A 461,373-nucleotide genomic window follows, 5' to 3' on the forward strand; every position below is an offset into this window, starting at 1 on the left:
GGCGGTTGGCCCAGCGGTTGGCGACGAGTCCGCGCAAGACCCCGACGCCCTGCGCGGGCGGGCCGGCACTCCGCTCGAAGGTGAAGCGCTCTACGAGCGGTTCGAGCGGGCCGGGATCGCCTACGGACCTTATTACCGCGCCCTGCGCCGGCTCTGGGTCGGCGAGGGCGAGACGCTCGCGGAGCTGGAGCAGCCGGACCTTGGCGGGCGGGGCGACCGGCTGGGCGTGCTGGACGGCGCCCTCCAGGCCATCGCCGGGCTGCTCGCCGCGGACCCGGACCGTTCCGGCGCACCTCCGCTGCTTCCCTTCGCGGTGGCCTCCGTCGACATCCTCGGCGCGCCGCCATCCCGCGCCTTCGCCCATGTCCGCCGCACCGGCGCCGACCGCTACACGGTCACCCTGCTGGACGAGGCGGGCCGGGTCAGCCTGCGACTGCAGGGGGTCGCGCTGCGGGAAGGGCACGACCCGCTGGACGGCCTGTTCTTCCAGCCCTGCTGGTCGGAGCATCAGCCGCGGGCGGCGGGCGATCGGCGGAAGGCCGTTCTGCTGGTCGCCCCGGCGGACGGCGGCCTCGACGCGGCGTTGGCCGAGGCGCTGGAGCGCCGGCTGGCCGGGCGCCGGGTCCTGCCCGTGGCGCCGGACGCCGCAGAAGCGCTTGGGGGGGCGCTCGTGGGAGCCGGGGAGATCGGCGAGATCCTGTTCGTGACCGCTTCCGATTCCGCCGCCGGCTTGGCCGACGGGCAGGAACGGGGCGTCCTGTCCCTGTTCCGGCTGTTCAAGGCGTTGGGCCGCCTGGGCTACGACGACCGGCCGCTCGGCGTCACGGTGATCACGCAGGGCGCGCACGCGCCGGGCTGGGCGCCGCCCGTGCATCCCGGCGGCGCGTCCGCCCGCGGGCTGGCGCTCTCGGTCGCGCGGGAGCGGCCGGCCTGGACGGTCGCCTGCCTCGACGCCGCCCCCGGAGACCCGGAGGCCGCCGCGGCCATCCTGGCCATCGCTCCGGACTCGGGCGACGACCTGATCCTGCGGCAGGGGCTGTGGTACCGGCGCTGGCTGGTGCCGGCGGCCCTGCCGCCCGCGCCCGGCGCGAAGGGACCGTTCCGGACGGGCGGGGTCTATCTGATCGTCGGCGGGGCCGGCGGGCTGGGCTTCGCGCTGAGCCGGCATCTGGCCGCCGTCCATGGCGCCCGGCTGGCCTGGATCGGACGGCGCCCGCTGGACGGGGCGATCCGCGAGCGGCTCGACGCCATCGCCGGGGCTGGGGGGAGCGCCGTCTACCTGTCCGCCGACGTGACCGACCCGGCGGCCATGGCGGCCGCGGTGCGGGAGACCCGGCGGCGGTTCGGGGCGATCCACGGCGCCGTCCATTCGGCCCTGGTGCTCGACGACCGGGCGCTGGACAGGCTGGACGAGGCGGCCCTCACCGCCGTCATGGCCGCCAAGGTCGCGGGCACGGCGGTGTTCTGCGACGCGCTGCGCGGCGAGCCGCTGGACTTCATGGCCTTCTTCTCGTCGGCCCAGTCCTTCGTCTGCGCGCGCGGGCAGAGCAACTACGCCGCCGGCAGCGTGTTTGCCGACACCCACGCCCGTGCCTTCGCCGCCGCCGCACCCTTCCCGGTGACCGTCGTCAACTGGGGCTACTGGGGCGAAACCGGCATCGTCGCGGGGGAGGACTACCGCCGCCGGCTGGCCGATCTCGGCGTCGGGTCGATTTCCGCGGCGGAGGGCATGGCCGCGGTCGAGCGCGCGCTGGCGCTCGGCGTGGCCCAGGTCGCCGCCGTCCGCCTGTCCGCGCGCGGCACCAGCGACATGGGCATCGACTCCGCGCAGCGCGCCACGCTGCGGCCCGCCAGCCTGCCGCCCGGCCCGGCCCGGAGCGCGCTGGCGGTGACGCCGGTGCCCATGTCCCGCCGCCGCCGCCGCCTGCTCCACGGCGATCCGGGCGGTGGAGGAGCTGACCGGCTGGACGCTGCTGCGCGCGATGCGCGACGCCGGCCTGTTCCGGCGGCCGGGCGACGCCGCGACGCGCGCGTCGCTGGCGGAACGGCTGGGCGTGGTGCCGCGGTTCGAGCGGCTGTTCGACGCGCTCCTCGACGCGCTGCGGCGTGCCGGATTCGTGACGGTCGCCGGGGAGGGGGCGGAGGCCGTCTATGCCGGCGCGCCCGGCCTGGACGAGCCGGGGCTGGCGGACCGGCTGGCCGGTCTCGACGCGCGGCGCGACGCCGCCGCCATCCGCCATCCCGAGGTCGCCGTCCATCTGTCGCTGCTGCGGGACTGCGCCCGCATCCTGACCGCGGTGCTGGCCGGACGCGCCGATCCCATGGGAGTGCTGTTCCCCGACGGTTCCATCGATGCGGTGGCCGGGATCTATCAGGGGAACGCCGTCGCCGATCACATGAACGGCGTCACCGCCGCGGTGATCGCCGCCTTCGTCCGCGCGCATCTGGACGCGGGCTTCGCCGGGCGGCTGCGGATTCTGGAGGTCGGGGCGGGCACGGGCGGCACATCGGCGGCGGTTCTGGCCGCCCTGTCGGGCCTGACCGACCGGATCAGCTACTGCTACACCGACATTTCTCCGGCCTTCCTCAACCACGCCCGCGCGCGTTTCGCCGGCTACGGGGAGGCGCTGGAGTTCCGCACCTTCGACCTGGAGCAGGAGCCCGAGGCGCAGGGGTTCGACGCGGATTCCTTCGACCTGATCGTGGGAACCAACGTCGTCCACGCCACCCGCCGCATCTCCGCCACCCTGCGCCGGCTGAAGCGGCTGCTGCGCCGCAACGGCCTGCTGGTGCTGAACGAGGCGGTCGAGCGCCGCGACTTCGCGACGGTCACCTTCGGCCAGACGACGGGCTGGTGGCTGTTCGAGGACGCCGGCTGCCGCCTTCCCGGCTCGCCGCTGCTGCCGGAGGGGGCCTGGAGGTCCCAGCTCGACCACGCCGGGTTCGCGGAAGTCACGGTGCTCGGAGCGCCGGACGCCGCCATCGCGGGAGACGCCGCAACCGATCCCGGAAGCCGGGTGCTGGCCGGCTGGAGCGACGGCGTGGTGCTGGCGCCGAGCAGCGGGGAGACCGGGAACGAGGCCGGCGCCCTGGCTGCGGCGCGCCCGGAGGAGAGGAGGGCGGACCCCGCTTCCGCCGCCCCAGTCTCCGCCCCCGGCGGCCTGGAGGACGCGGCGCGCGACCATGTCCGCGCGCATCTGGCGGCGGTTCTGAAGATCGCCCCCGGACGCATCCGCGACGACCAGACCTTCGACCGCTACGGGGTGGATTCCCTGGTGGTGATGGACGTCGGCAAGCGTCTGGAGCAGGATTTCGGCCGTCTTCCGTCCAGCCTCCTGTTCGAAACGAACACCGTTGCCGCGCTCGCCGCGCGCCTTCTGCACGACCACCCGGCGCGCTTCGCCGCCCTGCTGGCGCCGTCCCTGTCCGTCCCCGCCCCCCAGCCCGCGGCGGCGGAGCCGCCCGCCTCCCCGGCCGCCTCCCCGCCGGCCGCGGCGGCCCGCGACGAAGCCATCGCCGTCATCGGCATGGCCGGACGCTTTCCCGGCGCCGCCACTCCGGACGCGCTGTGGACCAACCTGGCGCAGGGCCGCAGCAGCACCCGCGAGGTTCCGCCCGAGCGCTGGCGCTGGCCGGATCATTTCGACCCCGACGCGACGGAGCCCGGAAAATCCTACACGCGGTGGGGCGGGTTCCTCGACGATGCCGACCGGTTCGACGCCCGCTTCTTCGGGATTTCCCCGCGCGAGGCGGCGCGGATGGACCCGCAGGAGCGGCTGTTCCTGGAAACCGTCTGGTCGCTTCTGGAGGACGCCGGCTGCACATCCGTCGCCCTCGACGCGGTGGAGCGCCGCGCCGGCGTGTTCGTCGGCGTCATGAACACGCATTACGGCCTCCTCGGCGCGGAAGCCTTCGTCCACCGCCCGGCTGCGGCAGGAGGAGCCGCCGACGCGCTGTCGGCCCACTGGTCGGTGGCCAACCGCGTCTCCTACACCCTCGATCTCCAGGGGCCGAGCATGGCGGTGGACACCGCCTGCTCCTCGTCGCTGACCGCGGTCCACCTCGCCTGCGAAAGCCTGCGCCGCGGCGAATGCGCGGTCGCCGTGGCGGGCGGGGTGAACCTGATCCTGCACCCGCTGCACTACATCCGAATGTCGGCGATGAACATGCTGTCGCGCGGCGACCGCTGCCACAGCTTCGGCGCCGCCGCGGACGGGTTCGTGGACGGCGAGGGGGTCGGGGCGGTGCTGCTGAAGCCGCTGTCCCGCGCGCTGGCCGACGGCGACCGGATCGACGCCGTGATCCTCGGGTCTGCGGTCAACGCGGGGGGGCGGACCAGCGGCTTCACGGTGCCCAGCCCCAACGCCCAGGCCCGGCTGGTGGCCGACGCGCTGGAGCATGCCGGCGTCGATCCGGCGACGGTCGGCTATCTGGAGGCCCACGGCACCGGAACGGTGCTGGGCGACCCGATCGAGGTTGCCGCGCTGACGCGCGCCTTCGCCCGCGGCGGGGACCGTTCCGCGCCCTGTGCGCTGGGCTCGCTCAAGTCGAACATCGGCCATCTGGAATCGGCGGCGGGGGTGGCCGGCCTGATCAAGGTCGTGCTGATGATGAGGCACGGCCTGCTGGTCCCCACGCTGAACGCCGAGCCGGTCAATCCCAGGATCGATTTCGCCGGATCGCCCTTCGCCCTTCAGACGCGGCTCGAACCCTGGCGGCGGCCCGATGCGGGGGACGGCGCCGCGGCGCCGCGCCGCGCCGGCATCAGCTCATTCGGGGCCGGGGGCGCCAACGCCCATCTGGTGGTCGAGGAGCCGCCCGAGGCCGCGGCATCGCCCGCCCTAGCCGCCGGACCGCATCTCATCCCCCTGTCCGCCCCCTCCGCCGACCGGATTCCGGCCATGGCGGCGGCCCTGGCCGCCCGCCTGCGCGAAACGCCGGTCCCCGATTTGGCCAACGTCGCGTTCACCCTGCAATGCGGCCGCAACGCGCTGGATTCACGGCTGGTCGTCCTTGCCGACAGCCTGGACGGCCTGTGCCGCAAGCTGGAGGAGATCGCCGCCGGGCGCCCGGTGGCGGATCTCGTCACCGGCGACGCGGGCGCCGCCGAGCCGCAACGCGGCGAGGACGCCCGGCGCCTGCAGGCCCGCATCGACACGGCGCTGGCGTCCGGCGATCTGGCGGTGCTGGCGCGGGCATGGGCGGACGGTGCCGCGGTGGACTGGCGCCGGCTGCCGGCCAACCGGGGGCGACGCCCGCTCTCCCTGCCGGGGCAGAGATTCGCCGGGGAGCGCCATTGGATCCGCCTTCCTCGCCCGGCGGAAGCCGGGCTGGCGGCGCTGCATCCGCTGGTTCATCGCAACATGTCGGGCTTCGGCGGGCTGAGCTTCGCCGCGACGCTGGCCGCGGGCACCTCGCTGCTGCGCGACCATCGCATCCACGGCACCGTCGTGCTTCCCGGCGCGGCCTGCCTGGAGATGATCCGCGCCGCCTGCGCCCTGGCCGGACGCCGCGCGCGGCACATCCGGTCGGTGGTCTGGCCGGAACCGCTCGTCCTGGAGACCGCCGGACGCGCGGTCGCGCTGTCCCTGACCCGGACAGGGGCCGGGACCGCCACCCTGGCCGAGCTGGCGTCGCACGACGCGGCGGGGCGGCGGCGCGTTCACGGGCGGGCCGAACTCCCGGACGCCGCCGAAGCGCCCGGCTCCACCCCGCTTGCGGTGGCGGCCGTCGCCGCGGCGTGTCCCACCGTGCTGACGGCGGAGGACTTCTACGACCGGCTCGACCGACAGGGGCTGACCTGCGGCCCGTCTTACCGGACGGTCGAATCCGTGCATCTGGGGGAGGGCGAGCTTCTGGCACGCCTGCGCCTCGCCGAGGATGCGCCCGCGGCGGACATTTCGGCGGACGTTCCAGCGGGCTTCCCGGCGGGCGGCGAAGGGGTGGAGTTGCATCCGGCTCTGCTGGACGGGGCGTTGCAGTGCGTCGTTCCGCTGATCACCGCCGACGCGGGTGGCCTTCCGGTGCCCGCCGGGATCGGATCGCTCGTCTGGAGCGGTCCGCTGCCGGCCCGCGCGCTGGTGCATGTCCGGCGGCGGGCGGCGAGCGGAGCGGGGGTGTGGTCCTTCGACCTGACGCTGGCCGACGCCGATGGCCGCCCGGTGGCTGCGATCGACGGTTTCGAATTGCGGGCCGCCGCCGGTGCGGGGGCCGCCGATGCGGAGGCCGTAGCCGCTCCGGACTCGACCCTGTTCTTCACGCCGGTCTGGCGTCCGGCCGCTCCGGCTCCCGCCGCCGGCGCACCGTCGGGCGGCCTGCTGGTGCTCGTCCCCTCGGCCGCCGCCGCGGGGCGGCTCCTGCCGGCGGCGGTGGATCTGTCCGATCCCGCGGCGGTCGCCGCCGCCCTCGCCGGCCTGCGCGAAGGCGGGACCGGCCCGCGGACCATCCTGATCCTCGACGACGCGCCGGAGCGTCTGCCCGATCACCGCGCGTGCCGCCGCCACATCGACGGCGTGCTGAAGCCGCTGGCCGCGCTGTGCCGGGACCTGATGCAGGGGGGAGGCGCCGGACCCGTGCGCCTCGTCTTCGCCTTCCCGACGGTGGCGGAGGATGGGCTGCCGCCGCTGCCCTCGGCCTTCGCGGCCTTCGGCAAATGCCTTGCCGCCGAGGACGATCGTTTCAGCGTCCGCACCGTGGCGGTGGCCGGCCCGTCGCCGGATCTCCTCGGCATCGCCCTGGCCGAGGCCGCCGCCGCCGGTGGCGGCAGCGATCTGGTGCTGCGGCGGGACGGCGGCCGCTGGCTGCGCGGCTGGTCCGAAGGGGAACCCGGCGCGGGTGGCGTGCCGCTCAAGCGCGGCGGCGTGTATGTGGTGACCGGCGGCCTCGGCGGGGCCGGCCGCATTCTGGTCGGGCATCTGGCGCGGGACTGGTCCGCGACCGTGGTGGTGGCGGGACGCTCGCCGCTGGACGCGGAGCGCCGGGCCGTGATCGACGGGCTGGCCGGGGGCTCCGGAACGGTGGTCTACCATCAGGCCGATGTGGCGGACCCGGCCCAGGCGGAGGCGCTGTGCACGCGGACGCGCCGGGAGTTCGGGCGCATCGACGGGGTGGTGCACGCCGCAGGCGTCACACGCGATGGGCTGCTGCTGCGCAAGCCGGACGCGGCCATAGACGAGGTCTTGGCCCCGAAACTGCTGGGGGCCGTCAATCTGGACGCGGCGACGCGCGGCGACGCGCTCGATGTCTTCGCCCTGTTCGGTTCCTTCGTGGTGGTGGCCGGGAACGCGGGGCAGAGCGACTACGCCTACGCCAACAGCGCTCTCGACCATTTCGCCGCGGCGCGCGACCTGAGCCGCCGCCGCGGTGAGCGGTCCGGAGTCAGCGTATCCTTCGGCTGGCCAGAGTGGGAGGAGGGGGGCATGACCCCCAGCGCGGCCCTGCGGGACCGGCTGGCCCGGACCATCGGCCTGCGGCCCATCGGCGGGGAGGCCGCCATGGCCGCCTTCGCCCGGGGTCTGGCGGACGGGCATCCGCAACTGGTCGTCGCCGCCGGGGATGCCGGGCGCATCCGCGCCGCCTGGAGGCAGCGCGAGGAGGAACCGGGTGGGGCCGGCTCCGTCCCGCCGCCGCGGCCCGTCGCCGCCGCCGCCGCCGCGATGGCCGCCGCGATGGCCCGCGACCCCGCCCGCTCCGAGTTCGCCCGCTCCGGGTTCGTCCAACCCGATCCCACCGGCGCAGCGCGGCGCGCGGCGCTGGCCGAGGCGCTGCTGACCGAGCGGCTGTCCGCCGAACTGGACCTGCCCGTCGAGCGGAACGAGCCGCTGGATCGGCTGGGGCTCGATTCCGTGATGATCATGAACGTGACGCGCACGCTGGAGCGGAGCCTCGGTCCGCTGCCGAAGACCCTGTTCTTCGAGCACCAGACGGTCGCGCAGATTTCGGCGTGGCTGGCCGAGCATTGCGCCGGCGCGCTGGACGAAGCGGCGGCTCCGCCGCTCCCCGATCCGGTCCCGGCGGAGGTTGCGGCCCCCGCCGCCACTTCCGCCGGGACCGGAGTCGGCGGGGCCGCCGCAACGACCGACATCGCCATCATCGGAATCAGCGGGCGTTACCCGCAGGCCCCCGACCTCGACCGCTTCTGGGCCAACCTGCGCGACGGCGTGGATTCGATCGTCGAGATCCCGGCCGACCGCTGGAACCACGCGCCCTTGTCCACGTCCGGCCGGCACGAACTGGGCAAAAGCTATGCCCGCTGGGGCGGCTTCCTCGACGGGATCGACCGGTTCGACGCGGAGTTCTTCAACATCGGCGCCCGCGAGGCCGAGGTGCTCGACCCGCAGGAGCGGCTGTTCATGGAAACCGCGTGGCACGCGGTGGAGAACGCCGGCTACGCCCCCGGCAGCCTCGCGGGGCGCCGCATCGGCGTCTATGTCGGGGTCATGTACGGGCAGTACCAGTTGATGACCGGCGGGCGTCCTGGCCCGGACGGCAGCACGCCCGGCTCGTCCTACGCCTCCATCGCCAACCGCGTGTCCTACCTGCTCGACGTCCGCGGTCCGAGCCTCGCGGTGGACACCATGTGCTCCTCCTCGCTGACGGCGCTCCACCTCGCGGTCGGCGCGCTGCGCCGGGGCGAGACCGAGATGGCCCTGGTCGGCGGCGTCAACCTGAGCCCGCACCCGCACAAGTTCCTGCTGCTGAGCCAGGGGCAGTTCGCCTCGTCCGACGGGCGGTGCCGCAGTTTCGGCGAGGGCGGCGACGGCTATGTTCCGGGCGAGGGCATCGGGGCCGTGCTGCTGAAGCCGCTCGCCCGCGCCGTCGCCGACGGCGACACCGTGCACGCCGTGATCAAGGCCTGCACCATCAACCACGGCGGCCGGACCACCGGCTACACCGTGCCGACCCCGCGCGCCCAGGCCGAGGTGATCCGGGCGGCGCTCGACGAGGCCGGCTGGTCGCCCGACACGCTGGATGTCGTCGAGGCCCACGGCACCGGCACCGCGCTCGGCGATCCCATCGAGATCGCCGGGCTGCGCATGGCCTTCGCCGGAGCGGAGGCGCCGCCCGCCGGCTGGTCGGTGGGGTCGCTGAAGAGCAACATCGGCCATCTGGAATCCGCGGCGGGGATCGCCGGGCTCACGAAACTGATCCTGCAGCTCCGTCACCGCACGCTGGTGCCGTCGCTCCACGCCGGGCGGCTCAACCCCAACGTGGACTGGACGGACGGGCGTTTCCGGGTGCAGCGGTCGCTGGCCCCGTGGGCGCCCCCGCAGGGACCCGGCGGGCCGCGCCCGCGCCGGGCGGGGCTCAGCTCCTTCGGCGCCGGAGGCAGCAACGCCCATGTCCTGGTGGAGGAGCATGTCGATCCGCGGCCCCGGCGGAATGCGGCGGGCGAGGGCGGCGGAAGCGAGCTGATCCTGCTGTCGGCGCGCTCCCCCGACCGGCTGCGCGCCGCCGCCCGGGCGTTGCTGGACACGGTAACGGACCGGCCGCCGGGCACGCTGGCCGACGTGGCTCATACGCTCCGGGTCGGGCGGGACAGCCTGCCGGAGCGGTTGGCCATTGTCGCCGACGGTTTCGAAACGCTCGCAGAACGGCTGCGCGGCTGGCTCGACGGCGCCGGGCCGGTGCCGGGCGTCCATGCCGGACGGCGGGGCCGCGATGCCGCTCCCGCGACGGGGCGGTCGCCGGACGAGCTGGCCGCCGCCTGGGTGGCCGGCGGGGCCTTGCCCGCCGCCGACACGGCCGGGTTGCGGCGCGTGCCGTTGCCGGGAACGCCGTTCCAGCGGCGGCGCTACTGGATTGGTCCGGCGCTCGACGCCGATGCCGCGGGTCCGGCCGGAACGGCGGCCGCCGCCCCTGCGCCTGCCCCGGCGGCCACCCCGGCGGCCACCCCGGCGACCGTCACGTTCGAGCCGGTGTGGCGGGCGGAGCCGGCTGGCGACGCGGCGACCCCGGATGGCGGCCTGCTGCTGATCGACGGAACCGGCGCCTTCGCGGACGTCGCGCGCGTCTGGCCGGGCGGTCCGGAGGCGGTGACCCGGGTCGAGCACCCCGCGGCGCTGGATCCGGCCGGGGCGTTGCCCAGGCGCATCCTGTTCGCGGTGCCCGACGCCCCGTCGCCGGACACGGCGGCGGATTTGGAAGGTGACCTCCGACACGGCTTCCGGGCGGTGCTGTCGCTGGTTCAGGCGTTGCTGCGGCCGCCTTCCGGCGGGGCCATCGAATTCATTTATCTCTACCGCGAGGCGACCGCGACCGCGACCGGGGCCGCGTCCCGTCCCGCCCATGCCGCCATGGCGGCCTTCCTGCGCACCGTCCAGCGGGAGGAACCCCGCTTCCGCGGCAAGGTGGTGGTCCTGGGCGCGGATGCGGGCGCCGATGCCGGGGCGCCGGTGGAGTCGCTGGTGCGGGAATTCGGCAGCGGCGGCTGGGGAGGCACGGTGCGCCTCGACGGCAGCAGGCGCCACGTGGCCGGTTACCGGCCCTTCGCGGTGGCCGGCGGCGACTCCCTTCCGATCCGCCGTGGTGCGGTTTGTCTGGTGACCGGCGGCGCGCGGGGGCTGGGGCGCATCGTTGCCGGAATGCTGGCCCGCCGGCTTGCCGCGCGGCTGGTGCTGACCGGGCGTTCGGAGCCGGACGCCGACGCGCAAGCCGCGTTCCAGCGCTGGCGCGAGGCCGGAGCCGAGGTGGTCTACGTCCGCGGCGACATGGGAGACCCTGCCGACGTCGCCCGCGTCGTCGCCGAGGCCCGCGCGCGGTTCGGCGGTCTCAACGCGGTGATCCACAGCGCCGGCCTGACGCGCGACGGTCTGGTGCTCGGCAAGACGGCGGCGGACATCGACGCCGTGTTCGGTCCGAAGCTCAACGGCACCCTCCTTCTCGACGCCGCGACGCGAGACGACGATCTGGACGCCTTCGTCACCTTCTCCTCGGTCGCCGCGGTCTTCGGGAACGCCGGGCAATCCGACTACGCCTTCGCCAACGGCTTCATGGACCACGCCATGGAGGTGCGGGAGTCCCTGCGCCACGGCGGGCGGCGGCGGGGGCTTTCCCTGTCCATCGGCTGGCCGCTCTGGCGGGAGGGTGGGATGCGGGTCGACGAGGCCCTGCAGACGCGCGCCCTGAACCGTCTGGGGCTCGATCCGCTGGAGACGGCGGACGGTCTGGCCGCGCTGGAGGGCGCGCTTCGCTCCGGGCGCAGCCGCGTCGTGGTGCTGCGTGGTGATCCCGGCCGCTGCCGCGCCCTGTTCGAGGAGGGCGCGGCGCCCGACGCACTGCCCGCCGCCGCACCGGTCCCTCGGGGCGACGCCGAGGCCGCCGCCCTGGCGCTGCTGTCGGACCTGATGGTCCGGGTCGCGCGCGTCGAACCGGATGCCCTCGATCCCGACACCCCGTTTGGCGATTACGGTTTCGATTCCATCGTGATCAGCCACCTCACGGCGGAGCTGGAGGACCGGCTGGGTCCCCTGTCCAAGACGCTGTTCCTGCAACACCCGACCCTGCGCGAGGTCGCCCGCCATCTGGGCGAGCGGCACGCGGCGGCCCTGCTGGGGAGCGCGGGGGTGGAGCCGGACGGGCCACCCGCCGCGGTCCCGGCCCAGGTCCCGGCCCAGGCCCAGGCGCGGCCGGCGGCCGTGGCCGGTCCCATCGCCACCGGTCCCATCGCCATCGTCGGCCTGGACGGGCGTTTCCCCGGCGCGGCCACCCCCGACGAGCTGTGGGACGTCCTGGCCGAGGGCCGCACCGTCACCGGTCCGGTTCCTCCGGACCGCTGGACCGTGCCCGACGACGTGTATTGCGCCACCGGCGGGTTCCTCGACGGGGTGGACCGGTTCGACACCGTGTTTTTCGGCATCACCGCGCTGGAAGCGAAATGGACCAGCCCGGAAGAGCGGCTGATGCTGGAGACGGTGTGGCGGGCCTTCGAGAACGGCGGCATCCGTCCGGGCCGGCTGCGCGGCCGTCCAGTCGGCGTCTTCATGGGGATGACCACCAACACCTACCCGCTGCTGGGTGGCAGCGACCCCTCGCTCGACGGCGCGCATTTCCGTCTGGCGAACCGCGTCTCGCAGATCTTCGATTTCGCCGGCCCCAGCGTCACGCTGGACACCGCCTGCTCCTCGTCCCTGGTGGCGCTGCACACCGCCTGCCAGAGCCTGCGCAGCGGCGACTGCGAGGTCGCGGTGGTGGGCGGCGTGAACCTCTACCTGCACCCGTCCAAGTACCGCAACCTGTGCCGCGGGCGGCTGCTGGCGACGCAGGGCGGCCGCGGCCTCTACGCGGAGGGGGGCGACGGGTTCGTTCCGGGCGAGGCGGTCGGGGCGGTGGTCCTCAAGCCGCTGGAGGCGGCCCGCGCCGACGGCGACATCATCCACGGCGTCATCGTCGGATCGGCCGCCGCCCACAAGGGGAAGGGCAGCGGCGCCCTGCTGCCGTCCCCGGCGGCGCACGCGGCGCTGATCGGCCGGGCGCTGGCCCAGGCCGGGCTCCAGGCCGCCGACATCGGCTGCGTCGAGGTGCAGGCCGGCGGGGCGTCGCTGCCGGACCAGGCGGAATGGGAGGCCATCCGGACGGTGTTCGCCGGGTCCTCCGGCCGTCACGCGGTCAGTTCGGTGAAACCCAACACCGGGCACGCCGAGGCCGCCTCCGGCATGGTGCAGCTCACCAAGCTGCTGCTGGAGATGCGGCATGGCCGCTTCGTTCCGGTGATGGCGGCGGAGCGCATCGACCCGTCCATCGACCTTGCCGCCTCGCCCTTCTTCCTGCCCGGGCGCCTGACGCCCTGGACCGTCCGCGATGGCGAGCGGCGGCGGGCCGGGATCAACAGCTTCGGCTCCGGCGGCATGGAAGCCCACGTCATCGTCGAGGAGGCCGATCCCGCCGACCGGCGGGCGTCCGGTGGTGACGCGGGTCCGGAACTGGTGGTGGTTTCGGCGAAGACCGAGGCGGCGCTCGCCCGGCGGCTGTCCCAGCTCCGCTCCGTCGCCGCCGCGCCGCCGGACGGCATGGCGCTGTCCGACCTCGCCCACACCCTGCGGGTGGGGCGGGAGGCGTTCTCCTGGCGCTTCGCCTGCGTCGTTCCGGACGTCCCGGCGCTGCTGCGGGTCCTCGACGCGGCGCTGGCCGGGGAGGAGCCCGCGGGCCGCTGGGTCCGGGGGCGGGCGCGGTCCGTCGCCGGCGGGCACGGCGCCGACGCGCAGGCGGTCGCCGCCCATTGGGTGGCGGGGGGCGCCGTCGACTGGGAGTCCCCGGCCCTGCGCGGAACCGGACGGCGGATCGTCCTGCCGGCCTATCCCTTCGAGCCGCGGCGCTGCTGGATCACCGATGGAGAGGGGGCCGCCGAGGGAGCCGCGGAGAGGAATGTGGAGAGCAACGTGATGACGGAAGCGAAGCCCGCCGCGGCGGCAGGAACGGCGGCAGCAACAACGGCCGCAACGGCGGAGTCCGGCGGCGTGGTGTCGGGCTATTACGGGCGGCTGGTCGATACCTTCGCGCCCGGCGACGGCGGGGCCGACGAGTTCCTGACCATGGTGCCGCTGCCGAGGCCGGAACCGGGCTTCTCCTGGCTGCTGACCTTCGCCGAGCCGGAACGGAACGCGGCGTACAAGGCGATGGCCCAGCGCCGCCAGGAGGAGATGCGCGCGGTCCTGTTCGACGGCGTTCCCTTCGCGTCGGTCCGGCGTGTCCTCGACATCGGCTGCGGCCTCGGCTCCGACCTGATCCGTCTGGCGCGCCGCCATCCCCACGTCGCCGGGGACGGGTTCAACATCACGCCCGAGCAGGTGGCGCTGTGCCGGCGCCGGGTGCAGGCGAACGGAGTGGACGGTCGCGTCCGCATCCATCACGCCGACAGCACCCGCGACCCGTTCCCCGGCACCTATGATCTGGTGATCGCGGTCGAGGTGCTGACCCACATCCGGGACAAGGCGGCGGTGTTCGCCAACGTCGCGGGCCATCTGGCGGACGGCGGCCAATTCGTCGTCGCCGACGTGGTCGCCAACACGGTGGCCCCGGTCGACCTGCCCGGCATCGGCCAGTTCACCAGCACCCAGCGCCAGTTCGCCGGGCTGCTGGCGGAGCAGGGGCTGCGGCTGTCGCGGGCGGTGGACGTCAGCGCGCAGATCGCCAACTTCCTCGACGACCCCGACTTCGAGGCCAACCTCGCCCGTCTGCACGCCGCCTTCCCCGCCCTGCGCGAGGGGGAGGCGATCCACCGCGGCTGGCACAATTTCGGCCGGGCGCTGCGCCTCGGCCTCTTCCGATACCTGTTGCTGACCGCCGTCCGGGCACCGTCCGGACGCGCGGCCGGGGACCTCGCGACGGACAACCTGAACGCCATGGAAGGCAGCGTGCCCTACGAAGACGTGCCTGTTCCGGCCCCCGCGGCCCCCGCGGCCTCTGCCGGCGCCGCCACCCCCCCGGTCGATCCCGAAGCGTCGCCGCAGGCCGTCCTGGCCGCCCTCACCGGCATCGCCTGCGGCCTGCTGGAAATGCGGCCCGACGAGATCGACCCCGACGCGCGCTTCGCCGACTTCGGCGTGGACTCGCTGCAGGGCCTGCGCATCCTCGACGCCGTGAACCGGCGGTTCGGGCTGGAGCTGGGGGTCCGGTCGCTCTACGACCATTCCAGCCTCAGCGACCTCGCCCGTTTCATCGCCGTCCAGCACCCCGAGGCGGTGCCCGGGCCTGCCGTGGCGGCGGAGCCGCCCGCCGCGCCGGCTCCCGCTGCTCCGGTGACACCGGTTCTGGCGGCCCCGGTTCCGGCAACCCCGGTTCCAGCGGTCGCGGCCCCGACGGACGGCCAGCGTTCGTCCGCCATCGCGGTGATCGGCATGGCCGGCCGCTTCCCGGGCGCCGACGACGTCGAGAGCTTCTGGGAAAACCTGCGCGACGGGGTCGACGCGGTTTCGGAGATCCCGCCGGACCGCTGGAGCCTCGACGGGTTCTACGACCCCGAACCCGGACAGCCGGACCGCAGCTATTGCAAATGGGGCGGCTTCCTGCGGGGCGTCGACCGGTTCGATCCGGCCTTCTTCCGCATCGCGCCGGTCGAGGCGGCGGTCATGGACCCGCAGCACCGCCTGTTCCTGGAAAGCTGCTGGAACGCGCTGGAGGACGCCGGCTACGCCGGGAAGGCGCTGGACGGGCAGCGCTGCGGCGTGACCGTCGGGGCGCTCGCCAGCGGCTACCAGGACATCCTGCGCAGCCGGGCCGGCCAGCGCTTCGACGCCCGCGTCATGCTGGGCAACGCCGGGTCGATCCTCGCCAGCCGGATCGCCTATTTCCTGAACCTGAAGGGGGCGGCGCTCGCCATCGACACCTCCTGCTCGTCGTCGCTGGTGGCGCTTCACCTGGCCTGCCGCAGCCTGCTGGACGGCGATGCCGACCTGATGCTGGCGGGCGGCATCACGCTCTACCTGACCGAAGCCCCCTACCTGATGATGAGCCACGCCGGCATGCTGTCGCCGACGGGCCGCTGCCGCAGCTTCGACGCCGACGCCGACGGCATCGTGCCGGGCGAGGCGGTGGGCGTCCTGGTGCTCAAGCGCCTGGACCGCGCGCTGGCCGACGGCGACCACATCCACGGCGTCATCCGCGGCACCGCCGTCAACCAGGACGGCCGGACCAACGGCATCACCGCGCCCAGCGCCGAATCGCAGGCCGCGCTGATGCTGGAGCTGTACCGCCGCGAGGGGATCGATGCGGATGCGATCTCCTACGTCGAAACCCACGGCACCGGGACGCCGCTCGGCGATCCGGTGGAGATCGCGGGGCTCGGCGAAGCCTTCCGCGCCTTCACCGCGCGGCGCGGCTACTGTGCCATCGGGTCGGTGAAGACCAACCTCGGCCACAGTTCGGCGGCGGCCGGGGTGGTCGGGGTGATCAAGACGCTGCTGGCGCTGAAGCACCGTCAGATCCCGCCCTCCCTGCATTTCGGGACCGGCAACCGGCACATCGATTTCGCTGGAAGCCCCTTCTTCGTGAACACCCGGCTGCGCCCCTGGGACAGCCCGTCGGACCGGCCGCGGCTGGCCGCGGTCAGCTCCTTCGGCTTCAGCGGCACCAACGCCCATGCGGTGATCGAGGAGTTCGTCGATCCCCGGCCGGCCGCCGGCTCGACCGGCCCCGGCCCCGCGCCGCAGATTGTGCCGCAGGTGGTGGTGCTGTCGGCCCGCAGCCCCGAGCAGCTGGAGGCCGCGGCGGAGCAACTCGCCGACGCCCTGGAACGGCGGCGGCGCGAGGGCGCGCTTCCCGCCATCGGCGACATCGCCTTCACCTGCGCGACCGGGCGTGCCCTGTTCGCGGAACGGCTGGCGGTGCTGGCGGGCGACACCGGAGCCCTGATCGACGCGCTCCGCGCGGCGGTGCGCGGGGAGCACCGTCCGGAGACGGTTTTCCGCGGCCGCGCGGCGCCGGGGACGGGCCGGATTCCGGCGGACAGCCCGCCGGCCGAGGCGGCGCGGCTCTGGGTGTCCGGGGCGGAGAGCGCCGGCTGGCCCTGGGGGACCGGGCGCCGCGTGCCGCTGCCGACCTATCCCTTCGCCCGCCAGCGCTGCTGGGTCGGCGATGCCGTCGCGGCACCGGTCCCTGCGGACCGCGCGTCGCCGTCGTCCGCCGCGCCTGCCCTTCCGGCCGCCGCCGAACCGGTGGACCACCGGACGCGGGATCTCGACGGGTTCTTCCATGTGCCGGCCTGGGTGCCCGATCCCGCCGCGGCCCTTGCGCCGTCCGCCGCGCCGTCCGCCGGACCGTCTGCCGGGCCTGGCCTGACCCTGGTGGTCTGCCCGGCGAACATGCCGGAACTGGTGGATATCGTGCGCTCCTGGTACCCGCGCGACGTGCTGGTGGCGGCGTTCCCCGGCGGGCGGACCGGGCGCCGCGACGCCCGGACCTATGGGCTGGGGGCCGCCGATGCCGCCGCCTGGAGCGAGGTGATCGGGCGGATCGCCGCCGACGAAGGGGCGCTGCCGCAGCGCGTCTGCTTCCTCGCCGGTCTGGTGTCGGGAACGCCCGGTCTCGAACCGCCGGCCCTGGAACGGGCGACGGAGACCGGCGTGGCGTCGCTGTTCCACCTGATCAAGGCGTTGATCGCCAAGGGTGCCCTGGCGGGCGGCGGCCCGGCGCTCGCCGAGTTGCGGATCGCCACCAACGGCGTGCACCGGGTTCTGCCCGACGACCGCATCGTGCCTCACTTCGCCGGGTTGCACGGTTTCGCCAAGTGCCTCGCCAAGGAGCATCCCGGCCTGTCGGTGAGCTGCATCGACGTCGGGGCTGACGGGACCTGGGCCGACCGGCTGGCGCCCCTGCCGGCCGAGCCCCGCATCGTGCTGGGCGAGGACATCGCATTCCGGGCGGGCCGGCGCTACCGCCGGACGCTGCGCGCCGCGCGGCTGGACGCGACGGAGACCTCGGGCTTCGTGGAGGGCGGGGTCTATCTGGTGGTCGGCGGGGCCGGCGGCATCGGGTTGCCCTTCGTGCGCCATCTCTGCACCCGCTACCGCGCCCGCGTCGCGGTCGTCGGGCGGAGCGAGCCGGACGACGCCCGGCGCCGCGCCTTCGCCGACATGGAGGCCGCCGGAGGGCAGCTGCTGTACATCCGCGCCGACGCCACCGATCCCGCGGCGATGGCCCGCTCGGTCGCCCGCACCAGGGAGCGCTTCGGTCGCATCGACGGCGCCGTCCACTCCGCGCTGGTGGTGTCGCGCGAGCCTGTGGCGGCCATGGACGAGCGGTCGTTCCGCGCGGTGCTGGACTCCAAGGCCGCGGTCGCGGTCGCCCTGTGGGAGGCGCTGCGCGACGACCCGCCGGGCCTGCTGATGATCTTCTCGTCCGGGCAGTCCTTCGCCGGTCTGGAGGGGCGCGCCCACTACGCCGCGGGCTGCACCTTCAAGGACGCCTACGCGCACGCCCTGCGCCAGCGCGCAGGCGTGCCGGTGCGCATCGTCAACTGGGGCTTCTGGGACGTCAACGACGTGGCGGAGGACAGCCGGCGCCGCATGGCGCGCCAGGGCATCGCCTTCATGACGCCGGAGGACGGCGTCGCCACCATCGAGCGCATCGCCGCGCACCGGGCGGAACAGGTGATGTGCGTGCAGCTCGACGATGCCGGCATGCGCACGCTGGGCATCGACACCGGGCGCCGGGTGGTTCCGCTGCCCGAGACGCGTCCCTCCTGCATCGCGGAGGCGGCGGCGGGCGGCGGCGGGGTCGCTCCGGAGGTCGTCCGGCGCACCCAGCGGCAGTCCGACGCGCTGGAGGAGCTGACCCGCCTGCTGGTCCTGGACGCCTTCCGGACGATGGGCTTGTTCACCCGGCCGGGCGACAGCCATGAATTGGCCGGGCTGGGCGCCCGGCTGGGCGTCCTGCCGAAGTTCGGACGCCTGCTGGACGGGCTGCTCGGGATGCTGCGCCGCTGCGGCTTCGTCACGGTCGCCGGCGGGCGGGCGACCGCCGCCGCGACCGTGGGCGAGCCGGCGACGGTGGAGGCGCTGGCCCGGTTGCACACGCCGGACGACCGGCTGGCCGAGCGTTTCCCGGACTACGAATCGCAGGCGCGGCTGGCCTTGATCTGCGGGCGGAACCTGGCGGACATCCTGTGCGGACGGGTCCAGGCCGCGGAGATCATGTTCCCCAGTTCCGGCCCGTCGCTGATGCAGGGCGTCTACCGCGGCAACGCGGTGTCCGACTACTTCAACAGCCTCACCCGCGAGGTGGTCGCGTCGCAGGTGCTGGCGCTTCTGCCGCGGCTCGCTCCCGGCGAGAAGATCCGCATCCTGGAGGTGGGGGCCGGCACCGGCAGCACCTCCGCCCACGTGCTGGCCGGGTTGAAGCCCTGGGCGGACCGGGTCGTCTACACCTACACCGACCTGTCCAAGGCGTTCCTGCTGTTCGGGCGCAAGGAGTTCGGCGCCGACTACCCGTTCGTGGAGTATAGCCTGCTCGACATCGAGAAGCCGGTGGCCGGGCAGGGGCTGGCGGTCGGCGGCTACGACATCGTGCTGGCGGCCAACGTTCTGCACGCGACCCGCGACATCCGCAGGACGCTGCGGCAGGCCAAGTCGCTGCTGTCCACCCGCGGCTGGCTGGTGCTGTACGAGATGGTCCGCAACCAGGACGTCATGCTGCTGACCTTCGGCCTGCTGGACGGCTGGTGGCTGTACGAGGACGAGCAGGAGCGGCTGGAGCTGTCGCCCCTGCTGGGCCTCGCGGAATGGCGGCGCATCCTGCACGAGGAGGGGTTCGGCGTCACCCGGCCCTTCGGCACCGACATCGCGGCGGACGGCCAGCCCTACGGCATGGTGATGGTGGCCGAAAGCGACGGGTTCGTCACGGTGCCCAGCGCGACGGCGGCGGCGGTTGCCCCGGCAGCGGTCGTTGCGGCTCCGGTCCCGGCCCCGGCCCCCGTGGCGGTTGCCCCGGCGTTCGGGCCGGCGCCCGTTGCGGCGCCCGTTGCGGCCCCCGCGGCGGCCGATCCCGACCTGAGGCGGCGGGCGCTGGCCTGCATCCGGTCCGTGCTGCAATTCCAGGAGACCGACTTCAACGAGGACCTTCCTTTCCTGGAGATGGGCGTGGACTCGATCCTCTCGGTCGATCTGGTCAACGCGCTGAACGACGGCCTCGGCATCCAGCTCCGCGCCACCGACCTGTTCAACTTCGCCACGCCCCGCCTGCTGTGCGACCACATCGCCGGCCTTCCGGCGGGCCGTCCGGAGCCGGCGGCGGCACGGAGCCCGGATCACCCGGCGCCGGCCGGGCCTGAAGCGGCGTCCCTGGCGCCGTTCCCGGGGGAACCCCAGGCGATGCCCGAGGCGGCGGCGGACGACCAGGATCTGCTCCTCCTGCTGGAGGATCTCGGGCAGGGGACGGCGCCGGACGGGCGGCGCGAACCGGCAATCGCATGACAGGCATCGGAATCGCCGGGCGGCGGAGTGTGAAGGAGAGGTCGATGGACAGTGGTTGGGACATTGAGCGGTCTGCGCCGCCGTTGCCGGCGGAACGGCGGGACCGCGGCCATGGGGCCGGCGACATCGCCGTCGTCGGCATGTCTGCCCGCCTGCCGGACGCTCCGGACATCGACCGCTTCTGGCGCAACCTGCTGGCCGGCCATGTGGCGGTCCGGGACGTGCCGCCGTCGCGCTGGAACATCGACGAGATCTACGATCCCAATTCCCAGTCCGGCCACCGCAGCATCACCCGCCGCGGCGGCTTCATCGAGGACATCGACCGGTTCGACCCGCGCTTCTTCCGCATCACCCCGCGCGAGGCCCTGCATCTCGATCCGCAGCAGCGGCTGTTCCTGGAGGAGTCCTGGAAGGCCATCGAGGAGGCCGGCTACTCCGACCGCGACATGGACGGCGTGCGGTGCAGCGTCTTCGTCGGCTGCCGGGGCGCCGACTACCAGTTCCGCATCCTCGGCGGCTCGGACGAGGACCTCGCCAAGGTCGAGAGCTACATGCTCACCGGCAACGAGATCTCCATGCTGCCGGGGCGCCTGTCCTTCTTCCTCAACCTGCGGGGACCCAGCGTTCCCATCGTGACCGCCTGCTCGTCCTCGCTGGTCGCGCTGCATCTGGCCTGCGAGAGCCTGCTGACCGGCTCCGCCGACATGGCCATCGCGTCGGGTGTGGAGGTGATGACCACCCCGGCCATGTTCGTGTCGCTCAGCGACGCCGGGGTGGTCTCGCCGACGGGGGCGTGCCGCGCCTTCGACGACGGCGCCGACGGCATGGTGATGGGGGAGGGGGCCATTTCGGTCCTGCTCAAGCGGCTGGACGACGCCGTGCGCGACGGCGACCACATCTGGGGGGTGGTCAAGGCCACCGAGGTCAACCAGGACGGCCGCAGCAACGGCATCCACGCGCCCAACGGCCAGTCGCAGGCCCTTCTGGAGGCCGCGGTCTACCGCAAGGCCGGGATCAACCCGGAGACCATCGGCTTCGTGGAGACCCACGGCACCGGCACGCTGCTGGGCGACCCGGTGGAGATGCGGGCGCTGACCGAGGCGTTCGGATGGTTCACCGCGCGCCGCCAGTTCTGCGCGCTGGGCGCCGTCAAGACCAACATCGGCCATCCCCTGGCCGCCGCGGGGCTCGCCGGTCTGGTCAAGGTGCTGCTGAGCCTGAAGCACGGCCGCATCCCGCCGACTGCGAACTTCACCACGCCGAACCGGCACATCGATTTCGCCAACAGCCCGTTCTTCGTCAACGACCAGCCGATCGACTGGCCGGCCCCGGACGGGCATCCGCGCCGCGCCGCGCTCAGCTCCTTCGGCTACACGGGCACCAACGCCCACGCCCTGATCGAGGAGGCACCGCCCGCGCCTCCACCGACACCGGGCCGGCCCCCCTTCCTGTTCCTGCTGTCCGGAAAGACCGAGGAGGCGCTGCGGCGCCGGAGCGAGGATCTGTGCCGGTGGCTGGCGGCGGCCCCCGGGGCGTCGCCAGCGGATGTCGCCTACACCCTGCATCGCGGCCGGTCCCATTTCGGACGGCGGCTCGCCGTGCTGGCCGACGATTTGACCGAACTGCGGCGACGGCTGGAGAGCGGCGACACCATCGCGCCCGACGACCGACTGCCTGCCGGCGACGCCGCCGGGCTGGAGCGGCGCCTCGCGGCGCTGCTCGGGCGCGACGGCATCAGCGATGCGGCGCGGCGCGGCGCTTTGGTCGCGCTCGGCCAGCTCTATCTGAAGGGGCATCTGCCGGACTGGCGCAGCCTGCATCCGGTGCCGGGCCGGCGGATCGGCCTGCCCACCTACCCCTTCGCCCGCGAGCGCTACTGGCTGGACGTGCCGACCAGCGCCATCACCTGGCCCCCCGGCCGGCGGCTGCCGGAGACGGCGGGCAAGGCCGGCGCGGTTCCGGTCAGGCCGATCCCGGCCCACCCTGTTGCGCCCGGCGGCACCACGGCCGGCACCGCGGCCGAAACCGTGGCCGAAACCGCGGTTGACGAGACCCGGCTGTGGACGGACGGTTGGGTCGCGGCGCCCTGTCCCGCGGCCTCCGGGCCGGCGGGCGACATCCTGCTGTTCGATCACGGCGACTCCCTCGCCCGCAGCCTCTCCCAGGCCGGCGCAGGGCGGGTCGTCCTGGTGACTCCGGGGGACGGCTTCGCCGCCCGGTCCGACGACCGCTTCACGCTGAATCCCGCGCGGCGGAGCGATTACGAGGCGCTGTTCGCCGCGCTCGCGGACCGGGGACTCCGTCCCCTGCGCATCGTGGTCGCCTGGAGCGCCGCCGCTTCGGGTGGCGGGGAAGCCCTCGCGGACCGGCTGGCGCGGGGGCCGCACGCGCTGCTCGCCCTCTTCCAGGCGGCCGTCCGCAGCAACCCGCCGGACGCGCTGCGGATCGTCGCCGTGGCCGGCGGCGCCATGGCCGCCGATCTGGCCGCCGATCCGGTCTTCGTGGCGCTTGCCGGCTTCGCGCGCAGCGCGGCGCTGGAGCATCCGCGCGTCCAGGTCCGGACGGTGGTGCTCGACGGCGAACCGGCGGACCCCGCACAGGCCGCGCACCTCCTTCGGGAGTTGTCCGGCGCCGAGGCGGCGGGAGCGGAAATCCGCTATGCGGGAGGAGGTCGCCAGCGGCGCGTCTGGAGGCTCTGCGGGCCGGCGGACGCCAGCCCGGCGGCGGCTCCCCTGGTCCGGCCGGGCAGCGTCTGGCTGATCACCGGGGGCAGCGGCGGGATCGGCGGAATCCTCGCCGGGCATCTGGCGCGGACGGCGCGCGTGCGGCTGGTCCTCACCGGGCGCCGTGCGGCGGACGCCGGGATCGCCGGACTGATCGACCGCCTGCGGGCGGAGGGGGGCGAGGCGGTCTATGTGCCCGCCGACCTTGGCGACGCCGACGCCGCGCGCCGGCTGGTCGCCGCGGCGCGCGACCGCTTCGGGCCGCTGAACGGGGTGATCCACGCCGCGGGGGTCAACCGCGACGCCCGGCTGATGGCGAAGACGGCCGCCGATCTGGACGCCGTGTTTGCCCCCAAGATCGCCGGAACGCTCGCCCTCGACGAGGCCACGGCGGACGAGCCGCTGGACGGCTTCGTCCTGACCTCCTCCCTGGCCGCGGTGATGGGCAACGTCGGGCAGTCGGACTACGCCTACGCCAACGCCTTCCTGGATGCCTTCGCCGCGGCGCGCGAGACGCTGCGCGGGCAGGGCCGGCGGCATGGCCGCAGCCTCGCCATCGACTGGCCCTACTGGGCCGAGGGCGGCATGCGGATTCCCGCGGAGATGCTGGCCGAGATCCGGCGGCACACCGGCCTGGCCGTGCTGACCACCGAAGCCGGGCTGCGCGCCTGGGAGGAGGTGCAGCGGATTCCCTTCGCCCGTTGCGCTGTCTCCCACGGCGACGCGGGGCGGCTTGCCGCGCTGATCGCGCAGCAGGCCCCGGTTCCCGCTCCCGTCCCGGCGCGCGCCGAAACGCCGGCGGCGGGAGCGGACCGCGCCCGGTCGATGCTGCGGACCATCATGGCCGACGTCACCGGCCTGCACGAGGAGGAGATCGACGAGGATCGCGACTTCGAGGAGTACGGGATCGATTCCGTCAAGATCAAGAGCTTCAACGTCCAGCTGGAAGCCCTGGTCGGGGAACTGCCCCGCACGCTGCTCTTCGAATGCCGCAATCTCGCGGAACTGCACCGTTACCTCGCCGAGCACCATGGCGATGCGCTGGACCGCTCGGTCCGGACGCCTGTTCCCGCTCCCGCTGCCGTCGCCGTTCCGGCGGCCCCCGCCGTGCCGGTGGCGGCCGCGGCGCCCGAGGCGGGCGGGCGGGACATCGCCATCATCGGCATCGGCCTGCGCTATCCCCAGGCCGAGGACGCCGACGCCTTCTGGGACCGGCTGGCCGCCGGCTACGACGGCGTCGTGGAGGTTCCGCCCGATCGCTGGGACTGGCGCCGCCACTTCGATCCGGACCCCGAGAAGGCGGTGCTGGGGCGCATGTACTGCAAATGGGGCGGGTTCATCGACGGGGCCGACCGCTTCGACGCCGGCTTCTTCAACATCTCCCCCCGCGAGGCGGAGGTGATGGACCCGCAGGAGCGGCTGTTCCTGGAGACCGCCTGGGCGACGCTGGAGAACGCCGGCCATGTGCCGGCCCGCAAGGGCGCCGGCACGCTGGAGCCGGGCGCCCGCGTCGGCGTCTTCGTCGGCGTGACCACCAACAGCTACCAGCTGTTCGGCCCGGAACAATGGTCGCGCGGCAACCCGGTCATTCCCGTCTCGGCCCCGTGGTCGATCGCCAACCGGGTGTCCTACCTGTTCGATTTCACCGGCCCCAGCCTGCCGGTGGACACCGCCTGCTCGTCGTCCCTGGTCGCCGTCCATCTGGCCTGCGACAGCATCCTGCGCGGCGAATGCGAAATGGCGCTGGTGGGCGGGGTGAACCTGTACCTCCACCCGTCGAAATACATCGGGATGAGCCAGGTCCGCATGCTGTCGCCGCGCGGGCGGTGCCACAGCTTCGGCGCCGACGCGGACGGCTTCGTGCCGGGCGAGGGCGTCGGCGCCATGCTGCTGAAGCCGCTGGCGGCGGCGGAGCGGGACGGCGACCACATCCACGGCGTGATCAAGGGGACCTCGGTCAATCACGGCGGGCGCACGAACAGCTACACCGTTCCCAACCCCAACGCGCAGGCAGCGCTCGTCGCCGAGGCCCTGCGCTGCGCCGTCGTGGCGCCGGACAGCATCGGCTATGTCGAGGCCCACGGCACCGGCACGGCGCTGGGCGATCCCATCGAAATCCGCGGCCTGACCAAGGCGTTCGCCGGGGTGGCGCCGCAGTCCTGCGCGATCGGCTCGCTGAAGTCCAACATCGGCCATCTGGAGGCGGCGGCGGGCATCGCCGGACTGACGAAGCTGCTTCTCCAGATGGAACACGGCGCGTTCGCCCCGACGCTGCACGCCGAGCGGCTGAACCCCGACATCCGCTTCGACGCGACCCCCTTCGTGGTCCAGCGGGAGCGGGCGCCCTGGCCGGAGAAGGATGGGCGCCGCCGGGGCGCGGTCAGCTCCTTCGGGGCCGGCGGCGTCAACGCCCACGTCATCGTCGAGCAGCACCGGCCTCCGGCGGCGACCGCCGAACCGGCGGCGGAGGGAGGCCACGTGTTCGTGCTGTCGGCGCGCACCGCCGGCCAGCTTCGGGCCGTCGCCGCACGGCTCGCGGCGTGGCTGCGCCGCCGCGCCGGGGAGGGGCGGATGCCGGCCCTGGGCGACGTCGCCTACACGCTCCAGACCGGGCGCGAGGCGATGAAGGCGCGGCTGGCGGTGCTGGCGGACGGGGTGGACGACCTCCTGGCGCGGCTTGACGCCTACCTGGACGGCACCGCCGCTGACGGCACCGTCATCACGGGCGATTCCGCCGCGTCCGGTGGACTGGCCGGCCGCTGGGTCCGTGGCGAAACGGTGGATTGGGCGGCACTGCACCGCGGCAAGGGGCGCCGGCGGGTGCCGCTGCCCGGCTATCCGTTCGACCGCCGCCGCTACTGGATACCGACGGTCGAGGAAGCCCCCGCCGAGCCGCTCCTGCACCCGCTGGTCCATCGCGCCCTGCCGGGCGGCCCCGGGTCGCGGTTCGGCACCCGGATGGACGGCGGCGAGTTCTATCTGCGTGACCACATCGTCGGCGGCAAGCCCGTCCTGCCCGGCGTCGCCTTCCTGGAGATGGTCCGGGCCGCCGGCGGCCTCGCCGGGGAGCCGCCGGTGGAGCGGCTGACCGGTGTCGTGTGGGTCCAGCGGTTCGCCGTCGAGCGCCCCGGCGCCGCGCTTGAGATCACCCTGAAGCCGGATGGCGACAGCGCTGCGTTCGAGGTGGTGTCGCCGGGCGACGCGCCGGTGCCGCACATCCAGGGACGGCTGCACCGCCGGAGCGGGCGGCCAGCCGACCCGCCGTCTCCGCTCGACCTGGAGGCCATCCGGGCGCGCTGCCCGGTGCGCCGCGAGGTGACCGACTGCTACCGCGACGGGGATGAGTCCGCCGCGGTGCGCATCGGTCCCAGCCTGCGGTCCATCCGAACGCTGGACTGCGGCACGGGGGAGGTGCTCGCCCGGCTGGAGCTGCCGGACGAGGCCGCGGATCCGCAAGGCGCGTTCGTCCTGCACCCGTCGCTGCTCGACGGGGCGATCCAGACGGTGGTCGGGCTGGGTGACGGCGATTTCCGCCAGCTCTTCTTCCCGTTCTCGATCGGCGCCGTCGGCATCTTCGGGCGGTTGACCTCGCCCTGCCACGCCCATCTCGTGGTGCGGCGCAGAGATCCCAACGGTCAGGCGCTGGTGGCCGATGTCACGATCGCCGACGACCGCGGCGCCGTCCTGGCCCGGCTGTCCGACTTCACCTTCCGCCTGCTCGACGCCGGCGGCCTGGACCGCCGGGCGGACCGCGGGCGCGCCACGCCGCGTGACCGGCTGTCCCTGGCGGTCGAATGGCAAACCGCGGCCCTTCCCGCCGGAGCCGAAGCGCCGCTCGGCCCCTATCTGCTGTTCGACCAGGGCACCCGGCGGGCCGAGGCGCTGCGCCGGCACCTTGCGGAGCTTGGCGACGTCGCGGCGGCGCTGGTGCTCGTGCAGCCGGGCGAGCGGTTCGAGGCGACGGGCGCGCACACCTACAGCGTGGCCCCGGGCCGCGAGGAGGATTTCGCCGCGCTCGCCGAACGGCTGGAGGAGCGCGGCGACCTGCCCCGGCACATCGTGTTCCTGTGGCCGGACGGGGCTGCGGGCGAGGGTGAGGGGGCCGAGGGTGAGGGGGGCGAGGCCGCAGCGCTCGACCGCGGCATCCACAGCCTCTACGCCCTGGTGCGGACGCTCGCGCCGCGGCTCGGCACGGGGCCGGCGGTCACGGTCCTCGTCGCCTGGACGGGCACTGGGACGGGCGCTGGGACGGCTGGCGAGCCGCAGCCGCTGAACGAGGCGCTGGGCGCCTTTGCCCGCTCCGCCGGTCTGGAGAAGCTGCCGCTGCGCTTCAAGGCCCTGGCCCTGCCCGGCGGACTTGGCGAAGCGGATGTCTGGCCGCTCATCCTGGCCGAACTGTCGGAGGCCGCCCCGTTCGAGCCGGAAGTCCGGCTGGACGGCGGGGTCCGCCGGGTGCCGCGGCTGCGCGAACAGGCTTTGCCATCGGCCGCCGCCGCGCCGTTCCGGCAGGGAGGGGTGTATCTGGTGACCGGGGCCAGCGGCAAGCTGGGCTCCCTCGTCGCCGGGCATCTGGCGCGCCGGTGGGGGGCGAAGCTGGTGCTCACCGGCCGCCGCGCGCCCGACCCGGACGGGCCGCTCGCCGCCCTGCTCGCGCCGGGCCGCGACGCGCTCTACGTGCCGGCCGATCTGGGCAACGCCGGGGAGGTCGCCGCCCTGGTGGCCGCCGCGCGGACACGCTTCGGCCGCATCGACGGCATCGTCCACGCCGCTGGTCTGCTCACCGAGGAGCATATGACGGCCCGCCGCCGCGAGGACGTCGCCGCGGTGCTCGTCCCCAAGATCCGCGGCGCGCGGCTGCTGGACGATGCGACCGCCGGGGAGCCGCTGGACCTGTTCCTCCTGTTCTCCTCGACCGCGGCACCGCTGGGCAACGCGCTCCAGCCCGACTACGCCTACGCCAACGCCGTTCTCGACGGCTTCGCCGAACGGCGCGAGGCGCAGCGCCGCGCGGGCGCCCGGTCCGGGCGCACGGTGTCGGTCAACTGGCCGCTCTGGCGGGACGGGCGCATCGGCGCGGTGTTGCCCGCGCTGCTGTCCTGGCTGGAACGGACGCTCGGCCTCCTGCCGCTGGGCACGGAGGTGGGGCTGGAGATCCTCGAACTGGCCGCCGCTTCCGGACGGCCCCGCGTCATGGTGGTGGAGGGCGACCGGCAGCGGCTGCTGCGCGGCCTGGGAGTGGCTGGCGCGGCGGTCGTCCCGGCTCCCGCGAAAGCCGCCGAGCCCATCGCCCGACCGCCTGCGGAGGATGTGCAGGCGGAGCTGCGGCGGATCGCGTCGGGCCTCCTGAAGCTGGCCGCGGAGGAGATCGACCCGGACACCGAGCTGTCGGAATACGGCTTCGAATCCATTTCGCTGATCGAGTTCACCAACGCCATCAACGGCCGGTTCGGCACCGAACTGATGCCGACGGTGTTCTTCGAGCACCGCAGCATCGCCAGCCTCGCCCGTCACCTGGGCGGACAGCCCGGATTCCGGGTCGGGACGGCCCAGCCGGTCGAGGCGGTTCCCGCCGCGCCGCCGGCTTCGGCCCTAGCCCCCGCTCCGGTCATGCCCGTCGCCCTTCCGGCCGCCGTTTGTGCCGACGAGCCGGTGGCCATCGTCGGCATGAGCGGCATGATGCCGATGTCGGAGGATCTGGACCGGTTCTGGGCCAACCTCGTCGACGAGCGCGACCTGATCTCGGAGGTGCCGGGCGACCGCTGGCGCTGGCAGGACTATTACGGCGATCCGGCGCGCGACCCGAACAAGACCTGGGCGCGCTGGGGCGGCTTCATGCCCCACGTCGACCGTTTCGATCCGCTGTTCTTCGGCATCTCGCCGCGTGAAGGGGCGTTGATGGACCCGCAGCACCGGCTGGTCCTCCAGCACGCCTGGAAGGCGGTGGAGAACGCCGGTCACCGCGTGTCCGACCTCGCGGGAACCCGCACCGCCGTCTTCATCGGTCTGGCGAACAACGACTACGCCGCGCTGATCCGGGACCGGCTGTCGGTCATGGAACCGCACGGGCCGCTCGGCAACTCCAACTGCATCCTGCCCAACCGCGTCTCCTACCTGCTGAACCTGCACGGCCCGAGCGAGCCGGTCGACACCGGCTGCTCCAGCACGGCCATCGCCATCCATCGGGCGGTCCGGGCGATCCGGCACGACGGCTGCGCGATGGCGCTGGCCGGCGGCGTCAACGTCATCCTCAACCCCTGGCAGAACATCTTCTTCAGCCAGGCCGGCGTGCTCAGCCGGGACGGGCGGTGCCGGGCCTTCGACAGCGAGGCCACCGGCACGGTGCGGGGCGAGGGTGTCGGCGTCTTCCTCCTGAAGCCGCTGAGCCGCGCCCTGGCGGACGGCAACCCGATCCACGCCCTGATCCGCGGCACCGCGGAGAACCATGGCGGGCGGTCCAGCTCGCTGACCGCTCCCAACCCGGCGGCCCAGGCCGATCTGATCGTGGCCGCCTACGAGGCCGCCGGGGTCGATCCGGCGACGGTCGGCTACATCGAGGCCCATGGCACCGGCACGAAACTCGGCGACCCGGTCGAGGTCGAGGGGGTGCTGCGGGCCTTCGACCGGCTCCACCGCGGTCTCGGGACCACACCGCCGCCGGACCGGCGGATCGGCCTCGGGTCGGTGAAGACCAACGTCGGGCATCTGGAACCGGCCGCCGCCGCCGCCGGCATCGCCAAGGTCGTGCAGGCCATGAAGCACGGGCGGATTCCGGCGAGCCTGCATTTCGAAACGCTCAACCCCTTCATCAGGCTGGAGGGGACGCCCTTCGAGGTGGTGTCCCGGACGCGGTCCTGGGAACCGGTCGCCGGGCCGGACGGGCGGCCCCTGCCGCGCCGCGCCGGCGTCAGCTCCTTCGGCATGGGTGGAGCGAACGCGCACATCGTGCTGGAGGAGTATGTGCCGCCGCCCGACCCCGCGGCCGCGGCTCCCGGGCCGCAGCTGTTCACCCTGTCCGCCAAGGACGAGGACCGGCTGCGCGACTATGCCGTGGCGATGGTCGGGTTCCTGGAGGAGGGGGCCGGGGGAGCGACCCTGTCCGCCGTCTGCCACACCGCCCGGGTCGGCCGGGACGCCATGCCGCGGCGGCTGGCGGTCGTGGTGTCGAGCCTCGACGAGCTGGACGAGCGGCTGCGGGCCTTCCTGGACGGCGCCGCCGACCCGCGGCTGTTCCGGAGCGACGACCGGGCCGACGGCGGGATGGCCGCTCTGCTGGGCAAGGAGGCGGGGGAATCCTTCCTTCGCGACCTGACCGCCCGCCGGGATTTGCCGGCCCTGGCGCGGTTGTGGGCCATGGGGGCCGCCGTCGACTGGTCGGGGCTGGACGCCGCGCCGCCGCGCCGTGTCTGTCTGCCGTCCTATCCGTTCGCTCCCTTCCGCTGCTGGATCGGCGAGGACGGGCAGACGCAGTTCCACCCCGCCGACCAGAGCGCTTCCGATCCGGAATCGCCGGCCCTGTCCGTCTACCGCTACGAGTGGGTACCGGAGGAGGCCGCTGCGGTTCCCGCTCTGTCCCTCGACGACGGGATGCTGATCGTCGGCGCGGACGAGGCGATCCGGGCGGCGGTGGCGGTACGCGCCGGCATCGCCGTGGACTCCGTTGCCGCCGTTCCCCCCGGGGCCGCGGTGGGCGACTGCCGGCGGGTCCTGGAACGGCTTGCCGCCGGGGGCCGGTCGCTGCCGGGGGCCGTCGTCCTGCTGCTGACGGCGCCCGACCTGATCCCCGATGACCCCGACGACGTCGAGGGCGCGCTGGGCGCCGTGGAGCGGGCGGTGGAGCTCGGCGTCCGCCCGGTCGTGGAGGTGGTCCATGCCTACACGGCGGCGGGGCAGCGTCAGGCGCTGAAGCGGGTCGTGGCGCTCTACCGGTCGGGCGGCGCGCCCGATGGAGCCCTGGAGAAGGCCGCCGGCAACCCCGGCGCCGAGATGCTGGGCGCCTTCGGGAAGTCGCTTCAACTCCTCTTCCCCAACCTCTCCTTCGCCGCGGTGGGCCTGCCGGATGGAGCCGGTGCGGACGCGCCGGCGGCCCTGGCCGACGCGCTGGTCCGCGAGCTGGCTCAGGACGGGCCCGCCGACCGCTGGCGGGACGGCGGGCGGGCCCTGGCCCACGTGATCCGGCCCCACCGGCTGGCCGGAGGAAAGGCCGTGGGGGCGCGGGCGCCGTTGCGCCGGGGCGGGGTCTACCTGATCTCCGGCGGGCTGGGCGGCCTCGGCCTGATCGTTGCCCGCCATCTTGCCGGACGCTACGGCGCCCGCCTCGGCCTGCTCGGGCGGTCGCCGCTCGATGCGGCGCGGGAGGCGGAACTGGAGGGCGTCCGCGCGCTGGGGGGCGAGGCCGTCTACTACGCCGTCGACGTCGCGGATGCCGCGGCGGTGGCGGCGGCGGTGGCGGATCTCACGGGGCGCTTCGGCCCGCTCAACGGCGTCGTCCATTCCGCCGGGGTGGCCGACAAGCGGCTCGTCACCGACAAGTCGATGGCCGACATCCGCCGGACCCTGCGGCCGAAGCTGGCCGGGACCCTGGCGCTCGACCACGCGACACGGACGGAGCCGCTCGATTTCTTCGTGCTGTTCTCCTCCACCTCCGTCCAGCTCGGCGACATGGGCCAGGGCGATTACGCCTTGTCGAACCAGTTCATGGACCGCTTCGCCCGGCTGCGGGCGGACTGGCGGCGGACTGGCCGGCGGGCCGGGCGGACGCTGTCGATCAACTGGCCGCTCTGGCGCGACGGCGGCCTGCATCTCGACGGCGGCGACGAGGAGGCGTTGCGCTATTCGGGCATGGATTACCTGGAGACCGCTGACGGGCTGGCGGTGTTCGAGCGGCTTCTTGCCGAAGACCTGCCCCAGGCGATCGTTCTGGCCGTCCGCGACCACGCCCGTGTCGACCGCTTCCTCGGTATCGGCGGGGGCAGCGGTAGCGATGTCCCCGCCCCGCAGCCGGTCCCGCCATCGGCGGGGACCCGCGAACCGGGCAGGGCGCCCGCCGTGTCCCTGGCAGGGGAGGGACCGTTGGGCGACCGGCTGGAACAGGATCTCCGCGGCATGGCGGCGGAGTTGCTCGATCTCGATCCCGCCCGGCTGGAACGGGACCGCAGCCTGGTCGACTACGGCTTCGATTCGATCAACGTCACGGCCTTCGTGCGGCGCATCAACGACCGCTATCCCTTCGCCGACGTCAACCAGATGACTCTGCTCCAGCACCAGAGCCTGTCCGCTCTCGCCGGGCATCTGCTGGCGGAGCATGGCGAGGCGATGGCCGGCCTGTTCGGTGTGGCGCCGGGCGAGGCCGGCGCGCCGAAGCCGGCGGCGGCCCACGGCCCGGCGCCGGAGCTGCTGACCCTCCAGCGCGGCGGCGACCGGCCGCATTCCTTCTGGGTGCCGGGCTCCTTCGGCTTTCCGCAGACCTTCCAGGCCCTGCCGCGGGCGCTGGGACCGGACTATCCGGTCCACGCCTTCCGCTTCCGCGGCAACGACGGCCGGCAGGAGCCCTTCCGCGACGTGCAAACGATGGCCGATCATTTCGTCGCCTGCATGCGGGCGGTGCAGCCCGAGGGGCCCTACGTGATCGGCGGCTACTCGTGGGGCGGGCTGGTCGCCCTGGAGATGGCCCGCCGGGTGGCCGGCGCCGGGCAGCGGGTGCAGGAACTGATCCTGCTCGACACCTATCCGCCCTGCGAGGCCGTCCACGCGATGACCCAGGTCCCGGAGAGCCTGCGCGAGATCAAGCTGATCCTGGCGAACTTCCTGACCGGTTTCGGTCATGAGTCGGGCGTCATCGGCGACCACGATCTGGACGGCGTGCCGGAGGAGGAGCATTTCCGCCACCTCGCCCGGCTGGTGTCGGAACGCGGACGCTCGGGCCTGCCGGAGGAGGAGCTGTTCGGCTATCTCAGCGGCGCCAGCCGGGTCAACGACCTCGCCTCGGAGGCGTACCGCAGTTACGCCGTCGGCGCCTACGATGCCTCGCCGGTGCTCTATGTCCGCGCGAAGCCGGGGGCCGACGCGCACATCGGCGACTACGACTACTTCCGCCACTGGCCGGGGATAGTGCGGTCCCGTCTGGAAGTGATCAACACGCCGCTCCGCCATGCCGAACTGATGACGGAGCCGGCGCTGGCGCTCACCGCCGCCCGCCTTCGGCTCGCCATCGACGGGGCCGCACCCCGACGAAGGCCGGCCCCCTGACCCGAAGGCCATCGCGATCCGCTCCCACCCCGAAACTGGCAAGAAGAGGCGACGACAGATGCAAGACGTGTTGGACACCGCCGTGTTGGACGCTCCGCCCGCCAAGGCGGCCCCGGCCCAGACGATCACCGAACGGATGCTCGAGGAATTCTCCTTCGTCGGGCGCTGGAAGCGGAAGGAGTTCAAGGACGGCCTGCTGTGGGACAGCTGGCTGACGTTGCGCCCGGACGGCACCTGGGCGCAGAACGGCACCATCCAGGTCGCGACCAAGCCGCAAAACTTCCGCCGGGACGGCACCTGGACCCGCGAGGAGGGGACGCTCGTCTGCGCCATCGGGAAATCGACCCTTCCCGATTCCTCGGGCAGCTTCACGATCGACATCGCCGCCCTGATCGGGGACAGCGAGGGCCTCGTCGGCCTGCCCGACTTCTCCTGGCGGCAGGAGATGGTGACCCTCGCCTACATCGCCTACGCCGGCACGCTGGGCGAGAAGGGCGGCCAGCCGACGGTGCTGCTGGAACTGATCAACCGCTTCCTGGAGGAGCTGGAGCCGGTCAACGGGAAATGGGACGTGGTCTGGGGGCCGGGGCTGGTCAACGCCGGATTCACGAATCTCGTCGACACCAACGTCTTCTACGTCGTCCGGGATCGCCGGGATCCGACCCGCTACGTCATCGCGATCCGCGGCACCAACCCGCTGTCGATCTACAGCATTCTGAATCAGGTGTCGGCGGTCAACGAGCAGGAACTCTGGCCGGTCGAGGATTTGCCCCGGCGGAAATGGCCGCGCGTCTCGGAAGGCGTCGCCAACACCCTGAAGCATCTGAAGCGGGTCCGCGCCCAGAAGGGCGTCCCGGGCGCCGGCCTGACCCTGGTGGACTTCCTCAAGCAGGAGGTGGCGGCCTGCCAGTCGCCGCTGGCCATCCACACCACCGGCCACAGCCTGGGCGGTACCATGTCCGCCACGGTCGCCATGTGGCTGCGCGAGCTTCAGGGCTGCGAGGGCAGCCTGTCCACGCGCTGGGATCCGAAGGCGCGCTGCACCATCCACTCGACCCCCATCGCCGGCTTCAGCCCGGGCGACAAGCGCTTCGCCCAGCATTTCGACAGCGCGATCGGCGGCACCTGCGACCGCCTGTACAACTCGCTCGACGTCGTGCCGCACACCTACGCGGCGGAGGACATGAATTACGCCAAGTCGATCTACGAGCCGATGATCGACGCCGGCTTCGCCTTCAAGGCGGCGATCGACATGATGGAACTCCAGTTCACCCTGTCGAACATCAACTACCGCCAGGTGCGCGACGACACCTCGGCGCTGGAGGGCACGCTGGAGCCGTCGCAGAGGGAGTTCATGGCGCAGATGCTGTGGCAGCACATCGAGGGCTATCTGAAAATCCTCGGCCTCTCGGACTTCATCAACGCGGAGGAAATCCTCACCGCCTCCGACTGAACGGTCGCGGCGGGGCGGAGCGGCCTGCAACGCTCCGGCCGGCAGGGGCCGGGGGGATCAACGGATCGGGGAGCTGGTGACGGACGTGCGTGGTTTCGACGAGGATGAAGGAGTGGCGCGGCGGAGCGGATGGCCGGCGCCGCGTGGGAGTGCGTCGTGCAGGACCCGGATCTGATCCCGACCCCGCTGCCGCGGCGGAACGGATGGCGGCCGCTGGAGGTCCGGCGGATCGACCGTCCGTCCCCGCTGCGGTTGCTCGCCGTGCTGGTCGGGCTGTCGCGGATGATGGCCCGGCTCGCCTGGATGCGGCTGGCCGGGCGGTGGGACAGCCGGACCGCGGCGCGGCTGCTGCGCGGGTTTCTGGAGAGCATGGGCGGCGCCTGGATCAAGGTCGGCCAGATCCTGGCCATGCGCAACGACGTCTGGAGCGCCGCCTTCTGCAACGAGTTGAGCCTGCTGCAGGATCGGGCTTGCGCCTTTCCCGCCGATCAGGCGCGCCGCGTGATCGAGGCCAGCATCGGACGGCGGGTCGGCGACGTCTTCAGTCACTTCGAGGACGTGCCGATCGCCGCCGCCTCGCTGTGCCAGGTCCACCGGGCGCAGTTGCGGCGGCGGCGCGCCTGGGTGGCCGTGAAGGTCCAGCGGCCCCACGCATCGGCGTTCCTGGCTTATGACGTGCGCTGGATCGGCGTCGGCGCGGCCCTGCTCGACGGGCTGGGACTGGCCGCGCATCTGCAATGGCGCGAGATGGTCCGGCAGATGAGGGCCATCATCGAGGAGGAGCTGGACTACCGCATCGAGGCCGCGTCGATGCAGAGGCTGCAGGGGACCCTGGGCGAGCAGGGCATCTACGTGCCCGACGTCCATGAGGAATACTGCTCCCGGCAGGTCGTCGTGATGGAGTTCGTCGAGGGAGTGGCGCTCAGCGAGCTGCTGCGGGTGCGCGGCAGTGATCCCGCCCTGGCCGAGCGCTGGATGTTCGAGAACAACATCCGGCGCAGCAAGGTCGCGAAGACCATGATGCACTCGCTGTTTCACCAGATCTTCATCGACAACCTCTGGCATGGCGACCTGCATCCCGGCAACATTCTTCTGCTGAAGAACAGCCGGTTGGCCTTCATTGATTTCGGGATGGCAGGGTCGCTCGACGTCGAATACCTGAACAATTACAAGATGTACATCGGCGCCATCAACTCCGACAAGTTCATGCTGGCCGCCGACCTGATGCTGATGCTGAGCGGGGTGCTGCCGCCGCTGAACGTCCACGAGGTCCGGCAGAAGATCGCCGATGCGCTGCAGCGCTGGAAATGGCGCGCCAGGATGAAGAACGGAACCTTCAGCGAGAAATCGCTGTCGAGCTCCACCTTCGAGATCGGCCAGATCACCATGGCCTACCGCTTCGCGCCGAACTGGACGCTGCTCAAGCTCGGCCGTGCCTACAACGCGGTCGATCTGGCGATCGGCGCCTTCTATCCGGAAATCGACTACACCGCCGCCATCGCCGAATTCCATCGCGCGCAGGCCCCCCGCCGGATGTCCCAGGTCGTTGCCGACGGCCAGAAGTCGATGGCGGAAAGCATGACGATGGCCTCCATGCACACGCGCCGTTTCCGCGAGAACACGCTGATGGTCCAACCCGCGCAAAGCCCCGGGGGCGACCTGCTCGCCTTCACGGCGCGAACCATGCGCAACCTGCTGGCCGCGGGCTTCGCCTATCTGGCGGCGGCGTGCCTGTTCCAGGCCGACCCCGCCCTGATCGAGGACGCCCTCGGCACGGGCAGCGGCTGGTACCGCCTGATCGCCGGCTTTCCGCGCCTGGACGGGGATGTCTGGCTGGTGTTCCTGACGGTCCTCGGCCTGACGACGCTGCGCTTCCACACGCTGGCGAGACGGCTCGGCCGCGCGCCGCTGCGGCTGCCCATGCCGGAGCGGTGACCCGGTTCTCCATCCCCGACGCCGGACCGCCGCATGCGGGACGAAGGCGCAGGCAAGAACAAAAGGAAGAAAGGAATGGCGATGACCTCAGTCGGCATCGAAAGCATGAATTTGTACGCCGGGCCGACCTATGTGGACGTGCGCGACCTCTTCACGGCCCGCGGCCTCGACCTGGAGAGGTTCGACAACCTGATGATGCGCAAGAAGTCGGTGGCCCTTCCCTGCGAGGACGCGGTGTCCTACGCCGTCAATGCGGCGAAGCCGATCATCGACCGCCTGACTCCCGCCGAACGCAGCCGCATCGGGACGGTGATCACCTGCACCGAATCGCCGGTCGATTTCGCCAAGTCGCTGAGCACCTACATCCACGCGCTGCTCGGACTGGACCGCAATTGCCGGTCGCTGGAGCTGAAGCAGGCGTGCTACGCCGGGATGGGCGCGCTCCAGCTCGCCGCTGGGGTGGTCGGCAGCGGCTTCACGCCGGGGGAAAAGGTGCTGGTGATCGCCACCGACACCGCCCGCGCGACCGCCCGCAACACCTACGCCGAGCCGACCCAGGCGGCGGGCGCCATCGCCATGCTGATCGGCGACCGTCCGCGGTTGCTCGACCTCGATCCGGGTGCCCACGGCTGCTGCTCCTACGAGATCATGGACGTCCACCGCCCGCTGCCGGAACTGGAAACCGGCGATCCCGACATGTCGCTGCTGTCCTATCTCGACTGCCTGGAGAATTGCTTCCGCGCCTACGCGGAGCGCGTGGAGGGCGCCGATTTCCAGACGACCTTCGACGCGCTCGCCTTCCACACGCCCTTCGCGGGCATGGTGAAGGGCGCCCACCGGCGCATGATGCGCCGCTTCGGCAAGGCGGCGCCGGCGGAGGTCGAGGCCGACTTCATCCGGCGGGTGGCGCCGTCGCTGCACCATTGCGTGGAGGTCGGCAACATCTACGCGGGGACCGTCTTCATGGCCCTGTGCGGTGAGATCACCGCCGGGCGCCGCGCCGGGCGGATCGGCCTCTTCTCCTATGGGTCCGGCTGCTCCTCGGAGTTCCTCAGCGGTCTCGTCCCGGAGGGCGCCGCCGCGCATCTGGACGCCATGGCGATCGACGAGGGACTGGCGCGGCGCCTGCCGATCGACGTCGCCACCTACGACCGCATCCTCGACCTGAACGACGAATGGCGGTTCGGCATCAAGGACAAGGAGGTGGACACGGGTCCCTATGCGGACCTCTACGACGCCTTCTTCGCCGGCCGCGGGCTGCTGCGCCTGAAGCGCGTCAGCACCTATCACCGGGAATACGAGTGGAGCTGAGCGCTTGCCGGAACACGGTCACGGAGGACGCAGGATGTCGCAGGCGGGTTTGGGGCGTGGGGCGGTGGAGCCGGTGGCCGTCGTCGGGATGAGCGGAGTCTTTCCGGGCGCCGACGGCATCGCGGCTCTGCGGGATCTTCTGGAGCAGGGACGCCGCGTCGCGCCGGAGCGGCCGGCGGACCGGCCGTCCGAAGGCGGAAGCGCCACGGCGCCGCCGGTGTGCTGCATCCCCGGGGTAGGGCGGTTCGATGCGGCGTTCTTCGGCATCGCACCGATCGACGCCGAGCAGATGGACCCGCAGCAGCGCCTGTTCCTGGAGCAGGCGTGGAGCGCCGTCGAGGACGCCGGCCAACGGCCCGGCGGGCTGGCCGGCGGAAGGCTGGGGGTGTTCGTCGGTGCCCAGTACGGCGACTATGCCCGGTTGCTGGCGGCGGCGGGCGAACTGCGCGCCCAGGGCGCCACGGGCAACGCCCTGGCGATGATCGCCAACCGGGTGTCCTATCTTCTGGGCGTTCACGGCCCCAGCGAGACGGTCAGTTCCGGAGAAGCCTCGTCCCTCGTGGCCCTGCACCGGGCGGTGGCCGCCATCCGCTCCGGGCAGTGCGACGCCGCGCTGTGCGGCGGCGTCAACGTCCTGCTGCGGTCGGAGACCGCCGTCCGGATGCTGGAGCCGGGCGAGGCATCGCCGTCCGGGCAGTGCCGGGTCCTCGACGCCGCCGCCGACGGGCGCGTCGCCGCGGAGGGGTGCGGCGTGCTGTTCCTCAAGCCGCTGGGCGCCGCGCTGGCCGACCGCAATCCGGTCCATGCGCTCATCCGGGGCGTCGGCGTCGGCCACCGGGGCGGCGGCGCCCAATGGGATGCGTCCGCCATCGACGCCCTTGCCGATCTCCTGCTGCATGCCCACACCGCGGCGGGAACCGCCCCGCGGTCGCTCGGCCTGTTGGAAACCAGCGGCAGCGCCACCCTGGCCGGGGACGCGGCGGAAGTCGCCGCTTTGCACCGCGCCTTCACCCCGCAAACCGCCGGCGTCGCGCCGACGGAGCCGGACTGCACCCTCGGATCGGTCAAGGCCGCCATCGGGGACGCGGGCCCCGCCGCCGGGATCGCCGCGATCATCAAGGCGGTGCTCGCCTTGCGCGAGGGGCGGCGGTACGGCGTCCCCGGCCTGGACCGGCCGAATCCCGGTCTGGCCCGGGATGGCGGTCCCTTCGTGGTCCACCGGGACAGCCGGCCCTGGCCGCGCCCGGCGGGCGGACCGCGGCGGGCCGGGGTGACGGCGGTGAGCGCCGCCGGCACGATGGCCCACGCCATTCTCGAAGAATGGACCGGACCGGTGGCTGGCGATGGCGTGCCGGGCGGAAGCGTGCCCCCGCGCACCCGTCCCGTGCTCCTGTCGGCGGGCAGCGAAGCGGGGCTGGACGCCGTGGCCGCCGCCCTGCGGGGCTGGCTGCTCCGTCAGGGGGATGCGGGCGGTGACCGGCTCCTGCGGGACATCGCCCACACCCTGCGGACGGGCCGGACCGACCGCCCCTTCCGACTGGCGCTTCTGGCCTCCTCCCTCGGCGAACTGGCGGTTCTGCTGGACGCGGCGCTGGCCCGTTCCGCCGATCCGCGAATCCTGCGGGGACACGCGGCGGCCGGTTCCCCCGGGCCGTCGGGCTCCGGCCCCGAAGAGCTGGCGGGTGCCTGGGTGGCGGGTGCGGTGGTGGCATGGCCGGTGCCGGAGGAGGATGGAGCGGCGCGCCGGCTGTCGCTGCCGGTTCCCCCCTTCGTGGGCCGCAGCCATTGGTACCGCAAGGTGGAGCCGTCCCCCGCTCCGTCGCACGCCGCCCCATCACACGCGGCCCCGCCACCCGCCGCCGATTGGGCGGAGCGGGCGCGGCGCTGGCGGGGCGAGACGGTGGCGCTGGAATCGGGCGGCGAGGGCGTGGCGCTGGTCGTGCTCAAGGACGCGCGCAACCGCAACATGTTCACCGAGGATCTGTCCCTCGGGATTCTCGCGGCTTTTCAGGCCATCGCGGCGGACCCGTCCTTCCGCGTCGCCGTGATCACCGGCGAGGGGCCGGCCTTCGCCATGGGAGGCAGCCCGCAGGCGCTCAGCGACATCGTCGAGGGGCGGATGTCCTACACGGACTTCCCGTTCCTCTACGAATGCCTGCTGCGCTGCCCTCTGCCGGTGGTCGCCGCCATGCAGGGGAACGCGTCCGGTGCGGGCTTCGTCTTCGGGCTGTACGCCGACATCGTCGTTCTGGCGGAGGAGGCGACCTACGCCGCGAATTTCATGACGTTCGGCCTGACGCCGGGCTTCGGCGCCACGATGCTGCTGCCGGAGAAGCTGGGCCGCGGGCTGGCCGCGGAGATGATGCTTACCGGGGGCGCCTATTCCGGGGCGACGTTGCGGGAGCGCGGCGTCCCCTTCCCGGTCGTTCCCCGCGCGCGGGTGCTGGACCACGCGCTGTCCACCGCAAGGGGGCTGGCCGCCTTGCCCGCAGGATCGCTGCGCCTGATGAAGTCCTCTCTGGCGGGAGACCTGCTGAACCGCCTTCCCGCCGCGGTCGACGCCGAGCTGTCCGTACAGCGCAAGACTTATGCGTTTCCGGAGGTAAGGGAGCGCGTAAGCCGCCTTGTCATGCGCCTGTCATGAGAAATGTTTCCGATTTGTCCGCATGTTGTCGTAAAGGGTAAGACCTTTGTCCATCATTTGAATCCTTTTTTCGCACTGGAGTGACGTCGCCATTTGAAGGTTCCGCACCAAGATTCTGCATGGTTTTTCAAGAAAGGAGATGACATGGAACCTTCTGAACTCATCGAGATAACACGGGCGTATGTGAATAAGATCTCGTCCGGGGCGAGCGACGAGGATCTCGACCGCTTCTATGCACCGGACATCGTCCAGGAAGAGTTCCCAAACGCTTTCTTTCCTCAAGGGGCGCGGCGGAACCACAGCGCCATCAAGGAGGCGAACGCGAAGGGACGCAGCGCGCTGTCCGCCCAGACCCTCGAGATCGTGAACATCGTCGCCATGGGGAACAACGTGGCGCTGGAGGCGCACTGGACGGGAACGCTGGCGGTTCCGCTCGGCTCGCATCCGCCGGGCACCACGCTGTGCGCGCATTTCGCCCAGTTCCTTGAGTTCAAGGACGGCCTGATCTGGCGCCAGCGCAGCTACGATTGCTACGATCCGCTGTAACGGGCGGCGGGGTCCGGTGCCGCCGGATCATCCGGCCGGCACCGGGGTTCCCAGGGCGACCGCGCCGATGTGGCGGTCGAACAGGCTGAATTGTTCGAAGCGCCAGCGGTCCGCGCGGTCGGCGATGCCCTCGCCCAGGCGCATCGCGATGCGCGCGTCCGGACCGTATTGGAATTCCATGTCGCGGAAGGGCAGGGACAGCCCGACGCCCCGCGCCTTGGCGTAGGCCTCCTTGAGCGTCCAGGATCGCAGGAAGGCCAGCCGGCTCTCCTCCGCCGGAAGGCCCTGCAGGAAGCGGCGCTCGCTGTCGGAGAAGGCATGCCGGGCGATGCCCGCCGCGTCGGCGTGGCGGTCCGCGCATTCGACATCCACACCCACCTCACCCTCCCTCGCCACGCCCACGAGCGCCAGCCCCGCGGCGTGCGAAAGGTTGAAGCGCAGCCGTCGGGAAATGGCCGGGTCGGCGATCTCGGGCCGGCCGTAGGGGTTGGCGGCGAACCGCCAGTCCGCCGGCTCGATCGGCTCGTACCGCGAGAGGACACAGCGCAGCAGCAGGTGGGCCGCGATGAACAGATGGCGGTCCCGGTCGAAATGATAGCGGCGGCAGCGCCGCAGGTCGTCGTCCCCGAACAGGCCCAGCCGTTCCGGCTCCGCCAGGACCGCCGGATCGAGATCGGAGGTCCGGCAGCACCACAACCCCACCCCCGTCAGCCCCGAGGATATCTCATGCGCCCAGACCTCGACCGGATGGTGCAGAAGGCGCCTTTGCGCGACGGACGCGGGGGGCGGCCATAAGGCGCTCCGACGGCGGTCGCGGTCCGGGTCTGCGTCGGTCTGAACGGCTGTCATGAGCGGGTTGCCATCATGGGCTGGCCTGTTGCAGGGACGGGGGCGGTGTCGGCGGTCGGGTCCCGTCGCCGTTCCGGTCACCCATTATGCCACATGATCGGTTTCGCGGCTGAGCGGCCGGTCCAGCGCACGGCTACCGGGATCGCGACCGCGAGACCCGTGCCGGCCCATCAGCTGCTGCCGCGACCGGTCAGCGTCAGTTCGACGGCGCAGGTCGGTTCCGAAGGCATTTCGCCGCGCATCCGCTGCAGGATCATCGCCCCGGCCTGGCGGCCGAGGTCGCGGCTGTCGATTCCGATGGTGGTCAGGCCGGGCGGCAGCTCTTCGGCGACGTCGTTGTGGCCGAAGCCGAGAATGGCGATGTCGTCGGGCAGGCGCATGCCCAGCCGGCGCGCTTCCAGCAGCGCGCCGGTCGCCAGAAGGTCGTTGGCGCAGAACACCGCCTCGACCTCCGCGTTTCGCGAGAGAAGATCGCCGAGCGCGCGGCGGCCGTCGACCATGCTGCTGACCCCGTCGACGGACAGTTCGGCGACGATGTCGAGCCCGGCGGCGCGGGCACCCTCGCGGAAGCCGGTGAGTCGGAGGGCGCCGCGGCCGCTGCGGCGACCGATGAATCCGACGCGACGGTAGCCGCGCTCGGCGAAATGCTCGGCCGCCAGCCGGCCCCCGTCGATGTTCGAGAAACCGACCAGCATGTCGATCGGGTCGCGGGGATAGGCCCAGGTTTCCATGATCGGGATTCCCAGCGCCCGCAGAGCCCGCCGGTTCTCCTCGATCTCGATGACGCCGGTGAACATGACTGCCGCCGGACGCATCTCGCGCAGCGACTGGATCATCGTCGTCTCCTTGGCGTAGGAGTAGGAGGTCTGTCCGATCATCAACTGATAGCCCTGCGGCTCCAGCACCTCGCCGCAGCCCTGCACGGCGAGGCAGAACTGCTGGCTCTGCAGGTTCGAGACGAAGGCGGCGACGATGTTCGACTGGCCGGACCTCAGCGCGCGGGCGTGGGGGTTGGTGGCGTAGCCGGTGCGCTCCACGATCTCCAGGATCTTGCGGCGCTTGGCCTCGGCCACCTTTTCCGGATGGCGCAGGGCGCGCGAGACGGTGATCGGCGAGACCCCGGCAAGCCGGGCGATCTCGACGATGCGCGGCGGAGCCGCCCCGTCGCGGCCCCCCTCCTCGACCGGCCCCCCGTCGCTGGATGGCAACGGTTCCGCGGCCCGCAGGCGGAGGACGTCGTCGATGGTCGGCGGCCGCTTTGCCGCACCGGTGTCACTCATGCCGCCCGTCTCCCGTCTGTTGGTCCGCGGTTGTCAATCCGCGGTCAGGCCGCGCGCGCCAGGATGCCCGCCTCCTCGACCGGACGCGCCACCTGGATCAGGCAGTCGCCGGCCTCGCTGTCGCTGTGCAGGCGCCGCGAGATGACGATGCCCGCCTCCTGGAAGCGCAGTTCCTCTTCCGGCTGGTCGAGGCGCGTCAGGTCGTGGAACCAGCCGGCGAGGTCGCCGGCGGTGACCCGCGCCCCGACGTCGACCGCCGGCTCGAACCAGCCGCGCCGCAGCGCGTAGATGGCCTGCCGGTGGCTGTCAAGCTGAAGCAGTTGCATGGGGGCAGGAGCGGGCCCGGACGCCGCGAGGACCGGCGCATCGGTCAAGCCGACGGCGATCAGCAGGTTGTCGATGGCGCGGGCGGTGTAGGCCATGGTCTCCGGCGTCACCGTGCCGCCGCCGCCGAACTCGCCGCTGATGCCGATGACCCCGGCCCGCGCCGCGGCCGCCATCGAGGTCGGGGCCGTGGCGCCGTTCTCCGCCACGAAGCCGTAGGGCATGCCCAGCGCCTGCATCAGCTCCAGGGCGCGGCCCAACCGGTCGGGCGTGCCCTGCCGCTCGATCAGGGCGCACGGCAGGTGGGCCATCGAGGTGCCGCCGGAATGCAGGTCGAACACCACGTCGTGGCGCGGAAACAGCTCGTGTTCGAGGAAATGGGCCAGCCGGAAGGTCGGAGATCCGGCCGGGTCGCCGGGGAAGGCGCGGTTGAGGTTGCCCTCGTCCAGCGGCGAGCGCCGCCGCGCCGCCATCACGGCCGGCGCGTTGGTGGCCGGCAGGATCGTCACCTCGCCGCGGATGCGCGCGGGATCGAGACGGCGGAACAGGCGGCCCAGCAGCAATTCGCCTTCGTATTCGTCGCCATGGTTGCCCGCCATCAGCAGCACGCGCGGACCAGCCCCGTTGCGCACGCGGCAGACCGGGACCTTCACCTGATAATAGGGGGAGCGGTCCACCGAGAACGGGATGCTGAGGAAATCCAGCGACTTGCCGTCGGCGGCAAAATCGAGCGCGTGGTAGAGGCCAGTGTGCATTCCAAAAACCTTCTGGCGGAGGGGCGCCCTGACAGCGTTAGCCTGGGCAGCGGTTGCCCGGCGCCTCCTCCGGTTCGCCGAAAAAGCCCGCTTACAGCGAGGCCAGCGCCGTCATCTCGACCCGCAGGTCCGGGTCGGCCAGCCGCGCCTCGGTGCAGGCGCGGGCCGGCGGGTTGGCCGGGTCGATCCAGGCGTCGTAGACCTCGTTCATGGCGTCGAAGTCGGTGATGTGCGGCAGGAAGACGTTGACGGCGACCAGCTTGGACTTGTCGGTGCCGGCCTCCTCCAGCAGGGCGTCGATCTTCGCCAGCACGTCCCGGGTCTGCTCCCCGATCGAACCCTTGCGGTTGTTGGCGACCTGGCCCGCGATGTGGACCATGCCCTGGCAGACGACGGCCTGGCTCATGCGCGAACCGACCTGGAACCTCGTGATCATCGAATGAAACCTCTCTTGCGGTGCCGAACGGCGGATTACATCTGCGGAAGCGTCTGCTTCTCCTTGAACCACTTCATCTGAAGGGCGCTCAGCTTGCCGTTCAGGCGGTTGTAGAACAGGAAGGTGTTGATCCAGTTGACCATGTCCTGCTCGCCGTGGCGGACGGCCACATGGGCCGGCGACTGGCGGATCAGGAACTTCAGCTCGACATCCTTGCCGGGATTGTCCTCAGTGACCTTCAGCGCGATGGCGCTGTTCTCGGCGAAGGCCTCGACCTGGCCGGCCAGATAGGCGGCGATGGCGCCGGGGGTGTCCTCGAAACGGACCAGCTTGGCGCCGGGGGCGTTGTCGGTCAGCCAGATGTCGAGCGTCGAGCCCTTGGCGACGCCGATGCTGTGGCCCTTCAGCTCGGCCGGATCGGTGGCGGTGGCCATCCCCTTCAGCCCGTAGACGCCGAGATTGACCGCGGCGTAGGGCTGGGAGAAGGTCACCTGCTGGGCGCGCTCCGGCGTCGCGCCGGCGGCGGCGATCAGCACGTCCACCTTGTTGGCGAGCAGGCTGGGGATGCGGTTGGCGCCGGTCACCTGGACCAGATCCAGCTTCACGCCCATGTCGGCGGCCATCAGCTTGGCAAGGTCGATGTCGAGGCCGGCGGCCTCGCCCTTGGCGTCCTTGAAGCCCCAGGGGGCGGCGTCCATCAGCACGCCGACGCGCAGCTTGCCGGCCGACAGCACGTTCTGCAGGGCATCCGCCTTCGCGGCGGACGGCAGGGCGGTGGCGGACAGGGCGACGGTGGCGCAGACCGCCACGGCGGCGGCAAGGGTCCGGAAGAGTCTCACGACATTGCTCCTCTGTTCTGGTCGTTGTCCGGCCCTCAAGGGGTCGGTGAAGGGAGACCGGTGGTGGCTCAGCGCGCGGAGGCGATGAAGCTCCGCAGCTCGGGGGTGCGGGGATTGGCGAAGAGTTCCGCCGGCGGCCCCTCCTCCCAGACGCGGCCCTGGTGCATGAAGACGATCTTGGAGGCGACGTTGCGGGCGAAGCCCATCTCGTGGGTGACCAGGACCATCGTCATGCCCTGCCGCGCCATGTCCTCCATCACCTTCAGAACCTCGCCGACCAGCTCCGGGTCGAGGGCCGAGGTCACCTCGTCGAACAGCATCAGGTGCGGCCCCATGGCGAGGCAGCGGGCGATGGCGACGCGCTGCTGCTGCCCGCCCGAGAGCTGGGCCGGATAGGCGTCGATCTTGTCGGCCAGCCCGACGCGGGCCAGCACGTCGAGCGCCAGGGCCCGGCCTTCCGCCTTGGCGATCCGCTTGTTGAGGATCGGGGCCAGCGTGATGTTGCGTTCCACCGTCAGGTGCGGGAACAGGTTGAAGGCCTGGAAGACGATGCCGACGCGCTGGCGGAAGCCGCGCAGGTTCGGCATATCGGTGCGCACCGACTGGCCCTCCACCGTGATCTCGCCGCCGTCGATGCGCTCCAGCGCGTTGATGCAGCGCAGCAGGGTCGATTTGCCGGAGCCCGACTTGCCGATGATGGTGACGATCTCGCCCTCGTCGATGCTGAGCGAAACCCCCTTGAGCACCTCGATGGAACCGTAGCTCTTGGAAACGTTCTTGATGTCAACGAGCGCCATTGAGACGGGCCTCCAGGGAACGCGCCCACAGGGTGAGCGGCAGGCAGGCGGCGAAGTAGATCGCCGCGACGATCGAGTAGACCAGCAGGGGCTGGAAGGTGGCGGCGCTGACCAGCTGGCCGGCGCGGGCGAGTTCGACGAAGCCGACGATGGAGGCCAGCGACGTGCCCTTGATGAGCTGGACGAGGAAGCCGACGGTCGGCGGCAGCGCCATGCGGAAGGCCTGCGGCGCGATGACGTAGCGGAACTGGTGCCAGGTTGATAGGCCGAGGCAGGCGGCGGCCTCCCACTGCTCGTGCTTCACCGCCTCGATGCCGCCGCGCCAGATCTCGCCGAGGAAGGAGGCGGTGTAGACGGTCATGGCGATGCCGACGGCGACCAGCGGCGGCATCTCCACCCCGAGGAAGACCGGCATGCCGAAGTAGAAGAACATCAGCAGGCCGAGCAGCGGGACGCCCTGGACGAGCTGGAGGAAGGCGGTGGCGGTCCAGCGCAGCGCGCGGCGGGCGCTGGTCCGCATCAGGGCTAGCGCCAGCGCCAGCGGAGCGCCGAAGGCGAGCGCGATGAGGACGAGGACGCCCGTCCATTGCAGCGCGCTGAGCAGCGACAGGAAGTCGGCGAGGGAAAAGGAACGCATGGCCGGTGTCTCCGTCAGCGCCGCACCGGCCAGCGGAAGGCGAGGCGCCCCACCGCGGCGAACAGCAGTTTGAAGGTCATCACCAGGGCGAAGTAGATGCCGCAGATCACGGCATAGACCTCGAAGCTGCGGTAGGTGCGCGTCTCGATGAAGCCGCCGGTGTGGAACAGCTCCTCCGCCGAGATCTGCGAGGCCAACGATGTGCCGAGCAGCAGCAGGACGAACTGGCTGGTGAAGGCGGGGTAGACGCTGCGCAGGGCTGGCGGCAGCACGACATGGCGGAACACCTGCCAGCGGGTCAGCCCCAGGCACTGGCCGGCCTCGACCTGGCTGCCGGGTATGGCGTCGAGCCCGGCGCGGACGATCTCGGTGCAGTAGGCGCCGAAATAGAGGCCGAGCGCGATCGCCGCCGCCTCGAAGGCTCCCATCCGCAGGCCGAAGCCCGGCAGCACGAAGAAGACCACGAACAGCTGGATCAGCGACGGCGTGTTGCGGATCAGCTCGACGTAGCCGCGGATCGCCCAGCGCACCGGGCGCGGCCCGCTGCGCACCGCCGCCGCCCCGGCGACGCCGATGGCGGTGCCGATCACCGCGGCGACCAGGGTCAGCAAGAGCGTGTGCAGCGTGCCGTCGATCAGCTGGTCCTGGTAGCGCAGGAGTTGCTGGAAATTCAATGTCTGCATGGCGTGTCGGGCCGCCTTGGATCAGCCGAAGAAGGTGCGGTAGGCGCTGCGGACCCGCCCGTCGGCGCCGAGGCCGAACAGCACGCGCCAGCGGTCGATGCAGGTGCAGGGGTGCGAGATCCCGAATTCGACGATGTCGCCAACCGCGAGATCATGGGCGGCGAGGTCATGGCCAGCGAGATCATGGCGGGCCGGCACGGCGACGAAGGCGTGCTGGTCGTTCAGCCGGGTCACCCGCAGGCCCTCCGCGGAGAGCGCAGCGCCGTCGCGGTGGACCCGCAGGGGCCGGGGCAGGCCCTGGTCGAAGGAGGCGTCGCGCATGCCGAAGCCGCAGATGGCCAGTTCCGGTTCCGGCCGGGTCAGCACCTCCGCCCACAGGCGCAGGGCCGGGCGGAAATCGGCCGCCGTGGCGCCGCCGCAGGCGAACCCTTGCCGTGCGTCGAGCGCGCCGAGCGCGCGTTCGTAGACGCCGTGGTCGTGGAAGAAGATGGCGCCGCTGCGCAGCACCAGCGTGGCGTTGCCGTCCGTCGCGGCGACCGGCGCCAGACCGGTCACCACCATGTCGAAGAAGGCGGAACCGCCCGCGGTGAGCAGCAACGGCCGCTCCGGGGCCAGCGCGCGCACCAGCGCGAAGGCTTCCGCCGTGCGCCGCATCAGGGCGGCGATGTTGGCGGCGGTCTCGGCCGGATCGGCGGTGGCGACCGCCCCTTCGTAGGTGGCGACGCCGTCGAGGACCACGCCGACCTCGACCAGGACGGGCAGCCGCCGCCCGGCGGCGCGCGCCGCGGCGGCGAGCGTCTCGACCGCGGCGGGGGAGTCGGCGAAGGCGCGCAGGTCGGCGTCGGGATGGGCGGCGAGCAGCGCGCCCAGCCGCTCGCCGCTGGCCCGGCCGCCGATCTCGTTGGCGAGGATCAGCCGGGTCACGCCGGCGCGCAGCAGAACGGCCGCCTGCTGCAGGTTGGCGACGGTGGCGCCCCAGGCGCCGGCCTCCACCAGGGCGGAGGCGATCTGCGGGGCCATCGGCGTCTTGGCATGCGGGGCCAGCGCCACGCCGTGACGGCGCGCATAGGCGAAGATCAGGTCCCGGTTGGCGGCGAAGGCGTCCTCGTCGAGCGTCAGCACCGGAAGCGCCATGTCGCCCGCGGCCGGCCGCCAGCCCCGGGCGCCGACATCACGCAGCCGCAGCGGCGCCGCTCCGGGCGGCACCCCCCGGATGCTGTCGTCTAAAGGGCTGTCGAGCAGGGCATCGAGAAACAGGCTCATGGGACAATCCTGACCAGCCAGATGAGGGCAAAGGCGATGAACGCTAATGACAACGTTATCATATCGCCGTTTCGTATCGATGACAACGTTGTCATGACCGTTCGGTGAAATTTTATTCTTCCGCGAGCCGCGGCTGGGCTGACGCCACCGTTCCTTGCCGGCGCGGCCGGTCAAACCTTCCGCCGAAAAGGCCGAGGTGTCAGGGCAGCCCCTTAAGACATGGTATCGGGGCGAACTCCGTGATCGGGCCGATGAGCACCCGTGGCCGTTCCGGAGTCCGCAGGGCTGATCTCGGCAGGGCTGATCTCGGCAGGGCTGATCTCGATGGTCGCCGTCATGCCCGCCGCCAGCTCGACCCCGGAGGGCACCCGATCGATATGGATGCGGACCGGGATGCGCTGGGCGAGTCGCACCCAGGAAAACGTTGCCGCCACATTCGGCAGGCCGAGATGACCCGGCGTGTCGTTGCTGTTCTCGATGCCGCGGCCGATGCTTTCGACATGGCCCGATATCGGCTGATCGAAGCCCATCAGCATGATGTTCGCCGGGCTGCCGACGCGGATGTGTCGGATCTTCGTTTCCTCGAAATAGCCGGTGATCCGGAAGCTGGCCGCGTCGAGAACGGCGACCTTCGTCACGCCAGCCGTGGCATAGTCACCGGGCCGCAGCCTCAGATTGGTGACATAGCCATCGATCGGCGAGCGGATGGTGGAGCGCGCGAGGTCGAGTTTGGCGAGATCGAGAGCCGCGACCGCCGCCTGATAGGCAGCCCCTGCCGCCGTGGCCGCTCCACCCGACTGCTGCACGGCCTCCTGGGACAGGACATCGCGCAGCTGGCTGTGTCGCCGCGCCGTCGCCTGCCGAACGAGCATGTCCTGCCGTTTGGCTTCGACGTCGGCTTCCGCCTGTGCCACGGCAAGCCGGAGCCGCTCAGGATCGATCGCATACAAAATGTCGCCGCGATGGACGTGCTGATTATCGACAACGGATACGGCGCTGACCGTGCCGGAGACCTCCGGTGCGATCTGCACGACATCCACGCTCACGCGCCCGTCGCGGGTCCAGGGCGTCCGCTCGTAACGGCTCCACGCCTCCCACGCGACGAATGCGGAGGCAACCACGAGGCAAAGAGTCAGGGCATAGCGGCCGAGAAGGGACAGAACAGACGTCATGGCAATGTTCCAACCGAGGGCAGGCACTGCACGAGCAGACCGTAGATGAGGACGAAGATGGCAGGCTCGACGAGCGGCCGATGAGCGAACAGGCGGTGGATGCCGGTGGCGGCGAGGGCGCGGACCACCACCATGGTGGCGCCCAGGGCGGCGAACGCGAGCACCACCAGACCGGGGATGAGGACGCCCCCGACGCTGAGGTCAACGATCATGGGCTGTGTTTTCCTTTCACCGTTTCACCGGAACCGAGCGCGAATCGAAGGTCGATGAGCAGGTCGAGCAACCGCAAACGGTCTTTGATCGAGCTGCCGGCGATCAGTGCCGCCAGCGCCTCGACGCGCCGGACGAGGTCGGCGTGATCGACAGGGCCGGTCCGACCCCTGGCGCCGAAGCGTGCGGCGACCGCCAGAAGCAGTTCTCTCGCTTTGTCGCCGACCTCGCCCTCGGTCCGTGGGATCGTCTTGCGGAGCTGGCCTGCGGCGTGACCGATGCGAAGATGGTGCAGCGTATCGTCAAGGACGTCCGAATAGGCGTTCCCGGACGCCCGCAATCTTGGAAGCAGCAGCGCCGTCCGATCGATCATGAGGCTCGTCCAGTGTGCCTCGTTGGGCGCGGCACCCAGGGCTCGACGTCCGACGTCCCGCCGGCTTACGTGAAGCAGCCGGTTGATCGCCGTGTCGACCGGCACGGTCTGGAACAGGGACATGCTGACCGCCGCAAAGCCGACCGCCGCGAAGAGCGCGATCACCATGTTGAGGGAGGCCGCGAAATCGCCGGTGTAGGTGGGGCCCAGACCCGAGAGGATCGGAATTGTGAGGGTGATGCCGAGCGCCCGGAAGGCCGTCGGGAGCCGCGTCTGCAGGGAACCGGCGAACAGAAACGCCGGGGCGAGAACCGCGACGAGAACGGCGAAGCTCGTGACCTGGGGAAGGATGACGTAGCTGTAGGCGAGGCTGATCGCCACCCCATGGATCGAGCCGACCATATACTTGATGACGTTGGGCACCGGCGTGTCGACATTCCCGAACAGCGTGCAGCAGACGCCGAGGATGGACACCGCCGTCCCGCCCTCCGGCCAGGCCGACCCGATCCAGAAGGCGCAACCGATGAGGATGCCGACCATGGCGCCCAGGGCAGCCCGCGCCGCCATCCAGGGATCGCGGTGATAGACGTAGCCCTTCGCACGCCGCGGCCCATGAAGCGGCGCCGCATCGCGCGCGCGGTCGACAGTCCCGATGGTTCGGACGAGCCTGTCGCAGTCCTGGAGCAGGCCGATCATCTCCGCCAGATGTCCGGCGAGATTGGCGGCCAGCCGGTCGCCAAGCGTTGAGGCGTCTGCGCCCAAATGGTTCCGGATCGCCCGGGCGCGGCCAATCAGGTGGGCTGCGGCGCCGTCCCGCTCGGCCACCCCGGCGGTTGCGATCCATGCTCCGACGTCATCGAGCAGCGCACTCAGCGCATCGGGTACGCCGTCACCCCCGGCGCCGAGGACGTGCATCCGGTCCTCGATCTCCGTCGCGAGCGGAAGCAGCCGTGCGAGCCGGTCATGGACCAGCTGCAGCTTTTCACGACGCGGCGTCATGGGGGCCGCGTCATACGGCAGATGAGTTGCAAGCCCTTGCAGGGCAAGAAGGTCCGCCGCAAGCTGGTTGCGGTCCCGACGGCTCGTTGCCGGCGTTCCGCTGAGCACATCCGCCGCCAGCCGCCGCGCGTCCTGCAGCGTTGCCGACAGCTTGCCGGTGAACTGGCCCGTCATGCGCTTCGGCACGACATAGCGGTGCACCAGGATGGCGCAGAGAATCCCGATGGATATCTCCTGGACCCGCACCGAGGCCGTTTCGAAGACCGCGCCGGGATCGAGGACACTGGGGAAACCGATCAGGCTCGCCGTGTAGCCGGCAAGAACGAAGGCGTAGGCCCGCGGTGTGCGATCGAGCAGCGAGAAGAACAGGCACAGCCCGATCCAGCCGGCCAGAACCGCGCTGCACGTGATCGGATCGTTCACGCAATTCGGAACGATCGCTACCGTCGCCGCGGCACCGGCCATCGTCCCCGCGAAGCGATAGACGCCCCGGCTGAGCGATGCCCCGACGGAGGTCTGCGACACGATGTAGACGGTGACAACGGCCCAGAACGGCTTGGGAAGGCCGATGCGCAACGCGATGCAGTAGGCCAGCATCGCCGCGGCGAAACTCTTCACCGAAAAGAGGATCGCATCCGCATCCGCCCTCATGGCGGGCGTGCGGAGGGCGTCGAGTCCTGCGCGCAGCATGGCGGCACTGGCCTTGCGCAAGAGGGTGATTGCGGCGTTCCCGGTGGTCATGCCGCCAGTTGTGACCGATTTGCAGAATTTGATAAATTCGGTATTCTGTCAGAAAATATCCAAAAGCTGCCAATCGATGCCCCTTTCACGATCAGCCGTCTCCGCCTTCGACCCCGATCTCACGGATCGGCCGGCCGTCGCGCGCCAGCTCAACTTCGTGGACCATGAGGCGGAAGTGCCGATGCACACGCACCGCAAGGGCCAGTTGATCCTCGCGCTGCATGGCGCCGTCACCTGCACCGCGGACAATGAGATCTGGATCGTACCGCCCAATTGCGGCGTTTGGATTCCCGGCGGTGTGCCGCATTCCGCCCGTGCGACGGCAAACGCGCGGCTCAACTACCTGTTCGTCGAGCCGGGGGCAGCGGGCTTGCCCGCGGACTGCTGCACTCTGTCCGTCTCCCCGTTGATCCGGGAAATGGTCGATCGGTTGGCTCGGGAGCCTGCCGATTATCCCTCGGACGGCCATGCGGCCCGGCTTGCGAGGGTGGCTCTCGACGAACTGGCCGACATGCCGCGTGAGCGCTTCAACCTTCCGATCTCCAGCACTCCGAAGATCCGTGCGATGGCGGATGCCTTGACGGTGGCCCCCTCCGACCGCAGCACATTGGCCGAATGGGCCAAGCGCGTGGCGATGAGCGAAAGGTCGCTGGCTCGTTTGATGATCCGCGAGACGGGCCTGACGTTCGGACGCTGGCGGCAGCAGCTTCACCTTGTCATCGCCCTTCGGGAACTGGCCAGCGGTGCGGCGGTCCAGGACGTAGCCGCCGAACTGGGCTATGACTCGGTCAACGCCTTCATCACGATGTTCAAGAAGGCTTTGGGAAGCACGCCCGCACAATACTTCGCACAACGCAGGACGGAAATACTTCCGCCGCTGAAATAAACTTCCGTTGATTGAGCAATCCTATGATTGCTGAAATCCATGCGTTTGCGCATGGACTCGCCGGCCCCCGCGCGTGGCGTGGGTCGTGCCCCCCTGTGCGATGCATGAGCTGTGGGGAACCTCCTTGCAACACGCCCGTCCTGCGCTGGATGTCGCCGCCGCCCTGATCTCGACCAGCGCTCGGGGTTCGGAATCGGCGAAAAACCGCGCCCGGAACGAAGCGCGCGCTTGACGTCGCGCATAAATCCTACTTTCCTATATGAAATAAGGAAAATTACACCTCCGAGAAATGTAAATCTGATGCGACCACGGCCCGGGCGATGGCTCTCCGCCTTGCCCCAGCCAAACAGGAGACCCGGCATGAAGGCTTCGGATGACTTCCACTGGATGCTGATCGCGTCGCTCAGCCCGTCTTGCGCCTTGCCCTTGCCCCTGCCGCCGCAACTTTCGGACGATGCGCCGGACCAGACGCTTGCGCCCCACCGGACGCGCATGGAAGAGCCGCCGCTCAGCCACTGGCTGGCCTTGGGGGCCGGCGTCGTCCTGGCCGTCCTTCCGGTGCTGGTGGCCGCGCTGGCCTGATCCGCCCGACGCCCGGCTTCGGCCGCACCCCATCTCCCAAACGGACGGACGACTCCATGACCGATCCCTCCCTTCCCAACCTGTCCCGTCTGCGCGGCTTCATCGGCGACTTCACCCGTCTGGTGGAGCGGCTGGGCGACGACGAACCTGCCATCCTCGACGCGGGGCGCAGCCTCCTGGCCGGGCTGGTCGCCGTGGACGACTGGCTGCCCGACGCCTACGCCCAGCCCGATCCGGTCCATTACCGGCAGTATCTGCTGCATTGCGATCCCCATGAGCGCTTCTCGGTCGTCAGCTTCGTCTGGGGGCCGGGGCAGCGCACGCCGATCCACGACCACACCGTCTGGGGCCTCGTCGGCGTGCTGCGCGGGGCGGAGCATTCCCAACGCTACGAATTGCAGGACGGCCCGCCCGTCGCCACCGCCGCCGACCTTTTGCCGGTCGGATCGGTGGAGGCGGTGTCGCCGCGCATCGGCGACGTCCACGCCATTTCCAACGCGCTGACCGACCGACCCTCGATCAGCATCCACGTCTATGGCGGCAACATCGGCGCCATCCGGCGGTCGGTCTTCGATCCGCTGACCGGCCAGCGCAAACCCTTCATCTCCGGCTACGCCAACAGCGCCCTGCCCAACCTGTGGGACCGCTCGAAACCCGTTCCGCAAGCCGCATAACAGGTCCCGGAAAGCAAACCATGCCCGACACCGCCCCGCCCGACATCGCAACGCCCGACACCGCCCCGCCCGACATCGCAACGCCCGACACCGCAACGCCCGACACCGCAACGCTGGCCACCCGCACCGCCGCGGACATCCGCCGCGACTGGATCGACCGCAGGGAGGTCGCCCTTCTCGACGCGCGGGAGGAGGGGCCCTATTCGCTGGCCCACCCGCTGTTCGCCGTGTCGGTGCCGCTCAGCCGGGTGGAATTGCTGGCCTACGACCTGCTGCCGCAGCGCGACGTGCCGGTCACCGTCTACGACAACGGCGAGGGCTACGCCGAGCCGGCGGCGCGGCGGCTCCAGGCGCTGGGCTACCGCGACGTGACGCTGCTGGAGGGCGGGCTGGCCGGCTGGACCGCCGCCGGGTTCGAGGTCTACCGGGACGTCAACGTGCCCAGCAAGGCGTTCGGCGAGTGGGTGGAGCATCACCGCCACACCCCGTCGCTGTCCGCCGACGAGGTGAAGACGCTCGTCGACACCGGGGCCGATCTGGTGATCCTCGACGCCCGCCGCTACGAGGAGTTCCAGACCATGGCGATTCCCGGCGGCACCAGCGTGCCGGGGGCCGAACTGGTCAAGCGCGTCCACGACATCGCGCCCGACCCGCGGACGATGGTCGTCGTCAACTGCGCCGGGCGCACCCGTTCGATCATCGGCACGCAATCGCTGGTGAACGCCGGCATCCCCAACCGCGTGGCGGCGCTGCGCAACGGCACCATCGGCTGGACCCTGGCCGGGCTGGAGCTGGACCGCGGGCGCGACGGGCGCTTTCCGGCGGTGTCGCCGGAGGGCGACGCCAAGGGCCGCGAGGCCGCCCGCGCGGTGGCCGACCGGGCCGGCGTCGGGCGCATCGGCCCCGCCGCGCTGGACGCCTTCCGCGGCGACGAGCGGCGCACCCTGCATCTCTTCGACGTGCGCACGCCGGAGGAGTACGAGGCCGGTCATCTGCCGGGCTTCCGCCACGCGGCGGGCGGGCAGCTCGTCCAGGCGACGGACGAGTATGTCGCGGTGCGCGGCGCCCGCATCGTGCTGGTCGACGACCCGGCGGGCGGCGGCGGTCCGCGCGCCGACATGACCGCCTCCTGGCTGGCGCAGCTCGGCTGGGAGGTGCATGTGCTGGAGGGCGACGTGGCGTCGCTGGGCCACGAGAGCGGCCCCGACCGCCGCCGCCTGCCGCCCGTCCCGGACGTTGGGGCGGAGACGGTGGCGCCGCGCGACCTGCTGGCCCTGCTGGAGAACGGCGAGGCGGCGGTGATCGACATCACCCGCAGCCCGCGCTACCGCGCCGGCCACATCCCGGGGGCGTATTTCTCGACCCGCGCGCGTCTGGGCGGCACCATCGCTCGCCTGCCGAAGGGCGTGCGGCCGGTGCTGACCTGCTGGGACGGCACGCTGACCCGCTACGCCGCCGCCGATTTCCCGCCGGGAGGGTTCCCGCTGCTGCTGGAGGGCGGCACGCAGGGCTGGGTGGCGGCCGGGCTGCCGCTCAGCGCCGGGCTGGAGCGCCTGGGGCCGGAGCCGGACGACGTCTACAAGCGTCCCTACGAGGGCACCGACAACAGCGCCGCCGCCATGCAGGGCTACATCGACTGGGAGCTTGAGCTGGTGGACCAGCTGAAGCGCGACGGCGCCCACAATTTCCGCGTCATCTGACGATCTCCGGCACAGGACACCCCATGACCATTTCCCCGCGCTTCTCCGCTTCCCCGCGTTTTTCCGGGGTGGGCCGCCGGGCGCTGCTCGGCACCGCGCTGCTGCTCGCCGCCGGCTTCGCCGGCCTGACGCCGGCCCCCGCGCAGGCCGAGGCGACGCAGGTCCGCTTCGCCCGCAACCTCGGCCTCGGCTACCTGCCGCTCTACGTCATGGAGGACAAGGGGCTGGTGGAGAAGCACGCCCGCACCGCCGGGCTGGGCGCGGTGACGGCCAGCTACACCCCGCTCGGCAACCCGACGACGATCACCGAGGCCACCCTGTCCGGCAACGCCGATTTCGGGGCGGCGGGCGTGCCGGCCTTCATCATCGCCTGGGATAAAACGAAGGGGAACGCCAACCTGCGCGGGCTGGCCGCCCTGAACGCCCAGCCGGCCTACCTCAACACCAACCGGCCCGAGGTGAAGGGCCTGACGGACTTCACCGAGACGGACCGCATCGTCGTGCCGTCGGTCCGCGCCTCCTATCAGGCCATCGTGCTCCAGATCGCCGCCGAGCAGGTCTTCGGCCCCGGCCAGCACGCGCGGCTGGACCCGCTGACCGTCTCGCTGGCTCATCCCGACGGCACCGCCGCCCTGCTGTCCGGCCGGACGGAGATCACCGCCCACTTCACCAGCCCGCCCTTCCAGGACCAGCAGCTCCGCGACCCGAAGATCCACAAGGTGCTGAGCAGCTACGACGTGCTGGGCGGGCCGGCGTCCTTCAGCGCGCTGTGGACCTCCGCCGCCTTCCACGAGGCCAACCCGCGGCTGACCAAGGCCGTGCTGGCGGCGCTGGAGGACGCGGTGGCCCTCATCAAGGCCGACCCCAGGGAGGCCGCCCGCGCCTACATCCGCATCGAGAAGTCCAAGCTGGGCGAGGAGGAGGTGGCGGCGATGATCGCCCATCCGGAGGTGTCCTACGACCTCGCCCCGCGCGGCATCGGCATCTTCACCGACTTCATGGCGCGCATCGGCTCGATCCGCAACCGGCCCGCCGACTGGCGCGACCTGTTCTTCGCCGACATCCACGACCGCACCGGAAGCTGAGGGCGTTCCCATGAGCCACCCCGCCTTCACCGCCCATCCGGTCTCCGCCACGCTGGGGGCCGAGATCCGCGGGATCGACCTGTCGCGGCCGCTGGACGGCGCCACCGCCGCCGCGCTGGCCGCGGCGCTGGATCGCCATCTGGTGCTGGTGTTCCGCGACCAGACGCTCTCCGACGCCGACCTCGTCCGGGTGTCCGGCCATTTCGGGCCGCTCGACAAGGCGCCGATCACCGAGCATGGCCGGCTGCACGCGCCGGGCTTCGAGGAGGTCTACGTTATCTCCAACGTCACGGAGCAGGGCCGTCCCATCGGCGCGCTGGGGGCGGGGGAGTCGGTCTGGCACGCCGACATGACCTATCTGGAGACGCCGCCCTACGCCAGCAGCCTCTACGCGCTGGAGGTGCCGGAGGAGGGCGGGGACACCGGATTCATCAGCATGTTCGCCGCTCACGACGCGCTGCCGGAGGATCTGAAGCGGCGGATCGACGGGCTGTCGATCAAGCACGACAGCACCACCAACAGCGGCGGCTATCTGCGGCAGGGCTTCGCGCCGCCGACCGACCTCGCCACCTCGCCGGGCACCGTGCACCCGCTGGTCATCGCCCACCCGGTGACCGGGCGCAAGGCGCTGCTTCTGGGGCGCCGCCCGCACGCCTGCATCCCCGGCCTGCCGCTGGCGGAGAGCGAAGCCTTGCTCGATGCGGTGTGGGAGGCGGCGGTGCGTCCGGAGCTGTCCTGGCACCACCAATGGCGGGTCGGGGATCTCGTGATGTGGGACAACCGCTGGACCATGCACCGCCGCGATCCCTTTCCCGAGGACCAGCGCCGCCGCATGCACCGCACCCAGATCGCCGTTCCCGCCGGGCTTTCCGGAGGCCACTCGGGGTGAGCCACGCGGCGCGTGTCGGTCACATCAGCCCTTCCTGATGGGCCTGATAGACGCTTCTCACGGTGGGCCGGAAGCCGAGCGCGCGCGCCAGCGAACCGTCGACATGCAGATACCATGGGTTCGCGAGAGGCTCGGAGTTCGCCGCCATTCCGGTGTCCAGCACACGCGCAAGCTCGAAGATGGACAGGGGGGCATCGTCGGCGACATTCACGACGCGCCGGTCGAACACCCCGTCCAGCGCGAGCTTCACGGCCGTGGCGATGTCGCGGTGGTGGATCGTGCTCATCCGTTGGGCCGGATGCCAGCTGCCGACATGGTTGGGAAGCGATTCGAGATGCCCGTCGCCGTCGCCGTACACGAACGGGAAGCGGATGATGGACCAGGTCAGCCCGCTGTCGCGCAGGTCCTTTTCCGCGGCCACCTTGCTCGCCGGATAGGGATGCTTGGGATCGACCGCATCGTCCTCGCGGCCGGGATGCGGGTTGTCCATGCTGTAGACATGGCTGGTGCTCGCCATGATGAAGCGGGCATCCGGGGCGTTCGCCTTCACCGCGGCGATCAGATTCCGGGTGCCGTCGCGATTGCTTTTCCAGATGAGGTCGGTGTCCTGGCTGCGGAAGACCGCCGCCAGATGCACGATCGCCGAAACGCCCCGGACGGCGTCCGAAAGCGTCGGGGGGTCGAGGATGTCGCCGGCCACCGCGGTTGCTCCCCCAGGGCAGGGTTTTCCGGCCCGCAGCAGTGCCCGGCAGGCAAAACCGGCGTCGATCAGCCGCGGAACCAGCCGTTCACCGACAAGGCCGGTGGCTCCGGTTATCAGCACCGTCATCGGCTCATTCCTTTCGCAACAGGTTTTGCAGCCGCTCGGTGGCCAATTGCAGGACACGGACCGTCGTCGCCAGATCGGCCTCGTCGATGCCGCCGAACGCTGCGTCGTGAATGAAGGAAAGATCGGGGAGGCCGCGCCACAGGGTCTCGCCCGCAACGGTCAGCGTCAGAAGACGCTGGCGCTGGTCGTCCCCGCTCGAGGTCTGCTTGATCAGATTCTTGCGAACGAGCGTGGTGACGATCCCGCTCAGCGTCGCGCGTTCCAGTTCAAGCGCGCGTCCAAGATCGCGTTGGACGGTCGGGCCGAAGTTGGCCAGATGCCAGAGAACATACCACTGCGTCGATCCCAGATCGTAAGGCCGCAGGGTCGCGTCCATGAGGGCGCGGCCCGCGAAGTAGCACCGCTTCGTCCATGCCCCCACGGCCGGATGCCCGGCGTCGCTCCGCTCCGGCATGACGCCACCCTCCTCGCAACTCGTTCGCTACCTTGCGATATTTGCAAGGTAGCGAACGATTGTCAAGCGGTGGCGCCTCGCGTTCCTCGTTCGCGGTCCGTGTCCTTCAGCAGGTCGATAAAGGCACGAAGCGGCGACGGCACGTGCCGATTGCGCGGGTAGTAGAGCGCGAGACCGGGAACCGGGGGGCACCAGTCCTCCAGAAGGGCGACCAGCCTCCCGGCTTGCAGACGGGACCGCGCGAAGTGTTCCGGCACATAGGCGATGCCGTGTCCGGCGGCGGCGGCCTCGACCAGGAGATCGTTGTCGTCGAGGGTGAGGGTGCCCGGGACGTCGACCGCGACTTCGGCGCCGCGTCTGGAGAACTCCCACCGGTAGCGTTTTCCGCTGGGCAGGCGCTGGCGGATGCAGGAATGGGCGTGCAGGTCGTCGGGCGTGTCGGGGGGCTCGCGGCCCTGGAGATAGGATGGAGCGGCCACCGCGATGAAGCGGACCTCGCCGCCGAATCTCACCGCAACCATGTCCTGCGGGACGGCTTCCAGAAGGCGCACGCCGGCGTCGAATCCCTGTTCGACGATGTCGACCAGCCGGCCTTCCGAGACGAGATCGAGTTCGACCCCGGGGTACAGTTCAAGAAATCTCGGAACGACGTCCCGGAGCAGGATGCGGGCGCCGCTCTTGTTCGCGTTGATCCGCAGCTCTCCGCTGGGCGTCCCGCGCGCCTCGGACAGCGTGTCGAGCGCCTGGTCGAGATCCTGAAGGAGCGGGTCGAGCCGCGCGAGCAACCGGGCACCCGCCTGGGTCGGCGACACGCTGCGCGTCGTGCGGTTCAACAGGCGGATGCCCAGCTTTCCTTCCAACCCGATGATCGCGTGGCTGAGCGCCGAACGCGACACGCCCATCGCATCGGCGGCCTTGCGGAAACTGCGGTGGCTGGCGACCGCTGTCGCTCATCTCAATCGGAAATGCTGAAAATCCAAATACTTAGCTCGATAGCAATATTGTTAACTGCGCACCAATAACACAAACTGAAGCGCGAGCCTGACCTCAATAAGATTAACCGGGGCGTGCGCCAATGTCGACTGAACGCTCCGGAGGACGATCGCGGTTTTTAGACCAGTCGACCGCGGAAGCGGCTCTGCTGCGCGCTCGTCTCGATGCCATAACCCGCTGTCAATTTCAGTAAACCGTGAGACTGAAGCGACTCTGGCACATTTCTTCAGCAAACACTGAGAATAGAAATTCCCCTTTTAAGCGTGAGACTGGGACTCCAGGGATCTTGGCTTACTGATGTGGTTTTCCGGCCTCGTCGTATCCTGGAAAATCGCATCCACCGACGGTGCCGCCCTGCACCTCGCCGACGTCACCCGCACCCCGACTGCGCTGTTAAGACCACTGTGCGCTGATCCAGGACCGACCCGTATGGCCGCGGTGACGCCGTCGCCATCTGGGCGATAACCGGGGCAGGTGGAGGCCCGTTGCCCCATTATCTGCCAACCAAGTCATCGCTTCGCTGTACCAACACCTCCGTCGTAGCTGGTATTGACTGAATCAGATAATGTTTACCGCGTCCTCGGTGGCGGTTTCAGCTCTGTAAGTATCTCCTTAATCTGAATAATTACCGGAGAGACGGGACGGCGATTTCCTGGCCTGATTTCCCATGTCAGGAATTCCTCGAATCGATGGATCAAATCCATGCCAAGTTGCTGGCAGGCATGTGCCAAGTCAGCAATCCCGATACCGTTCAGCCTCAACATTGCCGCACACCATACGAACCATTCGTCATCGCCGCCGATGCGGGCGAGTTGATTCGCAGCTTCGGACGCGGCATCAGCGGACGGATTCTGGGCCTGCACGATGTGAGGCAGACGGGCGAACAGCTTGGCGATTGCGTGCCGCCACCGACCGGCCGCCACCCGTCCAAGGGTCAGGGCGATGGGAAACGCTCCGTCGAAAATTTCGTCCCAAACGCGCTTGGCATCCCCCGGCCGCTCTTTCTCGATCAGCCAGTCGACCAAGCCTATACCCACGCAGAGGTGGAAGAAGCTCGGATCCTCGCTGCCGATATCACTGATCCGGCCTTGGGCACGGCGCCGCTGTTCCGACAGCAGTAGCCATATTTCCCGCCAAAGTGCCCCCGGATCCTCATGGTCGCAGAAGAGAAGGGCTGGGGAAAAGTGCCGTTCATTGGGAAACATGTGATTGTCGAGCGTGCGCAGGCCGGGATCCCGCTTGAGCAAGACCACCCGGTACGTCTCCAGCAACGCGGAGCCGGACGACTCAGTCCGCAGCCTCTCTTCGGGTATCTCCAGAAGGACCGCAGCCAGAAACGCATCGGTCGCGGAAATGCCTCGCTGTTCCGTATCCGGGCCGGCTCCGCGCTCGCGCAAAGCCTTCAACGCGGACATGGACGCCGTCAGACAGGAAAATGCCCATTGAACGTCGGCATAGCCCGCCCCGCCGGCCACCAGCGCGTCCGACAAGGCCCCGATGGCGGAACTGACCACCGAACGCTTCTGCATGCCGGCATTACGTTGATGCTCGCCGATCAGGTAGGCGAGCCAATATAGAGCGAGGAAACGGCCGTCAGCCCGGGCAAGGAGTATGCTAACCACCTCACCGAGCAGGGCTTTGGCGACCTCCTCCTGCTCTTCGGTCAAATCATCGCCGCGTTGCGCGCCGGCTGCCGTGTTGACATGCTCGATTGCGACGGACAGTAGGATCGGGGCCGTCATCCGCCCGTTCCACTGCGGCTGTTCCGGAGCGCTCTGGACCGATGGCGCTGCTTCGAGGAGAGCCAGCAGTTCGGGAAAGTTGCTTCGTAGGTCGATTGCCCATAGCTCCTGCTCGACCGCCTGGGGCAGTGCCGTTTCCTCGAGCATCGCGAGGTAGCGTTGGCGATCGACCGGACGTAGCGCGTGGATCAGACGCAGACCTTGATGCGACCAGTAGACATAGCCAAAATCCTGCCTCCAGAGGGTATCGACATGCTCGGCTTTTTTCCGTTCGTGGACTATCTGGCGAAAGCGGGCCTTGTCCGGACTGAAAGCGTCCTCGTCGGGATGATCGCGGATGGACGTCACGATCCCCTGCAGGCTGTCCAGAAGCCGGTCGGCGGTCCCTGACCGGAGCCGCTCCGTTAGGGCCCCCACAAGAGCATCGAGCGCCACGAACAGGTTCTCGACGAGATAGCTCGCCAGGAAAAGCCGGTCAGGCGCGGAGACCGCGGCGCGTGCGACGGCGCAGCCCCACAGTCGCGCGGCCTCATCGTCCTCGCGCTCTTCCGACAGCAGTTTGTGTAACAGCCCGCTCATCTCCTTCGGCACGACCTCTCCGAAAGCGCCGGCTTCAAGTTGCTCGGCGGCAGCCTCCCAAATGTCTTGCGCGCGTTTATACGGCGGGCCTTCGAAGGCCACATTCAGCGCATCGCTGAGCCACGCTCCGATTAACGCACAGGCTGGCTCGAACCCCGAGGTTTCGCTGGTTGGACGGTAAGGATCCCGTTCCGAAACATTGCCCCGCGTTGTTGATTCGGTCATGGCGCGCGCCCTCCAAGCGCCTTCCATATCTCGTTGAAGAAGCTGCTGAACTTGGTCTCCTCGTCTCTCCATCCCCGGCTGGCCGCCGTCATCCCATCCTGCAGGCATCCCACTGAGCCGCCGAAGTGCCACAATTCTCTGTCGGTAAGGACAAAACGGTCATGGACATGCAGCTCATCGAAAGGGTCTTTCCCATTTTTTATCGAATTGCTTGCCTTATACTTTGTATTTTTTTCATCTTCTTCTTCGCAAGAATTTCACAGAATAAATTTATCTTGTTTTCTTCAAAGTATTTTTGTAGACGCTGGAATGGTTCTTTCGCTTTTTCTTCTCCTGTGATAATCCTGAAGTCGTCAAATTCCATCTTGAATATCTTTATCTTCTCATAAAGGCGTAGCATAGCCGCATCATCTAGGTGTGGATCGAGAATCAGAACGGTGCGGGACTTCTGCATTTCCTCCCAGAAGGCGGCTAGGCCAAGTGGGGATTCGTTCCAGTTCTTCAGTCGTTTCAGAATGAGGTACGTCGCTGGGGTGTCGGTCCGATCCTGTTCCCTGGCATCGAACGAATCGGGGATTGATGCCCACAGTAGGGAGGGCTTCAGAACGGCTGGCGCGAATGCCGTAGCGGCGGCGGGCGATAGGACGGTTTCGCTGAACCGGGACGGCTGGTTGCGGTTCATTTAGCCTCTCCGATTGTTTCGTCCGTGGCCGCTCTGGCGGCAGCCCTTCCCGCTTTCCAATCCTCCAGCGACTTCACGCGATCCTTGCTCGCCATGATCCCGTCCAGGAAGCGGATGATCGATTCGGCGTCCGGCAGCTTGACGATGACGCCGGCCCGCTTGCCGATCTCGTTCAGGGAGTTCCCTGACAGCCAAACCGATTGGTCGATGACCAGAAAGCGGTCATGCACCAGCGGCGGTGAGCCGGTCATCACGAGGACGCGGATCTTTGCTTGCTTGCCTATGGCTTTCAACGTGTCGGACAGCACCTCTCCCTTTTCCTGTGCGGGTGCCGTATCGTCCGAAGCCTGAAGAACCTCCGCTGATGTCAGGACGGTCACGTCGACGCCCTGCCAGCTGGTCGCGAGGGCGAAGCTGAGCAATTCCCTGGCCGCGAAGTAGGGGTCGACGATAATCACCCGGTGGCGGGCAGCCTCGATCAGCGCACGCACATATTTGGTTGCCTCGGCCTGATCGCCGTGGAACAGCCGCTGGCCCGACTGCGCAACCTGCTCCTGGTGCGCGCGCATTATCTCCGCTGTTCGGAGCACGGTGGTGACGTGCGGTTCCGTATCCGGCTCGCCGAGGGTCGAGTGGCCACCGCCGCTCACCATCCGGGTCCGGTACCGCTCGGCGGACTGCTTGTGTGTGGCCGGGATACTGACCTCCTTTTCAGCCTCTATGACGTTCACCTCCAGTGTCGCCGATCGGATGAAGGGGGTCGGTTCGTGCCATGCCAACACTCCCCGCGAGGAACAGGCCAGAATGAAGCCGACCCGTTCTGTGCGCCCGATATGCGCCACCCGCATGTAGGGGCGGCGAATCGTGAGCGCCCTATGAGCTACGATACCATTGGGCCGATGCTCCGTCAGGTGGAGGGTCAACCCGTCTAACGTCTGTCCATTCCGAACCACGAAGCGGAAGTCGCTGAACTCCTCGTCATCGGCCACCCCCAGGGTATGGGCGACCTCGCGCAGGACCGGGTTGGGGGCGACCAGACTGACCGAACCCATCCACTCGCTGTGCTTGAGTACATCAAAGTGCAGTCGATCGGACAGCCAGCCCACGGCCCGGGGATCCTGCAGCGGGCGGCGTGCCTCCGGTGGCAGCACGCGCTGCACGGCGAGGTGAGCGCGCACGGACGTCCAAGGCAGGAAAGGGAGCGTTCGTGTCGCCAGGAGATACGGCCATACCGGCTCCTGAGCAAAGCCGGAGTTCGCAAGGTCAACGGGCGTCGGTGTGTCGTCCGGCACCAGGACAGTGCCCTGCAGCGCTCTCTTGTGCCATTCCAGCGCATCTTGCACCGTCATGGGGATGCGGCGCAGATAGACGGAGTGCTGCCGCCCGAGCGATCGGACGGCAAATGTCTGTTCCTCGGTTGGATCCGGGAGTGGCAGTTCGGCAGGAAACAGTTCGACCATTGCGAACAGCAGGAAGCGCTGCCGGTTCTCCCGATACCACGCCAAATGAATGAGAGCATGCCTGTAATCATCAATAAGATTACTACTTTGATTGCGAGGCACAATTTCGATCATCCATCCGATTCCGTTGTAGAGCACGACCTCCATATGAAGAGTGTGCTAGGCGATTACTAAAAGATTCAATTACGCCAGAAACCAATCAGCGGAAAGGCGCACACGATGTGCGGAGCGCCACTTGCCGCTCCCGGGGTGGATGCCACGACGTGGCCGCTGCCCTTGTCTCCGAGTGGCAGAAGCTGTCGGTGACCAGGAATGGAGCAATGGCGATCCAGGCGCTTCAGCACTTGGGTGTCGTCGCTCAAGCGAAAAGCGAAGGCGGGCGCCGGATGGCTGTCCAGATCGTTGACGCGCACGCTCCGCCCGACCAGGGCCTTGTCGCCTTTGCGCAGCAAGGGTTCGGCACTGTCGCCCTGGGAGATTTCCAACGCGCCGGGCAGCGTCGGCAGTACGTCCGCCATATTCACGGGCTCGCATGGCTTCATTGCCTGGGGCAAAGCGCCGAACAGGCCGCACACGACGCGGCGCAGTTCCACACCCTCCCGCGGATACACCTTTTGGAAGTGACCGGCGTAGCCGGACAGAACGATCCGCTCGGCCGCCGTTTCCAGCTTGCACCAGCCGACTAGAGCTTCGCCCGCTACCGTATCCCAGGCCAGCACCAGATCGTGGGCACGCGGCTTACCGGTCAGCGGCTCCACGATCAGCAGGGTGCCTGCATCGATTGGCGAGGGCAGCCATTTCGCCGCCGCACCGACCGCGAACATGGAATGTCGGTCCGGATCAATCCTCAGCAGTTCGGCGTCGGGAGGCGGCTCGTCCGCCGGGACCCCTTCCCCATCGCTGGCGGCAAGCTGTCCGACGAGTTGGACGGCGCGCGCCGGGGCGCGGGCGTTCGGGAATGGAACGACCCTGGCGTCCTTCTTCGGCGCCTCTTCGGGCCAATGATGCAGGATGGCGAGGCATTGCTCCCGGCGCTCGAGAAACGCGTCAAGCATGTCGTCCACCGCCTGCGCATGGTTTTGGCGCAAATCTTCGGCCTGGAAATGGGCGGACCAATTCAATGCCTCGCCAAGAACCTCCTTATCGGGCGCTCCGTCGGGCAGCAGGGAAAGGATAGCTTTGAACGGTTCGCGCGAGTGTGGCAGCACCGTGTCTCCGGTCAACGTGCGCAACCGCTTGCCTAAAGGCTGCAATGTCGGGTGATCATGGACGGGATCTTTCCCCTCGTTCAGGAGCTTGACCAGTGTCCTTTCGATAAAGGCGCGGGCTTCGCGACAGAAATTTATGATTGCGAATTCGGTCGATTTCCCGTCCCGCCACGCCTGCCGTTCCAGAATGATCTTATCCTGGTGAGGATCGAGCCTCACAATGCCATGCTCATCCTGTCGAGCCACAAGATCCCATCGGGAAACCTTCTTGCTCACCGCCGCGTCGACATGAAGGTTTCCGGCGCGCGCCACCCTGGCTGAAAAGACGCGGTCGAAGGTGAGGACGAAGGGCTTGAACGCCTGGCTCGTGCACGCCACAAGGCCCTTTGCCAGAGTCCGCTGGTTGTCCTCATCGAACAAGCTTTGCGGGTCGTCGAGGAGCACAAACCGCAAGCCACCGTCGCGCTCCCAGACATATTGGGTGAGCGCCAGCACGAACGAGAAGAGCTGCGCCCTCTGGCGTGAGCTGTTGGTGATCTGGGCGGCATCGCCCGCCACTCCGCCTTGCTCGGCCCGCGACACTAGGGCAGAACCGTTGTGGTCGAACGCCACAAGAGCGGGGCCAACGTTGCTGGAAGGCCGGTAAACCAGACCCAGAAACGTGCTGGTTTCCTTGTTCAGGGTGGCCAGCAGGCCGCCCACTTGGACGTCGACTGCCTGCTTCAGCACCTTGAGACCTTCGAGAGCTTCCGCGGCCGTGATGGCCTTGGTGATACGGGTTTCCTCGTCGACCCAACGAGTCAGGAGCGTGCGCAGCTCGCGTAAATGGACCTGCGCCGTTGCCACGGGCACGTGATCATGCAACAGGGTGCGCAAGCCATCGATGGCCGCGAGCAAGCAGTCCGCTGGCAAATCCTCACCTTCGGCCACCCCCACCCCGTAGGCCGCCGATACCGCCGCCGAGCGCCGCTTCGCCGTGTCTGCGGCCCACGTTGCCGCATCCAGCAGAGCGATCATCTCCTGGGCGGTCTTTTCGACCCGCGACCCTGCCAGATCGGGATGCAGGTTCGGCAAGACCGACGAGGTCAGATCGGGAAGAACAACCGCACCGGCCGCGAGGGCTTCCCCCGCCCGCCCAACCAGGGCCGCCAAAGTGGGAACGTCCTTGAGCCGGGCCATCATGTCACTGGCGGCGCCCTTCGCCCAATCGGCGCCGAGCGAGGTCGAACCCAGCATCCAGACGTGCTTCCGCTCACTCGCGACGGCCTCCGGCAGCCCCTTCGTGAAGTCAGTCACCGCCTGCTCGACGAATTGATCGAGTGTGAACTGCAGGTCGATGAGATCCTTTTGCGCCTGGGCCAGTGCCGTGGCGATGGGCACTCCCAGATCATGGTCGTGCTCCGCTTCCGTAAGGGAGCGCAGGCAAACGGGGCAGGCGTCCGGCTCACCCTCTCGACCCTGCTCCTTCAGCCAGACAGCAACACGGGCATACAGGCGACGACGGACGAAGGCTGTCTTCTCCGCGTGCTGTTGGGCAAACGTGTTGGCGCGATCTGCCAGTGCCTGCACCCGCTTGCGAACCTCCTCGACCGTCGCCGCATCGAGTGTGGCCAGCCTGCCGACCATCGCCGCGAGGGAGTCCCGTGGCGGCGTGCCGCCGGTCAGATTCGTGCTGGCACGGATTAGTTTCTCATCGAGCCCATCCAGAGCAACGTCTGTTTCCGGGACGCCCGCGGCCTTAGCGACCGCAGCGACAACCGAGGCCGTCCTCCGGCGTAGGTCTTCGCCGATGGCATCAAGACTGGTCTTGCAAGCGTCTCCTGGTGCTGGAGGAACCGCGGCCGGTGGCTTCGACGGGCTCGTCTCGAACAGCGCGGCCAGAGCGCCGGACTTAGCCGCAAAGTCACTTGCCACCTTCTTCTGGTCGCTCCGGCGGTTGGTCGTGAAGGTGCCCTTCAGGAAGCTGGCGAACTTGGCAACGGACACCTCCGCAAGGTCGCCGATGGGGCGGAGCCCGGTCAGTTCTTGTACGCCCTTGCCCAGGCTCTCCGGACGGCCGAGTACAATGTAGGGAAGACGTGCCATATGCAGGACACTGAGTTCCAGCCCCAGGCGAGACACTCCAAGGATGTCGTCCAGAGTTCGGTCCTCTGCTGGCTCCCCGTCCACCGACAAGCGGCTGGTGAAGGAACCTTTGCCCGCTGGCGCGACCTTGCGGCAGACGACTACAGCTTGTCCCGCCGCATTGGTCAGCGTGACTTCGACCCTTGTTTCGATCATCGGTTCGCCGGCTTTGCTCCGTGCGCGCCATTGCTCGGCGGTGGGCATGGGAACGACGGTCGGCAACGGGATCTTGTCGCCGTTGGGCAAGGTGTAGGTGTTGACCAGCGTCTCGAACGGCTGCGGCTCGCTGGCGGGACAGGGAATGTGCCCGGTCAGCGCGAAGGTCAGCGCCTTGGCAATGGAGCTCTTCCCCGCGCCGTTCTGGCCGCGGATCAGCACCACGTCCCGCTCCACCTCAATGACAAGCGACGGAGGGGTGTGGCCATCGGCTAGGCAATAGGGATGGAGGCCTCCGAATTGTGTGATCTCGATCGTCGTGACGGCCCAACGCGGTTTGGCACCGGAGCGCGCGCGGTCCGTCACCGCCGGCGGCTGGAATGGCTGGTCCAACCAATCCGTAATGGCCTTAGCCAAATCCTCGCTGCCCTTGGAAAACGTCTTTGCGAAGATGTTCTGGCCATCCCGATGATCTAAGAAGAACTGCAGGGCGTGGCGCTGCCGCTCGTCCTCCAGTTGGAAGGGCTTTCCATCGGCCAATTGCACCGGCCAGCCGGCGACCACGGCCTCCAGAAATTCTCGTGCGGTGAGCGTGGCGGCTTCCTTGGGCCTCACCAGCGTTTCGACTGAGGTCACGGCGGGCTTTCCCTAATTACGGCTGAGCAGGAGTGCGGAGAGTTTCGGCAGCAGCCGGAAGCGGCCGAACGCGACGGTCAGCCCGCCCACCAGGACCACGCCCAGGACGTAGGCTGCCAGCAGGCCCCACCAGAAGACGGGTTCGAGCGTGAGATCGCTCATCTTGTTCATCCCGAACGCGCTGGTCAGCAGCGAAGCCGGCAGGAACAGAGCCGCCACCGTGGTCAGGACAATCATGGTCAGATTTTCCTGACGCCCAAGATCCAGCCGCTCTGCCTCGTCCGCCAAGCGGATCTGCTCCTCGATCTCCTTCTGGATCTCGGGAAGGTGGTTCGCCGCACGCAGGAAGTCGTAGATCCGGTCACCCATGACGTATGTCGTCACGCGATGAGGCAGGTACTGACGGCGAAACGCAGCGAAGCTGTTGCGCAGCGTCGCGATCCCGGCGCCCGGGCCGGTTGCCTGATCGAGGAAGTCGGTCAAGCGGACCCGTTGGTAGCAGACGGCCGCGAACAGCAGGCTGTAGTAAGTCTCCGTATTCCGCGGTTGGCCATGTGTTGCCTTGCCTGCCAGAAACAGCGTCAGCCGGTTGCGCCATTCGTAAAGGCGCCAGTTCGCCCATTCCTGCAGATGATGAACGAGGATAGTCTTCCGGGTCGCGGCGTCCGGACCGAACTCCTCCCGCCACGACGCCATCCCGAGCGCGAGATGCAGCACGAGATCGTCCAGCACTCTCTCCTCAGGCCAACCCGGCTCGGCATGGCAGAGATTGAAGCCCGGGAGGTCCTGGCCGAACCAGTGGACACGGCCGTCGACGTCGTCCCAGCGTTCGGCTGGCAAGGCCAGAACGTCGCCCAGGATCCACTGGCGGAGGTGAAGTTCACGCCCGCCGACGCGCCATGTCGCTGGCCTCGCGCCGGGATGTGCTGGATGCCAGGAGGCGGCCGCGGCTGCCACCCATTTCACGTCGTCCGGGGTGAAGGGCCTGTCCCCACTGACCTTGATCAGGAGAAGAGGATGAACGTCCATCCAGAGCAGGTCCACCCACTCAACCCGCGCCCAAGGAATCGCGTCTGGTCCGAGCAACTCCGGCCACGTGTCGGGAAAGAAGGTCCAACGCGGCGAATTTGCGAGATCGCGAGACCTGGGCATGAAGAAGTCGCGGCAGCTTGGAAGAAAGAACCGTGCCGCTTCCTCCAGCACCGCCGGATCAGGCTCGGCCAATCGCAGCGTCCAGCTTGTCCAGAATTGTGACCGCTGCATTTGCGTCATGTCTTCTCTGGTGAGAGAGAGTGGCGCGACCAAAAAGCAAGACCAATCAATCATAAGGGTGCCAACAGAATCCCCTGAGGGTAGAGGCTGTCTCCAAGAACATTCCGAATTATGTATCTGGTCAAAAATTCAATCAACCGAAAAGGGCGCTGCGCGCGTTGGGCTCGCTCGTCACTCGCCTCGTGATACTGTACTTTATGTTTGCTTCCGCCACCGGGAGGTACGTTCCCAGCGCGACCGGATGGCGGCTGTCGCCGTTGGGTGGTTCGTGCGATGTCGTTGTCGGGTGTCGTTGTCGGGTGGTTCGTGCGAAAAGCCAGATTCCAGGGGTTTCAACGCCCTGCTTGGCCCCGTTCTGCAGATCGGATCGTGCGAAATGCACGCGGTTCATGCGAAAAGCTCCCCGGCGGGGCGCGGGGAATCGCCTCATGTCGTTGAAAAGCCGACATTCTTCTAGGAAGACAGATCAAGACGCGCTCAGCCCGAGGGCCGTTCTTTGCCTGATGTCTCGCCGGTCGAGGAGGCCGGCGCCGCTTGGCATCTTGTCTCGTGCCGGCTGACAGTTCCGGTCCATCAGCGGGGCGCACGGCGGCCCACAACGCCTATATATTTTACCAAACGGCCGTTACGTACCGTCTGCATATTTGGTAAAATACCCCAGGCGGACGCTTGGCGAGGGTGTCTGAAGCTTAATCGGGTAAAATTCGGCGGCGTGCACCGTTTCCGGACCGCTGCGCTGGGAGAGGTCCATGGCCCTGATCGGGTACGCCCGCGTGTCGACCGACGAGCAAACCACCGACCCGCAGCTCGACGCGCTGAAGGCGGCCGGTTGCTCAACGATTCACCGGGAGCATGGGTCCGGCGGCGACCGGTTGCGCCCGGAGCTGAAGCGTGCCATCGCGCGCTGCCGTGCCGGCGACGTGCTGGTCGTCGTGCGCATCGACCGGCTGGCCCGTTCGCTCGCCCATCTCCTGGAGATCATTGAGGCGCTCGACGCCCAAGGGGCGGGCTTTCGCTCGCTGGGCGATCCCATCGACACCACCAGCCCGCAGGGCCGCTTCACCTTGCAGATCCTGGGCGCGGTGGCCGAGTTCGAACGCGCGCTCATTCGTGAGCGCACCAAGGCCGGGCTGAAGGCCGCCAGGGAGCGTGGCCGGATCGGCGGCAATCCGGGCCTGCGCTTCCGTTCCGCGGCGGCGGTGCGCGCCGTCAACGACGCCCGCGAGGCGCGGCGCGACGCCGATGTGCTGCGGGTGGCTGACGACATTCTGCCGCACGTCCGCGCGATGCGGCCCGGCTATTCCTGGGCAACCGTGGCCCGCAGCCTGGCCAGAAATGGCTCGCGGCGCCCCGACGGTGGCCCCTGGACCGGGCCGGCCCTGGCGCGTGCCGTGCGTCGCCTCGCGCGGGACGGGTTCGTGGACGACCGGGTGCTGGAGCGTACGCCGCGGCGGCGGGACAGCGACGACCTCGTCACCCTGGTCGCTTCGGCGGTAAAGACGCTGGACAACCCAACCCTGACCAACATTGCCCGGCATCTTGAAGAGCTGCACTGCCGGACGCCCCGCGGGGAAACGCGCTGGTCGGTCTCGTCGGTTCAGAACCTGTTGGGTCAGGCCGTCGCACAGGGTCTTTTGGAAGATCGGCCGCTCCCTGCACCGGAAGCGCCTCGCCGGCGCGGCCGTCCGCCCAAATCGCTCAAAGGCCTGCAAAGCATTCCATAACAGTGACAGTCAATCCCGTGGTCAGGGGAGCAGCCCGAGCGTCTTCACCGTATCTCCCAAGCGACACGGTCATGACGGGCTGATACCTCGGCGTTGTTGGTAGCATGGCTTCAGCTTAAGCTTCGTATTCCCCTCACGGTTGGACTGTCCTGATGCCACCGCCTCCCTCCGCCCCGCTTGCTCCGCTGCGCAGTGCCATCGTCGAAGCCCTGTATCCGACCAGCGCCAACATCCTGCCGGTGGTGTGTGAGGGACTGGGGCTCGCGTCCGGCGACCGCGAGGAGGCGTTCGCCAGCAAGCGCAACTATGTGCAGGGGCGGATCAGCGGATTATCACGTGAGCGTTTGCTTCAGCTTGCGTACCAGCTTTTACAGGATGGCCCGAACTATGAGCTGGAAGAGGCCGTGGGGCGGGTTGAGGAGGCTGGCGAGCGGTTGATCTCCGAACTCCTTCGGCGATCGATCGGCCGGGCGCTTATCCCATTCGACCTTTCCGGCCATGTGCCAATATTCGAGTTCCTGCGGGACATCTGGCCGATTGACCGCCTGCCGTCCCGTCTCTATTCCGGTGGAACGGTGCAGGATGACCTTGAGCGCCACATGCACCGAAACGCAGACATGGACAACGATGAGGCCCTGGAGGCCGTTGGTGCCTATACCTGCTCGCAACGCCGGTTCTTCCGTTTCCTGGAGGCTCTGCTTCATCCACGAACCCGGGAGGAGGATGAGCAGCGCCGGCTGGTTGCCATTCTGAATCCTCTCCTGCAACGCGATGGCTTCCATCTGGCCGAGACCAGTTCCATATCGGGCTATCCAGTGTTCACCGTCAAAGCCATCAGCGGCTCCGCCGGGGCGCCGGCCGACCCTCTCATCTCAGAAACACTTGCCGCCTTCGACGAGGCCAGCGTGCACGAAGCCTGGACCCGGGCGCTGCAGCGGCGGACAACCCATCCGGAGGGAGCGATCACCTCGGCCCGGACGCTGCTGGAGACCGTCTGCAAGCACATCATTGAGGATGCCGGCGGCACTTACAGCGATCGGGACGAGTTGCCGAAGCTTTACCGGACGGCCGCCGAGCACCTCCAGCTCGCCCCGGACCAGCACACCGAGGAAGTGTTCAAAACCATCCTCGGCAACTGCCAGAACGTCGTGAACAGCTTGGCCAGCATCCGCAACAAGCTGAGCGATGCCCACGGCCGTGGACGCAAAGCGGTCCGCCCGTCGGCACGGCATGCGGAGCTGGCGGTGAACCTCGCCGGGACGGTGGCGACCTTCCTGGTGTCGACGTGGCGAGCCCGCCAAGCGTCCCAACCATGAAGCGCCACGCTTCCCAATGTCACGCGGTGCGTTCTCCGCTCATGGCGGCAGCAACGAGGGCCTGCGCTTCGCCGGCCACGGCCCGTCCGGCCTCCCGGCGCTCGCTGTAGCGGTCGGTCAGATAGTCGTTGCGGTCGCGCACCAGCAGAGTGAACTTCACCAACTCCTCCATCACGTCCACCACGCGGTCGTAGTAGGGCGACGGCTTCATCCGGCCGGCCTCGTCGAACTCCTGAAACGCCTTGGCCACCGACGACTGGTTCGGGATGGTCACCATGCGCATCCAGCGCCCCAGCACCCGCATCGCGTTGACCGCGTTGAACGACTGCGACCCGCCCGACACCTGCATCACGGCCAGCGTGCGCCCCTGCGTCGGCCGGACCCCGCCGCTCTCCAGCGGCAGCCAGTCGATCTGGCATTTCAGAATGCCGGTGATGGTGCCGTGGCGCTCCGGGCTGACCCAGACCTGCCCCTCCGACCATTGCGACAGCGCGCGCAGTTCGGCCACCTTGGGGTGGTCTGAGGTGGTCCCCGTTCCCCGGACAGTTTTGCGGCTGGGATAAGCTTGGTTCAGGTCCGTGTCATGCCGCCAATCTGATCCCAACCGGGACGCCCTGGTGGGCTTCAGCCGGGGTTCGGCCGCCGAGCGCAGAGTGCGGTCGGTCGGCGTTGTAATACTCGATCCACTGGCCGATTCCGGCCCGCGCCTCGCTGCCCAACTCGAAGGCATGGAGGTAGACACACTCGTACTTCAGCGATCGCCAGAGCCGTTCGATGAACACGTTGTCCATCCAGCGGCCCCGTCCATCCATCGACACCCGAATGCCGGCCGCGGTCAAGAGGCCGGTGAAGCGCGGGCTGGTGAACTGGCTGCCCTGATCGGTGTTGAAGATCTCCGGGCGGCCGTGCCGCGCCATCGCCTCCTCCACCGCCTCCAGGCAGAACTCGACGTCCATGGTGTTCGACAGTCGCCACGCCAGCACCCGACGTGTCGCCCAGTCCATCACGGCGACCAAGTACAGGAAGCCACGGCGCATGGGAATGTACGTGATATCAGCGCACCACACCTGGTTCGGACGGTCGATGACCATGTCCCGCAGCAGGTACGGCCAGATTTTGTGCTCCGGATGAGGCACCGTCGTCTTTGGACGCTGGTAGACCGCCTGCAAGCCCATCCGCAGCATCAGACGGCGGACCCGCTTGCGGTTGACCTCCTGCCCCTGGCGCCGGAGATGACGGGTCATCTGCCGGCTGCCGTACCAGGGCGTCTCCAAAAACTGCGCGTCGATCCGCCGCATCAGCTCCAGGTTCTCGGCCGGCTCGCCCTTCACCGGCTCGTAATAGCTGGAGCGGCTGAGCGACACCAGCGCGCACTGTCGCGTGATCGACAGGCGCGGATGCTCCGGCTCGATCATCTCCCGCCTCCGGCCAATGCTCATCGTCCGGAGGCCTTGCGCAAAAAATCGCGTTCCACGACCAACTGGCCGATCATGGCGTGCAGCTTTTCCACCTCGCCCTGATGGCTGGCCTCAGCAGCCTCCGCCTTGCCGGAAAACACCCCGGCCATCCCCTCGACGGCCTGCTTCTTCCAGGCGTTGATCAGCGTCTGGTGCACCCCGTGCTTGGCCACGAGCTGCGACACCGTCAGCTCGCCCCGAATCGCCTCCAGCGCCACCTTCGCCTTGAACTCCGCCGAATACCGCTTCCGTTTCCCCGTCATCGGGTCCGTCCTTCCTGATGGGCGAACCAAGCTTATCCAACTGTCCGGGGAACGGGGACCACCTCAGTCGGCCGGCACGCTGTCCGGCAGCGGCAGGTCGCGCGGATCGAAGATGCGCGTCTCCGCCCCCATGCGCTGGAGCAGACGCGCAGCCTCCTCGGTGAGGAAGCGGCTGTACGAACGCTCGCGCAGGGAGCCGTAGAGCAGCAGGATGCGTGGCGGGTGGGTGGACACATGCCCAGGCGTCAGCTTGCCAAGGTCCGGCGCCTCGAAATAGGGCTCGTCCAGGCTTGGGAAGCCTGCGCCGTTCTCGCTATCATGCTCAGACATGCCGACACTCTCCGGTGATGGTCCCATAGCGGAGCCGGGCCATCAGGCGCCGGCCCGCCCCTCGTACCAGGGCTTGGTCGCCTTGACGATCTTCACCACCGACAGCATCACCGGCACCTCGACCAGCACGCCGACGACGGTGGCGAGCGCCGCCCCGGAGCCCAGGCCGAACAGGCTGATGGCCGCCGCCACCGCCAGCTCGAAGAAGTTCGAGGCGCCGATCAGCGCCGCCGGCGCCGCCACGCACCACGCCACCCCGAACCGGCGCGACAGCCAGTAGGCCAGCCCGGCGTTGAGGTAGACCTGGATCAGGATCGGCACGGCCAGCAGCAGGATGACCAGCGGCTGCGCCAGGATCTGCTCACCCTGGAAGCCGAACAGCAGCACCAGCGTGGTCAGCAGCGCCACGAGAGACGCCGGCTGCAACACCGACAGCGCGCGGGCCAGGGCCGGCTCTCCGCCTGACGCCAGCAGCGCGCGGCGCCAGAGCTGGGCCGCGACCACCGGCAGCACGATGTAGAGCGCCACCGACAGCAGCAGCGTCCCCCAGGGCACGGTGATCGACGAGACGCCGAGCAGCAGCCCGACCAGCGGCGCGAAGGCGAAGACCATGATCAGGTCGTTCAGCGCCACCTGGCTCAGGGTGTAGTGCGGCTCGCCCTCGCACAGGTTCGACCAGACGAACACCATCGCCGTGCAGGGGGCCGCCGCCAGCAGGATCAGCCCACCGATGTAGGAGGGAATCTGCTCCTGCGGCAGCAGCGGAGCGAACAGGTGGCCGATGAACAGCGAGCCGAGCAGCGCCATCGAGAAGGGCTTGACCGCCCAGTTGATGACCAGCGTCACGCCGACGCCGCGCCAGTGCTCCTTGACCTGCCCCAGCGCGCCGAGGTCGATCTTCAGCAGCATCGGCACGATCATCAGCCAGATCAGCACCGCCACCGGCAGGTTGACCCGGGCCAGCTCGGCGGCGGCGATAGCCTGGAACAGCCCGGGCGCCAGATGGCCGAAGGCGATGCCCGCGACGATGCACAAGCCCACCCAGACGCTGAGGTAGCGCTCGAAGAGGCCCATGGCGGGGCGTTCCGCCGGGGCGGCGTGGATGTCAGCCGTCATGTCGATGGTCCTGTCAGGAGGCTGGGGCAACGCGCCGCCCGGCGGCGTCGACGACGGGCTCGCCGTCTTCCTTGGTGAAGGCGCCGCGTTGCGGATCAGGGAGAAGGTCGAGCACCGCTTCCGACGGCCGGCACAGGCGCACGCCGAGCGGCGTCACCACGATCGGCCGGTTGATCAGGATCGGATGCGCCATCATGGTGTCGAGCAGCGCCTCGTCCGTCAGCGCGGGATCGTCGAGGCCGAGCTCGGCGTAGGGCGTGCCCGTCTGCCGGAGCACGGCGCGCACCGGGACCCCCATGCGCTGGATCAGCGCCACCAGTTCGGCCCGGCTCGGCGGCGTCTTCAGGTACTCGATCACCGTCGGCTCGACGCCGCTGTTGCGGATCAGCCCCAGCGTGTTGCGCGACGTGCCGCAGGTGGGGTTGTGATAGATGGTCACCGCGCCCCCGGCCGCCGCCAGCCCTTCGGCCGGCCGCGCGAGATCGGCGCGCAGGCAGACGGCGCTGCCCGGGCACAGGCCGGCGAACTGCGCGCTGGACTGGATGGCCGGCGGAGCCGAGGCCCGCTCCACCCGCTGGAAGCCGAGACGCTCGAAGAAGCCGGCGGCCCCGGTGGTGAGCAGCCACAGCCGCTCGACCCCCAGCGCGACCGCCTGCGCGTGCACGGCCGCCACCACGGCCCGGCCACCGCCGGCGCCGCGCCGCTCGGCCGGCACGACCACGGAACGCAGCAGGGCGTCGGGGCCATGGACCTCCAGCCCGCCATAGCCGAGCGTCCCCTGGTCATCCGCGACGCGCCAGAAGCGCCGGCCGGGCTCGTCGAGATCGTCGGTCGGCAATCCGTTGGCCGCCAGCAGGCGGGCGAGCGCCGGGCGCTCCGCGTCGGCCAGCGGGGTGACGCTCCCGGTCATGCGTCGTTCCCCGCGGCGGCCATGTCGTCGAGCCTGCGCTTCAGGGCTAGCCGGTCGAGCGAGGCGAAGGGCAGGCTGGCGAAGGCCTGGATGCGGCGCTGGATCTGTCCGAACACCGTGGCGGTGAAGGCGGCCCTCTCGGCGTCCGAGCCCTGGGCGCTCGACGGGTCCGGGAAGCCCCAGTGCGCCGTCATCGGCTGGCCCGGCCACACCGGGCAGACCTCGCCGGCGGCGCTGTCGCAGACGGTGAAGATGAAGTCCATGTGCGGCGCCCCGGGCTGGGCGAACTCGTCCCAACTCTTGGAGCGCAGCGTGGCGGTCGGAAAGTCGAGGCGTTCCAGCAGATCGCGGACGTGCGGGTTGAGGTGCCCGGTCGGCTGGCTGCCGGCGCTGTAGGCGCGGAAACGGCCGCGGCCCTCGCGGTTGAGCAGGCATTCGGCCATGACGCTGCGGGCGCTGTTGTGGGTGCACAGGAACAGGACGTTGTAGACGCGGTCGGTCATCGCGGGATCGCCTTTTCCAGGCCGCGGGATGCGGCGGGTCGGATCAGGTGTCGGGGCCGCAGCCCGCCGGGCCGCAGGCTCCCGCCTGGAGGAGGTCGGTTGAGCACAGCTCGGGACGGCCCTGGCAGCAGTCCTCCATCAGGAAGGCGATCAATTGCCGGGTGCCCTCGTAGTCGCAGGCGTAGAAGATTTGCCGCTGGACCCGCCAGGAGCGCAGCAGCCCGGCGCGCTCCAGCGTCGCCAGATGGTGCGACAGGGTCGAGCCGGGCACGCCGACCTGCTGGGCGACGTCCCCGGCGGTCAGCCCGTTCGGCCCGGCCTGGATGAGCAGGCGGAAAACGGCCAAGCGGGTGTCCTGAGCCAAGGCGGCGAAGGCCTCGATCGCGTTCTTCGTTTCCATATTTCGACGATAGTCGAATTATGGATATGAGGCAAGTGGTTTGCTTTTCCGTGCGTCAACCCTCGCTCTCTGGCCGATCCGCTCAATGTGGCGGTTGTGGATGTCCGATGCCTGCGGCCACCCTCTCCAGCAGCTTGAAGACGGAGAACAGCGTCACCACGGTCAACGTCTTGATCGTTTCGCCGACGGTCAGCACGCCCGCCCTCACCATGTTGGCCAACACCCAGCCGGGTTGGCTTCAACGTGTTTTTCGGGACGAAGTGGAAACACGGTGAGGAGCGGCATCAGCCATTTCGCGCCATGCCTCTTGATTCAAGCATCGGACCGCCGCCGCGGACAGTTTGCGCAACACCGCACGACGTTGGCGCGCGCGGAGCTTTCCGGTCGGCAAGGGGCCTTGGGCGTCCAAGGCGAACTGGACGGCCTGCACGATGTGATGGTGGATCACGGGCGCCGCTGCCGGCGCTTGCCGTTCCGGCGTCGGTGCCCGCGGATTAGGGTGCTTCTCCCGGATCGGTGGCGCTGGTTTCGCCAGGAACCGTCCCAGACCAGTTCGCTCATCCTGGCTGGGCCTCCATGTGTCCCGGCGGGCCTGCCCGACCAGGTTCGCCGCCTTCGTGTTGGCGGCCACAAACCCGGACTGGAACGGCCCGTCGATTGGAAACCGCGATCTCCATCCGGCATGACGGCTGCGGATCGCGTCGGAAAACAGAACCCTCGTCCAGGCGGTGTGATTCCACTGCGCCTCGGCCAAGCGCGCGGAATGGCTCGGATCGTTGCTCCATTGATCGGTCGCGGCGATGGCCAGTCCGGTGCGGACGCCATCACCGCTCCAGTCTCGGCGGGACAAGGCATGTCCAGTCAGAAGCAGAGACAGCATCTCGCCCGGCCAAAATTCCAGCAGGAGCCCGACCAGCGCCATGAACTGTCCGGCATCGCGTTCGGTCTTGCGGCGAACCGGGTTGGCGGTGTGCAGGCCGGCCAGCAGTGTGCGCATCGGATCGGCCACGAGCTGCCACGCCAGAACCAGGGAGACGGCCGGGTCGTTCCGTTCCTCCGGCGGAAGCGGCACCGGTTCGCCGACCTCGTTCCGTGAGAAGGCATGCCGAATGCGGAACCCGGCCAGATCACGGAACTCGTCAAACTCGGTGACGCGGACGCTAAGATACGTGTTCAGCACAAACACGAACCGCACGAAGGCCGCGACCGTGAAGGCTGGAGCCATCCGTGTGCCGACAATGCCTTCGAAAGCCCGCGGATCGAACGCAGCCCGGTCGAGAAATGTGATGATGGTCCGCACCTGGCCGTAGAAGGGCGCCAGCGGGAGCCCTTCCGCCACGTCCCTCGGCTTCGGGCAGGGCGGATGATCGGGGCAGACGACGCGCCACACGGCCCACGCATGAAGCAAGCCGACAGGCCGCCCGGCCCGACGAGACGCCTCGTCCACGCAGGCTGCGCAAGGGAGGTGGTGGTAGTGGCAGGCTTCCTCCAGATCACGGTCCAGCCCGGAGAAGGTCATGCGCCGCAGAACCTCCGGAGCTACCCCGGTGTCGGCCTGAATCCGCTCCATCACGCTCGGCAGCGGCCGGATCACCAGGTCCCGGTGGATCTCCTTGGTCACCCAGCGATGCGGAATGCCCAACCGTCGAAGGTAGGTTCCTGGCATCAGCCCGTAGGTGCGAGCGATCGCCCAGACCCAGCTGCCCAGAGCCTCTCCGCTCGCCGGCAACGGCACCACCGGCAATTCCGGCATGGTGGTGAACAGAGGTTTGTCGGTCATGCCAGAACCGGCAGGCTGACGTAATCCTTGATCATCTCCGGCGTGATGCGTTCTTCCCCGGAGCGGATGGCGTCGATGCCGAGGTCGATCAACGTTTCGAACAGCTTGGCGGTCCCGCCGTCGCTGTGGGTCAGCAGGGTCTTGAGCGCGCGCGCCGTCAGAGGCGAGGGGCGGCGCAGCGGCAAGGAGCGCAGGATGCTGCCAACCAGGGCCTGGAACTCCTCCCCGGCTCCCCACATCGGCAGTTCGATAAAACGGAAACGCCGTGTCAGCTGGCGGTCGTGCATCAGAGCTTCTCGGGCGTCCTGAATGCCGAAGAGCACCAGCGGAATGCCCAGCTCGTTGGACAGGTTCCGGATCACCGCCAGCATCATGCGCTGCTGCCGCACGCTGCCCATCAGCATGTTGTGCGCCTCGTCGACCAGGATCTGACGGACGCCCATCAGGCGGTAGAGGGCAACCACCCGGTCCGCCATGACCGGCAAGCTGCTGCGGGATTCGCTGACCGGCGCGTCGATGGCGCTGAGCAGCTTGATGTAGAACCAGCGGACGTCGCACATCGGCGGCATTTCCAGGCCGACCACCGCCGTGCGCCGCACACCGGTTTTCTTGTCGAAGACCGCCGGGTGGTCGCGCAGGTGCTTTTCCATGATGGTCGACTTGCCCTGTCCGGACTCGCCCCAGACCAGAAGGTTGGGCTTCACCACGCCGCTCGGCTGGTTGATCTGGTCGCTCAGCAGGTCGAGCACCATGCGGCAGCGCGGGTATTCGGTGAAGCGGCGGGTTTGCATCCGGGCAATGCGCTCCTCGGGGGACAGCCCGATCACATCGCGCGCCGAGGTTCCCAGATGCCCGTGTGCGTCAGTCATCCCACTCCTCGGTCTCGTAGAAGGGCAGGTCGAGAGGAACATCGTCGGCGTCCTCGGCGATGACCTGGAACTCCGCGTCGATCGTCCGCGTGGTATCGGGGCCCGGAAGCGTCGGTCCCGATCCCGGCCGGGCGCCGCGGGCGTGCTCCAGCCGTGCCCGCCGGCTGCGGCCGCGGGCCTCGTCGACCAGCTTGCGCCGCGCCAGCACCATCTCGAAGATCATGGCCTCGTCGACGCCGGCTCGTCCCTGCCGGCGCAGCGCGCGGGTGGCCGCCTTCAGCTCCCACTTGGAAATGGCCGGACGGCGCAGGTTCCGGTAGGGCACCTCCAGGTACTCCCCCGACACGCCCCGGACGAAGACCTTGGACAGGTTGGCCGGGTCGTAGTGGACCGTCACCCACGCGTTGTTGTGAAGGAAGGGTGTCAGCGCGTCGTGCCAGTAGAGGACGTTGAAGAGGTGGATGCCGTCCTGCTGGACCTTCCGTTCCTCGAACGGCAGGAAGTCGCGGTGGAACGTCCGCAAGTCAGCCGGCGTGCGGAAGGTTCGCCCCTCCGTGTCGGCGGTCCATTTGGCGAGCGGGGCCGTGCCGATGCCTTCGTGGAAGCTGGCGTGATGCTCCAGGATGATGCTGGCCACCAGCCACTCGATCTCGGCGATGGTGAGGCAGGCGTTGCCGGCCGGATCGTAGATGCCCCGCTCCTTGATGTTGGAGAAGGTGGTGCCGGGCAGCAGGTGCAGCTCCTGCATGAGATGGCCGATGCGTCGCTCGACATGGCCGCCCATGTGCGGCGTTCCCGGTGGCCGGTACCGCGCACCTCGATGCCGTAATCCTCGCAGGCCCGGGTGAAGGCCTTGGAGTGGAACTCCTTGCCGTTGTCGACGTGGATGACCTCGCACAGGCCCGCGACCGGCCATTTGGCCGGAAGACCGCGCGTCGACAGCCAGTCGCTCTTGTCCATCACCGCGTGGGCGACGCAGGACGCCACGCTGGACGCGCTGGGCCGATCGAAGGTCAGGTAGAAGCCGCAGTACATCCGGGTTCGGATGTCCACCGCCAGGGTGATGAACGGGCGTCCGATGACCTCCAGCGTGTCGGGCTCCACCCCCATCACGTCGGTTGGGGTGTGGTCGATCTGGACGATCTCCAGGGCACGTTCGGCCTCCAGCGATCCGCGGATCGGGTTGAAGTCCTCGCGCGCCTTCTTGGGGCCGTGGCGCCGCTTGGTCTGCTCCCGCTTGCTGATAACCGCCAGCCGGGCCTCGACGGTTTCACGGGCTGGCTTGCCCAACCCTTCGGCGACGCACCGGGCATGGATGCCCTTCATCAGGAGTGATTTCTTCGGCTTGAGAAGATCCATGTAGCGGGTCTGGATCGCCACCATTCACAACGCCGCCGAAGCCGGGCAAAAGCCGACACTGGCCCGCATCGGCCGGCAGTTGGAGCGTCAGGGTGTGCGCACCGCAACCGGGGCCATGACCTGGGCACCGTCAAGCGTCAAGTCCCTGCTCGACCGCGCGCGTGAGCAAGGCTTGCTGGACGGACTGCCCAGCTCAGCGATGGAATAGCCCCACACACCGGAGAGCACCCTTGAGCGAGACAGCATCATGACACCCACCCAGTGCAAAGCCGCTCGCCGGAGGCTCGCCTGGTCCATTGAGGAGTTGGCGCATCGAGCCATGCGCAGCCATACCGTTGTCGGTGAATTCGAACGCGGCAAGAAGCCCGGCAGTGCGGCGGTCCTTGCCTCCCTCTGCCGCGCCTTTGCCGAGGCCGGAGTGGATGCGGAAGCAATGCTGAAGGTGCGCACCGCCGTGATGAATGGCATACTCGCCGCGGACCACACCACCGCCGAGCCATTCGCCCGCCGACCGTTCCGGCGGGCGGCTTGATGGCTCCCCAGGTTTGAGACGGTCTCATCACCGTTCGCGGAACGCACGGTTGAACTGGTCTGTAACGGGTTTGACGAGATAGGACATGGCGGTGCGCTCGCCGGTCGCCACGAACACGTCGACTGGCATGCCGGGCAGCAGTTGGACGGGTCCGAGCTTGCGGAGTTCGTCAGCGCCGATCTCCACATCGGCGAGATAGTGGATGTCCCCAGTGCCGGGGTCGCGTGTGGTCGCGGGGGAGACGTGGACGACCGTGCCCATCAGTTCGGGTGTCGTCCGCTGGTTGAAGGACGTGAAGCGCAGCCGGGCGGTCTGGCCCGCTGAAACCTGATCGATGGCCGTCGGCATCAGCTTGGTCTCCACCTTGAGCTTTGCGTTCTCCGGAACGATGGTGACCAGCACCTCCGCGGGGGTGATCACGCCGCCGACGGTGTGAGTGTTCAGTTCGTTGACCGTACCGGAGGTGGGCGCGCGGATGTCGGTGCGCGCCAAGCGGTCCTCGATGGCGATCCGCCGGTCGTCGCGTTCCGAAAACTCCGTCTCGACGAGGCTCAACTCGCGCTGCGCCTCGGTGCGGGCGTTCTCGTCGATGGCCAGGATCTGGAGCCGGATTTCCCCGATGCGGGTCTTCGCCCTCGCCATGGCGGCGTCGATCTCGCCGCGCTCCCCGATGAGGCGTGCGCGCTCGCGGTCCACGGAATAGACGCGGGAGCCCTCGATCAGCCCCTTCGCCAGGAGTGTCTTCAACTTCTGGATTTCCGCCTCGACGAGGACGATCTCATCCTCCTTGGCCATCCGCTGGGCGTCCAGGCCACGGATTTCCTCCCCAATCTGGACGATGCCCAGTTCAAGCTGCTCCTTCTGGCTGTCGCGGCTGCGCTGGTTGCCGGCAAACAGCCGGGTCTCGCCCTGCAGGACCGTGGCGACGGCGGGATCGGCTGGGTTCAGATGGGGTGGAAACGCGATGGCCGAAAGTCCGTCCCGCGTCGCCAGAAGACGAGCGCGCCGCGCCGCCAACTCAACCATCTGCGACCGGACGATGGAGAGTTCGGCCTTGGTCTGTGCGTCCTCCAGCCGCAAGATGACCTGACCGGCGCGGACGACATCCCCCTCCCGGACGGCGATCTCGCTGACGATGCCGCCGTCGCGGTGCTGGACGGCCTTCAGCTTCTGATCCACCGCCACGGTGCCCTGCGCGATCACAGCCCCGGTCAGTGTGGCGGTCGCGGCCCAGCCGCCGACTCCGGCGAGCAGGATGCCGGCGAAGACGGTGCCGGCCAGAATCCGCGGTCCGATCCGAAAACTCATGTCATGGTTCCGGCCCGGCGATCCCGCGCCGTGCGACGGGTGACGAACGTTCATGTCCAGTCCCTCCAAGTCCATTCCTTCAAAGCCCAATTCGCTACGATCCCTGCCCGAACGCCGCCGTCAGGTGGTTTCGGTCATGGTCAGCGCGTGGAAGCCTTGTAGCGCGACGATCGTGTCCACGTTGCGGTCTCCGTCGCTGTCGATCTCGATGACGGTGCGCTCCATCGCCTCGACCCATTCATGCCGGAAGCGGATGGCCGGGCCGTCATCGGTGCCGTCGCCATAAACGTCCTTGAAACGGTCGTCAGGGCCGTCGCCCACCGCCGCAAAGAGATCGTATTTCGACACCCGGATGCGGTCGCCGACGTGGAAGTCGAGGATCTCATGGGTCACCGGCTGCGCCGCGGGCTCGAACACGAACAGGTTCCGCCCGCCGCCGCCGGCCAGCACGGCGGCGTTTCCGCCGACGATGAAATGGTCGTCGCCCTGACCGCCGATCACGGTTTCGAAGCCGGTGAAGCGGTCCTCCCCAATGGCGACGCCCTGGGCGGTGCCGTTGGCAAGGTCCAGCCGAAGCGCTCCGGTGGAGGCGGAGTAATCGAGCGTGTCGTGCCCTTCGCCGCCGTCGTAGGAGTCGTCCGCGCGGTCGGGGGCGGCCATCACACGGTCGTCGCCGTTCCCGCCACGCACCACGTCCGCACCTTCGCCGTCCATGAGCAGATCGTCGCCGTCTCCCCCGTCGAGCGTGTCGTCGCCGGCGCCGCCGTGCAGGACGTCGTTGCCCATACCGCCGAACAGCCGATCCTTGCCGGCGCCGCCGGACAGGTGGTCGTTGCCGCTCCCGCCGAACAGCATATCGTCGCCGTCGCCGCCGGACAGGGTGTCCCGGCCCTCTCCTGCGACGATGTGGTCGTCGCCTCGGCCTCCGGCGATCAAGTCATCGCCGGACCGCCCGTCGATCAGATCGTCCCCATCCCTGCCGTCGATGTCGTCCGCGCACAGGCCACCGAGCAGCGTGTCGTGCCCGCCGCTTCCCGTCACGGAGGTCCGGGCGAGCACCGAGATGTAGGCGACCTGCTGGACGGAGACCGTGCCGTCGGTGATCTCATAGGTGATGGTGACGCGGCCGATGGCGCCGGGATCGCCTCGAAAGATCCAGCCGTCCGGTGTCGCCGTCAGCGTTCCCGCCGAGACGGACAGCCCCCGGACCGATAGGCTGTCGCCATCCGGGTCTACGGCGTTGCGCAACAGGTCGGCGAGGCCGATGGTCAGGCTGGCGCAGCCGGTGACGTCCCTCAGGTGGACCGGCCCGCTCACCCGCGGGGCGCGGTTGAGGGGGGCGTTTTCCTCTTCCGCGTCACCGCCGCCCGCGCCGTCGCCCGTCTCCTCGCCTTCGACGTCCGTGGCGGGCGGGGGGCTGTCGGTGCCGGGGGGAGGCGGAGCGTCCTCGGTCTTCCGATCGCCGCCATCGGGAACGACGGTGGGGCCATCAATGGGGCCGCCGTCGGGGCCCTGGTCGGGCGAGGCGGCGGGCGGCGGGCCATCCGCCGGGCCGGCGGACGCGGCGTTGCCGTTCGTCGCGCGGTCCGCCAGAGGCAGCGGCGGCACCGGCCTCCACTCCGCCAGGACGGTCGGAGGCCGGAGGCCGAAGTCCGGAGTATCGACGAGGCGGAACGGGAAGACGGGCACGGTGTCGGCCGGCGCGCCGGCGGTGCTCCCGCCCGGTGCGCGGTCGGAAGGCGGGGCGTCTGGCTGCTCGTTCTTGGACGGATCTGGCTTCCCGGGTGGCACGGGGGTGGTCGGGGCCGGCGCGGTGCCGCGGTCCGCTTGGCTTGCCGTCCCCTGCGCCGCCGCCATGCCCACCTGGGAATGCGCCTCTCCGGAAAGGAAGGATTTCAGGTACAGCGCCAGTCCGGCCAGGAACAGGCCCAGCGCGACGGGGACCGAGGAGTGCCGGCCAGCGTCCTTAATGACGTAGCGGGCGGCGGGGTCTGTCTCCGGCGCCGCCGCCTTGGTGCCCTTGATGCCGATCATGCCGAGGCCCGCACGGCTGCGTGCGCCTCCCCACCGGATGCTGGGTCCGCTGCAGCAGTCTTGGGCCGCAGGATGTCCTCCTTGGGCCCGAAGGCGGTCATGCGGCCGTTCTGGACCACCGCGACCAGATCGACGGCGGCCAGGGCGCTCGGTCGGTGGGCGATCACGATGACGATCCCGCCGCGGCTCCGCACGTCGCGGATCGCTGCCGTCAGGGCCGCCTCGCCCTCGCCGTCCAGGTTCGAGTTTGGCTCGTCCAGGACGACGACAAAGGGATTGCCGTAGAGCGCCCGGGCCAGCCCGACGCGCTGCCGCTGCCCACCCGCCAGCGCCGTCCCCTGTGGGCCGAGTTCAGTGTGGTAGCCATCCGGCAGGCGCAAGATCATCTCATGCACGCCCGCCGCCTGGGCCGCCGCCACGATGTTGCGGGGGTCGGGTTCCTCCTCCAGCCGGGCGATGTTGTCCTCGATGGTGGTGTCCATCAGCGCCACCTCCTGTGGCAGATAGCCGATGCTGCGGCCGAGGGCCCCCTCGTCCCACTGGGCGAGGTCGGCGTCGTCCAGCCGAACGCTGCCGCGCAACACAGGCCAGATTCCGGTCAGGGCGCGGACCAGCGTGGTCTTGCCGCCGCCGCTGGGGCCGATGATCCCGACCGCTTGCCCGGCGCGAGCCTCGAAGCTGACGTCGCTCAGCAGCACCCGGCCCGAGCCGGGGGCGGCCACGGTGATGTTCTCCACCTTCAGCGTGGCGCGCGGCGGCGGCAGTTCCATCGGCTCGGCCGCCTCGGCCAGGGCGACGGCAGTCTCCTTCAGTCGATGGTAGGCCGCGCGGGCGGCAACCACGCCTTTCCAGTTGCCGATGGCGAGGTCGATCGGGGCGAGCGCCCGCGCGGAGGCGACCGACGCCGCCATGATGGCGCCCGCCGACAGGTCCCCCTGGATCGCCAGAAACGCGCCGAGCCCGAGCACCGCCGATTGCAGGATCATGCGCAGCACCCGCGACACCGCGCCGAAGGTGCCGCCGATGTCGCTGGTCCGGGTTTGCAGCGCCAGATGCGCGTCGTTAGCCCGGTTGAAGCGCGCCACGGCCCGCCCGGCGAAGCCCATGGCCTTCAGGATGTCGGCGTTGCGGGCGTTCGAGTCGGCGATGGCGTTGCGGGTGATCACCGCCTGATGGGTGGCGCCGCTCAGCCGGCGGGTCATCAGCTCGGTCACGATGGTCAGAAGCGTCAGGACGAAGGCGCCGCCGAAGGTCAGCGCGCCGAGAAGGGGATGCAGGAGGTAGACGAAGACGAGGAACAGTGGCATCCACGGCAGGTCGAACAGGGCGACCGGTCCCTGGCCGCCCAGGAAGCCGCGCAGCGTGTCTACATCGCGTCCCCGTTCCAGCGCTTCCGCGGTCGAGAAGCCGTAGCGCGGCATATCGACGGCGACCTGATGGGCCATCGGGGCGATCTTCCGGTCCAGACGCGCGCCCACCCGCACCAGGATCTGCGAGCGGATCACGTCGAACAGCCCCTGAAAGGCGTACAGGCCGATGGCGAGGACCGACATCGCCACCAGCGTCGGCACGCTGCCGCTGGTCAGCGCCCGGTCGTAGATCTGCATCATGTAGAAGGCGCCCGTCAGGGCCAGGAGGTTGATAATCCCCGACATCCCGAACAGGAAGAAGACGATGCCGCGGAAATCGTGGAGCAGCCTTTCGGCGTCTCGGCGCTTCGACGCCTTGCGTGACGACGTGGAACTCATGACGCACCCTATTGGCGGACGGGAAGGACGGCGGGGAGCGGCTCCCGCGGGCCGGGTTGGGGCCCGCCCGCGGGAGCCGCAGCGCGCTAGAGGACAAAGTCGCCGGCGGTCAACTCGTGCGACCCCTTGACGCTGACCTTGAAGTCGGCCTCGTCGGTCCCGGTCGTGTTGCCCTGGACGACGGTGTAGTCACCGTCCTCGCGGGTTTCGTGGGTGACCAGGAGCTGGCCCTTTCCGGTGAAGGCGCCGGACACCAGCGTGAAGCTCTGCTGGCCAGCCGCGCAGCCGTTGGCGTCCATGGCGCTGACGTCGATCCGGTCGCCGGGCTGGAAGCCCAGGATGGTGTCGCCGTCAGCGTCCGCCGCCGACAGGAAGCGGAAGCTGTCGTTGCCGGCCCCGCCGTCCATCACGTTGACCGCACCGCTCGCCGTGATGACGTCGTTGCCCGACCCCGTCACGATGTTCTCAATGCCCCACAGGATGTCGCTGCCGGTCTGGGCGCTGTGAACGCTGCCGCGTCCCATCAGGCCGGTGCCGAGGTCGGCGGTGATGTTGGCGGTGATCGCCGACAGGTCGATCGTGTCGCGCCCGCCGCCGCCGACCATGTCGTCGCCATAGTAGACGTCGTTGCCGTCCCCGGCCTCCGCCACGATCACGTCGTCGCCGTCGCCGCCGAACACCGTGTCGTTGCCGGTCCCGCCGTTGATGAAGTCGCCGCCGTCGCCGCCCAGGATGCGGTCGTTGCCGCCGTCGCCGTACAGCATGTCGGCCCCGTCGCCGCCGAAAACGTCGTCGTTGCCGTCCCCGGCGAAGATCACGTCGCGTCCGCCGAGGCCCATGATCGCCTCGCCCCTGCCGGTCCCGATCAGCGCGTCCGCGCCGGCGGTCCCCACGATGCTGGCCCTGCCCCCGGCCTCTTCGCCTTCGCCGATTTCCGCGTCATCGTCCTGGCCGCCGCCATCGCTGCCGCCATCATCATCGTCACCGTCATCATGATCGTCATCGCCGCCGCCCTCGTTCCCCTCGTCTTCGTCCTCGTTCCCGCCGTCATTTGTGGGCGGTGCGTCGAGGTCCAAAATCTGGCCGTTTGCGGTGCGGACCTGCGGCAGCCCGGTGCCGGAGAAGGCGATGCTGAATCCCGCGCCGGTCAGGCGGGTCATGCCGTCCTCCGTCCGCTCGACGGTGCAGTCCGACGCTTCGGTGCCCGCGGCCAGCTCGATCACGTCCTGTGGCCGCAGGGTGCCGACCAGCACGTCGTTGCCGCCGTTGGACCGGAAATGGATGCGGTGGGCCGACTGCAGGCCTGAGATGTCCACCGTGTCGTCGCCGCCGTCGCCGTTGATCGTGATGGTGTTGAAGTTGAGGCTGGTCGGGTTGAAGTCGCCGACCGTCGTCACGCTGTCGTTCCCGAAACCGGTGTTGATCGTGATCTCCTCGACGTTGTCGAGTTCGGCGATCACCGTGCCGTTGCGGGTGATGACGATTTCGGTGGCCGGGTTCAGCACGGCGATGCCCATGGCCACTGCGGCCACCCGGCTGTAGACGACGAAGCTCTCCGCCGTGTTGTTGCCGTTGACGTCGAAACGGTCGTCCTGCCCATCACCGCCATCCACGAAGTCACGCCCGTCCGTGACACCGAAATTGTTGGCGAACCAGCGGATGGTGTCGTTCCCGCCACCGGCCAGAATGATGTCGTCGCCGGTGCCCGCGTCGATGGTGTTGGCGCTGCCGTTGCCGATGACGATGTTGTTCCCGCCGTCGCCGTTCAGCGTGTTGGAGGTGGTCCGGTTGACGGTCACCTGGGCGGTGTCGGTCAGGCCGCCGTCGCTGACGCGGTAGGTGAAGCTGCCGCCAGCCGTGGCGTTGTCCGTCACGCTGACCGAGCCGGAGCTGCGGACGGCGGTCAGGCCGGACTGGGTCACGATGCCGCCTGTGATCGACACTGGTCCTTCCGGATCGGAGTCGTTTGCCAGCAGAGCCCATTCAGGGATGAGGAAAGGCGTGTTGGCAGCCACGTTGGTGAAGACGCTGTCGTTGGACGCGGCGGGCGGGTCGTTGACGGCGGTCACCGTCACCGTGGTGCGGGCGACGTTGCTGTCCATCATCCCGTCGTTCACCGTCACCTCGATCATGCGGGGTTGGGTGTCCGGGTTGTCCGACGTGTTGCGGAAGGAAACGGCCTGGATGGCCCGCTGGTACTCCTCCACCGTGCCGGCGCCCGTCAGGGTGACGGTGATCCGCCCGGCCACCGAGCGGTCCACGGTCGCGGCGATGGTCCCGGGCAGGGCACCGACCAGCAGGTCGTCGAGCGGCTGGGCGTTGGTCAGCACGATCCGCGCCGAGGCCAGAACGCCGCTGTCCTCCTCGATCCCCGGAAGGGACGCGATGTCGGTCGCGGCGCCGTTCTCGGTGAAGCTGGCTGCGTGATCCGTCGTCGGGTTGGCGGCGGGGACCACGAGGTCGATCGACAGGTTGTCGATGCTGACGAACTCGTTCCCGGCGTTGATGGAGGACGCGACGAAGCGGATCGCCGCGGTCGTCGTGAAGGGGCCCGACAGATCGAAGGCCATGGTGGCGGCCGGGCCGTTGCCTGTGATGGTGCCGATCTGTTCGAACGTCATCCCGTCGCGGGAGAACCAGACCGCGACCTGCTCCCCGGCGTCGAGGTTGTCCGGGTTGGCGGTGAAACTCAGCCGCGCGGAGGTCGCCGCCGACAGATCGACGGCGCGGGTGATGGTGGCGCCGTCGCCCTGGCCGACCAGAAGGGCGCCGCCCGTGATCCGGATCTGGCCCCCGGTGGCCGGCGCTCCGCCGCCGTCGCCGCTCTCCGTCCAGTCCGGACCCCAGAAGTGCGAACCGTTGGAGTTGCCATAGCCGCTGCTGCCGAAGCTGTCGGCGTAGTTGCCGCCGGAGTCGTAGGCGTTCAGCGCCAGCGTCGGCGGGGACAGCGTCACCTCCTGGTCGGCGAAGCGCAGCACCTCGATGTTGCGCAGCGTGTCGGTGCCATCCGAGAGCCGCTGCCGGCCGGTCACCGGATCGACCACGTCGGACACCGTGACATGCTCCACCCGCAGGCTGCCATCGTCGTTGCGCGTGACGACGTAGTTGTCGCGGACGTCCCAATAGACCGCCACGTCGGTCCCGCTGTCGTCGTGCAGGATCTCCCGCACCGCCTGGAGCTGGCCCGGATTGATGTGGCCGGTCAGCATCCAGGCCGTCAGGGGCCGGGTGACCGGCGCCCCGTCGATGGTCAGCGTGACGTTGCCCTTCATGCTGTCCACGGTGGCGATCTCGTCCCCCGTGCCGTCGGGATTCGCGCGGATGCTGATGCGGACGTTCAGCCAGGCGTCGCCGTCGATCACGTCGTCCCCGGCACGGCCCTCGATGACGTCGCCGCCGCCGCCGCCGAGCAGGATGTTGCCGCCGACGAAGGCCATCTTCTGGGCGCCGGAGCCGTCGGCCCAATAGTTCACCTCGTGCATCATGCCGGGCGTGATGATCTGGTCCAGCCCGGCGATGCGGTCGATGCCGGCCTGATCCAGCTCGTTGTGGATGAAGTTGCCTTCGGGCGTCGGATCGGCGACGGCCCCGGTTTCCTCGTCCTCGCTGGTGCGGTCGTCGCCGCGCAGCGTGTCGTCGTGCCGCCAGCCGGACAGCGCCTCCACCTGGCTGAAGCGGTCGCGCAGCACCTCCAGCGGCAAGGTCGTGAACACCTGGACGTTCATGTCGGCGTCGGCGCCGGTTTCCTGGCCCTTGTGGATGACCCAGTCGTGGCCCCACATGCCGATGTTCTTCTGGATGCCTTCCCCGGCGACCATGATGTCGTCGCCCGAGTCCGCGTCGTAGTCGGTGTCGCCGCGCCCGCCGTTGATGATGTCGTGGCCGATGATCGTCGAGTTGAAGAAGATGTCGCCGGTGTCGCCCGCGATGTAGTCGAAGCGCCCGTCGGATTCGACCCAGTCGTTCCCGGCGCCGCCGAAGATCATGTCCGACCCGTCGCCGCCCAGCAGGAAATCGTCCTCGGTGCCGCCCTGGAGGTTGGACCCGTCGGGGCCGGCGATCAGGAAGTCCTTGCCGGAGCCGCCGAACAGCATCGCCATGCCGCTGCCACCATGGATGACGTCGTTGCCGCCGTCGCCCTTCAGCATGTCGGTCATGCCGATGTCGGTGCCGGCGTTGGTGATGATGTCGTCGCCCTCGCCGCCGCTGACATGGTCGATGCCGTAGCCGGCCTCGATGGTGTCGTCGCCGTCGTCGCCCCACACGGCGTCGTCGCCGTCGCCGGCCACGATCTTGTCGTTGCCCTGCGTGCCCTGGATGACGATGTGGGCGTCCCCGTTGTAGCGGATGTAGTCGAGCGTCCCGTCGCCGTCGAGGTCGCGGCGCTCCACCATCGCGGAGATCGCCTCCAGCGTCGGGTCCTCATGCTCCGGGTCGTCCCGTCCGGTCATCGCCAGCTGCTTGGCGTGGTCCACGTAGAGGATCAGGTCCGGCGTGGAGAAGATGTCCGCCGGGATCGCCGTCCCCGTCTCGCCGAGGTCGGTGTTGCGCAGGACCATCTTGGCGAGCGAGTTGTTCTCCAGCTCGGTCAGCAGGTTCAGTCCCTGGGTGCGCGACAGGTAGTAGAAGCGGTCGGCGTCCTGGAGATTCTCCATCTGGAGTTCGAAGACGAAGGAGAAGGTCGAGCCGAGCATTCCGCCGAAGGCCATCTTCTTCTCGGCGAGGCCGCCGACCCACAGATCCACGTCGTCCAGCCCGCCCCGCCGGTCGGCGTAGGCGCCACGCGCGTTCAGGAAGTCCAGCCGGTCGGCGCTGTCCAGCGGACCGATGGTCCGGGTCTGGTTGGCGATGGGGTCGAAGAAGGTCTCCGCCGTGCCGAAGACCAGGACCATGGCGGCGGCGCGCTTGCCGTCGATGCTGGCCTCGCCCGCGATCAGGTCGTGCGTGCCATAGGCCGCGATGAAGTTCACGATGGAGGCTGGAGTCTTCAGGTTGAGGGCGAAGTCCGTCCAGCTCTCATAGGGTTTGAGCTGGGTGTCGCCGCTGGCCATCGCCATGAACTGCGCACGGGCCTCGTTGAGCGTCGGCATGCCGGTGTCGCGGCCGCGGGCGATGTTGATCGCCGCGAGGTCGAGCGGGATGCCGGTCAACTGGTTGCGCAGGACGTCGGTCACGAACTCGTCAATCTCCTGGCCGACCTGGGCGGTCATACCGCGCAGGATGGCGCCCGCCGCCTCGTGGTGATCGACGCCCGCGCCGCCGAACTCCAGCGGGTTGAGAAAGGCGTCGAACAGGTCGATGTCGTCGCGGGTGCCGTCGGCGTTGATCCGGTCGACGGTCTGATTGAGCATCGAGTGGCCGAAGCGGTAGATCACGTTGGCGAACTCGGCGAAGATCGCCGGGTTCAGCTCCACATCCGGCTGGACCATGAAGACGTCGACGTCCGGCTGGATTTTCCGCGCGAACTCCTCGAAGACGAGGTGCTGGTACTGCATCTCGGTCGTGAAGCGCGCGGCCTGGAAGACGCGCTCACCGTCCCACGCTAGGGAGGCGAGCTGGTCCGCCGACGGCCAGGCGGTCAGGTCGGGGCCGAGCAGCCATTCGTTGAGGAAGGCCAGATCGCCCGACGCCAGAACGACGTCCTTGACGTGATCGACGACGCGGTTGTGCTCGGCGTGGAAGATGTGGTGGATTGCCGACAGGCCGATGTTCTCGTTGCCCCGCCCATCGCCCGTGATGTAGTGCGCGTCGAGCGTCTCGTCGTCGTAGGACGTGTTCCGCCCGCGTGTATCGACGCCGCCCGAATAGCCGGCCGCATCATCGGCGTCGGCCTGGAGCACGCCGTTCACGGCGACCGGAACCGCGTTGTGGGCGATGTCGTCAAGGAAGGCGGTGCCGGTCCGCAGCGCCGACACGGTCTGGCCATCCACAATGGTGACGGTGGTGCCGCCGGATCCCATGATCTGCGTGCCGGGCGGCAGTTGGATCGCCGAGGGGTCGAGGGGGTTCGCCAAGTCACCTTCCACCAGGATGGGCGTGCCGTCGGGACGCAGCGCGGCGACGATCTGAGGCAAGCCGTTCGGGCCGCGGATGAACTCGCCGTAGGGATCGACCGCGACGACCGGAACGCTGCCCACGTCCAGGTCGGTCAGGCGGATGCCCAGCAGCTCCGCCGCCTGCGCCTTGACATCGCCCCAGGTGGCGAGGCCGTATTCGCCCTCCAGTAGCTTGCCCGTGGCCAGCGGCACACCGCCGCTCACCGCGTATTCCCGCAGGAAGACCTGATGGGAGGGGTGCGAGGTGTAGGTCTGGTTCTGGTCGACCCAGGGGGTGGTGACGTTGCCCGCCTCGTCCCCGGTTGAGACCCGTGTCATCGCCATGAAGTTCGTGTGCGGGCTGGCCGGGTTGTAGAGCGGGTCGTCCGGCGACAGCGGGATGTAGACGGTGCCGTTGCCGCCCTTCTTCACAAGGTCAAGGCCATGGTCGAAGAACTGGCCGAACAGCGTGAAGAAGGAGTTGTAGGATGCCGAGATGCCCTCGTCCGGGGCGACATTCGGCAGCAGGACGGTCGGGCCGTCCATCCGCACGTCGTGCTGGTCGAGCAGCGCGTCGAGCTGCGCCTTCGCGAGGTCGTGGGCCGGGCTGCCCTCCGGGACCGCCTTCAGGATCGTGTGGGCGCCCCGGATTTCGGCCAATGCCTGGGTCAGCGCCGCGCCGCTCAGCCCGGCATGCTGCAGGGCGGCGGTGATCGCCGCCGGGTTGTCCAGCGTCTGGTCCACGATCAGGTTGGAGATCAGCCGCGGCTCGACATCGACCACGCTGCCGGGCTGGCCGTAGTCGTTGTTGGTCGGATAGCCGGGCGGCAGGCTGCCGCTGCCCTGGTGGGGTGAGCCGGTGGACAGGGGCGGGAAGGGCTGGCCGGAGGAGCCCCACTGCTCGCGCCCGATGCCGAAGTTGTTGTAGCTTCCATCCACCGTCCGCAGACCGTAGGGCAGGAGCGGGCTGTCCACCAGTTCGCTGAGCGGCGTGCCATTGGCATGTTGTTCCGCGATGTTGATCTGCTTGAGAATGAACTCAAGGTCGTGCTTGACCAGTTTGACCATGCCTTGTCTCCGAACGTTGAGTGTGGGGGCATGGCCGGAGGATGGCTGGTTCCAGGTCGGAAAAAGGAGGGGCGAAGGTCGGGCGAGTTTTCCGACCGAGGTCCGACGGGTTTCAGACCAACCGCCGCAACCGGAGCCGAAACGGCTATTCCGTCCAGTTTAATTCAAATTTCGAAAGACCGCGGAGCGTCTGGCCGTCTTAGGATCAGCCCCGCTCATCGCCACTCCGCCATCCAATCGATCGGGCATTTCCGCTTCGCTGGCGTTACCCCGTTCTGGCGACCGGCCCGGCACCAAAGGACCGTTCGTGTCACGGAATATCGAATGGACCACGGAGAATTATCTTTGGCATTCCTATGATCATCAGAATTCGCTGAAATTTCGTTGGTTCATCTTTTCCGGTCATAGAGCTGACGGAAATATTTAGCCAAGTAGGTATGCCTCTGTCCCGCAGAGGATTCGCTCATTCATCGAGCGAACATTGCAGTTCACATGCGTGAATAAGGGAATTTGGGAAACAGGAGACGGCCGTGGCGGTTCGCAAAGAAAATCATGGGGATCGGCTCCAGGCACGGATAATCGCCTTCTGGGGCGGTCTCAGCCTCACCCGGCAGTTCATCCTGATTGGTTTCGCGGTGGTCTTTCTCGGTATGACGGTGATCGGCCATTGGATCGCGACCCGCATCGCGGCGGAGGTCCAGCACGGTGACTCCGTCGCGACCGCGCTGTTCGTGGACAGCTTCATGGCCCCGCACCTCCAGGCGCTCGCCAGGGGGGAACCGCTTCCGGAAACCAACGCGGCGGCGCTGGACCGGCTGTTGCAGCGGGACGCCGTGAGATCGCGGATCGTCGCCGTCACCATAAGGCTGCCGGACGGAACTGTGGCCTACTCGACCCGCAAGGACCTCATCGGCCGGACGTTCGAACTGGACGAGCCGACCCGAGAGGCCTTCCGCGGCGACGTGATTGCCGGTTTCGAGGTGCCACAGGATGGCGGCCTGCCGTTGCTGGAAACCCACAGCCCGGTGTGGAGCGAGAGCGAGCCGAGGATTGTCGCTGTCGCGGAGATCTATGAGAACGCCGGAATGCTGTTCGACGACCTCGCGCGGGCACGTACCGACGCTTGGCTCATCACCGGAATCGTGGCGCTTCTGATGGCGATGGCACTCTACGGGGTGGTCGCCCGTGGCAGCCGGACGATTGCCGCCCAGCGTGCCGCCCTGGCGGGGCAGGTTGAGGCGCTGTCGGAGGCGCTGTGGACGAACGAGGAACTGCGGGAGCGCATTGAGCAGTCGGCCCGGCGGGCTGTCGATTGCAACGAACGCTTCCTGCGGCGGCTGGCGGACGGTCTGCGTGACGGGCCGGCGCAACTCGTCGGGCTGGCGCTGCTGCGGCTGGACGGCTGGAAGCCGCCATCGGGGTCGCTTGAGGCCACCGACCGCTCGGCCGTCCGCTCGGCCCTCGCCGCAGTGCTGGAGGACGTCCGGGGCATTTGCGGCGACCTGCACATGCCGGAGATCGATGGACTGTCGCTCCGCGAGGCGGTCGCCTTCACCATCCTCGACCATGAACACCGGACCGGCGCGCCGGTCAATGTCCAGGCGATGGATCTGCCGGCCGCCGTGCCGCCGCTGGTGAAAGTCTGCCTATGCCGCTTCCTGAAGGAAGGGCTGAACGGCACCGTCCGGATCGGGGCGGGGACCTCGCCTCGCCTGTCGGTCCGTCACGAGGCGGGCGTGGTGATCGCGGAAGTTGCGGATGGAGAGACCGGACGGGACCGGTCGCCGGAGCGCATCACAGGTCGGCTCAGCCTGACCGGCCTCAGCGACCGTATCGAAGGTCTCGGCGGCACCATGGACATCATCCACCGTCCGGGCGAGGCGAGGCGTCTGGCGGCGCGCCTGCCTTACCGGCGGATGGATCGGGCGTAAGGGGGGGAATCATGGAGGGGGCGGGCATGGACAAGGTTCGGGTCGCGGTCGTGGACGATCATCCTCTGTTCCGGCAGGGCGTCGTGCATGTGCTGACATGCGCCGGCATGGATGTGGTGGGGGAAGGAGCTAGCGCTGCCGATGCCATCGCGCTGGCGCAGGGCCGGCTACCAGCCGTCACTACGCTGGAGTCCATCACGCCAGACGTCATCATGCTGGACGCCAATATACCGGGTGGCTGCGTTGCGGCGTTGCGTGCTATTGGCGATCCCCGGCTGGTCGCGCGGGTGCTGGTCCTGACCATGACCGGTGACGAGGAGCAACTCCGGCAGGTGCTTGCCATAGGTGCGCGGGGCTACGTTCTGAAGGGGGTGGGTGGGCACGAGCTGATTGCCGCCGTACGGGCCATCGCCTGCGGTGACGGCTATATCTCACCGACCCTGGCTGCCAGTATGATGGCGCGGACCGGCGCCATGGCCGCGGTCCGTTCCTCCCGCCCCGATCCGCTCGCCGATCTGACCCACCGGGAAAGCCAAGTCTTTACCCTGGTGGCGCAAGGGCTCCAGAACAAGGAAATCGGCCGACGCCTTGACCTCGCGGAAAAGACGGTCAAGCACTACCTCACGAAGATTTTTGAAAAGCTGCAGGTCCGGAACCGGGTCGAAGCGGCTCTTCTGGCAAAGGTGATGGCCGATTCGACCAGCTTCGCCCTGCAGCCGGAACGGCACCGTCAACTTGTTGATGACCGGGCTGGGCGAGTGTCCAATCTGACCCAGAGGCTGATGGCGGTCCGGTGATTACGCTGCCAGGGGGCGCCAGCGACCTCGGCCCAGCACCGTCAACATGTCAGTCACTTGGTTGCCGGGGCCGGCATTGGCCGGGTATGGAAGGGCCATGACGACGCGCCCTGATGCCCGCTACGCCAGTTACCGCTATCCCGCCGAGATCATAGCGACGGCGGTGTGGCTGTACTTCCGGTTTCCCTTGATCCTGCGGATGGTCAAGGAACTGCTGGCGGCGCGCGGCATCCCCATGAGCTACGAGACAGTGTGCCAGTGGGCCCGGAAGTTCGGCCGCGAGATCGCCACTTGCTTGCGTCGGCGGGCACCGCGCCGGGGCGAGATGCGGAACGCTGCGACCCATCTGTTAGATGTTCAGTCCCAGGGTGTCATGGTAGGGAAGTGGGCACCCAGGAAAGGGACGCGGTATGGGACAGGTACTTCACGGCTGCGCCACGGGTCGTGCCCCACGGTGTGGTGTAGGAGCTGTGGGGAACCGGCCCGCCGGAGCGCCCCCTGAGCTGGCGTAGGCGGGCCGGTTGTCCACAGCGGGGCGGCCATCGTGGGTCTTCGGTAGAGTCTAGTCACCACACCTCAACCCGACCGAAGGGTGACCACGATGACCGCCGAGATGATGGCGCTTCGCGCGCTGCTGGAGAAAAGCCCTGACGCTGACGTGCTGCGCGAGATGATCGGCTTCGCGGCCGAGCGGCTGATGGAGCTGGAGGTTCAGGGCCTGACCGGCGCCGGCCATGGCGAACGCTCCGCCGAGCGGCTGGTCCAGCGCAACGGCTACCGGGATCGCGACTGGGAGACCCGTGCCGGCACCGTCGAGCTTGCGCATCCCCAGGCTGCGCAAGGGCAGCTACTTCCCCGGTTTCCTGGAACCGCGCCGGATGGCCGAGAAGGCACTGACCGCCGTGATCCAGGAAGCCTACGTCCACGGCATCTCGACGCGCTCGGTGGATGAACTGGTCAAGGCGCTCGGTATGGGCGGCATCTCCAAGAGCCAGGTCAGCCAGCTGTGCGAAGAGATCGATGAGTGGGTAAAGACCTTTCTGGAGCGCCCCATCGAAGGCGATTGGCCGTACCTGTGGATCGACGCCACCTAGGGCCGGGACCCATAAACGGATTCCCACGGTGGCGTCAGTGTGATTCATAGCCTCCGAAGGGAGGCTGTTTATGGATCAGGACTTTTTCTGGCTGAGCGACGCTCAGGTCTCTCGGCTTGAGCCGTTTCTGCCACGGGACACGCGGGGGAAGCCACGGGGCGATGACCGTCGGGTGATCAGCAGGATCATTCATGTGCTGATCTCCGGCTGCCGGTGGAAGGACGCTCCTGCCGTCTACGGCCCCCGTAAGACCTTGTACAACCGCTTTCAGCGGTGGGCAGCCAAAGGCATTTGGGCCACCATGTTCCACGCGTTGGCCAGTGCGTGCGGCCCACGACACCAACGCCGTGCGCCGGAAGATCGAGGCCAAGGGGGCCGCCCCCAACATCCCGCCCAAGGTCAACCGCCGTTGGAAGAGCTGCTTCTCTCCCTACCTGTACCGCAACCGTAATGCCATCGAGCGCATGTTCAACCGGTTGAAGGATTTCCGCCGTATCACCACCCGTTACGACCGCCTCGCCGTCAACTTTCTGGCGGCCGTCCAGATCGCTGCTCTCGTCAGCTACTGGTTATGAGTCCCAGCCCTAAAGCACCGCGGCACCAAGATGCTCTACAACGAGGGGTGTCGTTGAAATCAAATGAAATGCACCACTCTGTGGTTATATGAAAAGAAAGAAGATAACAAGATATTCGGAGAGAAAGTGAACATTTAAACTTATCTCGGAAAACATACGCGCTTTAATCCTCCTCACAGGGTGATGCCCTGACAAACCAAGGAGGAAACCATGCGAATTGTTCCGAATGCGACCGAAGGCTCTGACGTTCTTCAGGGAACGTCCATCAACGATACTTTCAATGGACTTGGTGGTGGTGACCAGATTTTCGGCGGGGCCGGCGCGGACACCATCAGCGGCAATGACGGCGACGACGTGATCTTCGCCGACGTCTATGCCGGCCAAAGCGAACCCAGCCTGGGGACCGACACCGAGGGCACGTGGAACAAGCTGTTCGGCGACGCCGGGGACGACGTGCTGGTCAGCGGTGCCGGTTTCGACGACCTGTGGGGCGGGGTCGGCAACGACACGCTGACCGGCGGGGCCGGTTGGGATTGGTTCGTGTTCGAGCCGGGCAGCGGCGTGGACGCCATCACCGACTTCACGCCGGGCAGCGACCAGATCATCGTCATGCCGAACATGAACGGGGTCGGCGATCCGGTGCTCAGCCAGAACGCCGACGGTACGGTGGTCGACTTCGGCGCCGGCAACGCCGTGCTGCTCCAGGGCGTCGCCCTGGCCGAGCTGCCGGCCGACGCCATCGTCACCGCCCCCTACAGCGACGTGGCGTCCTTCTACAGTACGGCAGTAAACGCTCTTCTAGGCTGATCGCAAGATCGGCCAAGTTTTCCTGGATCAGGTTTTCCAATGGTGAAACTCCGGGCTCCGTGCTGTTCGCGCGGGGCCCTTTTTTTGCGAAAATCAAGCAATCCTGATTAGAAATATTATTGCTATTCTTCTGCTGTTTCAGTGACCGCTTCGACTGTGCGTACTTCGTTCCTGGGGTTGAATGATGGTGTTCGGGATCGGTGCCCGGAATTCTCCATCCATCGGTTCACAGCACAGGAGCAGCAGCGATGTCCCAAGTCGAAGTGACCAGCCAGACCGAGTATCCTTGGCAGAGCATCGTCTTCATCACCTCCACCTACGCGAACGGCGAGGTCCACACCGGGTCCGGTGTGATGGTCGGACCGAATGACGTCCTGACGGCATCCCACGTCGTCTACGATTCGACGACGGGCCAGAGCCCGATTGAGATCACCGTCACCCCGGCCTTCGACCCGTCTCCCTTCACGGCGCCGTTCGGAAGCGTGGACGCCGTCTCGTGGCATTACAACGCCAACTTCGATCCGAACGGGGACGGCCTGATCGTGTCCGGCAACGGCGGCGCGGGCCTGGAAGGGGTGGAACTCGACTACGCGTTGCTCGATCTCGGCGTGGCGCTGGGCTACGAGACGGGCTGGATGGAGATCGATCCGACCTTCGTGTCCGGCAGCGTCAACCTGACCGGATTCCCGGATCTGTATGGCAACAACATGATGAACGATATGGGTTGGGTCGCGGACAACCCGTTCGACGACTTCATCGACATCAGTGGCCTGGAGGTCCATCCCGGCAATTCCGGCGGGCCGGTCTGGTACGAGGAGAACGGCGTCGGTCACGTCGTCGGCATCGTCTCCACCGGCGTTGCCGCCCATGATGTCATAGCGAGCTACGGCACGCTGCTCGACTGGATCGCCGATAATGACCGCCTGATCGCGGCCGCCTGATCGCAGCCGTGTGACCCGCTCAAGGGAGGCCTCCGGTGGGGCGAAGCCGGAACCGGGGGCCTTTCTTTCGCCCGCCTATCGGCAACCCGGCCTCGCGGCCATCTGGAACCGGAGCGGCGGCGCCGGCCCTGATGCGTCACCGGCCTTCCCGCCTGCCGGCCCGCCGTAGGGAGAGGGCAGGGCGGCGGCGGGGTCCAGCGGCAGGCCGCCACCGTTGCCGACGATCAGGCTGCTGCTCGCCCGCCCGCCCCGGCCGGCGCAGGTGTCGCGCAGCAGGTCCCGGCTGCCCAGGAAGCTCTCCGGCAGCTTGACCAGGCTGCTGGCGATGGTGTTGTCGGGCGCCGGTGTGGAAATGGTCCCCGACACGCTCTCGGCCGAAGACGCTTCGATCACCGTCGCGGGGGAGGACAACAGCTGGTCGGCCCGGATCGTGATGTTGCCGCCGTTGCCCTTCTGCGCGTTGGCCTGGATTCGGCTGTCGTCCAGCACCACGAAGGGCGGATCGATGACGATGTTGCCGCCGCTGCCGGTGCCGCCGGCGACCGAGGTCGTGATCGCGCTTTCGTGCAGGTCGAGCAGCCGGCCGACTTGGATGGTGATGTCGCCGCCGTTCGCCGTGGTGGTCTGGGTCCGGATGGCCGCACCGTCCAGCGCCAACTGGTCCGTCGCCGTGATCGCGACCGATCCGCCCGTCCCCGTTCCCTCGCTTTCCGCGCTGACCGTCCCGTCCCGGCGCAGGAGAAGATCGCCTGCGCGAATGGTGACGGAGCCGCCATCGCCGGTCGAGCCCGGCTGGGCGCTGCTCAGCACTCCGGTCGCTGTCGGGACGCCCTGGCGGTCGATCAGCAATTGGCCGGCCTGCACCGTCACCGAGCCGGCATTCCCCTTCTCGAAGGTGGTGCTGCGGATCTGGCCGCCATGGGTCAGGGAAATCCGCCCCGCCGTCGTCACATGGACGATGCCGCCCTGGCCGCCCGAGCCCTGTTCCGCGCTGCTTCCGATTCCGGTCAGGCGCGGCGGACCGTCGACGCCGTGGATCGACAGCGATCCGGGCTTGACCGTCACGGCTCCGGCATCGCCCTCGCCGAAGGTGTTGCTGCCGATCTCACCGCCGTTGAGGATCGCCAAGTCGCCGGTGGTGGTGACCCGGACCGTTCCGGCATCGCCCTTGGATCCGGGCTCGGCGTTGCTGGAGATGCCGGTGAAAACCTCGTCGGGGATGCCCATGATCGCCAGCGTTCCGGCATGGACCGTCACCGCCCCCGCGTTGCCGTCGCCGAAGGTGTCGCTGGCGATGGAGCCTCCCTGGCTGATCGCCAGCATGCCGGCCCCTACGGTCACCGTGCCGGCGTTGCCCTCGCGCACGTCGGGGCTGGAACCCCGGTTGGCGTTGCTGGAAATGCCCGTGAAGCTCTGCCCGCCGTCGCCGGTGATGGCCATCGAGCCGGCCCACACGGTGACGTCGCCCGCGTTGCCGGAACTGAAGCCGTTGCTGCCGATCTCGCCGCCCTGGTCGATGGTCAGCGCGCCGGCCGAGGCGACGCCGACCGTGCCGGCATTGCCGCTGGAAAGGCGGTTGGCGTTGCTGGAGATGCCGGTGAAGCTCTTGCCGTGATTGCCGGTGATCGACAGCGACCCGGCGGTCACGATGACATTCCCGGCGTTTCCCGTGGTGAAGGTGTTGCTGCCGATCTCACCGCCGCTGGTGATGGTCAGCGGGCCGGCGGTGCTGACGCGGACCGTGCCGGCGTCGTTGGTGGAGCCGTTGTCGGCGTTGCTCGTGATCCCCGTCAGGACAGACGTCCCGGTTCCGGTGATCGACAGCGAGCCGGCCGTCACCGCGACGTCTCCGGCGTGACCGGCACTGAAGGTGTTGCTGCCGATCTCGCCTCCGTTGGCGATGGTCAGCGGGCCGGCGGTGCTGACGCGGACCGTGCCGGCGCGCCCGCCGCCGTTCGTGTTGGCCTGAATGCCGACGAACACGCCCCTGAAATCGCCGAAGACGCCTTTCACCCCGGTGATCGACAGGCGTCCGGCCTCGACCGTCACGTCGCCGGCCCGGGAGCTTCCAAACGTGTTGCTCGCGATCTGCGCGTAGGGGCCGGACAGGTCGATGGCGCCGGCACGGACGGAAACCATGCCCCCGATTCCCGTCGCGGTCTCCGTGACTTGGCTGATCAGGCCCGTGAACACGTCGCCCGCACCGCCGGTGATGGTGATCGTGCCCGCGTCGACGGTGACGGGGCTGGCATTGCCAGACCCCTCGATGCGGCTGCCAATCTGGGCGGTGTCGCTCAACAGCAGCGGCCCGGTGATCCCAAGCGTGACCGACCCGGTGTCCCCGGTCGCCCAGGGATAGCCCTCGCTGACGATCCGCGACCGCACGCCAGCCGTCGAGTCGCCCGACATGGTGAGGCTCCCGGCGTTCAGGGAAATGTCGGCGGCCTTGCTTGCCCCGTAGGTGCGGCTCAGAATCGCGCCGCCCTTGTGGATGTCCACGCTGCCCGCGGCGATCGTGATCGGGCCGGCCAAGCCGTTCGCGAAGAAGGCCGCCTGGCTGTCGATGAGCGTCGAGAAGGTCTCCCCGATGCCCTCGATGGACAGGCGGTCGGCGGTGACTGTGATCGGGCCGGCGCCACCCTGGCCGAAGGCAATGCTGCCGACGCGCGCTCCCTCGCGCAGCGTCACGTCTCCGGCTTGGAGGCTGATGGGCGCTCCTTGGCCGCTCCCCGTCGCGACGCTGATGAGCGCTCCGCTGGCAATGTCCAGAGACCGGCTTTGGACGTCGAGGCTCCCCTTGGCGTCGGCGCTGCCGGTGTTGTTCGTCGCGACGGTCGCGTTGTCGATCGTTAGGGAGTCCCCACGAATCCGGACGCTGCCGCCACCGTTGCCGCTGGAGGCGACGGACGCGCGATCGTGCAGCCGGATTTTCCCCTGCTTGGCGGCGTTCACGGCGCCGTCGGTGAGGCGCACCTGCCCGGCCCGGCCCACGGACGCCACCGTCACGCTCCCGCCCGGCGCTTCGACGCGGCCCGTCGCCCCGCCGCGCACCTCTATATCGCCGCCGACCAGGGACAGGGCCTTGCCCGGCTTCACGGATATCCGTGCGCCATCGACCTTCAGCGCCCCCGTGGGCCGGTCGAGGAAACCGAAGGCGGCCGGCGGGGCGGCGGTGAAGCTGCTCCCGCTCTTGTCCAGAGCGGAGAAGCGCGCGCCGTCGGCGAAGTGCACCTCGTGCGCCGTGCCGACGTGCAGGCTGGCCGGTACGTCCACCACGGCGTTGGGGCCGAAGGTCATGCCGGCCGGGTTGATGAGGTGGACATCGGCCTGCCCGACCGTGGAGCGCAGCGTGCCGTCGATCGCCGACGGGCTGCCGCCGGTGACCCGGCCGACCACGTTGCGCACGTTGCCCGGCCCGGTGAAGGTCACCGTCTGACCCTGGTTGACGTTGAAGCGGTCGAAGCTGTGGAACAGATTCCCACCGGCCTGGGTGCCGAGGCCGGCGCCGATCTCCACAAGGTTGCCCGATAGGCTCACGCGTGGGCCGGTCGTGCCGTCGGTGGCGATCTGAGCCAAGGCGGCCGCCGGTGACAGCAGGGCGACCACGGGGGTGAGCAGGAGTCTCCGCCGCATGCGACGCCCTCCGCGTTCCGAGTGCCAGCCAGCTTACCCCCCAACCGCATCCGCCCGACACGGCGCAGAGGCGGATGCGTTTCGCCTTTTGCGACTGCGGAAAAGAAGAGCTGACAAAGAAAGAGCTCCGCGCGGATGGCGCGGAGCCCGAGGTTTCTCACTTGGCACATCCGAAGCGGAAGGAAACGCGACGCTCAGCCCAGGAGGGCCTCCACCGCGGTGGTGTAGAAGGACGGCCCGTCGCTGTAAGGGGCGATGACGATGGCGTCGGCCGGCAACTCGGCCAGGGCGACGCCCCGGAGCAGCACCGCGTTGCCGGCGCCGAAGTCGACCACCGTGCCGTCGGCGTTCTGGCTGAGCACCGGATCGCCGGCCCCGTTCATGTTCGACATGACGATGATCTGATCGCTGCCCGGCGTGAAGTCGGTGATGGCGTCCACGCCGCTGCCCGGCTCGAACACGAACCAGTCCCAACCGGCCCCGCCGGTCAGCGTGTCGTTGCCGACCCCGCCCCACAGGTCGTCGAAACCGGCGCCGCTGACCAGCACGTCGTCCCCGGCATCGCCGAACAGCTTGTTCCAGGCGCTCTCGGTATCAGCCCCGGTGCCGCCGTAGCTGTCCGCATAGATCATGTCGTCGCCAGCGTTGCCGTTGATGGTGTCCGCCCCGGCTCCGCCAAAGATCTGGTCGTTGCCGCCCAGTCCCTTGAAAGTATCGTCAATGGAAGTGCCCTGCAGCGTGTCGGTGCCTTCGGTCGCGTTCGCAATGATGGTCATCGCAATCTCCGTGGTATGACTGGGCATCGCCCGGTGATTGCGATTAAAACGTACGAGGAACTCGGCATCAGTTCACGCAATCACTGAGCATCATCAGATTTTGTTATTTTATTTCTTCTTTCGGTAATCGCGGAGCAGGAGTCACTACACGAAAGGGACCTTCAACTTTGCGCATGTTGAGACAGGGTGTCCGCGTGTTGCATGGATGGGCTTGCTGGCGTAGGCAGAGGCCCCGTCCGCTCTCTGGTTGTACATCATGCCGCAAAAGGCCAACGCCGCTCGTCGTCATCACATTCCCCGGCCCAAGTGCCGGGTGACGAACTGGGCAGAGTACGATGCCACCTTGCGGCAGCGGGGCAGCCTGACGGTCTGGGTCACTGATGAGGCGATTGCGAGCTGGAAGGCGGCGCCACGGACGACACGGGGCGGGCAGCCCAACTGCTCGGATCTGGCAATCACGACAGCATTGATGCTGTGCGCGGTCTTTCACCTGGCGTTGCGCCAGACCGAAGGACTGATCGGCTGCATCCTGCAACTGCTCGGGCTCGACCTGCCGGTGCCCGATCGTTCCACCATCGCCCGGCGCACCAGGACCGTCGCGCTGCCCAGCAAGCCACGCTCATCCAGCGGCCCCCTTCACCTGTTGGTGGACAGCACGGGGCTGAAGCTGTGCGGGCCGAGCGAATGGTTGATCGAGAAGCATGGCACGAAGAAGCGGCGCTCCTGGAGGAAGTTGCACCTCGGCGTGGATGCGGAGAACGGCCGGATCGTTGCGGCCACGCTGACCGACCGCGACGGCGACGATGCCGCTCAGGTCGGGCCGTTGCTCGACCAGAGATCGACGAACCGGTGGCCGCGCTCACCGGGGATGGTGCCTATGACCGGACTGGGGTCTACGCCTCGGTCCACCAGCGTCATCCCGAAGCCGCGGTCGTGGCACCGCCCCGCGCCGACGTTGTGCTCAGCGACACCGCCGCGACCGCGCCCACGCAGCGCGACCGGCACATCCAGATGATCGCGGAGAACGGCCGGATGGCTTGGCAACGGGACAGCCAGTACAATGTGCGGGCGCGGGTAGAGGGTCAGATCGGCCGCTGGAAGCAGGTCATCGGACCGGCCCTGCGCTTTCACACCGATGAGGCGCAAGCCACCGAGGTGGCCATCGCCGCCGCAGTCCTCAACCGCATGCTCGACCTCGGACGCCCGAACTCTGTCCGCGTCTCCTGATCACGGAGGCGAGCCAGGCGGAACTGTAACCCCGGCCACCTCCGGCTACACCGCCAACGCCATTGTCCACCATGGACGGCTGGACGAGGGCGCGTCGCTGTTGAGCAAACCCTTCAGCCGCGAGGCGTTGGCGGCCAAGATGCGCCACGTGTTAGAGAGCTATGCAGGAAATTGGGTGACGGTCTGGTCAGGCGGCGTCCTGTGAGGCGGCTTCGGTGACCTCGATGCCGTCACGGAATGTGACGCCCTGGATGACCTTGGGCAACTGGTTTTCCCCCTGCAGACGGCGCCACGTCTTCGCGGCGGCAGTGACCAGCTTGAAGACCATCAGCTTGGCGGTGTCTTGCGAGAGCGCCCCCTTGGTGCGGACGGTCCGGTGGCGGACGGTGGCGAACACGCTTTCGATGGGGTTGGTGGTCCGCACATGGTCCCAGTGTTCGGCGGGGAAGGCGTAGAAGGCGAGCAGCGACCTGGACATTGTCATCGACGTCAGCCCGCTGGCCGAACGGCCTGAAGATTGCCGTCGGGCCGGACTGGAGCGTAGGGTGCACACGACAGGGTACCCGGCGCACCTTCTGGAAGCGGGCCATGGCCGTTTGGCAAGCCACGACCGCGCCAGCACGAACGAGTTGCGCGCATGTTGAGTGCGAAGCGCTATCTCCGTTCCCGCGACACTGCCGACCCGTCAGATGCCCATTGAATGATCGACGTTCCCCATGAGACCCAGTACGGTCCTGGGACATTCGGACTTCTCGCTATCAAGCCACCACATGCCCAACGACCAACCGACGTCGCCCCGTCTCGGCACAAGGCGATGCCCCTCGTGACGACTGACAGGTGGCTCGGCCTGGTCACGACCGAGAAGGCTTCCACGTGGGTCCCGCTGCTTCTGCTTCTGATCGCAGCCCCCCTGTTCGCCATCATCCTCACCAGTGCTTTCAGCGTCAGGACCGAGCAGGAAGCTGAACTTTACGAAGAGGCCATCCGTTGGCTCATCAACATCGAAGATGAGCAGAAGCATGTCTTCGGCGAAGCCGGCCGCGCGCTGAGTGCGCTCATCGACACCGGGGTCGGGGCGATGAGCCCGGCCCAATGCGCCACTGTCCTGGCGCGTCTGAGAACATACTACCCACGTCACTTTATGTTCACCGTCACCGACGCCAATGGTGTCATTCGGTGCTCCACCGAACCCTTAGCGCTCGGTCACTCCATTGCGGATCGGTCCACCTTCCAACAAGCCCACATCACTGACGGCATCATTCAGGGCTTAAGCCGACCGTCAGAGTATTCTGGCAAGCCGATGATTCCATTGGTCAGGCGGTACGTGGATGATGCCGGACGGTTTGCCGGAACCGTCAACGCGGTGATCGACACCGCCTGGCTTGAAGATCTCCTGCAGCGCAAGCCCTTGCCTCCGCACGCCAGCCTGTTGATCGCGGACCGGGCGGGGACGCTGTTCGCGCGTGCTCCGGAAGGCAGTGCCCCTCCGGGAGGGTTGCCGGAGTTCCTGCACCCGCTGCTCGGGGCAACGCAACGCGAGGTGACCGACATCGATGACGGCAGGGGCAGGCGTCTGATTACGGCGCATTCGCCGCCGGAAGTCGGCGTGAGGGAAACCCGCAGCATCCTGAATATCGATCGGGATGGCAGTGGCCGACGCCGCGATGCTGCGGGTGTCAAACGACATCCCGAACTGCCCCCCTGGCGACACGAGGAGCTGCCCCCCGGTTGCGCCGCTCAGGCGGTGGTCGGTTGAGGCGCCGCAGCGGGCTTCTGCAAAAGCCCGCTGCGGCGCTTTTCGCGCAGTCGATAGCTGTCACCGCGGATGGTGACAACATGGCTGTGGTGGAGCAGCCGGTCGAGGATCGCGGTGGCCACCACCGGATCGCCGAAGACGCTGCCCCATTCCCCCACGGCCCGGTTGGAGGTCACCAACATTGCCCCCTTCTCGTAGCGGCGGCTGACGAGCTGGAAGAACAGATGCGCGGCGTCCGGCTCGAAGGGCAGGTAGCCCAGCTCATCGACGATCAGCAGCTTGGGCTTGGCGTACTGCAGTAACCGTTCCTCCAGCCGGCCGTCGGCGTGGGCCTTGGCGAGCTGGGCCACCAGCGTCGTTGCCGGGCTGAACAGCACCGAGTAGCCGGCCACGATGGCCTCCCGCCCGATGGCCACTGCCAGATGCGTCTTGCCCACCCCCGGTGGTCCAAGAAACAGCACCGCCTCGCCGTTGGCGATGAAGCGCCCCGACGCGATCTCCCGGATCTGCGCCTTGTCGAGCGACGGCTGGGCGGCGAAGTCGAAGCCGGCCAAGTCGCGCACGAAGGGGAAGCGGGCCAGTCCGAAGCCCATGTCGATGCGGCGCTGGTCGCGCCGGGCGATCTCCCGCTCGCAGAACAGCGCCAGGGCCTCGCGGATCGTCAGTTCCCGCCGCCCGGCCTCGTCGATCAGGCTGTCGAGCTGGTCGCGCAAGGCCGTCAGCTTCAGCCGGTTCAGCATGGCGATCAGGTGGTCGTGCTCGCTCATCAGAAACCTCCCCCGGCCACGGCCTCGTATTCGGCCAGCGGACGCAACAGCGACGCCACCGCCGCCACCGCGCTGCCGTCCTCGGGTCGGGCGACGCGGACCGGGCGGCCGTCCGCCCCGGCGACACCGGCCAGATGGACGTCCTGCATCGAGCGCCCGTGCCGACCCTTCAGTTCGGCATGCACCGCCACCTCGCGGCCGGCGTGGAGAACCCGCAGCGTGCCGGCCTCCACCATCACCCGGACCCGTTCGCCGATCAGCCGCCAGGGCACCGAGTAGGCGTTGCCGTCCACCTCCACCGCGCAGTCCGTGCCGACCCGGCGAACCAAGTCGCGCGCCGTGGTGAAGGGCGGGATGCCGGCCAGCGGCTTTAGCGCCTGGACCTCCTCCCGCCGGAACCGCTCGATCGGCGCTTCGCCGGTCGTGCCGTGAAGCCGTTGATCGGCGATGTCCCGCGTCCAGGCCTCCAGGTGTCCTTCCAGTTCCGCCCAGGTCGCGAAGGACCGGCCGGCGATCGCGTTGCGCTTGACGTAGCCGACGCCACGCTCGTCCTTGCCCTTGGTGCGCGCCCGGTACGGCGCGCAGGCCCGAACCCGGAAGCCCCAGTGCCGGGCAAAGGCGTGCAGACGCGGGTGCAGCACCACCTCCCGGCTGGCCGCATCGTGGTGCAGGATCAGCGCCCGCGCGTTGTCGAGCAGGACTTCCTCGGGCACCCCACCGAAGGTCCGGAAGGCGCTTTCCAGGCCATCGAACCAGCTGTCCTGCTTCTCATGCCCATAGGCCCGCACATGCAGCCGGCGGGGAAAGCCCAGGGTCGCCACGAACAGGAACACCGCCGTCGCCGCGCCACCGATCTCGACGCGCCGGACGCCGAAGTCGATCTGCATCTGCTCGCCCGGCCGTGTCTCGAAACGCACCGTCGCCCGCGCCTGGGCAACCAGTTCCCGGCGCAACGGCGCCACCGCCCGCTCCACCGTGCGCAGACTGACCGCGATCCCTTTCTCCCGCGCCAACTCCTGCCGGATCACGTCGGCGTTGCCGGCGTGCCGCCGGAACCGCTCGGCCAGCCAATCGCCATGATCATCCAACCGCTTCGAACGCGAGGGCGACGCGCACGGACGCCACGCGCCCAGACCCAGCCACCGCTTCACCGTGTGCTTGGAGCAGCCCAGTTCCGCCGAGATCCGCTTCACGCCCCAGCCCAACGCCTTCAGCTTCGGCATCGCCGACACGTCATCCGGCGCCTTCATCACGTCCCTCCGCGGTTCACAGCCCCGCGGAAAAGCCTCGTTCAAGCTCGGCATCTCTCAAGTCCCCTTCTCTCAAGGGGGGCAATTCCTCGTGTCGCCAGGGGGGCAGTTTGACGTGTCGCCTGACACCGGTCGCTGCTGATTTCCGCAACCGTACTCCTGGGATCGGTGCTGGCGGTGTCATGGGTGCTGCGCCGTCACTTGCGCTACCGCGAGCGCACCGAGGAGGAACTCAAGCGCGCCAAGACCATCTCCGAACAAGCCGCAGCCGCTCAGCGCCGGCAGTTTGACGAGTTGGAAAGCCTCTACCACACCGCCCCCATTGGCCTCGCCGTGTTCGATCGCGCCCTGATCCGCGCCGTGCGCCGGTTGGCCGCGGTGGGGCTGGTTCGTCAGGACGTTCTCGATCCGGCGCCCAAGCGTGTCGACAGCAACGACCTCGTGTTGATGGTGGCGGGGCTGGTGAGGGCCGAACCTAGCATCACGCTGGACGGCATCGCCCGCCGTCTGCAAGGCATGGGGCAGCGCACGCCGCGTGGCGGTCTGCGCTGGAGCCGGTCGTCGGTAAAGAACCTGCTGGACCGCGCCAAGGAGCAGGGGCTGGTACGAGACCTGGGCGCTGCGTAGTGGTTGGTCCGCCGCCTTACGCAGTGGGCTGGTGGGAAGACCATCATTATGGCCTGGCCCGACCCTCATGGCCTCCAACAAACCCGGCGCGGTTTGACCTTGGGCGTGAAAACCATTCTCCAGCTTGTGGGTGATTGAAAGCTCCCGCAGCCGCTTACCTGCATTCATACGGCTGACGTTGTATCTATCCGCGACGTTCAATGAAGGCTTTCGCCAAAGCTTGTTTCAGATCCTCTGGACGAAAAGGTTTGTGCAGTAGCGTATACCCGCCCCGCTTCGCTTGTCGCAGCCGCTGTGGATCGGTATCGCCAGTGACCAGCACAGCCGGCACACGCTGTCCAACCGCTAGACGGATGGTGGAAATAGCTTCCAACCCAGTCTTTCGCTCGGCGAGGCGAAAGTCACTCACCACGATATCAGGAAAAATGCCTTCCATTTTCACACGGCTGACTGCCTCGGTGGCCGATTTGGCAGCGATGACTTGGCAGCCCAAACTTTCCAGGAACATGGAAAGCGCACCACGCTGCCAATCTTCATCCTCGATCACGACAATAGTGCATCCGGCAAAATCAATCTGCGCCTGCACTTCCTTGGTTTCAGCGGGTTCAGTTTCAGCCTGTGCCAGTGGCACCTCGACGAAAAACATCGCCCCCTTTCCAAGCGTGGACTTTACACCAATGTGATGGCCCAGCAACTCCGCGGTCTTGCGCACGATGGCGAGGCCAAGACCAAGACCCTTGCGGCTGTTCCGCTCCGGATTGCCGATCTGGTAGAACTCCTCGAAAATGAGATCGATTTGGTCCGGCGGGATGCCAGGCCCGGTGTCCCAGACTTCCACCCGCAGTACGACACCGGACAGTCGGCAACCGACCAGCACTCGCCCTCGCTCCGTGTGAGCTATGGCGTTGCTGATCAGGTTGCGTAGAATGCGCTCGAGCAACAGCGGATCGCTGCGTACCGATCGGCGACACTCGGTGACGTCCAGGTTGATCCCCTTCCGCTCCGCCAAAGCCGACATCTCACGGACCAACCGTTTGACCACATTGCACATCCGGAATTCCGATATGGTCGGCTCGACGGTTCCGGCCTCCAGCGTGGCGATGTCGAGCAGACCATGGAGAAGGCCTTGGCCGGAATGCAGCGCCTCTTGCACGCGCTCCAGCAGCGCCAAGTTGTCCGCCTGTTCATGCAAGCGCTGGGCGAGCACACCGGTAAGCAATTCCATAGCTTGGAAAGGCTGGCGAAGATCGTGGCTGGCCGCAGCGAGAAACCGCGTCTTGGCGCTGTTGGCCCGCTGCGCCTCGGCCCGTGCGGCTTCGGCTTGAGCCAGAGCGCGGCGTCGTTCCAACTCGTGCATGACCAAATGGGCGAAATCGGCGAGGTCACCCTGCCGATCTGGGCCGAAATCCCAATGCGTTCGTTGATCGATCACGGTGAAGGTTCCGAGCAGATGCCGGTCTTCCGCAACGAGTGGAGCACCAGCATAGAAACGGATATGAGGTGGGCCTGTCACAAGATCATTGTTGGCGAAGCGTTTGTCGGCCATTGCGTCGGGCACCACCATCACCCGCTCTTCCAAAATGGTGTAGGCACAGAAAGCCAGGCGGCGCTCCGTACATGATATCTCCAACCCATAATGGGATTTGAACCACTGGCGGGTTTCGTCCACCAAACTGACCAGAGCAATGGGCATGCCGAAATAGCGGGCAGCAAGAGTGGTGATCCGGTCAAAAACCTCCTCAGCTGGCGTGTCGAGAACGTCGTATCTCTTCAACGCATCGAGCCGCGCAGACTCGTTGTCCGGCCGAGGTGGAGTGCTTGGGGCCAAATTTTTGTCCTCCCTAGCTGTGTAACACTGGAGGGCGTAGCATTTCTCACTACACTGGGGGCAGTGTACTTTTGCTCTTCCTGATCTGCTCTCTGTTTCCTGGTCAGTTGGCTAAACTTGGTACGCCCGTCAGGAGACCACATCCAATGATGGAGAAACGGTTAAGCTGCCCCAGGTTTGGCGCAGCCCCAATTTCCTGGTAAGGCGGTTATGCCAATGACCGAGGAAACCATGGGTTTAGGTCAGACCGAAAAAGCCACGGAGCCGAAGCCGGTGCCTGTGTGAACTTTAAGCAGCTTTGGTTACAGCCTCCCGCGTTCCCAAAACGTCCGAAAAGGCCCCTGATACTGCCGAGCTTAAGCACTGACACACGGGAGCCATGGGTAGCTAGTGAGGGAGCGTAGGCGTTAGGGCGTAACGGTGAGAGCGTTCCATGCGTTACAGCAGGCCTGGACGACGGCGTCGTAGTCGTCCAGAAGGCGGTGGGACAGAAAGCGCTCGCGCAGGTACAGCCAGACGCGCTCGACCGGGTTCAGTTCAGGGCTGTAGGGCGGCAGGGGCGCCAGTGTGATGTTGTGTGGCACAACCAGCGCCCATGCTCCATGCCAGCCGGCCTGATCAAGCACGAGCACCGCCTGGACGTCCGGTTCCAGGCTCCGGGAGAAGCCGTCCAGAAACAGGCTCATGGCGGTCGTGGAGATGGTCGGCATCACCAGCGCGAAGTCGGCGCCGCTGGCCGGACAGACGGCGGCGTAGAGGTAAGCCGAGGTGAAGCGCTTGTCGCACAGCCCGGCCGGACGCTGCCCGCGCTCCCACCAGCGATGCGCGGTGCGGCCCTTCTGGCCGATGCGGGCTTCGTCTTGGAACCAGAGTTGGAGGCGGCACCCAGGGTGTGCGGTCGCCGCAGCCTTCAGCGCTTCGCGCAGCCCCTTTTTTGGAAGGCGGCCTGGGCCTTGGCGTCGGACTGCGGGTGACGGGGCCGCGTCTTCTGCTTCGACAGGTTCAGCCGGCGCACGATGCGCGAGAGGCTGGCCGGATGCAGCGTCTTGGCGAAGCGTTCGGCGATCACCTCGCACAGGATCGGCAGGGTCCACTCCACGCAGCCGTGCCGCTTGGGATCGGGGCCCGCGAGGATGATGGCCTTGAGCGTCGCCTGCTGCGGGTGCTTCCTGACGGCCGCTGGTTCGATGCGGAGTTGCACACCTGGAGGGACGCCCGCGGCAAGGAAGCGGTTTGGCCGGACATGGTCGATGCCTGCCGGATGCGGAAGACCAAGGTGATCCTGGCGGCCTGCCACCGGGATCATGACCCGCCCAACGTGAAGCCGAAGAACCTCGCGGCGTAGTGCCAGCGATGCCACATCCTCAATGACCGGGAGCATCACCGCCGGCAGTTCCGGCTCACGATCCTGCAGCGGCGGGCAATGGGAGATCTGTTTGAGGGGACTTATCGGGGCTGGTGATCCATCCGAGACCCGAGGGGGTGGGGTAAGGGGGTGGCGCGTATGATGTCGCCGGCCCCCCCAATGCTCCCCATGCGGTCGGGTCGCACTGTCCTAGATTATTCCGCCCCAGGCGCCGCTTTCTACAGGATCAACGACCTGGATGTTGTTCTCCACGCCCTTGACACCGGGCACCTCCTCAGCGGCAACACGGATGGCGTCACGCTGTGATTCTGTGCTGACGAAGCCCCAGAGGTGGACGATGCCGTTGCGCACCACGATGGCGTCGTGGGCGCGCGGATCCCAGGCCAGTTCCTTGGCGGCGGAAAACACGCGCTCATACAGCTCACGGTCGTCCGCGGCAGTCGGCGGCGGCTCCGACGCGACGCTGACGAGCGCGCGCAGCAGGTTGGCACGGCTGATGATGCCGATAAGCCGGCCGTTGCGCACCACCGGGACCCGCTTGATCCGACGTGTCTCCAGAACCCGCACGATTTCGTCGGGTGAGGCGCTTTCGTCCACGGTGATGACGTTCGGGGTCATCACGTCCCGAACCTTGCGGGCGTGGGATTTGATGAAGTCTTCCGCCGGCTCGGTGCCGCCGCTCAACAGGCGCAGCCACCAGGAGCGGTGACGTGCGGTGCCTATTTCGGCACGATGCAGCAGGTCACCTTCGCTGATCAGGCCCAGAACGTGGCCCGCAGCATCCACCACCGGCATCCCGCTGATGCGATTGTCCAGCATCATCCTGGCCGCTTCCGCAATGGTCGCGTCCGGGCCGATGGTGATGACCTTGGGGGTCATCAGATCGACAGCCTTCATGGGCTTCCTCCCTGTACTCGCAGTATCAGCGACGCTCAAGACTGTGTCTTGGTCCTCACACCGGAATGATCCGGTACGTCAGGTACATTTTGAGCATCGGCTCGGTGTCGACGCCGTGGAGTTCCCACCGGAGATTGTAGGGTTGGTCAGCATCGGGCTGTTCCCAGTGCATGTCCTGGGGTTGTGGCACCGGTCTGGGGGGCACATACAGAGCCAAGGTCGGAATGTCGACTTGATCAGGACGCCCGCCTCGTGGCGAAGAGGGCATGGTAGTGTCCACGTCGCACTCGGCTTGGCTGCGCCCATCCATGGACACCCGGAGCGTGTAGCGTTCCCGCCGCTCCGGTCGAAGGTCGTGGACATAGCCGTCAACCAAGACGATGGACGGTGTCCATGCCACGACACCGTAGTGACCGGCGCAGACACCCGCACCGCCGTGGGCCGCCATGCTCTCGCCCTCACCGCTGTCCGCGCGCCCCAGTACGACATGATGCGGGATGGAGTCGGCCTTCATGATTGCCCTCCAAGCATTTGTCACATTCATCGTTACGAGGGATGAATGCTCAAAGCATATTTTCATATGAGTGTGCTCTGCACGGGCAAAACCGGCAAGAATGCGAAGGTGGGGAAAACATCGCTTTCGATTGGAGGTGTAGCGCCTCGGATTAGGATTGCTCCTCGAATAAAGCGGGGCTGCGTCGGCGCGGCAGCCTGACCTTTCGGGTCGATAAGGCCGCGCTTGCCGGCTGGCGGGCATCCGCCCAGGCCCGGCACATCGATGTCGTCCTGGAGAGCGAACTGTCGCGCTGGGGCCACAGCACGCTGGACCTGTTAGAAACCTAATGCGAGTTGGAAGCTCGGCGGGTGTCGGTGATCGCACTGAGCGGCATGACCTTCGCCTTGGCGGGCGCCGCCGGCCGTATGACGGCCACCTTGCTGGTTCCGTTGCAAAAGTATGCCTGCGGGCGGAGATCGGTTAAAATCCGCCCTCTTTCGGCGGCAGGCATACTTTGCAACGGAACCCGGATCGGTGCTCGATATCCTGGTGCAGAGCCGGCGTAACACCAAGGCCGCCAAGCGATTCTTCAAGAAGCTGCTGAAGGGCTTGCGCTACGTGCCACGTATGGTCGTCACCGACAAGCTCAGGTCCTATGCCGCCGCCAAGGCGAAGATCATCCCCGGAGTCGAGCACCGGCAAAGTCGGTATCTCAACAACCGGGCTGAGAATTCACATTGAGCTTCCCCTGAAGCAGTGGACAGCGGGTTATGCGGCCTGTCGCTCGGCCTGCTCAGGGGTGATGTAGCCAATCGCCGAGTGCAGGCGTTGGCGATTGTAGTAGCCTTCGATGTAGCCGAACAGGTTCCGCTTGGCGTCCTCACGGGTCGCGTACCGGTGATGGTGGACGAGTTCCGATTTCAGGCTCCCGAAGAAGCTTTCCATCGGCGCGTTGTCCCAGCAGTTCCCCTTGCGGCTCATCGACGGGGTAATGCCGTGGCTTTTCAAGGCCTTGCGGTAGGCCGCCGAGGCGTATTGGCATCCGCGGTCGGAAGGGTGCAGAAGGCCGGGGGCCGGCCGCTGGCGCTGGAGGGCCATGGTGAGCGCCGCCAGCGGCAATTCGGTGCGCAGATGATCGCGCATCGCCCACCCAATCGCCTTGCGGCTGAACAGATCCAGCACCACTGCCAGGTACAACCAGCCCTCGTCGGTTGGCACGTAGGTGATGTCGGTGAGCCAGACCTGGTTCGGAGCGGTGGGAGTGAAGTTGCGGTCCAGGAGGTTGGGGGCGATCGGCAGGGCGTGATTGCTGTCGGTGGTGCAGACCCGGAAGGCCCGGGGACGCTGGGCGCGAAGACCATGACGGTGCATGAGGCGTTCGACACGCCCCCGGCTGACGGTCCGGCCCTGTGCCCGCAGGGCGGCATGGATGCGCGGCGCTCCATAGCGCTCGCGGTGATCGGCGTGAAGCCGCCGGATGTCATCGAGCAATTGCCGGTTCGCCGCCTGACGCGGGCTCTCCGGTCGCGTGCGCCAAGCATAGTAGCCGGACGGCGACACGCCGAGCGCATCGCAGAGCACCCGAACCGGGTATTCGTCGCGGCAATCCTCAACGATCCGGAACCTCATTTCAGAGGCTCCGAGAAAATGCTCACAGTTTTCTTTAATATGTCTCGTTCCATGCGGACGCGATCCAGTTCGCGTTTCAGGCGCGCGATTTCCGCCGATTGATCGCCGGCGGCCAGGGGGGCCGGCGCTTGCCTGGTGGGGAGCTGCGCCGGCCCCCCTGGCCCGGAAACGCGCCGCCGCCACGTGCGCAGCATCGACGGCTGGATGCCCAAGTCCTTGGCAACATGCTCCAGGGGCCGGCCACTGCTTTCCAACAGGGCCACGGCTTCCCGCTTGAACTCGTCCGTGAAGAAGCGCCGTTTCGTCGTCATGTCCACCTCTCCGCTCCCCGCGGGAGCTTAACAAAGGTGTCCACCGATTCGGAGGAGGCTCAGTCAGCCGCTCGTTGGCAAAGACGACGCCGAGTGTGCTGAACTGGTAATAAGCGCGCATCGCCCGCAGCATGGCGACCTCGATCGGCCGATTGAGGCCGAAGACCGCTTGGAAACGCGCCCGCAGCGTCTTCCAGTCTCCGTCATCGAACCGGCTGTACCTGAGCATGGCCTCGGCGGCGACCTTGGTGCGGGTATAGGGAACGAGGTGCTGCGTTGCGTCCGCCGGAGCATCGGATTCCTGGACCACGGGCGGAGGGTTGCGGCCGCAGATCATCGCGGTTCCGCTATAGAGGAAGCGGTGCAGATGCGGCATACGCCGCGCCCGCGCGGCCAGGGCCCTGGTGCCCTCGACATTGACGAGTTGGCAATGCTCCTGCGCACGGAAGGAGGTGTCGGCGGCGAGATGCAGGAGGTGGGTCACGGCGTCCAGACGCCGGTCTTCGAGGCTTGCCGGATCGGTGATGTCGCCGACGACGATCTCGACCCGCTGAATGGCCGCGCGGGCGGCATCGGCGCCTATGAAACGGGTCAGGTTTTCGACAAGCCGGGTGCGGGCTTGCGGTTCCCCCTTACCCCGCACAAGACAGATCCAACGCCCATCCGAATCATGGGAGAGGCCGTGAGCGAGAGTGGCGCCGCCGATGAAGCCCGTGGCGCCGGTCAAAAGAACAGTGGTCATCTGTATCGAGTCCTTGAGGGAAGGCCGCTGCGTCGCACCACGCAGGCAGCGGCTTGGCGGTCAACCTTCCATCGCTGTGTGCAGATTTCGTGGAGCTTCCATCAAGGCCGGGTCGGTTCGCCCATTTGACCCCGGGGAACCCCGTCTCCGCACAATCTTCACAATCGATGGATCGTCCCTCCACGACCGGATGGCACTTGGTCCGGGTACGTTGCCCGGGGACAATTGATGGTTTCGCTTGCTCGACAAAATCTTGTGCATGAATGGAGGCGGTTCGCCGCGGCGATCCTGACGCTGGCCTTCTCCGGTCTGCTGATTCTGGTCCAGGTTGGATTGCTGCTGGGCCAGCTTGACGCCTTCACCCTCCCGCTCACGCGGTCCAAGGCGGATTTGTGGATCACCGCCCCGAACATTCAGAGTTGGGACCAGTCGACCGTCGTTCCGGCCCGTGTCGAAGGTCTGTTCTGGTCGCATCCCGCCGTTCGGGAGATTCGCGAGATGAGCCTCGGATACACCGACTGGCGGACCGGGGATGGCGCGCGGCAGAACGTCATGATCGTCGGCGTCACCATCCAGCCGGGTGCGCTCCGCGGGCTTGAGGGCATTGCGGAAGACACGCTGGCGGTCCTGGCGAATCCCGAGACGGTGCTGGTAGACCAGGCCGACGCGGCCAAGCTGGGAGCAACCATCGGCGGAACCGCGGAGATCGCCGGAAAGCGCGTGACGGTCGGTGGTTTCGTTCGCGGATTCCGCAGCAATCTCATGCCGCTTGTCGTCACCTCGGCCGAATCCCTCCGGCGGATCAACGCGGACTGGACCAGCAGCGGGCCTCCGTATTTCCTGTTGAAGCTCGATCCCCGCTTCGATGTCGAACAGGTCCGGCGCGAGTTGGAGGCCGCCGGTGGGATGCAGACCTACGGCGTGGCGACGCCGGAGGATTTGACCAGGACGTCCGCCCTGTTCTGGCTCGAAGAATCCGGCGCAGGCACCTCCTTTGGCTTTTCCATGCTGCTGGCGCTTCTGGTCGGTGTCGGCGTGACGGGCCAGACCCTGCGTGGCGCGGTGCCCGTGGCGAAGGAACCGACGATGAAAACCGCATGGCGATGACCCGCGGCATCGGTTTCTTCGGGACCTATACCGTTGATGAAAAAGGCGAATTCAGCGGAAATCACGTCGAGGGGGCGACATTTCCGAACTGGGTTGGCAGCACCCGCACTCGGGAACAGCTCAAACTCATCGTGGTCGGGGACCGCATGACCGAACATTTCCAACGGCCGGAAGGCACGCGCATCCAAATCGAGTGGACGCGCGTCCAGTGACGCCATCGAGGTTTGCCGCCTGAACCGCCTGAATTGCCGCGTGAGCACCCGCCGGCATGGCCCGCCTCACCATCCCCGTCTGATTGCAAAGGACAGCTTACCAGTCCGGTCAGGATGAGGCGCCTTATTCTTCCGGTCCTCGCGAACCACTCTCAATGACCTGCGATCCCAAGGCGCCCGTCCGGCCCACGGCCGGCGGCCGACATGATGCAATCAATCGAGGGAGTTCCGATGCCGGACCCGCAAGACAGGCAAGCTTTCGACCTCACCCGCCGGCAGGTTCTGGAGGCCGGGACCATCGTTTCGTTGACCGGCGCGATGCTGCCCACCGCCGCGCTCGCCCAGCAAGCCGGTCCGCAACCTTCACCGGAGAACGGCATGACGGTCCACCTGTCCTTCCGCGTCAACGGCCGCCCGACGGCGTTGGACATCGATGCCCGGGCGTCCCTGCTGGACCTGCTGCGCGAGCGGCTGGGCCTCGTCGGTGCGAAGAAGGGTTGCGACCACGGTCAATGCGGCGCCTGCACAATCCATCTGGACGGCCGCCGGGTCGCCTCCTGTCTGACGATGGCCGCCAAGGCCGATGGCCGCGACGTGACCACCATCGAAGGCATCGCCGGGGCGAACGGTCTTCATCCCATGCAGCAGGCCTTCATCGATCACGACGCCCTGCAATGCGGATACTGCACGCCCGGCCAGATCATGGCCGCGATCGCCTGCGTCAAGGAGGGGCACGCGTCGACGCCGGAGCAGATCAAGGAACACATGAGCGGAAACATCTGCCGCTGCGGCGCCTATGTCGGCATCGTCGCGGCGATCGAACAGGCCGCTCCCCAGATCGAGAGGAGCTGAGCCATGAAGCCCTTGTCCTACGTCCAGGTCCGAACGGCCCGTGAGGCGATCGAGGCCTTCGTCGCGGCCGGCGAAAGCGCCCGCTACATCGCCGGCGGCACCAATCTCTACGACCTGATGAAGCTCGGCATCGAGAAGCCGGCGCATCTGATCGACATCGCCGACCTCGATGGCGCCAACCGCATCGACACCGACGGCGACCGGCTGTTCTTCGGTGGCGCGGCGCTGATGGCGGACGTCGCCGAACACCCGGTCGTGCGCGACGATTATCCGGTGCTGGCGGAGAGCCTGTCGAAGGCGGCCTCCCAGCAGCTGCGCAACATGGCGACCGTCGGCGGCAACCTGCTGCAGCGGACGCGCTGTCCCTATTTCCGGAACGGCGCGAACGGCGCCTACCCGTGCAACAAGCGGGAACCGGGCTCCGGCTGCGCCGCCATCGGCGGGATGGATCGCTCCCAGGCCGTGCTGGGGGCGAGCGCGGCGTGCAACGCCGTGTCGCCCGGGGACTGGCCCGTTGCGCTGATGGCGATGGACGCCGCGATCGAGCTGCAGGGCCTCGACGGACCGCGGGTGATCCCGATCGCCGAACTCTACCGGCCGCCCAGCCGGACGCCTCACCTCGAATTCACCATCGGCCGCGAGGAGATCGTCACCGGCATTTCGGTGCCGAAGACCGCCGCCGGCCGGAACTCCACCTATCTGAAGGTGCGCGACCGCGAATCCTACGCCTTCGCGCTGGTGTCCGCCGCGGTGGCGCTGGAGATGGACGGCGATCGCGTGCGGCAGGCGCATGTGGCGCTCGGCGGGGTCGCCACCGTGCCCTGGCGCGCGCGTCCGGCCGAGGCTCTCCTGCGCGGGGAAACCCTGGATCGCGAGCGGGCGCTGGAGGCCGCCAGGGCGGCGTTCGCCGAGGCCCGGGCCGGCCGCCACAACGCCTTCAAGATCGAACTCGGCGCGCGGACCCTTGCCGACGCCATCATCAACGCCGGGAGCAAGAGCCAATGACGCCGAACCGCAACGCGGACCGTCCCAGGATCGACGCCCATGAGAAGGTGCTCGGCCGTGCCCTGTACGCCGCAGACCAGCCCTTTCCCGGGCTGCTGCACGCGATGACCGTGCCCGCGACGATCGCCAAGGGGCGGATTTTGTCCATCGACACGGCGGCGGCCCTGCAGGTTCCGGGCGTCGTGCGCGTCTTCACCCATGCTGATTTTTCGCAGATCCGGACGACGCCCGCGGCCCGCGGCGCCTATGGGCAGCCGGGAAAGGGCTACCAGCCCATGACCGCCCCGCAGGTCCGCCACCGCGGCGAGCCCGTCGCCCTGGTGGTCGCCGAAACGCTGGAGGCGGTGGTCGAGGGCGCCGAAGCGGTGACGGTGCGCTACGCCGAGGACCCCTTCAGCGCACGGATGGACGATGACCTTGCGAGCCCCGAGCCGGAGGCCGTCGGCCAGCTCGCGTCCGGCGACGCCGAGGCCGCCTTCGCCGCCGCCGTCCACACCATCGACGTGGAGTATCGGCATCCCCAGCAGCATCACAACCCCATCGAGCTGATCTCGACCACCGCCGCCTTCGAGGACGGCACGCTGCGGATTTACGAGGGAACGCAATCTGCCGCGGCCTTCGCCGGCGGCTTGGCCGGCATGATGGGGATGGAGCCGCAGGCGCTGCGCGGCGTGAGCCCCTACACGGGCGGAGGGTTCGGCCAGAAGAACGGCGTTCAGGAGCAGAGCGTGCTGGTGGCGAGCGCCGCCCTGCTCCTGCGCCGCCCGGTCAAGCTCGTCATGCCGCGGGGCCAGCTGTTCCACACGGCGTCCTACCGCCCGCAAAGCCGGCATCGCGTCCGGCTCGCCGCCGACGGTGACGGCCGCCTGCTCGCCGGCATTTATGAAACGGTGCAGCAGAACAGCCGGTATGACGGCTTCGCCAGCGATCACGGCGCCACTCCGCCGCGCATGTATGGGTATGGCGCGTGGCGGGGAAGCGAGCGCATCGTCCGGGTCGACACCCAGACCCCCGGCCACCAGCGCGCCCCGCACGAGCATCCGGCCAGCCACGCCACCGAATGCGCGCTCGACGAACTCGCCGGGGCGCTCGGCATGGACCCCGTCGCGCTGCGCCTCGCCAACGACACCCAGCGTGACCCGATCACCGGCAAACCCTTCTCGTCCCGCCATCTCGCGGACTGCCTGAGGCGCGGGGCCGCGCGGTTCGGCTGGGACCGCTGGACGAACCAGCCGGGCGCCCTGGTCGCCGGAAACGGCGACCGCATCGGCCTCGGTGTCGCCTGCGGCAGCTACAAGGCCGCGATGACGCCCTCCGTCACCACGCTGCGGCTTTCGGCCGGCGGCCAATGCCGCATCGCGACGTCCGGCCACGAAATGGGGCAGGGGATCCGGAGCGTCATCGCCGCGGAGCTGATCGACGTCCTCGGCGTCGATCCCGATAAGCTCGACATCCGGATCGGCGACACCGGCCACGCCCCCCAGCACCTCACCGCGGGTTCCTGGGGCGCGGGAAGTGCGGCCCCGGCGGCGCGGGCCGCCGCCTTGAAGCTGCGCGAGGAATTGAGCCAATTGACCGGCGCGGCGCTGTCGGACGAGCCCGTCCCTGTTCAGCTTGCCCGGACCCGCCGCCCTTATCTGGAGGTGTCTGTCGATACCGTGCCGCTCGGCAAGGACCGGCAGGCGATCGAGCAGTTGCGCCGGGGCATGCCGGTGACGACCGGCCCCGAATACCCCGACTTCCTGGCCTTCAGCTGGATCGCGCATTTCGCCGAAGTCCATGTCGAACCGTCGACGGGACGCGTGCGGGTCCGGCGGGTCGTCAGCGTCGCCGATTGCGGACGGGTGATGAACCGCCGCACGGCGGAAAGCCAGGTCCGGGGCGGCGTGGTCTGGGGCATCGGCGCCGCCCTGCGCGAGGCCGCCGAGATCGATCCGCGGTTCGGCGGCGTTCTCAACAACGACCTTGCCGAGTATGTCGTGCCGGTCAACGCCGACATTGGCGCCATCGACGTCGATTTCATCGACGAGCCGGACACCCGCCTCAACCTGTCGGGCGTCAAAGGGCTCGGCGAGGTGGCCATGGTCGGTGCGGCGGCGGCCATCGTCAACGCCGTCCACAACGCGACCGGGAGGAGAATCCGGCATCTGCCGATCCGGATCGAGGACCTGCTCTAAAGCGGATTGCAATCCGCTTTGGACCGCGACGGCGGTCCCGGTCGCGCATGCGACCGGAGCCCGCCTCTCGCGGGAACAGAGTTCCCGCTGGCGGCAGGCGGATGCCATCGGCATCCGCTGAGAGCCGGCGAATGAGGCGATAAGACTCTAAAGCGAACGGAAGTTCGCTTTAGAGTCCGCTCGGGTCCATGGCCGCGCGGTCCATCCGGTGGATCGCGTGGCCGGCGGATCAACCAAGCCATGATCAATCAAGCCATGAAAGCCCGTTTGGAAAGGCTGCCGCGCCGTGGACTCCCCCGGTGCCGTCATTCCCGCGAAAGCGGGAATCCAGGGCTCATCAGCCATTTTGCGGCGACGTCCGCTGGGCCCCCCAAGATCGTCAATCGATCATATTGGGTTGATCTTTATCACCTCTGTATCGTCCCATGTCAGAACCCGCCCGTCTCCTGCATGCAGCTCCAGCCGGGCGACCGGGGCACCCGTTTCAGCGGCGATCAACGAGGACCGCGGTTCATCAGGGCCATAGAGATGGTCTTCACCCCACTGGCGCAGCGCGACGATAACGAGAAAAAGGCCGCGCCCCTTTTCGGTCAGGACATATTCCTTGTAGGCGCTGCCGTCCGAAGCCGGCGCGGTCTCCAGAATGCCGCGCTCGGTCAGATCGCGCAGCCGGGTTGCCAACATTCCCTTGGCAATGCCAAGGCCGGTCTGAAACTCGTTGAATCGTCGCACTCCGTCGAAGGCGTCGCGAATGATCAGCAGCGACCACCAATCGCCGATGACATCGAGCGCGCGCGCCACCGGGCAACCCGCATCCCAAAGACTGACCCGCTTGACCATGACCCCGGTCTCCACCGCGCAAATCCGGTCCTAAAATAGAACTGGAAATCCATGCGCGCAAGTGGTCTCGATATGAAACCAGATTGGTTTCACGAACGGGATCACGATGCAAAACGCAAGCGGACCAAGGGTGCGGCGCCAGCCGGATGGCGGGTTATCAAGAGTTGCGACGCTGATCTTTGCCGTTGCCGCCGGCCTCAGTGTGGCAAACGTCTATTACGCTCAGCCATTGCTCGACGCGATCGCGAGGGATTTTGGGATTTCGCCGGCTGCCATCGGCCTTGTCGTGACACTGACCCAAGTTGGTTATGCGCTGGGGTTGATTTTCATCGTACCACTCGGCGACCTGCTTGACCGTCGTCGGCTTGTCATCGGCCAGGGCCTTCTATCGATCATCGCGTTGGTCGCTGTAGCGACAGCGAAAACCGAAGGGGTTCTGTTCACCGGCCTTGCCGCGATGGGCCTGCTCGCCGTCGTGGTGCAGGTTCTGGTCGCCTTCGCCGCGACGCTGGCAACGCCCGCCGAACGCGGCAGGGCGGTTGGCACGGTGACGAGCGGCGTCGTCATCGGCATCCTTGCCGCCCGCTTTGTCGCCGGGCTGCTCGCCGACCTCGGCGGCTGGCGGGTGGTCTATCTGACATCGGCCATTCTGATGGCCGCTATGGTCGGGCTGCTGACGCGTGTTCTGCCGCGCACTCCGTTGCCGGGCAGCACCGACAGCTACGCCGAGACGCTGCATTCCATTCCCGCCCTGTTTCTGCGTGACCGGGTTTTGCTGACGCGCGGTCTTCTCGCTCTGCTGATCTTTGCGACCTTCAGCACGTTCTGGACAAGCTTGGTTCTGCCGCTCAGCAACGCTCCTTTCCACTATTCGCACACGCAGATCGGACTGTTCGGTCTGGTCGGTCTGGCAGGGGCGGCAGCCGCGACCGGCGCGGGACGCCTTGCGGACCGCGGTCTCGGCGAATGGACGACGGCACTGTCTCTCACGCTCCTGCTGCTGTCATGGGGGCTGATTGCGTTTCTGCCGTCGTCCATTCCGCTTCTGCTGATCGGCGTTGTCCTGCTCGATCTTGCCGTGCAGGCGGTCCACGTCACCAACCAGAGCATCATCGTCGCTCGCCACCCGACGGCACGCAGCCGTCTCATCGGTGGCTACATGGTTTTCTATTCGGTTGGCAGTGCCATGGGAGCAAGTGCCGCGACCATGGCCTACGCCCATGCCGGCTGGTACGGCGTTTCGATGCTGGGAGCAGCATTCAGCACCGCTGCGATGCTGACGTGGGCAGGCGCGCGCCACCGGCCGGTTGGTGGCGAAGCGACGGAACGCGCTGACGGACTCTGAGCGTCTGGTTTGCCGGCGGCGCCGGGAGTCCACTCCGGTCCATGGCCGGCGGATCAACCAAGCCCTGAGATATCATCCCGTGCAAAAATGCTGGGGTCGCGAACGTGTTTGATCCCAACTGGAGGCAATTCTTCTTCCGCTGTTTTCATCGGGACATCACCCTGTTGTCGCGGCTGTCTTCCCGGCTGGACGACGCCTTGCAGCATTTTGCAGTGGAAGGATGGACAGCATGGCGGACCAGTCGATAAAGTTCTCCTACGAGTACGGAAAATACAAATATTTCGAATTTTCCGGAAACAACAACAAGGTGGATGTCGAGTTTTCCTGGGACTCTCCGAAAACGGACCCGTCGGGAAAGCCGATACCGAAGAAGGTGGTCGATCTTTTCAACAAGAATGTGCGCGACGCCATTCAGGAGTTGATGAAGACCGAAGAGAAGACGGTTGCCGAAATAAAGAAGCAAATTCAGGCGTGGGATCAGAAGATCGCGAAGCACGAGATCGACGGCCGCAACCTGTTTTTGTTTTTGAACACGATCAACAACACCATGGAGCAGCGGGCCGCCGACCGCTTCGGGGGGATCGTCGGCGGCATCGCGACGGTCATGAAGCTGATCGAGAAGAAGGCCTTCGCCGGCCTGGACGCGGCCGTGCGCAAGATGCTCGAAGACATGAAGTGGAAGGTCTACGCCAAGACGGTGGGAAAGATCGCCCTCGCTCTGACGGCGACGGCCCTCGCCATCACGGCCACGGTGCTGACCGGGGGCGCGGCGCTGCCGCTGGTCGTGGCGGGCGCCAAGATCACGCTCGACGTGGTCAAGGAAGGGAAGGCCGCCTACGACAGTTTCAACGACGGCGCGGACGAGGTGGTCGCCTTGCAAAGCGCCGTGGCGAAACACCGGAGCGGCGCGCAGGAGGCGATGAAGGTGGTCGAGCGGGCCGAGAGCCGGCGCTACCTCATGGCGGAGTCGGTGAACAAGCTGGAGCGGCAGCTTCGGGCGGCGGAAGCCAAGTACGAAGACGTGGAGCGCATCCTCAGTCAGAAGAAGATTGACGGAATCGCCGTCACCGAGGATGCCTCCATCCTGGCTCTCGTCAAGAAGGTGAAGCAGTACAAGGATTTGATCGACCGCCTCACCCCCTTGCTGAACGGAGCCCGCACCGACCTGAAGCGTCTGGACGCGATGATCGACGGAGCGCGGCGGGCATTCGACCCGTCCACCTACGACGCGATTCCAAACGCCGACTGGAAGACGATTCTCAAGAAATACGCGGATGAGTATGGCTCGACGGTCAAGACGCTGGGTGACCTGGGCTCCAGCATCGCGACCGTCGTTCAGAAGCTGGCCTGATCCCCGGCCCGCCAGTTGTAGCCCTTCATGTGATCGAGGAACGCCCGCATGGCCGCGCTCGGAAGGCGGCGGTTCGGGTAATACAGAAACCAGTGCGGCAAGGTGGGGCTCCACTCCGGGAAAAGCTCCACCAGCCGACCGTCCCGGACGTGGGGTTTCGCATAGTCGTCCAGGACGTGGGCGATGCCCCGGCCGGCCAGGGCGGCCTGAAGCTCGTTGTGCACCGTGCTGACCGTCAGGCGTCCGGCGGGTGTGACCTCCAGCGCGTCGCTCCCACGGGCGAAGCGCCATGTGACGAGGGTCCCGCCGGGAAATCTCCGCCTGATGCAATCATGGTAGACCAGGGCGTGGGGTGTCACCGGCAGCCCCTGCCGCGCGATGTAATCCGGTGACGCGACGATCGCGTATCGGAGCGACGGTCCGAACGGGACCGCGATCATGTCCTGCGCCAGCTGCTTGCCGAACCGGACGCCGGCATCGAACCCCTGCTCCACGATGTCGATCACCGCGGCGTCGCTGATGATCTCGATCCTCACCTCGGGGTAGGCGTCCATGAAGTCGAAGACCAGCGGACAGAGGAGATGATCGACGGCGGGCGCCGGCGCGTTGATCCGCAGCGTTCCCGATGGGCTGTCCCGCAACTCGCCGACCTCGGCGATCGCAAGCTGGATGTCGCTCAGCGCCGGAGCCAGGCGATCGAGGAGGCGCTGCCCGGCCTCCGTCGGCGATACGCTCCGCGTCGTCCGGTTGAGCAGCCGGATGCCCAGCGCCTCCTCCAGGGCGTTCATCGTCTGGCTCAAGGCCGATGACGAGACTCCCCGTTCGAGCGCCGCCGCGCGGAAGCCGCCACAGCGCACGATCGCCGCGAACACGTCGAAGCTGTCCAAGCGAATGGGGTTCATTGCGAAGCTGGCCTAATCAAGCCGATCACATTTGGCGAGCTTATCAGCGCAATCCTGCCGTGTCATGGTCGATCTGCGGTTGATCGTCGCGCCCGGATCGCCGTCCGTCACCGGTCACCCCCGGTCCCGTGGCGGGAAGCGGGCGCCCCACCTGGGAGGAACCACCGATGAATGCCCTCACTCTGAACCGACGCCGGATCATGCTGTCCGCGGCCGTCGGCGCATCGACCCTGTTCGTTCCGGGTGGTGGGGCGGGCGCGTCCGCGCAGGTGACGCCGGCGCCGCCGACAACGCTCGCGACCGGCAACGCCGGCCACTACCGTTTCCGGGTCGGCGACATCGGCGCGACGGTGTTGAGCGACGGCGTGATCGGCGGTCCACCCCGCGTCTACGCGAGCGACGCGCCCGAAGCGGAGCTTCAGGAGGTGCTGCGGCGCGCCTTCCTGCCGACGGACCACATGACGTTGAATCTGAACACCCTTCTGATCGAAACCGGCGGACGCCGCATCCTCGTCGAGGCCGGCGCGGGCGCGACGATGGGGCCGAACGGCGGGCGGATTTTTCAGAACCTCGCGGCGATCGGGCTCGGTCCCGCCGACATCGACGCCATCGTGATCTCGCACACCCATCCCGACCATGTCGGCAATCTCAGGACCGCGACCGGCGGCCGGGCGTTCCCCCGCGCCACCGTCTTCGTGCCGCGGGCGGATTGGGATTTCTTCGTCCGCAACGATCCGGACCTGTCCTACATGCCCGTTCCGGAGGATTTCCGCCGGCGCTTCGCCGCCGCGATCAAGAGCAGCCTCGAACCGGTCGGGAACGCGGTCGAACTCTATGAGGCGGGCGCGGAGATCGTGCCGGGCCTCACGACGATCGTCGCCTCCGGCCACACGCCGGGCATGGCGACCTTCCTCGTCCATTCCGGAAACGACCAGCTGCTGCTGACCGCCGACCTCGCCTACCACCCGGTCGTCAACGTCGACAACCCCTGGCGTCCCGGACCCGATCGCGACAAGGACACCGCGCTCGCCTCGCGCCGGCGCATCTTCGACCGGGCTGCCGCCGACCGCATTCCGGTGCTGGGGTTCCATTTTCCGTTTCCGGGCCTCGGCCGGATGCTCAAGACCGACGGCGGCTATGCCTGGGTCCCCGCGAACTGGCAGTTCTGAGGGCGGCATGAGCGCCATCCAGCCGCCGCCGCCCGATCCCTGACGGCCCTCAGTTCGGGTAATGCCCGCCCAGAGTCTCCGACAGCCGGTGGCCGGCCGCGAGCAACAGGGGCATCATCACCGCCACCCGCTCCTCGGTGAAGCGGGTCAGTGGGCCCGACAGGGTCAGGGCGCCGACCAGCCCCTCCCGCTGGGAAAAGACCGGAACGGCGGCGGCGCCGGTTTCGGATTCGCGCTCGCCGAAGGACAGCAGGGGCAGGGCGGCGAAGTCCTCCGCCGACACCGCTCCGGCGAAGCGGAGGAGCACATGGCCGGCGGCCCCTCGGTCCAGGGGCAGGCGGTCGCCTTCGTGGACGTGGTCGCGGATCGCCTGCGTCGAATCCTCGCGGAACGCGCAGATCCGCCACGCCCCTTCGCGCCGGAAGAAGGACGCGCTCTCCCCGCTCTCGCGCATCAGCTGGCGCAGCACCGGCCGGACATGGTCCTCCAACCGCAGGGAACGCTGGTAGAGCCCGCCCAGCCGCATCAGCTCCGGGCCGAGCCGGTAGGACTTGTCCTGGTGGCGGACGAGATAGCCGGCCTTCTCCAGGGACACGGTCAGCCGCAGGATGGTGCTCTTGTAGAGCCCGGTCCGCGCCGCGATCTCCGTCAAGCTCAGCGCGTGATCGCCCGCCTGGAAGCAGCCGACGATGCTCAGCGCCCGGTCGACGGCCTCCACCCCGCCGGCGGAGGCCGTGGTCGTGGCTGTGGTCGTGGCCATGGTCGTCTTGGGCTTTGCGTCGGTCATATCGCATCCTTCATTGGCAGCCTGGCGGCCTTGGCCATTGGCAGCCTTAGCGCGCATTTTTCCCCGACACAACCGTCGGACGTCAAGGATGGCCGGGGCGGAAAAAAGTGGGAGGACGAACGGTTCGGGGTTGACGCATTTAGTACGCCTATGTTCTCTTAGATGAAACATGGTTCTATCTAACAGAACTTCTGCGAGGCGAAGGGTGGAACGCTACAGGCTGTTCATCGACGGGGACTGGTGCGATCCGGTGTCCAACGAGTGGTTCGAATCGACGGAGCCCTATTCGGGGCGGGTGTGGGCGGAGATTCCGCGCGGGACGCAGGGCGACGCCGATCGCGCGATCGAAGCGGCGCACCGCGCCTTCCTGGCTCCGGAATGGGCCGGGCTGACCGCGACCCAGCGCGGCGCCCTGCTGCGCCGTCTGGCCGAGCTGATCGAGCGCAACGTCGACCGGCTGGGCGCCATCGAGCAGCGCGACAACGGCAAGCTGATGGCCGAGGTCAGCGGGCAGGTGCGCAACGTCGCCCAGTGGTTCCACTACTACGCCGGCCTCGCCGACAAGGTTCAGGGCGCCGTCGTGCCGATCAACAAGGCCGACGTGTTCAACTACGTGAAGTACGAGCCGCTCGGCGTCGTCGTCGCCATCACGCCGTGGAACTCGCCGCTGGCGCTGACCACCTGGAAGATGGCCCCGGCCCTGGCCGCCGGGAACACCATCGTCATCAAGCCGTCGGAATACACCTCCGCCTCCATCCTGGAGCTGGCGAAGCTGGCCCACGAGGCGGGCTTCCCGCGCGGTGTCGTCAACGTCGTCACCGGCTTCGGCGGCGAGGTCGGCGAGCCGCTGGTCCGCCATCGCCTGACCGCCAAGGTCGCCTTCACCGGCGGCGACATCGGCGGCCAGCGCGTCAACGAAGCGGCGGCGCCGGGCCTGAAGAAGGTGACGCTGGAACTGGGCGGCAAGTCGCCGAACATCGTCTTTGACGACGCCGACCTCGACCAAGCGGTGAAGGGCGCCATCTCCGGCGTGTTCGGCGCCTCGGGCCAGACCTGCATGGCCGGCTCGCGCCTGCTGGTGCAGAAGACCATCCACGACGCCTTCGTCGCGAAGCTGGTCGCGGCGGCGGGCGAGGCGCGCATCGGCGATCCGTCGAAGATGGACACGCAGATCGGACCCATCGCCACCCGCGCGCAGTGGGAGAAGATCCTGCGGATGATCGAGATGGCCAAGGCGGAGGGCGCGGTCTGCGCGCTCGGCGGCCACGCCCTGTCGGGAGCGGAGTACGGCCAGGGGCAGTTCGTGGCGCCGACCATCTTCACCGGCGTCCGCAACGACATGCGCATCGCCCAGGAAGAGGTGTTCGGCCCGGTCCTCTGCGTCATCCCCTTCGAGGACGAGGAGGACGCGCTGCGCATCGCCAACGACGTCGAGTTCGGTCTGGCGGCCGGCGTGTGGACGCGCGACCTGCACCGCGCGATGCAGTGCGTGGACCGGCTGCGCGCCGGGACGGTGTGGGTGAACAACTACCGCTCCACCAGCTTCACCACGCCCTTCGGCGGCTACAAGCGCTCCGGCCTCGGCCGCGAGGGCGGCGTGGAGGCGATCAAGGAATATCTCCAGACCAAGAGCGTCTGGATCACCACCAAGCCCAACCGCGCCAACCCCTTCGTGCTCGGCTGAGGCCGGGCCTGCAGGGGCCTTGCCCCGGGAGCATTCCCATGTCCGAAGCGACCATCGATACCGCCGCCGGCTGGTGGCGGACGTCGATCATCGACATCCATCCAGGTTCGATCCGGGTGCGCGGCTACGCCATCGAGGAGCTGATCGGCACGATCGGCTTTCCCGACATGGTCTGGCTGATGCTGCGCGGCGACCTGCCGACGCCGGCGCAGGGCCGGCTGCTGGGGGCCGCGCTGGTCGCGGCGGTGGACCACGGGCCGCAGGCGCCGTCCATCGCCACGGCCCGCATGGCCGCCACCTGCGGCGTCGGGCTGAACAACGCCATGGCCTCCGGCATCAACGCGCTGGGCGACGTCCATGGCGGCGCCGGCCAGCAATGCATGGAGCTGTACGCAGCCATCGCCGCCCGCATGGCGGAAGGCGCCATCCTGGCCGCGGCGGCGGACGCCGAGATCGCCGCGCGGCTGGAGCGGCGCGAGCACATTCCCGGCTTCGGCCACCGCTTCCACCCCGTCGATCCGCGCGCCGGCCGCCTGCTGGCCCTGGTGGAGGAGGCGAGGGGCGAGGAGGCCGTGACCGGGGAGGTCGCCGCCATCGGCCGCGCCGTCGAGGACGCGCTGGCCGCCCGCAAGGGCAAGCGGGTGCCGATGAACATCGACGGCGCCACCGCCGTGGTGTTCGCCGAACTCGGCTTCCCGCCCGGTCTCGGGCGCGGGCTGTTCGTGCTGTCGCGCTCGGTCGGCATCCTGGCGCACGCCTGGGAGCAGTCGCAGCAGGGCGGCCGGATCAAGGGGCCGATGCCGCCGTCCATCCCCTACCGCTACGACGGCGCCGCTCCGCGCCCGGTGCCGGGAGGCGGCGCATGACCGGCCCGTCCGCCGACAATCCGCTGCCCCTGGCCGGCGTCAAGGTCCTCGACTTCGGCCACACGGTGATGGGGCCGTCCTGCGCCATGATCCTCGCCGACCTCGGCGCCGACGTGGTGAAGATCGAACCGGTGCCCAACGGCGAGCCCACCCGCCATCTGAAGGGTTTCGGCACCGGCTATTTCGGCTATTTCAACCGCAACAAGCGTTCGCTCGCCGTCGATCTGAAATCGCCGGAGGGGCGCGAGATCGCCCGCCGCCTTGTCGCCGAGACCGACGTGCTGGTGGAGAATTTCGCCCCCGGCACGATGGACCGGCTGGGGCTGGGCGCCGAGACGCTGGCCGCCGTCAACCCGCGCCTGATCTACGCCAGCCTGAAGGGCTTCCTCGACGGCCCCTACGCCGGGCGCCTCGCCCTCGACGAGGTGGTGCAGATGATGACCGGGCTCGCCTACATGACCGGGCCGAGCGGCCGGCCGCTGCGCGCCGGCACCTCGGTGGTGGACATCACCGGCGGCATGTTCGCGGTCATCGCCATCCTGGTGGCGCTGCGCGAGCGGGAGCGGACCGGCCGGGGGCAGACCGTCGAATCCGCCCTGTTCGAGACCACGGTGTTCCTGATGGGGCAGCATCTCTGCTACGCCGCCCAGTCGGACGCGCCGATCCCGCCGATGCCGGAACGCGTGTCGGCCTGGGCGGTCTACGAGACCTTCCACACCGCCGACGGGCGGCCGATCTTCGTCGGGATCACCACCGACAGCCATTGGGAGCGCTTCTGCGCCACCATCGACCGGCCGGACCTGCGCGACGATCCGCAGTTCCGCACCAACAACGACCGCATCGCCGCCCGGCCGCGCCTGCTGCCGCTGCTGACGGCGCTGTTCGGCGGCCTGTCGATGGAGGAGGCGGTGTCGGTGTGCGAGCGCGCCCGCATCCCCTTCGCCCCGATCGCCCGGCCGGAGGACCTGTTCGACGACCCGCATCTGCGGGCGACCGGCGGACTGATGCCGACCACCCTGCCCAACGGGGTGCGGACCGCGCTGCCGCGGCTGCCGATCCATGTGGCGGACGCGGATCTGGCGATCCGCTGCGATCCGCCCCGCGTCGGCCAGGACACGCGCGCCGTGCTGGCCGAGGCCGGCTATGACCCGGCGGTAATCGAGCGGCTGGTGGAGGCCGGGGTCATCGTGGCCGACGGCACCATCAATGGCGCCACCGGCCACGCATCGGGCAAGAACCAGAAACGCCTCGCCGGATGAAGCGGGACAGGTCAGGAGACGAATGAAATGACGGAGGAAACCAGGATGAGCCCGGCGGGCAACAACACCCCCAGCGACACCCCCAGCGACAATGATATCAGCGATCTGGTGATCGTCGGCTGCGGCATCGCCGGGCTTTCGGCGGCGGTGACGGCCTTGCAGGCCGGGCTGTCGGTCACGCTGCTGGAGCGGGCGCCGGAGGAGGATTTCGGCGGCAACTCGCGCTGGACCGAAGCCTACATGCGGATGAAGAACGACTCCGAGATCGCCGACGATTTCGAGGAGCATTTCGCCGCCAACGCCGGGCTGAACATCGACCCCAACGTGCTGGCCGCCGCCGCCGAGCCCTACGAATACTGGCCCGATTACGTGAAGGCCCATCCCTTCCCCGATCCAGAGGTGATCGCCCGCTTCGCCGAGCGGGTGCCGACGACCATCGGCTGGCTCAAGGAGTTCGGCCTGCGCTTCGAGCCGCAGCCGATCTATCTGCTGACCCAGAACACCCAGCGCATCGCCGCCCAGGGCGGCGGCCTCGCCCTGATCGAGCGGCTGATGGCCGAGGCGAAGGCGCTGGGTGCCCGCGTGCTCTACCGCACCACCGCGCTCGACCTGCTGCGCGACGGGCAGGGCCGCATCGGCGGCGTCCACGCCACCGGGCCGGACGGCCTGCGCGTCGCCATCCGCGGCCGTTCGACGGTCCTGGCCTCGGGCGGCTACCAGGGCAACACGGAGATGATGACCCGCTACATGGGGGCGCGCGCCAAGCATGTGCGGCCGGTGGCGCGCGGCGGCTACTACAACCGCGGCGAGGGCATCCGCATGGCGCTCGACGCCGGGGCGGCGCCGGCCGGCGATTTCGGCTCCTACCACGCCGAGCCGGTCGATCCGCGGTCCCGCCAGCCCGAGGCGGTGATCTTCATCTGGCCCTACGGCGTGCTGGTCAACAAGCGCGGCGAGCGTTTCCTCGACGAGGCGCCGGGCACCGCCGACGCCACCTACGACCACATCACCCGCGTCGTCGCCGACCAGCCGGACGGGCTCGCCTACGTCCTGTTCGACGATCAGGTGGAGGACATCCCGCGCTGGCGCACCAGCATCCGCAGCGACGTGCCGGCCATCGAGGCGCCGACGCTCGACGCCCTGATTGACAAGCTCGGCCTGCCGGCCGAGGCCACCAAGGCGACGGTCGCCGCCTACAACGCCGCCTGCCCGGCCGACGCCGCCGGTTTCGACCCGACGCGGGTGGACGGTCTGGCGACGACCGGGCTGACCCCGGCCAAGACCAACTGGGCGCGCCCGCTGGTCAAGGGACCGTTCCGCGCCTTCCCCATCGTCTCGGCCAACTGCTTCACCTTCGGCGGGCTGAAGGTGGACGTGGACGCCCGCGTTCTCGACGGCAACGGCCAGCCGATGCCGGGGCTGTACGCGGCGGGCGAGACGGTCGGCCTCTACCACCAAGTCTACACCGGCTCGACCTCGGTCCTGCGCGGCGCCGTGTTCGGCCGGCTTGCGGCCCAGCACGCGGCCGCGTCGCGGAACGCCGGCTGACCATCATAAGAAAATCTCGGGTCCAAGGATTCATTGGGAGGATATCGTGAAGCGCTACGCCGTGACGGCGGCCATCGCCGCCTGCCTGCTCGCCCAGACCTATTCCGAACCGGCCCACGCCCAGGGTGCCGCCTACAGCGACGGCAAGATCAAGATCGGCATCCTGACCGACCTGTCGGGCCAGCTCTCCGACAGCACCGGGCAGGGCTCGATCGCCGCCGCGCAGATGGCGGTGGAGGATTTCGGCGGCGCCGTCAACGGCACGCCCGTCGAGCTGATCTTCGCCGACCATCAGAACAAGGCCGACATCGGGGCCTCGACGGCGCGGCGCTGGTACGACGTCGATCAGGTGGATGCCATCATCGACGTGCCGAACTCCGCGGTGGCGCTGGCCGTGCAGCAGATCACCAAGGAGGCCAACCGCGTCGCCATCTTCTCCTCCCCGGCCAGTTCGGACCTGACCGGCAAGGCCTGCACGCCGAACGGGCTGCACTGGACCTACGACACCTACGCCCTCGCCCACGTGACGGCGGAAGCGGTGGTGGCCTCGGGCCTGAGCAGCTGGTTCTTCCTGACCTCCGACTACGCCTTCGGCCATGCGTTGGAGCGTGACACCGGCGCCGTCGTCGAAAGCCAGAAGGGCAAGGTCCTGGGCAGCGTCCGGGTGCCGGCCAACAACGCCGACTTCTCGTCCTTCCTGCTCCAGGCGCAGGCGTCGCCGGCGAAGGTCGTGGCGCTCGCCACCGCCGGGGCCGACACCCAGAACGCGATCAAGCAGGCGGCGGAGTTCGGGCTCGGCCAGTCGGGCAAGAACATCGTGGCGCTGCTGCTCGCCATCAGCGAGGTCCATGCGCTGGGCCTGCAAGCGACCCAGGACATCATGCTGACCACCCCCTTCTACTGGGACATGGACGACGAGACGCGCGCCTTCTCCAAGCGCTTCTTCGAGAAGCGCAAGGCGATGCCGACCTTCTATCAGGCCGGCGTCTACGGCGCGGTCAGCCATTACCTGAAGGCGATCAAGGCCTCCGGGACGGACGCCGCCCCCGACGTCATGAAGACGATGAAGGCGACCCCGGTGAACGACTTCATGACCAAGAACGGCTCGGTGCGCGAGGACGGCCGGGTGCTGCGCGACATGCATCTGTTCCAGGTGAAGACCCCCGCGGAGTCCAAGGCGCCGTGGGATTATTACAAGCTGGTCCGCAGCGTTCCCGCCGACCGCGCCTTCCGGCCGCTGTCGGAAAGCGACTGCCCGCTCGTCAAGAAGATGTAAGGCGAAACACGCCGTCGGAACGCGGCGCTTCGGCGACGCGGCACCGGCGGCGTCGCGCCCCTTGCGCGAGCGGCGCGAGGCCGGCTCATCACCGGGAAAGGACAGACATGACCACCGGACACACGACCACCGGACACACGGCCGCCGGCCACATGACCGGGCACACCGGCGACATCATCCTGGAAGCGCGTGGCCTGACGATGGAGTTCAAGGGCTTCGTCGCGGTGAAGGAGGTGAATCTCCAGGTCCGCCGCGGCACCATCCACGCGCTGATCGGCCCGAACGGCGCCGGCAAGAGCACGGTCTTCAACCTGCTGACCAAGTTCCTGACGCCGACGCGCGGCCAAATTCTTTACAAGGGACGCGACATCACCGCCATGAAGCCCGCCGACGTGGCGCTGCTCGGCATGGTGCGGTCGTTCCAGATTTCCGCGGTCTTCCCGCACCTCAGCGTGCTGGAGAACGTCCGTGTCGCGTTGCAGCGCCCGCTTGGCACCAGCTTCCATTTCTGGAAGTCCGAGGAGACGCTGCGCGACCTGCGGGGCCGTGCGCTGGAGCTGATCGAGGCGGTGAACCTCACCCCGTGGGCCGACCATCTGGCCGCCGAGCTGCCCTACGGCCGCAAGCGCGCGCTGGAGATCGCCACCACGCTGGCGCTCGACCCGGAGGTGATGCTGCTCGACGAGCCGCTGGCCGGCATGGGCCACGAGGACATCGAGGGCACCGCCGCGCTGATCAAGCGCGTCTCCGCCGACCGCACCATTCTGATGGTGGAGCACAACCTGTCGGTCGTCGCCCACCTGTCGGACACCATCACCGTGCTCCGCCGCGGCGAAATCCTGGCGGAGGGGCCGTACGAGGCCGTCTCGCGGAACCCGCAGGTCATGGAGGCCTATATGGGGACCGGACATGCCTGACGGGATGCGCACGACGGCTGCCCGGACCGGAACGGCGATGCTCGACATCGCCGACCTGCACGGCTTCTACGGCGAAAGCCATGTGCTGCACGGCGTCAACATCGACGTGCGCCAGGGCGAGGTGGTGACGCTGCTCGGCCGCAACGGCGCCGGCAAGACCTCCACCATGCGCGCCATCATGGGGATCATGGGCAAGCGCACCGGCTCCATCCGCTTCCAGGGCCACGAGCTGATCGGCATGGCGCCGCACAAGATTCCCCGCCTCGGCATCGGCTATGTGCCGGAGGAGCGCGGCATCTTCTCCTCGCTCAGCGTGGACGAGAATCTGGCGCTGCCGCCGGTGGTGAAGGAGGGCGGGATGACCGTCCCGCAGATCCACGCGCTGTTCCCCAACCTGAAGGGCCGCGGCGCGACGCAAGGCACGCGCCTGTCGGGCGGCGAGCAGCAGATGCTGGCGATCGGCCGCATCCTGCGCACCGGTGCCGGCCTGATCCTGCTCGACGAGCCGACCGAGGGCCTCGCCCCCGTCATCATCGAGCAGATCGGCGTGGCGGTGCGGGCGCTGAAGCAGCGCGGCTTCACCATCCTGCTGGTCGAGCAGAATTTCCGCTTCGCCGCCACCATCGCCGACCGCCACTACGTGATGGAGGAAGGGCATGTGGTGGACATGATCCCCAACGACCAGCTCCACGCCAACATGGACAAGCTCCACACCTATCTCGGCGTGTGAGCGGGAGAAGAACGCCCGATGTCCCAACTGCTCGGCATTCCGCCGCAGGCCCTGTTCGGCCAGCTTCTGCTCGGCCTGATCAACGGCTCCTTCTACGCGCTGCTCAGCCTCGGGCTGGCCGTGATCTTCGGCATGCTCAACGTCGTCAACATGGCGCACGGCGCCCTCTACATGGTCGGCGCCTTCGTGGCGTGGCTGCTGCTGACCTACGCCGGTGTCGGCTACTGGGGGGCGCTGGTTCTGGCGCCGCTGGTGGTCGGGCTGGTCGGGCTGGCGCTGGAGCGCACGCTGCTGCGCCGGCTCTACAAGGTCGATCATCTCTATACGGCCTGCTGCTGACCTTCGGCCTCGCCCTGATCTTCGAGGGCGCCTTCCGCCATCACTACGGCGTGTCGGGCCAGCCCTACCCGATTCCGGACCTGTTGAAGGGCGGGACCAACCTCGGCTTCATGTATCTGCCGACCTACCGCGGCTGGGTGGTGGCGGCCTCGCTGCTGGTCTGCCTTGGCACGTGGTTCGCCATCGAGCGGACCAAGCTGGGCGCCTATCTGCGGGCGGCCACCGAGAACCCGACCCTGGTCCAGGCCTTCGGCATCAACGTGCCGGTGATGGTGTCGCTGACCTACGGCTTCGGGGTGGCGCTGGCCGGTCTGGCCGGGGTGCTGGCTGCACCGATCTATCAGGTCTCGCCGATGATGGGGTCGAACCTGATCATCGTCGTCTTCGCGGTGGTGGTGATCGGCGGGATGGGCTCGATCCTCGGCGCCATCGTCACCGGCCTGGGGCTGGGTTTGCTGGAAGGCCTGACCAAGGTCTTCTACCCGGAGGCCTCCAACATCGTCGTCTTCGTCATCATGGCTGTGGTGCTGATGGTCAAGCCCGCCGGCCTGTTCGGGCGGGAGAGATAAGCCATGAGCCTGCAAACCAGGGACACGCTGCACGAAGGGCTCGCCATGCGCGGCGGCTCGCCGAAGCTCCTGCTGACCGGGGCGCTGCTGCTTCTGGCGGTCCTGGCGCCCTACGCCCTGTACCCGGTCTTCCTGATGAAGGTGCTGTGCTTCGCGCTGTTCGCCTGCGCCTTCAACCTGCTGATCGGCTTCGCCGGGCTGCTGAGCTTCGGCCATGCCGCCTTCTTCGGCGGAGCGGCCTACGTCGCCGCCCATGTGGTCAAGGAATGGGGCTGGGCGCCCGAGGCCGGGCTGCTCGCCGCCACCGCGGCGGCCGGAGCGATGGGGCTGGTCTTCGGCCTGCTCGCCATCCGCCGGCAGGGCATCTACTTCGCCATGATCACCCTGGCGCTGAGCCAGATGATCTTTTTCCTGGCCCTGCAACTGCCCTTCACCCATGGCGAGGACGGCATCCAGGCGGTGCCGCGCGGGCATCTGTTCGGGCTGTTCGACCTCAGCCAGCCGCTGACCATGTACTACACCGTGCTGGCGATCTTCCTCGGCGGCTTCGCCCTGATCTGGCGCACGGTCCACTCGCCCTTCGGTCAGGTGCTGAAGGCGATCCGCGAGAACGAGCCGCGCGCCGTGTCGCTGGGCTACCGCACCGAGCGCTACAAGCTGCTGGCCTTCGTGCTGTCGGCGGCGCTGGCCGGGCTGGCCGGCGGCACCAAGGCGCTGGTCTTCCAGCTCGCCTCGCTGACCGACGTGACGTGGCAGATGTCCGGCGAGGTGGTGCTGATGACCCTGCTCGGCGGCATGGGCACGCTGCTCGGCCCGGTGGTGGGGGCGGCGCTGGTGGTGACGCTGGAAAGCTACCTCGCCTCGACCAGCCTGCCGGTGCCGGTGGTGATCGGCGCGATCTTCGTGGTCTGCGTGCTGCTCTTCCGTCGCGGCATCGTCGGGGAGCTGCTGCACCGTCTGCCGGGGACGGGGGGGCGCCGCGCCGATCGCCCTCGGGCGGGCTCCTAGCCCGCGGTGTCGATCCGCTCCGCCAGCAGCGCGAGGTGTCCGACCACGGCTTCCTGAAAACGCAGAGATTCGGTCAGGACCAGCTCGTCGGTCGCCTGGGCCGCCACGTCGCCGAAGGCTTCGGCGAGCCGTTCGGAGGCGGCGACCGCCGCGCGCAGTCCGGCGGCTGCGGTGTCGGGAAGGGTGGCCTGCGACGCCGTTGCGTCGGAGCCGGACGGGATCAGCGACCGCTCCTCTTCGGCGATGCGGGTCAGCAGCGCGGCACCGTCCCCGTCGCCCAGGGCCAGCAGGCGCGCCGCCAGCGCGCCGTGCTCGGCGGCGGTGGCGGACAGCAGGGCGACGGCCAGCCGTTCCAGTTCCGCGGGCGTGTCCGCGCGGGTCGGCTTGTGCTCCGCCCGGCCCCGTTCGCGGCGGTAGGCCTTGCGGCGCTCGCGGCGGAGCAGGGCGGCGTGGCGGAGTTCCTCGCGGGCCAGCGCCTCGGCGTGGGTGCGGATCGGCTCGTCCGGGGCGCTGGCGGCGATGTAGCTGTAGAAGGCGAAGGCGCGCTGCTCGTTGACCACCGCCAGCGACAGCGCCTGATAGGGTGTCAGCCGCGTGCGCTCGGTCAACTCCTCCCAGGAGGCGGCAAGCTCCGGCGGCAGGCGCCAGAGAAAGGCCGGGGCGTCGGGGGCGGGGCGGCCGAGGCGGTGCGCCCAGCCGTCCACCGCTTGGACATGGTCCTGCTCCTCCGCGATGAGGGCGCGGAAGGTGGTGGCGGTGTCGGTCTCGCCGCGGCGGTCCATCAGGGCCGCCAACTGGGTGTAGCGGCGCACCGCCTCCTGCTCCAGCGCCAGCGCGATGCCCAGAAGCTCGTCCAGCGAGCGGACCCCACCCTGTGGTTCGTGGCGCAGCAACGGCATGGAAACCCCCCGGTCGCGAGTGAACTTCGCCTAAAATGCAATCGATAGTCCCGCCCGATCAGCAATCGTACGGACCCTGGTGGGGAGGATAGTCCAGCTTCATTTTTCCGCGACTTGACGACGGTCAAGAACAGCGGCCCGAACCTGCGGTCTCATGGGTGCGTCAACGGGGCATACGGCCCCTTGATCAAGATCAAGACTTCAAGGCAAGGGCGATGGTTGCGGACTTCTTGCGGGGAACACGCGCGCTGGTGGTGGGGCTGCTGATCCTGCTGGCCGGTCTCGGCACGGCGGACGCCGCCGAAGCGCTGCTGGCGCGGTATCTCGGCACGGTGCAGCCGGGCGATCTCGCCGCCGGGGCGGACCGCTTCGGCGCCCCCCTGCCGAACGCGCCGCTGGTTCCCGTCTACAAGGGCGACGCGCTGGTCGGCCACGCCTTCCTGACCTCCGACTTCGTGAACACGACCGGCTATTCGGGCCGTCCGATCCATGTGATGGTCGGGCTGGCGCCGGACGGAACGGTGACCGGGGCGAAGCTGGTGGACCATCACGAGCCCATCGTCCTGATCGGCATCCCGCCCGCCAAGGTCAACGCCTTCATCGACGGCTACGTCGGCAAGAACGTGCTGGCCCTGGCCTCGCAGAGCGCGTCCAGCCCGCCGGTGGACATCGTGTCCGGCGCCACCGTGACGGTGATGGTGATCGGCGATTCGATCATCCGTTCCGGCAAGAAGGTGCTGCAGGCGCTGGGCGCGCCGGGAGCGGCGGAGGCCGCGCCGACCGTGACCCGCAGCCTCGACCTGTCCAAGACCGGAGTCGAAGACTGGGCCACGCTGGTCGGCGACGGCTCGGTGCGCCGCCTGACACTGACGGTGGGCGAGGTCAACGCCGCCTTCGAGCGCACCGGCAAGGCCGAGGCCGCCGCCCGTCCCGAGGCCGGCGACCCGAACGACAGCTTCATCGACCTCTACGCCGCGCTCGCCACCATTCCCGCCGTCGGCCGCTCCCTGCTGGGCGATGCGGAGTACGAGGCGCTGGTGCAGCGGCTGAAGCCGGGCCAGCACGCCATCGTCGTGGCCGGTCAGGGGCGCTATTCCTTCAAGGGCTCGGGCTATGTGCGCGGCGGCATCTTCGACCGTTTCGAACTGGTCCAGCACGAGGGCGCCATCCGCTTCCGCGACCGTCTGCACAAGCGCCTGGGCTCCCTGGCTGCGGCGGGCGCGCCGAATTTCCCCGAGATCGGCCTGTTCGTCATCCCCGAAGAGGTCGGCTTCAACCCCGCCGACCCCTGGCGCCTGCAGCTGCTGGTCCAGCGCGCGACCGCGGCGCTCGACAAGGCCTTCGTCACCTTCGACCTCGGCTACCAGCCGCCGGAGAAGTTCCTGAAGGTCGAGCCGGTGGCCGCCCCTGCCGCTGCCGCGGCGCCGGCCTCCGTGGCTCCGGCCGCCGTGGCTCCGGCCGCCGTGGCTCCGATGGCCGCCGCCCTGGCGGAAGCGGACGCCGGCGACGAGATCCCGCTGTGGCGGCGCATCTGGGAGAACCGGCTGTTCGACGTCGCTATTCTGGCGAGCGCGATCCTGCTGCTGACCGGAATCTTCTTCTTCCAGGACCAGCTCGTGAAGCGCCCGGCCCTCTACGAGCGGGTGCGCACCGGGTTCCTCGTCTTCACGCTGGTCTGGCTCGGCTGGTACGCGACGGCGCAGCTGTCGGTGGTCAACGTGCTGACCTTCGCCAACGCGCTGCGCACCGACTTCCGCTGGGACTATTTCCTGATGGACCCGCTGGTGTTCATCCTGTGGTTCTCGGTCGCCGCGTCGCTGCTGTTCTGGGGGCGGGGCGCCTTCTGCGGCTGGCTGTGCCCGTTCGGCGCGTTGCAGGAGCTGGCGTCCAAGGCCGCCAAGAAGCTCGGCGTCCGCCAGATCGCCGTGCCCTTCGGGCTGCACCAGCGGCTGTGGCCGATCAAGTACATGATCTTCCTGCTGCTGTTCGGCCTGTCGCTGACCTCGCTGGCGACGGCGGAGAAGGCGGCGGAGGTCGAGCCCTTCAAGACCGCGATCATCCTGCATTTCGTCCGCGACTGGTGGTTCGTCCTGTTCGCCGTGGCCCTGATCGCCGCCGGCCTGTTCATCGAGCGCTTCTTCTGCCGCTATCTGTGCCCGCTGGGCGCTGCGCTCGCCATCCCCGGCCGGATGCGGATGTTCGACTGGCTGCGCCGCTACAAGGAATGCGGCAACCCGTGCCGGCGCTGCGCCAACGAGTGCCCGGTCCAGGCGATCCACCCCGACGGTTCGATCAACCCCAACGAATGCATCCAGTGCCTCCACTGCCAGGTGCTCTACCACCACGACCGCAAATGCCCGGTCATGATCCAGAAGCGCCTGAAGCGGGAGCGCCGTGACGCCACCCAATCCACAGCTTCGGTTGCCGAGGCCAAGCCCCGTGCCGCCGTGCTGACCACCGATCCCACCACCGGGCACCTGTCCGCCCGGCCGGAAGGACTTTGACCCACCAGGTCGAAACAAGAGCCCCGTAAGGGGACATCGAAGGAGTTCACCCATGTCGGAAACAAAAGCGTCGGACACAAAAGCGTCGAACATCAAGGTTGAGCGGACGGGCGTGAACCGCCGCGATCTTCTCGGGGGCACCGCCAAGGCGGCGGCGCTGGCCGGCATCGCCGGCGCGGTGGCCGGCGGCGCGGCGGGCGGTGCCGGGCTGTTCGGCGCCGGGCCGGCCGCGGCCGCAGGGTCGGGCAACCAGAAGTACGAGGTCAAGCCGGGCGATCTCGACGAATATTACGTGTTCCATTCCGGCGGACAGTCGGGCGAGCTGCGCATCCTCGGCCTGCCCAGCATGCGCGAGCTGCACCGCATCCCGGTGTTCAACCGCTGCAGCGCCTCGGGCTGGGGCCTGACCAACGAGAGCCGGAAGATCCTGACCGAGGGTCTGACCGAGGAGAACCGGAAGTATCTGGCCAACCACGGCGGCACCTGGCTGAACGGCGACCTGCACCACCCGCACATGTCCTTCACCGATGGCACCTACGACGGGCGCTACATCTTCGTGAACGACAAGGCGAACACCCGCGTCGCCCGCATCCGCTGCGACATCATGAAGGTCGACAAGATCATCGACATTCCGAACGTCTCGGCGATCCATGGCCTGCGCCTGCAGAAGTACCCGCGCACCGGCTACGTCTTCGCGAACGCCGAGCAGCTCGTGCCGATGCCGAACGACGGCAAGAACCTCGACCCGAAGAACTACCGGACGCACTTCTCGGCCATCGACGGCGACAGCATGACGGTGTCGTGGCAGGTCCGGGTGGACGGCAACCTCGACAACACCGAGGCGGACTATCAGGGCAAATACGCCTTCTCGACCTGCTACAACTCCGAAGGCGGCGTGACCACCGCGGAGATGACGGCGAACGAGCAGGACTGGATCGTCATCTTCAACATCAAGCGCATCGAAGAGGCGGTGAAGGCCGGCAAGGTCGAGGTGATGCACGGCGTCCCGGTCGTGGACGGCCGTCACGGTTCGCCCTTCACCCGCTACGTTCCGATCCCCAACAGCCCGCACGGCATCAACGCGGCGCCGGACGGCATCCACGTCACCATCAACGGCAAGCTGTCGCCGACGGTGTCGGTGATGGACGTCCGCCTGCTCGACGACCTGTTCGAGGACAAGATCAAGCCGCGGGACGTCATCGTGGCAGAGCCGCAGCTGGGGCTCGGGCCTCTGCACACCGCCTATGACGGGCGCGGCAACGGCTACACCACGCTGTTCCTCGACAGCCAGATCGTGAAGTGGAACATCGACAAGGCCAAGCGCGCCTACAAGGGCGAGAAGGTCGATCCGATCATCCAGAAGCTGGACGTGCACTACCAGCCGGGCCACACCCATTCCTCGATGGGCCAGACCAAGGACGCCGACGGCAAGTGGCTGATGGTGCTGAACAAGTTCTCCAAGGACCGCTTCCTCAACGTCGGTCCGAGCAAGCCGGAGAACGACCAGCTCATCGACATCTCGGGCGACGAGATGAAGCTGGTGCACGACGGCCCGACCTACGCCGAGCCGCACGACACGCTGATCGTCCACCGCTCCAAGCTGAACCCGAAGAGCATCTTCACCCGCGACGACCCGATGTGGGAGGAGGCCCGCCAGCAGGCCAAGAAGGACGGCGTCAACCTGGACGACGACGCCAAGGTGATCCGCGAGGGCAACAAGGTCCGCGTCTACATGTGGCAGCGCGCTCCGGCCTACGGGCTTGAGGAGTTCACGGTCAAGCAGGGTGACGAGGTGACGCTCTACATCTCCAACATGGACGATGTGGACGATCTGACCCACGGCTTCACCCTGTCGAACCACGGCATCGCCATGGAGATCGGGCCGCAGCAGACCAGCTCGGTCACCTTCATCGCCGAGCGTCCGGGCGTGCATTGGTACTATTGCCAGTGGTTCTGCCACGCCCTGCACATGGAGATGGGCGGCCGCATGATCGTCGAGCCGCGCGCCACCTGAGGCACCGCTTGCCCCCACCCTAACCCTCCCCCGCTTCGCAGGGGAGGGAACAAGGGTCGCCCCATCTCCCTCCCCCGCCCAGCGGGGGAGGGCCGGGGTGGGGGCAACACGCCGCAAAACAATCAAGGCAAGCCAATGCCCCATCACTCCCCACTCCCCCTCTTCGCCGCGGCGCTGGTCTTCGCCGCCGGGACGGCCGGTGCCGCCACGGTGACGGTGGCGCCGGGTGGGCTGGACGGCGCGCTCGCCGCGGCGGTGCCCGGCGACACGCTCGTCCTCGCCCCCGGCACGCACCCCGGCCCCGTCGTGGTCCGCAAGCCGGTCACGCTGCTCGGCGAGCCCGGGGCCGTCATCGACGGGGGAGGGGAGGGGAACGCCGTGACGGTCTTCGCCCCCGACGTGACCGTGCGCAACGTCGAGGTCCGCAACTCCGGCATCAGCCTGTCCGAGCAGAACACCGGAATCTTCCTGGGCAAGGAGGCGCACCGTGGCGTGATCGAGGGCAACCGGCTGCGCGACAACCTGATCGGCATCTATGTGTGGGGCGCCCACGATGTGATGGTCCAGCGCAACGACGTCATCGGGCGCACCGATCTGCGCCTGTCCGAACGCGGCAACGGCATCCAGCTGTGGAACGCGCCGGGCACGCAGGTGTTGGACAACCGCGTCCAGGACGGGCGCGACGGCATCTTCACGACGACGTCGAAGAAGAACCTGTTCGCCCGCAACCGGTTCGAGCGGGTGCGCTTCGCCGTCCATTACATGTACACGAACGATTCCGAGGTGTCGGACAACGTCTCGGTCGGCAACCATGTCGGCTACGCGATCATGTATTCCAACAACCTCGTGATCCGGAACAACCGCTCGCAGGGCGACCGGGAGCATGGGCTGCTGCTGAACTACGCCAACAGCGCGCTCATCGAGGGCAACGTGGTCGACGGCCATTTGTCGCCCGAACAGGCGGCGCCGGTGGAGGTGGTGGCCGACAAGGACATGCCGGTGGCGACCGACGGCCCGGTGGAGGGCCAGCGCACCGGCACCTGGAAATGCGTCTTCATCTACAACGCCAACAAGAACCGCTTCACCGGCAACCGGTTCGAGGGCTGCGAGATCGGCGTGCACTTCACCGCCGGGTCGGAGCGCAACACGCTGACCGGCAACGCCTTCATCGGCAACCGCACCCAGGTCAAGTATGTCGGGACCCGTCACCTCGACTGGTCGGAGAAGGGGCGCGGCAACTACTGGTCCGACAACGCCGCCTTCGACCTGAACGGCGACGGCGTCGCCGACGAGGCCTACCGCCCCAACGACGTGGTCGACCGCGTGATGTGGGCCTACCCGGCGGCGAAGCTGCTGATGAACAGCCCCGGCGTGCAGGTGATCCGCTGGGCGCAGAAGCAGTTCCCGGCGCTGCACCCCGGCGGCGTGATCGACAGCGCCCCTCTGATGAGCCCGCCGCCGTCTCCGGCGCTCCCCCAAACGGCGGAAAGGAACGCCCAATGACCGACACACCGACCATCCGTGTGGAGGGAGTCTCCAAGCGCTACGGCGACGCCTTCGCCGTGCGCGAGGTGGATCTGGACCTCGCCGCCGGAGAATGCGTGGCCATGGTCGGCCACAACGGCGCCGGCAAGAGCTCGCTGATCAAGCTGATGCTCGGGCTGACCACGCCGACCGCCGGCGGCATCCGCGTGCTGGGCGGCGACCCGGCGAGTGCCGCCGCCTCGCACATCCGCCGGCAGGTCGGCTTCCTGCCCGAAAGCGTCGCCTTCCATCCCAGCATGACGGGGCGCGAGACGCTGGACTTCTACGCCCGGCTGAAGCGGGTGCCGCGCGACGGCAACGACGCGCTGTTCGAGCGGGTGGGGCTGGAGCCCGCCGCGGTGAAGCGCCGTGTCGGCACCTATTCGAAGGGCATGCGGCAGCGGCTGGCGCTGGCCCAGGCGCTGCTCGGCGGGCCGAAGGTGCTGTTCCTGGACGAGCCGACGACCGGCCTCGACCCGGCGCTGCGCCAGAGCTTCTACGAGATCGTGCGGGACCTGCGCGACGCCGGCACCACCGTCCTGCTGTGCAGCCACGCCCTGACCGAGCTGGAGGGGCAGGCCGACCGCGTCGTGGTCATGAACCGCGGGCGCAAGGTCGCCGACGGCTCGCTCGCCACGCTGCGCGGGCTGGCCCAGCTGCCGGTGCGCATCCGCCTGACCCTGCCGTCCGGGGAGGTCGTGGAGACGACCTGCGCCAACGACGACAAGGTGGCGACGCTCCGCCAGATCGCCTGCGAGGGCCCGGAGCTCGCCGACATCGAGGTCGTCCAGCCGAGCCTGGACGAGATGTACGCCCACTTCCTGCGCCGGGAGGCTGCGGAATGAACACGCTTCTGACGATCGCCGCCAAGGAGGTGCGCGACGGCCTGCGCAACCGCTGGGTCGTCGCCACCACGCTGCTGATGGCGGCGCTGGCGCTGACGCTGAGCTTCCTGGGGGCCGCCCCGACCGGCACGGTCGGCGTGGGCCGGGTGGAGGTGACCATCGTCAGCCTGTCCAGCCTGACCATCTTCCTGCTGCCGCTGATCGCGCTGCTGCTGTCCTTCGACGCGGTGGTGGGCGAGATCGACCGCGGCACCATGACTCTGCTGCTGTCCTATCCGGTGGCGCGCTGGCAGGTGCTGATCGGCAAGTTCCTCGGTCACGCCGCGATCATCGCCTTCGCCACCGTGCTGGGCTATGGCGCCGCCGGGGTGGCGCTGGCCATGAGCGGGACCGAGATCGGGCCTGAGAGCTGGCGCGCCTTCGCCGCCATGATCGGATCGAGCGTCCTGCTGGGCGCCGCCTTCACGGCCATGGGCTACCTCGCCTCCACGCTGGTCCGCGACCGCGGCACGGCGGCGGGCATCGCCGTGGCGATCTGGCTGGTGCTGGTCCTGCTCTACGACATGGCGCTGCTGGGGCTGCTGGTGGCCGACGGCGGCAAGACGGTGAACGCCGGCCTGCTGAACGGGCTGCTGCTCGCCAACCCGGCGGACGCCTTCCGCCTTTTCAACCTGACCGGCTTCAAGAGCGTCAGCCAGTTCGCCGGCACCGCCGGGCTGGCCGCGCAGGTGCAGGTGTCGGCCTCCGTCCTGCTGGCCGTGCTGGCCGGCTGGGTCGCCGCACCGCTGGCGCTGGCCGCCGTCCTCTTTTCCAGAAGGCAGATCTGATGAACACCTCCCTGAGAGCCACGCTGCTGGCCGCCTGCCTGCTGCTGCCGCTGTCCGCCTGCCAGCAGCAGAAGGCGGAGACCGCCCCGCCGCCGCCCGTCGCCATCACCGCCGACGCGATCGGCCACTATTGCGGCATGAACCTTGCCGACCATCCCGGCCCGAAGGGGCAGATCCTGGTCGGCGGGCGCGACCGTCCGGTCTGGCTGTCCTCCGTCCGCGACACCTTCGCCTTCACCATGCTGCCGGAGGAGGAGAAGGACGTCCGCGCCATCTACGTGACCGACGTCGGCCAGGCCGCCGACCCGCGCAAGCCCGACCTGACCGTCTGGATCGAGGCGCGCAAGGCCTGGTACGTGGTGGGCAGCCGCCAGCGCGGCGGCATGGGCGAGGCCGAGCCCTTCCCCTTCGGCGACGAGGCCGCCGCCCGCCGCTTCGCCGCCGAGAACGGCGGCGCAATCAAGCGCTTCGCCGAGGTGACCGAGGACGAGATCCTACATCCCACGCTTCCCTCGGAACAGACCGCAGCGGACGAGCCGGCGGAGCAGGGCGGCAATCATGGCGGCGGCCACGGCGCCGGGCACGGAGGCACGCCATGACCACCCGCCGCCGCTTTCTCGGCATCGCCGCGACGGCCGCCGGGCTGGCGCTGCTGCCGGGCGGCCTCCGGGCGGCGGGCGCGCCGGTGCGGACGTGGCGCGGCGTCGCGCTGGGCGCGGATTCCATGATCCAGCTGGCGCACCGGGACCCCGCCGAGGCCGACCGGCTGATCGTGCTCTGCCTGGAGGAGGTCGCGCGGCTGGAGCGGGTCTTCAGCCTCTACCGGACGGATTCGGCGCTGGCCCGCCTGAACCGCGACGGCGTTCTCGACGCGCCGCCGGCCGATCTCGTCCGGCTGCTGTCCGAGGCCGCGGCCTTCAGCCGCCGCACCGACGGCGCCTTCGACCCGACCGTGCAGCCGCTGTGGCAGCTCTACGCCGGCCATTTCGCCCGCCCCGGCGCCGATCCCGCCGGCCCGCCGGAGGCCGTCCTCCGCGCGGCCAGAGAGTTGGTCGATCACCGCAAGCTTCGTGTCGAACCGGGCCGCGTCGCCTTTGCCGGGCGCGGCATGGCGGTGACGCTGAACGGCATCGCCCAGGGCTACGTCACCGACCGCGTGTCCGAACGGCTGCGGGCGGAGGGCATGACCGACGTGCTGGTCGATCTGGGCGAAATCCGCGCGCTCGGCCATCACCCCTCGGGCCGCCCCTGGTCGGTCGGCCTCGCCGATCCGCTCGTGGACGGCCGCAACGCCGGCACGCTGGAGATCGCGGACCGGGCGGTGGCGACGTCGGGCGGCTACGGCACGCCCTTCGATCCCGCCGGGCGCTTCACCCATCTGTTCGACCCGGCGACGGGCGGCTGCGCGCGGGAGTGGCTGGCGGTCACCGTGCTCGCCCCCGACGCCACCACCGCCGACGCCCTGTCCACCGCTCTGTCGGTCGCGCCGGAAGCGCGGGCCGCCGTCCTGCTCGACCGTTTTCCGGGCACCGCCGCCCGCCTCACCCGCCGCGACGGCAGCGTCCTCGCGCTGCGCGCCTGACCGCCCTTCACCCAGGAGACCATCGTCATGGGAAGTTTCAGCCTGATGCATTGGGCCATCGTCCTGCTGCTCGTCCTGCTGCTGTTCGGCGCGGGCAAGCTGCCCAAGGTCATGGGCGACCTCGCCAAGGGCGTGAAGTCCTTCAAGGCCGGCCTGAAGGACGATGACGCACCGGTCATGGTGGAGGCGTCGCGCAAGCCCGCCTCCGAAGCCTGACCGCGACAGCAGAGCCGGGACGATGAGACAGGGCGCCCTGACGCTGATGCGCGACCTCCCGCTGTTCGAGGGAGTCGGCGACGAGACCTTGGAGGCGCTGACCTACGGGGCGCTTCTCCAGTGGTTCCCGCGCGAGACACGGCTGTTCGCGGAGGGCGAGATTCCCGACTTCCTGCACATCCTCGTCGAGGGCACGGCGATGCTGGCCGGCTGCGACGAGGCGGGGCAGGAGACGGTGATCGACATCGTGCGCCCCGGCGATTGCTTCGTGCCGGCGGCGGTGCTGGCCGACGCGCCGTACCTGATGTCGGCGCGGACGCTGGAATCATCGCGCATTCTCATGCTGGCCGCGCCCGTCCTGCGCGCGCAGGTCGCCCGCGACCACGCGCTGGCGCTGCGGGTGATGAGCACGCTGGTCGGGCAGTGCCGCGGGCTGGTGCGCGAGGTCAAGAATCTGAAGCTGCGCACGACGACCCAGCGGCTCGCCGCCTTCATCCTGTCGCAGGTCGATCCGTCGCCTCAGGACGAGGCGGAGGACGGCGCGACCGTCGAATTGCCGGTCAGCAAGCGCGTGCTGGCCAGCCGCCTCGGCATGACGCCGGAACAGCTGTCCCGCACCTTCACCAAGCTCTCCCCGCACCAGTTGCACGTCACCGGCAACACCGTCCGGGTCCGGTCCGTCGAGCAGCTTCGGCGGCACTGCAACGTCGGCCTTCCCAACGGTCATCACACCTCATGATCCTGTCCAGGCGGAGCGGGGCCTGACGGTGCCGTTCCGTCCCTTCTTCCTGCTGACGGCGTTGGACGCGCTGCTGGCGGTGGGGCTGTGGATGCCGGCGCTCCTGGGCTGGGACGTCTCCAACGTGATCGCCGACCTGCCGGGGTGGCACGGGCGGGCGCTGCTGTTCGGCACGCTGCCGGCGATGATGGCGGGATTCCTGCGCACTGCTTTGCCGCGCTGGACCAAGCGGCCGCTGGTCGGCGCGCGCCTCTGGCCGCTCCTCGTGCCGCTCTGGCTGGCGGGACGGGCGCTGTCGCCCTGGGTGGTCCCCGCGCACGCGCCGTTCCTCGCCGCGCTGGCCCTTCTCGTGACCGCACAGATCGCCGCCGCGCGGGACCGGCGCAACGCCGTCGTCGCGGCCCTGGTCGGCGCGCTGGCCGGGGCGGCGCTGTGCGACGCCGTTCCGTCCGGCTTGGCGCTGTCGCTCGGGCTGGCCATGGTGCTGGGCGGGCGCATCGCGCCGAGCCTGACCGCCACCCATCTGGGGCTGCCCAGCAAGGCGGGGCTGTTCACCGGGCGTCCCTGGTTCGAGCGTGCCGCCGCCCTGGCCGCCGCCGGTGCGCTGGCCGGCTGGCTAGCCGAGCCAAGTTCGGGAACGACGGCCGCCGCAAGCCTTCTCGCCGCGCTGATGCAGACGGCCCGGCTGCTGCAATGGCGAGGCTGGCGGACGCTCGACCGGCCATCGGTCCTCGCCGTGCACACCGCCTACGCCTGCGTCCCGCTGGGTTTCGCCGCCGTGGCGGCGTCGCCCGGCATGGCGGTGCATTTCTGGACGGTCGGGGCGCTCGGGCTGATGGGCTTCGCGGTGATGTCGAGCATGATCCGCAAGCACGCCGGAAACGCCTTCGGGCGGTCGGCGGTTGTGACGAGCTGCTACGCGCTCACCACGCTCGCCGTTGCCTTGCGGGCGGTTGCCGCGGCGGCGGAAGAAGATGGCCCGCTGTGGCTGCTGGCTGCGGCCGGCGCCTGGGGCGTGGCAGTGGTCCTGTTCCTGGCCGCCTTCGGCCGCCTTCTCGTCCGCGGCCGTTCTTGAAAGGAAAAAAGCCCACCGGCGAAGAACCGATGGGCTTGGAGGGGGCAGAAAAACGGGAGGGTACTCGTCCAGCGGGGACGCAATCGATCAACGATTGTGCGGTTATCCTAGCGGCTGGTCGCCCTCCCATCCTTGACGGCGGTCAAGCCGCCAAGGAAAACGGACGATTTCGTCAGCTGTTCTTTTTCAGATAGGCGATCAAGTCCTTGCGGGCCTGCTCGTTCTTCACGCCGGCGAAGGCCATCTTGTTGCCGGGGACGGCGCTCTTCGGGTCCGCCAGATAGGCGTCGAGCGTCGCCTCGTCCCAGGCCCCGGCGTTCTTCATGGCATCGGAGTACTTGTAGGTTTCGACGGCACCGGCTTTGCGGCCGACGACACCGTGCAGGTTGGGGCCGACGCGGTTCGGACCGCCGGCCTCGATGGTGTGGCAGGCCTTGCACTGGTTGAACACCTTCGCGCCGGCATCGGCGTCCTGCGCGGCGGCAAAGCCGGGGGACGACGCGACCAGCGCGAAGGCGAGCAGGGCAAACATGCGCTTCATAGGGGTTTCCTCGTTTAACGGACTCAAAAGTTTCAACGGACTCAAAAGTCAGCCGGACCGCGCGGGAGCGGCGGTCCGACGGACGTCGGATGGCGGGCGGATGGCGGACGCGTCAGGCGGCCGGGGCGTCGGCGTAGGCCGCACCCGCCATGTTGTGGAAGAAGCCGTTCTCCAGAGGGACGGCGGTCATGCCGCGCAGCTCCGCCATCACGTCCTGTCCGCTGCGCTCGCCGTCCAGAACGGAGCGGAAGGCCGTGGCGACGGCGACCATGTCGAGGTCCTGCGGCGACAGGCGGAAGCGCTGGATGCCCATCGCCCGCAGGCGGTCGATCTCCGCCGCCAGCGCCAGATAGCCGTGCGACATCGTCTGCGTGCCGTTGACCGACAGGAAGGGCTGGCCGTCGACGGTGCTCACCGGCATGCCGTCCGGATCGTTGGCGCAGACGAACTGGCAGCCATCCTTGTGCAGCGCGTGCGCCCGCGCGTGGTAGCAGCGGGCGGAGATGGCGAGCGGCGCCCTCCCGAACACCTGCACCTCCATGGACAGGCCGAGCGCCGCCCCCGTCTTCGCCATCACGGCGACCGAGGCGGCAGGAAGCTCCGCCGGCAGCGACACCGCGACGGCGCCGCGCCCGGCCAGCCAGGACAGGGTCGCCTCGTTGTAGCTGTTGATGAAGGGGCCGACGGCGTGACGGCGTCCCTCCAGCAGGGCCAGCGCGCCCATGTCGTTGGCCTCCACCGGCAGGAGGTCGCTCTCCACGAGGTCGCGCATCGCCGCGCGCTCGCGGTCGCTGCCCACCAGGATCGGGCTGGCGAGCCAGACCTCCTTCCCGGCGGCGGCCAGACGGGCGATCACCTCGTCCATGACCGGGGCGAGGAAGGGGGCGCGCTTGGAGCAGACGATCTCGCCGACGACGACGGCGTCGACCGGCGCCTCGTCGGCGATGCGGGCGTAGAAATCGCGCCAGCGCTCCGCCGGCCAGTTGAACAGGACGGGGCCAAGGGTCAGGGTGGGTTTCATGAACGCAACTCCTCAGCGCCACGCGCGGGTGTAGGCGCCGGTGGTCTGGGCCCCGCCCTCGACCATGGCCTCCAGGTCGAGCGCCGGCACGGGCAGCCCGCGTTCGAACGCGTCCAGCGCCCGGCGGTAGGCGCTGACCACGGCGGCGATGTAGGCCTTGCCGCGCTGGCGGCCTTCGATCTTCAGGGCGCACACCTTGGCGGCCTTCAGCTCCGGCAGCAGAGCCAGCGCGTTGAGGCTGGTCGGCTCCTCGAACAGATAGGCCGGATCGCTGGATGTCCCGCCGCCGGGCACGAAGCGGCCTTTGCACAGAGTCGGGTAGCCCGCCGGTTCCCCGGCGCCGAAGACGTTGATGGTGAAGCCGCCGAGGCGGGAGGCCAGCGCCTCGCCGCGCGGCTCGTAGCGGACATGGCTGGCCGGGGAGCAGACGCCCTGCTTGTTGGGCGACAACCCGGTCGCGTAGGAGGACAGCGAGCAGCGCCCCTCCGCCATCGGGCAGAGGCCGCCGAAGACGAAGACCTCCGTCTCCACATCGACCTCGGCGTTCAGCCGGGCGATCTCCGGCACCGTCAGCACGCGGGGCAGCACGACCCGCCGCACGCCGAAGGCCTCGCGGTAGAGCCGGATCGCCTCGGCGTTGGCGGCGGAGGCCTGGACGGACAGGTGAAGCCGCAGGTCGGGGTGGTGCTCCGCCGCGTAGGCGAGCAGACCGAGGTCGGCGAGGATGACCGCGTCCGCCTTCAGCCGCGCGGCGTCGTCCACCGCGCGCTGCCAGGGGGCGAGGTTGCCGGCCTGGGGGTAGGTGTTGATGGCGACGAAGACCTGGACCGACCGCGCGTGGGCGTAGGCGATGGCCTCGGCCAGTTCCGGCCGCGAGAAGTTCAGGCCGGGGAAGTTGCGCGCGTTGGTCTCGTCGCGGAAGCCCAGATAGACGGCGTCGGCGCCCGCGTCCACGGCGGCGCGCAGCGCGGCGGGGTTGCCCGCCGGGCAGATCAGTTCGAAGGAACCCATGCCGTCACGCTCCCTGCCGCGGGCCGGTGAGCCGGCGCTCCAGAACGGCCATGCCCCAGCGCACCGGCGGCGGGGCGAAACGGCGCGCCGTGGCGAGCAGGTCGAGCGCCCGCCCGGCGTTGCGCCGCGCCACGGGCAGGGCGTGCCGCAGCGGACCGGCCGCGGCGGCGACGTCGCCGAACAGGTCCATCTCCTCGCCGTCCAGCGTGTTGCGGAGCGCCAGGATCAGGGCGGTGTCGCCCTCGATGGAGAGTTCGCGGCGGAAGAACAGCGCGTCGCCGTCGATGCGCCCTTCCAGAAGGTCAAGAAGCCGCGCGCAGGGGCCGCGCACCGTGGCCTCCGCCTCGGCGGTGCGGTCGCAGACCCGCAGGGCGAGGCCGGGGCCGACGCGGAGCAGCAGGGCGGCGGGCGCGTCCACCGGGTCGATGAGCAGACGGGCGTCGGGCAGTTCGCCGAGGGCGGTGAAGGCGCGCGGGTGGCGCGCCTCCAGAATCCGCAGCAGCCGGTCGAACAGCAGGCCGCCGGCCCGGTCGCCGAGCCGCCGCGCGAACCCCAGCCCGGCCCGCGTCAGTTGGACTTCGACGTCGCGGGCACGGGGGTCCGGGGCCGTCTCATTGGCCTGATCCAGAGCCATAAAGCCGGGATCGCGCATACGCCTGTCTCCTTCCCTTCGGAATGGTCGTGTGGCGGGCGGAGCCCGCCGGGCTTCGGCAATACAGCCCGGTGGTCATACCATCCTTGATGACGGTCAAGCCCAAGGTCCCGAAACGCCGCCTGGGGCGATCAGCCGCACATGCCGCCGCAGCAGGAGCCGGAGCGCCGGGCGACCAGCCGCTCGTAGGACAGGTGCAGCTGCCCGGCCGGCGGGATGACCCCCTGCATCAGGTCGAGCACCTGCTCCGCGGTCGTGCCCGGCGGGCAGTCGGTGATCTCGCAGACCAGCCCGCCATACGCCACGCCGAGCGGCGTCTCGGCGGCGACCGCGGTCGCCTGCCCGCCGCGCCCGATGAGGACCCGCAGGGAGGTCGCCGGCGCGGTCCCGGACTCGGGCCGCCCGATGCGCACCCGCCAGCGCTCCGGTCCGCGCTCCAGATAGGTCCAGCTCACCGCATCGCCGAACAGTGCCTGGACCTGGAGATAGAGCGGGCGCGGGTCATGGTTGTTCACCAGCACGAAGCCGCGGCCCGGCGCCAGATCCTGCGCGGCCTGGAGGATCAGCGGGTGGCGCTGGTGGGGCGGAATGGACTGGACGTCGATGACCGGCTCGGCCGCGGTGGACTGTTCGGCGATCTGCATGGGGGAGGTCCGAAGGGTTGCGATGTGGCGAGAAGCCTAAAGGGCTGGTCCTATCGGCTCTTTGTTCCAGGACAAACTGACACCTTAGTGCCGGCTTTGAGTGTCAAGCCGAGCGCAGGCGGGTTGCGGCGCGGCGCGCGGGCGGTCATCTTGGAAGGCAACCTTTCCGTGACGGCTGCCCGCAGGGGTGGTCGGGCACGGCCTTTTGAGGATGGTCCGATGACGCCGCTTGCCCCCGATCCCGCCAGTCTGCGTGGCCTGCGGCTGTTTTCCGGTCTGGACGCGGCGGCCCTGGCCGAGATCGTCCGGTCCGCCCACACCCGGCGGATCGAGAAGGGAACCACCATCTTTTCCCAGGGCGACCGGGCGGCCCTCTGCCACGCGCTGATCGACGGACGGGTCAAGATCGTCCAGACCGGGGCCGACGGGCAGCAGCTGGTGGTCCGCTACATCGGCGCGGGGGAGATGTTCGGCACGGCGGCGGTCTTCTCGGGCGGCATCTACCCCGCCGACGCGCTCGCCATGGTCGATTGCGTCGGCGTCCACTGGACCGCCGCGACGATGGGCGAACTGATGGAGCGCTACCCCCGCATCGCGCTGAACGCCCTGGACATCGTCGGCCGCCGCCTGCAGGAGGTGCAGACCCGCCTGCGCGAGCTGTCCACCGAGCGGGTCGAGCGGCGCGTCGCCCACGCGCTCCTGCGTCTGGTGCGTCAGGCGGGCCGCCGGGTGGGGAACGGTGTCGAGATCGACTTTCCGCTGTCCCGCCAGGACATCGCGGAGATGACCGGGACCACGCTGCACACGGTGAGCCGCATCCTCAGCGGCTGGGAGGGGCAGGGGATCGTCGAGGGCGGGCGCCAGCAGGTGACGATCCGCCAGCCGCACGCCCTGGTCGCCATCGCCGAGGATCTGCCCAAGCCGGAAAAGCCGGAAGCGACCTCGAAACCGGAGAAGTAGGCGGGGCTGAACCTCCGTTCCGTTTGTGCGGGCGCAAAGAGACGCGCGTTCCGGTGTGCTACGGTGCCGGGATGATCGCTCCGCCATCACACTGCGCCACCGCGGCCTTGCCCTCGTCCTCCGACCTTGTCGAGGATGTGCTGGAGCGCTGGCCGTCGACCATTCCCGTGTTCCTCAAGCACCGGATGGCCTGTCCGGGCTGCCCCATGGCGCGTTTCCAGACGATCGCTGAGGTGGCGGACGACTATGGGCTGGCCACCGACGCTCTGCTCGACGAGTTCGCCCGGGCCATCGCGGCGGAGGAGTGAGGCCCTCAGCGGTTCGCCGTCTTGTCGGCGAGGGCGGCGCGGTCGATGACGTCGTACAGCTCCAGATCCTCGCGGGCGATGCGGTGCTTGAGCGCGGTCACCACCTCGCGGGTCTCGCGGACGAAGGTTTCCGGGTCCTTGGAGACCGCCAGCGGGCCGGGCCAGCTGGACCGGTAGCGGTCGAAGCGTGCCCGCAGGCTGCCCATCTCGGCCTGGAAGCGCGCCGCCGTGGCGCGCAGCGCCGGGGTCGGGTGGGCCAGCAGACGCGGGTAGAGCGCGCTGTCCTCCAGCGACAGGTGGACGGTGAACACGCCGAACAGGTCGCGGACCGCCGTGGCGAGAGCGGCGGCGTTCGCCACCGGGGACGGCGCCGCCAGCAGGGAGTCGATCCGGTCGACGAGCTGTCCCACGGTGGCGTGGTGATGGCGGTACAGGGTGGTGCTGATGGCGGTACTGGACATGACGAGGTCTCCAACCGGGGCCGCCAGCGAATGGGCGGTGCGTGACGGTGAGAGTGCCGGCGGAAGCGTCGCCGTTCGTTGTGCCAGAGCAAGCAGGGGAAGGGTCGGCGAAGAAACGACGCGGCGGGGAGCGGGGCGCTCGGCCCCGGCTCCCCGCCGCGGTTAAGGCGACGGTTCTCTCAGGGGCGCTCAGTCGTCCCCATGCCCGTGGGCGAGCGCCGGACCGGTCGGCACCGCCGCCGGCTTGCCGGCCCCGACCATCGTGCGCAGCAGGACGTAGAAGACCGGCGTCAGCATCAAGCCGAACAGGGTGACGCCGATCATCCCGGCGAACACCGCCACGCCCATCGCGTGGCGCATCTCGGCGCCGGCGCCGGTCGAGGTGACCAGCGGCACCACGCCCATGATGAAGGCGATGGAGGTCATCAGGATGGGCCGCAGCCGCAGCCGGCTGGCCTCGATGGCGGCCTGCACCACGCTGCGCCCCTGATGCTCCAGCTCGCGGGCGAACTCGACGATCAGGATGGCGTTCTTCGCCGACAGGCCGACCAGCACCATGAAGCCGATCTGCGTGAAGATGTTGTTGTCGCCGCCCGTCAGCCACACCCCGGCCAGTGCCGACATCAGGCTCATCGGGACGATCAGCAGGATGGCCAGCGGCAGGGTCAGGCTCTCGTACTGGGCGGCCAGCACCAGGAAGACGAGCAGGATGCTGATGGGGAAGATCCACAGCGCCGCGTTGCCGGCCAGGATCTCCTGATAGGTCAGGTCGGTCCATTCGAACCGCACGCCGCGCGGCAGGGTCTCCTGGGCGATGCGCTCCGCCGCCGCCTGGGCCTGGCCCGACGAATAGCCGGGGGCGGGGCCGCCGTTGATGTCGGCGGCGGTGTAGCCGTTGTAGCGCACCACCATCTCCGGCCCGTAGCTCTGCTTGACGGTGACCAGCGAGGAGAGCGGCACCATGTCGCCCTGGGCGTTGCGCGTCTTCAGCAGGCCGATGTCGGCGGATTCGGCGCGGAAGGGCGCGTCGGCCTGGACGCGGACCTGGTAGACGCGGCCGAAGCTGTTGAAGTCGTTCACATAGAGCGAGCCCAGATAAATCTGCATGGTGTCGAACACCTCGCCGATGGGCACGCCCTGCTGCTTGGCCTTCACGCGGTCGAGATCGACGTCGAGCTGCGGCACGTTGATCTGGTAGCTGGAGAAGGCCGGCCCCAGCTCCGGCGTTTCCATGGCCTTCTTCAGGAAGGAACCGACCGCCGCGTTCAGCGCCTCGTAGCCCAGCGCGCCGCGGTCCTCGATCTGCATCTTGAAGCCGCCGAGCGTGCCGAGGCCCATCACTGGGGGCGGCGGGAAGATGGCGACGAAGGCCTCCTTCAGGCCGGCGTAGCGCTTCTGCAGATCACCGGCGATGGCGGCGGCGGAGAGGGACGGGTCCTTGCGCTCGGCGAAGGGCTTCAGCGTGACGAAGACGATGCCGGCGCTGGAGCTGTTGGTGAAGCCGTTGACCGACAGGCCGGGGAAGGCGACGGCGCTCTGCACGCCCGGGCGGGCCAGGGCGATGTCGGTCATCTCGCGGATCACCGCCTCCGTCCGGTCGAGCGAGGCGCCGTTGGGAAGCTGGGCGAAGCTGATGAGGTATTCCTTGTCCTGCGCCGGGACGAAGCCCATCGGCACGGTGCGGCCGAGCAGCACGGTGACCCCGAGCAGCCCGACATAGACCAGCATCATCAGCCCCTTGTGCCGCACCACCCCGCCGACGCCGCGGCCGTAGCCGGTCGAGGCGCGGTGGAAGACGCGATTGAACAGCCGGAAGAAGCCGCCGAAGACCTTGTTCATGGCGCGGGTCAGCCAGTCCTGCGGCTGGTCGTGGCCGCGCAACAGGACCGCCGCCAGGGCCGGCGACAGGGTCAGCGAGTTGAAGGCGGAGATGACGGTGGAGATCGCAATGGTCATCGCGAACTGCTTGTAGAACTCGCCGGTCAGGCCGCTCATGGCCGCCAGCGGGACGAAGACGGCGACCAGCGTCAGCGCGATGGCGATGATCGGGCCGCTGACCTCCTGCATGGCGCGGTAGGTGGCTTCCTTGGCCGACAGGCCGTTCTCGATGTTGCGCTCGACGTTCTCCACCACGACGATGGCGTCGTCCACGACGATGCCGATGGCCAGCACCATGCCGAACAGCGACAGCGCGTTGATCGAGTAGCCCAGCCCCAGCATCAGCGAGAAGGTGCCGACGATGGACACCGGAACCGCCAGCAGCGGGATGATCGAAGCGCGCCACGTCTGGAGGAAGATGATGACCACCAGCACGACCAGGGCGACCGCCTCCAGCAGGGTGCTGATCACAGCGTCGATGCTGGAGCGGACGAACTGCGTCGGGTCGTAGACGATGCTGTAATCGACGCCGTCCGGCATGTCGGCCTTGAGGTCGGCCATGGTCGCCCGGATGGCGTCGGAAATGGCCAGCGCGTTGGCGCCCGGCGACTGGTTGATGCCCAGCGCCACCGCCGGCTTGTTGTCGAGCAGCGAGCGCAGGCCATACTGCGCCGCCGCCAGTTCCACGCGGGCGACGTCGCGCAGCAGGGTGACGCCGCCCTGCTCACCGGTCTTCAGGATGATCGCGCCGAACTCCTCCGGCGTCGTCAGGCGCCCCTGCGCGTTGATCGAGAGCTGGAGGGGCGTGTCGGGCAGCGACGGCGAGGCGCCGATGACGCCCGCCGCGACCTGGACGTTCTGCTCGCGGATCGCCGCCACCACGTCGGACGCGGTCAGGCCGCGCTGGGCGACCTTGTTGGGGTCGAGCCAGACGCGCATGGAGTAGTCGCCGGCCCCCCACACCTGCACCTCGCCGACGCCGCTGATCCGGCTCAGCCGGTCCTTGACGTTCAGGATGGCGTAGTTGCGCAGGTAGGTCATGTCGTAGCGGTCGTTGGGCGACAGCAGATGCACGACCATGGTCAGGGTGGGCGAGCTTTTGACCGTCGTTACGCCCAGCCGCTGCACGTCCGACGGCAGGCGCGGCAACGCCTGCGCCACCCGGTTCTGCACGAGCTGCTGCGCCTTGTCCGGGTCGGTGCCCAGCCGGAAGGTCACGGTCAGCGCCATGTTGCCGTCGCTGTTGGCCTGCGACTGCATGTACAGCATGTTCTCGACGCCGTTGATCTGCTCCTCCAATGGGGAGGCGACCGTTTCGGCGATGACCTTGGGGTTGGCGCCCGGGAACTGGGCGCGCACGACGACCGACGGCGGAACGACCTCCGGGTATTCGGAGATGGGCAACTGGAACAGCGAGATCGCTCCCGCCAGGAACAGCGCCACCGACAGCACGCCCGCGAAGATCGGGCGGTCGATGAAGAATTTCGAGATGTTCATGATGGCCTTCCCAGCGGGGTCCGACTCATGAGGGCGGGATCAGGGGTTGTTGGACGCGGTTTCGATGGCGTCCGCCGGCTTGCCCATCGCCACGGTCTTCGGGCTGATGCGGGCGCCGGGCCGGGCGTGCTGGATGCCGTTGACGACGATGCGCTCCCCGACGGCGAGGCCGCTCTTGACCACCCGCAGCCCGTTCTGCGCAGCACCCGGGATGATTTCGCGGTACTGGACGGTGTCGTCGCCGCCGACCACCAGGACGAACTTCTTGTCCTGGTCGGTGTTGATGGCGCGGTCCTCGACCATCAGCGCGTCGTGCGGGGTGCTGCCGCCGACCTTGACGCGGGCGTAGAGGCCGGGGACCAGCATGCCGTCCGGATTGTCGAACTTGGCGCGCACGCGGATGGTGCCGGACACGGAATCGAGCCGGTTGTCCACATGCTCCACCGTGCCGCCGCGCGAATAGCCGTTCTCGTTGGCGAGACCGAGCTGGACCGGCACGTCGGCGGCGTCCTTCACGCTGGCGATGTGGCGCAGGTAGGTCTGCTCGTCGACGTCGAAGGAGGCGTAGATCGGCGAGACCGAGACCAGGGTCGTCAGCGGGGCGGCGGAGGCGCCGGAGGCCACGACGTTGCCCACCGTCACCTCGGCGCGCGAGACGCGGCCGGAAATGGGTGCGGTGACCTGGGTGTGCTCCAGGTCGATGCGGGCGAGATCGAGGGCCGCCTGCGCCGCCTTCAGGTTGGCGCCGGCCTCGCGGGCGGCGTTCTCCTTCTCGTCGAGCGTCTGGCGCGAGACGGTGTTGTTCTGCACCAGCCGCTGGGCGCGGTCGAGGTCGGCGGTGGTGAAGCGCACCGCGGCCTGCGCGGCGGCGACCTGGGCCTCGGCGCGCGCGACCTCGGCGACGTGGGGGCGCGGGTCGATGGTGAAGAGGGGATCGCCCTTCTTGACCAGGGCGCCGTTGCGGAAATGCACGGCGGTGATGGCGCCGGACACCTGCGGGCGCACCTCCACCCGGTCGACCGCCTCCAGGCGGCCCGAGTAGGACTGCCAGTCGGTGATCTTGCGGGCGACGACCGGCGCCACGTCCACCTCGGGCGGCGGCGGGGCGGCGGTGGCCGCCGCGGGGGCGTCGGCGTGGCCCTGGGTGGAGACGACACCGGCGACACCGGCGGTCGCGGCGCCGACGGCGAGAAGGAGGGCGAGCTTCGAAGGAGACAACGACATGGGACCACTCTCCTGGGGAGGATCAGACAGGGACGCCGCGGCCGTCCGCGGGGGACAGGCGGCGGCGGAAAAAATCGGCGACCGCCAGCAACGCCGGGCGGTGGCCGGGCAGGGCGGCGTGCGAAATGGCGGGGAAGCGGATAACCTCGGTGGGCACGCCGGCTCCGATCAGATTGGCGGCGTACTGTTCCGCCTCGATGCGCAGGACGTCCTTCTGCGCGGTGACGATCAGCGTCGGCGGCAGTCCGGCCAGCCGGCGGGAATCCAATGGTGCGGCGTAAGGATGCACACGCTGCGCCGCATCGGGCAGATAGGCGCGGTAGCAGCGCGCGTAGGCGGTGGCCGGAACGTCGCACTGCATGGCCTGGGCGTCGCCGGCGCGGGTCAGGCTGGGGTCCAGCATGGGGCCGAGCAGGGCCTGCGCGCGGATGTCCACCTCGCCCTGGTCGCGGGCGAGGAAGGTCAGCGAGGCGGCGACATGACCGCCCGCGTCGTGCCCGGCCACGCCCAGCCCGCCCGTGGCGATGTTCAGGTCGCGGGCTTCGGCCAGGGTCCACAGCGCCGCCTGATGGGCGTCGTGGGCGGCGGTGGGGAAGCAGTGGGCCGGGGCCAGCGAATAGCCGACCGAGACGACCAGCGCCGGCACGCTCTCCGCGATGGCAGCGGCGGCGGTCTCGGCCTCCTCCAGCGAACCGGAGGTGAAGCCGCCGCCGTGCAGATACAGCAGGGCCGGGACGGTCAGCCCGATCAGCGGCCGGTAGAGCCGCAGCCGGATGTCCTGGGCGTGGCCGGCGATGGTCCGGTCATCGACCGAGAGCCGGCACGGCTCCGTCCCGGTCTTGCGTGTTTTCGACGGTTCCGACGAGCGGCCCATGATCCAACGGTGCCCCAGCACCCCTCCCGCATTGCAACAAGAGGGAGTGTGGGCGTTAGGCCGGTCGGAATAAATACGCGGTCAACGGCAACACAATTCGGATCGCATGAACAATCCGATCCACAGGAGGCCCGGCTCACACCACGCAGAGACGGGCGCCCTCCGGTTCCGTGGTGGCGGGAGCCGGCTTGGGCTTCTCCCGGTCCGGACACTCGTAACCGTCGATCTCCTCGCCCTGCATCAGCGGGCAGCCCTCGAACAGCTCGGCGACCCAGTCGACGAAGGCGCGGACCTTGGGCGACAGGTGGCGGTTGTGCGGGTAGAGCGCGGAGATCGGCATCAGGGCCGGGCGCCACTCCTTGAGGATCTCCACCAGGGCGCCGCTGCGCAGGTGGGGCAGCGCCATGAAGCGCGCCGTCTGGCCGATGCCCAGCCCCTCCAGCGCGCAGGTGACGTAGGCGTCGGCGTCGTTGACCGAGACGGGGCCGTTCAGCTTCACCTCGTGGATGACGCCGTCGCGCTCGAAGCTCATCTCGTGCATCTTGCCGGTGCGCGTGAAGTAGTTGACGGCGCTGTGGCCCTCCAGCTCCTCGATGGTCTTGGGCGTGCCGTGGCGGGCGAGATAGGCCGGGCTGGCGACGGTCACCGGGCGGAACGCGCCGACCCGGCGGGCAATCAGGCTGGAATCCACCAAGTCGCCGACGCGCAGCACGCAGTCTACCCCCTCCTGGATCAGGTCGATGGGGCGGTCGCTCATCCCGATCATGATTTCGATGTCGGGGTAGCGGGCGTGGAACTCGTGGATGGTCGGGATGATGATGAGCCGCCCGACCGAGCCCGGCATGTCCACCCGCAGCCGCCCGCGCGGCGTCTTGCGGGCGCTGGTGAAGGAGGTCTCGATCTCCTCCAGGTCGGACAGGATGCGGGTGGCGCCCTCCAGATAGGCGGCGCCGTCGAGCGTCAGGCTCAGCTTGCGGGTCGTCCGCTGGAGCAGGCGCACGCCGAGCGCCGCCTCCAGATTCTGGATGGTCGTCGTCACCGAGGCGCGCGGCAGGCCCAGCGTGTCGGCGGCCTTGGTGAAGCTGTTGACCTCGACGACGCGGACGAAGACGCGCATCGCGTGCAGTTTGTCCATGGTCGGTCCATCGACGCAGTGGGGGCGGCCCGCACATATACGGAGCGGGCCGGGTTGCGCCTATCTAAGCACAGCCCGGCGCGAAGTCGATGGGGCTTTAATTGTCCCCTCTCCCCTCTGGGGAGAGGGTTGGGGTGAGGGGGTTGCGCTTTTGCCGAACGTGCCGCTACGCGCAACNCNCGCGCTCGCGCGCGTCCCCTCGCGACGCGCGCGTCGCGCGCGACCCCTGTGTGCCCTTGAGAGACGCCGACCACACCACTCGTGTTGCGCTTTTGCCGAACGTGCCGCTACGCGCAACCCCCTCACCGGCTCTTCGGGCCACCCTCTCCCCAGAGGGGAGAGGGCTACTGCGCCAACGCGGGAGTCTTGAATGGGCGCCCTCAGGTGGCCGGCGCCGGCTTGGCAGCCGGGGCGCGGCCCAGCGTCGGGACGAGCAGCGCGGCCCCCAGGCAGAGCAGCCCGGCGATGAAGAAGGCCGGCAGATAGCTGTCCAGCGTGCTGCGGGCGTAGCCGGCCCCGAAGGCGGCGCAGGCCGCACCGATCTGGTGACCGGCGAACACCCAGCCGAAGACGAGGTTGGCGCGCTCCCGCCCGAAGCGTTCCGCTGTCAACCGGACGGTCGGCGGCACGGTGGCGATCCAGTCCAGTCCGTAGAACACCGCGAACAGCGACAGGCCATAGAGCGTGAAATCGGAATAGGGCAGGAACAGCAGCGACAGCCCGCGCAGGCCGTAATACCAGAACAGGAGCCAGCGGTTGTCGTAGCGGTCGGACAGCCAGCCCGAGGCGACCGTGCCGACGAAGTCGAAGATGCCCATCAGCGCCAGCAGGCCGGCGGCCCGCACCTCCGGCACGCCGAAATCGACGCAGAGCGGGATCAGGTGGGTCTGGATCAGCCCGTTGGTGCTCGCCCCGCAGACGAAGAAGGTGGCGAACAGCACCCAGAAGACCCGCGTCCTCGACGCGTCGCGCAGGGCGCCCAGCGCGGCGGCCACCACCGATCCGGCGGGCGGCGGCGGGGCGGTCGCCGCACCCTCCTCGCCATAGGCGGCCAGCCCGAGGTCGGACGGTCGGTCGCGCATCAGGGCGAGCACGGCCAGCGCCGCCACCCACAGCAGCCCGCACAGCAGAGCCAGCGCGACGCGCCAGCCCATCTGCTCGGTCAGCATCGACAGCAGCGGCATGAAGACGAGCTGCCCGGTGGCCGAGCTGGCGGTCAGCAGGCCGACGACCAGCCCGCGCCGCCGGCTGAACCAGCGCGTCGCCACGGTGGCGCCCAGCACCATGGCGGTCAGGCCGGTGCCGAAGCCGACGACGAAGCCCCAGAGCAGGATCAGCTGCCAGACCTCGCGCATGGCGAGCGACAGCAGCAGCCCGCCGCTGACCAGAGTCAGCGAGGACAGCACCATCCGCTTGACGCCGTAGCGGTTGATGAGCGCGGCGGCGAACGGCCCCATCAGGCCGAACAGCAGCAGGCGGATGGCCAGTGCCACCGAGATGTCGGCGGTGGACCAGCCGAACTCGCGCTGCAGGGGCAGCAGGAGGACGCCGGGGGCGCCGACGGCACCCGCCGACACCAGCATGGTCAGGAAGGTGACGCCGACGACGGCCCAGCCGTAATGGACGTTGCGCCGCGCCAGCGCGGCGGCGACGGGGGAGGACAGCATGGATGCGGTTCCGGTGTGGCGGAAAGGGTCAGGCAGGCCGTTCGACCGCGATGGCCGTGGCCTCGCCGCCACCGATGCACAGGGAGGCGACGCCGCGGCGCAGCCCCCGCGCCGCCAGCGCGTGCAGCAGCGTCACGATCAGCCGCGCGCCGGTGGCGCCGATGGGGTGGCCGAGCGCGCAGGCTCCGCCGTTGACGTTCAGCGCGTCGCGCGGAATGCCCAGATCGCGCTGCGCCGCCATGGCGACGACCGCGAAGGCCTCGTTGATCTCGAACAGGTCGACGTCGCCGACACCCCAGCCGACGCGGTCGAGCAGCTTGCGGATCGCCGGAATCGGCGCCGTGGTGAACCAGGCCGGGTCCTGGCTGTGGGTGGCGTGGCCGAGGATGGTCGCCAGCACGGGCAGCCCCTCGCGCTCGGCCAGCGAGCGGCGGGTGAGCAAAAGCGCTGCCGCCCCGTCGGCGTTGGCCGAGGAGCTGGCCGCGGTGATCGTCCCGTCGCGACGGAAGGCCGGCTTCAGGGCGGGAATCTTCTCCGGCGCGACCTTCAGCGGGTTCTCGTCGTCGGCGACGGTCCGTTCCCCGCCTTTGACGGCGAGGGTGACGGGCGCGATCTCGGCGGCAAAGGCGCCGCTTGCGATGGCGGCGCGGGCGCGGGTCAGCGTCTCGACGGCGTAGGCGTCCTGCTCGGCGCGGGTGAAACCGTAGAGGTCGGCGGTCGCCTCGCCGAAATCGCCCATGGGGCGCCCGCCCTCATAGGCGTCCTCCAGCCCGTCGAGCATCAGGTGGTCGAGGATGCGGTCGTGCCCGATGCGGTAGCCGCCGCGCGCCTTGGCCAGCAGATAGGGCGCGTTGGACATCGACTCCATGCCGCCGGCGACCACGAGGTCGGCGGAGCCGGCGCGGATCAGGTCGTGGGCGAGCATCGTCGCCTTCATGCCGGAGCCGCAGACCTTGTTGACGGTGGTGGCGCCGGTGGCGTCGGGCAGACCGGCGCCGCGCGCCGCCTGCCGGGCCGGCGCCTGCCCTTGGCCGGCGGGCAGCACACAGCCGAGCAGGACTTCGTCCACGCGCTCCGGCGCCAGCCCGGCGCGGCTCAGGGCGGCACGGACGGCGTGGGCACCCAGCGCGTGGGCGGGCAAGGTGGACAGCTCCCCCTGGAAACGGCCGAGCGGCGTGCGTGCGGCGGACACGATGACGACGGGGTCCGTTGCGTCCATGATCGCGAACTCCTTTATGGGATGGGAATCACTGCACCGTCAGCCCGCCGTCGACGTTGATCGACTGACCGGTGATGAAGGACGCGGCGTCGGAGCACAGCCAGACCACGGTGTCGGCGACCTCGCGCGGCTGGCCGACGCGCCCGACCGGGTGCAGCGGGCCGAGCGCCGCATTCACCGCCTCTTCGCCACCGAAGGAACCGGCGCTCATCGGCGTCTGGATGATCGCCGGGCAGACGGCGTTGACGCGCACGCCGGACTTGGCGACCTCGATGGCGACGCTGCGGGTCATGCCCTCGACCGCCGCCTTGCTCGCGGAATAGACGCTGTTGCCGGCCAGCCCGATCTGGCCCAGCACCGAGCCGGTGGACACGATGGCGCCCTTGCCCTGCCGCAGCATGATCGGCAGCTCGTGCTTCAGGCACAGCCAGACGCCCTTGATGTTGACGGCGACCATGCGGTCGAAGTCGGCCTCCGTCGTGTCGGCCACCGAGCGGCCGAAATGGATGCCGGCGTTGTTGAAGGCGTAGTCGAGCCGGCCGTGGTCCCGCTCGATCCGGGCGAACAGGGCGGCGACCTCCTCGGCGTCGGCGACGTCGGCCTGGACGAAGACGGCGCGCCCGCCGGCCTGCCGGACGAGGTCCACCGTCTCCAGTCCCTCCGCCTCGCGCCGCCCGGTGACGATGGCCGTGGCGCCCGCCTTGGCGAAGGCCAGCGCGGTCGCCCGCCCGATGCCCGAGGTGCCGCCGGTGACCAGGGCCACGCCGCCGCTCATATCCGTCATTGTCCTCTCCATGCTCGCTGGGTTATGATGATGGTTATCATGAATGGACTTATTCATGACGTCCATCATGAATATCGCCGCGACCTCCCACGATGAGGGCGTGGCAGCCATGCACAGGGTGACGACGTGAAGGTTTCCAAGGAAAAGGCGGCGGAGAACCGGGCCGCCATCGTCAAGGCGGCGGGACGCCTGTTCCGCGAGCGCGGGTTCGACAAGGTCGGGGTGGCGGAGATCACCAAGGCCGCCGGGCTGACCCATGGCGGCTTCTACGGCCATTTCGCCTCGAAGGACGCGCTGGCCGCCGAGGCGTGCGAGGCCGCCTTCGCGGAGAGCCTCGGCCGGCTGCCCGCCGACGAGGCGTCGCCGGAGGGGGCGCTCGGCGCCTTTCTGACGCGCTATCTGAGCGACCGGCACCGCGACCGACCGGATGCCGGCTGCCCGATGGCCGCCTTCGCCGGGGAGGTGGCGCGGCAGGACCCCGCGGTGCAGGAGCGCTTCGGGGCCGGCGTCGAGCGCTTCTTCGCGGCATTGGAGAAGCGCCTGCCGGAGCGGGACGGGGAGGGTGACGCCGGCCGCCGCGACCGCGCCATCGCCATCGTGTCGGCTCTGGTCGGCGGCATGGCGCTGGCCCGCGCCACCGCGCCGACCGATCCAGACCGGTCGGCGGAGATTCTGGCGGCGCTGCGCCGTCAGCTCGGCATCTTGGGAGACGGCGTGGGAGATGGCGGGGCGTGAGCGCGCCCGCCGGTGCTCAGCGCACCAGCGCGACCGGCTCGCCGCTGTCCGGGTGGGGGATCACCGCCATCGGCACCCCGTAGATGGCGTCCAGCCGGGCTGGCGTCATGATCTCGGCCGGACGTCCGCGGTCGATCAGCCGCCCGCCCTGCAGGGCGACGATGTCGTCGCAGAAGCGCGCCGCCATGTTCACGTCGTGCAGCACCGCGACCACCCCGATGCCGCGCTCGCGCGACAGGCGGCGGACCAGGGCCAGCACCTCCACCTGATGGGCGACGTCGAGCGCCGAGATCGGCTCGTCGAGCAGCAGGCAGCCGGCGTCCTGCGCGATCAGCATGGCCAGCCACACCCGCTGCCGCTCGCCGCCCGACAGGCTGTCGACCAGCCGGTCGGCGAAGGGCGCGGTGTCGGTCAGCGCCAGCGCCTCCTCCACCTTGCGGGCGTCCTCCGCGCGGAAGGCGCCGAGCGCGCCGTGCCAGGGATAGCGGCCGAGCGCCACCAGCTCGCGCACCAGCAGGCCGGACGCCGCGGGCATGTGCTGCGGCAGGTAGCCGATGCGGCGGGCGAGCGCCCGCTGCCGCCAGCGGTCCAGGGGCCGGCCGTCGAACAGCACCCGACCGCCGCTCGGCGGCTGCTGGCGGGCGAGGATCTTCAGCAGCGTCGATTTGCCGGAGCCGTTGTGGCCGATCAGCGCGGTCACCCGGTGGGGGAACAGGTCGCAGGACGGCAGGTCGAGCAGCAGACGCCCCGGCAAGGCGAAGCGCACCCCGTCGAGGCGGAACATCGGCTCCATGGCGGGCGTCATGCCGACCTACCCGGTGGGGTGCGCCGCCAATAGGCGACGGCGAGCATGCGGTCGCGGTCGATGCCGCGCCCGCGCAGATGCTCGCGCAGCCGGGCGAGGTCGTCGAACTCGCAGGCGATCCAGGCGAACAAAGTGGCGCTGTCCGCCGGGAGGGTCAGGGCACGCACCGCCTCGACCAGCGGGCTCGCCATCCCGGCGCTCCGGCGATGCAGCCAGCGGACAGCGATTCCCGTGGGGGCCTGCAACGGCAGCTCGTCCGCCGCGTCCTCCACCTCGATCAGGGCGGTGCCGCGGGCGTCGCCGGGTAGCTCCTCCAGGATGCGGGCGATGGCGGGGAGGGCGGTCTCGTCGCCGGCCAGCAGGTACCAGGAGGCCGGACGGATGCCGAGCCCGTAGGGGCCGGACATGCCGCAGAGGTCGCCGGGCCGCGCCCGCCGGGCGAAGTCGGCGCCGGGCGCCTCGCCGGAATGGCCGTCATCATGGCCGCCGTCCTCGTGAAGGACGACGTCGATGTCCAACTCACCGGCGTCGGCATCGACGCGCCGCAGGGTGTAGTAGCGGACCGCCGGCCGGCGCTCGGGTTCGGGCAGGACCGGCCGCCCGTCGGGACCGGGGCGCGGCCAGGACGGCACCTCCTGCCCCGGCGGCGGCAGGTAGAGGCGGACATGCAGGTTGTCCGACGTCGCGAAGCGGCCGAGGTCGCGGCCGTGGAAGGTGATGCGGCGCAGGCGCGGGGTCAGGTCGCGGACGGCGGCGACGCGGATTTCGCGGAAATCGGCGAACAGCGCCCCGGTCTCGACGTCGCCGGTCCAGACGATCCTCGCGTCCTCCCCGAGCAGGCCGAGCAACTGCTCGGTGACCGAGCCGCGGAACCGCTCCAGGAGGCCGCGGTCGTCCGATTCCGCCCGCAGACGCAGGGCGTCCGTGCCCACGGTCAGCGTCAGGCGGCCGAACGGTCCGTCCGTCGTCCGGCGGTCGCCGTCGCGGGTGAAGGTCAGGCCGTAGGGCTCCGAGGCGGCGACCAGCCAGTCCGCCGCGGCGGCGGGGGTGTCGGGGAGGAGGTCTTGGGGAATCGCGGTGTCGCAGAGGAAGCGGATCATCAGCGCCGTCCCAGAAGCCAGAGGAGGAAGGGGCCGCCGATCACGGACGCGAGCAGCCCGGCCGGCACTTGATAGGGGAAGAGGACGCCGCGTCCAAGCCAGTCGGCGGCCAGCATGACCAGCCCGCCGAGCAGGGCGGAGCCGAGGAGATGGGCCGCCGCCCGCTGCAGGCCGAGCATGCGGGCGAGGTGCGGCGCCATCAGCCCGACGAAGCTCAGCGGCCCGACGATCAGCGTCGCCGCGGCGGTCAGCAGGGCCGACAGGCTGAACAGGACGGCGCGGCTGAGCGGCGGGCTGACCCCCAGCGCCGCCGCCACCCCGCCGCCGAGCGGCAGCAGGTCGAGCCAGCGCGCCACGAAGGGGATGGCGGCGATGGCGAGCAGAGCCAGCAGCGCCGCCGCCAGCGCGTCGGTCGGGCCGACCATGTAGGTCGAACCGGACAGCCAGGTGACGAGCGTCTGCAGGCGCGGGTCGTGCCCGGCCATCAGGACGGCGACGACGACCCCGGAGATGGAGCTGGTGGCGATCCCGGCCAGCAGCAGCCGGTCGGGCGAGAAGCCGTCCTTGCGGCCGAGCGCCAGCATCGCCGTCAGCACCGCCGCCGCTCCCGCCCCGCCGGCCAGGATCTGGGCGCCGCGGCCGGGGATTTCGGTGGAGAACATCAGAACGATCACGCCGAGGATCGCGCCGGAGGACACGCCGAGGATTTCCGGCGCCGCCAGTGGGTTGCCGGTCATCCGCTGCAGCGTGGCGCCGGCCACCGCCAGCATCACCCCGCCGGCCAGCGCCGCCAGCGCCCGCGGCAGGCGCCAGGGCTCCACCGCGGCAAGGGCGCTGCCGGCACTCCACTCCCAGCCGTCCGGACCGCGGCCGGCGGCGACCGCCGCCCACAGGGCCAGCGGCAGCAGCAGGGCACCGGCGGCGAGCAGCAACGCCGGGCGGTGCGCCCGCGGCGGCGGTGCTGTGGCGGCCGTGCGTCCGATCCTCGCTGGTCGAGAAGGCCGCGCCCACACGAACGATGGTCGGGGCGGCCAGCCCGACGAAGCTGACCACGCCGACGGCGGCGACGCTCAACGCCGCCAGCATCACCGCGATCACCAGACCGGCCAGCCGGGCCCCCGCCACCGACAGGCCCAGGCTGCGCGCCCCGCCCTCGCCGAGGCCGAGCAGGACCAGCGGGCGCAGGACCAGCGCGGCGGCGAGCGCCAGCACCGCCAGCCGCGGCGCCAGGAAGGCGGCCGTGCTCCAATCCTGCTGGTCGAGAAAGCCGGCGCCCCACAGGAACAGGCCGATCAGCAGGTCGTGGTTGAACAGCACCATCACGCCGCTGACCGACCCGGCGTAGAGGCTGAGGACGAGGCCGGCGAGAACGACGGTGACCGGCGACAACCCCTTGCGCCAGGACAGCGCCAGCAGCGCCGCCGCCGACAGCCCGGCGCCGGCCAGCGCCACCCATTCCCGCCCCAGCGCCAGCGCGTCGGGCAGCCACAGCGTGGCGACGGCGAGCGACAGGTGGGCGCCGGCGGAGATGCCCAGCGTGGCGGGCTCGGCCAGCGGGTTGCGCAGGACCTGCTGGAGGATGGCCCCGGCGAGCCCCAGCGCCGCCCCGACCAGCAAGGCGACCGCGAAGCGCGGGAACAGGACGTAATGGGCGGCGAGCTGGTCGAGCCGTCCCGGGTCGGGAGCGACGAGCGCCCGCCACCACAGCCCGGCCGGCAACTGCCGCTCAAGGACGAGGGCGGACACCAGCCCGGCCAGCAGGAACAGGCCGATGACCGGCCAGGCGGGACCGAAGCGGCGGGACGGGGGTGCCATCGCGGTGTCAGCCATGATGCGGCGCCAGCCCTTCGCCGAGAAGGCGGGCGAAACGCTCCGCCGCCGGGACGCCGCCGTAGAACAGGATGGGCGGCAGGATGGTGACCCGGCCTTCGCGCAGGAAGGGCAGGCCGGCGAACAGCGGCAGGGCGGCCAGCGTCTCCAGCGCCCGCCCGCCCTCGCTGCCGATGTTGACCAGCCCGGCGTCGGGGCGCCCGGCCAGACGGTCCATGGTCACCGTGGCGTGGCCGTAGGGGCCGCTGGGGCCGGTCCAGGCGTTCGCGATGCCCAGCCGGTCGAGGACGTCGTGATAGAGGCTGTTGCGCCCGTGGATGAGGACGCGCCGCCCGTCGAGGACGCTGAGGATGTAGAGCGGGCGCGGCTCCCATCCGGAGAGCCGGTCGCGCGCCGCCGCCAGAGTGCGGTCGAGCCGGGCGACCGCCCGCTCCGCCGCCTCCGGCACGCCGAGGCCGGCGGCCAGCCCGCGCAGCGACGCGACGGCGAAGGCGAGTTGTCCACCGGGCTGCCCGTCTCCGTCGGACCGGGTGTCGAAGGGCGGATGGACGGTGACCGGGGCGATCCGTTCCAGCCGGCCCTGCACCGCCGACAGCGCGCCGTCGCTGACGAAACGCGCCGGGGCCAGCCGGTCGAGCAGCTCCAGGTTCGGCTCCGCCCGCGCGCCGATGTCCGGAACGCCGTCTGGCACCGCCGGTTCGACCACCGCCCGGCGGTAGCGGTCAAGCTCGGGCAGGCCGCGGGGAACGATGCCCAGCGCCAGCAGGGCCTGCGCGCTCGTCCAGTCGAGCGCGCAGAGTCCGCTGTCCGTCCTTCGCTCCGCCGCCCGCGCGCCGCCGGCCATCAGGCCGGCAGAGAGCAGGACGGCAGGGAGCAGGGCGGCGGTGCGGAGGACGCGGCGCCGGCCGACGGTGCCGTTGATGCCGGGCATCGGGGACAAGGGGCCGGCCTTACCAGCTGTACTTCAGCGTCGCCAGGACTTGGCGGCGGTTGCCGTACAGCACCGTGTTGTCGTAGAAGCCCGGCGAATAGTACTTTTTGTCGGTCAGGTTGCTGACGTTGAGCGCGGCGCTGGCCCCCGCCAGCTCCGGACGCAGGGCGCCCAGGTCGTAGCGGATGGCGGCGTCGATCAGCGCGTGCTCGGGGATGGACGCGGTGTTGGCGATGTTCTTGGACGAGCCGACATAGCGCACCCCCGCCCCGAGGCCGAGCCCGTCGAGCGGACCCGCCTTGAAGGTGTAGTCGCCCCAGGCCGAGGCCATGTGGCGCGGAATCCCCTTCGGCCGCAGCCCGACCGAGCTGGTGGAGGAGCCGACGGCCGGGTTGTCCTTGGTGATCTCGGCGTCGATGAAGGCGTAGGAGGCGATCAGGCTGAACGCCTCCGTCAGCGCCATCTTGCCCTCCAGCTCGACGCCGCGGCTGCGGATCTCGCCCTCCTGCACGGCGTAGCCGCTGTAGAGCGGGTCGTTGGTCGACACGTTCTGCTGGGTGATGTGGTAGAGCGAGGCGGAGATGAAGCTGTTCCAGCCCGTCGGCTGGTACTTCACGCCGACCTCGTACTGCGTGCCGGTGGTCGGCTTGAAGGTGCCGCCGCCGCGTTCCGGCGCCAGCGTGCCGGTGCTCGGCTGGAACGAGGTCGCGAAGCTGGCGTAGGGCGCGATGCCGTTGTCGAAGACGTAGCCGAGGCCGGCGCGCCCGGTGAAGTCGTGGTCGCGCGTGGTCTGGAAGCCGTTGGAGAGGTAGTCGACCTCCTTGCCGATCACCCAGTCCTGACGGCCGCTGAGCGTCAGGATCCAGTTGTCGTAGCGCAGCTGGTCCTGGAGGTAGGCGCCGATCTGGGACAGCTTGCTCTTCCCGTTCACCCAGGGGTCGGCGTAGATGAACTCCGTCCCCGGATAGGTCGGGTTGAAGATGTCTACGACCAGCGAATTCAGCGTGTTCCGCCGCGTCTCCTTGCCGGAGTAGTAGCCGTAATCGACGCCGGCCAGGATGGTGTGCGAGACCGGGCCGGTGGTCAGCTTGCCCTGGATGTTGCTGTCGATCAGGTAGGTGTCGGTGTTCTTCGGGCGGTCCTGCAGCCCCACCGGGTAATAGCGGCCGTCCACCAGCTCGACCGGCCATTCGGTGCTGAAGGCGGACTGGAAGCTGACCCGGGAATGCATGTAGCGGGCGTTCTGGTGGATCGTCCAGCTCGGGCTCAGCTCATGCTCGACCTCGTAGCCGATCGACGTGTTCTTCACCCGCCAGTCGGACACGCCCGGAACGCCGAAATAGAGGTCGGTGCCGATCAGGTCGAGCGCGCTGCGCGGGATGCTCTGCTCCGACCCGCTCATCTTCAGCGACTGGTAGCTGGCGAGCAGGGTCAGCTTGGTCCTGTCGGTCGGCTTGAAGGTCACCGCCGGCGCGATGTAGAGGCGGTCGTCCGGCGCGTGGTCCACCTGGGTGTCGGACAGGCGGCCGAGCCCGGTCAGGCGGTACAGCACCTTGCCCTCGCCATCGACCGGCCCGCCGAGATCGAAGGCGGCCTGACGGCGCTTGTAGCTGCCGGTCTGAAGCTGGATTTCGTGCAGCGGCGCGGCGGTCGGCCGCTTGCTGGTCAGGTTCACGACGCCGCCGGGCGCGGTCTGGCCGAACAGGACCGACGAGGGGCCCTTCACGATGTCGACGCGCTCCAGCCCGTAGGGCTCGAAATTGGTGTCGTAGTTGTTGAAACCGGCCCGCAGCCCGTCGCGGTAGATGCCGAACAGGCTGAAGTCGCGGAAGCCGCGCATCGAGAAGTCCGGGGCGCCGGGGCCGCCCGGATAATCGACCACGACGATGCCGGGCGAGTAGGCGACAGCACCGCCGAAATCCTGAACGGCGCGCTGGTCCATCTCCTCGCGGGTGACGACGGAGATGGTCTGCGGAATCTCGACGAGCGGCGTGTCCACCTTGGTGCCGACGGCGCTGCGCGTCGCGACATAGCCGTCGGTGCCGCCGACGACGCCCTGGACGGTGAGCGGGGCGAGAACCGTGGCGTTGCCGGCTGATCCGCCGCCAGCCTGTCCGGCGTCCGGCTGCTGCGCCAGGGCGGTTGGCTGATGCGCCAACGCCGTCATTCCCGCCATCGTCGTCGCCAGCAGGAACGCCTTCAGACGCCCGCGCGTGCCCGTCGCCGGACGGACGGCCGCTGCGGCCGCACCAACCCCAATCTCCATCTCCAAACCCCCGAATGACGCTCGATCCGGCGGGTTCCGCGTCCTGCGAAACCCGTCTCCTGGCTCTAAGACGAAGGGGGTAGGCGGAACTTAAGGGGATTCTTTCATCGCCGTGAAATTTTTAGCGGGTGAATTCCTCCTGGGCGACCATTCCGGCGGTCAGCCGGAGCAGATGGTTGGCCACGTCGAAATAGCGGTCGTCGTGGGAGATGACGATGATCGTCTTGCCCATCGCCTTCAGACTGGGCAGCAGCTCGGTGTAGAAGATCCTGCGGAAGGCCGGGTCCTGGTCGGCGGCCCATTCATCGAACACCAGCACCGGCCGCCCCTCCGTCCAGGCCTGGAGCAGGGCCAGCCGCTTGCGCTGGCCGGTGGACAGGTCGGTCGTGCTGAACACCCCGTCGATCAGACTGACCTTGTGGGCGATCTCCAGCCGCTCCAGATAGGCCTGGGCTTCCTCCGGCACGTTTCCGCCCGCCTGGATCAGGTCGTCGAACAGGAAATAGTCGGCGAAGATGGTGGTGAAGAGCTGGCGGTAGTCGTCGCGCGTTTCCGGCGTGACCGGGGTGCCGTTCAACAGGATGTCCCCGTCCTGCGGGGCGTAGAGGCCGAGCAGCATCTTGATCAGCGTGGTCTTGCCGCAGCCGTTCTCGCCGACGATGAACAGGATCTCGCCGCGCCCGACGCGCAGCGACACGGGGCCGAGCACGAAGGGCTCCACGTCCGGCCCGGCCGGTGGGTAGGCGTAGCGGGCGTCGCGCAGTTCCAGCGAGTCGATGGTTTCGGGCGGGCGTCCGTCGTCCTTCATCAGCAGATGCGGCTCCGGCGAGGCGAAGGCCGCCGACAGCTCGGCGATGCGGCGGAAGGCGACCTGGGCGCGACTGACGATGGGCAGGGTGCCGATCAGATGCTCCAGCGGCCCCTTCATGTAGAGCAGGACCAGGATGAAGCCGCTGAGCGTCCCGCGGTCGGTGCTGGGCCACAGCGCCTCGACGCCGAGCGCCACCCCGATGACGATGAAGAACAGGGTGGAGCCGAACCCCTTGGCGACGACGAAGAGGGTGATCGAGCGGATCTGGACCTCGCAGATGCGGTCGATGGTCCCGCGCAGCGCCTCGCTTTGCAGGCGCAGCCGGCGCGGCCGGTTGATGCGCAGCTCCTTCGCCCCTTCCGCCAGCGAGCGGTAGTGCTTCTGCAATTCGTCCTCGTGGGCGCGCGCCTCCTGGAAGCCGTCGATGCCACGGCCGCGCGCGACGTACTGCACGGCGCTGCCGATCAGGATGGCCGCCGCCGTCGCCAGGAACATCGGCCAGGACAGCAGCGCCAGATAGACGAGGCTGCCCAGCGTGACGCTGAGCGACACCGCCAGCGGCGCGAAGACGAAGGCGAAGTCGCTGATGGTGTCCACGTCGTGGGTCAGCACCGGGATCAGGCGGTGGCTGCGGTAGCGCTCCAACTGGTCGATTGGTGCTGTCAGGATGCGGTCGCCCAGATCCTTGCGCAGCCGCGCGATGACCCGCTGCCCGATCCGGTTGGTGCCGATGTCGGACAGGACCGAGCCGGCCAGCGCCAGCGCGCACAGCCCGGCGAAGGCGAGCAGGAGTCCGGCGCCGGGGCTGTCGCCGGCGTGCAGGATGCGGTTGATGGCGGCCAGCAGCCCGGTCACGCTGAGCCCGCCCAGCACCCCCAGCAGGGTGGCGGCGGTCAGCAGCGGCCAGAAGGGGCGCAGGAGGTGGAGCAGTGCGGCAAGGCTGGAACGGGGGGACGTCGGCATCGGGGTTCCTGGGGGACGGGGCGACAGGCGGCCGCGCGACGACTCCGCCGGGAAGGCGGACGCGCACGGCCCTGACGACTAGGACGAACGAGCGGGGCAAAACTGAAGCGGCCCCGGCGGAGCGGTCGCGGCGATCCGCCCCGTCTTGCGGTGTGGTCCCGGTCTGCCCTATAGCTGGCACACGATTTCCGGAGCCGAGCGCGCCTGTATGCCTCCGTCCCATCCTTCCGACGACGACCGCGTGACCGAAGAGGCGGCGGACTGGTGCCTGCGCCTGCAAGCGGAGGAGGTGAGCGACGCCGACCGGGCCGCCTTCGAGCGCTGGTGCCGGGACGACCCGCGCCATCTGGCGGAATTCGACGCGATGCGGGAGCTGTGGGGCCTGTCCGCCGGACTGCGGCCGCGGGTGGCCGCGACCCCCGCTCCGGCACGGCCCGTCGAGGCGGTGCGCTCTCCCAGTGTCCGGGCGCCGAAACAGCGGCGCTGGGCGCTGGCGGCCTGCGTCGCGGCGGTCCTGGCCGTCGGCTGGCCGGTGGGCTGGTCGTTCGGTGTGCTGCCCGGCAGGGTGGATGTCTTCCTTGGCGGCGACCGGCACCGCGTGGTCGGTCTGCCCGACGGCTCGACGGTGGACCTGAACGTCCGCACCACCCTGTTCTACGCCCAGTTCCGCGACCGCCGCAGCGTCCTGATGGACCATGGCGAGGCCTATTTCGCGGTCGCGGGCGACGCCGCGCGGCCCTTCACCGTCTTCACCGCCGCCCATCGGGTCCGGGTGACGGGGACGCGGTTCAACGTCTGGGCCAACGACGGCGAGCTGGCCGTGACGCTGGCTGAAGGCGCGGTGACCGTGAGCGCCGCCGCCGCGGTGGGGGAGGAGCCCCTGCGGCTGACGCCGGGCCAGCAGGGCCGCTTCGCCCGCGACAGCCGGTTCGGCAGCGTCGCGCGCGTCGATCCGACGCGGGTCCTGTCCTGGCGCGAGGGCAAGCTGGTGTTCGACGACATCACCCTGGCCGAGGCGGTCCCGCTGCTGAATCCCTATCTGTCGCAGCCGCTGCGCCTGGCCGACCGCCGGGTCGGGGCGATGCGCATCGGCGGCGTGTACGACGTCGCCGACCTCGACCGCGTGGTGGCGTCGCTGCCGCGGGTGCTGCCGGTGACGATCGCCGCGAAGGACGGCGCGCTCCTCCTCTCCGCCCGCTGAGGCCGGGGGGCGGTCGCGCGGGTCACCAGCGGGCCGGTCACCAGCGGTAGGACAGGGTCGCCAGCACCGCCCGCCGGTTGCCGATGAAGACCGAATCCTCATAGAAGCCCGGCGAGAAATAGCGGCGGTCGAACAGGTTGGTCGCGGTCAGCGTCAGCCCGACCCCGTCGAGCGAGGGGCCGAGCCGGTCCAGCTCGTAGCCCAGGCTGACATCGACCAGCGTGTAGGCGGGGACGCGCACGCTGTTCGCGGCGTTGTACGTCGCGCCGACATACCGCACGCCGATGCCGGCGGTCAGGCCGTCGGCCGGTCCGTCCTCGAAACGCTGGCGCAGCCAGAGCGACGCGGCGTGGCGGGGGACCGAGGCCACCCGATGCCCGGTCTTGTCGGTGCCGCCGGGGGCGGGGGTGTCGCGGGTGACCCGCGCATCGGTGTGGGTGTAGGCCGCCGTCAGATCGGTCGTCTCGCCGACCGCCGTCCGCGCCTCCAGCTCGATGCCGCGCGACCGCGTTTCCCCGGTCTGGGTCAGATAACCGGGATGGTTCGGATCGGCGGCGGTGAGGTTGCGCTGCACCGCGCGGAACAGCGACGCGGTGAACAGCGCCTCGAAGCCCTCGGGCCGGTAACGCAGCCCGGTTTCGATCTGCGCGCCGCGGCTCGGCGAGAAGGGATGGCCTTGCGCGTCGCTGCCGCTGGTCGGCTGGAAGGAGGTCGAATAGCCGGCGTAGGGCGTCAGGCCGTTGTCGAAGCGGTGGGCGAGTCCGATGCGCTTGGTGAAGGCGCGGTCGAACTGCATCGTCTCCACCGGCACGCTGTCGGACAGCAGGCCGCGGACGTCCGTGCGGCTCCAGTCCAGCCGCCCGCCGAGCGTCAGCCGCCAGCCCCCGGCGGCGATCTCGTCCTGGAGATAGAGGCCGGTCTGGCGGATGCGGTCGGTCAGGTCGTTGAGCAGCGCCGCGTCCCAGGCGTAGGGGCCGCCATAGACCGGGGCGAAGACGTCGATCGGGTCGGCCACCGTGCCGTTCCGCCGCGTTTCATGCACCCGGTAGCGGGCGTGATCGGTGCCGGCCAGCAGGCTGTGGCGCAGCGGTCCGGTGGTGACGGCGCCTTGCAGGTTGGCGTCGGCCAGCAGGGTGGCGCTGGTCTTGGGCCGGTCCTGCAGCCCGAACCGGTAATAGCGGTCCGCCTCCAGCGCGCCGGAGTCCGACCAGCTCCACCGGTAGGCGACGCGGCTGCGGCTGTGGCGCAGGCTGTGGCGCAGCGTCCAGTCATCGGTCAGGGCGTGGCGGACCTCGTAGCCGGCCGAGAGGGTGCGCGAGCGGTAGGAACTCACCCCCGGATATCCCAGGAACAGGCTGGAATCGAGGCGGCCGTAGGGGTTGTCCAGCACCGTGCCCGACACCGGGAAGCTCTGCTCCGCCCCCATCTTGCGGAAATCGAGGAGGCTGGCGAGCAGGGTGATCTCGGTGCCCTCACCGGCCGACCAGGACAGCGCGGGGGCCACATAGAGGCGGTCATCCGGCGTGTGGTCGACCTGCGTGCCGCTGCGCCGTGACAGCGCGGTCAGCCGGTAGCGCAACGATCCCCCGGCGTCGATGCGGTCGCCGAGGTCGGCGGTGACCTGCCGCCGGTCATGGCTGCCGCCCTGGAGTTGGAGTTGGTGGAGCGGTTGATCGGTCGGGCGCTTGCTGGTCAGGGCGATGGCGCCGCCGGGCGGCATCGCGCCATAGATGGCGGAAGCCGGTCCCTTCAGCACCTCCACCCGCTCCACGCCGAAGGGCTCGTACTCCAGCCCATAGGGGTTGTAGCCGCTGCGCAGCCCATCGAGCAGGACGGCTTCGGAACTCTGGCGGAAGCCGCGGACATAGACGTCGATGGCGCCCTGGCCGCCGGGATAGTCGATGGGGCGCACGCCGGCGCTGTAGGCCAGCGCGCCGTTGATGTCCTGGACGTCGCGCCGGTCGAGATCGGCGCGCGTGACGATGGAGAGCCCCTGCGGCAGGTCTTCGACGGGGGTTTCGGTGCGGCCGACGCTTTGGTCGGGACTGGCGAGGCTCGCCGCCCGGCCGCTGTGCAGCGGTCGGGCCTCCACCGTCAAGGGGGGCAGGACGTCGGCGGTTTCCTGCGGCCGGCCGATGGTCGCCATACCGTCGCGCAGGTCGAAGGCCAGGCCGGTCCCGCTCAGCAGCTCGGCGAGGGCCGCCGCCGGGGCCATCCGTCCCGCCAGGGCGCGCGACCGGCGGCCTGACACGAGGTCCGGGCTGTAGAGGATTTGCAAACCGGTCTGCTGGCCGAAGCGGGTCAGTGCTTCGCCCAGCGGAAGGGCCGGGATGGCCAGCGGCCTGTCTTGGGACTTGGGCTGCATGGAATCGGACAAGGCGGCAGGCGGCGCGGCGAGCACCGACCAGCCAAGCGCCAGCCCGCCGAGCAGAAAGCCTGCGAGGCGCGGGGTCATCGAGAACTCGCGCAACTAATACTAGAAATCGCCGCAGGAATTTCTTCTTTTTCCTCATTTGCAAATGACTGTCAGTTGCATTAGCTTGCGACGGCTTGTCAAGCCTTGGGGATTGCTGCCCCGCCGCGGCGTCGCTTTGCACAAGGATCGTCCCATGCGACCGGTAGGAACCGCCGAGAACCAGACCCTGACCGACGTCTTCACGACGCATCGGCGGTCGCTGATCGGGGTGGCCGAGCGGATCACCGGGTGCCGCCACCACGCCGAGGACGTGGTCCAGGACGCCTTCCTGAAGCTTCTGGGAGCGGAATCGACCAGTTCCATCCGGGCCAAGGCGGGTTACCTGATGATGGTCGTGCGCAATCTGGCGATCGATCACTGCCGCCGGAAAGGCCTGGAATCGCGTCTGATGGCGGCGGAGGAGGAGGGGCAGGCGGTGAGCACGCCGGACGCGGCCTCGCCGGAAAGCGTGAACGTGAACCGCCAGCTCCTGCAGACGCTCGAATCGGCGCTGGCCGATCTGCCGGAGCGCACCCGCTATGCCTTCGAAATGCACCGGATCCACGGCCACAGCCAGAAGGACATCGCGGAGACCCTCGGCGTGTCGCCGACGCTGGTCAACGTCATGATCCGCGACGCGCTGGTTCACTGCCGCAAGGCGATGAAGCGGGTCGACCCGTCGCCCTGAGCGACGGGACGCCGCTGGACCGCGATGGTCGCTTGACCTGCGGCCCGGCAACGGCGTTACCTGTCCGCGACCAGACCGGGCGGGGACCAGATCGGGGATGCCGCGCGCCGCTCCGCCCGGGTTGGCCTTGCGGACCGAATGGACGGTTGCCGCTTTCCCCGGAGACCGCCCGCCCGTGAGCCACACCGCTTCCGTCCGTCCGCCGCTGGGCTCCGAGACTCCGTTGGACCGCCAGTTGCGGCTCTGGCAGGCCCACCGCCGCCTGGTTCCGCCCGACGAGGGGATGCGCGCCCTGACGGAGCGGTGGCTCGGCCCCCATCTTGCGGCCCTGGAAGCGCTGATGCTGGAACTGCGCCACGGCGTCGACCGGGATCGGGACGAGGGCCGGCTGACCTTCCCGAAGCGCCGCAACCCTTACCCCAAGGGCTTCTGCCGCGAGATCAGCGACGCCGTCTTCGAGCGGTTGCGCCGCCGGATCGCCGCGCCGGACACGCCGGTCACGCAGGCTCTGGCGGCCTTCGTCCGCGAGGGCGGCCACCTCTCGCCGATCTGGGGGGCGCTGCGCGGCAGCTACTTCCAGAACGCCATGCAGATCGGCGCGCTGTATGTCGACGCGGCCAACGACACCGTGACCGTCACCAAGCCCAAGGTCGAGATTTTGCCCCTGGAGGCGAGCGGACTCGAACCCGTCGTCGAGGTGGCCCATTTCGCCCGGATCGCGCAAGTCTACTGGGGCGGCACCCTGTGGGCGAACACCCTGTTCCCGCGGCTGGCGCCGGTCTTTCCCATCCTCCACATCGACCCGGACGGACGCCCCCGCCTGCACCCGGACAGCCTCGGGGTCTTCGCCGAGAACATGGCCGGCGGCTGCCGGTCGGCCCTGGCCTTCCTGGAGCAGGAACGCGACGGCGGGCGCGTTCTGCCGGCCGACGTCGCGGCGGCGCTCGCCCCATGGCGGAGCCATGGCCCCTGGTTCGAGGAGATGTGCCCGACGCCCGACTGGGAGCGGCTCCGCGCCTGTTTCGTCCAGGCGGCCGATCCGCAGGGGCCGTACCGTTCGGCCCAGGGCTTTCAGGGGATGATCGAGGCGGTCAAGCGCGCGGCGGCGGTGTAGCACGCCCCGCGGCCCGGCCTCTTTACGGAGCGGGGCCCCGACGATAAGCTGGAGCCATTGAGTTTTGCTATGGCCGCTCCGGCAGCGGTGCTGTGGAGCAGGACGGTCCGATGAACGGCATTCCCAACATCCGGCATTTGCGGGCCTTCCGCGAGGTGGCGCGGCGCGGCAGCATCAGTCAGGCGGCGGAGCATGTGCATCTGTCCCAGCCCGCCATCACCCAGGCCATCGCCAAGCTGGAGGAGGAGGTCGGCACCCCCCTGTTCGAGCGGCGGCCGGACGGCATGGCGGTGTCCGCCATGGGCGTGCTGTTCCTCGACCGCGTGGAGCGCGCGCTGGACCGCCTGCGCACCGGCACGCGCGAGGCCGTCCGCATCGGGGGACGCAAGGGCGGCCTGCGCGGTGTGGCGGATTTCGACCAGCTGCTGACCGCGGCGCAGATCCGCGCGCTGGCCGCGGTCGCCGACGCCGGCAATTTCAGCCTCGCCGCGCGCACCGTCGGCATCTCGCAACCCACCCTGCACCGCGCCGCCCGCGATCTGGAACGACTGGCGGGCATGGCGTTGTTCGCGCGGACCGCCGCCGGCATCGCGCTGACCCCCGCCGCTAAGGCGCTGGTCCAGCATGTCAAGCTGGCGATCACGGAGCTGGAGCAGGGCTTTGCCGAGGTCGGCGAGGGGCTGGGCGGCGACACCGCCCGCATCGTCGTCGGCAGCATGCCGCTGTCGCGCCCCTTCATCCTGCCGACCGCCGTCAACGCGCTGGTGCGCGAACGTCCGGACGTCCAGTTCGACGTGCTCGACGGCCCCTACGACGACCTGCTGCACGGGCTGCGCCACGGCGAGATCGACGTGCTGATCGGCGCGCTGCGCGACCCGCTGCCCATCGACGATGTCGTGCAGGAGCCCTTGTTCGAGGACCCGCTGGTCGTGGTGGCGCGCGCCTTCCACCCGCTGTCCCGCCGGCCGAAGCTGACGCTGGAGGAGTTGGCGGGGTGCCAATGGGTGGTCCCGCGGCGCGGCACGCCGACGCGCGACCGGTTCGAGGCGCTGTTCGCCGACGCCCCACCGCGCGGGCTGGTCGAGACCAGTTCCCAGATCCTGGTGCGCGGCCTGCTGCTGGGCAGCGACCGGCTGACGCTGATCTCGGCGCACCAGATCCGGCATGAGCACGAGCTGGGCCTGCTGGTCATCCTCCCGGTGGAACTGGCCAACACCGAGCGCACCATCGGCCTCACCGTGCGCCGGGGGTGGCGCCCGACCGCGACGCAGGCGCATTTCCTCGACCTGCTGCGCGCGGCCGGGACGCAGGCCGTCTCGCCGGTCCCCCGCCCGTGAGCGGCCATTCAAAACACGGATGAAGCACTATTCAAAAAATGGATAGGGCGGTCCGTCATTGAATGACGCCGGGGGTGTGTCGGCGTGTTAGTCCTGCCCATTGGAAGGGAGATGGACTCCCAGCGCGCGAACGGACGGAGGCGGCGATGACGGTGCGGGACCAGCGGACGGCCAAGGTGGCCTTCATTGGATTCGGGGAGGCGGCGTCGGCCTTCTGCTCCGGCTGGCGGGGCGCCGGGCTGGCCGACACGGTCGCCGCCTTCGACGTCAAGACCGGGTCCGCCGACGCGGTGGTGCGCGCCCGCAAATGGGCGGACTATGTGGCGGCGGGTGTGACCGGCGCCGAGCGGGCGGAGGACGCTTTGGCCGGGGCCGCGCTGGTCTTTTCGTTGGTCTCCGCCGATCAGGCGCAGGCCGCCGCCCGCAACGCCGCCGCCCATCTCGCGCCCGGCGCGCTGTTCTTCGACGGCAACTCCTGCGCGCCCGGCACCAAGCGGGAGTCGGCGCAGGCGGTCGAGGCGGCGGGCGGGCGCTACGTCGATCTGGCGGTGATGGCGCCGGTCCATCCGAAACTCCACAAGACGCCGCTGCTGGTCGCCGGTCCGCACGCCGCCGAGGCTCTGGCTACCCTGTCGGCCCTGGAGATGAGCGCCAAAGAGGCGGCGGGACCGGTCGGCACCGCCTCCTCGATCAAGATGATCCGCAGCGTCATGATGAAGGGGCTGGAGGCGCTGTTTCTCGAATGCGTTCTGGCCGGGCGCAAGGCCGGGGTGGACGAGGTGGTGCTGGACTCCCTGGACGTCACCTATCCCGGTTTCGGCTTCAAGGAGCGCGCCGCCTACATGCAGGAGCGCGTCATGACCCACGGCGTCCGCCGCGCCGCCGAGATGCGCGAGGTCGCGCGCACCGTCGATGAGCTGGGTTTGGCCGGCGGCATGGCCCGCGCCGCCGTCGACTGGCAGCAGCGCGTCGGCGACCTCAAGCTGGATGCCCGCGCCATCGGCGAGAGCGATTACCGGGCGCTCGCCGACGCCATTCTGACGCGGCTCGACCCGGTGGGGCGCTGAGAAACAGCCTGTACTACCCGGCCCGCGCCTCGCGCCGGAAGGCGGCCGGCGTCTTCCCGGTCAGCTTCTTGAAGACGCGGTTGAAGTAGCCGGGGTCCTGGAAGCCCAGCTCATAGGCGATCATTGCCACCGGTGCGGCGATGTAGACCAGACGGCGCTTCGCTTCGAGCAGCAGGCGGTCCTGCACCACCTCGAAGGCGGAGCGGCCGGCGAGATGCCGGCACAGGCGGTTCAGCCGCGATTCCGTGATCCCCAGCGCGTCCGCGTAGCGCGGGATCGTCCAATGTTCGGTGAAATGGTCCTCGACCAGCGCGCGGAAGCGGGCGAACAGCGCGGTGCGCACGCGCTCCGCCGGGTCGGCGCCGGCCGCCGCCGCGCGCTGGCGCTCCAGCAGCAGCAGGACGCCGCGCAGCAGCCACTCGCACATCGCCGACCGGCCGAGCTGCGGCCAGCGGAACTCCGTCATCAGTTGATCGAGCAGCGCGGCGACGCGCCCCGCCGCCGCCGGGGCGTCGGTGAAATCGATCAGGCAGGGGCGCAGGAACAGCGCCTCGAACAGCGGCCGGCTCTGCGCGCTGGCGCCATCGAACAGCATCACCTCGGCCACCGTCAGCACATAGCCGTGGCTGCCCGGCTGGAACTGGAAGGAATGCACCACCGCCGGGGGAACGACGATCACGCAGGGGGCGGCGACCTCCGCCACCCGGTCGTCGATCTGCACGCGCGCCCCGCCGTCGAGCACCGCCACCAGCTGGAACAGCCCGCGGTGGGTGTGGGAGCCGATGCCCCAATCGTAGAGGCGGCTGCGGCTTTCGATGTCCTCGATGTGGATGAATTCGGCGTCGGTGAGCCGGGCCTCCTCGCCGTAGAGGGCGAACAGCGGGACCATTCCGGAAGGCGTCTGCGCCAGCCCCTCCGCATCCTTTTCCATGCCGTCCTCCCCCGCGCCTTCGTTTGTCGGAAAAGTACAATTTTCCTTCCGCTTCGTCCATTCCGTCGCGAAGGCGAATCCGTCTAGGATGCAATTGTTCGCGACCAGAACGGTTCGCGTCAATCCAAACCAAAAACTGCCAATTGGCCGCCCGCCGCCGCGGGTGTCGGAGGAGTGCGCCCGATGTTTCGCTTCGATCCCTACTCACCGGCCGTCGATGCCGACCCGTTTCCTTTCTACAAGACCTTGCGTGACGAGCATCCCTGCTTCTGGAGCGAGGAAGCCAACATGTGGGTGCTGTCGCGCTACGACGACATCGTCACCGCGCTGAACGACTGGGAAACCTATTCTTCGGCCAAGGGCAATCTGATGGACGAGATGCCCAACCGCGCCGGCAACACGCTGGGCACCACCGATCCGCCCCGCCACGACCGCCTGCGCAGCATCGTCCAGTTCGCCTTCACCAAGAAGGCGGTGGAGGGGCTGACCGAGCCGGTGCGCGCCTCGGCCAACCGGGCGCTCGATGCCGTTCAAGGGGAGAGGACCTTCGACTTCGTCAGCGACGTCTCCAGCAAGGTCACGGTGGACGTGCTGTTCGGCCTGTTCAACCTGCCGCGCGAGAACGAGCGGATGGTGCGCGACAAGGCCGTGCTGATGGTGCAGTCCGATCCCCGCACCCGGCAGAAGGGGCCGGAGCACCTCGCCGCCTTCCAGTGGATGAGCGAATACGCCAAGGAGCTGGTGGAGCTGCGCAAGCGCGAGCCCGGCGACGATCTGATCACCGCGCTGATCCAGGCCGAGGTCGCCGGCGAGAAGCTGGCCGACCGCGAGGTGCAGATGACCATCACCACGCTGATCATGGCCGGCATCGAATCCCTGTCGGGCTTCCTCGCGATGTTCGCCCTGAACCTCGCCGACCACGCCGACGCGCGCCGCCGGCTCGCCGCCAACCCGGCGCTGATCCCCGACGCCATCGAGGAATCGTTGCGCTTCAACACCTCGGCCCAGCGCTTCCGCCGCTGCCTGCAGAAGGACGTCGAGCTGCACGGCCAGACGATGCGCGCCGGCGATTTCGTCTGCCTCGCCTACGGGTCGGGAAACCGCGACGAGCGGCGCTTCGCCAACGCCCATCTCTACGACATCGACCGCAAGCCGAAGGGGCATCTGGGATTCGGCGGCGGCGTTCACGCCTGCCTCGGCACCGCCTTCGCCCGTCTGGCCGCCCGCGTCGCCTGCGAGGAGTTCCTGAAGCGTGTGCCGGAGTTCGTCCGGGTGCAGGACCAGCTTCCCTGGATGCCCTCCACCACCTTCCGCAGCCCGACCCGCCTCGAACTGGCGGTCGGCTGATCGCGGGGACGACGGCGCGGCCGGGGGAGGCTCCGGCCGCGCCAGGACGCAGAACACGGTTTTCGCAGAACACGCTTTTCCAAAGGATTTTTCGGTCATGGCGAAGGTCACCTTCATCGAGCACGATGGCCTGGAGCAGGTCGTGGACATCCCGACGGGCTGGACCCTGATGCAGGGCGCGGTGCAAAGCGGTGTCGCGGGCATCGAGGGCGAATGCGGCGGCTCCTGCGCCTGCGCGACCTGCCACTGCTATGTGGACGAGGCGCTCGTCGACTCCCTGCCGCCGCCCAGCGAGACGGAGGAGGAGATGCTCGACTGCACGGCGTCGGAGCGGCGCAGCAACAGCCGTCTGTCCTGCCAGATCCGGGTGAGCGACGCGCTGGACGGCATCGTGGTCCGCCTGCCGGAGGCCCAGAGCTGATGGGCGGCCCGGCGCAAGCGGAAGCGGGAATGGTCGAAGCGGGAATGATCATCGTCGGGGCGGGGCAGGGCGGCTTGCAGGTCGCCGAATCCCTGCGCGCCGAGGGCTACGACGGTCCCATCACACTGATCGGGGAGGAGGCTTCGGCCCCCTATCACCGGCCGCCGCTGTCCAAGGCGATTCTCGCCGGCACGATGGAGGAGGCGCAACTCGCCATCCGCGGCGCCGAGTTCTTCGAACGGCAGCGCATCGCCCTGCTGACCGGCACGCGCGTCGCCGCCATCGACCGCGCCGTCCGTCACGTGCGCCTGGAGGACGGGCGCCGCCTGGGTTATCGCGGATTGGCGCTGGCCACCGGGGCGCGGGTGCGCCGTCTGCCGATAAGCGGTGATGAGTTGGACGGTGTGCTCGGCCTGCGGTCGCTGGACGACGCCCGGCGGATACGCGCGGCGCTCGACCGGGCGGCGCGGGTGGTGGTGATCGGCGGCGGCTACATCGGGTTGGAGGTCGCGGCGGCGGCGCGCAAGCGCGGCCTGGAGGTGACCATCCTGGAGGCGGCCGACCGGCTGCTCGCCCGCTCGGCGACGCCGTTCCTGGCGGGCTTCTACGCCGACCTGCACCGTGGGCAGGGCGTGATGGTCGAACTGGGGGCCAAGGTGGTCGGGCTGGACGGGCAGGGTGGCCGCGTCACCGCCGTGCGCACCGCCGACGGGCGCTCGCATCCGGCGGATCTGGTGGTGGTCGGCGTCGGAATCGTCCCCGACACGGCGCTGGCCGAAGGCTGTGGATTGGCGTGCGACGGCGGCGTTCTGGTGGACGACTGTGCCCGCACCGACGATCCGGCCATCGTCGCGGTCGGCGACTGCACGGCCCGGCGCATCGGCACCGGGACCCTGCTGCGGCTGGAGTCGGTCCAGAACGCCGTCGAGCAAGGCAAGTCGGCCGCCGCCGTGCTGCTGGGGCGGGAGCGTCCCTTCACGGCGGCCCCCTGGTTCTGGTCCGATCAGTATGACGTGAAGCTGCAGATCGTCGGCCTGTCCGCCGCTCACGACCGGATGGTGCTGCGCGGGTCGTTGGAGGACCGCCGCTTCTCGGCCTTCTATTTCCGTGAGGGTGCCCTGGTCGCCATCGACTCCGTCAACCGCCCGGCGGACCACATGGTCGGCCGCAAGCTGCTGGACCGCAAGGCCGCCCTGACGCCGGACCAGGCCGCCGACGAGGGCTTTCCGCTGGCCTCGCTGACGCGGTGATTGCCGCGTTGCAAGCAAAAACAGGCCGGTGCAGCGCGCGCTGCACCGGCCTTGCGCTTATGGTCCCCGGCCGCCGGGGAACGCGGCGGCGGTCGGGGGCCAACGGCGGCGGTGTCCCGATCAGGCCGCGCTTTCCAGGACCAGCAGGCCGGCCCCGGTGTTGGAGATCGGGATGTGGTAGTTGCTGTGCACCTTCGAAACCTTTTGGCCCAGCGCGCCGCGCATGATGAGCCAAAGGATCAGCTCCGCCCCCTGGGCGCCGGCCAGCCGGACCAGATCGTGGATGGAGTATTTCGCCAGCGCCTCCGGCTCGTCGACGATCTTCTCAAGGCACATCAGGTCGAAGTCCTTGTTGATGAAGCCCGCCCGCTCGCCGTCGAGCTGGTGCGACAGGCCGCCGGTGCCCAGCACCACCACCTTGAGGTCCTTGGGGTAGGACGCCACCGCGCGGCCGATCGCCTCGCCCAGCTTCAGGCAGCGCGCCGGGGTCGGCAGCGGGTGCTGCACCGTGTTCACGGCCACCGGGATGGTGCGGACGGGCCGCTGGGTCTGGTCGGGCCACAGCAGGGCCATCGGCACGGTGAAGCCGTGGTCCACCGCCATCTCCTGGCAGGAGCAGATGTCGAACTCGTCGTTCACCAGCGATTCGATGATGTGCCAGGACAGCTCCGGATCGCCGGGGTAGGGCGGCAGCGGCTTCAGGCCCCAGCCCTCGTCCTTGTTCTGGTACTCGGGTGCCGCGCCGATGGAGAAGGTCGGCATCTTGTCGAGGAAGAAGTTCAGGCCATGGTCGTTGTAGACCACGATGGCCACGTCCGGCTTGACCTCGGCCAGCCACTCGCGGGCCTTGGGATAGCCGTCGAAGAACGGCTTCCAGTAGGGGTCCTCGAAGAGTTCGTTGGCGATGGCGTTGCCGATCGCGGGAATGTGGGAGGTGGTGACGCCACCGACGATCCTGGCCATGGTCTCAGTTCCCCGCCGCCTTGAGCTTCGCCTTGAATTCCTCGACCGTCATGCCGGTCTGCTGCGCGCCGATGTCCTGGACATTCAGGCCGAGCATGCCGATGAACTTGGCGAGGAAGTAGATGTTGCCGCCGGCCGCCAGCAGGGCGAGCGCGTTGCGGTCCTTGATGGCCGTCTTCTGCTCGTCGGTCAGGCCGAACTTGGTGCAGTAGGCGTCCTCGTCGGCCAGGAACTCCTGCCGGGCCGCCGCCTCGTTGAACGAGTAGCACATCTTGTTGAGCGGATAGCCCTTCATCGCCATCCGGCCATCGAAGATGGTGGTTCCCGGAATGGCCTCGTGTGTCAACGGCGCGCTCATGGGTGTTTTCCTCCTTGTCGTTTCTGTTGATCGTTTCCGGCTTATTCGGACCAGTAAAGCCGCATCGGGTTGTCGACGAGAAGCGCCATCCGCTTGGCTTCGTCGGTGGCGATGCGGGGGATGACGTCGACCAGATGCCCGTCGTCGGGCATGTGCGAGGTCATGTTCGGGTGCGGCCAGTCGGTGCCCCACAGCACGCGGTCGGTGAAGCGGTCGACCAGCAGGCGGGCGAAGGGCACCACGTCGTCGTAGGCCGGCGGACCCTGGACGCTCAGCCGCTCGGGGCAACTCACCTTGCTCCAGACCTTCGGGTTCTCGTCCATCAGGGCGACGAATTTCTGGAACTGCGGGTGGTCCACGCCCTTGGCGATGTCCGGGCGGCCCATGTGGTCCACGACGATGGTGGTGGGCAGCTCGCGCAGGAAGGGCGTGAGGTCGTCGAGGTCCGGCGCCTCGAAATAGACCACGATGTGCCAGCCGAACCGGGCGATCTTGTCGGCGATGCCGAGGAAGACCTCTTTGGGCGTGGCGTCCACCAGACGCTTGACGAAGTTGAAGCGCACACCGCGCACCCCGGCCTCGTGCAGCTCGGCCAGCTCGCCCTCGGTGATCGACGGGCCGACCGAGGCGACGCCGCGCGCCAGCCCGTTGGAGGCCCTCAGCGCGTCGACCAGAGCCCGGTTGTCTTTGCCGTGGCAGGTCGCCTGGACGATGACGTTGCGCGCGAAGCCCAGATCGTCGCGCAGGGCGAACAGCTTCTCCTTCGGCGCGTCGCAGGGGGTGTATTTGCGCTCTGGCGCGTAGGGGAAGCGGTCGGCCGGGCCGAAGACGTGGCAGTGGGCGTCCACCGCGCCGGGCGGCGGCGTGTAGGCCGGCTTGCTCGGGTTTGGGTGGAAGGGACGGTAGTCGGCGTCCATGGAAGGCTCCCTTCGGGGAAAGAGATCAGTCGGCGTAGACGGTGCCGTCGAACAGCTTGCGGGCGGTGCGCAGCAGGGCGGCGCGGGTCACCGTTCCGGAGCCGTCCAGGTCGAGGACCACGGTCATCTCGCCGGTCGGGTGCTCGACGCTCAATGTCTTGGTGGCGCCGTCGGGGACCACGGCGAGCGACGCGGCGGGGGAGCCCTCCAGCGCGCAGGCGGTGGCGACGCTGACCGCGCCGAGCACGCCGATGGAGGCGTGGCAGCGGTGCGGGATGAAGGTCCGGGTGGAGATCGCCCCGCCGTTGGCCGGCGCGCTGACCAGGGTCATCTTCGGCACCGACTTGTCCGTTACGTCGCCCAGGTTCATCCGCGGCCCGGCCTGCAGCCGGATCGATTCCAGCCGCGCCTTCAACGCCGCGTCGGCGTCGAGGTCCTCCCGCGTCTCGTCGCCGCGCACCCCGAGGTCGGCGGCGCGCAGCACCACCACCGGCATGCCGTTGTCGATGCAGGTGACCGGAACCCCGTCGATGACGTCCACGACGTTGCCCGTCGGCAGCAGCGCCCCGCAGGAGGAGCCGGCGGTGTCGCGGAACTCGATGGGGATCGCCGCCGCCGTGCCGGGCACGCCGTCGATGCGCGCCTCGCCCCGGTAGGTGACCGCCCCGCCCGGCGTCGGCACGGCGGCCACCGCCACCTGCCCGGTGTTTTCCATGTGGATGGTCACCGGCGTCACGCCGTCGCGGGCGGGGACGAGGCCGCGCTCGATGGCGAAGGGGCCGACGCCGGCCAGGATGTTGCCGCAGTTCTGCGCGTCGGTGACGATGGCCTTGTCCACGAACACCTGAAGGAACAGGTAGTCGACGTCCACGCCCGGCCGTTCCGACCGGCGCACCACCGCCACCTTGGAGGTCAGCGGGTCGGCGCCGCCCATCCCGTCGATCTGGCGCGGGTCGGGCGAGCCCATCACCCGCAGCAGGAAGGCGTCGCGCGCCGCCGTGCCGGACGGCAGGTCGTCGGCCAGGAAATACCCGCCCTTGGAGGTCCCGCCGCGCATCCAGAGGCAGCGCACGCCGTCAGACATAGCGCAGCCCCTTCGCGGCGAGCGGGCCGCGCATGCCGTAGATGTCGAGGCCGAGTTCGCCGGCGGCGAGCCGCGCCCGCTTCTCCTCCTCCTTGGCCAGCCGGTCCTGCGCCTTCGCCAGCACGCCGGCGGCCTCCTCGCGGCGGACCACGCAGACGCCGTCGTCGTCCGCGACGATCACGTCGCCGGGATTCACCAGTGCGCCCGCGCAGACCACCGGCACGTTGACCGAACCCAGCGTCTCCTTGACCGTGCCCTGCGCGCAGACCGCGCGGGACCAGACCGGGAAGCCCATGTCGGTCAGCGTCCGGACGTCGCGCACCCCGGCGTCGATGACCAGACCGGCGCAGCCCCGCGCCTGGGCCGAGGTCGCCAGCAGGTCGCCGAAATAGCCGGCGTCCGACGGTGAGGTGGTGGCGAGCACCAGGATGTCGCCCGGCGTCACCTGCTCGATGGCGACGTGGAGCATCCAGTTGTCGGCCGGCGGGGCGAGGACGGTCACCGCCGAGGCGGCGAGCTGGGCGCCCGGATAGATCGGGCGCAGGGCGGAGGCCAGCAGGCCCTTGCGGCCCTGCGCCTCGTGCACGGTGGCGACGCCGCAGTCGGCCAGACCGGCGATCACCGCCGGGTCGGCCCGTTCGATGGTTTGGACGACGACGTTCATCACAGCTCATCCACGGTGCGGGGATAGACCGACTGGAAGCCCTCGGCGTAGCGGGCGTTGCGCCCGCCGGCCTGCCCGCCGGAGTTGCGGCGGAAGTGGTTGCCGCGGTTCTGCGCCAGGTTGGTGTAATAATCCCAGAGATGCTCCTGCCCGGCCATGCATTCGATGGCGGCGCGCTTGTTGTCCCACACCTCGGTGATGTCGAGGAAGACGTCCGGCTTCCAGCCCATCTGCTCGGTCTGGTGCGGCTCGAACAGGTAGAGCTGCGGGGCGCCGAGCACCTTCTGGCCCGGATTGTGGCCCCAGGCCTGGGCGATCATCCGGCATTCCATCAGGACCTTGGTCGCGTAGGAATGGTCGGTGTTGTAGGGATCGTAGTGCGAGTGGCTCATCAGGAAGGCCGGCTGCACCTTGCGGATCACGTCGACCAGACGGAACTTGGCCTCGCGGTCGATCTCCAGCGGGTAGTCGCCGAGGTCGAAGAACTGGATGTCGTGGGCGTTCAGTGCCTTGGCGGCGGCCTCGGCCTCCTTGCGGCGCTCCGTCTTTACGTGGTCCAGCGTGCAGCCGTCCTGCTTCCACAGCTTGGCGGACTCGCCGCGCTCGCCGTAGGACAGGCAGACGATGGTGACCTCGTAGCCCTTCTTCTGATGCAGCGCGATGGCGCCGCCGGCGCGCCACACGAAGTCCGCCGAGTGGGCGCTGAGAACCAGCGCTCTTTTGTTCTGTGCCATGAATGTCCGCTCCCCCGCATGGGCAGTCTGGTGGTGGGCAGCCTTGTTGTGGGCAGTCCGATTCCGATGGCCCATCATCCGCCGGTCCGGTGGCAAATCCTATTTCGAACTCCCATCATGATCATTTGGTTTTGCTATAGGCGCGTCTTTTCGTTGGGCCTCGCCAGGGAAGGGGCGGCGGAAGGAAGCCTCCGGCGTCGATACGAAGATGTCGTGTCAGGCGTAATCTCATGTCGAATCATGGGGATGCAACATACGGGGCTGTGCTGAAAGGCGCGCTGTCGGGTAAGGAAAGAGCTGTCTTGCAGCCGCCTCGACGGGGCTCCTTCCACGCTGGTCGGCCTCTCCGCTATTCAAAAAACAAATGGGCTCTTCGACGAACGAATTTCCTCGGCGGCAGGCGGGATGATACCCATTCGATCATGAGGGATTAAGGGGTGAGGAGCCGGACCTGCCGTTGCGGGACGCTCCCCGGCCCGGACAAAGGATTTCGGGAGAGGACGCGATGAGGATTTGTGTGGCGGGGGCCGCGGGCGCCTTCGGCGTGAAGCATCTGGAGGCGGTCGCCGCCATCGACGGCATCGAGGTGGTGTCGGTGGTCGGCGGCGAGCCGGACGACATCGAGGGCTTCGCCAAGGCGCGTGGCATTCCGCATTGGACCAAGGATCTGGCCGAAAGTCTGGAGCGGACCGACGTGGAGGCGGTGATCCTCGCCACCCCGACGCCGGTGCACGCCGCGCAGGCGATCCAGTGCCTGGAGGCCGGCAAGCATGTGCTGGTGGAAATCCCCATGGCCGACAGTCTGGCCGACGCGGAGCGGCTGGTCGCGGCGCAGCGGGCCAGCGGGCTGGTCGCCATGGCCGGGCACACGCGGCGCTTCAACCCCAGCCACCAGTGGATCCGCAACCGGGTCCAGGCGGGGGAGCTGACGATCCAGCAGATGGACGTGCAGACCTACTTCTTCCGCCGCTCCAACATGAACGCGCTGGGCAAGCCGCGGACCTGGACCGACCATCTGCTGTGGCACCACGCCTGCCACACGGTGGACCTGTTCCAGTACCAGACCGGCGAGGTCGCCAGCCAGGTGCACGCCCTGCAGGGGCCGACTCACCCGCAGCTCGGCATCGCCATGGACATGAGCATCGGCATGAAGGTGCCGTCCGGGGCGATCTGCACCCTGTCGCTGTCCTTCAACAACGACGGGCCGCTGGGCACCTTCTTCCGCTACATCTGCGACAACGGCACCTACATCGCCCGCTACGACGATCTGTACGACGGCAAGGACAACAAGATCGACCTCAGCGGCCTCACCGTGTCCACCAACGGCATCGAGCTGATCGACCGCGAGTTCTTCGCCGCCATCCGCGACGGGCGCGAGCCCAACGCCAGCGCGGCCCAGTGCCTGCCGGCCATGCGGACGCTCGACCGCCTGGAGAAGTCGCTGAACGCCTGACCGGGGAACGCGTCGCCAGCCCCACGGCCCCAGCACTTATGGTTGCTTGGGGCCGCAATTCCCAAAAAACAAAAGACGGGACGCAAAACAAAAAACGCCCCGTGACGAGTCCCCCCGAGGAGGAAACCCATGCCAACCGCGCGCAGCGTCGACGTCCAAGCCTTTCTCAACGAGCATCCTTTCTCGCGATACCAGTGGCTGGTGTTCGCGCTGTGCTTCTTCATCGTCCTTCTGGACGGCTTCGACACGGCGGCCATCGGCTACATCGCCCCGTCGCTGACGACGGAATGGGGAATCGCGCGGCCGGCGCTGGCGCCGGTGCTGAGCGCGGCGCTGTTCGGGCTGGCCTTCGGCGCCCTGTCCGCCGGGCCTCTGGCCGACCGCTTCGGCCGCAAGGCGATCCTGATCGGCTCGGTCCTGGTCATCGGCACCGCCTGTCTGGCCTCCGCCTTCTCGGGCAACCTGGACCAGCTCGTCATGCTGCGCTTCGTCACCGGCCTCGGGCTGGGGGCGGCGATGCCCAACGCCGTCACGCTGATGAGCGAGTATTGCCCCGAGGGGCGGCGGGCCATGGTCACCAACGCCATGTTCTGCGGCTTTCCGCTCGGCGCGGCCTTCGGCGGCTTCCTCGCCGCCTGGATGATCCCGCTGTGGGGCTGGCGCAGCGTGCTGGTGCTGGGCGGGATCGCGCCGCTGGTCCTGGCGGCGGTGCTGCTGGTCCTGCTGCCGGAATCGGTCCGCTACATGGTCGCCCACAATCACCCGGTGGAGCGCATCCGCGCCGTGCTGCGCCGCATCTCCGAGACGGCGGCCGGGGCGGCCAGCTTCGTGATGACCGAGAAGGCCCCGGCGACCAAGGCGCGGAACGGCATCGCGGTCGTGCTGTCCCGCGGCTATCTGGTTGGCTCGGTGATGCTGTGGGTCGCCTATTTCATGGGGCTGGTGATCTTCTACGCGCTGATCAACTGGATGCCGATCCTGTTCAAGGACGCCGGGCTGGCGCCGCGCGACGCCGCGCTGATCGCCGCGCTGTTCCCGCTGGGCGGTGTCGGGGCCGTGCTGTCGGGCTGGCTGATGGACCGCTTCAACGCCAACCGGATCATCGCCTTCGGCTTCGTGCTGACCTACGGCGCCGTCTACGCCATCGGACAGGTCGCCGGGAACGTCGGGCTTCTGGTGGTCACGGTCTTCGCGGCGGGCACCATCATGAACACCGCCCAGACCTCGCTGCCGTCACTGGCCGCCAGCTTCTACCCGACCCACGGGCGGGCCACCGGCGTGGCGTGGATGCTTGGGCTGGGCCGCTTCGGCGGGATCGGCGGCTCGTTCCTGGTGGCCGAGCTGGCCCGCCGGGAGCTCGACTTCACCAGCATCTTCGCCATCGTCGCCGTTCCGGGTCTGGTCGCCGCCCTGGCCCTGCTGGTCAAGCAGTTCGTCCATCCCGAGGACCGGTCGAGCGGCACGGGCCGGACCGTCGAAGCCCTGGGGCATTGAGTTTTACTATAGACAATCCCTAGGCTTTGCGGCTTGGCACCGTCGGTCATCGGTGCAGATGCCCATGCTGCATTGCAATGGCGCCCCGGACGTTATTCAAAAAACGAATGGGGCCTTCGTCCAACGAATGAGCGCAGCGCTGCGATCACTGATATCCCTGCTGTGGTGACGGTATCGGCGGCCTGCGCGTCCGGCCCCGGCGAACGCCAAGACGCCCCAGAGCAACGCCCCCCAATCAACGACGAAAAAGCACGGGGGCTTTCAAAACGAGGAGGAAACATGTCCGGAACATTTCGCAAGGCCCTGCTGGGCACGGCTTTCCTGTGCGCCTTCGGCACCAGTTCGGCTTGGGCCGACACGATCAAGGTCGGGGTGATCGCGCCGTTCTCCGGCCCCTTCGCCACGGTCGGCCAGACCTTCAAGCAGGCCATCGAGGTCTATCAGGCCCAGCATGGCAAGACGGTCGCCGGCAACACGGTGGAGTTCGTCTACAAGGACCTCGACCAGGCCAACCCGGCGCAGAGCAAGGCCCTGGCCCAGGAACTGGTGGTCAAGGAGAAGGTCGGCTACCTCGCCGGCTTCTTCTTCACGCCGGACGCGCTGGCGGTCGCCCCGCTGATCGACGAGGCGAACATCCCCTGCGTGATCTTCAACGCCGCGACCTCGGCCATCACCGAGAAGTCGCCGCGCTACGTCCGCACCTCCTTCACCCTGTGGCAGAACACCGTGCCGCTGGCCGAGCATGTCGCCAAGCAGGGCATCCGCAAGGTGGCCACCGCGGTCAGCGACTACGGCCCTGGCATCGACGGCGAGACCGCCTTCAAGCAGACCTTCGAGAAGTCCGGCGGCAAGGTGGTCGACAGCATCCGCATGCCGCTGAAGTCCACCGACTTCGCCCCCTTCATGCAGCGCATCAAGGATTCCGGGGCGGAGGCGATCTACGCCTTCCTGCCCGCCGGCCCGACGACGCTGGGCTTCGCCCGGGCGTTCAGCGATACCGGCCTGAAGGCCGCGGGAATCAAGTTCTTCGGCCCCGGCGACATCACGCAGGAACCGGACCTGCCGGTGCTCGGCGACGCGGCGGTCGGCATCACCACGACCTTCAACTACAGCCAAGCCCACGAGTCCGACCTGAACCGCCAATTCCTCGCCAAGCACAAGGAGCTGTTCGGCTCGTCCGACATCGTCACCTTCACCTCGGTCGGCGCCTACGACGGCGCGCACGTCATCTACCGCATGGTCGAGGCGACGGGCGGCAAGAGCGACGGGGCGAAGGCGGTGGCGGCGGTCAAGGGCATGGCCTGGGAAAGCCCGCGCGGGCCGGTGCGGATCGATCCCGAGTCCCGCCACATCACCCAAACCATCTACCTGCGCGTGACCGAGCGCAAGGACGGCCGGCTGCAGAACACCGAGGTCGCCGGGTTCCCCGACCAGCCCGATTACGGCTTCAAGGCCGGCAAGTAGGACCATCGACGGTCCCTTCCTCCAAGGGAAGGGGCCTGTCCGTGCTGGAGTTCCTGATGGAAACGCTTTTCGGCATCGTGGTGGATGGGGTCGCCTACGGGATGATCCTGTTCATCATCTCGGTCGGCCTGTCGGTCACGCTCGGCCTGATGCGCGTGGTCAACCTCGCGCACGGCGCCTTCGCCATGGTCGCCGGCTATGTCGCCTCCTACGCCGCGCAGGGGCTGGGCCTGCCCTACGCCGTGGGGCTGGTGGCGGCAATCCTGTTCACCGTGCTCGCCACGCTGCCGCTGGAGAAGCTGCTGTACCGGCGCATCTACGGCTCCGCCAACGAGCTCGCCCAGGTGCTGCTGACCATCGGCCTGACCTTCGTCATCGTCGCCGGGATCAACTACCTGTTCGGCCCCACGCTGAAGCGCATCCCGCTGCCGGACGCGCTGCTCGGCACCGTGGCGATCGGGCCGAAGTCGATCCCGGTGCACCGCGCCTTCGTAATCGCCATGGGGGCGGCGACCGTGCTGGGCCTGTGGTGGCTGCTGGAGCGCACCGATTTCGGCATCAAGCTGCGCGCCGCCGTGGACGACCCGAACATGGCCGCGGCGCTGGGCATCCGGACGGAGCGCCTCTACACCGCGACCTTCGCCCTGGGCACCGGGCTGGCGGCGCTGGGCGGGGTGCTGGGGGCGGAGCTGCTGCCGCTGGAGCCCTATTACGCCATCCGCTACATCGTCCTGTTCCTGGCGGTGGTCGCCGTCGGCGGGGCGGGCAACATCCTCGGCTCGGCCGCCGCCGCCCTGGCGCTCGGCATCGTCGACACGGCGGGCAAGTACCTGATCCCTAGCTTCGGCGAGTTCTTCTTCTACGCCGCGCTGATCCTGATCCTGTTCCGCTGGCCGCACGGCTTCTTCCAGGGGAGGGCGGCCTGATGAGCGGACGTCACACGGGCGCGGTGGCCATCGATCCGTCTCCGCAGGCCTCCGCGCGCGAGCCCTGGTTCCGCCGGGCGCTCGGTGGGGCCGCGTTTCCGCTGCTCGCCGCCGCCGGGCTGGCCGCCTTCTGGCTGTTTCCCAACGATCTCGGCCTGATGACGCGCATCGCCGCGACGGCGCTCTACGTCCTGTCGCTCGACCTCGCGCTCGGCTTCGGCGGCATCGCCACGCTGGGGCACGCGGCGATGTTCGGCACCGGGGCCTACGCCGCCGGCATCGCCGCCGTGCATCTGGTGAGCGACCCGCTCGTCCTGCTCGCCGTCGGCGGTCTGGCCGGCGGTCTGGTCGCCCTGGTCACCGGCGCGCTGATCCTGCACGCGCGCGGCCTGACGCTGCTGATGCTGACCATCGCCGTGGTGCAGATCGTCCAGGAGGTGGTCAACAAGGCGCGCGACCTCACCGGCGGCAGCGACGGCCTGTCGGGCATCGAGCCCAGCCCGCTGTTCGGCCTGTTCCGCTTCGACATGTTCGGGCGCACCTCCTACCTGTTCGCGCTGGCGGTGCTTCTGGTCGGCTTCCTGGTGGCGCGGCGCATCGTCCGCTCGCCCTTCGGGCTGGCCTGCCGGGGGGTGAAGGAGGACCCGCTGCGCGTCGCCGCCCTGGGCGGTTCGCCGCGCCGCTATCTGGTCACGCTCTACGCCGTCGCCGGGGTGTTCGCCGGTGTGGCCGGGGCGCTGACCGCGGTGACCAGCGGCATTGTCGGGCTGGACAGCGTCAGCTTCTCCTGGTCGGCGGAGGCGCTGGTCATGCTGGTGCTCGGCGGCGCCGGGCGGCTCGTCGGCGCCATCATCGGCACGGTGGCCTTCATGACCATCCATCACGTGATGGCCGCGATCGACCCCTTCCACTGGATGCTGTTCATCGGCCTGTTCCTGATGGGCACCGTGCTGTTCCTGCCGGGGGGCATCGCCTCGCTCGCCGACCGTTTCATCAAGGGGAACCGGGCATGACCGCGCTTCTCGACGTCCAGGGGCTGAGCAAGAATTTCGACGGGCTGCAGGTGTCGGCCGACATCACGCTGGCGCTCCATCCCGGCGAGCGCTGCGCGCTGATCGGGCCGAACGGGGCGGGCAAGACGACCTTCGTCAATCTGGTGACCGGCGTGCTGGCGCCCAGCGCCGGCACCATCCGGCTGGCCGGGCAGGACGTCACCCGCCTGTCGGCCCAGGCGCGGGTGCGCCTCGGCCTGATCCGCTCCTTCCAGGTGGCCCGGCTGTTCCGGTCGATGACGGTGCGCGAGCATCTGGAGCTGGCCGTTCTGGAGCGCGAGCGGAAGACCTTCCGCCTCTTCGCCTCGGTCCGGCGCACGCCGGGTCTGGCCGACGAGGTGGCCGGCCTGCTCGACGGCATGGGGCTGGTCCCGGTGGCGGACACCGCCGTCGGGGCGCTGGCCTACGGGCAGCAGCGTCTTCTGGAGATCGCGCTGGCGCTCGCCCTGAAGCCCAAGCTCCTGATCCTCGACGAGCCGGCGGCCGGCGTGCCGCATTCGGAAAGCCACCGCATCCTCGACGCGCTGGACCGTCTCCCGCCCGATCTGGCCGTGCTGATGATCGAGCACGACATGGATCTGGTGTTCCGCTTCGCCAAGCGCATCGTCGTTCTGGCGCAGGGACGCCTGCTGTGCAGCGGCACGGCGCAGGAGATCACCACCGATCCGCGCGTCCGCGAGGTCTATCTGGGGAGCCGGGCCAATGCGCCGCACTGAAGGGACGCTGGAGATCACCGGCCTGACCGCCGGCTATGGCGAGACCCGCATCGTCGAAGGGCTGTCCTTCACCGTGCCGGCCGGCGGGCGGATGGCCCTGCTGGGGCGCAACGGCATGGGCAAGACGACGACGCTGGCCACCCTGGTCGGGCAGACGACGCGGCACGCCGGCAGCATCCGGCTGGACGGCGTCGAGCTGAGCGGCCTCAACTCCTCCGCACGGGCGGCGGCCGGGCTGGGCTATGTGCCGCAGACGCGCGACATCTTCCGCTCGCTGACGGTGGAGGAGAATCTGGTCACCGGGCTGAAGGGCCGGCCGCGCTCCGCCCTGGAGGAGGCCTACGCGCTGTTTCCCCGCCTGAAGGAGCGGCGGGGCAACGGCGGGGGCGCGCTCTCCGGCGGCGAGCAGCAGATGCTGTCGGTCGCCCGCGCGCTGCTCGGCCGGCCGACGGTGCTGCTGCTGGATGAGCCGCTGGAGGGCCTGGCTCCGGTGATCTGCGACCAGCTGATGCAGGCGCTGGCGCAGCTGACCGTCACCCTGATCCTGGTTGAGCAGCAGGTGGACCGCGCCCTGGACTTCGCGCAGAGCGCGGTGATCCTCGAACGCGGGCAGGTGGTGCATGAGGGGGCGGCCGCCGATCTGCGGGACGACCACGCCCTCATGGAGCGGCACCTCGGCGTCGCGCTTGCGGTGTGAGGGTCTACGGCGTCAGTTGGGGTGGCATTAGTTTGCGCGGACCGTCCGGTCCGCCGGACCCGTACCGACGATGCGGACCCACAGGTCCTGCCACGCCGCCCGCGACGCGTCCCGGGGGGTCTGGAAGGTCTCCACCGGACCGACCAGCCTCCCCGCCGGATCGACGACCGCCCGGATGCCCCAGAAGCCGAGCGACGAGACGCCGGGCATGCCGTAGCGATGGTCGAGCGCCTGGACCAGCGTGCGGCCGGACTCCAGCGGCTGTTCGCGCCAGATGAGGTTGTCCATCGAGAACCAGCGGAAGACCTCGGCCTCCGGGGTCGCCGCGACCGCCGCGATGGCCGGCGAGCGGTGCCGTTCGAACCGCTCCCACTGGATCTCCCCGTCGCTCAGCACGGAGTGGAAACCGACCAGCACCGCGTCCGGGGTTTCGGCCACCACCCGGCGCAGCAGCGGCTGGAACAGGGTCGGGTAGGCCGTCACCTGGGCGGTGCCGCCGGCCTGCGCCCGAGCAAGCGCCTCGACGCGGTCGTTGATGGCCCAGCCGCCGAGCGTGTAGGCCGTCACGAGGATCAGCGCCACGCCCGCGATGTCCTGCGCCAGGGCCGCCCGCTTGCGGAGCGCGATGCCGGCCACCAGCGAGACCACCAGGATCAGGCTGTAGATCGGGTCGATGATCGGCATCGCGTTGATCGCGAAGCGCGTGGTGGTGAGCGGATAGAGCCACTGCGTGCCGTAGGACGTGAAGACGTCGATCACCGGGTGGGTCATCAGCGCCAGGATGGCCAGCCAGATCCAGGCGCGCCTCGCCTCGCCGTCGCCCGACGGGCTGTCCGGACCATGGCGCCGGCGCTGCCAGCGCCAGACCAGCCAGCCGAGCAGCAGGCCGGCGACCGGGCCGAACAGGATCGAATGGGTCAGGCCGCGGTGATGGACCCAGTTGGCGAAGGGGCCGCCGATCCAGCCGGCGGCGACGTCCAGGTCGGGGATCAGCGCGATGCCCGCGCCGACGGCCAGCGCGCGGCGGCCCAGCCGGCGGCGGAAGCCGGCCTGCGCGACCGTGGCCCCGAGAAGCATTTGGGTGACGGTGTCCATGGTCCTCGGTGGTGCCGTGACGCGCCGGGGTCAGGCGCCGGGGGCGATCGCCAGCATCCGCTTCAGCGCGTCCGAAATCTCCTCGACGCGCACCGGCTTGGGCATGATCGCGATGGGGTCCGAAAAGCTCACCTTCAGCTTTTCGGAAATCTCACCGGTGGCGTAGCCGCTGACCACCACCACGGGCAGGCCGGGCTCTTCGCTCCGCAGGTTGCGGATCAGCTCGTCGCCGGCCATCACCGGCATCCTGAGGTCGGTGACCAGGGCGTCGAAGGACTCGTCCTGCCAGAGCTTCAGGGCTTCCTGGCCATTGAAGGCCGTGGTGACCCGGAACCCTTCGTCCATCAGGCCATGCTCCAGCGCCATGATCGCGATGGCTTCATCGTCGACCAGCAGGATGTGGCGGGGTTCGGTCATGGCGGCTCACCGTACAGAGAAAACACAGTCCTGGGTGCGGGACGATGTGCTCCAGCTCCAGGTACGATTGTAACCGGCGACGCGATGAAAAACAAAGCTGAACGGGCTATGGTTGTTTCCCCGGCCATTTCGGGGGGCTTCTAGCCCTTGTTCGCTCCGCGGGGATGTGTGCATTCTTCCTGCTGGGAACCGGCACGGCGGCGCCGGGCGAAGCCTTCACCAAAGGAAGACCCGCGACCTTGAAAATCGGCCTGAGGACGATGCTGATCGCGTGCCTGGGAGGTGTCGGGCTGGCTTTCACGGCCGGCACCGCCGCGATTCTGCAGGTCGAAGCCGGGGAACGGCTCCAGCGCGTGATCGGCGGGCAGCTGCACCTCTACGCCGGGCAGGTCGCCGACAAGCTCGACCGGGGCATGTTCGAGCGCTACCGCGATCTTCTCGTCGTGACGAGCCTCGAAACCATCCGTGCGACCGACGCTTCCCGCGATTCGCGCCGCGCCGTCCTCCAGAAGCTTCAGGACAGCTATCCGGACTATGCCTGGATCGGCTTCATCCGGCCGACCGGCCTTCTGGAGGCGGCGACGGGCCGTGTCTATGAAGGCATGGACGTGAGCGCGCGCGGATGGTGGAAGCAGGGGTTCGACCGGCCCTATGTCGGCGACGTGCACGACGCGGTGGTTCTGGCCAAGATTCTGTACGCCAACCGGATGGAGGTTCCGCGTTTCGTCGATCTGGCGGCGCCGGTGCGCGACGAGCAGGGGACGCTGACCGGTGTCGTCGCCGCCCATCTGAGCTGGGACTGGGCGTCGGAGGTCGAACGCTCCGTGCTCGGCCAGATTTCCGAGGACGCCGAGGTCGAGGCGATGATCCTCTCCGCCGACGGCACGGTGATTCTGGGGCCCAAACCCCTGGTGGGCAAGCCGCTGGCCTTCGCGTCGGCGCCAGGGCGGCGCGCGTGGGTCGAATCCTGGCCGGACGGGCGCCGCTTCCTGACGAGCGTGGCGCGGACGAAGGGCTACCGGGATTATCCCGGGCTGGGGTGGAGCGTCGTGCTCCGCCAGCCGGTCGATCAGGCGATGGCGCCGGTCGCCGAGCTGCGGAACCGGGTGATCGCCTGGGGAATCGCCGCCAGCCTGCTGGCGGTCCTCGTCGGCCATGTCCTGGCGACGTGGCTGTCGGCGCCCCTGCGCGCCATGTCCAGGGCCGTCGAAGCCGCGGGGCCGGACGGCGCGATGCCCGTCCTGCCGCTGACCGGCCGCTACACGGAGGCGGCGACGCTGTCCGGGGCGCTGCACACCTACGTCAGCGACCTGCAGGAGGCGGACCGGCGGCTCCGCGGCACGGTCGCCGAGAAGACGGTGCTGCTTCGCGAGGTCCACCACCGCGTGAAGAACAACCTGCAGGTGATCTACGGCTTGATGATGGTGGAGATGCGCCGCCTGCCCAAGGGGGACCTGTCGCGGGGCCGCATCGAGGCGCTGGCCGGGCGCGTCACCTCGATGGGGCGCCTGCACGAGCAGCTCTACACCTCCGGCGACCTGATGAACGTCGATTTCGGAACGCACCTGCGCCAGCTCTGCGACGCGCTTCAGGAGCTTCTCCCGAACGAGGCGATCACCATCCACCCCGACACGGACGACGTGTCCTGCTCCATCGAACTCGCCACACCGCTCGGCCTGATCGCCAACGAACTGGTCGTCAACGCGCTGAAGCACGCCTTTCCGGAGGGGAGAGGCGGGACGGTGACGGTCCGGCTGCGGCAAGCGGGCGACCGTCTGACGATGACGGTGGCCGACGACGGCATCGGCTGCCCGGACATGCCGCCCAAGGGGGGAATCGGCACGACGCTGGTCGATGCGCTGGTCCGGCAGGTCGGCGGCACCATCACCTTCGACGCGCGGCCGGGCTGCACCGCCACGGTCAGCGTTCCGTTCACCGCCGACGCGAACCGTCCCGTCGCCGTTCACGCCTGATGTGATCCCGGCATCGGGTGTGTGCCCAAATCATTTCTGGAAATCCGGCCGTTACCGCTCAGTCTTCGCTTGTAAAAGCCGGCGGACCCTCCCATCTGGGACAGATCAAGATTGCTCCGGGGCCTGTTGTCTGCCGCTCCGGCCATCCGCTCTGGGTCTCTTTCTCCCAAAGTGCATTTGATGCCTTCCCGATGACGGGCAGGACAGGGTGTCGATCGGGGACCTGCGGGCGCTTTGAGCGCCGCATACCCCGGATTTCAACACATAACAACAACGGCCGACGGGCTTCGCCCATATCGGCAAGGGGATTCTCATGACCATCAAGCTTCCGACGACCGGGGCGGCCCAGGCCGCCCAACCCCAGCATCAGCGCCCCGTTCCCGCGGTGGAGCCGGCGTGGGCGCCGGGGTGGCCCCGCCTCACCCCGCGCGAGATCCGCCAGATCGTTCTCGACACCTTGGGCTGAGCGGCCTTTTCGACGAAAAACCCTTTCCATACAAGCAATTGGGAGGATGATCGCCTTATGCTCGTTCAGGTCCGCGACAACGATGTGGGGGGCGCTCTGCGCGTCCTGAAAAGAAAAATGCAGCGCGAAGGGCTTTTTCGTGAGATGAAGCTGCACCGGCGTTACGAAAAGCCCTCGGAGCGCCGGGCACGGCAGGCGGCGGAATCGGTCCGGCGGCGGCGAAAGCTGCTGCGCAAGCGTTTGCAGCGCGAGGGCTATTGACCGTGGCCACCGATGCCTTAATTTGAGGGACGGCGTCAGGGCCGTCAGCATCCATTCCGGTTCCTCGCCGGACAGACCGTTGGAGACAGGACATAGCTAAACTCTACGATGCGGACCCGGTCCGCGAAGGCCCGCGCATCAATCGGGAAATCACGGCACGCACGGTGCGCCTCGTTGGTGCCAACGGTGAGATGATCGGCGTGGTCTCGCTGCGCGATGCCTTCGACGCTGCGGTCGAGGCCGAACTCGACCTCGTCGAGGTGGCCCCCCAGGCGGAGCCGCCGGTCTGCAAGATCCTCGACTACGGCCGGTTCCGGTTCGAGGAGCAGAAAAAGGCCAACGAGGCCCGCAAGAAGCAGAAGATCATCGAGATCAAGGAGCTCAAGCTCCGGCCGAACATCGATGACCACGACTACGACGTGAAGATGCGGGCGGCGCGGCGCTTCCTCGAAGAGGGCGACAAGGTCAAGATGACCATGCGGTTCCGCGGGCGCGAGATGGCGCACCAGGATCTGGGCATGAACGTGTTGATCCGTGTGCGCGATCAGTTCGAGGACATCGCCAAGGTCGAGCAGATGCCCCGGATGGAAGGGCGCATGATGGTCATGGTCATCGCTCCGCGTTGACCGGCCACTGACCTGCCGGAATGTTTGATAGCAAGGGGACCGCCCTCCGTGGGGCGGTCCCCTTGCGTTTTCAGCGCCCGGTCGCCTTCCTCGCACCCACTTTTCATCGGCATCGCTGAACCCAATCGCCGCGGCCCTGTTTAGAAGGCACGGTTGAACGGGAGCACTCTCGATGCTGCGCCTTCGCCACGGCCTCGCCGTCTCGTGCCTGCTCGTCCTGCTCCCTTTGGGCGCGGTCCTGGCCCAGCAGCCTGCGAACGCTCCGCCCCCCACGGTCATGACCGAGGTGGTGCGTGAACGGGACGTCACCCCGACCAGCGCGTTCATCGGTCGCGTCCAGGCGATCCAGGACTTCGAGGCCCGCGCCCGCGTCGAGGGCTTCGTCGAGCAAGTGGCCTTCCAGGAAGGCCAGAACGTCACCAAGGACACCCTGCTCTACGTCATCGAGCAGGCCCCCTACCAGGCCGCCGTGGACAGCGCCAAGGCCGACCTCGCCCGCGCCCAGGCGACCCTGCGCGAGGCCCAGCGCGCCTTCCAGCGCGCTCAGGAGCTGCGGACCCGCGGCAACATCTCCCAGGCCGACCTCGATCAGGCCCAGGCGGCGCAGGAGACGGCGGACGCCGACATCATGCAGACGCAGGCCAAGCTGCGGCAGGCGGAACTGAACCTCGGCTACACGCGCATTTCTTCGCCCATCGACGGGCGCATCGGCGCCACCGCGATGACGGTGGGGGACCTCGTCAACCCGTCCAGCGGCCCGCTCGCCACCGTCGTCCAGCTCGACCCCATCCGCGTCGTCTTCTCGGTCAGCGACCGCGACATCCTGGAGGTCCAGCGCGCCGCCCCCGATCTCGCCTCGGCCGACGCGGTGAACCGCTTCGTGCCGGCCCTGCGGCTGGCCGACGGTTCCGAGTACGAGCAGAAGGGCAAGGTCTCCTTCGCCAGCAACCGCATCGACCCGCAGACCGGGACCATCCCCGTCTACGCCGACTTCGCGAACCCCAAGGGGTTTCTGCTGCCCGGCCAGTATGTGACCGTCCTGATCCGCCCGGCGCAGACCGAGCGGCAGCCGGTGGTGCCGGTGTCGGCCATCCAGCAGGACCAGCAGGGCAGCTACGTCCTGGTGCTCGACCAGCAGAACCGGGCGCAGCGCCGTCCGATCGAGCCCGGACCGCAGCTCGATCAGGTGATCGCGGTGCCCAAGGGCGTCCAGGCCGGCGAGACCGTCATCGTCGGCGGCGCCCAGAAGGTCCGCCCCGGCATGGCCGTGCAGCCCGAGCGGGCCCCCCAGACCGCCGAACAGCCGCGAGGATAGGCGCCCATGTTCTCCGGCCTGTTCATCCGGCGCCCGAACCTCGCCATCGTCATCGCGCTGGTCGTGACCATCGCGGGCGCGCTGGCCATCCTGGCCATCCCGGTGGCCCAGTTCCCGCCGATCACCCCGCCCTCGGTGCAGGTCTCCGCCACCTATCCCGGCGCCAACGCCCAGGTCGTCGCCGACAGCGTCGCCGCCCCGATCGAGGCTCAGGTGAACGGGGTGGAGGGCATGCTCTACATGTCCTCGACCAGCACCGACACCGGCGCCTACACGCTGTCGGTCACCTTCGCGCAGGGCACCGACCCGGATCTGGCCCAGATCAACGTGCAGAACCGCCTGTCGCTCGCCACGCCGACCCTGCCGACGGAGGTGTCGCGCCAGGGCGTCACGGTGCGCAAGCAGTCGTCCAACATGCTGATGGCCGTCAACGTCTTCTCCCCCGGCGGCCAGTTCGACCCGATCTTCATCTCCAACTACGCCAGCATCAACCTGCGCGACGCCATCGCGCGGGTGCCCGGCGTCGGCGACGCGCAGGTGATGGGCGCGCTGACCTACGCCATGCGCGTCTGGATGGACCCGAACCGTATGACGGCGCTGGGCATCACCGCGGCGGACGTGGTCGCGGCGATCCAGAACCAGAATCTCCAGGCCTCGGCGGGGCAGATCGGCGCCCCTCCCGTCCCCGACGGCCAGCAGCAGCAATTGACCATCCTGGCCCGCGGCCGGCTGGACGACCCCAAGCAGTTCGCCGGCATCATCGTGCGCACCAACCCGAACGGCGGCGTGGTGCGGCTGGGCGACATCGGGCGGGTGGAGCTGGGGGCGCAGAGCTACGGCTCCACCGCCAAGCTGGACGGCGATCCGGCGGCGACGCTGGTCGTCTACCAGTCGCCGGACGCCAACGCGCTGGACGTCGCCACGGCGGTGCGGGCGGAACTGGACCGGCTGTCCGGCCGCTTCCCGGAGGGGCTGGACTACGCCGTCGTGTTCGACACCACCAGCTTCGTCAGCGCGACGATCGAGGAGATCGTGCTGACGCTGGGCATCACCTTCCTGCTGGTGGTGGTGGTCATCTACGTCTTTCTGCAGGACTGGCGGGCGACGATGATCCCGACCCTGGCGATCCCGGTGTCGATCATCGGTGTCTTCGCCGTGCTGCTGGTGCTGGGCTACAGCGCCAACACCATCACGCTGTTCGCGCTGGTGCTGGCGATCGGGCTGGTCGTCGACGACGCCATCGTGGTGGTCGAGAATGTCCGCCGCGTCATGGAGGAGCATCCCGACCAGCCCGCCCCCTCGGCCAGCCGCATCGCCATGGAGCAGGTGACCGGGGCCATCGTCGCCTCCACCCTGGTGCTGGCCGCGGTGTTCGTGCCGGTGGCCTTCCTTCCCGGCATCACCGGCCAGCTCTACCGGCAGTTCGCGGTCACCATCACCACCGCCTTCCTGATTTCCGGCATGGTGTCGCTGACGCTGACCCCGGCGCTGTGCGGCCTGCTGCTGCGCCCGCCGACCCGGCCCTGGCGCCCGCTGGCCGCCTTCAACCGGGGGCTGGACGGGGTGCGCGACCGCTACGGCGGCCTCGTCGGCTGGCTGTCGCGCAAGCTGGTGATCGGGATCGCCGTCTTCGCCCTGCTGACCGCCGGGGCCTTCCTGCTGCTGCGGAGCCTGCCCACCGCCTTCCTGCCGTCGGAGGACCAGGGATACTTCTTCGTCAACGTGCAGTTGCCGAGTGCGGCGTCGCTCAGCCGGACGGAGGCGGTGATGACCGACGTCACCGAGCGGCTGCGCGCGACGCCGGGTGTGGCCCATGTGATCTCCATCGCCGGCTACAGCATCCTCAGCGGAGCGGCCTCCAACGTCGGCCTGCAGATCGTCGTGCTGAAGCCCTGGGGGGAGCGGGGGGCCGCTGAGACGGTGGACGCGCTGCTGGGCCGGCTGAGGCCGCAGCTGGGGGTCATCGCAGAATCTGTTCAAAATCGTACGCTAAGCGGCGGGCCCGGGAGAGCAAGCGGCTGACCGTGGCGGGATGGACGCCGAAGAGCCGGGAAACCTCGGCGGCGGACTTCCTCCCCGATGTCACCATCTCAATGATTTCACGGCATTGCGCGGTCGTGAGCTTTGGGCGTCGGCCGCCGCGCCGCCCCTGATTTTTGGCGGCTTCCAATCCCGCCCGGGTGCGCTCGCGGATCATGGCGCGCTCGAATTCGGCGAAGGCGCCCAGCATCTGCATCATCATGCGGCCGGCCGGGCCGGTGGTGTCGACGGCCTCGGTGAGCGAGCGGAATCCGGCTTGCGCCAGCTCGATCCGCTCCAGGATCAACAGCAGGTCCTTCAGCGACCTGGACAGCCGGTCGAGCTTCCAGACGACAACCACGTCACCGGGACGCAGCTGGTCGAGCAGCCGATGCAACTCGGGCCGGTCCCAGCGGCCGCCCGATCCCGCCTCCTGGAAGACACGCATGCAGCCAGCCGCCCGCAGGGCGTCCACCTGGGCCGATGCGTCCTGCCCTTCCGCTTTCGACACGCGCGCGTAGCCAAGCAGCATCGCACCATCCTTGCATAAACCCGTTGCCTTGGATACGAGTTTGGCAACAGGATTGTGCAACCAGCAAGCCTTTGTTCTACCGTTCCCCTCCAGACCGGTGCGCAGACGGCCGTTTGCGCAATGCCCATCCCATGCCCCGCCGCCAGCTTCTATCCCCTCAGACGCGAGCCGCTCTGTTCGATCCACCGTCGGAGCCGACCGCCATCACGCGCCTGTACACCCTCTCGCCGGACGATCTGGCGCACGTGCGTCGTCGGCGCCGTCCCTGGAACCGGCTCGGCTTCGCGATGCAGCTGGCCTACCTGCGCCATCCTGGACGGGCCCTGGGAATTGGCGAGGAACCACCGACCGCCATGCTCGCTCACATCGCCGGACAGGTCGGGGCCGATCCGGCATTGTTCGTCGACTACGCCCGGCGGGAGGAAACCCGGCGCGAGCATTTGGCCGAACTGCAAGCGGCCTTCGGGCTGTCGCCCTTCGGCTTGGCCGACTATCGGGCCATGTGGCGTGTGGCATCGGAGGTGGCTCGCGGCACCGACCGGGGCGATGCCATCGCCTTGGCTGTAGTGGAAGAGCTGCGGGCGCGCCGCGTCCTGCTGCCGGTCGCCACCGTGGTGGAGCGCCTCGGCCTCGCCGTCCGTGCCAGGGCTCGAGCCGCCGCTTATGCCAGTCTGATCCGCGGGTTGGAGGATCGACAGACCGAGCGCCTCCTGGCGCTCTTGAAGGTGACGGAACCGGAGGGCCGCACCGGCTTGACGCAACTGCGCGAGTGGTCGGAGGCGCCTTCCGCAGCGAACCTGGTCCGTCTGGCGGAGCGCTTGGCAACGGTGCGGGCCATCGGCATCGAAGCGGATCGGGCGCGGCGCATTCATCAAGTCCGCTATGCCATCATCGCCGGCGAAGCGGGAATCATGGATGCGCAGCACCTGTCGCGCCTGGGCCCGGAACGCCGTCTTGCCGTCCTGACCGCCTTCGTCATCGAGCAGGAGGCCCGGCTCAGCGACGCCGCCGTGGAGATGTTCGACCGGCTGATGGGAGCCCTGTTCCGGCGTGCCGAGCGCAAGCGCACGGAACGGCTGACCGACCGGGCCAAGGAGCAGGAAAGCCTGGTCTGGATGCACGCGGTGAGCGGCCGGGCTCTCGTCGCCGCCCGACGGAACGGGACCGATCCGTTTGCCGCCATCGAGGCGGCCGTGGGGTGGAAAGCCTATGAGAAGAGCGTCGATCACGCCGTCGGCATCGCCGAGACCGCCGATGAAGGCAACAGCCTGCCCGAGGTGGTGGAGCGGCATGCGTCCGCCCGGCGGTTTGCCCCGACCTTCCTGCAAACCTTTGCCTTCCGCTCGTACCGCAAGTCCGATCCGCTGCTCAAGGCGGTCGACGCCATCAAGGCACTGTATGTGTCGGAAGGCCGGCCGACCCTAGCGAAGGACGCGCCGGTCTCCTTTCTCCAGCGCCGTTGGCGCCCCCTCGTGCTGCCACAGGGTAAAAACCTCGATCGCCGCGCCTATGAAATGGCCGTGTTCGCGCATCTGCGCGAACGGCTGCGTGCCGGCGATGTCTGGATCGAGGGCGCCCGCGCCTATCGACGGTTCACCGACTTTCTGCTGCCCCGGCCAACGTTCGAGGACCTGCGCAGCACCGGGAGCCTCGATCTCCCCATCCCGGTGTCGTGGCCGGACTATGCCACGGAACGGACGAAACTCCTGGACGACCGGTTGCGCGAGGTTGCCGCTTTGGCCGAAGCCAACCGATTGCCGGACGTCACGCTGGAGGAGGGCCGCCTAACCATTTCCCCGCTGTCCCGCGCCGTGCCCGAGGCTGCGGGCATTCTCGCCAAACGGCTGTCCGCGCTCCTGCCGCGCATACGGATCACTGAGATCCTGGCCGAGGTCGACCACTGGACCGGATTCACCAGCAGCTTCACCCATGTGCGCACCGGCGAGCCGGCCTTCGACCGCGCCGCGGTGCTCGGCACGGTGCTGGCGGACGGCACCAATCTGGGGCTGTCGCGCATGGCCGAGGCGTCGCGCGGCTTGAACCATGCCCGGCTGATCTGGGCGGCGGAGTGGCATGTGCGCGACGAAACCTACGCCGCTGCCCTGGCCACCGTGGTGAACGCCCACCACGCCCACCCGATGGCCCACCACTGGGGGCCGGGCGAGACCTCGTCGTCGGATGGGCAGTTCTTCCGGGCGGGCGGCCGTGGCGAGGCGCGCTCCGACGTGAACGCCCGCTATGGCGACGACCCCGGCGTGCTGTTCTACACCCATGTCTCAGATCGGTTCTCTCCCTTCCACACGAAGGTGATCTCGGCCACGGCGGGCGAGGCGGCCCATGTGCTGGACGGCCTTCTGATGCACGGCAGCGCGCTGTCCATCCGCGAGCACTACACCGATACGGCCGGCGCGACCGATCATGTGTCGGGACTCTGCCATCTTCTGGGGTTCCGCTTCGCCCCTCGCGTCCGCAATCTCAAGGAGCGTCGGTTGTATGTGATTGACCGCATGGCCGATTATGGATTGCTGACGCCATTGATCGGCGGCCCGGTGCGCCTGCACTTCGTCGAGGAATCCTGGGATGACCTGCTGTGGCTGGCCACGTCCGTGCGCACCGGGACGGCGGCGCCGTCCGCCCTCTTGCGCCGCCTCGCGGCCTACCCACGGCAGAACCAGCTCGCCAAAGCGTTGCGCGAGGTCGGCCGCATCGAACGCACACTGGCAACCTTGGACTGGCTGAAGGACCCGGACCTTCGCCGTCGCTCCCATGCTGGCCTGAACAAGGGGGAGGCGGAGCATTCGCTCAAGCGGGCCGTCTTCTTCCATCGTCTGGGCGAACTACGTGACCGGACGTTCGAGAACCAGAGCCATCGGGCCTCGGGGCTCAACCTGGTGGTCGCCGCCATCGTGCTCTGGAACACCGTTTATCTGGGTCGCGCCGTGGACGCGCTCCGCGCAGCCGGCGAAGACATTCCCGCTGACCTGTTGGCACACGTGGCGCCACTCGGCTGGGAGCACATCGCGCTCACCGGAGACTATGTCTGGGCTGACGGCGACGTGGATTCCTCGGCAGCGTTCCGACCACTCCGGCGAATTCCCGCTTCGTTCCAGAGGGTCGCCGCCTAGCGTACGATTTTGAGCAGGTTCTGCGATGGCCCCCAGCTCGCCGCGGTGCCGCAGGCGACCATCGCCGCCTTCAACCCACCCTCCATCCCCGGTCTCGGCAGCACCGGCGGGTTCCAACTCCAGGTTCAGGCGCTGGGCGGGCAGTCCGCGCAGCAGCTGGGCGCGGTGCTGCGCGGACTGCTGGTCGCCGCCAACCAGGACGCGCGGCTGTCGGCCGTCTTCAGCACCTTCAGCCCCGACGTGCCGCACCTGTTCGTTGACCTCGACCGCACCAAGGCGGCGCTGCTCGGCGTCTCGCCGGGCGACGTCTTCACCACGCTGCAGTCCCATCTCGGGTCGCGCTACGTCAACGACTTCAACCTCTACGGCCGGGTCTTCCAAGTCCAGGTGCAGGACGCCGCGGAATACCGCGACGAGGTGGCGGCCATCGACCAGCTCTATGTGCGGAGTTCGTCGGGGGACATGGTGCCGCTGCGCAGCATCGTGACCATCCGCAACACGCTGGCCCCCGACAGCCTCGTCCGCTACGACCAGTTCCTGTCCGCCTCGGTCAACGGCAACCCGGCCCCCGGCGGCAGCTCCGGCCAAGCGCTGGCGGCGATGCAGGAGGTGGCGGACCGCACCCTGCCGGCGGGCTACGCCACGGAATGGACCGGGCTGTCCTATCAGGAAAGCCGCATCGGCAACCAGACGGTCATCATCTTCGGGCTGGCGGTGCTGTTCGGCTATCTGTTCCTGGTGGCGCAGTACGAGAACTGGCTGATCCCGCTGGCCGTGCTGCTGTCGGTGGCCATCGCGGTGCTGGGGGCCGGCATCGGCCTGAACGTCGCCGGCATCGCCAACGACGTCTACGCGCAGATCGGCCTCGTCCTGCTGGTCGGCCTCGCCGCCAAGAACGCCATCCTGATCGTCGAGTTCGCGCGGGAGCAGCGCGCCGCCGGCCACCCCATCGTCGAATCCGCGGTGATGGGCGCCCGCCAGCGCTTCCGCGCGGTGCTGATGACGGCGCTGGCCTTCATCCTGGGGGCGGTGCCGCTGCTGGTCGCCACCGGCGCCGGGGCGACCAGCCGGCGGTCCATCGGCACGACGGTCTTCAGCGGCATGACCGCGGCGACGCTGGTCGGCATCATCTTCGTGCCGGTCCTGTTCGTCGCCTTCCAGCGCCTGACCGAGCGGCTGGTTCCACACCGCGACCCGGTGGACGTGCCCGCGAAGACATCTCCGGCGGAATGACCCGGCCCGGCCCCTGTTGGACGTCGGACACACCCATGGACCCGGGAGGCACGGACATCATGAGCAGGAGAGGAAGGGACCTCTGGTCCACAAGCGGCCTGATCGCCTTCGCCAGCGGTGCCGCCGTGGCGATCCTCGCCAGCCGCCTGCTGCCGCCGGTGGTCGCCCAGGCCGCCGGGACGACGATGGCGCGCGACCCGTTCGACGCCCTGATGGACGACCACCGCCACATCCTGGCGCTGCTCGACGCGATGGAGCGGACGCACACCGGCGAGACCTTCCAGCGGACGCAGTTGCTGCTCCGCCTCAAGCGCCGTCTCGCCGCGCACGCCATAGCCGAGGAGGACGTCGTCTATCCCCTGCTGCACGACCACGCGCATCAGGAGGCGGACGCCCGGCACCTCTACGGCGAGCACGCCGACATGAAGATGCACCTGTACGCCCTCGAGCAGATGCCGAAGGACGATCCCGCGTGGCGGCGGCGCGTCATCCAACTGAAAGAACTGATCGCGGAGCATGTCCAGCAGGAGGAGGACGTCGATTTCCCCAAGCTGCGGAACGCGCTGGACCAGCGGGAGACGGCCCGGCTGTCGGGCCATGTGCAGCGGGAGAAGGCCCTGCTGCTGTAGCGCCGCGATCCGGCTACGTCTCGGAGTCGGCGGTGATGCCGTGCTTGCGCAGCTTCGCGTAGAGGTTGGTGCGCGACAGGCCGAGGCTCCGCGCGGCTTCGAGCTTGTTGCCCTGCGCGTCCTCGAGCGCGGCGAGGATGAGCGAGCGTTCCAGCTCGTCCATGCTGTCGGCGAGGGGGCGCCTGCGCGCCGGTGGGGCGAGAGGCCGGGCAGCGGCTCCGGGAAGGATGTCGGCGAAGTCGTCGGCCAGGATGCGCTCGCCTTCGGTGCGCACATAGACCTGCTCGATGACGTTGGCCAGTTCACGGACGTTGCCCGGCCAGTCATGCCCGCGCAGCGCGTCGAGCGCCGCGGGGGTGAGGTCGCGCATCGGCTGGTCGAGGCTCACCGCCATCCGTTCCGAAAACAGCGAGGCGAGGATTTCCAAATCCTCCTTGTGGTCGCGCAGCGCCGGAAGCTGGATCGGGAAGACGTTGAGCCGGTAGTAGAGGTCCGAGCGGAAGGTGCCGTTCCGCATCATCTCCGGCAGCGGCCGGCTGGTCGCGGCGATGATGCGGACATCGACCTTGATGACCTGATTGGAGCCGAGCGGCTCGACCTCGCGCTCCTGAAGCACGCGCAGCAGTTTGGCCTGAAGCGGCAGCGGCATGTCGCCGATCTCGTCGAGGAACAGCGTGCCGCCATGCGCGAGCTGGAATTTTCCGGGGCGGGGCTGGCGGCCGGCGCCGGTGTAGGCGCCCGGAGCGACGCCGAAGAACTCTGCCTCAAGCAGGTTTTCGGGGATCGCCGCGACGTTGATGCCGACGAAGGGGCGGTCGACCCGATCCGAGGCGGCGTGGATGGCCTGCGCCACCAGCTCCTTTCCGGTTCCCGTCTCGCCCAGCACCAGCACCGCCGAGTTGATCTGGCCCGCCTTGCGAACCAGCCGCTTCACCTGGAGCATCGCCGGGCTGAAGCCGACGAGGTTCTCGACCGAGTATTTCGGCGCGCGGCTGGCGGCGAGTTCCTGTTCCATGCGCGCGAGGCGCGATTGCAGCTTGTTGAAGCGCTCGGCGATGGGACGCAGGTAGGTCAGGCTGTTCTTCAGGGCGAAGGCGAGGGCGCCGATGATCTCCCCCTGCTCGTCGCGCAGGGGCAGGCGGCTCACCAGCAGCGTGTGCTCCCCGTAGCGCATGATGTCGAGCGGGAAGGAGCGGCCGGTTTCCACAACGTCGCGCATCTGGCTGTGCGGGATGACCCGTTCGATGGGTTGCCCCACCACCTCGGTGAGGGAGCGGATGCCCAGCAGCGCCTTGCGCTTGTCATCGAACCAGACGTGCTTATCATTGGACCAGACGATCCGCGCGTCCTTGTCGACGAGGATGGCGCCGTCGATCATCTCGTCGATCATCACCATCAGCGCGCGCGCCGCCGCGAAGTGTTCGTCCCGTCCCGCCGCCATGGCCCGCCTCCCGTCGCATCGTTTTGTCAATATTCTGAACACTGTTTGTCAAAATTTAGGACACGACGGAAGCCCTGAGTCGCAGGCCCATGGCGGCGAAGGGCTGAAAACCGCAGGCAATCCGCCCGCGGGCTTGGCCGAAGGCCCTCCATACCAACAATTCCCGTCGCTGGCACGCCCCTTGCTTTGATTGCGGAAAGAAAATATGCGCGCCGCGAACAATTGGCCGGACGGCCGTTGCGGCGGCGCTCAAGGCAGGGGGGACGCGACAGAGGCATGACGCAGCAGCGTATTGGGATCATCGGCGCCGGGCTGATGGGGCATGGGATCGCCCAGGCGTTCGCCGCCGCCGGGCACCCGGTCGACATCCACGAGCCCGATCCCGACCGCCGGGCCGGGATCGTCGAACGGGTCCGCGGCAACCTTGAGACTCTGGGAATGGACACCGCCGCCGCGGACCGGGTTCGGCCCTGCGCCTCCCTGGAGGACGCGGTCGGCCGGGCGGACGTCGTCATCGAAGCGGTCCCTGAGGATCTGGCCCTCAAGCAGCGGATCTTCCTGGCGGTCGAGGCCGCCGCCCCGCCCCATGCGCTTCTGGCGAGCAACACGTCGGTGATCCCGATCACCCGGATCATGGAGCCGCTTCGGGACAAGAGCCGCGCGCTCGGCACCCACTGGTGGAATCCGCCGTATCAGATTCCGCTCGTCGAGGTCATCCAGACCGCCGACACCGACGACGCGGCGGTCGCCGCGATGATCGGGCTGCTGGCCGCCATCGGCAAGACGCCGGTGCATGTCCGCAAGGATGTTCCCGGCTTCATCGGCAACCGTTTGCAGCACGCGCTCTGGCGCGAGGCCATCGCGCTCGTCCAGAACGGCGTGTGCGACGCCGAGACGGTGGACGCCGTGGTCAAGGCCAGCTTCGGCCGCCGCCTCGCCGTCCTGGGACCGCTGGAGAACGCCGACCTCGTCGGCACCGACCTGACCCTGGCGGTGCACGAGCATGTCCTGCCCGACCTCGACCGGACGCCGGAACCGTTGCCCCTGCTGCGCGACCTCGTCGCGTCCGGGCGGCTGGGCATGAAGTCCGGCGCCGGTTTCCGGACCTGGACGGAGGCGCAGCGGACAGAGACCCACGCCCGTCTGGCGGCCCACCTCCAGCGGCTGGACGGCGTCGAGCGCGGGTGACCGCGCGCCGCCTCCTCTCCATTCGAAATCAACCCATGCAGGGAATCTCACATGGCCGCACCACAGAAGGCACCACAGAAGAAGGTCATCATCAGCTGCGCGTTGACGGGGTCGATCCACACCCCGACCATGTCGGACGCGCTGCCGGTGACGCCCGATGAGATCGTCGAGCAGGGCGTCGGCGCCGCCGAGGCTGGAGCCGCGATCCTCCATCTGCACGCCCGCGATCCCCGGACCGGGCAGCCGACGCCGGACCCGGCGGTGTTCATGCAGTTCCTGCCGCGCCTCAAGCAGTCCACCGACGCGGTGCTCAACATCACCACCGGCGGCTCGCTCAACATGACGGTGCAGGAGCGCCTTGCCGCCCCGCTCCAGGCCCAGCCGGAGATGTGCTCCCTCAACATGGGCTCGATGAACTTCGGCATCTTCCCGCTGGCCGACCGTTACCAGGGCTGGAAGCACGACTGGGAGGAGCCCTATCTGCGCAGCACCGATGACTTCATCTTCCGCAACACCTTCCGCGACATCGCCTACATCCTGGAGCATCTGGGCGAGGGCTGCGGAACGCGCTTCGAATTCGAGTGCTACGACGTCGGGCACCTGTACAACCTCGCCCACTTCGTCGATCGGGGGCTGGTGAAGCCGCCCTTCTTCGTCCAGACGATCTTCGGCATCCTCGGCGGCATCGGTGCGGAGCAGCGCAACCTCGTCTTCATGCGCGAGACCGCCGACCGGCTGTTCGGGACGGATTACGAGTGGTCGGTGCTCGCCGCTGGCCGTCACCAGATCCCCTTCACGACCATGGCCGCGGTCATGGGCGGCAACGTCCGGGTCGGGCTGGAGGACAGCCTGTATCTCAGCAAGGGCCGGCTGGCCCGGAACAGCGCGGAGCAGGTGGCGAAGATCCGCCGGATTCTCGAAGAGCTGTCGCTCGAGGTCGCCACCCCCGCCGAGGCGCGCGCCATGCTCGCCCTGAAAGGCGCCGATCAGGTGGCCTTCTGAACCGCGACACGCCATTGACATCCAAGACGTCCGAAAGAAAGACCGAGATGCGAAACAGGAACGCTGTCGTCACCGGCTCCACCACCGGCATCGGGCTGGCGACCGCCCGCGAACTCGCCCGCCAGGGTTGCCATGTCATGCTCAACGGCTTCGGCGACCGCGCGGAGATCGACCGGCTGTGCGCGGACATCGCGGCGCAGAGCGGCACGACGATCGTCTATTCGGGGGCCGACCTCAGCCGGCCGGACGAGGCCCGCGCCATGATGGCGGAGGCCGCGGCGGCGCTCGGCCCCATCGACATCCTGGTGAACAACGCCGGGGTGCAGCATGTGGCGGCGGTACACGAGTTCCCCGACGACAAATGGGACCTGCTGCTCGCGGTCAACCTCAGCGCCGCCTTCCACACCATCAAGGCGGCCCTTCCCGCGATGCGGGAGCGCCGCTGGGGGCGCATCGTCAACACGGCGTCGGTCCTCGGCATGGTCGGCGCCCCGCACAAGCCCGCCTATGTCGCGACGAAGCACGGCATCATCGGCCTGACGAAGTCGGTGGCGATCGAGGTGGCGGAGCACGGCATCACCTGCAACGCGGTGTGCCCCGGCACGGTGCTGACCCCGATCATCGAGAAGCAGATCGCCCAGCAGGCCCAGGTCACCGGTCTGCCGGAGGAGCGGGTCCTCCAGGCGGTGTTCCTCGACCGCATGCCGACCGGCCGGCTGATCCCCCCGGAGGAGGTCGCCGCCGCCATCGCCTTCCTGTGCTCCGACGCCGCCGCGTCGATCACCGGCACCGCGATCCCCGTGGATGGCGGCTACACGACCCATTGAATCCCCAACCACCAAGAAAACAACACCCTAGGGAGTGAACCATGCGCAGCACCCGTCTTGCCGGCCTTCTCGCCGGAGTCGCCTTCGCCGCCCTGGCGTCCGGCACGGCCCAGGCCCAGATGTCGGACAACGTCATCAAGATCGGCATGCTGTCCGACCGGTCCGGCATCTACGCCGACATCAACGGCGAGGGCTCGGCGGTGGCGGCACGGCTGGCCGCCGAGGAGTTCGGCAACGCCATCAACGGCACCAAGATCGAGATCATCGTCGGCGACCACCAGAACAAGGCGGACATCGCCGCCAACCTCGCGCGCCAGTGGATCGATGTGGAGAAGGTCGACGTCGTCGCCGACGTGCCGAATTCCGCCGCGGCGCTGGCCGTGCAGGGCATCACCAAGGACAAGAAGCGCATCTTCCTGATGTCCGGCCCCGGCTCCACCGATCTGACGGGCAAGGATTGCAGCCCTTACGGCTTCCTGTGGACCTGGGACAACCACGCCGTGGCGTCCTCCACCGCCCGCGCGCTGGTCGAGCAGGGCAAAAAGAGCTGGTTCTTCATCACCGCCGACTACGCCTTCGGCCATTCGCTGGAAACGGAGGCGGCCAACACCGTCAAGCAGCTCGGCGGCACCATCAAGGGCAGCGTCCGCCATCCCCTGGCAAGCTCGGACTTCTCGTCCTTCCTGCTGCAGGCGCAGGCCTCGGGTGCGGAGGTGGTCGCCTTCGCCAACGCCGGCGGCGACACCATCAACGCGGTCAAGCAGGCCGCCGAGTTCGGCATTCCCCAGGGCGGCCAGACGCTGGCCGGCCTGCTGCTGAACGTCAACGACATCCACGCGCTGGGCCTCGACACCGCGCAGGGGCTGATGCTGGCGAACTCCTTCTACTGGGACATGAACGACGAGACCCGCGCCTGGTCGAAGAAGTTCGAGGAGCGGACCGGGCGCAAGCCGTCGATGAATCAGGCGGGCGTCTATTCGGCGGTCAAGCATTACCTGAAGGCCGTGCAGGAGGCCGGCACCGACGACGCCGACAAGGTCGCCGCCAAGATGCGTGCCACGCCCATCAGCGACATGATGATGAAGGACGCGAAGATCGCCGACAACGGCCGGATCTTCAACGACATGTATCTGGCGCAGATCAAGACGCCGGGCGAGTCGAAAGGGGCCTGGGATTACTTCAAGATCCTCAAGACCATTCCCGGCGAGCAGGCCTACATCAACCCGAAGGACAGCGGCTGCCCCCTGGTGAAGTGACGGGGTGATTGCATTTGAAGTCCCCTCTCCCCTCGGGGGAGAGGGTTAGGGTGAGGGGGGTGCGCATTTGCCGGACCTACCGCCAAGCACATCCCCCTCACCGGCCCTGCGGGCCACCCTCTCCCCAGAGGGAAGAGGGTTATAGAGGCCAAATGCGATAGCTCTGAGTTAAATCACGGCCTGAGGTGAGGGCGGCCGGACAGCGGGGGCCTTTTCCATTTCCATATTTTCTTCACGGTTATATACCGAATGTATATAGCGCCGTTGACAGACGCCGGTATGCGCTGTATCCAAACAAACATAGCGAATGGATATGGCTTTATCGGTCCCCTGTGACGGAGCCCGCGATGAGATTGCGTGCGTTGGTTGTGCTGGCGATGGGCATCCTTCCGGGTGCGCTGCATGCGGAGCCCCTGGAATCGAGCCTGCTCGTCCTGACCAGCTACCCCGACGAGTTGGTCTCCCGCTTCGAGGCGGCGTTCGAGCGGGCCAATCCCGGCACCGACCTGCGCGTCCTCTGGAAGACGGGACGGGAGGCGATTCCGATCCTGCGCAGCGCCGACCAGGGGGGCGTGGACGTCTACTGGACCCCGGCGCTGCGCAACTTCCCGCTGCTGCGCGACGAGGGACGGCTCCGCCCGCTGGACACCGCTTCACCGGAGCTTGATCGCGAGGCGCTGCCGGGCCGCATCGGGGCGCAGACCCTGTCCGACCCCTCGGGCCGCTTCGAGGCGTTCGAGGTCGCCGGTTACGGGATCGTGGTCAATCCGGCCTATCTGGCGGACCGCGGGCTGCCGACGCCGCGGCGCTGGGCCGACCTCGCCGACCCGGCGCTGGCCGGGCACGTCGCCTTCCCGGTGCCCTCGCGGGTCGGCTTCGCCCCGGTGCTGGTGGACATCATCCTCCAGGCCGAGGGCTGGACGGCGGGCTGGACGCTGCTGCAACGCATCGCCGCCGGCGCGGAGCTGGCCGACCGCGGGCCGGGCGTGGGCGACAGCGTGGGCTCGGGGCGGCGCGGCGCCGGGCCGACCATCGACTTCCAGGCGCTGAACGCCCAGGCCGACGGCAAGCCGGTGGAAATCCTCTATCCGGAGCGCACCGCCTGGCTGCCCGCCCACATCGGCGTGACCGCCGCCGCCCCCCACCCGAAGGCCGCCGCTGCCTTCGTCGCCTTCGCCCTGTCGGAGGAGGGGCAGCGCATTCTCTTCCACCCGGACATCCGCCGCCACCCGGTCCGCCCCGCGGTCTATCGCGACGCCCCGGCGGGTACCGGCAACCCCTTTGCCGCGGCGGGCGCCTTCGCCTACGAGACGGAGCGGGGCAGCCGCCGCGAACCGGCGGTCGCCGCGCTGTTCGACGCGCTGATCACCCGCCGTCAGGACGAGCTGCGCGAACTGCTGGCTCTGCTGGACGAGGCACGGCGGGCCGCCGCCCGGACGGGCAATCCCGCGCTCGTCGCAAAAGCGGAGGAGGCGCTGGCCCTCGCCACCGCGGTGCCGGTGACGGAGGAGCAGGCCGCCGGCCTGACCGTCACCCTAGCGCTCGATCAGGACTGGGCGGAGCGCATCGGCAAGGCCCGCGCCGCCGCCGCGGACACCGCTCGCGCCGTGCTGACCGCCGCCAAGGAGCCCTGACCCGTGCGCCGGACCCTCCACGCGCTTCTCGGCCTGTCGGTCGCCTTGTCCGCGACGGCGGGAGCGGCGGTTCAGGCCGCCGCCCCGTCCAACCCGACGCGCGCCGCCTTCGACCATACCCTGCCGCCGGCCGACGAGGCGCAGCGCGTCCAGTTCACCATCGGGCGCATCCTGTTCAACCATGTCTGGACGCCGGGCGGCCCGGACCCGGAGGCCGGGACCGGCGTCGGCCGCGCCCAGGCCGGCGGACGGGCGCTGGTGCAGAACGGCTTCGCGGGGGAGGGCGGGTTCCACGGGCTGGGGCCGACCTACAACCGGCTGTCCTGCGCCGCCTGCCACATCAAGAACGGGCGGGGCGAGCCGCCGCAGGGGCCCGACGACGCGCTGCGCGCCATGCTGGTCCGCCTGTCGGTGCCCGGCGAGGACGCGCATGGCGGACCGAAGCCGCACCCCGCCTACGGCGACCAGATCAACGACCAGTCGGTGCCCGGCGTCCCGGCCGAGGCGCGCGTCTTCTTCACGTGGCACGAGCGGGTGGAGCGTCTGGCCGACGGCACGGAGGTGCCGTTGCGCGCTCCCGAGATTCGCATCACCGATCCGGCCTTCGGGCCGCTCGGCGACGATGCGATGACCTCGCCGCGCATGGGGCCGCCGGTCTTCGGGCTGGGCCTGCTGGAGGCGGTGCCGGAGCGCGTCGTCCTGGCGCTGGCCGAGGCGCAGGCGCGCGAGGGCGTGGTCTCCGGCCAGCCCAACCGCGTCTGGGACCGCGAAGCCGGGGTGGAGGCGCTTGGCCGCTTCGGGCTGAAGGCCAACCAGCCGACCGTACGCCAGCAGATCGCCGGGGCCTTCGTCGGCGACCTCGGCATCACCACGCGCCTCTATCCGCAGCCCAACTGTCCGGAGGCGCAGGACGCCTGCACCGCTTATGCCGCCAAAGACGAGGGGCTGCAGCCGGAACTGTCCGAGGCGATGCTCGACACCATCCATCTCTACACGCTGGCGCTCCAGCCGCCACCGCGGCGCGGCGTGGACGACCCGGCGGTGCGTCGCGGCGAGGCGGTCTTCGCGGAGACCGGTTGCGCCCGCTGCCACGCCCCCAGCCTGGAGACGGCGGAGCATCCTCTCCTGCCGGGGTTGGGCGGAGGGACGATCCATCCCTACAGCGACCTGCTGCTGCACGACCTGGGCGACGGGCTGGCCGACGGGCGGCCCGATCATCGCGCCAACGGGCGGCAGTGGCGCACGGCGCCCCTGTGGGGGCTGGGCCTCGTCCCGCTGATCGCCGATCACCCCGCCTATCTGCACGACGGCCGCGCCCGCAGCCCGCTGGAGGCCGTGCTGTGGCACGGCGGCGAGGCCCAGGGCAGCGTCGACGCCGTGCGCGCCCTGCCCACCGCCGACCGCGAGGCGCTGCTGTCCTTCCTCGCCTCACTCTGATCCACACCCACCGCTGACGCCTTTCCCCTCTAGGAGTCCGATGAGACGATTGCTGCTTGCCGCTGCGTCGTCGGCCGTGATGGCCGCCGCGCAGAACGCCCCCGCCTTGGCTCAATCCACCGCCCAAACGGCCAGTCAAACGCCCGCTCAAACGGCCGCGCCCGACGAGCCGGTCTACCGGCTGGGCCAGATCAACGCGACGGCCCAGGCGGCCGGCGGCACCCCGGTCGGCGGCTCCGTCCTGTCGTCGGAGGACATCGCCCGCTTCAACCGCGAGCGGCTGGACCGCGCGCTCGACCTGCTGCCGGGCGTCAGCATCGCTACCACCCGCGGCCCGCGCAACGAGCGCTACGTCACGGTCCGCGGCTACGACCGGTTCCAGGTGCCGCTCTATCTGGACGGCGTGCAGCTCTATCTGCCGGCGGACAACCGCTTCGACCTCGGCCGCTTCCTGACCGGCGATCTGGCCGAGATCCAGGTGGCCAAGGGCTACGCGTCGGTTCTCGACGGGCCGGGCGGGCTCGGCGGCTCGATCAACCTCGTCAGCCGCAAGCCGACGCGCGAGCTGGAAGGCGAATTGCGCACCGGCATCAACCTCGACGCCACCGGCGCGTTCTCCGGCTATCTGACCAGCGCCAGCGCCGGGACGAAGCAGGAGCGTTTCTACGTCCAGGGCGGCATCGCCAAGGTCGAGCAGAATTTCTTCCGCCTGTCCGACGACTACAAGCCCACCGCCAACGAGAATGGCGGCCGGCGCGAGGGGTCGGACAGCCGAGACTGGCGGGTGAACGCCAAGTTCGGCATCACGCCCAACGACACCGACGAGTACTCCTTCAACGTTCTGAAGCAGAACGGCTCGAAGGGCGCCCCGCTGCACACCGACGACCCGGCCAGCAGCCAGACCATGCGCTACTGGAAATGGCCGGAATGGGCGGTGCAGAACCTGTCCTTCAATTCGCGCACACAGCTTGGCGACAAGTCCTACGTCAAGACGCGGCTGTTCCATTCGACCTTCGACAACAAGCTGGATTCCTACGACGACCGCCGCTACGTCCGGCAGAGCACGTCGCGGGCCTTCACCAGCATCTATGACGACCGCGCCTATGGCGGCGGCGTGGAACTGGGCACCGACCTGATCCCGCGCAACACGCTGAAGGGCGCCGTGCATGTCCGCCGCGACGAGCACGAGGAATTCCAGACCCTCTACGCGCCGCGCTTCCGCGAGCCGAACCAGAAGAGCGTCGAGGACACCTATTCGGTCGCGCTGGAGAACACCTTCCACGCCACCGGGGCGGTGGATGTGGTGACCGGCGCCAGCTACGACTGGCGCGACCTGCGCAAGGCCCAGGACTGGGACGGCACCAACACCGGCCGCTTCGTCACTTACCCGACGAAGGACATGGACGCCTTCAATTGGCAGGGCGCGGTGATCTGGCGCACCAGCGCCACCGGCGAGACCCACGCCAGCGTGTCCAGCCGCACCCGCTTCCCGACGCTGTTCGAGCGGTTCAGTTCGCGCTTTGGCGGGGCCGTGTCGAATCCGGGGCTGAAGCCGGAACGCGCCATCAATTACGAGATCGGCGCGTCCGAGCAGGTCTTCGGCAACACCCGCCTGGAAGGGGCGGTGTTCGTCAACGACCTGACCGACGCCATCCAGCAGGTGAACATCCTCTACAACGGCCAGTCGGTGACGCAGAACCGCAACGTCGGGTCCGGTTTCGACCGCGGGTTCGAGCTGTCGGCGCGCGCGCTGCTGTCCGAATGGCTGGAGATCGGCGGCAATTACACGCTGCTGGTCCGCACGCTCGACGCCGTGGGCACTCCGGAGCCCAAGCCGACCGGCACGCCGACGCACAAGCTGTTCGCCTATGCCGACATACAGCCCGTCGAGGCGCTGCACGTCGTGCCGTCGCTGGAGGTCTCCTCGAACCGCTGGACCAGCAATTCCGCGCAGACCGTCTACTACCGCACCGGCGCCTACGCGCTGGCGAACCTCAAGGTCTCCTACGAGATCGTCAAGGGCGTGGAGGCGGAGGCCGTGGTCCGCAACATCACCGACCGCAACTACCAGCTCATGGACGGCTACCCGGAGGAGGGGCGCAGCTTCTACCTCGGGGCGCGCTACCAGTTCTGACGCGGAAGAGGCTGGGCTGAGCACGGGGCCTAAGCATGGACGGCATGCGCGCCGGCGATGCGGCGATCGTTGGGGAAGGGGAGGGGCATGGGCCGTGGGCTCCGTGGGCTTTCGTCCTGTCCGCCCTGGCCCATGCCGCCTTGCTGGGCCTGCTGATCGCTGCGGCCGAGACACCGACCGTGTCGGTTCCGGAGGCGGTCAGCGTCGACGTCGTGCCGGGAAACGGCGTGGAAACAGCCGGCGACGCGGGGGGAGGCCCGGACGGCCGCGGAGAGTCCGACGTGGAGCCGCCGCCGGCCGCTCCCGCCGCCGAACCGGCGCCGGACCCGGAACCGCGACCGGTCGAGGCCGTTCCGCTTCCCGACCCGTCGCCCCCCGACGTTCCGGACTCCGTTGCACCGCTTCCGGCCCGCAAGCCGACGGTGAAACCGGTGACGGCGGCCACCCGCGTTCCATTACCGGCCGCCCCGGCAAAGGACATGGCCGGGAATCGCGATGGGGCCGCCGCCGCAACCGGACCAACGGCCGGACCCGCGATGGGCAGCGGGATGAACGGCTCCGCTGTGGCGGATGCCGGTGCTGGCGGCGGAGGCGCGGACGCCATGCGCGTCTATCTGGAGGAGGTGCGCCGCCGCCTTCAGGCCCGGCTCGCGGTGCCGGCGGAGGCGCGGCGGTTGCGGCTGGGCGGGACGGTGCTGGTGCGCTTCACGGTGCAACGCGACGGCAGCGTTCCAGGCGAGTCCATGGCCGTCCTGTCCGGCCCCGGCGTCGCGGTGCTGGAGCGGGCGGCGCTGGAGACGGTCGCTCGGACCGCTCCCTTTCCGCCTCCGCCCAAGCCGGCCACCGTCGAGGTGCCGGTGCTGTTCGCCGTGTCGGTCAGGTGAGGTCGTCGAGGTCCACCCGAAGGGCTTCGGCGATCCGCTTGAGCACATCCACGGAACCACCCCGCGTGCCGGCCTCGATCTGCGAGACATAGGCCTGCTTGAGACCGGTGGCCTCGGCGAGCTGAGCCTGTGTCATGCCGCGGTGGTCGCGGAAGACCTTCACCGGATGCTCGCCACCCAGCAGACGCTCAGCAGACGCTCAGCCACGTCATCGGGGAGGGTTTCCGGCTGCGTGGCCTTGTAGATGTCGAAAGCGCGGGTCGCGGTTGCCTCGTCGGCGGCTTCCATCAATCGAATCGTTATGTGTCATTGATATTTGGCGTAGACCCAGAGCACGCGGGCGTTCTCGTCCCCCTCAGAGACCCAGAGATGGGGGGTGCTGGCGTCGTAATACATGGAATCGCCGGCTTCCAGCCGCAGCGGCTCGTAGATCTGGCTGTGAACCACCAGCGTGCCGGAGAGGACGTGGAGGAACAGCTCCGCGTCGTACTTGGCCCATTCCGGATAGGCGTCGAGCGAGCGGGCGGCGACGGTGGTCATGATCGGACTCATGACCTTGTTCGTCAGATCCGGGCAGAGCCAGGCGTTGTTGCAGGTGCCAGTTGGGAAAGGGCGGCCCTCCCCCGACCGCGTCACCGAGCGGCGGCCGGCGACGCGCAGTGCCGGGGTCGGCCCGCCGATGATCGCCGCGGCGTCCATGTCGAACCCGCCGGCGATCTTCTGGAGGGTGGTGACGGTCGGCGACAGCTCGTTCCGCTCGATCTTGGACAGGGTGGACACGCCGACCCCGGTGCGGTCGGCCGCCTGCTGGAGCGTCAGCCCCAGCCGCTTGCGCAGATTCTTCAGCCGGACGCCGAGGTCCAGTTCCCCGTCCGCCCCGCTCTGGGAAGGGGAGGAGGAGACCGCGTCGGGCCTGTCGATCACATCCATTGCGTCGTCCGCCGCCTGTCGTGTCGCGATTCGTCGTACATGCCTGGTCGTCAGGGCGGGCCGCTTCATTGAGGGTCCTCGAACACAAGAACCTTTCCAGGATTCATCATATGGTGAGGGTCGAGCAACGCTTTGATCTGCGTCATCAGCCGGTAGCGCGCCGGGTCGATGGAGTTGGCGAGCCGTTTGCGGTTGCTGAGGCCGATCCCGTGCTCCGCGCTGATCGAACCATCGCAGGCGAGCGTCGCCGTGTCGACAATCTCGTTGATCCGCCCCGCCGCCGTCTCGAACGCGGCGCGGGAGGGAAAGGCGTCGTGGTCGAAATGGATCACCGCGTGCAGGTTGCCGTCGCCGACATGGCCGACGAACAGCCGCCGCGCCTGCGGGAAGGCGTCGCGCACGCCGCGCTCCGTCTCCGCCGCGAAGTCGCTCAGCCGGTCGAGCGGCACCACCGTGTCGTAGGAGACGCTGATCCCGGCGACCTTGTTCGCCTCCGACACCGAATGGCGCAGGCGCCACAGCGCCTCGCGCTGCGCTTCGCTCCTGGGGATCACGGCGTCGGCGACGAGGCCGCGCTCCAGCCCGTCGGCAAGGCAATCCTCAAGAATTGAGGCCAGATCCATGGCGGCGAAGCTGTCCTCCGCCTCGATCAGCACGTACCAGGGGTGCGGCTCCGCGAAGGGCAGGGTGCAGCCGGGAATGTGGTCGAGGACGAGCTGCATCTGCGAGTGCGACATGACCTCGTAGGCGCCGACCCGGTCGCCGAGGCGGGAGCGGACGGCGGCCAGAAGCTCCAGCGCCTGGTCGAGATGGCCGGCGCCGGCCATGGCGGTGGCGCTCGCCTGCGGTTGCGGGAACAGCTTCAGCACCGCCGCCGTGATGATCCCCAACGTGCCCTCCGCCCCGATGAACAGGTGGCGCACGGCGTAGCCGCTGTTGTCCTTGCGCAGCCGTTTCAGGTCGTTCATCACCGAGCCGTCGGGAAGCACCACCTCCAGCCCCAGCACCATGTCGCGCATCGGGCCGTAGCGCAGCACCGCCGTGCCGCCGGCGTTGGTCGCGATGTTGCCGCCGATCTGGCAGCTCCCCTCCGCGCCCAGGCTGAGCGGGAAGAGGCGTCCGGCCTCCTGCGCGCGGGCCTGGAGGTCGGCCAGGATGCAGCCGGCCTCCACCGTCATGGTGTTGTCCAGACCGCTGACCTGCCGGACCCGGTTCAGCCGGTCGAGCCGCAGCACCACCGCCTCCTCCGAGAAGGGCGTGGCGCCGCCGCACATGCCGGTGTTGCCGCCCTGTGGCACGATCTTTCCGCCATGCTCGCGCACCAGCAGGACGGTCGCCGCCACCTGCTCCGTGTCCGCCGGATAGACGGCGCACAGCGCCGTGCCCTGGTAGCGGCCCCGCCAGTCCCGCGTCAGCGGTTCGAGATCCGTCGCCTGCGTGACCACATGGCGCTCCCCCAGGAGCGTACGCAGCGACGTCAGCAGAGCCTGTGGGTCACGCATCGGGCAGGTCCTTGTGGCTTCGGGGCCGGAGGAGGGCGCCGGGGTGGAGATCGGTGAGGCGGACAATCGGCCGGGACGATCGGACGTTGACGATACTGTTTCACCATGTCTAGCATACGAAAAATTGTTCCCGAAAAGATAATTTTTGTCGGAGCAGCACCCAATGGGCATATCCTGCGAATCGTGCGATGCACGCGTCCTTCCCCGGAAACCGGGGACATGGCGGTGACCGCGTCGCTCAACATCGCCGAGGCCCGGCAGCGGGCGCGCGCCCGCCTCCCGCGCGGCCTGTTCGAGTACATCGATCGCGGAACTGAGGACGAAACCGGCATCGCGACGAGCAAAACGGCGCTCGACAGCCTCGTCTTCAAGCCGCGCGTTCTGGTGGACGTGTCGAAACGCGACGCCACCACCCGCCTGTTCGGGGTGAGCCAGCCCATGCCGCTGGTCGTGGCGCCCACCGCCGTGGCCGGGCTGGTCTGGTACGACGGCGAGGTCGAACTGGCCAAGGCCGCCGCCGCGGTCGGCATTCCCTTCTGCGTCTCCACCCAGTCCATCACCTCCGTCGAGCGGATCGCCGGGGAATCCGGGGCGCGGCTGTGGTTCCAGCTCTATGTCTGGCGCAGCCGCGAGCGCACCCGCGAGCTGGTGCGGCGCGCCGAACGGGCCGGGGCAGAGACCCTGGTCCTGACCGTGGACACGGCGGTGACGCCCAACCGCGAATACAACATCCGCAACGGCTTCGGGATTCCGATCAAGCCGTCGCTGCGCGCCGGGCTGGACTGTCTCGCCCACCCGCGCTGGTTCGCCGGGGTCTTCGCCAAGTATCTGCGCAACGGCGGCGTGCCGACCTACGCCCACTATCCCGACGAGTTCCGCACCGCGCTGGGTCGGGTCGCCGTCGGGGACGAGATCGGCCTCGCCCAGGACGTGGGGTGGGACGACGTGCGGAGCTTGCGGGACGCCTGGAAAGGCAAGCTGATTTTGAAGGGCGTGCTGCGCGCCGACGACGCGGAGAAGGCCGCCGAACTCGGGGTGGACGGGATCGTCGTGTCCAACCACGGCGCCCGCAACCTGGATCACGCCATCCACCCCGTGCGCTGTCTGGCGGACATCGCCGAGCGGGTCGGCGACCGGGTGACCGTCCTGGCCGACAGCGGGGTGCGGCGCGGCAGCCACGTCGCCGGCTATCTGGGGCTCGGCGCGCAGGGCGTGCTGCTTGGCCGTGCCGTTCTCTACGGGCTGGCCAGCGACGGGGCGGCGGGTGCGCAGGCGGTGCTGGAGATGGTTCGGCGCGAGCTTCTGACCACCATGGGTTTCCTCGGCGCCCCGACCGTGGCCGACATCGCGGGGACGGTGGAACGGCCACGTTGACGTGTGTTGGCGCGCCGGATTTTATCGTATCGTCACTTTTCATCCATGAAACGATTTGTTCTTGCAGCAAAAGGAAAAATAGGGTCACATCTCCTTTGTCGGATGCGGGCGGGGCCGGATCGAGGTCTCAAAAGGGACGCTCCATCGCTCCCGTTCCCTCCGACCCCCACCCGAGCGTTGGTCCGGGTGCGGGTTCAGGCACGGATTTCCGGCGGCGCGCCGGTCTTTGTCGATTTCATCGGACTCGTTTCATCGCGCTTCTTCCGATCGTCCCGAACCGGCTTCCCGCATCGCGGGGGCGAGGCCGCCCTGCGGCCGCAGCACACCGTCACGCCACGCCTCAAACGCCACGCTTAGGAAATCCGAGGACCCCATGGCACTCACCCATTCGGAGATCAGCGGCCTGTTCAGCGCCATCGTCACGCCGCTGACGGTCGACGGTTCCGTCGACATCGCCGGCCTGAAGCGGCTGGTGCGCCACCAGCTCGACGCCGGGGCGTCCGGCGTCGTGCCGATCGGCGGCACCGGCGAGTATCCCGCCCTGTCGCGGGACGAGCGCAAACGCGTCGTCGCCGCCTGCGTGGAGGAGGCCGGCGGCAAACCGGTGATCCCCGGCGTGCTGTCCACCGGCTTCCAGGACGCGGTCGAGGCCGGGCGCGACTTCGCCGCCGCCGGGGCCGCCGCGGTGATGACCGTCACCCCCTATTACGCCGCCGGCACCCAGGAAGGCATGCGCGCCTATTTCCGCGCCTACCGCGACGCGGTGGACCTGCCGGTCATGCTCTACCAGATCCCCCGCCGCACCACCGTGGCGGTCACCGCCGAGGGCGTGCAGGCGATGGCGGAGGACGGCTCCATCATCGGCATGAAGTTCTCCTCCTACGACATGCCGGAATTCATCAAGACGATGAAGTACGCCGGCGAGAAGATCTCGGTGCTGAGCGGCGAGGAGCCGCTGTTCGCCACCCACGTCGCGCTGGGCGCGCGGGGCGGCGTGCTGGCCTCGGCGACCATCTACCCGAAGATCTGGCTGCGCATCTTCGAACTGGCGCGCGCCGGCAAGCTGAACGAGGCGCTGGCCGAGCAGACCCGGATCGACCCGGTGGTGAATTCCATCTTCCTGGAAACCAACCCCGGCCCGCTGAAGGCCTTCATGGCGATGGCCGGCATGCCGGTCGGCGGGGTGCGGCTGCCGCTGACCGCGCCGACCGCCGAGACCACCGAGAAGCTCCAGGCCGTCGCCCGGCACGCGCGCGACATCGCGCTCGCCTAACGGCTGAGAAACACTTTGGGCGCTCCTTCCCCCGGAAAGCGCCCCAACAACGCGAAGCCGCGGCGGCGGCCGGTCAACGAACACGGAATGGCCTGAACGCACGTAAAGACACACACGTCATGACACATCCGGTCGGACAGCCCGACGGACCACAAGGGAGACGGACATGGTGAATCGCAGGGAACTGGCTGGGTTTCTGGGCGCCGGCGCGGCGGTCGGGGCTTTCGGGGCCACCATGGCGGCGGGCATCGCCCCGGCTGCGGCGCAGGAGGGCGGCAGCTCCTTCGACCGGGTCCTGAAGGCCAAGAAGCTGCGCATCGGCGGTGTGGCGACCGGCGCCCCCTGGATCATGAAGGACCAGACGACCGGCCAGTGGTCGGGCCAGTTCTGGGACATCGGGTCGGCGCTCGCCGCCGACATGGACGTCGGCATCGAGGTGGTCGAGACCACCTGGGGCAACGCCATCCTCGATCTCCAGGCCAACAAGATCGACGTCATGTTCGGCATGAACCCGACGCCCAAACGCGCCCTGGCCGTCGACTTCACGGTCCCGGTCTACAACAGCGCCCTGGTCGTCATCGCCAAGCCGGGCTTCGAGCCGAAGAGCTGGGCCGACATGAACAAGCCGGAGGTGAAGATCGCGGTGGACGTCGGTTCCGCCCACGATCAGGTGGCCAGCCGCCTCTGCCCGAACGCCCAGCTCATCCGCTTCAAGTCGCTGGACGAGGCGACGCTGGCCGTGCGCAGCGGCCGGGCCGACGCCCAGTCGATCTTCTGGATGGGCGGCGTGCGCGCGGTGAAGCGCGACCCGTCGCTGGGCAAGGTGATCGTGCCGCGCCCGATCTTCGGCTCCACCTCCAACGCGGCGGTGCGGCGCGAGCCGGACAAGACCCTGCGCGACTTCGTGAACACCTGGATCGTCTATGCCCAGGGCCTGGGCCTGATCCGCGAGGCGGTGGTGAACAGCCTCGCCAAGGTGGACATCGCCATGAGCGACATCCCGGAAGGCATCACCTTTTAAAGCGAACGTCCGTTCGCTTTAGAGTCACATCGCCTCACTCGCCGGCGGGCTTCGGCCGCACGTGCGGCCGGGACCGCCGTCGCGGTCCAAAGCGGATTGCAATCCGCTTTGAAGGAACCCGCCTATAGGCCCGCCGACGGACCTGGGTTCCGATGGCGCACGGCGGCCGGCCCCACGGGGATTCGACCGCCGTTCCGTAGTTTTGCAAGCAGGCCCGCCATGTACACCTTCAACTTCGAGATGCTCTGGGGTTACCGCTGGCTGTTCCTCAACGGCACGCTGGTCACCATCGGCCTGACGGCCGCCGTCGTCGTGCTGGGCCTGCTGCTCGGGCTGGTCGGCGGGCTGGCCCAGCTCTCGCGCTTCGCGGTGCTGCGCTGGATCTCCTGGGCGTACATCGAGCTGTTCCGCTGCACGCCGCTGTTGGTGCAGCTGCTGTGGTTCTATTACGCGCTGCCGATGCTGACCGGCATCCAGATCGACGCGGTGACGGCCTCCGTCCTCACCCTGTCGCTCTACGGCGGGTCCTTCTACGCGGAGGTGATCCGGGGCGGCGTGGTCTCCATCGAGGCGGGACAGACGGAGGCCGGGCTGGCGCTCGGCATGACGCCGGCCAAGGTGATGCGGCGCATCGTGCTGCCCCAGGCGGTCAAGCGCATGATCCCGCCGCTGATGAACCAGTCGATCATCCAGTTCAAGAACACTTCGCTGGTCTCGGTGGTGGCGGTGCCGGACCTTCTCTACCAGGGGCAGGTCGCCGCAACGGACACCTTCCGCCCGCTGGAGGTCTACACCATCGTCGCACTGATCTACTTCGTCGTGCTGGTCCCCCTGACGGCCATCGTGAAGCGGGGCGAGAAGCAGCTCCAGACGGGTCATTGAGGTCCGGGGCACTGACGTTTCCCCGGCGATCCAACGCGAGAGGGCCTTTCCCATGAGCATTCCCAAGATCGAAGTCGCCGGGCTGAGGAAGCAATTCGGCGAGCTGGTCGTCCTGCGCGACATCAACCTGAAGGTCGATTCCGGCGCCGTCGTGGCGCTGATCGGCCCCTCGGGGTCGGGCAAGTCCACCCTGCTGCGCTGCCTCAACCTGCTGGTGGTGCCGAACGGCGGCCGGGTCCGCATCGGCGGCGACGCCTTCGACTTCGAGACGGGCAAGGCGTTGCCCCGGCCCAAGGCGCAGGCGAAGTTCCGCTCCAACACCGGCATGGTGTTCCAGCACTTCAATCTGTTCCCGCACATGACCGTGCTGGGCAACGTGATGGAGGGGCCGGTCTCCGCCAAGAACATGCCGAAGGCGCAGGCCGAGGCCATCGGTCGCCGGCTGCTCGCCAAGGTCGGGCTGGCCGACAAGGCCGAGGCCTACCCGGACCGGCTGTCCGGCGGGCAGAAGCAGCGCGTCGCCATCGCCCGCGCGCTGGCCATGGAGCCGGAGGTCATGCTGTTCGACGAGGCGACCTCCGCCCTCGACCCGGAGCTGGTGTCGGAGGTGCTGGGGGTGATGCGCGACCTCGCCGCCGAGGGCATGACGATGATCATCGTGACCCACGAGATCGCCTTCGCCCGCGAGGTCGCCGACCGCGTGATCTTCATGCGCGACGGCGTGATCGTGGAGGAGGGGCCGGCGCGCGACGTCATCGACCGGCCACAGCAGGAGGCCACACGCGCCTTCCTCAGTCATTTCCACACGCGCGGCTGAGGGGGCTGAACCGGCGTCAGTCCTGATCGGGCAGGCGGAAGGTGGCGACGGCGTCGCGGAACCCACCCAGGAAATCCTGCGCGAGGGTGGACAGCGACCGCTGCGCCGAATGCAGCACCGCCATTTCGAAGGTGATGGCCGGTTCGAAGGGGCGGATGGCGACGCCGCGCCCCGCATACTCCTGCGCCGTGAAGGGATCGACGATGGAGATTCCCGCCCCGGCGGCGACCATGGCGCAGGCGATCATGGTGAGTTGCGTCTCCACCCGCATGGTCCGGGCGACACCGTGCTCGGCGAACATCGCGTCGATGGAATAGCGCATCAGCGTGGCGGCGCCGAGCGCGATGAATGCCTCGCCCGCGAAGTCCTCCGGGACCAGCCGCTTGCGCACGGCCAGGGGATGGTTGCTCGGCACCACGGCGACCGCCCGCACCCGCGGCATCCGCTCGCACAGCACCGTCGCGTGCTCCACCGCCGACTGGCCGAAGCCCAGCTCGCACTGGCCGGCGGCCACCCAATCGAGCACCTGGGGGGAGCTGCTGCCCCACAGCGACACGTCCACCCGCGGCCGCTCCTCAAGGAAGCGGGCGACGAAGCGCGGCAGGAAGCCGATGGCCATCGCCGGCATGGCGGCCACCCGCAGCGTGCCGGCCCGCCGCTCCTGGAGGTCGCGCGCCGCCTGCTCGATCCGCTCCAGCCCGACGAAGGACCGCTCCACCTCCTGGTACAGCGACATGGCCTCGCTGGTCGGCGCGATGCGCGAGCCGCGCCGCTCGAACAAGGTCAGTTTCAGCGCGTATTGCAGGTCGGCGATCAGGCGGCTGACCGCCGGCTGGGAGATGTTCAGAAGCTCTGCCGCCGCGGTGATCCCGCCGGTCAGCATGACGGCGCGGAACGCCTCGATCTGGCGGGGATTGAGCATTCCGGTGCGGTCCAAGGGTGTCAGATGCGTTGCAGTATAACATTCAGTTATAGACACCACAAACAATTCGATTTGACGATTATGCCAGCGGGGCGCGACGCTCCGGGGGTGCGACAAAACGCGCACCGCTGGGAAACGAACCAGAACAGGAGAGGGACAGATGCGAGCGTTGGTGTACGGCCTGATGGCAACCGCCGCCCTGGGATGCGGCGCCGCGCAGGCGCAGCAGAAGACCCTGTATGTCGCCGCCTACGGCGGGTCCTTCGAACAGACCATGCGCAAGGACATCATCCCGGCCTTCGAGAGCAAGACGGGCGTGAAGGTCGAGTATGTCGCCGGCAATTCCACCGACAACCTCGCCAAGCTCCAGGCCCAGAAGGGCAACCAGCAGATCGACGTGGTGATCCTGGACGACGGTCCGATGTACCAGGCGGTGGCGCTGGGCTTCTGCGCCGACATCGCCAAGGCGCCGGTCTACGACGACCTCTACGATCTGGCGAAGATTCCCTCGGGCAAGGCGGTCAGCGTCGGCGCGGTCGGCACCGGCATCGTCTACAACAAGAAGGTCTTCGACGAGAACGGCTGGGCCGCCCCCTCCTCCTGGAAGGACATCGAGGACGCCAAGTACCGCAAGAAGCTGGTCATCCCGCCGATCAACAACAGCTACGGCCTGCACGCGCTGGTGATGATGGCGCGGCTCGACGGCGGCGGCGAGAAGAACATCGACCCCGGCTTCAAGGCCTTCAAGGACAAGGTGAACCCGAACGTGCTCGCCTACGAGCCGTCGCCGGGCAAGATGACCGAGCTGTTCCAGAGCGGGCAGGCCACCGTCGCCGTCTGGGGCTCGGGCCGCGCCAAGGCGCTGGCCGACACCGGCTTCCCCGCCGCCTTCGTCTACCCGAAGGAGGGCGGCATCGTGCTGGCCTCGGCGGCCTGCGCGATCACCGGCAGCAAGCAGGCGGCGGAGGCCCAGCAGTTCATCCAGCACATGCTGTCGCCCGAGGTGCAGACCGTGATGGCGACCGGCGCCGGCTTCGGCCCGGTCAACAAGACGGTCACCCTGACCGCCGACCAGCAGGTGGGCATCCCCTACGGCCCCGAGCAGATGGGCAAGCTGCTGGTGGTCGACTGGGACACCATCAACGCCAACCGCGAGGCCTGGAACAAGCGCTGGACCCGCGAGATCGAGCGCTGACCGCCGCTTCCGGCCCGCACCCGCGGCGGGCCGGAATTTTCCAGGTTCCTTGGTGGGAGACGACGCCATGCCTTACCTTGTCCTCGATCGGCTGACCAAGCGGTTCGGCCCCTGGGTCGCCGTCGACAACCTGTCCCTGACGGTGGAGAAGGGGGAGCTGGTCTCGCTGCTCGGCCCGTCGGGCTGCGGCAAGACCACGACGCTCCAGATGATCGCCGGCTTCCTCGACCCCAGCGCCGGGCGCGTCACACTGGACGGCGCCGACCTGCTGGCCAAGAAGCCCAACGAGCGCGGGCTCGGCATCGTCTTCCAGAGCTACGCCCTGTTCCCCCACATGACGGCGGCGGAAAACGTCGCCTTCGGGCTGGAGATGCGCGGCATCCCGCGCGCCGACCGCGACCGCATGGTGCGCGACGCGCTCCAGCTCGTCGGGCTGGGGGCCTTCGGCGACCGCTACCCGCGGCGCATGTCCGGCGGCCAGCAGCAGCGCGTGGCGCTGGCCCGCGCCATGGTCATCAAGCCGAGCCTGCTGCTGCTCGACGAGCCGCTGTCCAACCTCGACGCCAAGATGCGCGAGGAGATGCAGATCGAGCTGCGGCGCATCCAGCGCAGCGTCGGCACCACCATGATCCTCGTCACCCACGATCAGGCGGAGGCGATGGCCCTGTCCGACCGGGTGGTCATCATGAACAAGGGCCGGGTCGAGCAGGTCGCCGCCCCGCAGGACGCCTACGACAACCCGGCCAGCGCCTTCGTCGCCAACTTCCTCGGCCGCACCAACCTGCTCCAGGGTGTGGTGCGCCGCGACGGCGCCGGGCGGCGCATCGACGTGGCCGGCACGGCGTGGCCGGTCGCCGCGGAGGTGCCGGACGGCCCCGGCCTGCTGACCGTGCGGCCGGAGAAGGTCCGCTTCGTGGACGGCGCCGGCGTGCCGGGCCTCGTCCGGGCGCGGGTCTTCCAGGGCACCCAATGGCTGTTCGAGATCCGCACGGAGGCCGGCGACCTGACGGTGATCCGCCAACACGACGGCCAAACCCTGCCGGCCGAGAACGAGCCGGTCATGCTGGGCTGGCGGGCGGAGGACATGCGCGTGATGGCGGGTGAGGCATGACCGCCGTGGACGCTCATAAATCCCTGATCGATTCCCCAGACGTGGCTGCCGATTCCGCCCCGCCGCCGCGGCCGGAGCGGCGCCCGCTGGCGCCCTACCTGCTCAGCCTGCCGGCGCTGGCGCTGTTCGCCGTGCTGCTGCTGGTGCCGCTGGTCATGACCGGGCTCTTGTCGCTGAACAGCTTCGGCTTCTACACGGGCATCCAGGACGTCTGGCAGCTCGGCAACTACATCGACATCGTCACCGACGACTATTTCCACGAAATCTTCCTGCGCACCTTCCGCATCGCCGTGGTGGTGACCCTGCTGTGCGCCGTGCTCGGCGCGCCGGAGGCCTACATCCTGCGGCGCATGCGGTCGCCTTGGCGCGGCTTGTGTCTGCTGATTGTTCTGGGGCCACTGCTGATCTCGGTGGTGTCGCGCACGCTCGGTTGGGCGCTGCTGTTCGGCTCCACCGGCATCATCAACACGGCGCTGATGACGGTCGGGCTGATCGCGACGCCGATCGAGTTCATGTACACCGAGACCGGCGTCATCATCGCCCTGACGCACGTGCTGGTGCCCTTCATGGTGCTGTCGGTCTGGGCGTCGCTGCAGCGGCTGGACCCGCAGGTCGAGAACGCCGCGCTGTCGCTGGGCGCCAAGCCCTTCACCGTGCTGCGCCGCGTGGTGCTGCCGCAGGTGGTGCCGGGCATCCTGTCGGGCTCGATCATCGTCTTCGCGCTGGCCGCCAGCGCCTTCGCCACCCCGGCCATCATCGGCGGGCGGCGGCTGAAGGTGGCGGCGACGCTGGCCTACGACGAGTTCCTGAACACGTTGAACTGGCCGCTGGGCGCCGCCATCGCGATCCTTCTGCTGCTCGCCAACATCGTGATCATCGTCGGCTGCAACCGGCTGGTCGAACGTCGCTACAAGCAGGTGTTCGAATGAACCGCAACGGCCCCGTCGCCCTGGTCTTCCACACGCTGTTCCTGGCCTTCCTGCTGGCGCCGATCCTGGTCGTCTGCGTGGTCGCCTTCACCTCGCAGGGCTATCTGTCGCTGCCGACCGAGGGGCTGTCGCTGCGCTGGTTCAAGGCCATCGGCGACAACCCCGAATTCGCGCGGGCCTTCCGCGACAGCCTGCTGCTGGGGGCGGTCAGCTCCACCATCGCGGTGGCCTTCTCGGTCCCGGCGGCGCTGGCCATCGCCCGCCACCAGTTCCGCGGGCGCGAGGCGATCACGGCGCTGTTCCTGTCGCCGCTGATGGTGCCGCACATCGTGCTGGGCATCGCCTTCCTGCGCTTCTTCACGCAGATCGGGCTGGGCGGCACCTTCGCCGGGCTGGTGCTGAGCCATGTGGTCATCATCCTGCCCTTCGCGCTGCGGCTGATCCTGGCGGCCTCCACCGGCATGGACCGCTCCATCGAGAACGCCGCGGCCTCGCTCGGCGCCACCTCCTGGACGACCTTCCGGCGGGTGACGCTGCCGCTGATCCTGCCGGGTGTGGCGAGCGGCTGGGTGCTGGCCTTCATCAACAGCTTCGACGAGGTGACGATGACCGTCTTCATCGCCTCGCCCGAGACGACGACGCTGCCGGTGCGTCTCTTCCTCTACATCCAGGACAACATCGACCCCCTGGTCGCCGCGGTGTCCGCCTCGCTGATCTTCATGACGGTGGCGGCGATGCTGGTGCTCGACCGGCTCTACGGGCTTGAGCGGCTGCTGGTCGGCCGCGGACAGGAGTGAGCGTCACCATGACCGAGAGAACGAGGTCCGACTGCGACGTCGCCGTGATCGGCGGCGGGCTGGTCGGATCGGCCATCGCTTGGGGCCTCGCCCAGCAGGGGCAGACGGTCGCCGTCCTCGACGAGGGGGACGTCGCCGTCCGCCCGTCGCGCGGCAACTTCGCCCTGGTCTGGGTGCAGGGCAAGGGTCTGGGGCTGCCGGAATACGCCGGCTGGACCAAGATGTCCTCCGACAGCTGGACCGGCTTCGCCGAGCGGCTACAGGAGCAGACCGGGATCGACGTGTGCTACCGCCGGCCGGGCGGCTTCCTGCCCCTGCTGTCGGAGGAGGAGATGGAGCGGCGCGCCGGCCAGCTCCGCCGCCTGCACAACCAGCCGAACGTTGTCCGCTACGACTACGAGATGATGGACCGCGCCGCCGTGGCGAAGGAGATGCCCTTCATCGGCAAGGACGTGGTCGGGGCCGGCTACTGCCCGCTCGACGGCCATTGCAACTCGCTGAAGCTGCTGCGCGCGCTGCACACCGGGATGAGCCTGTCCGGGGTCTCCTACCTGCCGCACCACCGGGTGGAGCGGCTCGAGCCGCGCGAGGGTGGGTTCCGCATGGTCACCGCCTCGGGGGACGAGGTGCGGTCGGGCAAGGTGGTCATCGCCGCCGGGCACGACGCCCGCCGGCTGGCCCCCATGGTCGGGCTGGACGCCCCGGTGCGGCCGGAGCGCGGGCACATCATCGTGACGGAGAAGACCGCCCCCTTCCTGAAGTTTCCGGTCGGCTTCATCCGCCAGACCGACGAGGGTGGGGTGATGATCGGCGACAGCTTCGAGGATGCCGGGCTGGACACGACGGTGCGCAACGGCGTCACCTCGACCATCGCCGACCGCGCGCTGCGCATCTTCCCGCTGCTCGGCAAGCTGAACGTGGTGCGGACCTGGGCGGCGCTGCGCGTGCTGACCCCGGACGGCTTCCCGATCTACGAGCAGTCCACCACCATGCCCGGCGCCTTCGTCGCCACCTGCCACAGCGGCGTGACGCTTGCCGCCAACCACGCGCTGGCGCTGGCGCCGCATATCGCCGCCGGCACCCTGCCCGACGAATTCTCGGCCTTCAGCGCCCGGAGGTTCCATGTTCCAGCGGTTGCCTGACGCGGGCGGAGAGCGCGTCTCCTTCACCATCGACGGCCGCCCGGCCGAGGCGCTGTCCGGCGACAGCGTCGCCGCCGCCCTGATCGCCAACGGGGTCGGCGCCTGCCGGACCACCCCGGTGTCCGGCGCCCCGCGCGGCCCCTACTGCATGATGGGCGTGTGCTTCGACTGTCTGGTGACCATCGACGGCACCGGAAACCAGCAGGGCTGCCAGATCCGCATCCGCCCCGGCATGCGGGTGGAGACCCAGAACGGCAAGCGGGAGATCGACCGGTGACCGACCTGAAGCCTCGTTACGATCTGGCGGTGATCGGCGCCGGCCCGGCCGGCCTCGCCGCCGCCACGCTGGCCGCCAAGCGCGGCCTGTCCACCGTCCTGCTGGACGAGCAGGCGGCTCCCGGCGGCCAGATCTACCGCGCCATCACCCGCTCGCCGGTGAAGAATCCCAGCGTGCTCGGGACCGACTACTGGCACGGTGCCGATCTGGTCGGGCCGTTCCGTGACAGCGGCGCCGATTACCTGCCCGGCACCGCGGTGTGGAGCGTCTCGCGCACGCTCGACATCGGCCTGTCGCGCGACGGGGCGGCGCGCATCCTGCCGGCGCGGCATGTTATCCTGGCAACCGGCGCGCTGGAGCGGCCCTTCCCGGTTCCCGGCTGGACGCTGCCCGGTGTGATGGGGGCGGGGGCGGCGCAGATCCTGCTCAAGACCTCCGGCCTCGTCGCCTCGGGCAACGTGGTCATGGCCGGCAGCGGGCCGCTGCTCTGGCTGCTCGCCTGGCAGTATCTGCGGGCCGGCGCGCGCATCGACGCGATCCTCGACACCACGCCGCGGGAGAACTGGCGGCAGGCCATGCCGCACCTGTCGGCCTTCGCCCGCTCCGGCTATGTCGGCAAGGGGCTGAAGCTGCTGCTGGAGGTCCGGCGCAAGATCAAGGTGATCGGCAACGTCTCCGCGCTGCGCGCCGAGGGAGACGGGCGCGTGCAGTCGGTCGTCTACCGCCAGGGCGACGGGACGGAGCAGCGCCTTCCGGCCGACACGCTCCTGCTGCACCATGGGGTGATACCCAACATCAACCTTGCCAACGCCACCGGCTGCGCCCAGTCCTGGGACGAGGCGCAGCGCTGCTGGGTGCCGGACGTCGACGGCTGGGGCGCCACGTCGGTGGAGGGAGTCGCCATCGCCGGCGACGGGGCCGGCATCGGCGGCGCCCTGGCGGCGGAGCACCGCGGCCGGCTGACGGCGCTGGACGCCCTGCACCGGCTGGGCGCCATCGACCGCGCCACCCGTGACCGCGACGCCGCCCCGCACCGCGAGGCGCTGGACCGGGCGCTGCGCGGCCGCGACTTCCTCGACGCGCTCTACCGGCCGGGCCAGGATTTCCGCGTCCCCGCCGACGACACCATCGTCTGCCGCTGCGAGGAGGTGACGGCGGGGCAGGTGCGCGATGCCGTGAAGCTGGGCGTCAGCGGGCCGAACCAGACCAAGTCCTTCCTGCGCTGCGGCATGGGGCCGTGCCAGGGGCGGCTGTGCGGCCCGACCGTGGTCGAGGTCATCGCCGACGCCCGCGGCGTCTCCCCGGCGGAGGTCGGCTATTACCGGCTGCGCCCGCCGGTGAAGCCGATCACGCTGGCCGAACTCGCCTCGCTGCCCAAGGCCGAGGACGAGGTGGCCGCCGTGATGCACCACTGACGGGGCAGGGGGACGCCATGTCGGAGCCGGACGTCATCGTCGTCGGGGGCGGCCTGCACGGCTGCTCCACCGCGCTGCACCTCGCCATGCGCGGGGTCCGGGCGCTGGTGCTGGAGAAGGACCACATCGGCCGCCACGCCTCCGGCGTGAACGCCGGCGGGGTGCGCCAGCTCGGCCGCCACGCCGCGGAGGTGCCGCTGTCCGTCGCCTCGATGGCGCTGTGGCACGGCATCCGCGACCTCGTGGACGACGATTGCGGCTTCGAAAGCCACGGCCAGCTCAAGGTCGCGGAGACCGAGGCGGAGCTGGACTCCTGCCGGGAGCGGGCGGCCCAGCTCACAGCGCTCGGTTTCACGCACGAGGAGGTGGTGGATCAGGCGGAGCTGCGCCGCCTCGTCCCGTCCATCGCGGAGCATTGCCTCGGCGCCCTGGTGTCGCGCCGCGACGGGGCGGCCATCCCCTACCGCACGACCTTCGCCTTCAAGCGCAAGGCGGAGAGTCTGGGGGCCCGCTTCCACGAGGGGGCGGCAGTCGCGCGGGTCGCCCGCTCGGGCCGCAACTGGCGGGTGGAGACGGCGGACGGCGTGGCGCACGAGGCGCCGGTGCTGGTCAACTGCGCCGGGGCCTGGGCCGACCGCTTGGCCGCCCAGCTCGGCGAGCCGGTGCCGCTGGAGGTCATCGCGCCCATGCTGATGATCACCGCCCGCGTGCCGCCCTTCCTCAAGCCGGTGGTCGGGGCGACGGGCCGCACCCTGTCCTTCAAGCAGTTTCCCAACGGGACCGTGCTGATCGGCGGCGGTCTGCTGGGCCGCGCCTACCGCGACGAGAACCGGACGGACCTGGACTTCGCCAACGTCACCACCAACGCCCGCACGGTGTGGGACCTGTTCCCGATCATGCGCAGCGCCACCATCGTCCGCGCCTGGGCGGGGATCGAGGCGCGGATGCCCGACGACATCCCGGTGATCGGCCCCAGCGGCACGGAGGAGGGGGTGTTCCACGCCTTCGGCTTCTCCGCCCACGGCTTCCAGCTCGGCCCCATCGTCGGGCGGATCACCGCCGACCTGATCACCCGCGGGGCGAGCGACCTGCCCATCGACGCCTTCGGCATCCAGCGATTCCGCCACACGGCGGCCGCCGCGTGACCGCTCCGGCGGAGCGGCCTTTTCAGGAGACCCACGTTTTGACGATTCAGCGTTTCGATTGCGGCCCGCGGATGAGCGAGATGGTCATTCATAACGACACCGTCTATCTGTGCGGCCAGATCGCCGATTTCGAGGCCATGGGTGGCGTGACCCACGACGTGACGGCGCAGACCCGCGACGTGCTGCGCCAGATCGACGTTCTGCTGGAGCGCGCCGGCACGGACAAGAGCCGGCTGCTCACCGCCACCGTCTATCTCGCCGACATGGCCGGCTTCGCGGCGATGAACGCCGCCTGGGACGCCTGGGTGGATCGCGCCAACGCCCCGGCCCGCGCGACCGTCGAGGCCAAGCTCGCCGACCCCGACCTGCTGGTCGAGATCCAGGTGATCGCCGCCCTCTGATCGGCTCCTACCGATTTACCAAACCGGAGTTTTCCATGAAACGTCTGGCCCTCGGGCTGGCGATGGGCCTGTGCGCCCTCGCGGCGGCCGTCCCCACGGCCTCGCGCGCCGACGGTCCGCCGCTGCGCATCGCGACGGAGGGCGCCTACCCGCCCTTCAACATGACCTCTCCCGATGGCACGCTCGGCGGGCTGGAGGTGGAGCTGGCCAACGCGCTGTGCGAGCGCATGAAGCGGCGCTGCACCCTGGTCGCCCAGGATTGGGACGGCATCATCCCCGGCCTGCTGTCGCGCCGCTACGACGCGATCATGGCGACCATGAACATCACGCCGGAGCGCGCGAAGGCCATCGCCTTCTCCGTCCCCTACATGGTCGTGCCGGCCTATTTCGTCGCGGCCACCGGCGGCGGCATTGACGGAACCGAAGCCACCCTGGCCGGCAAGTCGGTGGGCGCCCAGACCTCGACCACCCATTACCGCTACGTCGAGAAGCACTTCGGCAAGACCGTCTCGCTGAAGAACTACGACACCGCGTCGAACCTGCTGGCCGACCTGAAGAGCGGGCGCATCGACGCCGCCATCACCACCGGCGCCACGGCGTCCGACTGGGTGAAGGCCGACGCCTCGAAGTCGCTCCAGCTCGTCGGCAAGCCGCTGGTCGACGCTGAGGTGTTCGGCCCCGGCGTGGGCGTCGGCCTGCGCAAGGAGGACGCGGACCTCAAGGCCGCCTTCGACGCCGCGATCGCGTTGGTCGTGCAGGACGGCACGCTGGCCCGCATCGCCGCCAAATACGTCGATTTCACCGTCACCCCCTGACCAACAACCGTACCGATACCAACCAAAACCGGGAGAGTTCTCGTGATCAAGCGCGTTGAGAAGACCAAGATCATGCACCGCGTCGTCGTCAGCAACGGCATCGCCTTCCTCGGCGGCATCATCGCCGACGACGTCAGCGTCGGCATGCAGGAGCAGACCGCCCAGATCTGCAAGAAGCTCGACGCCGTGCTCGCCATGGCCGGCACGGACAAGACGAAGCTGCTGTCCGCCCAGCTCTTCATCACCGACATGAAGGCCAAGGACGGCATGAACGCCGCGTGGCTGGAGTGGCTGAACGGCGACGACCTGCCGGCCCGCGCCACCATCGGCGTCGCCGACTTGGGCGACCCGTCGATCCTGATCGAGGTCGTGGTGACGGCGGCCGTTTAACGGCGGGTAAAAAAGAACGGGGGCGCCCGGCACCGTCATGGTGCGGCGGGCGCCCCCGGTCAACGAGCCCGACCGTGATCGGCGGCCGGCCTCACGCCATGTCCTCACGCCATGTGGCGGAGGACTTCGTTGCTGCCGCGCCAGATCATGTCGAGCGCGACGTAGGAGATGATGGCGAGGCCGACCCAGCCGATCCAGCGATGCTTGTGCAGCACATGCGCGATCATGTTGGCGGCGGCGCCCATCAGGACGACCGACAGCACCAAACCGATCACCAGGATGGTCGGGTGTTCCTTGGCAGCACCGGCCACCGCCAGCACGTTGTCGAGCGACATCGACACATCCGCCACCACGATCTGCCAGATGGCAGCACCAAAGGTGGTCGCTCCGGCCGCCGCGACGGCGGCGTTGCCCGCCACACCGGCGGTGACGGTGCCCGAGGGGTCGGGCGCGTCCATCGCCTCGTCGGGGGCGATCTCGTCCGCGCCGTGGCTGCGCAGCTCGCGGAACATCTTCCAGCACACCCAGAGCAGCAGGACGCCGCCCGCCAGGGTCAGGCCGATGATGGCGAGGAGCTGGGTGGTGATGAGGGCGAAGAACACGCGCAGCCCCATGGCGGCGGCGATCCCCCAGAAGATGACCTTGCGGCGCTGGGCCAGCGGCACCGCCGCGGCGGCCATGCCGACCACGATGGCGTTGTCGCCGGCCAGAACGAGGTCGATGGCGATGACTTGAAGCAGCGCGGCGAGCGCTTCGGCTGTGAACAGATCGGTCATGCGGTGCCTTCCTCTAGCATAGGGCAAGAGAGCAGCACCCACGGGCGGGACCAGGCACACGGCAGAAACGCTGCCGGCAGGGGCGGGCGGGGGCCACTCTGTATGTCTCCAGTCCGACATCACAGTTCAGGGAACTGTCAGAGGGGCCCGGCCTGGTAAGCCGGTCTTTATACCAACACGCCGGATTCCACCACTTCGGTTTCGCCGGGGCGGCCATGCGATCCTGTGTGGGGTGGGGCGGCACGCCCTTGGACGTGGGCGTGCCGTTTGATCCGGTCAGAGGGGCAGGGTGCCGACCGGCGTGCCGTCCGCCGTCTCGATGGACAGGGAGGTCCAGCGCGGCGCCCGGCCGCCGCTGCGGCTCACCGACAGCAAGGCCGCGTCCGTGCCGCTGATGGTCAGCAGACAGACGGACTCGTCGCGGCACACGCTCTCCCCGTCGTCGTCGAACAGGGTCAGCGGGGCGTAGCCCTCCGGGCCGGGGAAGCAGCGGATGGTCAGCGGGCCTTCCGCCCAGGAGGGGGCGGGGCCGAGCGGCAGCAGCGTGCCGGCCCGCACGAAGGCCGGGGCCACGCCCAGCGGCGCCGCCACGGTGACGCGCCCGCCGCCGTCGTAACGCTTGCCGTCGCGCAGGTCGTACCAGCCGCCGGGCACCGCCGGCAGCCAGACCTCCAGTTCCGTCCGGCCGGGGTCGAGGACCGGGGCGACCAGCAGCCGGTCACCGACCATGGTGCTGTCCTCCTCACCATAAGCCTCGGGCTGGTCGGGGAAGTCGAAGAACAGCGGCCGCATCACCGGGTCATGGTCGCGGTGCGCCCGCCACAGCAGCGTGTAGAGCAGCGGCACCAGCCGCTCCCGCCAGTCCAGCGCGGCCTTCACCTGCGGCAGCAGCTCCGGATAGGTCCAGGGCTCGGTGACGCTGCCGTCGTCGTTCCAGGAATGGATGGTGAAGCGCGGCCACCACACCGCCTGCTCGATCCAGCGCATCAGCAGCTCCGGCTCCGGACGGGGACCGGCGAAGCCGCCGACATCGTGGCCGTAGTCGAACAGGCCCGACAGGCTGAAGCCGTGGCCCATGCGCAGGTTCCAGCGCAGCGTCTTCCAGCTCGTCCGGTTGTCGCCCGACCAGGTCTGCACGTAGCGCTGGAGGCCCGGCCCGCCGGAGCGCGAGATCAGGTAGGGGCGCTTGTCCGGCGCGTGCGCCACCTGGGCAAGGTGCGAGGCGCGGATCATCAGATGCGTCTGCACCGGGCGCAGCGTCGCCATCGTGCCGCCATGGCCGTTGACGTCGCAGACCGCCGCGTCGTCCCAGATCTCAAACTCGTTGTTGTCGTTCCAGGTCGAGCCGATGCCGCGCTCCAGCAGCTCCCGCGTGACGTTGCCCATCCACCAGCGCGTGGTCGCGGGGTTGGTGAAGTCGAGATAGGCGCCGTCGCCGCCCCAGAACTGGGTGATCTGCGGGCGGTCCGGGGCGTCGCTGTCGCGCACGAAGCCGCCGAAGCCCTGGACCTCGGCGAATTTCGGATGGTCGTCGAGCAGCGCCGGCTTGATGTTGGCGACGAGATGGACGCCGGCCTCGGCGAACTTGGCGGTCACCGCCTCCGGCTCGGGGAACTTGTCGCGGTTCCAGTGGAAGACGTAGCGCTTGTCGCCGATCATCGTGTAGCCGGACGACATCTGGAACGAGCCGCAGGGCAGATCGTGCTCCTTCAGCGCGTCGAGGAATCCGAGCAGCCGCACCCCGGCGTCCGGCGCGTCGGTGTACTGCATGGTCGAGCCGGAATAGCTGATCGCCCAGCGCGGCCGGAAGGAGGTGCGTCCGGTCAGGGCGGTGAAATTCGCCACGACCTGCGGAACGCTCGGGCCGAACAGGACGTAGCAGTCGAGGTCGCCGTCCGACACCTCGAACCGGATGAAGTCGCCGTGGTAGGCGTCAATGGTCTGGCCGAGGTCGAAGAGACCGCGCGACAGGTTGTCGTAGAAGACGCCGACCGCCGCCCCGCCGCGCTCCGGCCGCACGCTGAGGCAGAAGGGGATGTGCTTGTAGAGCGGGTCGCTCGTCTCCGCGTCGTAGCCGAGCGCGTCGGTCGTCCCCATGGCGAGGCGCCGGCCGCGCTTGTCGGTGCCGCCGCTCTTGTCGCCGAAGCCGTGGTAGCGCTCCCCGGCGTGGCTGACCAGATGGTGGGCGAAGCGGGGGGAGCGGTCGTCGAACAGGTAGGGCTGGGTCGGCCGGTCGGCGAGGACGAGGCGCCAGCCGTCGCCCTCCGCCGCCGGCTCGTACCAGCGCAGCGCCAGGGGCGAGCGCTGGACCACGACGCGCCAGCCGGGGGTGGTGACGGTGACGCAGTCGGCGCTCTCCTCGACCGCCGCCGGCGTGCCGGGGAAGCCGGTCAGGTCGCGGCGGTCGCGCCCGTCGATGGGGTCGGCCAGCGCGGGGTCGGTCTCGCCCGACAGCTCGGGCGCCAGCGACCAGGTGCGCGGCGTGCGCAGCCCGCCCGGCCGCTCGATGAGGACGCGCGCCAGCGCGGGCCCCAGCGGGAACAGGGTCAGGCGGTAGCCGCGGTCGAGGTCGAAGGCGATCCCTTGGGGGTCGGCTTGCGCCCCGTCGCGGGACAGGGCGGGCGCAACGAGGGAGGCGCCGGTCAGCGTGCGCATGGCGCGTGAACTCCTGACGTCATGAGACCTGAGGTTTGTGGGGAGCTGGGCCGCGGGGGCGGGACCCGGCTTTGAGTCCCGCTTACTTGATGAGGCCGAACAGGCTGGGCAGCCAGAGCGACAGGCCAGGCACGTAGGTGACCACCAGCAGCGCCGCGGTGCTCCAGGCGAAGAGGGGGATCAGCGGCCGGATCACCTGCTCGATCGACACGCGCGCCACGGCGCAGCCGATGAACAGGGCGCTGCCGGTCGGCGGCGAGACGATGCCGAGCGACAGGTTGAACACCAGGATCACCCCGAAATGCACCGGGTCCACCCCCAGCTCCACCAGCACCGGCAGGAAGATCGGCGTGAAGATCAGGATGCCCGGCGTGATGTCCAGGAAGGTGCCCATCAGCAGCAGCACGATGTTGACCAGCAGCAGGGCGATGATCCAGTTGCCGGACACCGACTGCACCCAGTCGCCGATGATTTGCGGAATCTCGGCCAGCGACATCACGTAGGCCATCGCCATGGAGGTGCCGACCATCAGCGCCACCACCGCCGTCGCCACGATGGTGTCGATCAGGATCTGCATGATGTCGTCCAGCGACAGCTCCCGGTAGGCGAGCGCCAGGGCGAGCGCGTAGACGACGGCGATGGCCGATCCCTCGGTCGCGGTGAAGATGCCGCCGACGATGCCGCCGATCACGACCACGATCAGCCCCAGGCTGGGCAGGGCGGACAGCATGGCGCGCGAGGACTGGGACAGGGTCGGGGAGGGCAGGCGGGCGTAGCCGCGCTTCTTCGCCATCATCCAGGCCGGGATCATCACCGCCAACCCGAGCAGGAAGCCGGGCAGGTAGCCGGCCACGAACAGCGCCGCGATGGAGGTGCCGCCCGACACCAGCGAATAGACGATGAAGGCGCCCGACGGCGGGATCAGCAGCCCGGTGATGCAGGAGGAGATGTTGACCGCCGCGGTGTAGCTGCGGTCGTAGCCGGCCTTGTCCATCGACGGCTGCATGGTGCCGCCGATGGCCGAGGCGGCGGCCACCGCCGACCCCGACACGCAGCCGAACATCATGTTGGCGAGGATGGTGATCTGCGCCAGCGGTCCGGGCATCCAGCCGACGAAGACCTTGGCGCAGTCGATCAGGCGGCGGGCGATGCCGCCCCGGTTCATGATCGAGCCGGCCATGAAGAAGAAGGGGATCGCCAGCAGCGCGAAGCTGTCCAGGCCGGTGGCGATGCGCTGCGCCGTCACCGAGATCGCCGGCAGCGGCGGCATGATGGTCAGCAGCGCCGTGATCGAGGCGAGCCCGGTGGCGTAGGAAATGGGCACGCCGAAGGCCAGAAAGGCGACGAAGGCGGCGCTGAGGACGAGGGCGGGGGAGAAGTCCATGGCTGCGTTTCCGCGACGGAAGGGGTGGGCGTCATACCGACGGCACCTGAAGGCGCCGCCGGCATGACCCTCTCGATCAATGCCAAGGCATTGATCTGCCGGGTTTCACGGCTGGAAAATGATGGAAGTGATCATTTTCCAGCCGTATCAGTCGAGCGAGACGGCGTGGCTGGTCACGCCCGGCCCTTCGCGCAGGCTCTCCAGCAGGGCGATGACCATGTAGATCAGGGTCAGCACGCCGGACAGCGGGATCACGGCGTAGACCATCCACATCGGCAGCTGGAGCGCCGGCGTGACCTGGCCGAGCGTGCGCGCCTTGTCCACCAGCAGCCAGCCGCCGCCGCACAGGATCGTCACGGTGAACAGCGCGACCAGCGCCGCGATGGCGATCTCGACGCCGCCGCGCGGCCGGGCCGGCAGAAGGTCCACCAGCCCGGTGATGGCGATGTGCCCGCGCTTGCCCAGCACATAGGCCGAGCCGAGCAGGCTGACCCAAATGAAGGCGAAGCGGGCGATCTCGTCCGTCGCCGACGTCGAGACGTTGAGCGCGTAGCGGGCGACGACCTGCCACACCACGCAGCCCAGCATGGCGACCGTCAGCGGGATCGTGATGGCGAGCACGAAGCGGTCGAGCGTGCGGTGGATGGATGCCAGCATGGGGAGCGCTCCTCTGTTTCGACGCGGCGAGCGGGCGGGGGCTTACTTGACCGCCTGGATGCGGTCGGCGAGGGTGGCGAGGGCCGGGGTTGCCTTCAGGTCGTCGTACATGGGCTGCACCACCTGACGGTAGGCCGCCTTGTCGGCGTCCACGAACGTGACGCCCATCTTCGCCGCCTCGCCCTCGGCCTTCTCCAGCTCGGCCGCCCAGCGGGCGTTGTGGGCCTTGGCGCTGTCGCGGGCCGCTTGGCGCAGAAGCTCCTGCTGCTCCGGCTTCAGGCGGTCCAGCGTCGAGGTGGCGACCAGCACCACGTCGGGCACGCGGGTGTGCTCGTCGCGGGTGTAGACCTTCATCACCTCGCCGTGGCGGGCCAGCGTCAGGGCGGTCACGTTGTTCTCCGCCCCGTCGACGACGCCGGACTGCAGGGCCGTGTAGACCTCGCCCCAGGCCAGCGGGGTGGCGGTGGCGCCCAGCAGGTTGATCATGCGGGTGGCGATCGGGCCGGGCTGGACGCGGACCTTCAGGCCCTTCAGATCCTCCGGCTTGGCCAGCGGCTTGTTGGCGTAGAAGCTGCGCGTGCCGTTGTCGTAGTAGGCGAGGCCGACGAAGGCCTTGGCGCGGCTGGAGGCGAGGATCTCATCGCCTACCGTGCCCTCGACCACCTTGAAGAAATGGTCGTTGTCGCGGAACAGGAAGGGCATGTCGTAGACGCCGAAGCCCGGCTCGAAGGCGGCGAGCGGCGAGGCGTTGGCGTGCACGAGGTCGAGCGCGCCGTTCTGCATCTGCTCGATCAGTTCGCGCTGCTGGCCGAGCTGGCCGGCGGGAAACACCTTGATGTCCAGCTCGCCCTTGCTGCGCTCGCGCACCAGCTTGGCGAACTCGTCCAGCGAGACGTCCACCGGGTGGCCCTTGGCCAGCCCGTGGCCGAGGCGCAGCGTGGTCTTGGCGGCGGCCGGCCCGGCGAGGGTCAGGCCCAGAACGGCGGCGGCGAGAAGGGCGGCGTGACGACGGTTCAACGCGAACATGACGAATCCTCCGGTTATCGTGATTTGGCTGAATCGGTGTGCGGCGATGCGGGGGCCTCGGCGTCGGCCACCACCCGGTAATGCTCCGCAAGGACGGCGAAGGCGCGCTTGCGGGTGGTCTTGTCCTCGGCGATCAGCCCCTTGCGGTTCCAGCCGCGCTGGAAGGCGGTCTGCCGCCGCTCGGTGCGAAAGTCGTAGAGAACCCAGGGCGTCATCCCGCGCACGTAGGGGGCGGTGGCGAGGATGGCGAGCTGCTCGCGGTAGACCGCCTCCTGGCAGTCCTCGGTGAAGAGGTCGCGCGGGCCGCCGCGCAAGCCCACCACCGCGTCGGCGCCGAACTCGGAGATGATCACCGGCTTTCCGGGGGCGGAGTTGGCGAGCAGCCGGCGCAGCCCGTCGAAGGAGGGCTCGTACCAGCCGAAATACTCGTTGAGTCCGATCACGTCGAGATGGTCGGCCAGCCGGTCGGCGATGGCGAAACGCTCGCGGTCGATCAGGCAGGCGGCGGTCACCAGCCGCGTCGGGTCCAGCTTGCGGGCCAGCGCGGCCAGCCGCGCCATGAAGGACAGGCGGGCGTCGGTGTCGGCGTTCTCGTTGCCGACGCCCCACAGGATCGTGCTGGCCCGGTTGCGGTTGCGGGCGATCAGCTCGGCGAGCTGGTTGGCGGCGTCCTCGTAGGTGTCGGGGTTGGCGAAGTCGATGGCCCAGTAGACCGGAATCTCCGACCACAGCATCAGCCCGACCTCGTCGGCGATGGCCGCCGCCCGCGGGTCGTGCGGGTAATGGGCGAGGCGCAGGAAATTGCAGCCCAGCGCCTTGGCGTCGGCGTAGCGGCGGCGGATGTCCGCCTCGTCGCTGGTCTTGCCGAGCGTAAGGTCGTCCTCATGCACCGAGACGCCGCGCAGCGTGATGTCGCGCCCGTTGAGGAGGATGCGCTCGCCCGCCACGGCGATTTCGCGGAAGCCGACGCGGTCCGCCACGCAATCGGCGCCGAAGCGCAGGGTGACGCCGTAGAGGCGCGGTGACTCAGGCGACCAGAGCGCCGGGGCGAGGTCGAACTCCACCCGTCCGCGCCCGTCGGTGACGGGAATGGGGGAGGGCGGCAGCAGCCCGTCGATGGCGACGGTCGCCGTGCCGTCCACCGGGTCGGACAGGGTGACGTCCACGGCGACGCGGCCAAAGCCGCTGCCCGGCACCAGCGCCACGCCGAAGTCCCGGATGAACAGCGCGGGCAGCCGCAGCAGTGCCACGGAGCGGTAGAGGCCGCCGTAGTTGAACCAGTCGGTGTGACGCATCGGCACCCGGTCGGCCCGGCGCGTGTTGTCGACCTGGATCTGGAGGCGGTTCGCGCCGGGGCGCAGATGCGCGGTCAGCTCGACGCAGAAGGGCGTCGAGGCGCCGCGGTGCGCGCCGAGGAATTGACCGTTGAGGAAGACGCGAGCCTCATAGGCGGCGGCGCCGATGTGCAGGACGACGCGTTCGTCCGCCTGACCGGGCGTGTGGTCCAGCGTCCGCGTGTACCAGGCGCCACCCTCGTAATGCCGCCACTCCGGGCGAAGCATGTTCCAGCAGGCGGGAACCGGGGCGGTCTGCCACGCGCCGTCGTCGTAATCGCGCGGAACGGTCCAGTCCGAGGCCGGCACCGGCTCGTCGGCGTACCATGCTTGGCGCAGCCCTTCGTCGTGGGGGTCGATGGCGAAGCGCCAGTCTCCATCCAGCGTCTCGACGGCGCGCCCGGCGACGGTCACCAGGGCCGCGGCGCCCACCCGCCCACGGGCGAAGGCGTCGGCGTAAGCCTCGTCATGCAGATGGTCGTAAGGGTCAACGACCGTGGCGCGGTCGGCGCCTTCGGCTGTCATGAGCGTCCTCTCCCTCGTCTTTTTTTCCGCGCCCGCATTGTTGAGGGGCGAGGTTGGGCAATTCGTCCGTCCGCCGGCATCGTTACCGATATTACGGCTGAGGGAAATCGATTACCCTTGCCGAAACAATAGGCGGGCGTGCATCTCTACGCAACCGGTTTTCACGCCGCCGCCCACCGCCAACCCTCTTGCGCAGACCGAGGTGCCATGCCCCCGCCAGCCGACCGCAAGCGCGCCTCGCGCACGGAGCGTGCGTCGCTCGCCCCGTCGCTCGCCCAGGTGGCGGCCCGCGCCGGGGTGTCGGTCGCCACCGCCTCGCGCGTCATCAACGGCGTCGCCAACAAGGCGACGGAGGAGACGGCGGAGCGGGTGCGGGCGGCAATCCGCGAGTTGGGGTACCGGCCCGGCAGCGTCGGACGGGCGCTGCGCCGCCGGGAAAGCCGCATCGTCGGCGTGCTGGCCGCGAATCTCGCCAACCCCTCCATGGCCGCCATCGCCTCGTCCATCGAATGGTCGCTGCGCGGGGAGGGGCTGGTGATGTCGCTGTGCGACACGCACGAGCGCGCCGACGTGCAGGACGAGTACATCCGCGAAATGCGCGCCCAGCTCGTCCGCGCGATGATCCTGGTGGGGGCGGTGGACAGCCCGGCGCTGGACGAGGCGCGGGCCGCCGGCGACACGCTGGTCTTCGTGAACCGCCCGGACCCCGGCGACCCGTCCTCGCCCTATGTCGGGCTCGACAACGCCGGGGCCGGGGCGGAGATCGCCGACCGGCTGCTGGAACGCGGGGTGCGCCGCATCGGCGTCCTCCACGCCTCGCTGGACCGCACCGCCGGCCATTGGCGCCTGCTCGGCCTGTTCGACCGGCTGGCCGCGGCGGGGGTGGACACGGCGGCCATTCCCTGCGCCACCGGGCCGGGGCTGGATCACATCGTGGCCGGCTATCACGCCATGGGAACGATGCTGGAGCGGCCGGACCGTCCGCCGGTGATCGTCTGCCTGAGCGACCTGCTGGCCTATGGCGCCTACCGCCGCGCGCGGGAAGCCGGGCTGGAGGTGCCGGGCGACGTGGCCTTCTTCGGGTTCGACGACAACCCGATCAACCCCTGGATCGCCGACTGGCTGAACTCGGTCCGCGTGCCGTCCGACCATTTCGGTCCGGCCATCGTGGACATGCTGCACCGGCTCTGGGGCGGGGAGGAGCGGCCGGACCCGCTGCTGCTGACCCACCAATTGACCATCCGCAATCCCCGCCTTCCGGGCGAGACCGGGCCTGTCCCGCCACGCGGCGCCTGAGGCCGCCCGGTTTCCGGGCCTCGGCGTGGCAGTCCTCCGCAAGCCCGCCGCCTCCAATCAACGCCGCGCCGCCGTCCTGGAGCGTTTCGGCAACCGACCCGGCCTCAACGCCGGGTTGGCTCGATCCGCATCGGGTTCCGATCGTGCCGCCAAGCGGGTTCTGGGGATGACGGAACCCGGCCCTCAACCTCTGGTCCGGTTCCATAATCCACTGCACATATTTGTTGAGGGATTTGACGCAAATCAACGCCAACTAATGCCCTTTGAGGTGACGGTCGTCCTATGGAGTTCCCTGTCTTCCGGCAACCCTTCACGCGCATGCGGTGAACAGATAGCGCGGCACGCCCATTGCTGACCCGGCGAATAGTTGATTCATAGCTCATGTCATCCAGGAGATGTTCTTTGAACCAAGTGCGGCAAGTGAGAGTGGGCAGTCTCGTCTGCGGGTTCGGTGAAGATCCTTGGATGGAGCAGAGTGGAGGCCTTGAGGAGCGGCTCCAGTCGTTGCATGAGGAGATCCGCGAATGGCCCGGACTGGAGCATCTGCACCGGATCGCCGTGGCGACCTACGATCCCAGGGGTGAGCGGGTCCGGACGTTCATCCACAGCAACGTCGGCCCGCGGCCCCTCGAACCCCTCTCCGGCAGGCTGTGCGATTATCCTCTTCTGCAGGCGGTCGCCGGGACGGGACGCCCGTTGATCGACAACGCGATCATGTCGGCCCCCGGTTCCGCCGGGCCGGGCGGCCGGCTGCTCAAGCATGGTTTCCGCTCACGCTGTGTGAGCCGCATCCACTGGCAGGGCGATCTGTACGGCTTCCTTTTCCTGAACTCCAGGAAGGAGGGATTCTTCACCGAACCCATCGTGTCGGCTCTGCTGCCGTACCGGCGGGTCATCGGCGTGCTCGTCGCGTCGGAGATGACCAGCACGCGCGCCATGCTGGCGGCCGTGCACACGGCGCTTGAGGTCAGCCACTACCGTGATGAGGAGACCGGTGCTCATCTCAACCGCATGAGCCGCTACGCCCAGCTTGTCGCGGCGACAATCGCACCGACGCACGGCCTGTCCGACGAGTTCATCGAGTATGTGCTCCAGTACGCCCCCCTGCACGATGTCGGCAAGGTGGCGGTGCCGGACAGCATCCTGCTCAAGCCCGGCAAGCTGTCGCCGGACGAGTTCGAGGTCATGAAAACGCACGTGACCAAGGGCTTGGACATCATCAACGCGATGATTCACGACCACGGCCTTGGCGCCCTGCCGCACGCCGCCATTCTGCGCAATGTGGTGGGCTGTCACCATGAGGCCTTTGACGGCTCGGGCTATCCCAACGGCCTTTCCGGCGTGGCCATTCCGCTGGAAGCCCGCATCGTCGCGGTCGCCGACGTGTTCGACGCGCTCACATCGGAACGTCCCTACAAGGGGGCGTGGACGAACGAGGCCGCGGCGGCCTTCCTCCGCGAGCAGGCGGGCCGGAAGTTCGATCCGGACTGCGTCGCGGCTCTGCTCGCGGACATGAGCGCCGTCGAGGCCATCCAGCAGCAGTTCCGCGACATCCCCTCAGGCTTGTTTGTTGCCGGCCGCTGAGGCCGGCAACGGTGCCCACTCGGACGGGACGGGCGACCGGAAACGGCCGCTCCTCAAATCCCGACGCGGAGCCGGCCTGACGGCACCCTCAGCCCTGCTCTTCAAGGAACAGTTGCGTCTCACGAAACAGTTGCATGCGGTTCCGCTCCAGAAGGACGGTGTGGGTGGCGTCGCCGATGACCACCATGCGGCGCTGGGAGGCCGCCCCCAACTCCCGGAACACCTGTTCGGCCATCGCGACCGGGGTGTCGGCGTCCCAGGCGCCGACCACCACCAGGGTGGGGGAGCGGATGCGTCCGGGGTCGTAGAGCGGACGCCCGGAGCACCAATAGGTCATGGAGTCCGCGATGTTTCCGTTCGGGGCCCGGATGACCGGCGGCTCCTGGGTCGCGCCCACGGCGTCGGAGGCGAAGGTCGCGCTGGCCCAGGCGTCGAACCACGCCGGCGGCACCAGCGCGTCCCGCCGGTCCTCCGGCACGCCGGACAGCCAGCGTTGCCGGGCGTCCCCCACCGTGATGGTGCGGTAGGCGCCCAGGGGCGTGCAGCCGCCCGCCGGATGCGGGGTGTCGCGCAGCCATTGCGGGGCGTAGAGCACGAGCCGCGCCACGCGCTCGCCGTGTTCGGCCGTGTAGGCTCCGACCAGGGTGGCGCCCCACGACCAGCCGATCAGGCAGAGCCGGTCGATGGAGCGGCTTTCCAGGATGTGCTCGACGGCGGCGGCGACGTCGCGCAGGGCCGTGCTGGTGTCGACGACCGGCTCCGCCGCCGCGGCCGCGCGGTCCATTTCCGGGGGGCGCGTGGAGCGGCCGAAGCCGCGGAGGTCCAGGCAGTGGACGTCGAAGCCGCGCCCGGCCATGTAATCCATCCACGACATGCCGTCGAGCGGCAGGTCGAACGCGGTGTGGGCGGGATAGCTGGAGCCGTGCACCAGCAGCACCGTGCGCTCCGCCCCGAACGCGGTGACACCGGCCGGGCGCTTGTTGCGCAGGTAGAGCTGGATGCCGGCGTCCTTGGCCGGAATGTAGCGCTCTTCGGTGACGACGGTGTGCGGGCCGTCATGGTTGCCCCGATGCATGGTCATGCCGCCTCCGCTTCGCCGGCCGGGAACAGATGGCATTCGACGAACCCGCCTTGACGGGCATCGGCGACGCGCGAGGGCGGAACGGTCCGGCACAGGTCGGTCGCCAACGGGCATCTCGGGTGGAAGGCGCAGCCGGCCGGCCGGTCGACCGGGTTGGGGATCGCGGTGCCGGGAAGCGGGTCGGGGATGCCGTGTCCCGGAACCGTCGTCAGCACCGACTGGAGAAGGGCCCGCGTGTAGGGATGCCGCGGCCGCTCGAAGATCGCGCGGGTCGGCCCGGACTCGACGATGCGGCCGAGATACATGACGGCGATCCAGGTCGCCATGTGCTCGATGACCGCGAGGTTGTGGCTGATCATCAGCATGCCAAGATTCAACTCGCGGCGCAGTTCGGTCAGCAGGTTGAGGATCTGCGCCTGCACCGAGACGTCGAGGGCCGACGTCGGCTCGTCGCAGACCACCACCTCAGGGCGCATGATCAGGGCGCGGGCGATGGCGACGCGCTGCCGCTGGCCGCCGGACAGCTGCTTGGGATAGGTGTCCAGGACGCGCCGCGGCAGGCCGACGCAATCGAGCATGGCGGTGACCGCCTGGCGCCGGCCCGCGCGGTCGCCGACGCCGTGCACGGCCAGCAGCAGGCCGATGATCTGGGCGACGGTCTTGCGCGGGTTCAGCGAGGAGTAGGGGTCCTGAAACACCGGCTGGACCCGGCGGGCGAACGCCGCCTGCCCGGCCCCGGACACCGCGGCGCCGTCGATCAGCACCTCGCCGGAGCTGGGCGGGAGCAGGCCCAGCAGGATCTTCGACAGCGTGCTCTTGCCGCAGCCGGATTCTCCCACGAGGCCCAGCACCTCGCCGCGGTGGACGCACAGCGACACGTCGTCCACCGCGCGCAGCGGCACGCTCTTGCGGAACGGCGAGCGGCGGACCTGATAGGTGTGGCTGACCCCGCGCAGTTCGAGGACGGCGTCGGTGGACGCGGCCCGCTCCGGGCCGGGAATGGTGACGGGGATCATGCCGAGCCCTCCAGGACGCAGCGGAAGCTGTGGCTGTGGCTGGCGCCGGCAGACCGCAGGGGTGGTTGACGGGTCAGGCAGGCGTCCGCGGCGAAGCTGCAGCGGGCGGAGAAGGGGCAGCCCGGAATGGCACCGATCAGGCTCGGCACGACGCCGGGGATCGAGCCCAGGAGCGATCCTGGCGGCGTGCGCCCCGGAACCGGAACGCACTCCAGCAGACCCCGCGTGTAGGGATGGGCCGGCCGGCCGAAGACCTCGTCCACCGGTCCCTCCTCGACCACCGAGCCGGCGTACATGACGACGACCCGGTCGGCGAGCTGGGCGACGACGCCGAGGTCGTGGGTGATGAGGACGATCGACAGCCCGGTGCGGTCGCGCAGGTCCTCCAGCAGGTGAAGGATCTGCGCCTGGATGGTGACGTCCAGCGCCGTCGTCGGTTCGTCGGCGATGAGAAGGTCGGGCGAGCCCATCAGCGCCATGGCGATCATCACCCGCTGGCGCAGGCCGCCGGAGAGCTGGTGCGGGTACTGGTTCAACCGGTCCCGTCCGGCGGGCACGCCGACCAGGGCCAGCAGCTCGGCCGCCCGCTCGCGCGCTTCGGCGGCGCTGGCGCGGGTGTGGCAGCGCAGCGCCTCGGCCATCTGGTTGCCGATGGTGAAGGCCGGGTTGAGCGAGGTCATCGGCTCCTGGAAGATCATCGCCATCCGGTTGCCGCGCAGGTTCCGCATCGCTCTCGGCGACAGGGTGCCCAGATCGGTGCCGGCGAAGGACAAGCGTCGGGCTTCGCGCCGGGCGCGCCCCGGCAGCAGATCCATGAGCGCCAGCGAGGTCAGCGACTTTCCGCATCCGGACTCGCCGACGATGCAGAGGATTTCGCCCTTGCCGACCCGGAAGGAGACGTCGCGCACGGCGTGCAGGGTTCCGGCCGGCGTCGGGATGTCAACGCACAGCCCTTCGACTTCGAGAATGGGGGTCATGACGGGGACCTCACGTGCGGCCGTCGGGGGCGGTGACGTCGCGGACGCCGTCGCCGACCAGATTGATGGCCAGCACCAGCAGGAACAGGGCGACGCCCGGAATGGCGATGAGCCAGGGTTCGAAGAACAGGTTGGAACGCCCCTCGGCGACCATCAGGCCCCAGGACGGCAGCGGCGGCTGCACGCCCAGCCCGAGGAACGACAGCGCCGCCTCCAGCAGGATGGCGTGCGCGATCTCCAGCGTGGCGACGATGATGAGGTTGTTGAGCACGTTCGGCAGGATCTCGCCGAAGATGATGCGCGGCACCGAGCAGCCCACCGCCTGCGCCGCCAGGACGTAATCCTGGCTGGTCGCCTGGATGGTGGAAGTGCGCATGACGATGGCGAAGCGATCCCACAGCAGCGCGCTCAGCACCAGGATGACCACCTCCAGCGAACCGCCGAACAGCGCCACCACCGCCAGCGCCACCAGCACCACCGGCGTGGACAGCCGCACGGTCACCAGGAAGGTCACCACCATGTCGACGCGCCCGCGGAAATAGCCGGCACAGACGCCGAGCGTCGTGCCGATCACCCCGGAGCCGAGCGCCGCGGCGAAGCCGATGAGCAGCGACACGCGGGCGCCGTACAGCAGACGGCTGAGATAGTCGCGGCCGAGATGGTCGGTGCCGAGCGGGTGGGTCCAGCTTCCCTCGGCGTTCCACACCGGCGGCACCAGCCGCTCCATGAGATCCTGCCGGTAGGGGTCGTCGGGCGCGACGAAGGGGGCCAGCACGGCAAGCAGGAGGATCAGGCCGAGCACGGCGAGCCCACCCATGAGGCTCCAGTGGCCGAGGATGCGGCGGCGCAGGATCTGGCCGGGGGTCGGCGGCGGCGCGGCGGCGGCGGGCGCGGCCGGTGCCCTGAGGGTTTCGGACATGGTCATTCAAGCCACCCGGATGCGCGGGTCGAGCCACGCGTTGAGAAGGTCGGCGATCAGGCTGAGGACGACGTAGAAGCTGGAGAGCACCAGCACGATGGCCTGGACGGTGGGCAGGTCGGAGCGGCTGATCGATTCCCAGGCGAGCTGGCCGGTGCCGTGCAGGGCGAACACCGTCTCCACCACCACCGATCCGCCCAGCATGAAGCCGAACTGCACCGCCGACAGGCTGACCACCGGGATCACGGCGTTGCGCAAAGCGTGCTTGAGCAGCACCACGGCCGGATGCAGGCCCTTGGCCCGCGCGGTGCGGATGTAGTCGGAGGCCAGCACGTCGAGCATCCCCGCCCGCGTCAGCCGCATGATCGCCGGTGTGGCGTAATAGCCGAGCACCACGGTCGGCATGACGAAGTGCTTCCAGGTTCCCGAACCGGACGGCGGCAGCAGCGGAAAGGTGATGCTGAACAGCACGACCAGCACCAGGGCGAACCAGAAGGTCGGCATGGCCTGCCCTGTGACGGAGACCAGCAGCGCCGTGCGGTCGATCCAGCTGTTCGGCCGGATCGCCGCGATGATGCCGAGCGGCAGCCCGACGCACAGCGCGAAGGCCAGCGCCAGCCCGCCGAGCGTCATGGTGGTCGGCAGCTTGTCGGCCAGCATGCGGCTGACCGGCATGCGGAAGTACAGGCTTTCCCCGAAGTCGCCCTGCAGCGCCTTGACCAGCCAGTCGGCGTACTGGACGGGCAGGGGGCGGTTGAAGCCGTAGGTTTCGCGGATGAACTCGATGTCGGACGCCGTGGCGGAGTGGCCGGCCATGGCCACCGCCGGGTCTCCAGCCGCCCGCAGCAGGGCGAAGGAGCCGACGGAGACCGTGACGGCGACCAGCACGGCCAGAAGCAGACGCTTCAAGCTGTAGGCCAGCATGGCGGACTCCACGGAAGGGAGGAGTGGTGACGGGAGGGCGGGGCGGCGGCCGGCGGACGGCTCATTTCCAGGTCACCGCGTAGAAGCGCGGGATCTCGTCCGCCGTCGGGGTGAAGGCGATGTCCTTGCTGTGGACGTAATTGACGTTGTAGGTGAACAGCGGCTGCCAGTAGGCCTGTTCGGCGATGCGCCGCAACGCCTTGCCGTAGAGGTCCTTGCGCGTCGCCGGGTCGATCGCCGAATCGGCGCCCTCCAGCCAGCCGATCACCTGCGGGTCGCGGGCGTAATCGTCCTTCGATCCCTTGAAGAACTGGCTGACGCTGGCCGCCGCGTCGTTGATCGAGTAGGAGCCCCAGGACATGAAGGTGAAGTCGGTTTCGCCGTTGTAGACCTTGTCGCGCAGCGCCTCGTACTGCAGGTAGGTGAGCTTGGCGTTGATCCCGACGGCCTTCATGTAGCCGATCATCGCCTCGGCCACCGGACGGTCGCGGTAGGCGTGGAACTCGATGTCGAGTCCGTTGGGATAGCCGGCCTCGGCGAGAAGCGCCTTGGCCTTGGCCGGATCGTAGTCGTAGGTCGCCACGTCCTGGACGCAACCGAACTGGGTCGGGAAGCAGACCGCGTCGATGACCTCGGAGGCGCCGCGGACCAGCCGCTTGACGATGGTCTTGCGGTCGATGGAATGGGCGATGGCCTGGCGGACCCGGACGTCGTTGACCGGCGAGGAGTGGCCGGTGCGGTTGGAGGCGTCGAACGCCAGATAGCCGAAGCGCATCGTCTGCGCGTTCTGCACCACGACGTTGGGCATGGACGCGAGCTTGGCCGCCTGATCGTTGGGCACGTTCCAGATCCAGTCGACGCCGCCGCTGAGCAGCTCGGCGATCTGGGTGTTCTGGTCGGGGATGGTGCGCTGGACGATGCGGCCGATGGTCGGCCGGCCCTTGGGGCTGCCGTCGAAATACGCGCGGTTGGCTTCGAAGACGATGCGCTTGCCGGGGTCGAACGCGGTCACCTTGTAGGGGCCGGTGCCGACCGGCCGCAACCCCATGCCCTGGCTGCCGACCTTGGAGTAATAGTCGCGCGGATAGATCAGCAGCGGTCCCGACAGGTATTCCAGGGCCAGCGGTGTCGGCGCCTTCATGGTCAGGCGCACCATGTGCGTGTCGATCTTCTCGACCTTCTCGATCCAATCCACGTTCTGCCGGCTGAGAACCCGGGTCGCCGGATCGGCCATCAGGTTCAGCGTGTAGACCACGTCGTCGGCGTCGAACGGCTCGCCATCGTGGAACCGCACGTCACGGCGCAGCTCGAACTCGATGGTCCGGTTGTCGACGAAGCGGTACGAGGACGCGAGCAGCGGCTTGTAGTCGAAGGTCTGCGGATCGACGGTCAGCAGCGAGTCGAAGACCATGCGCGCGACGAGTTCGCCTTCGCGCAGGACGTTGAAGTAGCGGTCGAGCGTCGGCAGTTCGCCAGCCCAGGCGATGTTCAGCGTGTCGTCGGCCTTGCCAGCCGACGCCGGCGCCGGGGCGGCAAAAGACAAAAGGATGGCGGTGGCGGCCGCGGCGGCCGCCCTCAGGGCGTGGCTCATTTCTTTTCCTCCTGGGATGCGCGCCTTCTTCGGTGCGCGTCGGATGTGGTCAGAGGGCTGGGGTCATTGCGGGTGTCATGGACGGCTTCATGGACGGCCGTCGCCGGTGTTCCAGGCACGCTGGCCCCAGACGCGCTGGACATGATGGGCGATGATTTCGGCAACACGCTCCTGCCGGTCCTCCGGCAGACGGTCGGGAATGGCGGCGACGCTGACGGCGGCGACGATCCGGCCGTCGGCACCGCGGACGGGCACCCCGACCGCCGCGACGTTCGGGCGGAGGATGCCGTTGTTGAGCGCGTAGCCGAGTTCACGGGCTTCGAAGACGAAGCGCCGGATGTCGTCGGCCGTGAAGTCGGCGTAGCTGGAGTAGCGCTGGGCGTTGGCCGCCAGCACGGCTTCGAGCTGGGCGTCGGGCAGGAAGGCGAGCAGGGCCAGACCGCCGCCACCGATGCCGAGCGGACGACGCGCACCGATGTCGAGCGTCAGGGTGCGGATCGGATAGCTGCCCTCCACCCGGTCGATGCACACCGCGTCGTTGCCCGACCGGATCAGCAGGAAAATGGTGTCCTCGACCTCCAAGGCGATCTGCTCCAGCGCCGGGCGCAGACGGTCACGGATCGAGAATTCCTGGGCGGCCGCGCCGAGCACGGAAAGCTCCATCCCGAGATGATAGAGCTTGGAATAGGGGTCGTGGGTCAGCAGCCCTTCCTGCGCCAACACACCGAGGATGCGATGGGTGGTGGCGACCGACAACCCCGTCTCCGCCGCCAGTGCGTTGGCGCGGGCGCCACGGTCGTTGGTTCGCGCAACGGCGCGCAGAAGCGTGATCGCCCGCAAGATCGCCTGCGCTCCACTCGGGCCTGCGCTGCCGGCCTCGCGTTCGGGCGAAGGAGCTGGGTTTGATGACGATGCTTTTGACACGGGAACGATCAATTCTGCGGTGTGTGGCTGACGTTCGGATGATTGGCCAACCCAAACGTCGCGTCAACAAATCTTCTCGCAATATGAAAGTGGTTTCTCATAATATGAGAATACACGCGCACCGAGCGTCCCGAGCGTCGGGCCGCCGCCCATGGAGTGGCGGCACGGTGACGCCTGGGCTGAGCTTGGCCATGCCGAACGGCTTGCGGTTTGCGCAGGGACAAAGAGGCTCGGGCGTCGTCACGGCAGATCGACGGCCTTGTTCCGCACGGTCAAAAGGAGGAGACCGCTCGGCCCAGCGCCGTCGATGCCGCGCTCACGCCGGTGCAGGACGCCGCTCGCGCGCGGGCTTACGGCCTTGGGAAGGAGGCGCTTGGTGGTGTGTCCGCGCCGCGATGCCCGGCACGCTCCGTGGGCGATGTGGACACCGGCCTGCTCCGCTCAAGGCGCTGACCGACGGCGGCGGCGAGCGCGACACCGCTGACCCGCGCCCGCCACACGCCCCGGACCAGATCGGCGATCCGTGCGACGGCCTGCTCCGGGGCCAGCCCGTCCAGCCGGATGTTGGAGATGCAGTTGCGAGCTGAGTCCGGGGCCCCGACCGCCGGCGCCCAGCACGCCATCCCGGTGGTGCTGGCCAGCATGAAGGCCGCCGCGCAGGGGCTGGGGCTGGGGCTGATTCCACGGCCATCGCCGAAATGCTCTATGAGCGGGGCATCGGCGTGGTGTCGTCGGATGTCTTCATGATCGGCAAGACCAAGCCGGGCAACGGCATCCGCATCCACAAAGGCTCGGCCCGCAGCGACACCGAGTGGGACATCGCCCTCCCGTTGATCGCAACGTTGGTGCGCAAACCGGAGTGACGGGACGCCGTCGCGCAAGGGGCTCCGGCGACGTCGTTTCAGGGCGGCCCCGCCAAGGAACCGCAAGGTTCCGCAGCGGGCGGGGCTGCCGGACGGGCCGGAACCGTCCTCAACGGGTCACGTCGACGACGACGCGGCCGCGGATCTTCCCGGCGAGAATCCTCGTCGCCAGTTCGGGCAGCGCGTCGAAGGGCTGCACCTCGTACATCGTCTTCAGCGCGTTCCGGTCCAGGTCGCGGGCCAGCCGTGTCCAGGCGGCGTCACGGCGGTCCTGCGGAGCCATGACGGAATCGACGCCAAGCAGCGCGACGTTGCGCAGGATGTGCGGCAAGACCGTGCCCGGCAGATCCGACGAGCCGGCCAAGCCGCAAGCGGCGATGGCACCGCCCCAGACCGTCTGCGACAGCGCGTTGACCAGAGTCTGTCCGCCCACCGAATCGACACCGCCGGCCCAGCGCTCCTTCTGCAGGGGGGCTCCCTTTTCCAGAAGGGCGGCGCGGTCAATGAAGCCGCTGGCACCGAGACTGCGCAGGTAATCATGGGTTTCGGGCCGGCCGGTGGAGGCGACCACCGGGTAACCGCGCTTGGCGAGCAGCGCCACCGCGACCGAGCCGACACCGCCAGCGGCCCCGGTGACCAGGACCTCCTTGCCGCCCGGCTGGACCGCGCCCCACCGTTCCAGCGCGTCCACGCACAGCGCGGCGGTGTAGCCGGCGGTGCCGATGCCCATGGCCTCTTCGAACGAGAAGGCGTCCGGCAGACGGGTCAACCACTCCGCCTTCAGGCGCTGAAAGCGGGTGTAGCCGCCCCATTGCGTTTCCGACAGGCCCCAGCCGTTGACGACCACCTTGTCGCCCGGCTTCCAGGCGGGAGAGCGGGATTCGACCACGGTGCCGGCGAGGTCGATGCCGGCGACCATCGGCAGCTTGCGGGCGATCCGGCCCTTGCCGGAAACGGCGAGTCCGTCCTTGTAATTGAGCGTGGAGCAGGCGACCTCGACCAGCACATCGTTGTCCGGCAGGTCGGCCAGCGTCAGCGTCGTGAAGCCACCCTTCGGCTTGCCGTCGACGTCCTCGATGACAAAGGCTGTGAAGTTCTCGGCCATGGTGGTTCTTTCTCTTCGTTGAAGACGATGTCGGATGGGCACCGTCACGCGCCGCCACGGAACACCGGGGCGCGCTTTTCCAGGAAGGCGCTGACGCCTTCGCGGGCGTCCGCCGCTTTTTCCAGCCGGCGGGCGACCGTCGCCTCATAGGCGCCGGCGGCGTCGATCCCCTCGCGCTCGCCCAGGATCACCCCGGCCTTGATCGCGGCCACCACCGAGGGCGCGTTCTTGGCGATGGCACGCGCCAGGACGAGCGCTTCCTGCAACGCCTCGCCCTGTCCGGCCAGACGGTTGACGAAGCCGGTTCGGTAGGCCTCGTCCGCAGGCAGGGGATTGGCCGTCAGCATCAGTTCCAAGGCGCGGGCGGACGACATCAGGCGTGGCAACCGGCCGATCTGTCCACCCTCCGGGAGCATGCCCAGGCGGGCGCCCGGCGACCCGAACGTCGCGTTGACGCTCGCGACACGCAGGTCGCAGGACAAAGCGAGGATGAGCGCGGCGGCGTAGCAGTGCCCGTTGACGGCCGCGATGACCGGCTTCGTCATGTCCCGCGGGCGCAGGAACGGGGCCTCTCCCAGGTTCGTCGCTGCGTGGGCGCCGGAGGCGATTTCGTTCAGATCGTGTCCGCTCGAGAAGGCGATGTCGCCGGCGCCCGTCACCACGACCACCCGCACGGCGGCGTCGCCGTCCGCGTCGTTCAGGTGGCCTAGGAAATCCGCGGCCATCGTGCCTTCGAACGCGTTGCGCTTGGGTTCGTTGGAGATGGTCAGGATGCGGATCGCGCCCTCGGTCTGGGCGGTAATCTCGGGCATGTCAGAAGTCCTCTTCGAGGCCGGTTGGCTTTTTTCACAGGAAGACGGGGTGCAGGCGTCAGCGCCAGATCTTGTCCTGCCAGTCGTAGGCGCCGACGCGGAGGTCGGGCTTTTCCGCCAGCAGATGCTTCTTCTGCACACGCTGCGAATCCGTGAGGGGGAAGGAGTCGCGATACTCGTAGTAGCGGGGCACCTTGAAGGCCGCGAGATGCCGCCCGCAGTGATCGGCGATGCGCGCTGGCGTGCAGGTCGAGGGATCGACCCCCGGCGCCAACTGGATGTAGGCTTTGATCTCCTCGCCGCGATAATCGTCGGGAACCGGAACGATCGCGGCGTCCTGGATTCCGTCGAGCGTGCGCAGCACCACCTCGACCTCGCGGGCCGAAATGTTCTCGCCGCTGCGGCGGACCATGTCCTTGGTCCGGCCCAGGATGTAGTGGTACCCGGAGGAGTCCACGCGGGCCAGATCGCCGGTGCGGAACCAGCCCTTGCGGAACGCCTGCGCCGTCGCCTCCTCGTTTCCGAAATAGCCCTTCAGCAGGCCGCGGCCACGCACGCAAAGCTCCCCGGTTGCGCCCGTCGGCACGGGGTTGCCGTCCTCGTCCGCGATCATCGCTTCCCGGAAGGGGGCGACCACCCCGCAACTGGCCGAGCCGGTCATCTCGGCGATCCGGTGCGCCGGCATGTAGGTGCCGCCGCCGATCTCGGTCATGCCGTAGAACTCCTGCCCGTACACGTCGAAGCGGCGCTGGAAGTCGGCGTGGCTTTCCGGACCGAACGCGAAGATGGTGGCCAGCTTGAGCGCGTTGTGCGCATCCGACGGCCGGGCCGGCTGCTTGTAGACCATTTCGAAGAGCGCGCAGTAGTCGCACTCCAGCTGCGCGACATCGAGCATGAAGCGCTTGGCGCCGGGCTTGCGCGGGAAGAAGGCGCAGCCGCCGCTCACCATCGCGTTCAGCAGGATCCTCTGCCCGACCATGTAGAAGAAGCTCGATCCCACGTAGAAGCGCCGCAGGTCCGTGGCGAAGAACTCGGTGGAGCTGCAGCCCAGGCAAAGCCAGTAGTCGTTGGTCAGCATGCAGGCTTTCGAGAAGCCAGTGGTGCCCGACGTGTACTGGAGATTGAGGACCGCGTCGGCGGAGCGGGGCGTGGACGGTGCGCGGCGGCCCTGCGCCTCGTCCATCAGCGTCTGCCAGCGGCGATGCCCGCCCAGCGCCCCATCGCCGATGACGATGACGCTGGACGGGGGGAGCGACACCGTCTCAAGCGCGTCGAGATGCGGCAGGAACTCCGCCTCCAGGATGAGGAAGGCGGCGAGCGAGGTCTTCAGCACATACTCGACCTCGCGGGAGGTGTAGGTGGCGTTCACCGGCACCATCACCGCCTGCAGGCGGGACAGAGCCAGCCACGCGATGGGAAACTCCTCCCGGTTCCAGGCCATGACCGCGACATGCACGCCGGGGCCGATGCCAAGCGCGGCGAAGGCCGCGGCGGCGGTTTCGACCTTGGCCAGCACCTCGCCCCAGCTCCGCTCGACACCGTCGTCGATGAACCGCCACGCCGGGGCGTCCGGGTGCCGGGCGGCGGTTTGCGCCAGGAGGTCGAACACCGAATCCGGAAGCGTTGCCGTTTCCAGACGGCGGGCGAGAGCGTCGGGCTCTTCCGTGCGAAAATCTGCGAACATCACTCTTCCCATAGATGAGGGGTGGCCCGTAGATGAGGGGTATGTCGCGACCGGTTATCCCGCGCGCCGTGCGGCGCGGCGCTGGATGCGGTCGCTCAGGAAAACCGCCGCAAAGGTGGCCAGGATGAGCAGCGACGCGACCGCCGCGACAACCGGCGTCAGGTCGTGACGCATGTCGGCCCAGATCCGCATTGGCAGGGTTTCGTTGCGGCCCATGACGAACAGGGCGATGACCAGTTCGTCGAAGGAGATGAAGAAGGCGAAGACGCCCGCGGAGATGACCGCCGGCCGGATGGTCGGCAGCGTGACGTGCCAGAAGGCCTCGTGCGGCCGGGCACCCAGGACCCGGGCGGCCCTGGCGAGCGTGTCGCCGGTCTGGCGCAGCGCTCCCGACACCGTCGTCGTGACGAAGGGCAGCGCGAGGACGGCGTGCACCAGCACGATGCCGCCCATGGAGCCGTAAAGGCCGAAGCGGCTGAAGACGAGGAGCGTGCCGAGGGCGAGAATGATCACCGGAACCACCTGCGGACCCAGGAAGATCGGTCCCGCGATCCGCACCGCGCGGCCGTCGCGGCTCAGGACGAGCGCCGCCGCCGTGCCGACGACGGTCGCGAGCAGCGCGCTGGCGGCTGCGATGACCAGGCTGCGCCACGTCGCCTCGATCCAGCCGGGCGTGGCGAAGAAGTCCTCGTACCAGTGCAGCGTGAATCCGGTCGGCGGGAACTTGAGATAGCGGGTCTCGCTGACCGACATCGGCACCACCAGCAACAGCGGCAGCAGCAGATAGAGGAGGACGCCGACGAAATAGACGGGCAGGAGGTAGCGTCCGGACTGTTCCCACAGCGTTCGTTTCATCGCGTCCCTCCATGGCCGCTCAGCCGGGTGACGCGCCGGAAGAGCAGGGCGACGGCGCCCACCATCAGGAAGCCGGCGACCAGCAGCACCATCCCGAGAGCCGAACCCAGCCCCCAGTCGAGGGTCACCGTGATCTGCGTCGCGATGATGTTCGCGATCATGTTTTCCTTCGGCCCGCCGACCAGGGCCGGGGTGATGAAGAAGCCCAGGGCCAGGACGAAGGTGAGCATCCACGCGTTGACCGCGCCGCCGGCGCTCAGCGGCAGGAAGACGTGGAGGAAGCCACGCCACGGGGTGGCGCCGAGGATGCGCGACGCCAGCAGCAGGGAGCGGTTGATGGTCGTCATGCTGGAGAACATGACCAGGATGGCGACCGGCAGAAGCACCTGCACCATCGCGATGTACACGGCCCCTCGGCTGTAGAGCATCTGGAGGGGCGCATCGATGAGTCCCGCACCGATCAGCATGGAGTTCACCAATCCCTCGCGGCCCAGGACGACGATCCAGCCGAAGGTCCGCACCAGCACGCTGACCCAAAGCGGCGTCAGAATGAGCAGGAGGAGCAGCGTGCGGCGCCGCGGCGGGCAGGACGCCAGACAATAGGCGGCGGGATAGCCGGCCAGGACGCAGGCGAAGGCCACGCCGGCGGCGAGTTGCAACGTCCCGAACAGGATGGTGCGATAGGGACCCTCGCCAAGCGCTTCCCGGTAATGCTCCGCCGTCAGCCCGGCGTCGCCCTGCAGGCTCCACAGGGCGACCTCGCCCACCGGGACGAGGAAGGCCAGGAGAAACAGCAGGGCCGCCGGGGCGAGCAGCCAGAGGGACGAGAGGGGCGCGCGCCGTCGGCGCGCCGCCGCCATCCCATCACGCGGCATGGAAACGCCGTCGCTCATTGCAGACGCCAAGTTTCCCACCGCTTCTGAATGCGCGGCAGGTTTTCGGCCCAGAACTCGGCGTTCAGCGCGAACTGCACATCCATGTTTTCCGGGCTGGTCGGAAGTTGCCTGGCTTCCTCCGCCGACAGGATCTTGTAGAGGTCGGGGTTGAAGCTGGAGTAGGGCATGGCGCGGGCGATCTCGGCGAGACGCTGCGGCTCGTTCCAGCAGTACTTCATGAACTGCATGGCCGCGGCCGCGTTGTTGGCGCCCTTGACGATCGAATAGTAGCTGACGTCGAGCGAGCCGCCGTTCCAGATCAGCGCGACCGGGAGCTTGTCCTTCTGCAACTGCTGGATACGGCCGTTGAAGGCGGTCGCGTAGAACACTTCGCCGCTGGCCAGAAGCTGGACCGGCTGCTGCCCGCTCGTCCACCATACGGTGATCGCCGGCTTGATCTCGTCGAGCTTCTTGAAGGCGCGATCCACGCCTTCCGGCGAACGGAGCACGTCATAGACCTCGGACGGCTTCACGCCGTCGGCAATCAGCGCGAATTCCAGGTTCTCGGCCGGGGAGTTGCGCAGCGTGCGGGGGCCGGGGAACTGCTTGACGTCCCAGAAGTCCTTCCAGCCGGTGAAGGTCTTGCCTTCCGGCAGCTTGTCCGTGCGCACGCCGATGGTGGTGGAGTAGGCCACCGATCCGATCGCGTGGGTCTTGCGGGCGATCGGCGGCAGCTTGTTTTCGGGGTCGACCACCGACCAGTCGATGGGCTCCAGCCAACCGTTCTTCTGCGACACCGGCAGTCCGGAACGCTCGGTGGGCGCGATGTCCCACAGAATGTTCCTGGTGGTCTGCTGGGCGCGGATCTGGGCGAGGGAGTCCTCCGTCGCGGCCTGCGTGACGGTGATTCCCGTCTCCTTGGTGAAGGGCTGGATGCAGATGCGGTTGAGTGTTTCCGCCCAGGCGCCGCCGTAATTCGCGATCACGACCGTCTTGTCCCGGGATTGAGCCAGCGCCGCACCACCCGCGGCGCCGACGAGCGCCGCTCCGAGAGAGAGGCTCCACAGCAGCTTGTTCATAGAACGCTCCTCTTTCAGCTTTTCATCGACTGGTTCTGGGGAGGTCCGGAACGAGGACGACGTCGGACGGGCGGAGAACGAGGTTCGTCGTCTCTCCGCGTTCCGGGATCCGATCCCTGTCGCGTCTCTGTTCCCGGAAGTGGATGAGCGCACCATGGTCGGTGCGGGCGCTGTATTCGATCACGTCGCCGAGGAACACGGCCTCCTGGATGGTGACCGACACGGCGATGTCCGGCCCTTCGGCCGGGCGGCGCTGCAGCTTCTCGGGGCGAATGCTTGCGTACCAGGAGCCTGCACGGGCCGTGAATGTGTTTTCCCGATAGGTGATGCCGAGTTCGGGTATGGCCACCGATCCGGGCTGCGCCACGTCGGCGGCAAGCAGGTTGGTCTGCCCGATGAAATCGGCGACGAAGCGGCTTTGCGGCGCGTCGTACATTTCGGACGGCGTGCCGACCTGTTCGATCCGTCCGTCGCGCAACACGACGATGCGCGACGACATGGCCAGGGCCTCGCGCTGATCGTGGGTCACATAGACCACGGTGCAGCCGAGCTGGTGCTGGATTTCCTTGATCTCGAACTGCAGCGCCTCGCGCAGTTTGAGGTCGAGGGCGCCCAGCGGTTCGTCCATGAGCAGGACCGGAGGCTCGAACACGATGGCCCGGGCGAAGGCGACGCGCTGCTGTTGTCCGCCGGACAGGTCGCGCGGCATGCGACCGGCCAACGGGCCGAGCCGCACGATCTCCAGCACCCGCTCCACCCGCTCCTTGATGTCCCGGCGCGGCATACGGCGCATGCGCAGCGGAAAGGCGATGTTGTCGAACACCGACATGTGGGGGAACAGGGAGTAGTTCTGGAACACCATCCCCAGGTTTCGCCGCTCCGGCGGCTCGTCGATCACCGAACGCCCGTCGATGCGGATATCGCCCGAGTCGGCCGTGGAAAAGCCCGCAAGTGCATTGAGCGCGGTGGTTTTGCCGGACCCGCTCGACCCAAGGATCGTCAGGAACTCTCCCGGACGAATGGTCAAGGAGAAGTCATGAAGCGCCTTTACCGATCCATAGGCCTTCCTGACGGATTGGAACTCGATCGTCGCGCCGGTGGACCTCGTTTGCAGGTTCGCCTCCCTGGTCAAGGTGCCACTTGAAGGTTTATTCACGTCCACCATCGTAGGTACCATCGGCCTGTCCAGTGATGACGCATTGTCTAAAAATGACAGTATGTATAAAAATATACCGCGTCAAGTGGGTACAGTGCGATTGTCCAACATTCATGGTCAGGACCGATTCGGTCGAAGGGTGAGGGCGCAAGGATGCGGGAGGGTGTGGATGAACCGGGAAGCGAGCCCGCGTGCGGCGAAGGCTCCGCTCCGCTGTTCTTCGAAGAGGTGCTCGCGATGTGGAGCCGGGACCGGACGCGCCCGAAACGGGAGCGGACGCGCTACATGCTGCTCTCGATCGTCGCCCGCCATCTTCGCACGTTTCCGGGAAAGCTGATGACCGTCGAGGCGCTGCTCGACGAAGCCGGGTTGTCCCGGGGCACGTTCTATAATCACTTCAAGGATATGGACGAGTGCGCGGCCGTCCTCGTCACCCTGTTCTTCGAGCATGTGACGTATCGGCGCTCCGCAACCCGGGGGCCGAGGAGCAGTTACGATGCGATCCTGGACGCCAACACGGTCTATTGCCGCGCTTACGAGGCGAACGCGGGTGTCTACAGCCTGTTCTCCGAACTCGCCACGCGTGACCCGGAGGTGCTGCGCATGCGCGAACGCATGAATTCCGAGTGGGTCGAGCGCATCATAGCGGTGGTCGCCCGCCGCCGCGGCCATCCCTTCACCGAGGAAGAGCGCGGTAAATTCGAAGGCGTGCTGAGATTGATGATCGCGATGACGATCGAAAGCCTTCGCGAGCGCTTCGTCCATGGCGACGCGCTGCTGTGCCGGTCGTTCCCCACCGCCGACAGCTTGGCAAAAGCCCTGTCGGACCAGTGGCACAAGGCGATGGCGGATTTCGACTGTCCCGCCACCGACGCCACATGAGCCCCTGCCCAAGCCGGGCACCGGTTTCCCTCTCCGGACGGACTCTCAGTCCGGTGTCGCCGGCCGCACGGCCCCGCTCGCCCTGCGGCCTGACATCCGCCCATGAAGCAGCGCGAACGTCAGGAAGGCGGCAATCCACAAGGCACCCGCCAGCGGAATCAGCAGCATCGTGCGCTGCGGGTCGAGCGCGGCGGCGATCCGCGCGCAGGCCGCCGCCACCACGGCGAGGTGGATGCCGGTCGTCAGCCGGGAGGCCGTGGGCGCAGCCCCGCTGTGGCCGGCGGCGGTCCGCACCATCACCGTCAGGGCCATGCCGCCAATGGCGCCCATGGTCCAGGCGTGGAGCGCCGCGGCGTTGAAGGCCGTACCACCGCCCAGCGAGGCCCCGGCCGTCAGCAGGAACCCGGCCGGGATGAAGGCGTAGGAAACACGCAGGACGGCCACGGATCGCCCGGATGGCGCGTGACGCGGTCGCCACCGCGCGAGTCGCGCCGCCTGCGTTAATCCGGCGGCCAGCAGCAGGGTGCCGGACAGGTGTTCGTTCAAAATGCCCTCGTCCTGAACGATCCAGATCCCGAGGGCAAGCAGACCGAGCCCCATCGCCACCCCGTCGATGCGGGAGGAGGGAACTTGCGGATGGGAGGGGCCGTACGCCTTCCGCCAACCTCCGGCGATGCCCGGCATGATCCCGGCCTCCAGCACGGTCCAGGCCAGGAGCGCCGCCACCGCGAGGCGCGTGCCGTGAACACTTCGCCCGAAGCGCCACAGCTCCCAATGGAACAGGCCCTGCGCGCCGACCAGGATGGCAAGGACGGCGAGGACCGTCAGGTTGCGGCCGTTTCTCGTCAGAAGGAATTCCCGTCCGGCCACAGCGACGAGGGGCACCGGGAACAGCGGGGCAAGCAGAGCGATGGTCAGCGGCTCCAGCGCCGCCGATCCGGCTAGGCCCAGCCGCCCGACGATCCAGACGGCCAACAGCATGGTCAGCGGCCAGCCGCCCGGAGGCGGATGACCGGTCCGGTTCGGCGCCGCCGTCAGCAGAACGCCAGCGATGATGGCCGGCACGACGCCGAACAGAAACTCGTGCGCGTGCCAGGAGGGGGGTGAGAGCGGCATCTCCGGACTGATGAGGCCGAGGAACCACGGCACCGAGACGGCGGCCAGCACTGCTGCATGGAGCGCTCCGAGGAGGAGGAAAGGGCCGCCGCCGGCTTTGGAGGGGGAGGGGAGATTTATCGGGGTTCGCCGGTCTCGCCGCGGGATCAGCACACGGCGGCCTCCTCTACGCGGGGCCGCGACAGGAAGGGCCAATAGACCTTGAGCCAGGATAAGAAGGCCGCCGCCCAGAGCAGCGCCGCCAGCGCGTGGGGCAGTCCCGGCGGCGCCGGCAGGACACCCAGCTCCGGCAGGACCCGCAGGACCACGGCCCCGATCAGCAGCGCAACGGCCAGACGCGCCGCCGCTGGAAGGGGAAAGGTCCGGCCGGTGTGGAACAGCCCGGCAATGGCGAAGACCGCCAGCACGCCGAGGCCCAGCCCGCCCATCAGCACCAGATGCAGCGCCGGCGTTTCGGCGAACCCGGCCCCCAGCCGGGAAGCGCCGACCAGCAGCAGACCGGCGCCCGCCATCAGGCTCGACCCGGCCAGGACCAGGATCTCCGCGCGGAAGACGGCGCGTCCGATGAAGGACTCCGCGACCCGGTCGAGAAAGGCGGCCCCGGCGGCGATGAAGAGATAGGCGCTCACCGCGGGCGACAGCCCGGCGATCTCCCCGGCCAGGGCGATGGCGACCAGACCGGGCGCCAGATTGAGGCGTCCCGGATGGGGCCGGTAGGGCGAACTGCCCTGGCTGGGGTCGAGGACGAGATTCGTGACGGGCACCGAAATGCGCGCCAGAACGAGCCCGAGCAGCCCGAGCAGCACCAGACCGGCGGCGTGCAGCCCGGCCTGCGCCCGTTCCACGTCACCGATGACGAACGCGGCGTGAACCACGGCACCGCACACCGCGAGCGCGCTCAGCCAGAGGAGAACGCCGACCAGCCGGACCGTGCGCTTGCGCCAGGACACCGCCGCGACGTAGACGGGCAGGGCGGCGAGCCACGCCGTGTCGGCCACCGCGGCGACGACGGCCGCGCCGTCGGCACCGGTCAGCCCGGCGACCCGTCCGATCCCCCACAGCGCCGCCAGCGCGAAGAGGGCGCGCCCCTGAAGCCGCCGGCTGTCGGTCCATTCCGGGATGGCCGTGGTGATGAAGCCGAGCACCGCCGCGCCGAAGGAACCGAACAGCATCTCGTGCGCGTGCCACAGTCCCGGCGGGATCGCGCCGTCGAAGGGCAGGGCGAAGCCGTTGACCACCGCCCACAGCAGCGGCCACAGAGCGGCGTGCAGGGCCGACAGCGGGAAGAACAGCCGCAGCCCCTCGTCGCCGAGGATGACGGCGAGGGTCGGCGCGCGGGCGGCTCGGATCGCGTCCGTCATGGCGTCCGCCTTTCGTCGATGTCGTGGATGTGGCGGAACAGCGGGTCGTCGGTCAGAAATCCGGCGACCAGCCGGTAGACGGTGCCGTCGTCGCGCCCGCCCGGTTCGCCGGGAACGGTGCGCGTCCCGGCGATGCCGCGCCCCTGCGCGTCCATGACCACGACGTGGTGGGCGATGCGCACCGCCTCCATCAGGTCGTGGGTGATGAACAGGGCGCCGAACCGCGCCCCGCGCGCCGCCTCGATCACCAGATTCTGCATGCGGCGCTTCAGCGCGACGTCGAGCGCGGTGAAGGGCTCGTCGAAATAGATGAAGTCGGGGTCGATCGCCAGCGCCCGCGCGATGGCCGCGCGCTGGCGCATGCCGCCCGACAGCTCGACGGGGTATTTGTCGAGGTCGGCGCGGTCGAGCGCCACCCGCTTTGCTGCCTCCTCCGCCCGCTCCCGCCGTTCGCGGCGGGGCAGGCCGAGCAGGCGCAGCGGGTAGGCGATGTTGGCCCGCGCCGTCGCCCAGGGCAGCAGGCGCGGGTCCTGGAACACCATGCCGTGGCGGCGGTAGCGCCGGGCGACGCGGCCCCGCGACGGCTCGACCACCCCGGCGGCGATGTGCGCCAGCGTGCTCTTGCCGCAGCCCGAGGGGCCGACGAGCGCCGCCACCTCGCCCGCCGCCAGCGACAGGTCCACGGCGTCGAGCACCGTGCGGCCGAGATAGGCGTGGCCGATGCCGGACAGCGTCAGGGAGGGGGCGGCGCCCGTCGTTTCCAGGGGCATGGCAGGGTGCCTTTCCGATTTTTAGAAGCTGACCTTCAGGCCGGCGTAGAAGGCCCGCCCGTCGCCCGGCAGATAGACCGCCTGGGTGGGCGACGCCTGATCGACGATCAGGGTCGAGGAGGCGTAGGTCGCGTCGAAGATGTTGCGCGTCTCGCCATAGACGCTGACACGCTTGTTGATGGCGTAGGTGCTGCGCAGGTCGACGGTGGCGTAGCCGTCGGTGTAGACGCTGTTCATGTTGTCCACGGGGGTCCTGCCGGGATACCAGTCCACCTCCGCACCCACCGACCACGCGCCGCTGATGTCGTAGCGCGCCGAGGCGTTGATGACGTGGCGCGGCGCGCCGGCCAAACGGTTGTCGCCGCGCACCGGGTCGTCCTGGAAGCGGAAGTCTTGGAAGGTGTAGGCGATCCGGCCGCTCAGCCGCTCGGTGAGGAAGGCCGACAGCCCGAGATCGACGCCGAAATGCCGCGTCCGGTCGGCGTTCACCGCGCCGAGCGAGGCCCCGCTGGCGTCGCGCAGGCTCAACAGCTCGTTCTTGACCCAGGAGTAATAGGTCCCGGCATCGACCGCGACGACCCCGAAACGGCCGCGCCAGCCCGCCTCGACGGTGGTCGCCGTCTGCGCCTCGAGGTCCGGTGTGCGGTAGGCGGTGGAGACGAGGCCGGGCTGGGCCGGGTTCGGGCGCCCCGCGCTGCTGTTCGGCGTGCCGTTGACGGTGGCGATCAGGTCGTCGTGGGTCGGCGGCTCGAAGCTGCGGCTGACCGCGGCGTAGAGGGTGTGGTCCTCCAGCGGCTTCCAGGTCAGGCCGAGGCTGGGGCTGAACCCAGTGTAGCTGCGGTCGTAGCTGGTATCGCCGGCGGGGATCGAACCGGCGGGCAGTGCCACCCGCGGGTTGGCCGGGTTGAAAGCGATGGTCGGCCGCCGCGCCGCGCCGAAGGTGTCGTCGTTCTCGCGCGTGGCGTGGGTTGAGCTTCCCCTGAAGCAGTGGACAGCGGGTTATGCGGCCTGTCGCTCGGCCTGCTCAGGGGTGATGTAGCCAATCGCCGAGTGCAGGCGTTGGCGATTGTAGTAGCCTTCGATGTAGCCGAACAGGTCCCGCTTGGCGTCCTCACGGGTCGCGTACCGGTGATGGTGGACGAGTTCCGATTTCAGGCTCCCGAAGAAGCTTTCCATCGGCGCGTTGTCCCAGCAGTTCCCCTTGCGGCTCATCGACGGGGTGATGCCGTGGCTTTTCAAGGCCTTGCGGTAGGCCGCCGAGGCGTATTGGCATCCGCGGTCGGAAGGGTGCAGAAGGCCGGGGGCCGGCCGCGGGCGCTGGAGGGCCATGGTGAGCGCCGCCAGCGGCAATTCGGTGCGCAGATGATCGCGCATCGCCCACCCAATCGCCTTGCGGCTGAACAGATCCAGCACCACTGCCAGGTACAGCCAGCCCTCGTCGGTTGGCACGTAGGTGATGTCGGCGAGCCAGACCTGGTTCGGAGCGGTGGGAGTGAAGTTGCGGTCCAAGAGGTTGGGGGCGATCGGCAGAGAGTGATTGCTGTCGGTGGTGCAGACCCGGAAGGCCCGGGGACGCTGGGCGCGAAGACCATGACGGTGCATGAGGCGTTCGACACGCCCCCGGCTGACGGTCCGGCCCTGTGCCCGCAGGGCGGCATGGATGCGAGGCGCTCCATAGCGCTCGCGGTGATCGTGATCGCCGGCGGCCAGGGGGGCGGCGCTTGCCTGGTGGGGAGCTGCGCCGGCCCCCCTGGCCCGGAAACGCGCCGCCGCCACGTGCGCAGCATCGACGGCTGGATGCCCAAGTCCTTGGCAACATGCTCCAGGGGCCGGCCACTGCTTTCCAACAGGGCCACGGCTTCCCGCTTGAACTCGTCCGTGAAGAAGCGCCGTTTCGTCGTCATGTCCACCTCTCCGCTCCCCGCGGGAGCTTAACAAAGGTGTCCACCGATTCGGAGGAGGCTCATACCGGTCCGAGCTTGCGGGAAGAAGCGGCTTTCTTTTTACCCAAGAGAACCGATGATCTCGCGATATGCCCGTTCGGGGAACGCTTTGAGCGTCTTGGTACGCACGTTGCCAAACCCACCGAGCAACAGCATGAACCGCGCAGCAACAGCATCGTCCGGGGCCTCATACACGGCGATGAGATCGTACTCTCCCATGGTCATGTAAATGGCTTGAAATTCCCCACCCATCTCCTTGAGCGCTGCCTTTGCCGTGTCCAGCCTCTTGGGTGATTCCCTGACGTTGCGAAGCCCCTGATCCGTCCAGTTCGCCAGCAAAACATACGTTGTCATCACGTGCCTCCCGTCTTCCGTTGGCCGCGCCGAAGGTAGTCACCCCAGCAGCAGTAGAGCCGCCCCCGTGCCGATCAGGGTACCCGCCCACAGCAGATCGAAATTCACCCAGCCGCGGCGCAGGATGCCCAGCCCCACGGTCTCAAAGATCACCAGCCCCATGATAGCGATCACCGCCAGCATGGCCGCCATATGCACCAGGACCACAGCCAGACCAACCGCCGCCGAGCCAAGCGCGGCAATCATGCCCGTCATCTCGGCCCCTGGTCCACACAGCGACAGCGCCATCAGCTGTGCTGGGGCGAGCAGACCCAGCAACAGGGGCAGGATCATCAGCCCGGCGCCGTGCGCCGATGCCATCAGAAAGGACCACAGGGTCAGCCCGGCAAAACCGGTCTGCATGCCGACCCGCACCCGATGACGGTAACCACGCACCAGCCGATAGGCGCCGAAGCTGATCAACACGATCACCGTGGTCGGTTTCACGAGGTCGGACGCGGTGACCAGATGGGCCGTGGCAAAGCCGATCACCACCAGCAGCACCGACAGGGCATGGCCCAGCGCGATCGGCGGCAGCGCTTTGATCACCGCCCCGCGGCGGCCTTCCTGCAGACCCAACGCGACGGCGAAGAGCCACCCCATGGCCGGGTTGACCCCGTGGAAGGCGCCGAGACCAATCAGCGCCAACCACTGCCAGAGGTCACTCATGGATAGCAGTACGAGTCCGAGGACGCATCACCGCCTTCCAGCCGGATTTGGTGCCCGCGGAACCCGTCCTCGAAGCGCAGGAAGAACCGCTCGTCGATGTTCAGGCCGCCGTCCGGGGTGGCGTCGAGCTTGACCATCCAGCTCTTGATGCCCTCGGGATAGAATTGCTCATCCCAGCTCCGGTACAGCGAGTTGGTGAAGTAGACCCGTTTGCCGTCACGGCTGACCTCGACCATCTGCGGGCCGCCGTTGAGGTCGCCTTCAGCGCTTGGATGTCGGCTGCGCCCGACGATCCCGCCCAACCGGACCGAGCCGGTCAGTTTGGGGCGGAAGGGGTCAGAGACGTCGTAGCGTTGCATCTCACCGGTTCCCCAGCACGACACGTACAGCCAACGGTCATCCAGTGACAGGTCGATGTCGGTGACCAGCGGCGGCACCGCCTTGAAACCTTTGAGCATGGGCGGCAGCTGATCCGGATCGGCCGGTTCAGCCGGGATGTCGATGACCTTCTGCATCGCCCACTGTCCGCCGTCGCGATGCCACAGCCAGATCGACGAGGAGAGATCCGTCAGATTGACCACAGCGTTCATGAAGCCGTGCGCCTTGGTCGGATCGTGTGCTGGGCGCAACTCCAGTGCCAGCTGATACTCCGGACCCAAATCGATGGTCTGCCGATGCCGACGGCGGTGCAAGTCCCAGAAGTGGACTCGGCGACCGTACTTCGCACCCAGCAGAAGATCCGGGTTGAGGCCGTCCTCGATCATGTCCGGCGTACCCCATTCGCTGGTGATCATCGTATCCTGGCCGAGGTGCCACCAGACATCGTAAGAGAGGAACTGCGGCCCGCGGTCGATTTCCCATTGGCCGAGCACGTCGAACGTCTCATGGTCGATAAGAAATACACCGCCCGGCCCACCGCCATTGCCCTCACCGTTGCCGAGCGCGCTGACATAGATGCCCTCAGGACCGCAATGCAGGGTGTGGGGGCGGGAATAGTTGGCGCGGGCGGCCAGCTGCTCCGGCTCGATCACCTTGACGATCTTTGGATGGGCTGGGTCTGGCTTGGTGTCCACGATGTGAATGCGCGAAGACCGCAGCCCCGGTATGATGAGGTAGCGGCGCTCGACGTGCGGATGAGGCGCGTAAGGGCACAAAGCGGAACTGCAGGCGTTCCAGCCGAAATGGTGCAGCTCGTCACCAACATTTGGCATGTCGAGGCGGCTGATGATCCGGCCGTAACCCGAAGAGCCGGGATCGACGTCAACGACACCGAGGGCATCCGGGCGGGCGATGGTGTCCGTGTTCAACATCGCCACATAGGCCAGCCGCTCCGGGGGAGCTTTCATCGCCATACGTGGAGATGGATAGAAGCTGGGATCGGGGGTCCAAGTGGCCATGGAAGAACCTCTCAAGTCGCCACGCGCCTAACAAGGAGGGTATCGCGACACAGAGGTTCGTGATGCGAAGGAAAGGGGCTTGTCGGTTCTTCCATAAGTGGGTTTGGTCACCCCTATTTTGGTTCAAAATAATTGGGATAAAGGCACGGTGATCAGGTGGCGCCGGAACTCTGGCGCGTCTTATGCGCCATTCACATCCATTGGCCCCACGCCGATGGCCTGATCTGCGGTCTCCGTGACCGCGAGGACGGCCTTTCTATACCCATCCGCGCTGCGGACTTCCCGCATCCAGAGGCGTATTCTGACACCTCCGCACCTTAACTTTTCCATGGATGGGTGCCATGACCACGTCGGCAGCCAAAACCTTCGATTTTGATGACCTGAAACGAGCCATCGAAGATAGCGATGCCGACACGCTGGTCCAGTTTTATGCCGATGATGCCGAGATGATCATCGTCGATCGCAACCGTCCGCCCAGCTCGCCGATGACGTTGTCGGGCAAGGAGGCGATTGCGGCATTCTGGCGTGATGTCTGCTCCAGGAACATGACGCATCGCGTCGGCCGAGAGGTCGTTGGGGCGGACCGTGCGGCCTTCGTCGAAGAGTGCGCCTATCCTGACGGCTGCCACGTGATATCGTCGATGACCCTCGACCTGCGGGATGGTCGGATCGCGAAGCACCTCACCGTCCAAGCATGGGACGAGGTCAGCTGCGCAACAGGGCGAGCCTCCTGAAGCTCTCTCCCATGCTATCGAGGCGGGGGCAATGACGCAGCATTTCTGAATTCTACACGACTCACTTTGAATCGCATAAAATGCATTTTGGACTCGCAAAGCGTGTTGACCACGCGCCGCGAAATGACGTATCGAACTCCTGACGGGCGTAGTGTGCCCGCCCAAAATTCATCCCCTCCAGACTCCAAGTCTGTTTCGCCCCGCTGGCCGTCTTTGGCCGCTGGCTGAAACAGCGCTGTCCGCGCCGGACCACTTCCGCCAGGGACAACACAAATGCCTGATCATCACGGCGCCGAAACCGGCGCCGCTGTAACGCCGCTCGACCTCATGGCCGAGGGCGAGGCCAAGGCGTTGGCCACCCGCATCGAAGGCCGCTGGCACCGCCTCGGCCAGTCCACGGTGAAGGTCTGGGCGGAGGCCGTCGATCCCAGCAGCCGCCCCGTGGTCTGGGTGATCCAAAGCAATCTGGTCAACGGCCTGCCGCCGGCCCGCCAGTAGGCCAGCGTTAAAGCGGATTGCAATCCGCTTTGGACCGCGACGGCGGTCCCGGTCGCACATGCGACCGGAGCCCGCCGGCGAATGAGGCGATAAGAGTCTAAAGCGAACGGAAGTTCGCTTTAGGATCTGGCCAGTTTCCTCACTCCAGGAGTGCGTGCCATGCTGTAATCGGACGGGCGCTTTCCGAAACGCTGAAGGATCGCAGAGCCCGGCTGGTCGCCATCGAGGCGGCTGCGGAAACCTTCCCGGCGAGCGTCAATCTCCACAGCACGGTGGCGGGATAGCCGGTCGCCGCTTCGCACTTGTCGAAGACGATGAGGGCGCCACCGGGCTTGATCCGTTGCCGCAGCTTCTGGACGAACGTTGCCCGGCGGGACACCGGCAGGAACATCAGCAGGAGGAAGCAAACACCGAGGTCGAAGGGCTCGAAGTCGAACGCCATGGCATCGGCCTGGATGACCTCCCCAGGCCCGTCATATCGGACGACCATTCAGACGCAACCATCCGCGCCGGAAGCGCCGAGGCCGCTGGACGCGGCGCCCGATCCGACACCACCCATTCAGCCCGCCGCACCGGAATCGATCCCAGGGGGGCGACCAGCGGGGCTCCAGATTTTCGCACCCACGTCATCGCGGGAGAGCGAGCCAAATTCGACGCCACCAGCCTGACGATTGCAAAGACTCTCCAGGCAGAAGTAGCGATGGCAATCCAGCGCTCACGGAAGCCGGCGGCGGGGAAGAAGGACGCGCAGCCGCTGTCGCCGAAAGACCTGTTGAGCCTCGCCGGGACGCTGGAGCGGGCGCAGCGCATCGGGCGGCTGGCGCTGGGTCAGACCACCGACAACCAGGGCCTCAGTTCGCCGGACGGAACACCGGTGAAGGTGGATGCGGAGATGAGCGTCGATGTCCGAAACTCCGGTTACGACAAGCTCCCTCCGTCCGAGCTTGCACGCCTCTATGCTGAGGCGATTAGCGCTTGCCCAAAGGACGGCGCGGGACAGGAAGCTCCAGGTGCTCACAAAGGCGCACCTCGCCTATAACGTCGTCGATTTCGTCAACGATTGGTGCTGGACCTACGACCCTCGCGAGATTGGGAAGGAGAAGTCCCCTTCATGCCGTTCGACCTGTTCCCGAAGCAGGTCGAGTTCCTGTGGTGGCTCCAGGAATGCGTCGAGAATGGGGATGAATGGCTCGTCGAGAAGTGCCGTGATGCCGGGGCGTCCTACCTGACGGTTGCGTTCTGCGTGCACCGCTGGCTGCTTCAAGGCGACGTTCGGTAGCCGTGTCGAGGATGCAAGCTCGGGAAACTGCTGGGCGACCGGCTGGAGCGCTGGACATCGCCAGCGGCGCCGGGCGTGGCCGGGATGGACGTCGGCGGCGGCGGCAAAGGCAAGACGGTGCTGGTGATCCGCAAGGGGCCGGTGGTCAGGACGCCGAAATCCTGGAACACGCCGGACAACATCACGACGACGCACGCCGCGCTCGATGAGACGCGCCGGGCTGGCGCCAGGGTGATGAACTACGATCCCATCGGTGTCGGCAACACCGTCACCAGCACGTTGAACCATGCCAACACGGACGGGCTGAAGGTTCACCCGATCAACGTGGGCAATCCACCGAGCGACGCGGAGTGGCCGGACGGACGGAAGGCGAAGGAGATGTTCGCCAACCTGAAGGCGGAACTCTGGTGGACGGTGCGCTGCGCCTTCCAGCGCTCCCATGAACTGCTGCTGTTCCTGGAAGGGCAGGAGGGTGGCTGCGACCACCCCCTTGAGGACATCATCGTCCTGCCGGACAGCAAAGAACTCACCGGCCAGCTCCCAGTACCAAAATGGCTGAAGAACGAGAAAGGGCGGATTGGCATCGAGTCCAAGCTGTCCCTGGCCCGGCGCGGCATCCCGTCGCCCGACTTCGCGGAAGCGCTGGTGCTGACCTACGCGCCAGAACCGATCGAGGACTTCGTGATGCCGTCCGTCGCGCCCGTGTTCGGCGGCCGTGGCGCCGGCCTGCTGTCGTAACCCACCCACCTGCACCAGATAGAGCCTGCCGATGTCCGATGACCAGATCACCAAGGCCGCGGGCTCGAACGCGGGGAGCGCTTCCGGCCTGAGCCTGCTGACCGAGGTTGGCCGCGGCGGTCTCCGCCACTGGGGCGGCTACATTTACGATGATGAGGACCCGCAGCTCCGTGGTCTCCAGGCCATCCGGAAATACCGGGAGATGACCAAGGACCCGACCATCGCGGCGATGCTGTTCGCGCTGACGGCGCTGTTCCGGTCGGTGTCCTGGCGCATCGAGGCGAGCGGCGACACGCCGGCGTACCGCGAAGCACGCGACTTCGTGGAAGGGGTGCTGTTCGAGGACATGGAGCACACCTGGGAGGACTTCGTTGCGGACGCTGTGACGATGTTCCCCTACGGGTTTGCGCCGTTCGAGATGGTGTATCGGAAGCGCACCGGGACGCCGAAGGGCGCCGACCCGCTGGCTGGTAGCCAGTACAAGGACGGCAAGATCGGGCTGCGGAAGATCGCGCTGCGCTCTCAGGACACCATGCAGCGGTGGTGGTTCGATCAGGAATCCGACGACCTGCTCGGCCTTTACCAGCTCGACCCGGTGCGGGGCCGGGAGGTGCAGATCCCCATGGAGCGCCTGGTGCTGATCCGCACCACCGCGAACCGCGGCAACCCGGAAGGCAAGTCGATCCTGGAGCCTGCGGTGCGGCCCTACATGGCGCTGCGCATGTTCGAGAACGCGGAGGCCTCCGTCGCGGTACGGGCCGGCGGCATCGTGACGCTGGAAATCCCGGTTGGCGACTCAATGACGCGACGAAGCGGGCATCATGGGAGCAGCTTGCCAAGGAGATGGCGGACGACCGCGCCGGCTTCATTCTCCTGCCGACGATCGTCGACAAGGAAGGCAAGAAGGTCGACGCCTACAAGGTCGGCTACACCGTGGCGGATGGCCGCCGCAGCGGCGACTTTTCCCCTATCATCGGCCGGAAGAAGCAGGAGATGGCGTCGGTGGCACTGGCGGACTTCATTCTCCTCGGCCACAACAATGCGGATGAAGTCATCGTAAGGCTCTGAAACTAAATCATAAAGTCTACTTTTTGGCCCCCGAAAGGGGGCTCTTTTTTTGCGACAAGGCAAATCGGAGAAATCCGTGTCGTTACAAAGCGTTACGGCGCATCCACTCGACAACGCCGCGACATGGACGCGACAACGGCGCGACAAGAGCGGCCCCATTCGGAGCCGCCAAACACCGATCTTGGTGGCCGGTAGGCACCGGCCCCGTGTCCTTCACAGCACCGGGAGATACGACATGACGAAGCAACAGGCGGCCGATGGCGGGGCGCTGGTCTGGGGGCTGGGCAGCATCGCCAAGCACCTTGGCGTCACGAAGCGACAGGCCCACTACCAGCACGAAAAGGGCAACCTACCGACGTTCAAGCCGCCGGGCACGAACAGGATCGCCGCTCTGTCAGGCGACACGTCAAACTGCCCCCCTGGCGACACGAGGAATTGCCCCCCTTGAGAGAAGGGGACTTGAGAGATGCCGAGCTTGAACGAGGCTTTTCCGCGGGGCTGTGAACCGCGGAGGGACGTGATGAAGGCGCCGGATGACGTGTCGGCGATGCTGAAGCTGAAGGCGTTGGGCTGGGGCGTGAAGCGGATCTCGGCGGAACTGGGCTGCTCCAAGCACACGGTGAAGCGGTGGCTGGGTCTGGGCGCGTGACGGCCTTGCGCGACCAGCTCGACAGCCTGATCGACGAGGCCGGGCGGCGGGAACTGACGATCCGCGAGGCCCTGGCGCTGTTCTGCGAGCGGGAGATCGCCCGGCGCGACCAGCGCCGCATCGACATGGGCTTCGGACTGGCCCGCTTCCCCTTCGTGCGCGACTTGGCCGGCTTCGACTTCGCCGCCCAGCCGTCGCTCGACAAGGCGCAGATCCGGGAGATCGCGTCGGGGCGCTTCATCGCCAACGGCGAGGCGGTGCTGTTTCTTGGACCACCGGGGGTGGGCAAGACGCATCTGGCAGTGGCCATCGGGCGGGAGGCCATCGTGGCCGGCTACTCGGTGCTGTTCAGCCCGGCAACGACGCTGGTGGCCCAGCTCGCCAAGGCCCACGCCGACGGCCGGCTGGAGGAACGGTTACTGCAGTACGCCAAGCCCAAGCTGCTGATCGTCGATGAGCTGGGCTACCTGCCCTTCGAGCCGGACGCCGCGCATCTGTTCTTCCAGCTCGTCAGCCGCCGCTACGAGAAGGGGGCAATGTTGGTGACCTCCAACCGGGCCGTGGGGGAATGGGGCAGCGTCTTCGGCGATCCGGTGGTGGCCACCGCGATCCTCGACCGGCTGCTCCACCACAGCCATGTTGTCACCATCCGCGGTGACAGCTATCGACTGCGCGAAAAGCGCCGCAGCGGGCTTTTGCAGAAGCCCGCTGCGGCGCCTCAACCGACCACCGCCTGAGCGGCGCAACCGGGGGGCAGCTCCTCGTGTCGCCAGGGGGGCAGTTCGGGATGTCGTTTGACACGCTCGCAGGGACAGCCTCGATGCCTTGGTGCGTCAATGGGAGTCCGCCGGCCGCACTGACCGGGGGGAAGGCGATGAATGAGCCGCAAGCCCGCGAGCTTCCGCCTCAAAGACGTGAACAGCCCGCCGGAACCATTCGTTTGGATTTCGGCTGAGCTTAACGTCTCCCCGGCGTGGCGCGCTCGGTCCATCAACTGTGTGCGCCTGATCGAGTTTTTGCAGAAGGAGCATATGGCCCACGGCGGCAAGGAGAACGGCAACCTCGCGGCACCCTATGACCAGCTTCAGGCATGGGGGATCGGGCGCCGCTTGATCCGTCCGACCATTGAGGAGGCGGAGGCCCTGGGGCTGATTGCGGTGCGCCGGGGCGGGAAGCGCAACGCGGTGGAGGATCATGTCAGCCGCTACCGGTTGACCTTCTACCCCTCGGGAGTGTCCGGAATTTCGTGCTCGGCAGGGCGGGTTGAATATCAAGCGTTCATCGCCTTTGCGAACCGCTCACCGAAGATGACGGCCATCTGCGCCTTGGCGGCCGTCCATTCGCGCGGCGGCATCTTCCAGTCTTTCTCGGCGCGGTTCAAGACGAGAAACAGGAGCTTCAGGGCAGCCTCGTCATTGGCGAAGTGGCCCCTGGCGCGCACCGCCCGGTGCAGCTTCGAGTTCAAAGCCTCGATGGCATTGGTGGTGTAGAGGATGCGCCGGACCTCGCGGGGAAAGGCGAAGAAGGGAATGACCTCCTGCCACGCCCGCCGCCACGCCTTGCCGATGGCCGCGTACTTTTCGCCCCAGGGTCCGTCCTCGAAGGCGGTCAGGGCCGCCTCGGCGGCCTTGTCGTCGACGGCGTCGTAGACCGTCCTCAGCGCGGCGGCGATGGCCTTGCGGTCCTTCCAGGACGCAAACCCCATGCTGTGGCGCAACAGGTGGACGATGCAGGTCTGGACGATGGTTTNCGGGATAGACGGCGGCGATCGCCTCGGGAAAGCCCCTCAGCCCGTCGACCACGGCCAGCAGGATGTCCTCGAGGCCCCGGTTCCTCAGCTCGTTCAGCACGCGCAGCCAGAACTTGGCGCCTTCGTTCTGCTCGATCCACAGGCCCAGCACCTCCTTGACGCCGTCGGCGCGCACGCCGATGGCCACATGGATGGCCTTGTTGCGCACCAGGCCTTCGTCCCGGATCTTGACCCGGATGGTATCCAGGAACACCAGCGGGTAGATCGCCTCCAGGGGCCGGTTCTGCCAGGTCGTCACCTCCTCGATCACCGCGTCCGTCACCGTGGAGATCAGGTCGGCGGAAACCTCGATGCCGTAGAGCTCCCGCAGGTGTCCCGTGATCTCCCGTGTCGACATGCCCCGCGTGTACATCGAGATGATCTTCTCGTCGAAGCCAGGGAACCGCCGCTGGTACTTGGCGATCAGCGTCGGGTCGAACGTTCCCGTCCGGTCGCGTGGAATGGACAGGTCCATCGACCCGCCCTCGGTCAGCACCGTCTTGCGGCCATAGCCGTTGCGACGGTTGCCGCTCTCGTCACCGGCAAGGTGATGATCCAGTTCCGCCTTCAGCGCCCGCTCCGTCAGCGCCTTCTTCAACTGGTCGAGCAAACCGTTCGGATCGAACGCCGTCTTGGCGTCAGCACCAGCCAGAAGCTGGTCGAGGATCGCGTCCGGGATAGCGGGCTCTTTGCGTCGTGCCATGCAGGGGCTCCTTTCGCTTCAGGATAACCCTGCCGAACACGAAATTCCGGATACTCCCTACCCCTCCCGAATCGTGCCCGCGGACGGGCTCCCACATTGGGAAGCGCCGACCGACGAATGGAAGCGCATCACGCCCGAGATGGCCGAAGAAGCCACCTGCCGGGCCTCCTCGAAAATTAGGGTCTCAGGTTCACCTTCGTGAACCGTCTCAGTTCACCTTCGTGAACTCCCTCAGTTCACCTTCGTGAACTTTTGACGGGCGGAAACCCAGCAAATCCGCCACCTGGGTAAAGTTCACCTTCGTGCACTCCTTCTAATATCTTGGGTGTATCCCCCGAGAAATCGGCACCTGCCGAATCACCACCACCACCCGCCGCCGACAGGCGGCGCACTCGGAACCGGCCCTGGTCCTGACGACCTCCGCCGCCGGCCCGGCCTTCATCCCTTCACATCTGGAGCACAGCGCCATGTCGAATTCCGACACGGACACCATCGTCGCGACCATCCCGAAGAACGCAACGGAAGAACTGCGCGTCACCCTGACCAGCTACAACGGTCACCCGCTCGTGGATCTGCGGCTGTTCACCGAATATCGCAGCACGGGCGAAATCGGCCCGACACGGAAGGGCCTCACGGTCTCGGTGGCGCTGCTGCCGCAGATCATCGCCGGCCTTCAGGATGCGGAAGCTGAAGCCCGGCAACGTGGGTTGCTCTGATCGCCCTTCGCCGCCCTTTCATCGCAAATCTGGGAATCACCATGAAGACGAACGAGCATGCCTTCGCCCTCCGCCACCTTCAGCAGTTCGTGGCGCAGGCGTACCCCATGGACCAGCACTTGCAAACCGCCGTACAGCGCTGTCTCGACACCTTGCCGCCGGAACCGTCCGAACCCGCCACTCTGTCGGTCGCGCCCTGCTACGGCCTCCGCGCGTCGCCGTGGCTGGATTGAGGGAGGCCCAACCATGCTGCCCCCTATCGTCATCGAGCTGAGCCTCCTCCGAATCGGTGGACACCTTTGTTAAGCTCCCGCGGGGAGCGGAGAGGTGGACATGACGACGAAACGGCGCTTCTTCACGGACGAGTTCAAGCGGGAAGCCGTGGCCCTGTTGGAAAGCAGTGGCCGGCCCCTGGAGCATGTTGCCAAGGACTTGGGCATCCAGCCGTCGATGCTGCGCACGTGGCGGCGGCGCGTTTCCGGGCCAGGGGGGCCGGCGCAGCTCCCCACCAGGCAAGCGCCGGCCCCCCTGGCCGCCGGCGATCAATCGGCGGAAATCGCGCGCCTGAAACGCGAACTGGATCGCGTCCGCATGGAGCGAGACATATTAAAGAAAACTGTGAGCATTTTCTCGGAGCCTCTGAAATGAGGTTCCGGATCGTTGAGGATTGCCGCGACGAATACCCGGTCCGGGTGCTCTGCGATGCGCTCGGCGTGTCGCCGTCCGGCTACTATGCTTGGCGCACGCGACCGGAGAGCCCGCGTCAGGCGGCGAACCGGCAATTGCTCGATGACATCCGGCGGCTTCACGCCGATCACCGCGAGCGCTATGGAGCGCCGCGCATCCATGCCGCCCTGCGGGCACAGGGCCGGACCGTCAGCCGGGGGCGTGTCGAACGCCTCATGCACCGTCATGGTCTTCGCGCCCAGCGTCCCCGGGCCTTCCGGGTCTGCACCACCGACAGCAATCACGCTCTGCCGATCGCCCCCAACCTCCTGGACCGCAACTTCACTCCCACCGCTCCGAACCAGGTCTGGCTCACCGACATCACCTACGTGCCAACCGACGAGGGCTGGCTGTACCTGGCAGTGGTGCTGAATCTGTTCAGCCGCAAGGCGATTGGGTGGGCGATGCGCGATCATCTGCGCACCGAATTGCCGCTGGCGGCGCTCACCATGGCCCTCCAGCGCCAGCGGCCGGCCCCGGCCTTCTGCACCCTTCCGACCGCGGATGCCAATACGCCTCGGCGGCCTACCGCAAGGCCTTGAAAAGCCACGGCATTACCCCGTCGATGAGCCGCAAGGGGAACTGCTGGGACAACGCGCCGATGGAAAGCTTCTTCGGGAGCCTGAAATCGGAACTCGTCCACCATCACCGGTACGCGACCCGTGAGGACGCCAAGCGGGACCTGTTCGGCTACATCGAAGGCTACTACAATCGCCAACGCCTGCACTCGGCGATTGGCTACATCACCCCTGAGCAGGCCGAGCGACAGGCCGCATAACCCGCTGTCCACTGCTTCAGGGGAAGCTCAACCACTCTCGCGCGGGAAGCTCGGATTTCTGATCCATCCGATCGTCGGGGTGCGCCGCCGACCACTCAGTCCCGCCCGCAATCCAACCTGAACGGACCGAAGGCGGTGGTGATGTCCCGGCTTTCCACCCGCGCGAAGCCCGCAGCGGACAGCGCTGCGGCGATGGCTCCCCGGTCGAACGAGCGGTCCTGACCCCGCAGGGCCGCCACCAGCCGCCCGACGACATGAGTTTCCGGTCGCGTGCGCTCCGCCGTCAGCCCCTCGTGCAGGCTGACGAAGACGCCGCCCGGCGCCAGCGCCCGCCGGACCTTCGCCAGCAGCGCGACGAGATCGCGGGCGTAATAGAGGGTCAGCGACGCCCAGATCACATCGTACCCGCCGCCCAGGTCCGCGTCGTTGAAGTCGCCGGCGATCACCGCGACGCGCTGGCCCGCCGGTCCGGCAACCGCCAACCGCCCGGAGATCCGAGCGGCCATCGGCGGCAGGTCGACCAATGCCACCCTCATGTCCGGCCGCCGCTCCGCGACCGCCAGCGCCAGCGTCTCCGATCCGGCCCCGATGTCGAGGAAGCTCCGGGCGGAGGGCCATTCCGGCAGATCGTCCAGCACGGCCGCCATCGCCGCCGTTCCCATGCCGCGATGGAAGGCGCGCAGGCTGAAGGCCGAGCGGTCCCAGAACTCCGGTGCCGCCATGTCGAGAGGGGCGTCGCCGGTCTCCGCGCGCAGCAGCGCCGACACGTCGCTGTGGCGCACCCGGGGCAGGGTGGTGAGCAGGTCGCGCAGGCTCCGCTCGCCATCGGAAAGCAGATAGGGCGCGGCCTCATCCGTCAGGCGGTAGCGGCCCTCGCTCTTGGACAGAAGATCCATCGCCGTCAGCGCGTCGAGCACATGGCCGAGCCGTCCAGCGTCCAGGGACAGGCTGGCCGCCAGGTCCGCCGCCGTCGCGGGCTCCGCCAGCCGGTCGAACAGGCCGAACTCCAACCCCGCCGCCAGAAGCTGCCAGCGCAGCGGGGCCTGGATCAGGTCGAACAGCCGGGCCGGGAGCGGGGCGTTGCGCGTTGCAGGGTGTTCAGGGGGATGCATGGTCATGGCCATCACCACACCGCCTTGACGCGCAGGCCGACCTCGCGCGCCGCCCCGTCCTCCGCCAGCACGCCGAGCGGCGCCCGCACGGCACGGGCGTAGACGTTGCGGTTGAACAGGTTGCTGGCCCACACCCCCAGTTCCACCGCGGCGAAGCGGTAACCGACCTGGGCATCGACCAGGGCGAAGGCCGATTGCCGCAGCGTGTTCTCCGAATCGAAGTGGTAGGGACCGGAGCCGTTCACGCCCACCTGCCCGAACCAGCCCCTCTCCCCCTCGTCATAGCCCACGCCCAGCGCGTAGGTGGCGTGCGCCGCCATGGGCAGGCGGTTGCCCGACAGGTCGGCGGGGACCAGCGCGCCGTTGCGGCTGACATTGACGGTGTAGGAGGTCGCCTTGGCCCGTTGCAGACCGCCGCTGCCGAACAGCGTCCAATGCGCGCTCAGCCGTCCGGTCAACGACAGTTCGGCGCCGACGATCTCGGCCTCAGCGGCGTTGCTGACCTTCTGGGTGCCGCCGGGCACCAGATCGACGATCTGCTTGTCGGTCGTGCGCGTGTGGAAGACCGCCAGCCCGGCCTCGCCGCGACCGGCGGCGAAGCGGCCCTTGACGCCGGCCTCGGCGGTCCAGCTGTACTCGGGCGCGTAGGTCAGCGTGCCGCGGTTCGCCGCTGTGCCGTAATTGTAGCCGCCGGGCAGATAGCCACGCGCGTAGGAGGCGTAGACGGTCGCGTCCGGTCCGGCTTCGTAGGACAGACTGACGCGCGGCAACAGCGTCGTGTGGTGGAGATCCTGCCCGTAGGCGGAGCGCCCGGCCGGGCTGGAGAGCGTCTGATAGCCGCTCTGGCTGATCCATTCGAGTCTGCCGCCCAGCCCGAAGCGCAGGGCGTCGGTCAGGCCGACCTCCACCTGTCCGAAGCCGGCCAACCCGGTCTGGTCGATGGTGGTCTCGCGGCGGACGCGCGGGGTGCCGATCTTGAAATCCAGATCCGTCCATTCCCGGTGGGCATAGAACCCGGCCAGCCAGCGCAGCCGCGCCTGCGGATCGGCGGACGTCAGGCGGATCTCCTGCGACAGCGCGTCATCGCGATGGGTCGACAGGGTCGGCAGGGTGGCGAGCGGCGAGCCGTCGAGATCCATCTGGAAATCGCGCTTGTAATGGGTCCAGCCGGTGACGCTCGTCAAGTCGAGCCCGTCTCCGCGGTGGTCGATCCGCAAGGACTGCACGGCGCTGGTGGAATCGTCCCAGGAGGGGGTGTTGTAGTTGGTGATGAAGCGGCCGGTGGCGTAGGGGCCCGACAGATAGCGCATCCGCGCCTTGCCCAGTTCAGCCCGCTCGACGACGCTTTTCAGGCGGACGTCGGTGTCGTCGTCGGGCCGCGCCTCCAGGCCGCCGGACAGGGTCCAGCGGCCGGTCTCGGTGCCATTCTTCGATCCGTCGAAGCGGTTGAGGCCGGTGCCCCGGGCGTCCTCCGCGCGGAAGGCCAGCGAGCCGGCCAGCGTGTCATCCTTCAACGGCCCGGACACCCGCCCGGCCGCCGTGACGGTGGGGCGCCAGCCATCGGGGCCGTCCTGAAAGCCGGTGTAGAGGCTGCCCCACCCCGAGGACGTCCAGTCGGGATCGGCGGTGGCGGCCTTGATGGCGCCGGCCTCGGTGTTGCGCCCGTATAGGCTGCCCTGCGGCCCCTTGAGGACCTCCAACGCCGCGGGGTCCGGGAGCCGGGGCGCCTGGGTGGCGCCGTGCGGCAGGGCGACGTCGTTCACGAAGAACCCCAACGGGTCCTGGAGGGCGGTGTTGGCGCTGGTCATGCCGCGCAGGACGATCCGCGTCTGGACCGTCGACTGCTCGATCTGGACGTTGGGCGTGCGCTTGGCGACGGCCGCCGGCAATCCCCCCGACAGCGGATTGTCCAGTTCCTGCGGGGTCAGCACCTCGACCGATCCGGGTGTGCGCTGGACATCCTCCTTCCACTGCCGGGCCTCGACCGTCAGCGGAGGCAGTTCGACGGGGGCGGTTGCGACGATGCCCGGCGGATCGGCCGCCAGCACCGGACCGGCCATCGCCAGAAGGAGCGGAGCGGAGGGAAGAAGGCGTGCGTGCGGCGGCGCGCGGAAGGTCGGGTGGGGCATGGAAAAGGCTTTCCTCGCTGAAATCCGCGGCGAGGCTAGAGGAAGCGCCCGGGACGGTCGCCCAATCGCCGAACGCTTCCCATCATCGGGCGAACGGGCCGGTCAGCGCCGGGCGAACGCCAGCGCGCACACCGCGCACAGGATCGCGGCCGCCGCCCAATAGGGCGCCACTGGCGAGAGCTGGTGCAGCGCCGCGCCCAGCAGCGGGCCGGCGGCCATGCCCAGCCCCTGACCGATGCCGTTGAGGCCGGCGGTCCGGGCCTGCGCGTCCGTTGCCGTGCGCAAGCTGAGCATGGCGAGATTGCCCGGCAGCAGCAGGCCCAGACCGCCGCCCAGTCCGGCCATCGCCGCCATCAGAAGGGCGGGCGAGGGCGCCAGCGCCGCCGCCCCCATGGCGAGCGCCGCGATGCCGGCTCCGGCGCGCAGCAGGCGGATGGGGGACCAGTCCAGCCAACGCACCGCCAGCCCCTGCGTCGCCACCATCACCGCCATGGTGAGCGCGAGGATCGCGCCGCCGCGCTGGACCGAGTCCACCGGGGGCAGGCCGAAGCTGTCCTGCAGGCGCAGCGCCGTGACCTGCTGCAGCAGGCTGTAGGCCGTCAGCCCGCACAGCGTGATCACCAGGAAAGGGCGGATGTCCGCCAGACGGGGCCATCCCCCCGCCGGGGCCGCGGCCGGGCCGTCCGGCCGCGCCGCTCCACGGTCCGGCTCTCCGACGCGGAGCCAGACCGCCAGCGTTCCGGCGGCGATCAGCGCGGCGATGATCAGCAGCGCCGCGATGGGATCGGTCCCTCCCACCCGCCAGGCGAAGGCCCCGCCGAGGATGGCGCCCATCCCGAAGGCGGCGCCCATCATTCCCATGCCGCCGGCCCGCCGATCGGCGCTGGTCAGGTCGGCGAGGACGGCCTGGGCGGCCGGCATGATCCCGGCCGACAGGGCCGACTGGACCAGCCGTGCGGCCAGCAGCAGGGCGAACACCGCCTCGCCCGACAAGGCACCATCGGCGTGGCCGGCCAGGATCGAGGCCATCGCCACGGGAAACAGGGCGGCAGCGCCCAACCCGGCTACCAGGACGCGGCGCCGGCCCCAGCGGTCGCAGACGTGCCCCCAGGCCGGTCCGGCGACGACCAGCAGCAGGGCGGAGAGGCTGAGCAGCAGCCCGGTCCGCACGTCTCCGAAGCCGAGACCGCGTCCAAGCGGCGGAAGAACGATCAGCAGGAACGAGTGGCCGGCGCCGTTCGCCAGCAAGCCGCCGAGCAGGGCGGCCATGGTGGATGTCTTGCGGTCGGTCGGCTTGCGGGCCGGCTTTGCGGTCGTCGCGTTCGTCATGGGGGGTCCGGAGCCGGGGGAGGGCCGGCCACCCTACGCCCGCCGTTCCGCTGCCGCCGTCATCGGCGGAACGGCGTGGGACAGACGCCGAACGGCCGGGTCCGCCGGAGTCAGCAGCGCCGGCGGAACTCGGCCGGGCTGCAACCGTGCCGCTCGCGGAAGGCGGACGCGAAATGGCTGGAACTGCTGAAACCGCAGAGGAAGGCGATCTCGGTGACGCTCTGGCCTCCACTCCTCAGGCAGTGTTCGGCGCGCTCCAGCCGCCGGTCGCGCAGCCACGCAAAGACCGTCTGTCCGTAGGCCTTGCGGAAGCAGCGGTTGAGCCGGGCATGGCTCATCCCCGCCGTCTCGGCCAGCCGCTCCAGCGAGGGCGGGTGGCAGAGGTTGGACAGCAGCAGGTCCGCCACCCGGGCCAGACCGCGCCGCTCCCCGTCTCCCAATGTGCCATCACCCATCGTGCCGCCGGCCGTGGAGGCGGCCGTCACCAGCGGCGCCAGCCAATGCGCCAGCATCCCGAGCGCGGTGCTCTCCGCCATCAGCCGGTCGAGCGGCGAGGTGAGGCCGTTGTCCAGCAGCGGGCGCAGCCGATTGGTGCCGGCCTCCGATCGTCCCAGCCGGACGGCGCGGGTTCCGCCCGGCATCCGGTCCAGGCCGGCGCCGACCAGCGCCTCGCCGACGCGGTCCAGGTCGAACTTGACCGCCAGCATCCCGGCCCGTTCCTGCGCCGGCGTCACACGGGTGATCGGGGCGTCGTCAAGGCGGAACAGCCAGACGTCTCCGGCGCGCACCGTGTGGTGCGGGGCCGCGTCGCCGCATCCGAACAGGCTGATGCCTGACAGGCCGAAGGCCAGCACCCCGATCGCCCCGCCATGGTCTATCCGTGACCGGTAATCGCCGCGCAGGCGGCAGTCGCTCCTGGTCAGGCTGATGCCCGGCCCGATCCGTCCAATGCGGAAATGCATGGAGCCATCGCGACAGGGCAGCGCATGGTCGCGCCAACCGGATCCCGGTCCGGCGAGACGGGCCAGCAAGGACGGGTCGACCTGGAACACATCCTGTCCGGTCTCACAAAGACAGTCCATGGCATCCACCGGAAAAGGCTGGGGGAATGATGAAGAACAGTGGGTACGGCGGGAAGGGCGATAACGCAGACAAAATGACATTAATAATCATTATCATTTTCTGCCGAACGGCGCCAGCCTCGAAATCCTCCAAACATGTGCGCTCTGCCCGGCTGACGTGCATGCCATGAACCAGAAGAAGCTGCGTCGGCTCTACACCGAGGAGAAGCTCTCGCCCCAGAGCAGGCCGACCTTCGGGCCGCATAATCTGGTGTCCACTTTTGCGGCTCTCCCGCACTTTGCGTGGATCAGGCTGATGACGCTGGTGCCGGCGCCGTCAGGAGATCCCATGTAATGGAGCATGCAAGAGCTTTTTGTGATTCCGGACTGCCGTGTCGTGACGGTTGAACCTGTTGGTGCAGCTGGTCTTCAAGTGGCTGCCCAGGTCAAGCACTCCCACGCATGCTGTCCATCCTGTCAGCAGCCGAGCCAATCCGTTCATAGCCGGTAACATCGGCATCCAGCTGATCTTCCGAGCCTGGGGAACGCTGTCCACATCAACCTTCTCGTTCGTCGTTCTTATTGCCGCAACCCGATCTGTCCGCGCTGGACCTTCGCTGAACCCGTTCCGGAGCTTTTGGCGCCGTGGGCGCGCCGCACCCGGCGGCTCGCCGGCGCGCAAGGGCAGGTCGGCGTCACCTGTGGTGGGGAAGCCGGCGCGCGACTGCTGCGTCGGCTCGGCATGCCGACCAGCGCCGACACCGTGCTGCGGTTGGTGCGCGCCCTTCCCTTGCCGGAGTGCGCGCCTCCCAGCGTGCTGGGCGTGGATGATTGGGCGCTGAGGAAAGGGCGGAGTTACGGCACCATCCTGGTTGATTTGAAGGCGCGCCGCGTGGTCGATCTGCTACCCGACCGCACCGCCCAGACGCTGACGGATTGGCTCAACGACCGTGACACGGTCACGGTGATCGCCCGCGACCGGTCCACCGAGTATGCCCGTGGCAGTGCCCTGGGCGCTCCCGGCGCGGTTCAGGTGGCCGATCGCTAGCACCTGCTCCAGAACTTGCGCCAGATGGTTGAACGCTGGCTGGCCGGTGTTCACGGCCGTTTGCGCCGCCTGCCGCCGGCTTTGGGCGGAGCCGTGGCACGGCGCACTGGGGGCTATCCGCGCAGCCGGGCCGAAGCCGCCGCGACGGCGGACAGGCGTGCCCGGCGCCATGACTTGTATGAGGAGGTTCGGCGGCGTGTCGCGGCTGGCGAGAAGCTTCTCACGATCAGCCGGACGATGGGGCTCGCCGGAGCCGTGTGGCAGGATGTCCTGTGCGATGGCGTCAATGATGAGGTCGCGAACCCCGGCGTGGGTCTACTGACCACCGGCAACGAAGCCCTCGGCCATGACGGCGCGGAAGCTGTTCAGCCAAGCCGGATCGTTCAGCCCGATCGCGTCGAGAACCCCGTCGACGTCGCCGTTCTCCAGCAGCGCCGCGATGCGGGCCGGGTCAGCCTGGGCCCGGAGCGCACGCACCGCCTTCAGGAACGCCTCGCGCATGCCCGGCTCCTGGCGCGCGGCGATGTCCTCCAGGTAGCTGTGGGGGAGCGGCATCGGCAGGTTCCTGGAATGCGGAAGGGCGCCCCAGACGGACGCCCTTTCGTTGGATAGCAGAAGGATTCGGGTGGGAGACTTTGGTCAGGAGGCAACCGGAGAAGAGTCCGGTTAAAATCCCATAAGTGCCCTTATGGAAAATACCGAAATGAGGTTTTCCAACGGCTTCCCGCAGGGTCGCCGCGGCACCCCCATTCCTACGCTACATCTAGACCCTATGTTCGCGGCCCGCCCTGCGACATGCCCCAATCGAGGGTTGCGCCGGACTGGCCGGCGCCGAGCCTCAGACATGGAGGGCGGGCCTGATGAACGATACCATCTACGTGGGACTGGATGTCCACAAGGCGACGGTGGCGGTCGCCGTGGCGGAAGGCATGCGGGGCGGTGAGGTGCGGCAACTGGGAAGCGTCCGCCACACGCCTGAGCAAATCGCCAAGCTGGCGGAAAAGCTGGCCAAGGGTGGCCGGCGGCTGAGCTTCTGCTACGAGGCCGGTCCCTGTGGCTACGGTCTGCATCGGCAGCTGACCGACTTGGGACACGACTGCATCGTGGTGGCGCCGTCTCTGATCCCGATGAAGGTCGGCGACCGGGTGAAAACCGATCGCCGGGATGCGGTGATGTTGGCGAAGCTGCACCGCTCCGGGGACCTCACGGCTGTTTGGGTCCCGGACAGCGCACACGAGGCGGTGCGCGACTTGATCCGGGCGCGGGCCACAGCCGTTCGGGTGCTCGGCAACATGCTCCAGGGGCCGGCCACTGCTTTCCAACAGGGCCACGGTTTCCCGCTTGAACTCGTCCGTGAAGAAGCGCCGTTTCGTCGTCATGTCCACCTCTCCGCTCCCCGCGGGAGCTTAACAAAGGTGTCCACCAATCCGGAGGAGGCTCAGCTCCCGGAACCGCCGTTCAGGCGGACTCCGGGCGTGATTATGCCGCGGCCAGCAGCTTGGGCAGGCGGATCAGGTTGTAGGCGGTGGCGGTCAGCATGAACATCCAGCCGACACGGGCCGTGCCGCGATGACGCGTTTTGCGCAAGCCGGCTCCCTTGATCCAACCGAAGACCTCTTCGATCCGCTTGCGAATTCGCAGGCTGACGGCATAGCCGGGGTGACGGGTGGTCCGACCGTCGATCGCCGAACGGCGGTTGCTCGTGTTCCGCGCGACGTGCGGGGCGGCGCCCAGGCCGCGCAGGTTCGCCACGAAATCCTTGGTGTCGTAAGCCTTGTCGGCGCCCACCGTGATGCGGTGGCGACCGGGGATCGCCTCGACCATGGAGACCGCCGCCTCGCGTTCGGCCAGGGCGGTGGCCGCCGTCAGCCGGACATTCACCACCAAGGCGTTCCGGTTCTCCATCAGCGCGTGCCCCAGGAAGGCCAGCTTCGCCGGCTGCCCGTTGCCCTTGCGGTAGAGCCGCGCCTCGGGATCGCTCGTCGAGGCATGGGTTTCGTTGGATCGCTTCTCGCCATGGAAGTCGCGGTCGCCGTTGCGCCCCGGGCCCGGCGGCTCGCCGCTGCCGTCCTTGGGCCGGAAACTCTTCACGCTGGCCCAGGCTTCGATCAGCGTGCCGTCCACCGAGAAGTGCTCGTCCGACAGCAGCGTCTTGACCTTCGGCTGGCCCAGCACGGTGGCCAGGAACTGGGCCGCCACGTCGCCGGTCAGCAGACGCTCACGGTTCTTGGTGAACACCGTCACGTCCCACACCGGGGCGTCCATCGACAGGCCGACGAACCAGCGGAACAGCAGGTTGTAATCGAGCTGCTCCATCAACTGGCGCTCCGAGCGCACTGAGTAGAAGGCCTGGAGCAGCAGCGCCCGCAGCAGCTTCTCCGGCGGGATTGAGGGGCGTCCGATCTTGGAGTACAGCCCCTCGAACGCCGGCGACATCACCTCCAGCGCTTCATCCACGATGGCCCGGATTGGCCGCAACGGGTGGCTGGCCGGAACCCGCGCCTCGCAGCTCACGTAGCTGAACAGACCCTCGCTGCGGTCGTCCGAGCCCCGCATCGCCCCCTCGCCGGCTGCATTCTCCACGACCGTAGAGAATCACGACAGGCCGGCAAGCAACAGACCTTTTTCCGCATCCTGTTCTCATGTTCGCAGTCAAGGCTTTCAGGTATGCGTCACCGTCCCTGGCTACGCCCAGGCGCTGAAGCTCAGTGGATGCCCACGGCAGGAGACGGGGCCAAAGACGACGGTTGAGCAAGCTCTCATGCGCGGGTTGGGTACCGCATGACCGTGGTTTCGTCCTGGGGCTGCCTCGGTCTAAGCGGCGAGCGTCGACGAGGTCGGCTCATAACAGAGGACGAGGATTCCCCACCGCGCCCCGCCTCCAGCCGTGGGCACCGGTACGACCGGCTGGCGCTGGATCAGGCCGCCGGGGCCACTTGCACCTGCCGAGCAATCGCCCACAGGAAGCCCGCCATCTCCCGAGCGATGGCGGTTGTCACCACCACCCGGGCTTTGCCTGTGGCCGCCAGCCGCCGAAAGCGGGCACACAGCCGGACCTGGGCCTTCCAGGCGATGTCGCGGATGGCCTGGGGCAGGTTCTCGAGACGGTCGTGCAATTTACGGCTGACCCGCGCCTGCATCCGGTAGGTCCAAGCGCCTTCGATGAGCGCTCGCCGGGCCAAGGCGTTGCCGGCCTTGGTGATGCCGCCGCGTCGTACGGTGGCGCCGCTGGAATGCTCGGACGGCACCAGGCCCAGATAGGCCATCAGCTGTCGGGGATTGTCGAAGCGGGAGAAGTCGCCGACTTCGGCGACCACGGTCACGGCGACGATGAAGGCGACACCGCGCATGGCCTGCACCGCCTCCACCACTGGCGCCATCGACCAGTGCGGCAGCAGATCCTCGATCTGCCGTGTCAGGCGTTCAACCCGAGCCTCGGCGTCTGTGACCGCATGGATATAATCCTGCAGCACCACCTGCTGGGCGGGGTGATCAAAGCGCACCGTGGTCAGCCAGCGCCGATAGGCCAGGGTCCAGCCCCGCTTGCCGGCATAAACACGCCCGTGCCGCAGCAGGAAGCCTTGCAGATGCTGACGCGCCTTGCCGAGCACCCGAACGGCTGTGGCCCGCGCCCGGATCAGGTCGCGCACCGCCTCGTGTGCGCTGTCCGGGACCCAAACAGCCGTGAGGTCCCCGGAGCGGTGCAGCTTCGCCAACATCACCGCATCCCGGCGATCGGTTTTCACCCGGTCGCCGACCTTCATCGGGATCAGAGACGGCGCCACCACGATGCAGTCGTGCCCCAAGTCGGTCAGCTGCCGATGCAGACCGTAGCCACAGGGACCGGCCTCGTAGCAGAAGCTCAGCCGCCGGCCACCCTTGGCCAGCTTTTCCGCCAGCTTGGCGATTTGCTCAGGCGTGTGGCGGACGCTTCCCAGTTGCCGCACCTCACCGCCCCGCATGCCTTCCGCCACGGTGACCGCCACCGTCGCCTTGTGGACATCCAGTCCCACGTAGATGGTATCGTTCATCAGGCCCGCCCTCCATGTCTGAGGCTCGGCGCCGGCCAGTCCGGCGCAACCCTCGATTGGGGCATGTCGCAGGGCGGGCCGCCAGCCCTCTCAGGCCGCGAACATAGGGTCTAGAACAGGGAAAACGTGAACAATTGGTGTGCTTGGATCCTCAATCGACACCACAGGAAATTAATCGCTATGATTTTAAGGATGACAATTGTCAATTTTCCCGTCGAAATGGGCGTCAATCATGCCTGGGCTTCGTCATAAGGACCAAAATCATAAATAAGGAAGTTGCGGTTAACGGTATATAGATATCTTCTTGCAATGATTCCCTACGAGAAATCATGCCGATAAGAGGTCCTTGTATGACGAAGCGGCTGAAGTCCCTTGGCAACATTCTCCGTTTTGGTCTTGTCGGACTGTGCATTGTTCCCAGCGCCGTTGTAGGTCTCTACGCGAGTGCCTCCGTCGGGGAACGTGTCCGTAAGGAAGCGGATAAGCATCTGCAGGACGTCAGCACCCGGATTGCCGGCATGCTCGACCTGGGCATGCACGAACGTTGGCGCGACATGACGCTGGTCGCGTCGATGATCAATGCGCAGGGCTCGCTGGAGCGGACGGATGATCTGCGCGACCAGCTCGACACGCTGAAACGGAACGTCCCCATCTACGCCTGGATTGGTGCCGCGGAATCCAGTGGGCGGGTAGTGGTGAGTTCGCAGCGGCTGCTCGAAGGCGCCGACGTGTCGGCCCGGCCCTGGTTCCGCGCCGGCACGCAGGCGCCCTTCGCTGGGGATCTGCACGAAGCGCTTCTGTTGGCCCAGAAGCTGCCGCCGGCTCCCAACGGCGAACCCTTGCGTTTCGTCGATATCGCCATGCCGTTGACGCGCAAGGATGGCGTTCCGCTCGGCGTTCTCGGCGCCCATCTCAGTTGGACCTGGGCCAACGAGGTCGCCGAATCCGTTCTGCAACGCGGCGGTGACGACAAGCCGGACGTGGATGCCTTCGTGCTGAGCCGCGAGGGCGTCGTTCTGATGGGACCAAAAGACCTGCAAGGCCAGAAGCTCGACCTCGCCAGCGTGCGCGCCGGCGTGCAGGGAGTCACGAAAGCCACCCAGGAAGTCTGGCCTGACGGAAAGAGCTACTTCACCGCCGTGGCTCCGACCCGCGGTGAAGGTGAGTACCGCGGCTTGGGCTGGGTGGTTCTGGTCCGCCATGACGCCGACGCCGCGCTCGCCGACGTTTCCGCGCTCCAGCACCGCATCCTGTTCGCGAGCCTCGTCATGGCTGCCCTCGCTCTCCTGGCCGGCTGGGTGTGGGCCGGGCGCCTGTCACGCCCGCTGGAAGTGCTGGCCGAGGCCGCCCGGCGCCTCAGTCACGGTGACCTCGCGACGCCGGTCCCACCCACGCGGGCCTTTGCGGAGGCGACGAGCCTGTCGACCAGCCTCGTCCAGCTCTCCATGGCGCTTGAACTGACGCTCGCTACCCGGAGGCCGGACGCACCGTCCGCCCCCGCAAATGCGGAACCGGTCAGCGCGTCGCGCGAGCCCGCAGCCCCGTGAGGATTTTTTCCAGGCTGATCGACCGGGCGCCGCCGCTGTAGCGTCCGGAATAGAGCTTGCGGATCAGGCGGTCGCGGACCTGTACATCTTCGATGAAGCGCAGGGTGAAAGCGCCGTCCGCCTGTCCCACCAGCACGGCCTGCACCGGCCCAACCCCCTCGACGTGGACAAGGACCGGGGCCCCCGGCACCGCATCGACCGCCCCCCACATCCGCAACCCGCCAAGCGAAATGTCCAGCACCCGCATGCGGCGCGTCCGGCCGATGGTCTCCCGGCCAACCAGTTCGATGTCGGCCTGCTCATCGGTCCAGAAGCGCTCATCCTGCCGGTAACGGGGCAACTCGATGCAGACCGCCATCGCCAGGGCCAGGGCCGCCAGATTGTAGAAGCTCCAGAACAGGACGATGACCTTGCCGTCGCCGGCGCCGCCCTGGGGGGCGTAGTCGGCCAGACCGGCGTAGATCATGCCACCCGCGGTCGCGGCGGCCAGAAGCCCGAACCGGCGCATCATCCCCCATTGGACGGTCACCCGGTCGCGTTGCCCGCCCTTGGCTGTGACCTTGAACTTGTGCCCCTTCGGCTTGACGAGACCCACCGCCACCGCCTGGATGATCTCGAACATCGTCAGCATCTGGCTGACGTCATGCAGCAGCGGGATGATCTGGCCTCGGGTGGTCCAGTTGAGGGCGATCATCGCGGCCAGGAAATAGGGCACGAAATACGTGATGACGTCCGGTGCGGTGGCGTTCACGACGCTGATGCCGAACCACCAGTACAGGATCGGTGCGAAGAGGCAGGCAAAGCGGAACGGGAAGGTAACCCCCCAGTAGAGGAAGGAGTCGATCAGGCCCACCCGGTCGATCAGGCTGAGGGGATTCTTCGAGAAAGGGCCGGACGGGCCTCGGAAGATCTGGATCATGCCCAGGCACCAGCGGCCGCGCTGGGTGACGTACTCCTTCAACCCTTCCGGCGCCAGCCCGTCGCTCAGCCGCTCGTTGAGATACACGGTGCGCCAGCCGCGCTCCTTCAGGCGGATGGTGACGAGGAAGTCCTCCGTCACGCTGTCGGTCGGGAAGCCGCCGATGGCCTGCAGCCCTTCCCAGCGCATCATGGACGAGGTGCCGCAGCAGAAGGCGATGCCCCAGGCGTCGCGGGAGGCCAGCAGATGGTCGAAGAAGAAGCGTTGCTCGTCCGGGTAGGCGCTCCCGATCCGCAGGTTCGACTGGATCGGATCGGGATTGAAGAAATGCTGCGGCGTCTGCACCAGACCGACCGACGGGTCGTGAAACAGCGCCAGGGCGCGGGTGACGAAGTTGGAATGCGGCACGAAGTCGGCGTCGAGAACGACGACAAAGTCGGGTTGCCGGGTCAGCGTCGCCAGATGCTTCAGCGCGTGGTTGATGTTGCCCGCCTTGGCATGGCTGTTGTCCGGCCGCTGCAGATAATGGCAGCCCTTGCGCGTACAGAGATCCCGCAGCCAGTCCCTTTTTCCGTCGTCCAGCACCCACACCCGCAGGCTTGGATGCTCGATGCCCAGCGCACCGCCGATGGTACGGACCAGGATGGCCTCTTCCTCGTTGTAGGTGGTGATCAGCACGTCCACCTGAGGCGGGGCTTTCGGCCGCCACCAGCCGGCGTGCCGGTCGGCCTCGCCGCTGCGGTTCTTGACCCGGGACATCAGCGCGAAGGCCAACGTCGAGCTGACCGTGGTCGCCGCCTCCAGCAGGGCGAACGCCCAGGCGCCGATCGCCTCGGCGTTGAATGCCAAAGGCGGGATCGATTCGGCGAAGCGCCAAGCGATGTAGCGCCACCCCAGCAGGATGCAGAGGGTGAACAGCACGACCCGCACCCGGCTGTCGTCCGGCCGGCAGAAGGGCAGGATCGCAAGCGCCGCGCCGCAGACCAGAAGGGCCGGCGCGAAGCTCGCCTCGAAAGGCGAAAGAACCATCAGGCGAGCCCCAGCCAGGAACCGACGGTGCGCAAAAGGTCGCGCGGCGTGCCGGAGAAAACGACCTTGCCCGTCCGGCCGACGGCGCAGCCGGCCTCCGCATCCTTCAGCAGATCCGGGATCGCCAAGGCCACGTCGAAGCGCTTCAGATGGTCCGCGCCCGGCGCGATGGCGAGGTTGTTGTAGACCGTCGCTGCGCCCGAACCGGCCAGACGCAGCACCTGCCCGCTGAAGACCCGGTTGGTGCCGGACAGCCGGAACTGTGCCGGATCGCCGACCTTCAGACGGTTGTAGTCGCTCTCCGCGACGCTGGCGGTGACGATGACCGTGGAGCAGTCGAGCAGACGCAGCAGGTCCTGCCCCTTGCGCGCGTACTCGTCGTTGCCCAGGGGCGCCTCCCACACCAGCCCGTCCACCGGAGAGGTCAGGAAGGCGTCGCGGAGCTTCGCCACCCGCTGGCGTTCGAGGGCGATCTGCTCGCGGATCTTCGTCAGGCGCTGGGTGCGCTCCTGCAACTCGGCGGACAATTCGCCAAGACGCAAATCCAACTCCTGGGACCGCTGGCTGGAATAGGGGGTGTCGTTGTAGGAATCGCCGAGGAAGGTGCCATTGGAAGCCGCCTCCAGTTCGGTGCGCAGGACGTCCAGGCGGGCCGTCGCCGCGCGGATGTTCAAGCTGTTCACCTCATGCGCGGCCTGGGCCTTGTCGAGCATCGCCACCGACTGAACCCCGTTGATCCTCAGTTCCTCCGCACGCTTCAGGGCGGCGGTGGATTCGGTCGACTGCGCCCTGGCGCTGGACAGCAGGGCCTGCTGTTCGTCGATCCGGGCCTTCAGCTGACGGATGCGCCCGTCGCGATACGCTTCGGTGCGTTCGCGCAGCGTGGCCGCGCTCGCCGTCATGCTGGAAATCTGTGCCTGGATACGCCCGATGTCGGTGTCGAGCGCACCGGCCACACGCTCCAGGTCGAACAGGCGCGCGTCGTCGGCGCGGACGTCTGTCAGGGTGCCGAGAGTCTGCCCGCGCTGAACCCGTTCGCCGATGGCGCGCGGTTGCAGCGAAAGTTGACCATCGATGGGCGCACGCACCACGGCGACCCGCGCGTTGACAACCGCATCGGCGCTGACGACCGCAACGCCTTCCGCAAGGACGATGTAGCCGGCCACCCCGGCAATCGTGAGGCCGGCAGCGAGCTTGAAGAGTTTGCGCATGACCGAAGCTGCCCTTAAGGCAATTAAAAGGACTCCGAAATTATTGCACGGAGTTGCTAAGATTGTGTTATCGATCAGAGCGCCTTGGATATTACGTTTCGTTAAGGATCAGGCGAGAGTATGCCATTGTAGTCATTGAGGCGCAGTCGACAGCCAAGCAGTCAGCGACGTAATCACCTACGCTGTACCGGTGTGTCCAAACCTACCCGAACGGGGCGAAGTCCCTCACCTGTTTTGAGCCTGAGACACCTCATGGCGCCAAACGGTGTCTCGCATTTCCTAAAGTTGTTGACGTCTCGCCTCCCAAAAATCAGCCCTTCTCGAACATCAAACTCTCCGCGGCCCGGCGCTTCACCAGCCCCGGAAGCCGCGTCTTCACGCCGTCCACGGTGGCGAACACCCACTGCCCGAACTGGCCAGCGGCCCCCTCGTAGTCGCGCTGGTTCAGCAGGCGCAGCAGCGTGGAATCCCGCAGGGTACCGGCCCCCAGATTGAACACGAAGGAGGTCAGGGCGCCGCGCTGCCGATCGGTCAGCGGAACCTTCACCAGCCGGTAGACGTCTCGGGCAGCGTCGGCCATGTCGGCGCGTAGGTAGACCTCGGTCTGGAGGCCGTTGATGGTCTGGCCCATCCGGACACCGGCAGTGTGGCCGTAGCCGATGGTCGGCACGCCGGCCGGGCAAAGGTAGGCTTTCAGGTACAGGCCTTCGAAGTGACGGACGAGGGCCAGGGCGTCGGGGTGGATCTCGCGCGGGATCGCCGCGTCGGGAAGCGTGGTGGTCATGGGTTACTTCCTCATTGGAATTGTTTTAAAGAGCCGCCCCGTTTAGGGTCGCGCGATCTGCTTTCCACGGCAGAGTTAGCTGAACCTTGGCGGCTCTCTGGGGCCGCCATTCTTTTTTGCCGGCGCGCCGAACCCCGACAGAGAGGAAGTTCAGCGACTCACGGCGTTCGAGTCGAGTTGGAGGTAGTCGGTCACTATTCCGCCGCGGGCGACCACTCGCCGCAAAGGCGGCCTCGCGCGGCGCCCAGCGCCGGAACGAGCAGGTCGGCGCCCAGTTTCAGGGTTTCGACAAGGCGATGGTCGGGCGCGACGGTGCGCGCCGGGAACATGGCGTTCATGGGATGTCTCCGTTGGGATTGGGTAAAAAGGGTCGCTCAGGCCAAGGGGATGTTCGGCGGTCCGGACCAAGCCGGATCAGCGCTGCTCAAGCGGGGACGGCAGAGTTCGGGCAATAGACCCCATGCGCCTTGAAGGCCGTGTCAGCGCTTCGCACATCACCCGACTGGATGATGGACAGAGGAAGGGAACGCCGGATGCGCGTCGAGCGATGCACGCATGAAACGCTTGATGATTTGGCAACGTTGCGGTGGGAACTGTGGCCGGAGGCGCCGATCGCAACCCACCACACCGAAGCTGCGGAGGACCTCAGCGCTCCGGATCGAGCGATCGCATTCATCGTTCGAGACGAGGACGGGGTAGCTGTAGGCTTTGCGGAGGCCTCGTTGCGCCGGGACTATGTGAATGGATGCGAGACCTCCCCCGTCGCGTTCCTGGAGGGGATATACGTGCGGGCGGAGCAACGGAAGCGCGGCGTTGCCCGCCTGCTCATCCAGGCCGTCGAAGGTTGGGGGAAGGAGAAAGGCTGTTCGGAGTTCGCTTCCGACGCGGACATCGGAAATGATGTGTCCCGACGCATGCACGCCGCGCTCGGCTTTGAGGAGACGGAACGCGTCGTTTTCTTCCGCAAGTCGCTGTGACGAAGTGGCCGATCCGGGATGGCAAGCAGGCAAGACCATCTGAGCCGCAGCTGCCTGGATGATCCCAGCGCCCCCCGGCGAGGTCGGAGAGGTGAGGAACGGTCACGACGCCCCTCACTTCCGCAGCAGCTTGTCCTTCGCCGCGGACCCGGTGCTGGAGCCCAGCCAGTAGTTCGTGACCTGCCCGAACCCCAGCACCAGGGCGCCGAACAGCATGTTCAGCAGGTTGAAGGTGCGCTCGGCCATGTTCTCCTTTGGAATAACGAACAGCAGCGCCATGACGGAGAAGAAGCCCACCAGCACGATCACCGACACGACCGGCGCGCCCCAGGAGATGCGGCTGCCGGCCTGGGCAAGCGGGACCGTCTGCGCGCGGGCGTCGGCCCGGTCCTCGTTGTCCAGCCGAAGCAGCGCCACGACCTGATCGCCCTGCTGGCGGTACAGTTCGGCCAGCTTCGCCGGATCGGTCTGCACCGCGGCGGCGACGCGCTCGGCATCCTCAGGGGTCTTGATCGGAACCCCGGTCACGGCGGAGACGACGGACACCGCGGCCTCACCGACCTTCTGGGCGGTCTCGCCGGTACCGAGGGCGGCCTTGGCGACCTCGGGCAACAGCACCGGGGCCAGGGCGGAGATGATGGGGATGAGCAGTGGCAGCATGATGGGTGCCCCTCCTTCGGGCATGAAAAAAGCCCGACACCGAGGGGTGCGGGCGGGCTGAAGTGAAAAGTACAGGTTTGCTAAACTGCAGGGCGCCCTTAACCGGAGGTAGCCTTTGGCATATCCGGATGCGAGCAGACTTGATGGAGTCTCCCTCAGTCCTACTTTCGTAATGCAGGGAAAACCCTGCCATTCCATATGACATGGGAGGAGCATCATGAAGTCACTACGCAGTGTCGGCGCGTTGTTTGCTCTCTCCATATTTATGGTTACGCCTGTCTCTCTAGCACAGGATTTCAAGAGTTCTGCGCAATCCGCCGCCTCAAAATGGGATGAGGCTTTTAACAAAGGCGATGCGTCTCAACTCGCGAAGATGTATGGCTCACAGGCTGCGCTCTTGCCTCCCGGAAGCGCCCCTGTTGTGGGCGAACAGAACATCCAGCAGTTCTGGAAGACAACCATTGGCAAGGGGTTCGGCCAGCACAAAGTGACCGTCCAGCAGGCCGAAACTAAGGGCGATATGGGCTACGCTTATGGCCGCTGGCAGGCCACCGGGCCTGGCGACGGTGGCGCCAAGAAGCAGTTCGAGGGCAATTGGTCGAACGTCCTGGAGCGTCAGGGCGGAGAATGGAAGACCGTGCTCCATAGCTGGAATTAAGGGCACACGGAAGAAGCGCAGGGTCGTCACGACTGGCGGCCCTGCTCTGCCAGCCCAACCCTTGGTAACGATCAGGCCCGCCACAGCAAAGCCCCCAGAGCGATGCTGATGCCGAGGGCTCCGTGGCGCAGGCAATCTCTGCCGTCTCCTGACGAACAGCGCACAGCCCGGGAGCGTCCTCGCTAAAGCGGATTTCGGCTCAGTTTAGATTTGGGTAGCCGCATAGCTTGAACCCTGCTTTGGCGTCGGTGGCGGTGATCGCATTGAGGGCTGGGCCGAGTTCCTCGTTGAGGGCATCGACGGTGCGGGCTTCCTTGGCGCGCAGGATTCCTTTGAGCTTGGCCCAGCCGGGCTCGATGGGCGAGAGGTCGGGCAAGTAGCGCGGAAGGAAGCGGACACGGATCCCCGCGGTCTCAAAAGCGGCGAGGATATCGGCCCGCTTGTGAGCGGAGAGGTTGTCCATCACGACCACGGCGCCGGGCTTGTCGCGCCGGAGCACGGGCAAGAGCACCTGCTCGACAAAAGCGAGAAACACGGCCGAGGAGGTGGACGCCTCGATGCTCATGGCGGCCAGCATGCCTTCGGCGCTCAACGCCCCAAGCACCGTGACGCGGTGCCACGACCCACAGGGCACGAACCCGAGCGCCCGCTGTCCGCGCGGCGCCCGGGCCTGGGTGGGCGTCATCTGGGTGTTGATGCCGGTTTCATCGAGGAAAACCAAACGCGCCGGTTCGTGGACCACCGCATCGTCCCGGTAGGCCGCACGTTCCGCAGCGATATCCGTGCGCTCTTGCTCGCTGGCCCTCAGCGTCTTTTTTTGCGCGCCAACCCCAGCCGCTTCAAGGTGCGGCACACCACCGCCGGGCTCAGCGTGATGTCGGTGCGCGCGGCCAACCGGTCGCGATACTGCGCCAGTGTCGCGTCATTATCCTCCCGCACCAGGGCCCGCAGCACGCTCACACCCTCCGCGTCCAGTTAGGCTGGTACGCCGCCGGCATGCGGCTTGGCGACCCGCCGCCCCTCAAGGCGCGCGGCCCGCACCCAGTTGTACGCACAGGCTCGACTGATCTGGAAGCGTCGCGCCAGCAACTCGGGGCCGCCCTCGTGGCGCTCATAAGCCAGCAGAACCCGTTCGCGCAGATCGGCGGAATATGGCTGGCCCATGGCGTGAGGTCCTTCAGCGGTGTCGTCCTCCAACCGCTCAGGCCAGCCAAAATTCCGTCTATACTCACCGACAATCCGCTTTAGCCCATCCGTTGCTGCGCTAGGAACGTGCCCACATCTGCGCGACGCCCTTGTAATCGGCGATCACGCCATCGGCGTGAACCAGCGTCAGGTTCCGGGCTTGGGCCTGCGCCACCAGCATGCGGTCGAACGGGTCGGGATGCGACCACTCCAAGCCTCCGGCCCGCTCCGCGTGCGCCGGGTCAATGGCCAGAGGCAGGAAGCTGTTCAAGGCAATCGCGGCGCTCGGAGAGCCGGAGAAAGCCAGCTTCCCCTTGCTGCTCTTGATTGCGATCTCCCACACGGAGGCCGCGCTCACATAGACGCGATTGTCCGGATTGGCGATCGCGTCCCGCACCGCCGGGCTGATCGGGTCAGCGCCGGCATCCCACCAGAGGAAGACGTGGGTGTCGAGCAGCAGGTCCATCAGCGGTCCGTCCCGCGATCCGGTCCATCATGCGGGCCGCCACCGGCGAACAGCGCTTCAATCTGCGGGTCGGGATCGTCGAAATCCGGCGCGATCCGGGTGACGCCCAGCGCGCGGGCCGGCGTGCGGGGTGCCGTCACCTTGGGCAGCGGAACCAGCTTGGCCATGGGAACGCCGTTCTTGGCGATGACGAATTCCTCGCCGGCCGCCGCCCGGTCGACCAGCCCCGAGAGGTGCGTCTTCGCATCATACAGGCTGATATGGCCCATGGCCCCCTCCTCTTAACCAGCTTGACCAATATGGGTGGGGCCTCTGGCTTGGTCAAGTTGGTTAGAGGCGGCCGGCCATCGCGGACTCCTTGGGGCTCCTGAAAAGCAGGAGGCGCACCAGCGTCGTTCCGATCGCTCCCTGGGCAACCGTCAGGGCCGTCACCGCCGCCGCTCCGGTCATGCCGAAGGCCGGGATCAGGACGGCGCCAAGCACGATGCACACGGCAAGCTGCAGCAGGTTCAGCCGGCGCAGCGTGCGCCCATGCCCGGTCATGGCCAGCAGGATGTCCTGGCAGGCCAGAAGGCAGTGGATCATCTGGCCCGCGGCCAGGACGCGCAGCGCCGTCGCCGCGCTGCCGAACCCCTGCCCGACCAGATCGAGCAACAGCTCCGGCACGATCATCATGACCGACACCATGGGCAGGCTCAGCCCCGCGACGGCCAGCATGATGCCGCGGTTCATGGCCAGCAGACGGGACGTCTCGCCGCGGCGATGCAGTTCGGCGTAGTTGGGCGCGGCGAAGGTGCCGATGCTGATGACGACGACCCAGACCAGCATGGAGATGCGGTTCGCCACGCTGAACGCGCCGACCGAGGCCGCGTCCACGAAGACGCCCAGCGCGAGCACCGGCAGCGACGCCAGCGACACCTGCACCAGCTCGACGACGAACAGGGGAAAGGCGGTGTGCCACAGCGACGGCAGAACCTCCGCCGGCCCGTTCGAAGACCCGGCATCGGCGGCCACGGAATGGTCGGTGAAGCGGCGGCGGTCCCGCGCGAGAAGGGCCATCCCGATCGCGGCGGTGAACGTCAACGCCCCGGCCAGGGCCAGGATCAGGGAATCGAGGCTGGACACCCCCGCCAGAAGGGCGGCGAGCATCAGCACCGGCCACAGCGCGTTCTGCACGAACTGCGCGGCGATGCCCCGCTTCAGCCCCGCCAGGGCCGATCCGATGGTGATTGTCAGGGTCTGCGGCAGCAGGGCCAGGGCCGACAGGCGCAGCGGCGTTTCGAGGTCCGGCGCCCCGAACAGCAGGTGCGACGCCGGCCCGGCCAGAGCGAAGGCCACCACCGCGGCCAGGGTTGCGGCGAGTCCCGTGCCGATCAACCCGGTCCGCAGGTCACGGCCGGCCGCCCGCCCCTGGCCGATGGCCAGTTCGGCGGCGATGTGCCGCGTGATCGCCCGTTCGAGCCCCAGCCGCGCCATGGTCGATGCCAGGCCGATCCAGGTCAGGCACAGGAAGAACAGGCCGGCATCATGGGCGCCCAGCGCGCGCGCCGCTATGATATAGAGGCCGAGCTTGCCGACGACCTCCACCCCGCGCAGCCCAAGGCCGACGCCGTAACGCCCGAAGGCATGCCATGTCTGGAGACGCATCACGCTCTATGGGATAAAGGGTTGTTGCGGAAGCGGAAGAGATCCGGAGACGCGTGGCGACCCGCCGTGTTGGGCCGCGCAGGGAGAACAATCGGTTGATGACCATGGTGACGAAAAGGCACGGGCACCGGAAAGACCATGCCGTGCTGGCTTTGTGCCTTGCCGCGGCGCTGCTCGGGCATGGCCGCCCGGCCGAAGCGCAGGACGCGGAGGAATGGCGCGCCATCGACATCCGCCAGGAAATCCGCACCCATTTCGACCGTCTGCCCTATGGCTGGTGGATCCGCGAACCCGAGCTGCACCTGAACACCTACGAGGTCGAGGTCCACCTTCCCGATTGGTGGCGCGGCAACCCGACCTCGGCGGTGAACGATCTGTGCCCCGAGCGGCAGAGCCGCATCTGGAAGGTGGCGAAGATCCTGACCTTGCGCCCCTTCTACCAGAAGCGGCCCTGGCCCGAGGTCGATTGCCGCCGCTGATGCCACCGCTGATGCCACCGCTGGCGCGATCAGCTCCCGCTTGATTGGCCGAGCGCGGCGCGCAGCCGGTCGGCCACGCCGTCGCGCGCGACGAAGATGAAGTTGTTGATGTAGATCCGCCCCTTGACGCGATGGGTGCCCGCCGCGTTGAGGGCCGAGCGGGACTGGTGGCGATCCGGATCGAAGCCGTCCAGCGTGCACAGGCGTCCCGCCAGGACGAAGTAGCCGCGATAGCCCAGCGGGGCCAGCCGCGCCTGCAGCGCCGCCAGGGCTCCGGGATTGTGGCGCTCCTCCGCCTCGATCAGCAGGTTGGGACGGTCGCGCCCGATCAGGCGGAGGCCGCCGCCGACCACCGCGGACTCGTGCCCTTCCACATCGATCTTCAGGAAGCCGACCGGACGGTCGTCATAGCGGTCCAGCGTCCGGCGCGGGACGGTGACCGCGTCCACCTCCTCGCCATGGGCGCCCACCGCCCCCGCCTCGACCGAGGCCAGGGCGGACGAGCGTGGAACGTGCAGCACGATCGACCCGTCGCCATCGCTCAGCGCGCACCCCTCCACCCGCAGCCGGCCGGACGCGATCAGCGGCGCGAACTTGCTCTCCAGCAACGCCGCAAGCTTCGGGTTCGGCTCGAAGGCCGTCACGCTGGCCGCGGTGCGGCAAAGCCAGAAGGTGTAGATGCCGCTGTTGGCGCCGATGTCGTAGGCGGCCTCTCCCGGCGCGCACAAGGCGGGAAGCAGGCGCAGCTCCGGCTCGGCGTAATAGGGCGCGAGCCGGTCGCGAAGCCAGGTCAGCCGGCGGAACATCCGCGGGTGACGGAGTTCGATCGCGGCTTTCAGGGAGGACAGTCTGTGGTTCATGGCGCGTGGCTCGGTGGGGCTGGGGCCGGCATCCTGGCACCCAACCAAAAGTGAGGGGATTCGGCAAAAAGCAAATAGCTAAAAATTGAGACAAAATGCTTCAAAACCCCAACCACCCCATGACAGGTCTACACCGGACGTGGTAAACCCTACCAGTAAAGTGTTCGATCCACACGCTACGGTACCCGTAAAAGATGCTGTCCCAACATCTGGAAAATCGCAGGCAGAGTCAATCGGCTGACCAGCCGGATGGTTCGTCGGGTCAGCAATCGCATGGGGTCCTGTTCTCCAGCGGTGTGTCGGCATTTACGCCGCGCGACCTCCTGATACTCGCTTTTTATCACAAGCGTATCATCCTGATCGTCGCTCTTCTTTCGATCATTGCCGGACTGACCGCCGCCACCTATGCGCGCACGCGCTACGCCGCGGAAAGTCTGGTCATGATGATGATCGACCGCGCGCATGCGGGGATCAGCGACGTGGCCGGGACCCTGCCCTCCATCCTGTCGATCGACGGGCTGAAGTCGGTGGACAGCGAGATCCGCATCCTGGAAAGCCGCCGGGTGATCGAGGACACGCTGAGCGCGCTGGATCCGGTCACGCTGTTCCCGGAAATCGCCCGCCCGCGCCTCTTCGGCCTCCTGCCCGCCGACAGCCCGCAGGACCAGCTCGAAAAAGCCATCGACAAGTTCAAGCGCCGCCTTCAGGTGGAGCAGCAGTCCTCCTCCAACATCGTGCGCCTCAGCTTCAGCCACGAGGACCCGGATCTCGCCGCGGACACCGTCAACGCCCTGGCCGACGCCTACCTGAAGCGCCGCCGCGCGATCTTCGACGTTCCGCGCTCCCCCTTCCTCGCCTCCGAACTGGCCCGCCATTCCGACCAGCTGAAGAGCATCGAGGGGCAGATCCAGGCGCTGAAGTCGGAATACGACATCGTCGATCTCGGGCAGGAAAGCCTGCTGGCCGCCAACCAGGTGGACAGCATCGTGCAGCGCCGCCGGCAGACCCAGGAGCGCCAGGCGGCCCTTCAGGCGGAGGTCACGGCGGCCAAGAAACGGCTCGCCGCCCTGCCGGAGCGGGTGTTCGATTTCCGGGAGCAGAGCAACCAGACCCAGAACGACGACGACCGCAACGTGCTGCTCCGCCTGGAGCTGGAGCGCGACCGGATGGCCTCGCAGTTCCTGCCCGACTACCCGCCCCTCCAGGAGCTGGAGCGGAAGATCCGGACGGTCCGGCAGTCGATGAAGGGCGGCGACAAGCCGGTTTACAACACCACGCGCGAGGTCCGCAACCCGTCCATCCCCTTCCTGAACAACCATCTGCTGACGCTGGAGATCGAGCAGGACGCGGTGGCCCGGCAGCTCGACGAGCTGAACCGCCAGCACACGGTGGCGGTGGAGAAGGTCGGGCGCCTGCGCAAGGCGGAAAGCGAGCTGCGCGACCTGGAGCGCACGCGCGGCGTGATGGAGGACATCTACCGCGACTACGCCCAGCGCACCGAGGCCGCCCGCGCCGAGGAGGAGGCCGCCAAGGTGCGCTTCTCCAACGTGCGCGTCGTGCAGCCCGCGGTGGCCCCGGCGACCGGGACGAGCATGGCGCCGAGCTTCATCATCGCCGGTCTGGTCGGCGGCATCCTGCTGGGCGGGGCGGCCGGCGTGCTGGCGACATGGCTGCGCCAGGTCTACATCCTGCCGCATGAGATTGAGCGCGACCTGGGCGTCCCGGCCATCGCCAGCTTCTCCGACACCGACGGCGAGCTGGTGTCCCCCGGCGCCCAGCAGGAGTTGATCCATCTGGCCGCCCAATTGCGCGACCATGGCCTGGACGACCAGCCGATGGCGCTGATCCAGTTCGTGACCGCCAACGACGGCGACGGCGACGCCATCGTGGCGCGCGGGCTGGCGCTGGAATTCGCCAAGGGGCGGGGCCTGCGGACGCTGGTCATCGACCTCTGCGGCGACGGCACCGGCCAGCTGACGGCGATTAACGCAGGTGCCGACGGCGAGGCGGCTGGGGAAGCGGACAGCGGAGCCGGCGAGGGGCTGCCGACCATCGAGCCGCAGGGCACCGGCGATCTCGAAGCGCTGCCCTCCGCCGTGCCGTTGCTCTGGGTGTCGCGGCAGGCGACGGGATCGGCGCTGGGCAGCCTGCGCACCCCCATCGCCCAGTCGCGCCAGATGCTGGAACGGCTGAATCAACGCTTTGACATCATTTTGATTCTGTCGCCGCCGATCGGGAACAGCCATCTTGCCCGCCGGCTGTCGCCGATGGTGGATGCGAACATCCTGATCGCCCGCGCCGAGCACACCCGTGCGCCGGTCGCCGCACGGATGCGCGACTCCATCCTCGCGTCCGGCGGCGACATCGTCGGCTTGGTGCTGACCGGCCGTCACTTCCACATTCCACAGGTGATCTACCGATGGCTGTGATGCGGATGGCCGCGATGCGGGGCTTCCTGTTGGCGGCGTTGCTGGCGCTCGGCGCGTGCACCGGCCAGTCGTTGACTCCAAAGGAGACGATGCCCGAGGGCTTCGCCCGCTGGGAGGACTCCACCCCGCCCTACCGGCTGGGTCCGGGCGACCGCTTCCAGGTCAAGTTCATGCTCGCGCCCGACATGGACGAGGAGGTGATGATCGGTCCCGACGGCTCCGCCGGGCTGCGCATGGCCGGGCAGGTCGACGCCGCCGGGCTGACGCCGGGCGAACTGGCCACCGTGGTCGAGACGCGCGCGCGGCGTTGGATGCGCGCCCCGCAGGTCAGCATCGGGCTGAAGGAGACTCCGTCGAACCGCGCCTACATCGGTGGCGCCGTCGCCCGCCCCGGCACCTACCTGCTGAACGGCCGCATCGGCGTGATGGAGGTGATCATGCTGGCCGGCGGTTTCGACCGCGAGGCGCGGTACGAGGAGGTGGTGCTGATCCGCCGCAACCCCGAGAACAAGCCGATGCTGCGCACCATCGACACCCGCCGGTTCATCGAGACCGGGACAGCGGCCGGCGACGTGCCGCTGGTCGCCGGCGACATCCTGTTCGTGCCGCGCAGCTCCATCGCCGAAACCGGCCTGTGGGTCGAGCAGTTCATCAACCGCGTCGTCCCGTTCGAGCGCACGTTCAACTACACGATCAGCCGTCAAACCGGCGCGATCACGACCTTCCCATGATGACGCCCCAGACCGAACCGGGGCGGGAGCATCCCACGGACACCGTCTTCGGGGTCGCCATCACCCGCCTCGACGTGGCCGGTGCCGCCCAGGCCATCGCCGGACGTGCGCCGGCGGCCCCCTTCGCCTATGTCGTGACGCCGAACGCGCAGCATGTGGTGCGGCTTCACCGCGGCGGCGACGCCCAATTCCGCGCCGCCTACGACGGCGCGTGGCTGCGGCTGTGCGACAGCCAGATCATGCGGCACCTGTCCCGCCGGCTGTTCCGCAAGCCGTTGCCCAGCGCCAGCGGCAGCGACCTCACCGCCCACCTGTTCGCGCACGTCATCGCGCCGGACGATACCGTCACGGTGATCGGTGGCAACGACGAGCTGGAGCGCCGCCTGCGCGACCGCTTCGGCCTGACCCGGCTGACCCGGCACGACCCGCCGATGGGCTTCGCCGCCGACCCGCGGGAGGTCGAGCGCTGCGTCCGCTTCGTGCTGGACCACCCGGCCCGCTTCGTCTTCCTGGCGGTCGGCGCACCGCAGTCGGAGTGCCTGGCGCTGGCCATCCGGAACACCGGACAGGCCACCGGCGTCGGGCTGTGCGTCGGCAGTTCGCTGCTGTTCGTGACGGGACTGGTCGAACGCGCGCCGCCGCTGTTCCGCCGCTTCGCCCTGGAATGGCTGTACCGGCTGGGCCAGAACCCGCGCGGCCACGCCCGGCGGGTCTTCGTGGAATCCCTGCCGCTGCTCGGCATCGCGCTGTCGGCCTGGTGGTCGGAGCAGCGGGGTCAAGCGCGCCCGAAGCCGGCGGCGCGCCCATGATCGTCGAGCTGGGAGCCCGGCAGCGCGGCCGCATCCTGTCGCCCGTCCGGGTGGCGGCGCCCCGCCGTGCCCTGCCCGGCTCCCTGACGGTGATGATCCTGCTGGCGGTGCTGCCCCTCTTCGGGCAGAGCTTCCATTATCTGGTCGATGTCCCGCCGCTCTATGCCCTGTCGAAAAGCTGGCCGGTCCTGACCATCCCGCTCGCCGTCTACGCGTTGGCGCAGATCGAGCTGCCGTTCAAGTCGCTGTGCATCGCCCTGCTCGCCTACCTCGTGGCGATCACCCCGGCAGTGTCCATGGTCCAGCTCGGCAACGGGCTGACCGATGCTATGGCGACCACGGTCAAGGTCTGGCCCTTCGCCTATTACTTCTCCCTCGCCGCCCTTCTGACGATGCTGCGCCCGACGCTGCCGCAAGTGCGCGGCGCGCTGATCGCGCTCGGCGCCGGCACCTTCGTCATCATGCTCGCTCTGTGGCTGGTCATCCCGCCGGAGGCCTACGCCACCGACCCGCTGAAGAGCAAGCTGCTGATGTACGACGTCGAGCGCGGCCCGCGCATCTTCATGCCGATGTTCTTCGGCGTGCTCTTCCTCTTCTACCTGTCCCGGCGGTTCTGCGCGTACCGGGAATGGTGGACCATCCCGCTGCTGCTGGTCGGGCTGCTGCTGATGGTCCTGATCTACAAGCAGCGCACGGCTCTGGGCAGCGTCGTCCTGGTGGTCGGCTTCGCCATGATCACCTCGGCGCGCGGCTGGTGGCGGATCCTGGCGGTCGGCATGGCCCTGCTGGCAACGGTCGTCCTGGCGGCCGTCTACAGCGCGGACCTTGCCAACCGAGCCGAGCAGATGCTCGGCGCCTCCCTCTCGATCCGCCAGAACTCCATCGTCCTGGCGCTCGACTACCTGGAGGTGACTCCGTTGCGCTGGCTGCTGGGGGTGGGCGCCGTCACCCGCTTCAGCAACGTGACCCTGGCGGACATCCTGGGCAACAATCAATTCTACCTCGCCGACATCGGCTGGATCGGCATCGTCTTCGAATACGGCGTCATCGGCGCGGTGCTGATCGCGGCCTTCTACGTCGCGGCGCTGCGCAGCGCCCGCAAGGCCGCCACCGGCGACGATCCCATGACCCAGGCGCTGGGCGATTACGTCCTGTTCGCCCTGGCCACCTCGACCATCTACTCCGTCGTCTTCACGCCCGGCGAGGTCGCCAGCGTGATGGCGCTCGCCCTCTACTGGCGCAACGCCCGCCGGCAGGCCGGCGCCCAGCGCCCCCTTCACCCACCGAAACGCCCGGTCTTCGGCATGGGAAGACCATGACCGCCGCCGCGTCCCCGGCCTTGCTCCGCCGATGTCTGCAACGTGATCGCCATGCATGGCGGGAACCACCAATCATGAGCATGACCAATGAATCGCAAGGCGAGCGCAGCAGGATCACCAGGCTACACCCCTCCGGAAATCTTCAAAATGCGACAGAATTGCAAAACTCGGTTGTGACTCTTTGTCGAAATTTATCGTATCGGCGTCGCCAATACTTGCTTAAGCCATTTTGAACAGTGTGGTAGTAAGAGGTCATCATGTCACCTCAACCCCCAATAGCATTTTCGTCGGCGCTGCACCGCTATGTGCATGGCGGCCATCGCCGTGTGGACGGCTGGCTGTCGCGCCTGGACGCCAGCCTGATCGCCACGGTCGGCGTCTGGCAGAGCGCCGAGGGCGTGGCGGGGAGCGTCGGCGAGATCGGCGTCCATCACGGACGGCTGTTCATCCTGCTGGCGCTGGTACGCCAAGCGGGTGAGCGGGCCTTCGCCATCGATCTGTTCGACGACCAGCAATTCAACGTCGACCAGTCGGGACAAGGCGACGAGACGGCCTTCCGCGCCAACCTCGTCCGCTTCGGGATCGAACCGGCGTCGGTCGAAGTGGTCAAGGGCAACTCGACGACTCTCGCCTGGACCGGCCTCGCCGGCCGGCTGGGTCCCGCGGTCCGCCTGTTCAGCATCGATGGCGGCCACACCGCCGACATCACGCGCCACGACCTGGGCATCGCCGACGACAGCCTCGCCGACGGCGGGGTGATCGTCCTCGACGACTATTTCAACCCGGAATTCCCTGCCGTGTCCGAGGGCATGTGCCGCTTCATGGCCGATCGGCCGGGAGCCCTCGCCCCTTTCGCCATCGGCGACAACAAGCTGCTTCTGGCCCGCCCGGACTGGGCGGAGCGCTACCGCGCCATGCTGGTCGGCGCGATGGCTTCGCGCCATTTCGTGCGCGACACCGAGCTGTTCGGCCAGCCCGTCACCGTGTTCCGCACGCCGCGGACGCCGATGCAATTCATCCGGCAGACCGGCCTGACCCGCCGGCTTCGCTCCCACCCGCTGGGGCAGGCGTTGAAGCCGATCATCCGCCGCTTCGTGCAGGGGTAAGAAACCGCCATGCGCGACGACGTGCAGGTCCGTTCTCCGGCTGAAGAGCGAAGCGCCGTTCCGGACCCTGCCGCGTCGTCGCCGCCGGCCACCCCGCCAGACGTCGCACCGGACGCCGCACCGCCGGACGTCGCGCCGCCTCCCGGTGACTTCGCCGGGGCGCGGGATGGCTGGCTGCACTGGACCCACGGGTTGGTCAACCGGCTGGTGAAGGGGACGGACGGGTTCCTGCTGGCGCTCGCCGGCCTTGCCGCCTGGGCCGTCTGGACCGCCCGGACAGACGGCGAGTCCTTCGACGACGGCCGCCTGCTCATCCAGGCCGTCATCTTCACGGCCATCACGCTCGGCGTCTATCTGCGCGCCATGACCACCATCGGCGCCTACCGGGTCGAGAATTACCGGCACTGGGGCAAGTCGCTGCTGGACGTGGTCGGCGGCCTGCTGCCGGCCGGAACCGTCCTGTCCCTGCTCATCTGGGCTTTCCTTCCGGAGGTCGGCCCATCGGACATGCTCGCCTTGTGGGGCGGGACGGCGCTCGCCGCTCTGGGGGCGGGACGAGCCGTGGCGGCGCGGGGCGTGCGGCTTCTGGAGGAGCGCGGGGTGCTGCGCCGCCGGGTCGTCATCCTGGGCGCGACCGACGTCGCGGAGCGGATGATCGCCCACCTGTCCCTGCCGGAGCACCGGGCGAACTACAGCATTCTCGGCCTGTTCGACGACCGCGACAGCGACCGCCGGCCGGCGTCCCTGGCCGGCCTCCCGGTGTCCGGCGACCTGACGGACTTCAAGCGCTTCCTGCCGGACAACCGTGTCGACATGGTCGTCATCGCCCTGCCCTGGCGGGCGGCGATGCGCATCCACAGCCTGCGCATGCAGCTTCAGATGATCTCCCTCGACATCCTGATTCCGCTGGACGAGGAGAGCATCCGGCTGCGGCTCGCCAACCTGCGGCACATCGGCGACATCCCGGCCCTTCTGGTGATGCGGCAGCCGCTGCGCGGCATGCAGATCGTCGTGAAGCGGATCGAGGACGTCGCCGTCGCCGGCCTGGGTCTGCTCGTCGCCTCACCCTTCATGCTGGCCGCGGCCATCGCGGTCCGCCTGGATTCGTCGGGGCCGATCATCTTCCGGCAGACCCGCGTTGGCTTCAACAACCGCCCCTTCACGATGCTGAAGTTCCGCACCATGAAGGTGGACGACAGCGACGACGGCGCCGTCGGCACCAGCCGCGACAACCCGCGCATCACCCGCGTCGGCCGCTTTCTCCGCCGGACCAGCATCGACGAGCTGCCCCAGCTCTTCAACGTGCTGACCGGCGACATGTCGGTGGTCGGCCCACGCGCCCATGTCCCGAACATGCGGGTCGGCAACCAGCGCTACGCCGAGGTGGCGCGCGAATACGCGGCGCGCAGCCGCGTCAAGCCGGGGATCACCGGCTGGGCCCAGATCAACGGCATGCGCGGCGGCATCCACACCGTCGAGAAGGCGCGCGTCGGGGTTGACATGGACATCCACTATATCGAGAACTGGTCGCTATGGCTCGATGCAAAGATCATCATCAGCACCGTGACCACCGGCCTGTTCGGGCGCGACGTGTTCTAGGCGCCCTGGCCCTCGCCGCCGGGCTGCTGGCGGGTGGCATGACGGATGCGAAAGCGGGCACGGGCGCGCAAGGTCTGCCGGCGCGTCCCCTGCTCGTCTATCACGACAGCTGGTACGAGCGCCCGGCCACCGGCCCGGCCGCCACGACTCTGGCGACGCTTCCCGGCTACATGAATCTGGTCGCCCTGTCCTTCGTCCGGCCGGACGCCACTTATCCCGGCCGCCTCGACCTCAAGGAAACCGGCTTGCAGTACGGCTTTCCCGGCACGGTGCTGAGGGACGCCATCGCGCTGTTGAAGCAGCGCCAGCCGGGCACCCGCGTGCTGCTCGCCGTCGGCGGGGCCAACTACGCCAATTGGGACGCGCTGAACCTCGACGCGCTGGTGCGGCTGGTCCAGGACCTGGGCGTCGACGGGATCGATCTGGATTTCGAACCGGTGTCCCCCGGCTGTTCGGTCCGGGGCCGGGTGCGCTGCCTGTCCGACGCGATGTGGCTGGATTTGGTCGCGCGTTTCCGCGCCGCCTTCCCGCGCCCCCTGCTGCTGACCGTGCCGGGCTGGAGCATCGGGGCCTATGGCGAGGGCGCCTTCCGCGACGCCCAGCCGCGCGGCCCCCACACCGGGTCGATTCTCAACCTGCTGCGCTCCCCGCAGGCGGCGGCGATCGACCTCGTCTCCATCATGGCCTATGAGGGCGGCCCGACCTTCGATCCCTGGCAGGCCTGGCAGGCTTACCGGCAGGTCTGGAAGGGGCCGCTCGCCCTCGGCGTCCAGGTGCCGCCGAGCCAGCTCGGCGGGCCGACCTACACGGTGCCGCTGGCGGAACAGCTCGCCCGGAACGTCGCGCAGGACCCGCAGGGCGGCATGATGCTCTACCCGCTTCTGGGGCGTCCGCCCGGCACGCTCGGGCCGGACAATCCCGACGGACGCCTGCTGGCCCAGGCGCTGTGCCGCGGGCTGGGCCTCGACGGTTGCGCCGAGACGCTGCGCTGAGCGGTCCGCGGCTTTACCCCTCCCAGCGGTGGGACAGCACGAAGCTGTAACGCTCCGGACGGACGTGGAAGACGGCGTGGTCGGCGCAAGTGCCGTCAGCGAAGAACGACCGCCGGATCATCACCAGGACCGGCATCCCCGCCGTCCCGCCGAGCGGTTCGGCGACCGCCGCACCGGCGGCCTCGGCCTTGACCTCGACATCGGCGCCGACCACCGGCTGCCCGGTGACCTCCCTGAGGATGGCGTAGACCGGCCTCTCCCCCGCCGCCGCCCAGTCGACGCCCTCCAGGTCCGGAGACAGCAGGCTGCGCCCCAGCGCCACCGGCTCCCCATCCACCAGATGCAGGCGGCGCACCTCCAGGCAGCGCGGGCCGAACGCCCCCGTCAGGTCCGGCGGTGTGACGGTCATGCCCGCCGACAAATGGCGCATGCTGGCGTTCAGCCCCTGGAGCCGCAGGGATTCGTGGAAGCTGCGCAGCCGGTCCAGCGGGTGGCGGACGCGCTTGCCCGCCGTGAAGGTGCCCTTGCCCTTGCGCCTCTCGATCAACCCTTCCGCTTCAAGCCGGTCGAGCGCGAGGCGGACCGTCACCCGGCTGACCGCGAAGCGGATGCCGATCTCGCTCTCGCTCGGCAGGCGGCCCGACGGCTCGAACCGGCCCGCGGCGATCTCCTCGCGCAGGCGGTCGGCGATCTGCCGGTAGAGGGCCGTCGCGTTGTCGCGCACCAAACTGTCCCGCACCAAATTGTCCCGCATCGGGGCCACCGTTCCCTCCCTGCCCGTGGCGATCGTGTCCGCGCCTTGATGCCACCGCAGTCCGGCCGGCTCAAGCGCGCCGATCCTCCCCGAACACGGCACCATCCGGTGGGACGCCCCACATGTCTTATATTGTATCATCGAACTTGTTATGCAATGTATTAGCCGTTGCGGCGCGCCGCCCCCATGCCCGAGGTCCCGTCCCATGAGCGATCCCGTCCCCGCCGGCCACATTGCCCCCGCCGGCCTTTACGAGCGGAACAAGGCCCGTCCCTTCCTCGGCGCCACCGCCTGCTCCCACCGGCGGCTGGTGGCCGGCGAATGGACGGAGGTGACGCTGGTCTACGAGGTCGGCGGGTCGGGCCTCGCCGACGGGGCGGGGATCAAGCTGGCGATGAAGTTCTATTCGGACTGGGCGCTGTTTCAGACCAGCGACCCCACGGCGGCCAACTTCGTCTCCGCCGAGTACGAGGCCGGGCCGCTGGTGCCGGGGCAGAGCCCGGCCACCGTGCAGGCGCTGAAGGTGCGCTTCGACCAGAAGGGACACGAGCGGCCCTACCAGAAGGCCATCGTCATCGACGTGATCGACGGCTACCTGAATCCCGGCGACCGCATCGTGATCCGGCTGGGCGACCGGCGCCAGGGCGGGCCGGGCACGCGGGTGCAGACCTTCGTCGAGCAGGGCTTCCGCTTCCGCGTCTTCATCGACCCGCTGGGCAGCCAGAAATACGCGGAGGTGCCGGGCGACTGCGTGATCGACATCGTGCCGGGCGTTCCCGCCGCCCTACGGCTGGTCGCGCCGCGGCTGATCGCCCCCGGCCCGGCCGTGCTGCTGCTGCGCGCCGACGACGCCTGGGGCAACTGCTGCCTTGACGCCACGCTGGACGCCACCCTCACCGTCACCGGGCCGAATGGCACGGGGCCGGAGGGCGAAAGCGCACGGACGGTCGCGTTGGTCCCCGATCCCCAGGCGAACGGCTGGCTGGTCCGGCGCGAGGCGCTCGACCTCGGCGCCGGGGAATGGCGGATCGCCGCGACGGCGCCGGGCCTCGCCTCCGCCGAAGCCTTCATCACCGCCGAGGACGCGGCGCCGCGCGCCGTCTACGCCGACCTGCACGTCCATTCCAACGACACGGTGGGCACCAACGACACCGCCTACAACCTGTCCTACGGGCGCGACGTGGCCGGGCTGGACGTGCTGGGCTACACCGCCAACGACTTCAACGTGACGGAGCGCGCCTGGACCGAGGCGGTCGGCCTGATCGACCGCTACAACGAGCCGGACCGCTTCGTCTGCTACCCCGGCACGGAATGGTGCGGCAACTCCGCGGCGGGCGGCGACCACAACGTGATCTTCCTGCGCGACGGCCAGCCGCGCTTCCCGGCGGACGGGCGGGGCCAGCCGGTGCGCTCCTTCGAATGGAACGAGTCGACCCGCGGCGCGCTGCGCCCCGGCGCTTGGCCGCTCGACGATCTCTACACCGCGTATCAGGACGACCCGGAGGGCCATCTGCTGATCCCCCATGTCGGCGGGCGACGCTGCAACCTCGACTGGCACCACCCGGAGCTGGAGCGGCTGATCGAGATCGGGTCCGCCTGGGGCCAGTTCCACTGGGTCTATGCCGAGGCTCTGGCCCGCGGCTACCGGCTCGGCGCCTCGGCGAGCAGCGACGAGCATCAGGGGCGCTGCGGCGGCGGGGCGCCGGCGACCGCGGTGTTCGGCGCGCGCGGCGGGCTGACCGGCGTCTTCGCCGACCGGCTGGACCGCGCGTCGGTGGGCCGGGCGATGCGCGCGCGGCGGACCTTCGCGACCACCGGGGAGCGCAGCTTCGCCAGCCTGCGTCTGGGCGACCGCTGGATGGGCGAGGTGGTGCAGGCCGCCGCTGGCGACGCGCTGGATTACCGCCTGCTCGGTGACCGCGGGTGGGAGAATCTGCGCCTGTTCGACGGCGACCGGCTGGTCTGGGAACGCGACCTGCACCGCGAGCTGGGCCTGTCGGAGAGGAAGATCCGCCTGCGGCTGGGCGGCGCCCGCATCAAGGACCGCTACCGCGGCGCCTATTGGGACGGCGGGATCACCGTCACCGGCGCCGCCGTGCAGCGGGTCGAACCCTTCGGCTTCGACCATCCGGAACAGGGCTGCTGGCGCCGCGACGCCACCACCGTCGCCATCCGCACCGTCACCCACGGCGACAGCGACGGGGTGGAATTGGCGCTGTCGCGGCTGGCCGGCGCGCGAATCCAGGTGCGGCTCGCCATTGGCACCTACGTGAAGGTCGGCAACCCGCTGACCCCGCCGCCCAACCCGCACGCCCCGGAGGCGGTTCTGGACATCGACGGCGACGCGCTGCTGGCCGACGCCGACGCCGGACGGGTCACGCGTGTTCTGCCCGGCACGGAACTGGAGGTGACGGTGGAACGGGTCACCGAGGCGCCCCTGCCCCGCGACCTCGCCGGGCGCATCCCGCTCGCCGACCTCGCCCTCGCCCCGGGCCGCGAACATCCGCTGTTCCTGACCGCACGCCAGCGCGACCAGTCGCGGATCTGGACCTCGGCGCTGTTCCTGACGCCGTGAGCGAAGGCCACCGCGCCCATCATCAAGCCCTCTGTCAAGTCCGCAGTGGCGGGACGGAGGGCGGCCCGGCTGTAGTCGCCGGCGACGGAAAGGGCGCTCAGCAGGGCGGCTTCACCGCCTTGTCCAACGCCTCGGCCAAGGCGGCGGCGTCGTAGGGCTTCGGCAGGTGCACGCCGCCGGCGGGCGCCCGGTCGGCCCCCGACGCGAACACCACCGGCAGGGCCGGGTGACGTTTGCGCAGCGCGGCGGCCAGCTGCTCTCCCGATTGTCCCGGCAGGCTGATGTCGGTCAGCAGCGCGTCGACGGGCTGGGTCTCGGCAATCGACAGGGCTTCCTCGGCGTTGCCCGCTTCGACGACCGAATGGCCGAGCCCGGTCAGCATCTCCACCGTGACGAGGCGGATCAGCGCATCGTCCTCCACCACAAGCACGCGCAGGCCCTGACGGCCGTCCGCCGTCGCCGTCGCGGGTTCGGCGGATGGATTCGCGGTCGCTTCCCTTTTTCCGGACTGCCCCATGGATCGCTGCTGCTGGTTGCGCAGGACATGCCGAACCTTACGGGACAGCGCCTCGCGGGTGTAGGGCTTGCTCAACAGTTCAACGCCGAGATCGAGCCGCCCGCCATGCACGATCGCGTTCTCGGTGTAGCCCGAGGTGAACAGGACCGCGATCCCCGGCAGACGCTCCTTCGCGCGGCGCGCCAGATCCGGGCTGCGCAGCGGCCCCGGCATGACGACGTCGGTGAACAGCAGGTCGATCGGCACCCCGCTTTCCACAATGGCCAGCGCGCTCTGCGCGTCCCGCGCCTTGAGCACGCGATAGCCCAGATCGGCCATCATCTCGACCACGGTCGCCCGCACGTCGTCATCGTCCTCGACCACCAGCACGGTTTCCGACCCGCCCGCCTCCGGCCCATTGTCGATCACCGTCACGACGTCTTCCGCCTGATGCGCGCGCGGAAGATACACGCGGACCGTGGTCCCCTGGCCGGGTTCGCTGTAGATCTTGACGTGCCCGCCCGACTGCTTGACGAAGCCGTAGACCATGCTGAGGCCAAGGCCGGTGCCCTGCCCTTCGGGCTTGGTCGTGAAGAACGGTTCAAAGACGTGATCCAACACGTCCGGCGGGATGCCGCAGCCGGTGTCCGTCACCGCCAGCATGACGTACTGGCCGGGTTCCACCTCGGCGTGCCGGGCGGCGTAGGGATCGTCCAGGAAGGCGTTGCCGGCCTCGATGGTCAGCCGGCCGTGGCCGTTCATGGCGTCGCGGGCGTTGATCGCCAGATTGAGCAGCGCGTTCTCGACCTGGCTCTCGTCGGCGAAGGTGGTCCACAGGCCGCCGGTGATCATGGTCTCGATCTCGACCCCCTCGCCGAGCACGCGGCGCAGCATCTCGTCGAGCCCGCGGACGAGCCGGCCCAGATTGACCACGCGGGGGGCGAGGGGCTGGCGGCGGCCGAAGGCGAGGAGCTGGGAAACCAGCTTCGATCCCCGGCTGACGCCGCTCAGCGCGTTCTGAAGCCGCTGCTCGGCCCGGTCGTTCCCCGCGATGTCCTTCGCCAGGAGTTGGAGGTTGCCGGAGATCACCTGGAGAAGGTTGTTGAAGTCGTGCGCCACCCCGCCGGTCAGCTTGCCGACCGCATCCATCTTCTGGGCTTGGCGAAGCTGCGCCTCGACCTGCTCCCGCTCGGTGATCGCCGAGGCGATGCGCTGCTCCAGCAGGTCGTTGAGGCGTCTTTGCGCGTCCTCGACCTCCTTGCGCTCGGTGATGTCGATCACCGAACCGATGTAGCCGAGGAATCCGCCCTCCGCGTCGAAGCGCGGGGCGGCGGCGTCGATCGCCCAGCGATAGGCCCCATCGACCCGTCGCAGCCGGTACTCCAACCGGAACGCTTCCTTCTTCGCGTTGGCGGCCAGGAACATGTCCTCGGCGGCCTGACGGTCGTCGGGATGAGTCGCTTCCAGCCAGCCGAAGCCCAACCCCGTCTCGGGAGTCTGTCCGGTGAACTCGTACCAGGACTTGTTGAGATAGGTGCAGGAGCCGTCGAGTTCGGTGACCCAGACCATCACCGGGGCGTGGTCGGCGAGATTGCGGAAGCGCGCCTCGCTCTCGCGCAGCGCGTTGTCCACCTCGCGGCGCAGGCGCACCATGGCCAGGGCGGTGTCGACGCGGGCGATCAGCTCGCGCGCCGAGAACGGCTTGACCAGATAATCGTCGGCGCCGGCCGACAGGCCCTCGACGCTCGCCTCCTCGCCCGCCCGGGCCGACAGCAGGATGACCGGCAGGTCGCGCAGGTCGGCATCCTCGCGGATCGCGCGCAGCAGGCCGAAGCCGTCCAGCACGGGCATCATGATGTCGGTCAGAACGAGGTCCGGTCGGTTCGCGCGCATCGCCGCCAGGGCCGCCTGACCGTCGGGCACCGCCTCGACCGCGTAGCGGCCATTGAGAAGGCGGCTCACATAGTCACGCATGTCGGCGTTGTCGTCGGCCAGCAGGAGGCGCGGACACCCACCCGTCTCCGGCGCCACCACCGTCTCCGCGGCGCCGATGAAGGGGACCGGCGCTCCGCCTTCGGCGGCGGCCGAGCCGGGCAGCCAGCGCAGTGCCTCCTCCACATAGGTTTGAGTACGCGCGCCAGCTGGGGCGCCGGTCGGCTCCGCCAGGACGCGCTCCTGCGGAAGGTGGGCGGTGCCGAACGGCACGGTGACGATGAAGACCGAACCGTGGTCCATCTCGCTCTCGACCCGGATCGTGCCGCCGTGCAGTTTGACGAGTTCCTGGACCAGGGCGAGGCCGATGCCGGTGCCCTCATGGCTGCGGCCCCGCGCGCCTTCGACCCGGTGGAAGCGCTCGAACAGGCGCGGCAGTTCGGATTCGAGGATGCCCGTGCCGGAATCGCTCACCCGGAGTTCGGCGCCCTCGCCCACCGGCCTCAGCGACACCGCGATCGCGCCCTGGAAGGTGAATTTGAAGGCGTTCGACAGCAGGTTGAGGACGACCGTCTCCCACATGCCGCGGTCGACATGGACCGGACCGAGAAGCGGCGGGCAGTCGACGACGAGGCGCAGCCCGGCCCGCTCGCAGGCCGAGCGGAAGCCGCTCGCCAGTTCGGCCGTGTAGAACGCGAGGTCGGTCGGCTCGTAGCGCGCCTGGGTCCGCCCGGCCTCGATGCGCGAGAAATCCAGGAGCGCGTTGACGAGCTTGAGCAGGCGCTGCCCGTTGCGGTGGACCACCACCAGGTCCTCGCGATGGTCCGCCATCCGCTCCGGCTCGGCCTGCAACACTTCCTCCAACGGCCCCAGCATGAGGGTCAGCGGCGTGCGGAACTCGTGGCTGACGTTCGAGAAGAACACCGTCTTGGCGCGGTCGATCTCGGCCAGCATCTCGGCCCGCCGACGCTCGGCCTCGTAGGTCTGGACGTTGGTGATGGCCGCGGCGATCTGCCCCGCCACCAGCCCCAGGAAGCGCCGGTAGCCGTCGTCGAACAGGCGGAACGGATTCAGGCCGACGACGAGAAGGCCGGCCCGCCCCGCCTCGCCGCTGGCAGGAACCGGAATCGCCGCGGCCTGGGCCGGCGGACGCCGCCAGACGCCGGGCGGAAGGTCGGCGCCGAACGTCGCAGCGAGATCGTCGACCAGCACCGGGTCGTGGAGCGTCGGGGTGAAGGGCCACACCGATGTGCCGTCCACCGCCAGCGTTTCCGGAGCCGCCGGATGGCCGCGCCCGATGCCGCAGGACCCGGCGAGGGCCGCGCTGGCCCCATCGGGCTCGGCCACATAGAGCAGCGCGAAGGGCATGTCCCGCGGGTTGGTGGCGAGCGCCTGAGCGCTGCGCTCGCACACCTCCGGCAGGGTCCGGGCGTCGGCGGTGCCGGCGGCCAGATCGCGCAGCAGGGTGAGCTGCCGTTCGCCGATGATCCGCTGCGTGTCGTCGGAGTTGGCGCAGATGATGCCGCCGGGGCTGCCGTCGTCGTCGGGAACCGGGCTGTAGGAGAAGGTGTAGTAGGTCTCCTCCGGGTAGCCGTTGCGCTCCATGACAAGGAGCTGCCCCTCGACGTAGGTCCCCTCGTCCCCCGTCATGGCGGTTGCCAGCATCGGTCCGATGTCGCCCCAGATCTCCCGCCACACGACCGAGGTCGGCCGCCCGAGCGCCCAGGGATGCTTGCCGCCGATGATCGACTTGTAGGCGTCGTTGTAGAGATAGATCAGGTCCCTGCCCCAGCCGATCCAGATCGGCTGGCGGGAGGTCAGCATGATCCGCACCGCCGTCTTCAGGCTGCGCGGCCAGTCCTCGGGCGGACCGAGCACCGTCGATGCCCAGTCGAACGCGCGCATCTGGGCGCCCATCTCGCCGCCGCTGGCGAGGAAATCGGGAGCGGTGGAGACGTCGGTCTCGTTGGACATACGCAGGCGTCCCGTCCTTTGTTCCAAACCCCCTCTACAACAGGGGCGCGGCCATTGCCGCACAGCGGGACGCCACTTTAAGCTGATACGGGGGGCGGCGGCGAGAAACGATTTGTTAGCCCAATAGCCATAGGCCGAGACTCAAAACCCGAAAGCAATGGTCCCAGGATCGCCTTTCACGCGAAGCGCTTCGCTCCGGCGACGCACAGCACGATCAGCCCGGTCACGGCGATCATGCTCCAGGCCACCGGCTCGTTCAGCAGAAGACCCGCCAGCGACAGCCCGAAGAAGGGTTGGAGCAGTTGCAATTGCCCGACCCCCGCAATGCCGCCGAGCGCGAGCCCCCGGTACCAGAAGACGAAGCCGATCAGCATGCTGAAGACGGAGACGTAGGCGAGGCCGATCCAGGCCGGGGTTTCGATGCCCGCCCAGGCGTCCGGCATCGTCGCGAGCGCCAGCCCGGCCATCACCGGCATCGTCAGCACCAGCGCCCAGGAAATCACCTGCCAGCCGCCGAGACGGCGCGACAGCACCGCGCCCTCGGCGTAGCCCAGCCCGCAGAGCAGGATGGCCGCCACCATCAGGCCGGCTCCGGTGAGCGACGCGCCGCCGCCCTGCGCCAGGGCGAAGCCGACCACCGCGAGGCTGCCCAGACCCGAGAACAGCCAGAAGACCGGCTTCGGCCGCTCCCGGCCGCGCAGCACGCCGAACAGGGCGGTGGACAGCGGCAAAAGGCCGATGAACACCATGGAGTGCGCGGAGGTGATGTGCCGGAGCGCCAGCGCGGTGAGCAGCGGGAAGCCGACGACCACGCCGAGCGCAACCACCGCGAGCGGCGCGAGGTCGCCACGCCGCGGACGGGCCTGCCGCAGCACGGCCAGCAAAGCGGCCGCCAGCAGGGCGGCGATCAGCGCCCGCGCCGAGGTCAGGAACAGGGGCGTGAAGCTGCCCACCGCGACGCGCGTCGCCGGCAGCGATCCGCTGAAGATGAGCACGCCCAGCAACCCGCTGCCCCAGCCCGCCGTCGCCCACCGCATCCCATGATCCTTTCCGGTCCCGTGCCATTGCGGGGCGAGCCTAGCCCGGCGGGCACTGGCGGAGACAGCGACAGTTCCATACAATCGCATCGAACTGTATTGGTACTGCGTGCAATACACTTGCCGAAGGCGGCGTGATGACGAACCGAATGGGCACACGGACGGTCGAGGTGATGGACGCGATCCGCCAGAGGATGACGGACCGCCGGCTGTCGCCGGGGGACCGGCTGCCCTCGATCCGCCGCTTCGCGACCGCCATGGGCGTGTCGCCGTCCACCGTGGTGGAGGCCTACGACCGGCTCGCCGCGGACGGCGTGATCCGCTCGCGCCCCGGCTCCGGTTTCTACGTGTCCGGCACCCTGCCGCCGCTGGCCCTGGCCGAAGCCGAACCGCGCCGCGACCGGGCCATCGATCCCTTCTGGGTGTCGCGCCAGTCGCTCGACGCCGACGCGGGCATGCTGAAGCCCGGCTGTGGGTGGCTGCCGGCGGACTGGATGCCCAACGCCGCCCTGCGCCGCGCCCTCCGCCGCCTCGCCCACGCCGACGATTCCGTTCTGGCGGATTATGGCAGCACGCGCGGCTCGCCCGCCCTGCGCCGGCTCCTGGCCCGGCAATTCGCCGAGGAGGGGATCGCCGCCGGAGCCGAACAGATCCTTCTGACCGGGTCGGGAACCCAGGCGATCGACCTGATCTGCCGCTTCCTGCTGCGCCCCGGCGACGCGGTGCTGGTCGACGACCCCTGCTATTTCAACTTCCAGGCTCTGCTGCGCGCCCATCAGGTCCGCATCGTCGGCGTGCCCTACACGCAGAACGGTCCGGACACCGCGCTCTTCGCCGCGGCGCTGGCCGAGCATCGGCCCCGCCTCTACATCACCAATTCGGCGCTGCACAACCCGACCGGCGCCACGATGTCCCCGCAGACGGCGCACCGGCTGCTCAAGGCCGCCGCCGCCCACGACGTCACCATCGTCGAGGACGACATCTTCGCCGGCTTCGAGCCGGACCCCTCGCCGCGCCTCGCCGTTCTGGACGGGCTGTCCCAGGTCATCCGGATCGGCAGCTTCTCGAAGACGCTGTCCGCCTCGGTCCGCTGCGGCTACCTCGCGGCGCGGCCGGAGTGGGTGGAGGCGCTGGTCGATCTCCAGGTCGCGACGAATTTCGGTGGCCCGAGCCCGGCCGCCGCCGAACTCGTCCTCGCCACCCTCGGCGACGGCGGCCACCGCAAGCATCTCGACGGCCTCCGCCTCCGCTTGGCGCGGCTGCGGCGCGAAACGGCGGACCGGCTGGTGGCCATCGGCCTGCAACCCTGGCTGATGCCGCGCGGCGGCTTCTATCTGTGGTGCAGCCTGCCGGACGGCCGGGATGCGGCGGCCGTCGCGCGGGCGGCGCTGGACGAGCAGGTGGTCCTTGCCCCCGGCAACGTCTTCAGCGTCGGCCAGTCGGCCGCCGGCTTTCTGCGCTTCAACGTCGCCCAGATGGGCGATCCGCGCGTCTTCGAGGTTCTGAAGCGCGCCGTGGCAGCGGCGGAACCGTAAGTCTCCGGCTCAGCGGGGCGCGCCATCCCGGCCGGCCGGGGCATCGTCGCCCGATGCCTTGCGCGGCCACAGCCCCGAGAGCAGCAGCAGCCCGACACCGCCGGTGATGCCGATGTCGGCGACGTTGAAGGTCGGCCAGTGCCAGCCGAAGGCGTGAAGGTCGATGAAGTCGGTGACGGCGCCCTGGCGGAGACGGTCGACGATGTTGCCGATCGCCCCGCCTGCGATCGCGCCGAAGCTCGCCGCCTCGGCGCGGCTGTCCGAGCGGGCCGCCCAGACCACGAGGATGGCGACGACGAGCAGCGCCGCTCCGGACAGCAGCCAGGGGCCGTAGACGCTGTCGTTCTCCAGCAGGCCGAAACTGACCCCGGTGTTGAAGCCGAGCACGACATTCAGAAAGGGCGTGACCTCGACCAGCCGGGGCGGCTCCAGAAGATGCTCCAGCGCGACCCATTTGGTGAGCTGGTCGAGGATCAGGACCACCGCACCGATGGTGCCCGCCAGTTTCAGACCAGCGGACCTCAAACCAGCGGATGGGGCTCCCCATGACAACGCCATGTTGTTCTCCTTCAGGGCGCTGGCACCGGGCTCACACCAGAGCGGCGGAGCAGGCGCAGCGCGTTGAGCGTGACGAGGATGGTGGCCCCGGTGTCCGCCAGGATAGCCAGCCACAGATCGGTGATGCCGAACAGGGTCGTCACCAGGAAGACCGCCTTCAGGCCGAGCGCGAAGGCGACGTTCTGGTGGATGTTGGCGAGCGTCGCCCGCGACAGGGTGACGAGGTCGGCCACCCCCTCGACGCGGTTGCCCAGCAGGGCCGCGTCGGCGGTCTCCAGCGCGACGTCGGTGCCGCCGCCCATGGCGATGCCGACGTCGGCGGCGGCCAGGGCCGGGCCGTCGTTGATGCCGTCGCCGATCATCGCGACCGTCCCCTGCCCTTTCAGGCCGGCGATCGCGCGCAGCTTGTCCTCCGGCAGCAGTTCTGCCTCGACAGCCAAGCCGAGCGTCCGGGCGACCGCCTGACCGGTGCGGCGGTTGTCGCCGGTCAGCATGACGCTGCGCACGCCGAGCCCGCGCAACGCGGCGATCCCCCGGGCGGCATCGGGCCGCGGCTCGTCGCGCAGCGCCAGGAGCCCAACGGGCCGTCCGTCCGCCAGGACCACCGCGACCGTCTTCCCCTCCTCCTCGAAGGCGGCGACGGTGTCGGCGGGCAAGTCGGCGGGCAAGGACCCGGCACCGCCCCGCTCCACGGCGTGGCGGGGGGAGCCGACCTCGATCAGGCGCCCGCCGACCACAGCCTGCACCGCGCGTCCCGGAACGGCCTTGCGGTCGCGGGCCGGGCGCAGCGGCACGCCGTCGGCCGCCGCGCGCTCCAGAATGGCGCGGGCCAGCGGGTGGGCCGAGCCGTTCTCGACGGTGGCGGCGAGGCCGAGCAGCGTGCGCTCGTTTCCGTCGAGCGGGACGATATCGGTGACCCGCGGCTGCCCCAGGGTCAGCGTCCCGGTCTTGTCAAAGGCGATGGTCCGCACCTTGCCGATCGCCTCCAGCGCGGCGCCACCCTTGATGAGCAGGCCACGGCGGGCGCCCGCCGCGATCCCGGAGGCGATGGCCGCCGGGGTGGAGAGGACCAGTGCGCAGGGGCAGCCGATCAGCAGCAGCGCCAGACCGCGGTAGATCCAGGTGTGCCAGTCCCCGCCGAAGGCCAGCGGCGGCACCAGGACGGTGAGGACCGACACGGCGATGACGGCGGGGGTGTAGCGGGCGCTGAACCGCTCGATCCAGCGCGCGGTTGGCGATTTGGCGGCCTGCGCCTCCTCGACGAGCTGGACGATGCGGGCGATGGTGTTGTCCGACGCCTTGCGGGTCACGCGAACGCGCAGCACCCCGGTGGCGTTGATGCCGCCGGCGAAGACCGGGGAGCCCACGGTCTTGGCGACCGGCACGGACTCGCCGGTGACCGGGGATTCGTCGATGTCGGACTCGCCCTCCTCCACCACGCCGTCGGCGGACACGCGGTCGCCGGGCCGCACGAGCACGAGCTGCCCGACCTCCAGCCGCTCCACCGGCACCGCGCGGGCGCTCTCCCCCTCGATCAGCAGGGCCGTTTGCGGGACCAGAGCCGACAGTGCCCGGATGCCCGAACGGGCGGTCCCGGCGGCGACACCCTCCAGCAGCTCGCCGATGGCGAAGAGCAGGACGACCACCGCGGCCTCCTCCGCCTCCCCGATGACGAGCGCGCCCAGCGTCGCCACCGACATCAGCATTTCGATGCTGAAGGGCGAACCGGAGCGGGCGAGCCGGACGGCGCGGCGCCCGAAAACGGCCAGCCCGAACAGGGCGGCGGGCATCAGAGCGACCTCCGACACAGCCGGCGCCAGCAACGACAGCAGATAGCCGCCCCCGACCAGCAGGGCGATCAGGATGGTGATGCGGCCCCGGCCGGTCTGCCACCAGCGGGGCTCCGTTCCGCTGGCGGCGTCCGTAACCACGCCGTCGCCATCGGCAATGTGGATCGTATCGGCGGGCTCCACCCCGAAGCCGAGCCCGCGGATGGTCGCCTCGACCGTCGCGCGCGGCGTCGCCGCCTCGTCCAGCGACAGCCGCAGAATCTGCGAATGGTGGTTGAGCCCGACGCCGGACGTCCCCGGCAGGCGGCGCAACGCGGTTTCGATCTTGCCGACGCAGCTCGGGCAATCCATGCCCGCCACCTTGTAGCGCAAGGCCTGCCCGGTGCCCGGGGCGGCGGCCTCGATTGTCTTGTCCTGCATGATCCACTCCGACCGGCGGTGTGGCGGACCGCGCCATTGAAGGGTGCGCGGCTGCCTGTCGTGCGCTACCATGGACCCTGGAGTTACTACAGGGTCAAGAGGGTTTGTGATGGCGAAACAGGAGCTGTCCATCGGCGCGCTCGGCAAGCTGACCGGCACCAAGGTGGAGACCATCCGCTTCTACGAGAAGATCGGCATCCTGCCGGCGCCCGCCCGCACGGCGGGCAATTACCGCAGCTACGGCCATGACCATGTGCGGCGGCTGACCTTCGTCCGGCGGGTGCGGGATCTCGGCTTCCCACTGGAGACGGTCCGGGCGATGCTCGATCTCGCCGACCAGCCAGACCGCCCCTGCGGCGAGGTTGACGCGCTGGTCGTCGAGCAGCTCAACGAAGTGGAGCGGAAAATCGCCGATCTGGAGCGCCTGCGCGAGGAGCTGGACCGGCTGGCCCACCAGTGCCGGCGTGGCGGCCGGATGGCCGAGTGCCGCATCATCGAGGCGCTGTCGCCCCACCACGAGGATGGCCGCTGCTGCCCGTGACCCGGCCGGCCCGGACGTCCAGCAAACAGGACTTCCGGCAAACACGCTTTCACCAACAGGAACCGAGCCATGGCCGCCGTCACCCGCGCGGATCTGGAAAACCATCAGGTCCCCGTCTATTTCGCCGCGGTCGCCGCCGGTCTGCTGAGCGCCGTCGTCCTGCCGGGCGAACTCTGGGGAGCGGGCATCAACCCGGCCCTCGCCGCGCTGATCTACGTGACCTTTCTCCAGGTCCCGCTGGGCGATCTGAAGCGAAGCATGACCAACACCCGCTTCCTGTCGGCCCTGCTTCTGGTCAATTTCGCGGTGGTGCCCTGCGTCGTCTTCGGGCTGGTCTCCCTCCTGCCCGCGGAGCAGGCGGCGGTGCGTCTCGGCGTGCTGCTGGTGCTGCTGGCGCCCTGCATCGACTATGTCGTCGTCTTCACCCATCTCGGGCGCGGCGACGCGCGGCTGGTGCTGGCGGCGACGCCGGTGCTGCTGCTCGCCCAGATGCTGCTTCTGCCCGTCTACCTCGGCCTGTTCGCCGGGGAGGGGGCGGCGGCGCTGATGCAGCCGGGTCCGTTCATCGACGCCTTCGTCGGACTGATCGCCGTGCCGCTGGCGCTGGCCGGGGCGACGCAGGCCTGGGCGGCGCGCAGCGATGCCGGAAAGGCCGCCGCGGACGCCTTGGCGTGGCTCCCGGTGCCGCTCATGGCGGTGGTGCTGTTCCTCGTCGTCGCGGCGGTCGCCGCCGACGTGGCCGCCCAGGCTCGGGCGGTGGCCCTCGCCGTGCCGCTCTACATCGCCTTCGCGCTGGCGATGCCCTACGCCGGCCGGGCGGTGGCGCGCCTGTTCCGGCTGGAGACCGAGGCGGCGCGGGCCGTCGTCTTCACCGGCGGCACGCGCAACTCCCTGGTCGTCCTGCCGCTGGCCTTCGCCGTGCCGGACGGCGGAGCGCTGGTGCCCGCGGTGGTGGTGACGCAGACGTTGGTGGAGTTGGTGGCCATGCTCACCTACGTCCGCTGGGTGCCGCGCCTCGTGCCGGCGCGCTGAACCGGAAAGAGCGCTTTCTCAATGTTGACTCAGTCAATATTCTCCAATATTGACTGAGTCAACACTGGAGGCCCCATGACCACCCGACACGATCAGGACATCGCGACGCTGCGCGCTTTCAATCGGCTCTACACGAGCCGGTTGGGCCTCCTCGACGCCGCCTATGACGGCAGTCCCTTCACCCTCAGCGAGGCGCGCATCCTGTACGAATTGGCGAATCGGACCGACCCCATGGCTGCGGACATCGCCCGCGCGCTGCGCCTCGACCCGGCCCAGGTCAGCAGGACGGTGAAGCGATTCCAGGAGCGCGGCCTCGTTGCGGTCCGCGAGAGCCCGGCCCATGGCCGTCACCAGCTTCTCTCCCTCACTGAGGAAGGGGGACGTGCGTTCGCGACCCTGGAAGCCAGCACGCGCATGGCGGTCGGAAGGCTCCTCGAAGGCCTGAGCCCGTTTCAGCGCTCCCGTCTCTTGGCTGCGGCGGTCTCCATCAGCGACGCCTTCGAGGGCACCGAACCCGAGGTAAGGCTTCGCAACCTGCGGACCGGCGATCTCGGCCTCGTTGCCGCTCGCCAGGCGATCCTCTACAGCTCGGAATACGGATGGAACGGCGATTACGAGGCCCTGGCCGCCCGCATTCTTGCCGACTTCCACCAGGCCTTCGACCCCCGGAAGGACGACGCTTGGATCGCGGAGGTGAGCGGCCGCATGGTGGGCTCGATCTTCCTCGTGCGTGGCGAGGAGCCCGGAGTCGCCAAGCTCCGCCTGCTCTACGTTGAACCCGACGCGCGAGGCATGGGCGTGGGGCAGCGGCTGGTCACCACCTGCATCGCGCGCGCCCGTGCGTTGGGCTACGAGCGGCTGGAGCTTTGGACCGTCACCGCGCTGACCGCCGCCTGCCGGCTTTATCGGCGTGCCGGCTTCGTGATGACCGGGGAGACGCCGAACCACCGGTTCGGCCACGACCTCGTCGACCAGATCTGGTCGCTCAGGCTCACTCCCTAAAGCGAACTTCCGTTCGCTTTAGACTCTTATCGCCTCATTCGCCGGCGGGCTCCGGTCGCATATGCGACCGGGACCGCCGTCGCGGTCCAAAGCGGATTGCAATCCGCTTTAGTGGACTGATCCAGACGGACCTTCATGTATGTCGAACGAAACGATCCGTCTGGTTCGAGCCCCTCGCGTTGTGATGGTCTGAGGAAGCTGTTGGGAGGAAACCCGACTGCTGGAAGCCGCCGATGTGGACGCCCAAGGACCGCCATCCGGTTGGCGATCATGGTGCCGGCTGAGCGCTGACCGGGGTTCCGCGCGGCTGTACGTTCACATCACGCCCAGGCCAGCTTACCCATATCAGGCCCTGTCGCTGTGATCCGGGCACGCCGAATCCCGTCACCTTGTCATCGCACTCGCTCGCCCGCGCCCGGAATGGCACTCTGTCGGGACCGGCGGATTGCGGATGGCCGGTGAATTGCGGATGGGGTGTGTGGACCGTGCTTCACCATGACTTGGCGACGCTTCGGCTGTTCGTGAAAGCCTGCGAGCTGAAAAGCCTGAGCCGCGCCAGCGAGGCCCTGAATCTCGCGGTGTCCGCGGCCAGCCGGCGCATCCGGCTGCTGGAGCACGACGCCGGGATGCCGCTGCTGAAACGGCGCCCGCATGGCATCGAGCCGACCCCGGCCGGGCTGCTCGTGCTGCGCTACGCCCACGACATGGTCTATCTGGGGGCGCAGCTGGAGGCGATGCTCGCCGAATACCGGTCCGGCGTGCGCGGCCATGTGCGGGTCTACGCCTCCTCCTCGGCGCTGGTGGAATGCCTCGCCGCCGACCTCTCGCGCTTCGCCGCCGAGAACCCCGGCATCAAGCTGGAGCTGGAGGAACGCCCTAGCGCCGACACGCTGGACGCGCTGTACCGCAAGAAGGCCGACATCGGGGTCATCGTCGGCGGCCGGGGGACCGAGGGGCTGGTCCGCTACCCCTACGCCAAGGACCGGCTGTGGGTGGCGCTGCCGCGCGGGCATCGTCTGGCTGACCGGCCCAGCCTGCGCTTCGCCGAGCTTCTGGACGAGGAGCATGTGGCGCTGGAGGGCGGCACCGCCGTGCACGGCCTGCTGGCCGAGCGGGCGCGGGCAGAGGGCCGCTTCATCAAGGTGCGCGTCCAGGTCCGCAGCTTCGAGGTGATGTGCCAGATGATCAGCCTGGGGCTGGGCGTCGGCGTTCTGCCGAAGCGCGCCGTGCTGCCACTGTCAAACGCGCTCGGCGTCGAACTGGTCGCCCTCGACGAGGAGTGGGCGGAACGCAGCTTCGAGATTTGCGTTCGTTCACCCGATGCGCTGGACGCGCCCAGCCAACGGCTTCTGGATTTCCTGCGGGAGCAAGCGGTGCCGAAGCCGTGATTTCGAGAAATTCGAAATCAGGTGTGTCGCAATTGTTCTTCTAGGCAACTGTGCAGACCCTCATCATCAGGTCCGGCGATGAGGGAGTGGGCCGAATGTCCTGGACCAGCCAGAACCCCGATGTTCCTGACAACCCCTGCGGGGCCGGGCCCGGTTTCACGGATTGGAGCGGGCTCCCGACACCGGCCCGCGCGGAGGCCGCCGCGACCTGCGCGGCCTGGGCGCCGAGGGTTCAGGCCCGCTTCGGCTGCTTCGTCGAGATCGGCACCGCCGAAACGGACACCGCCGGCCCGCTGGCCGGGCTGCTCTACGCCGCCAAGGACATGTTCGACAGCGTGGGCCGCTCGCCCGGCTGCGGCCTTCCCGGCGTGGCGGCAGACACCGCCGGCCCGGCAGCGGAGCGGGCGGCGGCGGTGCTGGAACGGCTCGATGGGGCCGGGGCGCGGCGGATCGGCTTCACCACCATGACGGCGCTGGCCTACGAGCCCTCCGGCGTGGGCAAGGCGCTCAACCCCTGGAACCGCGACATCGTCCCCGGCGGCTCGTCCTCCGGATCGGCGGTGGCGGTGGCGGCCGGCGCGGTGTTCGCCGCTCTGGGATCGGACACCGCCGGGTCGTTGCGCATTCCCGCGCAGGCCTGCGGAGTCACCGCCTGGAAGCCGACCTACGGCGCGGTGCCGGTCGCCGGGGCGATGACGCTGGCCCCAAGCCTCGACACCATCGGGCTTCTGGCACGCAGCGCCCGCGACATCCAACTCATGGCGCCCGTTCTGGCGACGGGCATGGCGTTCCCATCCAAGCCGCCGGCCCGCGTTGCCCTCCTGTCCGACACGGTCGAGGCGTCCGAAGCGCCGATCCAGGCGGCCTGCCGCGAGGCGATGGAGGCCGTCGCCGCCTGCGGCGTCTCTCTGGAGCAACGGTCGGGCCTCCCCGCCATCGAGGCGCTGTCCGACCCGCTCTTCCTCATTCTCCAGGCCGAGGCGGCGGCCCAGCATGGCGGGCTCGCCCTCGCCGCGCGGGACCCGACCCTCGCCCGGCGGCTCGCCAAAGGCCTGGACATCACGCCGGACCGCCTCGTGGCGGCGAAGGCGGCGCTGTCCGGTGCCACCGCGCCCATCCTGGACAGCCTGTTCGGCGAAGCCGACGCCCTCCTGCTGCCGGTCATGCCGATCCGCACGCCGCCGGTCGCGGTGGCCGATCCGGCTTCCCCGGACTTCCGCGCGGCGACGCTCTACCAGCTCAGCGCCTACACCCGCTTCGTCAACGCGCTCGGCCTGCCGGCGGTCGCCGTGCCGGCCGGCTTCGACGACCGCGGGATGCCGGTGGCGCTCCAGATCGTCGGCCGCCCCGGAACGGACGGTGCGCTGCTGGCGCTCGCCGCGGCCCTGCAGGCGCGGACCGGCTGGCACCGGCGGCGGCCCAGCGACATCACCGATTTTCCCAGCCCTCTTGCACAGCGTGGCTCATGACCCGATCCGAACCCGCAAAAGCTCTTGAGCACATCCGAGTCCTGGATCTCACGCGCGTGCGCGCCGGCCCGACCTGCTGCCGCGTGCTCGCCGACTTCGGGGCCGACGTCATCAAGGTCGAGGCGCCGCCGGGCGTCGACCGCAACGAGGGGATGAGCGGCCCCCGCCACGGCTACGACATGCTGAACCTGCACCGCAACAAGCGGTCGCTGTCGCTGAACCTCCGCACCCCGCAGGGCCGCGACCTGTTCCTGGAGCTGGTGCGCACGGCCGACGTGGTGGTCGAGAACTACCGGCCCGACGTCAAGGACCGCCTCGGCATCGGCTACGACGCGCTGCGGGCGGTCAATCCGCGGATCATCCTGGCCTCGATCTCCGGCTACGGCCAGACCGGCCCCTACCGCGAGCGCGCCGGCTTCGACCAGATCGCCCAGGGCATGGGCGGCCTGATGAGCGTGACCGGGCTTCCCGACCAGGGACCGGTCCGGGCGGGCATCGCGGTCGCCGACAGCGCCTCCGGCCTCTACGCCGCCATCGGCATCCTGGTCGCCCTGTCGGAACGCGAACGCTCCGGCGAGGGGCAGTGGGTCCAGACTTCGCTCCTGGAGTCCCAGATCGCCCTGATGGACTTCCAGGCGGCGCGCTATCTGGTGGAGGGCGAGGTTCCGCAGCCGGCGGGCAACGATCACCCCTATTCGACCCCCATGGGCGTGATGGCGACGGCCGACGGCCACCTGAACATCGGCGTCGGCGGCGACGGCCAGTGGCGGTCCTTCTGCCGGGCCATCGGGCGCGAGGACCTCGCCGACGCCCCCGAATTCGCCACGCAGGAGCAGCGCTTCCGCAACCGTCCCACGCTCAAGCCGCTGCTGGAGGAGGTGTTCCGCACCCGCAAGACCGCGGACTGGCTGGCGCGGCTGGAGGAGGAAGGGGTTCCGGCGGGGCCGATCTACCGCATGGACGAGGTCTTCGCCGACCCGCAGGTCGGGCATCTCGGCATCGCCGTGCCCTGCGAGCATCCCGCCCGCGGCGCCATGCGCCTCGTCGGCCAGCCGGTCGGCCTGTCGCGCACCCCCGCCCGCATCGAGCGGCCCGCCCCCGACGCCGGCGAGCACACGGCGGAGGTGCTGGGCGCCATTGGCCTGTCCCCGGCGGACGTCGCCGCCCTCAAGGCGCAGGGGATCGTCTGATGAGCGATCAGGAACCGGGCGCTGTTGGAGGTGTGGTCGGGCTTGAACTGTCCGGCGGGATCGCCCGCCTGACGCTCGACCAGCCCCGGCGGCTGAACGCGATGACGCTGGAGATGTGGCGCTCCCTGCCCGAGCGCATCGGCCGCGCCGTCGCCGACCCCGCGGTCCGCGTCCTGCTGGTCCGTGGCGCGGGGGAGCGCGCCTTCTCCGCCGGGGCCGACATCTCCGAATTCGGCACCGTCCGCGCCGATGCCGCCCAGGCCGCCGCCTATGAAGAGGCGGTGTCGGCCGCGACCGAGGCGCTTCTCGAAGCCCCGGTGCCAACGGTGGCCGCCATCCGCGGCATCTGCTTCGGCGGCGGGCTGGAACTGGCGCTGTGCTGCGACCTGCGGCTCAGCGACGACGGCGCGCGGTTCCGCATGCCGGGCGCCCGGCTCGGGCTCGGCTATGGCTTTCCCCTGGTGCGCCTCGTCGTGCAGCGGATGGGTGCGGCCGCCGCCGCCGACCTGCTGTTCAGCGCGCGCATCGTGACGGCGGACGAGGCGGCGAGCCTCGGCATCGTCCAGCGCGTGGCCGCCGCGTCCGCCTTCGACGGCGCGGTGGAGGACTATATCGGTCTGATCGCCGGAAACGCGCCGCTGACCCTGCGCGCGGCGAAACGGGCCATGCTGGAAGCGCTGCGGACCGACGGCCCGGCCGACACCGAAGCGGTGGACACCCTCGTCGCCCGCTGCTTCGTCAGCGCCGATTACGCGGAGGGGCGTGCCGCCTTCGCGCAAAAAAGAGAACCCGATTTCAAGGGAAAGTAAGGCGGAGGATCGGCCCCACGGGGCGGCGAACCATAAACAGGGAGACAAGTCATGAACTGGAAGCATCTGGGTCTCAACACCATCGGCGCGGTTATCGCCGGATGTCTGGCCTTGTCGCCCGCCGCGCGCGCGGCGGAACCCGCTCCCCTGCCGAAGCCGGTCGAGCTGACGGTGGGTTATCAGAAGGTGGGCCATCTCGCCCCGGTGGTGATGATCACCGACGACCTCAAGAAGCTCGGGGTCGAGCTGAAGACGGTCGAGTTCGCCCGCTACGCCGACGCGCGCACGGCGCTCCTCGCCGGCTCCCTCGACATGGCCACGGTCGGGCCGGCCGACCTCGCGATCTCGCTGGCCCAGGGCGCCACCGACATGGTCGGCGTGATGGGCGTCGGCAGCTCCCCGAAATACGTGATCGGCCGCAAGGGCGTCAAACTCGACAGCTGGGACGACCTGAAGGGCAAGAAGGTCGCCATCGCCCCCGGTTCGGCGGTGTGGTTCCAGTTCGCCGCGACCCTGACCGAGAAGAACATTCCCTACAACAGCTTCCAGGCCGTAAACATCCAGGGCGGCGGCGCCAACTTCGACCAGGCCCTGCAACGCGGCGAGGTCGACGCCATCGTCACCTGGGAGCCCTTCGAATCCATCCCGGTGATGGAAGGCTACGGCTTCTTCGCCAAGAATCTCGAATACAGCCAGTCCAAATCGGTCGGCGCGGAGCTCGGCATGCTGGCCGCCAACCGCAAGTCGATGGCCGAGAAGCGCCCCGCCATGGAGCGGTTCGTCTGGGCCTATCTGCAGGCGCAGAAGAAGCTCGCCGCCTCGCCGGACGAGTTCACCAAGGCCTACGCGTCGCTGACCGGCCTCGACACCAAGCTCGCCGCCGAGGCGTCCAAGGTGATCGAGCTTGGCTCCGTCACCACGGTCGACCAGATCAAGCGTCAGGCCAAGGCCTTCAACGAGCTGGGCGTGATCCCGAAGGACGTGTCGGGCGACATCGAGAAGTACTGGGACGCCTCCTTCGTCGAGAAGGCTCAGTGACACGGCAAGCCGCCGCCCGCTTCGGCGGGCGGCCTTCCGACAGCGTGGCGGCCGACAAGAATGGCGGAGGACTGGAGTGATGAATGACGCGCCCGCAAGAGCCCTGGACGCGGCCCCCGTGCCGGCGGCTCCCAAGGTGAAGAGCCGGGGCCTGTTCCCGGCGGGACGCACCGGGGCGGCGATGCGCGCGGCGCTGCTGCCCGTCCTGGTGATCGCGGCGTGGCAGCTCGCCGGATCGGGCGGCTCGCTGGCCGGGGGTGTGCTGCCGACACCCGACCGGGTGTGGGACGCCTGGGTCGTCTGGGCCTTCGGCCCGCAGGGCATGGGCCTCAACCCCTACAGCGGCACTTGGCTCAGCAACGTGCTGTTCTCGTCCATGCGCGTCGCGCAGGGCTTCGTGCTCGCCATGGCCATCGGCATCCCGGCGGGCGTCATGATCGGCTGGAGCCGCGCCGTGTCCGGCACGGTGGACCCGACGATCCAGCTTCTGCGCCCCATCCCCATCACCGCGTGGCTGCCCTTCTCCATCGCCGTGTTCGGCATCCAGGACATGGGCGCGATCTTCCTGATCGCTCTCGGCGGCTTCTACCCGATCGTGGTGAACGCCACGCACGGCGCCCGCGACGTCGACCGCAACTGGATCCGGGCGGCCGAGATGATGGGGGCCAGCCGGTTCGACGTGCTGCGGCGCGTGGTCCTGCCGGCGGCGCTGCCGGCGATCTTCACGGGGCTGCGCATCGGTCTGGGCATCGCCTGGACGGCGGTCATCGTCTCCGAGATGGTCGCGGTCAAGTCGGGGCTCGGCTACGTGCTGTGGGATGCCTACTACGTCGGCCGCATGGACGTGGTCATCGCCGACATGCTGTCGATCGGGGCCATGGGCCTGCTGAGCGACCGCCTGATCGTCACCGTCGAGCACTGGGCCCTGCGCTGGCGCCGGCTCCAATCCGCCTCGCACTTGCATCGCCTCATTCGCCGGCGGGCTTCGGCCGCACAGGCGGCCGGGACCGCCGTCGCGGTCCAAAGCGGATCACGATCCGCTTTAAAGGACGGAGACACACATGGGCACCATACGTTTCCGCGAGGTCGTGAAGACCTACCCCGGCAAGCAGCCGGTCATCGCGCTCGACCGCGTCAACCTCGACATCGGCGAGGGCGAGTTCGTCGCCCTGCTCGGCCCCTCGGGCTGCGGCAAGTCCACCCTGCTCAACCTGATCGCCGGCTTCGAGGAGATGACCTCCGGCGCGCTGTCCTTCAACGGCGGCACGGTCGACAGCCCCGGCCCGGAGCGCGCCGTCGTCTTCCAGGAGGCGGCCCTGCTGCCCTGGCTGACGGTGGAGCAGAACATCGCCTTCGGGCCGAGCGTCCAGAAGCGCCCGCGCGCCGAATACGAGCCGAAGATCCGCGAACTGCTCCGCCTCGTCGGGCTGGAGCGCTTCGCCCACTCCCTGCCCTCGCAGCTGTCCGGCGGCATGCGCCAGCGCGTCGGCATCGCCCGCGCCCTGGTCATGGACCCCAAGGCGCTGCTGATGGACGAGCCGTTCGGCGCGCTCGACGCCCAGACGCGCATGAGCATGCAGCAGCTTCTGCTCGACGTCTGGCAGTCGCTCGGCACCACGGTGCTGTTCGTCACGCACGACATCGACGAGGCGATCCTGCTCGCCGACCGGATCTGCATCATGTCGGCCCGGCCGGGACGGATCACCCGCGAGATCACCGTGGACCTGCCGCGGCCCCGCTCGGTGGACCAGCTCACCGACCCGGCCTTCATCCGGCACAAGGCCGCCATCATGGCCGAGATGCGCGAAGCCCAGAAGGAACACGCATGACCAACCCCCGGATCAGCTACCGCCTGTCCGACGCGCGGCCGGCGCTGCCCGACTTCCAGAGGCGGCGGATCATCGCCCATCTGGTCGTCAACGTGGAGAACTGGCGCTTCGACGAGGCGATGCCGCGCACCATCATCACCCCGCCCCACGGGCGGGAGACGGTGCCGGACGTGCCGAACTTCAGCTGGGCCGACTACGGCATGCGCAGCGGCCTGCCGCGCATCCTGAAGCTGTTCCGCGACCGCGGCCTGCCCGCCTCGACCAGCCTCAACGCCGGCGTCATCGACGCCTACCCGCAGGCCGCCGAGGCCATGCTCGCCGCCGGCTGGGAGTTCATCGGCCACGGCATGCACCAGAAGGCGATCAACCACGCCGGAGACGGCGAGGAGGCGTTGATCGAGGCGGCGCTGGACCGCATCGAGCGCTTCACCGGCACGCGTCCGCGCGGCTGGCTGAGCCCCGGCCTGCGCGAGACGGTGCAGACGCCCGACCTGCTGCGCCGCCAGGGCATCGACCATGTGTTCGACTGGGTGGTCGACGACCTGCCGAGCTGGATGCGCACCGCGCACGGCCCGCTGCTCGCCATGCCCTACAACCTGGAGATCAACGACTCCATCGTCTACGCCATCGAGAAGCACGCGACGGGGGAGATGCTGAGCCGGCTCGGCCACACCCTGCGGCTGTTCGAGCGGGAATGCGTGGAGAACCCGCGCGTCCTGGCCATCGGCCTGCACCCGCACCTGATTGCGGTGCCGCACCGGCTGCACGAGCTGGAAGCCATGCTGGACCTGTTGCAGGCCTCGCCGCACGTCGCCTTCGCCACCGGCCCCCAGATCGCCGACTGGTACGCGGCGGCGGAGCCGGCAGCGGAACAGGCGGAGGGCTGAGCGATGGACTTGAACCTGTCCGGCAAGCGGGTCCTCGTCACCGGGGGCTCCAAGGGAATCGGGCTCGCCTGCGCCGAGGCCTTCGCCGCCGAGGGCGCCCTGCCCGTCCTGGTCGCCCGCGACGCGGCAGCGCTGGAGACGGCGGCGGCGGGCATCCGCGCGCGTCACGGCGTGGCGGTCGAGACGATGGCTGCCGACCTCGCCGACGGGGCGGCGCGCGAACGCCTCGCCGCGGCGCTTCCCGACATCGACGTGCTGGTCAACAACGCCGGGGCGATCCCCGGCGGCAGCGTCCTCGACCTCGGCATGGCCGAATGGGAAGCGGCGTGGCAGCTGAAGGTCTTCGGATACATCCACATGACGAAGCTCTTCGTCGAGGCGATGCGGGAGCGCGGCGGCGGGACCATCGTCAACGTCATCGGCATGATGGGCATGACGCCGCGCTGGGACTACGCCTGCGGCTCGGCGGGCAACGCCGCCCTGATCGCCTTCACCCAGGCGGTGGGCGCCCGCAGCACCGACTGGAACGTCCGCGTCTTCGGGGTGAACCCCTCGGCGACGCGCACCGACCGGGTCGCGGCGGTCTACCGCAAGCGCGCCAAGACGCGCTTCGACGACGAGGAGCGCTGGACCGAAGCCCTGGGCGATCTTCCCTTCGGGCGCCTCGCCGAGCCGTCGGAGATCGCCTCCCTCGTCACGCTCCTCAGCTCGCCGCGCGTCGCCTACCTGTCGGGCTCCGTGGTGGACATGGACGGCGGCGGGCGGTTCCGCTGACTGGATGGAGGGCGGGTTGGCGAAAGAGCGGGCCTTGAGCGGCCCGCCGCGAAACGTCCGAAGCCGACCATCTTGCCGTCATGCGCGTGCGGGGCGCTCCCAAGCGGTAGCGCCTCGCCCGAAGTTTCAGGCGGCAGGCAACCGCTGAGAACCCTGCAGGATTTGCCGGGGGTCCCGGAAAAATCGTCCCCCGGCCGATGCCGTGCGCCGGAAAACCTGCCGGAACACCCGATCCGGCGATGCGGCATGCGAATTGCTTGTGTCAACACAACCTAAACCTGTGGGTCGGGCGCCGAGACCGCGAGCCGGACGTCGGCATCCCCGCCCCGACACAACGCAATGACGGCATCGACACGACGGCGTGAACCGGTCCGGGGTCGTCGACGCCAGGAGCCTTTGCCGGCAGGAGAACACGCATGATCGGCGTAAACGGACCGTTTCCCATCACTCAGCCTTCCCCGTCTCTTGTGGAGCGTGGACAGGCCGCCGGGCGCACCGCGGCGCCGGACGGCGGCTTCGCCGGCCTGCTGTCCGATGCGGAAGCCCCGCCCTCACCCCGGCCGACATCTCTGCCCGGCGCGGCGGCGCCGACACGGCCCGACACGGAAGAAACCGCCCGCCTGCGCAAGGAGCGCGCCGACTATCAGGCGGCGCGCGACGCCGAGGTGCGAAGCCGCCCCCAGGCCCCCTATCCGGCCATCCAGATCGCCCTGCCGGTGAACGAGGCCGGGTACCAACCTTTCGTCACCGCCGATCAACAAAAGCTGATCGACCGCATCACCGACGGCTACATCGGCAAGCCGGCGGCCGAATTCCTCAAGATGTGGGACGAGCTGCACGCCAACGGCGTCTCGCCGGAGCAGCTCGTCCAGACCGCGACGCATTTCATCAACGACCGGGGCGACATCGTTCCTCGCGACGAAGCCACCAGGAGCACTGCGCGGTCGACCGTCGCCAGCACCCTCTGGACGCTGTCCGAAGCCTGAAGTCTTTCGGCAAAGGTCTTTCGGCAAGGGGGCGGGGAGCAACCGCCCCCGGTCACGCCGGATGGGTCCCGTGCGATCGCACCCGCTCCGCCAGCGCCTCCGCCAGTTGGGCGACCGCCGGCTCCCAATCGCCGGGACTGGGCTGGTGGAACAGCCGAAGCGTCGGGTACCAGGGGCTGTCCGTCCGCCGGGTGAGCCACCGCCAGCAGCCGGAATGCCGCGACAGCACCCAGACGGGCAGGCCCAGCCCGCCCGCCAGATGCGCCACCGACGTGTCCACGGTGACGATCAGGTCCAGGCAACGCATCAGCGCCGCCGTGTCCGCGAAATCCGTCACCGCGTCCATCGGGTCGATCAGGTCCATGCCGGGGGGCGGCTCCTTGATCTGGACGGCGGGGCTGCCCTTCTGCAGGCTGACGAACAGGACGTCCCCGGCGGCGGCCAGCGGGGCCAGGGCGGCCAGGGTCAGGCTGCGCCGCCGGTCCACCGCGTTGGCCTTGGGGCTGTGCGGGCGCGGGTCGCCGGACCACACGAGCCCGACCTTGAGCCGCCCGTCCGCGGGCAGGCGCGCGCGCCACCGCTCCACTTCCGCGGCATCGGCGGACAGATAGGGCACCGCCGCGGGAACGCTGCCAAGCTCCGTTCCGAAGGCCCGCGGCAGGCTGAGCAGCGGGCAATGCAATTCCGTCGCCGGCAGGCCGCCATACAGGTCGTACACGCCCTCCAGTCCGGGAATGCGCTCCATCAGGCGCCGCAGGCCGGCATGGACGGCCAGATGGACCCGGCCGCCCCGCTCCGCCACCAGCGGGGCGTAGCGCACGAACTGGAGCGTGTCGCCATGGCCCTGCTCGGCGTGCAGCAGGATGCTGCGGCCCTCCAGCGGCTCGCCGGTCCACAGCCGGCCGGGCGCCTTGGGAACGGGAATCTCCCCGATCCGCCAGCGCTCCTCGTAATGCTCCCACCCTTCCCGCAGGCGCCCGCTGGTCAGGAGGACCAGCGACAGGTTGAAATGGGCCTGGGCGCTCCGCGGATCGCGCTCGATGAGCGCACGGAACCCGGCCTCCGCCTCCTCCAGGCGCCGCAGGTCGAGGCACAGCACCGACAGGGCGTTGAGGGCGGCGCCGTGACCCGGCACCAGAGTCAGGGCGCGGCGACACTGCACCTCCGCCGTCCGGAAATCCGTCGCCCCGCCCGCCGAGGAGCGGATCGTTTCACCCATGTTCGCGTAGGCCACGGGATGGTCGGGGGACAGCGCCACCGCGCGCCGGTAATGGGACAGCGCCTGGGTGGTGTCGCCGCGCTCCTGGAAAGCGCTGCCGGCGTTGTTCCAGGGGTCGGGGTAGCCGGGGCGGAGCTGGATGGCCCGGCGGTAATGGCGCCCCGCCTCCTCCTGCCGCCGCAGCCCGAGCAGCGCACCGCCGAGGTTGTTGAGCGCCTCCGGAACGTCGGGGGCGAGGGCGAGCGCCCGCTGCAGCATCGGCAGGGCGGCGGCGTGCCCGCCCCCCTTCAGGCGCAGGTCGGCCCGCTCACGCCACACCGCCGCCGAATCCGGGGTGAGGCGCAGGACATGCCCAAGCAGCCGCTCCGCCGGCTCCCGGTCGCCCTGTCGGCCGGCCAGACGCGCGGCGTGGCCCAGCGCCTCCCCGTCGGCGGGGGCCAGCGCCAGCGCCCGGCGGACGGCCCGTTCGGCCACCGCGGCCTCGCCCTGCTCCATCGCCGCATGGGCAAGGCCGCGCCAGGCGTCGGACAGGCCGGGCGACAACCGCACCGCCCGCCGGGCCTGCCACAGTCCGTCCCCCGGCCGGCCGGCGGCGACCGACAGTTTGGCGAGGTTGACCCACGGCTCGGCATAGCCGGGATCGAGCACGGTGGCCTGACGGTAGGCGTAGCCGGCGGCCTCCACCCGGTCGGCGGAACGGCGGCACTCGCCCAGCGAATTGCGGAAGACCGCCCGCCCCGGCTCGATGGCGACGGCGCGGACGAGCCAGCGCCCGGCCCCGTCCTGAACACCCTCGGCCAGACGGACCAGTCCGAGAAGATGCAGCGCGTCGCCCTTCGCCGGGTCGGCGGTGAGCGCACGGCGGTAGCCGGCGGCGGCCTCGGTCAGGCGTCCGGAGCGATGGGCGGCGAGCGCCGCCGCCAGCCCCGCGCCCAGCGGGTCGATGCCCCGCTCCGCAACCGGCCGGGCCTTCGATCCGGCGGTGCGACCGCCGGCCAGCGTCGCCAGCGCAGTGGCCAGCCGCGCGATGGGAGGCTCCCAGACGCCCGGCTCGTCCTGGTAGAACAGACGCATCGTCGGGTACCAGGGGCTGTCCTCGCGGTGGCCGAGCCAGCGCCAGCAGGCGTCGAACCGCGACAGCACCCAGACCGGCTTGCCCAGACCGCCGGCCAGATGGCAGACCGACGTGTCCACCGTCACCACGAGGTCGAGTTCGTCGATGAAGGCCGCCGTGTCGGCGAAATCGCGGATGTGGCCGGTCCAGTCGACGACCTCCATCCCCGCTGGCGGCGCCTTCGCCTGGATGCCCGCCTCGCCGATCTGCAGACTGTAGAAAACCACGCCCGGAATGCCGGCCAGAGGCGCCAGGGCGCTCAGCGTCAGGCTGCGCCGCCGGTCGACGGAGTTGGCCTTGAAGTCCCCCTTGCGCGGCTCGCCCGCCCAGACGAGGCCGACCTTCAGCCGCCGCTCGCCGGCCAGCCGGCTCCGCCACGCCGGGCGGTCGGCCTCGCTGGCGCGCAGGTAGGGCATGGCGGCGGGAATGCTCTCCAGCCGGGTGCCGACCAGCCGGGGGAGGCTGAGCAGCGGCGCGCACAGGTCGCAGGCCGGCGGCTCCTCGTCCATCCCGTGCACGGCGGTGACACCGGGGGAGTTGGCGAGCAGCCGCTTCAGCAGCGGCTGGACATGCAGGACGACCCGCCCGCCGCGTTCGGCCAGCAGGGTGGCGTAGCGGGCGAAATGCAGCGTGTCGCCGTGCCCCTGCTCGGCGGTCAGCAGGATGCTGCGGCCGTTCAGGGGGCTGCCGTCCCACGCCGGAGCGTGGTTCGGATAACCCGCCCCTCCCATCGACCAGCGCGCCTCGTACAGCGCCCAGCCGCGGGAGAAGTCGCCCCGCTGCAACAGCGACATCGACAGGTTGAAGCGGGCCACCGTGCTCGCGGGGTCCAGGCGCAGGGCGCGCTTGCTCCAGCGGATGCTCTCGTCGTTCGCGTTCCGGGTGTGCAGGAGGAGGGCGACGTTGATCAGGACACCCGGGTTGCCCGGGTCCAGGGTCAGGGCGCGCCGGATCGCGGCGGCGCCGCGGCGGAAGTCGCCCATCATCATCCAGGTCAGGGAATCCTGGACGTCCGCCGCCGCCGCCATCGGGTCGATGCGACGGCACCGCGACGCCGCCAGCAGGGCTCCGTCACTATCGCCGGCATGCATCAGTCCGGAGGCCAGTTGGCCCAAAACCTCGGCCTCGCCGGGAGCCAGCGCGACGGCGCAGCGCAGCGCCTCCAGGGCGCGGCTGGTTTCCCTGGTCTCGCACAGGGCGACGCCGTAGGCGGCCTGGACGCCGGCGTTGCCGGGATCGGACAGCACCGCCCGGCGCAGCAGCCGGACCATCGCCTCCGGCTGGTTCAGGGATTGGAACAGCATCGCCAGATTGCGCCATCCCGTCGCGAAGGACGGGTCGGCGATCAGGGCACGGGCGGCCAGATGGCGCGCCTCGCGCCCCGTGCCCTGATCCCGCATCATCATGGCGAAGGCCGTCAGCGCCTTGGGATAGTCCGGACGCAACCGCAAGGCCCGCGTGAAGGCGATGGACGCCCGCCCCTTCCGCCCGGTCAGGCGCAGCGCCTCGGCCAGATTGTGCATGGCCTGCGCCCGATCCGGGGCGAGCAGCATGACGCGCGCGAAGCAGCGCGCCGCACGGCTGTGACGCCCCTCCGTGAGCGCGAGGCCACCCAACCGGAGCCACGCCTCCTCGTTGCTCCCGTCGGCGGCCAGGATGCCGCGCAGCACCGCCTCCGCGGCGTCGCGACGGCCGGAGCGCTCAAGCCGGGTCGCATCGGCATGATGACCGGCGAGAGCGGCGGCTTGGAGGGCGGAAGAGCGTCCGGGATTCACGGAATGGGGCATGGCGGCGGGTCGGTGCTGGAGGGTCGCGATCGGTGGATGGAGTACAGCACATCCTCCACCACCAACGCACGCGGCTTCGGGTCCGCGCCGCCCTCCAAATCCGCTCCGCCGCCGTTGTCGCGGTCAGCCGCGGGAGCGGCGTTCCCGCCACAGCAGGGCCAGCGTCACCACCAGACCAGTGAACAGCACGGCCACCGCCGGCGACGGCGCCCACCCGAACAGCCCGGCAAGCCCGCGAATGCCGGCGGACACGCCCTGCGCCTGGGCCGCCACGCCCTGCGCCTGCTCGGCAAGGTCCTGCATCTGCTGGGTCACCTGCAGCACCGGCGCCAGCACCTCGGCGACCACGCCGAGGGACCCGCCGATCGCCAGCGTCCCTGCGGCGGCACGGACGGCGCCGGCAGGCACGGACGGCGTCGCCGGCTCCACCGTCTGGGCCATCGGACCATCGTCGAGCGCGCGCCGCCAGTCTGCACCGCGGAACAGCAGTTCCTCGGCCCTCCGGCGCCGCACCAGACCGGGCAGCACCCGGCCGCCGCCATAGACCCACGCGCCGAACGCGGCGGCGGCCCCGTCGGTGTCGCCGGCGTTCAGCTTGCGCAGCAGGGTGGAGGGCTTTCCGCTGCGCAGGCGGACGAAGCCGTCCTTTCCCGGGTCCTTGCCCTTCCTGGACCGCCCCGGCCCGATGTTGAAGACGAAATCGATCAGCGCGGCCCGCTGCCCGTCGGTCAGGGGCACGGTCACGGCGCCGTCCACCACCGCGGCGGCCTCGGCCAGATCGTCGGCGAGCAGGCGCTCGGCCTGTTCGGTCGTGATGGCGTCGCCGGGAGTCACCGCCCGGGTGTGGCCGTAACCGATGGTCCAGACACCGGCGGGGCAGCGGTAGGCGGTTCGGGACAACCCCTCGAAATGGCGGGCCAGATCGAGGGCGACAGGCGGCGGAGCCGCCCGGAGGGTGGTGGTCATGGTCGCTCCTGCGGAGGGTCGGGACGGGTGTCGTTCGCGGCCGGCGGGACCAGAGGGTTCCGCACCGGTGACGGAATGCGCGGCCGAAACGACAACGCCCGCCACGGCGAAGCCGGGCGGGCGCAGTTCGAGTGCTGACGTCCCCACTAAGGATTATTTTCCTCGATTTGTAAAGCGCTTTCTGCGCCCCGCCCGTGGCGGTCGGGCCACGCTGCGCGGACGGGCTATCCGAACACCATGTCCGGCACGGCCAGCGCCGTCAGTTCCGGCAGTTCGCGGGAGCGGGCGTCGGTGACCAGCGTGTCGATGCCGTCCACCGGGCAGAAGCTGACCCGGCTGGCCTGCCCGATCTTGCTGTGGTCGGCCAGGATCACCGTGCGGCCGGCGTTGCCGACCATGGCGCGGGCGACCTCCGCCTCGCGCGGGTCGAAGCTGGTAGCGCCGTAGCGGGGGTGCAGCGCCACCGGCGACAGCAGCGCCACGTCGGCGCGGTAGCGGTGGATCTCCGCCACCGTGCCCTCGCCGAAGGTGGCGGGCAGCCCCTCGTCCACCCGGCCGCCCAACAGCACCACCCGGCTGCGGTTCTGGTTGGCGACGGTCTGCGCCACGTCGAAGGAGTTGGTGACGATGGTCAGGCCGGGCAGGCTCGCCAGCTCCTCCGCCAGGGCCGACACCGTGCTGCCGAAGTCGAGGAACAGCGTCTGGCCGGGCGAGACCAGCCGCGCAGCCGCCTTGGCGATGGCCCGCTTCTCCTTCAGGCGGACCTGGCTGCGCACGGCGATCGGGGGCTCCGGCTCCGGCCCGACGGCGACGACGCCGCCATGGACGCGGCGCAGCTCGCCGCGCGATTCCAGCTCCACGATGTCGCGCCGCACCGTCTCGCGCGACACGCCCAGGTCCCCGGCGATGCGGTCGGTGGACACACGGTGCAGCGCCGTCAGCAGGGCGCGGATGCGCTGGTGGCGTTCCTCCTGAAGCATCGTTCAGGCCGCCTTGCGCCGGGTCGCCAGCGACAGGGCGCCGCGCATCGCCAGCGCCGCCGCCGCGACCGCCGCCATGATGCAGGTGGAGAAGGCCGCCGCCTGCGACACGAAGCCGGCCTCGTCCAGCCGCATCACCGTCACCGCGGCGAGGTTGGTCGAGGGGGTGACCAGGAAGATGATCGCCGACAGCGTGACCATGGAGCGCATGAACAGGAAGAAGAAGACCGACAGCAGCGTCGGCACCATCACCGGCACCACCACGTCGCCGAGCACCCGCAGGACGCCGCCGCCGAGGCAGCTCGCCGCCTCCTCCAGCGCCGGCGGCACGGCGCGCATTCCGGTGACCATCGTGAGGAAACCCTGCGTGTGGTAGTGGTAGAAGTTGCACAGCGCCAGCAGAAGCACCGTGCCATACAGCATGTGCAGCGGCGTTCCCGCAAGGTTGAAGGCGAAGATGTAGGACAGGCCGAGCACCAGTCCGGGCACGCCGACCGGCAGGACGGCCAGCAGATAGACCGCCTTCGCCACCCCCGGCGGCATCCGCCGCAGCCCCAGGACCAGGGCGAAGAGCAACGCCGTTCCGATCGCCGCCGCCCCCGCCGACACGGCGAGCGAGGTCCACAGCGGGTCGTAGCCGCCGCTGAGAGTGATTGAATAGTGCTTGAGCGTGAGGTCCAGCCGGTAGGGCCACAGCCGGACGAAGCTGGCGAAGACCACCGTCGCCACCACCGCCACGATGGACAGGGCCAGGGTCATGGTGGCGAGGAACAGCGGGATGTCGCGCGCCGGCACATAGTCGGGGACCGGCGGCAGGGCGCTTTCCGAGGCGGTGCCGAACTGGCGCTGGGCGGCCACCCGCTCGATGTAGACGGCGATGCCCGTGGGCAGCAGCAGCAGGATGCCCACCGCGGCGCCGATGCCGAACTTCATCTGGCCGGTGACCTGATTGTAGATCTCGGTCGCCAGGACGGAGAAGTCGCCGCCGATGGTCACCGCGTTGCCGAAATCGGTGATCGTCACGGTGAAGACCACGAAGCCGGCGCTGAGCAGGCCGAACTTCACGTTGGGCAGGGTGATGCCGAAGAACTGCTGGAGCCGGCTCGCCCCCATCACCTCCGCCGCGTCGTAGTAGCGGGCGTCGGACTGGCGCAGCGCCGCCTGGATGATCAGCACCGCCTGGGGCAGCGCGTAGAGCACGTTGGCGATCAGCAGCCCGGGAAAGCCGTAGATGTTCAGCCGCGTTCCGATCAGGTTGCTGACCAGCCCGTTGCGGCCCAAGAGGAAGATCAGGCCGAGGCCGAGCACCAGCGAGGGCGCCAGCAGCGGCAGCGACAGGGCCGCCGCGACGAAGCGCTTCCCCGGAATGCGCGTGCGCTGCACGGCGTAAGCGACCATGAAGCCGAGCAGCAGGCAGACCACCGTGGTGGCGGCGCCGACCAGCAGGCTGTTGCCCACCGCGCGCAGGATGCCCGGCGTCTGGAAGAGGGCCAGATAGTTGGCGACGCCGACGCCGCCCTCCTCCTCCAGGACGCTGCGCCAGACGATGGTGCCCAGCGGCAGCAGGAAGAACAGGACCAGTGCCACCACCGGCACCAGCACGCAGGCGCCGTAGAGCAGCCGCTCGTCCATCGGGCGGTGCAGGCGGCGGGGCCGGGCGGTGTTGGGCGTCTTGCCGGGAAGGGTCAGGGCGGGCATGGTCATGCGCGCACCCAGGCGCAGGCCTCCGCCGCCACCGACACGTCCACCGCGGCCCCCGGCCCGACGCCAGGGTCCTGGTGGGTTTCGGCCAGCAGCTCCCGACCCCGCCAGGACAGGCGCAGCCGGCGGATGTTGCCGAGGAAGGTCAGGTCGATCACCCGTCCCTCCCCGTCCGCCGCCGGGGCGACGGCGATCCGCTCCGGACGGACGCAAGCCTCGTAGGCGTTCTCCGCCCCGTCCGGACGGCCGGGCAGCAGGTGGGGCATGGCGTCGCGCACCCAGCCGGTCGGCAGCAGGTTGCTGCTGCCCATGAAGTCGGCGACGAAGCGGGTGCGCGGGCGCAGGTAGAGGTCCTGCGGCGTGCCGACCTGCTCGATCAGCCCGTGATTCATGCAGACGACCTTGTCGGCCAGGGTCAGCGCTTCCTCCTGGTCGTGGGTGACCATGATGGTGGGGATGCCAAGCCGGCGCTGCACGTCGCGGATCTCCGCCCGCAGGTCGGCGCGCACACGGGCGTCGAGCGCCGACAGCGGTTCGTCCAGCAGGATCAGCGACGGATCGACGGCCAGCGCGCGGGCCAGCGCCACGCGCTGCTGCTGCCCGCCGGAGAGCTGCCAGGGGTAGCGGTCGGCGAGTTGCGGCAGCTTGATGAGGTCGAGAAGCTCCTTCACCCGCGCCGCGATGCGGTCGCCGGGCGCCTTGCGGATCTTCAGGCCGTAGCCGATGTTCTCGGCCACCGTCATGTTGGGAAAGAGCGAATAGGACTGGAAGACGATGCCGAAGCCGCGGTCGCGCGCCGGCACGGCGCCGAGGTCCCGCCCGCCCATCAGCAGCTCGCCCGTGTCGTAGGGCATCAGCCCGGCGACGATGCGCAGCAGCGTGGTCTTGCCGCAGCCGCTCGGCCCCAGCAGGCAGACGAATTCCCGCTCCTCCACGGTCAGGTTGATGCGGTCGAGGGCGACGAAGCCGTCGAAGGTCTTCAGGAGGTTCTTGATCTGCAAATCCATGGCGTGGCCATCTGGAGCGGGGGATGACTCCCTCTCCCGCCTCGGGAGAAGGAAGGGGCCCGCGCGAAAGCGCGGGAAGGGTGAGGGTGCCGCCAAGACTGCGTGCCTTGATTCTCGCGCGACCCTCACCCGCCCGCGTTCGCGGGCACCCTCTCCCGGGACGGGAGAGGGGAACAGGACTCAGCGGCCGATGCTGCCCTGCCAGGTCTTCAGGATAGCGTCGCGCTCCGCCGCGGACTTGGCGAAGTCCATCGGGTAGAGAACCTTCTGCACATCCGCCGGCAGGCCGGCCTCCTCCGCCGCCTTGGCGACCGGGGCGCCGGGGATCGTCACGATCTCCTTGTACTTGGTGTAGAGCGCGGCGGCCTTGGGCGACAGGGTCCAGTCGAGGAAGCGCTTGGCGTCCTCCTTGTTCTTCGACGTCTTCATCAGCGCCGACGCCTCCAGCTCGTAGCCGGCGCCGTCGGTCGGGATGACCATCTTGAGCGGGAAGCCCTCCTCGACCGACTTGATGGCCGCGAAGGCCAGCGAGGCGCCGATGGCGAACTCGCCCGAGCGGGCCGACTTGCAGGGCTTGGAGCCGGACTTGATGTACTGGGCGATGTTGCCGTCCAGCGTCTTCAGGAACTGCCAGCCCTTCTCGTTGCCCTGGCTCTGCAGGATGGCGGCGATCTGGAGATAGCCGGTGCCCGAGGAGACGGGGTTCGGCATCACCACCTCGCCCTTGTAGACCGGGTTGGTCAGATCCTTCCAGGAGGTCGGGACCGGCAGGTTCTTGGCCTTCAGAAGCTCCGTGTTCACGCAGAAGGCGGCCATGTAGCCGGTGGCGGCGAACCAGCTCGCGTCCGCCCCCTTGTAGGCGGCCGGCAGAACGTCGGAGCCCTTGGCGGCGTAGGGCTCGACCAGCGCCATGACGCGCGGGTCCAGCATGTTGGTGACGGCCCAGCCCCAGATCACGTCGTGCTGCGGGTTGGACGCCTCGGCCAGCATGCGAGCGCCGAGGTCGCCGGTGGACAGGCGCAGCACCTTCAGATCGATGTCCGGCAGGTCCTTCTTCGCCGCCGCCACATAGTCGGCGATCTCGTCCTCCTCCAGCGCCGTGTAGACGGTCAGCGTCCCCGCCTGCGCGACGGCCGGCAGCACCGCCGCGCCCATCAGGACCACACCAGCCAGCAGCGACTTCCCAGCAAACTCCACCATCGCCAACCCCTCTGTTCCGCATGCCCTTTCCCGGCGCCCCGGCCGGTGGCGAGCCCGTGCCCGCCGTGGATTTAAGTGGAGGTTTGCACTTCTGTGCGTTTGTGTCTACCATGATTGCACAGTTGGCGTGCATTTGCGCAGCCGCACAAAAACAAGGCAAATCATGAGCCCCATCACCAAGGACGCGACCATCGACCGTGCGGCGTTGACCGGGGAACTGGCCGGCGAATTGGCCAGCTTCGCCGCCGCCCTGGCGGACGAGGCGCGCGGCCTGTCCCGCCGCTGGTTCCGCACGCCGGTCGCCATCGACACCAAAGCCGACGACAGCCCGGTGACCATCGCCGACCGCGAGGTGGAAGCCGCCTTGCGCCGCCGCATCGCCAAGCGCTTCCCGGACCACGGAATCTTCGGGGAGGAGCATGGCCGCGACCGGCTCGATTCGGAGATCGTCTGGGTGATCGACCCCATCGACGGCACGCGCAGCTTCATCAGCGGCTGGCCGGTCTACGGCACGCTGCTGGCGGTGCTGGAGCGCGGGGTCCCCGTGGTCGGGGTGATCGACATGCCGGTGCTGGGCGAACGCTGGACGGGACGCGCCGGCGCCCCCACACTCTACAGCGACGGAACGGGAGCGGAGCGGCCCTGCCGCACGCGCGACTGCCGCCGGCTGGCCGACGCCACGGTCTACACCACCTCGCCCGACGCCTTCGACGCGGCGGGCCTGCGGGTGTTCGAGACGGTCAGCCGGCAGGCGCGGACGCGGCGTTTCGGCGGCGACTGCTACATCTACGGGCTGGTCGCCTCCGGCCACATCGATCTGGTGATCGAGGCCGGGCTCCAGCCCTACGATTACCTGGCCATGCAGCCGGTGATCGAGGGGGCCGGCGGGGTCATCACGGATTGGGAGGGCAAGCCGCTGACCATGGACTCCGACGGGCGCGTGGTCGCCGCCGCCACCGCCGACCTGCATGCCGAGACCATCGCCGCCATCGCGCGGGCGGCGGGTTGAGCGGACGAACCGAGGAGGAGGAGAGGGGACGCCATGGCATTCGCCCACACTCTGGCCGGGACGCGGTACGGGTTTCCCGATCTGAAGACGCTGCTCGCCCGCGCCTCGCCGCCGCGCTCGGGCGACGCGCTGGCCGGGCTGATCGCCGCCAGCGCGGCGGAGCGGGTGGCCGCGCAGATGGCCCTGGCCGACCTGCCTCTGCGCCATTTCCTGAGCGAGGCGGTCGTCCCCTACGAGACGGACGAGGTGACCCGGCTGATCGTCGACAGCCATGACGGCGCCGCCTTCGCCCCGGTCGCCCACCTGACCGTCGGAGGATTCCGCGACTGGCTGCTGTCGGAGGCCGCGGACGCGGCGGCCCTGACGGCGCTCGCCCCCGGCCTGACGCCGGAGATGGTCGCGGCGGTGTCGAAGATCATGCGCCTGCAAGACCTGATCGCCGTCGCCGCCAAGACCCGCGTCGTCACGCGCTTCCGCAACACCATCGGCCTGCCGGGGCGCCTCTCCACCCGCCTGCAGCCCAACCACCCGGTGGACGACCCGCGCGGCATCGCCGCCAGCGTCCTCGACGGGCTGATGTACGGCAGCGGCGACGCGGTGATCGGCATCAACCCGGCCACCGACAGCGTGGAAGCGATGACCTCCCTGCTGGAGATGCTGGAGGAACTTCGCCTGCGCACCGGCGCGCCGATCCAGTCCTGCGTGCTGGCCCATGTGACCACGGCGCTGCGGGCCATGGAGCGCGGGGCGCCGGTCGATCTGGTCTTCCAGTCCATCGCCGGGACGGAGGCCGCCAACCGCGCCTTCGGCGTCTCGCTGGCCCTGCTGGACGAGGCGTGGGAAGCCGGACGGGCGCTGAACCGCGGCACGGTCGGCGACAACCTGATGTATTTCGAGACCGGCCAGGGTAGCGAGCTGTCGTCCGGCGCGCATGAGGGGGTGGACCAGCAGACGGTGGAGGCGCGCTGCTACGCCGTCGCCCGCCGCTACCGGCCGCTTCTGGTCAACACGGTGGTCGGCTTCATCGGGCCGGAATACCTCTATGACGGCAAGCAGATCACGCGGGCCGGGCTGGAGGACCATTTCTGCGCCAAGCTGCTCGGCCTGCCGATGGGCTGCGACGTCTGCTACACCAACCACGCGGAGGCTGACCAGGACGACATGGACGCCCTGCTGACCCTGCTCGGCGTGGCCGGCTGCACCTTCATCATGGGGGTGCCGGGGGCCGACGACATCATGCTGAATTACCAGAGCACCTCCTTCCACGACGCGCTCTATGTGCGTCAGGTGCTGGGCCGCCGCCCGGCGCCGGAGTTCGAAGCGTGGCAGCAGGCCGCCGGCATCGCCGATTCCGCCGGGCGCCTGCGCTTCGACCCCGCCGCGTCCTGTCTTCTGCCCGCCTTGCCCCTGCCGGAGGAACAGCCATGACCGAGTCCGAACCGGTGCCCCTTCCCTCCCCGGCCCAGCCCGACCCGGCCCAGCCCGACCGCTGGGCGCATCTGCGCCGCCACACCGACGCGCGGATCGCGCTGGGCCACGCCGGGAGCGGCCTGCCCACCGCCGCCCACCTCGCCTTCCAGGCCGCCCACGCCCAGGCGCGCGACGCCGTGCACACGCCGCTCGACGCCGCGGCGCTGCTGGCGGCGCTGGCGGAGCGCGGCTGGCCGGCGGTCCCGGTGACCAGCGCCGCGCCCGACCGCGCCGCCTACCTGAAGCGCCCGGACCTCGGCCGTCAATTGTCGGAGGAGTCGCAGCGCCGCCTGTCGGAGCCGGTCCGCGCCCCCGACGTGGTTCTGGTGGTCGGCGACGGGCTGAGCGGCACCGCCGTGCAGGCCAACGCCGTCGCGGTGCTGGACTCCCTGATCCCGAAACTCCAGGCGGCCGGGCTGCGGGTCGGGCCGGTGGTGGTGGCGGAGCAGGCGCGGGTGGCGCTGGGCGACCCGGTCGGCGCGCTGCTCCAGGCGCGGGCGAGCGTCGTCCTGATCGGCGAGCGGCCGGGGCTGAGCGCCGCCGATTCATTGGGCCTCTATCTGACCTGGGAACCGCGACCCGGCCGGGTGGACAGCGAGCGCAACTGCATCTCCAACGTCCGAGTCGGCGGCCTCGCCACCACCGCCGCCGCCGCCCAGGCGGCCGCCCTGCTCACCGCCATGTTCGCCCAGCGGCGGTCGGGTATACTGCTCGACAGCGCGGTACCCGCCACCTCGCCGGCCCTGCCAAGCGACGGCGTTCCGTAACCGATCCGCATCGGTGCGGCGACGGAATGTTCGCATTCGTCTTAATCCCATTGCGACAAGCGGCGATGCCAAGCACAATCCCCCGGCAAAACAACCGGGGGCTCGGGGTGGCTGCGATGGGAAAGACGCGTGTGCTGGTGCTGGGCGGCGGGCTTGGGGGCGTGTCCGCCGCGCTGACTCTCACGGCGACTGAGGCGTTGCGCGAGAAGTTCGACGTGACGCTGGTCAGCCACGGCTGGCGGCTGGGCGGCAAGGGGGCCAGCGGCCGCAACGCCAAGCAGGGCCAGCGCATCGAGGAGCACGGGCTGCACATCTTCCTGGGCTTCTACGACAACGCCTTCCGGATGGTGCGCGGCGCCTACGCGGAGTGGGACGAGCCCGCCGACTATGCCTTCCAGACCTGGCAGGACGCCTTCCGCCCGCTGTATCAGGTGACGCTGATGCAGGACATCCCGCGCTTCGGCAAGACCCGCTGGCACTCCTGGAACCTTGATTTCCCCAAGCGCTCCGGCACGCCCGGCGATCCGCGGTCGCTCGGCCCGAACGGCTTTGAGGCCTTCCTGATCGGTGCGCTGCAGAACTTGGTCGCCAAGCACGACCATTTGCCCGGCCACCTCACCGCGAAGCTCGGGCTGGACGCCCTTGAGAAGGCGCGCGCCCACATCGAGGAGGCGGGCGACGGCGCCCTGGACCACGGGCTGATCGTCGATCTGCTCAAGCTCGTCCAGAAGGGTTTCCAGGCGGTCCTGGAACCGCTGCTGAAGCTGTCCGACGAAGGCTGGGAATTCGCCTGCTTCGCCGATTTCGGCCTCGCCTTCGCCATCGGCTGCTTCGCCGACGTGCTGCCCTACGGCAAGGACGGCTTCGACCGCATCAACGGCGAGGACTTCCGCGAATGGCTGCAGAAGAACGGCATCTCCGACACCTTCGCGTGGTCGGCGCCGGTGCGCCTGCTCTACGACATGTGCTTCTCCTACAAGAACGGCGAAGCGACCGACGGGCCGGAGAACGCGCGCTTCGCCGCCGGCGCCGCGGCGGAGATCCTCCTGCTGATGGGCTTCGCCTACAAGGGCGCGCCGCTGTGGAAGATGAACGCCGGCATGGGCGACACCGTCTTCACCCCCGCCTGGTTCGTGCTGAAGCAGCGCGGGGTGGACATCAAGCTGTTCCACCGCCTGACCAAGCTGGAAACCTCGGAAAACGGCGCCTGGGTGGAGCGGGTGCGCCTGAACCGGCAGGTCGATCTCGTCAACGGCGCCTATGACCCGTTCGTCAAGGTCGGCTACGGCGACGACGGGAAATGGCTCTACTGCTGGCCGTCCGAGCCGGACTGGAGCCAGATCGTCGACGGCGACAAGATCCGCGACGCCGGCATCAATCTGGAATCGGTGTTCTGCCACTGCACCGCCGGGGAATCGGTGCTGGAGGTCGGCAAGGATTTCGATCTCGTCGTGCTGGCCATGCCGCCCGCCGCGCTGGCCGACCCGGCGGCCGAGTTGATGGGCGCCAATCTGCGCTTCAAGCAGATGGTCGAGGTCACCCCGGCGGTGCCGACCCAGGCGGTCCAGCTCTGGATGACGCCGAGCATCGAGGAGATGGGCTGGAAGGCCGGCCCGACCGCCATGACCAGCTATGTCGAGGAACTCGACAGCTGGGGCGAGATGAGCCACCTCATCCCCGCCGAATCCTGGCCGCCCGGCACCGTCAAGGCCGTGGAGTATTTCTGCGGCACCGCCCGCTGGCCGGCCGGGGCCCCGCCCTACGCCTGCGGCCTGCCGCAGCGGATGGCCGCGGACGTCCGCCGCGACGCAACGGAGTGGCTTAACACCAACATCGGGGTGCTGTGGCCCAACACCGTCAAGGACGGCGTGTTCGACCAGAGTCAGGTCTATTCCTCCTACTACCGCTACAACCTCGACCCGTCGGAGCTCTACGTGCAGTGCTTCCCGGCGACGGTGGAGACCCGGCTGACGCCGGGCGACAGCGGCTTCGTCAACGCCTTCCTGGCGGGGGACTGGACGCGGACCTGGTTCAGCGCGGGCAGCGCCGAGATCGCCGTCCTCTCCGGAAAGCAGGCCGCCGAGGCCATCGCCCGCCAGACCATCGACCTCACCCCGTCCGATTGAGAACCCTGATTCAATGCGCGTAATTGCAGCGTTTGCCGCGGCGGCCACTCTGGCCGCCGCGTTTCCGTCCCATGCCACCGACGTCTACACCTTCGAAGGATTCGGGGCCGTGTCCATGGGCATGGGCGGCACCGGGGCGGCGTCCGACATCGGCGGCGCCGCCATGATCTTCAACCCGGCGACCCTGACGCAGCGCTCTTCCTCCTACCTGGAGGGCGGGCTGGTGGTTGCCGCCCCGACCGGGCTGCGCGCCACCCAGACGCAAACCGGCGAGGTGGCGCACGGGAAGGACACCTTCCCTTTCCAGGGCTACTACATCCCCCAGGGCGGCTTCGTCTGGCGGCATGAGACTCTCGCCCTCGGGCTGGGCGCCTACGCCCAGGGCGGTTTCGGCACCGAGTACGGCGAGGGCAGCTTCATGGCCCGCCTGCCGTCCGGCGTCGACAGCGGGCTGCGCACTGGCAGCGAGGCGATGTTCATGCGCGTCCCGCTGGCCGCCGCCTGGGACGTGACGCCGAAGGTCACGGTGGCGGGCGCCATCGACTATGTGCGGGCAGGGCTCGGCTTCCGGGTCCTTCAGGGGGCCGACCAGCTCGGCGCGCTCGCCGCCACCGGGCGACTGACCGGACAGGGGCCGATGCTGGGCGCGGCCGGCGCCATGGTCGGGATGGGCGGCGGCGTCTATTTCGACATCTTCGACCCGTCGATCGCCCGCGCCGGGGTGGAGGGCGACGGGGTGAGCGGCCGGCTCGGCCTGACCTGGAAGCCGCAGGCCGACACCACCATCGGCAGCTTTTATCAACTCCGCACGGCGCTCAACAACCTGACCGGCGACGGCTCGGTGATCGTGCTGGGGGCCGACGGCTCACGGCTGACACAGCCCGCCAAGTACACGCTGGGGAATTTCCAGCTCCCCGCCGAGTTCGGCATCGGCATCAGCCACCGGCTGCGGCCCGACCTGACCGTCGCCTTCGACTACCGGCGGGCCTTCTGGGCGCAGGCGCTGCGCCAGTACAACATCCGCGTCGACGTGCCGGGCCTCGGCACGGTGTGGGAGACGCTGCCGCAACGCTACCGCGACATCAACATCTTTGCCATCGGCGGCGCCTATCGGGTGACCGACGCGCTGACCCTGCGCACCGGCTTCCGCTGGGCCGACAAAATCGCCCCGGCGGAGGACATCGTCTCGGTCATCCCGGTGGTCATCACCAAGCACGCCAGTTTCGGCGTCGGCTACGCCTTCTCCGACACGCTGCGCCTGGACGGCGCCTATTCCCACGGCTTCCAGGAATGCGTGAGCAACAGCACGCCGCCCAACGGCTCCGCCGTCAATCCGGGGAAGTTCTGCAACGGCACCGACATCGTGGCGCTGAGCCTCAGCGCCTCGTTCTGACGGTCTTTCATGACAAGAACGGCGCCGGCCCTTTCCGAGGCCGGCGCCCGCTCCCTCACTCCGCCTGCCAGACCACCCGGCCGGGGTTGGCGCGGAAGTCCATGTGGATCTGCATGGCGAAATCCACATGGACGGTGGCGCTGCCATCCGGCCCGGCCGCGAAACCGAAGTCCGAGATGACCTGATGGCTGGCGTAGTCGGCCACCCGCAGCGTCCAGTCGCCCCGCATCGGCCAAGCGCCGCGGAAGCGGTCTACGTGCATCGGGCAGTCAATCAGCGCCTGATAGCAGGCCAGCTCGCTGTCCGGGGCGTCGCGGAACTGCTTCAGGTTGATGACCGGCACCGTGCCGGCCAGCAGAGATTCCACCGCCTTGACGGCGACCTCCACCCCCTCGACCAGGCCGCCGGGGCGCAGCAGGGCCTTCAGCGCGTCGCCAAGGTCGGCGGCGAGATCCTCAAGGCTCCGCCACGCCGAGCCGGGGGTCCACGGCCCGCCCTCCACGGTCAGCAGGGGAGCGAACACGCCCTCGCAGTCGGAGGACAGGGTACGGAACAGCGTCGTCTCGCAGACGAAGCGCGGCGCCTCGGCCCCCTCCTCCGGCAGCGTGATGCGGCCGAGCGACTTGGCGAAGCCCCAACCCTCGCGCCCGCAGACCAGCGGAATGGTCGCGTCCGGGAAGACGTACGGCATCCACAGCACCAGCTGCGGCCAGTGGCCGGGCCGATGCTCGATCAGCGGCAGCCACAGCGAGGCCTCCCGGTAGGGAATCCAGCCGAACGGCTCGGTCGGGCTGGTGCAGCGCCCCACCGACAGGAAGGTGCACAGCGCCACCGGCCCGGCCACCGTGTAGCGCACCGCCCCGGCGGGCGCCGCGTTCAGCAGCTTGTCGACCAGCGCCTGGGTGTTCTTCGGGTTGCTGCGCACGACGAAGGCGGTGGCAAGGCTGTCGGTGAAGACGCCGGGTGCGGCGATTGACACCTCGCCGTGCCCGGCGAAGGAGACGTAGCGGGGGGCGGTCACGACGGGGCCCCGTTCAGGAAGTTCTCACCGGAGATGAACAGCGGCGTTCCGGAGATGGCCCGCGCCGCCTGCATGCCGGACATCACCGTCGCCTCGATGCAGGAGGTGTTGAAGCCGGTGCGGACCCAGCAGCCGGCCAGGAACAGGTTGTAGAACCCGCTCGCGTCGGTGCGCAGCCGGAACTTGGTGGAGCCGGCGGCGCTGCCCGGCAGCGTTTCGGTCGGATCGACGTTGGCGCGGATGATCTGGTGCGACAGCCGCTCCCGCCCGGTGCCGTTCCACGGATCGTAGAGGACGTTCCAGTTGAAGCCGACGCCGCCCTGGCCGGAGACCGTCGCCTTCGGCCAGAAATTGCCCATATAGGCGTCCAGCCACTCCGCCGCGCTGTTCGTCACATTGTCCAGCGCCTCCTTCGGCACCGCGAGGTCGGTGGTCGGACGGGCGACCAGACCGGTCTGCCAGACGCCGCAGATGTAATGCACCGACTTTGGCGTTTCAGACTGGGGCGCACCGGTCCCGCCAGGGCGGAACTCGTAGGGCAGCGTCTGCCCCATCTCCGCCCAGATCGACCACGGCTCCGGCCCGGCGACGGCGGCCGGCTGGCCCGGCTCCCAGCCCAGCCCCTGGAGGTCGGGGCCGCACCACAGCTGCATGGACAGCGTCGGGATGATGCCGATGTTGCTGGTCATCGCGTTGAAGGCCGGCGAGGCCGCCTGCAGCTCCGCCGCCAGGGTCGGCTGGTCGTTCATCGCCTTGAAGCCGCCCATGGAGATGCCAAGGACGGCGACGTCGAAGTCGCGGCCGCGCTGCAGCGTCTCCGACCCGACCGGCTCCCACGCGCACCAGTGCGACTCCAGCGAGGAGTTGTTGGTGGCGAGCGCCGCCTGGACCTTGTCGGCGTCCTTGATCTGGTCCCACAGCGGTTCCAGCGGCCAGGCCAGCAGGAACTTCTTGTCCTCCAGCGGCACGGTGATCAGCGGCTGGTAGTCGTCCCCGCCGTCGGCCAGATCGACCTGCCGGGCGAGACGCACCGTCTCGACCAGCGCGCGGTCGTCGGACAGGCCGATGTCCTCGACGCGGCGGAAGAACTTCACCTTCACGCCGTTCTGGAGCAGGGTCTGGTAGATGGGCGCGATGATGACCTCGCCCATGCCCGCTTCCATGTTCCACATCACCGATTCGCGGCAGGTGGCGAACATGCGCACGCAGGACTGCGCCGCGACGCCGGCGCCCCAGTTGGGCTGACGGTAGTCGCCGTCCTTGTACTGCATGAAGGTGTCGTAGCAGGTGCGCAGCGAGCAGCTCTGCTTCAGCGCCTTGGCATCGCCGCCATGACGGATCAGCCAGTCGGTGAATTCCAGCTCGTCCAGCGAATCGGCGGTGCGCTTCTCGATCCCGAAATCGGCGATGATGCCGACGGTGAAGGGAAGCACGAAGGCCAGCAGGTCGCGGGCCACATGGTTGCTGGGCAGGGTGGCCGCCGCGGCCTCGATCAGCCGCAGCAGCTTCATCAGGTCGTGGAAATGCTCGACCGGCGGAGCCGCCGAAGGGTTGGACCCAGGCCCATTTTGCGCCCCGTCCGCCAGCGCCCGGATCAGCCGGTGGGCGGCGATGGCGGCGTCCTTCGCGGTGGTCACGGCGGCGCCCTTCACCAGCGCCTCGGCCTGCGCCAGATGGCGGACCTCCCGGTCCTTCCAGCCGCGGATCGCGTCGGCGAAGCGGGTGGCCAGCGGCGCCGGAAGAACCTGCTGATCGGCCGGCAGGACGGGCATCGGCGCGACGGTGCGGCCGTCGATGTGGACCAGCTTGCCGTCGACGATCAGGCCGCTCAGCTCGTCCCAGTTCTCGAACACGTCGCGCACCACGCCGACCAGCGACGCGATGGCCTGCGGCAGGGTCGGCATGACGTTGGCCGAGCCCGGTTCGCCGCCCAGCACCGGCCAAGTCAGCGGCCAATAGGCCGGCTTGCCGCCGTCCAGCACCATGCCGATGGGGGTGAAGCGCTGCGGCTTCAGAACGTCCCGCCAGGACTGGAAGGTGTTGTCCGGCGAGCGCTTCCAGACGTCGAAAACGTCCTGGAGCATCTTGAAGGCGTTGTTGTAGAAGCCGAACCAGACGTGCAGGCCGTGTTCCTGGATGCGGTTCCACTGGTCGCGCCCGGTGGCGCCCTTGCCGCCCAGCCGCCAGCCCATCTGATAGATGGTGACGTCGTAGCGCGCCCGCTTCTCGTCCGTGTCGGACAGGAAATGCGCCGTGGTGAGGGCGCCGACGCCACCACCTAGAATTGCAATCCTCGTCTTCGCCATGCTCTCCCCCCGACCGATCCGGCATCCTCACGACAGCGCCGCGGAATTTCGTGGCACTCGTCGGAAATTGCGGGGGAGATTAGCATAAATTGTCTTACCGCAATTGAACTATTACGCCGTTTCGCCGATGCTACAGGTCTATGACCCGTGCGATCGCCAAGCAAAAATCGTGCAAAACCCCGGCCAGCACGCCCTGCGCTTGCTCCACCGTGGCGCGACCTTCTATAACGGATACCGCAACCACGCGACATAAGGATGCTGCGTCGTGATCGGGGCCATCCCCACCGCAACCGTGCCGGCGTTACCGGGCTTCCGCGTTGTCGAAACGCTGCATGTGGGGTCGCGCTCCACCGTGCTGCGCGCCGTCCGGCGCGACGACGGCCTGCCCGTCATCTGCAAATTCCTGTCCGGAGCGGACATCGGCGGCGAGGACAAGGCGGCGTTCCAGCGTGAATTCGCCATCACCCGCCGGTTGCGCCACGCCGGGATCGTGGAGGCTCTGGACTGCGTCCCCCACGGCAACGGGCTGATGATGGTGTTCCGCGACATCGGCGGCGCCGCGCTGGACAGCCTTCCGGACGTGCGGACGGAGGACGTCGCGGTCTTCCTGCGGATGGCGCTCCAGGCGGTCGACGCGCTGGCCGCCGTGCACGACGCCGGAGTCGTCCACAAGGACATCAGCCCCGGCAACCTGATCTGGAACCCGGCGACCGGCCAGTTCAACCTGATCGACTTCGGCATCGCGTCGGAATTATCGCGGGAAGAGGCGGGCGACCCGGACGTCGGCACCATGGAGGGCACGCTCGCCTACATGGCGCCGGAGCAGACCGGCCGCATGAACCGGTCGGTGGATTACCGCGCCGACTTCTACGCGCTGGGCGCCACCTTCCACGACTTCCTGACCGGCCAGCCCCCCTTCCCGTCCGGCGACCCGCTGGAGCTGGTGCATTGCCACATCGCGCGGACGCCCGTTCCGGCGCACAAGCTCAACCCGCTGGTGCCCGAGCCGCTGGCCGCCATCGTGGCCCGGCTGATGGCAAAGAATCCGGAGGAGCGCTACCAGAGCACCTTCGGCCTGCGCGCCGACCTCGAACGCTGCCTGACCGAATGGCGCAGCCACGGCCGCATCGAGCCCTTCGCGCTGGCCAGCCGGGACGTCCGTCCGGTGCTGCGCATCCCGCAGAAGCTCTACGGCCGCACCGGCCAGTTCCGCGTGCTTCTCGACGCCTTCGGGCGGGCCGCCGCGGGCGGGTTCGAGGTCCTGCTGATCTCCGGCTATTCGGGTGTGGGCAAATCGGCGCTGGTCCGGGAACTGCACAAGCCGGTGATCGCCCGCCACGGCTTCTTCATCACCGGCAAGTTCGAGCCGCTGAAGCGCGACATCCCCTACGCGCCGGTGATCGAGGCCTTCAAGACCCTGGTGCGGCAGACCTTCGCCACCGGCCCGGAGTCGCTGGCGCTGTGGCGCGCCCGCCTTCTCGCCGCGCTCGGTCCCAACGGGCGGATCATCACCGACGTCATTCCCCACGTCGAGCGGCTGATCGGTCCCCAGCCGCCGCTGCCGGAGCTGGGTCCGGTGGAGGCGCACGAGCGCTTCATCTACGTCTTCCGCAATTTCGTCCGCGTCTTCGCCGGGGCGGGGCACCCGCTGGTGCTGTTCCTGGACGACCTGCAATGGGCCGACCTCGCCACGCTGAAACTTCTGGAGGGGCTGGCCGGCGATCCGGACCTCGGCCACTTCCTGCTGGTCGGCACCTGCCGCGACACCGAGGTCGATGCCGCCCACCCGCTGCGCCACACGATCCAGACCTTCGGCGAGCGCGGCGTTCCCGTCCGCGACGTCTCTCTCGGCGGGCTCGACGCCGACGCGGTGGTGGCCCTGCTGTCCGACACGCTGCACGCGGCCCCCGACGACGTGCGCCCCCTGGCCGAACGGCTGATCGCCAACACGCTGGGCAACCCCTTCTTCCTCGGGCAATTCCTGGAGTCGCTGGAGCAGAGCGGGCTGATCGCCTATGACGGCCTCGCCGGGGTGTGGAACTGGAACCTGGAGGCCATCGAGTCCCAGCGGATGGAGCGGATGGTCGACGACGTCGTCACCTTCGTGGTCCGCCGCATCCGCGAGCTGCCCGCCGAGACGCTGACCGTCATCCAGACCGCCGCCTGCATCGGCAGCGCCTTCGATCTCGCCACCCTGGCCGACGCGAGCCGGCGGACCTCCGCGGCGGCGGCGGCGGCGCTGTGGCCGGCCCTGCGCAGCGGGCTGGTGGTCCCGGTGGGCGACGCCTACCGCTACGCCGACATGGACAGCGTGTCGCCGCGCGCCACCTACCGTTTCGTCCATGACCGGGTGCAGCAGGCGGCCTACAGCATGCTGCCGGACGCCGACGCCCTGGCCTGCCATCTCGCCGTCGGCCTCGTGCTGGAACGCAGCCAGGGCCTGACGGGCGATCGGACGACCGATCGGCTGTTCGCGATCACCAACCAGCTGAACCGCGCCCTGCCCCTGCTGTCGCCGGAGCAGAGAGAGCGGCTGGCCCGTTACAACCTTCTGGCCGGGCAGGCGGCGCGCGCCTCGGCGGCGCTGGGGCCGGCCTTCGACTATCTCATCACCGGGGTCGGGCTGCTTCCCGCGGACGGTTGGTCGCGCCTGTACGAGTTGGCGCTCAGCCTGCACGCCGAAGCGGCGGAGATCGCGGCGGTGAACGGCGACGTCGCCGCGGCGACCCCGCTGGCCGAGGCCATCGAGGCCAACGCCCGCACCGTCCTCGACCGTGCCCTGGCCTACGAGACGCAGATCCAGATGCACGTGTCGCGGCAGAACCTGCCGGCGGCGCTCGATGCCTGCCGCACCGCCCTGGGCCAGCTCGGCAGTCCGATCCCGGAGCGGGCGGACACCCGGCATGTGCTCAAGGAACTCGCCACGACCAAGCTGGCGCTGCGCGGCAAGGGCGAGGAGGATCTCGTCAACCGCCCGCCCCTCACCGACCCGCGCCTGCTGACGATCGGGCGCATCGTGTCGCGCGTGCTGGCCAGCGCCTATCTGCACGACACCAACCTCTACACGGTGCTGCTGCTGCGCATGGTCCGGCTGTCGGCGACCGAGGGAATCCTGCCGGCCTCCGGCATCACCTACGCCACCTACGGGCTGCTGCACTGCGCGATGCTCGGCGACGTTCCGGCGGGCGCCATGTACGGGCGGGTGGCGCTGCGCGTGCTCGACCGGCTGAACGCCAACCAGGGCCGCGCACAGACGCTGTTCGTCGTCCATCTGTTCATCGAGGTGTGGCACCAGCCTGTGGCGAAGTCACTGGCCGGCCTTCTCGACGCCCACCGGATCGGCCTGGAAACTGGCGACATCGAATACGCCGCCTATTGCCTGAACAACGCGGTCGCCCAGGGTCTGTTTCTCGGACATCCCCTGCGGCAGCTCCAGCAGACCGCGGCGGGCCACGCCGCCGCCATCGCGCGTCTGAACCAGCAGACCGCGGCCGGTGTCTTGCGACCCCACCAGCAGCTCATCGCCAACCTGCTGGGCGAGTCCGAGGACCCCACCGTCTTCGCCGGCCCCCACGTCGCGGAGGCGAGCGACGTCCCGGCCCTGGCCGCCAGCGGCAACCGCCTCGCCCTGGACACGATGCACAGCCATCTGGCCTATCTGAACCTGCTGTTCGGCCGGATCGACGAGGCGCGGCGCTGCATGGCGAAGCGCCGTCCCTTCGCCGACGCCTCCATGGGCATGGTGATGAACCTGCGCATGCGGGTGGTCGCCGCCCTGATCGACTTCGCCGCCTGGGACCGCCTCCGCCCCGCCGAGCGGCTGCGGGCGCGGGCCGCGGCGCTCGGGCTGGAGCGCCGGCTCCGCAGCGCGGTCCGCCACGCGCCGACCAACTTCCGCCACCTGCTGGCGCTCGTGGTGGCCGAACGGCTGCGCGCCACCGGGCGGCTGGACAAGGCGCACCGTCATTACCAGACCGCCGCGGAGAGCGCCCGCGAACAGGGCTTCACCCACGACGAGGCCTTCGCCTGCGAGCGGGCCGGCGAGGCCGCGTTGGCGCGTGGCGACCGCTTCACGGCGAAGGCGATGCTGTTCCAGGCCCGCCACGCCTACCGACGCTGGGACGCGCTGGCGAAGGTCAGGGCGCTGGACGCCCGGCTGGCCGAGCTGTTCGGCGAGACGGCGGCGGACCAGAGGCCCGCCGACGACGGCTTCCCGCCGCAACGCCCGGTCACCGCCTCGTCGCGGCGGCGCTCCTCCTCCGGATCCAGCTCCCACATGGTGGATGTGGAGACGGTGATCCGCACCTCGCGGGCGCTGGCGCAGGACATCCGCCTGGGCGACCTGCTGTGGACGCTGATGAAGCTAGTCATCACCAACGCCGGGGCGACGCGGGGCTGCCTGCTCCTGCCGACCGACGGCGCGTGGCGGATCGAGGCCGACGCCACGAGCGAGGGCGACGCCGCGGAGGTCCTGCAATCCCGCCCGCTCGACGACGCGGCGCCCGTCCTGGTGCGCGGCGTCGTTGACGCGGTCATCCAGACCGGGGAGCCGGTGGTTCTGGCCGACGCCGCGAACGACGGCGATTTCCAGTACGACGCCTACACGCGGATGGCGCAGCCGCGCTCCGTGCTGTGCCTGCCCTTGCGCAACCGCAACCAGATGGTCGGCATCCTCTATCTGGAGAACAACCTCGCCGCCGACATCTTCAGCCCGGAGCGGCTGGAGCTGCTCAACCTCCTGTCGGTGCAGATCGCCATCTCCATCGAGAACGCCCGCCTCTACGACGGGCTGGAGCGGCTGAACCGCACGCTGGAAGCCCAGGTGGCCGAGCGGACGCGCGAGGTGGCCGAGCAGTCGCAGCTGCTGCGCGCCACCCTGGCCAGCATGTACGACGGCCTGGCGGCCTTCGACGCCGAGGAACGGCTGCGCGTCTGGAACGAGCGGGCCATGGCACTTTTCAGCCTGCCGGACACGCTGCGCCGGGTCGGCGTTCCGTATCGGGAGCTGAGCGCCGCGGTGAACGCCTCCGGGCAGCTTCTGACGGCGCTGGTGCCCTCGCCCCTGGTCAGCAGCCCCAGCGAGATCGAGTTCGCCGACGGCCGGGTCATCCAGGTCCGCAGCAATCCCATGCCCGACGGCGGCATGGTGCAGGTCTATGTGGACGTGACGGTGGACCGCAGCCGCGAAAGCGAGCTGCGCGACGCCCACGAGCAGCTCCACGCCGCCCATGCCCAGCTCAAGGCCGCCCAGCAGCAGCTCGTCCAAGCGGAGAAGATGGCCTCGCTGGGGCAGCTCGTCGCCGGGGTGGCGCACGAGATCAACACGCCCATCGGCATCGTGATGACCAGCGCCTCCTATCTCGGCGAGAAGATCAGCGCGCTCGAAACGCTGTCCGACACCGGCAAGATGCGCCGGGCCGACTTCCAGGACTTCATGCAGGCCGCGCGCGACGCCGCCACGCTGATGATCAGCAACGCCACCCGCGCCGCCGATCTGGTGCAGAGCTTCAAGCAGGTCGCCTCCGACCAGACGCGCAGCGACCGCCGCCGGTTCGACCTGCGCGGCTATCTGGAGGAGGTTCTGGTCAGCCTGCGCCCGACCTGGCACCGCCCGGGCCACGAGGTGAGCCTGGAGTGCCCCAAGGGCATCGAGCTGGACAGCTACCCAGGCGTGATCGCCCAGATCGTGACGAATCTCATCACCAACTCGGTCAACCACGCCTACCGGGAGAGCGAGAAGGGCCGGATCGCCATCACGGCGCAGACGCTGGAGAACGACGGGGTGCGGCTGGTCTACCGGGACGACGGCTGCGGCATCCCGGCGGAAAACCACGGCAAGGTGTTCGAGCCCTTCTTCACGACGCGGCGGGGCACGGGCTCGACCGGGCTCGGCCTGCACATCGTCTTCAACCTGATCACCGGCCAGCTCGGCGGCACCATCCAACTGGACAGCCAGCCCGGCGAGGGGACGCGATTCACCGTCGAGTTCCCCTGCCGTGCCCCCGGAAAAACGCCGCCGAGCTGAGATGGCGAGCGGTTACTCCGTCTCAGGGTGGCGCTTCTCGAACTCCCAGACGCGCTCGAAGCCCATCAGGCGGGTGAAGTCGGGGAAGGGGTAAAGCTCTCCCCGATACTCGGCGCTCGATCCCTTGGCGAGGATTTCGCCGTAGGCGCTGCGCAGCGCCGCGGCCATCGCCAGGAAGCCGGTCGCCGGGAAAATGGCGATGCGGTAGCCGAGCGATTCCAGCTGCGCCCCGGTCATCACCGGCGTGCGGCCGCCCTCCACCATGTTGGCGATCAGCGGCTTGCCGATGGTCCGGCAGATCCGCTCCATCTCCGCCTCGCTCTCCGGGCTTTCCACGAAGATGATGTCCGCGCCGGCCTCGGCGTAGGCGTCGGCGCGGCGCAGCGCCTCGTCGAGGCCGAGCGTCGTGCGGGCGTCGGTGCGGGCGATGATCAGGAAGTCGCTCGACGACCGCGCCTCGCAGGCGACGCGGATCTTGCGCACCATGTCCGCCATGGGGATGACCCGGCGGCCCGGCGTGTGGCCGCACTTCTTCGGGAATTCCTGGTCTTCGAGCTGGATGGCGGCGGCCCCGGCCTCCTCATAGCCGCGGATGGTGAAATCGACGTTCAGCAGCCCGCCATAGCCGGTGTCGCCGTCGGCGATCAGCGGCGTCGCGGTGCCGCGCGCGATCGCCCGCACCCGGCCGACCATGTCGCTGAAGGTGGCGAGCCCGGCGTCCGGCAGGCCGAGATGGCTGGCGACGGTGCCGTAGCCGGTCATGTACAGCGCGTCGAATCCCATGCCGTCCGCCACGTTGGCCGAGATCATGTCGAACACGCCGGGGGCCGAGATCAGGCCCGGCTGCGACAGGCGCTGTTTGAGGGACCGGGGCTTGAGGGATGTGGTCATGTTGTTGGAATCTCCGGAAGTCTTTACGAGGCCCGCCGGTGCATGCGCCGGTCGATGTGCAGCAGGCCGGCGCTGATGAGCACGGCGGTGGTGGCGAGGATCAGCACCACGGCCATCATGGTGCGCACGTCGTGCCCGCCGATGGCGTTCATGACGAGGTAGCCGAGGCCGCGCTGCGAGGCGAACATCTCGCCGATCAGCACGCCCAGCAGGGTCAGCGAGAAGCCCACCCGCAGGCCGGACACCAGTTCCGGCAAGGCGGCGGGCAGAATGATGGTGGAGACGAGCTGGGGCGGCGACAGGCGCATCACCCGCGCGCTGCGCAGCATCACCGGCGGGATGGTGCGGACCGCGTTCATCGTGAAGATGATCACCGGAATGATGCCGTGGATCGTCCCGAAGGCCACCTTGGCCGACAGGCCCAGCCCGAAGGCGAGCAGGATCACCGGGTAGAGGGTGATCTTGGGCAGCGAGTAGAGCGACACCAGGATCGGCTCCGCCACCTCCCCGGCCAGCCGGTTGATGCCGAGAGCGATGCCGATGGTCAGCCCGCCGAACACCGCCAGCAGCAGCGAATAGAGCAGCGCCACACCGGTCTCCGCGACGTGCGGCCAGAAGGTGGCGGAGCCCAGCAACTCCACCGCGCGGGCCAGCGTGTCGGCGGGCGAGGTCAGGGCGACGCTGCCGACGATCCAGTGCAGGACCTGCCACAGGGCCACCAGCGCGACGATGACGAGAAGCGTATCGGTCTTTTTGTGCATGGCCGTCAGCGCCTCCGCCGCTGCATGATCCGGCGCTCCCAGGTGAAGAGCACAGCGTTGAGCACCGTCACCAGGACGATGATGAACAGCATCAGCGCGTACATCCGCGAATTGTCGAAGTTGTTGAAGGCATAGGCGATGCTGTAGCCGATGCCCGAGGAGGACATGATGAACTCCGCCGCGATGACGCCGATGAAGCAGTAGGCGATGGCCAGCTTGGCCCCGGTGAACAGGAAGGGTGCCGCGCTGGGCAGCTTGACCATCAGCGCCGTGCGCACCGGGTCCATGCCGTGGACGCGCGCGGTCTTCAGCAGAACGCGGGGAATCCGGTCCAGCCCGTTCAGCGTGTTGATCAGCATCGCCACCACGCCGAACAGCGTGCCGATCACCACGATGGGCGCCGCCCCCAGCCCGAAGATGACGATCAGCACCGGGTAGAAGACGAAGAACGGCACCGCGTAGTAGGTCGCCAGGAAGGGGTCGAGCGCCCGGCGCACCCGCGGCATGGCGTGGATCGCCACGCCGGCGACGAAGCCGAGCAGGATCGAGGCGATCACCGCCATGGCGACGTTGCCCAGCGTCTCGCCGATGTCGGCGCTGGCCGCCCCCGAGGCGAGAAGGCGGTAGAGATCGCCGGCCATGACGCTGGGCGCCGGCAGGACCGTCTTGGCGATGACGCCGGCCCGGCACAGAACCTCCAGCAGCAGGACGGCGCCGGTCACCACGATCAGCCGGAGCCAGCCCGCCCAGCTCATGACCCACCCCCGGCGAGGCCGGCCGCCTTCAGGCTCTCCTCGCGCAGCAGGCGCCACAGCCGGGCGGTGATCTGGCCGAAGCCGTCCTCGCTGGCGATGCGGGAATCGCGCTCGCGCGGCCAGCCGGTCTCGATCTCCTCGATGATCCGTCCGGGCCGGGACGACATGACGCCGATGCGGTCCGACAGCATGGCCGCCTCGTCCAGCGCGTGGGTGATCAGCATCACCGTGGCGCCGGTCTCGCGCCACAGCTTCAGCAGCTCGTCGCCCATGATCAGGCGGGTCTGGGCGTCGAGCGCGCCGAACGGCTCGTCCAGCAGGATCAGGCGCGGGCGCATCACCAGCGTGCGGGCGATGCAGACGCGCTGGCGCATGCCGCCGGACAGTTGCACCGGATAGGCCTTGGCAAAATCCTTCAGCCCGACGAAGCCGACGGCGTAATCGACACGCCGCTCGATCTCCGCCGGATCGACGCCCGCCCGGCGCAGGCCGAAGGCGATGTTGTCCCACACGGTCAGCCAGGGGAAGGTGGCGTCCTCCTGGAACACCACCCCGACGCCATCCGGGACCTTGCCGGCCACCGGCTTGCCTTCGAAACTCACCGATCCCTCGGTCGGCACGGACAGGCCGGACAACACGTCGAGCAGCGTGGACTTGCCGCAGCCCGACGGTCCGACGACGGAGAAGAACTCCCCCTGCCGCAAGGTCAGGTCGACGGGGCCCAGCGCGTGCACCCCGCCGTGGCCGGGAACGCCGTAGATGCGGCTCACCCCCTTCAGTTCGGCGTGGACGGCCGGAGCGGGGTTGGCCCCCGCCTCCTCGTGCAGGTCGCGCTTGGCGGCGACGTTGGCTTTCATCGGGGGCTTCCTCCCGGTCATCGTGATGCGTCAGGCGGATGTTCTTCGGAGCGGTTATTTCAGAAACGAGGCGTCAGAGTGCTTCGACCAGTCGACCTCGCCCTTGACCTCGCCGATGATCTGCAACCCCTTGATCAGGTTGTTCATCCCGTCATATTCGAAGTCACCGGCGCTCCAGTATTTGATGGTCGCCAGATTCTTCAGCGCCTGCAGCGCCACCGCCTCGTCGATGTCGTAGTATTTGGTCATGATCTTGGCGGTCTCTTCGGGGTTGGCGTAGACGAAGTCCACCCCCTTGCGCCGCGCCTCGATCAGCTTCCGTAGCTTGTCGCCGTTCTTCGCGGCGAAGTCCGAGGTGGTGACGCCCACGGTCTGCACCATGGTCGGCAACTCGGTCTCGACCGCGAAGACCATGCGGTACTTGTTCTGCACGCGCGCCCAGATCGGGTCCATCACCGGGGCGGCGGCCACCGCGCCCTGCTCCAGCATGGTCAGGCCGCCGCCGATGCCACCCGCGGACACGCCGTCCACGGTGATGCCGTGCTTGTCCTTCACCATGGTCAGCAGCATGTCGGTGACCGACTTCGGGCTGGTGAAGGCGACCTTCTTGCCGTCCAGGTCCTTGGCGGTCTTGACCGGGGAGTCCGGCTTGGTCACCCACAGGATCTCGCCCGCCGTGCGGACGCCGGTGTGGATGATCTTCACGTCCAGGCCCTGGTTGATCGCCGCCACCGCCGCCGACAGGGCGACCTCGCCGTAGGGCATCGGCGCCGCCATGACGTTGCGCATGGTCGTGCCGCCGCCCTTGGAGGTCAGGACGCCGGTGATGTCCAGCCCCTGCTCCTTGTAGTAGCCCTTCTCCATGGCGACGGCGTAGGGAGCGCCGTACATCAGGACGCCCCAGTGGGTGACCGTGATCTCCTCGGCCTGCGCCGGGACCGCCGGGACCAGGGTGGCGAGCGCCACTCCCATGGCCGCCGCCCCCAGTGCCGCCTTGCGCTTCATCGTGGTCATGAACGACATCGCTGTTCCTCCCAATTGCCGCTGGCCTTTCTGGCCATGCGCGTTGACCCGGACCCGTCAGGCGGTGGGCAGGGCGTGAATCCACGGGCGCTGCGCCCGGTCGCGCGCCTCGAACGCCGCCATGGCGGCGTCGTGGCGCAGGCTGGCCCCGATCTCGTCGAGCCCCTCCAGAAGCGCCTGCCGCCGCGCCGCCTCCATCGTGAAGGGGAACTCCCGTCCGTCCGGGGCGGTGACGCGGCAAGCCTCGATGTCCACCGTCGTGGCGGCGGCCGGCGTTTCCTGGGTGCCGGCGACGAGATGGGCGAGCGCGGCCTCGTCCAGAGTCACCGCGGCCAAACCGTTCTTCTGGCAGTTCTCGTGGAAGATGCTGGCGAAGCTCGGCGCGATCACGCAGCGGATGCCGAAGTCCATCAGGCTCCACACCGCGTGCTCGCGCGACGAGCCGCAGCCGAAATTCTCGCCGGCCAGCAGGATCTTCGCCTCCCGCCAGGGCGCCTGGTTCAGGACGAAGTCCGGCCGTTCCCGGCCGTCGTCGTCGAACCGCCATTCGGAGAAGAGGCCGGCGCCCAGCCCGCTGCGGTGGATGGTCAGCAGATGCGCCTTGGGGATGATCGCGTCGGTGTCGACGTTGGCGCGCGGCAGTGGTGCGGCGATCCCGGTGATGCGATTGACGGGTTCCGGCATGTCAGGCGCTCCCCTCCAGGCTGCGGACATCGACGATGCGGCCGGCCACGGCCGCCGCCGCCGCGGTCGCCGGGCTGGCAAGATGGGTGCGCGCCCCCGGCCCCTGGCGACCTTCGAAGTTGCGGTTCGAGGTGGCGACGCAGCGCTTGCCCGGCGGCACCCGGTCGGCGTTCATTCCGGCGCACATGGAACAGCCCGGCTCCCGCCATTCGAAGCCGGCGGCGGTGAACACATGGTCCAGCCCCTCCGCCTCGGCCTGCCGGCGCACCTGGCCCGAGCCCGGCACGACCAGCGCGCGCAAGCCGGCGGCGACCCGACGGCCCTTCAGCACGGCGGCGGCGGCCCGCAAATCCTCGATGCGGCTGTTGGTGCAGGAGCCGATGAAGACCATGTCCACCGGCAGGTCGCGGATCGGCGTCCCCGGCTCCAGCCCGATGTAGTCCAGCGCCCGGCGCATCGCCTGCCGGCGCTTGGGGTCGGCCTCGCGCTCCGGATCGGGAATGGTCTCGCCGACGCCGATGCAGTCCTGCGGGCTGGTGCCCCAGGACACCTGCGGCGTGAGAGTGGAGACGTCCAGTTCGATCTCGGCGTCGAAGCGGGCGCCGGGATCGCTCGCCAGGGCGCGCCACGCCTCAACCGCCTGCTCCCACAGGTCACCCGCCGGGGCGAAGGGCCGCCCCTGGAGATAGGCGAAGGTCACCTCGTCGGGGGCGATCAGGCCGAAGCGCGCGCCCAGCTCCACCGACATGTTGCAGACGGTCATCCGCTCTTCCATGGAAAGCGCGCGGATGGCCGGGCCGGCGTATTCGACGCCGTAGCCGGTCGCCCCGGCGGTGCCGATGGTGGCGATCAGCTTCAGCACCATGTCCTTGGCCGACACGCCGGCCGGCCGGGTGCCTCTGACGGTGATGCGCATGGTCGGCGGGCGGCGCAGGATGGCGGTCTGCGTCGCCATGACATGCTCGACCTCCGACGTGCCGATGCCCCAGGCCATGGCGCCCAGCGCGCCCACCGTGCTGGTGTGGCTGTCGCCGCAGACCAGGGTGGCGCCCGGCAGGGCGATCCCCAGTTCCGGCGCGATCACATGCACGATGCCCTGGCGCACGTCACCCAGGTCGAACAGCGCGACACCGGTGGCTTCGGCGTTGGCGCGCAGGGCGCGGATCATCTCCGGCCCGCCGGGCACCGTGTCGTCGGTGCGGCCGTTCTCGGTGGAGACGATGTGGTCCGCCGTCGCGAAGGTCAGGTCGGGGCGGCGCAACCGGCGCCCGGCGGCGGCCAGCCCGGCGTAGGCCTGCGGGCTGGTGACCTCGTGCAGCATGTGGCGGTCGATGTGGAGCAGCACCCGCCCGTCGCCGAGATCGGCGACGACGTGCTGATCCCAAATCTTGTCGATGATGGAACGCGGCGTGGTCATGGCGTTGCCTCCCCTTATTCGGCCCGTCATTCGGCGGCTCGGTAGGCCTGTTCCCGCTCGTAATAGTCGGGGAAGCCGACAAGGGACTTCAGCGCCTCGAAATCGGCCTGGGCCACCCGGCTTTCCTGCCCGTCCGCCACCGCGGCCAGGGCGGTGCGCATGGCGTCGATGGCCGCCGACATCAGGGTCAGCGGATAGGCGGCGAGCTTGAAGCCCAGCGCCTCCAGCTCGCGCGGCGGCAGAATCGGTGTCTGGCCGCCGCGCACCATGTTCGCCATGGCCGGCCGGTCGATCCCGGCGCAGAAGGCGGCCATTTCCGTCTCGTTGTGCGGAGCCTCCATGAAGATGATGTCGGCGCCCTCCTCCACGAAATCCTGGCAGCGCTCCAGCGCCGCGTCGAAGCCGTGCGTGGCGCGCGCGTCGGTCCGCGCCAGGATCAGGATGTCGTCGGAACCCGACCGGGCGGCGTCGACGGCGGCGCGGATCTTCATGCGCGCCTCGGCCCGCCCGACGACCTGCTTGCCCTTGGTGTGGCCACAGCGCTTGGGGCTGACCTGATCCTCGATCAGGACGGCGGCGGCCCCGGCGCGGGCGTAGTCGCGCACGGTGCGCTGCACGTTCATGGCGTTGCCGTAGCCGGTGTCGCCGTCGCCGATCACCAGCAGGGCGGGGGCCGCCTGACAGACGTTGCGGAGCTGGTCGAGCATCTCGGCGAAGGAAATCAGCCCGGTGTCGGGCATCCCCAACCGGGTGGCCGAGACGGCGAAGCCGCTCATCAGGCTGACGCGGAAACCGGCCTGCTCGATCAGCCGCGCCGACAGCGCGTCGAAGCAGCAGGGCATCAGGTGAAGGCCGGGAGCCTCCAGCGCCGTTTTCAGGCGTTGTGCGGGTGTCGTCACCGGTTGTATCCCTCCCTTGTCGCCGCTTCCGCTGTTGGCTTCCGCTAGAGCGCACCGGAACCGGGCGTTTAATTTGTTGTGCCTACGAACATAGTGCGCCATTGTATACAACGCAACCCGAAAAAATCGGATTGCCGAACAGAAGGGCAAGGGAGGTCAGCATGTCGGACAGCGCCGGGGCTCTGGCACCCCAATGGGACAACGGCTTCAGCGGCGGCTCCAACCGCGCCGCCGACCGCGCCTATCGCTTCATCCGGGAAGGCATCCTGGCCAGCCGCTGGCCGCCGGGCGCCCATCTGCGCGAGCAGGAGCTGGCCGAACTGACCGGGGTCAGCCGCACCCCGGTGCGCGAGGCGCTGCGCCGGCTGTCCGCCGACGGGCTGCTGCAGCTCGTGCCCAACCTCGGCGCCAAGGTGAACGCCTGGACGATCCAGGACCTCGACGAGATTTTCGGGCTGCGCGCGACGCTGGAAAGTCAGGCGGCCGGCCTCGCCGCCACCCGCGCTGAGCCGCGGCACCTTGCCGAGCTGGAGGCGCTGTGCGACGCGATGGAGGCGGTGGTGGGGGACGGCAACGCGGTGGACTTCTCGCGCATCACGCCGCTGAACGACCGCTTCCACGGCCTGCTGATCGACATCGCCGGGGACCGGCGCTTGGGCCAGATGATCCGGCAGGTGGTGGAGATGCCGCTGGTGCTGCGGACCTTCGCCCGCTACAGCCGGCGCGACCTCGCCCGCAGCATGAACCACCACCGCGAGATCGTCGAAGCCCTGACCGCCCGCGATGGGGAATGGGCGTCGTCGGTGATGCGCGCGCATGTGCGTGCCGGGCGGGCCGTCTTCACCGTCCCAAAACCCGAGTGAGCTTCATTGTATACAACGACGGCGCGCCGATACGGGCAGGTGGATCGCCCATCGGCGCAGCACAAAGGTCCCGGCGCCCTGAGGGGACGCCGGGACGAAGTTCAGGACGCTGCCGCTAAGGACCGATCAGGCGACCAGGAAGCCGGCGCCGACCGGATCGTTGCGGTCGATGACCCAGCGGGCGGTGCCGAGGATGCTGGCCGTGCCCTTGACGGTCGGGCGCACGGCGCGCACGCCGTTCAGGCGGGTCTCGCCGAGCAGGCTGCCCTCGAAGGTGCCGGTGCCGAGCAGGCCTTCGGAGCGGATGGTGTCGCCGATCGCCATCTTCCCGCGCGCCTCGAACATCGCCATCATCGCGCTGGTGCCGGTGCCGCCCGGCGAGCGGTCGAGCTGGCCGGCGCTGAAGACGTGGACATTCTTGTAGAAGGCGCCCTCGATGGTCGGCTCGTGCCAGAAGGTCACGAAGTTGAAGTTGTTGATGTGCGCCGACGCCGGGTGCTGGATCGCCACCTTCTGGCGGAGCTGCTCACGCGCCAGGATGCCGTAATGCGACAGGGCGGTGCCGTTCTCCGCCCCGATGCGCAGCGAGGTGCCGGTCAGGTCGATGATGCCGAAGTAGTTGCCGCCCCACACGATGTCGGCCTTCAGCGGGCCGATCTCCGGCAGCTCGAATTCCACGTCCTGCGCGGCGACGTAGGCCGGGACGTTCTCGAACTTCGTCCACAGCACCCGGTCGCCCTCATGGGCCACCTCGGCGACGACGAGGCCGGCGGTGGTCTCGAAGCGGATGGTGGTGCGCCCGTTCTCGCCGCGGCGGACGAGGCCGTTGGCGACCATCGCCATGGCGACGGCGATCGTGCCGTGGCCGCACATGTGAGAATACTGGGTGCCGTCGATGTAGATCAGGCCGGCGTCGTAGTCCGGGCCGGACGGCGGGGTCAGGAAGACGCCGAACATGTCCTTGTGGCCGCGCGGCTCGCGCATCAGGGCTTCGCGCAGCCAGTCGTAATGCGTCTCCAGGAACTGGCGCTTCTCCAGGATGCTGGAACCGGCCGGATAGGGGATGCCGCTGTGGATGATGCAGAGCGGCTCGCCCTCGGTGTGGGTGTACAGGACATCGAATGCGTCTTGCATGCGCATGGAAGGACCCTTTCGTGGATCGGATTCAGTGTTGGATCGGGGGATGAAGCGGGGGGTGTCGGGACCGGTCAGCGCCGGTCCGACAGAAGGTGCAGCCCGACGGTGAGGTCGAGGATGATGATCGCCAGGGCCGCCACGCCGATGGTGATGGAGGACACCGCGGCGATGACCGGGTCGATCGTGTACTGGACGTAGTTGAAGAGTTTGACCGGGATGGTCGTCATCTCCGCCGTGGTGTTGAAGATGCTCAGCTCGACGTTGATCCAGGAGGAAATGAAGGCGAAGATCGCGCCGCTCGCCAAGCCACTGCGGATCTGCGGCAGCGTGACGAGGAAGAAGGTTTCCATCGGGCGGGCGCCCAGGTCGGCGGAGGCCTCCTCCAGCGCCCGCTGCTCCGGCGTCAGCTGCGGCAGGACGGAGCGCAGGACGAAGGGCATGATGATGACGATGTGCCCGACCAGCAGCGCCGTGAAGCTGCGCATCAGGCCCAGCGCCGCGCAATATTGCAGCAGGGCGGCGCCCAGCACGACGTGCGGCAGGACCAGCGGCGACATCAGCAGCGACAGCAGGAACTTCTTGCCCGGAAACTCACAGCGGGCGATGGCCAGCGCCGCCGGAACGCCGAGCAGCAGGGCCGCCGCCGTGGCGACCAGGGCCAGCAGGGTGCTGGTGCCGAAGGCCGCCAGATAGGAGGTGTCGCCGAGCATCCGCCCGTACCAGTCGAGGGTCAGCCCCTGCGGCGGGAAGGCAAGGTAGCTGGTGGCGGTGAAGGAGGAGCCGACGATGACCAGGAGCGGCAGGATCAGGTAGGCCATGACCGACCAGGACACCACCCGCAGAAGAAGCCGTGCGATCATTGGGCTTTCCTCCCCGTTGCGCTGGCCCCGGCGTTGCCGATCCAGCCGGCCAGACCGACCAGGACCAAAGTCATCACCAGCAGCGTCATGCTGAGCGCGCCGCCGTAGTTCACGTCGAAGACCGTGCTGTACTGCTGGAAGATCAGCATAGGGAAGACCGTGATCTTGCCGCCGCTCAGCAGGGCCGGCGTGACGTAGGCGCTGACCGCCAGGGTGAAGACCATGATGATCCCCGACATCAGCCCCGGCAGGCAGAGCGGAAAGGTGACCGTCCGGAAGGTGTCGAAGGGCGTGGCGCCGAGGTCGGAGGAGGCATCTTCCAGCGCCGGGTCCACCGCGGCCAGCGCGTTGCCGACAGCCAGCACGATGAAGGGCAGCAGGATGTAGACCAGCCCGATCACGATGCCCAGCTCGGTGCCGAGGAAGCGCATCGGGCGGTCCAGGATGCCCACCCCGACCAGCGCGTCGTTGACGAGGCCGTTGCGTCCCAGCAGCACCATCCAGCCGAAGGAGCGGACGATGTTGCTGGTGAACAGCGGCAGCACCAGCAGGATGACGCAGGTCCGCCGCAACGCCCGCGACTTGACCACCCGCACCAGATAATAGGCCAGCGGGTAGCCGAGCAGCGCGCAGGCCACCGTGGTCAGCCCGGCGATGCGGAAGGTCGCCGCCAGCACGTCCCAGTGATACTGGTCGAACAGCACCCGCGCGTAGTTGCCGAGGGACGGCACGCCGCCCGCCATCAGGCTAGACGACACGACCACGATCATCGGGACGGCGAAGAAGGCCACGAAGAAGGCGACCGGGGCCGCCAGCAGGGGCAAGGCTCGGTTCATGGCGGCGCTCATGGTCGTGCTCATGGTCCGGACCGGTGGGTGGCCGGCTCGGCGATGATGTGGACGTGCCCCGGACGGAAGCCGACGAAGACCGGCGCCCCCGGATTGAGCCCCTCCCCCGCCATGCCCAGCCGGCGGCTGGCCAGCAGATGCTCGCCGACGCGCACCGTCACGACGGTCTGCCCGCCGGTGTCGATGACGTCTTCGACGAAGCCCTGGTCGGTGATCAGGCCCGGCGCCTCGGGCTGGTTCAGCAGCTCGACATGCTCGGGCCGCAGCACCGCGGTGTAGCGCTGCCGCGTGTCGGCGCCGAGATGGGGCAGCAGCGCCGACCCCACCGCCAGCCGCACCCCGGCGTCGCCCTCCGCCGTTCCCGGCAGCAGGTTGGCCTCGCCGATGAAGTCGGCGACGAAGCGGCTGGCCGGGCGGGTGTAGATGGCCCGCCCGTCGCCCACCTGCTCGATCACCCCGCGGTTCATGACGACGATGCGGTTCGCCATGCTCATCGCCTCCTCCTGGTCGTGGGTCACGAACACGAAGGCGATGCCGAGCTTCTCCTGGAGATGCTTCAGCTCGATCTGCATCCGCTTGCGCAGCTTCAGGTCGAGAGCGCTCAGCGGCTCGTCGAGCAGGAGGAGCTTCGGGCGGTTGACAAAGGCCCGCGCCAGGGCGACGCGCTGCTGCTGGCCGCCCGACAGCTCCCGCGGGTAGCGGCCCGCCGCGGAGTCCAGCCCAACCAGTTCCAGCGCCTCGCGGGCGCGCTCCACCGCCTCGCCCCGCGGCACCCCGTGACGGCGCGGCCCGTAGGCCACGTTGTCGAGGATGCTCAGATGCGGGAACAGGGCGTAATGCTGGAACACCGTGTTCAGCGGGCGCCGGTGCGGCGGCAGCCGCGTCACGTCCTCCCCGCCGATCCGGATGGTCCCGGAATCAGGGGAGAGGAAGCCGGCGATGCAGCGCAGCAGGGTCGTCTTGCCGCAGCCGCTCGGCCCCAGCAGGGCGACGAACTCGCCATGGGCCACATCCAGCGACACGTCCCTCAGCGCATGGTATGTGCCGAAATGCTTGTCGATGGAGCGGATGGAGAGCAGGGCGTCGGGCTTGGGCGTCGCGGGCATGGAGGGGCTCCCCGGCTGGCTGCGGTTCACTGGCGGGCGAGTTCGCGGTTCCAGGCGTCGGTGATCGCCGCGCGGTCACGGTTGATGTCCGCCCAGTTGAAGAGCTTGAGGTTCTTGACCGACCCGCCGACGCCCCAGGGCAGCTTGCGCTCGACGTCCGGCGACACCGACACGTTCTGCACCGCCGGGCCGAGATAGAGCTTCTCCGCCAGACAGGCCGACGCTTCCGGGGTCAGCGCGGTGTCGATGAAGCGCTGGGCATCGGCCTTGTGCGGGGCGTTCTTGACCAGATGCAGACGGGCGTCGGTGGCCCACACGCCTTCCTTCGGAACGACGAAGCCGATGGGCAGGCCCTTGTCGGCCAGATCCCAGGCGCCGACGTTGAAATGCGCGCCGATGATCGCCTCGCCGCTCTGGTAGGCGTTGCTCGCCGCCCCCGAGCTGTCGAAGTAGAGCGCGGTCTTCAGCGTCTTAAGCTTTTCGAAGGTCTTGGACAGGTCGCCCGGCGGGTTGCCCCACATGCGGTTCAGGAACATGACGAAGGGCACGCCGGAGGAGTTGGCCGGCGACGGGATCGTCACCGTGTCCGCGAACTCCGGCTTCCACAGGTCGTTCCACGAGGTCGGCGGGGTCTTGATCTCCTTGGTGTTGTAGGTCAGGCCCAGTGAGTAGTAGCCGGAACCGGCGGCGAAGATCGACCCGTCCGCCTTGTAGATCGCCTCCGGCAACGCCTTCGCCAGGTTCGGCACGCCCGTCGGGTCGATGGCGTCCAGCACGCCCGCCGCCTGCGCCATCTCGCTGATGCCGCCGTCCATGTAGGCGACGTCGAGCGTCGGCGCGTCCTTCTGCTGCTGCAGCTTGGCGAAGGTCACGGTCGAGGTGCCGATCTCCGGCACGACGCGGACGCCAGTCGCCTTGGTGAAGGGCTCCGCGACGCAGGTGCGGAAGGCCTCGCCCCAGTTGCCGCCGTACCAGGCGACGCGGATTTCGCCCTGGGCCGCGGCCGGCAGGGCGTACAGGGACACCCCGGCCGCCAGGACGGCGGTCAGGGCGGCGAGGCGGGAAGCGTTGCGGGTGGCGGCGCGCGTATGGGTCATGACCGGTTCCTTCGTGGTGTCGGTCCAGCGGGCGTCAGAGCCGTGGTTCGTTCGAAAGCTAATTGTTCCGACGTATTTTCCGATAGAAGAATGCTGCCGAATCCTTGAATATTTCCGACATGCCGACCCCCAGACCCGACATGCCGGACGCCCCCGACCGCGACGCCCCGTCCCCCGCCGATCCCCGGTTGCGCATCGGCTTCGTGCTGCTCGACCAGTTCACGCTGACCGCCTTCTCCGGTTTGATCGACGCCCTCCGGCTCGCCGCCGACCCCGGAGGGCGCAGCCGGCAGATCGACGCGAGCTGGACGGTGATGAGCGTCGGCGGGCAGCCGCGCCGGTCGAGCTGCGGCGTGCTGGTGACGCCCAACAGCGACCTGCTCGCCCCGGCGCCCTTCGACTACGTGGCGGTGTGCGGCGGCAACGATTACCGGAACGAGGTGCCGGGGGCGGTGACCGCCTATCTGCGCGCGGTGGCGGCGCAGCGGGTGCGGCTTCTCGGCATCTGCACGGGCACCTTCGCCATCGCGCGCGCCGGCCTCGTCGGCACGCGCCGCGTCTGTGTCCATTGGAACGTGCTGGACACCTTCCGCGAGCGCTTCCCGACCGCCAACGCCTCGGTGGACCATCTCTTCATCGACGAGGGCGACCTGATCACCTGCGCCGGATCGACGGCGGCCATCGACCTCGGCCTCTACCTCGTCGGGCGGCATTGCGGCGGGCAGAAGGCGCGGCAGGCCGTCCGCCACATGATGCTCCAGGACATCCGCCCCGGCGCGCTGCCGCAGGCCCATTTCTACGCGAACCTCGACGGCGTGACCGACGCCCGCGTCCGTCAGGCGACGCATTTCATCGAACAGCGGCTCGACTCCCCGCCCTCCGTCGAAGCCATCGCCCGCTACGTCGGGGTCAGCGCCCGGCAGCTCGAACGGTCCTTCCAGGCGGCGCTGGGCATCTCGCCGTCGGCCTTCCAGCGCCGGTTGCGGCTGGATTACGGACGCTGGCTGCTGGAGCACACGCGCCGGACGATCACCGAGATCGCCTTCGACTGCGGCTTCGCCGACGCCGCCCATTTCTCGCGCGATTTCAAGACCCAGTTCGGCGAGATGCCCAGCCGGGCGCGCAAGGGCAAGGGCGCCACGGAAAGCTCCCCTTCTCCCGTGGAAGAGACGCCGCCCCTCTGACGCGGGGGAGCCAACCAGGACACACCCGATCCGGACGCCGCCCGCCCGCCCGGCCTGCGCCGACGCCGAATTAGCCACTTGCAAAATCACGCAGTAAGCGCTAACTTATCTTCGGTAAGACGCTGCGCTCAGCCACGACGCGGCGCGACTTGATGAAGGAGAATGTGTATGGCCATTGCTGCTGAAAACATCGCGCTCGGCGTCTGCGACGTGACCTTTGCGACGCTCGACCTGGGCGCCACCAAGGGCGGCGTCGAGGTGGCGATCGAAACCTCGACCTACGAGGTGACCGCCGACCAGACCGGCGAGACGCCGATCAAGGAGGTCATCACCGGCACCACGGTCACCGTCACGGTGCCGATGCTGGAAACCAACCTGACCAAGCTGCTCAAGGTCATGCCGCAGGCCGTCGGCATCGGCGCGGCGGGTTCGGAGGTCGGCGTCGAGATCCGTTCGGGCGTCAACACCGACCTGCTCGAAGCCGCCGGCGAGCTGAAGCTGCACCCGACCGGCCTGCCGGCGTCCGACACCACTCAGGATTTCCTGGCCTTCAAGGCGGCGCCGGTGCCGAAGTTCGCCGTCCGCTACGCGACCGGCGAGGAGCGGGTCTACGAGGTGACCTTCAAATGTTACCCGGACACCACCGCCAACAACAAGATCGCGGTCTTCGGCAAGCCGACCGCGGCCTGACGATCCGGCGCCCGGCTTTTTGCCGGGCGTCCAACCCGCGCCCTTCCCAATCCATTCCTTCCGAGGAAAGCCGTTCCCCATGACCGACATTCTCAACCTCGACGCCCTCAAGGTCACCCGTCTGGTCGTCCTCGACGGCCGGGAGCGCACGCTGCGCTCGATGACCGTGGAGCAGTTCATCGAGGCCGACGATTTCGACGCCAGGCTCGCCAACGCCACGGGCAAGGAGAAGCTGACGCTGCTGATCGGCAAGCTGCTGGAGTTCCTCGACGGCACCACCCACGCCGATCTGCTCAAGCTCGACATGACGCAGCTGATGGCGCTGCTGGCCTTCGCCCGCGGCTCCGACCTGTCCAAGCTGACCGACGCTGGCGAGGACGCGGACGGGGGCGCGGTGGGAAACGCGCTGGCCGGGCCGAAGTAGTCCAACTCGATTTTGGATTCTACTTCGCTCGGGTGATGCGTTTCTACGGCATGAGCTTCGCCGCCGTGCGCCGGATGCCCATCCGGGCCTTCTGGCTGCTGAACGACATGATCGACCGGGTCCGCGCCGAAGAGGTTCTGGAGATCCTGCCGGCGCACAGCGTCGCGATGGGCGGCGAGCATGTGAAGCGGATCGTCAAAGGTCTGCACAGCCGCCTCGGCCGCCCGCAGATTGTGGAGAAGGTGACGATGTCCGACGAGGACATCAGGAAGGCCCGGCGCCTTTTCGGTGCGCACGGAACTGAGTAAGCGCGTACTTACTGGAAGGATTCGTCATGGCTTCGAACGCCAACACTCTGACCGTCGGGCTCGATTTCGACACCGCGTCTTTCACCAGGGACCTCAGGGCAGCGACCGCGGCCATGACAAAATTCCAGAAGGCCGCCAGCCGGACGGACGCGCTGCTGTCCAGCCTGGCGCAGGGCTTCTCCAGCGTCGGGGATATGGCCAACCGGATGGTCAAGGCCAGCGGGAAGACGACCGACCTGAAGCGCAAGTTGGCGGCCGTCACCGGCTCGGCCAACGAGATGAACAGGGCTCTTCACGCCGGCGCGGCACGCGCTGGAAACTACGGCAAGACCGTCGACGACCTGCGCGGAGCGGCGCTGCGCACGGGGTCGGGTCTCGACGCGCTGACGAAGTCGTACGCCGCGGTCACTTCGGCCGCCAGCTCGGCCAGCATCGCCGTGGAGGACGTGCGCCGGGCGATCGAAGGCACGATCGGGACCGGCCAGCGCATGGGCGCCAGCAACGGAGACAAGCAACGCGTCTTCAGCGCCATCCGTCAGGTGGTCGGCAAGAACACGCCGCAAATAATGAAGACTGCGGCCGGTCCGATCGGCAAGGCCAACACCACCACGTTCGGCGCGGCCCCGGCGGCGGGCGGCGCCCCGGCTCTCGCGTCGCCCGGCAAGGACAAGCCGGGCGCGGTCGGTGGCCAAGGGAATGCGGGCTCCGCCACCGCTGGGCAGCCCGCCGCGAACGGGTCGTCTCCGTTGGGTCAGGACGATCCCGCGTATCTTAAAAGCCAGACCCTTCAGAACAAGCAGATGGTTGGAGTGCTGAACACCGATCAATGGCGCAATGACAAATACGAATTCCAAAAATCAAGCGTCGATCTTGAGATGGCTCAGCTCTACTACGAATACAGCCTGGACGCCGAGCAGCGCCTGCAGCTCATCCGTGCCGACGGGATCAAAAATTTCACGGAGAAATTTTCCGGCTTGATCACCGGTGTGCTGAGCGGACAAACGGGCATCGTCACCGGCGTGCGCTCGATGTTCGCAAGCATGGGCAAGTACATGCTTGATTTCTTCGCCAAGTGGGCTTCCCAGAAGCTCATGATGAAGGCGATCGACACCATCGGCGATCTTTTCGGCTTCGACTTCGGCGTCGGCGTCGGCGCCGGCGCAGGGAATGCCAAAGGCTCCGCGTCAGGTCCCGCCCCCGGAAGCGCCGGCCCCGGTGCATCGGGCGGCGTGCTCGGCCAAGCCAAGCCGGGTGGGGTGAGCGGTCCGGCCAACGCGGGCTCCGCCCCCGCTGGGCAGTCCGCCGCGAACGGCTCGTCTCCGTTGGGCAAGGACGATCCCAAGTACCTTCACGACCAGACGCTTCAGAACAAACAGATGTTTGGTGTGTTGAACACCGATCAATGGCGCAATGACAAATACGAATTCCAGAAATCGGCCGTCGATCTTGAATTGAGCAAGATCTACTACGATTACAGCCTGGACGCCGAGCAACGCCTGCAGCTCCTCCGCGCCGAAGGAGCAAAGAGTTTCACCACGCAATTCTCCGGCGTCATCACCGGCGTTCTGAGTGGGCAGATGACCCTCATCGAGGGCGCGCGCTCAATGTTCGCAAGCATGACCACGTTTATGATCGACTTCTTTGCCAAGTGGATTTCCCAGCAACTGCTGATGAAGGCGATCACCGGCATCGGCTCGCTGCTTGGCTTCGGCATCAGCAGGCCGTCCGACGCCGGCATGGCCGCACTCTCCAACACGGGCTCCAAGTTCCACGTCGGTGGCATCGTCGGCTACGACGGCACTGACCACGGCCATTATCCGTCATCACTATGGGCTGGTGCGCCGAAGCTCCACTCCGGCGGCTTGCTGCGCGGCGAGGTGCCGATCATCGCCAAGCGTGGCGAGGGCGTCTTCACCCCGGAGCAGATGGACAACGCTGACAATCTTCTGACGTCAGCGCTTACTTCTGGAAACACTTCACCATCCATTCATCAGGAGGTCACCGTGAACGTGAGCGGTGGGGCCGGCACGAGCGAACAGAACACTGATCTGGCCGACAAGATCGGCCGGCAGGTGAAGGCGGAACTGCGCGGTCTGATGACCGAGGAGATGCGCCAGCAAATGCGCCCCGGCGGTCTGCTGCGGGGAGGCTACTGACATGGCGTTCCCCATCTTCGCTCCGGCCATCCCGCCGAGCCCCGGCACGGAAATCGCTCCGGAGGTCAAGGTGCTCGCCGCCGACTTCGGCGACGGCTACCGCCAGCGCGCCGCCGATGGCCTGAACAACGTCCGCGACACCTTCGCCTTCGCCTGGGAGGCTCTGCCGGCCGCCGACGCCGACGCCATCGTCGCCTTCCTCAAGGCGCGCCTCGGCGCCGAGGCGTTCCTCTACACGCCACCCGGCGAGAGCGCGCCGCGCAAGTTCACCTGCACGAAGTGGGCGCGCAAGCGCGTGCGCTTCTCCTATCACCAGATCACCGCCACCTTCGTCGAGGTTTTCGACCTATGACCACGGCGACCACACCCCGCAGCGCCGCCCAGGCGAAGATCGCCAGCGAGGCGCAGAAGGCGGCGACCAGCCCCTACGTCGTGCTTTACCAGCTCGACGCCCGCGTCCTCGGCGGCGACGTCTACTGCTTCACGCAGTCGACCCGGGAATCGGCGCCGATCACCTACGGCGGCGTCGAGTACACGCCGATCGATCTGGAGGCCGACGGCTTCGAATGGACCGGCGCGGGCACGCTGCCGACGCCGCGCGTCCGCATCGCCAACGCCAACCGCGCGATGAGCGCGCTCGTCGGCACCTACGACGACCTGCTCGGCGCCACGCTGACGCGCATCCGCACCTTCCGGCGCTTTCTCGACGGCGAGCCCGACGCCGATCCCGGCGCCCACTTCCCGCTCGACATCTACCGCGTCGAGCGCAAGGTCGCGCTGACCAAGACGCACATCGAGTGGGAACTGTCGGCGGCGATGGACCAGGAGGGCAAGATGCTCCCCGGCCGGCAGGTGCTGCGCGACGCCTGCACGCACACCTACCGGCGCTGGACCGGCGCCGGCTTCGACTATTCCCAAGCCACCTGCCCCTACACCGGCTCCGCCTGTTTCAAGGCCAGCGGCGATCCCACCGGCAACAGCGCCGAGGACGACTGCGGGCGCAAGGATTCCGACTGCAAGAAGCGCTTCGGCGAGACCGCGGTGCTGCCCACGCGCGCCTTCCCCGGCGTCGCCCGAGTGAGGATCTGATCCCATGTTCACGCCCGATGCCGTCGCGGCCATGCAGGCCCACGCCATCGCCGCCTTCCCCGAGGAAAGCTGCGGCTTGGTGGTCGACAACGCTTACAGGCCGCTCGCCAACACGCACCCCGACCCGACCCGCCACTTCCACATCGCCGACGCCGATTACCTGACCCACGCGGACGGGCTTCAGGCGGTGGTCCATTCCCACCCGATGGGGCCGCTGCACCCGTCGGGCGACGACATGCGCGGCCAACTGGCGACCGGCGTGCCGTGGGCGATCATCCCCACCGACGGCGAGGCCGCCGGCGCCCCGATCGTCTGGGGCGCCGGTGCGCCGGTGCCGCCGCTGATCGGCCGGCCGTTCGTGCACGGCGTCACCGACTGCTACGCGCTGTGCCGCGACTACTACCGCGACACCCTCGGCATCGCCGTGACCGATCAGGCGCGCGACGACGAATGGTGGGACCATGGCGAGAATCTCTACCTCGACGGCTTCCAGGAACGCGGCTTCGTCACCGTCGACCGCGCCATGATGCGCCCCGACGACGTGGTGCTGATGGCCATCCGCTCCAAGGTGCCCAACCACGCCGGCATCGTCATGCCGAACGGTCTGATTCTGCACCATCTGCAAAAGCGCCTGTCGCGCCGCGAGCCGCTCGGCCCGTGGATGCGCTATGTGACGCACGTCCTTCGTCACAGGAGTGTCGCGCCATGATGCGCCGCGTCCATCTCTACGGCGCGCTGCGCAAGGAGTTCGGCAAGGGCTTCACGCTCGACGTGGACTCGGTTGCCGAGGTCGCCCGCGCGCTCGAAGCCAACTTCCCCGGCCGCTTCTTCAAGGCCTTGCGCGACGGCGCGTTCAAGCTGGTGCGCGGCGACAGGCGCAGCGGCCTGGTGCTGAACGAGCAGGAGCTGACCTTCCGACTCGGCAGCGGCGACCTGCACATCATCCCGGTGCCGAAGGGGGCGGCGGCCAGCCAGAGATCCAAGGGCGGCGCCAAGGCGGTGATCGGCGTCGCCATCATGGCGGTGGCGATCATCGCCGCCCCAGCCTCCGCAGGCACTTCGCTCGGCGGCTTGGTCGTTACACAAACCGGCGCGCTGACCGCCTACGGCACCGCCGCCATGTTCGGCCTGTCGATGGCGCTGTCCGGCGTCTCGATGATGCTCAGCCCACAGGCCAAAATGGGCGACCTGGAGCAGGTCGAGAACCGCAAGTCGTTCCTCTTCAACGGGCCGGTCAACTCCATCGAGCAGGGCGGCCCGGTGCCGCTCATCTACGGCCGCCTGCGCGTCGGGTCGACTGTCGTCTCCGCCGGCATGGCCCCGGAACAGATCATGTCCGGCGGCCCCACCGGTGGCAACGGGTCGGAGATGACCACGGTGGTGCTGGCGGGCTCGCTGTGGATCGTCACTACGACGTACCCCGACATCAGCCACTTCCATGTCGGCACGGTCCGGGGCGGCACGCTGCATCTGGCCGACCACACGCCGGTCGAGGCCGACAGCCTGCTCACCGTCGCCCAGGTGGCCGGCGGCCTGCGCTTCATCCCCGACGACGACGAATTCACCCGCGGCGTCTTCGCGATCCAGGCGGCCCGCCGGGTCGGCAACGACTACAACTTCGTCGGCGCGCTCGTCGAGACCGAGGCCGGCGGCTACACCGATCCCTGGGGGCGCTCCGGCTTCAATGGCCCCGTCGCCGATGGCGGCATCTCGGGCTCGGGCGGCGGCAAGGGCGGCGGCGGCGGTTCGGGTGGTGCCCGCGAGGACGCCGACAGCCTGCAATCCCGCTCGACCGCGCGCGTCGTCGACCTGATCGGCGAGGGCGAGCTGGAGGAACTGCCCGTCGGCAAGTCCAAAGGTGTCTACTTCGACGGAACGCCGCTCGAGAACGCCGACGGCACGTTGAATTTCAAGGGCGTGAGCTGGCAAAGCCGGGTCGGTCTGCCGAGCCAGGACCACATCGCCGGCTTCGCCGCCGCCGAGAACGAAATCGCCGTCTCCACCCGCGTGCGCGCCGACACGCCGGTGATCCGCACCATCACCGACACCGACGCGCTGCGCGTCACGCTGCGCTTCCCGATGATGACCCAGCAGGACGCCGACGACGGCGATCTGCACGGTTCGAAGGTGCAGATCGCCATCGACGTGCGGCCCTACGGCGGCGGCTGGCGCGAGACCATCACCGACACCATCGAGGGCAAGGCCACCGCCGCCTACGAGCGCGCCTACCGCATCGAACTTCCGGAAGGCGGCGCGCCGTGGGACGTGCGGGTGCGCCGCCTCACCCCGGACAGCACCAGCGCGACCGTCCAGAACGAGAGCTGGTGGTCGAGCTACACGCAGATCGTCGACGGCAAATACAGCTACCCGGACAGCGCGCTGATCGCGCTGACCGTCGACAGCGAGCAGTTCGGCTCGTCGATCCCGGCGCGTGCCTACGACGTCAAAGGCCTGCGCGTCAGCGTGCCCGACATCTACGATCCGGAAAACCACAGCTACGCCAACGGCGGCATCTGGCAGGGCGGCTTCAAGACGGCGTGGACCGACAACCCGGCCTGGGTGCTCTACGACCTGATCACCAACACGCGCTACGGCCTGGGCCGGGTGATCGACGCCAGCCAGATCGACAAATGGAGCCTCTACCAGATCGCGCAATACTGCGATCAACCGGTGCCCAACGGCGCCGGCGGCTGGGAGCCGCGCTTCACCTTCAACGGCATCATCCAGACCCGCGAGGACGCCTACAAGGTCATCCAGTCGATCTGTTCGGCGTTCCGCGGCATGGCCTATTGGGCGGCCGGCCAGGTCTTCGCCAGCGCCGACATGCCGGGCGACGACAGCGTGATCGTCGCGCCGGCTAACGTCCTCGACGGCGTCTTCTCCTACGCGGGAACGGCGCTGAAGGCCCGGCACACCGTCGCCAAGGTGGCGTGGAACGACCCCGCCGACGAGTACCGCGGCGCGATCGAGGTCATCGAGAACACCCGGCTGATCGAGCGCCACGGCCACCGCGAGATCGAAGTGTCGGCGTTCGGCTGCACGAGCCGCAGCCAGGCCCGCCGTCTCGGCCTGTGGATTCTCGACAGCGAGCAGCACGAGACCGAGACCGTCACCTACCGCTGCTCCTTCGACCACCTGGAGGTGACACCCGGACAGATCATCCAGGTCGCCGATCCGGCCTACGCGCTGGTGCGCCTGGGCGGGCGGGTGGCCGCGGCGACGGTGGGCCGGGTGACGCTCGACGCCCCGGTGACGCTTGAGGCCGGACACGCCTACACGCTGTCCGTGACGCTCCCCGACGGCCGCGTCCTCGACCGCGCGGTGGCCGGTGGGATCGGCGAGCACAGCGCGTTGACGCTGGTCGACCCGTTGCCGGTGGCTCCCGACGCCGGGGCGATGTGGTCGCTGTCGAGCGCCAGCCTGACCCCACGCCGCTTCCGTGTCCGCAGCATCCGCGAGCTGGAGCCCAACGTCTTCGAGGTGACGGCGCTCCTGCACGACCCGACCAAGTACGCGCGGGTCGAACAGGGTCTCAACCTGCCGGCACCGGCCTACCAGGGCGGCGTCACCCCGCTGCCGGCGCCAGCCAACCTGCGGGCGGTGGAAAGCGTCTATTGGGTCAACGGGCTGCCGCAGGCCCGCGTCTCGGTGAGCTGGACGACGAGCAACCTGCCCGAGATCGCCGGCTACCGCGCCGACGTGATGACGCCGGGCGGCCAGTGGCAGGAATGGGCGACGACGCGCGTCGGCGGCTTCGACATCGAGCCGGCGGCCGAGGGCCGCTACACCATCCGCGTCACCACGCTCGGCCACGACAACCGTCGCGCCAGCGCCGAAATCGGCCTGATCGTGCGGGGCAAGGGAACGCCGCCCGGCCAGCCGACCGGGCTGGCGGCGTCCGGCGGCATCCGCCAGATCGCCCTGCGCTGGTCCAACCCGACCGACACCGATCTCGCGCACATCGAGGTGTGGGAAAGCGCGACGAACGACCTGACGACCGCGGAGAAGATCGCCGAGGTCAAGGGCAGCAACTTCATCCGCGCCGGACTCCCCGGTCTCGCGGTGCGTTACTACTGGGTGCGCGCGGTCGATCTCGGCGGCAACATCGGCGACTTCAACTCCAACCTCGGCACCGCCGGCGAAGCCCGCCCGGCCGGCGTGGAGGACATGGCGCAGGCGGTGTGGGACCGCGTCAAGGACGACATCGTCCACAACGTCCCGGACATCGACTTCTCCTTCCTCGACACCCATGTCGAACGCCTGATCCAGCGTCAGGACTTCGCCTTCCTCGACGCCCGCGTCGAGGCGGTGATGGCGCGATCGGGGTTCGACAACGCGCTCGCCGAGACGCTGGCCGAGTCGGTGCGCCTCGGCTACGAACGCTTCGAGGCGTTGCAGCAGACGCGCGGCGACAGCCGCCGCCGCTTCGCCGCCGTCGACCAGCGCATCACCCAAGAGGTCTCCGACCGGCAGGCGCTCGCCGAGACGGTCACCGAGATGGGCGCCGCCTGGGAGCACAACCGGGCCATCATCACCGGCCGCCTCACCGCGCAGGCCGACGACCTCGGCGCGCTCGCCGAGGAGGTGACCCTGCTCGCCGCCAAGACCGGCGAGGACATCGCGGCGGCGGCTCTGACCGAATCCCGCGCCCGCACCGATGCCGACACCGCCCTGGCCGAAAGCATCCACGACCTGACCGCAACGGTCGGCGACAACCGCGCGCTCGCCGAGGAGCGTTGGCGCACCCTCGCCGACGCCGATTCCGCCGAAGCGGCCAGCCGCACCGTCCTGGAGGGCAAGGTGGACGGCAACTGGGCGCGCTTCGTCGCCGAGCAGACCGCCCGCGCCGACGCCGAACGGGCGCTCGCCGAGGACATCCGGACGCTGCGCAGCGACGTCGATGGCAACGTCGCGGCGATCGGGCGCGATCTGCAGACGCTCGCGCAGACCGACGAGGTGCAGGCCAAGGACATCACGACGCTGTTCGGTCGGGTTGGAGACAGCATGGCGGCGCTGTCCAACGAAACGATGATACGCGTCCATGAAGATGGCGCACTGGCCCAGCGCATCACCCAGCAGCGTGTGCAGATAAACAGCGATCTCGCGACGCTTGGCGGCGAACTGCGCTCCTGGGTCGACCATGACTCCGCCGTCGCCACCAACCTGCGCACGCTGAACGCCGAGTTTTCCGGCAATCAGGCGGCGGTGGCCGGGGAGATCAAGGCGGTCAGCGACAGCCTCTCGGCGACGGCCACTGACGTCCGGGCGCTCGCCACGCGGGTCGGCGACACCGAGGCGGGCATCGCCAGCGAGAGCCGGGCGCGGGCCGATCTCGACCAGGCGTTGACCGAGACGATCACGCAGCAACGCTCGCAGATCGACAAGAACATCGCCGGTCTGGAGACCTCGCTCAAGACCTGGGTCACCGCCGAGTCCACGGTAGCCCGCAACGTCTCGACACTGCAAACCACGGTCAACGACAACACCACCAAGATCAGCACCCAGCAGAGCAGCATCGACGGATTGCAGGGACGTTACTCAATTACCGTGGACAACAACGGGTACGTCTCGGGCATGGATTTGCTGTCGAACACCAACGACGGCGTGACGCGGTCCAGTTTGATCTTCCGTGTCGACGACTTCATGGTCACCAGGGCCGGCTACGCCAACGTCACGCCGTTCGTCATCACCGCTGTCAACGGCGTCCAAAAGGTCGGCATCAACAGCGCGATCATCGGTGACGCCGTGATCGGGCGGGCGCACATCGGCGACCTCGTCGTCAACGGCGAGAAGATCGATAACTGGGCGACCAGCTACATGGCCGCCGGGGCAGGCACATGGTCGGCAGCGGTGTCGATGACCACCACCGGCAGGAACATCCTGATCCTGCGGCAGGCAACCATCCACCGGATGACGTGGGTGGCGAGCGGCAACGAGGCGGGCGGGGCATGGGCATGGGTGCCCGACCGCCAGTTCTGGATGTCCATGGAGGGACGCGCGGCGGGCACCCACACCTTCACCGTGGAGGCCCCCGCGCAAGGCGGGGGAAGCCCCGCAAACGCCTGCTATGTTTCCGTGATTGAACTTCGCAAGTGAGGACCCCGCCATGCCCCCCGTAACCGGCACCTTCCGCCACGCCGCCGCTTCTCCGTTCTACATGTCGTTCCTGTTCTACGACCAGACCGGATGTATTCTGCAAACAGGCGAATGCCCCGCCCCTGAGTTCGAGCACCAGAGACCGGGACCAGGCTGCAAGCGTTTGCAAGGCCAAGCCGACCTCACCCGCGATTACGTGGACCTGTCCGGCAATGAGCCGGTGATCCGCGAGCGCCCAGCACTGCTCGGGTTCGACAAAACCCGGATCCTCGCCGACGACACCGACACGGCAACGCTGCGCGGCCTGCCATCGCCCTGTACGGTGTTGGTCAACGGCGTCGCCCACACCGTCGACGGCGGCGAGCTTGCGCTGTCCTGCCACCTGCCGATCCGCCTCACCGTCGTCATCGACGCGTTCCCCTATCTGCCCTTCCAGGAGGTCGTCACATGCGTCTCTCCATCCGCCTGAGCGCCGAGCAGATCGCCGAGGAGCGCCGACGGCGCTACCTCGCCGCCTGGCCGATGCACGCCCAGCTCGAAGCCCAGCACGACGCGGCCAACGGGCGCCCCGAAAAGCTGGAGCGCATGACCATCGATTTCACACGCATCAAGGCCGAATTGCCCTTCCCGGATTGAAATTTGCCGGCCCCGATGATACAGTAAGCGCTTAGATATACTGAGGCCACACCCCATGCTGGCCCAACGGCGACGGAAAGACAGCAATGCCACAAACTTGGTATCGTGACGGCTCCGTCACTCTGATCAACGGCTCCACGGCGGTGACCGGATTCGGTACGCTGTGGGCCTCGCAGGTGTTTCCAGGTGACGTCTTCTCGCCCGACGGCGATCGCTTCTACGAGGTGGCGGCCGTCGCCTCGAACACCGCGCTGACTCTGCGCACGCCCTACACCGGCACGAGCCGCCCGCCGCTTGCCCAGGTCAACACGATCACGCCACGCGTCGTCAGCGCCAACACCGCGCAGACCGACGAGATCTCCATCAATGACTTCGTCTACCAGTTCACCAGCGACGCCTCGCCGACCGTGGCCGAGATCTGCGCCGGCCTGGCCGCCCGCATCAACGCCTCGCCAACCTGCCCGATGACCGCCGTGGCGACGGGCGGCACCCTCGTCCTGACCGCCAAGACTCCGGGCCAACCGCTCACCGTCATCGTCTCGGTCAATCTGACCAGCGGCCTGACCGCCCCGGCCAGCGCCGGTTCCGGCTACATGGTGATCCGGAACTTCGCCGGCACCATGGCCGCCGATATCGCCAACCGCATGGCTGATCTGGTCCGCAAATGGCAGCTGCGCGAGGACGAGTTCGTCGCCTGGATGGCTGGCGACCCGCGTGGCGGGCCGAACGGCGACGGCAAATATCCGCTGACCGACACGCAGGGCAATGTGCGCCTCGTCGAGACACCATCGGCGTTGCTGGAGATGATTGACGGTGGCCTGATGGACAATGTCCAGCTGGTGATCGACGCGGTCGAGGACGATGTCGTGGCGGCCCAGTTGGCGGCGACCGAAGCGTCCGAAGCGGCGGTGGCCACGGCGGCGGCGCGCAACGCCGCTCAGGCCAGCCAGGCGGCGGCCCTGGCCAGCGAAACCAGCGCAAAGGCCAGCGAAACCGCTGCCAAGGCGAGCGCCCAGGCCGGATCGGCAAGCGCCGGGGCTGCGGCGCAGTCGGCTCTGACGGCGGCCCGGGCCGAGACGTCGGCCCTGGCTGCGAAGACCGCGGCCGAGACGGCGAACGCCGGCGCCCAAGCGGCGAAGACGGCGGCGGAGGGGGCGTCCGCCGCCGCCAAGGCCAGCGAGACCGCGGCGAAGGGCAGCGAAACGGCCACCAAGACGAGCGAGACCGGAGCCGCGGCGAGCGCCCAGACGGCGACGACCCGCGCCACGGCCAGCGCCACCTCGGCCTCCCAGGCCGCGAGCAGCGCGACCGCCGCCGCCGGTTCGGCGTCCGCAGCCGCGACCAGCGCGCAGACGGCAACGACCAAGGCGAGCGAGGCGGCGGCCAGCGCGGCGGCGGCCAAGACCAGCGAAACCAACGCCAAGACCAGCGAAACCAACGCCGCCGGCTCCGCCTCGGCGGCGGCCGGATCGGCCTCCAACGCCGCGACCAGCGCCCAGGCGGCGGCCGGGTCGGCGACGCAGACCAGCGCGGGCGCCGCCAAGGCATCGGAAACCGCGGCGGCCACCGCGGCCGCCCAGGGACAGGGCAGCGCTTCGGCATCGGCGGCATCGGCAACCCAGGCGGCGGCCTCGGCGACCACCGCCGCGACCAAGGCCGGCGACGCTTCCACCAGCGCCAACGCCGCTGCGAACAGCGCCAACGCCGCGCAAGGCAGCGCCAACACCGCCGCCACCCACCTGTCGGGCGTGCAGGCCAACGCCACCGCCGCGGCGAACGCCCGCACGGCGGCCGAAGGGGCACGCGACCAGGCCGCGGCGAGCGCGGCGACCGCGGCCTCCAGCGCCCAGGCCGCCGACGCCAGCGCGCAGTCGGCTTCGGCCGGCGCCACCAACGCCAACACCGCTGCCGCGGTGGCCGGCACCTCGGCGACCGATGCCGTCAACGCCAAGGTCGACGCCGTGTCGGCGCGCGACAGCGCGCAGCAGCTGCGCGATCAGGCGTCGGCGCAGCGCGAGCTGGCGGCGGCCTGGGCGTCAAACGGCTTCAACGTGCCGGTGCAGTCCGGCGCCTACTCGGCGCTGCACTGGGCGGCGATGGCCAAGGAGTATGCGGACACCGCTGGAACCATCGTCGGCGGCTTCAGCTTCTCCGCCATCGGCGACGGCAACCAGCAGAAATTCACCGCCTCGATGCCCGGCGACACGATGCACTTCGTGCAGGGCTCGAACATCAACATCAACTACGACGCAGCGCTCAAGCGCCTGACCTTTTCGGCCACCTCGAAACCGGTGGACACCGAGCATGCGGGCCTCGCCGTGCGCGACGACAACACGGCGGGCAAGACCTTCCTGTCGCTCGTCCCGGCCAACATCGCCCACCAGTCGCTCGGCGGCGCCGGGACCAACACGCACGCGCAGATCGACGCCCATCTTGGCAGCGTCGGCAACCCGCACGGCACCACGGCCGCCCAGGTCGCCATCACGGCAATTTCCGGCTTGGCGGGATCGCAGGTGCAGGCGGCTCTGGCCGACTTGCAGGACAAGAAGGCCACAAAGGACAGCCCCACCTTTTCCGGCGTGGTGACGCTCGCGCAGGACCCGACGAACGACCTGCACGCCGCCACCCGCCGGTACGTGGAGAGCCGTCCGGCCAAGCTGTCCGCGCGCTTCGCCACGACGGGCGACCTCGGCACGGTTCTGGCGACCACCCAGACGCTGACCGGACCGTCCGCCAGCTACGCGACGACCGGCACCACGATCAACGGTTCGAACAGCGTGACCGGGGTTGCCGATGCGGTGAGCCGCATCAAGATCGGCGCGACGGTCACCGGCACCGGCATTCCGGCGTCCACGACGGTGTCCGCCGTGTCCGGGACGACGGTAACGCTGTCGGCCAACGCCACGGTGTCCGGCACGCCGTCTCTGACCTTCACCCAGACCATCGGCGCTCTGACCGTTGATGGCGGCACTCCCGGGCTGCTCGACCGTGTTCTCGTCAAGGACCAGACGACGGGCGGCCAGCGCGGGTTGTACGTCGTGTCGACGGTCGGCACCACCTCGGTGCCCTGGGTGCTGACGCGGACGACCGACACGGACAGCTGGGCGGACCTCGTCGGGGCGATGGTCAGCGTCAACGAAGGGGCAACGAACGCCGGAACGTTGTGGCTTTCCAACGCCACACCCTACGACGGCGTGCTCGGCACGACGGTGCTGACATGGAGCGCCGTGCACAACGCACAAAGCAAGGCGCTCAACACCCTGGCGACGAACGGGCTGATCGCCCGCACGTCGGCTGGGACGGTGACGGCCCGCACCATCACCGGCACGAGCAGCGAAGTCCTGGTTACCAACGGCGACGGTGTGTCCGGCAACCCGACGCTCAGCCTGCCCGCCACGCTGGCCCTCGGTGGCAAGGCGGTGACGGTCGGCGACGCCAACTTCACCATCCAGGACACCGCCGACCCCACCAAGCTGGTCAAGTTCGAACTCGGCAACCTGTCTGCCGGAACGACGCGCACGCTGACGGTGCCCAACGCTTCGGGCACGCTGAGCCTGGACGGTCACACCCACGACTGGAGCGCCATCGTCAGTGGCAAGCCGGACAGCGCCCGCGGCTACGGCATCCTCGACACCTTGTCCAACGGGCCGGTGCAGCAGGTCGGCCACTTCGCCGGATTGAAGCTGTGGGACACCGATGGCTCGCACATTGTCAACGTCGCCATCGGTTCCGACGTGTCGGCGGAACGGTCGCTGACGGTCTACACGGGCGACGCCAACCGCGCACTGACGCTGAATGGCGATGCCACGATCAGCGGCACCAACACCGGCGACCAGACGATCACCCTGACCGGTGACGTGACGGGCTCAGGCACCGGCGGCTTCGCCACGTCCATTGCCAACAACGCTGTGAGCAACGCCAAGCTGCGGCAGGGCGCCGCGACTTCGGTGATCGGACGGGCCGCCAACAGCGCGGGCAACGTCGCCGACATCGCCGCGACCGCCGACAACACCTTCCTGGCGCGGCGCGGCGGCTTGCTCACATTCACCAGCCCGACCTGGGGCGACATCACCAACGCCAGCAAGCCCACCAGCCTGTCCGGGTACGGCATCACCGACGCGCAGCCGCTCAACGCCATGCTCACCACATTGGCGGGCCTCGACGGCAACGCTGGCGTGCTGGTGCAGACGGCGTCGAACGCCGTGTCCAAGCGCGGCATCGGCACCATCAACGCCAGCGACATTCTCGACCGCACAGCGGGCGACAGCCGCTACGCCCAGGTGACCGGCAACGTAACCTTCGGCGGAAACCTCTACGTCAGCAACGGACACCCCTCGGTAAACTTCCGGGAGAGCGATGCCGCCGCCGACACCAAAGCGTGGACTCTGGACGTCGAGAACGGGCGTTTCCTCGGCATGCTGGCAAATGACAGCAACACGGCCTGGACGACTTGGCTGAACGTGCAGCGGTCAGGGATGACGGTGTCCGACATCGCCCTGTCCGGCAGCGCCCTGACCTTCAACGGCAGCAACATCCTGACCACGGCGACCGGCGCTCAGCTGTCTGGGGCGGCGTTCACCGGCAACGTCACGATGCGCACCGCTGGGGGCGGAAACCTCAAGGTGCTCGGCACCGGCAACGCGGGGGTGGAACTCGGGCGCGACGACGGCGTTGCCAGCACGCCGTTCCTGTACTTCCATTCCGGGGCGACCTACACGACCTATGACGTGTCGCTGATGGCGTCGGGCGGGAACGGGACCAACGGGCAGGGCACGCTCAACATCCAATCGGCCCTGCTCCAACACAACGGCAGCAACGTCCTGACCACCGCGCACTGGTCCACCCAGGCGACGCCGAACACGGCGATGCTGCGCGATGGCGCAGCGAACGTGGCGGCAGCGGCCTACACGGCGTCCGGCACCTACCCGGCGCTGTTCTTCCACGACACCGACGCCACCACCAACAGCAAGCGGTGGCGTCTGGCGGCGAACACCGCGCAGATGGACATTGCCATCGACTCCGACGACTTTTCGTCGTCGGTCGGCGTGATGTCGTTCTACCGCAACACCACCACGCCGACCGGAATCAGCGCGTGGGCTCCTTTCACGGTCAACGCGAATGTTGCGGCCAACGGAGCGCATCTGCACCTGCAAACCGGCGGCGGCTCGCTGGGCCGGAAGTCGGTGATCCGACACTACGGCACGTTCGCCGGGGGCACCGCCGATACCGGGCAACGGGTGGTCGGGCGCACCGAGGCCGGATTCAGCACCGCCAACTGGGGGACTGAGTACTACGCGATCTGCCTGAACTCAGCGACCAACGACGCGGCCTCCGACGCCAACATGACCGCCTACCTGACACTGACCAAGGACACGGCGCAGTTCAAGGCGAAGACGGAAACCTACCTCGCCCAGCTCGGCACGACAGTCGGCAACTCCGTCCTGCATAATCAGGCGGTCTCTGGCTCCGGTACGTCCAACACCGACTCTCTGCGTACATCCATCCAGCGGTTTTCCGGTGGCCCTAGCAACGCATGGAACTCGGCGGGGTGGCGTATCCAGCGACAGGTGGACACCACACCGCAGGGGTTCATCCAGTTCGGCGGCGAGGGGGATGGCTACGGCGTCTCCATCGGCTCCGGTGCGGGGATGCCCTCCCGGCTGTACGTCCCGTCCTCGGGCGATGTCGTCGTCAACGGCGCCGGCCTGACCGTCAGCCCAGAGGCGGCGGGTGACGTGACGGTGGGAAAATGGTCGGAGCTCTCCGCCGCGCCGAACGGCAGCGCTGCCGTCGGCTCGAACCTGTACCTCGACAACAGCAACATCTTGCGCGCCAAGTGGGCGCATGGCTCCATCGGTTCACGCGGCATTCTGTTCAACTACCCGTCTTGGGGGGACGTGCGCGTTGTCAGCTACTCCGGGGCGACGACGGCCAATCAGGACCTCTCGGCCCAGCCGACCTACCGGCTCTATCACGAAGGGAACCTCACCGGGGCGTGGCTGGGCCAAGACCTGCGCACCTCCGCAGCGCCGACGTTCAATGGGGTCGCGTCCAACGGCTCCATCCTCGCGCTGGCCTCCAATGGCATCCGCCACAAGCAGAGCAGCGGCGCCACGGGGGTTGGCGTCATCCACCGTAACGACGGCGGCAATTTTTGGCTCTTGCTGACCAATAACGGCGACGCCAACGGCGACTGGAACACCCTGCGCCCGTTCCAGATGAACCTTACCTCGGGCCAGATGACATTTGGTCACGGCGCCATCGTCCGGTCCGGGCTTTTGACGGACGCTCTGCGTATTGGCTCCCTCAATTCGTCCATCGATGGTGAGACCCTGTCGGTGTCCCCAGGCTCTGGAACGACCGGGCAGAACGTCCGCATCGGCATCCGCAACTCCGGTAATGGTGACGGCTCCCCCAACGCCGTGTTCCTCGGCGTCGACGGCAACGCCTTGGCGGGGCGAGCCTTCATCGACACCCGCGCTTATGGCGTGGCGTCGGCGACCCCGTTGGATCTCCGGATCGGCGGCACGACCAACGTGACGCTCGCCGCCGATGGCATGCTGACGGTCGGCCGGAACCTGTCGACACAGTACCCAGCGGCGCTCGCCATTGCGGAGAGCACCCACGCCACCAGCCGTCGCGCCGCCATGGTGGTCGGTAGCTGGGTAATCGGCCAGGACTCGCCAGCCAATGGCACCCGCGACCTCTTCATCTACGGGATCGACCCCGACCTCCATGTTCTCAAGGCGGGCCTGAACGGTGTCGTTGATTTCGCCAAGACCCCGACCGTTGCCGGCAGAACGATGCTGAACTCGGCGAACTTCAGCCCGTTCAAGAACAAACTGCACAACGCCAATATGCAGGTACGGCAGCGCGGGATCGGCCCCATCGTCACGCCGGGCTTTCTGGCTGACCGCTGGACGACCATCGCCAACACAGCAACCTTCACGGACAAGGTCTATACCCAGATCGTGTATGACATCAACAGCGGCAGCAACTGGCTGGAGCTCCGGATGTCGAACGCGGTGACCAGTGGGGGATCGTCGGTGGACGCCCTGCTTCTCCAGCAATCCGTCCCAGCCGAAGATGCGAGCGATCTGCGCTGGGGGACGCCCTGGGCGAAGCCCGCAACCCTATCGTTCCGCTACCAGACCAACGCGCCAGGCGTCTACACCGTTGTCATCCGTTCTGGCGACGCCGGACGGTCGTGGGTCGGCACTTTCGCGGCCATCGCGGGCGAGGGCACCGTCACCCTTTCAATCCCCGCCCCCACCTCCGGAAACTTCATGTCGGTGGCTGGATTCAGCTTCGCCGTGTGCTTGGCAGCAGGCGGCGATTACCGGACGAACACCTCCGGGCAGTGGGTGACGGGCAACCGCATCGGCGTCAGTGGCATGGGAAACTTCACCGGCACCGCTGGAAACTACTTCCGGATCACCGAGGCGGTTGTCGCTGAGGGCACCGACACCCTGCCCTACGCCGCCCTGGCCGTGCCCTACGCCCTCGACCTCGCCCGCTGTCAGCGTTTCTATCAGGTGTTGCCCGACGCCATGGTGTCGGGCTGGGCGGCGCTCGACTGGAGCTACTACACCGAATTCGTCTACCCCGTCCCCATGCGGGCACCGCCCACAGTCACCCTGAACCAAGTCGGGCTGTACAACGCAAAAAATCTCGGAGTCAACTCGGTCAGCGCCACGCGCATCCGCCTCCAGGCGCAGTCCGCCTCGGAAGCCACCTCATACTTCGTTACCCACGTTTACCTCTCTGCGGAGATTTGACATGTATCAACTCACCGCCATGGACGGCCACGTCCGTCGCCTCACCGACAACGCCATCATCCCCGCCGACGAGGGCAACCTCGACTACCGCGCCTACCAGGAATGGCTGGAGGCGGGCAATGCGCCCGCTCCGGCCCCACTGCCCGACGACCCCACCACGGTGCCCGTCACCGTCACACCGCTCCAGGCGCGCAAAGCGTTGCGGGCGGCGGGCCTAAAGGCGGCGGCGGACGCCTTCATCGCCACCCTGCCCGAGGAGGAGCAGGAGGAGTGGGACTACGCGATTGAGGTCCGCCGCGACAACGCGATCATCGCCAAAGCGGCGGCGCATCTCGGGCTTGATGACGACCGGATCGACGCCTTGTTCCGCCGGGCGTCGACCTTTGCCTGATGCGTTCTCTCACCGCCGGCCGGTCGTGGTGCTGGCCGGCGCCATCGGCAACGTTGGGTGATCACTTTTCGCTTGATCGCGCCGACGCCTTCACCGCATAATAAGTAACCGCTTACTCATGGAGAAAGAGGACGCCGATTTGAGCCATGTCAACAAAGTGCATGGCTCCGCGACCAGCACCGTCGGCCTGTCCAGCCGCCACTCCATGGGCACGGAAACAGCGTAGGGCCGTCGCCATGATGCACAGCCGCACCGGACGGCACCTCGTCCAGACGCTCGACGGGGGCGGCCTCCCGTCGAGCGCTTCTGCCACCAACCACAACCCATCAGAAGAAAGACCATCATGTCCGACACCACCACCGCCCCGACCACCGCTCCGGCCGCGTCCGCTCCGGAATCCCGTCCGGCAACGCACATCGCGCTTCCTGTCGAGCTGGCCAACGGCATCCTCGGCTATCTGGCCCAGCGCCCCTACGGCGAGGTTGCCGACCTGATCAAGGGCATGGAGACGACCAGCGTCGGCGTCGCCCCCTGATCGCAATCCGCCGGCATCACAAGCCTGCGGTTGAAGACCCCGGCGGCAATGGCGATCCCGGTCGCCAGCGTCGGGTTCGAAATGGAAGCGCAGCGCCGGTCCATGGACCCGCGTCCATCGGCCGGCCTGCCCTCCCACCTTGGCGCGCTCGTCATCGCCAGCGAGCGCGGCCACCGGGCCGGCGGCTTGGTCCGGATCACAGCGTTTCGCGGTCCCAGACTCCGTCGTTCGGCATCGCGCGCAGCTTGTGACGCTCCACTTCGCGCTTCGTCACGGAGCGGGGGAAGCTCTCCACGAAGGCGATGAAGCGCGGGATTTTGAAGGCGGCCATGCGGCCCTCGCACCACGCGGCGATGGCGGCCGGCTCCACGCCGCTGCCCGGTTCGCGGATGACGAAGGCCTTCACCTCCTCCTCCCCCTTTTCGGACGGCGTTCCGACCACCACGACCTCGCGCACGCCCGGACACTGGCTGAGCACGCTTTCCACCTCATAGGCCGAGACGTTCTCGCCGCGGCGGCGCAGCCAATGGGCCTGACGGCCCGTGAAGTGCAGATAGCCGTCCGCGTCCAGATGGCCGAGATCGCCGGTGTGCAGCCACAAATTCGACAGGCATTCCAGCGTGCGCTCCGGCGCGTTGAAATAGCCCGACATGAAGATGTGCGGGTAGCGGGGGCGCAGGGCGATCTGGCCGGTGACGCCCGGCGGCATCGGCTGGTCGTCCTCGTCCAGGATGGTCACCTCCGCCCAGCCGTGGGTCAGGCCGTTGGCGCGTGGCTTGGGCGAGTCGATCCGGTTGTTGACGATCAGCACGCCGCCGGTCTCGGTCAGCGAATAGACGTTGACGAAGCCGATGCCGAAGCGCTCCACGAAGCGGTCGGAGACGGCGGGCGGGATCTGCCCCGTCACCCCCAGCGAGACGCGCACCCGGTGGTCGCGGTCGGCCGGGCTCTCCGGCTGTTCGGTCAGCACGGTGATCATGGTGCCGATGAGATCGACGATGGTCGCCCCGGTCTCCCTCACCCGCGCCCAGAAATTGCTGCCGCTGAAGCGGCGGTCGATCACCGCGGGGATGTCGGCGACCATCGGTCCCATCACCCCCAGCATCAGCCCTCCGACGTGGAACAGCGTCAGGATCGAATAATGCACATCGTCCGGCCGCGTCTCGAACGCCTCCACATAGCGCATTCCCGCCGCGATCCAGGCGAAATGCGGCAGCAGGGCACCCTTGGGCAGGCCGGTGGTGCCGCCGGTGTAGATGATGACCGCGGGATCGCCACCGGACACCGCCACCACCGGCAGCGGATGCCCCGGCTCCAGAAGCTCGGCGAAGGGCGGGAAATGACCGCCTCCCCTCCCCTCGCCGTCCTCCACGGCGTAGACGCGCATGCGGGGCAATCGGTCCGCGACCGCCTCCACCCGCTCCGCCAATTCCCCGTCCACCACCAGGACGGCGGGCGTGGCGTTGGTCAGGGTGTGGACGAGATCCTCCCCCACCAGACCGGCGTTCAGCGGTACCCAGATCGCCCCCAGCTTGCCGGCGGCGACCCAGGTCAGCAGATGCTCCGGCGCGTTGCGCAGGAAGCAGGCGACCCGGTCGCCCCGGCGCACCCCCAGCCGGTGCAGGTTGGCGGCCACGCGGCTGGACTCCCCTTCCAGCTCGCGATAGCTCATCGCCCGCCCGGCGACGGTCAGCCGCGGGGCGTCCCCGTGCTGCGCCGCGCGGGCGGCGACCAGAGCCGGCAGGGTTTCCCATTGCACCGGAACGCCGTGGATGCTGCGCGTGATGGTCATGCGGTGGGCCTCTTTCATTCCGGCAGGATGCGGCGCTTCTGAAGTTCCTGGAGGAGATCGACGAACATCTCCTCGCTGTCCACGCAGTCGTGGAAGCCCAGCTTGCGCGCCTTGATCGTGCTCATGTGGTGCGGGTTGGGGCGCTGGCCGTAGCCGAACAGGAAGTCGGCGAACTGCCAGGACGGAACCACCTCGGTGTATTTGTAGGGCTTGAGGCCGTGCTTCGCGACGACGCGGTCCCAGATCGGCTCGTTCTGCGGCATGATGCGGGCCAGCGAGAAGGGCTGCGCCGGTTCCAGTTCCATGCGGAACAGCTCCGCCACCTTGGGAAAGACGTTCTCCCAGACATAGACGTCGCCGTTGGCGATGTTGAAGACCTGGTTGGCGCATTGCGGGCTGGTGCCGGTCCATTCGGCGGCCTTGGCGATCAGCCGGGCGTCGGTCGCCTCGCCGATGCGCGACGCCCCGCCGGGGAAGCGCAGCGGCAGGCCGTATTCGCGCGACACCGCGGCAAAGACGCCGATGGCGGTGATGATGTTCAACGGGCTGCCCACCGCGAGACCGCAGACGATCTGCGGGCGCAGCACGCTCCAGCTCCACTCCTTGCCCTGCTGGCGTTCGCTGATCCAGTCCTGTTGATCGTAGTAGAAGTTGGGGCGCATGTAGCGCGGATCGCTCTCCCGCGCCGGCTGGCGGAAGGGGCCGAGATGGCCGCCGTACGCCTTGGTGCCCTGGAGCAGCGTGATGTGGCGCAGGTTGGGCGACACCGCCTCGACATTCTCGACCACGTTCTTCAGCATGGCGAGGTTGGTCTCGACATGGTCCCATTCCGACCAGCCGCGCGTCACGTCCGGCTTCTCGTAGACGGCGGTGTAGCAGATGTTGGTGACGCCCTTGATCTCGCGCAGCTTGCGGCAGTCGTCGGGGTCGCGCAGATCGACGGCCGCCCATTCGGCGGTGGTCTCGAAATCCGGAGTGCGGCGCGACACGCCGCAGACGTCCCAGTCCGGGGAGGCTTCGAAATGCTCCAGCATCGGGCGGCCGACGGTCCCCAGCGCACCCACGATCAGCATCTTCTGACGGGCCATGAACACGATCCTTCTGTGCGGATTTCTTCAGAAAAGGGTCATCAGGTATTGGCGGTCGCCCAGCGGCTCGGGCGGGCCCTCGTAAATCTTGCGGCCGGTGCGCAGCACGGTGACGCTCTGCGCGATGGGCAGGGCGTGGACGACGTTCTGCTCGACCATCAGCACGGCCATGCGCAGCGCCCGGTTCACCTCGGCGATGGCCTCCATGACGCGCTGGACGAGGTTGGGGGCGAGGCCGATGGACGGTTCGTCGAGGATCATCACGTCGGGCCGGTGCATCAGCGCCATGCCCATCGCCAGCATCTGCTGCTGGCCGCCGGACATGGTGCCGGCGATCTGGCCGGCGCGTTCGCGCAGGATCGGGAACAGGTCCATCACCGCGTCGCGGTTCGCCCGGATTTCCGCCGGGTCCTGCGCCGTGTAGGCGCCAAGCTCCAGATTCTCGCGCACGGTCAGACTGCGGAAGATGCCGTGCCCCTGGGGAACCAGCGCGATCCCCGCCTTCACGTTGTCGGCGCAGCGCCGCCGGGTGATGTCCTCCCCCCGGTAGCGGACGGTCCCGGCGGAGGGCCGCAGCAGCCCGAAGACGGAGCGCACCAGCGTCGTCTTGCCGGCCCCGTTGTGGCCCAGCAGCACGCGGATTTCGCCGGCCCGCACCGTCAGGTCCACCTCGTGAACCACCGCCCGCTTGCCGTAGCCGGCGCTGAGGCCGCGCACCTCCAGAACGGGTTCGGCGATCGGCATGGTGTGAATCTCGGTCATCCGAAATACCTCTCGGCCAGTTCGCGGTCGCGCATCAGCGTGTCCGGCGGTCCCTTGGTCAGCACGCGGCCCTCGTCGATGAAGACGATCTCGTCGCAGACGCCACGGATGACCTCCAGATTGTGCTCGATGATGCAGACCGCCTTGTTGGCGCGGGCGAGGTCGCGGATCACCCCGCAAATGCGCTCAACCGTCACGGTGTCGAGGCCCGACAGCGGCTCGTCGAGCAGCAGCACGTCGGCCCCGGTCGCCAGCAGCCGGGCGATGACCAGCAGCTTCTCCTCGGCGTAGGAGAGGTTGGCGGCGGTCTCGTCGGCCTTGGCGAGCAGCCCGACGAACGAGGCGATCTCCAGCGCGCGGGCGACGTTCTCGCGGTCGACCCGGCGAACCAGGCCGGGGCGGAAATAGACGTCCAGCGGGCGGTCGCCCGGCTGTGCGGGCAGCGAAACCAGGATGTTCTCCACCACCGTCAGCTTGGTGAAGAGCTTCAGGTCCTGGAAGGAGCGGGCCAGCCCGGCGGCCACCACCTCGTGCGGCTTCAGGGTCGTCACGTCGCGGCCCCGGTAGAGGATGGTGCCGCCGGTCGGGCGCAGGAAACCGGACAGCAGGTTGAAGGCGGTCGTCTTGCCGGCGCCGTTGGGACCGATCAGCCCGACGATCTCGCCGCGCTTCAGGTCGATGGTCAGGTCCTTCACCGCCTGGATGCCGCCGAAATGCTTGGACAGCGAGGTCGCGGAGACCACCACCTCCCCCGGCGTGCCGCCTGCGCGCTCCAGCGCACCCACGAGCGGGCCATTGGCGGGAACGCTGGACCGCGCGGCCCCGGTCGGGGTGCGGAACACCGTCTCGGGGAACAGCCCTTCCGGGCGCAGCCGCAGGATGACGATCAGCACGACGCCGTAGATCACCTGCCGCACCATGTCGGCGATGTCGCCCGGCACATGGACGAACTTCAGCCCCTCCGGCAGCAGGACCAGGATCGCCGCCCCGGCCAGAGAGCCCCACAAATTGCCCATGCCGCCCAGGATCACCATGGCGAGGATGAGAATGGTCTCCTCGATGGTGAAGGATTCCGGATTGACGAAGGCGATGTAGTGGGCGACCAGCGTCCCAGCGACCGAGGCCAGCCCCGCCGACATCGCGAAGACCACCAGCTTCATGCGGACGAGGTTCTTGCCGACCGCCTGGGCCGCCGCCTCGTTCTCCCGCATGGCGCGCAGCGAGCGTCCGAAGGGCGAGGCGCCGAGCCTCCAGGCGACGGCGCAGCACAATGCCGCCATCACCGCGGCCAGCGGCAGGAAGGTCACCGGGCTGGTCAGCGCCGTGCCGAACAGCGACACCGGGGGAATGCCGGCGATGCCGTCCGGCCCGCCGGTCAGCGGCTTGCTGTTCATCAGCACGTCGATGGTGATGGCCTGCAGCGCCAGCGTGATGACGACCAGATAGTGGCTGCCCACCCGCATGGCGGGAAAGGCGACCAGCAGGCCGATGCCGGCGGTCACCACCACCCCGGCCAGCAGGGTGAGAGGAAAGCCGATGCCGAGCTTCGTCGCCAGGATGCCGGCGGCGTAGGCGCCGCTGGCGTAGAAGGTGGCGTGCGCCAAGGCGAAGATGCCGCCGAAGCCGATCAGCAGGTTGAAGGAAGTCGCCAGGATGCCGTACAGGCAGACCATGACGAGGATGTGAGCGAGATACTCCATGGCCGTGCTCCCCCCCTCACGCTCGGCGGACGATGCCGGAGGGGCGGGCGAGCAGGAACCCGAACAGCACCACGAAGACGATGGTGTTCTGCCACTCGGTGGGGATCTGCCACATGCCCAGGCTCTGCACGAAGGCCAGCAGGAAGGCCGCGATGACCGCCCCGCGCAGCGATCCCACCCCGCCGACGATCACCGCGACGAAGGCGACGAACACCGCGCCGAAGCCCATGTTGGGGTTCAGCCCGTCGCGCAGCAGGACCAGCGCCCCGGCCACCGCCGACACCGCCGAGCCCAGCGCGAAGACCAGGATGGACAGCCGCGTGGTGTCGATGCCGATGACGGTGGCCATCTCGCGGTTGTCGGCCATAGCGCGGATGGCCTTGCCGTAACGGCTGGCCCGCAGGAACAGCGCGATGCCGCAGCCGACCAGCAGCGCCGCCGCCACCTGCCCCACCTGCACGGTGGTGAAGAAGGCGTCGCCGACGAAATGCACGTCGTAGGCGACGCTGTCGACCGTCTTGACCCCGGTGCCGAAGACGATGCCGATCAGGTTCTTTATGACGATGAACAGGCCGAGCGAGGCGACCAGAACGACGAAGGGCGGGCTGCCGCTGATCTCGAACGGGCGGTAGATGAACAGGTAGCAGCCGACGCCGAGCGCCGCGGTGAAGGCGATCCCCAGCAGCACCGCCGCCCAGAAGGGCAGCCCGACCAGCACCGCCAGCGCCCAGATGGCGTAGGCGCCGACCGCATAGACCGGCCCGTATGCGAAATGCACGACGCCGGTCGTCCCGAAGATCAACGCGAAGCCCATCGCCAGCAGGGCGAAATGCGCGCCGTTGAACAGACCGTTCAGGGTCAGTTGGATGAGCAAGTCCATGGAATGGCGCTCCTGTCTCTTTCCCTCTCCCCCCTGGGGAGAGGGTTGGGGTGAGGGGGTTGCGCGTGTCGGAGCGTCCGGCAAAAGCGCGCGCGTGTCGGAGCGTCCGGCAAAAGCGCAACCCCCTCACCGGCCCTCCGGGCCACCCTCTCCCCAGAGGGGAGAGGGTTGAAAATGAGGATGCTTCGAACCGGCGTTCATTCGCCCGTGGTGAACTTCACGAATTTCTGTTCGCCGTTCTCCAGGCGGAACACCGCGACCGGTTTCTGCGCCACACCGTTCTTGCGGAAGGTCAGAGTCTTGCCGTAGACGCTGTCGAAGGTCGGATTCTCCCACAGCGCCTGCACCAGACGCTCCCCGCTGTAGTAATCGCCGCCCTTGGCCTTCGCCCGCCGGATCAGCTCGGCGATGACGTAGACGCCCTCGTAGTAGTTGGCGGCGTAGAAGTCGGGCATCTCGCCGAACTTCGCCTTGTAGGCGTCGGCGAAGCGCTTGGACCAGGGATTCTCGTCGGTGGCGGCGAAATAGTCGGTGACGACCTCAACCCCCTCGGCGTGCTTGCCGGCGACCTTGGTGTCCTCGGCGGTCCATTCCATGCAGTAGACCGGCTGCTTCATGCCCAACTCGCGCATGCGCTTCACCGCCAAACCGGCCTGCGGCGTGGTCGGCCAGTTGGCGATGGCGTCGGGCTGGGAGGCGCGCAGCTTGGCGACCTGGGTGTCGATGTTGGCGGCGTCGGCCTGGAACTGCTCGGCGGCGACCATCTTCAGCCCCATGCCCTCCCACGCCTTGGTGGTGGCGGCGATGGTGGCGTCGCCGAACTCCGACTTGATGGCGATCTGGGCGAGCTTCCTGGCCCCCTGCTCGGCCGCGCGGTGGGCGATGCCGGCGGCGAGGTCCGACGCCATGGAGCGGATGTTGAACATGTAGGGGGAGGTGCCGACCGTCTGGGCGCTGACCCCGCCGCCGTTGATCATCATCACCTTCTTCTGGTCGCCGATGGGCATGGTGGCCAGCGTCACCGTGGAGAAGGAGGGCAGCACCGCCTTCACCCCCTCGACGTCGATCAGCCGGTTCATGCCGGCGACCGCCGCCTGGGCGCTGCCGCTCTTGTGGTCCTCGATGACCAGCTGCAGCTTGATGCCGTCGATGCCCCCCTGGGCGTTGATCTCGTCCACCGCAAGCTGCGCCCCGGCGCTCATCACCTTGCCGTAATGGGGCGAGGCGCCGGTCATCGCGAAGATGCCGCCGATCTTGTAGACCGCCGGGTCGGCGGCCAGCGCGGCGCCGCTGGTGAGCGCGCTGCTCAGCACGAGCGCGGCGAACAGGGTGCGTTTCGACATCGTTCCCTCCCAGGAATCCGTTGTTCGGGGGTGACGCGGTCCCGTTGGCGGGACTCGTTGCCGTTTCGAAAGAAATCAGCGGGCAAAAGACAGCCCGGACAGCAGCCGCCGGACGGACGGCGCCGCGTGGTTCTCGGCCAGCAGCGGGGCCAGCCGCGCGGTCTTTTCCGCCATCGATGGGCGGTCCTCCATCCGCAGGATGCGCCGGCCCGCAGCCAGGGCGTCCAGTCGGTCGCGGTAGTAGGCGATGCGCGCCTCCGCCGTCTCGGTGAAGCCGTCTGCGGGCAGGATCTCCGTCAGGAAGCCGAAGCCGTAGGCCTGCGCCGCGTCCATCATCCGACCCCCCGCCAGGATCTGGAAGGCCAGCGCCGCCGGCAGCCGTTCCGTCAGGGCAGCGTGGACGAAGGCCGGGTAGAGGCCGAAGCGCATCTCCGGAAAGCCGAACTGCACATCGTCGGCGCCCAGCACGAGGTCGCTGAGGCACGCCACGATGCAGCCGGCGCCCAGCGTCCGGCCGTGGACCACGCTGATCACCGGCACCGCCGATCCATGCAGCGCCTGCATCGCCGCCCGCAACGCCTCCTCCTGGGCGGCGAAGGCCTCGGCGCCGCGGCTCATCTCGGCGACGTCGCCGCCGGCGCAGAAACCGCGCGGCCCGGCCCCGTCGATCGCCACCAAAGCCGCCCCGGCGGCGGGCGCACTTTCCACGGCCTCGGCCAACGCCCGCAGGGTCGCGGTGTCGAGCGCGTTGATCTTCGCGGGGCGGTTCAGGGTGATGCGTCGCAGGTCGCCGTCGTCGCGGACGAGAAGCGTACCGGTCATGACGCCACCCTCCCCGCCCCGTGCAGGATGCGTCCGGCGATCACCGTTTCCCCATGCTGGTTGTCGATCCAGACGTCGTAGCCGTCACCGTCGGCGCGGCGCTGGCCGCCCGCGGTCACCACGTCGTCCTCGCGCACCGGGCGCAGGAAGCGGATGTCCAGCGTCGCGCCGGACACCGCCGCTTCGCCCAGGCTGCGGCGGACCGACTGCCAGAGCAGGTTCACCGACAGCAGGCCGTGGGCGATGATGCCCTTCATCGGCGTCGTCGCCGCGAAGTCGGGATCGACGTGAATCGGGTTGAAATCGTCGGTCAGCTCGGCGTAGAGCCGGATCGCCGCGCGGTCGATCCGCTTGGTGACCGGGGTCAGGCGGTCGATGGTGGTCGTCCCGTCCGCCATGGTCAGGCCGCCCACAGGATGGTCATGCGGCCGCGGAAGCAGGGGGTGCCGTCCTCCCCCACCGTCTCGGTGTCGAAATGGACCCAGCGACGGTCGCGCTTCAGCTCCTTTCCGGCGCAGGCGATGCGGGTGGTCAAGCGCTCCCCGACCGCCGGGCGGCGCAGCATCTCGTACCGCTGGGAGCCGTGGATGTTCCCTGGCGGGCGCGGCACGACGAGGCTGGAATAGGCCCGCATGGTGGCCACCGCGATCATCCCGGCGGGCATCCGCCCGTCCGGCGGGTCGTCGGGGTAGAGGCTGGTCCAGCGCTCCATCAGCGCGTCGGACAGGTGAAGCTCCTCGGCGCCGAAGGCGGCGCCCTCCCGGAGCGTGTCGAACAGATGCATGGATGGTCCCTCCCGAAGGGTTGGGTTCATTCCACCAGAAGCCGGACCTGCGGCAGCGCGCCGCCGCCGGCCAGCGGCTCGAACAGGACGCAGACGCGCAGGCCGATGCGGGCGTCCGAGGGTGGGCAACCGCGCAGATTGACCATCAGGCGGAAGCCCTCGTCGAAATCGACCAGCGCCAGGACGTAGGGCGTGTCCGCCTTGAAGGCCGCGGTCGGCGCCCGGTGGACGATGGTGTAGCTGTGGATGGTGCCGAGCCCGGCGGACCGCTCCGTCCCCGGCCCTGCGGCCCGGCATTCGGTGCAGAAGGGCCGCGGCGGAAACTGGACGTGGCCGCAGGCGGCGCAGCGCTGAAAGGTCAGCGCCCCCTCCGCGCAGGCGTTCCAGAAGGCGCGGGTGTCGGCGGTGACCAGCGGAACGGGCTTCATGGGGGATGGATCGGTCGCAGTCATCGTCAGGCCCTCCCCAGGATCAGCGAGCAATGAGCCGACAGGATGCCGCCGTCGCCGTGAACGAAGGCGGTTTCCGCCCCCGCCACCTGCCGGGCCTCGGCCTCGCCGCGCAGTTGCCGCACCGCCTCGACGATGTGGAACATGCCGCCCGCCGCCCCCGAATGGCCGTAGGACAGCAGCCCGCCGTGGGTGTTGCAGGGCAGGACCCCGTCCAGCTCCAGCGCGCCGTCGAGGATCGCCGGACCGGCCTCCCCCTTCGCGAAGAAGCCGATGGATTCCAGCTCGGCCAGCAGGGTGATGGTGAAGCTGTCGTAGATCTCGGCCACGTCGATGTCCGCCGGGGTCAGCCCGGCCATGGCGAAGGCCTGCGCCGCCGATTGCCGGCAGCCGAAATCGGTCAGCGACGGCATGGCGAAGGCGTGTTCGTGCGTGTTCATCTGGCCGTAGCCGAGGATCGACACCGCGCGGTCCGTATGATCGGCCGCCGCGTCGGCGGCGCTGATCACCAGGGCGGCGCCACCATCCGAGACGAGGCAGCAATCGAACAGCCGCAGCGGATCGGCGATCATGCGGGCGGACAGCGCCTGCTCCATGGTCAGCGGGTCGCGCGCCTGGGCCTTGGGGTGGCGGCGGGCGTGGCCGCGCTGGGTGACGGAGATGGCGGCGAGATGCTCCGCCGTGACGCCGCGTTCATACATGCAGCGCCGGGCGACCAGCGCGTAGGCTGCGGGGATCGACATGCCGTAGGGGCGTTCGAACTGCGGATGCCCGACCTCGGCCAATGCAGCGACGGCGCCGCTGCGCCCCAGCCCGGTCAGCCGGTTGTCGGCGCAGACGGCCAGGACGTTGCGGCAGATGCCCGCCCGCACCAGCGCCGCCGCCTGCATCACCAGCGCGCAGGCGGTCGCCCCGCCGGCTTGGACGGCGGCGCTGTAGGACGGCGCGATGCCGAAATACTCGTTGAAGACCGACGACAGCATCAGATGCGGCTCGGCCAGCGAATAGGCGCAGAGCACGCCGTCCACCTCGTCCGCCCGCAGGCCGGCGTCGGCCAGCGCCGCGGACGCCGCTTCGGCGTGAAGCGCCATGCAGCCGCTGCCGTCCAGCCGTCCGATGGCGGTGTCGGCGGCTCCGGAGATCACCGGGGTCATCGCGTGGTCTCCCGTGGGGAAAGTGGGGCGGCCGCCCGGCCCGGCCCGGCGAGCAGCCGCCCGATGCGCCGCGTGGTGTCGCGCAGGTCGGCGGCCATCGCCGCGGTCCGCTCGTCGGAGAACTGCGCGGTCAGCCCGACCGCGGACAGGGCCAGAAAGGGCCGGCCCTCGTCGTCGAGGATCGGGCTGGACACCGTCGTCACGCCGCGCGTGAAGCCATCGCGGTCCACCGCGTAGCCGGCAGTCCGCGCCTCCTCCACCTCGGCCAGGAATTGCTCGAAGGGCGGCGGGTTGTCCTGGCGGACGGCGGCGTACTGGCGGCGCATCTCCTCCACCGGCAGGCCAGCGTGCGCCGCCATGCAGCGGCCGAGCGCGCCGACCAGCAGCGGCAGCCGGTGGCCGATCCGCATGTGGATCTGGATGGCCGAGCTGGACACCGCCTGATCCACCAGCATGACGCGGTGGTCGCTGACCCGCAGCCACGCCGTCATCGGCGTCTGCCACACGGCGGCCAGCCGCTCCAGCTCCGGATGGAGCAGCCGGGTGTAGCCGACCTGATCGAGCGCGCTGCCCGCCAGCTCCAGCAGTCCGGCGCCCAGCCGGTAGGCCTTGCCGACCTCCTCGAACTGGACCACCCGCTCCGCGGCCAGGGTCTTCAGGATGTTGAAGCAGGTGCTCGGGTTGAGGCCGAGCGCGCGGGCGACCTGCGCGCTCGACACCGCCCCGTCCTGCGCCGCCAGATGGCGCAGGATCGCGAAGGCGCTGACCACCGCGCCGACCGGCTTGCCGGCGTTGAAGGTCGTCGAAAGGGTGAAGGACTCCCGGTCCTGGTCGTCGGTGAGCATGGCGCGCTCTCCGTTCTCTATTGAGAATTTTATTTTCTATAAAGATTATGAGGACGCAAATATTGTTGGTCAAACGAATTGTCGGTCCTTGGCATTGTTTGAAATGCATACCCCCATAGTCATTTTGCACGGCTGCTCCCCTCCGCATCCCGAACGCAAAACGGCCCCGCCGGGAGGGGCGGGGCCGTTCGGGCCGCAAAGTGGCGGCGCAGAGTGGCGGCGCAGAGAGTGGTAGCGCCTGCGGATCACCAAGCCAGTTCGAGGATCTCCCGGACGTCGTCCTCCTTGGTGACCGGGCGCGGGTTGCTGCGGACCATCATGTTCTGCATGGCCCCGGCGGCGATGGCGGCGAAGTGGTCGCGCGTCACGCCGACCGCCCGCAGACTGTCGGGCTGCCCCAGGGCGCGCACCAGATCGGCGACCGCCGCCGCCGCGTCGCCGTCCTCCCGCCCCAGCGCCTGCGCCACCAGCCGTTGGCGGTCGGCGTTCACCGGGTGGTTCCAGCGCAGCACGCTGGGCAGCATGACGCAGGAGCAATGGCCGTGCGGCACGTTGGCGACGGCGCCGAGCTGGTGGCCGATGCCATGGCTGGCCCCCCACTCCACCCGGCCCAGCCCGGTCGAGGCCAGCCAGACGCCGAGCTGGCTGTCCAGCCGCGCGTCGAGATCGTCCGGCCTCTCCCGGTTGGCGGGGAGGGAGCGCGCCAGCATCGCCAGCCCGTGCAGGCAGGTCGCGTCGGTGAAGGGCTGGGGCTTGCGGGAACAGACCGTCTCCACCGCGTGGTCGACGGCGCGGATGCCGGTGGACAGCCACAGCCGCTCCGGCGTGTGGACGGTCACGGCGGGGTCGAGAATGACCACCTGCCCGCCAATGTACCGTCCGGTGTAGAGGTCCTTGACCTGGCGGTCCGGATCGGTCGCCCCGCCGAGGTTGGAGAATTCGGCGCCCGACAGAGTGGTCGGCACGATGATCTGGCGCAGCGGCGGGTCCTTCACCGCCGGGACGATGCGGGTCCCGTCCTCGGCGACGCGGATGCGCACGGCGTCGAATCCGGCGGTGTCGGTGATGCCCTCGGCCAAGGCGACCAGGGCGACCTTCACCGTGTCCATGGGCGTGCCGCCGCCGACCGTGACGATCAGGTCCGGCTCCAGCCGCCGCACCTCCTCGGCCAGCGCCAGGACGGAGGCGCGCGGCACATGCTCGACGCAGGAATCGAAGACCCCGGCGCAACGCGCACCCAGCGCGTCGCGGATGGCGGCGACGACGCCCGTGGCTCGGCTCAGCGTCCGGCTCGCCACGATCAGCGCGCGCTGTTTTCCCAGCTTGGCGACGGTTTCCGCCACCGCCTCCGCCGCCGGGCGGCCGTAGATGACGCGGTCCTGCGCCAGGAACTCGTAGACACCCGATTGCATGGTGGTTTCCTCCCGTCGTTGATTGGTCCGGCATGGGCACACTTGCCCCCACCCTAACCCTCCCCCGCTGCGCAGGGCAGGGGACTGCCGCCGCTTCGCAGAAGGCACCCTCCCCTGCGTCAGCGGGGGAGGGTCGGGGTGGGGGCACGCGGCTGCCGCACCCTCACCCGCCCAGATACGCCGCCGACAGCGCCGGGTCGGCGGCCAGCTCCGCCGCCGGACCGCCGCGCACCACCTGCCCGCGCCGCAGCACGCAGCCGGAATGGGCGACGCGCAGGGCGATGGCCGCCACCTGCTCGCACAGCAGGATGGTGGTGCCGCGCTCGCGGCAGACGGACTCGATGAAGCCGAAGATCTGCTGCACGATCACCGGGGCCAACCCCAGCGACGGCTCGTCGAGCAGCAGGTAGCGCGGCTCGTGGATCAGCGCCGCCGACAGGATGACCATCTGCTGCTGGCCGCCCGACAGCATGCCCGCCGGGGTCTGCCGCCGCGGCGCCAGCATGGGGAACTGCTCGTAGACGCGGTCGGCCACCGCGCGGAAGTTGCCGCCGCGGTTGCGGAAATCCCAGGCGACCTTCAGGTTTTCCTCGACCGTCATGCGGTGGAACAGCCGGCGCCCCTCCAGCGCGTGCGACAGGCCGCGGCGCGCCCGCTCGTGCGGAGGAAGCCGCGTGATGTCGTCGCCGTCCAGCGTGATGCGCCCCGCCGTCGCCGGGACCAAGCCGGAGATCGCCTTCATCAGCGAGGATTTGCCGGCCCCGTTGGCGCCCAGGATGGCGGTGATGGTTCCCGGCTCGGCCCGCAGCGTGACGCCGCGCACCGCCTCCACCGGTCCGTAGCGGACCTCCAGCCCGTGGATCTCAAGTCCCGTGATGTCAGGCATGGACGGCCTCCCCTGGGTGGGTTTCGGTGCCGAGATAAGCGGCGACCACCGCCGGGTCGCGGTACATGCCGGCCATGCCGCCCTGGTAGATGACCCGACCGCTGTCCAGCACGACCACGCGGTCGACCAGCTCGTTGAGGAAATCCATGTGGTGCTCGATCAGGATCACGCCGACACCCCGTTCCTTCAGATGGCGGACCAGCCCGCCCAGCCGTTGCAGTTCGACCTCCGACAGGCCCGCCGCCGGCTCGTCGAGCATGACGAGGCGCGGGTCGGCGAGGATGACGCGCGACAGCTCGGTCATCCGCTGGTCGCCGTAGGGCAGGTCGCGCACCGGCGTGTCGGCCAGATGCGACAGGCCGGCCATGGCGATGATGGCGTCGGCGCGGCCGAGCATCGTTGCATCCTCGCGCAGGGCGCCCGGCAGGTTCAGCGCCGCCGCCAGCGGGTTCTGCCGGTAGAGCCGGTGCCCGCCGAGCAGCACGTTCTCGCGCACCGTGAAGGCGGGGACGAGCCGCGGGTCCTGGAAGGTGCGCAGCGCGCCCCGCCGGGCCACCGCGTGGTCGGGCAGGCCGGTGATGGCGGCGCCGTCGAAGGTCACGCGCCCGTCGCCCGGCCGGTAGATGCCGCTGATGATGTTGACCAGCGTGCTCTTGCCCGAGCCGTTCGGCCCGACGAGGCCGAGGATTTCCCCCGTCCCCACGGTGACCGACGCGTTGTCGAGCGCCCGCAGCCCGAGGAAGCTGATGGACACCCCCTCCGCGCTCAGCAACGGCCCGCTTCCCGATGTTTTCGGCGCGGCCGGCGGCGCGGCCGGCAGCGGCGCCACGTCCTTGGCGAAGCGCGGGCGCGGCAGCAGCAGCCCAGCCAGCCCGCGCGGCAGCAGGACGAAGGACAGCAGCAGGATCAGGCCGTAGACCATGAACTGGTACTCGGCGAAGATCTGGAGCTTCTCCGGCAGGTAGGTGAAAACGACGGCGCCCAGCACCGGCCCGGCCAGCGTGCCCAGCCCGCCGACCACCGCCATCACCAGCACCTCCACCGAGCGGTGCAGCCCGAAGGTCTCCGGCCCGAGATAGCCGACGAGATGGGCGTAGAAGCCCCCTGCCAGCCCGGCCAGCGCGGCGCTGAGCATGTAGGCGTTGCGCTTGGTACGGGCGCGCGGCACCCCGATGCTGCCGGCAGCGACCTCGCTGACATGGATGGCGAAGAAGGCGCGGCCGAAGGGGCTGGTGACGAAGTTCCGCAGCAGCCACACCACGCCCGCGACCACCGCCAGCATGATCTGGAAGTAGGCGGTCGGGCCGACGGACCAGCCGAACAGGGTCAGGGTGCGCAGGCCGGGCGACGGCACGCCGCTCAGCCCCATCATGCCGCCGGTGACCGAGGTCCACTCGCGCACCACCTCGTAGAAGATCATGCCGAAGCCGAGCGTCATCATGGCGAGGTAGAACTCGCGCACCCGCCCGGCGGCGAAGGACAGCAGCCAGCCGCTCACCGCTCCCATCGCCGCCCCGGCCAGCAGGGTCAGCGGCAGCGGAAGGCCGAAGTTCTTCATCAGCAGGGCGGAGCCGTAGGCGCCGATGCCGAGAAAGCCGGCGTGGCCCAGCGAGATCTGGCCGGCGACACCGGTCAGCAGGTTGATGCTCTGGGCCAGCAGGACGTTGACGAGGAGGAAGGACCAGATCTGCACGGTGGCGCCGCTGACGAACTCCGCCGCGACGCCCAGCGCCACCAGCAGGGCCGCGACCACCGGGGTCCGGGTGAGGAAGGAGAGGAGATTCCGCATCGCTGGCCCTTACACCTTCGTGAATTCCTTGCGGCCGAACAGGCCCTGCGGGCGGATGGCGAGGATCACCATCAGAATGGCGAAAGCCATGCCGTGTTCGGCGGCGGTGGAGACGTAGCCGCCGACCAGCTTCTCGATGACGCCGAGAGCGATGCCGCCGACCAGGGCGCCGGCGGTGTTGCCCATGCCGCCGAAGACCGCGGCGACGAAGCCCAGCACCATCAGGTTGAAGCCGAAGCTGGGATCGACGGTGCCGGTGATCTGCGCCACCATCACCCCGGCGATGCCGGCCAGCACGCCGCTGGCGACGAAGGACAGCACGATCACCCGGCGCACCGGGATGCCGGCCAGCGCCGCCGCGTCGGCGTCGTGCGACACCGCCCGCACCGCGCGGCCCCAGGCGGAGCGGCGCAGGAACAGCTCCATCGCCACCATCAGGGAGAGCGACAGGGCGAGCACGGCGAGATACTGCGACGACACCTGGACCCCGGCGACGTCCACCGAATCCAGGCTGTCGAAGACCAGCGACGGGAAGGCGATGGCCTGCGACCCGAAGACGGAGGAGACGAAGCCCTGGAGGAAGATGCCGAGCCCCAGCGTGGACACCACCCAGCCCATGCTGTCGCCGGATTTCAGCAGCGGCCGGATGGCGATCCGCTCCGCCACCACCATCAGCCCGCCGGCCAGCAGGATGCCCAGCGGCACGGCGAGGGCCGCGGGCATCCCGGCCGCCAGCATCGCCACCGTCGCGACCGAGGCGGTCATCAGCAGCGAGCCCTGGCCGAAATTCAGCGTCCGCGTGGTCCAGAAGGTCAGCGACAGCCCCATGGCGATGAGCGCGTAGACCGCGCCGACGCAGACGCCGGCGAAAACGAGTTGCAACACGAAATGCATGGCGTCGTCCTTTTTCTTCCCTCTCCCCCGTCGCAGCACCCGCCTTTGAGTCCCCTCTCCCCTCTGGGGAGAGGGTTAGGGTGAGGGGGTCCCGCATCGCCTGCGCTTTCCGTCCCCCGACAAAATGCATGGCGTCGTCCTTTTTCTTCCCTCTCCCCCGTCGCAGCACCCGCCTTTGAGTCCCCTCTCCCCTCTGGGGAGAGGGTTAGGGTGAGGGGGTCCCGCATCGCCTGCGCTTTCCGTCCCCCGACATCCCCCTCACCCCGACCCTCTCCCCAGAGGGGAGAGGGGGATCGCTCCGGAGACGAAAGAAGGAGAGATCCCCCTCACCCCGACCCTCTCCCCAGAGGGGAGAGGGGGATCGCTCCGGAGACGAAAGAAGGAGAGAGGGGAACCCAATCAGTTCTTGACGATCGTCAGCCCGATCTTGTCGCCGGTCTTCACGTACTCGAAGATCGCCACATCCTCCGGCGCGATGGCGTGGTGCTTGGTGGCGGAGAAGGAATAGGTCGCGTTCACGCCGCGCAGGCCCTGGATGCCCTCGATGGCCGTCGCGATGGCCTTGGGATCGGTGGAGTTGGCGCGCTTGATGCCCTCGAACAGCACGTCGGCGGCGTCGTAGGCGTTGCTGACCGACAGCGACATGAAGATCTGCGGGCGCTGCGGGTCGTTGCCCCACCAGCGGTCGGTGCCGTACTTGGCCTTGTAGGCGTCGGCAAAGCCTTGGGCCGCGGGGTTCAGCGTCTCCTCGCCGAAGACGTAGACCATGGAGCCGCGCGTGCCGGTCACCAGATCCCCGGCGGCCTCCTGGTAGGGGATCGACAGGGCGCCGTTGGAAGCGACCAGCGGCACGTTGAAGTTCAGCCGCGCCATGGTGCGGCGGATCACCGCCAGATCGGCGCCCAGCCCGACGCAGACCACCACGTCGGCTCCGGCCCGCTGGAGGCGGGCGATCTGCGCCGTCACGTCCTGGGCGCGCTGGTTGTAGGTCTCCGTCGCCACAGCCGCACCGCCCGCCGCCTTCAGCTCCTTGGCGATCATGTCGGCGCCGGACACGCCGTAGGCCGTGCTCTCGTGCACCAGCCCCGGCTTCTTGAACTGGGTGGCGACGTAGCGGCCGAGCACCATCGATTCGACGTCGTTCTGAAGCGCGAAGGAAAAGACGTTCGGGCGCGGCTTGCCGCCGTCCGGGTAGGTGACGGTCGGGGTCTGCGCCACCGGGTTCATGTAGGGGCGCCCGTCGGCGGCGGCCATCTCGATCACCGCCAGCGTCGGGCCGCTGCCCGCCGGGCCGATGATGGCGACCAGCTCCTTGTTGTCGAGCAGCCGCCGCATGTTCTGCACCGCACGGTCGGGCACGAGCTGGTCGTCGAGCAGCATCGCCAGCTCGACCTTCTTCCCGTTGATGCCGCCCTTGGCGTTCCACTTCTCGATGGCGAGTTCGACGCCGCGCCGCCCACCCTCGCCATACTCGTTGTAAGGGCCGGTGAGGGCCGAGGTCATGCCGATCTTGATGGCGTCCTGCGCGACGGCGGACCCGGCGGACAGGGCGAGCGCCGAGGTCAGCGTGACGGCGGCCCCGAGCAAGCGAATGACGGAACGACGGTGCATGGCGCTTTTCCCTCCCTTATACGGCGGGGCCTGCGACCCAGCCTTTTTGAATGAACCATGAGTCATTTTTCATCGAGAATGTAACGCGCGCCAACTGTCAGCGCAACGGTGTATTTGAGTGGGATGCGCTTAAGACAGAACCCGCACCAAACCTCCCCGCCAAGTAATCGCATCTGACCCTCATAGCCCTCTCCCCTCTGGGGAGAGGGTGGCCCGAAGGGCCGGTGAGGGGGTTGCGCATGGCGATATGTCCGGCAAAAGCGCATGCGCATGGCGATATGTCCGGCAAAAGCGCATCCCCCTCACCCTAACCCTCTCCCCAGAGGGGAGAGGGAGCTTGTGATAGCTCCACCCAGCAGGAGGGAGCCGGCGTGGGGGCAAACAGACCGCTTGACTGAAACATGAATCATCATTCATTGTTTGGTCGACCAACGGAGCATCGACTCCGCACCGCGCTTTCCCACACACACCGGCGGGGCGCGGAAGAAACGCGAAGGGAGGCATCCATGCCGTCATCCGCCGCTCAGGCAGATCCGATTCCGGCCAACCCAATCCCAACCGACCGGCGGCTGGCGCTCCACCGCACCATGCAGACGATCCGGGCGACCGAAACCACCCTGTCCCGGTTGTTCGCCGACGGCGAGATCCCCGGCTTCATCCATCTCAGCGTCGGGCAGGAGGCGGTCGCCGCCGGGGTCGTCGGCGCCCTGGGGCCGCAGGACAGCTTCGCCACCACCCACCGCGGCCACGGCCATGTGCTGGCCCGCGGCGTGAGGCTCGACCTCTTCTTCAAGGAGATCATGGGGCGGGCCGGCGGCATCTGCGGCGGGCGCGGCGGCTCGATGCACGTCGCCGACCTGTCGCTCGGCGTGCTGGGGGCCAACGGCATTGTCGGGGCCGGGCTGCCGCTCGCCACCGGAAGCGCGCTCGCCCACCAGACGCGGCGCACCGGCGGGGTGGCGGTCGCCTTCTTCGGCGACGGCGCCATGGCCGAGGGCGCCCTGCACGAGTGCCTGAACATGGCGGCGCTGTGGAAGCTGCCGATGGTCTTCGTCTGCGAGAACAACGGCTGGTCGGAATTCTCGCCAACCTCCACCCAGTTCGCCGCGACTCTCGACAAGCTGGGCGCGGCCTTCGGCGTGCCGCACCGCCGGGTGGACGGAAACGACGTCGCCGCCGTGGCCGAGGCCGCCGCGGAGGTGGTGGAGGCCGCCCGCAACGGCGGCCCGCGCATCCTGGAATGCCTGACCACCCGCTGGCACGGCCATTTCGAGGGCGACCCGCAGCGCTACCGCAACGCCGACGAAATCGCCAGCCTGCCGCAGAACGACCCACTCCGCCGCTCCGCCGAGGCGCTGCTCGCCGCCGGGGTCGAGGAATCGGCGCTCACCGCCCTGGTCGACTCGGTGGACGCCGAGATCCGGGAGGCGCTGGAGGCTGCCCGCGCCGACGCCCTGCCCGACGTGGACGCCGCCTTCCGCGACGTCTACACGCCGACCGCCACCCTCACCGCCGGGGCCTGACCGCCGATGCCGAAGCCTTTGCGCTATGTGAACGCCGTCGCCCAGGCCCTCAACGACGCGATGGCCGCCGACCCCGCCGTGATGCTGATGGGCGAGGACGTGGCCGCCGCCGGGGGGCCGTTCAAGGCGACCCGCGGCCTGCTCGATACCCACGGGCCGGAGCGGGTGCGCGACACCCCGATCTCCGAAGCCTCCCTGGTCGGCGCCGCCGTCGGCGCCGCACTGACCGGCATGAAGCCGGTGGTCGAAATCATGTTCATGGATTTCGTGACGCTCGCCATGGACGCCGTGGTCAATCAGGCCGCCAAGGCCCGCTTCATGTTCGGCGGACAATGCAGCGTGCCGATGGTGCTGCGCACGCCGCACGGCGGCGGCCTCAACGCCGGGCCGCAGCATTCGCAGTGCCTGGAGGCGTGGTTCGCCCACATCCCCGGCCTGCGCGTCGTCTGCCCGGCCACCGTCGCCGACGCCTACAGCCTGCTGCGCGCGGCCATCGAGGCGCCGGACCCGGTGGTCGTCGTCGAGAACAAGGCGCTCTACGCGCTCCAGGGCGACATCGACGTGAACGCCCCGCGCGAGGTCGGCAAGGCGCGAATCGACCGGGCGGGCCGCGATGCCACCATCGTCACCTACGGCGCCACCCTCTACGCCGCCCGCGCCGCCGCCGACCGGCTGGCCGCCGAGGGCATCGAAGCGGAAATCGTCGATCTGCGCTGGATTCAGCCCTGGGACGAGGAGGCCGTCTTCGCCTCCGTCGCCAAGACCCACCGGGTGGTGATCGCGCACGAGGCGGTGCAGGCCTTCGGCGTCGGGGCGGAGATCGCCGCGCGCATCGCCGCGGACGCCTTCGATGACCTCGACGCCCCGGTGCTGCGGGTCGGCGCGCCCTTCATGCCCATCGCCTTCGCCAAGACCCTCGAAGCGGCCTATCTGCCCGACGCCGACCGGATCGTCGCGGCGGTCAAGAGCACGCTCGCCTGAACGCCCCACGGGAGGACAAACACCATGACGGAAGAAAGCCCCATCCTCACCAGCCGCGACGGCGCCGTGGGCCTGATCACCATCAACCGCCCGGCGACTCTCAACGCCCTCGACGTGCCGACCCTGCTGGAGCTGGAGCGGGCACTGGGCGAGCTGGAGACCGACGACGGCGTGCACGTCATCGTCGTCACCGGAGCCGGCGAGCGCGCCTTCGTGGCCGGCGGCGACATCGCCGACCTCGACAGCCGCCAGGGCCTCGCCCACTATCTCGACTTCGCGGAGGTCGTGCACCGGGTGTTCCGCCGCTTCGAAACCTGCGACAAGCCGACCATCGCCGCCGTCAACGGCTGGGCGCTCGGCGGCGGGACCGAACTGGTGCTGTCGCTCGACATCCGCATCGCCGCCGACAGCGCGAAGTTCGGCCTGCCGGAAATCAACCTCGGCCTGTTCCCCGGCGCCGGCGGCACCCAGCGCATCCTGCGCCAGATTCCCGCCTGCCGGGCGCGCGAGCTGGTCTTCACCGGCGACCAGTTCACCGCCGCGGAGGCCGTCGCCTGGGGGCTGGTCAACCGCGCCGTGCCCAAGGCCGACCTGATGGCCGAGGCGATGGCCACCGCCCACAAGATCGCCGCCAAGTCGCCGCTGATCCTGAAGCTGACCAAGCGCACGCTGCGCCATGGCGCGGAGATGCCGCTCGGCGCCTCGCTGGCCTACGAGCAGGCGATGATCGGGCTGGTGCTCGACAGCCAGGACGCGCACGAGGGCTGCCGCGCCTTCCTGGAGAAGCGCAAGGCCGCCTTCACGGGGCAATGACCATGGTCCGCGAACTGGTGATGCCCAAGCTGGGGCTGACAATGACCGAGGGGGTGCTCGCCGAATGGCGGGTGTCTCCCGGCCAGCCCTTCCGCAGTGGCGACGTGCTGCTCGTCGTCGAAACCGACAAGATCGCCTCGGAGGTCGAGGCCGACAGCGACGGCGTGCTGATCGAGACGACCATCCCGGCCGGCGAGACGGTGGCCGTCGGCACCCCGATCGCCCGCTGGTCCGCCGATGGCGCGGGCGCCGCCCCCGCTCCGGAACCGGCGGAGGCCCCCGCCGCGAAGGCCGCCCCGACACCCGTCGCTGCCAACACCCGCCCCCTGCCCGCCCCGGTCCGCGCCAACGGGGAGCGCATCCTGTCGACGCCGCTTGCCCGCCGCCGCGCCGAGGGTTTGGGCGTCGATCTCGGGATGGTGACCGGCAGCGGCCCGCGTGGCCGCATCAAGGTGGCCGATGTCGAGGCGGCGGCTCAAACGCGGCCAGCGCCTCAGCCTGCACCCCAGGTGCCAAAGGTCGAGGCTTCCGCCGGGGAACGGTCGAAGCCCACCACCCTGCAGGCGACCGCCGCCCGCCGCCTGACCGCCGCCAAGCGCGACGTGCCGCACTTCTACCTCGCCGCCGAGGCCGAGGTGACGGAGCTCGCGGCCCTGCGCGACCGGCTGAACGCCGACACCGAATCCGGGCTCCCGCGGATTTCGATGACCCATCTGGTGCTGGCCGCGGTCGGGCGGGCGCTCGCCGCCATGCCGGAGATGGACCGGGTGTGGGATGACGAGCCTCCCGGCGGCGCGATCCTCGCCCTTGGCCGGGGCGACGTCGGCATGGCGGTGGATACCCCGCGCGGGCTGGTCGCCCCGGTGCTGCGCGGGGCGGCCGGCCTGCCGCTCGACCGGCTGGCGGCGGAGGCCGCGTCCCTGACCCGCCGCGCCCGCGACGGCCGCCTGACCGAGGAGGACTTCCAGGGCGGCGCCGTCACCGTGTCGAACGCCGGCATGCACAACGTCACCTACATGACCTCGATCATCAATCCCGGCCAGTCGAGCATCCTCGGCGTCGGCAGCGTCCGCTCCGTCTTCCGTCCCGACGAGGCGGGCGCACCGGTGCTGAAGCGCGAACTCGGCCTCGTCCTGTCGGCGGACCACCGGCTGTTCGACGGCGTGACCGCCCTGGCCTTCCTCAACCGCATCATCGCCGGGCTGGAGCGGCCGTTGCGCCTGCTTCGCGCACCCTGAACCAAAGCCGCCTGACCCAAGGAACGATTCCCCATGGACTTTCAGCTTTCCGAAGAACAGCGCCTGATGATCGAGACGGCGTCGCGCGTCGGCGCCGAGTTCGGTCCCGATTATTGGCGCGAGCAGGACGCGAAGAAGAGTTTCCCGACCGAAGCCTGGGCCGGCATCTGCGAATCCGGCCTCGGCGGTGTCTCCCTGCCGGAGGAGTATGGCGGCTCCGGCCTCGGCATGCTCGACATGGCGCTGGTGGTGGAGGCGCTGTCGGCGGCCGGCGGCGGCGCGACTCTGGCCCAGCTCTTCATGATCAACCCGATCTTCGGCGGCGTGGCGCTGGCGAAGTTCGGCACCAAGGCGCAGAAGGACGCCATGCTGCCCGCCCTGATCCAGGGCAAGCTGAATTTCTGCATGGCGCTGACCGAGCCGAACGCCGGCTCCAACAGCCTGGAGATCCGCACCTTCGCCCACGCCGACGGCCAGGGCTGGCGGCTGAAGGGCCAGAAGATTTGGATCACCGGCGTGCCCGACGCGCAGAAGATGCTGGTGGTCGCCCGCACCACCCGGCTGGAGGAGGCCGGCCGCCGCACCGCCGGCATCAGCCTGTTCCTGATCGACGTCGACCGCGAAGGGCTCAGCCACCAGCCGATCGAGAAGGTCGGCACCAACACACTGGCCTCCAGCACCGTCTATTTCGACGACGTGCGGATCGAGCCGGACGAGTTGATCGGCACGCTCGACGGCGGCTGGCACCAGCTTCTCGACGTGCTGAACACCGAGCGCATCGTCACCACCGCCGGACTGGTCGGCGCCGGCAGCCTCGCCATCCGGCTGGCGGTGGATTACGCCAAGGACCGCAAGGTCTTCGGCGACAAGCCGGTGGCCGCCTACCAGGGCGTCCAGTTCCCGCTCGCCCAGGCCCACGCCGAGCTGCAATGCGCCCGGCTGATGAACCTGAAGGCGGCGTCCCTGTGCGACACGGGCCTGCCCTACGGCAGCGAGGCCAACATCGCCAAGCTGATCGCGGCGCAGGCGGCGTCCCACGCCATCGAACGGTCGATGCAGGCGATGGGCGGGATGGGCTACGCCAAGGAATACCATGTCGAGCGGCTGTGGCGCGACGCAAGGCTGTTCCGCTTCGCCCCGGTGTCGGAAGAGATGGTGTTGAACTTCATCGCCATGCACGATCTCGGCATGCCGAAATCCTACTGAGCGAAGCCGGCAGATAAGCCGGCCGCACATCCCGAGGGAGGGGACACCCGTGGTCAATCTGAGCGCCTTCATCCGGTTCCACGCGCTGCGCACGCCGGACCGGCTGGCGCTGGTCTATGGCGACCAGCGCATCAGCTACGCCGACTTCCTCGACCGCATCGGGCGCATGGCCGCCTTCCTCCACCGGCGCGGCGTGCGCGAGGGCGACGTGGTGGCGGTGGTGATGAAGAACAGCGCCGCCTTCCTGGAGATCGCCTTCGCCGCCAGCCACCTCGGCGCGGTGTTTCTGCCGATCAACTACCGGCTAGCCGCTCCCGAGGTCTCCTTCATCACCGGCAACGCCGGGGCGGTGCTGGTCTTCGCCGACACCGAGCTGGCCGCGGCGGTGGAGGGCGACCCGCGCGCCGTTCTGGTGGACGCGGCGGCGCAGGCGGACGGACGGGCGCTGGCGGGGAGCGAGGGGCCGGTGCCGCCGATGCGGGTGCGCGGCTCGCAGGACCTGTTCCGGCTGATGTACACATCGGGCACCACCGACCACCCCAAGGGGGTCATGCATTCCTATGAGAACTTCTATTGGAAATGCATGGACCATGTGACCGCGCTCGGGCTGACGGCGGAGGACCGGCTGCTGGCGGTCGGGCCGCTGTACCATGTCGGCGCCTTCGACCTGCCGGGCCTCGCGGTGCTGTGGCTGGGCGGAACGATCTGCCTGCTGCGCGACTTCGACCCGGACACCGCCCTCGCCGCCATCGAGCGCGAGCAACTGACCGGCGCCTGGTTCGCCCCGGTGATGGTCGGGCGCATCCTGTCCCATCCGGAACGCGGGCGCTACGACGTCTCCAGCCTGAAATGGGCGATCGGCGGCGGCGAGCGCACGCCGGAGCAGCGCATCCGCGACTTCACCGGCCTGTTCGCCAACGCCCGCTACATCGACGGCTACGGCCTGACGGAGAGCTGTTCGGGCGACACGCTGATGGAGGCCGGGCGCGAGATCGAGAAGATCGGCTCGACGGGTCGGGCGCTCGCCCATGTGGAGATCGACATCCGCGACGATGCCGGCACCTCCCTGCCCGCCGGGGACATCGGCGAGATCTGCCTGCGCGGCCCGAAAGTCACGAAGGGCTACTGGAAGGACCCGGAGAAAACGGCGCGCAGCTTCTACGGCGACTGGTTCCGCACCGGCGACGTCGGCTATCTCGACGCCGACGGCTTCCTGTTCCTGACCGACCGCAAGAAGGACATGATCATCAGCGGCGGCGAGAACATCGCCTCCTCGGAGATCGAACGGGTCGTCTTCCTGCTGCCCCAGGTCGTCGAGGTCGCCGTCATCGCCGTCCCCGACGAGCGCTGGGGCGAGGTGCCGGCGGCGGTCGTGGTGCTGAAGGAGGGCGAGAGCCTCGACGCCGAGACGCTGGAGCAGCACTGCCGCCGGCACCTTGCCGGTTTCAAGATTCCCAAGCGCCTGCTGCTGCGTGAGGCGCTGCCGCGCAACCCGTCCGGCAAGGTGCTGAAGCGCGTGCTGCGCGACGAACTGGCCCCCGCCCATTCGGAGGACACCCCGTGACCGCTCCCGACCTGACCGCTCCCGACACCCTGGCGACGGCCATCGCCCGCTTCGTCGCCGGCCTGACCCTGGACAGCCTGCCGCCCGACGTGGTGGAGAAGGCGCGGGTCTGCCTGCTGAACGGCTACGGAATCGCCCTCGGCGGCCACGGCACCCCCTACGCCCCGGTGGCGCGGGCGGCGGCGCTGGCCCTGCATGGGGAACATTCCGGCGGCGTCACCATGCTAGGGGATGGGCGGCGGACCAGCATCCCCGGCGCCGCGCTCGCCGGCTCCGCCCTGTTCCATGGCCGGGCGCAGGAGGACACCTGCGGCGCCGCCCACATCGGCGCCGTGCTGATCCCGCTGCTGACCGCGCTGGTCGAGGCCGGAGACGGCCCGGTGGAACGGCTGCTGCCGGCCTTGGTCGCCGGCTACGAGGCGGGCGGGCTGCTGGAGAACGCCTTCTCGCCGCTGACCACGCCCGCCGGCCTGCGCGCCTCGCCGCTCTACGGCACAGTGGCCGCCGCCGCCGGGGCGGCGCACCTTCTCGGCCTGCCGGAGGAGCGCATCGCGGCGGCGCTCGCCAACGCCGCGTCCTTCACCGGCGGCATCCTGCAATCCTTCGACGACGGCACCGACGAGTGGCGCTATCAGGTCGGCGTCGCCGCGGTGAACGGGTTGACGGCGGTGCGGCTGGCGGCGGCGGGCTCCGTCTCAGCGCCCTGTGCCTTCGAGGGACGGACCGGCTTCGTCCGCGCCTTCGCCCGCACCGGCTGCGACCCCGTGGAATTGGCGGCGCGGCTGGGCCATGACTGGTCGATTCACCGCGTCACCTTCAAGCCCTACCCGGTCTGCGCCTTCAACCAGACCCCGGTCACCGCGGCGCTCGCCCTGCGCGAGGAGGTGGCGGGGCGGGCCATTCGCTCGGTGACCGTGCGCATGAACCCGTTCGAGACCGGCTACGCCGGCATGGATTCGAAGGGACCCTTCGCCAGCATCTCCGGCACACTGATGAGCATCCCCTTCTGCATCGCGCTGACCCTGCTGCGCGGCGTGCCGACCATGGAGACGATGACCCGCTACGACGACGGCGCGGTCAACGCCCTGGTCGAACGGGTCGCCCTCGTCCCCGACGAGGGCGTGCGGCGGCTGTGCTGCGCCATCGAGGTGGTGTTGGAGGACGGCACGGCGCTGACCCGCCGCCAGGACATGACGACCGACGACTTCTCCCTGCCCTGGGAGGCGGTGAGTGCGCTGGTCCGCCGCATCGGCGACGAAACCGGGGTGCCCGCCGACGCCTATGACCGGATCGAGCGTTTCGCCCGCGCCCTGCCCGGCGCGGCAATCGACGACGCGCTGGAGGCGTTCGGGCGGCTTCCCGATCACCCGCATCAGGCGTCGGTTTCTCTCGTCAAAGGCGTGGGGAACGGCTAAATCCGGGACGCAGAGGGAGATTTCAGGCGATGGCGGCGATGGGGCGAACGGCGGGAAAGAAGACGCGGGTGCAGCGGTCGGAGGAAGTCCGCGACGCCCTGTTCCAGGCCGCTGCCGAGGTGGTGGGGGAATATGGCTACATCGACGCGTCGATCACCCGCATTACCCAGCGGGCGAACCTGGCGCAGGGCACCTTCTACAACTACTTCGCCTCGCGGCAGGAAATCTTCGACGAGCTGCTTCCGGTGCTAGGCGCCAAGATGCTGGCCCACATCCGCCAGCAGGCCAGCGGCGCCAAAACCTTTCTGGAAAAGGAGGAACAGTCGTTCCGCGCCTTCTTCTCCTTCCTCAAGCGCATGCCCTACTTCCTGCGCATCCTCAACGAGGCGGAGATTTTCGCACCCAAGGCCCACCGCCAGCACTTCCACAACATCACCGGCGGCTACATGCGCTTCCTGCGCAACGCCCGCAAGAACGGCGAGATCGCCAACCTCGGCGACGAGGCGCTGGAGCCGCTGGTTTACATGCTGATCGCCACGCGGGGCTATCTCGCCTTGCGCTACACCGATGAGAACGGTGTCGTCAATCTGCCGGAAGAGGCCGTCCAGATGTACCTCCAGCTTCTCGCCAAGGGCCTTCTCAGCAAAGAGCCGGAGGTCCGGTAGCGGATGCGCCGCAACGGAAGCGGCTGCCGCGTCAGCCCACCGTCTCGGTTCGGAGCGGCTGGAGCGAGTCCTGAAGGAGCCCTTTCGGCGGTGAGGCAACCTGGGGCAGCCACACGGTGAACGCGGTTCCGGCGCCGTCGCGGCTGTCGACCTCGATGCGCCCGGCATGGGCCTCCATGATGCGGCTGACGAGATTGAGACCGAGGCCGGCCCCGGCGCGCGTCCGGTTCCGCCGTGAGTTGGTGAAGCGTGGCCTGGACCGCGTTCTCCTCGACGCGGTCGGCGACCAGCCTGCCGCGCGTGGCGTCGTTGTCCGGACCGGCACACTCATTGACGCCACGGTCGTCGCCTCAACGAGCGTCTGCGATCCCGAAGCCAAGTGGGTGGGGCACCCGTCCAAGGCGCCGGTCCATGGCTTCAAGGCGCATGTCGCCGCCGATGGTGAGGGCATCGCCTACAACCTGCACCGGGCGGCGACCATCCTGAAGCCCGCTCCGGCATGATCAGGGGAGGAGTGTGTCTGCGGCGCGCTTGGCGCTGTCTTCAGCGCCCACGGCTGCCGACAAATCAGGTCGTTGGCGCTCAACTCCTGGATTTTCCGCCGGCAACTCCCAGCCGCACACAGGTCTCATCACCGGTTGCCAGCAAGCCGCAGGGTCATCGCGTTTGGCCGAGGATGGATCGGGCAAAGTCGTCGGACCATCCTGGGCGTTTATGTTCGCGGTGGACGGTGCCGCCCCGACATGATCGGGATCACCACGTCCATTGACGACGGCATCCGGTTCGGCACCGACCCGGCGCACTCAATGGACGCGTGCCGGCACCTTCGGCAACCGGACCGCCCGCACAACGTGCAGGGTGAAATCACCGCCGCGTCGTGATCCCGGAATCATTGCGCGCTGCATGAATGCCGGCGAGTCTGCCCGACGTGAAGGCCCAGGCCAGATGATGGCCGTGCCCTTCCAGCAGCAGACCGCCCTGCCCGACCGACCCGACGGCGTAGAGGCCCGGAATCGCCTGCCCATCACCGCGCGTCACCTGATGGCGGCGGTTCACCGTCAGGCCGCCGTCGGTCAGGATGATCCAGCTTTTGACCGGTCCCAGCGCATGGAACGGCCCCTTGCCGATGGGAGGCCGCTCGCCGGGAGCGGCATTGTGCGCGCGGACCGCCTTGCCGAGTGCCGCAGCGGGCACCCCCATGGAAGCCGCCAGCTCCTCGATCGACCGGCCGCGATGGTAGAGGTCCGGCCGTGTCCGCTTGTAGTCCTGGAGGTAGGCGTAGGCGACGCCGGGGGCGGTCGAAATGAAGTGCGGCCATTTGCCGAACCGGCGCGCCACCTCGTCGTCGAAGACGATATAGCCCACCTTGTCGGGCTGTTCGGCCAGGGCGTAATTCGGGCGGTCCAGTTCGTCGGTGAAGCGCTCGCCGCGTTTGTTGACCAGGATCGCCCCCTCGCGGAACAGCGAGGGCTCAGGGCTGAGATAGGTGGTCACGAAGGACAGGATGAAGGGGCGCAGGCTCCAGGTCGGCAGCCTTTCCAGGGCCAGACGCATGGCGCCGGTCAGCAGCCGGTGCGGCGGCAGCCGCAGGAGGGCGCTGGGCTTGGCCGGCGGCATGAAGCGCAGGTTCGGGCCGTAGACGACCTCCCCGAACTTCACCTCGGCGCCGAGTTCCTCGCCGAACCGGTGTCCGTCGCCGACATTCGTCGTGTTCACGCCGTCCACCTCGGCGACCGCCGGGTTGAAGCGCCGCTTCCAGTCCGGGCTGGACGAGTAATCGCCGGTCGCCAGAACGACCGCGCGGCGGGCGCGCAATTCGTGCGGCCGCCCGTCGATCCGGGCCGCCACGCCGACCACGCGGCCATCCTCCACCAGCAGCCGCTCCACCGTCGCGTTGACCCGCGCGTCGACGCCGACGCGGCGCGCCTCGCGCGCCACGAAATAGATGTAGGCCCGTGAGTTGGGCAGCACGTTGTGCATGCGCGGCTGCCGGTGCGGCGGTTCCGGCATCGGACCGTAGAAGGTCACCCCCAGCGACATCAGCCATTCCACGCTGGCCGGAACATTCTCCACCAGGATGCGCCGCAGTTCCTCGTTGTCGGCCGCCGCCGCCCGCTCGCCGGCGAGCTTGACGGCGAATTTCCCCATATCCTCGAAATGGGCCTGCGGATCGTCGACGATGCCCGCCTGGCGCTGATGGGGGGTGCCGGTGGCGGTGATCGACCCGATCGACAGGCCGGTGCTGCCGCGCAGCTCCGTGTGCTTCTCCAGCAGAATGACCTGCGCGCCTTCCCGGCGGGCGAAGATGGCGGCGGTCAGGCCGGAGCCGCCGCCGCCCACCACCACGATGTCCGTCTCTTCGCGAACAACATCCGCGTTCATTTCGGTCCCTTTTTCCAGTGGGCAGGCCTCCGGCGCCGCGCCACGAGGAGCACGCCGGTCCGCCGCCTGTCGTTGTCTGATACCGGCGTCGTCAGTTCCGCTGGCGTCAGTCCTGCTTGCGGTCGAGCGTCCGCGCCCGGCGGGCCAGCCACCAGCCGGACTGTTCCGGCCAGCCATCGAAGCGTCCGTCGCACAGCTGCTGCCGGGCGTGCAGCGGCCAGTTGGGATCGGCCAACGCCTCCCGCCCGATGGCGACGAGGTCGGCCTCCCCATCGCGCAGGATCGCTTCCGCCTGCCGGCCGTCGAGGATCAGGCCGACCGCCATGGTCGCGATCCCGGCCTCACGCCGAATCCGCCCGGCGAACGGCACCTGGAAGCCGGGATGGCGCGGCACCGCCGCCGCGGTGGCCGAAACCCCGGTCATGCCGCCGGAGGAGCAGTCGATCACGTCGATCCCGAGGTCCCGCAGGTCGCGGCTGAAGGCCACGCTGTCCTCGATCGTCCAGCCGCCCTCGATCCAGTCGGTCGCCGAGATGCGGACGAACATCGGCCGGTCGGACGGCCAGACCGCCCGCACCGCCATCGCCACCTCCAGCGGGAAGCGGCAGCGCCCTGCCGGATCGCCGCCATAGCCGTCGGTCCGCCGGTTGCTGAGCGGCGAGAGGAACTGATGCAGCAGGTAGCCGTGGGCGCAATGCAGCTCCACCGCCTCGAACCCCGCCTCCAGCGCCCGCGCCGCCGCGGTCCGCCAAGCCTCGACGAGAGCGCCGAGACCGGCGCGGTCCAGCTCCGCCGGCACCGGCCAGCCATCGGCGACGGGCAGCGGACTCGGACCGATCACCGGCCAGGGCGGTTCCCCGCGCGCTGCGTCGGCGGCGGCGAGCGGGCCATGCCCCTGCCAGGGCCGCTGGGTGGCCGCCTTGCGCCCGGCATGGCCGAGTTGGATGCCGGGAACCGCGCCGAGCGCCTTCAGCGTTCCGGCGATGCCGCGCAGACCGGGAATCTGCCGGTCGTCCCACAGGCCGAGATCGCCGGGCGTGATCCGCCCCTGCTCGGTCACCGCCGTCGCCTCGACCATCACCATGCCGGCGCCGCCCATGGCGAAGCGGCCGAGATGCACCCGGTGCCAGTCGCCGGCCTCGCCGTCCACCGCCGAATACTGGCACATCGGCGAGATGACGATGGGGTTGCGCAGCGTCGTCCCGCGCAGGGCGACCGGCCGGCACAGCCGCGGCAACGCGGCCGGGGTTTCGCCGGTGGGCGGCCTCTCCATCTCCGGCCTCACCGCCCCACCCCGCTCCCGTCAAGCCCATTATGCCCTAGCTCGGCGGCGGCGGCCTCGGCCGCGCGCAGCCCGGTGACCGATGATTTGGTCAGGCCGCCGACATAGCCGATGGCGTCGCCGCCCTCCAGCCCGCCGGTCGTCGCCCCGGCGGCGAACAGGCCGCCGATCGGCGTGCCGTCCTCGCGCCTGACCCGGCTGTGGTCGTCGATGGCGATGCCGCCCATGGTGTAGGTCATGCCGGCAACCAGGCGGATCGCCTGGAACGGCGCCTTGCGGATCGGGAAAGGACGCGCGCGGCTGGTGCTGCGCGGCGGCGTCAGGCCAGCGGTGTCGCCGCCATCCACCGCCGCGTTATGGGCAGCGACCGTCGCCACCAGCCGGTCGGCCGGGATGTCGAGCTTTTCCGCCAGCCCCTCCAGCGTGTCGGCCTCGATGATGGTTCCGCCGACGCGGGGCAGATGCGGGTTGGCCGGGATGATCGATTCGGTCCCCGGCCCGTCCCAGATCGGGCGGTCGAAGATCACCGTCGCCCCCAACGGGTCGTCGAGCTTGGCGATCCGGTTGGTGACATAGACGCCGCCGCGGCCTTCGTCGACGAACCGGGCCCCGGTCCTGTCCACCACCAGCCCGGCCATGACGAGTTCGTCGAGCCACGGATAGGGCCACAGCTTGTCGTTGGTCAACGCGTCCTGGCACAGGATGTGGCCGTAGACATAGGGCGTGCCGCGCAGCGCGGCCCCGGCAGCGGCGGCCATCCGCAACCCGTCGCCGCCGCCGGTGCCGGCGCCGCGCTGGCGCACCGCCTCGGGAACCGGCGAGACATGGGCGCGCACGAGGTCCGGGTCGCCCTGGAAGCCGCCGTCGGCGATGACCACGGCCCGGGCCTCGACCGTCAGCGTCTCGCCGTTGCGTTCGGCCCGCAGCCCGACGCAGCGGCCCCCCTCCATCATCAGGTCGCGGGCGCGCACCCCGCGGTGGATGCTGCCGCCGCGCTTCTCCAACGCGCCGCCCAACGTGCGAAGCAGAGTGTCGCCGCCCCGCCCCTCCCAGTTCAATCCCGGCTGCGGCAGGGCCGGTGGGGCCAGCACGGTATCCTGCCAGTCGCGCGGGCCCGCCTTCATGAAGCGTATCCCCTGGCGGCGCAGCCAGTCGACGGCGCGCGGCGCCTCGGTCGCCAGCATCGTCACCAGGGCTTCGTCGACGAAGCCGTCCGTTTCGCTGCGGATGGTGTCCTTCACCTCCTCCACCGGGCGGTTCAGGCTGCGCATGCCGATGTGGAAAGCGCCGCCCGTGTAGCGGGAGTTGCAAAGGTAGCGGTCGTCGCTGCCCTTTTCCAAGACGACGACGCCCAGTCCGAGCTCGGCGGCGCGGTTCGCGGTGACCAGCCCGGCAATGCCGGCGCCGATGACGACCAGATCGGTTTTCATGCGGTCTCTTCCCTCCCGGAATGTGCGTCGCGGGCGTTTTGCCCGTCGGTTGCGTGTGATCCTGCCGCCCGGCGCTTACTTCGGCAGCAGCATGTCGGAGATGATGGCGACCAGCTCCGCGAACGCCTTCATCACCAGGAACAGCAGCGGAGCGCTCAGCGCCAGGACCAGCGCGGCGCCACCGCCCCAGCCGGACAGCAGAGCCACCGCCGCCACGAAGAGCGGGGCCAGCCCAGCGACGACGGCCAGCCAAAAGCCGTATTGGACGACGAAGCGAACCGCCGGATAGTTCTGTTCTGGCGACATGGTCCCTGATCCCAAGTTTGCGGGGGTGGTGCGGAGGCGTTGGGCCTGCGGCTGCGGGCCGGAAGCCGGACCCACCGGTCGGGGCTCCCTGTCCGGCTCCCGAGCCGGTCCCCATTCCGGCCGGGCCGATGGAGCGGCAGGAAACGCCGCACAGCTGATTATTGACAGCACGCAATCGTGATGTACACTGATTATACGCATACTGTCAATATGCGGCGGTTGTTGAGTGGTGTGCGATCAGGTGGCGTGCGTTCCTGATCCGACCCGGTTCGACCGGGCCGGCGGAACCGTCCGGCCTCACGCCCACCGCCATCAAAAAACAAGCAATCCGTGGGAGGGACATCATGAACACGCGCGCTCCGGCACTGGCGCTGGGCTTGGCCCTGGGCCTGACCCTGGGTCCACCGGCCAGCGGAACCGCATCGGCCGCCTTTACCGGCAACGTCGTCCGCATCGGCGTCCTCAACGATCAGTCCGGCCTCTATGCCGACATCATGGGCCAGGGATCGGTGACGGCCGCCCGCATGGCGGTCGAGGATTTCGGCGGCCGCATCGGCGACACGCCGATCGAGGTGATCGCCGCCGACAACCAGAACAAGCCCGACATCGGCGCCGCCATCGCGCGGCAATGGTACGACGTCCAGGGCGTCGACATGGTTGCGGAGATCGCCAATTCTTCGGTCGCGCTGGCGGTGGTCGAGATCGCCCGTGACAAGAACAAGGTCGCCATCGTGTCCGGCTCCAACACCAACCGGCTGACCGGCGATTCCTGCTCGCCCAACCATGTGCATTGGGCGTTCGACAATTACGCGCTGGCCAACGCCACGGCGCGGGCGGTCGTCAAGCAGGGGGGAACCTCCTGGTTCTTCATCACCTCCGACTACGCCTTCGGCCACGACATGGAGAAGCAGGCCGGAGAGATCGTGAAGCAGTCCGGCGGCACGGTGGTCGGTTCGGTGCGGGCACCGCTGAATTCGGCCGACTTCGCCTCCTACCTGCTGCAGGCGCAGGCATCGGGCGCGAAGGTGATCGGACTGGCCAACGCCACCGCCGACTTCACCAGCACGGTGAAGCAGGGCCGGGAGTTCGGCATCCTCGACGGCGGCCAGAGATTCGCCGGCCTGACCGTGTATCTGACCGACATCGATGCGCTCGGGCTGGATGCGGCACAGGGAACCCTGCTCAGCGTTCCGTTCTACTGGGACCTGAACGACAGGACGCGCGCCTTCTCCAAGCGCTTCTTCGAACGCCACGGCAAGATGCCGACCGCCTACCAAGCCTCGGTCTATTCGCAGGTGACGCATTACCTGAAGGCGGTCAAGTCGCTGGGCAGCGACGCCGACGGCCGCGCGGTCGTCGCCCGGATGAAGGAGCTGCCGACCGACGACGACGCCTACGGCCAGGGCTCGGTCCGCATCGACGGGCGCAAGCTGCACCCGATGTATCTGTTCCAGGTCAAGGCTCCGCAGGAATCGAAGGGGCGCTGGGACTATTACAAGCTGGTCTCGACCATTCCGACGGAAGAGGCCTGGAAGGCGCCCGACTTGGCCTGCAGCCTCGTCGCCAAGCAATGACGCCGGAACCGGCCGGCCATCCCCGACAACGGCACAGCATCGACAGGGAGTTTCCAGTGGTCGTCGAAGAACGCACGTATGTCCTGCACACCAGCGTCAGCCTCACCGAGTATCTGCGAATCTACGAGACGGAGGGGTTGCCGGCGCAGAAGCCGATCCTGGGCGGCTTCCTCGGCTATTTCGTGACCGAGTTCGGCACCCAGAACCAGCTCGTCCATCTCTGGGCCTACGCCGATCTGGAGGACCGGCGGGCAAGGCGGGCGCGGCTGGCCGGAAACGCGCAATGGCAGGGCTGTCTGGCCAAGATCCGGCCGATGATCATGACCATGGAGAACCGGATCCTGTATCCGACCTCCTTCTCCCCCATCCGTGAACTGCCGATCACGACCGGGCAGCCGGACACCGCGTTGGCCTGATCCGGGGGAGAGGGGCGGAGCTGCGCAGCGGCGCGCAGCTCCGCCGGGTCAGGCGGCCCGGTCAGGCATCCAGCAGCCGGACCGGCTGGCCGGTGGCCGCGGCCTCCTTCACCGCCAGGGTCGCGCGCAGGGTCTCGGTGGCGTCGGAGCCGCTGGCCAGCGGTGCCTCCTCGCAACGGATCACCCGGGCGAAATGGTCCAGTTGCAGGGCGTAGGGATTGCCGGGCTTGAGCGGCAGCGCCGTCCGGGTGAAGGGATCGAGCCAGCCGCGCCCGCCCTCGTAGCGCCAGAGTTCGAGGGTCGGCACCGTCAACGAGCCATGGGTGCCCGAGAAGAAATGGGTGGGGACATGCTGGCGGGCGAATTGCGGGCTTTCGCCGGTGGTCATGTCCCAGCTCCAGGGGGTCGCGGCGGCGTCGGACAGGCTGACGGTCGCCAGCGCCCCGCTGCGCAGCCGCAGCAGCACCGCCGCGGTGTCCTCCACCGCGAAGCCGCGGGTCCGGTTGGAGCTTGAGGCCTGCAGGCTCTCGATGTCGCCGCACAGGAAGCGCAGGGTGTCGATCTCGTGGATCAGGTTGATCAGGATCGGGCCGCCGCCCTCCTCCCGCCGCCAGACGGCGTCGAAATAGCCGTCGGGCTTGAGGAAGGTGTAGAGGATCGTCGCCGTCACCAACGCGCCGAGATCGCCGCGCCCGATCACCTCACGCGCCATCCGCAGGATCGGGTTGTGGCGACGGTGATGGCCGACCAGCAGCGGCACGCCGGCACGCTCGGCGGCATCCGTCAGCCGCCGTGCCGCCTCCACCGTGTCGGCGATCGGCTTTTCCACCAGCACCGGGATGCCGCGCTCGATGCAGGCGATGCCGATCGGCGTGTGGGTGGCGTTCGGGGTGGCGACGATGACGCCGTCCGGCAATTCACCGGACTCCAGCAGCGCCCCGATGTCGGCATGGTGCGGCACGCCGTGCCGCTCGGCGAGCGCGCGGGCACCCTCGCCCGGATCGACGATGGCGGCCAGCCGGCATGGATGCGCGTCCTGCCGGGGGTCGGACATGGCGTCGATGTGAGTCTTGCCGATGACGCCGGCACCGGCGACGGCGATGCGAAGGGGGGACATGCGCGTATCCTCGATTGGGAGCCCGATGGCGGGCGGAGCGGCGATGCTCCGGCCCCATTGGTCCAGCGGGGACGCCGGATGCGGGCATCGCGATATTGACAGCATACGTAATATCAGCTTACATACTGATTGCATCCTGTCAATATCGTGGGAGGGACGAACGGTTCCGCACCCAAGGGACGGGGCGCCCGTCGACCACCGGGCCAACCACCGCGGGGCGTGGACGGTGTGGCGAAGAAACACGGGGCACAGGTCATGCGGGTTGTGCTGCCAACGGCTTCCGTATGGGAGTATCACCGCAACATGAACAGGATCGACAGGTGCGCGCATGGCCATGGATGAACTTTACGCCAAGCCCGGACATCTTCTCCGGCGGGCACAGCAGATTTCGACAGCCCTCTTCACCGAAGAGTGCACGGTCCACGATCTGACCTCGGTGCAATATGCGGCCCTGGTCGCCATCGACGAGAATCCGGGGGTGGACGCCACCCGGCTGTCGGGGCTGATCGCCTTCGACCGCTCGACGCTGGGCGGCGTCATCGAGCGGCTGGAGGCCAAGGACCTCATCTATCGCCGCCCGAGCGAGGGGGACAAGCGGATCAAGCTTCTGTACCTGTCGCCGGCCGGCCGGGACATGCTGGTCACCGTCACCGCGGCGGTCGAGCGGGTGCAGGAGCGCATCCTGGAACCCCTGCGGCCGGCCGACCGCAAGACGTTCATCCAGCTCCTGACGCAGCTGGTCAACCTGCACAACGACACCCTGCCATCGTCGCTGCGGCTGGTCGTCGACCGCGAGACGGCCGAGGACACCGGCGCACCGCCCGCCGTCACCGATGGAAACACGAAACGCGGCAAGGCCGCAGCCGGTCGAAAGGTCAAGCGACGATAAGAACCTTCGACCGCGCGGGAGGAAACGGAGAACACAAGGAATGGCACAAGTTACCGCGTGGGACGCCGAGGTCGATCTTCTGGTGGCCGGCGCCGGGCCGGGCGGCATGGCCGCCGCATTGGTCGGCGCCCTGGAAGGGCTGGAGGTGATGGTCTGCGAGAAGTCCGGACAGATCGGCGGCACCGCCTCCACCTCCGCCGGGACTCTCTGGATACCCGGCAACACGCAGAGCCGGCGGGCCGGCTACGACGACAGCCCGGAGCAGGCGGAGATCTACATGGACCGGCTGGTCGGCGGCACCAAGGGCCGCGACCTGCGCAGCGTCTATCTGGAGACCGGACCGGCGGCGATCGACTATTACGACACCCGCACCGACGTCCAGTTCCTGCCCTGCGGACGCCACCCGGACTATCAGCAGAACATGGCGGGGGCGGCGGTGACCGGACGGGCGATCGTCCCGAAGCCGTTCGACGGCCGCCTGCTCGGCGAGGATTTCCGGCTGGTCCGGCCGCCCATCGGCGAGTTCATGATCTTCGGCGGCATGATGGTCGGCAAGGACGACATCCCCCGCCTGATCGGCCGCTTCAAATCGGCGGCCAACTTCACCTATTCGGCCAAGCTGTTCCTGCGCTACCTGTCGGACCGGCTGAAATATCCGCGCGGCACGCGCATCACCATGGGCAACGCGCTGGTGGCCCGCCTGTTCTACAGCCTGCGCAAGCGCAAGGTGCCCATCCGGCTCGACACCGCCATCCGCGAGCTTGTGCGGGAGGATGGCCGCCAGGACGGCCGCCAAGACGGTCGCGTGATCGGCGCCGTGGTGGACAGCGGCGGCCGGACGCTGCGGGTGCGGACGCGCAAGGGGGTGGTGCTGGCGACCGGCGGCTTCGCCCACAACCGCGCGTTCCGCCAAGCCTTCATGCCGCAGCCGGTTCCGGTCCATTCGCTGGCCTGCGAGACCGACACCGGCGACGGGCTGACCCTGGCCCAGGCGGCCGGCGCGAGGATCGACGGCGACCAGCACCGCGGCGGCGCCTTCTGGACGCCGGTGTCGGTGACGCGCCGGGCGGGGAACTGGAGGGGCCTGTTCCCCCATCTGGCGCTGGACCGCGCCAAGCCCGGCCTGATCGCGGTGAACGCCGCCGGCCGGCGTTTCGTGAACGAGGGCGCGTCCTACCACGACTTCGTCGAGGCGATGTTCGACTCGCACAAGCTGGTGCCGACCATGCCGGCCTGGCTGATCTGCGACTCCGCCTTCGTCGCCAAGTACGGTCTCGGTGTGGTGCATCCCGGCACCCGAAATCTGGCGCCGCACGAGAAGAGCGGCTATCTGACCACCGCCCCGACGCTGGAGGAACTCGCTCGCAAGATCGGCGTCGATCCGGCCGGGCTGGCGGACAGCGTGCGCCGGCACAACGGCTTCGCGCGGACCGGCAGCGACCTCGATTTCGGCAAGGGCGACAGCGAGCTGAACCGCTTCAACGGCGATCCGGAGAACAAGCCGAACCCGTGCCTCAAGCCGATCGAGGCGGCTCCCTTCGTCGCCGTCGCGGTCTGGCCGGCGGAGATCGCCTGCAGCGCCGGGCTGGCGACGGATGCCGACGGTCAGGTGCTCGGCGAGTCCGGCGACCCGATCCAGGGGCTGTACGCCTGCGGCAACGACATGGCCTCGATCATGGCCGGCACCTATCCCGGTCCGGGGACGACACTCGGTCCGGCTCTGGTCTTCGCCTACCGGGTGGCCATGCACGCGGCGGGCAAGAGCGATGCCGCCGGCAAAGCCATGGCCGGTCGGGAGGAGCGGGCGGCGGCGCGCTGACGCCGCCCACACCTGTCCCGTAGCGCATCACCGCAGAGCGGGTATCAGTCCGGTGCCCGCTCTCCGCCCGGAAGCCGGGCCGAGAGCGGACCCGGCGCGCGCAACACGGCAAGCAGCGCCTCGTTGCGCTGGCGGATCAGCGCGTCGCGCCCGCCCACCGACGCCTCCAGCGCCTCGGCCCCGGCGACCAGCGCCCGCTTGCTGTCGTCATCGAATGCCGGGGTGCCGAGATCGTCCCACCAGGAGCGGATCGGCGCGTCGAACACCTCCAGGAAGCGGGCCAATCCGCCGGCCCCGCCCCCCAGATGATAGGACAGCCCCTGCCCCAGCACCGCCCAGCGCGGTCCCGGCCCGGCGGCGATGGCGCGGTCGATGTCGTCGAGATCGCAGACCCCCTGCTCCACCAGATAGACCGCCTCGCGCCACAGCGCCGCCACGAGGCGGGTCGCCAGATGGCCGGCGATTTCCCGGCGCAGCACCACCGGCACCTTGCCGACGGCGCGATAGACCGCTTCCGCCGCCACCACCGCCTCGGGCGCCGTCTGCCGGCCCGGCACCAGCTCGACCAGCGGCAGCAAGTGCGGCGGGTTGAAGGGATGGCCGATCAGGATCCGGTCGGGATGGCGGGCCCCGTCCTGCAAATCGCTCGGCATCAGGCCGGAGGTGCTCGACGCGATCAGGGTCTCGGGCCGCACCACCGCCTCGACGGCGGCGTGGATCGCGCGCTTGGCGGCCAGGGATTCCGGCCCGTTCTCCTGGACCAGATCGACGCCGGCCAGCGAACTCCAGTCGCCGCCGGCCGCGGTCAGCCGGTCCCAATGGGCGCGCGGATCGCCGACGCCGAGCGCCACCAGATCGCCGGCCACCGCCTCGATGGCGGGTCGCAGACGGGCCATCGCCTGCGGGTCGGAATCGACCACCGTCACTTGCCGTCCGGTGGCGAGGAAAAGCGCGGCCCAACTGCTTCCGATGGTGCCCGCCCCGACGATGCCGATCGACGCGGCGTCATGGCTGAACGCGCGGTGCATGGAGGCCTCCTGCCTTGTGTGGGGAATGGCGCGATCCTAAACCCCCCGGCTTCGATCCGTCGCATTGACAATCCGCGGTTCCGATCTTCGGAAAAACTGATTGACAGTATACATACTGACAGTTAGCTTTCTGACAGCATACTTATGAATTGGCCCGCGAGACGCGTCGGCCGGTGCATCGCCGAAGGAATCGGCGGTCGTCCAGCGGACGGTCTTTCAAAAGCGATCTTCCAGAAGAAGCGGTCTTTCAGAAAACAAGCGGACAGCCAAGGCACGGCCGGGGGCGACGAATTCCCCGGCGGGCAAGGCCCACAGGCGCGGCGACAGGCCGGATGCCGGATGCCTCCTGCCCTGCCCCCTTGCGCGAAGCTCCGCGAGAAAACAGAGGGAAAGGGACGCCATGACGTTTCCATGCGGTTCGACGCCCTTCGCGTTGAAGGGCAAGCGCGTGCTCATCACCGGGGCGGCCGGCGGCATCGGCTCGGCCACGGCAAGGGCCTGCGCACGGCTGGGCGCCGAACTGGTGCTGACCGACATCCGCGACTGCTCGGCCCTGGCGGAGGAGCTGGCGCCGGTCGGTGCCGGAGCCACCGCCCATGTCTGCGACGTCCGCGACCGTGCCGCCATCGACGCGCTGGCCGACGCCGTCGGCGGCGTCGACGGGCTGGTGCTGAACGCCGGAGCCATCGCCTTCGACGATTGGGACTCGCTGGAGTGGGAGGACTCCTTCCACGAGATCATCCACGTCAATCTGCTGGCCCCGATGCAGTTCGCCCGCGCCTTCCTGCCCGGCATGCGGACGCGCGGCGGCGCGCGGATCGTGCTGGTCGGATCGGTCGCCGGCTGGACCGGCGGCACCATGTCGACCACGGGCGCGCATTACGTCGTCTCCAAGGGCGGCGTCCACGCCTTCACCCGCTGGCTGGCCCGCCGCGCGGCGCCCGACGTCGGCGTCAACGCGGTCGCCCCCAGCGCCACGGCGACGGCGATGATCGCCGGCCAGCCCTCCCCGGCGGTGGCGGCGCAGCTGGTGCCGCGCGTGGCCTCGGCGGACGAGATCGCTTGGCCGATCGCCTTCCTCTGTTCGCCCGCCGCCTCCTTCCTCAGCGGGGTCGTGCTCGACATCAACGGCGGCGCCTATCTGCGCTGACCGGCATCGGAGGGGTTCCCCAAGATGGCGAACGCATTGCTGATCCAAGTTCTCAACGGCCTCGTCTACGGGGGCCTGCTCTTCATCGTGTCGGTCGGGCTGGTGCTGATCTTCGGGCTGCGGCGGGTGGTGAACTTCGCCCATGGCAGCCTGTTCATGATCGGCGCCTATGTCGGCTTCAGCATCGCCACCGTCGCCGGCTTCTGGGCGGGCGTCCTGGGCGCCGCCGTGGTGTTGGCGGTGGCCGGCGTCCTGCTCGACGTGTCGGTGTTCCGGCCGCTGCGCCGCCAGGACCCGATCGCCACGGTGCTGGTCACCTTCGGGCTGCTGCTGATCCTGGAGGATCTCGCCCACTCCGTCTGGGGCAAGGACACCCACACCCTGCCGCTGCCGGAGATGCTGGCGGGCAGCGTCGACATCCTGGGCCAGCCCTTCCCGGCCTACCGGCTGATGGTGATCGCCGTCGCGGCGGCGGTCGGCGTCGGGCTCGCCCTGTGGCTGCGCTTCAGCCGCGTCGGCCTGTTCGTCCGCGCCTCCAGCATCGATCCGGTGACGACGGCGGTGCAGGGGGTGAACACCGACCGGGTCAGCGCGCTGGTCGTCGCCGTCGGCACCGGGCTGGCCGGGCTGTCGGGCACCATCGCCGCCCCGCTGCTGGCGCTGTCGCCGTCGATGGGCGGGTCGATCCTGATCGAGTCCTTCATCGTCGTGGTGGTCGGCGGGCTCGGCAGCTTCTCCGGCGCGCTGATCGCAGCGCTCGCCATCGGCCAGATCCACAATCTCGGCATCATCTACGTCCCCTGGGCGGCGACGATGGTGCCCTTCCTCCTGATGGTCGCGGTCCTGGTGTGGCGGCCGACCGGATTCGCAGGGAGCCACGTATGAGCCGCGCAACCATGAACCTCACCGGCGCCCGCGTGGTCGCCCCCCGCCTGTCGCATCGGTCCTGGCTGCTGCTCGCCGTGGCGCTGGCCGCCGGCTTCGGCCTTCCGGGCGTGGTCGCCTCGGTGCTCGTGCTGACGCTGCTGACCCAGGCGGTGATCGGCGGGATGCTGGCGGTCGGCGTCGGTTTCCTGATCCGCCAGAACGGCGTCGTCAGCTTCGGCCACGCCGCCTGGTACGGGGTGTCGGCCTACTGCTTCGGCCTGCTGCTGCGCCACGAGGTGCTGCCGGCGGAACTGGCGCTGGTGCTGGCGCTCGCCGTGCCGACGCTGACGGCCTTCCTGCTCGGGCTGGTGATCGTGCGGGTTCCCGGCGTCGCCTTCTCGATGCTGACTCTGGCGGTGGGGCAGGCCTTCCACGAATTCTCGATGAAGGCGCAAGGTCTGACCAACGGCGACGACGGCTTCGCCATCCCGTTGCCCGACACCCTGTTCGGCCTGCCGATCTCCGCCGTGCAGCAGCCCGAGACGATGTTCGTCCTGTGCTGGAGCCTGCTGGCGCTGGTGATCTTCGGCCTCTACGTCACCGTGCGCAGCCCCTTCGGCCGGCTGACCGAGGCGATCCGCGAGAACGAGGAGCGCGCCCGCTTCATCGGCTATCGCACGGTGCTGCCGCGCGCCGCGACCTATGCCATTTCCGCCTTCGTGGCGGCGCTGGCCGGGCTTCTCTTCGCGCTCTACAACGGCTTCGTCTCGCCCGAGGTGCTGCACTGGAGCCTGTCCGGCTCGGCGTTGATCATGGCGGTCATCGGCGGCTCGCGGCTGCTGTGGGGGCCGGCGCTGGGCGCGGTGATCTTCTTCTTCCTCAAGGATCTGGCCGGGAACCTGACTGAGCATTGGCCGGCGATGATCGGCGTCACCGTGATCGTCGTCACCGTGCTGATGCCGGCCGGCATCGCCGGCACCCTGGCGGAACTGGCCGGGCGCCTGCGCAGGACGGGAGGACGGGCATGAGCGGGCCGATGAATGGATCGATGAACGGCGCCTACGCCATCGAGGGAACGGCCCTGACCCGTCCCTATGGCGGTTTCTTCGCGGTGAACAAGGTGGACATCGCGGTTCCCCACGGCGAAATCCGCGGCCTGATCGGCCCGAACGGGGCCGGCAAGTCGACGCTGATCGACGTGCTGTCCGGCCGGGCCGCCGTCTGGTCCGGACAGGTGAGGATGGACGGCCGCGACATCGGCGCGATGGGCGTGCAGGAGCGCCGCCGCCACGGCATGGCCCGCTCCTTCCAGAAGACCAACATCTTCCCCGAGCTGTCGGTGCGCGAGCAGCTCGACATCGCCGCCCGGCAGGCCGAGAAGCCCAACGTCCACGAGGTGATGGACGAGCTGGGGCTGACCGGTCTGGGCGATGCGCGGGCGCGCGACATCGCCTATGGCGAACAGCGCCGGCTCGACCTGGCGCTGGCGCTGATCGGACGGCCGCGCGTGCTGCTGCTCGACGAGCCGGCGGCCGGGCTGTCGATGCGGGAATCGCTGGGGCTCGCCACCCTGCTGCGCGATCTGGCGCAGCGCTGGAAGGTCACCGTCCTGATCGTCGAGCACGACATGGAGGTGGTCTTCTCCATCTGCGACCGCATCACCGTCCTGCAACTGGGCCGCGTCCTGGCCGAAGGCACGCCGGATGAGATCCGGCGCTCGCCCGAGGTCGTCACCGCCTATCTCGGGAGTGCGGCATGAGCGAACTTCTGGCGTTCAGCAACGTCGTCGCCGGCTATGGCGGCGCCCGCATCCTGCACGACCTGGATTTGCGCATCGACGCCGGCGAGCGGGTCGCCGTGCTGGGCCGCAACGGGGTCGGCAAGACGACCATCGTCAACGCCTTCCTCGGCATCGCCCGGCGCATGCAGGGGGAAATCCGGCTGGCCGGCAAGGCGGTGGGAGACATCCGCCACTTCATGGCCGCGCGCGCCGGCATCTCGGTCGTGCCGCAGGGACGCTGCATCATCCCCAACCTGACGGTTCGCGAGAACCTGATCCTGGGCGCCGCCGTCCGCCGCAAGGGCGCCTGGACCGTCGAGCGGGTCTTCGCAATGTTCCCGATCCTTAAGGAGCGGGCCGACACGCCGGGGACGGCGCTGTCGGGCGGGCAGCAGCAGATGCTGGCGATCGGCCGCGCCCTGATGGCCAACCCGCATCTGCTGGTGCTCGACGAACCGAGCGAGGGGCTGGCCCCAGTGATCGTCGACGAGCTGGCCGACAACCTGCGCCACGTCGCCGACGGCGGCACGGGCCTGCTGATCATCGAGCAGAACTACAGCCTCGTCCGCCGGGTGGCCGAACGCTACTACGTGCTGTCCAAGGGCGAGGTGGCGGAACAGGGCGCCATGGCCGGCCTGACCAAGGAAAGCCTGAAGAAGCACATCGCGGTTTGAATGCCCTCTCCCGAAGCGGGAGACGGAAGAAAAAACAAAACCATGGAGGAAACAGTGACCAGGACGAACAGCCTCAAGCTTCGCGCCCTCGGCGCCGCCAGCATGCTCGCCCTCGCCCTTTCCGGCACCGCCCTTTCCGGCACCGCATATGCCCAGGACATGCTGAAGATCGGCGTGCCGACCGCCATGTCCGGCACCTACGCCGACCTCGGCAACCAGGCCAAGCGTGCCGTCGAGTTCGCCATCGCCGAGGCCAACGCCCGGGGCGGCGTCGCCGGCCACAAGGTCGAGGCCAAGATCCTCGACACCGAGGCCAAGCCCGACCTTGCCCGCAAGCAGTCCGAACGGCTGGCGCTGGAAGGCTACAAGGTGCTGACCGGGGTCATCGCGTCCGGCGAGGCACTGGCCATCGCGCCGATGCTCGACCGCTGGGACGCGCTCTATGTCGCCACCGTGACCAAGAGCGACAAGATCACCGGCGATTCCTGTGTCCGCCGCGCCTTCCGGGTCAACCACCAGGACGCGCAGGACGCGGCGGTGGTCAATCCCTGGCTTGCCGGCCGCAAGGAACAGAAATGGGCGATCATCGGCATGGACGGCGCCTGGGGCCGCGGTTCCGGCGCCGGCTTCAAGGAGGCCGCCACCGCCAACGGCAAATCGGTGGTCGCCGAACTCTACCCGCCGCTCGGCGCCACCGATTACGCCGCCTACATCCAGCAGATCAAGGCGTCGGGCGCCGAAGGGCTGTGGGTGGCGCTGGCCGGGCGCGACGCCGTCAGCTTCGCCACCCAGGCCCGCCAGTTCGGCCTGCTCGACAGCGTCTTCACCGCCGGGGTCAGCTTCGTCACCGACAACACGGTGCAGGCGATGGGCGAAACCGCCAAGGGCATCCACGGCATCATCAACTACAGCGCGACCCTCGACACGCCAGAGAACAAGAGCTTCGTCGCCGCCTGGGCCAAGCACTACAACGGCGACCAGCCCTCCAACTTCGAGGGCGAGACCTATCTCGGCATGCAGGTCATCTTCCAGGCGGTCGAGAAGGCCAAGAGCGTCAAGCCGATCGACATCGCCCGGGCGATGAGCGGCGGCAGCTTCGACACCATCCTCGGCCGGGTCGCCTTCCGGCCCGAGGACAACCAGCTGATCCTGCCCAACTATTTCGGCCATGTCGCCGAGACAGACGGCAAGCTGCGCCCGGTGGTGACGATGTCCTTCCCGGCCGAGCAGGCGACCCCGGCCCCGTCGGGCGCCTGCAAGCTGCAGAAGCTCTGATCCCTCCTTCCCTCCCCTCTCCACCGACAGGAGCCGGCGCATGTCCGCTCAGGCCTTTCTGGAAAGCCGCTTCGGGCTCGGCGGCTCCGTCTTCCTCGTCACCGGCGGGGCCAGCGGCATCGGCTTCGCCGCCGCCCGCGCCGCCGCGCAGGCCGGTGCCCGCGTCGCCGTCAACGACCTCGACGCGGACCGCGCGGAGCAGGCCGCCGCGAGCCTGCGCGATGACGGGCTGGAGGCGATGGCCGTGCCCTTCAGCGTCACCGACCCGGCGGCGGTGCGGGCCGGCGTCGCCGCGGTGCTCGACCGCTGGGGCCGCGTCGACAGCCTGTTCAGCAACGCCGGCAACCAGATCCGCAAGCCGTTCCTGGACTACCGGCCGGAGGAATGGGCGTCGCTGTGGCAGACCCATGTCGACGGCGCCTTCAACCTCTGCCAGGCGGTGCTGCCGTCGATGGTGGAGCGGCGCGGCGGGCGCATCGTGCTGATGTCGTCGGTCGCGGCCTTCGGCGCGCGCGGCACGATCGGCCCCTACGCCACCGCCAAGGGCGGGCTGGCCGCCATGACGCGGGCGCTGGCGGTGGAATACGGGCCGCTCGGCATCGCCTGCAACGCCATCGCCCCCGGCTTCGTCGCCACCGGCTTCACCGTGGCGATGCAGGAGAACGCGGCTTTCCAGAGCTACATCGAGAGCGATGTGCCGGCCCGCCGCTGGGGAACGCCCGACGACATCGCCGGGGTGGCGGTCTTCCTCGCCGGCCCGGCCAGCGGCTTCATCAACGGACAGGTCATCCCCGTGGACGGCGGGCTGCTCGCCACGCTGTGAAAGACCAGAGATCACGCAGAGGAACACACACATGCCTGACCGTCCCATCCTGATCGCCGGAGGCGGCATCGGCGGTTTGGCCGCCGCGCTGGGGCTGGCCCGCAAGGGCTTCCGCTCGATCGTGCTCGAACAGGCCCCCGCGCTGGGGGAGATCGGCGCCGGCATCCAGATCGGCCCGAACGCCTTCCACGCCTTCGACTGGCTCGGCGTCGGCGACGCCGCACGGGCCAAGGCCGTCTACATCGACCATCTGGTGCTGATGGACGCCGTCCGCGACGAGCGCATCGCCGCCATCCCGCTCGACGAGCCGTTCCGCCGGCGCTTCAAGAATCCCTACGCCGTCGTCCATCGCGCCGACCTGCACATGGTGCTGCTCGACGCCTGCCGGAACAGCGACCTGATCGAGCTGCGCACCCGTTCGTCAGTGGAGCGCTACGAACAGGACGGTGAGTCGGTCACCGTGACGCTCGGCGACGGCGGGCGGCTGACCGGCTCGGCGCTGGTCGGCGCCGACGGGCTGCGCTCCAAGGTGCGGGCGCAGGTGGTCGGCGACGCCCAGCCGCGCGTGTCGGGACACACCACCTTCCGTTCGGTCATCCCGACCGAGCAGATGCCGGAAGATCTGCGCTGGAACGCGGCGACGCTGTGGGCCGGCCCGAAATGCCACATCGTCCATTACCCGCTGAAAGGCGGCAAGGTCTTCAACCTCGTCGTCACCTGCCACAACGACGCCGCCGAGGCGGTGGCCGGCGTGCCGGTGACCAAGGAGGTGGTGTACGAGGGCTTCGCCCACATCGCCGACCGGCCCAAACAGATCATCGAGCGCGGCGAGAACTGGAAGCTCTGGGTGCTGTGCGACCGCGATCCGACGCCCGACTGGGTGGACGGCCGTGTCGTTCTGCTGGGCGACGCCGCCCACCCGATGCTGCAATATCTGGCGCAGGGCGCCTGCATGGCGCTGGAGGACGCGGTCAACCTGTCGCACCACATGGCGGAGACGGACGGCAAGCTGGACGCCGCCTTCGCCGCCTACAACCGCGACCGCTTCGCCCGCACCGGCCGGGTCCAGCTCAATTCCCGCCTGATGGGCGAGTACGTCTACCACCCGGCGGGCGGCCAGGCGGCGCTGCGCAACGCCGTTCTCGGCAATTCGAGCCGCGAGCAGCATTACGACCGCGTCGCGTGGCTCTATGGCGTGACCGGCCTCGGCGATGCCATCTGACAGAAAGGAACAGAGGACATGTCCATCTCCGGACCGCCCGCCGACACGCCCGAGCGGCAGGCCTATTACGACAAGATCAGCAAACGCAACCTGAACCCGCTGTGGTCGGTGATGGGCGCCATCATCACCCGCGAGCCGCGCAGCGCCTGCGTGCCCCATCTGTGGCACTTCGCCGAGATGAAGGAGCTGCTGCTGGAAGCGGGCTTCCTCATCACCGCCAAGGAGGCGGAGCGCCGCGTGCTGATGCTGGAGAATCCCGGCATGCCCGGCCAAAACCGCATCACCACCTCGCTCTATGCCGGGCTTCAGCTGGTGCTGCCGGGCGAGGTGGCGCCGGCCCACCGCCACAGCCAGTCGGCGGTGCGCTTCGTGCTGGACGGCGCCGGGGCCCACACCTCGGTGGACGGCGAGCGCACCATCATGCAGGTCGGCGATTTCGTCATCACCCCGCCGCGCGCCTGGCACGATCACGGCAACCACAGCGACGAGCCGATGATCTGGCTCGACGGGCTCGACATCCCGACCGTGTCCTTCTACGACGCCTCCTTCGCGGAATCCTCGCCGGAGGACGAGCGGCCGGTGACCCGCCCGGTCGGCCACTCGATGGCGCAATTCGGCGCCAACATGCTGCCGGTGGATTACGAGGCAACGCAACCCTCCTCTCCCATCTTCAATTATCCTTATGACCGCACCCGCGAGGCGCTGGAGACGATGCGCCGCCAGCAGGACTGGGACCCGTGCCACGGGCTGAAGATGCGGTTCGTCAATCCGGTGGACGGCGGCTCGCCGATGCCGACCATGTCGGCCTTCATGCAGCTCCTGCCCAAGGACTTCGCAACCAGCGCCTACCGGAGCACAGACGCCACCATCTTCGCGGTGGTCGAGGGCCGCGGCACCACGACGATCGACGGGCAGCCCTTCACCTGGGGGCCCAAGGATGTGTTCGTCGTGCCGAGCTGGAAATGGGTGAGCCATCACGCCGACGAGGATGCGGTGATCTTCAGCTATTCCGACCGCATCGCCCAACAGAAGCTCGGCCTGTGGCGCGAAGACCGCGGCAACCGGGTGAAGGACTGAGGAGCATGCCGATGGAGGTCTACGGCTATTTCCGGTCGTCCGCGGCCTACCGGCTGCGCATCGCGCTCAACCTGAAGGGACTGAAGGCGGAGCAGCACTTCATCCACCTGCGCCGGAAGGAGCAACGCTCGCCCGGCTATCTCGCCGTCAATCCGATGGGGCTGGTGCCGGCGCTGGTCGAGGACGGCCGGGCGCTGACCCAGTCGCTCGCCATCATCGACTATCTGGATGAGACCCATCCCACCCCGGCCCTGCTGCCGCGCGACCCGTTCGGCCGCGCCTGGGTGCGGTCGGTGGCGCTGGCCATCGCCTGCGACATCCACCCGGTCAACAACCTGCGCATCCTGAACCACCTGCGCGACGATCTCGGCCTGGACGAACAGGCGCGCAACGCCTGGTACGCCCATTGGGTGGCGGAGGGCTTCCGCGGGTTGGAGGCGATGCTGGCGGCCAGCCCGCAGCCCGGCGCCTTCTGCTTCGGCGACGAGCCGACGCTGGCCGACGTCTGCCTGGTCCCGCAGGTCTTCAACGCGGAGCGGATGAACTGCCCGCTCGACGCCTATCCCACCATCCGCCGCATCGCCGCGGCGGCGCGCGCCCTGCCCGCCTTCCAGGCCGCGGAGCCCGGCCGCCAGCCCGATGCCGAGTAACTTGAACCCCATCCAAGGACGAACCGACTTGACCCGCTATGTCATCGATCCGGCGCCGCTTCCCGCCGCCCCGGTCCGCGGCACCGATGCCCGCTTCCCGATCAACCGCATCTTCTGCGTCGGCCGGAATTACGAGGCCCATGCCCGCGAGATGGGCGTGCCGGTCGACCGCGAGGCGCCCTTCTACTTCACCAAATCCCCCGGCACCTACGTCCCGAGCGGGGCGGCCATCGCCTACCCGCCGGCCACCGAGAACTACCATTACGAGATGGAGCTGGTCGTCGCCATCGGGAAGCCGGCCTTCCGCGTCGCGCGGGAACAGGCGCTGGAGGTGGTCTACGGCTATGCCTGCGGCCTCGACATGACCCGGCGCGACCTGCAGCTCGCCGCCCGCGCCAAGCAGCGGCCCTGGGACATCGGCAAGGATTTCGAAGACTCGGCCGTGCTGTCGGAGATCGTCCCGGTGGCGGAGTGTGGCCACCCGACGAGCGGCACGCTCGAATTGCGGGTCGATGGCGAGACGAAGCAGTCCTCCGACCTGACTCTGTTGATCTGGTCGATCCCAGAGCTGATCGCCCACCTGTCCACCCTCTACCACCTGCAACCGGGCGACCTGATCTACACGGGCACCCCGGAGGGCGTCGGCCCGGTCAAGCCCGGCAACCGGATCGAAGGCTCGATTGCTCAAGTCGGCACCATCGCGCTGACCATCGGAGAGCCTGCCTGAGGCTGGACAAGGGGGCTCCGTCAGCTGTCCCGCCTTTTTCCTTTCGGGCGGCGGGACAGCGTCCGTCTCAGGCCGCCAGTCCGTGATCGATGGCGAAGCGGATCAGGGCGCGCGTGCTGTCGGCCCCCAGCTTGTCCTTGATCTGGGTGCAGGCGTTGGCGACGGTCTTCTGGCTGATGCCCAGCGCCTCGGCGACGGCCGCCGCGGTCAGGCCACGCCCCACCAGCGCCAGGATTTCCCGCTCGCGCTGGGTCAGCACCGCCAGCGGGTCGTCGGTCGGGGCCAGCGCCATCAGCGCCAGTTCGCGCGCCAGCGCGTGGTCGAGATGGACCCGCCCCGCCAGCACGCAGCGCACCGCCGTCACCAGCGTCTCCGGCGCGTCGTTCTTGGTGACGTAGCCCTTGGCGCCGGCCTTCAGCGCCCGCGCGGCGATGGCCGGGTCCTCGTGCATGCTGAAGATCAGAACCGGCACCGCCGGGTTTTCAGCCCGCATCACGCGCAGCACCTCCATCCCGCCGCCGTCCCTCCCGCCGATGCCACCCGGAAGGTTGAGGTCGAGGATGACCACGTCCGGCCGTTCCGAACGCCACAGCGCCAGCGCCGCCGCCACGTCGGCGGCCTCGACGACGCGGCCGAGCCCGGCTTCGGCGAGCAGGCTCTGGCAACCGGCGCGCACCACCGGATGATCGTCCACCAGGAGGATGGTCGGGGTCATGCCACGCCTTCCAGCCCGGCCGGGACACAGGGAAGGCAGGCGGCCACGCGGGTGCCCTGCCCGCCGTCCGATCCGATGCGCAGCGTGCCGCCCAGCGCCCTCACCCGCTCCGCCATTCCGGCGATGCCCAATCCACCCTGCTCCGCCGCGCCCGGCCCTTCCCTGAACCCCGGCCCGAACCCCGGCCCATCGTCGGTCACCAGAACCTCCACCCGGTCGGGAAGACGCCGCACCGTCACCGACACGTTGGTCGGCCGGGCGTGGCGGAGGGCGTTGACCAGCGATTCCTGCGCCAGCCGGAAGACCGTCAGGCGCAGCACCTCGTCCAGTCCGTCGATGCCGTCCGGCGTGCCGTCCTCGGCCATGTCCAGCGACCAGCGCACCTCCGGTT

Annotated in this window: 367 protein-coding genes and 22 pseudogenes (2 of these 389 running past the window's edge); 197 read left to right on the plus strand and 192 right to left on the minus strand. The window is 69.1% G+C overall.

Annotation, left to right across the window (positions count from 1 at the left end; genetic code table 11):
• A pseudogene (locus tag ABAZ39_RS37785) lies at positions 1 to 1,588 on the plus strand (type I polyketide synthase); its annotated part reaches 2,210 nt to the left of the window's first position; the annotation flags it as partial.
• 86 nt (positions 1,589 to 1,674) lie between these two features.
• Here ABAZ39_RS37785 and ABAZ39_RS36300 read toward each other — a convergent pair.
• Positions 1,675 to 1,812 (minus strand): hypothetical protein, encoded by a 138-nt coding sequence (locus ABAZ39_RS36300; protein WP_160174863.1) that lies wholly within the window; start codon positions 1,810 to 1,812, stop codon positions 1,675 to 1,677.
• 134 nt (positions 1,813 to 1,946) lie between these two features.
• On the opposite strand from ABAZ39_RS36300, the gene ABAZ39_RS35860 reads away from it, so the two are divergent.
• From ABAZ39_RS35860 to ABAZ39_RS26705, 7 genes are all read left to right on the plus strand, one after another.
• Positions 1,947 to 19,904 carry an SDR family NAD(P)-dependent oxidoreductase gene (locus tag ABAZ39_RS35860; RefSeq protein WP_040137376.1) on the plus strand — a complete coding sequence of 5,986 codons (17,958 nt, stop codon included), beginning with the start codon at positions 1,947 to 1,949 and terminating at the stop codon, positions 19,902 to 19,904.
• A 44-nt stretch (positions 19,905 to 19,948) separates the two neighbouring features.
• A complete protein-coding gene (locus tag ABAZ39_RS35865; RefSeq protein WP_160174864.1) occupies positions 19,949 to 32,872 on the plus strand; it encodes an SDR family NAD(P)-dependent oxidoreductase in 12,924 nt (4,307 codons plus the stop codon).
• Positions 32,873 to 32,930: 58 nt separating this feature from the next.
• Complete coding sequence (locus tag ABAZ39_RS26685) at positions 32,931 to 34,325, plus strand: lipase family protein (RefSeq protein ID WP_040137378.1); 1,395 nt, start codon at positions 32,931 to 32,933, stop codon at positions 34,323 to 34,325.
• Between the two features lie 156 nt (positions 34,326 to 34,481).
• Positions 34,482 to 36,260: an ABC1 kinase family protein gene (locus ABAZ39_RS26690; protein WP_160174865.1), complete on the plus strand. Its 1,779-nt coding sequence runs from the start codon at positions 34,482 to 34,484 to the stop codon at positions 36,258 to 36,260.
• Positions 36,261 to 36,335: 75 nt separating this feature from the next.
• Positions 36,336 to 37,571, plus strand: coding sequence for a hydroxymethylglutaryl-CoA synthase family protein (locus ABAZ39_RS26695; RefSeq protein WP_175428912.1), 1,236 nt, complete (start codon positions 36,336 to 36,338; stop codon positions 37,569 to 37,571).
• A gap of 34 nt (positions 37,572 to 37,605) precedes the next feature.
• Positions 37,606 to 40,215, plus strand: coding sequence for a polyketide synthase (locus ABAZ39_RS26700; RefSeq protein WP_051658604.1), 2,610 nt, complete (start codon positions 37,606 to 37,608; stop codon positions 40,213 to 40,215).
• A 144-nt stretch (positions 40,216 to 40,359) separates the two neighbouring features.
• Positions 40,360 to 40,761 carry a nuclear transport factor 2 family protein gene (locus ABAZ39_RS26705; RefSeq protein ID WP_040137380.1) on the plus strand — a complete coding sequence of 134 codons (402 nt, stop codon included), beginning with the start codon at positions 40,360 to 40,362 and terminating at the stop codon, positions 40,759 to 40,761.
• Positions 40,762 to 40,788: 27 nt separating this feature from the next.
• On the opposite strand, the gene ABAZ39_RS26710 is transcribed toward ABAZ39_RS26705, so the two are convergent.
• The 12 genes from ABAZ39_RS26710 to ABAZ39_RS26765 all read right to left on the minus strand — a co-directional run bounded on the left by ABAZ39_RS26710 (position 40,789) and on the right by ABAZ39_RS26765 (position 52,119).
• Entirely contained in the window at positions 40,789 to 41,610 is an 822-nt protein-coding gene (locus ABAZ39_RS26710) for a 4'-phosphopantetheinyl transferase family protein (RefSeq protein WP_081863368.1), read from the minus strand.
• A 170-nt stretch (positions 41,611 to 41,780) separates the two neighbouring features.
• Complete coding sequence (locus ABAZ39_RS26715) at positions 41,781 to 42,890, minus strand: LacI family DNA-binding transcriptional regulator (RefSeq protein WP_040137381.1); 1,110 nt, start codon at positions 42,888 to 42,890, stop codon at positions 41,781 to 41,783.
• A gap of 44 nt (positions 42,891 to 42,934) precedes the next feature.
• Positions 42,935 to 43,969, minus strand: coding sequence for a M14 family metallopeptidase (locus ABAZ39_RS26720; protein WP_040137382.1), 1,035 nt, complete (start codon positions 43,967 to 43,969; stop codon positions 42,935 to 42,937).
• Between the two features lie 91 nt (positions 43,970 to 44,060).
• Entirely contained in the window at positions 44,061 to 44,405 is a 345-nt protein-coding gene (locus tag ABAZ39_RS26725) for a RidA family protein (protein ID WP_040137383.1), read from the minus strand.
• A gap of 35 nt (positions 44,406 to 44,440) precedes the next feature.
• Positions 44,441 to 45,244: a transporter substrate-binding domain-containing protein gene (locus tag ABAZ39_RS26730; RefSeq protein ID WP_040137384.1), complete on the minus strand. Its 804-nt coding sequence runs from the start codon at positions 45,242 to 45,244 to the stop codon at positions 44,441 to 44,443.
• A 68-nt stretch (positions 45,245 to 45,312) separates the two neighbouring features.
• Positions 45,313 to 46,041, minus strand: a complete 729-nt coding sequence (locus ABAZ39_RS26735; protein WP_040137385.1) for an amino acid ABC transporter ATP-binding protein — start codon at positions 46,039 to 46,041, stop codon at positions 45,313 to 45,315.
• Positions 46,028 to 46,678, minus strand: a complete 651-nt coding sequence (locus ABAZ39_RS26740; protein WP_040137386.1) for an amino acid ABC transporter permease — start codon at positions 46,676 to 46,678, stop codon at positions 46,028 to 46,030. Before ABAZ39_RS26740 ends, ABAZ39_RS26735 begins: the two co-directional genes overlap by 14 nt.
• A 14-nt stretch (positions 46,679 to 46,692) precedes the next feature.
• Positions 46,693 to 47,361: an amino acid ABC transporter permease gene (locus ABAZ39_RS26745; RefSeq protein WP_144243647.1), complete on the minus strand. Its 669-nt coding sequence runs from the start codon at positions 47,359 to 47,361 to the stop codon at positions 46,693 to 46,695.
• A 21-nt stretch (positions 47,362 to 47,382) separates the two neighbouring features.
• The gene (locus tag ABAZ39_RS26750; RefSeq protein ID WP_040137387.1) at positions 47,383 to 48,624 is read right to left on the minus strand and encodes an alanine racemase; all 1,242 of its coding nucleotides are present in this window, start codon (positions 48,622 to 48,624) and stop codon (positions 47,383 to 47,385) included.
• Positions 48,625 to 48,836: 212 nt separating this feature from the next.
• Complete coding sequence (locus tag ABAZ39_RS26755) at positions 48,837 to 49,796, minus strand: efflux RND transporter periplasmic adaptor subunit (protein ID WP_040137388.1); 960 nt, start codon at positions 49,794 to 49,796, stop codon at positions 48,837 to 48,839.
• A complete protein-coding gene (locus ABAZ39_RS26760; RefSeq protein ID WP_040137389.1) occupies positions 49,793 to 50,008 on the minus strand; it encodes a DUF1656 domain-containing protein in 216 nt (71 codons plus the stop codon). The genes ABAZ39_RS26755 and ABAZ39_RS26760 overlap by 4 nt, the downstream gene beginning before the upstream one ends.
• The gene (locus ABAZ39_RS26765; protein ID WP_051658607.1) at positions 50,005 to 52,119 is read right to left on the minus strand and encodes an FUSC family protein; all 2,115 of its coding nucleotides are present in this window, start codon (positions 52,117 to 52,119) and stop codon (positions 50,005 to 50,007) included. Before ABAZ39_RS26765 ends, ABAZ39_RS26760 begins: the two co-directional genes overlap by 4 nt.
• Before the next feature lie 76 nt (positions 52,120 to 52,195).
• On the opposite strand from ABAZ39_RS26765, the gene ABAZ39_RS26770 reads away from it, so the two are divergent.
• From ABAZ39_RS26770 to ABAZ39_RS26795, 6 genes are all read left to right on the plus strand, one after another.
• Entirely contained in the window at positions 52,196 to 53,005 is an 810-nt protein-coding gene (locus ABAZ39_RS26770; RefSeq protein ID WP_040137390.1) for an AraC family transcriptional regulator, read from the plus strand.
• A gap of 360 nt (positions 53,006 to 53,365) precedes the next feature.
• Entirely contained in the window at positions 53,366 to 53,587 is a 222-nt protein-coding gene (locus ABAZ39_RS26775; RefSeq protein ID WP_040137391.1) for a hypothetical protein, read from the plus strand.
• Between the two features lie 56 nt (positions 53,588 to 53,643).
• Entirely contained in the window at positions 53,644 to 54,261 is a 618-nt protein-coding gene (locus ABAZ39_RS26780; protein WP_040137392.1) for a cysteine dioxygenase family protein, read from the plus strand.
• A 20-nt stretch (positions 54,262 to 54,281) separates the two neighbouring features.
• Entirely contained in the window at positions 54,282 to 55,961 is a 1,680-nt protein-coding gene (locus tag ABAZ39_RS26785) for a rhodanese-like domain-containing protein (RefSeq protein ID WP_247881785.1), read from the plus strand.
• A 23-nt stretch (positions 55,962 to 55,984) separates the two neighbouring features.
• Positions 55,985 to 57,046, plus strand: a complete 1,062-nt coding sequence (locus ABAZ39_RS26790; protein ID WP_051658608.1) for an ABC transporter substrate-binding protein — start codon at positions 55,985 to 55,987, stop codon at positions 57,044 to 57,046.
• Between the two features lie 10 nt (positions 57,047 to 57,056).
• Positions 57,057 to 57,935: a TauD/TfdA dioxygenase family protein gene (locus ABAZ39_RS26795; RefSeq protein WP_040137393.1), complete on the plus strand. Its 879-nt coding sequence runs from the start codon at positions 57,057 to 57,059 to the stop codon at positions 57,933 to 57,935.
• A gap of 19 nt (positions 57,936 to 57,954) precedes the next feature.
• On the opposite strand, the gene ABAZ39_RS26800 is transcribed toward ABAZ39_RS26795, so the two are convergent.
• From ABAZ39_RS26800 to ABAZ39_RS35105, 8 genes and pseudogenes are all read right to left on the minus strand, one after another.
• A complete protein-coding gene (locus tag ABAZ39_RS26800) occupies positions 57,955 to 58,764 on the minus strand; it encodes an NAD-dependent epimerase/dehydratase family protein (protein ID WP_040137394.1) in 810 nt (269 codons plus the stop codon).
• Positions 58,765 to 58,768: 4 nt separating this feature from the next.
• Positions 58,769 to 59,218: a MarR family winged helix-turn-helix transcriptional regulator gene (locus ABAZ39_RS26805; protein ID WP_040137395.1), complete on the minus strand. Its 450-nt coding sequence runs from the start codon at positions 59,216 to 59,218 to the stop codon at positions 58,769 to 58,771.
• A gap of 62 nt (positions 59,219 to 59,280) precedes the next feature.
• Positions 59,281 to 60,162 (minus strand): annotated as a pseudogene (locus tag ABAZ39_RS26810) (LysR family transcriptional regulator); the annotation flags it as partial.
• A 618-nt stretch (positions 60,163 to 60,780) separates the two neighbouring features.
• Positions 60,781 to 62,757, minus strand: coding sequence for a hypothetical protein (locus tag ABAZ39_RS26815; RefSeq protein WP_144243648.1), 1,977 nt, complete (start codon positions 62,755 to 62,757; stop codon positions 60,781 to 60,783).
• Between the two features lie 199 nt (positions 62,758 to 62,956).
• Positions 62,957 to 63,439: a hypothetical protein gene (locus ABAZ39_RS35870; protein ID WP_144243649.1), complete on the minus strand. Its 483-nt coding sequence runs from the start codon at positions 63,437 to 63,439 to the stop codon at positions 62,957 to 62,959.
• Positions 63,436 to 65,046 carry a VPA1262 family N-terminal domain-containing protein gene (locus ABAZ39_RS26820; RefSeq protein WP_040137397.1) on the minus strand — a complete coding sequence of 537 codons (1,611 nt, stop codon included), beginning with the start codon at positions 65,044 to 65,046 and terminating at the stop codon, positions 63,436 to 63,438. The genes ABAZ39_RS35870 and ABAZ39_RS26820 overlap by 4 nt, the downstream gene beginning before the upstream one ends.
• 32 nt (positions 65,047 to 65,078) lie before the next feature.
• Positions 65,079 to 69,023: an ATP-binding protein gene (locus ABAZ39_RS26825; protein ID WP_040137398.1), complete on the minus strand. Its 3,945-nt coding sequence runs from the start codon at positions 69,021 to 69,023 to the stop codon at positions 65,079 to 65,081.
• A gap of 12 nt (positions 69,024 to 69,035) precedes the next feature.
• Positions 69,036 to 70,295, minus strand: coding sequence for a CorA family divalent cation transporter (locus ABAZ39_RS35105; protein WP_160174866.1), 1,260 nt, complete (start codon positions 70,293 to 70,295; stop codon positions 69,036 to 69,038).
• Positions 70,296 to 71,044: 749 nt separating this feature from the next.
• Here ABAZ39_RS35105 and ABAZ39_RS26835 point away from each other — a divergent pair.
• Both ABAZ39_RS26835 and ABAZ39_RS37185 read left to right on the plus strand, forming a co-directional pair.
• A complete protein-coding gene (locus ABAZ39_RS26835; RefSeq protein WP_063922740.1) occupies positions 71,045 to 72,019 on the plus strand; it encodes a recombinase family protein in 975 nt (324 codons plus the stop codon).
• Positions 72,020 to 72,171: 152 nt separating this feature from the next.
• A complete protein-coding gene (locus tag ABAZ39_RS37185; protein ID WP_040137400.1) occupies positions 72,172 to 73,335 on the plus strand; it encodes an abortive infection family protein in 1,164 nt (387 codons plus the stop codon).
• Positions 73,336 to 73,354: 19 nt separating this feature from the next.
• On the opposite strand, the pseudogene arsH reads toward ABAZ39_RS37185, so the two are convergent.
• The 12 genes and pseudogenes from arsH to ABAZ39_RS37860 form a co-directional block, all read right to left on the minus strand.
• Positions 73,355 to 73,858, minus strand: a pseudogene (arsH, locus tag ABAZ39_RS26845) (arsenical resistance protein ArsH); the annotation flags it as partial.
• Positions 73,859 to 73,916: 58 nt separating this feature from the next.
• Positions 73,917 to 75,055, minus strand: a protein-coding gene (locus tag ABAZ39_RS26850) for an IS3 family transposase (protein WP_103041826.1) whose coding sequence is annotated in 2 segments (ribosomal slippage) — positions 73,917 to 74,800 and positions 74,800 to 75,055 — 1,140 coding nt in all. Because the reading frame shifts where the segments join, the coding sequence is not laid out codon by codon here.
• Positions 75,056 to 75,121: 66 nt separating this feature from the next.
• Positions 75,122 to 75,385 (minus strand): annotated as a pseudogene (locus tag ABAZ39_RS26860) (NADPH-dependent FMN reductase); the annotation flags it as partial.
• A gap of 42 nt (positions 75,386 to 75,427) precedes the next feature.
• A complete protein-coding gene (gene arsB / locus ABAZ39_RS26865) occupies positions 75,428 to 76,459 on the minus strand; it encodes an ACR3 family arsenite efflux transporter (RefSeq protein WP_103041035.1) in 1,032 nt (343 codons plus the stop codon).
• Positions 76,460 to 76,514: 55 nt separating this feature from the next.
• The gene (gene arsC / locus ABAZ39_RS37190) at positions 76,515 to 76,940 is read right to left on the minus strand and encodes an arsenate reductase (glutaredoxin) (protein ID WP_247881793.1); all 426 of its coding nucleotides are present in this window, start codon (positions 76,938 to 76,940) and stop codon (positions 76,515 to 76,517) included.
• Between the two features lie 60 nt (positions 76,941 to 77,000).
• Positions 77,001 to 77,411 (minus strand): annotated as a pseudogene (gene arsN2, locus ABAZ39_RS37195) (arsenic resistance N-acetyltransferase ArsN2); the annotation flags it as partial.
• Positions 77,408 to 77,914: an arsenate reductase ArsC gene (locus tag ABAZ39_RS26875; RefSeq protein ID WP_040137403.1), complete on the minus strand. Its 507-nt coding sequence runs from the start codon at positions 77,912 to 77,914 to the stop codon at positions 77,408 to 77,410. The pseudogene arsN2 and the gene ABAZ39_RS26875, both read right to left, overlap by 4 nt.
• A 43-nt stretch (positions 77,915 to 77,957) precedes the next feature.
• The gene (locus ABAZ39_RS26880; protein WP_040137404.1) at positions 77,958 to 78,314 is read right to left on the minus strand and encodes an ArsR/SmtB family transcription factor; all 357 of its coding nucleotides are present in this window, start codon (positions 78,312 to 78,314) and stop codon (positions 77,958 to 77,960) included.
• A gap of 238 nt (positions 78,315 to 78,552) precedes the next feature.
• Positions 78,553 to 80,094: a TniQ family protein gene (locus ABAZ39_RS26885; RefSeq protein ID WP_040137405.1), complete on the minus strand. Its 1,542-nt coding sequence runs from the start codon at positions 80,092 to 80,094 to the stop codon at positions 78,553 to 78,555.
• Positions 80,091 to 80,963, minus strand: coding sequence for a TniB family NTP-binding protein (locus ABAZ39_RS26890; RefSeq protein ID WP_040137406.1), 873 nt, complete (start codon positions 80,961 to 80,963; stop codon positions 80,091 to 80,093). The genes ABAZ39_RS26885 and ABAZ39_RS26890 overlap by 4 nt, the downstream gene beginning before the upstream one ends.
• Positions 80,956 to 81,747, minus strand: a complete 792-nt coding sequence (locus ABAZ39_RS33460; protein ID WP_051658610.1) for a Mu transposase C-terminal domain-containing protein — start codon at positions 81,745 to 81,747, stop codon at positions 80,956 to 80,958. The genes ABAZ39_RS26890 and ABAZ39_RS33460 overlap by 8 nt, the downstream gene beginning before the upstream one ends.
• 83 nt (positions 81,748 to 81,830) lie before the next feature.
• A pseudogene (locus tag ABAZ39_RS37860) lies at positions 81,831 to 82,346 on the minus strand (TnsB C-terminal domain-containing protein); the annotation flags it as partial.
• Positions 82,347 to 82,641: 295 nt separating this feature from the next.
• On the opposite strand from ABAZ39_RS37860, the gene ABAZ39_RS37790 reads away from it, so the two are divergent.
• The gene (locus tag ABAZ39_RS37790) at positions 82,642 to 82,854 is read left to right on the plus strand and encodes a hypothetical protein (RefSeq protein WP_372684177.1); all 213 of its coding nucleotides are present in this window, start codon (positions 82,642 to 82,644) and stop codon (positions 82,852 to 82,854) included.
• Positions 82,855 to 82,881: 27 nt separating this feature from the next.
• Here ABAZ39_RS37790 and ABAZ39_RS26905 read toward each other — a convergent pair whose 3' ends face one another.
• From ABAZ39_RS26905 to ABAZ39_RS26920, 4 genes are all read right to left on the minus strand, one after another.
• On the minus strand, positions 82,882 to 84,162 hold the full coding sequence (locus ABAZ39_RS26905; RefSeq protein ID WP_247875143.1) for an HlyD family type I secretion periplasmic adaptor subunit: 1,281 nt from the start codon (positions 84,160 to 84,162) through the stop codon (positions 82,882 to 82,884).
• Positions 84,163 to 84,282: 120 nt separating this feature from the next.
• Positions 84,283 to 86,196: a cadherin-like domain-containing protein gene (locus tag ABAZ39_RS33470; RefSeq protein ID WP_051658612.1), complete on the minus strand. Its 1,914-nt coding sequence runs from the start codon at positions 86,194 to 86,196 to the stop codon at positions 84,283 to 84,285.
• Complete coding sequence (locus ABAZ39_RS26915) at positions 86,193 to 87,944, minus strand: type I secretion system permease/ATPase (protein ID WP_040137409.1); 1,752 nt, start codon at positions 87,942 to 87,944, stop codon at positions 86,193 to 86,195. Before ABAZ39_RS26915 ends, ABAZ39_RS33470 begins: the two co-directional genes overlap by 4 nt.
• A gap of 86 nt (positions 87,945 to 88,030) precedes the next feature.
• The gene (locus tag ABAZ39_RS26920) at positions 88,031 to 95,047 is read right to left on the minus strand and encodes a peroxidase family protein (protein WP_040137410.1); all 7,017 of its coding nucleotides are present in this window, start codon (positions 95,045 to 95,047) and stop codon (positions 88,031 to 88,033) included.
• Positions 95,048 to 95,577: 530 nt separating this feature from the next.
• On the opposite strand from ABAZ39_RS26920, the gene ABAZ39_RS26925 reads away from it, so the two are divergent.
• From ABAZ39_RS26925 to ABAZ39_RS26960, 7 genes and pseudogenes are all read left to right on the plus strand, one after another.
• A complete protein-coding gene (locus ABAZ39_RS26925; protein WP_040137411.1) occupies positions 95,578 to 96,978 on the plus strand; it encodes a sensor histidine kinase in 1,401 nt (466 codons plus the stop codon).
• A gap of 26 nt (positions 96,979 to 97,004) precedes the next feature.
• Positions 97,005 to 97,775 (plus strand): LuxR C-terminal-related transcriptional regulator, encoded by a 771-nt coding sequence (locus ABAZ39_RS26930; RefSeq protein WP_103041659.1) that lies wholly within the window; start codon positions 97,005 to 97,007, stop codon positions 97,773 to 97,775.
• A gap of 97 nt (positions 97,776 to 97,872) precedes the next feature.
• Positions 97,873 to 98,100: pseudogene (locus tag ABAZ39_RS37210) on the plus strand (IS6 family transposase); the annotation flags it as partial.
• A gap of 276 nt (positions 98,101 to 98,376) precedes the next feature.
• Positions 98,377 to 98,866 (plus strand): annotated as a pseudogene (locus ABAZ39_RS33780) (transposase); the annotation flags it as partial.
• A gap of 73 nt (positions 98,867 to 98,939) precedes the next feature.
• Positions 98,940 to 99,444 (plus strand): annotated as a pseudogene (locus tag ABAZ39_RS35125) (transposase).
• A 210-nt stretch (positions 99,445 to 99,654) separates the two neighbouring features.
• The gene (locus tag ABAZ39_RS37595; protein ID WP_051658614.1) at positions 99,655 to 100,251 is read left to right on the plus strand and encodes a calcium-binding protein; all 597 of its coding nucleotides are present in this window, start codon (positions 99,655 to 99,657) and stop codon (positions 100,249 to 100,251) included.
• 248 nt (positions 100,252 to 100,499) lie between these two features.
• Positions 100,500 to 101,192 carry a trypsin-like serine peptidase gene (locus ABAZ39_RS26960; protein WP_014242581.1) on the plus strand — a complete coding sequence of 231 codons (693 nt, stop codon included), beginning with the start codon at positions 100,500 to 100,502 and terminating at the stop codon, positions 101,190 to 101,192.
• Between the two features lie 75 nt (positions 101,193 to 101,267).
• On the opposite strand, the gene ABAZ39_RS26965 is transcribed toward ABAZ39_RS26960, so the two are convergent.
• Complete coding sequence (locus ABAZ39_RS26965; RefSeq protein WP_081863372.1) at positions 101,268 to 104,825, minus strand: two-partner secretion domain-containing protein; 3,558 nt, start codon at positions 104,823 to 104,825, stop codon at positions 101,268 to 101,270.
• Between the two features lie 194 nt (positions 104,826 to 105,019).
• Complete coding sequence (locus ABAZ39_RS33475) at positions 105,020 to 105,601, minus strand: calcium-binding protein (RefSeq protein ID WP_051658615.1); 582 nt, start codon at positions 105,599 to 105,601, stop codon at positions 105,020 to 105,022.
• 256 nt (positions 105,602 to 105,857) lie between these two features.
• On the opposite strand from ABAZ39_RS33475, the pseudogene ABAZ39_RS26975 reads away from it, so the two are divergent.
• Positions 105,858 to 106,828: pseudogene (locus ABAZ39_RS26975) on the plus strand (IS5 family transposase).
• Positions 106,829 to 107,015: 187 nt separating this feature from the next.
• Here ABAZ39_RS26975 and ABAZ39_RS26980 read toward each other — a convergent pair.
• Positions 107,016 to 107,297, minus strand: a pseudogene (locus ABAZ39_RS26980) (transposase); the annotation flags it as partial.
• A gap of 231 nt (positions 107,298 to 107,528) precedes the next feature.
• Here ABAZ39_RS26980 and ABAZ39_RS26985 point away from each other — a divergent pair.
• Positions 107,529 to 108,584: a PDC sensor domain-containing protein gene (locus tag ABAZ39_RS26985; RefSeq protein ID WP_200885652.1), complete on the plus strand. Its 1,056-nt coding sequence runs from the start codon at positions 107,529 to 107,531 to the stop codon at positions 108,582 to 108,584.
• Here ABAZ39_RS26985 and istB (ABAZ39_RS26990) read toward each other — a convergent pair.
• Both istB (ABAZ39_RS26990) and istA read right to left on the minus strand, forming a co-directional pair.
• Positions 108,566 to 109,351: an IS21-like element helper ATPase IstB gene (gene istB / locus ABAZ39_RS26990; protein ID WP_040137417.1), complete on the minus strand. Its 786-nt coding sequence runs from the start codon at positions 109,349 to 109,351 to the stop codon at positions 108,566 to 108,568. The genes ABAZ39_RS26985 and istB (ABAZ39_RS26990) overlap by 19 nt on opposite strands.
• A complete protein-coding gene (istA, locus tag ABAZ39_RS26995) occupies positions 109,351 to 110,655 on the minus strand; it encodes an IS21 family transposase (protein WP_040137418.1) in 1,305 nt (434 codons plus the stop codon). The genes istB (ABAZ39_RS26990) and istA overlap by 1 nt, the downstream gene beginning before the upstream one ends.
• Positions 110,656 to 110,787: 132 nt before the next feature.
• On the opposite strand from istA, the gene ABAZ39_RS37225 reads away from it, so the two are divergent.
• Positions 110,788 to 111,228: a hypothetical protein gene (locus tag ABAZ39_RS37225; protein WP_247875017.1), complete on the plus strand. Its 441-nt coding sequence runs from the start codon at positions 110,788 to 110,790 to the stop codon at positions 111,226 to 111,228.
• 184 nt (positions 111,229 to 111,412) lie between these two features.
• Here the strand turns inward: ABAZ39_RS37225 and ABAZ39_RS35130 are convergent, their stop codons facing one another.
• The 5 genes from ABAZ39_RS35130 to ABAZ39_RS27025 form a co-directional block, all read right to left on the minus strand.
• Positions 111,413 to 113,002 carry a hybrid sensor histidine kinase/response regulator gene (locus tag ABAZ39_RS35130; RefSeq protein ID WP_160174868.1) on the minus strand — a complete coding sequence of 530 codons (1,590 nt, stop codon included), beginning with the start codon at positions 113,000 to 113,002 and terminating at the stop codon, positions 111,413 to 111,415.
• Positions 113,003 to 113,463: 461 nt separating this feature from the next.
• Positions 113,464 to 113,982: an IS630 family transposase gene (locus tag ABAZ39_RS37230; protein ID WP_247881794.1), complete on the minus strand. Its 519-nt coding sequence runs from the start codon at positions 113,980 to 113,982 to the stop codon at positions 113,464 to 113,466.
• Positions 113,967 to 114,437, minus strand: a complete 471-nt coding sequence (locus ABAZ39_RS27015) for a helix-turn-helix domain-containing protein (protein ID WP_081863374.1) — start codon at positions 114,435 to 114,437, stop codon at positions 113,967 to 113,969. The genes ABAZ39_RS37230 and ABAZ39_RS27015 overlap by 16 nt, the downstream gene beginning before the upstream one ends.
• 174 nt (positions 114,438 to 114,611) lie before the next feature.
• The gene (locus ABAZ39_RS27020) at positions 114,612 to 115,319 is read right to left on the minus strand and encodes a CBS domain-containing protein (RefSeq protein WP_040137421.1); all 708 of its coding nucleotides are present in this window, start codon (positions 115,317 to 115,319) and stop codon (positions 114,612 to 114,614) included.
• Between the two features lie 55 nt (positions 115,320 to 115,374).
• A complete protein-coding gene (locus ABAZ39_RS27025) occupies positions 115,375 to 115,833 on the minus strand; it encodes a hypothetical protein (RefSeq protein ID WP_040137422.1) in 459 nt (152 codons plus the stop codon).
• A 510-nt stretch (positions 115,834 to 116,343) separates the two neighbouring features.
• On the opposite strand from ABAZ39_RS27025, the pseudogene ABAZ39_RS27030 reads away from it, so the two are divergent.
• Positions 116,344 to 116,553 (plus strand): annotated as a pseudogene (locus tag ABAZ39_RS27030) (DDE-type integrase/transposase/recombinase); the annotation flags it as partial.
• A gap of 30 nt (positions 116,554 to 116,583) precedes the next feature.
• On the opposite strand, the gene ABAZ39_RS27035 reads toward ABAZ39_RS27030, so the two are convergent.
• Both ABAZ39_RS27035 and ABAZ39_RS35135 read right to left on the minus strand, forming a co-directional pair.
• A protein-coding gene (locus ABAZ39_RS27035; protein ID WP_144243654.1) for an IS3 family transposase occupies positions 116,584 to 117,755 on the minus strand; the annotation gives its coding sequence in 2 pieces (ribosomal slippage) (positions 116,584 to 117,470 and positions 117,470 to 117,755; 1,173 coding nt in all).
• A 136-nt stretch (positions 117,756 to 117,891) separates the two neighbouring features.
• Positions 117,892 to 118,497 (minus strand): annotated as a pseudogene (locus tag ABAZ39_RS35135) (SDR family oxidoreductase); the annotation flags it as partial.
• A 228-nt stretch (positions 118,498 to 118,725) separates the two neighbouring features.
• On the opposite strand from ABAZ39_RS35135, the gene ABAZ39_RS27050 reads away from it, so the two are divergent.
• The 5 genes and pseudogenes from ABAZ39_RS27050 (at position 118,726) to ABAZ39_RS27070 (ending at position 123,850) form a co-directional block, all read left to right on the plus strand.
• Positions 118,726 to 119,604 carry an ABC transporter permease gene (locus ABAZ39_RS27050; protein WP_160174869.1) on the plus strand — a complete coding sequence of 293 codons (879 nt, stop codon included), beginning with the start codon at positions 118,726 to 118,728 and terminating at the stop codon, positions 119,602 to 119,604.
• Positions 119,562 to 119,816, plus strand: a pseudogene (locus tag ABAZ39_RS36310) (lipocalin-like domain-containing protein); the annotation flags it as partial. The gene ABAZ39_RS27050 and the pseudogene ABAZ39_RS36310, both read left to right, overlap by 43 nt.
• Before the next feature lie 231 nt (positions 119,817 to 120,047).
• The gene (locus tag ABAZ39_RS27060; protein WP_040137428.1) at positions 120,048 to 120,668 is read left to right on the plus strand and encodes a (2Fe-2S)-binding protein; all 621 of its coding nucleotides are present in this window, start codon (positions 120,048 to 120,050) and stop codon (positions 120,666 to 120,668) included.
• 3 nt (positions 120,669 to 120,671) lie between these two features.
• Positions 120,672 to 121,673: an FAD binding domain-containing protein gene (locus ABAZ39_RS27065; RefSeq protein ID WP_040137429.1), complete on the plus strand. Its 1,002-nt coding sequence runs from the start codon at positions 120,672 to 120,674 to the stop codon at positions 121,671 to 121,673.
• On the plus strand, positions 121,670 to 123,850 hold the full coding sequence (locus tag ABAZ39_RS27070) for a xanthine dehydrogenase family protein molybdopterin-binding subunit (protein WP_040137430.1): 2,181 nt from the start codon (positions 121,670 to 121,672) through the stop codon (positions 123,848 to 123,850). Before ABAZ39_RS27065 ends, ABAZ39_RS27070 begins: the two co-directional genes overlap by 4 nt.
• Before the next feature lie 387 nt (positions 123,851 to 124,237).
• On the opposite strand, the gene ABAZ39_RS27075 is transcribed toward ABAZ39_RS27070, so the two are convergent.
• The gene (locus ABAZ39_RS27075; protein WP_014199103.1) at positions 124,238 to 124,690 is read right to left on the minus strand and encodes a winged helix-turn-helix transcriptional regulator; all 453 of its coding nucleotides are present in this window, start codon (positions 124,688 to 124,690) and stop codon (positions 124,238 to 124,240) included.
• Positions 124,691 to 124,796: 106 nt separating this feature from the next.
• Between ABAZ39_RS27075 and ABAZ39_RS27080 the strand changes: the two genes are divergently transcribed.
• Entirely contained in the window at positions 124,797 to 126,035 is a 1,239-nt protein-coding gene (locus ABAZ39_RS27080) for an MFS transporter (RefSeq protein ID WP_040137431.1), read from the plus strand.
• Between the two features lie 229 nt (positions 126,036 to 126,264).
• Entirely contained in the window at positions 126,265 to 127,386 is a 1,122-nt protein-coding gene (locus ABAZ39_RS27085) for a hypothetical protein (protein WP_081863420.1), read from the plus strand.
• On the opposite strand, the gene ABAZ39_RS27090 is transcribed toward ABAZ39_RS27085, so the two are convergent.
• Positions 127,371 to 128,288: a LysR family transcriptional regulator gene (locus ABAZ39_RS27090; RefSeq protein ID WP_040137433.1), complete on the minus strand. Its 918-nt coding sequence runs from the start codon at positions 128,286 to 128,288 to the stop codon at positions 127,371 to 127,373. The two genes, ABAZ39_RS27085 and ABAZ39_RS27090, sit on opposite strands and share 16 nt — an antisense overlap.
• A gap of 167 nt (positions 128,289 to 128,455) precedes the next feature.
• Between ABAZ39_RS27090 and ABAZ39_RS27095 the strand changes: the two genes are divergently transcribed.
• The gene (locus tag ABAZ39_RS27095; RefSeq protein ID WP_040137434.1) at positions 128,456 to 129,457 is read left to right on the plus strand and encodes an MBL fold metallo-hydrolase; all 1,002 of its coding nucleotides are present in this window, start codon (positions 128,456 to 128,458) and stop codon (positions 129,455 to 129,457) included.
• Between the two features lie 49 nt (positions 129,458 to 129,506).
• Here ABAZ39_RS27095 and ABAZ39_RS27100 read toward each other — a convergent pair whose 3' ends face one another.
• Positions 129,507 to 130,244 (minus strand): IclR family transcriptional regulator, encoded by a 738-nt coding sequence (locus ABAZ39_RS27100; RefSeq protein WP_040137435.1) that lies wholly within the window; start codon positions 130,242 to 130,244, stop codon positions 129,507 to 129,509.
• Between the two features lie 205 nt (positions 130,245 to 130,449).
• Here ABAZ39_RS27100 and ABAZ39_RS27105 point away from each other — a divergent pair, with 205 nt between their 5' ends.
• From ABAZ39_RS27105 to ABAZ39_RS27145, 9 genes and pseudogenes are all read left to right on the plus strand, one after another.
• Positions 130,450 to 131,928, plus strand: a complete 1,479-nt coding sequence (locus ABAZ39_RS27105; protein ID WP_040137436.1) for an aldehyde dehydrogenase — start codon at positions 130,450 to 130,452, stop codon at positions 131,926 to 131,928.
• 38 nt (positions 131,929 to 131,966) lie between these two features.
• On the plus strand, positions 131,967 to 132,794 hold the full coding sequence (locus ABAZ39_RS27110; RefSeq protein WP_040137437.1) for a citryl-CoA lyase: 828 nt from the start codon (positions 131,967 to 131,969) through the stop codon (positions 132,792 to 132,794).
• Positions 132,791 to 134,053 carry a CaiB/BaiF CoA transferase family protein gene (locus ABAZ39_RS27115; RefSeq protein ID WP_051658618.1) on the plus strand — a complete coding sequence of 421 codons (1,263 nt, stop codon included), beginning with the start codon at positions 132,791 to 132,793 and terminating at the stop codon, positions 134,051 to 134,053. Before ABAZ39_RS27110 ends, ABAZ39_RS27115 begins: the two co-directional genes overlap by 4 nt.
• A 27-nt stretch (positions 134,054 to 134,080) precedes the next feature.
• A complete protein-coding gene (locus ABAZ39_RS27120) occupies positions 134,081 to 135,601 on the plus strand; it encodes an FAD-dependent oxidoreductase (protein WP_372684176.1) in 1,521 nt (506 codons plus the stop codon).
• Positions 135,602 to 135,647: 46 nt separating this feature from the next.
• Positions 135,648 to 136,877 carry an ABC transporter substrate-binding protein gene (locus ABAZ39_RS27125; RefSeq protein ID WP_040137438.1) on the plus strand — a complete coding sequence of 410 codons (1,230 nt, stop codon included), beginning with the start codon at positions 135,648 to 135,650 and terminating at the stop codon, positions 136,875 to 136,877.
• 152 nt (positions 136,878 to 137,029) lie between these two features.
• Positions 137,030 to 137,794, plus strand: a complete 765-nt coding sequence (locus tag ABAZ39_RS27130; protein WP_040137746.1) for an ABC transporter ATP-binding protein — start codon at positions 137,030 to 137,032, stop codon at positions 137,792 to 137,794.
• A gap of 4 nt (positions 137,795 to 137,798) precedes the next feature.
• Entirely contained in the window at positions 137,799 to 138,524 is a 726-nt protein-coding gene (locus tag ABAZ39_RS27135) for an ABC transporter ATP-binding protein (protein ID WP_247881787.1), read from the plus strand.
• 18 nt (positions 138,525 to 138,542) lie between these two features.
• A pseudogene (locus ABAZ39_RS27140) lies at positions 138,543 to 139,432 on the plus strand (branched-chain amino acid ABC transporter permease).
• 45 nt (positions 139,433 to 139,477) lie between these two features.
• Complete coding sequence (locus ABAZ39_RS27145; protein ID WP_063922748.1) at positions 139,478 to 140,440, plus strand: branched-chain amino acid ABC transporter permease; 963 nt, start codon at positions 139,478 to 139,480, stop codon at positions 140,438 to 140,440.
• On the opposite strand, the gene ABAZ39_RS33485 is transcribed toward ABAZ39_RS27145, so the two are convergent.
• Entirely contained in the window at positions 140,437 to 141,339 is a 903-nt protein-coding gene (locus ABAZ39_RS33485; protein WP_051658620.1) for a ferritin-like domain-containing protein, read from the minus strand. The genes ABAZ39_RS27145 and ABAZ39_RS33485 overlap by 4 nt on opposite strands.
• A 215-nt stretch (positions 141,340 to 141,554) precedes the next feature.
• On the opposite strand from ABAZ39_RS33485, the gene ABAZ39_RS27155 reads away from it, so the two are divergent.
• The 10 genes from ABAZ39_RS27155 to ABAZ39_RS27200 all read left to right on the plus strand — a co-directional run bounded on the left by ABAZ39_RS27155 (position 141,555) and on the right by ABAZ39_RS27200 (position 152,665).
• Entirely contained in the window at positions 141,555 to 143,843 is a 2,289-nt protein-coding gene (locus ABAZ39_RS27155) for a NosR/NirI family protein (protein WP_040137440.1), read from the plus strand.
• Between the two features lie 52 nt (positions 143,844 to 143,895).
• Positions 143,896 to 145,857: a TAT-dependent nitrous-oxide reductase gene (gene nosZ, locus ABAZ39_RS27160; RefSeq protein ID WP_040137441.1), complete on the plus strand. Its 1,962-nt coding sequence runs from the start codon at positions 143,896 to 143,898 to the stop codon at positions 145,855 to 145,857.
• A 135-nt stretch (positions 145,858 to 145,992) separates the two neighbouring features.
• The gene (locus ABAZ39_RS27165) at positions 145,993 to 147,360 is read left to right on the plus strand and encodes a nitrous oxide reductase family maturation protein NosD (RefSeq protein ID WP_040137442.1); all 1,368 of its coding nucleotides are present in this window, start codon (positions 145,993 to 145,995) and stop codon (positions 147,358 to 147,360) included.
• Positions 147,357 to 148,226: an ABC transporter ATP-binding protein gene (locus ABAZ39_RS27170; RefSeq protein ID WP_040137443.1), complete on the plus strand. Its 870-nt coding sequence runs from the start codon at positions 147,357 to 147,359 to the stop codon at positions 148,224 to 148,226. Before ABAZ39_RS27165 ends, ABAZ39_RS27170 begins: the two co-directional genes overlap by 4 nt.
• Positions 148,223 to 149,053, plus strand: a complete 831-nt coding sequence (locus ABAZ39_RS27175) for an ABC transporter permease (protein ID WP_040137444.1) — start codon at positions 148,223 to 148,225, stop codon at positions 149,051 to 149,053. Before ABAZ39_RS27170 ends, ABAZ39_RS27175 begins: the two co-directional genes overlap by 4 nt.
• A complete protein-coding gene (locus tag ABAZ39_RS27180; protein ID WP_051658621.1) occupies positions 149,053 to 149,652 on the plus strand; it encodes a nitrous oxide reductase accessory protein NosL in 600 nt (199 codons plus the stop codon). Before ABAZ39_RS27175 ends, ABAZ39_RS27180 begins: the two co-directional genes overlap by 1 nt.
• Entirely contained in the window at positions 149,649 to 150,635 is a 987-nt protein-coding gene (locus ABAZ39_RS27185) for an FAD:protein FMN transferase (RefSeq protein WP_040137445.1), read from the plus strand. The genes ABAZ39_RS27180 and ABAZ39_RS27185 overlap by 4 nt, the downstream gene beginning before the upstream one ends.
• A gap of 27 nt (positions 150,636 to 150,662) precedes the next feature.
• A complete protein-coding gene (locus ABAZ39_RS27190) occupies positions 150,663 to 150,851 on the plus strand; it encodes a twin-arginine translocase TatA/TatE family subunit (RefSeq protein ID WP_035682005.1) in 189 nt (62 codons plus the stop codon).
• A 22-nt stretch (positions 150,852 to 150,873) separates the two neighbouring features.
• The gene (locus ABAZ39_RS27195; RefSeq protein ID WP_040137446.1) at positions 150,874 to 151,590 is read left to right on the plus strand and encodes a cyclic nucleotide-binding domain-containing protein; all 717 of its coding nucleotides are present in this window, start codon (positions 150,874 to 150,876) and stop codon (positions 151,588 to 151,590) included.
• A gap of 28 nt (positions 151,591 to 151,618) precedes the next feature.
• Entirely contained in the window at positions 151,619 to 152,665 is a 1,047-nt protein-coding gene (locus tag ABAZ39_RS27200) for an NnrS family protein (RefSeq protein WP_081863377.1), read from the plus strand.
• Positions 152,666 to 152,837: 172 nt separating this feature from the next.
• On the opposite strand, the gene ABAZ39_RS27205 is transcribed toward ABAZ39_RS27200, so the two are convergent.
• The 5 genes from ABAZ39_RS27205 to ABAZ39_RS33490 form a co-directional block, all read right to left on the minus strand.
• Positions 152,838 to 153,206 (minus strand): c-type cytochrome, encoded by a 369-nt coding sequence (locus ABAZ39_RS27205; protein ID WP_040137448.1) that lies wholly within the window; start codon positions 153,204 to 153,206, stop codon positions 152,838 to 152,840.
• A gap of 112 nt (positions 153,207 to 153,318) precedes the next feature.
• Positions 153,319 to 154,227: a ubiquinone anaerobic biosynthesis protein UbiV gene (gene ubiV, locus ABAZ39_RS27210; protein ID WP_040137449.1), complete on the minus strand. Its 909-nt coding sequence runs from the start codon at positions 154,225 to 154,227 to the stop codon at positions 153,319 to 153,321.
• 12 nt (positions 154,228 to 154,239) lie between these two features.
• Positions 154,240 to 155,238, minus strand: a complete 999-nt coding sequence (gene ubiU, locus ABAZ39_RS27215; RefSeq protein ID WP_040137450.1) for a ubiquinone anaerobic biosynthesis protein UbiU — start codon at positions 155,236 to 155,238, stop codon at positions 154,240 to 154,242.
• 4 nt (positions 155,239 to 155,242) lie between these two features.
• On the minus strand, positions 155,243 to 155,890 hold the full coding sequence (gene ubiT, locus ABAZ39_RS27220; RefSeq protein ID WP_040137451.1) for a ubiquinone anaerobic biosynthesis accessory factor UbiT: 648 nt from the start codon (positions 155,888 to 155,890) through the stop codon (positions 155,243 to 155,245).
• Positions 155,891 to 156,021: 131 nt separating this feature from the next.
• Positions 156,022 to 156,534 carry a DUF2249 domain-containing protein gene (locus ABAZ39_RS33490; protein WP_051658622.1) on the minus strand — a complete coding sequence of 171 codons (513 nt, stop codon included), beginning with the start codon at positions 156,532 to 156,534 and terminating at the stop codon, positions 156,022 to 156,024.
• A 219-nt stretch (positions 156,535 to 156,753) separates the two neighbouring features.
• Here ABAZ39_RS33490 and ABAZ39_RS27230 point away from each other — a divergent pair, with 219 nt between their 5' ends.
• Positions 156,754 to 157,494: a Crp/Fnr family transcriptional regulator gene (locus ABAZ39_RS27230; RefSeq protein WP_040137452.1), complete on the plus strand. Its 741-nt coding sequence runs from the start codon at positions 156,754 to 156,756 to the stop codon at positions 157,492 to 157,494.
• Positions 157,495 to 157,565: 71 nt separating this feature from the next.
• Positions 157,566 to 157,802 carry a DUF1858 domain-containing protein gene (locus ABAZ39_RS27235; protein WP_081863378.1) on the plus strand — a complete coding sequence of 79 codons (237 nt, stop codon included), beginning with the start codon at positions 157,566 to 157,568 and terminating at the stop codon, positions 157,800 to 157,802.
• 5 nt (positions 157,803 to 157,807) lie between these two features.
• Here the strand turns inward: ABAZ39_RS27235 and ABAZ39_RS27240 are convergent, their stop codons facing one another.
• The 8 genes from ABAZ39_RS27240 to ABAZ39_RS27275 all read right to left on the minus strand — a co-directional run bounded on the left by ABAZ39_RS27240 (position 157,808) and on the right by ABAZ39_RS27275 (position 168,541).
• The gene (locus ABAZ39_RS27240; protein ID WP_040137454.1) at positions 157,808 to 158,263 is read right to left on the minus strand and encodes a hemerythrin domain-containing protein; all 456 of its coding nucleotides are present in this window, start codon (positions 158,261 to 158,263) and stop codon (positions 157,808 to 157,810) included.
• Between the two features lie 189 nt (positions 158,264 to 158,452).
• Entirely contained in the window at positions 158,453 to 161,638 is a 3,186-nt protein-coding gene (locus ABAZ39_RS27245; RefSeq protein WP_014199266.1) for an efflux RND transporter permease subunit, read from the minus strand.
• Between the two features lie 39 nt (positions 161,639 to 161,677).
• The gene (locus tag ABAZ39_RS27250) at positions 161,678 to 162,862 is read right to left on the minus strand and encodes an efflux RND transporter periplasmic adaptor subunit (RefSeq protein WP_040137455.1); all 1,185 of its coding nucleotides are present in this window, start codon (positions 162,860 to 162,862) and stop codon (positions 161,678 to 161,680) included.
• A gap of 22 nt (positions 162,863 to 162,884) precedes the next feature.
• Positions 162,885 to 163,736: an alpha/beta hydrolase gene (locus ABAZ39_RS27255; RefSeq protein WP_040137456.1), complete on the minus strand. Its 852-nt coding sequence runs from the start codon at positions 163,734 to 163,736 to the stop codon at positions 162,885 to 162,887.
• Between the two features lie 136 nt (positions 163,737 to 163,872).
• On the minus strand, positions 163,873 to 164,871 hold the full coding sequence (locus tag ABAZ39_RS27260; RefSeq protein WP_014199263.1) for a LysR family transcriptional regulator: 999 nt from the start codon (positions 164,869 to 164,871) through the stop codon (positions 163,873 to 163,875).
• Between the two features lie 380 nt (positions 164,872 to 165,251).
• Positions 165,252 to 166,538 carry an MFS transporter gene (locus ABAZ39_RS27265; RefSeq protein WP_040137457.1) on the minus strand — a complete coding sequence of 429 codons (1,287 nt, stop codon included), beginning with the start codon at positions 166,536 to 166,538 and terminating at the stop codon, positions 165,252 to 165,254.
• Between the two features lie 28 nt (positions 166,539 to 166,566).
• On the minus strand, positions 166,567 to 167,760 hold the full coding sequence (locus ABAZ39_RS27270) for an acetyl-CoA C-acyltransferase (RefSeq protein ID WP_040137458.1): 1,194 nt from the start codon (positions 167,758 to 167,760) through the stop codon (positions 166,567 to 166,569).
• Positions 167,761 to 167,785: 25 nt separating this feature from the next.
• On the minus strand, positions 167,786 to 168,541 hold the full coding sequence (locus tag ABAZ39_RS27275) for an SDR family oxidoreductase (RefSeq protein ID WP_014199259.1): 756 nt from the start codon (positions 168,539 to 168,541) through the stop codon (positions 167,786 to 167,788).
• Between the two features lie 126 nt (positions 168,542 to 168,667).
• Here ABAZ39_RS27275 and ABAZ39_RS27280 point away from each other — a divergent pair, with 126 nt between their 5' ends.
• Complete coding sequence (locus ABAZ39_RS27280; RefSeq protein ID WP_040137459.1) at positions 168,668 to 169,276, plus strand: TetR/AcrR family transcriptional regulator; 609 nt, start codon at positions 168,668 to 168,670, stop codon at positions 169,274 to 169,276.
• Positions 169,277 to 169,292: 16 nt separating this feature from the next.
• Here the strand turns inward: ABAZ39_RS27280 and ABAZ39_RS27285 are convergent, their stop codons facing one another.
• The 7 genes and pseudogenes from ABAZ39_RS27285 to ABAZ39_RS27310 all read right to left on the minus strand — a co-directional run bounded on the left by ABAZ39_RS27285 (position 169,293) and on the right by ABAZ39_RS27310 (position 177,982).
• Complete coding sequence (locus ABAZ39_RS27285; protein WP_040137460.1) at positions 169,293 to 170,081, minus strand: ATP-binding cassette domain-containing protein; 789 nt, start codon at positions 170,079 to 170,081, stop codon at positions 169,293 to 169,295.
• On the minus strand, positions 170,078 to 171,181 hold the full coding sequence (locus ABAZ39_RS27290) for a siderophore-interacting protein (RefSeq protein ID WP_051658623.1): 1,104 nt from the start codon (positions 171,179 to 171,181) through the stop codon (positions 170,078 to 170,080). Before ABAZ39_RS27290 ends, ABAZ39_RS27285 begins: the two co-directional genes overlap by 4 nt.
• The gene (locus ABAZ39_RS37235; RefSeq protein WP_247881795.1) at positions 171,181 to 172,113 is read right to left on the minus strand and encodes an iron chelate uptake ABC transporter family permease subunit; all 933 of its coding nucleotides are present in this window, start codon (positions 172,111 to 172,113) and stop codon (positions 171,181 to 171,183) included. Before ABAZ39_RS37235 ends, ABAZ39_RS27290 begins: the two co-directional genes overlap by 1 nt.
• A 136-nt stretch (positions 172,114 to 172,249) precedes the next feature.
• Positions 172,250 to 173,011 (minus strand): annotated as a pseudogene (locus ABAZ39_RS37240) (iron chelate uptake ABC transporter family permease subunit); the annotation flags it as partial.
• Positions 173,004 to 173,942 (minus strand): ABC transporter substrate-binding protein, encoded by a 939-nt coding sequence (locus tag ABAZ39_RS27300; RefSeq protein ID WP_051658624.1) that lies wholly within the window; start codon positions 173,940 to 173,942, stop codon positions 173,004 to 173,006. The pseudogene ABAZ39_RS37240 and the gene ABAZ39_RS27300, both read right to left, overlap by 8 nt.
• 19 nt (positions 173,943 to 173,961) lie before the next feature.
• Positions 173,962 to 176,208 (minus strand): TonB-dependent siderophore receptor, encoded by a 2,247-nt coding sequence (locus tag ABAZ39_RS27305; RefSeq protein WP_040137461.1) that lies wholly within the window; start codon positions 176,206 to 176,208, stop codon positions 173,962 to 173,964.
• Positions 176,209 to 176,329: 121 nt separating this feature from the next.
• Complete coding sequence (locus ABAZ39_RS27310) at positions 176,330 to 177,982, minus strand: cyclic peptide export ABC transporter (protein ID WP_040137462.1); 1,653 nt, start codon at positions 177,980 to 177,982, stop codon at positions 176,330 to 176,332.
• A 208-nt stretch (positions 177,983 to 178,190) separates the two neighbouring features.
• On the opposite strand from ABAZ39_RS27310, the gene ABAZ39_RS27315 reads away from it, so the two are divergent.
• Entirely contained in the window at positions 178,191 to 179,183 is a 993-nt protein-coding gene (locus ABAZ39_RS27315; RefSeq protein ID WP_040137463.1) for a FecR family protein, read from the plus strand.
• 37 nt (positions 179,184 to 179,220) lie between these two features.
• On the opposite strand, the gene ABAZ39_RS27320 is transcribed toward ABAZ39_RS27315, so the two are convergent.
• Entirely contained in the window at positions 179,221 to 181,638 is a 2,418-nt protein-coding gene (locus ABAZ39_RS27320) for a TonB-dependent siderophore receptor (protein WP_063922751.1), read from the minus strand.
• A 154-nt stretch (positions 181,639 to 181,792) separates the two neighbouring features.
• On the opposite strand from ABAZ39_RS27320, the gene ABAZ39_RS27325 reads away from it, so the two are divergent.
• The 4 genes from ABAZ39_RS27325 (at position 181,793) to ABAZ39_RS27340 (ending at position 185,844) form a co-directional block, all read left to right on the plus strand.
• On the plus strand, positions 181,793 to 182,326 hold the full coding sequence (locus tag ABAZ39_RS27325; protein ID WP_040137464.1) for an RNA polymerase factor sigma-70: 534 nt from the start codon (positions 181,793 to 181,795) through the stop codon (positions 182,324 to 182,326).
• A gap of 175 nt (positions 182,327 to 182,501) precedes the next feature.
• Positions 182,502 to 183,440, plus strand: a complete 939-nt coding sequence (locus tag ABAZ39_RS33495) for a hypothetical protein (RefSeq protein ID WP_051658626.1) — start codon at positions 182,502 to 182,504, stop codon at positions 183,438 to 183,440.
• A 110-nt stretch (positions 183,441 to 183,550) separates the two neighbouring features.
• Complete coding sequence (locus tag ABAZ39_RS27335; RefSeq protein ID WP_040137465.1) at positions 183,551 to 184,777, plus strand: LysR family transcriptional regulator; 1,227 nt, start codon at positions 183,551 to 183,553, stop codon at positions 184,775 to 184,777.
• A gap of 146 nt (positions 184,778 to 184,923) precedes the next feature.
• A complete protein-coding gene (locus ABAZ39_RS27340) occupies positions 184,924 to 185,844 on the plus strand; it encodes an NAD(P)-dependent oxidoreductase (RefSeq protein WP_040137466.1) in 921 nt (306 codons plus the stop codon).
• 13 nt (positions 185,845 to 185,857) lie between these two features.
• Here ABAZ39_RS27340 and ABAZ39_RS27345 read toward each other — a convergent pair whose 3' ends face one another.
• Positions 185,858 to 186,775: a helix-turn-helix domain-containing protein gene (locus ABAZ39_RS27345; protein ID WP_051658627.1), complete on the minus strand. Its 918-nt coding sequence runs from the start codon at positions 186,773 to 186,775 to the stop codon at positions 185,858 to 185,860.
• A 183-nt stretch (positions 186,776 to 186,958) separates the two neighbouring features.
• Between ABAZ39_RS27345 and ABAZ39_RS27350 the strand changes: the two genes are divergently transcribed.
• From ABAZ39_RS27350 to ABAZ39_RS27360, 3 genes are all read left to right on the plus strand, one after another.
• Positions 186,959 to 188,122: a cytochrome P450 gene (locus tag ABAZ39_RS27350; protein WP_014199251.1), complete on the plus strand. Its 1,164-nt coding sequence runs from the start codon at positions 186,959 to 186,961 to the stop codon at positions 188,120 to 188,122.
• Positions 188,123 to 188,219: 97 nt separating this feature from the next.
• The gene (locus tag ABAZ39_RS27355) at positions 188,220 to 188,543 is read left to right on the plus strand and encodes a 2Fe-2S iron-sulfur cluster-binding protein (RefSeq protein WP_035681311.1); all 324 of its coding nucleotides are present in this window, start codon (positions 188,220 to 188,222) and stop codon (positions 188,541 to 188,543) included.
• Positions 188,544 to 188,572: 29 nt separating this feature from the next.
• Positions 188,573 to 189,793 carry an NAD(P)/FAD-dependent oxidoreductase gene (locus tag ABAZ39_RS27360; protein ID WP_040137467.1) on the plus strand — a complete coding sequence of 407 codons (1,221 nt, stop codon included), beginning with the start codon at positions 188,573 to 188,575 and terminating at the stop codon, positions 189,791 to 189,793.
• 120 nt (positions 189,794 to 189,913) lie between these two features.
• Here the strand turns inward: ABAZ39_RS27360 and ABAZ39_RS27365 are convergent, their stop codons facing one another.
• The 6 genes from ABAZ39_RS27365 to ABAZ39_RS27390 are packed head-to-tail and all read right to left on the minus strand — an operon-like array spanning position 189,914 to position 194,513.
• Positions 189,914 to 190,756 (minus strand): class III extradiol dioxygenase family protein, encoded by an 843-nt coding sequence (locus ABAZ39_RS27365; protein WP_040137468.1) that lies wholly within the window; start codon positions 190,754 to 190,756, stop codon positions 189,914 to 189,916.
• 4 nt (positions 190,757 to 190,760) lie between these two features.
• Positions 190,761 to 191,114, minus strand: a complete 354-nt coding sequence (locus tag ABAZ39_RS27370) for a protocatechuate 4,5-dioxygenase subunit alpha (protein WP_040137469.1) — start codon at positions 191,112 to 191,114, stop codon at positions 190,761 to 190,763.
• A 41-nt stretch (positions 191,115 to 191,155) separates the two neighbouring features.
• Positions 191,156 to 192,031 carry an amidohydrolase family protein gene (locus ABAZ39_RS27375; protein WP_040137470.1) on the minus strand — a complete coding sequence of 292 codons (876 nt, stop codon included), beginning with the start codon at positions 192,029 to 192,031 and terminating at the stop codon, positions 191,156 to 191,158.
• A 25-nt stretch (positions 192,032 to 192,056) separates the two neighbouring features.
• Complete coding sequence (locus tag ABAZ39_RS27380; protein WP_040137471.1) at positions 192,057 to 193,115, minus strand: 4-oxalomesaconate tautomerase; 1,059 nt, start codon at positions 193,113 to 193,115, stop codon at positions 192,057 to 192,059.
• Positions 193,108 to 193,779, minus strand: coding sequence for a 4-carboxy-4-hydroxy-2-oxoadipate aldolase/oxaloacetate decarboxylase (locus ABAZ39_RS27385; protein ID WP_040137472.1), 672 nt, complete (start codon positions 193,777 to 193,779; stop codon positions 193,108 to 193,110). The genes ABAZ39_RS27380 and ABAZ39_RS27385 overlap by 8 nt, the downstream gene beginning before the upstream one ends.
• Positions 193,779 to 194,513 (minus strand): PIG-L deacetylase family protein, encoded by a 735-nt coding sequence (locus ABAZ39_RS27390; RefSeq protein WP_014198973.1) that lies wholly within the window; start codon positions 194,511 to 194,513, stop codon positions 193,779 to 193,781. Before ABAZ39_RS27390 ends, ABAZ39_RS27385 begins: the two co-directional genes overlap by 1 nt.
• A 505-nt stretch (positions 194,514 to 195,018) precedes the next feature.
• On the opposite strand from ABAZ39_RS27390, the gene ABAZ39_RS27395 reads away from it, so the two are divergent.
• The 7 genes from ABAZ39_RS27395 to ABAZ39_RS27425 all read left to right on the plus strand — a co-directional run bounded on the left by ABAZ39_RS27395 (position 195,019) and on the right by ABAZ39_RS27425 (position 202,315).
• Complete coding sequence (locus tag ABAZ39_RS27395; RefSeq protein ID WP_040137473.1) at positions 195,019 to 195,966, plus strand: Gfo/Idh/MocA family oxidoreductase; 948 nt, start codon at positions 195,019 to 195,021, stop codon at positions 195,964 to 195,966.
• A gap of 129 nt (positions 195,967 to 196,095) precedes the next feature.
• Positions 196,096 to 197,460: an MFS transporter gene (locus ABAZ39_RS27400; protein WP_040137474.1), complete on the plus strand. Its 1,365-nt coding sequence runs from the start codon at positions 196,096 to 196,098 to the stop codon at positions 197,458 to 197,460.
• 279 nt (positions 197,461 to 197,739) lie between these two features.
• The gene (locus ABAZ39_RS27405) at positions 197,740 to 198,924 is read left to right on the plus strand and encodes an ABC transporter substrate-binding protein (protein WP_051658628.1); all 1,185 of its coding nucleotides are present in this window, start codon (positions 197,740 to 197,742) and stop codon (positions 198,922 to 198,924) included.
• 56 nt (positions 198,925 to 198,980) lie between these two features.
• The gene (locus tag ABAZ39_RS27410) at positions 198,981 to 199,850 is read left to right on the plus strand and encodes a branched-chain amino acid ABC transporter permease (protein WP_014198978.1); all 870 of its coding nucleotides are present in this window, start codon (positions 198,981 to 198,983) and stop codon (positions 199,848 to 199,850) included.
• Complete coding sequence (locus ABAZ39_RS27415; RefSeq protein WP_040137475.1) at positions 199,850 to 200,863, plus strand: branched-chain amino acid ABC transporter permease; 1,014 nt, start codon at positions 199,850 to 199,852, stop codon at positions 200,861 to 200,863. The genes ABAZ39_RS27410 and ABAZ39_RS27415 overlap by 1 nt, the downstream gene beginning before the upstream one ends.
• Positions 200,860 to 201,618, plus strand: a complete 759-nt coding sequence (locus ABAZ39_RS27420) for an ABC transporter ATP-binding protein (protein ID WP_040137476.1) — start codon at positions 200,860 to 200,862, stop codon at positions 201,616 to 201,618. The genes ABAZ39_RS27415 and ABAZ39_RS27420 overlap by 4 nt, the downstream gene beginning before the upstream one ends.
• Positions 201,605 to 202,315 carry an ABC transporter ATP-binding protein gene (locus tag ABAZ39_RS27425; protein WP_040137477.1) on the plus strand — a complete coding sequence of 237 codons (711 nt, stop codon included), beginning with the start codon at positions 201,605 to 201,607 and terminating at the stop codon, positions 202,313 to 202,315. The genes ABAZ39_RS27420 and ABAZ39_RS27425 overlap by 14 nt, the downstream gene beginning before the upstream one ends.
• A 27-nt stretch (positions 202,316 to 202,342) precedes the next feature.
• Here the strand turns inward: ABAZ39_RS27425 and ABAZ39_RS27430 are convergent, their stop codons facing one another.
• Positions 202,343 to 203,410 carry a metal-dependent hydrolase gene (locus tag ABAZ39_RS27430; RefSeq protein WP_040137478.1) on the minus strand — a complete coding sequence of 356 codons (1,068 nt, stop codon included), beginning with the start codon at positions 203,408 to 203,410 and terminating at the stop codon, positions 202,343 to 202,345.
• Between the two features lie 30 nt (positions 203,411 to 203,440).
• The gene (locus ABAZ39_RS27435) at positions 203,441 to 203,827 is read right to left on the minus strand and encodes a response regulator (RefSeq protein ID WP_040137479.1); all 387 of its coding nucleotides are present in this window, start codon (positions 203,825 to 203,827) and stop codon (positions 203,441 to 203,443) included.
• A 239-nt stretch (positions 203,828 to 204,066) separates the two neighbouring features.
• Here ABAZ39_RS27435 and ABAZ39_RS27440 point away from each other — a divergent pair, with 239 nt between their 5' ends.
• The 6 genes from ABAZ39_RS27440 (at position 204,067) to ABAZ39_RS27460 (ending at position 210,490) form a co-directional block, all read left to right on the plus strand.
• Complete coding sequence (locus ABAZ39_RS27440) at positions 204,067 to 205,800, plus strand: sensor histidine kinase (protein WP_247874674.1); 1,734 nt, start codon at positions 204,067 to 204,069, stop codon at positions 205,798 to 205,800.
• 313 nt (positions 205,801 to 206,113) lie between these two features.
• Positions 206,114 to 206,266, plus strand: a complete 153-nt coding sequence (locus ABAZ39_RS36315; protein ID WP_158310442.1) for a hypothetical protein — start codon at positions 206,114 to 206,116, stop codon at positions 206,264 to 206,266.
• Between the two features lie 57 nt (positions 206,267 to 206,323).
• Positions 206,324 to 206,527 carry a 30S ribosomal protein S21 gene (gene rpsU / locus ABAZ39_RS27445; protein WP_014198985.1) on the plus strand — a complete coding sequence of 68 codons (204 nt, stop codon included), beginning with the start codon at positions 206,324 to 206,326 and terminating at the stop codon, positions 206,525 to 206,527.
• Between the two features lie 92 nt (positions 206,528 to 206,619).
• Positions 206,620 to 207,153: a translation initiation factor IF-3 gene (infC, locus tag ABAZ39_RS27450; RefSeq protein WP_035673684.1), complete on the plus strand. Its 534-nt coding sequence runs from the start codon at positions 206,620 to 206,622 to the stop codon at positions 207,151 to 207,153.
• Between the two features lie 172 nt (positions 207,154 to 207,325).
• Entirely contained in the window at positions 207,326 to 208,468 is a 1,143-nt protein-coding gene (locus tag ABAZ39_RS27455; protein ID WP_040137481.1) for an efflux RND transporter periplasmic adaptor subunit, read from the plus strand.
• A 6-nt stretch (positions 208,469 to 208,474) separates the two neighbouring features.
• The gene (locus tag ABAZ39_RS27460; protein WP_081863380.1) at positions 208,475 to 210,490 is read left to right on the plus strand and encodes an efflux RND transporter permease subunit; all 2,016 of its coding nucleotides are present in this window, start codon (positions 208,475 to 208,477) and stop codon (positions 210,488 to 210,490) included.
• Here the strand turns inward: ABAZ39_RS27460 and ABAZ39_RS27465 are convergent.
• Positions 210,429 to 211,019, minus strand: coding sequence for a recombinase family protein (locus tag ABAZ39_RS27465; protein ID WP_040137482.1), 591 nt, complete (start codon positions 211,017 to 211,019; stop codon positions 210,429 to 210,431). The genes ABAZ39_RS27460 and ABAZ39_RS27465 overlap by 62 nt on opposite strands.
• 131 nt (positions 211,020 to 211,150) lie before the next feature.
• Here ABAZ39_RS27465 and ABAZ39_RS27470 point away from each other — a divergent pair, with 131 nt between their 5' ends.
• Genes ABAZ39_RS27470 through ABAZ39_RS27480 form a run of 3 tightly spaced genes read left to right on the plus strand, consistent with a single transcriptional unit; the run spans position 211,151 to position 216,006 of the window.
• Positions 211,151 to 214,144: a Tn3 family transposase gene (locus tag ABAZ39_RS27470; protein ID WP_040137483.1), complete on the plus strand. Its 2,994-nt coding sequence runs from the start codon at positions 211,151 to 211,153 to the stop codon at positions 214,142 to 214,144.
• A 9-nt stretch (positions 214,145 to 214,153) separates the two neighbouring features.
• Positions 214,154 to 215,377: an efflux RND transporter permease subunit gene (locus tag ABAZ39_RS27475; RefSeq protein ID WP_247881788.1), complete on the plus strand. Its 1,224-nt coding sequence runs from the start codon at positions 214,154 to 214,156 to the stop codon at positions 215,375 to 215,377.
• A 59-nt stretch (positions 215,378 to 215,436) separates the two neighbouring features.
• Positions 215,437 to 216,006, plus strand: a complete 570-nt coding sequence (locus ABAZ39_RS27480; protein WP_247874675.1) for a hemerythrin domain-containing protein — start codon at positions 215,437 to 215,439, stop codon at positions 216,004 to 216,006.
• 13 nt (positions 216,007 to 216,019) lie between these two features.
• Here ABAZ39_RS27480 and ABAZ39_RS27485 read toward each other — a convergent pair whose 3' ends face one another.
• Positions 216,020 to 217,447: a sigma-54 interaction domain-containing protein gene (locus ABAZ39_RS27485; RefSeq protein WP_040137485.1), complete on the minus strand. Its 1,428-nt coding sequence runs from the start codon at positions 217,445 to 217,447 to the stop codon at positions 216,020 to 216,022.
• A gap of 276 nt (positions 217,448 to 217,723) precedes the next feature.
• On the opposite strand from ABAZ39_RS27485, the gene ABAZ39_RS27490 reads away from it, so the two are divergent.
• The 8 genes from ABAZ39_RS27490 (at position 217,724) to ABAZ39_RS27525 (ending at position 227,809) form a co-directional block, all read left to right on the plus strand.
• Positions 217,724 to 218,635, plus strand: coding sequence for a 3-hydroxyacyl-CoA dehydrogenase family protein (locus tag ABAZ39_RS27490; protein WP_040137486.1), 912 nt, complete (start codon positions 217,724 to 217,726; stop codon positions 218,633 to 218,635).
• A gap of 51 nt (positions 218,636 to 218,686) precedes the next feature.
• Positions 218,687 to 219,637 (plus strand): 3,5-dioxohexanoate:acetyl-CoA acetone transferase, encoded by a 951-nt coding sequence (gene kce / locus ABAZ39_RS27495; RefSeq protein WP_040137487.1) that lies wholly within the window; start codon positions 218,687 to 218,689, stop codon positions 219,635 to 219,637.
• Between the two features lie 47 nt (positions 219,638 to 219,684).
• On the plus strand, positions 219,685 to 220,464 hold the full coding sequence (locus ABAZ39_RS27500; protein ID WP_040137488.1) for a 3-hydroxybutyrate dehydrogenase: 780 nt from the start codon (positions 219,685 to 219,687) through the stop codon (positions 220,462 to 220,464).
• A gap of 41 nt (positions 220,465 to 220,505) precedes the next feature.
• Positions 220,506 to 221,720 carry an ABC transporter substrate-binding protein gene (locus tag ABAZ39_RS27505; protein ID WP_040137489.1) on the plus strand — a complete coding sequence of 405 codons (1,215 nt, stop codon included), beginning with the start codon at positions 220,506 to 220,508 and terminating at the stop codon, positions 221,718 to 221,720.
• Positions 221,721 to 222,067: 347 nt separating this feature from the next.
• The gene (locus ABAZ39_RS27510) at positions 222,068 to 223,354 is read left to right on the plus strand and encodes an ABC transporter substrate-binding protein (RefSeq protein ID WP_081863382.1); all 1,287 of its coding nucleotides are present in this window, start codon (positions 222,068 to 222,070) and stop codon (positions 223,352 to 223,354) included.
• 3 nt (positions 223,355 to 223,357) lie between these two features.
• Positions 223,358 to 224,791 (plus strand): di-heme oxidoreductase family protein, encoded by a 1,434-nt coding sequence (locus tag ABAZ39_RS27515; RefSeq protein WP_040137490.1) that lies wholly within the window; start codon positions 223,358 to 223,360, stop codon positions 224,789 to 224,791.
• A gap of 40 nt (positions 224,792 to 224,831) precedes the next feature.
• Positions 224,832 to 226,925, plus strand: a complete 2,094-nt coding sequence (locus ABAZ39_RS27520; protein WP_247881789.1) for a TonB-dependent receptor plug domain-containing protein — start codon at positions 224,832 to 224,834, stop codon at positions 226,923 to 226,925.
• Positions 226,926 to 226,960: 35 nt separating this feature from the next.
• Positions 226,961 to 227,809 (plus strand): TonB family protein, encoded by an 849-nt coding sequence (locus ABAZ39_RS27525; protein ID WP_040137492.1) that lies wholly within the window; start codon positions 226,961 to 226,963, stop codon positions 227,807 to 227,809.
• On the opposite strand, the gene ABAZ39_RS35150 is transcribed toward ABAZ39_RS27525, so the two are convergent.
• From ABAZ39_RS35150 to ABAZ39_RS27540, 4 genes are all read right to left on the minus strand, one after another.
• Positions 227,802 to 227,972 carry a helix-turn-helix domain-containing protein gene (locus ABAZ39_RS35150; RefSeq protein ID WP_081863384.1) on the minus strand — a complete coding sequence of 57 codons (171 nt, stop codon included), beginning with the start codon at positions 227,970 to 227,972 and terminating at the stop codon, positions 227,802 to 227,804. The two genes, ABAZ39_RS27525 and ABAZ39_RS35150, sit on opposite strands and share 8 nt — an antisense overlap.
• Positions 227,969 to 228,097, minus strand: a complete 129-nt coding sequence (locus tag ABAZ39_RS37435; RefSeq protein WP_257722229.1) for a hypothetical protein — start codon at positions 228,095 to 228,097, stop codon at positions 227,969 to 227,971. The genes ABAZ39_RS35150 and ABAZ39_RS37435 overlap by 4 nt, the downstream gene beginning before the upstream one ends.
• Positions 228,098 to 228,115: 18 nt before the next feature.
• Positions 228,116 to 228,739 carry a helix-turn-helix domain-containing protein gene (locus ABAZ39_RS27535; protein WP_040137493.1) on the minus strand — a complete coding sequence of 208 codons (624 nt, stop codon included), beginning with the start codon at positions 228,737 to 228,739 and terminating at the stop codon, positions 228,116 to 228,118.
• Between the two features lie 65 nt (positions 228,740 to 228,804).
• Complete coding sequence (locus ABAZ39_RS27540) at positions 228,805 to 230,241, minus strand: FAD-binding oxidoreductase (protein WP_040137494.1); 1,437 nt, start codon at positions 230,239 to 230,241, stop codon at positions 228,805 to 228,807.
• A gap of 219 nt (positions 230,242 to 230,460) precedes the next feature.
• On the opposite strand from ABAZ39_RS27540, the gene ABAZ39_RS27545 reads away from it, so the two are divergent.
• From ABAZ39_RS27545 to ABAZ39_RS27565, 5 genes are all read left to right on the plus strand, one after another.
• The gene (locus ABAZ39_RS27545; RefSeq protein ID WP_040137495.1) at positions 230,461 to 231,615 is read left to right on the plus strand and encodes an alpha-hydroxy acid oxidase; all 1,155 of its coding nucleotides are present in this window, start codon (positions 230,461 to 230,463) and stop codon (positions 231,613 to 231,615) included.
• 373 nt (positions 231,616 to 231,988) lie between these two features.
• The gene (gene dapA, locus ABAZ39_RS27550; protein WP_040137496.1) at positions 231,989 to 232,888 is read left to right on the plus strand and encodes a 4-hydroxy-tetrahydrodipicolinate synthase; all 900 of its coding nucleotides are present in this window, start codon (positions 231,989 to 231,991) and stop codon (positions 232,886 to 232,888) included.
• 166 nt (positions 232,889 to 233,054) lie between these two features.
• Positions 233,055 to 233,909, plus strand: coding sequence for a transporter substrate-binding domain-containing protein (locus tag ABAZ39_RS27555; RefSeq protein WP_040137497.1), 855 nt, complete (start codon positions 233,055 to 233,057; stop codon positions 233,907 to 233,909).
• A 219-nt stretch (positions 233,910 to 234,128) separates the two neighbouring features.
• Positions 234,129 to 234,791 (plus strand): amino acid ABC transporter permease, encoded by a 663-nt coding sequence (locus ABAZ39_RS27560; RefSeq protein ID WP_014199009.1) that lies wholly within the window; start codon positions 234,129 to 234,131, stop codon positions 234,789 to 234,791.
• Positions 234,792 to 234,843: 52 nt separating this feature from the next.
• Positions 234,844 to 235,608: an amino acid ABC transporter ATP-binding protein gene (locus ABAZ39_RS27565; protein WP_040137498.1), complete on the plus strand. Its 765-nt coding sequence runs from the start codon at positions 234,844 to 234,846 to the stop codon at positions 235,606 to 235,608.
• Positions 235,609 to 235,624: 16 nt separating this feature from the next.
• Here ABAZ39_RS27565 and ABAZ39_RS27570 read toward each other — a convergent pair whose 3' ends face one another.
• Positions 235,625 to 236,530, minus strand: a complete 906-nt coding sequence (locus tag ABAZ39_RS27570; RefSeq protein ID WP_040137499.1) for a LysR substrate-binding domain-containing protein — start codon at positions 236,528 to 236,530, stop codon at positions 235,625 to 235,627.
• Between the two features lie 160 nt (positions 236,531 to 236,690).
• On the opposite strand from ABAZ39_RS27570, the gene ABAZ39_RS27575 reads away from it, so the two are divergent.
• The 11 genes from ABAZ39_RS27575 (at position 236,691) to ABAZ39_RS27625 (ending at position 246,147) form a co-directional block, all read left to right on the plus strand.
• Positions 236,691 to 237,725, plus strand: a complete 1,035-nt coding sequence (locus tag ABAZ39_RS27575) for an ABC transporter substrate-binding protein (RefSeq protein ID WP_051658631.1) — start codon at positions 236,691 to 236,693, stop codon at positions 237,723 to 237,725.
• Positions 237,726 to 237,792: 67 nt separating this feature from the next.
• Positions 237,793 to 238,836: an ABC transporter ATP-binding protein gene (locus ABAZ39_RS27580; protein WP_040137500.1), complete on the plus strand. Its 1,044-nt coding sequence runs from the start codon at positions 237,793 to 237,795 to the stop codon at positions 238,834 to 238,836.
• On the plus strand, positions 238,833 to 239,765 hold the full coding sequence (locus tag ABAZ39_RS27585) for an ABC transporter permease (RefSeq protein ID WP_040137501.1): 933 nt from the start codon (positions 238,833 to 238,835) through the stop codon (positions 239,763 to 239,765). The genes ABAZ39_RS27580 and ABAZ39_RS27585 overlap by 4 nt, the downstream gene beginning before the upstream one ends.
• On the plus strand, positions 239,762 to 240,562 hold the full coding sequence (locus tag ABAZ39_RS27590) for an ABC transporter permease (protein WP_040137502.1): 801 nt from the start codon (positions 239,762 to 239,764) through the stop codon (positions 240,560 to 240,562). Before ABAZ39_RS27585 ends, ABAZ39_RS27590 begins: the two co-directional genes overlap by 4 nt.
• Before the next feature lie 8 nt (positions 240,563 to 240,570).
• Positions 240,571 to 241,704 carry an NAD(P)/FAD-dependent oxidoreductase gene (locus tag ABAZ39_RS27595; RefSeq protein ID WP_040137762.1) on the plus strand — a complete coding sequence of 378 codons (1,134 nt, stop codon included), beginning with the start codon at positions 240,571 to 240,573 and terminating at the stop codon, positions 241,702 to 241,704.
• Positions 241,685 to 241,981, plus strand: a complete 297-nt coding sequence (locus tag ABAZ39_RS27600) for a (2Fe-2S)-binding protein (RefSeq protein WP_040137503.1) — start codon at positions 241,685 to 241,687, stop codon at positions 241,979 to 241,981. Before ABAZ39_RS27595 ends, ABAZ39_RS27600 begins: the two co-directional genes overlap by 20 nt.
• A gap of 5 nt (positions 241,982 to 241,986) precedes the next feature.
• Positions 241,987 to 243,396, plus strand: coding sequence for an FAD/NAD(P)-dependent oxidoreductase (locus ABAZ39_RS27605; RefSeq protein ID WP_040137763.1), 1,410 nt, complete (start codon positions 241,987 to 241,989; stop codon positions 243,394 to 243,396).
• A 17-nt stretch (positions 243,397 to 243,413) separates the two neighbouring features.
• Positions 243,414 to 244,541: an NAD(P)/FAD-dependent oxidoreductase gene (locus ABAZ39_RS27610; RefSeq protein ID WP_040137504.1), complete on the plus strand. Its 1,128-nt coding sequence runs from the start codon at positions 243,414 to 243,416 to the stop codon at positions 244,539 to 244,541.
• A gap of 38 nt (positions 244,542 to 244,579) precedes the next feature.
• Complete coding sequence (locus ABAZ39_RS27615; RefSeq protein WP_040137505.1) at positions 244,580 to 244,942, plus strand: RidA family protein; 363 nt, start codon at positions 244,580 to 244,582, stop codon at positions 244,940 to 244,942.
• A gap of 35 nt (positions 244,943 to 244,977) precedes the next feature.
• Entirely contained in the window at positions 244,978 to 245,757 is a 780-nt protein-coding gene (locus ABAZ39_RS27620) for a transporter substrate-binding domain-containing protein (protein WP_040137506.1), read from the plus strand.
• A gap of 42 nt (positions 245,758 to 245,799) precedes the next feature.
• On the plus strand, positions 245,800 to 246,147 hold the full coding sequence (locus ABAZ39_RS27625) for a RidA family protein (protein WP_035680290.1): 348 nt from the start codon (positions 245,800 to 245,802) through the stop codon (positions 246,145 to 246,147).
• Positions 246,148 to 246,251: 104 nt separating this feature from the next.
• On the opposite strand, the gene ABAZ39_RS27630 is transcribed toward ABAZ39_RS27625, so the two are convergent.
• The 6 genes from ABAZ39_RS27630 to ABAZ39_RS27655 all read right to left on the minus strand — a co-directional run bounded on the left by ABAZ39_RS27630 (position 246,252) and on the right by ABAZ39_RS27655 (position 254,504).
• On the minus strand, positions 246,252 to 246,923 hold the full coding sequence (locus ABAZ39_RS27630; protein ID WP_014199023.1) for a TerC family protein: 672 nt from the start codon (positions 246,921 to 246,923) through the stop codon (positions 246,252 to 246,254).
• 276 nt (positions 246,924 to 247,199) lie between these two features.
• On the minus strand, positions 247,200 to 249,578 hold the full coding sequence (locus ABAZ39_RS27635; protein ID WP_040137507.1) for a glycoside hydrolase family 31 protein: 2,379 nt from the start codon (positions 249,576 to 249,578) through the stop codon (positions 247,200 to 247,202).
• An 82-nt stretch (positions 249,579 to 249,660) separates the two neighbouring features.
• Positions 249,661 to 250,962, minus strand: a complete 1,302-nt coding sequence (locus ABAZ39_RS27640) for a TRAP transporter large permease (RefSeq protein ID WP_040137508.1) — start codon at positions 250,960 to 250,962, stop codon at positions 249,661 to 249,663.
• A 147-nt stretch (positions 250,963 to 251,109) separates the two neighbouring features.
• Positions 251,110 to 251,619, minus strand: coding sequence for a TRAP transporter small permease (locus ABAZ39_RS27645; RefSeq protein ID WP_040137509.1), 510 nt, complete (start codon positions 251,617 to 251,619; stop codon positions 251,110 to 251,112).
• Positions 251,620 to 251,661: 42 nt separating this feature from the next.
• Entirely contained in the window at positions 251,662 to 252,645 is a 984-nt protein-coding gene (locus ABAZ39_RS27650; RefSeq protein WP_040137510.1) for a TRAP transporter substrate-binding protein, read from the minus strand.
• Between the two features lie 14 nt (positions 252,646 to 252,659).
• Positions 252,660 to 254,504: a glycoside hydrolase family 2 protein gene (locus ABAZ39_RS27655; RefSeq protein ID WP_051658633.1), complete on the minus strand. Its 1,845-nt coding sequence runs from the start codon at positions 254,502 to 254,504 to the stop codon at positions 252,660 to 252,662.
• Positions 254,505 to 254,711: 207 nt separating this feature from the next.
• On the opposite strand from ABAZ39_RS27655, the gene ABAZ39_RS27660 reads away from it, so the two are divergent.
• Both ABAZ39_RS27660 and ABAZ39_RS27665 read left to right on the plus strand, forming a co-directional pair.
• Positions 254,712 to 255,800 (plus strand): LacI family DNA-binding transcriptional regulator, encoded by a 1,089-nt coding sequence (locus tag ABAZ39_RS27660; protein WP_040137511.1) that lies wholly within the window; start codon positions 254,712 to 254,714, stop codon positions 255,798 to 255,800.
• A gap of 465 nt (positions 255,801 to 256,265) precedes the next feature.
• Complete coding sequence (locus ABAZ39_RS27665; protein ID WP_040137512.1) at positions 256,266 to 257,384, plus strand: HD-GYP domain-containing protein; 1,119 nt, start codon at positions 256,266 to 256,268, stop codon at positions 257,382 to 257,384.
• A gap of 88 nt (positions 257,385 to 257,472) precedes the next feature.
• Here the strand turns inward: ABAZ39_RS27665 and ABAZ39_RS27670 are convergent, their stop codons facing one another.
• From ABAZ39_RS27670 to ABAZ39_RS27705, 8 genes are all read right to left on the minus strand, one after another.
• Positions 257,473 to 258,465: an alpha/beta hydrolase gene (locus ABAZ39_RS27670; RefSeq protein ID WP_040137513.1), complete on the minus strand. Its 993-nt coding sequence runs from the start codon at positions 258,463 to 258,465 to the stop codon at positions 257,473 to 257,475.
• Positions 258,462 to 259,481 (minus strand): ABC transporter ATP-binding protein, encoded by a 1,020-nt coding sequence (locus ABAZ39_RS27675; protein WP_051658635.1) that lies wholly within the window; start codon positions 259,479 to 259,481, stop codon positions 258,462 to 258,464. The genes ABAZ39_RS27670 and ABAZ39_RS27675 overlap by 4 nt, the downstream gene beginning before the upstream one ends.
• On the minus strand, positions 259,478 to 260,458 hold the full coding sequence (locus ABAZ39_RS27680; protein ID WP_040137514.1) for an ABC transporter ATP-binding protein: 981 nt from the start codon (positions 260,456 to 260,458) through the stop codon (positions 259,478 to 259,480). The genes ABAZ39_RS27675 and ABAZ39_RS27680 overlap by 4 nt, the downstream gene beginning before the upstream one ends.
• Before the next feature lie 10 nt (positions 260,459 to 260,468).
• Positions 260,469 to 261,383 carry an ABC transporter permease gene (locus ABAZ39_RS27685; RefSeq protein WP_040137515.1) on the minus strand — a complete coding sequence of 305 codons (915 nt, stop codon included), beginning with the start codon at positions 261,381 to 261,383 and terminating at the stop codon, positions 260,469 to 260,471.
• The gene (locus ABAZ39_RS27690) at positions 261,384 to 262,301 is read right to left on the minus strand and encodes an ABC transporter permease (RefSeq protein ID WP_040137516.1); all 918 of its coding nucleotides are present in this window, start codon (positions 262,299 to 262,301) and stop codon (positions 261,384 to 261,386) included.
• Positions 262,302 to 262,362: 61 nt separating this feature from the next.
• Positions 262,363 to 263,892 (minus strand): ABC transporter substrate-binding protein, encoded by a 1,530-nt coding sequence (locus ABAZ39_RS27695; protein ID WP_040137517.1) that lies wholly within the window; start codon positions 263,890 to 263,892, stop codon positions 262,363 to 262,365.
• 87 nt (positions 263,893 to 263,979) lie between these two features.
• Positions 263,980 to 264,732, minus strand: coding sequence for an IclR family transcriptional regulator (locus tag ABAZ39_RS27700; RefSeq protein WP_051658636.1), 753 nt, complete (start codon positions 264,730 to 264,732; stop codon positions 263,980 to 263,982).
• Between the two features lie 434 nt (positions 264,733 to 265,166).
• A complete protein-coding gene (locus tag ABAZ39_RS27705; protein ID WP_040137518.1) occupies positions 265,167 to 265,460 on the minus strand; it encodes an ethanolamine ammonia-lyase light chain EutC in 294 nt (97 codons plus the stop codon).
• A 54-nt stretch (positions 265,461 to 265,514) separates the two neighbouring features.
• Between ABAZ39_RS27705 and ABAZ39_RS36445 the strand changes: the two genes are divergently transcribed.
• The gene (locus ABAZ39_RS36445; RefSeq protein WP_162473418.1) at positions 265,515 to 265,679 is read left to right on the plus strand and encodes a hypothetical protein; all 165 of its coding nucleotides are present in this window, start codon (positions 265,515 to 265,517) and stop codon (positions 265,677 to 265,679) included.
• 109 nt (positions 265,680 to 265,788) lie between these two features.
• Here the strand turns inward: ABAZ39_RS36445 and ABAZ39_RS27710 are convergent, their stop codons facing one another.
• Genes ABAZ39_RS27710 through ABAZ39_RS27740 form a run of 7 tightly spaced genes read right to left on the minus strand, consistent with a single transcriptional unit; the run spans position 265,789 to position 273,254 of the window.
• Positions 265,789 to 266,784: an MDR family oxidoreductase gene (locus ABAZ39_RS27710; protein WP_040137519.1), complete on the minus strand. Its 996-nt coding sequence runs from the start codon at positions 266,782 to 266,784 to the stop codon at positions 265,789 to 265,791.
• Positions 266,785 to 266,828: 44 nt separating this feature from the next.
• On the minus strand, positions 266,829 to 267,596 hold the full coding sequence (locus tag ABAZ39_RS27715) for an enoyl-CoA hydratase/isomerase family protein (RefSeq protein WP_014198827.1): 768 nt from the start codon (positions 267,594 to 267,596) through the stop codon (positions 266,829 to 266,831).
• A 58-nt stretch (positions 267,597 to 267,654) separates the two neighbouring features.
• Positions 267,655 to 269,280 carry a class I adenylate-forming enzyme family protein gene (locus ABAZ39_RS27720; RefSeq protein ID WP_040137520.1) on the minus strand — a complete coding sequence of 542 codons (1,626 nt, stop codon included), beginning with the start codon at positions 269,278 to 269,280 and terminating at the stop codon, positions 267,655 to 267,657.
• Positions 269,281 to 269,334: 54 nt separating this feature from the next.
• Complete coding sequence (locus tag ABAZ39_RS27725) at positions 269,335 to 270,135, minus strand: ABC transporter permease (protein ID WP_014198829.1); 801 nt, start codon at positions 270,133 to 270,135, stop codon at positions 269,335 to 269,337.
• Positions 270,132 to 271,028, minus strand: coding sequence for an ABC transporter permease (locus ABAZ39_RS27730; RefSeq protein WP_051658637.1), 897 nt, complete (start codon positions 271,026 to 271,028; stop codon positions 270,132 to 270,134). Before ABAZ39_RS27730 ends, ABAZ39_RS27725 begins: the two co-directional genes overlap by 4 nt.
• On the minus strand, positions 271,025 to 272,089 hold the full coding sequence (locus tag ABAZ39_RS27735) for an ABC transporter substrate-binding protein (RefSeq protein WP_040137521.1): 1,065 nt from the start codon (positions 272,087 to 272,089) through the stop codon (positions 271,025 to 271,027). The genes ABAZ39_RS27730 and ABAZ39_RS27735 overlap by 4 nt, the downstream gene beginning before the upstream one ends.
• Before the next feature lie 22 nt (positions 272,090 to 272,111).
• Complete coding sequence (locus ABAZ39_RS27740; protein ID WP_247874678.1) at positions 272,112 to 273,254, minus strand: ABC transporter ATP-binding protein; 1,143 nt, start codon at positions 273,252 to 273,254, stop codon at positions 272,112 to 272,114.
• 156 nt (positions 273,255 to 273,410) lie between these two features.
• Between ABAZ39_RS27740 and ABAZ39_RS27745 the strand changes: the two genes are divergently transcribed.
• Positions 273,411 to 274,127 carry a TetR/AcrR family transcriptional regulator gene (locus ABAZ39_RS27745; protein ID WP_247881790.1) on the plus strand — a complete coding sequence of 239 codons (717 nt, stop codon included), beginning with the start codon at positions 273,411 to 273,413 and terminating at the stop codon, positions 274,125 to 274,127.
• A 45-nt stretch (positions 274,128 to 274,172) separates the two neighbouring features.
• Here ABAZ39_RS27745 and ABAZ39_RS27750 read toward each other — a convergent pair whose 3' ends face one another.
• The 8 genes and pseudogenes from ABAZ39_RS27750 to ABAZ39_RS27785 all read right to left on the minus strand — a co-directional run bounded on the left by ABAZ39_RS27750 (position 274,173) and on the right by ABAZ39_RS27785 (position 281,776).
• Positions 274,173 to 275,396 carry an NnrS family protein gene (locus ABAZ39_RS27750; RefSeq protein WP_257722230.1) on the minus strand — a complete coding sequence of 408 codons (1,224 nt, stop codon included), beginning with the start codon at positions 275,394 to 275,396 and terminating at the stop codon, positions 274,173 to 274,175.
• Positions 275,390 to 276,604, minus strand: coding sequence for an NnrS family protein (locus ABAZ39_RS27755; RefSeq protein WP_051658640.1), 1,215 nt, complete (start codon positions 276,602 to 276,604; stop codon positions 275,390 to 275,392). Before ABAZ39_RS27755 ends, ABAZ39_RS27750 begins: the two co-directional genes overlap by 7 nt.
• Entirely contained in the window at positions 276,601 to 277,374 is a 774-nt protein-coding gene (locus ABAZ39_RS27760) for an ABC transporter ATP-binding protein (protein WP_051658641.1), read from the minus strand. The genes ABAZ39_RS27755 and ABAZ39_RS27760 overlap by 4 nt, the downstream gene beginning before the upstream one ends.
• Positions 277,375 to 277,395: 21 nt before the next feature.
• A complete protein-coding gene (locus ABAZ39_RS27765) occupies positions 277,396 to 278,262 on the minus strand; it encodes a TonB-dependent receptor domain-containing protein (RefSeq protein ID WP_247881791.1) in 867 nt (288 codons plus the stop codon).
• A gap of 111 nt (positions 278,263 to 278,373) precedes the next feature.
• A pseudogene (locus ABAZ39_RS27770) lies at positions 278,374 to 279,278 on the minus strand (IS3 family transposase).
• Positions 279,279 to 279,377: 99 nt separating this feature from the next.
• A complete protein-coding gene (locus ABAZ39_RS27775) occupies positions 279,378 to 279,671 on the minus strand; it encodes a GYD domain-containing protein (protein ID WP_040137522.1) in 294 nt (97 codons plus the stop codon).
• 39 nt (positions 279,672 to 279,710) lie between these two features.
• Entirely contained in the window at positions 279,711 to 280,379 is a 669-nt protein-coding gene (locus ABAZ39_RS27780) for a hypothetical protein (protein ID WP_040137523.1), read from the minus strand.
• Positions 280,376 to 281,776: a selenium-binding family protein gene (locus ABAZ39_RS27785; RefSeq protein WP_040137524.1), complete on the minus strand. Its 1,401-nt coding sequence runs from the start codon at positions 281,774 to 281,776 to the stop codon at positions 280,376 to 280,378. The genes ABAZ39_RS27780 and ABAZ39_RS27785 overlap by 4 nt, the downstream gene beginning before the upstream one ends.
• 341 nt (positions 281,777 to 282,117) lie before the next feature.
• On the opposite strand from ABAZ39_RS27785, the gene ABAZ39_RS27790 reads away from it, so the two are divergent.
• Complete coding sequence (locus ABAZ39_RS27790; protein ID WP_040137525.1) at positions 282,118 to 282,510, plus strand: nuclear transport factor 2 family protein; 393 nt, start codon at positions 282,118 to 282,120, stop codon at positions 282,508 to 282,510.
• A 273-nt stretch (positions 282,511 to 282,783) separates the two neighbouring features.
• The gene (locus tag ABAZ39_RS27795) at positions 282,784 to 283,008 is read left to right on the plus strand and encodes a hypothetical protein (protein WP_040137526.1); all 225 of its coding nucleotides are present in this window, start codon (positions 282,784 to 282,786) and stop codon (positions 283,006 to 283,008) included.
• Between the two features lie 139 nt (positions 283,009 to 283,147).
• Here ABAZ39_RS27795 and ABAZ39_RS37795 read toward each other — a convergent pair whose 3' ends face one another.
• Positions 283,148 to 283,450 carry a class I SAM-dependent methyltransferase gene (locus ABAZ39_RS37795; protein ID WP_160174870.1) on the minus strand — a complete coding sequence of 101 codons (303 nt, stop codon included), beginning with the start codon at positions 283,448 to 283,450 and terminating at the stop codon, positions 283,148 to 283,150.
• Here ABAZ39_RS37795 and ABAZ39_RS36665 point away from each other — a divergent pair.
• The 7 genes from ABAZ39_RS36665 to istB (ABAZ39_RS27820) all read left to right on the plus strand — a co-directional run bounded on the left by ABAZ39_RS36665 (position 283,349) and on the right by istB (ABAZ39_RS27820) (position 287,479).
• Positions 283,349 to 284,047, plus strand: a complete 699-nt coding sequence (locus ABAZ39_RS36665; protein WP_144243655.1) for a hypothetical protein — start codon at positions 283,349 to 283,351, stop codon at positions 284,045 to 284,047. The two genes, ABAZ39_RS37795 and ABAZ39_RS36665, sit on opposite strands and share 102 nt — an antisense overlap.
• Positions 284,048 to 284,119: 72 nt before the next feature.
• A complete protein-coding gene (locus ABAZ39_RS36330) occupies positions 284,120 to 284,287 on the plus strand; it encodes a hypothetical protein (protein WP_160174871.1) in 168 nt (55 codons plus the stop codon).
• 75 nt (positions 284,288 to 284,362) lie between these two features.
• Positions 284,363 to 285,025 (plus strand): hypothetical protein, encoded by a 663-nt coding sequence (locus ABAZ39_RS27810; RefSeq protein WP_144243656.1) that lies wholly within the window; start codon positions 284,363 to 284,365, stop codon positions 285,023 to 285,025.
• A 31-nt stretch (positions 285,026 to 285,056) separates the two neighbouring features.
• Entirely contained in the window at positions 285,057 to 286,085 is a 1,029-nt protein-coding gene (locus ABAZ39_RS33505; protein ID WP_051658643.1) for a phage portal protein family protein, read from the plus strand.
• A 243-nt stretch (positions 286,086 to 286,328) separates the two neighbouring features.
• On the plus strand, positions 286,329 to 286,541 hold the full coding sequence (locus ABAZ39_RS35900) for a hypothetical protein (RefSeq protein WP_103041808.1): 213 nt from the start codon (positions 286,329 to 286,331) through the stop codon (positions 286,539 to 286,541).
• Between the two features lie 72 nt (positions 286,542 to 286,613).
• On the plus strand, positions 286,614 to 286,742 hold the full coding sequence (locus tag ABAZ39_RS35160) for a helix-turn-helix domain-containing protein (protein WP_247881771.1): 129 nt from the start codon (positions 286,614 to 286,616) through the stop codon (positions 286,740 to 286,742).
• On the plus strand, positions 286,697 to 287,479 hold the full coding sequence (gene istB, locus ABAZ39_RS27820) for an IS21-like element helper ATPase IstB (RefSeq protein ID WP_051658644.1): 783 nt from the start codon (positions 286,697 to 286,699) through the stop codon (positions 287,477 to 287,479). Before ABAZ39_RS35160 ends, istB (ABAZ39_RS27820) begins: the two co-directional genes overlap by 46 nt.
• Before the next feature lie 533 nt (positions 287,480 to 288,012).
• Here the strand turns inward: istB (ABAZ39_RS27820) and ABAZ39_RS27825 are convergent.
• Positions 288,013 to 289,234 (minus strand): annotated as a pseudogene (locus tag ABAZ39_RS27825) (IS256 family transposase).
• Between the two features lie 467 nt (positions 289,235 to 289,701).
• Here ABAZ39_RS27825 and ABAZ39_RS27830 point away from each other — a divergent pair.
• From ABAZ39_RS27830 to ABAZ39_RS27845, 3 genes and pseudogenes are all read left to right on the plus strand, one after another.
• Complete coding sequence (locus ABAZ39_RS27830; RefSeq protein ID WP_051658645.1) at positions 289,702 to 289,950, plus strand: transcriptional coactivator p15/PC4 family protein; 249 nt, start codon at positions 289,702 to 289,704, stop codon at positions 289,948 to 289,950.
• A gap of 41 nt (positions 289,951 to 289,991) precedes the next feature.
• A complete protein-coding gene (locus tag ABAZ39_RS27835) occupies positions 289,992 to 290,183 on the plus strand; it encodes a hypothetical protein (protein WP_040137530.1) in 192 nt (63 codons plus the stop codon).
• 100 nt (positions 290,184 to 290,283) lie between these two features.
• Positions 290,284 to 291,454 (plus strand): annotated as a pseudogene (locus tag ABAZ39_RS27845) (IS3 family transposase).
• Positions 291,455 to 291,549: 95 nt separating this feature from the next.
• Here ABAZ39_RS27845 and ABAZ39_RS27855 read toward each other — a convergent pair.
• The 4 genes from ABAZ39_RS27855 to ABAZ39_RS27870 form a co-directional block, all read right to left on the minus strand.
• Positions 291,550 to 292,572, minus strand: a complete 1,023-nt coding sequence (locus tag ABAZ39_RS27855) for a class I SAM-dependent methyltransferase (protein ID WP_247881772.1) — start codon at positions 292,570 to 292,572, stop codon at positions 291,550 to 291,552.
• A gap of 5 nt (positions 292,573 to 292,577) precedes the next feature.
• The gene (locus ABAZ39_RS27860) at positions 292,578 to 294,695 is read right to left on the minus strand and encodes a TonB-dependent receptor (RefSeq protein WP_051658646.1); all 2,118 of its coding nucleotides are present in this window, start codon (positions 294,693 to 294,695) and stop codon (positions 292,578 to 292,580) included.
• Between the two features lie 102 nt (positions 294,696 to 294,797).
• The gene (locus tag ABAZ39_RS27865) at positions 294,798 to 296,024 is read right to left on the minus strand and encodes an MFS transporter (protein WP_051658647.1); all 1,227 of its coding nucleotides are present in this window, start codon (positions 296,022 to 296,024) and stop codon (positions 294,798 to 294,800) included.
• A 110-nt stretch (positions 296,025 to 296,134) separates the two neighbouring features.
• On the minus strand, positions 296,135 to 296,986 hold the full coding sequence (locus tag ABAZ39_RS27870; RefSeq protein WP_051658648.1) for a helix-turn-helix transcriptional regulator: 852 nt from the start codon (positions 296,984 to 296,986) through the stop codon (positions 296,135 to 296,137).
• Positions 296,987 to 297,272: 286 nt separating this feature from the next.
• Here ABAZ39_RS27870 and ABAZ39_RS36335 point away from each other — a divergent pair, with 286 nt between their 5' ends.
• Both ABAZ39_RS36335 and ABAZ39_RS35905 read left to right on the plus strand, forming a co-directional pair.
• Positions 297,273 to 297,440: a hypothetical protein gene (locus ABAZ39_RS36335; RefSeq protein WP_160174872.1), complete on the plus strand. Its 168-nt coding sequence runs from the start codon at positions 297,273 to 297,275 to the stop codon at positions 297,438 to 297,440.
• A gap of 168 nt (positions 297,441 to 297,608) precedes the next feature.
• Positions 297,609 to 298,133 (plus strand): annotated as a pseudogene (locus ABAZ39_RS35905) (transposase); the annotation flags it as partial.
• 315 nt (positions 298,134 to 298,448) lie between these two features.
• Here ABAZ39_RS35905 and ABAZ39_RS33515 read toward each other — a convergent pair.
• The gene (locus ABAZ39_RS33515; protein ID WP_051658650.1) at positions 298,449 to 298,688 is read right to left on the minus strand and encodes a hypothetical protein; all 240 of its coding nucleotides are present in this window, start codon (positions 298,686 to 298,688) and stop codon (positions 298,449 to 298,451) included.
• Between the two features lie 305 nt (positions 298,689 to 298,993).
• Between ABAZ39_RS33515 and ABAZ39_RS35165 the strand changes: the two are divergent.
• A pseudogene (locus tag ABAZ39_RS35165) lies at positions 298,994 to 299,467 on the plus strand (IS110 family transposase); the annotation flags it as partial.
• Between the two features lie 145 nt (positions 299,468 to 299,612).
• On the opposite strand, the gene ABAZ39_RS27885 reads toward ABAZ39_RS35165, so the two are convergent.
• Together ABAZ39_RS27885 and ABAZ39_RS27890 are read right to left on the minus strand one after the other, a co-directional pair.
• A complete protein-coding gene (locus ABAZ39_RS27885) occupies positions 299,613 to 300,689 on the minus strand; it encodes an IS5 family transposase (protein ID WP_040137534.1) in 1,077 nt (358 codons plus the stop codon).
• A 362-nt stretch (positions 300,690 to 301,051) separates the two neighbouring features.
• Positions 301,052 to 302,164 (minus strand): IS110 family RNA-guided transposase, encoded by a 1,113-nt coding sequence (locus tag ABAZ39_RS27890; protein WP_040137535.1) that lies wholly within the window; start codon positions 302,162 to 302,164, stop codon positions 301,052 to 301,054.
• 350 nt (positions 302,165 to 302,514) lie between these two features.
• Here ABAZ39_RS27890 and ABAZ39_RS27895 point away from each other — a divergent pair, with 350 nt between their 5' ends.
• Positions 302,515 to 303,711, plus strand: a complete 1,197-nt coding sequence (locus tag ABAZ39_RS27895) for a HAMP domain-containing protein (RefSeq protein WP_247874688.1) — start codon at positions 302,515 to 302,517, stop codon at positions 303,709 to 303,711.
• On the opposite strand, the gene ABAZ39_RS27900 is transcribed toward ABAZ39_RS27895, so the two are convergent.
• From ABAZ39_RS27900 to ABAZ39_RS36340, 4 genes are all read right to left on the minus strand, one after another.
• Complete coding sequence (locus tag ABAZ39_RS27900) at positions 303,680 to 305,659, minus strand: glycosyltransferase family 2 protein (protein ID WP_040137536.1); 1,980 nt, start codon at positions 305,657 to 305,659, stop codon at positions 303,680 to 303,682. The two genes, ABAZ39_RS27895 and ABAZ39_RS27900, sit on opposite strands and share 32 nt — an antisense overlap.
• Positions 305,659 to 306,870, minus strand: a complete 1,212-nt coding sequence (locus ABAZ39_RS27905) for an HlyD family secretion protein (RefSeq protein ID WP_040137537.1) — start codon at positions 306,868 to 306,870, stop codon at positions 305,659 to 305,661. The genes ABAZ39_RS27900 and ABAZ39_RS27905 overlap by 1 nt, the downstream gene beginning before the upstream one ends.
• A gap of 310 nt (positions 306,871 to 307,180) precedes the next feature.
• Positions 307,181 to 307,654: a lysozyme gene (locus ABAZ39_RS27910; protein ID WP_051658652.1), complete on the minus strand. Its 474-nt coding sequence runs from the start codon at positions 307,652 to 307,654 to the stop codon at positions 307,181 to 307,183.
• Between the two features lie 194 nt (positions 307,655 to 307,848).
• Positions 307,849 to 307,992 carry a hypothetical protein gene (locus ABAZ39_RS36340; RefSeq protein ID WP_160174873.1) on the minus strand — a complete coding sequence of 48 codons (144 nt, stop codon included), beginning with the start codon at positions 307,990 to 307,992 and terminating at the stop codon, positions 307,849 to 307,851.
• Between the two features lie 195 nt (positions 307,993 to 308,187).
• Here ABAZ39_RS36340 and aac(6') point away from each other — a divergent pair, with 195 nt between their 5' ends.
• Positions 308,188 to 308,631: an aminoglycoside 6'-N-acetyltransferase gene (aac(6'), locus tag ABAZ39_RS27915; RefSeq protein WP_040137538.1), complete on the plus strand. Its 444-nt coding sequence runs from the start codon at positions 308,188 to 308,190 to the stop codon at positions 308,629 to 308,631.
• A 114-nt stretch (positions 308,632 to 308,745) separates the two neighbouring features.
• Here the strand turns inward: aac(6') and ABAZ39_RS27920 are convergent, their stop codons facing one another.
• Entirely contained in the window at positions 308,746 to 309,291 is a 546-nt protein-coding gene (locus ABAZ39_RS27920) for a hypothetical protein (protein ID WP_040137539.1), read from the minus strand.
• A gap of 217 nt (positions 309,292 to 309,508) precedes the next feature.
• On the opposite strand from ABAZ39_RS27920, the gene ABAZ39_RS27925 reads away from it, so the two are divergent.
• Positions 309,509 to 309,949, plus strand: coding sequence for a YybH family protein (locus ABAZ39_RS27925; protein WP_040137540.1), 441 nt, complete (start codon positions 309,509 to 309,511; stop codon positions 309,947 to 309,949).
• A gap of 199 nt (positions 309,950 to 310,148) precedes the next feature.
• On the opposite strand, the gene ABAZ39_RS27930 is transcribed toward ABAZ39_RS27925, so the two are convergent.
• The 6 genes from ABAZ39_RS27930 to ABAZ39_RS27945 all read right to left on the minus strand — a co-directional run bounded on the left by ABAZ39_RS27930 (position 310,149) and on the right by ABAZ39_RS27945 (position 313,247).
• Positions 310,149 to 310,802 (minus strand): IS630 family transposase, encoded by a 654-nt coding sequence (locus ABAZ39_RS27930; RefSeq protein ID WP_144243658.1) that lies wholly within the window; start codon positions 310,800 to 310,802, stop codon positions 310,149 to 310,151.
• Positions 310,754 to 310,903: a hypothetical protein gene (locus tag ABAZ39_RS36345; protein WP_160174874.1), complete on the minus strand. Its 150-nt coding sequence runs from the start codon at positions 310,901 to 310,903 to the stop codon at positions 310,754 to 310,756. The genes ABAZ39_RS27930 and ABAZ39_RS36345 overlap by 49 nt, the downstream gene beginning before the upstream one ends.
• Before the next feature lie 21 nt (positions 310,904 to 310,924).
• Positions 310,925 to 311,113, minus strand: coding sequence for a helix-turn-helix domain-containing protein (locus ABAZ39_RS35910; protein ID WP_144243659.1), 189 nt, complete (start codon positions 311,111 to 311,113; stop codon positions 310,925 to 310,927).
• 100 nt (positions 311,114 to 311,213) lie between these two features.
• Complete coding sequence (locus ABAZ39_RS27935; protein WP_040137541.1) at positions 311,214 to 311,600, minus strand: type II toxin-antitoxin system VapC family toxin; 387 nt, start codon at positions 311,598 to 311,600, stop codon at positions 311,214 to 311,216.
• Positions 311,600 to 311,869 (minus strand): type II toxin-antitoxin system Phd/YefM family antitoxin, encoded by a 270-nt coding sequence (locus ABAZ39_RS27940; protein WP_051658653.1) that lies wholly within the window; start codon positions 311,867 to 311,869, stop codon positions 311,600 to 311,602. Before ABAZ39_RS27940 ends, ABAZ39_RS27935 begins: the two co-directional genes overlap by 1 nt.
• Positions 311,870 to 311,930: 61 nt before the next feature.
• The gene (locus ABAZ39_RS27945; protein WP_040137542.1) at positions 311,931 to 313,247 is read right to left on the minus strand and encodes an oligosaccharide flippase family protein; all 1,317 of its coding nucleotides are present in this window, start codon (positions 313,245 to 313,247) and stop codon (positions 311,931 to 311,933) included.
• Between the two features lie 98 nt (positions 313,248 to 313,345).
• Here ABAZ39_RS27945 and ABAZ39_RS27950 point away from each other — a divergent pair, with 98 nt between their 5' ends.
• Complete coding sequence (locus ABAZ39_RS27950; RefSeq protein ID WP_040137543.1) at positions 313,346 to 313,726, plus strand: hypothetical protein; 381 nt, start codon at positions 313,346 to 313,348, stop codon at positions 313,724 to 313,726.
• A 29-nt stretch (positions 313,727 to 313,755) separates the two neighbouring features.
• On the opposite strand, the gene ABAZ39_RS27955 is transcribed toward ABAZ39_RS27950, so the two are convergent.
• Positions 313,756 to 314,586, minus strand: a complete 831-nt coding sequence (locus tag ABAZ39_RS27955; RefSeq protein WP_051658654.1) for an FkbM family methyltransferase — start codon at positions 314,584 to 314,586, stop codon at positions 313,756 to 313,758.
• Positions 314,587 to 315,026: 440 nt separating this feature from the next.
• Between ABAZ39_RS27955 and ABAZ39_RS37245 the strand changes: the two genes are divergently transcribed.
• The 7 genes from ABAZ39_RS37245 (at position 315,027) to ABAZ39_RS27990 (ending at position 323,571) form a co-directional block, all read left to right on the plus strand.
• Positions 315,027 to 317,015, plus strand: coding sequence for a GumC family protein (locus tag ABAZ39_RS37245; protein ID WP_247881773.1), 1,989 nt, complete (start codon positions 315,027 to 315,029; stop codon positions 317,013 to 317,015).
• Positions 317,006 to 317,746, plus strand: coding sequence for a polysaccharide biosynthesis/export family protein (locus ABAZ39_RS27965; protein ID WP_247881774.1), 741 nt, complete (start codon positions 317,006 to 317,008; stop codon positions 317,744 to 317,746). Before ABAZ39_RS37245 ends, ABAZ39_RS27965 begins: the two co-directional genes overlap by 10 nt.
• A complete protein-coding gene (locus ABAZ39_RS27970) occupies positions 317,743 to 318,555 on the plus strand; it encodes a WecB/TagA/CpsF family glycosyltransferase (protein WP_040137545.1) in 813 nt (270 codons plus the stop codon). The genes ABAZ39_RS27965 and ABAZ39_RS27970 overlap by 4 nt, the downstream gene beginning before the upstream one ends.
• A complete protein-coding gene (locus tag ABAZ39_RS27975; RefSeq protein ID WP_051658656.1) occupies positions 318,552 to 319,874 on the plus strand; it encodes a hypothetical protein in 1,323 nt (440 codons plus the stop codon). The genes ABAZ39_RS27970 and ABAZ39_RS27975 overlap by 4 nt, the downstream gene beginning before the upstream one ends.
• 257 nt (positions 319,875 to 320,131) lie before the next feature.
• On the plus strand, positions 320,132 to 320,980 hold the full coding sequence (locus ABAZ39_RS33520; RefSeq protein ID WP_247874686.1) for a class I SAM-dependent methyltransferase: 849 nt from the start codon (positions 320,132 to 320,134) through the stop codon (positions 320,978 to 320,980).
• 9 nt (positions 320,981 to 320,989) lie between these two features.
• A complete protein-coding gene (locus ABAZ39_RS27985; protein ID WP_081863391.1) occupies positions 320,990 to 322,579 on the plus strand; it encodes an exopolysaccharide biosynthesis polyprenyl glycosylphosphotransferase in 1,590 nt (529 codons plus the stop codon).
• A gap of 38 nt (positions 322,580 to 322,617) precedes the next feature.
• Positions 322,618 to 323,571 carry a glycosyl hydrolase family 18 protein gene (locus ABAZ39_RS27990; RefSeq protein WP_040137546.1) on the plus strand — a complete coding sequence of 318 codons (954 nt, stop codon included), beginning with the start codon at positions 322,618 to 322,620 and terminating at the stop codon, positions 323,569 to 323,571.
• 13 nt (positions 323,572 to 323,584) lie between these two features.
• Here the strand turns inward: ABAZ39_RS27990 and ABAZ39_RS27995 are convergent, their stop codons facing one another.
• On the minus strand, positions 323,585 to 324,325 hold the full coding sequence (locus ABAZ39_RS27995) for a GntR family transcriptional regulator (protein ID WP_040137547.1): 741 nt from the start codon (positions 324,323 to 324,325) through the stop codon (positions 323,585 to 323,587).
• Between the two features lie 205 nt (positions 324,326 to 324,530).
• Here ABAZ39_RS27995 and ABAZ39_RS28000 point away from each other — a divergent pair, with 205 nt between their 5' ends.
• Positions 324,531 to 326,900, plus strand: coding sequence for a PHP domain-containing protein (locus ABAZ39_RS28000; RefSeq protein ID WP_040137548.1), 2,370 nt, complete (start codon positions 324,531 to 324,533; stop codon positions 326,898 to 326,900).
• Between the two features lie 97 nt (positions 326,901 to 326,997).
• Here ABAZ39_RS28000 and ABAZ39_RS28005 read toward each other — a convergent pair whose 3' ends face one another.
• On the minus strand, positions 326,998 to 331,302 hold the full coding sequence (locus ABAZ39_RS28005; protein WP_063922742.1) for a response regulator: 4,305 nt from the start codon (positions 331,300 to 331,302) through the stop codon (positions 326,998 to 327,000).
• Positions 331,303 to 331,478: 176 nt separating this feature from the next.
• Entirely contained in the window at positions 331,479 to 332,339 is an 861-nt protein-coding gene (locus ABAZ39_RS28010) for a DMT family transporter (RefSeq protein ID WP_040137549.1), read from the minus strand.
• A gap of 137 nt (positions 332,340 to 332,476) precedes the next feature.
• On the opposite strand from ABAZ39_RS28010, the gene ABAZ39_RS28015 reads away from it, so the two are divergent.
• Positions 332,477 to 333,874 carry an aminotransferase-like domain-containing protein gene (locus tag ABAZ39_RS28015; protein ID WP_040137550.1) on the plus strand — a complete coding sequence of 466 codons (1,398 nt, stop codon included), beginning with the start codon at positions 332,477 to 332,479 and terminating at the stop codon, positions 333,872 to 333,874.
• A 9-nt stretch (positions 333,875 to 333,883) separates the two neighbouring features.
• On the opposite strand, the gene lspA is transcribed toward ABAZ39_RS28015, so the two are convergent.
• Both lspA and ABAZ39_RS28025 read right to left on the minus strand, forming a co-directional pair.
• Complete coding sequence (gene lspA / locus ABAZ39_RS28020) at positions 333,884 to 334,399, minus strand: signal peptidase II (RefSeq protein WP_247874685.1); 516 nt, start codon at positions 334,397 to 334,399, stop codon at positions 333,884 to 333,886.
• A 44-nt stretch (positions 334,400 to 334,443) separates the two neighbouring features.
• Positions 334,444 to 336,642, minus strand: a complete 2,199-nt coding sequence (locus ABAZ39_RS28025) for a heavy metal translocating P-type ATPase (protein WP_051658659.1) — start codon at positions 336,640 to 336,642, stop codon at positions 334,444 to 334,446.
• A gap of 109 nt (positions 336,643 to 336,751) precedes the next feature.
• Between ABAZ39_RS28025 and ABAZ39_RS28030 the strand changes: the two genes are divergently transcribed.
• The 13 genes and pseudogenes from ABAZ39_RS28030 (at position 336,752) to ABAZ39_RS28095 (ending at position 349,587) form a co-directional block, all read left to right on the plus strand.
• The gene (locus tag ABAZ39_RS28030; protein ID WP_040137551.1) at positions 336,752 to 337,183 is read left to right on the plus strand and encodes a MerR family transcriptional regulator; all 432 of its coding nucleotides are present in this window, start codon (positions 336,752 to 336,754) and stop codon (positions 337,181 to 337,183) included.
• A gap of 69 nt (positions 337,184 to 337,252) precedes the next feature.
• Complete coding sequence (locus ABAZ39_RS28035) at positions 337,253 to 338,215, plus strand: arsenic resistance protein (RefSeq protein ID WP_040137552.1); 963 nt, start codon at positions 337,253 to 337,255, stop codon at positions 338,213 to 338,215.
• Positions 338,216 to 338,290: 75 nt separating this feature from the next.
• Complete coding sequence (locus ABAZ39_RS28040) at positions 338,291 to 339,217, plus strand: bifunctional helix-turn-helix transcriptional regulator/GNAT family N-acetyltransferase (protein ID WP_040137553.1); 927 nt, start codon at positions 338,291 to 338,293, stop codon at positions 339,215 to 339,217.
• 485 nt (positions 339,218 to 339,702) lie between these two features.
• Positions 339,703 to 340,605: a LysR family transcriptional regulator gene (locus tag ABAZ39_RS28045; RefSeq protein ID WP_035681627.1), complete on the plus strand. Its 903-nt coding sequence runs from the start codon at positions 339,703 to 339,705 to the stop codon at positions 340,603 to 340,605.
• Positions 340,606 to 340,700: 95 nt separating this feature from the next.
• A complete protein-coding gene (locus ABAZ39_RS28050) occupies positions 340,701 to 342,074 on the plus strand; it encodes an amidase family protein (protein WP_040137554.1) in 1,374 nt (457 codons plus the stop codon).
• Positions 342,071 to 343,264, plus strand: coding sequence for a CaiB/BaiF CoA transferase family protein (locus ABAZ39_RS28055; protein WP_040137555.1), 1,194 nt, complete (start codon positions 342,071 to 342,073; stop codon positions 343,262 to 343,264). Before ABAZ39_RS28050 ends, ABAZ39_RS28055 begins: the two co-directional genes overlap by 4 nt.
• Complete coding sequence (locus tag ABAZ39_RS28060) at positions 343,264 to 344,073, plus strand: enoyl-CoA hydratase (RefSeq protein WP_040137556.1); 810 nt, start codon at positions 343,264 to 343,266, stop codon at positions 344,071 to 344,073. Before ABAZ39_RS28055 ends, ABAZ39_RS28060 begins: the two co-directional genes overlap by 1 nt.
• Positions 344,074 to 344,124: 51 nt before the next feature.
• Complete coding sequence (locus tag ABAZ39_RS28065; RefSeq protein ID WP_051658660.1) at positions 344,125 to 345,111, plus strand: ABC transporter substrate-binding protein; 987 nt, start codon at positions 344,125 to 344,127, stop codon at positions 345,109 to 345,111.
• A 79-nt stretch (positions 345,112 to 345,190) separates the two neighbouring features.
• Positions 345,191 to 346,060: pseudogene (locus tag ABAZ39_RS37600) on the plus strand (ABC transporter permease); the annotation flags it as partial.
• Positions 346,061 to 346,172: 112 nt separating this feature from the next.
• Positions 346,173 to 346,940, plus strand: a complete 768-nt coding sequence (locus ABAZ39_RS28080; RefSeq protein WP_040137559.1) for an ABC transporter ATP-binding protein — start codon at positions 346,173 to 346,175, stop codon at positions 346,938 to 346,940.
• The gene (locus tag ABAZ39_RS28085) at positions 346,937 to 347,827 is read left to right on the plus strand and encodes a polysaccharide deacetylase family protein (protein WP_040137560.1); all 891 of its coding nucleotides are present in this window, start codon (positions 346,937 to 346,939) and stop codon (positions 347,825 to 347,827) included. The genes ABAZ39_RS28080 and ABAZ39_RS28085 overlap by 4 nt, the downstream gene beginning before the upstream one ends.
• Before the next feature lie 3 nt (positions 347,828 to 347,830).
• Positions 347,831 to 348,601, plus strand: coding sequence for a short-chain dehydrogenase/reductase (locus ABAZ39_RS28090; RefSeq protein ID WP_040137561.1), 771 nt, complete (start codon positions 347,831 to 347,833; stop codon positions 348,599 to 348,601).
• Positions 348,602 to 349,017: 416 nt separating this feature from the next.
• On the plus strand, positions 349,018 to 349,587 hold the full coding sequence (locus ABAZ39_RS28095) for a hypothetical protein (RefSeq protein WP_144243660.1): 570 nt from the start codon (positions 349,018 to 349,020) through the stop codon (positions 349,585 to 349,587).
• 52 nt (positions 349,588 to 349,639) lie between these two features.
• Here ABAZ39_RS28095 and ABAZ39_RS33525 read toward each other — a convergent pair whose 3' ends face one another.
• The 6 genes from ABAZ39_RS33525 to ABAZ39_RS28130 form a co-directional block, all read right to left on the minus strand.
• A complete protein-coding gene (locus ABAZ39_RS33525; RefSeq protein ID WP_051658661.1) occupies positions 349,640 to 353,707 on the minus strand; it encodes a tetratricopeptide repeat protein in 4,068 nt (1,355 codons plus the stop codon).
• A gap of 123 nt (positions 353,708 to 353,830) precedes the next feature.
• Positions 353,831 to 354,673, minus strand: a complete 843-nt coding sequence (locus ABAZ39_RS33785; protein WP_063922744.1) for a lysozyme — start codon at positions 354,671 to 354,673, stop codon at positions 353,831 to 353,833.
• A gap of 224 nt (positions 354,674 to 354,897) precedes the next feature.
• Positions 354,898 to 355,653, minus strand: coding sequence for a DeoR/GlpR family DNA-binding transcription regulator (locus ABAZ39_RS28115; protein WP_040137563.1), 756 nt, complete (start codon positions 355,651 to 355,653; stop codon positions 354,898 to 354,900).
• 3 nt (positions 355,654 to 355,656) lie between these two features.
• Positions 355,657 to 357,285 carry an ABC transporter permease subunit gene (locus ABAZ39_RS28120; protein ID WP_040137798.1) on the minus strand — a complete coding sequence of 543 codons (1,629 nt, stop codon included), beginning with the start codon at positions 357,283 to 357,285 and terminating at the stop codon, positions 355,657 to 355,659.
• A 68-nt stretch (positions 357,286 to 357,353) separates the two neighbouring features.
• Positions 357,354 to 358,361, minus strand: coding sequence for an ABC transporter ATP-binding protein (locus ABAZ39_RS28125; RefSeq protein ID WP_040137564.1), 1,008 nt, complete (start codon positions 358,359 to 358,361; stop codon positions 357,354 to 357,356).
• A gap of 180 nt (positions 358,362 to 358,541) precedes the next feature.
• Positions 358,542 to 359,516 carry an ABC transporter substrate-binding protein gene (locus ABAZ39_RS28130; RefSeq protein WP_144243668.1) on the minus strand — a complete coding sequence of 325 codons (975 nt, stop codon included), beginning with the start codon at positions 359,514 to 359,516 and terminating at the stop codon, positions 358,542 to 358,544.
• A 208-nt stretch (positions 359,517 to 359,724) separates the two neighbouring features.
• Here ABAZ39_RS28130 and hisN point away from each other — a divergent pair, with 208 nt between their 5' ends.
• The 5 genes from hisN to ABAZ39_RS28155 all read left to right on the plus strand — a co-directional run bounded on the left by hisN (position 359,725) and on the right by ABAZ39_RS28155 (position 366,326).
• Positions 359,725 to 360,570 (plus strand): histidinol-phosphatase, encoded by an 846-nt coding sequence (hisN, locus tag ABAZ39_RS28135; RefSeq protein WP_081863394.1) that lies wholly within the window; start codon positions 359,725 to 359,727, stop codon positions 360,568 to 360,570.
• A gap of 33 nt (positions 360,571 to 360,603) precedes the next feature.
• Positions 360,604 to 361,998 carry an ethanolamine ammonia-lyase subunit EutB gene (locus ABAZ39_RS28140; RefSeq protein ID WP_040137566.1) on the plus strand — a complete coding sequence of 465 codons (1,395 nt, stop codon included), beginning with the start codon at positions 360,604 to 360,606 and terminating at the stop codon, positions 361,996 to 361,998.
• Entirely contained in the window at positions 361,995 to 362,807 is an 813-nt protein-coding gene (eutC, locus tag ABAZ39_RS28145) for an ethanolamine ammonia-lyase subunit EutC (protein ID WP_081863395.1), read from the plus strand. The genes ABAZ39_RS28140 and eutC overlap by 4 nt, the downstream gene beginning before the upstream one ends.
• A 116-nt stretch (positions 362,808 to 362,923) precedes the next feature.
• Positions 362,924 to 364,933, plus strand: a complete 2,010-nt coding sequence (locus tag ABAZ39_RS28150) for an NAD(P)-binding protein (RefSeq protein WP_207197724.1) — start codon at positions 362,924 to 362,926, stop codon at positions 364,931 to 364,933.
• 13 nt (positions 364,934 to 364,946) lie between these two features.
• The gene (locus ABAZ39_RS28155; protein WP_040137568.1) at positions 364,947 to 366,326 is read left to right on the plus strand and encodes an OmpP1/FadL family transporter; all 1,380 of its coding nucleotides are present in this window, start codon (positions 364,947 to 364,949) and stop codon (positions 366,324 to 366,326) included.
• Positions 366,327 to 366,381: 55 nt separating this feature from the next.
• On the opposite strand, the gene ABAZ39_RS28160 is transcribed toward ABAZ39_RS28155, so the two are convergent.
• Both ABAZ39_RS28160 and ABAZ39_RS28165 read right to left on the minus strand, forming a co-directional pair.
• Positions 366,382 to 367,347: an acetoacetate decarboxylase family protein gene (locus ABAZ39_RS28160; protein WP_040137569.1), complete on the minus strand. Its 966-nt coding sequence runs from the start codon at positions 367,345 to 367,347 to the stop codon at positions 366,382 to 366,384.
• Positions 367,344 to 369,653, minus strand: a complete 2,310-nt coding sequence (locus ABAZ39_RS28165; RefSeq protein ID WP_040137570.1) for an NAD(P)-binding protein — start codon at positions 369,651 to 369,653, stop codon at positions 367,344 to 367,346. The genes ABAZ39_RS28160 and ABAZ39_RS28165 overlap by 4 nt, the downstream gene beginning before the upstream one ends.
• A 265-nt stretch (positions 369,654 to 369,918) precedes the next feature.
• Here ABAZ39_RS28165 and ABAZ39_RS28170 point away from each other — a divergent pair, with 265 nt between their 5' ends.
• A complete protein-coding gene (locus ABAZ39_RS28170; RefSeq protein ID WP_051658662.1) occupies positions 369,919 to 375,678 on the plus strand; it encodes a trifunctional serine/threonine-protein kinase/ATP-binding protein/sensor histidine kinase in 5,760 nt (1,919 codons plus the stop codon).
• A 12-nt stretch (positions 375,679 to 375,690) separates the two neighbouring features.
• On the opposite strand, the gene ABAZ39_RS28175 is transcribed toward ABAZ39_RS28170, so the two are convergent.
• From ABAZ39_RS28175 to ABAZ39_RS28210, 8 genes are read right to left on the minus strand one after another with little or no spacing between them, the layout of a single operon-like run.
• Complete coding sequence (locus tag ABAZ39_RS28175) at positions 375,691 to 376,569, minus strand: isocitrate lyase/PEP mutase family protein (RefSeq protein ID WP_040137571.1); 879 nt, start codon at positions 376,567 to 376,569, stop codon at positions 375,691 to 375,693.
• A 23-nt stretch (positions 376,570 to 376,592) separates the two neighbouring features.
• A complete protein-coding gene (locus tag ABAZ39_RS28180; RefSeq protein ID WP_051658663.1) occupies positions 376,593 to 377,330 on the minus strand; it encodes an ABC transporter permease in 738 nt (245 codons plus the stop codon).
• A 5-nt stretch (positions 377,331 to 377,335) separates the two neighbouring features.
• Entirely contained in the window at positions 377,336 to 378,085 is a 750-nt protein-coding gene (locus ABAZ39_RS28185) for an ABC transporter permease (RefSeq protein WP_040137572.1), read from the minus strand.
• Positions 378,082 to 378,942, minus strand: coding sequence for an ABC transporter ATP-binding protein (locus ABAZ39_RS28190; RefSeq protein WP_040137573.1), 861 nt, complete (start codon positions 378,940 to 378,942; stop codon positions 378,082 to 378,084). The genes ABAZ39_RS28185 and ABAZ39_RS28190 overlap by 4 nt, the downstream gene beginning before the upstream one ends.
• Before the next feature lie 54 nt (positions 378,943 to 378,996).
• Positions 378,997 to 379,965, minus strand: a complete 969-nt coding sequence (locus ABAZ39_RS28195) for an ABC transporter substrate-binding protein (protein ID WP_051658664.1) — start codon at positions 379,963 to 379,965, stop codon at positions 378,997 to 378,999.
• Positions 379,966 to 380,022: 57 nt separating this feature from the next.
• Positions 380,023 to 380,649, minus strand: coding sequence for a 3-isopropylmalate dehydratase small subunit (gene leuD, locus ABAZ39_RS28200; RefSeq protein ID WP_040137574.1), 627 nt, complete (start codon positions 380,647 to 380,649; stop codon positions 380,023 to 380,025).
• A gap of 1 nt (position 380,650) precedes the next feature.
• Positions 380,651 to 382,066, minus strand: a complete 1,416-nt coding sequence (leuC, locus tag ABAZ39_RS28205) for a 3-isopropylmalate dehydratase large subunit (protein ID WP_040137575.1) — start codon at positions 382,064 to 382,066, stop codon at positions 380,651 to 380,653.
• 26 nt (positions 382,067 to 382,092) lie between these two features.
• Positions 382,093 to 382,965, minus strand: coding sequence for an isocitrate lyase/PEP mutase family protein (locus tag ABAZ39_RS28210; protein ID WP_040137576.1), 873 nt, complete (start codon positions 382,963 to 382,965; stop codon positions 382,093 to 382,095).
• Between the two features lie 161 nt (positions 382,966 to 383,126).
• On the opposite strand from ABAZ39_RS28210, the gene ABAZ39_RS28215 reads away from it, so the two are divergent.
• A complete protein-coding gene (locus tag ABAZ39_RS28215; RefSeq protein WP_051658666.1) occupies positions 383,127 to 383,828 on the plus strand; it encodes a GntR family transcriptional regulator in 702 nt (233 codons plus the stop codon).
• Positions 383,829 to 383,954: 126 nt separating this feature from the next.
• Here ABAZ39_RS28215 and ABAZ39_RS28220 read toward each other — a convergent pair whose 3' ends face one another.
• The 5 genes from ABAZ39_RS28220 to ABAZ39_RS28240 form a co-directional block, all read right to left on the minus strand.
• A complete protein-coding gene (locus ABAZ39_RS28220) occupies positions 383,955 to 384,968 on the minus strand; it encodes a proline racemase family protein (RefSeq protein WP_035681829.1) in 1,014 nt (337 codons plus the stop codon).
• A 68-nt stretch (positions 384,969 to 385,036) separates the two neighbouring features.
• Entirely contained in the window at positions 385,037 to 385,825 is a 789-nt protein-coding gene (locus ABAZ39_RS28225) for an ABC transporter permease (RefSeq protein ID WP_035681830.1), read from the minus strand.
• Positions 385,822 to 386,673, minus strand: coding sequence for an ABC transporter permease (locus ABAZ39_RS28230; protein WP_162473420.1), 852 nt, complete (start codon positions 386,671 to 386,673; stop codon positions 385,822 to 385,824). The genes ABAZ39_RS28225 and ABAZ39_RS28230 overlap by 4 nt, the downstream gene beginning before the upstream one ends.
• Positions 386,674 to 386,681: 8 nt before the next feature.
• Positions 386,682 to 387,779, minus strand: coding sequence for an ABC transporter ATP-binding protein (locus tag ABAZ39_RS28235; RefSeq protein WP_040137578.1), 1,098 nt, complete (start codon positions 387,777 to 387,779; stop codon positions 386,682 to 386,684).
• A gap of 26 nt (positions 387,780 to 387,805) precedes the next feature.
• Entirely contained in the window at positions 387,806 to 388,876 is a 1,071-nt protein-coding gene (locus ABAZ39_RS28240) for an ABC transporter substrate-binding protein (protein ID WP_040137579.1), read from the minus strand.
• 140 nt (positions 388,877 to 389,016) lie between these two features.
• Here ABAZ39_RS28240 and ABAZ39_RS28245 point away from each other — a divergent pair, with 140 nt between their 5' ends.
• The 14 genes from ABAZ39_RS28245 (at position 389,017) to ABAZ39_RS28315 (ending at position 410,163) form a co-directional block, all read left to right on the plus strand.
• On the plus strand, positions 389,017 to 390,060 hold the full coding sequence (locus tag ABAZ39_RS28245) for a GlxA family transcriptional regulator (protein ID WP_051658667.1): 1,044 nt from the start codon (positions 389,017 to 389,019) through the stop codon (positions 390,058 to 390,060).
• Between the two features lie 168 nt (positions 390,061 to 390,228).
• Entirely contained in the window at positions 390,229 to 390,750 is a 522-nt protein-coding gene (locus ABAZ39_RS28250; protein ID WP_040137580.1) for a hypothetical protein, read from the plus strand.
• 79 nt (positions 390,751 to 390,829) lie between these two features.
• Entirely contained in the window at positions 390,830 to 391,174 is a 345-nt protein-coding gene (locus ABAZ39_RS28255) for a hypothetical protein (protein ID WP_040137581.1), read from the plus strand.
• Between the two features lie 32 nt (positions 391,175 to 391,206).
• The gene (locus ABAZ39_RS28260) at positions 391,207 to 391,482 is read left to right on the plus strand and encodes a hypothetical protein (protein WP_144243661.1); all 276 of its coding nucleotides are present in this window, start codon (positions 391,207 to 391,209) and stop codon (positions 391,480 to 391,482) included.
• A 26-nt stretch (positions 391,483 to 391,508) separates the two neighbouring features.
• Positions 391,509 to 393,638, plus strand: a complete 2,130-nt coding sequence (locus tag ABAZ39_RS28265) for a tape measure protein (protein ID WP_040137583.1) — start codon at positions 391,509 to 391,511, stop codon at positions 393,636 to 393,638.
• 1 nt (position 393,639) lies between these two features.
• Positions 393,640 to 393,990 (plus strand): phage tail protein, encoded by a 351-nt coding sequence (locus ABAZ39_RS28270; protein WP_040137584.1) that lies wholly within the window; start codon positions 393,640 to 393,642, stop codon positions 393,988 to 393,990.
• Positions 393,987 to 394,727, plus strand: a complete 741-nt coding sequence (locus tag ABAZ39_RS28275; RefSeq protein ID WP_051658668.1) for a phage minor tail protein L — start codon at positions 393,987 to 393,989, stop codon at positions 394,725 to 394,727. The genes ABAZ39_RS28270 and ABAZ39_RS28275 overlap by 4 nt, the downstream gene beginning before the upstream one ends.
• A 4-nt stretch (positions 394,728 to 394,731) precedes the next feature.
• Positions 394,732 to 395,436: a Mov34/MPN/PAD-1 family protein gene (locus ABAZ39_RS28280; RefSeq protein ID WP_040137585.1), complete on the plus strand. Its 705-nt coding sequence runs from the start codon at positions 394,732 to 394,734 to the stop codon at positions 395,434 to 395,436.
• Positions 395,433 to 400,823 (plus strand): TipJ family phage tail tip protein, encoded by a 5,391-nt coding sequence (gene gpJ / locus ABAZ39_RS33530; RefSeq protein WP_051658669.1) that lies wholly within the window; start codon positions 395,433 to 395,435, stop codon positions 400,821 to 400,823. Before ABAZ39_RS28280 ends, gpJ begins: the two co-directional genes overlap by 4 nt.
• A gap of 10 nt (positions 400,824 to 400,833) precedes the next feature.
• Entirely contained in the window at positions 400,834 to 401,292 is a 459-nt protein-coding gene (locus ABAZ39_RS28295; protein WP_144243662.1) for a hypothetical protein, read from the plus strand.
• Positions 401,271 to 401,459, plus strand: a complete 189-nt coding sequence (locus ABAZ39_RS28300; protein ID WP_040137587.1) for a hypothetical protein — start codon at positions 401,271 to 401,273, stop codon at positions 401,457 to 401,459. The genes ABAZ39_RS28295 and ABAZ39_RS28300 overlap by 22 nt, the downstream gene beginning before the upstream one ends.
• 86 nt (positions 401,460 to 401,545) lie before the next feature.
• Positions 401,546 to 409,237, plus strand: a complete 7,692-nt coding sequence (locus ABAZ39_RS28305; protein ID WP_040137588.1) for a beta strand repeat-containing protein — start codon at positions 401,546 to 401,548, stop codon at positions 409,235 to 409,237.
• Position 409,238: 1 nt separating this feature from the next.
• Entirely contained in the window at positions 409,239 to 409,628 is a 390-nt protein-coding gene (locus ABAZ39_RS28310; RefSeq protein ID WP_040137589.1) for a hypothetical protein, read from the plus strand.
• A 343-nt stretch (positions 409,629 to 409,971) separates the two neighbouring features.
• Entirely contained in the window at positions 409,972 to 410,163 is a 192-nt protein-coding gene (locus ABAZ39_RS28315) for a hypothetical protein (protein WP_040137590.1), read from the plus strand.
• Between the two features lie 196 nt (positions 410,164 to 410,359).
• Here ABAZ39_RS28315 and ABAZ39_RS28320 read toward each other — a convergent pair whose 3' ends face one another.
• From ABAZ39_RS28320 to ABAZ39_RS28400, 17 genes are all read right to left on the minus strand, one after another.
• Positions 410,360 to 411,955 carry an AMP-binding protein gene (locus tag ABAZ39_RS28320; RefSeq protein ID WP_040137591.1) on the minus strand — a complete coding sequence of 532 codons (1,596 nt, stop codon included), beginning with the start codon at positions 411,953 to 411,955 and terminating at the stop codon, positions 410,360 to 410,362.
• Between the two features lie 14 nt (positions 411,956 to 411,969).
• Positions 411,970 to 413,043, minus strand: a complete 1,074-nt coding sequence (locus ABAZ39_RS28325) for an SDR family oxidoreductase (protein WP_040137592.1) — start codon at positions 413,041 to 413,043, stop codon at positions 411,970 to 411,972.
• Between the two features lie 27 nt (positions 413,044 to 413,070).
• Complete coding sequence (locus ABAZ39_RS28330; RefSeq protein ID WP_051658670.1) at positions 413,071 to 413,805, minus strand: ABC transporter ATP-binding protein; 735 nt, start codon at positions 413,803 to 413,805, stop codon at positions 413,071 to 413,073.
• Positions 413,802 to 415,505: a branched-chain amino acid ABC transporter ATP-binding protein/permease gene (locus ABAZ39_RS28335; protein ID WP_040137593.1), complete on the minus strand. Its 1,704-nt coding sequence runs from the start codon at positions 415,503 to 415,505 to the stop codon at positions 413,802 to 413,804. The genes ABAZ39_RS28330 and ABAZ39_RS28335 overlap by 4 nt, the downstream gene beginning before the upstream one ends.
• A gap of 16 nt (positions 415,506 to 415,521) precedes the next feature.
• On the minus strand, positions 415,522 to 416,385 hold the full coding sequence (locus ABAZ39_RS28340; protein WP_040137594.1) for a branched-chain amino acid ABC transporter permease: 864 nt from the start codon (positions 416,383 to 416,385) through the stop codon (positions 415,522 to 415,524).
• Between the two features lie 197 nt (positions 416,386 to 416,582).
• Positions 416,583 to 417,728 (minus strand): ABC transporter substrate-binding protein, encoded by a 1,146-nt coding sequence (locus ABAZ39_RS28345; protein ID WP_040137595.1) that lies wholly within the window; start codon positions 417,726 to 417,728, stop codon positions 416,583 to 416,585.
• Positions 417,729 to 417,803: 75 nt separating this feature from the next.
• Positions 417,804 to 418,550: an enoyl-CoA hydratase/isomerase family protein gene (locus ABAZ39_RS28350; RefSeq protein ID WP_040137596.1), complete on the minus strand. Its 747-nt coding sequence runs from the start codon at positions 418,548 to 418,550 to the stop codon at positions 417,804 to 417,806.
• Positions 418,547 to 418,948: a MaoC family dehydratase gene (locus tag ABAZ39_RS28355; RefSeq protein ID WP_040137810.1), complete on the minus strand. Its 402-nt coding sequence runs from the start codon at positions 418,946 to 418,948 to the stop codon at positions 418,547 to 418,549. The genes ABAZ39_RS28350 and ABAZ39_RS28355 overlap by 4 nt, the downstream gene beginning before the upstream one ends.
• 2 nt (positions 418,949 to 418,950) lie before the next feature.
• Positions 418,951 to 419,334 (minus strand): MaoC family dehydratase, encoded by a 384-nt coding sequence (locus ABAZ39_RS28360; protein WP_014198889.1) that lies wholly within the window; start codon positions 419,332 to 419,334, stop codon positions 418,951 to 418,953.
• 26 nt (positions 419,335 to 419,360) lie between these two features.
• Positions 419,361 to 419,786, minus strand: a complete 426-nt coding sequence (locus ABAZ39_RS28365; protein ID WP_063922745.1) for a Zn-ribbon domain-containing OB-fold protein — start codon at positions 419,784 to 419,786, stop codon at positions 419,361 to 419,363.
• Between the two features lie 2 nt (positions 419,787 to 419,788).
• Positions 419,789 to 420,937, minus strand: a complete 1,149-nt coding sequence (locus ABAZ39_RS28370) for a thiolase family protein (RefSeq protein ID WP_040137598.1) — start codon at positions 420,935 to 420,937, stop codon at positions 419,789 to 419,791.
• Positions 420,934 to 421,782, minus strand: coding sequence for an IclR family transcriptional regulator (locus tag ABAZ39_RS28375; protein ID WP_040137599.1), 849 nt, complete (start codon positions 421,780 to 421,782; stop codon positions 420,934 to 420,936). Before ABAZ39_RS28375 ends, ABAZ39_RS28370 begins: the two co-directional genes overlap by 4 nt.
• 245 nt (positions 421,783 to 422,027) lie before the next feature.
• Positions 422,028 to 423,194, minus strand: a complete 1,167-nt coding sequence (locus ABAZ39_RS28380; protein ID WP_040137600.1) for an iron-containing alcohol dehydrogenase — start codon at positions 423,192 to 423,194, stop codon at positions 422,028 to 422,030.
• Between the two features lie 163 nt (positions 423,195 to 423,357).
• The gene (locus ABAZ39_RS28385) at positions 423,358 to 424,080 is read right to left on the minus strand and encodes an ABC transporter ATP-binding protein (RefSeq protein WP_040137601.1); all 723 of its coding nucleotides are present in this window, start codon (positions 424,078 to 424,080) and stop codon (positions 423,358 to 423,360) included.
• Complete coding sequence (locus tag ABAZ39_RS28390) at positions 424,073 to 425,869, minus strand: branched-chain amino acid ABC transporter ATP-binding protein/permease (RefSeq protein ID WP_040137602.1); 1,797 nt, start codon at positions 425,867 to 425,869, stop codon at positions 424,073 to 424,075. The genes ABAZ39_RS28385 and ABAZ39_RS28390 overlap by 8 nt, the downstream gene beginning before the upstream one ends.
• Before the next feature lie 9 nt (positions 425,870 to 425,878).
• Entirely contained in the window at positions 425,879 to 426,763 is an 885-nt protein-coding gene (locus ABAZ39_RS28395; protein ID WP_040137603.1) for a branched-chain amino acid ABC transporter permease, read from the minus strand.
• Positions 426,764 to 427,162: 399 nt separating this feature from the next.
• Positions 427,163 to 428,374, minus strand: a complete 1,212-nt coding sequence (locus ABAZ39_RS28400; RefSeq protein ID WP_040137604.1) for an ABC transporter substrate-binding protein — start codon at positions 428,372 to 428,374, stop codon at positions 427,163 to 427,165.
• Positions 428,375 to 428,880: 506 nt separating this feature from the next.
• On the opposite strand from ABAZ39_RS28400, the gene ABAZ39_RS28405 reads away from it, so the two are divergent.
• Genes ABAZ39_RS28405 through ABAZ39_RS28440 form a run of 8 tightly spaced genes read left to right on the plus strand, consistent with a single transcriptional unit; the run spans position 428,881 to position 437,779 of the window.
• Positions 428,881 to 429,897, plus strand: coding sequence for a thiamine pyrophosphate-dependent dehydrogenase E1 component subunit alpha (locus ABAZ39_RS28405; protein ID WP_081863397.1), 1,017 nt, complete (start codon positions 428,881 to 428,883; stop codon positions 429,895 to 429,897).
• A 6-nt stretch (positions 429,898 to 429,903) separates the two neighbouring features.
• Positions 429,904 to 430,878 (plus strand): alpha-ketoacid dehydrogenase subunit beta, encoded by a 975-nt coding sequence (locus ABAZ39_RS28410; protein WP_040137605.1) that lies wholly within the window; start codon positions 429,904 to 429,906, stop codon positions 430,876 to 430,878.
• A gap of 24 nt (positions 430,879 to 430,902) precedes the next feature.
• The gene (locus ABAZ39_RS28415) at positions 430,903 to 431,691 is read left to right on the plus strand and encodes an enoyl-CoA hydratase/isomerase family protein (protein WP_040137606.1); all 789 of its coding nucleotides are present in this window, start codon (positions 430,903 to 430,905) and stop codon (positions 431,689 to 431,691) included.
• A gap of 2 nt (positions 431,692 to 431,693) precedes the next feature.
• Positions 431,694 to 432,929 (plus strand): dihydrolipoamide acetyltransferase family protein, encoded by a 1,236-nt coding sequence (locus tag ABAZ39_RS28420; RefSeq protein ID WP_308217023.1) that lies wholly within the window; start codon positions 431,694 to 431,696, stop codon positions 432,927 to 432,929.
• A gap of 33 nt (positions 432,930 to 432,962) precedes the next feature.
• On the plus strand, positions 432,963 to 434,135 hold the full coding sequence (locus tag ABAZ39_RS28425; RefSeq protein ID WP_040137608.1) for an acyl-CoA dehydrogenase family protein: 1,173 nt from the start codon (positions 432,963 to 432,965) through the stop codon (positions 434,133 to 434,135).
• 49 nt (positions 434,136 to 434,184) lie between these two features.
• Positions 434,185 to 435,699: an AMP-binding protein gene (locus tag ABAZ39_RS28430; RefSeq protein ID WP_040137609.1), complete on the plus strand. Its 1,515-nt coding sequence runs from the start codon at positions 434,185 to 434,187 to the stop codon at positions 435,697 to 435,699.
• On the plus strand, positions 435,696 to 437,114 hold the full coding sequence (locus tag ABAZ39_RS28435) for an MmgE/PrpD family protein (RefSeq protein ID WP_247881775.1): 1,419 nt from the start codon (positions 435,696 to 435,698) through the stop codon (positions 437,112 to 437,114). The genes ABAZ39_RS28430 and ABAZ39_RS28435 overlap by 4 nt, the downstream gene beginning before the upstream one ends.
• 29 nt (positions 437,115 to 437,143) lie before the next feature.
• Entirely contained in the window at positions 437,144 to 437,779 is a 636-nt protein-coding gene (locus tag ABAZ39_RS28440; protein ID WP_051658671.1) for a TetR/AcrR family transcriptional regulator, read from the plus strand.
• A gap of 31 nt (positions 437,780 to 437,810) precedes the next feature.
• On the opposite strand, the gene ABAZ39_RS37260 is transcribed toward ABAZ39_RS28440, so the two are convergent.
• A complete protein-coding gene (locus ABAZ39_RS37260) occupies positions 437,811 to 438,110 on the minus strand; it encodes an ATP-binding protein (protein WP_247874659.1) in 300 nt (99 codons plus the stop codon).
• On the opposite strand from ABAZ39_RS37260, the gene ABAZ39_RS36450 reads away from it, so the two are divergent.
• Both ABAZ39_RS36450 and ABAZ39_RS36355 read left to right on the plus strand, forming a co-directional pair.
• Complete coding sequence (locus ABAZ39_RS36450; RefSeq protein WP_162473419.1) at positions 438,022 to 438,282, plus strand: hypothetical protein; 261 nt, start codon at positions 438,022 to 438,024, stop codon at positions 438,280 to 438,282. The genes ABAZ39_RS37260 and ABAZ39_RS36450 overlap by 89 nt on opposite strands.
• A gap of 240 nt (positions 438,283 to 438,522) precedes the next feature.
• Positions 438,523 to 438,660 carry a hypothetical protein gene (locus ABAZ39_RS36355; RefSeq protein ID WP_160174875.1) on the plus strand — a complete coding sequence of 46 codons (138 nt, stop codon included), beginning with the start codon at positions 438,523 to 438,525 and terminating at the stop codon, positions 438,658 to 438,660.
• Here the strand turns inward: ABAZ39_RS36355 and ABAZ39_RS28450 are convergent.
• From ABAZ39_RS28450 to ABAZ39_RS28465, 4 genes are all read right to left on the minus strand, one after another.
• A complete protein-coding gene (locus tag ABAZ39_RS28450) occupies positions 438,644 to 440,161 on the minus strand; it encodes an FAD-dependent oxidoreductase (RefSeq protein WP_040137610.1) in 1,518 nt (505 codons plus the stop codon). The two genes, ABAZ39_RS36355 and ABAZ39_RS28450, sit on opposite strands and share 17 nt — an antisense overlap.
• A 106-nt stretch (positions 440,162 to 440,267) precedes the next feature.
• On the minus strand, positions 440,268 to 441,434 hold the full coding sequence (locus ABAZ39_RS28455) for an NADH:flavin oxidoreductase/NADH oxidase (RefSeq protein WP_040137611.1): 1,167 nt from the start codon (positions 441,432 to 441,434) through the stop codon (positions 440,268 to 440,270).
• An 8-nt stretch (positions 441,435 to 441,442) separates the two neighbouring features.
• Complete coding sequence (locus ABAZ39_RS28460) at positions 441,443 to 442,873, minus strand: FAD-dependent oxidoreductase (protein ID WP_051658673.1); 1,431 nt, start codon at positions 442,871 to 442,873, stop codon at positions 441,443 to 441,445.
• A gap of 75 nt (positions 442,874 to 442,948) precedes the next feature.
• Complete coding sequence (locus tag ABAZ39_RS28465) at positions 442,949 to 443,179, minus strand: hypothetical protein (protein ID WP_035684237.1); 231 nt, start codon at positions 443,177 to 443,179, stop codon at positions 442,949 to 442,951.
• 344 nt (positions 443,180 to 443,523) lie between these two features.
• Between ABAZ39_RS28465 and ABAZ39_RS28470 the strand changes: the two genes are divergently transcribed.
• Positions 443,524 to 444,753, plus strand: coding sequence for an ABC transporter substrate-binding protein (locus ABAZ39_RS28470; protein ID WP_040137612.1), 1,230 nt, complete (start codon positions 443,524 to 443,526; stop codon positions 444,751 to 444,753).
• A gap of 56 nt (positions 444,754 to 444,809) precedes the next feature.
• On the plus strand, positions 444,810 to 445,169 hold the full coding sequence (locus ABAZ39_RS28475) for an NIPSNAP family protein (protein WP_040137816.1): 360 nt from the start codon (positions 444,810 to 444,812) through the stop codon (positions 445,167 to 445,169).
• A 61-nt stretch (positions 445,170 to 445,230) separates the two neighbouring features.
• Here the strand turns inward: ABAZ39_RS28475 and ABAZ39_RS28480 are convergent, their stop codons facing one another.
• Entirely contained in the window at positions 445,231 to 446,286 is a 1,056-nt protein-coding gene (locus ABAZ39_RS28480; protein ID WP_040137613.1) for a Gfo/Idh/MocA family protein, read from the minus strand.
• 334 nt (positions 446,287 to 446,620) lie between these two features.
• On the opposite strand from ABAZ39_RS28480, the gene ABAZ39_RS28485 reads away from it, so the two are divergent.
• Both ABAZ39_RS28485 and ABAZ39_RS28490 read left to right on the plus strand, forming a co-directional pair.
• Positions 446,621 to 447,175 carry a MarR family winged helix-turn-helix transcriptional regulator gene (locus tag ABAZ39_RS28485; protein WP_079285734.1) on the plus strand — a complete coding sequence of 185 codons (555 nt, stop codon included), beginning with the start codon at positions 446,621 to 446,623 and terminating at the stop codon, positions 447,173 to 447,175.
• Between the two features lie 40 nt (positions 447,176 to 447,215).
• Positions 447,216 to 448,994 (plus strand): FAD-binding protein, encoded by a 1,779-nt coding sequence (locus ABAZ39_RS28490; RefSeq protein WP_051658674.1) that lies wholly within the window; start codon positions 447,216 to 447,218, stop codon positions 448,992 to 448,994.
• Between the two features lie 44 nt (positions 448,995 to 449,038).
• On the opposite strand, the gene ABAZ39_RS28495 is transcribed toward ABAZ39_RS28490, so the two are convergent.
• A complete protein-coding gene (locus tag ABAZ39_RS28495) occupies positions 449,039 to 450,022 on the minus strand; it encodes a 3-hydroxyacyl-CoA dehydrogenase family protein (protein WP_040137614.1) in 984 nt (327 codons plus the stop codon).
• Positions 450,023 to 450,422: 400 nt separating this feature from the next.
• Between ABAZ39_RS28495 and ABAZ39_RS28500 the strand changes: the two genes are divergently transcribed.
• Genes ABAZ39_RS28500 through ABAZ39_RS28550 form a run of 11 tightly spaced genes read left to right on the plus strand, consistent with a single transcriptional unit; the run spans position 450,423 to position 460,267 of the window.
• Positions 450,423 to 451,172 carry an SDR family NAD(P)-dependent oxidoreductase gene (locus ABAZ39_RS28500; protein ID WP_040137615.1) on the plus strand — a complete coding sequence of 250 codons (750 nt, stop codon included), beginning with the start codon at positions 450,423 to 450,425 and terminating at the stop codon, positions 451,170 to 451,172.
• Positions 451,173 to 451,196: 24 nt separating this feature from the next.
• Positions 451,197 to 452,057 carry a branched-chain amino acid ABC transporter permease gene (locus ABAZ39_RS28505; RefSeq protein ID WP_035684231.1) on the plus strand — a complete coding sequence of 287 codons (861 nt, stop codon included), beginning with the start codon at positions 451,197 to 451,199 and terminating at the stop codon, positions 452,055 to 452,057.
• Positions 452,054 to 453,067, plus strand: coding sequence for a branched-chain amino acid ABC transporter permease (locus tag ABAZ39_RS28510; RefSeq protein WP_103039322.1), 1,014 nt, complete (start codon positions 452,054 to 452,056; stop codon positions 453,065 to 453,067). The genes ABAZ39_RS28505 and ABAZ39_RS28510 overlap by 4 nt, the downstream gene beginning before the upstream one ends.
• A complete protein-coding gene (locus tag ABAZ39_RS28515; protein ID WP_201042340.1) occupies positions 453,064 to 453,798 on the plus strand; it encodes an ABC transporter ATP-binding protein in 735 nt (244 codons plus the stop codon). Before ABAZ39_RS28510 ends, ABAZ39_RS28515 begins: the two co-directional genes overlap by 4 nt.
• Positions 453,795 to 454,493, plus strand: a complete 699-nt coding sequence (locus ABAZ39_RS28520) for an ABC transporter ATP-binding protein (RefSeq protein ID WP_040137616.1) — start codon at positions 453,795 to 453,797, stop codon at positions 454,491 to 454,493. The genes ABAZ39_RS28515 and ABAZ39_RS28520 overlap by 4 nt, the downstream gene beginning before the upstream one ends.
• A gap of 54 nt (positions 454,494 to 454,547) precedes the next feature.
• On the plus strand, positions 454,548 to 455,768 hold the full coding sequence (locus ABAZ39_RS28525) for an ABC transporter substrate-binding protein (protein WP_160174876.1): 1,221 nt from the start codon (positions 454,548 to 454,550) through the stop codon (positions 455,766 to 455,768).
• Positions 455,769 to 455,808: 40 nt separating this feature from the next.
• Positions 455,809 to 456,591 carry an SDR family NAD(P)-dependent oxidoreductase gene (locus tag ABAZ39_RS28530; protein ID WP_040137618.1) on the plus strand — a complete coding sequence of 261 codons (783 nt, stop codon included), beginning with the start codon at positions 455,809 to 455,811 and terminating at the stop codon, positions 456,589 to 456,591.
• A 31-nt stretch (positions 456,592 to 456,622) separates the two neighbouring features.
• Positions 456,623 to 457,813 (plus strand): 3-hydroxybenzoate 6-monooxygenase, encoded by a 1,191-nt coding sequence (locus ABAZ39_RS28535; protein WP_040137619.1) that lies wholly within the window; start codon positions 456,623 to 456,625, stop codon positions 457,811 to 457,813.
• A gap of 18 nt (positions 457,814 to 457,831) precedes the next feature.
• A complete protein-coding gene (gene gtdA, locus ABAZ39_RS28540) occupies positions 457,832 to 458,890 on the plus strand; it encodes a gentisate 1,2-dioxygenase (RefSeq protein ID WP_040137620.1) in 1,059 nt (352 codons plus the stop codon).
• Positions 458,891 to 458,901: 11 nt separating this feature from the next.
• Positions 458,902 to 459,540, plus strand: a complete 639-nt coding sequence (maiA, locus tag ABAZ39_RS28545; protein WP_040137621.1) for a maleylacetoacetate isomerase — start codon at positions 458,902 to 458,904, stop codon at positions 459,538 to 459,540.
• A gap of 28 nt (positions 459,541 to 459,568) precedes the next feature.
• Complete coding sequence (locus ABAZ39_RS28550) at positions 459,569 to 460,267, plus strand: fumarylacetoacetate hydrolase family protein (protein WP_040137622.1); 699 nt, start codon at positions 459,569 to 459,571, stop codon at positions 460,265 to 460,267.
• Positions 460,268 to 460,334: 67 nt separating this feature from the next.
• Here ABAZ39_RS28550 and ABAZ39_RS28555 read toward each other — a convergent pair whose 3' ends face one another.
• Complete coding sequence (locus ABAZ39_RS28555; RefSeq protein WP_040137623.1) at positions 460,335 to 460,982, minus strand: response regulator; 648 nt, start codon at positions 460,980 to 460,982, stop codon at positions 460,335 to 460,337.
• A protein-coding gene (locus ABAZ39_RS28560) for an ATP-binding protein (RefSeq protein WP_247881776.1) crosses the window boundary here: on the minus strand, positions 460,979 to 461,373 show its 3' end. It continues 982 nt past the right edge of the window; 395 of the gene's 1,377 nt are visible here — the last part of the coding sequence; the start codon falls outside the window, past its right edge; it ends in the stop codon at positions 460,979 to 460,981. The genes ABAZ39_RS28555 and ABAZ39_RS28560 overlap by 4 nt, the downstream gene beginning before the upstream one ends.

Source organism: Azospirillum argentinense (assembly GCF_000632475.1).
In the GTDB taxonomy this organism is placed as follows: domain Bacteria; phylum Pseudomonadota; class Alphaproteobacteria; order Azospirillales; family Azospirillaceae; genus Azospirillum; species Azospirillum baldaniorum.

Coding starts and splice junctions, on each gene's coding strand:
- ABAZ39_RS36300 (WP_160174863.1), bottom strand. CDS start 1,812: ATGTCGCTGGTGCCGCGCGCGGACAGGCGGACGGCGGCGACCTGGGCC.
- ABAZ39_RS35865 (WP_160174864.1), top strand. CDS start 19,949: ATGGACAGTGGTTGGGACATTGAGCGGTCTGCGCCGCCGTTGCCGGCG.
- ABAZ39_RS26685 (WP_040137378.1), top strand. CDS start 32,931: ATGCAAGACGTGTTGGACACCGCCGTGTTGGACGCTCCGCCCGCCAAG.
- ABAZ39_RS26695 (WP_175428912.1), top strand. CDS start 36,336: ATGGCGATGACCTCAGTCGGCATCGAAAGCATGAATTTGTACGCCGGG.
- ABAZ39_RS26700 (WP_051658604.1), top strand. CDS start 37,606: ATGTCGCAGGCGGGTTTGGGGCGTGGGGCGGTGGAGCCGGTGGCCGTC.
- ABAZ39_RS26705 (WP_040137380.1), top strand. CDS start 40,360: ATGGAACCTTCTGAACTCATCGAGATAACACGGGCGTATGTGAATAAG.
- ABAZ39_RS26710 (WP_081863368.1), bottom strand. CDS start 41,610: ATGACAGCCGTTCAGACCGACGCAGACCCGGACCGCGACCGCCGTCGG.
- ABAZ39_RS26715 (WP_040137381.1), bottom strand. CDS start 42,890: ATGAGTGACACCGGTGCGGCAAAGCGGCCGCCGACCATCGACGACGTC.
- ABAZ39_RS26720 (WP_040137382.1), bottom strand. CDS start 43,969: ATGCACACTGGCCTCTACCACGCGCTCGATTTTGCCGCCGACGGCAAG.
- ABAZ39_RS26725 (WP_040137383.1), bottom strand. CDS start 44,405: ATGATCACGAGGTTCCAGGTCGGTTCGCGCATGAGCCAGGCCGTCGTC.
- ABAZ39_RS26735 (WP_040137385.1), bottom strand. CDS start 46,041: ATGGCGCTCGTTGACATCAAGAACGTTTCCAAGAGCTACGGTTCCATC.
- ABAZ39_RS26740 (WP_040137386.1), bottom strand. CDS start 46,678: ATGCGTTCCTTTTCCCTCGCCGACTTCCTGTCGCTGCTCAGCGCGCTG.
- ABAZ39_RS26745 (WP_144243647.1), bottom strand. CDS start 47,361: ATGCAGACATTGAATTTCCAGCAACTCCTGCGCTACCAGGACCAGCTG.
- ABAZ39_RS26750 (WP_040137387.1), bottom strand. CDS start 48,624: ATGAGCCTGTTTCTCGATGCCCTGCTCGACAGCCCTTTAGACGACAGC.
- ABAZ39_RS26755 (WP_040137388.1), bottom strand. CDS start 49,796: ATGACGTCTGTTCTGTCCCTTCTCGGCCGCTATGCCCTGACTCTTTGC.
- ABAZ39_RS26760 (WP_040137389.1), bottom strand. CDS start 50,008: ATGATCGTTGACCTCAGCGTCGGGGGCGTCCTCATCCCCGGTCTGGTG.
- ABAZ39_RS26765 (WP_051658607.1), bottom strand. CDS start 52,119: ATGACCACCGGGAACGCCGCAATCACCCTCTTGCGCAAGGCCAGTGCC.
- ABAZ39_RS26770 (WP_040137390.1), top strand. CDS start 52,196: ATGCCCCTTTCACGATCAGCCGTCTCCGCCTTCGACCCCGATCTCACG.
- ABAZ39_RS26775 (WP_040137391.1), top strand. CDS start 53,366: ATGAAGGCTTCGGATGACTTCCACTGGATGCTGATCGCGTCGCTCAGC.
- ABAZ39_RS26780 (WP_040137392.1), top strand. CDS start 53,644: ATGACCGATCCCTCCCTTCCCAACCTGTCCCGTCTGCGCGGCTTCATC.
- ABAZ39_RS26785 (WP_247881785.1), top strand. CDS start 54,282: ATGCCCGACACCGCCCCGCCCGACATCGCAACGCCCGACACCGCCCCG.
- ABAZ39_RS26790 (WP_051658608.1), top strand. CDS start 55,985: ATGACCATTTCCCCGCGCTTCTCCGCTTCCCCGCGTTTTTCCGGGGTG.
- ABAZ39_RS26795 (WP_040137393.1), top strand. CDS start 57,057: ATGAGCCACCCCGCCTTCACCGCCCATCCGGTCTCCGCCACGCTGGGG.
- ABAZ39_RS26800 (WP_040137394.1), bottom strand. CDS start 58,764: ATGACGGTGCTGATAACCGGAGCCACCGGCCTTGTCGGTGAACGGCTG.
- ABAZ39_RS26805 (WP_040137395.1), bottom strand. CDS start 59,218: ATGCCGGAGCGGAGCGACGCCGGGCATCCGGCCGTGGGGGCATGGACG.
- ABAZ39_RS26815 (WP_144243648.1), bottom strand. CDS start 62,757: ATGACCGAATCAACAACGCGGGGCAATGTTTCGGAACGGGATCCTTAC.
- ABAZ39_RS35870 (WP_144243649.1), bottom strand. CDS start 63,439: ATGAACCGCAACCAGCCGTCCCGGTTCAGCGAAACCGTCCTATCGCCC.
- ABAZ39_RS26820 (WP_040137397.1), bottom strand. CDS start 65,046: ATGGAGGTCGTGCTCTACAACGGAATCGGATGGATGATCGAAATTGTG.
- ABAZ39_RS35105 (WP_160174866.1), bottom strand. CDS start 70,295: ATGACGCAAATGCAGCGGTCACAATTCTGGACAAGCTGGACGCTGCGA.
- ABAZ39_RS26835 (WP_063922740.1), top strand. CDS start 71,045: ATGGCCCTGATCGGGTACGCCCGCGTGTCGACCGACGAGCAAACCACC.
- ABAZ39_RS37185 (WP_040137400.1), top strand. CDS start 72,172: ATGCCACCGCCTCCCTCCGCCCCGCTTGCTCCGCTGCGCAGTGCCATC.
- arsB (WP_103041035.1), bottom strand. CDS start 76,459: ATGGGCCTCTTCGAGCGCTACCTCAGCGTCTGGGTGGGCTTGTGCATC.
- ABAZ39_RS26875 (WP_040137403.1), bottom strand. CDS start 77,914: ATGACCGACCGCGTCTACAACGTCCTGTTCCTGTGCACCCACAACAGC.
- ABAZ39_RS26880 (WP_040137404.1), bottom strand. CDS start 78,314: ATGGAAACGAAGAACGCGATCGAGGCCTTCGCCGCCTTGGCTCAGGAC.
- ABAZ39_RS26885 (WP_040137405.1), bottom strand. CDS start 80,094: ATGACCGACAAACCTCTGTTCACCACCATGCCGGAATTGCCGGTGGTG.
- ABAZ39_RS26890 (WP_040137406.1), bottom strand. CDS start 80,963: ATGACTGACGCACACGGGCATCTGGGAACCTCGGCGCGCGATGTGATC.
- ABAZ39_RS33460 (WP_051658610.1), bottom strand. CDS start 81,747: ATGGGCGGCCATGTCGAGCGACGCATCGGCCATCTCATGCAGGAGCTG.
- ABAZ39_RS37790 (WP_372684177.1), top strand. CDS start 82,642: ATGCGCAGCCATACCGTTGTCGGTGAATTCGAACGCGGCAAGAAGCCC.
- ABAZ39_RS26905 (WP_247875143.1), bottom strand. CDS start 84,162: ATGAGTTTTCGGATCGGACCGCGGATTCTGGCCGGCACCGTCTTCGCC.
- ABAZ39_RS33470 (WP_051658612.1), bottom strand. CDS start 86,196: ATGATCGGCATCAAGGGCACCAAGGCGGCGGCGCCGGAGACAGACCCC.
- ABAZ39_RS26915 (WP_040137409.1), bottom strand. CDS start 87,944: ATGAGTTCCACGTCGTCACGCAAGGCGTCGAAGCGCCGAGACGCCGAA.
- ABAZ39_RS26920 (WP_040137410.1), bottom strand. CDS start 95,047: ATGGTCAAACTGGTCAAGCACGACCTTGAGTTCATTCTCAAGCAGATC.
- ABAZ39_RS26930 (WP_103041659.1), top strand. CDS start 97,005: ATGGACAAGGTTCGGGTCGCGGTCGTGGACGATCATCCTCTGTTCCGG.
- ABAZ39_RS37595 (WP_051658614.1), top strand. CDS start 99,655: ATGCGAATTGTTCCGAATGCGACCGAAGGCTCTGACGTTCTTCAGGGA.
- ABAZ39_RS26960 (WP_014242581.1), top strand. CDS start 100,500: ATGTCCCAAGTCGAAGTGACCAGCCAGACCGAGTATCCTTGGCAGAGC.
- ABAZ39_RS26965 (WP_081863372.1), bottom strand. CDS start 104,825: ATGCGGCGGAGACTCCTGCTCACCCCCGTGGTCGCCCTGCTGTCACCG.
- ABAZ39_RS33475 (WP_051658615.1), bottom strand. CDS start 105,601: ATGACCATCATTGCGAACGCGACCGAAGGCACCGACACGCTGCAGGGC.
- ABAZ39_RS26985 (WP_200885652.1), top strand. CDS start 107,529: ATGATCGACGTTCCCCATGAGACCCAGTACGGTCCTGGGACATTCGGA.
- istB (WP_040137417.1), bottom strand. CDS start 109,351: ATGAGCGAGCACGACCACCTGATCGCCATGCTGAACCGGCTGAAGCTG.
- istA (WP_040137418.1), bottom strand. CDS start 110,655: ATGCCGAGCTTGAACGAGGCTTTTCCGCGGGGCTGTGAACCGCGGAGG.
- ABAZ39_RS27015 (WP_081863374.1), bottom strand. CDS start 114,437: ATGCTCCCGGTCATTGAGGATGTGGCATCGCTGGCACTACGCCGCGAG.
- ABAZ39_RS27020 (WP_040137421.1), bottom strand. CDS start 115,319: ATGAAGGCTGTCGATCTGATGACCCCCAAGGTCATCACCATCGGCCCG.
- ABAZ39_RS27025 (WP_040137422.1), bottom strand. CDS start 115,833: ATGAAGGCCGACTCCATCCCGCATCATGTCGTACTGGGGCGCGCGGAC.
- ABAZ39_RS27050 (WP_160174869.1), top strand. CDS start 118,726: ATGGTTTCGCTTGCTCGACAAAATCTTGTGCATGAATGGAGGCGGTTC.
- ABAZ39_RS27060 (WP_040137428.1), top strand. CDS start 120,048: ATGCCGGACCCGCAAGACAGGCAAGCTTTCGACCTCACCCGCCGGCAG.
- ABAZ39_RS27065 (WP_040137429.1), top strand. CDS start 120,672: ATGAAGCCCTTGTCCTACGTCCAGGTCCGAACGGCCCGTGAGGCGATC.
- ABAZ39_RS27070 (WP_040137430.1), top strand. CDS start 121,670: ATGACGCCGAACCGCAACGCGGACCGTCCCAGGATCGACGCCCATGAG.
- ABAZ39_RS27075 (WP_014199103.1), bottom strand. CDS start 124,690: ATGGTCAAGCGGGTCAGTCTTTGGGATGCGGGTTGCCCGGTGGCGCGC.
- ABAZ39_RS27080 (WP_040137431.1), top strand. CDS start 124,797: ATGCAAAACGCAAGCGGACCAAGGGTGCGGCGCCAGCCGGATGGCGGG.
- ABAZ39_RS27085 (WP_081863420.1), top strand. CDS start 126,265: ATGGCGGACCAGTCGATAAAGTTCTCCTACGAGTACGGAAAATACAAA.
- ABAZ39_RS27090 (WP_040137433.1), bottom strand. CDS start 128,288: ATGAACCCCATTCGCTTGGACAGCTTCGACGTGTTCGCGGCGATCGTG.
- ABAZ39_RS27095 (WP_040137434.1), top strand. CDS start 128,456: ATGAATGCCCTCACTCTGAACCGACGCCGGATCATGCTGTCCGCGGCC.
- ABAZ39_RS27100 (WP_040137435.1), bottom strand. CDS start 130,244: ATGACCGACGCAAAGCCCAAGACGACCATGGCCACGACCACAGCCACG.
- ABAZ39_RS27110 (WP_040137437.1), top strand. CDS start 131,967: ATGTCCGAAGCGACCATCGATACCGCCGCCGGCTGGTGGCGGACGTCG.
- ABAZ39_RS27115 (WP_051658618.1), top strand. CDS start 132,791: ATGACCGGCCCGTCCGCCGACAATCCGCTGCCCCTGGCCGGCGTCAAG.
- ABAZ39_RS27120 (WP_372684176.1), top strand. CDS start 134,081: ATGACGGAGGAAACCAGGATGAGCCCGGCGGGCAACAACACCCCCAGC.
- ABAZ39_RS27130 (WP_040137746.1), top strand. CDS start 137,030: ATGACCGGGCACACCGGCGACATCATCCTGGAAGCGCGTGGCCTGACG.
- ABAZ39_RS27135 (WP_247881787.1), top strand. CDS start 137,799: ATGCGCACGACGGCTGCCCGGACCGGAACGGCGATGCTCGACATCGCC.
- ABAZ39_RS27145 (WP_063922748.1), top strand. CDS start 139,478: ATGCGCGGCGGCTCGCCGAAGCTCCTGCTGACCGGGGCGCTGCTGCTT.
- ABAZ39_RS33485 (WP_051658620.1), bottom strand. CDS start 141,339: ATGCCGTTGCTGCGCCACGAACCACAGGGTGGGGTCCGCTCGCTGGAC.
- ABAZ39_RS27155 (WP_040137440.1), top strand. CDS start 141,555: ATGGTTGCGGACTTCTTGCGGGGAACACGCGCGCTGGTGGTGGGGCTG.
- nosZ (WP_040137441.1), top strand. CDS start 143,896: ATGTCGGAAACAAAAGCGTCGGACACAAAAGCGTCGAACATCAAGGTT.
- ABAZ39_RS27165 (WP_040137442.1), top strand. CDS start 145,993: ATGCCCCATCACTCCCCACTCCCCCTCTTCGCCGCGGCGCTGGTCTTC.
- ABAZ39_RS27170 (WP_040137443.1), top strand. CDS start 147,357: ATGACCGACACACCGACCATCCGTGTGGAGGGAGTCTCCAAGCGCTAC.
- ABAZ39_RS27175 (WP_040137444.1), top strand. CDS start 148,223: ATGAACACGCTTCTGACGATCGCCGCCAAGGAGGTGCGCGACGGCCTG.
- ABAZ39_RS27180 (WP_051658621.1), top strand. CDS start 149,053: ATGAACACCTCCCTGAGAGCCACGCTGCTGGCCGCCTGCCTGCTGCTG.
- ABAZ39_RS27185 (WP_040137445.1), top strand. CDS start 149,649: ATGACCACCCGCCGCCGCTTTCTCGGCATCGCCGCGACGGCCGCCGGG.
- ABAZ39_RS27190 (WP_035682005.1), top strand. CDS start 150,663: ATGGGAAGTTTCAGCCTGATGCATTGGGCCATCGTCCTGCTGCTCGTC.
- ABAZ39_RS27195 (WP_040137446.1), top strand. CDS start 150,874: ATGAGACAGGGCGCCCTGACGCTGATGCGCGACCTCCCGCTGTTCGAG.
- ABAZ39_RS27205 (WP_040137448.1), bottom strand. CDS start 153,206: ATGAAGCGCATGTTTGCCCTGCTCGCCTTCGCGCTGGTCGCGTCGTCC.
- ubiV (WP_040137449.1), bottom strand. CDS start 154,227: ATGAAACCCACCCTGACCCTTGGCCCCGTCCTGTTCAACTGGCCGGCG.
- ubiU (WP_040137450.1), bottom strand. CDS start 155,238: ATGGGTTCCTTCGAACTGATCTGCCCGGCGGGCAACCCCGCCGCGCTG.
- ubiT (WP_040137451.1), bottom strand. CDS start 155,890: ATGCGCGATCCCGGCTTTATGGCTCTGGATCAGGCCAATGAGACGGCC.
- ABAZ39_RS33490 (WP_051658622.1), bottom strand. CDS start 156,534: ATGCAGATCGCCGAACAGTCCACCGCGGCCGAGCCGGTCATCGACGTC.
- ABAZ39_RS27230 (WP_040137452.1), top strand. CDS start 156,754: ATGACGCCGCTTGCCCCCGATCCCGCCAGTCTGCGTGGCCTGCGGCTG.
- ABAZ39_RS27235 (WP_081863378.1), top strand. CDS start 157,566: ATGATCGCTCCGCCATCACACTGCGCCACCGCGGCCTTGCCCTCGTCC.
- ABAZ39_RS27240 (WP_040137454.1), bottom strand. CDS start 158,263: ATGTCCAGTACCGCCATCAGCACCACCCTGTACCGCCATCACCACGCC.
- ABAZ39_RS27245 (WP_014199266.1), bottom strand. CDS start 161,638: ATGAACATCTCGAAATTCTTCATCGACCGCCCGATCTTCGCGGGCGTG.
- ABAZ39_RS27250 (WP_040137455.1), bottom strand. CDS start 162,862: ATGTCGTTGTCTCCTTCGAAGCTCGCCCTCCTTCTCGCCGTCGGCGCC.
- ABAZ39_RS27255 (WP_040137456.1), bottom strand. CDS start 163,736: ATGGGCCGCTCGTCGGAACCGTCGAAAACACGCAAGACCGGGACGGAG.
- ABAZ39_RS27260 (WP_014199263.1), bottom strand. CDS start 164,871: ATGGACAAACTGCACGCGATGCGCGTCTTCGTCCGCGTCGTCGAGGTC.
- ABAZ39_RS27265 (WP_040137457.1), bottom strand. CDS start 166,538: ATGCTGTCCTCCCCCGTCGCCGCCGCGCTGGCGCGGCGCAACGTCCAT.
- ABAZ39_RS27275 (WP_014199259.1), bottom strand. CDS start 168,541: ATGACGGATATGAGCGGCGGCGTGGCCCTGGTCACCGGCGGCACCTCG.
- ABAZ39_RS27285 (WP_040137460.1), bottom strand. CDS start 170,081: ATGACGCCCGCCATGGAGCCGATGTTCCGCCTCGACGGGGTGCGCTTC.
- ABAZ39_RS27290 (WP_051658623.1), bottom strand. CDS start 171,181: ATGATCCGCTTCCTCTGCGACACCGCGATTCCCCAAGACCTCCTCCCC.
- ABAZ39_RS27300 (WP_051658624.1), bottom strand. CDS start 173,942: ATGCCCGGCATCAACGGCACCGTCGGCCGGCGCCGCGTCCTCCGCACC.
- ABAZ39_RS27305 (WP_040137461.1), bottom strand. CDS start 176,208: ATGGAGATTGGGGTTGGTGCGGCCGCAGCGGCCGTCCGTCCGGCGACG.
- ABAZ39_RS27310 (WP_040137462.1), bottom strand. CDS start 177,982: ATGCCGACGTCCCCCCGTTCCAGCCTTGCCGCACTGCTCCACCTCCTG.
- ABAZ39_RS27315 (WP_040137463.1), top strand. CDS start 178,191: ATGCCTCCGTCCCATCCTTCCGACGACGACCGCGTGACCGAAGAGGCG.
- ABAZ39_RS27320 (WP_063922751.1), bottom strand. CDS start 181,638: ATGACCCCGCGCCTCGCAGGCTTTCTGCTCGGCGGGCTGGCGCTTGGC.
- ABAZ39_RS27325 (WP_040137464.1), top strand. CDS start 181,793: ATGCGACCGGTAGGAACCGCCGAGAACCAGACCCTGACCGACGTCTTC.
- ABAZ39_RS27335 (WP_040137465.1), top strand. CDS start 183,551: ATGAACGGCATTCCCAACATCCGGCATTTGCGGGCCTTCCGCGAGGTG.
- ABAZ39_RS27340 (WP_040137466.1), top strand. CDS start 184,924: ATGACGGTGCGGGACCAGCGGACGGCCAAGGTGGCCTTCATTGGATTC.
- ABAZ39_RS27345 (WP_051658627.1), bottom strand. CDS start 186,775: ATGGAAAAGGATGCGGAGGGGCTGGCGCAGACGCCTTCCGGAATGGTC.
- ABAZ39_RS27350 (WP_014199251.1), top strand. CDS start 186,959: ATGTTTCGCTTCGATCCCTACTCACCGGCCGTCGATGCCGACCCGTTT.
- ABAZ39_RS27355 (WP_035681311.1), top strand. CDS start 188,220: ATGGCGAAGGTCACCTTCATCGAGCACGATGGCCTGGAGCAGGTCGTG.
- ABAZ39_RS27360 (WP_040137467.1), top strand. CDS start 188,573: ATGGTCGAAGCGGGAATGATCATCGTCGGGGCGGGGCAGGGCGGCTTG.
- ABAZ39_RS27365 (WP_040137468.1), bottom strand. CDS start 190,756: ATGGCCAGGATCGTCGGTGGCGTCACCACCTCCCACATTCCCGCGATC.
- ABAZ39_RS27370 (WP_040137469.1), bottom strand. CDS start 191,114: ATGAGCGCGCCGTTGACACACGAGGCCATTCCGGGAACCACCATCTTC.
- ABAZ39_RS27375 (WP_040137470.1), bottom strand. CDS start 192,031: ATGGACGCCGACTACCGTCCCTTCCACCCAAACCCGAGCAAGCCGGCC.
- ABAZ39_RS27380 (WP_040137471.1), bottom strand. CDS start 193,115: ATGTCTGACGGCGTGCGCTGCCTCTGGATGCGCGGCGGGACCTCCAAG.
- ABAZ39_RS27385 (WP_040137472.1), bottom strand. CDS start 193,779: ATGAACGTCGTCGTCCAAACCATCGAACGGGCCGACCCGGCGGTGATC.
- ABAZ39_RS27390 (WP_014198973.1), bottom strand. CDS start 194,513: ATGGCACAGAACAAAAGAGCGCTGGTTCTCAGCGCCCACTCGGCGGAC.
- ABAZ39_RS27395 (WP_040137473.1), top strand. CDS start 195,019: ATGAGGATTTGTGTGGCGGGGGCCGCGGGCGCCTTCGGCGTGAAGCAT.
- ABAZ39_RS27400 (WP_040137474.1), top strand. CDS start 196,096: ATGCCAACCGCGCGCAGCGTCGACGTCCAAGCCTTTCTCAACGAGCAT.
- ABAZ39_RS27405 (WP_051658628.1), top strand. CDS start 197,740: ATGTCCGGAACATTTCGCAAGGCCCTGCTGGGCACGGCTTTCCTGTGC.
- ABAZ39_RS27410 (WP_014198978.1), top strand. CDS start 198,981: ATGGAAACGCTTTTCGGCATCGTGGTGGATGGGGTCGCCTACGGGATG.
- ABAZ39_RS27415 (WP_040137475.1), top strand. CDS start 199,850: ATGAGCGGACGTCACACGGGCGCGGTGGCCATCGATCCGTCTCCGCAG.
- ABAZ39_RS27420 (WP_040137476.1), top strand. CDS start 200,860: ATGACCGCGCTTCTCGACGTCCAGGGGCTGAGCAAGAATTTCGACGGG.
- ABAZ39_RS27425 (WP_040137477.1), top strand. CDS start 201,605: ATGCGCCGCACTGAAGGGACGCTGGAGATCACCGGCCTGACCGCCGGC.
- ABAZ39_RS27430 (WP_040137478.1), bottom strand. CDS start 203,410: ATGGACACCGTCACCCAAATGCTTCTCGGGGCCACGGTCGCGCAGGCC.
- ABAZ39_RS27435 (WP_040137479.1), bottom strand. CDS start 203,827: ATGACCGAACCCCGCCACATCCTGCTGGTCGACGATGAAGCCATCGCG.
- ABAZ39_RS36315 (WP_158310442.1), top strand. CDS start 206,114: ATGACCATCAAGCTTCCGACGACCGGGGCGGCCCAGGCCGCCCAACCC.
- rpsU (WP_014198985.1), top strand. CDS start 206,324: ATGCTCGTTCAGGTCCGCGACAACGATGTGGGGGGCGCTCTGCGCGTC.
- ABAZ39_RS27455 (WP_040137481.1), top strand. CDS start 207,326: ATGCTGCGCCTTCGCCACGGCCTCGCCGTCTCGTGCCTGCTCGTCCTG.
- ABAZ39_RS27460 (WP_081863380.1), top strand. CDS start 208,475: ATGTTCTCCGGCCTGTTCATCCGGCGCCCGAACCTCGCCATCGTCATC.
- ABAZ39_RS27465 (WP_040137482.1), bottom strand. CDS start 211,019: ATGCTGCTTGGCTACGCGCGCGTGTCGAAAGCGGAAGGGCAGGACGCA.
- ABAZ39_RS27470 (WP_040137483.1), top strand. CDS start 211,151: ATGCCCCGCCGCCAGCTTCTATCCCCTCAGACGCGAGCCGCTCTGTTC.
- ABAZ39_RS27480 (WP_247874675.1), top strand. CDS start 215,437: ATGAGCAGGAGAGGAAGGGACCTCTGGTCCACAAGCGGCCTGATCGCC.
- ABAZ39_RS27485 (WP_040137485.1), bottom strand. CDS start 217,447: ATGGCGGCGGGACGGGACGAACACTTCGCGGCGGCGCGCGCGCTGATG.
- ABAZ39_RS27490 (WP_040137486.1), top strand. CDS start 217,724: ATGACGCAGCAGCGTATTGGGATCATCGGCGCCGGGCTGATGGGGCAT.
- kce (WP_040137487.1), top strand. CDS start 218,687: ATGGCCGCACCACAGAAGGCACCACAGAAGAAGGTCATCATCAGCTGC.
- ABAZ39_RS27500 (WP_040137488.1), top strand. CDS start 219,685: ATGCGAAACAGGAACGCTGTCGTCACCGGCTCCACCACCGGCATCGGG.
- ABAZ39_RS27505 (WP_040137489.1), top strand. CDS start 220,506: ATGCGCAGCACCCGTCTTGCCGGCCTTCTCGCCGGAGTCGCCTTCGCC.
- ABAZ39_RS27510 (WP_081863382.1), top strand. CDS start 222,068: ATGAGATTGCGTGCGTTGGTTGTGCTGGCGATGGGCATCCTTCCGGGT.
- ABAZ39_RS27520 (WP_247881789.1), top strand. CDS start 224,832: ATGAGACGATTGCTGCTTGCCGCTGCGTCGTCGGCCGTGATGGCCGCC.
- ABAZ39_RS27525 (WP_040137492.1), top strand. CDS start 226,961: ATGGACGGCATGCGCGCCGGCGATGCGGCGATCGTTGGGGAAGGGGAG.
- ABAZ39_RS37435 (WP_257722229.1), bottom strand. CDS start 228,097: ATGGAAGCCGCCGACGAGGCAACCGCGACCCGCGCTTTCGACATCTAC.
- ABAZ39_RS27535 (WP_040137493.1), bottom strand. CDS start 228,739: ATGGATGTGATCGACAGGCCCGACGCGGTCTCCTCCTCCCCTTCCCAG.
- ABAZ39_RS27540 (WP_040137494.1), bottom strand. CDS start 230,241: ATGCGTGACCCACAGGCTCTGCTGACGTCGCTGCGTACGCTCCTGGGG.
- ABAZ39_RS27545 (WP_040137495.1), top strand. CDS start 230,461: ATGGCGGTGACCGCGTCGCTCAACATCGCCGAGGCCCGGCAGCGGGCG.
- dapA (WP_040137496.1), top strand. CDS start 231,989: ATGGCACTCACCCATTCGGAGATCAGCGGCCTGTTCAGCGCCATCGTC.
- ABAZ39_RS27555 (WP_040137497.1), top strand. CDS start 233,055: ATGGTGAATCGCAGGGAACTGGCTGGGTTTCTGGGCGCCGGCGCGGCG.
- ABAZ39_RS27560 (WP_014199009.1), top strand. CDS start 234,129: ATGTACACCTTCAACTTCGAGATGCTCTGGGGTTACCGCTGGCTGTTC.
- ABAZ39_RS27565 (WP_040137498.1), top strand. CDS start 234,844: ATGAGCATTCCCAAGATCGAAGTCGCCGGGCTGAGGAAGCAATTCGGC.
- ABAZ39_RS27570 (WP_040137499.1), bottom strand. CDS start 236,530: ATGCTCAATCCCCGCCAGATCGAGGCGTTCCGCGCCGTCATGCTGACC.
- ABAZ39_RS27575 (WP_051658631.1), top strand. CDS start 236,691: ATGCGAGCGTTGGTGTACGGCCTGATGGCAACCGCCGCCCTGGGATGC.
- ABAZ39_RS27580 (WP_040137500.1), top strand. CDS start 237,793: ATGCCTTACCTTGTCCTCGATCGGCTGACCAAGCGGTTCGGCCCCTGG.
- ABAZ39_RS27585 (WP_040137501.1), top strand. CDS start 238,833: ATGACCGCCGTGGACGCTCATAAATCCCTGATCGATTCCCCAGACGTG.
- ABAZ39_RS27590 (WP_040137502.1), top strand. CDS start 239,762: ATGAACCGCAACGGCCCCGTCGCCCTGGTCTTCCACACGCTGTTCCTG.
- ABAZ39_RS27595 (WP_040137762.1), top strand. CDS start 240,571: ATGACCGAGAGAACGAGGTCCGACTGCGACGTCGCCGTGATCGGCGGC.
- ABAZ39_RS27600 (WP_040137503.1), top strand. CDS start 241,685: ATGTTCCAGCGGTTGCCTGACGCGGGCGGAGAGCGCGTCTCCTTCACC.
- ABAZ39_RS27610 (WP_040137504.1), top strand. CDS start 243,414: ATGTCGGAGCCGGACGTCATCGTCGTCGGGGGCGGCCTGCACGGCTGC.
- ABAZ39_RS27620 (WP_040137506.1), top strand. CDS start 244,978: ATGAAACGTCTGGCCCTCGGGCTGGCGATGGGCCTGTGCGCCCTCGCG.
- ABAZ39_RS27630 (WP_014199023.1), bottom strand. CDS start 246,923: ATGACCGATCTGTTCACAGCCGAAGCGCTCGCCGCGCTGCTTCAAGTC.
- ABAZ39_RS27635 (WP_040137507.1), bottom strand. CDS start 249,578: ATGCGCACGCTGACCGGCGCCTCCCTCGTTGCGCCCGCCCTGTCCCGC.
- ABAZ39_RS27640 (WP_040137508.1), bottom strand. CDS start 250,962: ATGGACTTCTCCCCCGCCCTCGTCCTCAGCGCCGCCTTCGTCGCCTTT.
- ABAZ39_RS27645 (WP_040137509.1), bottom strand. CDS start 251,619: ATGCTGGCATCCATCCACCGCACGCTCGACCGCTTCGTGCTCGCCATC.
- ABAZ39_RS27650 (WP_040137510.1), bottom strand. CDS start 252,645: ATGTTCGCGTTGAACCGTCGTCACGCCGCCCTTCTCGCCGCCGCCGTT.
- ABAZ39_RS27655 (WP_051658633.1), bottom strand. CDS start 254,504: ATGACAGCCGAAGGCGCCGACCGCGCCACGGTCGTTGACCCTTACGAC.
- ABAZ39_RS27660 (WP_040137511.1), top strand. CDS start 254,712: ATGCCCCCGCCAGCCGACCGCAAGCGCGCCTCGCGCACGGAGCGTGCG.
- ABAZ39_RS27665 (WP_040137512.1), top strand. CDS start 256,266: ATGGAGCAGAGTGGAGGCCTTGAGGAGCGGCTCCAGTCGTTGCATGAG.
- ABAZ39_RS27670 (WP_040137513.1), bottom strand. CDS start 258,465: ATGACCATGCATCGGGGCAACCATGACGGCCCGCACACCGTCGTCACC.
- ABAZ39_RS27675 (WP_051658635.1), bottom strand. CDS start 259,481: ATGATCCCCGTCACCATTCCCGGCCCGGAGCGGGCCGCGTCCACCGAC.
- ABAZ39_RS27680 (WP_040137514.1), bottom strand. CDS start 260,458: ATGACCCCCATTCTCGAAGTCGAAGGGCTGTGCGTTGACATCCCGACG.
- ABAZ39_RS27685 (WP_040137515.1), bottom strand. CDS start 261,383: ATGACCATGTCCGAAACCCTCAGGGCACCGGCCGCGCCCGCCGCCGCC.
- ABAZ39_RS27690 (WP_040137516.1), bottom strand. CDS start 262,301: ATGCTGGCCTACAGCTTGAAGCGTCTGCTTCTGGCCGTGCTGGTCGCC.
- ABAZ39_RS27695 (WP_040137517.1), bottom strand. CDS start 263,892: ATGAGCCACGCCCTGAGGGCGGCCGCCGCGGCCGCCACCGCCATCCTT.
- ABAZ39_RS27705 (WP_040137518.1), bottom strand. CDS start 265,460: ATGCTGGCCAGCACCACCGGGATGGCGTGCTGGGCGCCGGCGGTCGGG.
- ABAZ39_RS36445 (WP_162473418.1), top strand. CDS start 265,515: ATGCTCTATGAGCGGGGCATCGGCGTGGTGTCGTCGGATGTCTTCATG.
- ABAZ39_RS27710 (WP_040137519.1), bottom strand. CDS start 266,784: ATGGCCGAGAACTTCACAGCCTTTGTCATCGAGGACGTCGACGGCAAG.
- ABAZ39_RS27715 (WP_014198827.1), bottom strand. CDS start 267,596: ATGCCCGAGATTACCGCCCAGACCGAGGGCGCGATCCGCATCCTGACC.
- ABAZ39_RS27720 (WP_040137520.1), bottom strand. CDS start 269,280: ATGTTCGCAGATTTTCGCACGGAAGAGCCCGACGCTCTCGCCCGCCGT.
- ABAZ39_RS27725 (WP_014198829.1), bottom strand. CDS start 270,135: ATGAAACGAACGCTGTGGGAACAGTCCGGACGCTACCTCCTGCCCGTC.
- ABAZ39_RS27730 (WP_051658637.1), bottom strand. CDS start 271,028: ATGAGCGACGGCGTTTCCATGCCGCGTGATGGGATGGCGGCGGCGCGC.
- ABAZ39_RS27735 (WP_040137521.1), bottom strand. CDS start 272,089: ATGAACAAGCTGCTGTGGAGCCTCTCTCTCGGAGCGGCGCTCGTCGGC.
- ABAZ39_RS27740 (WP_247874678.1), bottom strand. CDS start 273,254: ATGGTGGACGTGAATAAACCTTCAAGTGGCACCTTGACCAGGGAGGCG.
- ABAZ39_RS27755 (WP_051658640.1), bottom strand. CDS start 276,604: ATGACGGACGCGATCCGAGCCGCCCGCGCGCCGACCCTCGCCGTCATC.
- ABAZ39_RS27760 (WP_051658641.1), bottom strand. CDS start 277,374: ATGCCCCTGGAAACGACGGGCGCCGCCCCCTCCCTGACGCTGTCCGGC.
- ABAZ39_RS27775 (WP_040137522.1), bottom strand. CDS start 279,671: ATGACAACGTATGTTTTGCTGGCGAACTGGACGGATCAGGGGCTTCGC.
- ABAZ39_RS27780 (WP_040137523.1), bottom strand. CDS start 280,379: ATGAGTGACCTCTGGCAGTGGTTGGCGCTGATTGGTCTCGGCGCCTTC.
- ABAZ39_RS27785 (WP_040137524.1), bottom strand. CDS start 281,776: ATGGCCACTTGGACCCCCGATCCCAGCTTCTATCCATCTCCACGTATG.
- ABAZ39_RS27790 (WP_040137525.1), top strand. CDS start 282,118: ATGACCACGTCGGCAGCCAAAACCTTCGATTTTGATGACCTGAAACGA.
- ABAZ39_RS27795 (WP_040137526.1), top strand. CDS start 282,784: ATGCCTGATCATCACGGCGCCGAAACCGGCGCCGCTGTAACGCCGCTC.
- ABAZ39_RS37795 (WP_160174870.1), bottom strand. CDS start 283,450: ATGGCGTTCGACTTCGAGCCCTTCGACCTCGGTGTTTGCTTCCTCCTG.
- ABAZ39_RS36330 (WP_160174871.1), top strand. CDS start 284,120: ATGCCGTTCGACCTGTTCCCGAAGCAGGTCGAGTTCCTGTGGTGGCTC.
- ABAZ39_RS33505 (WP_051658643.1), top strand. CDS start 285,057: ATGTCCGATGACCAGATCACCAAGGCCGCGGGCTCGAACGCGGGGAGC.
- ABAZ39_RS35900 (WP_103041808.1), top strand. CDS start 286,329: ATGACGAAGCAACAGGCGGCCGATGGCGGGGCGCTGGTCTGGGGGCTG.
- ABAZ39_RS35160 (WP_247881771.1), top strand. CDS start 286,614: ATGAAGGCGCCGGATGACGTGTCGGCGATGCTGAAGCTGAAGGCGTTG.
- ABAZ39_RS27830 (WP_051658645.1), top strand. CDS start 289,702: ATGTCGAATTCCGACACGGACACCATCGTCGCGACCATCCCGAAGAAC.
- ABAZ39_RS27835 (WP_040137530.1), top strand. CDS start 289,992: ATGAAGACGAACGAGCATGCCTTCGCCCTCCGCCACCTTCAGCAGTTC.
- ABAZ39_RS27855 (WP_247881772.1), bottom strand. CDS start 292,572: ATGACCATGCATCCCCCTGAACACCCTGCAACGCGCAACGCCCCGCTC.
- ABAZ39_RS27860 (WP_051658646.1), bottom strand. CDS start 294,695: ATGCCCCACCCGACCTTCCGCGCGCCGCCGCACGCACGCCTTCTTCCC.
- ABAZ39_RS27865 (WP_051658647.1), bottom strand. CDS start 296,024: ATGACGAACGCGACGACCGCAAAGCCGGCCCGCAAGCCGACCGACCGC.
- ABAZ39_RS27870 (WP_051658648.1), bottom strand. CDS start 296,986: ATGCATTTCCGCATTGGACGGATCGGGCCGGGCATCAGCCTGACCAGG.
- ABAZ39_RS36335 (WP_160174872.1), top strand. CDS start 297,273: ATGAACCAGAAGAAGCTGCGTCGGCTCTACACCGAGGAGAAGCTCTCG.
- ABAZ39_RS33515 (WP_051658650.1), bottom strand. CDS start 298,688: ATGCCGCTCCCCCACAGCTACCTGGAGGACATCGCCGCGCGCCAGGAG.
- ABAZ39_RS27885 (WP_040137534.1), bottom strand. CDS start 300,689: ATGCGGGGCTCGGACGACCGCAGCGAGGGTCTGTTCAGCTACGTGAGC.
- ABAZ39_RS27890 (WP_040137535.1), bottom strand. CDS start 302,164: ATGAACGATACCATCTACGTGGGACTGGATGTCCACAAGGCGACGGTG.
- ABAZ39_RS27895 (WP_247874688.1), top strand. CDS start 302,515: ATGACGAAGCGGCTGAAGTCCCTTGGCAACATTCTCCGTTTTGGTCTT.
- ABAZ39_RS27900 (WP_040137536.1), bottom strand. CDS start 305,659: ATGGTTCTTTCGCCTTTCGAGGCGAGCTTCGCGCCGGCCCTTCTGGTC.
- ABAZ39_RS27905 (WP_040137537.1), bottom strand. CDS start 306,870: ATGCGCAAACTCTTCAAGCTCGCTGCCGGCCTCACGATTGCCGGGGTG.
- ABAZ39_RS27910 (WP_051658652.1), bottom strand. CDS start 307,654: ATGACCACCACGCTTCCCGACGCGGCGATCCCGCGCGAGATCCACCCC.
- ABAZ39_RS36340 (WP_160174873.1), bottom strand. CDS start 307,992: ATGAACGCCATGTTCCCGGCGCGCACCGTCGCGCCCGACCATCGCCTT.
- ABAZ39_RS27920 (WP_040137539.1), bottom strand. CDS start 309,291: ATGCTGCCACTGCTCATCCCCATCATCTCCGCCCTGGCCCCGGTGCTG.
- ABAZ39_RS27925 (WP_040137540.1), top strand. CDS start 309,509: ATGAAGTCACTACGCAGTGTCGGCGCGTTGTTTGCTCTCTCCATATTT.
- ABAZ39_RS35910 (WP_144243659.1), bottom strand. CDS start 311,113: ATGGGCCAGCCATATTCCGCCGATCTGCGCGAACGGGTTCTGCTGGCT.
- ABAZ39_RS27935 (WP_040137541.1), bottom strand. CDS start 311,600: ATGGACCTGCTGCTCGACACCCACGTCTTCCTCTGGTGGGATGCCGGC.
- ABAZ39_RS27940 (WP_051658653.1), bottom strand. CDS start 311,869: ATGGGCCATATCAGCCTGTATGATGCGAAGACGCACCTCTCGGGGCTG.
- ABAZ39_RS27945 (WP_040137542.1), bottom strand. CDS start 313,247: ATGCGTCTCCAGACATGGCATGCCTTCGGGCGTTACGGCGTCGGCCTT.
- ABAZ39_RS27950 (WP_040137543.1), top strand. CDS start 313,346: ATGACCATGGTGACGAAAAGGCACGGGCACCGGAAAGACCATGCCGTG.
- ABAZ39_RS27955 (WP_051658654.1), bottom strand. CDS start 314,586: ATGAACCACAGACTGTCCTCCCTGAAAGCCGCGATCGAACTCCGTCAC.
- ABAZ39_RS37245 (WP_247881773.1), top strand. CDS start 315,027: ATGATGATGATCGACCGCGCGCATGCGGGGATCAGCGACGTGGCCGGG.
- ABAZ39_RS27965 (WP_247881774.1), top strand. CDS start 317,006: ATGGCTGTGATGCGGATGGCCGCGATGCGGGGCTTCCTGTTGGCGGCG.
- ABAZ39_RS27970 (WP_040137545.1), top strand. CDS start 317,743: ATGATGACGCCCCAGACCGAACCGGGGCGGGAGCATCCCACGGACACC.
- ABAZ39_RS27975 (WP_051658656.1), top strand. CDS start 318,552: ATGATCGTCGAGCTGGGAGCCCGGCAGCGCGGCCGCATCCTGTCGCCC.
- ABAZ39_RS33520 (WP_247874686.1), top strand. CDS start 320,132: ATGTCACCTCAACCCCCAATAGCATTTTCGTCGGCGCTGCACCGCTAT.
- ABAZ39_RS27985 (WP_081863391.1), top strand. CDS start 320,990: ATGCGCGACGACGTGCAGGTCCGTTCTCCGGCTGAAGAGCGAAGCGCC.
- ABAZ39_RS27990 (WP_040137546.1), top strand. CDS start 322,618: ATGACGGATGCGAAAGCGGGCACGGGCGCGCAAGGTCTGCCGGCGCGT.
- ABAZ39_RS27995 (WP_040137547.1), bottom strand. CDS start 324,325: ATGCGGGACAATTTGGTGCGGGACAGTTTGGTGCGCGACAACGCGACG.
- ABAZ39_RS28000 (WP_040137548.1), top strand. CDS start 324,531: ATGAGCGATCCCGTCCCCGCCGGCCACATTGCCCCCGCCGGCCTTTAC.
- ABAZ39_RS28005 (WP_063922742.1), bottom strand. CDS start 331,302: ATGTCCAACGAGACCGACGTCTCCACCGCTCCCGATTTCCTCGCCAGC.
- ABAZ39_RS28010 (WP_040137549.1), bottom strand. CDS start 332,339: ATGCGGTGGGCGACGGCGGGCTGGGGCAGCGGGTTGCTGGGCGTGCTC.
- ABAZ39_RS28015 (WP_040137550.1), top strand. CDS start 332,477: ATGACGAACCGAATGGGCACACGGACGGTCGAGGTGATGGACGCGATC.
- ABAZ39_RS28025 (WP_051658659.1), bottom strand. CDS start 336,642: ATGCAGGACAAGACAATCGAGGCCGCCGCCCCGGGCACCGGGCAGGCC.
- ABAZ39_RS28030 (WP_040137551.1), top strand. CDS start 336,752: ATGGCGAAACAGGAGCTGTCCATCGGCGCGCTCGGCAAGCTGACCGGC.
- ABAZ39_RS28035 (WP_040137552.1), top strand. CDS start 337,253: ATGGCCGCCGTCACCCGCGCGGATCTGGAAAACCATCAGGTCCCCGTC.
- ABAZ39_RS28040 (WP_040137553.1), top strand. CDS start 338,291: ATGACCACCCGACACGATCAGGACATCGCGACGCTGCGCGCTTTCAAT.
- ABAZ39_RS28050 (WP_040137554.1), top strand. CDS start 340,701: ATGTCCTGGACCAGCCAGAACCCCGATGTTCCTGACAACCCCTGCGGG.
- ABAZ39_RS28055 (WP_040137555.1), top strand. CDS start 342,071: ATGACCCGATCCGAACCCGCAAAAGCTCTTGAGCACATCCGAGTCCTG.
- ABAZ39_RS28060 (WP_040137556.1), top strand. CDS start 343,264: ATGAGCGATCAGGAACCGGGCGCTGTTGGAGGTGTGGTCGGGCTTGAA.
- ABAZ39_RS28065 (WP_051658660.1), top strand. CDS start 344,125: ATGAACTGGAAGCATCTGGGTCTCAACACCATCGGCGCGGTTATCGCC.
- ABAZ39_RS28080 (WP_040137559.1), top strand. CDS start 346,173: ATGGGCACCATACGTTTCCGCGAGGTCGTGAAGACCTACCCCGGCAAG.
- ABAZ39_RS28085 (WP_040137560.1), top strand. CDS start 346,937: ATGACCAACCCCCGGATCAGCTACCGCCTGTCCGACGCGCGGCCGGCG.
- ABAZ39_RS28090 (WP_040137561.1), top strand. CDS start 347,831: ATGGACTTGAACCTGTCCGGCAAGCGGGTCCTCGTCACCGGGGGCTCC.
- ABAZ39_RS28095 (WP_144243660.1), top strand. CDS start 349,018: ATGATCGGCGTAAACGGACCGTTTCCCATCACTCAGCCTTCCCCGTCT.
- ABAZ39_RS33525 (WP_051658661.1), bottom strand. CDS start 353,707: ATGCCCCATTCCGTGAATCCCGGACGCTCTTCCGCCCTCCAAGCCGCC.
- ABAZ39_RS33785 (WP_063922744.1), bottom strand. CDS start 354,673: ATGACCACCACCCTCCGGGCGGCTCCGCCGCCTGTCGCCCTCGATCTG.
- ABAZ39_RS28115 (WP_040137563.1), bottom strand. CDS start 355,653: ATGCTTCAGGAGGAACGCCACCAGCGCATCCGCGCCCTGCTGACGGCG.
- ABAZ39_RS28120 (WP_040137798.1), bottom strand. CDS start 357,285: ATGGACGAGCGGCTGCTCTACGGCGCCTGCGTGCTGGTGCCGGTGGTG.
- ABAZ39_RS28125 (WP_040137564.1), bottom strand. CDS start 358,361: ATGGATTTGCAGATCAAGAACCTCCTGAAGACCTTCGACGGCTTCGTC.
- ABAZ39_RS28130 (WP_144243668.1), bottom strand. CDS start 359,516: ATGGGCGCGGCGGTGCTGCCGGCCGTCGCGCAGGCGGGGACGCTGACC.
- hisN (WP_081863394.1), top strand. CDS start 359,725: ATGAGCCCCATCACCAAGGACGCGACCATCGACCGTGCGGCGTTGACC.
- ABAZ39_RS28140 (WP_040137566.1), top strand. CDS start 360,604: ATGGCATTCGCCCACACTCTGGCCGGGACGCGGTACGGGTTTCCCGAT.
- eutC (WP_081863395.1), top strand. CDS start 361,995: ATGACCGAGTCCGAACCGGTGCCCCTTCCCTCCCCGGCCCAGCCCGAC.
- ABAZ39_RS28150 (WP_207197724.1), top strand. CDS start 362,924: ATGGGAAAGACGCGTGTGCTGGTGCTGGGCGGCGGGCTTGGGGGCGTG.
- ABAZ39_RS28155 (WP_040137568.1), top strand. CDS start 364,947: ATGCGCGTAATTGCAGCGTTTGCCGCGGCGGCCACTCTGGCCGCCGCG.
- ABAZ39_RS28165 (WP_040137570.1), bottom strand. CDS start 369,653: ATGGCGAAGACGAGGATTGCAATTCTAGGTGGTGGCGTCGGCGCCCTC.
- ABAZ39_RS28175 (WP_040137571.1), bottom strand. CDS start 376,569: ATGACCACATCCCTCAAGCCCCGGTCCCTCAAACAGCGCCTGTCGCAG.
- ABAZ39_RS28180 (WP_051658663.1), bottom strand. CDS start 377,330: ATGCACAAAAAGACCGATACGCTTCTCGTCATCGTCGCGCTGGTGGCC.
- ABAZ39_RS28185 (WP_040137572.1), bottom strand. CDS start 378,085: ATGAGCTGGGCGGGCTGGCTCCGGCTGATCGTGGTGACCGGCGCCGTC.
- ABAZ39_RS28190 (WP_040137573.1), bottom strand. CDS start 378,942: ATGAAAGCCAACGTCGCCGCCAAGCGCGACCTGCACGAGGAGGCGGGG.
- ABAZ39_RS28195 (WP_051658664.1), bottom strand. CDS start 379,965: ATGTCGTTCATGACCACGATGAAGCGCAAGGCGGCACTGGGGGCGGCG.
- leuD (WP_040137574.1), bottom strand. CDS start 380,649: ATGCCGGAACCCGTCAATCGCATCACCGGGATCGCCGCACCACTGCCG.
- leuC (WP_040137575.1), bottom strand. CDS start 382,066: ATGACCACGCCGCGTTCCATCATCGACAAGATTTGGGATCAGCACGTC.
- ABAZ39_RS28215 (WP_051658666.1), top strand. CDS start 383,127: ATGTCGGACAGCGCCGGGGCTCTGGCACCCCAATGGGACAACGGCTTC.
- ABAZ39_RS28220 (WP_035681829.1), bottom strand. CDS start 384,968: ATGCGCATGCAAGACGCATTCGATGTCCTGTACACCCACACCGAGGGC.
- ABAZ39_RS28225 (WP_035681830.1), bottom strand. CDS start 385,825: ATGATCGCACGGCTTCTTCTGCGGGTGGTGTCCTGGTCGGTCATGGCC.
- ABAZ39_RS28230 (WP_162473420.1), bottom strand. CDS start 386,673: ATGAGCGCCGCCATGAACCGAGCCTTGCCCCTGCTGGCGGCCCCGGTC.
- ABAZ39_RS28235 (WP_040137578.1), bottom strand. CDS start 387,779: ATGCCCGCGACGCCCAAGCCCGACGCCCTGCTCTCCATCCGCTCCATC.
- ABAZ39_RS28240 (WP_040137579.1), bottom strand. CDS start 388,876: ATGACCCATACGCGCGCCGCCACCCGCAACGCTTCCCGCCTCGCCGCC.
- ABAZ39_RS28245 (WP_051658667.1), top strand. CDS start 389,017: ATGCCGGACGCCCCCGACCGCGACGCCCCGTCCCCCGCCGATCCCCGG.
- ABAZ39_RS28250 (WP_040137580.1), top strand. CDS start 390,229: ATGGCCATTGCTGCTGAAAACATCGCGCTCGGCGTCTGCGACGTGACC.
- ABAZ39_RS28255 (WP_040137581.1), top strand. CDS start 390,830: ATGACCGACATTCTCAACCTCGACGCCCTCAAGGTCACCCGTCTGGTC.
- ABAZ39_RS28265 (WP_040137583.1), top strand. CDS start 391,509: ATGGCTTCGAACGCCAACACTCTGACCGTCGGGCTCGATTTCGACACC.
- ABAZ39_RS28270 (WP_040137584.1), top strand. CDS start 393,640: ATGGCGTTCCCCATCTTCGCTCCGGCCATCCCGCCGAGCCCCGGCACG.
- ABAZ39_RS28275 (WP_051658668.1), top strand. CDS start 393,987: ATGACCACGGCGACCACACCCCGCAGCGCCGCCCAGGCGAAGATCGCC.
- ABAZ39_RS28280 (WP_040137585.1), top strand. CDS start 394,732: ATGTTCACGCCCGATGCCGTCGCGGCCATGCAGGCCCACGCCATCGCC.
- gpJ (WP_051658669.1), top strand. CDS start 395,433: ATGATGCGCCGCGTCCATCTCTACGGCGCGCTGCGCAAGGAGTTCGGC.
- ABAZ39_RS28295 (WP_144243662.1), top strand. CDS start 400,834: ATGCCCCCCGTAACCGGCACCTTCCGCCACGCCGCCGCTTCTCCGTTC.
- ABAZ39_RS28300 (WP_040137587.1), top strand. CDS start 401,271: ATGCGTCTCTCCATCCGCCTGAGCGCCGAGCAGATCGCCGAGGAGCGC.
- ABAZ39_RS28305 (WP_040137588.1), top strand. CDS start 401,546: ATGCCACAAACTTGGTATCGTGACGGCTCCGTCACTCTGATCAACGGC.
- ABAZ39_RS28310 (WP_040137589.1), top strand. CDS start 409,239: ATGTATCAACTCACCGCCATGGACGGCCACGTCCGTCGCCTCACCGAC.
- ABAZ39_RS28315 (WP_040137590.1), top strand. CDS start 409,972: ATGTCCGACACCACCACCGCCCCGACCACCGCTCCGGCCGCGTCCGCT.
- ABAZ39_RS28320 (WP_040137591.1), bottom strand. CDS start 411,955: ATGACCATCACGCGCAGCATCCACGGCGTTCCGGTGCAATGGGAAACC.
- ABAZ39_RS28325 (WP_040137592.1), bottom strand. CDS start 413,043: ATGGCCCGTCAGAAGATGCTGATCGTGGGTGCGCTGGGGACCGTCGGC.
- ABAZ39_RS28330 (WP_051658670.1), bottom strand. CDS start 413,805: ATGACCGAGATTCACACCATGCCGATCGCCGAACCCGTTCTGGAGGTG.
- ABAZ39_RS28335 (WP_040137593.1), bottom strand. CDS start 415,505: ATGGAGTATCTCGCTCACATCCTCGTCATGGTCTGCCTGTACGGCATC.
- ABAZ39_RS28340 (WP_040137594.1), bottom strand. CDS start 416,385: ATGGACTTGCTCATCCAACTGACCCTGAACGGTCTGTTCAACGGCGCG.
- ABAZ39_RS28345 (WP_040137595.1), bottom strand. CDS start 417,728: ATGTCGAAACGCACCCTGTTCGCCGCGCTCGTGCTGAGCAGCGCGCTC.
- ABAZ39_RS28350 (WP_040137596.1), bottom strand. CDS start 418,550: ATGACCGGTACGCTTCTCGTCCGCGACGACGGCGACCTGCGACGCATC.
- ABAZ39_RS28355 (WP_040137810.1), bottom strand. CDS start 418,948: ATGGCGGACGGGACGACCACCATCGACCGCCTGACCCCGGTCACCAAG.
- ABAZ39_RS28360 (WP_014198889.1), bottom strand. CDS start 419,334: ATGCATCTGTTCGACACGCTCCGGGAGGGCGCCGCCTTCGGCGCCGAG.
- ABAZ39_RS28365 (WP_063922745.1), bottom strand. CDS start 419,786: ATGACTGCGACCGATCCATCCCCCATGAAGCCCGTTCCGCTGGTCACC.
- ABAZ39_RS28370 (WP_040137598.1), bottom strand. CDS start 420,937: ATGACCCCGGTGATCTCCGGAGCCGCCGACACCGCCATCGGACGGCTG.
- ABAZ39_RS28375 (WP_040137599.1), bottom strand. CDS start 421,782: ATGCTCACCGACGACCAGGACCGGGAGTCCTTCACCCTTTCGACGACC.
- ABAZ39_RS28380 (WP_040137600.1), bottom strand. CDS start 423,194: ATGCAATCGGGTGTCTACGAGTTCCTGGCGCAGGACCGCGTCATCTAC.
- ABAZ39_RS28385 (WP_040137601.1), bottom strand. CDS start 424,080: ATGCCTGACATCACGGGACTTGAGATCCACGGGCTGGAGGTCCGCTAC.
- ABAZ39_RS28390 (WP_040137602.1), bottom strand. CDS start 425,869: ATGCGGAATCTCCTCTCCTTCCTCACCCGGACCCCGGTGGTCGCGGCC.
- ABAZ39_RS28395 (WP_040137603.1), bottom strand. CDS start 426,763: ATGCATTTCGTGTTGCAACTCGTTTTCGCCGGCGTCTGCGTCGGCGCG.
- ABAZ39_RS28400 (WP_040137604.1), bottom strand. CDS start 428,374: ATGCACCGTCGTTCCGTCATTCGCTTGCTCGGGGCCGCCGTCACGCTG.
- ABAZ39_RS28405 (WP_081863397.1), top strand. CDS start 428,881: ATGCCGTCATCCGCCGCTCAGGCAGATCCGATTCCGGCCAACCCAATC.
- ABAZ39_RS28410 (WP_040137605.1), top strand. CDS start 429,904: ATGCCGAAGCCTTTGCGCTATGTGAACGCCGTCGCCCAGGCCCTCAAC.
- ABAZ39_RS28415 (WP_040137606.1), top strand. CDS start 430,903: ATGACGGAAGAAAGCCCCATCCTCACCAGCCGCGACGGCGCCGTGGGC.
- ABAZ39_RS28420 (WP_308217023.1), top strand. CDS start 431,694: ATGGTCCGCGAACTGGTGATGCCCAAGCTGGGGCTGACAATGACCGAG.
- ABAZ39_RS28425 (WP_040137608.1), top strand. CDS start 432,963: ATGGACTTTCAGCTTTCCGAAGAACAGCGCCTGATGATCGAGACGGCG.
- ABAZ39_RS28440 (WP_051658671.1), top strand. CDS start 437,144: ATGGCGGCGATGGGGCGAACGGCGGGAAAGAAGACGCGGGTGCAGCGG.
- ABAZ39_RS37260 (WP_247874659.1), bottom strand. CDS start 438,110: ATGAGTGTGCCGGTCCGGACAACGACGCCACGCGCGGCAGGCTGGTCG.
- ABAZ39_RS36355 (WP_160174875.1), top strand. CDS start 438,523: ATGATCGGGATCACCACGTCCATTGACGACGGCATCCGGTTCGGCACC.
- ABAZ39_RS28450 (WP_040137610.1), bottom strand. CDS start 440,161: ATGAACGCGGATGTTGTTCGCGAAGAGACGGACATCGTGGTGGTGGGC.
- ABAZ39_RS28455 (WP_040137611.1), bottom strand. CDS start 441,434: ATGGAGAGGCCGCCCACCGGCGAAACCCCGGCCGCGTTGCCGCGGCTG.
- ABAZ39_RS28460 (WP_051658673.1), bottom strand. CDS start 442,873: ATGAAAACCGATCTGGTCGTCATCGGCGCCGGCATTGCCGGGCTGGTC.
- ABAZ39_RS28465 (WP_035684237.1), bottom strand. CDS start 443,179: ATGTCGCCAGAACAGAACTATCCGGCGGTTCGCTTCGTCGTCCAATAC.
- ABAZ39_RS28470 (WP_040137612.1), top strand. CDS start 443,524: ATGAACACGCGCGCTCCGGCACTGGCGCTGGGCTTGGCCCTGGGCCTG.
- ABAZ39_RS28480 (WP_040137613.1), bottom strand. CDS start 446,286: ATGTCCCCCCTTCGCATCGCCGTCGCCGGTGCCGGCGTCATCGGCAAG.
- ABAZ39_RS28485 (WP_079285734.1), top strand. CDS start 446,621: ATGGATGAACTTTACGCCAAGCCCGGACATCTTCTCCGGCGGGCACAG.
- ABAZ39_RS28490 (WP_051658674.1), top strand. CDS start 447,216: ATGGCACAAGTTACCGCGTGGGACGCCGAGGTCGATCTTCTGGTGGCC.
- ABAZ39_RS28495 (WP_040137614.1), bottom strand. CDS start 450,022: ATGCACCGCGCGTTCAGCCATGACGCCGCGTCGATCGGCATCGTCGGG.
- ABAZ39_RS28500 (WP_040137615.1), top strand. CDS start 450,423: ATGACGTTTCCATGCGGTTCGACGCCCTTCGCGTTGAAGGGCAAGCGC.
- ABAZ39_RS28505 (WP_035684231.1), top strand. CDS start 451,197: ATGGCGAACGCATTGCTGATCCAAGTTCTCAACGGCCTCGTCTACGGG.
- ABAZ39_RS28510 (WP_103039322.1), top strand. CDS start 452,054: ATGAGCCGCGCAACCATGAACCTCACCGGCGCCCGCGTGGTCGCCCCC.
- ABAZ39_RS28515 (WP_201042340.1), top strand. CDS start 453,064: ATGAGCGGGCCGATGAATGGATCGATGAACGGCGCCTACGCCATCGAG.
- ABAZ39_RS28520 (WP_040137616.1), top strand. CDS start 453,795: ATGAGCGAACTTCTGGCGTTCAGCAACGTCGTCGCCGGCTATGGCGGC.
- ABAZ39_RS28530 (WP_040137618.1), top strand. CDS start 455,809: ATGTCCGCTCAGGCCTTTCTGGAAAGCCGCTTCGGGCTCGGCGGCTCC.
- ABAZ39_RS28535 (WP_040137619.1), top strand. CDS start 456,623: ATGCCTGACCGTCCCATCCTGATCGCCGGAGGCGGCATCGGCGGTTTG.
- gtdA (WP_040137620.1), top strand. CDS start 457,832: ATGTCCATCTCCGGACCGCCCGCCGACACGCCCGAGCGGCAGGCCTAT.
- maiA (WP_040137621.1), top strand. CDS start 458,902: ATGGAGGTCTACGGCTATTTCCGGTCGTCCGCGGCCTACCGGCTGCGC.
- ABAZ39_RS28555 (WP_040137623.1), bottom strand. CDS start 460,982: ATGACCCCGACCATCCTCCTGGTGGACGATCATCCGGTGGTGCGCGCC.